General features: G+C 63.3%; 426 protein-coding genes, 7 tRNA genes, 1 other RNA gene and 4 pseudogenes (2 of these 438 cut by a window edge). 221 read left to right on the top strand and 217 right to left on the bottom strand.

Features of this window, described 5'->3' with window-relative positions; translation table 11 throughout:
- From BPRO_RS05140 to BPRO_RS05185, 9 genes are all read right to left on the bottom strand, one after another.
- On the bottom strand, positions 1-263 hold the beginning of the coding sequence (locus BPRO_RS05140; RefSeq protein WP_011481995.1) for a transporter substrate-binding domain-containing protein. The gene continues 487 nt to the left of window position 1, outside the view; 263 of the gene's 750 nt are visible here — the first part of the coding sequence; it begins with the start codon at positions 261-263; its stop codon lies off the left edge, out of view.
- A gap of 32 nt (positions 264-295) precedes the next feature.
- Positions 296-1,072, bottom strand: a complete 777-nt coding sequence (locus BPRO_RS05145; protein ID WP_011481996.1) for an IclR family transcriptional regulator — start codon at positions 1,070-1,072, stop codon at positions 296-298.
- 54 nt (positions 1,073-1,126) lie between these two features.
- Positions 1,127-2,866, bottom strand: coding sequence for a urocanate hydratase (gene hutU, locus BPRO_RS05150; protein ID WP_011481997.1), 1,740 nt, complete (start codon positions 2,864-2,866; stop codon positions 1,127-1,129).
- A 58-nt stretch (positions 2,867-2,924) separates the two neighbouring features.
- The gene (hutH, locus tag BPRO_RS05155) at positions 2,925-4,469 is read right to left on the bottom strand and encodes a histidine ammonia-lyase (RefSeq protein ID WP_011481998.1); all 1,545 of its coding nucleotides are present in this window, start codon (positions 4,467-4,469) and stop codon (positions 2,925-2,927) included.
- A 102-nt stretch (positions 4,470-4,571) separates the two neighbouring features.
- On the bottom strand, positions 4,572-5,381 hold the full coding sequence (gene hutC, locus BPRO_RS05160) for a histidine utilization repressor (protein ID WP_011481999.1): 810 nt from the start codon (positions 5,379-5,381) through the stop codon (positions 4,572-4,574).
- Positions 5,382-5,421: 40 nt separating this feature from the next.
- On the bottom strand, positions 5,422-6,201 hold the full coding sequence (locus tag BPRO_RS05165) for an ABC transporter ATP-binding protein (protein WP_011482000.1): 780 nt from the start codon (positions 6,199-6,201) through the stop codon (positions 5,422-5,424).
- Complete coding sequence (locus BPRO_RS05170; protein ID WP_041389259.1) at positions 6,201-7,037, bottom strand: ABC transporter permease; 837 nt, start codon at positions 7,035-7,037, stop codon at positions 6,201-6,203. The genes BPRO_RS05165 and BPRO_RS05170 overlap by 1 nt, the downstream gene beginning before the upstream one ends.
- A 16-nt stretch (positions 7,038-7,053) precedes the next feature.
- On the bottom strand, positions 7,054-8,022 hold the full coding sequence (locus tag BPRO_RS05175; RefSeq protein ID WP_011482002.1) for an ABC transporter substrate-binding protein: 969 nt from the start codon (positions 8,020-8,022) through the stop codon (positions 7,054-7,056).
- Positions 8,023-8,455: 433 nt separating this feature from the next.
- Positions 8,456-10,087 carry an NAD(P)/FAD-dependent oxidoreductase gene (locus BPRO_RS05185; RefSeq protein WP_011482004.1) on the bottom strand — a complete coding sequence of 544 codons (1,632 nt, stop codon included), beginning with the start codon at positions 10,085-10,087 and terminating at the stop codon, positions 8,456-8,458.
- 86 nt (positions 10,088-10,173) lie between these two features.
- On the opposite strand from BPRO_RS05185, the gene rnpB reads away from it, so the two are divergent.
- Positions 10,174-10,514: RNase P RNA component class A (gene rnpB, locus BPRO_RS28160), an RNA gene on the top strand.
- 63 nt (positions 10,515-10,577) lie between these two features.
- Here rnpB and BPRO_RS05190 read toward each other — a convergent pair.
- The 4 genes from BPRO_RS05190 to BPRO_RS05205 all read right to left on the bottom strand — a co-directional run bounded on the left by BPRO_RS05190 (position 10,578) and on the right by BPRO_RS05205 (position 13,977).
- Complete coding sequence (locus BPRO_RS05190) at positions 10,578-11,438, bottom strand: basic amino acid ABC transporter substrate-binding protein (protein ID WP_011482005.1); 861 nt, start codon at positions 11,436-11,438, stop codon at positions 10,578-10,580.
- A gap of 107 nt (positions 11,439-11,545) precedes the next feature.
- The gene (locus BPRO_RS05195) at positions 11,546-12,187 is read right to left on the bottom strand and encodes a flavin reductase family protein (protein ID WP_011482006.1); all 642 of its coding nucleotides are present in this window, start codon (positions 12,185-12,187) and stop codon (positions 11,546-11,548) included.
- Between the two features lie 120 nt (positions 12,188-12,307).
- Positions 12,308-13,054, bottom strand: a complete 747-nt coding sequence (locus BPRO_RS05200) for a GntR family transcriptional regulator (protein WP_011482007.1) — start codon at positions 13,052-13,054, stop codon at positions 12,308-12,310.
- Entirely contained in the window at positions 13,051-13,977 is a 927-nt protein-coding gene (locus tag BPRO_RS05205) for a polysaccharide deacetylase family protein (protein ID WP_011482008.1), read from the bottom strand. Before BPRO_RS05205 ends, BPRO_RS05200 begins: the two co-directional genes overlap by 4 nt.
- A gap of 304 nt (positions 13,978-14,281) precedes the next feature.
- On the opposite strand from BPRO_RS05205, the gene BPRO_RS30860 reads away from it, so the two are divergent.
- Entirely contained in the window at positions 14,282-14,467 is a 186-nt protein-coding gene (locus BPRO_RS30860) for a hypothetical protein (protein ID WP_369794696.1), read from the top strand.
- On the top strand, positions 14,464-14,622 hold the full coding sequence (locus BPRO_RS30865) for a hypothetical protein (RefSeq protein WP_369794697.1): 159 nt from the start codon (positions 14,464-14,466) through the stop codon (positions 14,620-14,622). The genes BPRO_RS30860 and BPRO_RS30865 overlap by 4 nt, the downstream gene beginning before the upstream one ends.
- 180 nt (positions 14,623-14,802) lie before the next feature.
- Here BPRO_RS30865 and BPRO_RS05215 read toward each other — a convergent pair whose 3' ends face one another.
- The gene (locus tag BPRO_RS05215; protein ID WP_011482009.1) at positions 14,803-16,455 is read right to left on the bottom strand and encodes an MBL fold metallo-hydrolase; all 1,653 of its coding nucleotides are present in this window, start codon (positions 16,453-16,455) and stop codon (positions 14,803-14,805) included.
- Between the two features lie 181 nt (positions 16,456-16,636).
- Between BPRO_RS05215 and BPRO_RS05220 the strand changes: the two genes are divergently transcribed.
- A complete protein-coding gene (locus BPRO_RS05220; RefSeq protein ID WP_011482010.1) occupies positions 16,637-17,638 on the top strand; it encodes a tripartite tricarboxylate transporter substrate binding protein in 1,002 nt (333 codons plus the stop codon).
- Between the two features lie 238 nt (positions 17,639-17,876).
- Here BPRO_RS05220 and BPRO_RS05225 read toward each other — a convergent pair whose 3' ends face one another.
- Positions 17,877-18,422 carry a carboxymuconolactone decarboxylase family protein gene (locus tag BPRO_RS05225; RefSeq protein ID WP_011482011.1) on the bottom strand — a complete coding sequence of 182 codons (546 nt, stop codon included), beginning with the start codon at positions 18,420-18,422 and terminating at the stop codon, positions 17,877-17,879.
- Between the two features lie 102 nt (positions 18,423-18,524).
- Between BPRO_RS05225 and dapF the strand changes: the two genes are divergently transcribed.
- From dapF to BPRO_RS05240, 3 genes are all read left to right on the top strand, one after another.
- Positions 18,525-19,400, top strand: coding sequence for a diaminopimelate epimerase (dapF, locus tag BPRO_RS05230; protein ID WP_041388401.1), 876 nt, complete (start codon positions 18,525-18,527; stop codon positions 19,398-19,400).
- Between the two features lie 495 nt (positions 19,401-19,895).
- Positions 19,896-20,591: a DUF484 family protein gene (locus BPRO_RS05235; RefSeq protein WP_011482013.1), complete on the top strand. Its 696-nt coding sequence runs from the start codon at positions 19,896-19,898 to the stop codon at positions 20,589-20,591.
- Between the two features lie 9 nt (positions 20,592-20,600).
- The gene (locus BPRO_RS05240; RefSeq protein ID WP_011482014.1) at positions 20,601-21,677 is read left to right on the top strand and encodes a tyrosine recombinase XerC; all 1,077 of its coding nucleotides are present in this window, start codon (positions 20,601-20,603) and stop codon (positions 21,675-21,677) included.
- A 103-nt stretch (positions 21,678-21,780) separates the two neighbouring features.
- Here BPRO_RS05240 and BPRO_RS05245 read toward each other — a convergent pair whose 3' ends face one another.
- Positions 21,781-23,640 (bottom strand): sensor domain-containing diguanylate cyclase, encoded by a 1,860-nt coding sequence (locus BPRO_RS05245; RefSeq protein ID WP_041388403.1) that lies wholly within the window; start codon positions 23,638-23,640, stop codon positions 21,781-21,783.
- 149 nt (positions 23,641-23,789) lie between these two features.
- On the opposite strand from BPRO_RS05245, the gene BPRO_RS05250 reads away from it, so the two are divergent.
- The 21 genes from BPRO_RS05250 (at position 23,790) to BPRO_RS30065 (ending at position 49,457) form a co-directional block, all read left to right on the top strand.
- Positions 23,790-25,058 (top strand): class I SAM-dependent rRNA methyltransferase, encoded by a 1,269-nt coding sequence (locus BPRO_RS05250; protein ID WP_011482016.1) that lies wholly within the window; start codon positions 23,790-23,792, stop codon positions 25,056-25,058.
- A gap of 275 nt (positions 25,059-25,333) precedes the next feature.
- Complete coding sequence (locus tag BPRO_RS05255; RefSeq protein ID WP_011482017.1) at positions 25,334-26,392, top strand: CobW family GTP-binding protein; 1,059 nt, start codon at positions 25,334-25,336, stop codon at positions 26,390-26,392.
- Between the two features lie 339 nt (positions 26,393-26,731).
- Complete coding sequence (gene dksA, locus BPRO_RS28410; RefSeq protein WP_157045734.1) at positions 26,732-27,787, top strand: RNA polymerase-binding protein DksA; 1,056 nt, start codon at positions 26,732-26,734, stop codon at positions 27,785-27,787.
- A 38-nt stretch (positions 27,788-27,825) separates the two neighbouring features.
- A complete protein-coding gene (locus tag BPRO_RS05265; protein WP_011482019.1) occupies positions 27,826-29,649 on the top strand; it encodes an STAS domain-containing protein in 1,824 nt (607 codons plus the stop codon).
- Positions 29,650-30,139: 490 nt separating this feature from the next.
- Positions 30,140-30,568, top strand: coding sequence for a division/cell wall cluster transcriptional repressor MraZ (gene mraZ / locus BPRO_RS05270; protein WP_011482020.1), 429 nt, complete (start codon positions 30,140-30,142; stop codon positions 30,566-30,568).
- 9 nt (positions 30,569-30,577) lie between these two features.
- Positions 30,578-31,495 (top strand): 16S rRNA (cytosine(1402)-N(4))-methyltransferase RsmH, encoded by a 918-nt coding sequence (rsmH, locus tag BPRO_RS05275; RefSeq protein WP_011482021.1) that lies wholly within the window; start codon positions 30,578-30,580, stop codon positions 31,493-31,495.
- Positions 31,496-31,853: 358 nt separating this feature from the next.
- The gene (gene ftsL, locus BPRO_RS05280; protein WP_011482022.1) at positions 31,854-32,147 is read left to right on the top strand and encodes a cell division protein FtsL; all 294 of its coding nucleotides are present in this window, start codon (positions 31,854-31,856) and stop codon (positions 32,145-32,147) included.
- Positions 32,140-33,873 carry a peptidoglycan D,D-transpeptidase FtsI family protein gene (locus tag BPRO_RS05285; protein ID WP_011482023.1) on the top strand — a complete coding sequence of 578 codons (1,734 nt, stop codon included), beginning with the start codon at positions 32,140-32,142 and terminating at the stop codon, positions 33,871-33,873. Before ftsL ends, BPRO_RS05285 begins: the two co-directional genes overlap by 8 nt.
- Positions 33,870-35,375: a UDP-N-acetylmuramoyl-L-alanyl-D-glutamate--2,6-diaminopimelate ligase gene (locus BPRO_RS05290; protein ID WP_011482024.1), complete on the top strand. Its 1,506-nt coding sequence runs from the start codon at positions 33,870-33,872 to the stop codon at positions 35,373-35,375. Before BPRO_RS05285 ends, BPRO_RS05290 begins: the two co-directional genes overlap by 4 nt.
- Positions 35,372-36,751 (top strand): UDP-N-acetylmuramoyl-tripeptide--D-alanyl-D-alanine ligase, encoded by a 1,380-nt coding sequence (murF, locus tag BPRO_RS05295; protein WP_011482025.1) that lies wholly within the window; start codon positions 35,372-35,374, stop codon positions 36,749-36,751. The genes BPRO_RS05290 and murF overlap by 4 nt, the downstream gene beginning before the upstream one ends.
- Positions 36,752-36,829: 78 nt before the next feature.
- The gene (gene mraY, locus BPRO_RS05300; protein WP_041388408.1) at positions 36,830-38,008 is read left to right on the top strand and encodes a phospho-N-acetylmuramoyl-pentapeptide-transferase; all 1,179 of its coding nucleotides are present in this window, start codon (positions 36,830-36,832) and stop codon (positions 38,006-38,008) included.
- Between the two features lie 3 nt (positions 38,009-38,011).
- Positions 38,012-39,775: a UDP-N-acetylmuramoyl-L-alanine--D-glutamate ligase gene (gene murD / locus BPRO_RS05305; RefSeq protein WP_011482027.1), complete on the top strand. Its 1,764-nt coding sequence runs from the start codon at positions 38,012-38,014 to the stop codon at positions 39,773-39,775.
- Positions 39,772-41,034 (top strand): putative lipid II flippase FtsW, encoded by a 1,263-nt coding sequence (gene ftsW / locus BPRO_RS05310; protein ID WP_011482028.1) that lies wholly within the window; start codon positions 39,772-39,774, stop codon positions 41,032-41,034. Before murD ends, ftsW begins: the two co-directional genes overlap by 4 nt.
- An 80-nt stretch (positions 41,035-41,114) precedes the next feature.
- Complete coding sequence (gene murG, locus BPRO_RS05315) at positions 41,115-42,194, top strand: undecaprenyldiphospho-muramoylpentapeptide beta-N-acetylglucosaminyltransferase (protein ID WP_086003108.1); 1,080 nt, start codon at positions 41,115-41,117, stop codon at positions 42,192-42,194.
- Entirely contained in the window at positions 42,191-43,594 is a 1,404-nt protein-coding gene (gene murC / locus BPRO_RS05320) for a UDP-N-acetylmuramate--L-alanine ligase (RefSeq protein ID WP_011482030.1), read from the top strand. The genes murG and murC overlap by 4 nt, the downstream gene beginning before the upstream one ends.
- Positions 43,591-44,607, top strand: coding sequence for a D-alanine--D-alanine ligase (locus BPRO_RS05325; RefSeq protein WP_011482031.1), 1,017 nt, complete (start codon positions 43,591-43,593; stop codon positions 44,605-44,607). The genes murC and BPRO_RS05325 overlap by 4 nt, the downstream gene beginning before the upstream one ends.
- An 8-nt stretch (positions 44,608-44,615) precedes the next feature.
- Complete coding sequence (locus BPRO_RS05330; protein WP_041388412.1) at positions 44,616-45,407, top strand: cell division protein FtsQ/DivIB; 792 nt, start codon at positions 44,616-44,618, stop codon at positions 45,405-45,407.
- 6 nt (positions 45,408-45,413) lie between these two features.
- Positions 45,414-46,643 carry a cell division protein FtsA gene (gene ftsA, locus BPRO_RS05335; RefSeq protein ID WP_011482033.1) on the top strand — a complete coding sequence of 410 codons (1,230 nt, stop codon included), beginning with the start codon at positions 45,414-45,416 and terminating at the stop codon, positions 46,641-46,643.
- A 144-nt stretch (positions 46,644-46,787) separates the two neighbouring features.
- Entirely contained in the window at positions 46,788-48,017 is a 1,230-nt protein-coding gene (gene ftsZ, locus BPRO_RS05340; protein ID WP_011482034.1) for a cell division protein FtsZ, read from the top strand.
- A 315-nt stretch (positions 48,018-48,332) separates the two neighbouring features.
- Positions 48,333-49,256 (top strand): UDP-3-O-acyl-N-acetylglucosamine deacetylase, encoded by a 924-nt coding sequence (gene lpxC, locus BPRO_RS05345; RefSeq protein ID WP_011482035.1) that lies wholly within the window; start codon positions 48,333-48,335, stop codon positions 49,254-49,256.
- Positions 49,257-49,280: 24 nt separating this feature from the next.
- Positions 49,281-49,457 (top strand): hypothetical protein, encoded by a 177-nt coding sequence (locus BPRO_RS30065; RefSeq protein ID WP_011482036.1) that lies wholly within the window; start codon positions 49,281-49,283, stop codon positions 49,455-49,457.
- A gap of 92 nt (positions 49,458-49,549) precedes the next feature.
- Here the strand turns inward: BPRO_RS30065 and ruvC are convergent, their stop codons facing one another.
- The 8 genes from ruvC to BPRO_RS05385 form a co-directional block, all read right to left on the bottom strand.
- On the bottom strand, positions 49,550-50,098 hold the full coding sequence (ruvC, locus tag BPRO_RS05350) for a crossover junction endodeoxyribonuclease RuvC (protein ID WP_011482037.1): 549 nt from the start codon (positions 50,096-50,098) through the stop codon (positions 49,550-49,552).
- A 58-nt stretch (positions 50,099-50,156) separates the two neighbouring features.
- Positions 50,157-51,137 (bottom strand): phosphatidate cytidylyltransferase, encoded by a 981-nt coding sequence (locus tag BPRO_RS05355; RefSeq protein ID WP_011482038.1) that lies wholly within the window; start codon positions 51,135-51,137, stop codon positions 50,157-50,159.
- 18 nt (positions 51,138-51,155) lie between these two features.
- Positions 51,156-51,752 (bottom strand): lysophospholipid acyltransferase family protein, encoded by a 597-nt coding sequence (locus tag BPRO_RS05360; protein WP_049764210.1) that lies wholly within the window; start codon positions 51,750-51,752, stop codon positions 51,156-51,158.
- A gap of 225 nt (positions 51,753-51,977) precedes the next feature.
- Complete coding sequence (gene mtgA / locus BPRO_RS05365) at positions 51,978-52,715, bottom strand: monofunctional biosynthetic peptidoglycan transglycosylase (RefSeq protein WP_011482040.1); 738 nt, start codon at positions 52,713-52,715, stop codon at positions 51,978-51,980.
- Positions 52,712-53,572 carry a shikimate dehydrogenase gene (gene aroE / locus BPRO_RS05370; protein ID WP_011482041.1) on the bottom strand — a complete coding sequence of 287 codons (861 nt, stop codon included), beginning with the start codon at positions 53,570-53,572 and terminating at the stop codon, positions 52,712-52,714. Before aroE ends, mtgA begins: the two co-directional genes overlap by 4 nt.
- A gap of 70 nt (positions 53,573-53,642) precedes the next feature.
- The gene (locus tag BPRO_RS05375) at positions 53,643-54,491 is read right to left on the bottom strand and encodes an energy transducer TonB (RefSeq protein ID WP_011482042.1); all 849 of its coding nucleotides are present in this window, start codon (positions 54,489-54,491) and stop codon (positions 53,643-53,645) included.
- A 27-nt stretch (positions 54,492-54,518) separates the two neighbouring features.
- The gene (locus BPRO_RS05380; protein ID WP_011482043.1) at positions 54,519-56,594 is read right to left on the bottom strand and encodes a ribonuclease catalytic domain-containing protein; all 2,076 of its coding nucleotides are present in this window, start codon (positions 56,592-56,594) and stop codon (positions 54,519-54,521) included.
- Positions 56,595-56,678: 84 nt separating this feature from the next.
- Positions 56,679-57,278: a YqiA/YcfP family alpha/beta fold hydrolase gene (locus tag BPRO_RS05385; protein ID WP_011482044.1), complete on the bottom strand. Its 600-nt coding sequence runs from the start codon at positions 57,276-57,278 to the stop codon at positions 56,679-56,681.
- A 211-nt stretch (positions 57,279-57,489) separates the two neighbouring features.
- Between BPRO_RS05385 and rodA the strand changes: the two genes are divergently transcribed.
- The 5 genes from rodA (at position 57,490) to BPRO_RS05410 (ending at position 62,542) form a co-directional block, all read left to right on the top strand.
- A complete protein-coding gene (rodA, locus tag BPRO_RS05390; RefSeq protein WP_011482045.1) occupies positions 57,490-58,644 on the top strand; it encodes a rod shape-determining protein RodA in 1,155 nt (384 codons plus the stop codon).
- 123 nt (positions 58,645-58,767) lie between these two features.
- Positions 58,768-59,100, top strand: a complete 333-nt coding sequence (locus BPRO_RS05395; protein WP_011482046.1) for a YegP family protein — start codon at positions 58,768-58,770, stop codon at positions 59,098-59,100.
- A gap of 109 nt (positions 59,101-59,209) precedes the next feature.
- Entirely contained in the window at positions 59,210-60,736 is a 1,527-nt protein-coding gene (tldD, locus tag BPRO_RS05400) for a metalloprotease TldD (protein WP_232291497.1), read from the top strand.
- Between the two features lie 260 nt (positions 60,737-60,996).
- Positions 60,997-62,130, top strand: coding sequence for a 3-deoxy-7-phosphoheptulonate synthase (locus tag BPRO_RS05405; RefSeq protein WP_011482048.1), 1,134 nt, complete (start codon positions 60,997-60,999; stop codon positions 62,128-62,130).
- A gap of 100 nt (positions 62,131-62,230) precedes the next feature.
- Positions 62,231-62,542 carry a hypothetical protein gene (locus BPRO_RS05410; protein ID WP_011482049.1) on the top strand — a complete coding sequence of 104 codons (312 nt, stop codon included), beginning with the start codon at positions 62,231-62,233 and terminating at the stop codon, positions 62,540-62,542.
- 111 nt (positions 62,543-62,653) lie between these two features.
- Here the strand turns inward: BPRO_RS05410 and mpl are convergent, their stop codons facing one another.
- Entirely contained in the window at positions 62,654-64,081 is a 1,428-nt protein-coding gene (mpl, locus tag BPRO_RS05415) for a UDP-N-acetylmuramate:L-alanyl-gamma-D-glutamyl-meso-diaminopimelate ligase (protein WP_011482050.1), read from the bottom strand.
- Between the two features lie 285 nt (positions 64,082-64,366).
- On the opposite strand from mpl, the gene BPRO_RS05420 reads away from it, so the two are divergent.
- From BPRO_RS05420 to BPRO_RS05450, 7 genes are all read left to right on the top strand, one after another.
- A complete protein-coding gene (locus tag BPRO_RS05420; RefSeq protein WP_157045735.1) occupies positions 64,367-64,960 on the top strand; it encodes a hypothetical protein in 594 nt (197 codons plus the stop codon).
- A gap of 36 nt (positions 64,961-64,996) precedes the next feature.
- Positions 64,997-65,551, top strand: a complete 555-nt coding sequence (locus BPRO_RS05425; protein ID WP_011482052.1) for a TlpA disulfide reductase family protein — start codon at positions 64,997-64,999, stop codon at positions 65,549-65,551.
- Positions 65,552-65,893: 342 nt separating this feature from the next.
- Positions 65,894-66,346, top strand: coding sequence for an acetyl-CoA carboxylase biotin carboxyl carrier protein (gene accB, locus BPRO_RS05430; RefSeq protein ID WP_011482053.1), 453 nt, complete (start codon positions 65,894-65,896; stop codon positions 66,344-66,346).
- Between the two features lie 41 nt (positions 66,347-66,387).
- Entirely contained in the window at positions 66,388-67,737 is a 1,350-nt protein-coding gene (accC, locus tag BPRO_RS05435) for an acetyl-CoA carboxylase biotin carboxylase subunit (RefSeq protein ID WP_011482054.1), read from the top strand.
- Between the two features lie 132 nt (positions 67,738-67,869).
- Positions 67,870-68,760: a 50S ribosomal protein L11 methyltransferase gene (prmA, locus tag BPRO_RS05440; RefSeq protein WP_041389269.1), complete on the top strand. Its 891-nt coding sequence runs from the start codon at positions 67,870-67,872 to the stop codon at positions 68,758-68,760.
- A 64-nt stretch (positions 68,761-68,824) separates the two neighbouring features.
- Entirely contained in the window at positions 68,825-69,916 is a 1,092-nt protein-coding gene (locus tag BPRO_RS05445; RefSeq protein ID WP_011482056.1) for a DUF3426 domain-containing protein, read from the top strand.
- 34 nt (positions 69,917-69,950) lie between these two features.
- On the top strand, positions 69,951-70,853 hold the full coding sequence (locus BPRO_RS05450; protein ID WP_011482057.1) for a carbohydrate kinase family protein: 903 nt from the start codon (positions 69,951-69,953) through the stop codon (positions 70,851-70,853).
- A gap of 83 nt (positions 70,854-70,936) precedes the next feature.
- On the opposite strand, the gene BPRO_RS05455 is transcribed toward BPRO_RS05450, so the two are convergent.
- From BPRO_RS05455 to BPRO_RS05495, 9 genes are all read right to left on the bottom strand, one after another.
- Positions 70,937-71,278, bottom strand: coding sequence for a DUF167 domain-containing protein (locus BPRO_RS05455; RefSeq protein ID WP_011482058.1), 342 nt, complete (start codon positions 71,276-71,278; stop codon positions 70,937-70,939).
- Positions 71,279-71,398: 120 nt separating this feature from the next.
- On the bottom strand, positions 71,399-71,842 hold the full coding sequence (locus tag BPRO_RS28420) for a histone H1-like DNA-binding protein (protein ID WP_011482059.1): 444 nt from the start codon (positions 71,840-71,842) through the stop codon (positions 71,399-71,401).
- 202 nt (positions 71,843-72,044) lie between these two features.
- Positions 72,045-73,265, bottom strand: a complete 1,221-nt coding sequence (locus BPRO_RS05465; protein WP_011482060.1) for a ribonucleotide-diphosphate reductase subunit beta — start codon at positions 73,263-73,265, stop codon at positions 72,045-72,047.
- Positions 73,266-73,412: 147 nt separating this feature from the next.
- Positions 73,413-76,322 carry a ribonucleoside-diphosphate reductase subunit alpha gene (locus BPRO_RS05470; RefSeq protein WP_011482061.1) on the bottom strand — a complete coding sequence of 970 codons (2,910 nt, stop codon included), beginning with the start codon at positions 76,320-76,322 and terminating at the stop codon, positions 73,413-73,415.
- Between the two features lie 472 nt (positions 76,323-76,794).
- Positions 76,795-77,400, bottom strand: a complete 606-nt coding sequence (gene ampD / locus BPRO_RS05475; RefSeq protein ID WP_011482063.1) for a 1,6-anhydro-N-acetylmuramyl-L-alanine amidase AmpD — start codon at positions 77,398-77,400, stop codon at positions 76,795-76,797.
- Positions 77,387-78,829 carry a sigma-54-dependent transcriptional regulator gene (locus BPRO_RS05480; protein WP_011482064.1) on the bottom strand — a complete coding sequence of 481 codons (1,443 nt, stop codon included), beginning with the start codon at positions 78,827-78,829 and terminating at the stop codon, positions 77,387-77,389. Before BPRO_RS05480 ends, ampD begins: the two co-directional genes overlap by 14 nt.
- Before the next feature lie 21 nt (positions 78,830-78,850).
- Positions 78,851-80,566: a sensor histidine kinase gene (locus BPRO_RS05485; protein WP_011482065.1), complete on the bottom strand. Its 1,716-nt coding sequence runs from the start codon at positions 80,564-80,566 to the stop codon at positions 78,851-78,853.
- Complete coding sequence (locus BPRO_RS05490; protein WP_041388420.1) at positions 80,567-80,812, bottom strand: PP0621 family protein; 246 nt, start codon at positions 80,810-80,812, stop codon at positions 80,567-80,569.
- Positions 80,809-81,609: a cytochrome C assembly family protein gene (locus tag BPRO_RS05495; RefSeq protein ID WP_011482067.1), complete on the bottom strand. Its 801-nt coding sequence runs from the start codon at positions 81,607-81,609 to the stop codon at positions 80,809-80,811. The genes BPRO_RS05490 and BPRO_RS05495 overlap by 4 nt, the downstream gene beginning before the upstream one ends.
- Before the next feature lie 78 nt (positions 81,610-81,687).
- On the opposite strand from BPRO_RS05495, the gene ffh reads away from it, so the two are divergent.
- Positions 81,688-83,046, top strand: a complete 1,359-nt coding sequence (ffh, locus tag BPRO_RS05500; RefSeq protein ID WP_011482068.1) for a signal recognition particle protein — start codon at positions 81,688-81,690, stop codon at positions 83,044-83,046.
- Positions 83,047-83,158: 112 nt separating this feature from the next.
- On the opposite strand, the gene mdoH is transcribed toward ffh, so the two are convergent.
- From mdoH to BPRO_RS05560, 12 genes are all read right to left on the bottom strand, one after another.
- Entirely contained in the window at positions 83,159-85,150 is a 1,992-nt protein-coding gene (gene mdoH / locus BPRO_RS05505; RefSeq protein ID WP_041388423.1) for a glucans biosynthesis glucosyltransferase MdoH, read from the bottom strand.
- Positions 85,126-86,616: a glucan biosynthesis protein G gene (locus BPRO_RS05510; protein ID WP_041389270.1), complete on the bottom strand. Its 1,491-nt coding sequence runs from the start codon at positions 86,614-86,616 to the stop codon at positions 85,126-85,128. The genes mdoH and BPRO_RS05510 overlap by 25 nt, the downstream gene beginning before the upstream one ends.
- 367 nt (positions 86,617-86,983) lie before the next feature.
- A complete protein-coding gene (locus tag BPRO_RS05515) occupies positions 86,984-88,384 on the bottom strand; it encodes a sigma 54-interacting transcriptional regulator (RefSeq protein ID WP_011482071.1) in 1,401 nt (466 codons plus the stop codon).
- A 12-nt stretch (positions 88,385-88,396) separates the two neighbouring features.
- On the bottom strand, positions 88,397-89,068 hold the full coding sequence (locus BPRO_RS05520) for a hypothetical protein (protein WP_011482072.1): 672 nt from the start codon (positions 89,066-89,068) through the stop codon (positions 88,397-88,399).
- Complete coding sequence (locus BPRO_RS05525; RefSeq protein WP_011482073.1) at positions 89,052-90,473, bottom strand: sensor histidine kinase; 1,422 nt, start codon at positions 90,471-90,473, stop codon at positions 89,052-89,054. The genes BPRO_RS05520 and BPRO_RS05525 overlap by 17 nt, the downstream gene beginning before the upstream one ends.
- A 30-nt stretch (positions 90,474-90,503) precedes the next feature.
- A complete protein-coding gene (gene miaB, locus BPRO_RS05530) occupies positions 90,504-91,847 on the bottom strand; it encodes a tRNA (N6-isopentenyl adenosine(37)-C2)-methylthiotransferase MiaB (protein ID WP_011482074.1) in 1,344 nt (447 codons plus the stop codon).
- 96 nt (positions 91,848-91,943) lie between these two features.
- A complete protein-coding gene (locus BPRO_RS05535) occupies positions 91,944-92,396 on the bottom strand; it encodes a hypothetical protein (protein ID WP_011482075.1) in 453 nt (150 codons plus the stop codon).
- A gap of 397 nt (positions 92,397-92,793) precedes the next feature.
- Positions 92,794-92,870, bottom strand: a tRNA-Met gene (locus BPRO_RS05540).
- A 37-nt stretch (positions 92,871-92,907) separates the two neighbouring features.
- Positions 92,908-93,696 (bottom strand): enoyl-CoA hydratase, encoded by a 789-nt coding sequence (locus BPRO_RS05545; RefSeq protein WP_011482076.1) that lies wholly within the window; start codon positions 93,694-93,696, stop codon positions 92,908-92,910.
- Between the two features lie 144 nt (positions 93,697-93,840).
- Complete coding sequence (locus tag BPRO_RS05550; RefSeq protein ID WP_041388425.1) at positions 93,841-95,658, bottom strand: M61 family metallopeptidase; 1,818 nt, start codon at positions 95,656-95,658, stop codon at positions 93,841-93,843.
- Between the two features lie 275 nt (positions 95,659-95,933).
- Positions 95,934-96,647 (bottom strand): DsbC family protein, encoded by a 714-nt coding sequence (locus BPRO_RS05555; protein ID WP_011482078.1) that lies wholly within the window; start codon positions 96,645-96,647, stop codon positions 95,934-95,936.
- Positions 96,648-96,711: 64 nt separating this feature from the next.
- Positions 96,712-97,833, bottom strand: coding sequence for an FAD-dependent monooxygenase (locus BPRO_RS05560; protein ID WP_011482079.1), 1,122 nt, complete (start codon positions 97,831-97,833; stop codon positions 96,712-96,714).
- Positions 97,834-97,970: 137 nt separating this feature from the next.
- Here BPRO_RS05560 and BPRO_RS05565 point away from each other — a divergent pair, with 137 nt between their 5' ends.
- The 3 genes from BPRO_RS05565 to BPRO_RS05575 all read left to right on the top strand — a co-directional run bounded on the left by BPRO_RS05565 (position 97,971) and on the right by BPRO_RS05575 (position 101,025).
- Positions 97,971-98,876: an MOSC domain-containing protein gene (locus tag BPRO_RS05565; RefSeq protein WP_011482080.1), complete on the top strand. Its 906-nt coding sequence runs from the start codon at positions 97,971-97,973 to the stop codon at positions 98,874-98,876.
- A 175-nt stretch (positions 98,877-99,051) separates the two neighbouring features.
- Positions 99,052-100,143 carry a redox-regulated ATPase YchF gene (gene ychF, locus BPRO_RS05570; RefSeq protein WP_011482081.1) on the top strand — a complete coding sequence of 364 codons (1,092 nt, stop codon included), beginning with the start codon at positions 99,052-99,054 and terminating at the stop codon, positions 100,141-100,143.
- Between the two features lie 135 nt (positions 100,144-100,278).
- A complete protein-coding gene (locus BPRO_RS05575) occupies positions 100,279-101,025 on the top strand; it encodes an rRNA pseudouridine synthase (RefSeq protein ID WP_011482082.1) in 747 nt (248 codons plus the stop codon).
- 18 nt (positions 101,026-101,043) lie between these two features.
- Here the strand turns inward: BPRO_RS05575 and BPRO_RS05580 are convergent, their stop codons facing one another.
- On the bottom strand, positions 101,044-101,526 hold the full coding sequence (locus BPRO_RS05580; RefSeq protein ID WP_041388427.1) for a YqaA family protein: 483 nt from the start codon (positions 101,524-101,526) through the stop codon (positions 101,044-101,046).
- 157 nt (positions 101,527-101,683) lie between these two features.
- Here BPRO_RS05580 and dusB point away from each other — a divergent pair, with 157 nt between their 5' ends.
- The 3 genes from dusB to purH all read left to right on the top strand — a co-directional run bounded on the left by dusB (position 101,684) and on the right by purH (position 104,632).
- Entirely contained in the window at positions 101,684-102,754 is a 1,071-nt protein-coding gene (dusB, locus tag BPRO_RS05585; RefSeq protein WP_011482084.1) for a tRNA dihydrouridine synthase DusB, read from the top strand.
- Positions 102,751-102,987 (top strand): Fis family transcriptional regulator, encoded by a 237-nt coding sequence (locus BPRO_RS05590; RefSeq protein ID WP_011482085.1) that lies wholly within the window; start codon positions 102,751-102,753, stop codon positions 102,985-102,987. The genes dusB and BPRO_RS05590 overlap by 4 nt, the downstream gene beginning before the upstream one ends.
- 61 nt (positions 102,988-103,048) lie before the next feature.
- A complete protein-coding gene (gene purH, locus BPRO_RS05595) occupies positions 103,049-104,632 on the top strand; it encodes a bifunctional phosphoribosylaminoimidazolecarboxamide formyltransferase/IMP cyclohydrolase (protein WP_011482086.1) in 1,584 nt (527 codons plus the stop codon).
- A 169-nt stretch (positions 104,633-104,801) separates the two neighbouring features.
- On the opposite strand, the gene hemL is transcribed toward purH, so the two are convergent.
- Both hemL and BPRO_RS05605 read right to left on the bottom strand, forming a co-directional pair.
- Positions 104,802-106,130 (bottom strand): glutamate-1-semialdehyde 2,1-aminomutase, encoded by a 1,329-nt coding sequence (hemL, locus tag BPRO_RS05600; protein ID WP_011482087.1) that lies wholly within the window; start codon positions 106,128-106,130, stop codon positions 104,802-104,804.
- On the bottom strand, positions 106,111-107,076 hold the full coding sequence (locus tag BPRO_RS05605) for a bifunctional hydroxymethylpyrimidine kinase/phosphomethylpyrimidine kinase (RefSeq protein ID WP_049764071.1): 966 nt from the start codon (positions 107,074-107,076) through the stop codon (positions 106,111-106,113). The genes hemL and BPRO_RS05605 overlap by 20 nt, the downstream gene beginning before the upstream one ends.
- Positions 107,077-107,158: 82 nt before the next feature.
- Here BPRO_RS05605 and BPRO_RS28430 point away from each other — a divergent pair, with 82 nt between their 5' ends.
- From BPRO_RS28430 to BPRO_RS05630, 6 genes are all read left to right on the top strand, one after another.
- A complete protein-coding gene (locus BPRO_RS28430) occupies positions 107,159-107,332 on the top strand; it encodes a rubredoxin (protein WP_011482089.1) in 174 nt (57 codons plus the stop codon).
- An 83-nt stretch (positions 107,333-107,415) separates the two neighbouring features.
- Positions 107,416-107,814 (top strand): response regulator, encoded by a 399-nt coding sequence (locus tag BPRO_RS05610; protein ID WP_011482090.1) that lies wholly within the window; start codon positions 107,416-107,418, stop codon positions 107,812-107,814.
- On the top strand, positions 107,814-108,179 hold the full coding sequence (locus BPRO_RS05615; RefSeq protein ID WP_007864987.1) for a response regulator transcription factor: 366 nt from the start codon (positions 107,814-107,816) through the stop codon (positions 108,177-108,179). Before BPRO_RS05610 ends, BPRO_RS05615 begins: the two co-directional genes overlap by 1 nt.
- A gap of 22 nt (positions 108,180-108,201) precedes the next feature.
- A complete protein-coding gene (locus BPRO_RS05620; protein ID WP_011482091.1) occupies positions 108,202-108,732 on the top strand; it encodes a chemotaxis protein CheW in 531 nt (176 codons plus the stop codon).
- Between the two features lie 28 nt (positions 108,733-108,760).
- A complete protein-coding gene (locus BPRO_RS05625; RefSeq protein WP_041388431.1) occupies positions 108,761-111,055 on the top strand; it encodes a methyl-accepting chemotaxis protein in 2,295 nt (764 codons plus the stop codon).
- 68 nt (positions 111,056-111,123) lie between these two features.
- Positions 111,124-117,336: a hybrid sensor histidine kinase/response regulator gene (locus tag BPRO_RS05630; RefSeq protein ID WP_011482093.1), complete on the top strand. Its 6,213-nt coding sequence runs from the start codon at positions 111,124-111,126 to the stop codon at positions 117,334-117,336.
- Between the two features lie 89 nt (positions 117,337-117,425).
- Here the strand turns inward: BPRO_RS05630 and BPRO_RS05635 are convergent.
- Positions 117,426-118,914 (bottom strand): annotated as a pseudogene (locus BPRO_RS05635) (deoxyribodipyrimidine photo-lyase).
- Positions 118,915-119,030: 116 nt separating this feature from the next.
- Here BPRO_RS05635 and BPRO_RS05640 point away from each other — a divergent pair.
- The 6 genes from BPRO_RS05640 (at position 119,031) to BPRO_RS05665 (ending at position 123,789) form a co-directional block, all read left to right on the top strand.
- On the top strand, positions 119,031-119,618 hold the full coding sequence (locus tag BPRO_RS05640) for a YqgE/AlgH family protein (RefSeq protein ID WP_011482094.1): 588 nt from the start codon (positions 119,031-119,033) through the stop codon (positions 119,616-119,618).
- Positions 119,615-120,031 (top strand): Holliday junction resolvase RuvX, encoded by a 417-nt coding sequence (gene ruvX, locus BPRO_RS05645; RefSeq protein WP_011482095.1) that lies wholly within the window; start codon positions 119,615-119,617, stop codon positions 120,029-120,031. Before BPRO_RS05640 ends, ruvX begins: the two co-directional genes overlap by 4 nt.
- Positions 120,028-120,534: a bifunctional pyr operon transcriptional regulator/uracil phosphoribosyltransferase PyrR gene (gene pyrR, locus BPRO_RS05650; protein ID WP_011482096.1), complete on the top strand. Its 507-nt coding sequence runs from the start codon at positions 120,028-120,030 to the stop codon at positions 120,532-120,534. Before ruvX ends, pyrR begins: the two co-directional genes overlap by 4 nt.
- A gap of 50 nt (positions 120,535-120,584) precedes the next feature.
- The gene (locus BPRO_RS05655; RefSeq protein WP_011482097.1) at positions 120,585-121,547 is read left to right on the top strand and encodes an aspartate carbamoyltransferase catalytic subunit; all 963 of its coding nucleotides are present in this window, start codon (positions 120,585-120,587) and stop codon (positions 121,545-121,547) included.
- Between the two features lie 187 nt (positions 121,548-121,734).
- The gene (locus BPRO_RS05660) at positions 121,735-123,033 is read left to right on the top strand and encodes a dihydroorotase (protein WP_041388434.1); all 1,299 of its coding nucleotides are present in this window, start codon (positions 121,735-121,737) and stop codon (positions 123,031-123,033) included.
- 18 nt (positions 123,034-123,051) lie between these two features.
- Positions 123,052-123,789, top strand: coding sequence for a lysophospholipid acyltransferase family protein (locus tag BPRO_RS05665; protein ID WP_011482099.1), 738 nt, complete (start codon positions 123,052-123,054; stop codon positions 123,787-123,789).
- On the opposite strand, the gene BPRO_RS05670 is transcribed toward BPRO_RS05665, so the two are convergent.
- Entirely contained in the window at positions 123,776-124,951 is a 1,176-nt protein-coding gene (locus BPRO_RS05670; RefSeq protein WP_081430484.1) for an ABC transporter ATP-binding protein, read from the bottom strand. The genes BPRO_RS05665 and BPRO_RS05670 overlap by 14 nt on opposite strands.
- A 113-nt stretch (positions 124,952-125,064) precedes the next feature.
- Between BPRO_RS05670 and BPRO_RS05675 the strand changes: the two genes are divergently transcribed.
- Positions 125,065-126,675: an ABC transporter permease gene (locus BPRO_RS05675; RefSeq protein ID WP_011482101.1), complete on the top strand. Its 1,611-nt coding sequence runs from the start codon at positions 125,065-125,067 to the stop codon at positions 126,673-126,675.
- Between the two features lie 23 nt (positions 126,676-126,698).
- Here the strand turns inward: BPRO_RS05675 and BPRO_RS05680 are convergent, their stop codons facing one another.
- Positions 126,699-127,097 carry a tautomerase family protein gene (locus BPRO_RS05680; RefSeq protein ID WP_011482102.1) on the bottom strand — a complete coding sequence of 133 codons (399 nt, stop codon included), beginning with the start codon at positions 127,095-127,097 and terminating at the stop codon, positions 126,699-126,701.
- 64 nt (positions 127,098-127,161) lie between these two features.
- Positions 127,162-127,578, bottom strand: coding sequence for a MarR family winged helix-turn-helix transcriptional regulator (locus BPRO_RS05685; protein ID WP_011482103.1), 417 nt, complete (start codon positions 127,576-127,578; stop codon positions 127,162-127,164).
- Between the two features lie 254 nt (positions 127,579-127,832).
- On the opposite strand from BPRO_RS05685, the gene BPRO_RS05690 reads away from it, so the two are divergent.
- Together BPRO_RS05690 and BPRO_RS05695 are read left to right on the top strand one after the other, a co-directional pair.
- The gene (locus BPRO_RS05690; RefSeq protein WP_011482104.1) at positions 127,833-128,054 is read left to right on the top strand and encodes a CsbD family protein; all 222 of its coding nucleotides are present in this window, start codon (positions 127,833-127,835) and stop codon (positions 128,052-128,054) included.
- Between the two features lie 75 nt (positions 128,055-128,129).
- Positions 128,130-128,702 carry a hypothetical protein gene (locus tag BPRO_RS05695; protein WP_011482105.1) on the top strand — a complete coding sequence of 191 codons (573 nt, stop codon included), beginning with the start codon at positions 128,130-128,132 and terminating at the stop codon, positions 128,700-128,702.
- A gap of 150 nt (positions 128,703-128,852) precedes the next feature.
- On the opposite strand, the gene BPRO_RS05700 is transcribed toward BPRO_RS05695, so the two are convergent.
- From BPRO_RS05700 to BPRO_RS05720, 5 genes are read right to left on the bottom strand one after another with little or no spacing between them, the layout of a single operon-like run.
- Positions 128,853-129,809, bottom strand: coding sequence for an ABC transporter ATP-binding protein (locus BPRO_RS05700; RefSeq protein ID WP_011482106.1), 957 nt, complete (start codon positions 129,807-129,809; stop codon positions 128,853-128,855).
- Positions 129,806-130,447 (bottom strand): ABC transporter permease, encoded by a 642-nt coding sequence (locus tag BPRO_RS05705; RefSeq protein WP_011482107.1) that lies wholly within the window; start codon positions 130,445-130,447, stop codon positions 129,806-129,808. Before BPRO_RS05705 ends, BPRO_RS05700 begins: the two co-directional genes overlap by 4 nt.
- A 15-nt stretch (positions 130,448-130,462) precedes the next feature.
- Positions 130,463-131,086 (bottom strand): ABC transporter permease, encoded by a 624-nt coding sequence (locus BPRO_RS05710; protein WP_011482108.1) that lies wholly within the window; start codon positions 131,084-131,086, stop codon positions 130,463-130,465.
- 7 nt (positions 131,087-131,093) lie between these two features.
- Positions 131,094-132,614, bottom strand: a complete 1,521-nt coding sequence (hutH, locus tag BPRO_RS05715; RefSeq protein ID WP_011482109.1) for an HAL/PAL/TAL family ammonia-lyase — start codon at positions 132,612-132,614, stop codon at positions 131,094-131,096.
- 45 nt (positions 132,615-132,659) lie between these two features.
- Positions 132,660-133,541, bottom strand: a complete 882-nt coding sequence (locus BPRO_RS05720; protein WP_011482110.1) for a glycine betaine ABC transporter substrate-binding protein — start codon at positions 133,539-133,541, stop codon at positions 132,660-132,662.
- 258 nt (positions 133,542-133,799) lie between these two features.
- Between BPRO_RS05720 and BPRO_RS05725 the strand changes: the two genes are divergently transcribed.
- Positions 133,800-134,822 (top strand): YeiH family protein, encoded by a 1,023-nt coding sequence (locus BPRO_RS05725; RefSeq protein ID WP_011482111.1) that lies wholly within the window; start codon positions 133,800-133,802, stop codon positions 134,820-134,822.
- A 34-nt stretch (positions 134,823-134,856) separates the two neighbouring features.
- Here BPRO_RS05725 and hutH (BPRO_RS05730) read toward each other — a convergent pair whose 3' ends face one another.
- The 5 genes from hutH (BPRO_RS05730) to hutU (BPRO_RS05750) all read right to left on the bottom strand — a co-directional run bounded on the left by hutH (BPRO_RS05730) (position 134,857) and on the right by hutU (BPRO_RS05750) (position 141,167).
- Positions 134,857-136,491: a histidine ammonia-lyase gene (gene hutH / locus BPRO_RS05730; protein WP_011482112.1), complete on the bottom strand. Its 1,635-nt coding sequence runs from the start codon at positions 136,489-136,491 to the stop codon at positions 134,857-134,859.
- Between the two features lie 54 nt (positions 136,492-136,545).
- Positions 136,546-137,517: a Bug family tripartite tricarboxylate transporter substrate binding protein gene (locus tag BPRO_RS05735; RefSeq protein ID WP_011482113.1), complete on the bottom strand. Its 972-nt coding sequence runs from the start codon at positions 137,515-137,517 to the stop codon at positions 136,546-136,548.
- A complete protein-coding gene (locus tag BPRO_RS05740) occupies positions 137,517-138,353 on the bottom strand; it encodes a phosphate/phosphite/phosphonate ABC transporter substrate-binding protein (RefSeq protein ID WP_011482114.1) in 837 nt (278 codons plus the stop codon). Before BPRO_RS05740 ends, BPRO_RS05735 begins: the two co-directional genes overlap by 1 nt.
- A 66-nt stretch (positions 138,354-138,419) precedes the next feature.
- On the bottom strand, positions 138,420-139,445 hold the full coding sequence (locus BPRO_RS05745; protein WP_011482115.1) for an ornithine cyclodeaminase family protein: 1,026 nt from the start codon (positions 139,443-139,445) through the stop codon (positions 138,420-138,422).
- Between the two features lie 3 nt (positions 139,446-139,448).
- Positions 139,449-141,167 (bottom strand): urocanate hydratase, encoded by a 1,719-nt coding sequence (hutU, locus tag BPRO_RS05750; protein ID WP_011482116.1) that lies wholly within the window; start codon positions 141,165-141,167, stop codon positions 139,449-139,451.
- A 177-nt stretch (positions 141,168-141,344) separates the two neighbouring features.
- On the opposite strand from hutU (BPRO_RS05750), the gene hutC (BPRO_RS05755) reads away from it, so the two are divergent.
- From hutC (BPRO_RS05755) to BPRO_RS05835, 17 genes are all read left to right on the top strand, one after another.
- Positions 141,345-142,055: a histidine utilization repressor gene (gene hutC, locus BPRO_RS05755; protein ID WP_011482117.1), complete on the top strand. Its 711-nt coding sequence runs from the start codon at positions 141,345-141,347 to the stop codon at positions 142,053-142,055.
- A gap of 131 nt (positions 142,056-142,186) precedes the next feature.
- Positions 142,187-143,026 carry an N-formylglutamate deformylase gene (hutG, locus tag BPRO_RS05760; RefSeq protein WP_157045736.1) on the top strand — a complete coding sequence of 280 codons (840 nt, stop codon included), beginning with the start codon at positions 142,187-142,189 and terminating at the stop codon, positions 143,024-143,026.
- 319 nt (positions 143,027-143,345) lie between these two features.
- Positions 143,346-143,987, top strand: a complete 642-nt coding sequence (locus BPRO_RS05765) for a response regulator (RefSeq protein WP_011482119.1) — start codon at positions 143,346-143,348, stop codon at positions 143,985-143,987.
- A 397-nt stretch (positions 143,988-144,384) separates the two neighbouring features.
- Positions 144,385-145,224: a universal stress protein gene (locus BPRO_RS05770; protein WP_011482120.1), complete on the top strand. Its 840-nt coding sequence runs from the start codon at positions 144,385-144,387 to the stop codon at positions 145,222-145,224.
- Between the two features lie 199 nt (positions 145,225-145,423).
- Complete coding sequence (locus BPRO_RS05775) at positions 145,424-145,813, top strand: response regulator (RefSeq protein ID WP_011482121.1); 390 nt, start codon at positions 145,424-145,426, stop codon at positions 145,811-145,813.
- Positions 145,814-145,838: 25 nt separating this feature from the next.
- Positions 145,839-146,663, top strand: coding sequence for a fumarate/nitrate reduction transcriptional regulator Fnr (fnr, locus tag BPRO_RS05780; RefSeq protein WP_011482122.1), 825 nt, complete (start codon positions 145,839-145,841; stop codon positions 146,661-146,663).
- Between the two features lie 13 nt (positions 146,664-146,676).
- Positions 146,677-147,591 (top strand): DnaJ C-terminal domain-containing protein, encoded by a 915-nt coding sequence (locus tag BPRO_RS05785; protein WP_011482123.1) that lies wholly within the window; start codon positions 146,677-146,679, stop codon positions 147,589-147,591.
- Positions 147,588-147,938, top strand: a complete 351-nt coding sequence (locus BPRO_RS05790) for a chaperone modulator CbpM (protein ID WP_011482124.1) — start codon at positions 147,588-147,590, stop codon at positions 147,936-147,938. Before BPRO_RS05785 ends, BPRO_RS05790 begins: the two co-directional genes overlap by 4 nt.
- Positions 147,939-148,012: 74 nt before the next feature.
- Positions 148,013-148,486, top strand: a complete 474-nt coding sequence (locus tag BPRO_RS05795) for a hypothetical protein (RefSeq protein ID WP_011482125.1) — start codon at positions 148,013-148,015, stop codon at positions 148,484-148,486.
- A 10-nt stretch (positions 148,487-148,496) separates the two neighbouring features.
- On the top strand, positions 148,497-148,775 hold the full coding sequence (locus tag BPRO_RS05800; RefSeq protein WP_011482126.1) for a DUF5676 family membrane protein: 279 nt from the start codon (positions 148,497-148,499) through the stop codon (positions 148,773-148,775).
- A 25-nt stretch (positions 148,776-148,800) separates the two neighbouring features.
- Positions 148,801-149,091, top strand: coding sequence for a DUF2933 domain-containing protein (locus tag BPRO_RS28435; protein WP_011482127.1), 291 nt, complete (start codon positions 148,801-148,803; stop codon positions 149,089-149,091).
- Positions 149,088-149,738: a methyltransferase family protein gene (locus BPRO_RS05810; protein ID WP_011482128.1), complete on the top strand. Its 651-nt coding sequence runs from the start codon at positions 149,088-149,090 to the stop codon at positions 149,736-149,738. Before BPRO_RS28435 ends, BPRO_RS05810 begins: the two co-directional genes overlap by 4 nt.
- A gap of 23 nt (positions 149,739-149,761) precedes the next feature.
- On the top strand, positions 149,762-150,001 hold the full coding sequence (locus BPRO_RS05815; protein WP_011482129.1) for an SHOCT domain-containing protein: 240 nt from the start codon (positions 149,762-149,764) through the stop codon (positions 149,999-150,001).
- Between the two features lie 337 nt (positions 150,002-150,338).
- Entirely contained in the window at positions 150,339-152,591 is a 2,253-nt protein-coding gene (locus BPRO_RS05820) for a heavy metal translocating P-type ATPase (RefSeq protein WP_232291543.1), read from the top strand.
- A complete protein-coding gene (locus BPRO_RS05825) occupies positions 152,588-153,076 on the top strand; it encodes an SRPBCC family protein (RefSeq protein ID WP_011482131.1) in 489 nt (162 codons plus the stop codon). Before BPRO_RS05820 ends, BPRO_RS05825 begins: the two co-directional genes overlap by 4 nt.
- Before the next feature lie 73 nt (positions 153,077-153,149).
- Entirely contained in the window at positions 153,150-154,196 is a 1,047-nt protein-coding gene (locus tag BPRO_RS05830) for a cytochrome D1 domain-containing protein (RefSeq protein ID WP_011482132.1), read from the top strand.
- Between the two features lie 101 nt (positions 154,197-154,297).
- Positions 154,298-154,771: a hypothetical protein gene (locus BPRO_RS05835; RefSeq protein WP_157045737.1), complete on the top strand. Its 474-nt coding sequence runs from the start codon at positions 154,298-154,300 to the stop codon at positions 154,769-154,771.
- Positions 154,772-154,783: 12 nt separating this feature from the next.
- Here BPRO_RS05835 and BPRO_RS05840 read toward each other — a convergent pair whose 3' ends face one another.
- Positions 154,784-156,085, bottom strand: a complete 1,302-nt coding sequence (locus BPRO_RS05840) for an MgtC/SapB family protein (RefSeq protein ID WP_011482134.1) — start codon at positions 156,083-156,085, stop codon at positions 154,784-154,786.
- Positions 156,086-156,355: 270 nt separating this feature from the next.
- On the opposite strand from BPRO_RS05840, the gene BPRO_RS29445 reads away from it, so the two are divergent.
- From BPRO_RS29445 to BPRO_RS05875, 7 genes are all read left to right on the top strand, one after another.
- Positions 156,356-156,529 (top strand): hypothetical protein, encoded by a 174-nt coding sequence (locus BPRO_RS29445; RefSeq protein WP_198140986.1) that lies wholly within the window; start codon positions 156,356-156,358, stop codon positions 156,527-156,529.
- A 345-nt stretch (positions 156,530-156,874) separates the two neighbouring features.
- Positions 156,875-158,065, top strand: a complete 1,191-nt coding sequence (locus BPRO_RS05850; RefSeq protein WP_011482136.1) for an efflux RND transporter periplasmic adaptor subunit — start codon at positions 156,875-156,877, stop codon at positions 158,063-158,065.
- Entirely contained in the window at positions 158,062-159,255 is a 1,194-nt protein-coding gene (locus tag BPRO_RS05855; protein ID WP_011482137.1) for an ABC transporter permease, read from the top strand. The genes BPRO_RS05850 and BPRO_RS05855 overlap by 4 nt, the downstream gene beginning before the upstream one ends.
- 1 nt (position 159,256) lies before the next feature.
- Positions 159,257-159,982 (top strand): ABC transporter ATP-binding protein, encoded by a 726-nt coding sequence (locus BPRO_RS05860; protein WP_011482138.1) that lies wholly within the window; start codon positions 159,257-159,259, stop codon positions 159,980-159,982.
- Between the two features lie 165 nt (positions 159,983-160,147).
- On the top strand, positions 160,148-160,825 hold the full coding sequence (locus tag BPRO_RS05865; protein ID WP_011482139.1) for a hypothetical protein: 678 nt from the start codon (positions 160,148-160,150) through the stop codon (positions 160,823-160,825).
- Positions 160,822-162,195 carry a (Fe-S)-binding protein gene (locus BPRO_RS05870; RefSeq protein ID WP_011482140.1) on the top strand — a complete coding sequence of 458 codons (1,374 nt, stop codon included), beginning with the start codon at positions 160,822-160,824 and terminating at the stop codon, positions 162,193-162,195. Before BPRO_RS05865 ends, BPRO_RS05870 begins: the two co-directional genes overlap by 4 nt.
- A 10-nt stretch (positions 162,196-162,205) precedes the next feature.
- The gene (locus BPRO_RS05875; RefSeq protein WP_011482141.1) at positions 162,206-163,000 is read left to right on the top strand and encodes a class II glutamine amidotransferase; all 795 of its coding nucleotides are present in this window, start codon (positions 162,206-162,208) and stop codon (positions 162,998-163,000) included.
- 97 nt (positions 163,001-163,097) lie between these two features.
- On the opposite strand, the gene BPRO_RS05880 is transcribed toward BPRO_RS05875, so the two are convergent.
- The 8 genes from BPRO_RS05880 to BPRO_RS05910 all read right to left on the bottom strand — a co-directional run bounded on the left by BPRO_RS05880 (position 163,098) and on the right by BPRO_RS05910 (position 171,910).
- Positions 163,098-163,292 carry a YgaP family membrane protein gene (locus BPRO_RS05880; protein ID WP_011482142.1) on the bottom strand — a complete coding sequence of 65 codons (195 nt, stop codon included), beginning with the start codon at positions 163,290-163,292 and terminating at the stop codon, positions 163,098-163,100.
- 82 nt (positions 163,293-163,374) lie between these two features.
- Positions 163,375-163,527, bottom strand: coding sequence for a hypothetical protein (locus BPRO_RS29450; RefSeq protein ID WP_157045738.1), 153 nt, complete (start codon positions 163,525-163,527; stop codon positions 163,375-163,377).
- Between the two features lie 144 nt (positions 163,528-163,671).
- On the bottom strand, positions 163,672-166,533 hold the full coding sequence (locus tag BPRO_RS05885) for a cation-translocating P-type ATPase (RefSeq protein ID WP_049764072.1): 2,862 nt from the start codon (positions 166,531-166,533) through the stop codon (positions 163,672-163,674).
- Positions 166,534-166,609: 76 nt separating this feature from the next.
- Positions 166,610-167,203 carry an NAD(P)H-dependent oxidoreductase gene (locus BPRO_RS05890; protein ID WP_011482144.1) on the bottom strand — a complete coding sequence of 198 codons (594 nt, stop codon included), beginning with the start codon at positions 167,201-167,203 and terminating at the stop codon, positions 166,610-166,612.
- Entirely contained in the window at positions 167,200-168,105 is a 906-nt protein-coding gene (locus BPRO_RS05895; protein ID WP_011482145.1) for a ribose-phosphate pyrophosphokinase, read from the bottom strand. Before BPRO_RS05895 ends, BPRO_RS05890 begins: the two co-directional genes overlap by 4 nt.
- Positions 168,105-169,640 carry a thymidine phosphorylase family protein gene (locus BPRO_RS05900; RefSeq protein ID WP_011482146.1) on the bottom strand — a complete coding sequence of 512 codons (1,536 nt, stop codon included), beginning with the start codon at positions 169,638-169,640 and terminating at the stop codon, positions 168,105-168,107. Before BPRO_RS05900 ends, BPRO_RS05895 begins: the two co-directional genes overlap by 1 nt.
- A gap of 120 nt (positions 169,641-169,760) precedes the next feature.
- Positions 169,761-171,266: an AAA family ATPase gene (locus tag BPRO_RS05905; protein WP_232291499.1), complete on the bottom strand. Its 1,506-nt coding sequence runs from the start codon at positions 171,264-171,266 to the stop codon at positions 169,761-169,763.
- Entirely contained in the window at positions 171,263-171,910 is a 648-nt protein-coding gene (locus BPRO_RS05910; protein WP_011482148.1) for a DUF6629 family protein, read from the bottom strand. Before BPRO_RS05910 ends, BPRO_RS05905 begins: the two co-directional genes overlap by 4 nt.
- Positions 171,911-172,331: 421 nt before the next feature.
- On the opposite strand from BPRO_RS05910, the gene BPRO_RS05915 reads away from it, so the two are divergent.
- A complete protein-coding gene (locus tag BPRO_RS05915; RefSeq protein ID WP_011482149.1) occupies positions 172,332-172,787 on the top strand; it encodes a universal stress protein in 456 nt (151 codons plus the stop codon).
- Positions 172,788-173,030: 243 nt separating this feature from the next.
- The gene (gene phbB / locus BPRO_RS05920; protein WP_011482150.1) at positions 173,031-173,780 is read left to right on the top strand and encodes an acetoacetyl-CoA reductase; all 750 of its coding nucleotides are present in this window, start codon (positions 173,031-173,033) and stop codon (positions 173,778-173,780) included.
- Positions 173,781-174,022: 242 nt separating this feature from the next.
- On the opposite strand, the gene BPRO_RS05925 is transcribed toward phbB, so the two are convergent.
- The 3 genes from BPRO_RS05925 to BPRO_RS05935 all read right to left on the bottom strand — a co-directional run bounded on the left by BPRO_RS05925 (position 174,023) and on the right by BPRO_RS05935 (position 176,775).
- Positions 174,023-174,454 (bottom strand): Hsp20/alpha crystallin family protein, encoded by a 432-nt coding sequence (locus BPRO_RS05925; RefSeq protein WP_011482151.1) that lies wholly within the window; start codon positions 174,452-174,454, stop codon positions 174,023-174,025.
- A 381-nt stretch (positions 174,455-174,835) separates the two neighbouring features.
- Entirely contained in the window at positions 174,836-175,489 is a 654-nt protein-coding gene (locus BPRO_RS05930) for a BON domain-containing protein (protein WP_011482152.1), read from the bottom strand.
- Between the two features lie 296 nt (positions 175,490-175,785).
- Positions 175,786-176,775 carry a zinc-dependent alcohol dehydrogenase family protein gene (locus BPRO_RS05935; protein ID WP_011482153.1) on the bottom strand — a complete coding sequence of 330 codons (990 nt, stop codon included), beginning with the start codon at positions 176,773-176,775 and terminating at the stop codon, positions 175,786-175,788.
- 188 nt (positions 176,776-176,963) lie between these two features.
- Between BPRO_RS05935 and BPRO_RS05940 the strand changes: the two genes are divergently transcribed.
- The gene (locus tag BPRO_RS05940; RefSeq protein WP_011482154.1) at positions 176,964-178,718 is read left to right on the top strand and encodes a PHA/PHB synthase family protein; all 1,755 of its coding nucleotides are present in this window, start codon (positions 176,964-176,966) and stop codon (positions 178,716-178,718) included.
- Positions 178,719-178,765: 47 nt separating this feature from the next.
- Here BPRO_RS05940 and BPRO_RS05945 read toward each other — a convergent pair whose 3' ends face one another.
- Positions 178,766-179,233: a phasin family protein gene (locus BPRO_RS05945; protein WP_011482155.1), complete on the bottom strand. Its 468-nt coding sequence runs from the start codon at positions 179,231-179,233 to the stop codon at positions 178,766-178,768.
- 33 nt (positions 179,234-179,266) lie between these two features.
- Complete coding sequence (locus tag BPRO_RS27915) at positions 179,267-179,671, bottom strand: TraR/DksA family transcriptional regulator (protein WP_011482156.1); 405 nt, start codon at positions 179,669-179,671, stop codon at positions 179,267-179,269.
- A 139-nt stretch (positions 179,672-179,810) separates the two neighbouring features.
- On the opposite strand from BPRO_RS27915, the gene BPRO_RS05955 reads away from it, so the two are divergent.
- Entirely contained in the window at positions 179,811-182,522 is a 2,712-nt protein-coding gene (locus BPRO_RS05955) for a bifunctional acetate--CoA ligase family protein/GNAT family N-acetyltransferase (RefSeq protein ID WP_011482157.1), read from the top strand.
- A gap of 24 nt (positions 182,523-182,546) precedes the next feature.
- Positions 182,547-183,011 carry a universal stress protein gene (locus BPRO_RS05960; protein ID WP_011482158.1) on the top strand — a complete coding sequence of 155 codons (465 nt, stop codon included), beginning with the start codon at positions 182,547-182,549 and terminating at the stop codon, positions 183,009-183,011.
- A 162-nt stretch (positions 183,012-183,173) separates the two neighbouring features.
- Here the strand turns inward: BPRO_RS05960 and BPRO_RS05965 are convergent, their stop codons facing one another.
- Complete coding sequence (locus BPRO_RS05965; RefSeq protein ID WP_369794703.1) at positions 183,174-183,848, bottom strand: helix-turn-helix domain-containing protein; 675 nt, start codon at positions 183,846-183,848, stop codon at positions 183,174-183,176.
- A gap of 223 nt (positions 183,849-184,071) precedes the next feature.
- Between BPRO_RS05965 and hemN the strand changes: the two genes are divergently transcribed.
- On the top strand, positions 184,072-185,460 hold the full coding sequence (gene hemN, locus BPRO_RS05970) for an oxygen-independent coproporphyrinogen III oxidase (protein WP_011482160.1): 1,389 nt from the start codon (positions 184,072-184,074) through the stop codon (positions 185,458-185,460).
- Positions 185,461-185,475: 15 nt separating this feature from the next.
- Positions 185,476-186,210 (top strand): sulfite exporter TauE/SafE family protein, encoded by a 735-nt coding sequence (locus BPRO_RS05975; protein ID WP_011482161.1) that lies wholly within the window; start codon positions 185,476-185,478, stop codon positions 186,208-186,210.
- Between the two features lie 212 nt (positions 186,211-186,422).
- On the opposite strand, the gene BPRO_RS05980 is transcribed toward BPRO_RS05975, so the two are convergent.
- Positions 186,423-187,784 (bottom strand): MBL fold metallo-hydrolase RNA specificity domain-containing protein, encoded by a 1,362-nt coding sequence (locus BPRO_RS05980; RefSeq protein WP_011482162.1) that lies wholly within the window; start codon positions 187,782-187,784, stop codon positions 186,423-186,425.
- Positions 187,785-188,237: 453 nt separating this feature from the next.
- On the opposite strand from BPRO_RS05980, the gene BPRO_RS05985 reads away from it, so the two are divergent.
- A complete protein-coding gene (locus BPRO_RS05985) occupies positions 188,238-188,837 on the top strand; it encodes a DUF4145 domain-containing protein (RefSeq protein ID WP_011482163.1) in 600 nt (199 codons plus the stop codon).
- A gap of 319 nt (positions 188,838-189,156) precedes the next feature.
- Here BPRO_RS05985 and BPRO_RS05990 read toward each other — a convergent pair whose 3' ends face one another.
- Entirely contained in the window at positions 189,157-190,224 is a 1,068-nt protein-coding gene (locus tag BPRO_RS05990) for an IS110 family transposase (RefSeq protein WP_011482164.1), read from the bottom strand.
- A gap of 143 nt (positions 190,225-190,367) precedes the next feature.
- On the opposite strand from BPRO_RS05990, the gene BPRO_RS05995 reads away from it, so the two are divergent.
- Positions 190,368-190,958 carry a hypothetical protein gene (locus BPRO_RS05995; protein WP_011482165.1) on the top strand — a complete coding sequence of 197 codons (591 nt, stop codon included), beginning with the start codon at positions 190,368-190,370 and terminating at the stop codon, positions 190,956-190,958.
- A gap of 583 nt (positions 190,959-191,541) precedes the next feature.
- Here BPRO_RS05995 and BPRO_RS06005 read toward each other — a convergent pair.
- Positions 191,542-192,477 carry a sigma-70 family RNA polymerase sigma factor gene (locus BPRO_RS06005; protein WP_011482166.1) on the bottom strand — a complete coding sequence of 312 codons (936 nt, stop codon included), beginning with the start codon at positions 192,475-192,477 and terminating at the stop codon, positions 191,542-191,544.
- Between the two features lie 206 nt (positions 192,478-192,683).
- On the opposite strand from BPRO_RS06005, the gene BPRO_RS06010 reads away from it, so the two are divergent.
- Both BPRO_RS06010 and BPRO_RS06015 read left to right on the top strand, forming a co-directional pair.
- Positions 192,684-194,117: an MFS transporter gene (locus BPRO_RS06010; protein ID WP_011482167.1), complete on the top strand. Its 1,434-nt coding sequence runs from the start codon at positions 192,684-192,686 to the stop codon at positions 194,115-194,117.
- On the top strand, positions 194,114-194,422 hold the full coding sequence (locus BPRO_RS06015) for a hypothetical protein (protein WP_011482168.1): 309 nt from the start codon (positions 194,114-194,116) through the stop codon (positions 194,420-194,422). The genes BPRO_RS06010 and BPRO_RS06015 overlap by 4 nt, the downstream gene beginning before the upstream one ends.
- Before the next feature lie 267 nt (positions 194,423-194,689).
- Here BPRO_RS06015 and BPRO_RS06020 read toward each other — a convergent pair.
- The 7 genes from BPRO_RS06020 to BPRO_RS06050 all read right to left on the bottom strand — a co-directional run bounded on the left by BPRO_RS06020 (position 194,690) and on the right by BPRO_RS06050 (position 204,079).
- Positions 194,690-194,764 (bottom strand) — tRNA-Arg (locus BPRO_RS06020).
- Positions 194,765-194,868: 104 nt separating this feature from the next.
- On the bottom strand, positions 194,869-198,954 hold the full coding sequence (locus tag BPRO_RS06025) for a translocation/assembly module TamB domain-containing protein (protein ID WP_011482169.1): 4,086 nt from the start codon (positions 198,952-198,954) through the stop codon (positions 194,869-194,871).
- Entirely contained in the window at positions 198,954-200,951 is a 1,998-nt protein-coding gene (locus BPRO_RS06030; RefSeq protein ID WP_011482170.1) for an autotransporter assembly complex protein TamA, read from the bottom strand. The genes BPRO_RS06025 and BPRO_RS06030 overlap by 1 nt, the downstream gene beginning before the upstream one ends.
- 20 nt (positions 200,952-200,971) lie before the next feature.
- Positions 200,972-202,189, bottom strand: coding sequence for a vWA domain-containing protein (locus tag BPRO_RS06035; protein WP_011482171.1), 1,218 nt, complete (start codon positions 202,187-202,189; stop codon positions 200,972-200,974).
- Positions 202,190-202,390: 201 nt separating this feature from the next.
- A complete protein-coding gene (locus BPRO_RS06040) occupies positions 202,391-202,978 on the bottom strand; it encodes a GNAT family N-acetyltransferase (protein WP_011482172.1) in 588 nt (195 codons plus the stop codon).
- A 2-nt stretch (positions 202,979-202,980) separates the two neighbouring features.
- Complete coding sequence (locus BPRO_RS06045) at positions 202,981-203,208, bottom strand: hypothetical protein (RefSeq protein WP_011482173.1); 228 nt, start codon at positions 203,206-203,208, stop codon at positions 202,981-202,983.
- 16 nt (positions 203,209-203,224) lie between these two features.
- Positions 203,225-204,079, bottom strand: coding sequence for an AAA family ATPase (locus BPRO_RS06050; protein WP_041388449.1), 855 nt, complete (start codon positions 204,077-204,079; stop codon positions 203,225-203,227).
- Between the two features lie 159 nt (positions 204,080-204,238).
- Between BPRO_RS06050 and BPRO_RS06055 the strand changes: the two genes are divergently transcribed.
- Positions 204,239-204,904 (top strand): c-type cytochrome, encoded by a 666-nt coding sequence (locus BPRO_RS06055; protein WP_011482175.1) that lies wholly within the window; start codon positions 204,239-204,241, stop codon positions 204,902-204,904.
- A gap of 36 nt (positions 204,905-204,940) precedes the next feature.
- Here BPRO_RS06055 and BPRO_RS06060 read toward each other — a convergent pair.
- Both BPRO_RS06060 and BPRO_RS06070 read right to left on the bottom strand, forming a co-directional pair.
- Positions 204,941-206,214, bottom strand: a protein-coding gene (locus tag BPRO_RS06060) for an IS3 family transposase (RefSeq protein WP_198140981.1) whose coding sequence is annotated in 2 segments (ribosomal slippage) — positions 204,941-205,849 and positions 205,852-206,214 — 1,272 coding nt in all. Because the reading frame shifts where the segments join, the coding sequence is not laid out codon by codon here.
- 234 nt (positions 206,215-206,448) lie between these two features.
- Positions 206,449-206,883 (bottom strand): DUF1841 family protein, encoded by a 435-nt coding sequence (locus BPRO_RS06070; RefSeq protein ID WP_011482176.1) that lies wholly within the window; start codon positions 206,881-206,883, stop codon positions 206,449-206,451.
- 216 nt (positions 206,884-207,099) lie between these two features.
- Between BPRO_RS06070 and BPRO_RS06075 the strand changes: the two genes are divergently transcribed.
- Positions 207,100-207,321, top strand: a complete 222-nt coding sequence (locus tag BPRO_RS06075) for a hypothetical protein (protein WP_011482177.1) — start codon at positions 207,100-207,102, stop codon at positions 207,319-207,321.
- A 42-nt stretch (positions 207,322-207,363) separates the two neighbouring features.
- Here BPRO_RS06075 and BPRO_RS06080 read toward each other — a convergent pair whose 3' ends face one another.
- Positions 207,364-208,167: an IclR family transcriptional regulator domain-containing protein gene (locus BPRO_RS06080; RefSeq protein ID WP_011482178.1), complete on the bottom strand. Its 804-nt coding sequence runs from the start codon at positions 208,165-208,167 to the stop codon at positions 207,364-207,366.
- A 164-nt stretch (positions 208,168-208,331) separates the two neighbouring features.
- Between BPRO_RS06080 and BPRO_RS06085 the strand changes: the two genes are divergently transcribed.
- The 8 genes from BPRO_RS06085 (at position 208,332) to BPRO_RS29455 (ending at position 216,635) form a co-directional block, all read left to right on the top strand.
- The gene (locus tag BPRO_RS06085) at positions 208,332-209,048 is read left to right on the top strand and encodes a 3-oxoacid CoA-transferase subunit A (protein ID WP_011482179.1); all 717 of its coding nucleotides are present in this window, start codon (positions 208,332-208,334) and stop codon (positions 209,046-209,048) included.
- A 52-nt stretch (positions 209,049-209,100) separates the two neighbouring features.
- Entirely contained in the window at positions 209,101-209,742 is a 642-nt protein-coding gene (locus tag BPRO_RS06090) for a 3-oxoacid CoA-transferase subunit B (protein ID WP_011482180.1), read from the top strand.
- Between the two features lie 85 nt (positions 209,743-209,827).
- Positions 209,828-211,030, top strand: coding sequence for a 3-oxoadipyl-CoA thiolase (gene pcaF / locus BPRO_RS06095; protein ID WP_011482181.1), 1,203 nt, complete (start codon positions 209,828-209,830; stop codon positions 211,028-211,030).
- A gap of 171 nt (positions 211,031-211,201) precedes the next feature.
- Positions 211,202-212,200 carry a Bug family tripartite tricarboxylate transporter substrate binding protein gene (locus BPRO_RS06100; RefSeq protein ID WP_011482182.1) on the top strand — a complete coding sequence of 333 codons (999 nt, stop codon included), beginning with the start codon at positions 211,202-211,204 and terminating at the stop codon, positions 212,198-212,200.
- A 72-nt stretch (positions 212,201-212,272) separates the two neighbouring features.
- The gene (locus BPRO_RS06105) at positions 212,273-213,253 is read left to right on the top strand and encodes a Bug family tripartite tricarboxylate transporter substrate binding protein (protein WP_011482183.1); all 981 of its coding nucleotides are present in this window, start codon (positions 212,273-212,275) and stop codon (positions 213,251-213,253) included.
- 141 nt (positions 213,254-213,394) lie between these two features.
- Positions 213,395-214,150, top strand: a complete 756-nt coding sequence (locus tag BPRO_RS06110; protein ID WP_011482184.1) for a sulfite exporter TauE/SafE family protein — start codon at positions 213,395-213,397, stop codon at positions 214,148-214,150.
- Positions 214,151-214,349: 199 nt separating this feature from the next.
- Complete coding sequence (locus tag BPRO_RS06115; protein ID WP_011482185.1) at positions 214,350-216,236, top strand: serine/threonine-protein kinase; 1,887 nt, start codon at positions 214,350-214,352, stop codon at positions 216,234-216,236.
- Positions 216,237-216,449: 213 nt separating this feature from the next.
- Positions 216,450-216,635, top strand: coding sequence for a hypothetical protein (locus tag BPRO_RS29455; RefSeq protein WP_157045740.1), 186 nt, complete (start codon positions 216,450-216,452; stop codon positions 216,633-216,635).
- 31 nt (positions 216,636-216,666) lie between these two features.
- On the opposite strand, the gene kefC is transcribed toward BPRO_RS29455, so the two are convergent.
- The gene (kefC, locus tag BPRO_RS06125; protein WP_011482187.1) at positions 216,667-218,493 is read right to left on the bottom strand and encodes a glutathione-regulated potassium-efflux system protein KefC; all 1,827 of its coding nucleotides are present in this window, start codon (positions 218,491-218,493) and stop codon (positions 216,667-216,669) included.
- Positions 218,493-219,221, bottom strand: a complete 729-nt coding sequence (locus tag BPRO_RS06130) for an NAD(P)H-dependent oxidoreductase (protein WP_011482188.1) — start codon at positions 219,219-219,221, stop codon at positions 218,493-218,495. The genes kefC and BPRO_RS06130 overlap by 1 nt, the downstream gene beginning before the upstream one ends.
- Before the next feature lie 73 nt (positions 219,222-219,294).
- Here BPRO_RS06130 and BPRO_RS06135 point away from each other — a divergent pair, with 73 nt between their 5' ends.
- Positions 219,295-219,912 (top strand): ParA family protein, encoded by a 618-nt coding sequence (locus BPRO_RS06135; protein WP_011482189.1) that lies wholly within the window; start codon positions 219,295-219,297, stop codon positions 219,910-219,912.
- A 71-nt stretch (positions 219,913-219,983) separates the two neighbouring features.
- Positions 219,984-220,439, top strand: coding sequence for a MaoC family dehydratase (locus BPRO_RS06140; protein ID WP_011482190.1), 456 nt, complete (start codon positions 219,984-219,986; stop codon positions 220,437-220,439).
- On the opposite strand, the gene trmL is transcribed toward BPRO_RS06140, so the two are convergent.
- Complete coding sequence (gene trmL / locus BPRO_RS06145) at positions 220,430-220,924, bottom strand: tRNA (uridine(34)/cytosine(34)/5-carboxymethylaminomethyluridine(34)-2'-O)-methyltransferase TrmL (protein ID WP_041388455.1); 495 nt, start codon at positions 220,922-220,924, stop codon at positions 220,430-220,432. The two genes, BPRO_RS06140 and trmL, sit on opposite strands and share 10 nt — an antisense overlap.
- A gap of 56 nt (positions 220,925-220,980) precedes the next feature.
- Positions 220,981-221,796, bottom strand: a complete 816-nt coding sequence (locus BPRO_RS06150; RefSeq protein WP_011482192.1) for a ComF family protein — start codon at positions 221,794-221,796, stop codon at positions 220,981-220,983.
- Between the two features lie 18 nt (positions 221,797-221,814).
- On the opposite strand from BPRO_RS06150, the gene BPRO_RS06155 reads away from it, so the two are divergent.
- The 8 genes from BPRO_RS06155 (at position 221,815) to BPRO_RS06185 (ending at position 228,561) form a co-directional block, all read left to right on the top strand.
- A complete protein-coding gene (locus BPRO_RS06155) occupies positions 221,815-222,717 on the top strand; it encodes a methyltransferase domain-containing protein (RefSeq protein WP_011482193.1) in 903 nt (300 codons plus the stop codon).
- Between the two features lie 296 nt (positions 222,718-223,013).
- Positions 223,014-223,553: a DUF2244 domain-containing protein gene (locus BPRO_RS06160; protein ID WP_049764215.1), complete on the top strand. Its 540-nt coding sequence runs from the start codon at positions 223,014-223,016 to the stop codon at positions 223,551-223,553.
- Positions 223,554-223,702: 149 nt separating this feature from the next.
- A complete protein-coding gene (gene coxB, locus BPRO_RS06165; protein WP_041389301.1) occupies positions 223,703-224,878 on the top strand; it encodes a cytochrome c oxidase subunit II in 1,176 nt (391 codons plus the stop codon).
- A gap of 105 nt (positions 224,879-224,983) precedes the next feature.
- Positions 224,984-226,618, top strand: a complete 1,635-nt coding sequence (gene ctaD, locus BPRO_RS06170; protein ID WP_011482196.1) for a cytochrome c oxidase subunit I — start codon at positions 224,984-224,986, stop codon at positions 226,616-226,618.
- A gap of 26 nt (positions 226,619-226,644) precedes the next feature.
- Positions 226,645-226,755, top strand: coding sequence for a cytochrome oxidase small assembly protein (locus BPRO_RS30390; RefSeq protein ID WP_232291500.1), 111 nt, complete (start codon positions 226,645-226,647; stop codon positions 226,753-226,755).
- A 33-nt stretch (positions 226,756-226,788) separates the two neighbouring features.
- Positions 226,789-227,397 (top strand): cytochrome c oxidase assembly protein, encoded by a 609-nt coding sequence (locus BPRO_RS06175; RefSeq protein WP_011482197.1) that lies wholly within the window; start codon positions 226,789-226,791, stop codon positions 227,395-227,397.
- Positions 227,394-227,603: a DUF2970 domain-containing protein gene (locus BPRO_RS06180; RefSeq protein WP_011482198.1), complete on the top strand. Its 210-nt coding sequence runs from the start codon at positions 227,394-227,396 to the stop codon at positions 227,601-227,603. Before BPRO_RS06175 ends, BPRO_RS06180 begins: the two co-directional genes overlap by 4 nt.
- A 76-nt stretch (positions 227,604-227,679) precedes the next feature.
- Complete coding sequence (locus BPRO_RS06185; RefSeq protein WP_011482199.1) at positions 227,680-228,561, top strand: cytochrome c oxidase subunit 3; 882 nt, start codon at positions 227,680-227,682, stop codon at positions 228,559-228,561.
- A gap of 136 nt (positions 228,562-228,697) precedes the next feature.
- Here BPRO_RS06185 and BPRO_RS06190 read toward each other — a convergent pair whose 3' ends face one another.
- Positions 228,698-228,919: a twin transmembrane helix small protein gene (locus BPRO_RS06190; protein ID WP_041388457.1), complete on the bottom strand. Its 222-nt coding sequence runs from the start codon at positions 228,917-228,919 to the stop codon at positions 228,698-228,700.
- A gap of 18 nt (positions 228,920-228,937) precedes the next feature.
- Between BPRO_RS06190 and BPRO_RS06195 the strand changes: the two genes are divergently transcribed.
- The 5 genes from BPRO_RS06195 to BPRO_RS06215 all read left to right on the top strand — a co-directional run bounded on the left by BPRO_RS06195 (position 228,938) and on the right by BPRO_RS06215 (position 233,297).
- Positions 228,938-229,678: an SURF1 family protein gene (locus tag BPRO_RS06195; RefSeq protein ID WP_011482201.1), complete on the top strand. Its 741-nt coding sequence runs from the start codon at positions 228,938-228,940 to the stop codon at positions 229,676-229,678.
- 95 nt (positions 229,679-229,773) lie between these two features.
- Positions 229,774-230,406 (top strand): hypothetical protein, encoded by a 633-nt coding sequence (locus tag BPRO_RS06200; protein WP_011482202.1) that lies wholly within the window; start codon positions 229,774-229,776, stop codon positions 230,404-230,406.
- A 202-nt stretch (positions 230,407-230,608) separates the two neighbouring features.
- Positions 230,609-231,760 (top strand): COX15/CtaA family protein, encoded by a 1,152-nt coding sequence (locus tag BPRO_RS06205; protein ID WP_011482203.1) that lies wholly within the window; start codon positions 230,609-230,611, stop codon positions 231,758-231,760.
- Positions 231,757-232,671: a heme o synthase gene (gene cyoE / locus BPRO_RS06210; protein ID WP_011482204.1), complete on the top strand. Its 915-nt coding sequence runs from the start codon at positions 231,757-231,759 to the stop codon at positions 232,669-232,671. The genes BPRO_RS06205 and cyoE overlap by 4 nt, the downstream gene beginning before the upstream one ends.
- Positions 232,668-233,297, top strand: coding sequence for an SCO family protein (locus BPRO_RS06215; RefSeq protein WP_011482205.1), 630 nt, complete (start codon positions 232,668-232,670; stop codon positions 233,295-233,297). The genes cyoE and BPRO_RS06215 overlap by 4 nt, the downstream gene beginning before the upstream one ends.
- Positions 233,298-233,399: 102 nt before the next feature.
- On the opposite strand, the gene rpoH is transcribed toward BPRO_RS06215, so the two are convergent.
- A complete protein-coding gene (gene rpoH, locus BPRO_RS06220; protein ID WP_011482206.1) occupies positions 233,400-234,368 on the bottom strand; it encodes an RNA polymerase sigma factor RpoH in 969 nt (322 codons plus the stop codon).
- A gap of 452 nt (positions 234,369-234,820) precedes the next feature.
- On the opposite strand from rpoH, the gene BPRO_RS06225 reads away from it, so the two are divergent.
- From BPRO_RS06225 to BPRO_RS06240, 4 genes are all read left to right on the top strand, one after another.
- Positions 234,821-235,894, top strand: a complete 1,074-nt coding sequence (locus BPRO_RS06225; RefSeq protein ID WP_011482207.1) for an ABC transporter ATP-binding protein — start codon at positions 234,821-234,823, stop codon at positions 235,892-235,894.
- Positions 235,895-235,953: 59 nt separating this feature from the next.
- Positions 235,954-237,282 carry an ABC transporter substrate-binding protein gene (locus BPRO_RS06230; protein ID WP_011482208.1) on the top strand — a complete coding sequence of 443 codons (1,329 nt, stop codon included), beginning with the start codon at positions 235,954-235,956 and terminating at the stop codon, positions 237,280-237,282.
- A 133-nt stretch (positions 237,283-237,415) separates the two neighbouring features.
- A complete protein-coding gene (locus tag BPRO_RS06235) occupies positions 237,416-238,318 on the top strand; it encodes a carbohydrate ABC transporter permease (RefSeq protein ID WP_011482209.1) in 903 nt (300 codons plus the stop codon).
- Positions 238,315-239,190 (top strand): carbohydrate ABC transporter permease, encoded by an 876-nt coding sequence (locus BPRO_RS06240; RefSeq protein WP_011482210.1) that lies wholly within the window; start codon positions 238,315-238,317, stop codon positions 239,188-239,190. Before BPRO_RS06235 ends, BPRO_RS06240 begins: the two co-directional genes overlap by 4 nt.
- Before the next feature lie 982 nt (positions 239,191-240,172).
- Here the strand turns inward: BPRO_RS06240 and BPRO_RS06250 are convergent.
- From BPRO_RS06250 to BPRO_RS06305, 12 genes are all read right to left on the bottom strand, one after another.
- Complete coding sequence (locus BPRO_RS06250; RefSeq protein WP_011482213.1) at positions 240,173-240,790, bottom strand: hypothetical protein; 618 nt, start codon at positions 240,788-240,790, stop codon at positions 240,173-240,175.
- The gene (locus tag BPRO_RS06255) at positions 240,787-241,479 is read right to left on the bottom strand and encodes an SCO family protein (protein ID WP_011482214.1); all 693 of its coding nucleotides are present in this window, start codon (positions 241,477-241,479) and stop codon (positions 240,787-240,789) included. The genes BPRO_RS06250 and BPRO_RS06255 overlap by 4 nt, the downstream gene beginning before the upstream one ends.
- A complete protein-coding gene (locus tag BPRO_RS06260; RefSeq protein WP_011482215.1) occupies positions 241,476-242,093 on the bottom strand; it encodes a c-type cytochrome in 618 nt (205 codons plus the stop codon). The genes BPRO_RS06255 and BPRO_RS06260 overlap by 4 nt, the downstream gene beginning before the upstream one ends.
- Before the next feature lie 19 nt (positions 242,094-242,112).
- Positions 242,113-242,712 carry a cbb3-type cytochrome c oxidase subunit II gene (locus BPRO_RS06265; protein ID WP_011482216.1) on the bottom strand — a complete coding sequence of 200 codons (600 nt, stop codon included), beginning with the start codon at positions 242,710-242,712 and terminating at the stop codon, positions 242,113-242,115.
- A complete protein-coding gene (locus BPRO_RS06270; protein WP_011482217.1) occupies positions 242,702-244,345 on the bottom strand; it encodes a cbb3-type cytochrome c oxidase subunit I in 1,644 nt (547 codons plus the stop codon). Before BPRO_RS06270 ends, BPRO_RS06265 begins: the two co-directional genes overlap by 11 nt.
- A gap of 409 nt (positions 244,346-244,754) precedes the next feature.
- Positions 244,755-245,753: a D-2-hydroxyacid dehydrogenase family protein gene (locus BPRO_RS06275; RefSeq protein WP_011482218.1), complete on the bottom strand. Its 999-nt coding sequence runs from the start codon at positions 245,751-245,753 to the stop codon at positions 244,755-244,757.
- The gene (locus BPRO_RS06280; protein WP_011482219.1) at positions 245,750-247,141 is read right to left on the bottom strand and encodes an MmgE/PrpD family protein; all 1,392 of its coding nucleotides are present in this window, start codon (positions 247,139-247,141) and stop codon (positions 245,750-245,752) included. The genes BPRO_RS06275 and BPRO_RS06280 overlap by 4 nt, the downstream gene beginning before the upstream one ends.
- A 109-nt stretch (positions 247,142-247,250) precedes the next feature.
- Positions 247,251-248,222 carry a Bug family tripartite tricarboxylate transporter substrate binding protein gene (locus tag BPRO_RS06285; protein WP_011482220.1) on the bottom strand — a complete coding sequence of 324 codons (972 nt, stop codon included), beginning with the start codon at positions 248,220-248,222 and terminating at the stop codon, positions 247,251-247,253.
- Between the two features lie 117 nt (positions 248,223-248,339).
- Positions 248,340-249,044 (bottom strand): GntR family transcriptional regulator, encoded by a 705-nt coding sequence (locus BPRO_RS06290; RefSeq protein ID WP_011482221.1) that lies wholly within the window; start codon positions 249,042-249,044, stop codon positions 248,340-248,342.
- A 326-nt stretch (positions 249,045-249,370) separates the two neighbouring features.
- On the bottom strand, positions 249,371-249,667 hold the full coding sequence (locus tag BPRO_RS06295) for a hypothetical protein (protein WP_011482222.1): 297 nt from the start codon (positions 249,665-249,667) through the stop codon (positions 249,371-249,373).
- A 217-nt stretch (positions 249,668-249,884) separates the two neighbouring features.
- Positions 249,885-250,352, bottom strand: a complete 468-nt coding sequence (locus BPRO_RS06300; protein WP_011482223.1) for a DUF962 domain-containing protein — start codon at positions 250,350-250,352, stop codon at positions 249,885-249,887.
- Between the two features lie 392 nt (positions 250,353-250,744).
- Positions 250,745-251,071: a GYD domain-containing protein gene (locus BPRO_RS06305; RefSeq protein WP_011482225.1), complete on the bottom strand. Its 327-nt coding sequence runs from the start codon at positions 251,069-251,071 to the stop codon at positions 250,745-250,747.
- 478 nt (positions 251,072-251,549) lie between these two features.
- Between BPRO_RS06305 and BPRO_RS28445 the strand changes: the two genes are divergently transcribed.
- Positions 251,550-251,876 (top strand): acylphosphatase, encoded by a 327-nt coding sequence (locus BPRO_RS28445; protein WP_369794704.1) that lies wholly within the window; start codon positions 251,550-251,552, stop codon positions 251,874-251,876.
- 27 nt (positions 251,877-251,903) lie between these two features.
- On the opposite strand, the pseudogene BPRO_RS06310 reads toward BPRO_RS28445, so the two are convergent.
- The 3 genes and pseudogenes from BPRO_RS06310 to ftsY form a co-directional block, all read right to left on the bottom strand.
- A pseudogene (locus BPRO_RS06310) lies at positions 251,904-252,215 on the bottom strand (signal recognition particle-docking protein FtsY); the annotation flags it as partial.
- A gap of 31 nt (positions 252,216-252,246) precedes the next feature.
- On the bottom strand, positions 252,247-252,885 hold the full coding sequence (locus BPRO_RS06315; RefSeq protein WP_011482226.1) for a LysE family translocator: 639 nt from the start codon (positions 252,883-252,885) through the stop codon (positions 252,247-252,249).
- A 216-nt stretch (positions 252,886-253,101) separates the two neighbouring features.
- On the bottom strand, positions 253,102-254,241 hold the full coding sequence (gene ftsY, locus BPRO_RS06320) for a signal recognition particle-docking protein FtsY (RefSeq protein ID WP_011482227.1): 1,140 nt from the start codon (positions 254,239-254,241) through the stop codon (positions 253,102-253,104).
- A 28-nt stretch (positions 254,242-254,269) separates the two neighbouring features.
- Here ftsY and BPRO_RS06325 point away from each other — a divergent pair, with 28 nt between their 5' ends.
- The 5 genes from BPRO_RS06325 to BPRO_RS06345 all read left to right on the top strand — a co-directional run bounded on the left by BPRO_RS06325 (position 254,270) and on the right by BPRO_RS06345 (position 258,681).
- Complete coding sequence (locus tag BPRO_RS06325) at positions 254,270-255,739, top strand: M16 family metallopeptidase (protein WP_041388460.1); 1,470 nt, start codon at positions 254,270-254,272, stop codon at positions 255,737-255,739.
- Between the two features lie 35 nt (positions 255,740-255,774).
- Complete coding sequence (locus BPRO_RS06330; protein WP_011482229.1) at positions 255,775-257,160, top strand: M16 family metallopeptidase; 1,386 nt, start codon at positions 255,775-255,777, stop codon at positions 257,158-257,160.
- Positions 257,157-257,810 (top strand): 16S rRNA (guanine(966)-N(2))-methyltransferase RsmD, encoded by a 654-nt coding sequence (gene rsmD, locus BPRO_RS06335; RefSeq protein WP_011482230.1) that lies wholly within the window; start codon positions 257,157-257,159, stop codon positions 257,808-257,810. Before BPRO_RS06330 ends, rsmD begins: the two co-directional genes overlap by 4 nt.
- A gap of 89 nt (positions 257,811-257,899) precedes the next feature.
- The gene (gene coaD, locus BPRO_RS06340; RefSeq protein ID WP_011482231.1) at positions 257,900-258,418 is read left to right on the top strand and encodes a pantetheine-phosphate adenylyltransferase; all 519 of its coding nucleotides are present in this window, start codon (positions 257,900-257,902) and stop codon (positions 258,416-258,418) included.
- A 2-nt stretch (positions 258,419-258,420) separates the two neighbouring features.
- The gene (locus BPRO_RS06345) at positions 258,421-258,681 is read left to right on the top strand and encodes a YfhL family 4Fe-4S dicluster ferredoxin (protein WP_011482232.1); all 261 of its coding nucleotides are present in this window, start codon (positions 258,421-258,423) and stop codon (positions 258,679-258,681) included.
- A gap of 51 nt (positions 258,682-258,732) precedes the next feature.
- Here BPRO_RS06345 and BPRO_RS06350 read toward each other — a convergent pair whose 3' ends face one another.
- From BPRO_RS06350 to BPRO_RS06415, 14 genes are all read right to left on the bottom strand, one after another.
- On the bottom strand, positions 258,733-259,437 hold the full coding sequence (locus BPRO_RS06350; protein ID WP_011482233.1) for a FadR/GntR family transcriptional regulator: 705 nt from the start codon (positions 259,435-259,437) through the stop codon (positions 258,733-258,735).
- 176 nt (positions 259,438-259,613) lie between these two features.
- The gene (locus BPRO_RS06355; protein WP_011482234.1) at positions 259,614-261,152 is read right to left on the bottom strand and encodes a xylulokinase; all 1,539 of its coding nucleotides are present in this window, start codon (positions 261,150-261,152) and stop codon (positions 259,614-259,616) included.
- A complete protein-coding gene (locus BPRO_RS06360; protein ID WP_011482235.1) occupies positions 261,145-262,185 on the bottom strand; it encodes a zinc-dependent dehydrogenase in 1,041 nt (346 codons plus the stop codon). The genes BPRO_RS06355 and BPRO_RS06360 overlap by 8 nt, the downstream gene beginning before the upstream one ends.
- Positions 262,182-262,994, bottom strand: a complete 813-nt coding sequence (locus tag BPRO_RS06365; protein WP_011482236.1) for a class I fructose-bisphosphate aldolase — start codon at positions 262,992-262,994, stop codon at positions 262,182-262,184. Before BPRO_RS06365 ends, BPRO_RS06360 begins: the two co-directional genes overlap by 4 nt.
- Positions 262,995-263,060: 66 nt before the next feature.
- Positions 263,061-264,341 (bottom strand): TRAP transporter large permease, encoded by a 1,281-nt coding sequence (locus BPRO_RS06370; protein WP_011482237.1) that lies wholly within the window; start codon positions 264,339-264,341, stop codon positions 263,061-263,063.
- On the bottom strand, positions 264,338-264,901 hold the full coding sequence (locus tag BPRO_RS06375; RefSeq protein WP_011482238.1) for a TRAP transporter small permease: 564 nt from the start codon (positions 264,899-264,901) through the stop codon (positions 264,338-264,340). The genes BPRO_RS06370 and BPRO_RS06375 overlap by 4 nt, the downstream gene beginning before the upstream one ends.
- Positions 264,902-264,992: 91 nt before the next feature.
- Positions 264,993-265,988, bottom strand: coding sequence for a DctP family TRAP transporter solute-binding subunit (locus tag BPRO_RS06380; RefSeq protein WP_011482239.1), 996 nt, complete (start codon positions 265,986-265,988; stop codon positions 264,993-264,995).
- A gap of 671 nt (positions 265,989-266,659) precedes the next feature.
- Entirely contained in the window at positions 266,660-267,274 is a 615-nt protein-coding gene (gene pth / locus BPRO_RS06385) for an aminoacyl-tRNA hydrolase (protein ID WP_011482240.1), read from the bottom strand.
- Between the two features lie 144 nt (positions 267,275-267,418).
- On the bottom strand, positions 267,419-268,102 hold the full coding sequence (locus tag BPRO_RS06390; protein ID WP_011482241.1) for a 50S ribosomal protein L25/general stress protein Ctc: 684 nt from the start codon (positions 268,100-268,102) through the stop codon (positions 267,419-267,421).
- Between the two features lie 96 nt (positions 268,103-268,198).
- Positions 268,199-269,173 (bottom strand): ribose-phosphate pyrophosphokinase, encoded by a 975-nt coding sequence (locus tag BPRO_RS06395; protein ID WP_011482242.1) that lies wholly within the window; start codon positions 269,171-269,173, stop codon positions 268,199-268,201.
- A 264-nt stretch (positions 269,174-269,437) separates the two neighbouring features.
- Positions 269,438-269,514, bottom strand: a tRNA-Gln gene (locus BPRO_RS06400).
- A gap of 124 nt (positions 269,515-269,638) precedes the next feature.
- On the bottom strand, positions 269,639-270,568 hold the full coding sequence (gene ispE / locus BPRO_RS06405; protein ID WP_011482243.1) for a 4-(cytidine 5'-diphospho)-2-C-methyl-D-erythritol kinase: 930 nt from the start codon (positions 270,566-270,568) through the stop codon (positions 269,639-269,641).
- Between the two features lie 62 nt (positions 270,569-270,630).
- A complete protein-coding gene (locus BPRO_RS06410; RefSeq protein ID WP_011482244.1) occupies positions 270,631-271,143 on the bottom strand; it encodes a lipoprotein insertase outer membrane protein LolB in 513 nt (170 codons plus the stop codon).
- A gap of 15 nt (positions 271,144-271,158) precedes the next feature.
- A complete protein-coding gene (locus BPRO_RS06415; protein ID WP_011482245.1) occupies positions 271,159-272,943 on the bottom strand; it encodes a tetratricopeptide repeat protein in 1,785 nt (594 codons plus the stop codon).
- Between the two features lie 96 nt (positions 272,944-273,039).
- Between BPRO_RS06415 and mutM the strand changes: the two genes are divergently transcribed.
- From mutM to mutY, 3 genes are all read left to right on the top strand, one after another.
- Positions 273,040-273,855 carry a bifunctional DNA-formamidopyrimidine glycosylase/DNA-(apurinic or apyrimidinic site) lyase gene (mutM, locus tag BPRO_RS06420; protein ID WP_011482246.1) on the top strand — a complete coding sequence of 272 codons (816 nt, stop codon included), beginning with the start codon at positions 273,040-273,042 and terminating at the stop codon, positions 273,853-273,855.
- 76 nt (positions 273,856-273,931) lie between these two features.
- The gene (locus tag BPRO_RS06425) at positions 273,932-275,911 is read left to right on the top strand and encodes a dynamin family protein (protein ID WP_011482247.1); all 1,980 of its coding nucleotides are present in this window, start codon (positions 273,932-273,934) and stop codon (positions 275,909-275,911) included.
- Positions 275,912-276,009: 98 nt separating this feature from the next.
- Positions 276,010-277,083 (top strand): A/G-specific adenine glycosylase, encoded by a 1,074-nt coding sequence (gene mutY / locus BPRO_RS06430; protein WP_011482248.1) that lies wholly within the window; start codon positions 276,010-276,012, stop codon positions 277,081-277,083.
- 38 nt (positions 277,084-277,121) lie between these two features.
- Here the strand turns inward: mutY and rapZ are convergent, their stop codons facing one another.
- From rapZ to BPRO_RS06445, 3 genes are read right to left on the bottom strand one after another with little or no spacing between them, the layout of a single operon-like run.
- A complete protein-coding gene (gene rapZ, locus BPRO_RS06435) occupies positions 277,122-277,985 on the bottom strand; it encodes an RNase adapter RapZ (RefSeq protein ID WP_041388464.1) in 864 nt (287 codons plus the stop codon).
- Positions 277,985-279,628 carry a DNA repair protein RecN gene (recN, locus tag BPRO_RS06440; protein ID WP_011482250.1) on the bottom strand — a complete coding sequence of 548 codons (1,644 nt, stop codon included), beginning with the start codon at positions 279,626-279,628 and terminating at the stop codon, positions 277,985-277,987. The genes rapZ and recN overlap by 1 nt, the downstream gene beginning before the upstream one ends.
- Positions 279,629-279,666: 38 nt before the next feature.
- On the bottom strand, positions 279,667-280,542 hold the full coding sequence (locus tag BPRO_RS06445) for an NAD kinase (RefSeq protein WP_011482251.1): 876 nt from the start codon (positions 280,540-280,542) through the stop codon (positions 279,667-279,669).
- Positions 280,543-280,591: 49 nt separating this feature from the next.
- Between BPRO_RS06445 and hrcA the strand changes: the two genes are divergently transcribed.
- From hrcA to BPRO_RS06460, 3 genes are all read left to right on the top strand, one after another.
- The gene (gene hrcA, locus BPRO_RS06450) at positions 280,592-281,608 is read left to right on the top strand and encodes a heat-inducible transcriptional repressor HrcA (RefSeq protein ID WP_011482252.1); all 1,017 of its coding nucleotides are present in this window, start codon (positions 280,592-280,594) and stop codon (positions 281,606-281,608) included.
- 25 nt (positions 281,609-281,633) lie between these two features.
- Positions 281,634-281,710, top strand: a tRNA-Ile gene (locus BPRO_RS06455).
- 177 nt (positions 281,711-281,887) lie between these two features.
- Positions 281,888-282,121 (top strand): hypothetical protein, encoded by a 234-nt coding sequence (locus BPRO_RS06460; RefSeq protein WP_041388466.1) that lies wholly within the window; start codon positions 281,888-281,890, stop codon positions 282,119-282,121.
- Between the two features lie 6 nt (positions 282,122-282,127).
- On the opposite strand, the gene BPRO_RS06465 is transcribed toward BPRO_RS06460, so the two are convergent.
- Positions 282,128-282,451, bottom strand: coding sequence for a hypothetical protein (locus BPRO_RS06465; RefSeq protein WP_011482254.1), 324 nt, complete (start codon positions 282,449-282,451; stop codon positions 282,128-282,130).
- A gap of 428 nt (positions 282,452-282,879) precedes the next feature.
- Between BPRO_RS06465 and BPRO_RS29460 the strand changes: the two genes are divergently transcribed.
- Entirely contained in the window at positions 282,880-283,440 is a 561-nt protein-coding gene (locus tag BPRO_RS29460; protein ID WP_157045743.1) for a hypothetical protein, read from the top strand.
- Between the two features lie 28 nt (positions 283,441-283,468).
- On the opposite strand, the gene BPRO_RS06480 is transcribed toward BPRO_RS29460, so the two are convergent.
- From BPRO_RS06480 to BPRO_RS06540, 13 genes are all read right to left on the bottom strand, one after another.
- Complete coding sequence (locus BPRO_RS06480) at positions 283,469-284,044, bottom strand: hypothetical protein (RefSeq protein ID WP_011482256.1); 576 nt, start codon at positions 284,042-284,044, stop codon at positions 283,469-283,471.
- 3 nt (positions 284,045-284,047) lie between these two features.
- A complete protein-coding gene (locus BPRO_RS06485; protein ID WP_041388473.1) occupies positions 284,048-284,254 on the bottom strand; it encodes a hypothetical protein in 207 nt (68 codons plus the stop codon).
- A gap of 3 nt (positions 284,255-284,257) precedes the next feature.
- Complete coding sequence (locus tag BPRO_RS06490) at positions 284,258-284,689, bottom strand: hypothetical protein (protein WP_011482257.1); 432 nt, start codon at positions 284,687-284,689, stop codon at positions 284,258-284,260.
- Positions 284,690-284,691: 2 nt separating this feature from the next.
- A complete protein-coding gene (locus BPRO_RS06495; RefSeq protein WP_011482258.1) occupies positions 284,692-285,012 on the bottom strand; it encodes a hypothetical protein in 321 nt (106 codons plus the stop codon).
- Positions 285,013-285,023: 11 nt separating this feature from the next.
- Positions 285,024-285,941 carry a hypothetical protein gene (locus BPRO_RS06500; protein ID WP_011482259.1) on the bottom strand — a complete coding sequence of 306 codons (918 nt, stop codon included), beginning with the start codon at positions 285,939-285,941 and terminating at the stop codon, positions 285,024-285,026.
- Entirely contained in the window at positions 285,938-286,405 is a 468-nt protein-coding gene (locus tag BPRO_RS06505; protein ID WP_011482260.1) for a hypothetical protein, read from the bottom strand. The genes BPRO_RS06500 and BPRO_RS06505 overlap by 4 nt, the downstream gene beginning before the upstream one ends.
- Positions 286,402-286,878, bottom strand: coding sequence for a hypothetical protein (locus tag BPRO_RS06510; RefSeq protein ID WP_011482261.1), 477 nt, complete (start codon positions 286,876-286,878; stop codon positions 286,402-286,404). The genes BPRO_RS06505 and BPRO_RS06510 overlap by 4 nt, the downstream gene beginning before the upstream one ends.
- Positions 286,879-286,930: 52 nt before the next feature.
- Positions 286,931-287,296: a hypothetical protein gene (locus BPRO_RS06515; RefSeq protein ID WP_011482262.1), complete on the bottom strand. Its 366-nt coding sequence runs from the start codon at positions 287,294-287,296 to the stop codon at positions 286,931-286,933.
- A gap of 245 nt (positions 287,297-287,541) precedes the next feature.
- Positions 287,542-287,901, bottom strand: coding sequence for a hypothetical protein (locus BPRO_RS06520; protein WP_198140988.1), 360 nt, complete (start codon positions 287,899-287,901; stop codon positions 287,542-287,544).
- Between the two features lie 84 nt (positions 287,902-287,985).
- Positions 287,986-290,301 carry a phage/plasmid primase, P4 family gene (locus BPRO_RS27920; protein WP_011482264.1) on the bottom strand — a complete coding sequence of 772 codons (2,316 nt, stop codon included), beginning with the start codon at positions 290,299-290,301 and terminating at the stop codon, positions 287,986-287,988.
- A 58-nt stretch (positions 290,302-290,359) separates the two neighbouring features.
- Positions 290,360-290,629, bottom strand: coding sequence for a helix-turn-helix domain-containing protein (locus BPRO_RS06530; protein ID WP_011482265.1), 270 nt, complete (start codon positions 290,627-290,629; stop codon positions 290,360-290,362).
- A gap of 115 nt (positions 290,630-290,744) precedes the next feature.
- Positions 290,745-291,101, bottom strand: coding sequence for a hypothetical protein (locus BPRO_RS06535; RefSeq protein WP_011482266.1), 357 nt, complete (start codon positions 291,099-291,101; stop codon positions 290,745-290,747).
- 3 nt (positions 291,102-291,104) lie between these two features.
- Positions 291,105-292,478 carry a tyrosine-type recombinase/integrase gene (locus BPRO_RS06540; protein ID WP_011482267.1) on the bottom strand — a complete coding sequence of 458 codons (1,374 nt, stop codon included), beginning with the start codon at positions 292,476-292,478 and terminating at the stop codon, positions 291,105-291,107.
- Positions 292,479-292,650: 172 nt separating this feature from the next.
- On the opposite strand from BPRO_RS06540, the gene BPRO_RS06545 reads away from it, so the two are divergent.
- Positions 292,651-292,737 (top strand) — tRNA-Ile (locus BPRO_RS06545).
- A gap of 104 nt (positions 292,738-292,841) precedes the next feature.
- On the opposite strand, the gene BPRO_RS06550 is transcribed toward BPRO_RS06545, so the two are convergent.
- On the bottom strand, positions 292,842-293,702 hold the full coding sequence (locus BPRO_RS06550) for a hypothetical protein (RefSeq protein WP_011482268.1): 861 nt from the start codon (positions 293,700-293,702) through the stop codon (positions 292,842-292,844).
- Positions 293,703-293,978: 276 nt separating this feature from the next.
- A complete protein-coding gene (locus BPRO_RS06555) occupies positions 293,979-294,422 on the bottom strand; it encodes a type II secretion system protein N (RefSeq protein ID WP_011482269.1) in 444 nt (147 codons plus the stop codon).
- Between the two features lie 45 nt (positions 294,423-294,467).
- Here BPRO_RS06555 and gspG point away from each other — a divergent pair, with 45 nt between their 5' ends.
- The 13 genes from gspG to greB all read left to right on the top strand — a co-directional run bounded on the left by gspG (position 294,468) and on the right by greB (position 306,347).
- Complete coding sequence (gspG, locus tag BPRO_RS06560) at positions 294,468-294,908, top strand: type II secretion system major pseudopilin GspG (protein ID WP_049764074.1); 441 nt, start codon at positions 294,468-294,470, stop codon at positions 294,906-294,908.
- A gap of 94 nt (positions 294,909-295,002) precedes the next feature.
- Positions 295,003-295,392, top strand: a complete 390-nt coding sequence (locus tag BPRO_RS06565) for a hypothetical protein (protein WP_011482271.1) — start codon at positions 295,003-295,005, stop codon at positions 295,390-295,392.
- On the top strand, positions 295,389-295,781 hold the full coding sequence (gene gspI, locus BPRO_RS06570; RefSeq protein ID WP_011482272.1) for a type II secretion system minor pseudopilin GspI: 393 nt from the start codon (positions 295,389-295,391) through the stop codon (positions 295,779-295,781). Before BPRO_RS06565 ends, gspI begins: the two co-directional genes overlap by 4 nt.
- Positions 295,782-295,792: 11 nt before the next feature.
- Positions 295,793-296,500 carry a prepilin-type N-terminal cleavage/methylation domain-containing protein gene (locus BPRO_RS06575; RefSeq protein WP_011482273.1) on the top strand — a complete coding sequence of 236 codons (708 nt, stop codon included), beginning with the start codon at positions 295,793-295,795 and terminating at the stop codon, positions 296,498-296,500.
- 341 nt (positions 296,501-296,841) lie between these two features.
- A complete protein-coding gene (gene gspK, locus BPRO_RS06580; RefSeq protein ID WP_011482274.1) occupies positions 296,842-297,786 on the top strand; it encodes a type II secretion system minor pseudopilin GspK in 945 nt (314 codons plus the stop codon).
- 118 nt (positions 297,787-297,904) lie between these two features.
- Complete coding sequence (gene gspL, locus BPRO_RS06585) at positions 297,905-299,128, top strand: type II secretion system protein GspL (RefSeq protein ID WP_011482275.1); 1,224 nt, start codon at positions 297,905-297,907, stop codon at positions 299,126-299,128.
- Positions 299,125-299,628, top strand: a complete 504-nt coding sequence (gene gspM / locus BPRO_RS06590) for a type II secretion system protein GspM (RefSeq protein WP_011482276.1) — start codon at positions 299,125-299,127, stop codon at positions 299,626-299,628. The genes gspL and gspM overlap by 4 nt, the downstream gene beginning before the upstream one ends.
- A 64-nt stretch (positions 299,629-299,692) precedes the next feature.
- Positions 299,693-300,496 (top strand): type II secretion system protein N, encoded by an 804-nt coding sequence (gene gspN, locus BPRO_RS06595; RefSeq protein WP_049764075.1) that lies wholly within the window; start codon positions 299,693-299,695, stop codon positions 300,494-300,496.
- 5 nt (positions 300,497-300,501) lie between these two features.
- Positions 300,502-302,745 carry a type II secretion system secretin GspD gene (gene gspD, locus BPRO_RS06600; RefSeq protein WP_011482278.1) on the top strand — a complete coding sequence of 748 codons (2,244 nt, stop codon included), beginning with the start codon at positions 300,502-300,504 and terminating at the stop codon, positions 302,743-302,745.
- A 20-nt stretch (positions 302,746-302,765) separates the two neighbouring features.
- Positions 302,766-304,190, top strand: a complete 1,425-nt coding sequence (gene gspE / locus BPRO_RS06605; protein ID WP_011482279.1) for a type II secretion system ATPase GspE — start codon at positions 302,766-302,768, stop codon at positions 304,188-304,190.
- Positions 304,191-304,224: 34 nt separating this feature from the next.
- Positions 304,225-305,457 (top strand): type II secretion system inner membrane protein GspF, encoded by a 1,233-nt coding sequence (gene gspF, locus BPRO_RS06610; RefSeq protein ID WP_011482280.1) that lies wholly within the window; start codon positions 304,225-304,227, stop codon positions 305,455-305,457.
- Positions 305,458-305,592: 135 nt separating this feature from the next.
- Positions 305,593-305,669 (top strand) — tRNA-Arg (locus tag BPRO_RS06615).
- Between the two features lie 105 nt (positions 305,670-305,774).
- Positions 305,775-306,347, top strand: a complete 573-nt coding sequence (greB, locus tag BPRO_RS06620; RefSeq protein ID WP_011482281.1) for a transcription elongation factor GreB — start codon at positions 305,775-305,777, stop codon at positions 306,345-306,347.
- 186 nt (positions 306,348-306,533) lie between these two features.
- On the opposite strand, the gene BPRO_RS06625 is transcribed toward greB, so the two are convergent.
- From BPRO_RS06625 to BPRO_RS06640, 4 genes are all read right to left on the bottom strand, one after another.
- Entirely contained in the window at positions 306,534-308,780 is a 2,247-nt protein-coding gene (locus BPRO_RS06625) for a RelA/SpoT family protein (RefSeq protein WP_011482282.1), read from the bottom strand.
- 111 nt (positions 308,781-308,891) lie between these two features.
- The gene (gene rpoZ, locus BPRO_RS06630; RefSeq protein ID WP_011482283.1) at positions 308,892-309,095 is read right to left on the bottom strand and encodes a DNA-directed RNA polymerase subunit omega; all 204 of its coding nucleotides are present in this window, start codon (positions 309,093-309,095) and stop codon (positions 308,892-308,894) included.
- 25 nt (positions 309,096-309,120) lie between these two features.
- The gene (gmk, locus tag BPRO_RS06635) at positions 309,121-309,741 is read right to left on the bottom strand and encodes a guanylate kinase (protein ID WP_011482284.1); all 621 of its coding nucleotides are present in this window, start codon (positions 309,739-309,741) and stop codon (positions 309,121-309,123) included.
- 65 nt (positions 309,742-309,806) lie between these two features.
- Complete coding sequence (locus tag BPRO_RS06640; protein ID WP_041388481.1) at positions 309,807-310,724, bottom strand: YicC/YloC family endoribonuclease; 918 nt, start codon at positions 310,722-310,724, stop codon at positions 309,807-309,809.
- A 69-nt stretch (positions 310,725-310,793) separates the two neighbouring features.
- Between BPRO_RS06640 and BPRO_RS06645 the strand changes: the two genes are divergently transcribed.
- The 6 genes from BPRO_RS06645 to BPRO_RS06670 all read left to right on the top strand — a co-directional run bounded on the left by BPRO_RS06645 (position 310,794) and on the right by BPRO_RS06670 (position 315,793).
- Positions 310,794-311,801 carry a serine/threonine protein kinase gene (locus tag BPRO_RS06645; RefSeq protein ID WP_011482286.1) on the top strand — a complete coding sequence of 336 codons (1,008 nt, stop codon included), beginning with the start codon at positions 310,794-310,796 and terminating at the stop codon, positions 311,799-311,801.
- The gene (locus BPRO_RS06650; protein WP_011482287.1) at positions 311,798-312,700 is read left to right on the top strand and encodes a PP2C family protein-serine/threonine phosphatase; all 903 of its coding nucleotides are present in this window, start codon (positions 311,798-311,800) and stop codon (positions 312,698-312,700) included. The genes BPRO_RS06645 and BPRO_RS06650 overlap by 4 nt, the downstream gene beginning before the upstream one ends.
- A 136-nt stretch (positions 312,701-312,836) precedes the next feature.
- On the top strand, positions 312,837-313,568 hold the full coding sequence (rph, locus tag BPRO_RS06655) for a ribonuclease PH (RefSeq protein ID WP_011482288.1): 732 nt from the start codon (positions 312,837-312,839) through the stop codon (positions 313,566-313,568).
- Between the two features lie 42 nt (positions 313,569-313,610).
- Complete coding sequence (gene rdgB, locus BPRO_RS06660; protein ID WP_041389328.1) at positions 313,611-314,213, top strand: RdgB/HAM1 family non-canonical purine NTP pyrophosphatase; 603 nt, start codon at positions 313,611-313,613, stop codon at positions 314,211-314,213.
- A 165-nt stretch (positions 314,214-314,378) separates the two neighbouring features.
- Positions 314,379-315,542, top strand: coding sequence for a radical SAM family heme chaperone HemW (gene hemW, locus BPRO_RS06665; RefSeq protein WP_232291544.1), 1,164 nt, complete (start codon positions 314,379-314,381; stop codon positions 315,540-315,542).
- Positions 315,543-315,574: 32 nt separating this feature from the next.
- The gene (locus BPRO_RS06670; protein ID WP_011482291.1) at positions 315,575-315,793 is read left to right on the top strand and encodes a hypothetical protein; all 219 of its coding nucleotides are present in this window, start codon (positions 315,575-315,577) and stop codon (positions 315,791-315,793) included.
- Positions 315,794-315,873: 80 nt separating this feature from the next.
- Here the strand turns inward: BPRO_RS06670 and BPRO_RS06675 are convergent, their stop codons facing one another.
- Both BPRO_RS06675 and BPRO_RS06680 read right to left on the bottom strand, forming a co-directional pair.
- Positions 315,874-316,197 (bottom strand): I78 family peptidase inhibitor, encoded by a 324-nt coding sequence (locus tag BPRO_RS06675; protein WP_011482292.1) that lies wholly within the window; start codon positions 316,195-316,197, stop codon positions 315,874-315,876.
- The gene (locus BPRO_RS06680) at positions 316,187-316,663 is read right to left on the bottom strand and encodes a hypothetical protein (protein ID WP_041388485.1); all 477 of its coding nucleotides are present in this window, start codon (positions 316,661-316,663) and stop codon (positions 316,187-316,189) included. Before BPRO_RS06680 ends, BPRO_RS06675 begins: the two co-directional genes overlap by 11 nt.
- Positions 316,664-316,899: 236 nt before the next feature.
- Here BPRO_RS06680 and BPRO_RS30870 point away from each other — a divergent pair, with 236 nt between their 5' ends.
- A complete protein-coding gene (locus BPRO_RS30870) occupies positions 316,900-317,205 on the top strand; it encodes a recombinase family protein (protein ID WP_049764076.1) in 306 nt (101 codons plus the stop codon).
- A gap of 115 nt (positions 317,206-317,320) precedes the next feature.
- Here the strand turns inward: BPRO_RS30870 and gvpU are convergent, their stop codons facing one another.
- The 9 genes from gvpU to BPRO_RS06725 form a co-directional block, all read right to left on the bottom strand.
- Complete coding sequence (gene gvpU, locus BPRO_RS06690) at positions 317,321-317,806, bottom strand: gas vesicle accessory protein GvpU (protein ID WP_011482294.1); 486 nt, start codon at positions 317,804-317,806, stop codon at positions 317,321-317,323.
- 520 nt (positions 317,807-318,326) lie between these two features.
- A tRNA-Ser gene (locus BPRO_RS06695) sits at positions 318,327-318,416 on the bottom strand.
- A gap of 73 nt (positions 318,417-318,489) precedes the next feature.
- Complete coding sequence (gene ureG, locus BPRO_RS06700; protein ID WP_011482295.1) at positions 318,490-319,146, bottom strand: urease accessory protein UreG; 657 nt, start codon at positions 319,144-319,146, stop codon at positions 318,490-318,492.
- Positions 319,147-319,208: 62 nt separating this feature from the next.
- Positions 319,209-319,910 carry an urease accessory protein UreF gene (locus BPRO_RS06705; protein WP_011482296.1) on the bottom strand — a complete coding sequence of 234 codons (702 nt, stop codon included), beginning with the start codon at positions 319,908-319,910 and terminating at the stop codon, positions 319,209-319,211.
- Positions 319,911-319,957: 47 nt separating this feature from the next.
- The gene (gene ureE / locus BPRO_RS06710) at positions 319,958-320,620 is read right to left on the bottom strand and encodes an urease accessory protein UreE (protein ID WP_011482297.1); all 663 of its coding nucleotides are present in this window, start codon (positions 320,618-320,620) and stop codon (positions 319,958-319,960) included.
- Positions 320,621-320,728: 108 nt separating this feature from the next.
- The gene (gene ureC, locus BPRO_RS06715; protein WP_011482298.1) at positions 320,729-322,447 is read right to left on the bottom strand and encodes an urease subunit alpha; all 1,719 of its coding nucleotides are present in this window, start codon (positions 322,445-322,447) and stop codon (positions 320,729-320,731) included.
- Entirely contained in the window at positions 322,447-322,785 is a 339-nt protein-coding gene (locus BPRO_RS06720; RefSeq protein WP_011482299.1) for an urease subunit beta, read from the bottom strand. The genes ureC and BPRO_RS06720 overlap by 1 nt, the downstream gene beginning before the upstream one ends.
- A gap of 33 nt (positions 322,786-322,818) precedes the next feature.
- A complete protein-coding gene (locus tag BPRO_RS29465) occupies positions 322,819-323,016 on the bottom strand; it encodes a hypothetical protein (protein ID WP_157045744.1) in 198 nt (65 codons plus the stop codon).
- Positions 323,017-323,074: 58 nt separating this feature from the next.
- Positions 323,075-323,377, bottom strand: coding sequence for an urease subunit gamma (locus tag BPRO_RS06725; RefSeq protein WP_011482300.1), 303 nt, complete (start codon positions 323,375-323,377; stop codon positions 323,075-323,077).
- A 171-nt stretch (positions 323,378-323,548) separates the two neighbouring features.
- Here BPRO_RS06725 and BPRO_RS06730 point away from each other — a divergent pair, with 171 nt between their 5' ends.
- From BPRO_RS06730 to infA, 4 genes are all read left to right on the top strand, one after another.
- Entirely contained in the window at positions 323,549-327,088 is a 3,540-nt protein-coding gene (locus tag BPRO_RS06730; RefSeq protein WP_041388487.1) for a hybrid sensor histidine kinase/response regulator, read from the top strand.
- Positions 327,072-328,121 carry a response regulator transcription factor gene (locus BPRO_RS06735; protein WP_011482302.1) on the top strand — a complete coding sequence of 350 codons (1,050 nt, stop codon included), beginning with the start codon at positions 327,072-327,074 and terminating at the stop codon, positions 328,119-328,121. The genes BPRO_RS06730 and BPRO_RS06735 overlap by 17 nt, the downstream gene beginning before the upstream one ends.
- Positions 328,122-328,642: 521 nt before the next feature.
- Positions 328,643-328,882 carry a hypothetical protein gene (locus tag BPRO_RS06740; RefSeq protein WP_041389337.1) on the top strand — a complete coding sequence of 80 codons (240 nt, stop codon included), beginning with the start codon at positions 328,643-328,645 and terminating at the stop codon, positions 328,880-328,882.
- A gap of 119 nt (positions 328,883-329,001) precedes the next feature.
- Positions 329,002-329,259: a translation initiation factor IF-1 gene (gene infA / locus BPRO_RS06745; protein ID WP_011482304.1), complete on the top strand. Its 258-nt coding sequence runs from the start codon at positions 329,002-329,004 to the stop codon at positions 329,257-329,259.
- A gap of 203 nt (positions 329,260-329,462) precedes the next feature.
- Here the strand turns inward: infA and BPRO_RS06750 are convergent, their stop codons facing one another.
- Complete coding sequence (locus tag BPRO_RS06750) at positions 329,463-330,083, bottom strand: DUF502 domain-containing protein (RefSeq protein ID WP_041388489.1); 621 nt, start codon at positions 330,081-330,083, stop codon at positions 329,463-329,465.
- Between the two features lie 329 nt (positions 330,084-330,412).
- On the opposite strand from BPRO_RS06750, the gene BPRO_RS06755 reads away from it, so the two are divergent.
- The 5 genes from BPRO_RS06755 to BPRO_RS06770 all read left to right on the top strand — a co-directional run bounded on the left by BPRO_RS06755 (position 330,413) and on the right by BPRO_RS06770 (position 333,402).
- Entirely contained in the window at positions 330,413-330,793 is a 381-nt protein-coding gene (locus BPRO_RS06755; RefSeq protein WP_011482306.1) for a hypothetical protein, read from the top strand.
- Positions 330,790-330,963, top strand: coding sequence for a hypothetical protein (locus tag BPRO_RS29470; protein ID WP_157045745.1), 174 nt, complete (start codon positions 330,790-330,792; stop codon positions 330,961-330,963). Before BPRO_RS06755 ends, BPRO_RS29470 begins: the two co-directional genes overlap by 4 nt.
- Positions 330,964-331,179: 216 nt before the next feature.
- Positions 331,180-331,404: a hypothetical protein gene (locus BPRO_RS06760; protein ID WP_041388491.1), complete on the top strand. Its 225-nt coding sequence runs from the start codon at positions 331,180-331,182 to the stop codon at positions 331,402-331,404.
- Positions 331,405-331,539: 135 nt separating this feature from the next.
- On the top strand, positions 331,540-332,340 hold the full coding sequence (locus BPRO_RS06765) for a hypothetical protein (protein ID WP_198140989.1): 801 nt from the start codon (positions 331,540-331,542) through the stop codon (positions 332,338-332,340).
- A gap of 369 nt (positions 332,341-332,709) precedes the next feature.
- On the top strand, positions 332,710-333,402 hold the full coding sequence (locus BPRO_RS06770; RefSeq protein ID WP_011482308.1) for a hypothetical protein: 693 nt from the start codon (positions 332,710-332,712) through the stop codon (positions 333,400-333,402).
- A 396-nt stretch (positions 333,403-333,798) separates the two neighbouring features.
- On the opposite strand, the gene BPRO_RS06775 is transcribed toward BPRO_RS06770, so the two are convergent.
- Complete coding sequence (locus BPRO_RS06775) at positions 333,799-336,204, bottom strand: ATP-dependent DNA helicase (protein WP_011482309.1); 2,406 nt, start codon at positions 336,202-336,204, stop codon at positions 333,799-333,801.
- Positions 336,205-336,473: 269 nt separating this feature from the next.
- Here BPRO_RS06775 and BPRO_RS06780 point away from each other — a divergent pair, with 269 nt between their 5' ends.
- A complete protein-coding gene (locus tag BPRO_RS06780; protein WP_041388493.1) occupies positions 336,474-337,439 on the top strand; it encodes a DedA family protein/thiosulfate sulfurtransferase GlpE in 966 nt (321 codons plus the stop codon).
- 69 nt (positions 337,440-337,508) lie between these two features.
- On the opposite strand, the gene BPRO_RS27925 is transcribed toward BPRO_RS06780, so the two are convergent.
- The gene (locus BPRO_RS27925) at positions 337,509-337,937 is read right to left on the bottom strand and encodes a hypothetical protein (RefSeq protein ID WP_049764077.1); all 429 of its coding nucleotides are present in this window, start codon (positions 337,935-337,937) and stop codon (positions 337,509-337,511) included.
- A 265-nt stretch (positions 337,938-338,202) separates the two neighbouring features.
- Positions 338,203-339,240, bottom strand: a complete 1,038-nt coding sequence (locus BPRO_RS06790) for an endonuclease/exonuclease/phosphatase family protein (RefSeq protein WP_011482312.1) — start codon at positions 339,238-339,240, stop codon at positions 338,203-338,205.
- Between the two features lie 190 nt (positions 339,241-339,430).
- Between BPRO_RS06790 and BPRO_RS06795 the strand changes: the two genes are divergently transcribed.
- From BPRO_RS06795 to BPRO_RS06815, 5 genes are read left to right on the top strand one after another with little or no spacing between them, the layout of a single operon-like run.
- Entirely contained in the window at positions 339,431-339,940 is a 510-nt protein-coding gene (locus tag BPRO_RS06795; RefSeq protein WP_011482313.1) for an ArsR/SmtB family transcription factor, read from the top strand.
- Positions 339,877-340,281, top strand: a complete 405-nt coding sequence (locus tag BPRO_RS06800; protein ID WP_081430567.1) for an SRPBCC family protein — start codon at positions 339,877-339,879, stop codon at positions 340,279-340,281. The genes BPRO_RS06795 and BPRO_RS06800 overlap by 64 nt, the downstream gene beginning before the upstream one ends.
- Before the next feature lie 24 nt (positions 340,282-340,305).
- The gene (locus tag BPRO_RS06805) at positions 340,306-340,683 is read left to right on the top strand and encodes a VOC family protein (RefSeq protein WP_011482315.1); all 378 of its coding nucleotides are present in this window, start codon (positions 340,306-340,308) and stop codon (positions 340,681-340,683) included.
- 48 nt (positions 340,684-340,731) lie between these two features.
- Complete coding sequence (locus BPRO_RS06810; protein ID WP_011482316.1) at positions 340,732-341,553, top strand: DUF899 domain-containing protein; 822 nt, start codon at positions 340,732-340,734, stop codon at positions 341,551-341,553.
- Complete coding sequence (locus tag BPRO_RS06815; protein WP_011482317.1) at positions 341,550-343,079, top strand: MFS transporter; 1,530 nt, start codon at positions 341,550-341,552, stop codon at positions 343,077-343,079. The genes BPRO_RS06810 and BPRO_RS06815 overlap by 4 nt, the downstream gene beginning before the upstream one ends.
- 340 nt (positions 343,080-343,419) lie before the next feature.
- Here the strand turns inward: BPRO_RS06815 and BPRO_RS06820 are convergent, their stop codons facing one another.
- The 4 genes from BPRO_RS06820 to soxR all read right to left on the bottom strand — a co-directional run bounded on the left by BPRO_RS06820 (position 343,420) and on the right by soxR (position 346,297).
- Entirely contained in the window at positions 343,420-344,406 is a 987-nt protein-coding gene (locus BPRO_RS06820; RefSeq protein ID WP_198140990.1) for a response regulator, read from the bottom strand.
- Positions 344,407-344,633: 227 nt separating this feature from the next.
- Positions 344,634-345,362, bottom strand: coding sequence for an aldolase (locus tag BPRO_RS06825; RefSeq protein ID WP_011482319.1), 729 nt, complete (start codon positions 345,360-345,362; stop codon positions 344,634-344,636).
- 74 nt (positions 345,363-345,436) lie between these two features.
- On the bottom strand, positions 345,437-345,688 hold the full coding sequence (locus BPRO_RS06830; RefSeq protein ID WP_157045746.1) for a SlyX family protein: 252 nt from the start codon (positions 345,686-345,688) through the stop codon (positions 345,437-345,439).
- 129 nt (positions 345,689-345,817) lie between these two features.
- Complete coding sequence (gene soxR, locus BPRO_RS06835; protein ID WP_011482321.1) at positions 345,818-346,297, bottom strand: redox-sensitive transcriptional activator SoxR; 480 nt, start codon at positions 346,295-346,297, stop codon at positions 345,818-345,820.
- A 96-nt stretch (positions 346,298-346,393) separates the two neighbouring features.
- On the opposite strand from soxR, the gene BPRO_RS06840 reads away from it, so the two are divergent.
- Together BPRO_RS06840 and BPRO_RS06845 are read left to right on the top strand one after the other, a co-directional pair.
- The gene (locus BPRO_RS06840) at positions 346,394-346,732 is read left to right on the top strand and encodes an antibiotic biosynthesis monooxygenase (RefSeq protein ID WP_011482322.1); all 339 of its coding nucleotides are present in this window, start codon (positions 346,394-346,396) and stop codon (positions 346,730-346,732) included.
- Between the two features lie 98 nt (positions 346,733-346,830).
- Entirely contained in the window at positions 346,831-347,535 is a 705-nt protein-coding gene (locus BPRO_RS06845) for a glutathione binding-like protein (RefSeq protein WP_011482323.1), read from the top strand.
- A 44-nt stretch (positions 347,536-347,579) separates the two neighbouring features.
- Here the strand turns inward: BPRO_RS06845 and BPRO_RS06850 are convergent, their stop codons facing one another.
- Positions 347,580-348,497 carry a sulfurtransferase gene (locus tag BPRO_RS06850; protein WP_232291504.1) on the bottom strand — a complete coding sequence of 306 codons (918 nt, stop codon included), beginning with the start codon at positions 348,495-348,497 and terminating at the stop codon, positions 347,580-347,582.
- Positions 348,498-348,808: 311 nt separating this feature from the next.
- On the opposite strand from BPRO_RS06850, the gene BPRO_RS06855 reads away from it, so the two are divergent.
- Positions 348,809-349,159, top strand: a complete 351-nt coding sequence (locus BPRO_RS06855) for a hypothetical protein (RefSeq protein WP_011482325.1) — start codon at positions 348,809-348,811, stop codon at positions 349,157-349,159.
- Positions 349,160-349,402: 243 nt separating this feature from the next.
- Here the strand turns inward: BPRO_RS06855 and BPRO_RS06860 are convergent, their stop codons facing one another.
- Positions 349,403-350,338 carry a hypothetical protein gene (locus BPRO_RS06860; protein WP_011482326.1) on the bottom strand — a complete coding sequence of 312 codons (936 nt, stop codon included), beginning with the start codon at positions 350,336-350,338 and terminating at the stop codon, positions 349,403-349,405.
- A 334-nt stretch (positions 350,339-350,672) separates the two neighbouring features.
- Between BPRO_RS06860 and BPRO_RS06865 the strand changes: the two genes are divergently transcribed.
- Both BPRO_RS06865 and BPRO_RS06870 read left to right on the top strand, forming a co-directional pair.
- Positions 350,673-351,830 (top strand): helix-turn-helix transcriptional regulator, encoded by a 1,158-nt coding sequence (locus BPRO_RS06865; RefSeq protein WP_011482327.1) that lies wholly within the window; start codon positions 350,673-350,675, stop codon positions 351,828-351,830.
- A gap of 99 nt (positions 351,831-351,929) precedes the next feature.
- Positions 351,930-352,253 carry a low molecular weight protein tyrosine phosphatase family protein gene (locus BPRO_RS06870; RefSeq protein ID WP_011482328.1) on the top strand — a complete coding sequence of 108 codons (324 nt, stop codon included), beginning with the start codon at positions 351,930-351,932 and terminating at the stop codon, positions 352,251-352,253.
- A gap of 235 nt (positions 352,254-352,488) precedes the next feature.
- On the opposite strand, the gene BPRO_RS06875 is transcribed toward BPRO_RS06870, so the two are convergent.
- Positions 352,489-352,908 carry a DUF1801 domain-containing protein gene (locus BPRO_RS06875; RefSeq protein WP_011482329.1) on the bottom strand — a complete coding sequence of 140 codons (420 nt, stop codon included), beginning with the start codon at positions 352,906-352,908 and terminating at the stop codon, positions 352,489-352,491.
- Between the two features lie 107 nt (positions 352,909-353,015).
- Positions 353,016-353,879 (bottom strand): alpha/beta fold hydrolase, encoded by an 864-nt coding sequence (locus BPRO_RS06880; protein WP_011482330.1) that lies wholly within the window; start codon positions 353,877-353,879, stop codon positions 353,016-353,018.
- Positions 353,880-354,023: 144 nt separating this feature from the next.
- On the opposite strand from BPRO_RS06880, the gene BPRO_RS06885 reads away from it, so the two are divergent.
- Entirely contained in the window at positions 354,024-354,350 is a 327-nt protein-coding gene (locus BPRO_RS06885) for a hypothetical protein (protein WP_011482331.1), read from the top strand.
- A gap of 311 nt (positions 354,351-354,661) precedes the next feature.
- On the opposite strand, the gene BPRO_RS06890 is transcribed toward BPRO_RS06885, so the two are convergent.
- From BPRO_RS06890 to BPRO_RS06920, 7 genes are all read right to left on the bottom strand, one after another.
- Complete coding sequence (locus tag BPRO_RS06890) at positions 354,662-355,867, bottom strand: D-amino acid dehydrogenase (protein WP_011482333.1); 1,206 nt, start codon at positions 355,865-355,867, stop codon at positions 354,662-354,664.
- Entirely contained in the window at positions 355,864-356,826 is a 963-nt protein-coding gene (locus BPRO_RS06895; RefSeq protein ID WP_011482334.1) for an ornithine cyclodeaminase family protein, read from the bottom strand. The genes BPRO_RS06890 and BPRO_RS06895 overlap by 4 nt, the downstream gene beginning before the upstream one ends.
- A 317-nt stretch (positions 356,827-357,143) precedes the next feature.
- The gene (locus BPRO_RS06900; RefSeq protein WP_011482335.1) at positions 357,144-358,547 is read right to left on the bottom strand and encodes an amidase; all 1,404 of its coding nucleotides are present in this window, start codon (positions 358,545-358,547) and stop codon (positions 357,144-357,146) included.
- On the bottom strand, positions 358,544-359,230 hold the full coding sequence (locus BPRO_RS06905; RefSeq protein WP_011482336.1) for an amino acid ABC transporter permease: 687 nt from the start codon (positions 359,228-359,230) through the stop codon (positions 358,544-358,546). Before BPRO_RS06905 ends, BPRO_RS06900 begins: the two co-directional genes overlap by 4 nt.
- Entirely contained in the window at positions 359,227-359,883 is a 657-nt protein-coding gene (locus BPRO_RS06910; RefSeq protein WP_011482337.1) for an amino acid ABC transporter permease, read from the bottom strand. Before BPRO_RS06910 ends, BPRO_RS06905 begins: the two co-directional genes overlap by 4 nt.
- Complete coding sequence (locus tag BPRO_RS06915; RefSeq protein WP_011482338.1) at positions 359,883-360,671, bottom strand: amino acid ABC transporter ATP-binding protein; 789 nt, start codon at positions 360,669-360,671, stop codon at positions 359,883-359,885. Before BPRO_RS06915 ends, BPRO_RS06910 begins: the two co-directional genes overlap by 1 nt.
- A 64-nt stretch (positions 360,672-360,735) precedes the next feature.
- The gene (locus tag BPRO_RS06920; protein WP_011482339.1) at positions 360,736-361,602 is read right to left on the bottom strand and encodes an ABC transporter substrate-binding protein; all 867 of its coding nucleotides are present in this window, start codon (positions 361,600-361,602) and stop codon (positions 360,736-360,738) included.
- 101 nt (positions 361,603-361,703) lie between these two features.
- Here BPRO_RS06920 and BPRO_RS06925 point away from each other — a divergent pair, with 101 nt between their 5' ends.
- From BPRO_RS06925 to urtE, 6 genes are all read left to right on the top strand, one after another.
- The gene (locus BPRO_RS06925) at positions 361,704-362,855 is read left to right on the top strand and encodes a GlxA family transcriptional regulator (protein WP_086003088.1); all 1,152 of its coding nucleotides are present in this window, start codon (positions 361,704-361,706) and stop codon (positions 362,853-362,855) included.
- Between the two features lie 362 nt (positions 362,856-363,217).
- Positions 363,218-364,504, top strand: coding sequence for an urea ABC transporter substrate-binding protein (gene urtA / locus BPRO_RS06930; RefSeq protein ID WP_011482341.1), 1,287 nt, complete (start codon positions 363,218-363,220; stop codon positions 364,502-364,504).
- A 334-nt stretch (positions 364,505-364,838) separates the two neighbouring features.
- Complete coding sequence (gene urtB, locus BPRO_RS06935) at positions 364,839-366,413, top strand: urea ABC transporter permease subunit UrtB (RefSeq protein ID WP_011482342.1); 1,575 nt, start codon at positions 364,839-364,841, stop codon at positions 366,411-366,413.
- Positions 366,410-367,543, top strand: coding sequence for an urea ABC transporter permease subunit UrtC (gene urtC, locus BPRO_RS06940; protein WP_011482343.1), 1,134 nt, complete (start codon positions 366,410-366,412; stop codon positions 367,541-367,543). The genes urtB and urtC overlap by 4 nt, the downstream gene beginning before the upstream one ends.
- Entirely contained in the window at positions 367,540-368,421 is an 882-nt protein-coding gene (urtD, locus tag BPRO_RS06945; RefSeq protein ID WP_011482344.1) for an urea ABC transporter ATP-binding protein UrtD, read from the top strand. The genes urtC and urtD overlap by 4 nt, the downstream gene beginning before the upstream one ends.
- Positions 368,422-369,161: 740 nt before the next feature.
- Positions 369,162-369,854, top strand: a complete 693-nt coding sequence (gene urtE, locus BPRO_RS06950; protein WP_011482345.1) for an urea ABC transporter ATP-binding subunit UrtE — start codon at positions 369,162-369,164, stop codon at positions 369,852-369,854.
- A gap of 74 nt (positions 369,855-369,928) precedes the next feature.
- Here the strand turns inward: urtE and BPRO_RS06955 are convergent, their stop codons facing one another.
- The 4 genes from BPRO_RS06955 to BPRO_RS06970 form a co-directional block, all read right to left on the bottom strand.
- Complete coding sequence (locus BPRO_RS06955) at positions 369,929-370,306, bottom strand: hypothetical protein (RefSeq protein ID WP_157045747.1); 378 nt, start codon at positions 370,304-370,306, stop codon at positions 369,929-369,931.
- A gap of 183 nt (positions 370,307-370,489) precedes the next feature.
- Positions 370,490-370,987, bottom strand: a complete 498-nt coding sequence (locus BPRO_RS06960) for a VOC family protein (RefSeq protein ID WP_011482347.1) — start codon at positions 370,985-370,987, stop codon at positions 370,490-370,492.
- A gap of 226 nt (positions 370,988-371,213) precedes the next feature.
- A complete protein-coding gene (locus BPRO_RS06965) occupies positions 371,214-371,678 on the bottom strand; it encodes a ferritin-like domain-containing protein (protein WP_011482348.1) in 465 nt (154 codons plus the stop codon).
- 132 nt (positions 371,679-371,810) lie between these two features.
- Positions 371,811-372,212 (bottom strand): cupin domain-containing protein, encoded by a 402-nt coding sequence (locus BPRO_RS06970; protein WP_011482349.1) that lies wholly within the window; start codon positions 372,210-372,212, stop codon positions 371,811-371,813.
- Positions 372,213-372,894: 682 nt separating this feature from the next.
- Between BPRO_RS06970 and BPRO_RS06975 the strand changes: the two genes are divergently transcribed.
- Positions 372,895-373,410, top strand: coding sequence for an ureidoglycolate lyase (locus tag BPRO_RS06975; RefSeq protein WP_011482350.1), 516 nt, complete (start codon positions 372,895-372,897; stop codon positions 373,408-373,410).
- Between the two features lie 206 nt (positions 373,411-373,616).
- On the opposite strand, the gene BPRO_RS06980 is transcribed toward BPRO_RS06975, so the two are convergent.
- Both BPRO_RS06980 and BPRO_RS06985 read right to left on the bottom strand, forming a co-directional pair.
- A complete protein-coding gene (locus BPRO_RS06980; RefSeq protein WP_011482351.1) occupies positions 373,617-374,633 on the bottom strand; it encodes a ribonuclease Z in 1,017 nt (338 codons plus the stop codon).
- A 408-nt stretch (positions 374,634-375,041) separates the two neighbouring features.
- A complete protein-coding gene (locus BPRO_RS06985; RefSeq protein WP_011482352.1) occupies positions 375,042-376,076 on the bottom strand; it encodes a saccharopine dehydrogenase family protein in 1,035 nt (344 codons plus the stop codon).
- 112 nt (positions 376,077-376,188) lie between these two features.
- Here BPRO_RS06985 and BPRO_RS06990 point away from each other — a divergent pair, with 112 nt between their 5' ends.
- The 7 genes and pseudogenes from BPRO_RS06990 (at position 376,189) to alaC (ending at position 385,089) form a co-directional block, all read left to right on the top strand.
- Complete coding sequence (locus BPRO_RS06990) at positions 376,189-376,800, top strand: TetR/AcrR family transcriptional regulator (protein WP_011482353.1); 612 nt, start codon at positions 376,189-376,191, stop codon at positions 376,798-376,800.
- Positions 376,801-377,307: 507 nt separating this feature from the next.
- Positions 377,308-380,511, top strand: coding sequence for an ATP-binding protein (locus BPRO_RS06995; RefSeq protein ID WP_011482354.1), 3,204 nt, complete (start codon positions 377,308-377,310; stop codon positions 380,509-380,511).
- A gap of 75 nt (positions 380,512-380,586) precedes the next feature.
- On the top strand, positions 380,587-381,969 hold the full coding sequence (locus tag BPRO_RS07000; protein ID WP_011482355.1) for an FAD-binding oxidoreductase: 1,383 nt from the start codon (positions 380,587-380,589) through the stop codon (positions 381,967-381,969).
- Positions 381,970-381,974: 5 nt separating this feature from the next.
- The gene (locus BPRO_RS07005; RefSeq protein ID WP_011482356.1) at positions 381,975-382,688 is read left to right on the top strand and encodes a DUF1326 domain-containing protein; all 714 of its coding nucleotides are present in this window, start codon (positions 381,975-381,977) and stop codon (positions 382,686-382,688) included.
- A gap of 329 nt (positions 382,689-383,017) precedes the next feature.
- A pseudogene (locus tag BPRO_RS30395) lies at positions 383,018-383,365 on the top strand (DUF2182 domain-containing protein); the annotation flags it as partial.
- Positions 383,298-383,510, top strand: a complete 213-nt coding sequence (locus BPRO_RS30400; protein ID WP_232291505.1) for a DUF2182 domain-containing protein — start codon at positions 383,298-383,300, stop codon at positions 383,508-383,510. The pseudogene BPRO_RS30395 and the gene BPRO_RS30400, both read left to right, overlap by 68 nt.
- 367 nt (positions 383,511-383,877) lie before the next feature.
- On the top strand, positions 383,878-385,089 hold the full coding sequence (gene alaC, locus BPRO_RS07015; RefSeq protein WP_011482358.1) for an alanine transaminase: 1,212 nt from the start codon (positions 383,878-383,880) through the stop codon (positions 385,087-385,089).
- Between the two features lie 310 nt (positions 385,090-385,399).
- On the opposite strand, the gene BPRO_RS07025 is transcribed toward alaC, so the two are convergent.
- The 5 genes from BPRO_RS07025 to cphA (BPRO_RS07045) form a co-directional block, all read right to left on the bottom strand.
- Positions 385,400-386,599: a cation:proton antiporter gene (locus BPRO_RS07025; protein ID WP_232291506.1), complete on the bottom strand. Its 1,200-nt coding sequence runs from the start codon at positions 386,597-386,599 to the stop codon at positions 385,400-385,402.
- Between the two features lie 336 nt (positions 386,600-386,935).
- Positions 386,936-387,388, bottom strand: a complete 453-nt coding sequence (locus BPRO_RS07030; protein ID WP_011482361.1) for a hypothetical protein — start codon at positions 387,386-387,388, stop codon at positions 386,936-386,938.
- Between the two features lie 191 nt (positions 387,389-387,579).
- Positions 387,580-388,410: an urease accessory protein UreD gene (locus tag BPRO_RS07035; RefSeq protein ID WP_011482362.1), complete on the bottom strand. Its 831-nt coding sequence runs from the start codon at positions 388,408-388,410 to the stop codon at positions 387,580-387,582.
- 156 nt (positions 388,411-388,566) lie between these two features.
- Positions 388,567-391,185, bottom strand: coding sequence for a cyanophycin synthetase (cphA, locus tag BPRO_RS07040; protein WP_011482363.1), 2,619 nt, complete (start codon positions 391,183-391,185; stop codon positions 388,567-388,569).
- On the bottom strand, positions 391,185-393,416 hold the full coding sequence (gene cphA, locus BPRO_RS07045) for a cyanophycin synthetase (RefSeq protein ID WP_011482364.1): 2,232 nt from the start codon (positions 393,414-393,416) through the stop codon (positions 391,185-391,187). Before cphA (BPRO_RS07045) ends, cphA (BPRO_RS07040) begins: the two co-directional genes overlap by 1 nt.
- Before the next feature lie 321 nt (positions 393,417-393,737).
- Between cphA (BPRO_RS07045) and BPRO_RS07050 the strand changes: the two genes are divergently transcribed.
- Both BPRO_RS07050 and BPRO_RS07055 read left to right on the top strand, forming a co-directional pair.
- A complete protein-coding gene (locus BPRO_RS07050; RefSeq protein WP_011482365.1) occupies positions 393,738-396,086 on the top strand; it encodes an ABC transporter ATP-binding protein in 2,349 nt (782 codons plus the stop codon).
- Positions 396,087-396,100: 14 nt separating this feature from the next.
- A complete protein-coding gene (locus BPRO_RS07055) occupies positions 396,101-396,634 on the top strand; it encodes a DUF1854 domain-containing protein (protein ID WP_011482366.1) in 534 nt (177 codons plus the stop codon).
- A gap of 279 nt (positions 396,635-396,913) precedes the next feature.
- Here BPRO_RS07055 and BPRO_RS07060 read toward each other — a convergent pair whose 3' ends face one another.
- From BPRO_RS07060 to BPRO_RS07090, 7 genes are all read right to left on the bottom strand, one after another.
- Entirely contained in the window at positions 396,914-397,609 is a 696-nt protein-coding gene (locus BPRO_RS07060; RefSeq protein ID WP_011482367.1) for a GntR family transcriptional regulator, read from the bottom strand.
- Between the two features lie 10 nt (positions 397,610-397,619).
- Complete coding sequence (locus BPRO_RS07065) at positions 397,620-398,951, bottom strand: C4-dicarboxylate transporter DctA (protein WP_011482368.1); 1,332 nt, start codon at positions 398,949-398,951, stop codon at positions 397,620-397,622.
- Between the two features lie 274 nt (positions 398,952-399,225).
- Complete coding sequence (locus tag BPRO_RS07070) at positions 399,226-401,529, bottom strand: NADP-dependent malic enzyme (protein ID WP_011482369.1); 2,304 nt, start codon at positions 401,527-401,529, stop codon at positions 399,226-399,228.
- A gap of 420 nt (positions 401,530-401,949) precedes the next feature.
- Positions 401,950-403,221, bottom strand: coding sequence for a M20 family metallopeptidase (locus BPRO_RS07075; RefSeq protein ID WP_011482370.1), 1,272 nt, complete (start codon positions 403,219-403,221; stop codon positions 401,950-401,952).
- Complete coding sequence (uraD, locus tag BPRO_RS07080) at positions 403,218-404,993, bottom strand: 2-oxo-4-hydroxy-4-carboxy-5-ureidoimidazoline decarboxylase (protein WP_011482371.1); 1,776 nt, start codon at positions 404,991-404,993, stop codon at positions 403,218-403,220. Before uraD ends, BPRO_RS07075 begins: the two co-directional genes overlap by 4 nt.
- Before the next feature lie 14 nt (positions 404,994-405,007).
- Positions 405,008-405,946 (bottom strand): allantoinase PuuE, encoded by a 939-nt coding sequence (gene puuE / locus BPRO_RS07085; RefSeq protein WP_011482372.1) that lies wholly within the window; start codon positions 405,944-405,946, stop codon positions 405,008-405,010.
- Positions 405,943-406,608 carry a GntR family transcriptional regulator gene (locus tag BPRO_RS07090; protein WP_011482373.1) on the bottom strand — a complete coding sequence of 222 codons (666 nt, stop codon included), beginning with the start codon at positions 406,606-406,608 and terminating at the stop codon, positions 405,943-405,945. The genes puuE and BPRO_RS07090 overlap by 4 nt, the downstream gene beginning before the upstream one ends.
- 91 nt (positions 406,609-406,699) lie before the next feature.
- Between BPRO_RS07090 and uraH the strand changes: the two genes are divergently transcribed.
- Positions 406,700-407,053, top strand: a complete 354-nt coding sequence (uraH, locus tag BPRO_RS07095) for a hydroxyisourate hydrolase (RefSeq protein WP_011482374.1) — start codon at positions 406,700-406,702, stop codon at positions 407,051-407,053.
- A 90-nt stretch (positions 407,054-407,143) separates the two neighbouring features.
- Positions 407,144-408,148 (top strand): tripartite tricarboxylate transporter substrate binding protein, encoded by a 1,005-nt coding sequence (locus BPRO_RS07100; RefSeq protein ID WP_011482375.1) that lies wholly within the window; start codon positions 407,144-407,146, stop codon positions 408,146-408,148.
- Between the two features lie 303 nt (positions 408,149-408,451).
- On the opposite strand, the gene BPRO_RS07105 is transcribed toward BPRO_RS07100, so the two are convergent.
- Positions 408,452-408,979 carry a hypothetical protein gene (locus tag BPRO_RS07105; RefSeq protein WP_011482376.1) on the bottom strand — a complete coding sequence of 176 codons (528 nt, stop codon included), beginning with the start codon at positions 408,977-408,979 and terminating at the stop codon, positions 408,452-408,454.
- 239 nt (positions 408,980-409,218) lie between these two features.
- On the opposite strand from BPRO_RS07105, the gene xdhC reads away from it, so the two are divergent.
- From xdhC to BPRO_RS07135, 6 genes are all read left to right on the top strand, one after another.
- Positions 409,219-410,088 carry a xanthine dehydrogenase accessory protein XdhC gene (xdhC, locus tag BPRO_RS07110; protein ID WP_011482377.1) on the top strand — a complete coding sequence of 290 codons (870 nt, stop codon included), beginning with the start codon at positions 409,219-409,221 and terminating at the stop codon, positions 410,086-410,088.
- A gap of 319 nt (positions 410,089-410,407) precedes the next feature.
- Positions 410,408-411,625 carry a urate hydroxylase PuuD gene (locus BPRO_RS07115; RefSeq protein WP_011482378.1) on the top strand — a complete coding sequence of 406 codons (1,218 nt, stop codon included), beginning with the start codon at positions 410,408-410,410 and terminating at the stop codon, positions 411,623-411,625.
- Positions 411,626-411,864: 239 nt separating this feature from the next.
- On the top strand, positions 411,865-413,007 hold the full coding sequence (locus BPRO_RS07120) for an ABC transporter substrate-binding protein (RefSeq protein WP_011482379.1): 1,143 nt from the start codon (positions 411,865-411,867) through the stop codon (positions 413,005-413,007).
- Between the two features lie 238 nt (positions 413,008-413,245).
- A complete protein-coding gene (locus BPRO_RS07125) occupies positions 413,246-414,334 on the top strand; it encodes a tartrate dehydrogenase (protein WP_011482380.1) in 1,089 nt (362 codons plus the stop codon).
- A 79-nt stretch (positions 414,335-414,413) separates the two neighbouring features.
- Positions 414,414-415,385 (top strand): tripartite tricarboxylate transporter substrate binding protein, encoded by a 972-nt coding sequence (locus BPRO_RS07130; protein ID WP_011482381.1) that lies wholly within the window; start codon positions 414,414-414,416, stop codon positions 415,383-415,385.
- Between the two features lie 200 nt (positions 415,386-415,585).
- Positions 415,586-416,902 (top strand): glycerate kinase type-2 family protein, encoded by a 1,317-nt coding sequence (locus BPRO_RS07135; protein WP_011482382.1) that lies wholly within the window; start codon positions 415,586-415,588, stop codon positions 416,900-416,902.
- Positions 416,903-417,076: 174 nt separating this feature from the next.
- Here the strand turns inward: BPRO_RS07135 and BPRO_RS30070 are convergent, their stop codons facing one another.
- Both BPRO_RS30070 and BPRO_RS30075 read right to left on the bottom strand, forming a co-directional pair.
- A complete protein-coding gene (locus tag BPRO_RS30070; RefSeq protein WP_041388504.1) occupies positions 417,077-417,415 on the bottom strand; it encodes a hypothetical protein in 339 nt (112 codons plus the stop codon).
- The gene (locus BPRO_RS30075) at positions 417,408-417,947 is read right to left on the bottom strand and encodes a hypothetical protein (RefSeq protein ID WP_198140991.1); all 540 of its coding nucleotides are present in this window, start codon (positions 417,945-417,947) and stop codon (positions 417,408-417,410) included. Before BPRO_RS30075 ends, BPRO_RS30070 begins: the two co-directional genes overlap by 8 nt.
- A 35-nt stretch (positions 417,948-417,982) precedes the next feature.
- Between BPRO_RS30075 and BPRO_RS07150 the strand changes: the two genes are divergently transcribed.
- Positions 417,983-418,411, top strand: coding sequence for a hypothetical protein (locus tag BPRO_RS07150; protein WP_198140992.1), 429 nt, complete (start codon positions 417,983-417,985; stop codon positions 418,409-418,411).
- 341 nt (positions 418,412-418,752) lie between these two features.
- Here BPRO_RS07150 and BPRO_RS07155 read toward each other — a convergent pair.
- From BPRO_RS07155 to BPRO_RS07210, 12 genes and pseudogenes are all read right to left on the bottom strand, one after another.
- A pseudogene (locus tag BPRO_RS07155) lies at positions 418,753-419,154 on the bottom strand (transposase); the annotation flags it as partial.
- Positions 419,155-419,466: 312 nt separating this feature from the next.
- Entirely contained in the window at positions 419,467-420,762 is a 1,296-nt protein-coding gene (locus tag BPRO_RS07160; protein WP_011482384.1) for an NAD(P)/FAD-dependent oxidoreductase, read from the bottom strand.
- A gap of 10 nt (positions 420,763-420,772) precedes the next feature.
- Complete coding sequence (locus tag BPRO_RS07165; protein ID WP_011482385.1) at positions 420,773-421,504, bottom strand: amino acid ABC transporter ATP-binding protein; 732 nt, start codon at positions 421,502-421,504, stop codon at positions 420,773-420,775.
- Positions 421,501-422,151 carry an amino acid ABC transporter permease gene (locus BPRO_RS07170; RefSeq protein ID WP_011482386.1) on the bottom strand — a complete coding sequence of 217 codons (651 nt, stop codon included), beginning with the start codon at positions 422,149-422,151 and terminating at the stop codon, positions 421,501-421,503. Before BPRO_RS07170 ends, BPRO_RS07165 begins: the two co-directional genes overlap by 4 nt.
- Positions 422,152-422,196: 45 nt before the next feature.
- Positions 422,197-422,949: an ABC transporter substrate-binding protein gene (locus BPRO_RS07175; protein WP_041389376.1), complete on the bottom strand. Its 753-nt coding sequence runs from the start codon at positions 422,947-422,949 to the stop codon at positions 422,197-422,199.
- 128 nt (positions 422,950-423,077) lie between these two features.
- Positions 423,078-423,761, bottom strand: coding sequence for a helix-turn-helix domain-containing protein (locus tag BPRO_RS07180; RefSeq protein WP_011482388.1), 684 nt, complete (start codon positions 423,759-423,761; stop codon positions 423,078-423,080).
- A 580-nt stretch (positions 423,762-424,341) separates the two neighbouring features.
- Positions 424,342-425,475: a C45 family autoproteolytic acyltransferase/hydolase gene (locus tag BPRO_RS07185; RefSeq protein WP_011482389.1), complete on the bottom strand. Its 1,134-nt coding sequence runs from the start codon at positions 425,473-425,475 to the stop codon at positions 424,342-424,344.
- A 215-nt stretch (positions 425,476-425,690) separates the two neighbouring features.
- Positions 425,691-427,244, bottom strand: coding sequence for an ABC transporter substrate-binding protein (locus tag BPRO_RS07190; RefSeq protein ID WP_011482390.1), 1,554 nt, complete (start codon positions 427,242-427,244; stop codon positions 425,691-425,693).
- A gap of 51 nt (positions 427,245-427,295) precedes the next feature.
- Entirely contained in the window at positions 427,296-428,963 is a 1,668-nt protein-coding gene (locus BPRO_RS07195) for an ABC transporter ATP-binding protein (RefSeq protein WP_011482391.1), read from the bottom strand.
- Positions 428,960-429,781: an ABC transporter permease gene (locus BPRO_RS07200; protein WP_011482392.1), complete on the bottom strand. Its 822-nt coding sequence runs from the start codon at positions 429,779-429,781 to the stop codon at positions 428,960-428,962. The genes BPRO_RS07195 and BPRO_RS07200 overlap by 4 nt, the downstream gene beginning before the upstream one ends.
- Positions 429,778-430,722, bottom strand: a complete 945-nt coding sequence (locus BPRO_RS07205; RefSeq protein WP_011482393.1) for an ABC transporter permease — start codon at positions 430,720-430,722, stop codon at positions 429,778-429,780. The genes BPRO_RS07200 and BPRO_RS07205 overlap by 4 nt, the downstream gene beginning before the upstream one ends.
- A gap of 63 nt (positions 430,723-430,785) precedes the next feature.
- A complete protein-coding gene (locus BPRO_RS07210) occupies positions 430,786-431,676 on the bottom strand; it encodes a hydrolase (RefSeq protein WP_011482394.1) in 891 nt (296 codons plus the stop codon).
- Between the two features lie 210 nt (positions 431,677-431,886).
- On the opposite strand from BPRO_RS07210, the gene BPRO_RS07215 reads away from it, so the two are divergent.
- A complete protein-coding gene (locus tag BPRO_RS07215) occupies positions 431,887-432,789 on the top strand; it encodes a LysR family transcriptional regulator (protein ID WP_011482395.1) in 903 nt (300 codons plus the stop codon).
- Between the two features lie 91 nt (positions 432,790-432,880).
- On the opposite strand, the gene BPRO_RS07220 is transcribed toward BPRO_RS07215, so the two are convergent.
- Positions 432,881-433,876 (bottom strand): Bug family tripartite tricarboxylate transporter substrate binding protein, encoded by a 996-nt coding sequence (locus BPRO_RS07220; RefSeq protein ID WP_011482396.1) that lies wholly within the window; start codon positions 433,874-433,876, stop codon positions 432,881-432,883.
- A 104-nt stretch (positions 433,877-433,980) separates the two neighbouring features.
- Here BPRO_RS07220 and BPRO_RS07225 point away from each other — a divergent pair, with 104 nt between their 5' ends.
- From BPRO_RS07225 to BPRO_RS07235, 3 genes are read left to right on the top strand one after another with little or no spacing between them, the layout of a single operon-like run.
- Positions 433,981-434,661, top strand: coding sequence for a response regulator (locus BPRO_RS07225; protein WP_011482397.1), 681 nt, complete (start codon positions 433,981-433,983; stop codon positions 434,659-434,661).
- Complete coding sequence (locus BPRO_RS07230) at positions 434,627-436,015, top strand: sensor histidine kinase (RefSeq protein WP_041388509.1); 1,389 nt, start codon at positions 434,627-434,629, stop codon at positions 436,013-436,015. Before BPRO_RS07225 ends, BPRO_RS07230 begins: the two co-directional genes overlap by 35 nt.
- Complete coding sequence (locus BPRO_RS07235; protein ID WP_011482399.1) at positions 436,012-436,983, top strand: tripartite tricarboxylate transporter substrate binding protein; 972 nt, start codon at positions 436,012-436,014, stop codon at positions 436,981-436,983. The genes BPRO_RS07230 and BPRO_RS07235 overlap by 4 nt, the downstream gene beginning before the upstream one ends.
- Before the next feature lie 16 nt (positions 436,984-436,999).
- Here BPRO_RS07235 and BPRO_RS07240 read toward each other — a convergent pair whose 3' ends face one another.
- Positions 437,000-437,911, bottom strand: coding sequence for a LysR substrate-binding domain-containing protein (locus BPRO_RS07240; protein WP_011482400.1), 912 nt, complete (start codon positions 437,909-437,911; stop codon positions 437,000-437,002).
- Positions 437,912-438,032: 121 nt separating this feature from the next.
- Between BPRO_RS07240 and BPRO_RS07245 the strand changes: the two genes are divergently transcribed.
- The 9 genes from BPRO_RS07245 (at position 438,033) to BPRO_RS07285 (ending at position 446,656) form a co-directional block, all read left to right on the top strand.
- Complete coding sequence (locus tag BPRO_RS07245) at positions 438,033-438,782, top strand: SDR family NAD(P)-dependent oxidoreductase (protein WP_011482401.1); 750 nt, start codon at positions 438,033-438,035, stop codon at positions 438,780-438,782.
- A gap of 82 nt (positions 438,783-438,864) precedes the next feature.
- Positions 438,865-439,857: a TRAP transporter substrate-binding protein gene (locus tag BPRO_RS07250; protein WP_011482402.1), complete on the top strand. Its 993-nt coding sequence runs from the start codon at positions 438,865-438,867 to the stop codon at positions 439,855-439,857.
- Between the two features lie 59 nt (positions 439,858-439,916).
- Entirely contained in the window at positions 439,917-440,429 is a 513-nt protein-coding gene (locus BPRO_RS07255) for a TRAP transporter small permease (RefSeq protein WP_011482403.1), read from the top strand.
- Positions 440,426-441,685, top strand: coding sequence for a TRAP transporter large permease (locus BPRO_RS07260; protein WP_011482404.1), 1,260 nt, complete (start codon positions 440,426-440,428; stop codon positions 441,683-441,685). Before BPRO_RS07255 ends, BPRO_RS07260 begins: the two co-directional genes overlap by 4 nt.
- A gap of 10 nt (positions 441,686-441,695) precedes the next feature.
- The gene (locus tag BPRO_RS07265) at positions 441,696-442,571 is read left to right on the top strand and encodes a sugar phosphate isomerase/epimerase family protein (RefSeq protein ID WP_011482405.1); all 876 of its coding nucleotides are present in this window, start codon (positions 441,696-441,698) and stop codon (positions 442,569-442,571) included.
- A 57-nt stretch (positions 442,572-442,628) separates the two neighbouring features.
- Positions 442,629-444,356 (top strand): dihydroxyacetone kinase subunit DhaL, encoded by a 1,728-nt coding sequence (gene dhaL, locus BPRO_RS07270; protein ID WP_049764221.1) that lies wholly within the window; start codon positions 442,629-442,631, stop codon positions 444,354-444,356.
- A 19-nt stretch (positions 444,357-444,375) separates the two neighbouring features.
- Positions 444,376-444,825, top strand: coding sequence for a ribose 5-phosphate isomerase B (gene rpiB, locus BPRO_RS07275; protein ID WP_011482407.1), 450 nt, complete (start codon positions 444,376-444,378; stop codon positions 444,823-444,825).
- Entirely contained in the window at positions 444,822-445,661 is an 840-nt protein-coding gene (locus BPRO_RS07280; RefSeq protein WP_011482408.1) for a transketolase, read from the top strand. Before rpiB ends, BPRO_RS07280 begins: the two co-directional genes overlap by 4 nt.
- The gene (locus BPRO_RS07285; RefSeq protein ID WP_011482409.1) at positions 445,658-446,656 is read left to right on the top strand and encodes a transketolase family protein; all 999 of its coding nucleotides are present in this window, start codon (positions 445,658-445,660) and stop codon (positions 446,654-446,656) included. The genes BPRO_RS07280 and BPRO_RS07285 overlap by 4 nt, the downstream gene beginning before the upstream one ends.
- A 101-nt stretch (positions 446,657-446,757) precedes the next feature.
- Here BPRO_RS07285 and BPRO_RS07290 read toward each other — a convergent pair whose 3' ends face one another.
- Complete coding sequence (locus BPRO_RS07290; RefSeq protein WP_011482410.1) at positions 446,758-447,228, bottom strand: methyltransferase family protein; 471 nt, start codon at positions 447,226-447,228, stop codon at positions 446,758-446,760.
- 176 nt (positions 447,229-447,404) lie between these two features.
- Here BPRO_RS07290 and BPRO_RS07295 point away from each other — a divergent pair, with 176 nt between their 5' ends.
- Positions 447,405-448,388, top strand: a complete 984-nt coding sequence (locus BPRO_RS07295; RefSeq protein WP_011482411.1) for a glycerophosphodiester phosphodiesterase — start codon at positions 447,405-447,407, stop codon at positions 448,386-448,388.
- Between the two features lie 64 nt (positions 448,389-448,452).
- Here BPRO_RS07295 and BPRO_RS07300 read toward each other — a convergent pair whose 3' ends face one another.
- Together BPRO_RS07300 and BPRO_RS07305 are read right to left on the bottom strand one after the other, a co-directional pair.
- On the bottom strand, positions 448,453-450,060 hold the full coding sequence (locus BPRO_RS07300; protein ID WP_011482412.1) for an amidase: 1,608 nt from the start codon (positions 450,058-450,060) through the stop codon (positions 448,453-448,455).
- Position 450,061: 1 nt separating this feature from the next.
- Positions 450,062-450,453, bottom strand: the end of a protein-coding gene (locus BPRO_RS07305; RefSeq protein WP_011482413.1) for a Bug family tripartite tricarboxylate transporter substrate binding protein. Its footprint extends 616 nt past the window's final position; only the last 392 of its 1,008 coding nucleotides appear in the window; its start codon lies beyond the right edge, outside the window; its stop codon occupies positions 450,062-450,064.

The following is a 450,453-nucleotide window of genomic DNA, read 5'->3' on the forward strand; positions in this document are numbered from 1 at the left end:
ATGTCAAAACGCTTGGACATGAGGCCGGGGATCAGCCCCTTGAAATCGATATCTACCCATTCGACCTGCTTGCCCATCGCCTTGGCGATGGCTTCAACCAGCTCGACGTCAAAGCCCGTGCGCTTGCCGTTTTCCACGAATTCCATGGGCGGGAAGGTGGCATCGGTGCCCACGCGCAGCGCATTGTCTTGTGCATGCGCGCTGGTGGTGCCGAGGGTCAGGGCTGTGAGGCTGGCCAGCAGGAAGTTGCGACGAAATTTCATGGGGTGGTTCTCCGGTTGGGGGGTAAGGGAAATCAGTGAAGGGTCAGGTGGCGCGAGATGCGCGCGGCGGCAACCACCGCCATGCGGATCAGCGCCTGGTCCTGGCCCTGAGCGCGCGGAATCGGTGCCATCAGGGTGATGGCACCCACGGCCTGCCGGGAGGCTCCGAACAGGGGCACGCTAACGCCCCAGACGCCCGGATCAACCTCGCCGGCACTCATGGCAAAGCCGGCCAGGCGAATGGCATCCAGTTCCTCCTGCGCGGCCTGCCGCCCGGTGCTGTCGGCGCGGTGCTGGCTGTCGAGCACGGCAGCGCGCGCGGCATCGGGCAGATGGGCCAGCACACATTTTGCTGAAGCGCCCGCGCGCAAGGGCACACTGCGCCCTTTTTCGAAGGAGCAGCGCAGCGATTGCTGGCTTTCGACCATGTCCAGGCAGATGGCCTGGTCATTGACCGCGACGATCAGCCCCACGCTCTCGTGGGACTGCTGGGCCAACTCCACCATGCCCGGACGGGCCTGGCACACCAGGTGCGAGGCCAGATCGAACCCCAGTGCGAGTTGCAGGCTCAGCGGGCCCGGGGCGTAACAGCTATCGCTTTCCAGCACAAAGCCCCAGCGCTTGAGCCGGGCCAGTTGCCGGTACAGCGTGCTGCGGGCCAAGCCGGTGCGGTCCATGAGTTCGGCTGCCGACAGGGCCCGCCCCTGCTGGGCCAGCACGGCCAGCACTTGCAGGACGCGGTCGGCCGTGGTGACGGGGGTGGAGGCGCTGATCAGCATGACGCCAGTATCAAAGGATTCAGGCGGCATTCAAACCCTTGATTCCCAAAATTTGGGAATAGGATTCCCTTTTTTTATCGCAAGTCACCGGACCATCGGCAGCTTGAGGCCCTGCTTCTTCGCGGTGGCAATGGCGATCTCGTAACCCGCGTCGGCATGGCGCATCACGCCCGAGCCGCAGTCGTTGACCAGCACGCGTGCCAGCCGCTCGGCGGCGGCATCGGTGCCGTCGGCCACGATGACCATGCCCGCATGCTGCGAGTAACCCATGCCCACGCCGCCGCCGTGGTGCAGGCTGACCCAGGTGGCGCCGCCCGAGGCATTGAGCAGCGCGTTGAGCAGCGGCCAGTCGGACACGGCATCGGTGCCGTCCTTCATGGCCTCGGTCTCGCGGTTCGGGCTGGCCACCGAGCCGGTGTCCAGGTGGTCGCGGCCGATCACGATCGGGGCCTTGAGCTCGCCCTTCTTCACCATCTCGTTGAAGGCCAGACCCGCAATGTGGCGTTCACCCAGGCCCAGCCAGCAGATGCGTGCGGGCAGGCCCTGGAAGGCGATGCGCTCGCGCGCCATGTCGAGCCAGCGGTGCGTGTGCTTGTTCTCGGGGAACAGCTCCTTGATCTTGGCGTCGGTCTTGTAGATGTCTTCCGGATCGCCGGAGAGCGCGACCCAGCGGAACGGGCCCTTGCCTTCGCAGAACAGCGGGCGGATGTAGGCGGGCACAAAGCCGGGGAAATCAAAGGCGTTTTTCACGCCCTGGTCGAAGGCCACCTGGCGGATGTTGTTGCCGTAGTCCACGGTCGGGATGCCCATGGCCTGGAAGTCCAGCATGGCCTGCACATGCACGGCGCAGCTTTGGGCGGCTTCGTCCGTCAGGCGCTTGTGCTGCGCCGGATCCTGCTGCGCGGCCTTCCACTGCGCCACGTTCCAGCCGCGGGGCAGGTAGCCGTTGATCAGGTCGTGGGCCGAGGTCTGGTCGGTCACCAGGTCGGGCTTGATGGCGCCGGCTTTGGCGCGCTTCACCAGCTCGGGCAGGATGTCGGCGGCGTTGCCCAGCAGCGCGATCGACACGGCCTCCTTGCGGTCGGTGTGGTACTTGATCAGCGCCAGCGCGTCGTCGATGTCCCTGGCCTGCTTGTCCACGTAGCGGGTGCGCAGGCGGAAGTCGATGCTGCTTTGCTGGCACTCGATGTTCAGCGACACCGCGCCGGCCAAGGTTGCTGCCAGCGGCTGCGCGCCCCCCATGCCGCCCAGGCCCGCGGTCAGGATCCATTTGCCAGCGAGGCTGTTGTTGTAGTGTTGGCGGCCGGCTTCGACGAAGGTCTCGAAGGTGCCCTGCACGATGCCCTGGCTGCCGATGTAGATCCAGCTGCCGGCCGTCATCTGGCCATACATGAAGAGGCCCTTGCGGTCGAGTTCGTTGAAGTGTTCCCAGTTGGCCCACTTGGGCACCAGGTTGGAGTTGGCGATCAGCACGCGAGGCGCGTTGGCGTGGGTCTTGAATACGCCCACGGGCTTGCCTGACTGGACCAACAGCGATTCGTCATCGTTTAGTTCTTTCAGCGAAGCCAGAATCTGGTCGAAGCAGGCCCAGTCGCGTGCGGCGCGGCCGATGCCGCCGTAGACCACCAGGCTTTGCGGGTTCTCGGCCACCTCGGGGTCGAGGTTGTTCTGGATCATGCGAAAGGCGGCTTCGGTGAGCCAGCTTTTGCAATGGAGCTGGCTGCCGCGCGGCGCGCGGATCACACGGGTGGGGTCGACGCGCGGGTCGGTGAGGGTGCCGCTTTGGGCGTCGGTGGGGGCGATGAAGGAATCCTTGGCGTTCATGGCGGTCTCCTGGATAAAACGGTTGGAATGGGTTTCAGGCTGAGGTTCAGGCCCGGCGTCAGGCCGCGGTGGCGTGGCTGGGCAGGATCTGCTGCAGGGCGGCGGGCCAGTCGCTGTGCAAGGCCCACTGGCGCATGGCTTCGACGTCGGTCGCGAGGAAGCGGTCCTGGTCGAGGAAGGCCACCTTCCCGCGGATGCGGGCGAACTCGGCTTCGATCAGCGGGGAGCTTTTGAGCCCGCGCTTGAGTTCTATGCCTTGAGCAGCGCCCATGGCTTCGATGCCGACGACGACGGCGGTGTTGTTCACCATCTCGCCCAGGCGGCGCGCGGCGAAGGTCGCCATCGACACATGGTCCTCCTGGTTGGCCGAGGTGGGCAGGCTGTCCACGCTGGCCGGGTGCGCCAGGGATTTGTTTTCCGAGGCCAGCGCGGCGGCGGTGACCTGGGCAATCATGAAGCCGGAGTTGACGCCGCCATCGCGCACCAGGAAAGGCGGCAGGCCGGAGAGGCCGGTGTCGAGCAGCAGTGCCAGGCGGCGCTCGGCAATCGCGCCGATCTCGGCCACGGCCAGCGCGATGATGTCGGCCGCAAAGGCCACCGGCTCGGCGTGGAAGTTGCCGCCGGAGATCACGTCGCCGTTGTCGAAGACCAGCGGGTTGTCGGAGGCGGCATTGGCCTCGATCTGCAGCACCCGGGCGGCGTGCTGCAGGTTGTCCAGGCAGGCGCCCATGACTTGGGGCACGCAGCGGATCGAATACGGGTCCTGCACGCGGCCGCAGTCGGGGTGCGACGGCACGATCTCGCTGCCTTCGAGCAGGGTGCGCACCGCCGCCGCCACGGCCATCTGGCCGGGCTGGCCACGCGCGGCATGCACCCGCGCGTCAAACGGCTTGATGGAGCCCTGCACGGCTTCCAGCGACAAGGCGCCGGACACCAGGCCCGCGGCAAATACCTGTTCGGCGCCGAACAGGCCGGCCAGCGCCAGGGCGGTAGACACCTGGGTGCCGTTGAGCAGCGCCAGGCCTTCCTTGGGGCCGAGCACAAACGGCGCCACGCCGATGCGGCGCATGGCCTGGGCGCCGGAAATGACTTCGCCGTCGGCGGTGGTGGCCTGGCCTTCGCCGATCAGCACGCAGGCCAGGTGCGCCAGAGGCGCCAGGTCGCCGGAGGCACCCACGGAGCCCTTGGCCGGGATGCGCGGCATCACGCCCGCGTTGGCCAGCGCCAGCAAGGCGTCCACCAGTTCGGGCCGCACGCCGGAGTGGCCGCGCGCCAGGCTCACCGCCTTGGTAGCGAGGATCACGCGCACCACGGCGGCCGGTAGCGGCTCGCCGGTGCCCACGCTGTGCGACAGCACCAGGTTGCGCTGTAATTCGACCAGGCGGTTGGGCGCAATCTTGGTGCTGGCCAGTTTGCCGAAGCCGGTGTTGATGCCGTAGACGACCTGGTCTTCATCGACGATGCGCTGCACGGTGGCCTGGGCTGCCAGCAGGCCGGCACGGGCCTCGGGCGCCAGGGCCAGCTGCACGCCGCCGGCATGGATGCTGCGCAACAGGGCCAGGCTGACGCGGCCGGGGTGCAGGATGTGGGTGGATGTTGTCATTGTCTAGTCCTGTATATACAAGTTGTCGGAATCGATGATAAAGAAGTTTTTATTCGTTTGTTTACTTGCTGGCTGGCTGGCTCGCCGGGGTGGCCCGTCGCGTCAGCCGGTGACGGCATTGCCGTCGGTGCGAAAGCGGCTACCCAGCCGGTAACGCATGCCTGGGTGCAGGCAGCGCACCAGGGTGATGGGGTCTTCCCGCATCCAGGTGCGGCGGGTCAGCAGCAGGCAGGGCTGGCCGGCGTCCATCTGCAGCAGCGCGGCCTGCTCGCGCGTGGGCAGCACGGCATCGACCACATGTTCCATCTGGTCGAACAGCACCGTGCGCACCAGAAAGTCTGAAGGCTGCTCCAGCGTGAAATCCTGCTGCCCGAAAGCGGGCGCCATGCGCGGGTTGACATAGCGGTCTTCCAGCTGCATGGGCACGCCGTCTTCCAGGTGCACGCAGACCGAGTGAAACACCGACTCGCCGGTGTGCAGTCCCAGCGAGGAGGCGATGTCCAGCGAGGCCGAAATGCGCTCCACCGTGATGACCCGGCACTGGTAATCGTGGCCGCGGCGCCGGATGTCATCGGACAGGCGCGCGATCTGCAGCAGGTTGGCTTGCGGTTTGTCGTCGGCCACGAAGCTGCCCACCCCGGCAATGCGCTTGATGCGGCCCTGCTCCACCAGTTCGCGCAAGGCCCGGTTGACGGTCATGCGCGACAGGCCGAACTGCACCACCAACTCGTGCTCGGACGGCAGGCGGTCGCCGGCCTTCCAGGTGCCGTCCTGGATCTTGCGCGACACAAAGTCCTTGACCTGCTGGTAACGCGCGACATTGGGCGACAACTGGTCGGCCCCGGCGGGGGTGCCGATTTTGGCGTCGGTTTCGCGTGCCGGTTTGGGCAGGATATGCAGATTGGAGTTCATTGTGGTGGTTGGAGCGGTGGGTGGCGCGGGTCAATGCATGTCAATGTTCGGCGGACGCCATCGACTCGGCGCGAATCTCTTCGGTCAGGCGCGCCTTGAGTTCCATGAACTCCGGCGAGGTCTTGATCGTATAGTGCCGCGGATGCGGCAGGTTCACCGCAATGTCGGACTTGATGCGTCCCGGGCGCGCGCTGAACACCGCCACCCGGTTGGCCATGAAGATCGCTTCGTCGATGTCGTGTGTGACGAACAGCACCGTCTTGCGCGCCGACTCCCAGATACCCAGCAGCAGTTCCTGCATCAGCACGCGGGTCTGGTTGTCGAGTGCGCCAAAGGGCTCGTCGAGCAGCAGGATCTTGGGGTCGTTGGCCAGCGCCCGTGCAATCGCCGTGCGCTGCTGCATGCCGCCGGAGAGCTGCTTGGGAAAGTGGTTTTCAAAACCGCGCAGGCCCACCTTGGCCATGAAGTAGGCGCTGCGGTCCTTCTGGTCGGCCTCGCTCATGCCGCGCTCGCGCAGGCCAAAGCGGATGTTCTGCGCGACGGTCAGCCACGGGAACAGCGTGTAGCTCTGAAACACCATGCCGCGGTCGGCGCCCGGGCCTTCGACCGGGCGGCCGTCGAGGATGGCCCGGCCCGTGCTGGGCCGCTCCAGCCCCGCGACGATGCGCAGCAGCGTGGACTTGCCGCAGCCCGAGGGGCCGAGGATGGTGACGAAGTCGTTGTCGTTCACTTCGAAATCGACCGGCAGCAGCGCCTGCGTGCGCTGGCCCTTGGCGGTTTCGAAAACGCGCGACACCCCTTGAATGGACAGTTGGCTCATCAGATGGAACTCCAGGCAAACAGGCGGCGGTTCAGCGCCTTGAAGGCAAAGTCGGACACCAGGCCAATCAGCCCGATGATGATGATGCCGAAGATGATCTGCCCGGTGTTGAGCAGGGCCTGGCTGTCGGTGATCATGTGGCCAATGCCGCTGGACGAGCCGATCAACTCCGCCACGATCACGTAGGTCCAGGCCCAGCCCAGCACCAGGCGCAGGGTCTCGGCAATGCCGGGTGCGGCGCCGGGAATCAGCACGCGGGTGATGATGCCCCGGTCGGCCGCGCCCAGCGTGTAGGCCGCTTCCACCAGGTCGCGCCGCGCGCCGCCCACGGTGACCGCCACCATCAGCACGATCTGGAACACCGAGCCGATGAAGATCACCAGGATTTTCTGCGTTTCGCCAATGCCGGCCCACAGGATCAGCAGCGGGATGAAGGCCGACGCGGGCAGGTAGCGGCAGAACGACACAAAGGGCTCGAAAAAGGCCTCGACCCCCTTGTAGGTGCCCATCGCAATGCCCAGTGGCACGGCGATCAGGCTGGCCAGGACGAAGCCGCCGAAGACGCGCCACACCGTCATGCCGATGTCGTGAATGAAGTTGAGCTCGGTGAACAGCAGCCAGCCTTCCTTGGCCATCGTCACGGGACTGGCGAGGAAGGTGGGCGACACAAAGCCGCCCAGCGTGAAGATCGCCCAGGCCAGCACGAACAGCACAAAGAAGCCCAGGCCCAGCAGCCAGCGCGAGTTGGTGCCCACAGGCTCCAGCGGCGCCAGCCACTGGCTGCGCTGGCGCACCGGTGCTTCGGGCAGGTGAGGCGGTGCCTGGATATGTTCCATGACGTGTTCCATGGCGTTACTTGATGAAGCTGGTGTCAAACGTTGCCGCGAGGTTCTCGGGCGCCTTGCGGATCACGCCGGACTCCAGCAGGATCTTTTCGGCGTCTTTCATGAACGCGGTGATCTCGCCGGCGAAGAACTTCTGGTTGGCCGCCTTGTCCTGCCAGCGCAGGTAGGCTGCCGACTTGGCAAACTGCTCGCCGGTCTGCTTGACGGCCGAGCCCATCAATTCATTGGACTTGACGGGGTCGGCCTTGATCATGGCCAGCGCCTCGAAGTAGGAGTTGGTGAGCGCCTGGGCAGCCTTGGGATTGGCCTTGAGCCAGGTCGGCGCGCAGCCGACCGTGTCCATCACCATGGGGTAGTCCAGCGTGGTGGCCAGGATCTTGCCGGAGGCCGGGTTGTCGCGCACGGTGGAGAGGTAGGGCTCGTAGGTCATGGCCGCGTCGTTCTGGCCCGCGACAAAGGCCTGGGCAGACGCCTGCGGCGAGAGGGTGGTGGTCTTCACGTCCTTGAGCGTCATGCCGTTTTTGTTCAGCATCCACGCCAGGCCGAAGTAGGGCGCGGTGCCCGGGGCGTCCACGCCGATGGTCTTGCCCTTCAGGTCGGCAAAGCTCTTGATGTCGTTACGCACGGCCAGGCCGTCGGCACCATAGGATTTGTCCATCTGGAAGATCTGCACGATGGGCACGCCATTGGCGTTCCAGGCCACATGGGTTTCCACGGTGGTGGCTGCGCACTGGATGGCCCCGGCGGCCAGCGCCAGGTGGCGGTCTTTCTGCGGAATGAACTTGATCTCCACATCCAGGCCGTTTTTCTTGAAGATGCCGGCCTTGTCCGCCAGCGACAGCGGGGCGAAGCCGGTCCAGCCAGACATGCCCAGCGTCAGCTTGGTTTCCTGTGCCCCGGCGGCTGAGGCCATGCCGGCCGCGCAAGCGCCTGCCGCCAGCAGCGAAGCCAATTTCTTGACGGTTGTCTTACCCATTGCGTACTCCTGTTTGATTCAGAAAAATCGGTTGATCCCAAGATCCCTGCACAGCAAAGTCCGGGCAGGGAAATTTTGCCAACATGGAGCAACCTGTATATACAGGTAAACCCTAATTTTAAGGAAGTCACGGAAAACGCGACCGGGAAATGCACTGTTTTTGGGATTTCTCCCATGAAATTGGTGCAATTCCACCTCGTTTTGAGGGTGATGCGCTGTCTATACAGGTATTCTATGTTGACGGAGAAGGCAGAGCAAATTCGGGGCCAGCTGGACCTGTGGATCCCGGCGACTATGTTTTGCGCGCGCGATGCCCGCATATCGCGTATTGACGAAGCAGGAAGGCCCGTCTGAAATCAGCGCACCATCATCGCGCGTGCCGTGCCGTGCCGTGCCGGGCGACCGGGCCGTAGCCCAGGCGGCTGCCTGCTGATCAGGCGCTCAGCAGGTTGCGCGCCACGGCCTCGGCCACCTTGATGCCGTCCACGCCCGCCGACAGGATGCCGCCGGCGTAGCTGGCGCCTTCGCCGGCGGGATAGAGGCCGCGCACATTGAGGCTTTGCAAGTCTTCGCCGCGGCTGATCTTGATCGGTGAGGAGGTGCGCGTCTCCACGCCGGTCAGCACGGCGTCATGCGTGTCAAAGCCCTTGATCTTGCGGCCAAAGGCGGGAAAGGCTTCGCGCATGGCGTCAATCGCGTAGCCGGGCAAGGCTGACGACAGATCACCGATGGTTACGCCGGGCTTGTACGAGGGCGTGATGCTGCCCAGCGCGGTCGATGGTCGGCCCGCCACAAAGTCGCCGACCAGCTGCGCCGGCGCCTGGTAATTGCTGCCGCCCAGCACATAGGCATGCGACTCCAGCCGGCGCTGCAGGTCGATGCCGGCCAGCGCATCGCCCGGGTAATCGCGCGGGTCAATCCCCACCACGATGCCGGCGTTGGCATTGCGCTCGTTGCGCGAATACTGGCTCATGCCGTTGGTCACCACACGTTCGGGCTCCGAGGTAGCGGCCACCACCGTGCCGCCCGGGCACATGCAAAAGCTGTAGACCGAGCGGCCATTGCTGGCGTGGTGCACCAGCTTGTATTCGGCAGCGCCCAGGGCCGGGTGGCTGGCATGCCGGCCCCAGCGTGCGCGGTCGATGATGCCCTGAGGGTGCTCCACGCGAAAGCCGATGGAAAAGGGTTTGGCCTCGATGTACACGCCGCGGGCGTAGAGCATGGCAAAGGTGTCGCGCGAGCTGTGGCCCAGCGCCATCACGACGTGGTCGGCGCGCAGCTCGTGCGTTTCTCCGGTGGCCTGGTTTTGCACCGTGAGGCCGCGCAGGTGCTTGCCGCCGGGGCCGACCTCGATCAGCACGTCCGTTACGCGCTGCTCAAAGCGTATTTCACCGCCCAGCGCGATGATCTGCTCGCGCATGTTTTCCACCACCTTGACCAGTTTGAAGGTGCCAATGTGGGGATGGGCTTCGTAGAGGATGTCGGCAGGCGCCCCGGCCTTGACAAATTCGTTCATGACCTTGCGGCCGAGGTGCCGCGGGTCCTTGATCTGGCTGTAGAGCTTGCCGTCGGAAAATGTTCCCGCGCCGCCTTCGCCAAATTGCACATTGGATTCCGGATTCAGCACGTTCTTGCGCCACAGGCCCCAGGTGTCCTTGGTGCGCTGGCGCACGGTTTTGCCGCGCTCGAGCACGATGGGCTTGAAGCCCATCTGCGCCAGCAGCAGGGCCGCAAAGATGCCGCACGGGCCAAAGCCGATCACCACCGGGCGCAGCGGCAGGCCTTGGGGTGCCGTGCCCACCGGGTGGTAGGCCATGTCGGGTGAGGGCAGGATGTGCGGGTGGCCGGCAAACTTCGCGAGCAATGCAGCTTCCAGCGCGGGGGCCAGTTCCACATCGGCGATGTACACCTGCAGCAGCTCCGCCTTGCGGGCGTCAAAGCTGCGCTTGTGGACCTGGAAAGTCGCGATATCGGAGGCGGCGATGCCCAGCGTGCGGGCCATCAGGGCCGGCAGGGCGTCTTCCGCGTGGTCCAGCGGAAGTTTGAGTTCAGTCAGGCGAATCATCAGGGGCTCGTGTTGATCAAGCAGCCCTTATTTTAAAGGGTCCCCGTCATACGCCGCGCTGGCGGATAACGGATAATAGGCCCCGTGAAGCCTGCCAGACCGCCGCTGGTGCAATCTGGGAAACCAGGCACTGGAGGAACGTCCGGACTGCACAGGACAGCGTAGGAGGTAATACCTCTCCACCGTGAGGTGAGGATCAGAGCAACAGAGACGAGTCGCTTTTGGGTAACTCAAAAGCGGGTGAAACGGGCAATCTCTACGCGCAGCAATACCAAGTAGGCCAGCGTTGATGTAGCTCCGCAGAGCTGGCGGGTAGGTAGCACCGAGCCGGGTGGGCGACCCCCGGCCCAGATTAATGGCGGTCACACCGGGTTTGCCGCAAGGCACATCCGGCGCACAGAATCCGGCTTATCGGCGGGCTTCACACTTTTATCAAAAAAACGGGCCCCGTACGCCGAAGCGAACGGGGCCCGTTTTCCTTGCGGTTCGCTTATTTCGATGCCGCGGGTGCAGGTGCAGGTGCCGCCGGTGCCCCGCCAAAATACTGGGCGTAAATCTTGTTGTAGGTGCCGTCGGTCTTGATGTCGGCCAGGCCCTTGTTGAGTTTTTCCAGCAATTCGGTGTTGCCCTTTTTCACCGCCAGGCCATATTGCTCGGCCGCAAAGCTGGCGTCGCTGATGGTCTTGAACTTGGCGCCGACGTTGTTGTTGACATAGTGCACCACCACGCCGTTGTCAGCCACTACGGCATCCACGCCACCGGCTTCCAGCTCTTTCAGGGCCAGTAGGGTGGACTCGAAACGTTTGATGTTGGGGCTGGCCTTGCCCTGCAGCTTGGTGACCACCTCGTCGCCGGTGGTGCCGTTCTGCACGGCCACCTTGAGTTTTTTCAGGTGGCTGAAGTCGGCGATTTTGGAGTCTTTCTTCACAGCAATCAGTTGTTGTGCGTCAAAGTAGGGCGAAGAAAAATCCATGGTCTGCTTGCGCTCGGGGGTGATCGTGATCGCGGAAACCAGCAGGTCGCGGTCGCCCTGGTTCAGTGAATTGAAGATGCCCTCCCAGGGCGTATTGATGAATTTCACCTCGATGCCGGCTTTTTGTGCCACGGCCTTGACCACGTCGATATCAAAACCAACGATCTCGCCTTTTTCGTTTTGCGATTCAAAAGGGGCATAGGCGGCGTCGGTGCCGACCACATACACCCGGGCTGCCGGCGCGGGCGCCGAGGCGGCGGGTGCTGGCGCGGTGGCCGCTGGTGCCGGTGGCTCCTGCTTGCCGCAGGCCACCAGCACCAGGCTGGCCAGCAGGGTGCCGGCAGTTTGCAGGAAATATCGTGTCGTGATGGAAGGCATGAAGACCTCGCTGGGTTGGGTTGATGGGGCCTGCAGGCCAAATCAAAAAAGTATAAACCGGCCAGGCTCCGGGTTTACCCCTTGCGGCACCCCCGTCACATCCGTTGTCAGATCTCGTCAATGCTGGTGGACAGCGCAGGCTGGGCCTGTGCACTGGCGGCTTCCAGCGAGAAGCGTTCCCGTGTGTTGATGTAGAAGCTGGCCCCAAAGCGCGCCACCGGAAAGTAGTTCTGCAAGCGCACGCGCCACAGCTCGGTGTCGATGAGTCCGTCGCGGGCATGCAGCCAGTGCACCCGGCCGATAAAAATTTGCCGGCTGGGCGTCTCGAGCAGCTCGTACAGCGTGCACTCGAAGGCCGCGGGTGCCTCCGCAATGCGCGGCGGCTTCACATGCCGGGAGGGCGCCGTGCTGAGCCCCACCTCGGCCAGCTCGCTGACGTCGGCCGGAAAGCGCTCGCCGCAGCGGTGCATCTGCCCGGCCATGGCTTCGTCGGTCAGGTGCACGACGAACTCGCCGGTGCGCACGATGTTGGCCGCTGTGTGCTTGAGCTGGCCGTCCTGCAGCCGGTTGATGCTGACCATCACGATGGGCGGCTCTTCACCCAGCATATTGAACATGCTGAAGGGCGCCGCATTGACGACGCCGTCTTCGCTCAACGTGGTGATCAGCGCAATCGGCCGCGGCACGATCAGGCTGGCCATGAGCTTGTAGCGCTGGTATTCGGTGATGGCTGAGAAATCGATGTCCATGGTCAGTTCTTTGTCGGTTGGCTTGCGATGGCGGATGGGCCCGGGCCGCGCACCAGGCGATACAGCGGGCGGTACAGTCGGCGATTTAGCGGCTGGGCCGCCAGCATGACGCGCAGCATGTCAGGCCAGCCCCAGCATCTGGGCCAGGCTTTTTTCGGCCTGGGGTTTGTCCAGGCAGATGCGGCGTTCCAGGTCGAGCAGGTGCTCGTTCATGACGCGTACCGCCTTGGCGGGTTCCCCGTTTTCCAGGTAATCCACGATGCGCGCGTGTTCGTCATGCTCGCAGGCGGCGTTCCCGGGCGGCTCGTACAGGGCGACGATCAGCGAGCAGCGGGACACCAGTTCGTGCAGGTAGCCGTGCAGCACCGCGTTGCCCGACAGTTCGGCCAGCCGCAGATGGAAGGTGCTTGCCAGGCGCGCCCAGGCCGGCTGGTCCGCGCGGTGCAGTGCCGCATGCTCGTCGCGCAACTGTTTGCGCAACAGCAAAATCTCGGCCTTGGTGATGCGCTGGGCCACCAGCGGCACGATGGCCGCTTCGAGCAGGCGCCGGGCCTGGAAGATCTGCCGCGTTTCTTCGGGCGTGGGGGCGGCCACTACCGCGCCGCGATTGGGCCGCAGGTCGACGATGTGATCATGGGCCAGCCGCTGCAGCACCTTGCGCACCGTGGCGCGGTTCACCGAGAACAGCTCGCACAGCGCCTGCTCCGGCAGCTTGGTGCCCGGGGCGATGCGCTGGTTCATCACGCTGTCAAACACCGAGTGGTAGATGCGGCTTTCCGTCTCCGACAGGCCGGGCAGCAGGGGAGCGGCGGCGTCGGCCGGCATGCCGGTGGCGGGCGCGGGTGCGCGTTTCCTGGCGGTACTCATGCGGCTGCTCCGGGGAAAACCTCGTTCATGTGGGCGCAGATGGCGCCGGGCGTGGTGAACCAGATGCGGCCTTCATCGCGCAGGCGCGCCAGATGTTCCAGCGCCCGGCGCAGATGGCGCAGGCGGTAGGGCTGACCGACGATGTAGGGGTGCAGGGCAATGCCCATCACCAGCGCCTGGCGTGTGGACTGCTCCAGCATTTCATCCACGTTGTCTATCACCATCTGCGCGAAATCCTTGCCGTCCATCTGGCGCGCGATGATCATCGGAATGTCATTGAGCTCCTGCGGGTAGGGGATGGACCACAGCGGCCCGCCGCGGGTGCGCAGGCGCACCGGCTGGTCGTCATGGCACCAGTTCAGGGTGTAGCGGTAGCCGGTTTCCGCCAGCAGGTGCGGTGTTGCCCGGCTTTCGGAAATCCAGGGCGACAGCCAGCCGGCAGGCGCCGTGCCGCTGCGCTGGGCAATGCGCGCCCGGCACGCCGCGAGCAATTCACGCTCCTGCGGCTCGGCCATGTCAGCCTGGCGCTCGGCATTGGTGTGGCCGTGGCCTATCAGTTCATCGCCGCGGGCTGCGAATGCTGCGACCAGTTCGGGGCAGTGGTCATACAGCGCGGTGTTGATGAGCGTGCCCGTCGGCAGGCCCAGCGCGTCAAACAGCTCCAGGCAACGCCACGCGCCCACCCGGTTCCCATACTCCCGCCAGGCGTAGTTCAGCACGTCAGGTTGCGGCGAGGCCGGACCGAGGTTGGCACCCAGGCCCTCGCCAAATGCGAAATGTTCCAGGTTAAAGCCCAGGTAGACCGCCAGGCGCCGCCCTTCTGGCCAACAGTAGTCGGGCCGGTGATGGATGCCCTGGAAGTCGAACAGGCCGTGTCCGGCAAGCAGGCGGGTCGCCATGTCGCTGGCGGATGCCGGGCTCATCGGTACAGGCTCCCGGTGCAGGAGCCCAGACTTCCATGCCGCGGCTTGGTGTGGGCTGCTGCACGGATTCTGTGCCTGGCTGCCTGGTTTTGGTTTGGACGCATGGGATGCCGGGAAGGGTGAATCAATGGACTGGCCTTGAGTAATTTTGGTGCCCAGATGGCTTATAAATTGTCAACAATATGAATTGTCAATTGTACCGAAAATTGACTGGATGAATGTTGACCATTTTGACGGCGTGGTACAAAGCTTGCGTTGGCGAGGGGAGCTTTTTCGATTGAACCCTTCCTTCAAGAGAAACGTCGTGTCCTTGTTTCGACGTTCATTCACAGGCCTGCTCTCGGGCAGCGAGCAGCAGATGCAGGCTGCGGCGCGCGGCCTGGTGAGCCAGCCGGTGGTATTGCTGCTGGACGAACCTTCACCGGGCCTGGCGCCCAAGATCATTGAAGAGCTGTTTGCCCGCCGGACGACCTGCGCCAGGAATCCATGACCGTGCTGCGGGTGGACCAAATGGCCGCGCTGGCCCCATCGCCGGCCGACCGTGCCTATGTGCTGGAGTCGGGGCGCGTGGTGGCACAGGGTATGGCGCAATCGCTGATGGCCGATGGCCGATGGCTCGCTGGTCAAGGCCTACCTGGGCGGTGAGGGCTAGTTGCAATACGGTTCAGTGAAGCCCTTGCCCCTGGTTTGTCATCCCGGACTTGATCCGGGATCCATGGATTGCGGGTCAGGCTCGCAATGACAAGTCAAGGTTCTGGTCATTCCGATTCAGTGTGAATAACGTGACTGAACAGTATGGGGGCCAGTTGCAGTTTGGGACTGGCCTCAAAGCGGGCCGGCCAGCCCCAGTTCGCGCACCCGCTCGATATGCGCCAGCAGGGAGCGCTTGGCCACCGGCCAGATGCGTGCATCGACGTCGTCGTAGGCCTGGGCGACCCAGTCGTCCAGTGTCCCGTCGGGCTGCGCCTGCATCACGCCGACGATCTTGGCCTCGCGCTTGAGGCGGTGCGCCTTGAGCTGGGCAATGGCGGCTTTCGCATGCCCCAGCACATAGCCGTGGGCCGGGGCGATGAATTCGATCTGGTGCTGGTCGCAGGCGCTGCTCAGCAGATCCAGGGAGTCGAGGTAGGCGCTCATGTTGCCGTCCGGCGGGTCCACCACCGTGGTGCTGCCGTTGAGGATGTGGTCGCCGCTGAACAGGATGCCGTCTTCCAGCAGCACCAGGCACACATGATTGGCGGCATGCCCGGGGGTGTGCAGCACTTTCAGGGTATGCGTTATGTCGCCCTCAGGCCCGGGCGCCACCAGCGCGAGCAACTCCTGATGCTCCAGCGCCCGGTCCGGCGTGAACGCGCTGTGGGCGCGTGCCGTGGGCTCCGAGGGCAAGCCGACGATGGCGGGCCGGGTGTTGCACAGCGCTTGCAATGGCTTGGCGCCCGGCGAATGGTCGGGGTGCGAGTGGGTGCAGACGATCAGGCGGATATCGCCGCCGGCCGCCCGGTACAGCCGGTCCAGGTGATCCGCATCGGCAGGTCCCGGATCAATCGCGATGTAGCCGGTGGCAGGCTCGCCGACGAGGTAGCTGTTGGTGCCCGGCCCGGTCATCACGCCGGGGTTGGGTGCGGTCAGGCGCATCAGGTTTCTCAGCAGTGCCACGGGCTGCGCCGTTTGCCAGTCCAGCGTGTGCACGATCTGCCCGTCGGGCGAGGTGAGCGCCAGCTCGCCGTAGGGCGCCTCGTGTTCCATGTAGCGCGCCTCCTTGCCGGCCAGCAAGCCGGCGCGCGGGCAGGATGTCCACAGCGGCGCCTCCAGCGCGCAAGCCTGGAGCACCGCATCGACATCGGGGTAATGCTGCAGCCTCTCCAGTGTGCGCAGGGTCGGGAAGATCATGAAGAAGCCGCCGGCATGGTGCCGGGCCAGCGCCTCGGCCGGGCGCACCCAGACCGGCTCGAACTGCTCGGTTTCGTCTGCCACCGGGCTCTGGCCCTCCGGCATGCGCGCCACCAGAAAGGGCACATCGAAGCGGCGCGGCAAATCGCGGTCGGTCACCCAGTGGGCCAGCACAAACACCTGGTCACCGGCCAGCGTGAGACCGCGCTGGCCGCACTGGGCGGCAAACGGAGCCTGGCGGTCCAGCGCCGCGATGTCGGCCGTGCTGGCGTAGCGGCCGTCGGCATGGCGCGCCAGCAGCACGCCCAGCTCTTCAAAGCTCTCCCGGATGGCGGCAATCGCCTGCGTCAGATGCAGGTCACTCTGGCCGGGCCGCCGCGTGGACTGGCCATGCGCTTGGGCATCCGCCGCGTCAATGCCGCCGCCTGGGAACACATAGGCGCCGGGGGCAAAGCTGGCGGTCATCGAACGCCGTGTCATCAGCACTTCCAGGCCCTGCGCTGTGTCGCGCAGCAACAGCACCGTGGCTGCCGGGCGGGTGGGGGCGGGTTCCCGCTGGGGGTAAAGGAGTTGGGAGGGTCTTGTCATGACCCGATTTTGCAGTGAAAGAGGGGGAGGCGCTGTCCCGCCGGCTTACTTCGGGTCCGGCCAGCGGCATCCGACAACTGGAATCGGAATTCGAATTGGTAGCGTGCTAAGTGTTAACCGCAATGGCGCGGCGGCGGGGCGATGCCGATACTGGCACCCATTCAATTTTCAGGCTTCAACCATGACGCATCCCCTTTTCAGGACCGCACTGGCGCTGGCAGCCACCACGCTGTGTGCCTGCAGTCTCAGCGCTTTTGCGCAGACCGCCCCGGCTGGCGCGGGGCCAGCCTGGCCGTCCCGGCAGCCCATCAAATTCGTGGCCGTGTTTCCGCCTGGCGGCTCGGTCGATCAGGTGGCGCGCATTTTGGCGCAGCCGCTGTCGCAGCAACTGGGCCAGAGCATCATTGTCGAAAACAAGGGCGGCGCGTCGGGCTCCATCGGTACCGCGGCGGTTGCCGCAGCCCCTGCGGACGGCTACACCTTTGCGGTGGTGTTCGACACCCATGGCGTCAATCCCAGCCTGATTCCCGGCCTGCCGTTTGACACACGCAAGGATCTGGCGCCGGTCTCGCTGATCGGCACCTCGGCCATGGTGCTGGCGACTTTTTCAGCGTCCGAATACAAGACCTTTGCCGATGTGGTGGCAGCAGCCAAGGCCAAAAAGAATGTGAACTACGGCAGCATCGGCTCGGGCAGCCTCGGCCACCTGGCGATGGCGCTGCTGAGCAAAAGCGGCAACATCGACTGGCAGCATGTGCCCTACAAAGGCGGCGGCCCGCTGATGTCCGATGCGGTGGCCGGCCATGTGCCCTTGTCCATTGGCTCGGTGTTTGTGACCAAGCCGCACATTGACAGCGGCCGCCTGCGCCCGCTGGCCGTGACGACCAGCAAACGCTCGCCTGATTTGCCCAATGTGCCAACCGTGGCCGAAAGCGGTTTTGCCGGTTTTGACGCGCCGGCCTGGTGGGCCATCCTGGCGCCGGCCAAAACGCCGCCCGAAGTGCTCAAGCGCATGAACGAAGAAGTGAACAAGGCCTTGAAGAACCCCGAGATCGCGAAAAAACTCAGTGCACAAGGCATTGACATCGTCGGCGGTTCGCCGGAGTCGGCCCGTGTCTTCATTGACAAGCAGATCGACATCTGGGCCAAGGTTGTCAAGGACAATGGGATCAAAGCTGATTAAATTGGCCCCCACGCTTGTCACTGCGTGTACTGCGCTGCCCCCCGAGGGGGCCGCTGCGCCTGCGGCCCGGCAAAGCCGGTTCCGCGGCCCCGGCTTGGTCTGAATCGAAACCTCCACGGCGGCTGCGTGTAGCTTCCTGCCCCTGAGTGGGCTGTTGCGCCTTGGGGCGGCACGGCGGGAAATTGTCGGCCCCGCGCTTTCAGTGTGTGCGCGGCCTGGTATCTCGCCGTGACCCGATTCATTCCTCCGGCGATACGCCCAGCGCCACCAGAAAACGCGCCACCATGTTGTAGGTGGCAATCGCGCTGGTCAGTTCGACCAGTTCCGTGTTGTCAAAATGCTCGCGCAGTGCCGCGAACACCTGGTCGCTGACCTTGACGTCCAGCGTCATTTGCGCGGCGTATTGAATCAACAACTGCTCCACCGCACCCAGCGCCGGATGCGCCGTGGTTTGGCGCGCATCGCTTTTGACCAGGGCCTGGAGTGCATCCAGCTCGGACTGGCTGCCACCGGCGGCCAGGAAGTCCGGTGCATGGTGACGGTATTCGTAGTCGGCGCCGGTCAGCAGTGCCACGGTGCAAATGCCCAGTTCGCGCAGCTTGCGGCTGGTTGGCAGCCCGGTGCGCACCGCGCCCAGGTAGATGTTCCAGGCCCGCGCCAGCGGCTCGCTCCACAGCAGCGCCTTGTCGAGGTTGATCATGGTGCCGCCCCGGCGCGCCAGGATGGCGTCCACCAGATCCTGCGGTTGGGCCTTGAGGCTGGGGCTCCATTCGGGAATGCGCATGCTTGTCTTTCGTGGTTGAGGGGCGGTGGTCGGCGCCGCAAAGCGGCAAGGCGCAGCGTCGGCGGGTAAGGTTGGCGGATGAGGTCGGCGGATAATGGCGCAATGCTAATCCGTTTTACAAAAATGCAGGGTGCGGGCAACGACTTTGTGATGCTCGACGAGACCCGCGGGCGCCTGAACCTGTCGACGGCACAGTACCGTTTTCTGGCCGACCGGCACTTCGGCGTCGGCGCCGACCAGATTCTGTCGGTGCGGCCTTCCCCCGGGGAGGGCATCGACTTTGAATATGTGATTCACAACGCCGATGGCGGCGAAGTGGAACAGTGCGGCAATGGGGCACGCTGTTTTGTGCGTTTTGTGCGCGAACAGGGGCTGACCAGCAAGGATGCGGTCAGGGTCAAGACCCTGAGCGGCGTGATCGAGCCGCGCATGCAGGCGGATGGCCGCGTGACGGTGGACATGGGCGCGCCGGTGTTTGAGTTGGCGCGCATTCCCTTCGATGCGGCGGGGTTGACGGCGCAGCCCGCTGGCTCATGGGAGAAATGGCCGCTGACCCTTGAAGACAAGGCGCTTTCAGCGACTGTTTCCATCGCCGTGCTGTCGATGGGCAATCCCCATGCGGTGCAGCTGGTCGACGACGTAGATACGGCGCCGGTGCTGGAGACCGGCCCCTTGATTGAGCACCATATGCGTTTCCCCAAACGCGTCAATGCGGGCTTCATGCAGGTCGTCTCGCGCAGCCGCATCCGCCTGCGGGTGTACGAGCGCGGCGCTGGCGAAACACTGGCCTGCGGCACCGGCGCCTGTGCGGCGGTGGTGGCCGGCATACGCTGGGGCCTGCTCGATGCGCGGGTGGACGTGCAGACCCGCGGCGGCCAGCTGACGATTGAATGGGCGGGCGGCTTCGATGCCCCGGTCATGATGACCGGCCCGGCCACTACCGTGTTCGAGTCCGAGATTGAAGTTCCCGAGTTATAAAGCCACCCCCGTCCAGGCTCACTGCGTGTAGCTTGTTCCCCCCTCTAGGGGGCGGCGCCTGCGGCCCGGCAAAGCCGGTTCCGCGGCCCCCACTCGTGTGCCCACTGAACTCTTCAACCCAGCATGAGCCGCAGGACCGGCTTTGCCGGACTGCAGGCGGAGCTATAAAACCACCCCCGTCCAGGCTCACTGCGTGTAGCCTGTTCCCCCCTCTAGGGGGCGACGCCTGCGGCCCGGCAAAGCCGGTTCCGCGGCCCCCACTCGTGTGCCCACTGAACTCTTCAACCCAGCATGAGCCGCAGGACCGGCTTTGCCGGACTGCAGGCGGGCGGCCCCCGAGGGGCTGGAGCCTGCGGCTCCAAAGCTGCTTGAGCAGCTTTGGACAGGCGACAGAGGCGAAGCGTCTCGCGAGCCGCGGCCTGCAAGGCCTCGGGAGTTACACGAAGTGAACGACCGTGGGGGCCTATTTCTCGCCTATTTCCCTACAATGCCGACATGACTCCAACTGAACATCCCATCACCGAAGACGACATCGCCAATTTCCTGGCCAACACGCCCGACTTCTTCGAGCGTCATGCGGAACTGCTGGCATCGGTGCAGCTCTCCAGTGGCCACGGCAACCGCGCCGTCAGCCTGCAGGAGCGCCAGGCCGGCATGTTGCGCGAGAAGATCAAGGGCCTGGAGACCAAGGTGGTCGAGATGATTCGCCACGGCCAGGACAATGTGCTGATCGCCGACAAGATGCAGCGCTGGACGTGCAAGCTGCTGCAGACAGCGCAGGCGCGCGACCTGCCCGGCACCATGGTGGAAGGCATCACCACCGGGTTCCAGATCCCGCAGGCCGCCATCAAGGTCTGGGGTGTCAATGGCATTTTCTCGGACGAAAGCTTTGCAACCGGCGTCAGTGAGGATGCCCAGACCTTCGCCTCCTCGTTGACCACGCCGTACTGCGGTGTCAATTCCGGTTTTGAAGCGGTCAACTGGCTGCCCGAACCTGCGATGGCGCTGTCGATTGCCCTGATTCCGCTGCGCGCGGCCGCCGGCGCCCAGGCTTCGGGCCTGCTGGTGCTGGCCTCGTCCGATCCCGAGCGCTTTCACAGCGGCATGGGCACCGACTTCCTGGAGCGCCTGGGCGAGTTGGCGGGCGCCGCGCTCTCGCGTCTGCGGGCCCAGCCGACCGGCACACCCTGAGCACGCGCCATGACGCAGCGGCCGCCAATTGCGTCCGGAGTTCCTGAAGACAGACCGGCGTCCGTGCCCGAATCGCACCCGTTGGTGGAGCGTTACCTGGAGCATGTGCGCGTTGAAAAACGCCTGGCGTCGCGCACGGTGGAGCTGTACGCGCTGGACCTGCACAAGCTGGAGGCCAACGCCCGCCAGGCCGGCGTCGCGCTGACCGAGGTGCACAGCACCCACATGCGGCGTTGGGTCGCGCAGATGCATGGCGCCGGGCGCAGCGGCCGCGGGATCGCACTTATTTTGTCGGGCTGGCGCGGCTTTTACGCCTGGCTGGGCCGTGAAGGCCTGGTGCCCGCCAACCCGGTGCAGGACGTGCGCTCGCCCAAGGTCGCCAAGCCCCTGCCAAAGGCCCTGAGCGTGGACGAGGCGGTGCAGCTGGCCAGCTACCAGTCGGATGACGAGGATGATCCGCACCTGGAAGCGCGTGACCAGTGCATCACGGAGTTGCTCTATGGCTGCGGGCTGCGCATTGGCGAACTGGTGGGGCTGGATGTGCGCGCCAGCGCGCAGGCGCGCGGCTGGGTGGACATGGATGCCGCCGAGGCCCATGTGCTTGGCAAGGGCTCGAAGCGGCGCAGCGTGCCGGTCGGCCGCCAGGCACTGCAGGCGCTGCATGCCTGGCTCGCCCTGCGCGGTGACTGGGCCGGCGAGGGCGCGGCCGCCGAAGGGGCAGCCGGCCAGGCGCTTTTCATCAGTCAGCGCGGCGCGCGGCTCACGCCCCAGCACATCCGCCTGCGCCTGAAGCGGCGTTCACTCAAGGCCGGGCTGGCCACCCCGGTGCATCCGCACATGCTGCGCCATTCGTTTGCCAGTCATGTGCTGCAGTCCAGCGGTGATCTGCGCGCGGTGCAGGAGCTGCTGGGCCACGCCAACATCACGACGACGCAGGTTTACACGCGGCTTGATTTTCAGCATCTGGCCAAGGTGTATGACGCCGCCCATCCGCGCGCTACATCGGCCGGCGTGGCTTCGCGGGCTGTCCCGCTGCCCGCAACAGCTCCCGCCCCGGCGGTGGTGAAGGTCAAGTCCAAACCGTGAACCAGGGGTGGGGTGCGGGCCCGACAAGCCATGAGCCAGTCCTGAGCTACTGAGCTCCCTGAACCGCCCGCGCCCCTGGCTTGATTTGCCCGCCCTTGCGCGGTCAGGCGACTTTGGCGACTTTGCGGCTGTAGGCTTGCCGCACAGGCGCCGCGGGAGGCGTTTCACCCAGCAGGAACACCGCACGCTTGCCTTGCGCGGGCACCGTGGCCAGCCGCTCCTGCAACTGGGTCAGCAGGCCCTGCGCGTACGAGCCCTGGGAAGGCACAATGGCGTAAGCCACGTGAACCTGGGCCACACAGTTCACATGCAGGCCCTTGTAGGGCATGAGGCAACGCGCGACGATGCGCTGGGCGAGAATGGCGGCGTCTTCCGGGCTGATGGGGCCTTCCACCAGCATGCCGAAGCGCTGCTCCGACAGCCGCGCCGCGCTATCGATTTCACGGGCGGCAGACAGCAGCCGCTCGGCAACGCGCAGTGGCAGCTCAACGGCCGCCGTGCGTCCGAAATCTTCCTGAATTTGCGCGCTGTTGATCACGTCAATCAGCATCACGGCGCTTTGGTGCTGCAGCCGCTCGGAGCGCGCGATCATGCGGATCAGCCGTTCGCCGAACACATGGTTGTTGATCAGGCCGGTGGCGGGGTCGACCCGGTCCAGGCCCTGGATGCGGCGGGTGTTTTCGCGCCGGTGCTGGCTGCGCAGCATCAGCAGCACCATGACGATGGGCAGGTGCAGGGCCACGCCCAGCTGCATGCCGTGCTGTGTGAGGAAGCCGATCGGCACCAGGTCGGCATTGCGCGCTACTGTCCAGCCGGCTGCTACCGTCACGGGCAGGTAGGCCAGCATCAGCCAGGGCGCAAACCGGTCACCGCGCCGCCAGGCCCATGCCATGACCACCATGCCGCTGAACTCCAGCAGCAGCAAGGCAGGAATAAAGAGGTCCATGCGCGATGCGACTGGCATCACGGCCAGCACTGCGGCGACCGCCACGCCCAGCGCCGCCTGGCCGACCATCAGCCAGTGCAGTCGGGGCAGGCGCTCGGGCAGCGCCACGGTAGCCGAGATGAAGAGCAGCGTGGCCGAGGCCGTCAGCATGGGCAGGACCGAGGTGGACACATCGTTCCACCAGGGCCAATGGGGCCAGAGGTGCAGGCCGCCTATGCCCGTCAGGGTCGCTTGCGTGAGGCCCATCAGCGCGACGCACAGGGCGTACAGGCCGTAGGCACTGTCCCTCAGCGAGATGGCGCTCAGCAGCGACACCAGCGCGGCCAGGCCCGTCAGCCCGAAGAAGATGCCCAGGATCAGCGAGATGCGCTGCTCGGAGTAGCTCAGGCGTCCTTCGCTGATGAACCGCAGGGGGGCGCTCAGGGCGTGTCCGTTTTCCAGGCGCAACAGGTAGTTGGTGGGCACTTCAGCGGACAGGGCGATGGGCAGTAGCGGATGGCGGTGCGGTACCGGCCATTTGTTGACGGCCACCAGATCGCCCGCCCTCTGTTCATTCCACTTGCCGGCGCTGTCCATGGTGTACAGGGAGGCGCGGTTGACGGACGGGTAGGGTACTTCGAGGTACCAGCGCTCGGCGTCCGGTGCGGGAGGCACATTGAAGCGGATCCACAGGGGATAGTCGCTGGTGACCGGGTAAATGGACTCGCCGCTCGTCGGCTTCCATGGGATATCGTGTGTAGTGGAGACCTGTTCCGGCGTGAACCTGCCGCTGCTGTCAATCCAGTAGTCACCCCAGTCCGCCAGCGGAACCGGCTGGGTTTGGGTGTCCAGGTCGAGTACTGTGCGCGGGTGCGCCTCCAGGGTGGTCAACGCCAGTAGCGATCCCGCCAGCAGGCTCAAGGCCAGCGCCGCAAGGCGGGCCCGGATAGCCGGGGCGAACAGGCGATTTGCAAAGCCGGCGAATGGCTTGCAATTCCTCAACTGCCTTAACTGCTCTGGAAAGTAATCAAAAATCATTAACCGGCGATTGTCGCAAACTTTTCTGGAAATTGGCATCCCCTGAATTGGGGGGAAAGTGCTGAAATTGAGTGCAGCGGTCGCTTTGGGCCAGCGGGCAGCCGGTTTGGGGCCGCAGGGGTCCAGATTCAAACCACGACAATAGCGGCATGAAAATAATTCGACTGAAGGAAGGCAAAGAGCGCTCCTTGCTGCGCCGCCACCCCTGGATTTTTGACGGCGCCATCGCCAAAGGGGGTGGGGATGCGGGTGAAACGGTCAGGGTGGAGAGCCATGCGGGGCAGTTCCTGGGCTGGGCTGCTTTCAGTCCCAGCTCCAAAATTCGGGCGCGGGTCTGGAGCTTTGATGAAAGCCAGCGCATAGATGCTTCTTTTTTTGTAGCGCGTATTGACCAAGCCATCAAAGCCAGGGACTTGTTCGACATTCAGAGTGATGGCCGACGCCTGGTCCACGGGGAGTCTGATGGCTTGCCGGGCCTGGTGGTGGACCGTTATGCCGACACGCTGGTGGCGCAATTCTCCAGTTGCGGCACCGAACGCTGGAAAAGCGTGATCGTGGAGGCCCTGCTGGCGCAAACCGGCCTGACCCGCCTGTATGAGCGGTCGGATGCCAGTGTGCGGTCGCTGGAAGGTCTGCCGGAGGCAACGGGCTGGCTGAGTGGAGCCCCCACGCTTGTCGCTTCGCGTACTACGCTGCCCCCCGAGGGGGCTAATTTTCCTTGGGGCGGCCCGGCGGAAAATTGCAGCGGCACGGAAATCATCATTACCGAACACGACTGGAAACTGAGCCTGGACGTGGCGCAGGGCCACAAGACCGGCTTTTATCTGGACCAGCGCGACAGCCGGCAGAGGTTTGCCGCCTACACGCGGCGCCGGCAGTTTGAGCGGGTCCTCAACTGCTACTGCTACACCGGCGGCTTTACGGTAGCCGCGCTGGCTGGCGGCGCGAAGCACGTGACATCCATTGATTCGTCCGGACCCGCCCTGGACCGCGCCAAAGCCAATGTGGCCCTGAACGGTTTCGATGCCAGCCGCACGACGATGCTGGATGCCGATGTGAACGCCATGCTGCGCCAGTACCAGAAAGAGGGCCGAACCTTCGACGCCATCGTGCTCGACCCACCGAAGTTCGCGCCCACGGTCACCCATGCCGAGCGTGCGGCTCGGGCTTACAAGGACATCAACCGGCTGGCGCTGGCCATCCTGGAGCCTGGCGGCGTGCTGTTCACTTACTCCTGCTCCGGCGGCATCAGCGCCGACCTGTTTCACAAGATCGTCGCCTCGGCCGGCACCGATGCGGGTGTGGATGCCTTTATTTCCGAACGTATGGGCGGCGCGCCCGATCACCCCATGACGGTGGCGTTTCCGGAGGGTGAATACCTCAAGGGGCTGGTGCTGGTCAAAAAACCGGGTGCGTAGCCGTTTGCGCGGTCCGGTGATGGATCAAACCGGCTTGCGGCCCTTGTGACAGGATGCAATTTGCTACTAATATAGTAGCAAATTGCAATGCAGGGGAGCCGCATTCTGGCCCGCGAGAATGCGCCGGGGCTTGACACGGCCTGTAAAGTAACTGCTGGCAAAGTGGGATTGGCCAAAGCTCGCCAGGGGCATGTACAGACCGCTAAACTCCCCTGCTTGGTTTCCATTCCCGCTTTGCGTATTTTTTGCATTTTTCCGTTTTTTAGGCAGACACCATGAGCTTGATCCCTGTCACCATCCTCACCGGCTTTCTGGGTTCGGGCAAAACCACGCTGCTCAAGCGCGTGCTGACCGAAGCCCACGGGCAGAAAATCGCCGTCATCGAGAACGAGTTCGGCGAGGAAAACATCGACAACGAAATCCTGGTGAACGACACCAGGGAAAACATCATCCAGATGAACAACGGCTGCATCTGCTGCTCGATCCGCGAGGATCTGCGCGAAACGCTGCAGTTGCTGGCCGCCAAGAAGCGCAAGGGCCTGCTCGACTTCGAGCGCGTGGTGATTGAGACCACCGGCCTGGCCGATCCGGGCCCGGTGGCGCAGACCTTTTTCATGGACGAGGAAATTGCCGAGCAGTACCTGCTGGATTCCATCCTCACCCTGGTCGATGCCAAACATGCCCAGGTCCAGCTCGATGATCGCCAGGAAGCGCGTCGCCAGGTCGGCTTTGCCGACCAGATATTCATCAGCAAGTCTGACCTGGTGGCCGCGGACGAGGTGAAGGCTCTGATGCACCGCCTGACGCACATGAATCCCCGCGCGCCCCAGAAGACCGTGCATTTCGGTGAGGTGGCGATTGCGGATGTGTTTGACCTGCGCGGCTTCAACCTCAATGCCAAGCTCGATATAGATCCCGATTTCCTGACGGCCGAAGAGCATGCGGCGCATGATCATCACGACCATGAGCACGGCGAGCATTGCGACCACCCCTCGCATGCGCACGAAGGGAGCCAGGGTCACCATCATCACCATGATGACGACGTCAAGAGTTTTGTATTCCGTTCGGACAAGGCCTTCAGCCCGGCCAAGCTGGAGGACTTCCTGGGAGCGGTGGTAAATATCTACGGCCCGCGGATGTTGCGCTACAAGGGCGTGCTTAATATGCAGGGAACCGACCGCAAGGTGATTTTCCAGGGGGTACACCAGCTCATGGGCAGCGACCTCGGTCCCGCATGGGCTGAGGGCGAGAAGAAAAACAGCAAGATGGTCTTCATCGGTATCGATCTGCCCAAAGATATTTTTGTGCAGGGCCTGGAGCAGTGCCTGGTTTGAGTTAGGCTGTTTTCCTGCAACTATAAAAGGCAGGAGGGTTTCATGTTTGTCTCGATTCTCCAACGATTTGGTTTCAGGGTGTCACAGCACGCTGGCGAGCCGCTACAATCGCGCGCCGACCAAAATACCCGGAAAGCTGAATCGGGAGGCCTGTCAGGTAGAAAACAGGGCGCAAGCAGCGTTAAAGTGGCTTCTGTGGATACCGGCAAAGCGGCAGACAAACCGGGCGATCTGGCAACGGGTCGTTCGGCACAAGGTAAGGCCGGACTGCCTGACAGCAGTTTGACCAGGAGACAGCCCGGGGATTCTCCCAAGGCCGCCTCCGAGAGGAGACATATCGTGAAAGCCACAGCTAAGAAGTCCAAAACACCAGTCAAGGCAGTTGCCAAAGCAGCGGTGAAAGCCAAATCGGCGCCCAAGGCCGCAGCGACGACGGCGGTCAAGGCCGCGAAAAAAGCCGTCAAACCTGCGGTCAAAGCCAAACCGGCTCCCCCACCTGCCGCCAAAAAGACAGCCAAGGTGCTGCCCACGAAAAAGTCCGCCCCTGTCGCCAGCAAAAAGGCAGTGATCCAAACGCCAGCCAAAACCAAGGTGGCAGCCAAGCCTGCCAAAACATCCAAACCCGTGACCAAATCGATCACCCAGCCCGCTGTCAAAGCGACCACCAAAGCAGTTGCCAGAGACGACACCGCCGTCAAGGTTTCAGTTACCCAGAAAGCGCCGCCTGCGGCCATGCCTGTTCCTGCTCCGGTGCCTGCCCGGCAATCGGTGCTGAGGGCTCCGCCGCCACTGAAACCGGGGCGAAGAAGTTCCGCCCGGATGGCGACCCAATCACCCCCGCCCGCACCTATGGTGCCAACCCATGCGCCCGACGCAGCCAAAGCCAGTTACTCCACAATGACCGAACGTGTGATCGCGCCGCCCATTCAGGCGGCTGCCAAAAAAGACCCCAAGCTTGCCAACAACTGGAAGGCCAAGCCCGCAGAGCAGTTGACTGACGAGGAAGTCAAGGCCATGCCTGATTCCGAGTACATGAACGAAAAGCAGATGGCTTTTTTCCGCCACAAGCTCTCGGTGCTCAAGCAGGAAATCCACAACAGTGCCGGTGAAACCACCGAACACCTGCGCGAAGACACCGTGGTCGTGCCCGACCCGGCAGACCGCGCCACCATTGAAGAAGAGCACGCCCTTGAATTGCGCACCCGTGACCGCGAACGCAAGCTGCTCAAGAAGATCGAGCAGTCGATTGCCCGCATTGACTCCGGTGACTACGGCTACTGTGACGAAACCGGTGAACCCATTGGTGTGGGTCGCCTGATCGCGCGCCCCACCGCCAATTTGTCACTGGAAGCGCAGCAGCGCCGTGAGCTCAAGCAAAAGATGTTTGGTGATTAAGGCCGGTTTGCCGGCTGAGCATCTTTAACCGTCCTGTCATGTCCAAAGAAGATACCGAATCGGGCTTGCTCGCCAAGATGGTGAAGTTCGTCCGCAATCCTGCGACGAACTGGTCAGATCTGGACTCCGCGCAAACAGACCGGAACGAAGCCATGAGCAAGCAATTGCTCAAGGAGATGATTGAGCGCAAGCGTCGTAACGACTTTGTGCGCAAGCGCGAGTTCGACATGCTGCGCAAGATGCGCAAGCGCGAAGCCCTGGTGGGTGTGGGCCAGGATCCGGGCGGGCGGCCATCGTTTTTTCAGAGCAGCATGCCTTCCAGGCCGGATGACCGTGCTTCTACGCTCAAGAAAATCGACGAGATCGAGGCGCAGATGTCCATGCAATGGTGGAAAACCAAGAATGGCACGGTCCAGGGTGGTTCGCTCCAGGGGCCCCTGGGGGCCCGTGGCAAGCCTGCCGAGACGCAGACCTCGCTGCTGGACAACGCCCTGCCTACCGCCTACAAGGCCACGGCGCCCGCCGGGTTTGAGTCTGCCGCCCAAAAAGAGGCAACTCCGGCGTCAGCACAGGCGGTGATGCCGACCCAACCTGACGCTTTGCAAACGGTACCTGCAGCCGCCTCGGCGCCAACCCAGCCGGCGGGCCTTCCGGCAACGCCCCGTGCGATTGGTGGCCTGGCGGGCGTTGGGGGTGATTACGACGGCAATACATCGGGCTTTTCCCCTTCCAAGCTCACAGCGGTGGAGGTGGTGGAGGAAGTCGGTGTGCATGATGCGGAACTGGAAGAGGTCGCCATCCGCTTTGCCAATGGCGATGATGCGGGTGCCGAAGCGGGCCTGCTTGAAATTTTGGCGCCGGGCGGTATTCGGGCGGAGCACACTGAAACCTGGCTGGCGCTGTTTGATCTGTACCGTGCAACGGGTCAGCAGGACAAGTTCGAGACGGCCGCGATCCAGTTTGTGGAGCGATTTGACCGTTCGGCACCGCAGTGGTTCTCCATGCCGGATATGGTGAAAATGCTCAGCGCTCCGTCTGGCAAGGCAAGCACCGGGCCTGCTGCCGACTGGGTGTGTCCTTCGGTGTTGGGCATCCAGACCGTGGCGGCCCTCAAGGCGGCCACCGCCAGGGCGCCGATGCCGTGGCGCCTGGACTGGCGCAATCTCAAAACCATTGAACTGGCTGCCCTCGAGCCATTGACCGGGGTGTTCAGCGCCTGGGCGGCACAGCCCGTCCAGCTGGGTTTCATGGGCGCTGCGCAACTGATGAAGGTGTTGCAAGGCGCCACTCCCTCGGGCAGCCGGGATACGGCTCAGAGCTGGTGGCAACTGCGCCTGGAGGCGCTCCGTGTAATGCGCCGGCCTGACGACTTTGAACTCGCGGCCCTTGATTTTTGCGTGACTTACGAAGTTTCACCGCCCGCCTGGGCTGCCGCACGCTGCAAGTACAAGTCGCTGGATGCAACAGGCGGTCCAACGAGTCAGGCCATCATCGGGGAAGTTTTTCGCGATTCGACGCATTCGGGCATAAGTGGCCTGGAGGGGGATACCGTGATAGATGGACAGAGCTCGATGATGAACCAGCTGGCGTCGGTGGAGCTGTCCGGGCAAATACAGGGTGATGCCGTTGAAGTGCTGAACAAGCTGGAGGCCAAGCTGATGGGGGCAGACACGATGCTGATCTCCTGCGCCAAGCTCATACGCGTCGATTTTTCTGCCGCGGGCACGCTGCTTAACTGGGTGTCGGCGCGTGCGGCTGAAAACCGTTCCATACAGTTCTCGGACGTCAATCGTCTGGTGGTTGCTTTTTTCAATGTGATCGGAATCACGGAGCATGCCAGGGTGCTTGCCCGCGTTGACTGATATCTGTAATAGATGCCTCGCCCTGCGGGATCCACTTCTGTTTTCGGGGCGCTACGAGACCATTGCCGGCAATCCGCTAACTTGTGCGACCCTTGTCCGGGCCGGAAGTCATGCCCCGGCCCTGCTTGTGGCTTATGCCGGTCGTTATGAGTGAGCGATCTGCTGACTGTTTTTTCACAAAAAAACAGGAACGTTGCTGACACCCACCTCTCGCGCTGATTGGCACTGTCTGGGCATCATCCGGGGCCTCGCCTTGCTCCATTGGTGTGCGCGTCGCGATGTGCATCGTTTAATGCAACACTTTCATTGACCTTGCTAAGTGCTTAATTTAGAACACTTTTTAAGTTTGGCGTAATTTTTGAAGATGCTTCTAAGTCCTTGATTTCATTGAAAAAATTTGTGTCAAACCGCTTGCTTGCAGAATGTTTCCTGATAAAGTGGGAGAAAGTGCAATTTAGTGGTGAAAAGTGTTTTATAAAGGTTTGTAACGGTGTTTCAAGGCGCGTCATCTCTAGCTCTCGATACCAAGGGACGGCTCTCTGTGCCGACCCGGCATCGCGACGTGCTGAGCGCCACTGCCTCCAGCCAGCTCACTATCACCAAACATCCGCACGGCTGCCTTATGATTTTCCCACGCAACGAATGGGAGAAATTCCGCGAGCGCATTGCCTCGTTGCCCATGCAGGCCCAATGGTGGAAGCGGATTTTCCTCGGTAATGCGATGGACGTAGACATGGATGCGACTGGCCGTGTATTGGTTTCGCCTGAACTCCGGCAAGCTGCCGGCATCAGCAAGGATGCGGTGCTGCTCGGCATGGGCAGCTACTTCGAGCTCTGGGACGCCGCGACTTATGCCGCCCAGGAGGCCGAGCAGATGAAGGGTGAAATGCCCGATGTCTTCAGAGACTTTTCATTCTGAAAGAAGACGGTGCAAGACACATGGACACACCGCACCGTCTTGTTGAACGAAGCCATAGCGGCGCTTCACATCAACCCGGACGGCCACTACATCGACGCGACTTTCGGTCGCGGCGGGCATTCGCGCCTCTTGTTGTCGCAGCTCTCGCCGCAAGGACGTCTCACGGCCTTCGACAAGGACCTCGACGCCATCGCGGAAGCGCAAACCATTACCGACCCGCGGTTTTCAATTCGCCACGAAGGTTTCATGCACCTGGGTCAACTGCCCGCTGCCAGCGCAGCGGGCGTGCTGATGGATCTTGGCGTGAGCTCGCCCCAGATCGACAACCCGGTGCGCGGCTTTTCCTTTCGTTCCGAGGGACCTCTGGACATGCGCATGGACACCACGCGTGGCCAGAGCGTGGCCGAGTGGCTGGCAGATGCATCCATAGAAACAATGGCGGAGGTGATTCGTGAATATGGCGAAGAACGGTTTGCTCAACAGGTTGCAAAGGCGATTGATCGTCGCCGACAGGAACGGGGCCCTCTTCGAACCACCGCTGAGCTGGCCGAAGTCGTGGCTGGCGCGGTCAAAACCCGCGAGCCGGGCAAGGACCCTGCAACGCGCACATTTCAGGCTCTTCGGATTTTCATCAACGCCGAGCTTGAAGAGCTGCAACAGGCGTTAGAAGCTTCACTGAAAGTACTCCAACCGGGAGGCCGTCTGGTGGTGATCAGTTTTCATTCGCTCGAAGACCGCATCGTCAAGCAATTCATCGCCGGGCAATCGCGCGAAGTGTTCGACCGTCGCGCCCCATTTGCCGCACCCAAGGCCATGAGGCTCAAGGCGCTGGGCCGCATCAAGCCCAGCGAAGAGGAGATTGCCGCCAACCCCCGTTCCCGCAGCGCCGTGATGCGGGTGGCCGAGCGCACCGGGGTGAGCGCATGAACACCGCAAAACTACTCCAGCACGCACGCAACTCAGTGGGTGTGAGCATGAGTGCAGTACGCGCAGCGATCAGCGTGGGCGCCAACGAACGCCGCGAAGGGCCGCCCCGAGCAAGTTCAGCCCTCGAGGGGCTGGAGCCTGCGGCCCCAAGCCTGCTTGAGCGGGTTTGGACAGGCGACAGAGGCGAAGCGTCCCGCGAGCCGCGGCCTGCAGGGCCTCGGGAGCTACACGGAGTGAGCAAGCGTGGGGGCTCTTCCCTCCAGCAGGGGCCGCGGGACTGGCTTTGCCAGACCGCAGGCGCAGCGGCCCCCTCGGGGGGCAGCGTATTACACGCAGTGAAAAGCGTGGGGGCCACCAGATGCTCCGCCTGAACCTCGTCCTGCTGCTGGCGGTGCTGGCCAGTGCGCTTTATCTGGTGAGCACCCAGTATGAGTCGCGTCGCCTGTATGTGGAGCTTGAAAAGGCCACCGCCCACAGCCGGCAAATCGAAACGGATAATGAACGCCTGCAGCTTGAAAAGCGTGCCCAGGCCACGCCTCTTCGGGTTGAGAAACTCGCCAGGGATCGCCTGCAGATGCGCACGGCAACGCCGGCCATCACGCAGTATGTGACCTACCAGGAGGCCGCGGTTGCCGGGGTGCCGCATGAGTAGGAGCGTTCTCTACAGCTCCAGCCCCTTGCTGGCCAGCAAGACGCCGGTCTGGCGCAGCAAATTTATTGTGGCGGCCATTGCCCTGGCTTTTGTGGGGCTGGCGGGGCGGGCCGCGTACATCCAGGTTTTCGGCAATGAATTTTTCCAGCGCCAGGGTGAAGTCCGCTTTGCCCGGACGCTGGAGCTGCCGGCCAATCGCGGCCGTATTCTCGATCGCAATGGCCTGATTTTGGCTTCCAGCGTGCCTGCTCCCAGTATCTGGGCCATCCCGGAAGACGTCGAAGCGAGCAAGGCCCAGCTTGCAGAACTCGCCAAGCTGCTGGAAATGCCGCAGGCCGATCTGAAGAAAAAACTGGGTAACGAGGATAAAACTTTTGTCTGGCTCAAGCGCCAGGTCGACGAGCCGATAGCCCAGCAAATCCATGCGATGGGCATCAAGGGGATCTATGCGCGCCGGGAATACAAGCGCAAGTACCCTGAAGGCGAGGCGGCTGCCCATGTGGTCGGTTTCACCAACGTCGAAGACAACGGCCAGGAAGGCATCGAACTCACGTTCAACAAGGAGCTCGCCGGAAAGGCGGGCTCACGGCGTGTCATCAAGGACCGGCTCGGTCGCGTGGTTGAAGGCGTTGGTGAGCAGGTGCCGCCGATCGAGGGCAAAGACATCCAGTTAAGCGTTGACAGCAAGGTGCAGTTCTTCGCTTACCAGAAGCTGCGCGACGCCGTGACCGCGCGCAAGGCCAAGGCCGGCAGCGTGGTGGTGCTTGATGCGATCACCGGCGAGGTGCTGGCGCTCGCCAACTACCCGAGCTACGTGCCCGACAAGCGGCAGAACCTCACTGGCGAGCAACTGCGCAACCGCGCGCTGACTGACACCTTCGAGCCCGGTTCAACGATGAAGCCGATCACGGTCGCCATGGCGCTGGAAGCCGGCCGGGTCAAACCGCAGACCCTTGTCGAAACCGGGCCTGGCCGCTTCAGCATCGGCGGCTTTACCATCAGCGATACCCACAATTACGGTACGCTGACCGTCGAGGGCGTGATCCAGAAGTCGAGCAACGTCGGTGCATTGAAAATCGCGCAGAAGATGAGTCCGCACGAGATGTGGGATACCTACACCGCGCTCGGTTACGGGCAGAAGCCCCAGATCCAGTTTCCCGGCGCCGTCACAGGCCGGCTGCGACCCTGGAAAAGCTGGCGGCCTGTTGAGCAGGCGACCATGGCTTATGGCTACGGGCTCTCGGCCTCGCTGTTCCAGATGGCGCATTCCTATACCTCGTTTGCGCACGATGGGCAGATCATTCCGGTTACGATGCTCAAGAGCACTGAGCCCGCCGTCGGCGTCAGGGTGTTTTCTGCCGAGAACGCGCATGCGGTGCGAAGGATGCTCCAGATGGCCGCGGCACCGGGTGGCACCGGTCAACTGGCACAGACGGTCGGCTATTCGGTTGGCGGCAAGTCGGGCACGGCGCACAAGCAGGTCGGCAAGGGCTATGCGAGCAATAAATACCGTGCCTGGTTCACCGGCATGGCGCCGATTGAGGCGCCGCGCATCATCGTCGCGGTGATGATCGACGAGCCGAGCGATGGCCAGTATTTCGGCGGCGTTGCGGCGGCGCCGGTATTCAGCGAAGTGGTGCAGCAGACGTTGCGCATGATGGGCGTGCAGCCGGACGTGAGCGTCAAGCCGCAAATCGTGACGCAGGCTGTCGAGGAGTCGTTTTGACAACCCAGCTCCATACCCCCGAGCAGGCGGCCCGCTGGTTGCGTGAGCGCGTGACCGGCAGCCTGCGGACGGACAGCCGCATGGTGGGCGGCGGTGACGGATTCATTGCGTGGCCTGGCGCCGCGACGGACGGCCGGAAGTATCTCGGTGATGCACTGGCTTCGGGCGCCCGCGCCTGCCTGGTGGAGTTGCAGGGTTTTGAGCCCCGCGGCCCGGATGACGAAAGGGTGGCCGCTTACGCAGGACTCAAGGCGGCAACCGGCCCCATCGCCGCTGCCTATTTTGATGAGCCAAGCCGGCATTTGCAGGTCGCGGCCGTCACCGGCACCAATGGCAAGACATCGACAACATGGTGGCTGGCCCAGGCGCTGGGCAGGCTGGGGCGCAAATGCGGTGTCGTGGGAACCCTGGGCATCGGGGCGCCCGGTGCGGTGGTTTTCACGGGGTTGACCACCCCTGATCCTGTGCTGCTCCAGCAGCAAATGCGCCGTTTTGTGGATGAGGGCTTCGCCACCTGCGCCCTGGAGGCTTCCTCGATAGGGCTGGTGGAGCGGCGGCTGGACGCCACCACCATACAGGTCGCGATCTTCACCAACTTCACGCAGGACCATCTCGACTACCACCCGTCCATGCAGGACTATTGGGAGGCCAAGAAAATGCTGTTCAGCTGGCCAGGCCTGAAGGCAGCAGTCATCAATGTGGACGATGGCAAAGGCCTTGAGCTGAGCGCGTCACTGGCCGGCTCGGACCTGGATGTCTGGACATTGTCCTGCACAGGGCCGGCCCGAATTCATGCACAAAAAATTCACCACGGCGTGAATGGCGTGAGTTTTGATGTTGTCGAAGGCGCGGAGCAGCACCGAGTTTCCAGCAAGCTGGTCGGCCAGTACAACGTGTACAACCTGCTGGGCGTCATCGCGGCCCTGCGTGCCATGGGCATACCGCTGGTCGATGCCGTGGCTGCTTGCGCCGACCTGCTGCCGGTGCCGGGGCGCATGGACACGCTGGCGGAAGAAGGCCTGCCCCTGGTCGTCATCGATTACGCGCACACGCCTGACGCCCTGGAAAAAGTACTCACAGCGCTTCAGCCGGTCGCGCGCAGCCGCGGTGGCCAGCTCTGGTGCGTCTTTGGCTGTGGCGGAGACCGCGATGCCGGCAAACGCCCGCTGATGGCAGCGGTGGCGGAAAAAAATGCCGACCGGGTGGTGGTCACCAGCGACAACCCGCGCAGTGAGAATCCGCTGGCCATCATCGACCAGGTGCTGAGGGGGTTGAATCACCGCGATGCCGTGCACGTGCAGGCAGACCGGGCCATGGCGATTACGCATGCGCTGAGTTTGGCGCAAGCCCATGATGTGGTGCTGCTGGCGGGCAAGGGGCATGAAAGTTATCAAGAGGTCCAGGGCGTGAAGCTTCCTTTTTCCGACAGGACGCAGGCGCAAGCCGCTCTCGCCCTGAATGCGGCGCGCGTGGCACGCCAGGCCGGGGGAGGCTCCGCATGATGACCTTGCAACAAGCCCTGGGCTGGTTGCCGTCGGCCCGGCTAGTGGGTGATGGCAGCGTGAAGCCTCTGCGCGTGCACACCGATACCCGCAGCCTGCAGGCCGGCGACCTGTTCGTGGCGCTCAAGGGCGAGCGCTTTGACGCCCATGATTTTCTGGCGCAGGCCAAGGCACAGGGCGCCGTGGCGGCGATTGCCCACCATGGCCTGGCCGCGGCAGGTCTGCCGGGTCTGGAGGTGGCTGACTCGAAACTGGCGCTCGGCCAACTGGCGGCCGGCTGGCGTTCGCAATTCAGCTTGCCCCTCATTGCGGTGACGGGAAGCAACGGAAAAACGACGGTGACGCAGATGATCGCGGCTATCCTGCGGGCCTGGAAATCCACGCAGGCTTTTGCCACGGAAGGCAATCTCAACAACGACATCGGCGTGCCCCTGACGCTGTTGCGCCTTCGTGCCTCCCATGCGGTGGGCGTGGTGGAGCTGGGCATGAACCATCCCGGCGAAATCGCCTACCTGGCCGCCTTGGCCAAGCCTGGCGTGGCGCTGGTCAATAACGCCCAGCGCGAGCACCTTGAATTCATGGCCACGGTGGAAGCCGTCGCCCGGGAGAACGGCTCCGTGCTGCAGGCCCTCGGCACGGATGGCATTGCCGTTTTTCCTGCCGATGATGACTACACCGCCATCTGGCGCGGCCTCGCGGGGGCGCGCCGCGTACTGACTTTTGCACAAACGGGCCCGGCCGATGTCACGGCCCAGGCGCAGTGGAGCGGCGACTGCTGGCAGGTTGCGGCCCGGACACCCGCAGGGCCGCTTGATTTTCCCCTGCATATTGCGGGCCGGCACAACGTCAAGAATGCGCTGGCCGCCACCGCCTGCGCGCTGGCCGCCGGCGTTCCCCTGCCAGTCATCGCGGCGGGTCTATCGGAATTTGCCCCGGTCAAGGGACGTTCCCGCGCCCTGACCGTGCGCCTGGCGAATCGTGTGGTGACATTGATCGACGACACCTACAACGCCAATCCCGACTCCATGCGCGCGGCCATCGAGGTGTTGGCCGAGCTGCCGGCGCCGCGCCTGCTGGTCATGGGCGACATGGGTGAGGTGGGCGACCAGGGTCCCCAGTTTCACGAAGAGGCCGGCCGGTATGCCCACGCGCGGGGCATCGAGCAGCTGTTCACGCTGGGAGCCCAGTCCCAAAGGGCGAGTACCGCTTTCGGCGCGGGACGCCATTTCAGCCAGATGGCCGATCTGGCCGCCGCCGTGGTGGCTGAATTGCCGCAGGCGGGCAGTGTGCTGGTGAAGGGCTCCCGCTTCATGAAGATGGAGCAGGTGGTTCAGGTCATCGCAGATCACACAAAAAACTACAAGGAAGAAACATGAGCCCCCATGCTCACATGCGTTCGCTGTCCCATCAGGGGGGGCATGCCTCCTTCGAGGCGGTTCGGCAGGAGGCATTTCATGCTGCTTAGCCTGGCCCAGTGGCTCCAGTCGATTTCCCCTGAATTCGGATCTTTCCGGGTGTTCCAGTACCTGACATTTCGCGCTGTCATGGCCGCGCTCACGGCGCTGCTGATTGGCCTGCTGGCCGGGCCGTTTGTCATTCGCCGGCTGATCTCGCTGAAGATCGGTCAGCCGATCCGCGAATACGCGATGCAGACACACCTGAGCAAGAGCGGAACGCCCACCATGGGTGGCGTGCTGATCCTGATGTCCATCGGCATTTCGACCCTGCTGTGGTTTGACCTGTCCAACCGCTTCGTGTGGATTGTGCTGCTCGTCACCCTGGGATTCGGTGCCATCGGCTGGGCCGACGACTGGCGCAAGGTCGTGCTGAAAGATCCTGAAGGCATGCGGTCGCGTGAAAAATACCTGTGGCAATCACTGATTGGCCTGGTGGCGGCGCTCTACCTGGTGTTCAGCATCTCGGAGAGTTCCAATCTGCGCGTGCTGGAATTGTTTTTCAGCTGGGTGCAGTCGGGATTTGACGTCGACCTGCCGCCCAAGGCCGGCTTGCTGGTGCCCTTCGTGAAGGAAATCAGTTACCCGCTGGGCGTATTCGGTTTTGTGATCCTGACCTACCTGGTGATTGTGGGTTCGAGCAATGCCGTCAACCTGACCGACGGCCTGGACGGCCTGGCCATCATGCCGGTGGTCATGGTGGGGTCCGCCCTGGGCGTGTTCGCCTATGTAACCGGCAGCGCGGTCTATTCCAAATACCTCTTCTTTCCGCACATTCCCGGCTCCGGTGAACTGCTGATCTTCTGCTCGGCCATGGCGGGTGCCGGGCTGGCGTTCCTGTGGTTCAACACGCACCCGGCTCAGGTGTTCATGGGTGACGTCGGCGCGCTGGCGCTGGGGGCGGCGCTGGGCACCATCGCCGTCATCGTGCGCCAGGAAATTGTGCTGGCCATCATGGGCGGGATTTTTGTCGTTGAGGCCCTGTCCGTGATGATGCAGGTGATCTGGTTCAAGTACACCAAGAAGCGCTACGGCGAAGGCCGGCGCCTCTTCAAGATGGCGCCGCTGCACCACCACTTCGAGAAAAGCGGCTGGAAGGAGACCCAGGTGGTCGTCCGCTTCTGGATCATCACCATGCTGCTGTGCCTGGTGGGTCTCTCAACGTTGAAGCTCAGGTAAGGCATGAGGCATTTACAAGACCAAACCGTGTTGATCCTGGGCCTGGGTGCGTCCGGCCTGGCCATGGCGCGCTGGTGGGTCCGCCATGGGGCATCGGTGACGGTTGCCGACACACGCGAAGCGCCTGCATTGCTCGCGACGCTGCGGCAGGAACTTCCCGCGGTGAAGTTTGTGAGCGGCGCCTTTACGCCGGACCTCGTGCAGGGTAGCGCCGTGCGCGCGGTCTATCGCTCGCCAGGACTGGCGCCTGCAGTGATCGCTCCTGTGGTTGATGCCGCGCGCGCCATGGGCTTGCCTGTCGGGGGCGAACTAGACCTGTTTTCCCGGGCCCTGGCCGATCTCCGCGAGGTGTCGGCAACGGAGGTGGTGAAAGATCATCTCGTGCCTCCTGAATCGCCATTGTCCGATGCATCCGATATATCCGATGCATCAGATGCAACGGATGCGGTGGACTCGCTTGAGGGCGAAGCCGCTTTGGCGGCTGATGCCTCCGGCGATATCGAAGAGATGTCCGCCTCGGATGTTGTGGAAGGCGCGCCTGTCTCGGAGGATGCCGGCGAAGACGCGGCGTTGCCCGCTCTGCTTGCCCCCGCGCCGGCCGAACAGGCTGCTGGCTATAGGCCGGTGGTGTTGGCCATCACGGGAACCAACGGCAAAACCACGGTAACTTCCCTGGTCGGCCAACTGGTGCAACGGGCCGGAAAAACCGTTGCCGTTGCAGGCAATATCGGCCCGACGCTGCTCGATACGCTGTCTGCGCACCTTGACGCGGATACCCTGCCGCAGGTGTGGGTGCTGGAACTGTCCAGCTTCCAGCTCGCGGACGCGCAGGACTTTGAGCCGACGGCTGCCGTGGTGTTGAATGTGACCCAGGATCATCTGGACTGGCACGGCGACATGGATGCTTACGTCGCGGCCAAGGCCCGGATATTTGGACGCAGCACGTTCATGCTGCTTAACCGTGACGATCCCCGGGTGATGGAGATGCTTCCGACGCCCGTCAAGGTACGCCTGCGGCCTCCGCAGGTTCGCCCGCATTCGACTTTTGGTGCCGGGGAGCCACAACGACCCGGCGACTACGGCATCGAAACCGTCAATGGCATGGCGTGGCTGGTGCGCGCCGCGCAAGCCGATGAAACCATCAAACGCCGCAAGGGTGAAGAAGTGGAGCTGCACATCCAGCGCCTGATGCCGCTGGATGCCCTGCGCATTCGCGGCCGCCACAACGCCACCAATGCACTGGCCGCGCTCGGACTGGCCGTCGCGGCCGGTTGCAGTCTTGCGCCCATGTTGCATGGCCTGCGCGAGTACCGGGGCGAGCCGCACCGCGTGGAATCCATCGCGGTGGTGAACGATGTCGAATATTTCGACGACAGCAAGGGAACCAACGTCGGCGCCACCGCGGCAGCCCTGGCGGGTCTGGGGGCCGAACGCAAGCTGGTGGTGATTCTGGGCGGCGAAGGCAAGGGGCAGGATTTTTCACCGCTGGCGGAACCCGTGTCACACCATGCCCGGGCCGTGGTGCTGATAGGCAAGGACGCGCCCCTCATCCGGTCTGCGCTGCAGGCCAGCCAGGTGGCGCTGCTGGACGCCGCGTCGATGCAGGAGGCGGTGAGCCTGGCGGCCGCGCAGGCCCATACCGGCGATGCCGTCCTGATGTCGCCCGCCTGCGCCAGTTTTGACATGTTTGACAACTACGAACACCGCGCCCAGGTCTTTTGTGATGCGGTGCAGGCGCTGGCCCAGGAACAGGGGGTGGTGCTGTGACCGTGGCTGCACGCTTTTGGGGTTGGCTTTCCGGTCTCGGCGGCGTCGGCGCGGTCGCCGCGGATGTGCTGCCCGTTCGCCTCGGGCGGCAGAGCCTGTCCCGAAGCCCGGCTGCGCCTGTTCGCATGGCGGGGTTTGACCAGGCGCTGGTCTGGGTGACGGTGGCCTTGCTCATGTGGGGTTTGGTCATGGTGTATTCGGCGTCGGTGGCGATGCCCGACAACCCCAAGTTTTCCCGCTATGCGCACACGCATTTCCTGCTGCGTCATGTGCTGTCGCTGGTGGTGGCTTTCATCGTGGCATTCCTGGCGTTTCAGGTTCCCATGGCGACATGGGAAAAGCTGGCGCCCTGGCTGTTTGTGCTGTCCCTGCTGCTGCTGATGCTGGTGCTGCTGCCCTTTATCGGCAAGGGCGTCAATGGCGCGCGACGCTGGATTTCAATGGGTTTCATGAATTTCCAGCCTTCGGAACTGGCGAAATTCGCGGTGCTGCTGTACGCCTCGGATTACATGGTTCGCAAGATGGAAGTCAAAGAGCGCTTCTTCCGCGCTGTCATGCCCATGGCGGTGGCGATTGCGGTCGTCGGCCTGCTGCTGCTGGCCGAGCCTGACATGGGCGCTTTCATGGTGATCTCGGTCATCGCGATGGGCATCCTCTTTCTCGGCGGCGTCAATGCGCGCATGTTCTTCGTGATTGCGGCCGTGGTGGTGGTCGCCTTTGGCCTGATGGTGATGCTCAGCGAATGGCGCCGCGAGCGGATTTTTGCCTACCTGGATCCCTGGAGCGACAAGTACTCCATGGGCAAAGGCTACCAGTTGTCGCATTCGCTGATTGCTTTCGGGCGCGGCGAGATTTTTGGCGTGGGCCTGGGCGGCAGCATCGAAAAGCTGCACTGGCTGCCCGAGGCGCACACCGACTTCCTGATGGCCGTGATCGGCGAAGAGTTCGGCCTGCTGGGTGTGCTCGTGGTGATTGGCCTGTTCATGTGGATGACCCGCCGCATCATGCACATCGGCCGCCAGTCGATCGCGCTGGACCGCCTGTTTGCCGGGCTGGTGGCCCAGGGCGTCGGCATCTGGATGGGTTTCCAGACCTTCATCAACATCGGCGTGAATCTCGGTGCCTTGCCCACCAAGGGCCTGACCCTGCCGCTGATGAGCTACGGCGGCTCGGCCATTTTGATGAACCTGATTGCCTTGGCCGTGGTGCTGCGGATTGACTACGAGAATCGCACCCTGATGCGTGGGGGGCGGGCATGAGCGAGCATGTGCGTAGCGCCGGGCCGCCCCAAGCAAGCACGGCCCCCTCGGGGGGCAGCGCAGTACACGAAGTGACAAGCGTGGGGGCTCGCGTAGCTTTGGTGATGGCCGGCGGAACCGGGGGGCATATCTTCCCGGGCCTCGCCGTGGCCGAGGCCCTGCGCGAGCGCGGCTGGCGGGTGCACTGGCTGGGCGGCCGGGGCAATGCGGGTCACCCCAGCATGGAAAGCCAGCTGGTGCCACCACGCGGCTTCGCTTTCGAGTCAATCGATTTCTCCGGCGTGCGCGGCAAGGGCCCGCTCACCCTGGTGTTCCTGCCGCTGCGCCTGCTCAAGGCCTTTTGGCAGAGCATCCAGGTTGTACGGCGCGTCAAGCCTGATGTGGTGGTCGGGCTGGGCGGCTACATCGCCTTTCCGGCCGGCATGATGAGCGTGCTGCTGGGCAAGCCGCTGGTGCTGCATGAACAGAACTCCGTGGCGGGCATGGTCAACAAGGTGCTGGCCGGCGTGGCAGATCGTGTCTTCACGGCCTTCCCCGGCGTGTTCAGGAAAGCCGAATGGATCGGCAACCCCCTGCGCCCCGCCTTCATCCGCCAGCCGGACCCTGCAACCCGATTTGCGGGCCGGGCAGGGCCCCTGAAGCTGCTGGTGGTCGGTGGCAGCCTCGGGGCCAAGGCCCTGAATGAGCTGGTGCCCAGAGCCCTGGCCCTGATGCCGCCAGCCCAGCGCCCCGACGTCACGCATCAAAGCGGGATCCGCCAGATCGACGAATTGCGTGCCAACTATGCAGCCGCCGGCGTGCAGGCAGAACTGACGCCCTTCATTGAGGACACTGCACAGGCATTTGCCGATGCCGACCTCATCATTTGCCGCGCTGGCGCCAGCACCGTCACTGAAATTGCCGCCGTGGGGGCTGCAGCGCTGTTTGTGCCCTTTCCTTCTGCGGTCGATGACCACCAGACGACGAATGCCCGGTTCCTGGTCGACCAGGGGGGCGGCTGGTTGCTGCAGCAGCGCGACATGAGCGCCGCCGCACTGGCCGACATGCTACAAAAAACAGATCGATCCGCGCTGCTTCAATGCGCGCTAAAAGCCAAAACCATGCAAAAAACCGATGCCACAACGCGCGTTGTGGCTGCTTGCGAGGAGCTTGCAAGATGAAACACGCCATCAAAAACATTCACTTCATCGGGCTGGGCGGCTCCGGCATGTCAGGCATTGCCGAAGTGCTGCACAACCTGGGTTACGTCATTTCGGGATCTGACCTGTCGGACAGCGCCACATTACAGCGGCTGGCCAGGCTTGGCATCAAGACCTTTGTCGGGCATGCCGCCAGCAACCTGGCCAAGGTCGATGCGGTGGTGACCTCCACCGCGGTGCAGGCCGACAACCCCGAGGTGCTGGCGGCGCGCGAAAAGCGCATTCCCGTGGTGCCCCGTGCCCTGATGCTGGCCGAACTGATGCGCCTGAAGCAGGGCATTGCGATTGCGGGTACCCATGGCAAGACCACGACGACCAGCCTGGTGGCCAGTGTGCTGGCCGAAGCCGGGCTGGATCCGACGTTTGTCATCGGTGGCCGGCTCAACAGCGCGGGTGCCAATGCCAGGCTGGGCCTGGGCGACTACATCGTGGTGGAAGCCGACGAGTCCGATGCATCGTTCCTGAACCTGTTGCCGGTGATGGCGGTCGTGACCAACATCGACGCCGACCACATGGAAACCTATGGCCATGATTTCGCCAATCTGAAGAAGGCCTTCGTCGACTTTTTGCATCGCATGCCTTTTTACGGTACCGCCATTTTGTGCACCGATGACCCCGCGGTGCGTGAGATCGTCCCGCAGGTTTCCTGCCCGATCACCAGCTACGGTTTCGGTGAGGACGCGCAGGTGCGGGCTGTCAACGTGCGGCCGGTGGGCGCGCAGATGCACTTCACCGCGCAGCGCCGCAATGGCGTCACCTTGCCGGACCTGGAGGTCGTGCTCAATCTCGCCGGCGAGCACAACGTGCTCAATGCCTTGTCAGCCATTGCGGTGGCGGTGGAGCTCAACGTGCCCGACACGGCAGTGCAAAAAGCGTTGGCCGAATTCAAGGGCGTGGGCCGGCGCTTCCAGAGCTACGGCGATGTGCCTGCCAAAGGCGGTGGCCATTTCACGGTCATCGAGGACTACGGCCACCATCCGGTCGAGGTGGCTGCCACGCTGGCCGCTGCGCGCGGTGCCTTCCCGGGCAGGCGGCTGGTGCTGGCGTTCCAGCCGCACCGCTACACCCGGACCCGCGACTGCTTTGAGGACTTCGTCAAGGTCATCGGCCAGGCCGATGCCGTGCTGCTGGCGGAGGTCTATGCCGCCGGCGAGACACCCATCGTGGCGGCAGACGGCCGCTCGCTGGCGCGCGCGCTGCGCGTGGCGGGCAAGCTGGAGCCGGTATTTGTGAGCGAGATCGACGCGATGCCGCAAGCCATCCTGGATAACGCACTGGGAGGCGATGTCGTGATGTGCATGGGTGCCGGATCGATTGGGCTCGTGCCCGGCAAATTGTTGGAACTGGAAGGTGCGCAGTGAGTAGCAACGCAGACACATCCCAGGCCGTGAGCGCCGGGACAAGCGTGGGGGCCACGTTTGGCAAGGTCGCCGTCCTCATGGGGGGCATGTCGGCCGAGCGCGAGATCTCCCTGATGTCGGGCCGGGGCGTGTTGCAGGCGCTGCGTTCCCGCGGCGTGGATGCCCATGCGTTTGACCCGGCCGAGCGCGACATCAGCGAGCTGAAAAAGGACGAGTTTGCGCGCTGCTTCATCGCGCTGCATGGCCGGTTCGGTGAAGACGGCACGGTGCAGGGCGCGCTGGAGTTGCTGGGCATACCCTACACCGGCTCCGGCGTCATGGCGTCCAGCATGGCCATTGACAAGGTGATGACCAAGCGGGTCATGCTCGCCGAAGGCCTGCCGACCCCCACCTATGTGCTGTTGCGCCGGGGCAGCTATGGCAGCGCCGACGTGAGCGCCGTCCCTGACAAGCTGGGCTTGCCGCTGATTGTCAAGCCCGCACGGGAAGGCTCATCGATCGGGCTGACCAAGGTGACCGAGCGGGCCGGCATGGCAGATGCGGTGGCGCAGGCCGAAAAGCTGGATGCCGACATCCTGTGCGAGCAGTTCATCAGTGGCGACGAGGTGACCTGCCCGGTACTGGGAACCGGCAGCGAGGCGCGCGCCCTGCCGGTCATCCGCATCGTGGCGCCCGACGGCAATTACGACTACCAGAACAAGTACTTCACCGACACCACGCAGTACCTGGTGCCCTGTGGCCTGCCTGAAGGCGAAGAGGCCGTCATCCAGCAGCTGGTCCTGCAGGCTTACCGCACGCTCAACTGCCGCGGCTGGGCACGCGCCGACGTGATGATCGACAAAGTCACGCGCAAGCCCTACCTGCTTGAAATCAATACCTCGCCCGGCATGACCGGGCACTCGCTGGTGCCCATGTCTGCACGGGCGGCCGGCATTTCCTATGAAGACCTGTGCATCGAGGTGCTGAAGACCACCGCACTCGACCATCAGTCGCAAGGGGGAGGCGCTTCTTGAGCCGCACCATGCCACTGCCAACGTCCCTGCCGGCGGACATCAAGCTGATGAACACCTTTTCGGTGTTTTTTGGCCTGGTGTTTGCGGCCATGGCGCTGGCGCTGGTCGTGGCATGGCTGATGCGTCAGCCGCTTTTCAACCTGAGCGGCATCCGGGTGCAGGGGGATGTGGCGCACAACAACGCGGTCACCCTGCGCGCCAATGTGGCGCCCAAGTTGCGCGGCAATTTTTTCACGGTGGACCTGGCCCATACGCGTGCGGCTTTCGAAGCCGTACCCTGGGTTCGCCGGGCGGTGGTGCAGCGTGAATTTCCCAACCGGCTCAAGGTGGTGCTGCAGGAACACAAGGCCATCGCCTATTGGGGCCCGGAAGGCGACGCCCGCCTGGTCAACAGTTTTGGCGAGGTATTTGAAGCCAACCAGGGGGACGTGGAAGCCGAAGACCTGCCGCTGCTCAACGGGCCGCAGGGACGTGCGCCGCTGGTGCTGCAGGCCTACCAGCTGCTGTCCCCGATGTTCGAACAGATCGACGCGGTGCTGGAGAGGCTGGAGCTGACCGGGCAGGGTAGCTGGCGCGCGCGGCTCGACAGCGGTGCGGTGATCGAGCTGGGAAGCGGCTCGCTGGATGAATTGCAGGTGCGTGTACGGCGGTTTATCGCAACGCTGACACAGGTGTCGTCAAGGTATGGACGGGACCTGGAGTCCGCGGACCTGCGCTATGGCAACGGTTATGCGATCAGGCTCAGAGGTGTTACCACGGTGAACGCTGGTGACAAAGAAGACAGAAAAGTGAAAAGGTAAATATATATGGCCAAAGAATACAAGGACCTGGTGGTTGGACTGGACATTGGAACCAGCAAGGTCATGGCCGTGGTGGCGGAAGTCATGCCGGGCGGTGAACTCAAGCTTGCGGGCCTGGGCATTGCGGCCAGCAACGGCCTCAAGCGCGGTGTGGTGGTCAACATTGACGCCACCGTGCAAAGCATCCAGCAGGCCCTGAAGGAGGCCGAGCTGATGGCCGACTGCAAGATTTCCCGGGTTTACACCGGCATCACCGGCAGCCATATCCGCGGCATCAATTCCAGCGGCATGGTTGCGGTCAAGGACAAGGAAGTGACGCAGGCCGATGTGGCCCGCGTGATCGAAACGGCCAAGGCCATCAACATCTCGACCGACCAGCGGCTGCTGCTGGTGGAGCCGCAGGAGTTCGTCATCGACGGCCAGGATGTGCGCGAGCCGATCGGCATGAGTGGCATCCGGCTCGAGGCCAAGGTGCATATCGTGACCGGCGCGCAAAGCGCTGCCGAGAACATTATCAAGTGCGTCAGGCGCTGCGGGCTGGAGGTCGACCAGCTGATGCTCAACCCGCTGGCCTCCAGCCTGGCCGTGCTGACGCAGGACGAGCAGGAGCTTGGCGTGGCGCTGGTGGACATTGGCGCCGGCACCACGGATGTCGCCATTTTTACCGGTGGCGCCATCCGGCACACCGCGGTCATTCCGATTGCCGGCGACCTGATCACCAGCGATATCGCCATGGCCCTGCGCACGCCGACCAAGGATGCCGAGGACATCAAGGTCGAAAGCGGCTATGCCAAGCAGTTGCTGGCCGATCCCGACACCCAGGTCGAGGTTCCAGGCCTGGGCGACCGCGGCCCGCGCATGCTCAGCAAGCAGGCCCTGGCCGGCGTGATCGAGCCGCGCATCGAAGAGATTTATTCACTGGTCCAGCAGGTCATTCGTGAATCGGGCTACGAAGAGGTGCTGTCGTCCGGCATCGTGATCACCGGCGGCAGCGCGGTGATGCCCGGCATGGTGGAACTTGGCGAAGACATCTTCCTCAAGCCGGTGCGGCGCGGCATACCGCGCTACTCCAGTGCGCTGTCCGACATGGTGGCACAGGCCCGCGCCGCAACGGTGATGGGTTTGCTCGAGGAAGCACGGCTGGCGCGCATGCGGGGCTACAAGGTGGCGCAGAAGGCGGGCAGCGTGCACAACGCTTTTGGTCGGGTCAAAGACTGGTTTGTGGGGAATTTCTGATGAACAACTTTTTCAGTTTCATTCGTCGCTCTTCACGTTGTACCCACTGCGGAGGGGCAGACCCCCCTGCATGACAGGGTGGCTCAGGCATCAAGACCGTTTAAAAAATTTTGGCAACTGCAGTTTATTGACAGGAGGCTCCCAATGAGCATCGAAATGATTGAAATCGAAGAATTCAACCAGGGCACACAAATCAAGGTGATCGGTGTCGGTGGTGGTGGCGGCAATGCTGTCGGTCACATGATCGATTGCAATGTGCAGGGCGTCGAGTTCATCTGCGCCAACACCGACGCCCAGGCGCTCAGCCGCGGCAGCGCGCACAAGACCATCCAGCTGGGCAGCAGCGGGCTGGGTGCGGGCAGCAAGCCCGACAAGGGCCGTGACGCGGCCGAGGTGGCGGTGGATGACATCCGCAGCGCCATCGCTGGCGCGCACATGCTGTTCATCACGGCCGGCATGGGTGGCGGTACCGGCACCGGCGCCGCGCCGGTGATCGCCCGCATCGCCAAGGAGATGGGCATTTTGACGGTGGGCGTGGTGACCAAGCCTTTCGAATTCGAAGGCGGCCGCCGCATGACCAACGCCGACCTGGGCCTGGCCGAGCTGGAAGCCAATGTCGACTCGCTGATCGTGGTGCTCAACGAAAAGCTGCTCGAAGTGCTGGGCGATGACGTCACCCAGGATGAAGCCTTCGCCCATGCCAACGACGTGCTGAAAAACGCCGTGGGCGGCATCGCCGAGATCATCAATGTGCCCGGCCACGTCAACGTTGACTTTGAAGACGTGCGTACCGTGATGGGCGAGCCCGGCAAGGCCATGATGGGCACGGCCAAGGCCAATGGCCCCGACCGCGCCCGCATCGCCGCCGAACAGGCGGTGGCCTGTCCGCTGCTGGAGGGCATTGACCTGTCGGGCGCCAAGGGCGTGCTGGTGCTGATCACCGCGGCCAAGGGCTCGCTCAAGCTGAGCGAGTCCAAGCTGGCGATGAACACCATCCGCGCCTACGCCTCGCCCGATGCGCACGTGATCTACGGCACGGCTTACGACGACGAACTGGGTGACGAGATCCGTGTCACGGTGGTCGCCACCGGCCTGAGCCGCCAGGGCGTGCGTCGCCACGCGCCGCCGCTGCAGGTTTTGCGCACGGGCACCGACAACGTGCCCTTCAATGTGCCCACGCTCAACACGGTGGCCGGCGGCGCAGGTGTGCCGCAGACGGCCATGGGCAGCATGCAGCCTGATTACGGCAACATGACCGTGCCCAGCGTGTGGCGTACCAACCGCACCCAGGCGGCTGCCAAGGTCGATGCGCTGGCCTCCGGCGGCATGGATGACTTCGAGATCCCGGCGTTTCTCAGGAAACAGGCCGACTGAAAGTGCCCCCACGCTTGTCGCTTCGCGTACTGCGCTGCCCCAAGGGGGCTGTGCTTGCTCGGGGCGGCCCGGCGCGGCGCACGGATGTAAAGCTGCTGCGCGGCCCGATCTTGAGCCTGTGGTGCGCGCCGTACTGTCCTACGGCTGTGCTCCTCGGCTCAACCTCGGACCGCTCGCTATGCTTTCCATTCGATCATTCTGTAGTCCCTCAGGACGCTCATTGGACGTTCGTCGCGATTCTCTTTAGGGTCTGGCTATGCGGGGCATTGCTATCCCCTACCCGTGAAATGGCCCCGCTCAAATTAAAATGACCTGATGCTTGCCCAAAGAACACTCAAATCCCTGACCAAGGCCGTGGGCGTGGGCCTGCACAGCGGCCAGCGGGTGGAGTTGACCTTGCGGCCGGCGCCGCCGGATACCGGCATTGTGTTTCGGCGGGTGGATTTGCCGCAGCCGGTGGATATCGTCATCTCGGCGCAGGCCGTGACCGACACCCGGCTGGCGTCGACCATCTCGGCCGGTGGCGCCAAGGTGCACACTGTCGAGCACCTGATGTCGGCCTGCGCCGGCCTGGGCATCGACAACCTGTACATCGACATCACCGCGGAAGAGGTGCCCATTCTGGATGGTTCGGCCTCTTCATTCGTCTTCCTGCTGCAGTCCGCCGGCATCGAGCTGCAGTCCGCGCCCAAGCGATTCATTCGCGTGCTCAAGCCGGTCGAGGTGCGCGAGGGCGAAGGCGCCACGGCCAAGTGGGCGCGCCTGAGTCCCTACGAGGGCTACAAGCTGAGTTTTGAAATTGACTTCGACCATCCGGCCGTCGACTCCACCGGCCAGCGCGTGGAGTTTGACCTGAGTTCAGGTTCCTATTCGCGAGACATCGCCCGCGCCCGCACCTTCGGCTTTACAAAAGACGTCGAAATGATGCGCGCCAACGGGCTGGCCCTGGGCGGCGGGCTCGACAATGCCATCGTCATGGACGACTACAAGGTGCTCAACAGCGAGGGCCTGCGCTACAACGACGAGTTCGTGAAGCACAAGATCCTCGACGCCATGGGCGACCTGTACCTGTTGGGCAAACCGCTGCTGGCGGCCTACAGCGCCTTTCGCTCCGGCCATGCGATGAACAACAAGCTGTTGCGTGAGCTGCTGGCCCACCAGGACGCTTACGAAGTCGTCACCTTTGCAGACGAAAAACGGGCTCCTCAGGGCTTTGCCACCCTGGCGCGCGCCTGGTAGCCCGCAACAGACAGTCCACACGCCATGCTGTTCTTTCGCTGGCTCGTCCTGCTGTTGCTGCTGGTCTCCGCCATGTCCTTCATGTTTTACGCGGGAACGGGGCAGCCGCGGTTCAGGCGATTCGGCCTGATCATCCTCAAGTGGACGCTGATTGCGGCTTTCGGATTTTTTGCCGTTCTCATTCTGGAGCGCGTGGCCTGAGAAGGCGTGCTGCAGTCTTTCTGCCGGGCAGGCCCAGCGAAAAACGGTTCCTTCAGATGGCCGCGCATTACATGAAGCGAAAAGCGTTGGGCTCAATAGTGCCGACCCGCCTTGTAAGAAGCGCTGGCGTTGGGCTTCAACGCCGTGGCGGCCGCCAGGATGGCCGTTGAACGCCCGGCATGGGCATGGGTGATGGCCAGGCCCAGGGCATCGGCGGCGTCCTTGCCGGGCAGGGCCGGCAATTTCAGCAGCCGCATCACCATCTGCTGGACCTCGGCCTTGCCGGCCTTGCCATAGCCGGCCACCGCCTTCTTCATTTGCAGGGCCGTGTATTCGGCCACGGTGAGATCGCTGGAGACCAGGGCCGTGATGCAGGCACCGCGCGCCTGCCCCAGCAGCAGCGTGGCCTGTGGGTTGACGTTGGTAAAGACGATCTCCACCGAGGCCATGTCGGGCTGGTAGCGCTGCACCACTTCCCGTACCCCGTCAAACAGCACCTTCAGCCGGGCCGGCAGGTCGCCGCGCACCATGTGCGTGGTCTTGATGGTGCCGCTGGCCACATAGTGCAAGTGGGGGCCGTCGACTTCGACCACGCCGAATCCGGCGATCTGCAAGCCAGGGTCAATTCCAAGAATACGCATAGGCTATAAATTTGGTAGCTGCTTGCGCAGGATTTGAAATGAAAGTGAAATGAAAGGGCTAGAGGCCAAAATACCATCGAACCGAATGGAAGAATATCGGTGCGGCAAAACACAGGGCATCGACGCGGTCCAGCAAACCGCTGGCGCCGGTGACTGATTTTCCTTCCGAACCCCAGTTGGTAATCCCGCGGTCGCGTTTGAGGGCCTTCATCACCAGGTGGCCCATGGAGCCGGCCACGCAGGCGATCAGGGCCATGGCCACCGCCTGGGCCGGCTTGAAGGGCGTCAGGCCCGCCATCAGGCCGCCGACCAGGCTGGCCACGACCACGGCGGTCAGCCAGCTGGTCCATTCAAAGCTTTTGCTCACGTTGGGCGCAATCGGCGCCCGCGCCAGCCGGCGGCTGGCCAGGTGCTGCACGATCATGCAGCTCTGCACGACAAACACCAGGAAAAACACGAGGAAGGCATTCTTGCCCTGGTAATTCGGAAACTTCAGCAGCAGCAGGGCCGGCACATGGCTGATGCCGTAGACGCAGACCATGATGCCCCACTGCAATTTGGCGTTGCGCTCCAGGAAGCGGTGCGGGTCATCCGCCAGCGCGCTGACGACTGGAATTGCCAGGAACACATAAACCGGGATGAACACGGTGACGAGGTCGAAATGCCGGGTGATGACCAGGGCAAACTGCGCGGGCAGCACCACAAAAAAAGCCAGCACCAGGCTGCGGTGATCGCCCTGCCGGGTCGGCGAGAGCGTGATGAATTCGCGCAGCGCAAAAAAGGCCACCAGGCCAAACAGCACCGTGGCCGCGGTTTCACCCAGGGTCCAGCCGACCCAGAACACCATGCACATCACCCACGAGGTTCTCAGCAGGCCATTGAAATCCTTGAGCTTTTGCGTGTGCAGGTCATCCTCGTGCCGGTCCTGCAGCGACAAGACAAACGCAGCCACGCTGATGATGAGAAGCAGGCCAAAAACCACCACAAACAGCAGGCCCACCTGCTGGCCGGGTGTCAGGTTGCGCAGAAAGGTGTTCATCGGAGCATCCGTGCTTGATCAGGTTTGCCGCAGGTCCATGACGGCCTGGCGCGCGCGGGCCAGAAAACTGCCTCGGTCTTCCCCGGCGCCCACCGCGATGGGTGCTCCAAACGTGACCGAGCACAGGATGGGCACGGGCACCACTTCTCCCTTGGGCATCACCCGCTGCACATCGTTGATCCAGGCCGGCACCAGCACGACCTGGGGGAATTTTTGCGCCAGGTTGTACAGGCCGGACTTGAAATTCTGAGGCTCCTCGTGGTTGCCCCGAGTGCCCTCCGGAAACAGGATGATGGAGTCGCCGTTGGTGAGCGCCTCAATCAGGGGCTCCAGCGGATCCTGCTCGCCGGTTTTGACGCGGTCCACATAAATGGCGTTGAACACCGCCGTGGTGATCCATTTTTTGAACGGCGTTTTGGTCCAGTAATCCTTGGCCGCGATGGGCCGCGTGATGCTGCGCAGCTCTTCGGGCAGGGCGGCCCACATGAGGACCAGATCCACATGGCTCTGGTGGTTGGCAAAGTAAATCCGCTGCTCGGCCTTGGGTGGGCAGCCCTGCCAGCGCGCCTGGGCACCGGTCAGCAAGCGAATCAGTCCCAGCAAAAACATGCTCATGAGTTTGGCCAGCACTAGATATGGCCCCCACGCTTTTCACTGCGTGTAATACGCGAGGCCTTGCAGGCCGCGGCTCGCCAGACGCTTCGCCTCTGTCGCCTGTCCAAGCCTGCGCTGGCAGGCTTGGAGCCGCAGGCTCCAGCCCCTCGGGGGCTAATTTTCCTAGGGGCGGACCGTCGGAAAATTGTGTTGCCAGTGCTTTTTTTAGAGTTCATCAGCTAACTGTCAAGGCAGCTCCACACCGCCCATGCGCGCCGCAATGGTGCTGGCGCGTGAGGCCAGGTAACCAGAGCCCGGCCGGGTTTCAAAATACTTGGGCCGCGGCAGCATCACGGCCAGTCGTGCCGCTTCATAGGCGCTTAACCGGGCCGCCGGTTTGCGGTAGTAGTGCTGGGCGGCGGCTTCGGCGCCAAACACGCCTTCTCCCCACTCGACGCTGTTGAGGTAAATCTCCAGAATGCGCCGCTTGTCCAGCAGGGCTTCCAGCAGCAGCGTCAGCAGCAGCTCCTGGCCCTTGCGCAGCAGTGTGCGCTCACCCGACAGGAACAGGTTTTTGGCCAGTTGCTGGGTGATGGTGGAGCCGCCAATGATCTTCGGCGGCTTCGCAGTGCGGGTGGGGGCCAGCCGGCTGCCCAGCTGCGCGGCGCGCTGCTCCGCCCTGGCGTTTTTTTCCCAAGCCTTCTCCAGCGCTTCCAAGTCCACGCCTTCGTGCTCGGCGAAGCTGGCATCTTCCGACGCAATCACCGCGCGCTTGAGGTGGTCTGGCAAGGCCGCATAGGGCACCCACTGCTGGCGCCACTTCAACGTTCCGGTATGCCGGGCGATGAGGTAAATTTCCGAACGCTGAAAGGCGGTCGATTCGGGTTTGACCACGGCCATCAGCGCGATCCGGGCCACAAAATAAATCTGCAGGGCCAGACCCGCCAACAGTACCAGACCCAGCAGGCGCAGCAGCGCTTTCATCTGGCCTGCGTCTGCTGCGTCTGCATGGCTGTCCGCATTTCCTGCAGGACCTGCTGCGATGGCGGCCGCACGCCGCGCCACAGCGCAAACGCCTCGGCGGCCTGCTCCACCAGCATGCCCAGGCCGTCACGTGGCGTGGCGCCGTGTTCGCGGGCCCAGGTCATGAAACCGTCCGCCGCAGGGCCATACATCATGTCGTACGCCAGCGCGCCCGGCTTGAGCACGCGGCTGTCCACTGGCACGCCGCCACCGCTCAGGCTGCTCGCGCTGGCATTGATCACGACATCAAAACTACCATCTATCCCCTGCAAATCCTGGGCTGATAGCTCTGTTTTTTGTAGCGCCTCCTGCAGGGACGGGTGCAGGGTGTGGCGCAACACCAGTGCATCGGCCTTGGCCCGGGTGCGGTTGGCCAGCACCAGCCTGCGCGGTCCGGCTGCCAGCAGCGGTGCCAGCGCGCCGGCACCCGCGCCGCCGGCGCCTATGAGCAGGACGTCGCGACCGGCCAGTGAAACACCGGCGTTGTTCTGGATATCGTTGACGAGCCCTATGCCATCGGTGTTGTCGGCGTAAATGGTGTTGCCGTCCAGCTTCAGGGTGTTGGCGGCCTGGGCCAGCTGCGCCCGGTCGCTCTGAGTGCCGGCTGCCTGAAAGGCCTCGAATTTGAACGGAACCGTGACGTTGCAGCCGCGCGCGCCGCTCTGCACCAGTTGCGCGAGCGTCGCGGCAAAGCCGTCGAGCGGCGTGAGCAGCCGGTCGTATTCCAGCGTCTGGCCTGTCAGTTCGGCAAAGCGTGCATGAATCTGCGGCGATTTGCTGTGTTGAATCGGGTTGCCGAGGACGAAATACTTATCCATGGATACAAGGCTTATGCATGAGTGAAGGCGGTTGGCATCGGGGCGTTGTCGGCAAGGGGCGTGCGAAGGCTCAGCGGCTGGTCAGCCGGGTTTCCAGCGTGTCGTCCCGCGTGAACTTGAAGCGGGACACCACCACGATCTGGTCTGCCTTGCGGCGCATGGCCTCGGTGAAGCGGCCGAAGGGGCCGGTGCCGCGGACGATGCTTTGGGCCCTGCGGTCCAGTGTCAGGTTGCCGGAAGTTTCTGCCACTTCGGTGTCCAGGATGCGGCCATCAAAATTCACGGTCATGACCATGGTGAGCTCGCCATACAGTTTTTTGCCGGCCAGCTCGGGAAAGTTCACCGTACCCTTGTCCTCGATTTTTCGGCGCAGCTCGTCGTAGTACACCGCATAAACCTCTTCGCGGGTCGCCGGACTGATGTAGCGTTTTTTGGGCCGGGCATTCTCTTCGTTGATGCGCCGTTCAATTTCGGCCAGTATCTTGACGAGCTGCCGGCGCTTTTCCTCACGATCGGCATGCGCGGGGTTGGTGGCCGCCTGCGTCATGTCGGGTGGCGGCATCGTGGCCAGCTGTTTCTTGATTTGCGTCAGCAACTGGGTCTGCTGCTCATGCAGCGATTCAATCTGCCGCTGCGTCTCGTCGCTGGCATCACCCATTTCGGTCAGGGCCGAGGGCGGCAGGGGAGAGGTGGCGCGGCCTTTTTCAAGCTGGCCGCCGCCGGCCAGCGAGGCTTGCGCTATGGCTTTGGCAAAGTCCGGTTTTTCACGGGATTTCGCGTTGACCAGAATCACTTCCAGCGGTGTGTCCTGGAACACGCGGTTAAAGCGCTCCGGGTCGACAAAACGCACGGTCAGCAGCACCGCATGAAAGGCGATGGAGGCGCCCAGGGCAATTTGCAGTGTGCTTGGTGACTTCACAGGAAGGGATTATCGGGCTTATCTGTGTCAATCAGCCGCTGCGAGTGCGGGCGCGCTATCGGCTGCCGGCTCGTTGACATCGACTGCAATCGAGATCGGGCCGGCTGCCAGGTCGGCCTCCGCGTCCTCTTCTTCCAGTTCCATCTCCATCGCCTCGGCGGATTCCTCGGCCACGGCATCCAGTCGCTCCGTCACCGCGCCCGAGATATCCAGGGTGATCTCGTCAATCGCACCGAGCTTCACCCGCACTTTGGCACCGCGCGGCAGGCCCTGCGCGCCCAGCGCAGGCAGCACCAGCGGCAGGTCGTCGGCGCGAATCAGGTTGTCCTTGAAGGCGGTGGCCGTCAGCTCGGTGATGCCGTTTTGTTCCAGGTACTTCAGCGTCCAGTAGCGCTCAATGCCGGCCTGAAAGCCGTTGTAGGCGCTGTAGGCGGCGTCAAAACCCGAAATGATGGAAAAGAGTTCCGCGTCCTTGGGCTTGAAGGGGGCCGCCAGGGCCGCCGTTCGGCCGTGCCGTGCGCAGGCAATGATTTGCCACTGGTTGACCAGGTCGGTGTAGCGGCGCAGCGGCGAAGTGCTCCAGGCGTAGCTCTTGACGCCAATCCCTGCGTGCGGCAGGGCCTTGGTGCCCATGCGCACCTTCACGCCGGGCGCCAGGCTGGCCTGGCTGCGGTAAATGCCGGGCACGCCGTGCTCGGCCAGCCACTGGCCCCAGGTGCTGTTGGCCAGGATCATGGCTTCGGCCACGATCAGGTCGAGCGGGGCGCCACGTTGGCGTGTGCTGATGCTGACGGTCTCATCGCCCTGCGGCTCCTGGCCGGACGGGTTGTCGAGCCGGAAGTTGTAGTCGGGCCGGTTGAAGTTCTCAGGCTTGCCGCGCACCACTTCGCGCTGGGCCTTCAGGTGTCTGGCCAGGCGGTGCAGAAAGGACAGCTCCACGCCCCACTGGACATCCACCGGCGGGCTGGCCTGGGCCGCTTCAAAAAATGCCTCGGTGAAGACGCTGTCCAGCTTGTCGTGCCGCAGGTTGCTGACGATGGGCACCTGTTCCAGCCGTGTGGCACTTGCCTTGATCTCGAAGGTGGCCTCGTCCAGCGTGAGGTAGAGCGACAGCGCGGGGCAGTTGCGGCCCTCCAGCAGCGTATAGGTCTTGACGATATCGTCGGGCAGCATGGTCAGCTTGTAGCCCGGCATATACACGGTGGACAGCCGCGCGCGGCCCACTGCATCGATCGCGCTGCCAGGCAGCACGGCCAGGCCGGGTGCTGCAATGTGAATACCCAGCGTGACGGTGCCGCTGCCCAGGCCCTGCACCGACAGGGCATCGTCGATCTCGGTGGTGGCGGAATCGTCGATGGAAAACGCTTTCACGTCCGCCAGCGGCAGATCGTCCTTGATCTCGGGTGCCTGCAGGGCCGGGAAGGCCGTCCCCTTGGGGAAGTTCTCAAACAAAAAGCGCTTCCAGTGAAACTGGTAGGGCGAGGCAATGGCGCCGGCTTTTTGCAGCAGATCCAGCGGTGCGATGTGCGTGCTGCGTGAAGCCTCGACCACGGCCTTGTATTCGGCGCTGTTCTTGTCGGGCTTGAACAGGATTTTGTAGAGCTGCTCGCGCACCGGGCCGGGGCATTGCCCTTGCGCGAGTTCTTCTGCCCACGCGGTAATCTGCGCGGCGAGCTGCTTTTTCTTTTCGATGGCGACCAATGCCTGCTGCAGGATTTCTGCCGGCGCTTTCTTGAAGCGGCCCTTGCCCGCCCGCCGGAAATAATGCGGCGACTCGAACAGGCGGAACAGCGCCGCGGCCTGCTGCTCGAGGGAGGCGGGTCTGGACGCGTCGGAACTGAAATAGTCGCGCGCCAGGTCGGCAAAGCCGAATTCCTCGTCGCTGGCGAATTCCCAGGCCAGGTCCAGCTCGATGTCGGCACTCAATTTTTGCCCGGCGGCCACCAACTCGGCGGGGGCGGGCTTTTCAAACTTCAGCAGCGCATTGGCCGCCTTGACCTTCACGCGTTTGCCGGAGTCGAGTTCGACCTGCAGCGACGCGTCGCTCTCCGACAAAATCCGGCCAGCCAGAAACTTGCCGGTCTCTTCAAACAATACAAACAAAACGAAATCCTTTGAGGCCTTGGTTGGCCGTTACATGCTTGCCGCTAGTGTAATCAGGCGGGCTTTTGGGCAGTGTGGCGGGGTTCAGGGGGCCAGGTCCAGAAAATCCAGAATCGCCGGCAGGTGCAGGTCGAAATCGCTCAGGGCATGGTCACCGCCTTCGAGCAGCCGTATCTGCGCACCGGCATAGCGGGCGGTCATTTCGCGCCAGTCCAGCACTTCGTCGCCTTTGGCGATCACGGCCAGGTAGTTTTCAGGCGTTTTCAGCGGGCCGGCCTGCAGCGCGCGCAACTCGTCGACAAAGCGGGGTTCAAAGAAAAAGTGCTCTCCAGCGTTGTGCCAGGCGGTTTGCTCACCTATATAGCCGCTCAGGTCGCGTGCCGGCTCCACCGCGGGGTTAAGCAGCACCGCCCTGCAGCCGGTCCGTTCGGCCACTGCGGTGGCGTAAAAACCGCCGAGTGAGGAGCCGACCACGGCCAGGCTCTCAAAGCCGGCTTCCCGGGGCCAGCCGGCAATGCCGTCCATGATTGCCTGCAGGGCCTCGCGCGGGGAGGGTGGTAGTTGCGGGCACCACCACCGCACGGACGGATGGCGCAGCCGCACGATGGCGGCCATTTTTTTCGCCTTGACGGACTGGGGCGAGGAGCGAAAGCCGTGCAGGTAGAGCAGGTGGGTGGTGGGCATGGCGACATGGTACGTGGCTGAGCCGCAGCGGGCCGGTGCGGGGGCTTGCGCGTGGATATTGGGTGGCCGAGGTGGTGATAACTGAATTGCTGGAAAAACGGTTTTACCCAATCAATGAAGGAATAGTTAGCTATTGTATTGATAGCTAAACAGGGTGAACCCAATCAGCTTCCTGTGCCTGGTGGCATGGAAGCTGGCAGATAATCGGTGCATGGCCGCCGTTTTCGACAAACCCTCACTTTTCCAGCGAACCGCCCCCCTGCTGCAGGGTTTTGACGGCCCCCTGGCCTTTGCGGTCTTTTTGCTGGCCTGTGCCGGCCTGTTGATCATGTATTCCTCCGGCTACGACCATGGCAGCCGCTTTGCTGACCATGGCCGCAACATGCTGATTGCCGGGGGCATCATGTTTGTGGTGGCGCAGATCCCGCCACAGCGCCTGATGGCATTCGCCGTCCCGCTCTATGTAGTCGGCGTGGGCCTGCTGGTGGCGGTCGCCATCTTTGGTGTCACCAAAAAGGGCGCGCGTCGCTGGCTCAATGTCGGGGTGGTGATCCAGCCCAGTGAAATCCTGAAGATCGCGATGCCGCTGATGCTGGCCTGGTGGTTCCAGAAGCGCGAAGGGCAGCTCAGGCCGCTGGATTTTCTGGCGGCCGGCCTGTTGCTGGCACTACCCGTCGGGCTCATCATGAAGCAGCCTGACCTGGGGACCTCCCTGCTGGTGCTGGCTGCAGGTCTGGCGGTGATTTTTTTCGCCGGCCTGAGCTGGAAACTGATTGTTCCTCCGGTGCTGCTGGGCCTGGTGGGTGTTTTCCTTGTGGTGTGGTTCGAGCCGCAACTGTGCGCCGACGGTGTGCGCTGGCCCATCCTGCATGACTACCAGCAGCAGCGCATCTGCACGCTGCTCGATCCGTCGCGCGACCCGCTGGGCAAAGGCTTTCACATCATCCAGGGCATGATTGCCATTGGCTCGGGTGGCGTGTTCGGCAAGGGCTTCATGGCCGGCACGCAGACGCACCTGGAGTTCATCCCCGAGCGCACCACCGACTTTATTTTTGCCGCCTATTCCGAAGAGTTCGGCCTGGCTGGCAACCTGCTGCTCATCGCCGGTTTTATCTTCCTGATCCTGCGCGGGCTGGCCATTGCCCTGGAGGCCTCCACGCTGTTTGCGCGCCTGCTGGCCGGTGCGCTGACGATGATTTTTTTCACCTACGCGTTTGTCAACATGGGTATGGTCAGCGGCATCCTGCCGGTCGTGGGGGTTCCGCTGCCCTTTATCAGTTATGGCGGCACCGCCATGGTGACGCTGGGCCTGGCCCTCGGCATATTGATGTCGATTGCCAAGGCCAAACGGCTGGTGCAGACCTGACTGCCTTGAAGGCAAGGATTGGCTGTGTCAAGTAACAGGCGGGGCTTGCCTTCAAGCGACTTGCCGCGTACAAAGGCGCTGGTTAGCTGGATTCCCCCTCATCTTTTTTCAAGGAGTCATGTGATGGCCGGTAAATTTGAGCTCAAGAAGGCAAAAAACGACAAGTATTTCTTCTCCCTGCTGGCGGGCAATGGCCAGAAGATTCTTGCCAGCGAGATGTATGACACTAAAGCCAGTGCGGTCGGCGGCATTGAGTCGGTCAAGAAAAACGCAGCAGACGACGGCCGCTATGAGCGCCTTTCGGGCAAGGACGGCTCACCCTATTTCACGCTGAAGGCGGGCAACGGGCAGGTCATCGGGGTCAGCGAGATGTACGCCAGCGCATCGGCGCGGGATGGCGGCATCGAATCGTGCAAGACCAATGCTCCCGGCGCCGCCACCACGGACCTGACCTGACTGGCCTCTGAGCGGAAGTCCCAACCCGTCCCCGGCCGCAAAACCCTCCTGCGTATGGCCCGGGCGCCGGGGTCGGGTGCTTCGGGGCCAGACTGCCTACAATGGCTGCATGATCTCACTCAAATCCGCCGCCGTGTCCGCTCGTCAAACCAGCGTGGGGGCCGGACCGCTGGCGCGTCCTACGCACGAGTCCACCTCACAGCGTCTTCTCATTGCGCAAAAGCTCCTGCTTGAACCGTTCGGGCTGACTGATGCCGCGCTGAACCGCGCCCTGGGTGAGATCACGTCCCATGGGGTGGATGATGCCGACCTGTACTTCCAGTACACCCGCAGCGAAGGCTGGAGCCTGGAAGAAGGCATTGTCAAAACCGGATCTTTCAGCATCGACCAGGGCGTCGGTGTGCGCGCCGTGAGCGGCGAAAAGACGGCATTCGCCTATTCCGACGACATCTCTGAAGCCTCGCTGCTCGACGCAGCGCGCACCGTGCGCAGCATTTCTGCCGCCAGCAAGGCCGGCCGCGTGAAAACACCGCAGCGAAAAATTGCCAGCAGCCGCTCGCTCTACCAGGACCTGGACCCCATTGCCACGCTGGACAGTACCGCCAAGGTCAAGCTGCTGGAAAAAGTGGAAAAACTCGCCAAAGCCAAAGACCCGCGCATTGTGCAGGTGATGGCCGGACTGGCCAGCGAGTACGACGTGGTGATGGTGGCCCGCGCCGACGGCACGCTGGCCGCCGATGTGCGCCCCCTGGTGCGCCTGAGCGTGACGGTCATTGCCGAGCAAAAGGGCCGCCGTGAGATGGGCTCGGGCGGTGGCGGCGGCCGTTTTGGCCTGGCCTATTTTGACGACGCGCAGATTGCGCAGTATGTGGATGATGCGGTGAAGGCCGCGCTGACCAACCTGGACGCGCGCCCCGCGCCTGCCGGTGAAATGACCGTGGTGCTCGGCCCCGGCTGGCCCGGCATTTTGCTGCACGAAGCGATTGGCCACGGACTGGAAGGCGACTTCAACCGCAAGGGCTCCAGCGCGTTTTCAGGCCGCATTGGCCAGCGCGTTGCTGCCAAAGGCGTGACGGTGCTGGACGACGGCACCATCGCCGACCGCCGCGGCTCGCTCAATGTGGATGACGAAGGCCATGCCAGCCAGCGCAACGTATTGATTGAAGACGGCATCCTGAAGGGCTACATCCAGGACTCGCTTAATGCCCGCCTGATGAAGGTCAAGCCCACCGGCAATGGCCGACGCGAGAGCTACGCCCATGTGCCCATGCCGCGCATGACCAACACCTACATGCTGGGCGGCGACAAGGCGCCTGAAGAGATTGTGGCCAGTATCAAAAAAGGCCTGTACGCCACCAACTTCGGCGGCGGCCAGGTTGACATCACCTCCGGCAAGTTTGTTTTCTCGGCCAGCGAGGCGTTCTGGGTTGAAAACGGCAAGATCCTGTACCCGGTGAAGGGCGCCACGATTGTGGGCAACGGCCCGGATGCGCTGACCCGCGTCACCATGATGGGCAATGACATGCAGCTGGACAGCGGCGTGGGCACCTGCGGCAAGGAAGGCCAGAGCGTGCCGGTGGGTGTCGGCCAGCCGACGCTGCGCATCGACGGGCTGACCGTGGGCGGGACCGCGTAAATTGCCGTCAGAGGCGGTATTTGCGGGCCTTTTTCAGACCTGTGCTACATTCCAACCCATGACTTCAGCGAAATTTTATTTCGGTTACTTTTGGTTCTCAAGCGCCTCCGGCGGTAGAGAGATCTTCGCGTAACCCGAAAAAACGCAACAAATCTCCAAAAACCGCCGGACGCCCGGCGGTTTTTTTTTGCCGTTTTTATTTGAATATTTGAATGTTTGACTGATCCCGAATTGCCTGAATTTTAAAAAGGAAGCCTGCGATGAATGCCAAAGCCACCTCTGCCAGCCCCTCCAGCGACAGCTGGTATGCGAACGTCGAAAAAACCAGCCAGACCGACGACGAACGCATCAAGGACATTACCGTGCTACCTCCCCCAGAGCATCTCATCCGCTTCTTCCCGATCCGCGGCACCGCTGTTGAATCGCTGATCACGCGGACGCGCAAGAGCATTCACAACATCATGGCGGGCAAGGATGACCGCCTGCTGGTGGTGATTGGTCCCTGCTCCATTCATGATCCGGCAGCGGCCCTGGAGTACGCGCGCCGGCTGATGGAGCAGCGCAAGAAATACGCGGGCACGCTGGAGATCGTGATGCGCGTGTACTTCGAGAAGCCACGCACCACGGTCGGCTGGAAAGGGCTGATCAACGACCCCTACCTGGATGAAACCTTCCGCATCGACGAAGGCCTGCGCATCGCGCGCCAGTTGCTGATTGAAATCAACCGGCTGGGCTTGCCGGCGGGCAGCGAGTTCCTGGATGTCATTTCACCGCAGTACATCGGTGACCTGATCTCCTGGGGCGCGATTGGTGCGCGCACCACGGAAAGCCAGGTGCACCGCGAACTGGCCTCCGGCCTGTCGGCGCCCATCGGTTTCAAGAACGGCACCGACGGCAACATCCGCATTGCCACCGACGCCATCCAGGCGGCTGCGCGCGGCCACCACTTTTTGTCGGTGCACAAAAACGGCCAGGTCGCGATTGTGCAAACCAACGGCAACAGGGACTGCCACGTGATTTTGCGTGGCGGCAAGACGCCCAATTACGACGCTGCCAGCGTGGCCGCGGCCTGCAAGGAGCTAGAGGCCTCCAAGTTGCCGGCTACCCTGATGGTCGACTGCAGCCACGCCAACAGCTCCAAGCAGCACGAGAAGCAGGTGGATGTGGCACGTGACATCGCAGGCCAGGTGGCCGGTGGCTCGCATCATGTGTTCGGCCTGATGGTGGAAAGCCACCTGAATTCCGGTGCCCAAAAGTTCACGCCAGGCAAGGACGACGCGCAGGCGCTGGAGTATGGCAAAAGCATCACCGATGCCTGCCTGGGCTGGAACCATTCGCTTGAAGTGCTGGAGTCGCTGTCGGCCGCAGTGCTGGCTCGGCGGGCCAAAAAGTAGGCCAGGCGGCCAAGAGTTGCGCCGGCACTTGCGGGTTTCCGCGAATTGCCGATGCACCTTGCGAAAGCGAACATGGGTCTTCCACCACCGGGAGCCGGCCATGCGCAGCGAAGTCAGGGTGACATTTAAAAACAGCCCGCCCGTGCGCGTGGACCTGCAGGAAGTGCAGCCCATGCCGCACGAAGCGGCCAGGCAGTGGCTGGACAACCAGTTCACCCAGATGGGCTGCGAGCCGCTGCGGCCTACCGGCAAGCTGCTGCTGGCCGACAAGGTCGTGGTGGTGGCCCAGGCCGGCGGCCCGGCTAAATTTGCCGACCCGCAATGGGCGCTGGAGTTTGCCCGCGCAGCCAGTGCATCGCTGGCCAAGCCAGTGGTGCATATTGATGTGGCTGCGCTCAGCATCACTTATTGATCAGGACTGCGGCGCTGGGGCATCGCCCGTTTCGCTGTCCACCGTTCGCGGTCCGAAGGCGATCCGGAATTTCCGACAAGAGTTACTGGCGCTGCCCGTGAGCGCCGTACTTCAGGGCTTGAGCGCTTCCAGCAGCCTCGCGTGAATCCCGCCAAACCCGCCATTGCTCATGCACAGCAAATGGTCGCCCGGCCGGGCTGAGGCTTTGACCTGCGCCACAAGCTGGTCGATGTTGTCAGCGACCTGGGCGCGTGCGCCCATCGGCATCAGCGCAGCGCGCGCATCCCAGTCCAGCCCGCCAGCGTGGCAAAACGCCAGGTCGGCCTGCTCCAGGCTCCAGGGCAGTTGCGCCGTCATGCTGCCCAGCTTCATGGTGTTGCTGCGCGGCTCAAAGATGGCCAGGATGCGGTCTCCGTCTTTTCCGGCCCCCTTGAGCTGTCGGCGCAGGCCGTCCACGGTGGTGTGGATGGCCGTGGGGTGGTGGGCGAAATCGTCGTACACCGTGATGTCGCCACCGTGCGCATGAACCACGCCGCGCACTTCCATGCGGCGCTTGACGTTCTGGAACTCGGCCAGCGCCCGGGCGGCCACTTCGGGTGGCACGCCCACGTGCTCTGCGGCGGCGATGGCGGCCAGGGCATTGAGCTGGTTGTGGACCCCGCTGATGCCCCACTGGACGTGGGCCACTGCCTGGCCGGCCTTGAGCACCTTGAAGTCGTTCGGTTCGCCCTGGGCGGTGAAGCCGCTTTGATTCAGCGGGCTGTTGCCGAAGAGTACCTGCTCACTCCAGCAGCCCTGGGCCAGCACGCGCCGCAGGCTTTCCTCACCGGCATTCACCACGATGCGGCCCTGTGAGGGCACCGTGCGCACCAGGTGTTGAAATTGCCGCTCGATGTCCGCCAGGTCATCAAAGATATCGGCGTGGTCAAACTCCAGGTTGTTCAGAATGGCGGTGCGCGGGCGGTAGTGCACGAACTTGCTGCGCTTGTCAAAAAACGCCGTGTCGTACTCGTCGGCTTCGATCACAAAGGTGTTGCCTTCGCCCAGCCGGGCCGAGACACCAAAATTCAGCGGGACGCCGCCGACCAGGAAGCCCGGTTGCAGCCCCGCTTGCTCGAGGATCCAGGTCAGCATGGCCGTGGTCGTGGTTTTGCCATGGGTACCTGCCACAGCCAGCACATGGCGCGGCCCGGTCGCGTGGTGGGTGGGATGGTGCAGCACATGGCCCGAAAGCCATTGCGGGCCGCTCGTGTAGGGCCGGCCGCTGTTCAGGATGGCTTCCATCAAAGGGTATTTGGGGCTGCCGTCGGGCCCGCGGGCGCGAGACACCACATTGCCGATCACGAACACGTCGGGCCCGAAGGCCAGCTGGTCGGCGCTGTAACCCTCAATCAGTTCAATGCCCAAGCCGCGCAGCTGGTCGCTCATGGGCGGATAAACGCCCGTGTCGCAGCCCGTCACCTTGTGCCCCGCCTCCCGTGCCAGCGCGGCGAGGCCGCCCATGAAGGTGCCGCAAATTCCCAGGATATGTATATGCATGGGGCTGTATTTTAGGCAGGGCTCTCATGGACTTTGTCATCGCCGGGGCTTGCGGGATTCCCGCTTTCAAAAGAAAAATGCCTTCAGCCCATTCGGAGTATCCGGAAGGTGCTATTGATTTGGTAGCAAAATAGCCAACTGTGAACTTTTGGTGCGCATGCGGACCCAACAAAGGCACAATCACCGGGGCTTCCCACTGATTTTCGCTTTCCGATAGCCTGACTCGCCACCTGCGAGTGCTCCCGCCCCTGTGCGGACTTTCTTGTCTCTTCTGTGCTGCCGACCGTGAAACTCAATACCCTCAAATCCGGAATTGCCGCTACGGCCGCTGCGCTGGTGGTGGAGGAGGGGCTGGAATACGGCCCCGCCAAGCGCCGGGCCGTCAAGCAGATGGCCCTGCCCGTGCGCACCGAGCTGCCCGGCAATGACGAACTGGAAGACGCGGTGCGTGAATACATCGCCCTCTTTTGCGCTGACACCCAGCCCGCCGAACTGGCTGCCCTGCGCGAACTGGCCCTGGTCTGGATGAAGCGCATGGTGCAATTCCGGCCTCACCTGGGTGGCGCGGTCTGGCACGGTACGGCCACGCGGCTGTCGGATATCTACATCCAGCTGTTTTGCGACGACCCGAAATCGGCTGAGATCGCCCTGATAGAGCACAACGTGGACTACGAGCCACGCACCGTGAACGGCTTCACCGGCGGCAGCGTGGAAGCCCTGAGTCTGCGAAGTGTATGCAAAGCCCTCAATGAAACCGTCGGCGTGCACCTGATGGTCTACGATCACGACGATTTGCGCGGCGCCCTGAAGCCGGACGCCAAAGGCCGTGCGCCCCGTGGCGATCTCCCGGCAGTGCAAAAATTACTGGCCAGCGCGTAAACGCGCCAGGACCACCTTTTCCGGAGTTTGAAAACAATGAATCGCAGAAATATGCTGTATGGCGGCATTGCCGTAGCGGCCGGCCTGGCCGGCGCGGGAGCTGCCTGGTGGAAATACCGGCCCGATACGGTGGTTCCGCCGGCAGGCGCGGGTGCGGCTGGCAAGGCTGAAGAGACGTACGAAGCCTTTTGGGGTCTGAGCTTTGAGACGCCGGCCGGCGGAAATTTGCCCATGAGCAGCTTCAGGGGCAAGCCGCTGCTGGTGAATTTCTGGGCGACCTGGTGCCCTCCCTGCGTGGAGGAGCTTCCGTTGCTGGACTATTTTTACCAGGAAAACAAGGACAAGGGCTGGCAAACGGTGGGTCTGGCAGTGGATCAGCCCAGCGCGGTACGAAGCTGGCTGCAAACACGGCCGCTGAATTTTCCGGTGGGTATGGCGGGTTTGACGGGTGCCGAGTTGAGCAAGTCGCTCGGCAATCTGGCGGGCGGCCTGCCTTTTTCGGTGATCTTCGGTGCTGCCGGTCAGTTACTGCATCGCAAGATCGGAAAAATCCTGCCCGAAGAGCTGGCGCAATGGGCTCAACTCAAATAGCCTGACCCAGTTGCGATGACGTCGCTGCACTGCTTCCAACTGCCGTGAAATTGTCTATATCTGCGTGTAAATACGGCGTACAGTTGCGATGGGAGTCTCTTTGTGGCCGCAATGCGCACCGCAAAATCGGTTCTTGATCGACGCCGGCTTGAGGTACACTCTGCGCTTTCCCGGGGCAGTCGATGGGCTGCTGCGCGCAATAGTTGACTGATAAGCGTTTTAAAGCTTAAAAGCTGAGAGTAAATGCAAAAAGAACGAAGATCGGCAGCGCCGATTTTCATGGGCTATTCAAGCTGTGTGCTGCCATCCTGGCGCCCAGTATCTACCGTCGTTGGAGCATCTATGGATCTAAGAAAACTCAAGACACTGATCGACCTCGTCTCGGAGTCCAATGTGTCCGAACTTGAGATTACCGAAGCCGAGGGCAAGGTACGCATTGTCAAATCCAGTGGTGCTCCTGTCGTCATGCAGCAGGCTCCCGTCGCCATGGTAGCAGCTCCTGCGCCCGCTCCCGCGAATGGCGTGCCCGCCGTTGAAACCACCGCGCCGGCCGCTCCCGCTGGCCACGCCGTCAAATCACCCATGGTCGGCACCTTTTATCGCTCCGCCAGCCCGGGCGCCAAGCCTTTTGTCGAACTTGGCAGCGTGGTGAAGGAAGGTGACACGATCTGCATCATCGAGGCCATGAAGATCCTCAACGAGATTGAGGCCGACAAGTCCGGCACCATCACCAAGATACTCTCGGAAAACGGCCAGGCTGTGGAATACGGGCAGCCCCTCTTCATCATTGAGTAAGCAGGCTCCAGCCCTCCTTGCCGAACCAGGCCCATCGACGCATGTTCAAAAAAATACTGATCGCCAACCGGGGTGAGATTGCCCTCCGGATCCAGCGTGCCTGCCGGGAACTCGGCGTCAAGGCCGTGATGGTCTACTCCGAGGCCGACCGGGAAGCCAAATACATCAAGCTGGCCGATGAGTCGGTGTGTATCGGTCCCGCCCCTTCCTCCCACAGCTACCTCAACATGCCCGCGATCATCTCGGCGGCCGAGGTCACTGACGCCGAGGCGATTCACCCGGGCTATGGTTTCCTGAGCGAAAACGCCGATTTCGCCGAACGGGTTGAAAAGAGCGGTTTCAAGTTCATTGGCCCCACACCCGAGTCGATTCGCATCATGGGCGACAAGGTGTCGGCCAAGCAGACCATGATCAAGGCGGGTGTTCCCTGCGTGCCTGGTTCCGAGGGTGCACTGCCGGATGACCCCGTGGTCATCAAGCGGATCGCCAAACAGGTCGGCTACCCCGTGATCATCAAGGCCGCCGGCGGCGGCGGTGGCCGCGGCATGCGTGTGGTGCACACCGAAGCGGCCTTGCTCCATGCGGTGCAGACCACCAAGGCCGAAGCCGGTGCGGCGTTCGGCAATCCCGAGGTCTACATGGAGAAATTCCTGCAGAATCCGCGACACGTCGAAATCCAGATCCTGGCCGATCAGCACAGGAACGCGGTCTGGCTTGGCGAGCGCGACTGCTCCATGCAGCGGCGCCACCAGAAGGTCATTGAAGAGGCGCCGGCGCCGGGCATTCCGCGCAAGCTGATAGAAAAAATCGGCGAGCGCTGCGTGGCTGCCGTCAAGAAAATCAACTACCGTGGTGCCGGCACCTTCGAATTTCTCTACGAGAACGGCGAGTTTTATTTCATCGAAATGAACACCCGCGTGCAGGTGGAGCATCCGGTGACGGAGTGGATCACGGGCGTGGACATCGTGAAAACCCAGATCATGGTGGCCGCCGGCGAAAAGCTGCCCTTTTTGCAGCGCGACATCCAGTTCAAGGGCCATGCGATCGAATGCCGCATCAACGCGGAAGATCCCTACAAGTTCATCCCTTCACCAGGGCGTATCACGACCTGGCACACGCCGGGCGGCCCCGGGGTGCGGGTGGACTCGCATATTTATGCCAACTACTTCGTGCCGCCCAACTACGACTCCATGATCGGCAAGATCATCGTTCACGGGGACACGCGCGAGCAGGCCCTGGCGCGCATGCGCACGGCGCTGGCCGAGACCGTGGTGGAAGGCATCAACACCAACATCCCGCTGCACCGCGAACTCATGGTGGACGCCAAATTCATGGACGGCGGCACCAACATCCACTACCTCGAAGAGTGGCTGTCCAAGCGTGACCGATAGCTTGAGTTTCACTGCAATGAAAGATCGTGTGACCTTGCGCCGCGCCGGGCCGCCCCAGGCAAGCCCAGCCCCCTCGGGGGGCAGAGAGCTACACGGAGTGAGCGAACGTGGGGGCAAAAAATCACCATGAGCCTGTTCGAACTGATTCTGCTGGCGCCCGTTGATGAGATAGAGACGCTCAGCGAGGCGCTGGATGCGCTGGATGCGCTCAGTGTGTCGGTGGAAGACGCGGACGCCCAGACACCTGCCGAGCAGGCGCTCTTTGGCGAGCCCGGCATGCCACCACCGAAGGCCGGCTGGGAGCGCTCGCGCGTGGTGTCGCTGTTTGCCTCCGAGGCCCTGGCGCGGGACGCCGCCTCCGTCCTTACTGCCCAGGATTTTTTTGCGGGCTGCCAGCTGGTGGCGATTCAGGCCGTGCCCGAGCAGGATTGGGTCCGGCTCACGCAGTCGCAGTTCACGCCAGTAGAAATTACGCCTGAATTCTGGATCGTGCCGACCTGGCACGAACCGCCTGAACAGGCAAAGCAGCTCATCCGTCTGGATCCGGGCCTGGCGTTTGGCACGGGCACCCACCCCACCACCCGCATGTGCCTGCGCTGGATTGCCGGCCAGGGCGCGGCGAACAAGCCATTGGCCCGTGTACTCGACTATGGCTGTGGCTCGGGCATTCTGGCTATTGGCGCTGCCAAGTTTGGGGCGGTCGATATTGATGCCGTCGATATTGACGAAGCCGCTGTCGAGTCCACACGCGCCAACGCCGAGGCCAACCATGTCACCCTGAATGCCGGCTTGCCTGACAAGGCGGTGGGTGCCTACCAGACCGTGCTTGCGAATATTCTGGCGACGCCGCTGAAAGTGCTGGCGCCGCTGCTGTGCTCACATGTTCAAAAGGGCGGGAGTCTGGTGCTCGCCGGCATTCTGGAGCGCCAGGCCGACGAACTTAAGGCGGCCTATCAGCCTTATTGCCAGCTCCAGGTGCTCGACCAGGAAGAGGGCTGGATCCTGATGGGCGCGCGGTTTTAAGCCCCGTCAATCAGATGCCGTTCGGCCGGCCTGCCGGCAACGACCCCCTACAATACGGCGCTAGATGAGCCTGATTACCCGCTGCCCCGCGTGCGGCACGATGTTCAAGGTCGTGACCGATCAACTCAAAGTCTCTCAGGGCTGGGTACGGTGCGGGCATTGTGCTGAAGTGTTTGATGCCTCAGTGCACCTGCTGCCGGGGGAAGCGGCGGGGCTGCCGCCCTCGGCTTTCACCCCCGATCAGGAGCCAGTGTTCCGGGTGGCAGCTTCGACGCTGGACACCCACGAGCCGGCGCAGGCGAGCGAATCGACAGCGGATCCTTCCTGGGCACCCGCCCGGGCGTTTGCCGACAGGGTGCCGCTGACTCCTTTTCTTTCCGGGCAGGACGCGCAGGAACACGACAGCATCGCCGATTTTGATCCCGCCAGCTGGAAGCTGGCGCTTCACGAGCGCCAGCAGCTCGACAGCGAGCCCGCTCAGGCCAATGTCGAGCCAGAGGACACGCCGCCGCGCCGGCCGGATCTGGTGCATACGGCGACTGCGGAGGAGGCCGAATTCGAGTCTTCGGAAATACCGGCTTCCGGGATTTCGGACGATGTTTCCTTTGTTCGTGCTGCGCGGCGCCGGGCCTTCTGGAAAACGCCGGTAGCACGCTGGTCACTTGGTGTACTGGCTCTTTTGCTGATGACCGCGCTGGCGATTCAATGGCTGGTACAGCAAAAAGACAACCTGGCCGCGCTGGACCCTCGGCTCGGTTCCCTGCTGCAGACGGTTTGCGGGCAGTTGCGCTGTGAAATTCGCGCGCCGCGCCATATCGACTCCCTGGTGATCGACAGCTCGAGCTTCAACAGAATCGGCCCGGATGCGTACCGCCTCAGTTTTGTCCTCAAGAATACGGGAACCATTCCGCTGGAAGTACCCTCTCTGGAAGTCACCCTGACCGATACCCAGGACCGGGCGGTGGTACGCCGCGTCCTGACACCCGCGCAGTTTGGCGCGACCGCCACCACGCTGGGCGCCCGCTCGGAACTGGCCGGCGCCCTGAGCATGAAAGTGGCGGGGGACGGTGTTCGCAGTGCCTCGCCGGCGCCGTCATCCACATCACCGGCGTCTTGGCGTGTGGCCGGTTACCGAGTCCTTGCTTTCTACCCCTGATGACCCTCTTACCCCTGATTGAATCGAGAACTGAATGTCTGCTGTGATTTGTGGCTCCCTGGCGTTTGACACCATCATGACCTTTGAGGGTCGCTTTTCCGAGCAGATCCTGCCGGACCAGTTGCACATTCTCAACGTCTCTTTTCTGGTGCCGGCCCTGCGCCGTGAATTCGGCGGCTGCGCGGGCAATATTGCCTACAGCCTGCGGCAGCTCGGCGGTGTTCCCTTGCCCATGGCCACGGTCGGCAGCGACGGGGCCGACTATGTGGCGCGCATGAATACGCTGGGTATCAGCACGGAGTTTGTGCGCCAGGTTGGCGATACCTACACCGCGCAGGCCATGATCATGACCGACCGCGATAACAACCAGATCACGGCCTTTCACCCCGGCGCGATGATGCAAGCCCACATCAGCCGCATCGACGCGCGCAGCGATATCAAGCTCGGCATCATTTCACCGGACGGGCGTGACGCCATGCTGCAGCATGCCGAGCAATTCAAGGCGGCGGGTATTCCCTTTGTCTTCGACCCGGGTCAGGGTCTGCCCATGTTTGACGGCAAAGAGCTGGCCCATTTTGTCGAACTGGCGACCTGGGTCGCGGTCAACGATTACGAAGCCAGAATGCTGAGCGACCGCACGGGCCTGTCCTGCGCCGAGATGTCCCGGCGGGTGCAGGGCCTGGTTGTGACCTTGGGCGCGGAGGGCTGCGAGATCTGGATCGACGGTGAGAAGACGCTGGTGCCTTCGGTGAAAGCTGAAACGGTGGTCGATCCGACTGGCTGTGGCGACGCCTTTCGGGGCGCGCTGCTGTATGGGCTGGAGCAGGGCTGGTCGCTGGCCCGTTGCGCGGCGCTGGGCAACCGGGTCGGCGCGCACAAGATCGCGACGCGGGGCGGCCAGAATTACACGCTGACTGCCGCTCAGACAGGTGGTTAGTTAGTCCAAGGGGAGCGGGGTCTGATTGGCTCCTGAAAGCATGGCAATCGATCTCCTTGCTTTCATGTCCCGGGAATGAAATGTCAGGATGACGGGATGGCCGCCACCAGGTCGTCCCAGGCGGCCCGGCTTGCCACGGCTGCGCTCACCCGCAATTGCTTGCGCCTTGATGTTTCTCCACGCACCGGCGTGATAGCATTTTGGGGAACCCCCAGGCTATGGGCCAGCCATCTGATCAGCGCCTGATTGGCCTTGCCGTCTACCGGCGGCACCTGCAGCCGCAGGCGCAACGCCAGCTGGCCGGGTTCGCCATGCAGGCCCACGGGCTGTGTTTTGGCGGCATTGGGAACTACATGCACATCCACCAGCACATCGCCGTTCTTTTCAATCCGCAGAAAGGGCGCGTCAGGCGGTATGGTAGCCATGGTGATGGTTTGACGGCTGGATCAGCAGGGGCGGGCAGGTGGTAGTGGCTGGAAGGTGGTCGGCATGAAAAAAGCCCGATATCTTGCGACATCGGGCTTTGAGCAGAATTACCTTACTGCTTAGGGCTTGCTGGCTGTCGGAAACGGCCAGGCAGCTTGCGGGTTCAGAGTCGTCTGAGCCGCAGGGGCAGCCGCTACAGCGGGTGCAGCAGGTTTCTTCGCGGCTTTCTTCGCAGCGGGTTTTTTCGCTGCTTTCTTGGCGGCGGGTTTTTTCGCAGCGGGCTTCTTGGCTACCTTTTTCGCTACCTTCTTGGCAGCAGGTTTTTTCGCAGCAGCTTTTTTCGCAGCTGGCTTTTTGGCCGCTACTTTCTTCGCTGGGGCCTTTTTCGCTGGCGCTTTTTTCGCAGCTGGCTTTTTGGCCGCTACTTTTTTCGCTGGCGCTTTTTTGGCCGGAGCTTTTTTGGCTGCTACTTTCTTAGCAGGTGCTTTTTTTGCCGCTACTTTTTTAGCCGGCGCTTTCTTCGGAGCAGCTTTTTTAGCCGCAGGTTTTTTCGCAGTTGCCATAGTTTTCTCCTTGATCACATTGCAAAGAGCACTTCACGTTTGGAGTACGCGAAGCGATTCACGGCGTTGGGTCTTCGGATAACCGGCCCAGCGCCGCGAACACAGGAGCAAAGCCCAACGCGCACTCTGCGGTAGCGTCATTGGTCATTGCAATTCTAGAAATCATTATTTTTTTACGTGTCTTGCGTCATTCAGTCCGGGATCAATCCCACGACAGGGCGCCGCCTGACTGGTACTCGATCACACGGGTCTCGAAGAAATTGCGTTCTTTTTTCAGGTCGATCATTTCGCTCATCCATGGAAACGGATTCTCCTCGTTGGGGAAGAGAGTTTCAAGTCCAATTTGCGTGGCTCGGCGATTGGCGATGTAGCGCAGGTAGCCTTTGAACATGGAGGCATTGAGTCCGAGCACGCCGCGGGGCATGGTGTCCTCGGCGTAGCGGTACTCCAGCTCCACGGCCTTGAGGAACAGGGCCTTGATCTCGGCCTTGAACTCGGCGGTCCAGAGGTGGGGGTTCTCGAGCTTGAGCTGGTTGATCAGGTCGATGCCGAAATTGCAGTGCATGGACTCGTCGCGCAGGATGTACTGGTACTGCTCGGCCGCACCCGTCATCTTGTTCTGGCGGCCGAGCGCCAGGATCTGCGTGAAGCCGACATAGAAGAACAGGCCTTCCATCAGGCAGGCAAACACGATCAGGGACTTGAGCAGGGTCTGGTCAGCTTCGGTGGTACCGGTCTTGAAGTGGGGGTCGGAAATGACTTCAATGAACGGGATCAGGAACTGGTCCTTGTCCTTGATGGATTGCACCTCGTTGTAGGCGTTGAAGATTTCAGCCTCGTCCAGGCCCAGCGACTCGGTGATGTACTGGTAGGCGTGGGTGTGAATGGCTTCCTCGAAGGCCTGGCGCAGCAGAAACTGGCGGCACTCGGGCGCCGTGATGTGGCGGTAGGTGCCCAGCACGATGTTGTTGGCAGCCAGTGAGTCGGCAGTGACAAAGAAACCGAGGTTGCGCTTGACCAGGCGACGCTCGTCCTCGGTCAATCCGTTCGGGTCTTTCCACAGTGCAATGTCGCGTGTCATGTTGACTTCCTGCGGCATCCAGTGGTTGGCGCAGGTCGCCAGGTACTTCTCCCAGGCCCATTTGTATTTGAACGGTACCAGCTGATTGACGTCGGTCTGGCCGTTGATGATGCGTTTGTCTGAAGCCTTGACGCGCAGCGCGGTTGGCGGTGTGCCGCTCACTGCAGGTGCCGCTTGAGCCGCTGGCGCAGCCGGAGCGTAAGCGCCATCGTGCAGCATGCGCACCTGGGCTTGAGGCTCATCGGAAGAAAGAGGCGGAAGTTCCATCGAGCGGCTGTCGGTCGAGCCGCTGGCATGAGATTTTTGCAGCGATGGTTTGACTTCTTCGTCCCAGGTCAACATAAAGGTTTCCAATTCTTTGGGATTATGAAAGCAGCGATACAAAATGAAAAGTGTTCATTCACATCGCTGTAAATTAGTGTTGCTCAATTACATCGAATCACACCATCAAATCGTGCGGAGAATTTCACCGCACGACTCGATGTTTTTTTATTGGCACGCCTCGCAACCGGGATCGTCGATCGCGCAGAACTTGATGTCGGTTGCCGGCGATGCATTCATCTGTGCTTGCGCTGCCGCAGCTGCCACTTCAAGCGCGCTCTTGCCGCTGCCCGATGCTTCGGGGCCCGAGGACACCGAGTTCATCTTGCCCGCCTTGACCGTCGATTTCTCGGCGTGTGTGGCACCCATGGTGCGCAGGTAGTAAGTGGTTTTCAATCCACGCAACCAGGCCAGCTTGTAGGTGTCATCGAGCTTTTTGCCAGAGGCGCCGGCCATGTAGATGTTGAGAGACTGCGCCTGGTCAATCCATTTCTGGCGGCGGGCAGCGGCTTCAACAATCCATGACGTTTCCACTTCAAATGCCGTGGCGTAAAGCGCCTTGATTTCCTGCGGCACCCGGTCAACCGGGCGAAGCGAGCCATCGAAGTGCTTGAGATCGACAACCATCACGTCGTCCCACAGGCCGAGCCGCTTCAGATCACGCACCAGGTAGTGGTTGATGACGGTGAACTCGCCGGACAGGTTGGACTTGACCGAGAGGTTGCCGAAGCAGGGTTCGATGCAGGCGTCCACCCCGATGATGTTGGAGATGGTGGCCGTCGGGGCAATGGCGACGCAGTTGGAGTTGCGCATGCCGTCCTGGGCAATCTTTTGGCGCAGGGCATCCCAGTCCAGGGTGGCGGAACGGTCGACTTCCACATAACCGCCGCGCTCTTCGGCCAGCATGTCCAGCGTGTCGAGCGGCAGGATGCCTTTGTCCCAAAGCGATCCCTTGTAGCTGGCGTATTTGCCGCGCTCCTTGGCGAGCTCGGTCGAAGCCCAGTAGGCGTGGTAGCAGACCGCCTCCATGGACTTGTCGGCAAACTCGACCGCTTCTTGGGAGGCGTAGGGCACGCGCAGTTCATACAGGCAGTCCTGGAAGCCCATGATCCCCAGGCCCACAGGGCGGTGGCGCATGTTGGAGTCGCGTGCTTTCTTGACCGCGTAGTAGTTGATGTCGATCACGTTGTCCAGCATGCGCATGGCCGTGGTGATGGTCTTCTTCAGCTTGTCATGGTCAATCGCGCCGTCCTTCAGGTGCTGGACCAGATTGACGGAGCCGAGGTTGCAGACGGCGGTTTCGGTGTCGCTGGTATTGAGCGTGATCTCGGTGCACAGGTTGGAGGAGTGCACCACGCCGGCGTGCTGCTGCGGGGAGCGCACATTGCAGGCATCCTTGAAGGTGATCCAGGGATGGCCGGTCTCGAACAGCATCGACAGCATCTTGCGCCACATGTCGGTGGCCTGCAGCTTGCGGGCAGGCTTGATCTCGCCACGCTCGGCCCTGGCTTCATAGGCGGTGTAGATCTTTTCGAACTCCTTGCCGAACTTGTCGTGCAGGTCGGGTGTGTCCGATGGCGAGAACAGCGTCCAGGTGCCTTTTTCCATCACGCGGCGCATGAAGAGGTCAGGGATCCAGTTGGCTGTGTTCATGTCGTGCGTGCGCCGGCGGTCGTCGCCGGTGTTTTTGCGCAGTTCCAGGAACTCTTCAATATCCAGGTGCCAGGTTTCCAGGTAGGCGCAGACCGCGCCCTTGCGCTTGCCACCCTGGTTGACCGCGACGGCCGTGTCGTTGACGACTTTCAGGAAGGGAACGACGCCCTGGGACTCGCCGTTGGTGCCCTTGATGTGGGCACCCAGGGCGCGCACAGGTGTCCAGTCGTTGCCCAGCCCGCCGGCAAACTTGGAGAGCAGGGCGTTTTCCTTGATGGCGTCGTAAATGCCGCCCAGATCATCGGCTACCGTGGTGAGGTAGCAGGACGACAGCTGCGAACGCAGGGTGCCGGCATTGAACAGGGTGGGCGTGCTCGACATGAAGTCGAACGACGAGAGGATTTCGTAAAACTCGATGGCGCGCGCTTCACGGTCGATTTCGCCCAGCGACAGGCCCATGGCCACGCGCATGAAGAACGCCTGCGGCAGTTCGATGCGCTGTTTGCGCACATGCAGGAAATAGCGGTCAAACAGGGTCTGCAGGCCGAGGTAGTCAAACTTCAGGTCGCGCTCCGGCTTGAGCGCCGCGCCCAGCCGGGCCAGGTCAAACTGCTGCAGCTTTTCGTCGAGCAGTTCGTTCTGCACACCTTTGGCGATGAACTTCGGAAAATACTCTGCATAGCGGGAGTGCATTTCTTCCTGGCTGACTTCTTCGCCCAGGACTTCCCGGCGGATGGTGTGCATCAGCAGGCGTGCGGTGGCGTAGGTGTAGTCAGGGTCTTTTTCGATCAGGGTGCGGGCCGCGAGGATGGACGCCTTGTAGACCTCGTCGATGGGCACGCCGTCGTAGAGGTTGCGCATGGTCTCGGCAACAATCGGGTCGGGTTTGACATCGGCGCCCAGGTTGGCGCAGGACGCTTCAATCAGGGCCTGCAGATTGCGCACGTCCAGTGCGACCCGTTGGCCCCCGTCCGTCACATGCAGCATGGGGGCTTCGGGCGCCGGGGTCTGCGGCTGGCGGGCGCGTTCCTGGCTGCGCTTTTCGCGGTACAACACGTAGGCGCGGGCGATTTCATGGTGGCCTCCGCGCATCAGGCCCAACTCGACCTGGTCCTGTACATCCTCAATATGAAAGGTTCCGCCGCCCGGGCGGGAGCGCATCAGGGCCCGGATGACGGCCTGGGTCAGGCCGTCGACGGTTTCGCGGACACTGGCCGAAGCGGCTCCCTGCGTGCCATGCACGGCCAGGAAGGCCTTCATCATGGCCACGGCAATCTTGTTGGGCTCGAACGGAACCACGGAACCATTGCGGCGAATGATCTGGTAGTGGGCGAGCGGGTTGGTTGGCGCGCTGCTGTCGTTGCTGACCGGATTGCCGGCCAGGCCGCCCGATGTGACGGGCACTGTGTGTTGTGCTGTTTGCATGGCTTCCTCTTTGCTTTGTTTGTTTTATGGCTGGTTTGATGTGGTGTTCAGGGTGATGCTGGTTCGCTGAAGGCTGGTCAGATCGGTAAGCTGATTTCTTGGCGATATCCTTCGTGATATTTCCGTCCTGATCCGCCCGAATTACATCAAACTGAATCAGGGCTAAGACACTATACCTAGGGTCCAAGTGGAATACAAGCCACTACCTGTAGTGTATCGCCGACTGAATTCGCTTTTGCGTATGGAGGCCATTTTCAGGCTGTTTTTGCGTCCCGGAATGGCGGCAGGTTTGATGCTGCAACGCCGTGAAAGCCTTGTCAAATCAGGCTTTGGAAAGACAGATGGAGCACTGGCGTGCTTTTTCGCAGACTTCCTTCTGTCAAGGCCGGCGAATCCTCGATGGGTAAAAATACCGCGAATTTTTCAGCCACCCGATGCATTTTCATCGTGGGGCTGCCGCCCCCAAATCCGCTCAGTCGATTGCGGGAAAATACCTATCGGGTGCGGCCAGTGAGCGTTGCAGCAAGGGCCAGTCAAAACCCGGGCCGGGGTCCTGCTTGCGCCCTGCCGCAATGTGTTCGTGCCCCGCAATGTGGGCGATGGGATAGGCCTGAAGGAGCGCCGCGCACAATCCCGCCAGGGTCTCGTACTGGCGTGCTTCAAAGGTGCTGCCCTCCAGTCCTTCCAGTTCAATGCCGATGGAGTCGTCGTTGCAGTTGCTGCGTCCCCGGTAGCGGGACTCGCCGGCATGCCACGCACGGTCTTGGCAAGCCACAAATTGCCATAGCGCGCCTGCGCGGGTGATGAAAAAGTGAGACGAAACCTGCAGGCCGCGAATGCCCTGGAAGTAAGGGTGCGCTTCCCAGTCGAGCTGGTTGGTGAAGAGGCGCTGCACGTTGCCGTTGCCGAATTCCCCGGGTGGCAGGCTGATGGAATGAATGACGATCAGGTCAATGTGTGCGCCGCCGGGTCGCGGGCCGTAATTGGGTGACGCCAGCGTGCGGGCAAAGCGGTACCAGCCGTCCCGCCACAAGGCCGGGCTGGCAGCCGGCGTGCCGTCCGGCTCAGGCTGACTCATCGGATGCGTCATCGCCGCCGGGTGTCTCGATGTTCAGACGGGCAATGCGGTAGCGGATCTGGCGCAGGCTCAGCCCCAGTTTGGAGGCGGCAGCGGTGCGGTTAAACCCGGTCTCCTGCAGCACCTTGGAGAGGATGCTTCGCTCCTGCTGGTCGAGAAACGCCTGCAGATTTTCCGGAACCGCCACGAAATCCTGGGGGGGGGCCTCGAAATGCAGGTCATTGCCTTCGCCGAGCGCCACCGCGCGGTGCAGGATGTTTTCCAGCTCCCTGACATTGCCGTCAAAGGGATGCGAGCGCAGCTGCTCCATCACCGCGCCGGTGAGCTCAGGCACAGCGAGCCCCGACTCCTTGCAGATTCTTGACAGCAGGGCCTGGCAAAGTGCCGGCAGGTCTTCGCGCCGCTCGCGCAGCGGCGGCACACCGATTTCGATCACGTTGAGCCGGTAATACAGATCCTGCCGGAAGGCGCCTGCCTGAACCTGCGCGCCCAGCTCTTTGTGTGTGGCGCTGACGATGCGGACATCTACCGTGTCTTCCTGGGGGGAGCCCAGCGGCCGCACCGAGCGTTCCTGGATCGCCCGCAGCAGCTTTGATTGCATGGCCAGCGGCAGGTCACCGATCTCATCGAGAAACAGGGTTCCCCCCTTGGCGGCCTGAAAGTAGCCTTGCCGGTCCTGCGTCGATCCGGTGTAGGCACCTTTGCGGGCGCCAAAAAACTCGGCTTCAAGCAGGTTTTCAGGAATGGCGCCGCAGTTGACGGCCACAAAGGGACCGGCCGCACGGTGGCTGCAGGCGTGCACCGCGCGTGCGACCAGTTCCTTGCCCGTGCCGGATTCTCCCTGTATCAGCACCGGTGCCATGCTGCCAGCTACCTTGACGATGCGCGACTTGACGGCCCGCATCACCGCCGATTCGCCCACCAGTTTTTGCAGGATGGCTGACGCCGACTTGTCAGATTTTTCCGACTTGGTTGAGGTGGCCGCGGTCGGTCCCGGGCCCAGCTCGCCAAGACCGCTATCGCCCGCGGCGGGTCGCGACAGGTTCTGCGTGCCCAGGATGGCCGACGCCACGACGCTGCGGAACTGTTTCAGGTCAACGGGTTTGGTCAGGTAGTCGAACGCGCCAGCCTTGAGGGCTTCCACCGCATTTTCGGCAGAGCCGTGCGCCGTGATGATCACGCAGCGTTCCGCGCGTTGCTGGGCCACCAGCTCACGCAGCAGCTCCAGTCCCAACCCGTCGGGCAGGCGCATGTCGGTAATGACTGCATCGAAGCGCTTGCTCTCAAGCTGCTCGCGCGCCTGCAACAAATCGCCGGCCGCTTCCACCCGATAACCTTCGCGAAGCAGGGTCAGCTCGTACAGGGTGCGCAGGTCCGGCTCGTCATCGACGACAAGAATATGGGCGGGTGAGGTGGGGGGTATTTGCATGCTTAGGGTATGCGTAGGGTCTCAGGCAGGCATTGTGTCAAAAGAACCCCGGGGGGTGCCGAGAAGCTGTGGCGCCGGCTTGAAGATGACAAAAAACTCGTTGCCCTCGGTGGCGTGGCGTGCCACCCGCTGGTAGCCAATCAGGGCGCCGTAACGCTCGCACAATTCCCGGCAGATGTAAAGGCCCAGCCCGCTGGAGCGGCTCTCGGAGGAGAAAAAAGGTTCGAACAAATGGGTCTCGACCGTTGCTTCCAGCGGTTGGCCGTCACTCCAGACCGCCAGCCGGACCTCGCCTCCCGTCATCACCCGGGTGGCTACTTCCATCGAGTGCGCGGACGCGCTGGCGTAACGCAGGGCGTTATCCAGCAGGTTGACCATCAGGCGCCGCAGGTGCTCGGCCTCGAACCAGACCGATGTCTGGGCCGCGTTCAGGGTTACGCCCAAGCGCTGCGCTGCCCCGGTCTGGCTGGCCCAGTCGGTGGCGATTTGAGCAACCGTGTCGTCCAGCATCAGCATCGTCGTTTGCGGCGCGGGTGCCTGTTCCTGGGCCCGCGAGATGTTCAGGACCTCGTCGACAATTTTGGCCAGGCGCTGCGCGTTTTGGCTGACCAGCGCGGTGAGCTGGCGGTGGCCGGCATCCTGCAGATCTTCTTCCAGCAGGGCGTTGGCCTGCGAAATGGCCGCCAGCGGATTCCTGATTTCGTGGGCCACCGCAGCGGACATGCGCCCCATGGCTGCCATTTTTTCGGTACGCACACGTGCTTCCATTTCACGCAGGTCCTCGAGAAACATCACGCACAGGCTTTCGTGCGTGCCGTTTTGCGAGGCCGCCAGCCGGGTGCGCACATGCAGCCGCCTTGCGCTGCGGGCTGGAAATTCGAGCCGGATGTCCGCTTCCTGGGGCGATTGCGTGGCAAATGTCTGGTGCATCAGGTCCGCAAGGGGTTGCCAGGCGCTCTCCGTGGCCAGCATGAACGGCGCGTTGCGAATGGCCTTGCGCATGAACAGCAGCCGCCTGGAGGCGGGGTTCGCCGAGCGCACGACGCCATTGACGTCAACCACCAGCACGCCGTCGGTCAATGCTTCAATGACCAGTTCGTTGACCTGGGTCTGCATGCGGGCCGCTGACTGGCTGGCTTTGGCGCGTTGCTCTTCCCGCGCCAGGCGCAGCGCCAGCTGGTTGGCCAGCAGCGCCACCAGGAAGAACCCCGAGCCGCTCAGGCCGGCCTGAAGAAAGCGCGCATTGAAGTCCCCCGGGGTTTGCAGCGAAGTCCACCAGGCATCGACGAGCAGCAACAGCGTGACGCTGGCAGCCGTGCCGAAGGCCAGCAGAATCGGCCCGAGAATCGACGACAGAAGCACCGGCAGTGCGAACAGCGGGGTGTAATTGATGCCGCCCGATTGCAGGAATTCCAGCAGGGAAAAGGTGATCACGTCCACCCCGATGGTGGCCAGCCAGTGTGCGTCAAACGTGCGGCCCGGTGGCCGGGGCTGGGCCCAAAGCCGCACGGCCAGCGTCGCACACAGGTAGGCGATGCACACGGCGACGGGCCAGCGGTTGCTGCTGTTGCCCAAGGCGTGGATGACAGCCTGCAGGACCACCAGCACGCCGGCCGTGGCGACACGCGCCGTCATGAAAACGCGCCAGAGGCGGCCGAAGGAGCTGAATTCAGGTTCGAACTCCCAGGCTCCGGAGGCCTTTTCCGCCGTCTCAAACCATTGGGAGGGTGTCGTCATCTAGCCTCCGGCCTCACGGCGGTGCGCATCACTGCAGTAGATGCCGCCCCTGGACCCGATCAGGGCCTCGGACCGGGGCAGGTGCACATGGCAAACCTCGCAGGCCACCATCTCCGTGACCTCGTTGGCCGGGCGCGGGGGGCTGGGCGGACGAGTCGTGTTGGCTTCATTTTTTTCAGCCTGCCGGTTGTGGCGCCAGAGCCAGAAAACCACCAGCACAAGGGCCGCGACCAGCAGGTATTTCATGCACGCCTCAGGATGACTTCAAGTACAAAACTCGACCCTGCATAGCCCAGCAGCAGCAGGCCTGCGCCGAGGTACAGCACGCGAACCGCCTTGCGGCCGCGCCAGCCCAGACGGGCGCGGCCGGCCAGAAGCCCTGCAAAGGTCAGCCAGGACAGCACGGAGAAAATCGTTTTGTGGTTCCACATCCGGACCATGCCCGGGCCGTACAGGGTTTCGGCAAACAACCAGCCCACCAGCAGTGTTGCCGACAGCAGCACGAAACCGGCTTCGACGAAGCGAAAGGTGAGGCGTTCCAGCGTGAGCAGCGGCACACCAGCATCGGTTGGCGCGGCCTGGCGCATGGAGCGCTCCGACCGGCTCATCAGCCAGCCATGCACCACTGCCGCCGCAAACAGGCCATAGGATGCAATGCCGAGCGCCCAGTGCAGCGGCAGCCAGGGCGAGGCAATGCGGTGGTAGCTGGTGCCGGGGAAAAGCAGCGACAAAATGACCGCGGCGCTGCCCAGTCCTGCCAGTGCCCAGTGGGCCTGGAGCTGCGGAAACAGGCTGCTTTCAATCGCGTAGACGGTGAGCACCAGCCAGACGGTCATGGAAAGGGCGGGCGCAAAACCAAAACGCGGCGGATCTCCAAGCAGTCCGTTGGCCAGAGCCAACGCGTGCAGCAGCCATGCCGCCAGCAAAATTCCGCGAATGGTCGCCGGGCTCAGGCGGGGGGGGGCCAGCGCCAGGGTTGCATAGGCCAGAGCGGCGCCTATTGCCGCCCCAAGACCCCACCACGCACTGAAAGCTAAAATCATGGCTACAGTTTAGCCCGTAGTGCTTTCTTTCCTCTCCTCTTTCCTTTCCTAATTGCTCCATGTTTGTGGAGCCTGCTCATGGCCTCAGCCCTTACCGACAAACTCTCCCGCCTCGTCAAGGAAATGCGAGGCCAGGCCCGCATCACCGAATCCAATGTGCAGGACATGTTGCGCGAGGTGCGCATGGCGCTGCTCGAAGCCGACGTGGCCCTGCCGGTGGTGCGCGACTTCATCGCCCGCGTCAAGGACAAGGCCCTTGGCCAGGAGGTGATGGGTTCGCTGTCTCCCGGCCAGGCCCTGGTGGGCATCGTCAACCGCGAGCTGGCGGCGACCATGGGCGAGGGCGTCAGCGACATCAACCTGGCGGCGCAACCGCCCGCGGTGATCCTGATGGCCGGCCTGCAGGGCGCGGGCAAGACCACCACCACGGCCAAGCTGGCCAAGCACCTGATTGAAAAGCGCAAGAAAAAAGTCCTGACGGTGTCCGGCGACGTCTACCGGCCTGCCGCCATAGAGCAGCTCAAGACCGTGACGGCGCAGGCCGGTGCCGAATGGTTCCCGAGCACGCCCGACCAGAAGCCCGTCGACATTGCCAAGGCCGCGATCGACTACGCACGCAGGCATTTCTTTGACGTGCTGCTCGTCGACACGGCCGGCCGCCTGGCCATTGACGAAGCCCTGATGAAGGAAATCAGGGAGTTGCACGCGGCGCTCAACCCGGTTGAAACGCTGTTCGTCGTCGATGCCATGCAGGGGCAGGACGCGGTCAACACGGCCAAGGCCTTCAAGGAAGCGTTGCCGCTGACCGGCATCATTCTGACCAAGACTGACGGCGACTCGCGCGGCGGTGCGGCCCTGAGCGTGCGGCAGATCACCGGCGCACCGATCAAGTTCTCCGGCACCAGCGAGAAAATCGACGGCCTGGAGGTGTTTGATGCCGAGCGGCATGCCGGCCGCATCCTGGGCATGGGTGACATCGTCGCGCTGGTCGAACAGGTCGCGGCAGGCGTTGATGTGGCTGCGGCGCAAAAGCTGGCCGCCAAGATCAAGTCGGGCGATGGTTTTGACCTGAATGATTTCCTGAGCCAGCTCCAGCAGATGAAAAACATGGGCGGCTTGTCCAGCCTGCTCGAGAAGCTGCCGGCGCAGATGGCTGCCAAGGCCGGTCAGGTGGACATGGACAAGGCTGAACGCGACATCAAGCGCAAGGAAGGCATCATCCAGAGCATGACGCCGCTGGAGCGCCGCAAGCCCGAACTCATCAAGGCCACCCGCAAGCGCCGCATCGCGGCCGGCTCGGGCGTGCAGGTTCAGGAGGTCAACCGCCTGCTCAACGAGTTTGAGCAGATGCAGGGCATGATGAAAAAGATGAAGGGCAGCGGCATGATGAAGATGATGAAGCGCATGGGCGGCATGAAGGGCATGCCGAAGTTCTGACGCTCCGGGCTTGAGCCGGGTTTATATAAAAACGCCGCTAGGCCAATGAGTAAAAACGTCACCAGCTATCGTAAAGATAGCTGGGTGCCGCCGGTCCGGTTCTCGCTTGCTGTCAGGCGGCACTGAGCCGCGGCGTGGCCCGGCGGCTGGCATGCAGCCAGGCGCGGCGCAGCACGGCCGGTGACCGGGTTTCTTCCGGAATCAGCAGGTAGCTTTGCGCGCGCAGGGCCGCACCCATACCCACCTGGCTGGTGAGCACGGTCATCGGAATCGCCAGCAGCAGGGGCAAGCCCACGGGCAGCAGCCAGACCAGTGCGCCGGCATCGATCATGGCGATGCCGGCAGCCAGCAGGGCAATCACCGCGCTCATCGGGGCGAGCTGCGCCAATGCATGCCGCCAGGGCACTGCGGCGGCTTCGCGCGGAGGCGATTTCCATTCCAGCTTCAGGCCTGTCAGCGCAACCGCCACAAACAGCGAATGCGCCAGCATGCGGATGGGCGCCTGCAGCAGGGCAATGAGGGTTTCCAGCAGCGCGCTGCGCAGCAGGCTGGCCGTGCCGCCGTACGCCTGCTGCTGGCGGTTGATCAGCACGGCTGCAAGACCGAGGATGCGCGGTAAAAACAGCATGCACAGTGTCCAGGCCCAGAGCGACACGAGTTCGCCCGGCAGCAGGGCCCAGTCGCTCATCATCGGCGAGCCCGACAGCCACAGCGCCGTTCCCAGCGTCAGGAAGCACAGCCACAGCGGCGCTGACAGGTAGGCCATGGCGCCGGTGGCAAACATGGAGCGGTGCACCGGGTGGAGGCCGGGCTCGGCAATCAGCCGCGAGTTTTGCAAATTGCCCTGGCACCAGCGGCGGTCGCGCTGCAATTCGGCCAGCAAATCGGGCGGCTGCTGCTCATAGCTGCCCACCAGGTCGGCCACCAGCCAGACGTGGAAGCCGGCGCGGCGCATCAGCGCGGCTTCCACGAAGTCATGCGACATGATGCTGCCCGCCATGCCGCCCGTACCCTTGATATGCGCCAGCGCGCAGTGCTGCATGAAGGGGGCGATGCGGATGATGGCGTTGTGGCCCCAGTAGTGCGACTCGCCCATCTGCCAGAACTGCATGCCGAGCGTGAAGAGGCGGCCCGTCACGCGCGAGGCGAACTGCTGCGCACGCGCATGCAGCGTCACATGGCCGATGGCCTGGGTCGCCGTCTGGATGATGCCGGCCTTGGGGTTGGCTTCCATCAGCTTGACCATAGCGACCAGACAGTCGCCGCTCATCACGCTGTCGGCATCCAGCACCACCATGTAGCGGTAGTCCTTGCCCCAGCGGCGGCAGAAGTCGGCCACGTTGCCGGCCTTGCGGTCGGTGCGGCGTTTACGCAGGCGGTAATACACCTCGATCTGCGGCTGCTCGGGGTGGCTGGCCAGCTGGCTGCGCAGGTCTTCCCAGGCGGCCCGCTCGGCCCTGATGATGGCCGGATGGCTGCTGTCGGACAGCACAAACACGTCGAAGTTTTTCACATGGCCGGTCATCGCCACCGACTCGCAGGTGGCGCGCAGGCCGGCGAACACGGTGCGCACATCTTCGTTGCAGATCGGCATGATGATGGCCGTGCGCGTGGCCTCATCCAGCGGGTAGTGCTGCACCTTTTTGGCCGACAGGGCCCGGGCATCTCCGAACAGAGTCACATAAAACCCCATCATGGCCGTCATGAAGCCCGTGACGACCCAGGCCGACAGCAGCGCAAACAGGCTGATCTGGCCATACTCCAGCCAGGCGTTGTCATAGTTGGGCTGCATGTCGGCAAAAATCCAGGTGGCCAGCACCGTGCTCACCAGCGTCAGCACCACAAAGATGGCCCGGCGGCGTTGCGCCGCATGCTGCCAGGGCTCCAGCTTCTCGCGCGGCGACACGCGGTCCGGCCTGCGGGTGGTCAGCCGCACCAGGGGCATCAGCGCGACCGTGCCCAGGCTGTTCCAGAAGCCACGCCATGGACGCGGCACCATGGAGCCGCGATGGATGGGCGGCGCGGTGACCGAGTTCGGGTGACGCTCTTCACGCAGGGTGCTGCGGCGGCCGGGCTGGATCAAGGTGTGATGAGGTTGGTCCATGTTTCACTCAGGGTGTTGCTGTTGTGTTGGAGGAAGGCGCGCAGTTCGACCGGCTGGGCCGGGTTGAGTCGCCGCACGCGCAAGGTCATGCGCCAGGTGCCCGTGGCGGGGTTGCGGTAAGCCAGGCTTTCGAGCACACGGCCGTTGGCACTGGCGGTGGCAATGGCCCGCACGGCGGCGTTCTCGGGCAAGGCATCGAGCGCCGGGCCCGCAAAATCGATGACGTATTGGACCTGCCCCGTGAGGTCGGTTCCCGGCTTCGAAAAACCAATGCCGCGGCGCGATTGCGTCACCCAGCCGTTGGGCGGCAGTTGCTGGTTTTTGCCCTGCCAGGCGATCTGCCACGCCAGGTCCAGGGACTCGCCGGGGGCGGGCATTCTGTCGGGCACCCAGTAGGCCGCCACGTTGTCATGGGTCTCGTCGGGCGTGCCAAACTGCAGGAGTTCCACACGGCCGGCACCCCAGTCGCCGACCGGTGTCACCCAGGCACTGGGACGGAGTTCGTAACGTGCTTCGGTGTCCTCATAGTTGCTGAATGCGCGGTCGCGCTGCATCAGGCCGAAGCCCTTGAGGCTTTTCATGCGAAACGAGGTGACCAGCGGCGAGGCCGGGTTCTGCAGCGGACGCCACAGCCATTCCCCCTCTCCGGTCGCAATCATCAGGCCGTCGGAGTCGTGTACCTCGGGGCGGAAGTCGCCGGGGCGGGGCTGGTTCTCGCCAAAGAAAAACATGCTGGTCAGCGGTGCCAGCCCCAGCGTCTTGACCGGCGTTTGCGCCCCCGGCTGCTTGTTGTCCCGCATGAAGATGCGTGCCTGCACCGCGGTGGTGGTCTGCTCACCCGGTGTGATGTCAAAACGGTAGGCGCCTGTCATGCGCTGCGAGTCCATCAGCGCGTAAACCGTCAGCCGCTTCGCATCGGCCGCGGGTTTTTCCAGCCAGAAATCGGTGAAGCGCGGAAATTCCTCCTTGCCACCGCCCACGGTGTCAACCGCCAGGCCACGGGCCGACAGGCCGTAGCGCTGGCCTGTCCCCAGCGCCCTGAAGTAGCTGGCGCCCTGGAAGACCGCCAGTTCGTCCTTGTACGTGGCCGAGTTCAGGTTGCTGAAAGCGCGCAGCCCGCCATGGCCGAGGTCGCCCCACTTTTCTGGCGACAGGCTGTTTTTTCCGTAATTGAATTCGGCGGGGCGGTAGGGGACCGGTTTGACGCCTTCGGGCGTGATCTCATGGATGCGAACCGAGGCCACCTCCCTGCCGATGTGGAAGAAATTCACTTCATACGGGAGCTTGTCGGCTCGCCAAACCGTACTGGCCGGGTTGAAACGGATGTCGCGGTAACCGTCGTAGTCGAGGTTGGCGAGTTCGGCCGGCATGGCTTGCGTGGCGGGTTTGAAGGGTGTCTGGGCGCGCTCGCGGGCCAGACCGGCGACATCGTCCAGGCTCCAGGCGCGGGCTTGGCCCGCGCCCATTGCCAGCAGGCCCAGGCATGCCAGGGCGGTCAGGCGGGCCCGCCAGGCGTTGCCCCGGTGCGAAACAGGGGCTCCCGAAGGAGCTCGGGAAGGAGCGAAAACTTTGCTGCGACAGAGGCTGAAAAAGGTTTCCATCGTCTGACTAGGGCAAACCCTGTGCCAGTTCTGAAAACCCCTTTTAAATCAAGCACTTGGCCAGAATATCTTTGGGATGGCGGCGCCAGATCCACAAAAGCCGGTCCAAAGCCGCTTTTTTGTCGCCTGAGAGCGACAGCCCGCTGGGTCTGGAAGAAAAATCCCTTTGAAATCAGGCCTCCAGGGCTGTCGCCAGCCAGCGACTGCCCGGCGGCGCGGCCTGCGCCAGCCGTCAGGCAGCGGTGGCGTTGTCGGCCTTGAAATGCCCGGGGGTCAGGCCGTGTTTTTGCATCAGGCGGTAAAACTCGGTGCGGTTACGGTCGGCCAGGCGCGCGGCGTCGGCCACATTGCCATCGGTCAGTTTGAGCAGGCCGACCAGGTAGTCGCGCTCAAAACGTTGCCTGGCCTCTGCAAAAGTAAGTACCTGCACACTGGGCGAGCGCAGGGCGCGCTGCACCAGGGCCAGTGGCACGAGCGGCGTCGTCGACAGCGCACAGACCTGCTCCACCACGTTGTAGAGCTGTCGCACATTGCCTGGCCAGGCGGCCGTGGTCAGGGCCTTGATGGCTTCCGGGGCGAAGCCGCTCAGGCGCTTGTCGTACTTGTTGGCCAGCTTGATGAGGAAATGGTTGGCCAGCAAGGGAATGTCTTCGCGGCGCTCCGACAGCGGCGGCAGCGTCAGCGTCACCACATTGAGGCGGTAATACAGATCGGCGCGGAACTGGCCCTCGGCCATGGCGGCGTCCAGGTCGCGGTGCGTGGCCGAGATGATGCGCACGTCCACCGGGATGGACTGGCTTGAGCCCAGGGGCCGCACCACCCGCTCCTGCAGCACGCGCAGCAGCTTGACCTGGAGGGCCGGCGGCATGTCGCCAATCTCGTCAAGCAACAAGGTGCCGCCATCGGCCGCCTGGAACAAGCCCTTGTGACTGGCCACCGCGTCGGTGAAGGCGCCCTTGACGTGGCCGAACAGTTCCGACTCCAGCAGGGCCTCGGGGATGGCGCCGCAGTTGACGGCAATAAAGGGTTTGCCGGCGCGCGGGCTGGCCTGGTGGATGGCCTGGGCCAGCAGTTCCTTGCCGGTGCCGCTTTCACCGCGCAGCAGCACACTGGCATCCGATTGCGAGATCATGCGCGCTTCCGCCAGCGCTTCGGCCATGCGGCTGGAGCGGCTGATGATCTGGTGTTGCCATGCCTCGGGGCTGCCCCGCTTGGCCGGATGCGAAGGCGCGCTCAGCGCCAGCGCCTGGGCGATCTTGTCGAGCAGGCCCTTGCCATCAAAAGGTTTGGTCAGGTAGGTGAAGACACCTCGCTCGGTCGCCTCCACCGCATCGGGAATGGTGCCATGCGCCGTCAGCAGGATCACCGGCAGCGACGGATGCCGGGCGCGGATGTCGTCAAACAGGGCCAGGCCATCCCGGCCGGGAAGCTGCACGTCGCTCAGCACCAGCTGCGGCCGCTCGATATGGAGCTGGGTCATGGCAGCCTCTGCAGAGGTGACCGCCGTCACGCGGTAACCCGCCGCGGTGAGCCGTATCGTCAGCAGGCGCAGCATGTCCGGGTCGTCGTCAACGACCAGCAGATGGGCCGACGGGGTCGCCGTCGCGGCGGAACTCGTCGAGGAGTCACTCATGGCGTCCCTCTTTCACGGCGCCGCAGACCGGCCGCGGTTGGTGGCCGGTGCCGGGGACGATGCGGGCGCAGCCGGGGGGCGGCTTGCCAGGCTGCGTTCAATGGCCTTGAGCGCCTCCAGCCTTTCATTGGTCTGGTCCAGCTTGCGCTGCACATCGCGCACCTGCTGGTTCTGTTTTTCAAGCTGTTCTTCCAGGCGGCGCTGCTCGCCAAAACGCGAGGCCAGCAGGCGGGCCAGCGGATGCAGCGCCTGGGCTTCCGCGTCCGCATTGCCGAGCACCCGGGCCAGCAACTCCTGCGCCCGTATCAGGTCAGGCAATTGATGAAGCTGGCTCAGGACCAGCGACAGCCGCAACTGGTCGCTCGGGGTGGACGCGTCGCCCAGCCGCGCGACTTCCTGGCCCAGTTCGGCGGGCGGCATCACACGGACCCGCTCGGCGTAGGCCAGCACGCGGACGATGGCGTCGGTCTCGGCCGGCGGGGTCGGCTTGGCCACCGTGACGGTCGGGGTGGCGTTGGCGCGCGCAGCACGATCGCCTGCCGCAGACTGCGCCGCCGTCTGGCCCCCTTGCCTGACATCCTGCCGGGAGGGGCCGGTACTGCAGGCCGCCAGTGCAGCCGCAGCCGCCAGGGCCAGCAGGCCCGCGTGGATGCGGCGTGTGGAAAAGTCAGGATTTGGAAACATGGGGAAGCTCAATCCGCAAGTGTGCACCAGGTTGGTCTGGCAGCAGTTCGAGGCGCCCGCCGTGCGCCGCGATGTATTCGTGCACGATGGACAGGCCAATTCCGCTGCCGCGTACCACGTCGGCGGGTTGCCGCTCGCCGCGAAAGAAGGGCTCGAAAATCCGCTCGCGGTCGGCCGCAGCGACGCCGATGCCCTGGTCGTGAATATCGATGCGGACCCGGCCCGGCAGCGCCACCAGCTCCAGGCGGATCATGCCCCTGGGCGGTGAGTAGCGGATGGCGTTGGACAGCAGGTTGGCCAGCGCAGTCCCGATTTTCTCGGGGTCCAGCTCCATCCGGAGCGGCTCACCCACGACGGCCACCGACAGTTCCCGCGCGCGCCATTGCAGGCGCTGCGCGTCGACCTGCTCCTCCATGAGCTGCAGCAGGTCCAACGTCTGCCTGCGCAACTGGCGCGCTTCGAACGCTGCCGTGTTGAAGCGCAGCAAATCCTCGATCTGTCCCTGCAGCACGCCGGTGTTGTGCTTCAGGATTTGGGCAATCTCGCGCTGGTCATCGCTCAAGGGACCGGCGACGCCGTCTTCCAGCAGCGACACCCCTTCACGCAGGGAGGCCAGCGGCGTCTTGAGCTCGTGCGAGATGTGGCGTAAAAAGCGGGACTTGTCGGCATCCAGCTCGACCAGCCGCAGCCGCAGCCAGTTCAGCCGCTGACCCACCAGGGCCAGGTCTGCCGGCCCCTGGATCGCAATCACCTGGTCCAGCCGGTTTTCACCGAGGCCCACAATGGCATGCTCCAGGCGTTTCAGCGGCAGCGTGAACCAGATGCCAAAAGCCAGCGCCATGACCACCGCCAGGGCGATGGCCCAGCCCACTTGCTGCGCCAGGCGTTGGCGGCTGGCTTCCAGTCGGCCTTCCAGTAATTTGTTGCGCTGCTGTATGGCCTGCTGCACCTGCATCGCGATCGTTGCATTGACCCCCTCCAGCTCGCGAAACTCCTGCGCCAGCTGGCGCTCGCGGTCCAGCGCGGTTGCCGGCGGTCCAGACATCAGGCTGGCGATGGTCTGCAGGTGGGCGCGCCACTGCCGTGCCTTGACCGCCGGAATGCCATTTCTCACCAGGCTGTCCAGCACAGCTGTCGACTCGCGGACCTCGTCATCGAAGCGCTCGCGGAGCACCCGATCGTCCAGTACCACCGATTGCCTGGAGGTGCGTTCCATCGAGACGCTGCGCTCGCCCAGCGACTGGGCCGCGCTGCCCAGTTCGAGCGCGCGGGCTGCGCTGTCACGGCTTTGCTGCGTGAGATCTTCCAGGGTAAACAGCGCGCGCAGCGACGCGGCGCCCAGCAAGGCGGCGATCAGCAGGAACGCGATGACAAGCAGTTGCCGAAACGAAAATCGCTGCAGCATGTGCGTGGTGTATTGGCGCAACCCGTTGCCTCAGGCCTGCACGGCGACGTCCCGCGTCAGGACTTCGCCGCGCAGCGAGCGCTGTGTCGCCTGTGTGATGGTGATGTCGACCATCTGGCCGATCAGCCGCGGCTGGCCCTTGAAATTGACCACCCGGTTGCACTCGGTGCGGCCCATCAGCTCGGTCGGGTCCTTGCGCGACGCGCCTTCCACCAGGATGCGCTGCACCGTGCCCAGGCGACTGGCGCTGATGGCGCGCACGCTGTCGTCAATCGTGGCCTGCAAATGCTGCAGGCGCCTGAGCTTGACCTCGTGCGGCGTATCGTCGTGCAGGGCGGCCGCGGGCGTGCCCGGCCGCGGGCTGTAGATGAAACTGAAGGAGGTGTCGTAGCCAACATCGTCGATCAGCTTCATCATCTTGTTGAAGTCGTCTTCGGTTTCGCCAGGAAAGCCCACAATGAAATCGCTGCTCATCGCCAGGTCCGGGCGGATGGCTCGCAGCTTGCGGATGGTGCTTTTGTATTCCATCGCGGTGTAGCCGCGCTTCATGGCCATCAGTATCCGGTCCGAGCCGTGCTGCACCGGCAGGTGCAGGTGGTTGACCAGCTTGGGCAGCCGGGCATAGGCGTCGATCAGGCTTTGCGTGAACTCGTTGGGGTGGCTGGTGACGTAGCGGATGCGCTCGATGCCGGGGATGTCAGACACGTATTCGAGCAGCGTGGCGAAATCGGCGATCTCGGCCGTGTCACCCATGGGGCCGCGGTAGGCGTTGACGTTTTGCCCCAGCAGCGTCACTTCTTTCACACCCTGGTCGGCTAGGCCGGCCACTTCGACCAGCACGTCGTCAAACGGCCGAGAGACCTCTTCGCCGCGCGTGTACGGCACGACGCAGTAGCTGCAGTACTTGGAGCAGCCCTCCATGATGCTGACAAAGGCGCTGGCACCTTCCACGCGGGCCGGCGGCAGGTGATCGAACTTCTCGATTTCGGGAAAGCTGATGTCGACCTGGGGTTTGTTCAGTCGCGCGCGTTTGGCCAGCAGGTCCGGCAGGCGATGCAGCGTCTGGGGACCGAACACCACGTCAACATAAGGCGCGCGCTGGATGATGGCCGCGCCTTCCTGGCTGGCCACGCAACCGCCCACGCCGATGAGCACGCCTTTTTCCTTCAGGTGCTTGACGCGGCCCAGGTCACTGAAGACTTTTTCCTGCGCCTTTTCACGCACCGAGCAGGTGTTGAACAGGATCAGGTCGGCTTCGTCGACATTCTGGGTGGGCTCGTAGCCCTCTGCCGCATGCAGTACGTCGGACATCTTGTCCGAGTCGTACTCGTTCATCTGGCACCCGAAGGTTTTGATAAAAACTTTTTTGCTCATGATTTGCTATATAAGTGATAGCTTTATTCGCCCTTGCATGAAAGGCGAAAGGGCCGAATGGGGCGAAAGGCTTGTCTGGCGAGGGATTTCGCCGGATTACTGCTTGTAGGCCGGCAGCTGTGTGTAAGGCGTCTTGCCGTTGTCGCTGGGTGCCGCGGCCGTGCCGGTGATGAAGTTGAAAATGGTGTTGGCGGAGCCGGCCCGCTTTTCCTTCGCTTCCTCAGCGGTGAGGATCCAGACCTGCTGCACCTGACCGATGTTGTCGCGCAGGTAGTTGACCACCAGCGCCTGGTTGGTCAGCGGGCCCGGAAGCACAAATTGATTGCTGGCGTCGCGTATGCGCGCACCGGCGGCGAGCCGGTCAGCCTTGCCGTTGATGGATATCTCGGGTACGGCCAGGATCACCATCTCGCCGCGCAGCGCGGCTTTGGGGAACTCCCTGGCCTTGGGTGGGGCGTCATCTGTCTGGGCGGCAAGGCGCGTGCTGAACAGGCCGGCGGCGGCTGTGATGATCAGGACGGCCATCAGGCGGTGGGTGCAGCGGTTCATGGTATGTGTCCAGAGGCTGTGAAAAATAAGGGGGAGGCCGGCAGGCGCCTTGGCGGTTGTGACCGATTCATCGGCGAGACCCTGTTTGCGAGGCTTTTGCAGGCGTCTGCGGTCGGCAGGCAATTCTACCGCACTGTCCGAAAAACTTTATGAATCAACGGTTTAAAGCTCCGACCTGAAGTCAATGCCGCAGATCATTGCCCCAGATATATCCGTGGCGGGGCCCATTTCCGAGGCGAGTCTTTTCACATGGTTGGACACTGCATGGTTGCGAGCTCTGACGTTGACTCTGCTTCCTGCAACCATCGACCTGGGCCAGAGGAGCCGTTCCCTGCGCCGCCAGCTGGCCAAAGAAAAAGGCGGGCCGATCATTGATCGGCCCGCCTTCCTGGGTGTTTGGTGGTGATAGGTGGACTTGAACCACCGACATCAGCATTATGAATGCTGCGCTCTAACCAACTGAGCTATATCACCGCGCGACCGATATTATAGCCGCTTGAAAAGGCCGGTATCAGCGATGGCTGAACACGGGCTTGCGTTTGTTCAAAAAGGCGTCCATGCCTTCTTTTTGGTCATCGGTGGCGAAGGTCGCGTGGAAAAGCCGTCGCTCAAACATCACGCCGTCACTGAGCCCGCTTTCAAAGGCGCGGTTGATCGCCTCCTTGGCGGCCATGAGGGAAATCGGGCCATAACTGCAAATCATCAGAGCCGCCCCTAACGCCTCATCCATCAGTTTGTCCAGCGGCACTACCCGGCTGACCAGGCCGGCGCGTTCTGCCTCGGCGGCGTCCATCATGCGTCCTGTCAGGGTCATGTCCATCGCCTTGGCCTTGCCGACCGCCCGCGGCAGGCGCTGCGTACCGCCGGCACCGGGGATGATGCCCAGCTTGATTTCGGGCTGGCCGAATTTCGCGTTGTCGGCGGCAATGATGAAGTCGCACATCATGGCCAGCTCGCAACCGCCGCCCAGCGCAAAACCGCTCACGGCGGCAATCACCGGCTTGCGAACGCCGCGGATCTGCTCCCAGTTGCGGGTGATGAAATCGTTGTTGTAGACGTCGGCAAAGCCGTAGTTCGCCATGACGCTGATGTCGGCGCCGGCTGCAAAGGCCTTGTCACTGCCGGTCAGGATGATGCAGCCCACGCTGTTGTCCGCATCAAAGCCCTTGAGTGCGCTTCCCAGTTCATCCATGAGCTGGTCATTGAGCGCGTTGAGCTGCTTGGGCCGGTTCAGGGTGATGATGCCCACCTTGCGCGTGTCGGGGCCCTGGGTAGAGGTCACAATCGTTTCGTAGCTCATGGAAAGTCCTTCTTTGTTACCGATTTATCATGCCACGTTCCAGCCGGTTTTCGGCGTCATGCGAGCTTCCCGACAGCGGTGCGGGCGGGACACGCGCTCCCTCGACATGGCGCCTCGCCAACCTGCGTCCACAGCGCCAGGCGTTCAGGGGTTGGGTGCCAGCCACTGGTCGACCAATCCGGCATCCTGGACCGCCAGCCGCCAGGTTGTGAGTGCGGGCGGCATGGCTAGATCCAGCCGCATCAGCCGCTTGTCGCGCGATACCAGCGCAACGACTTTTTTGGCCGTCCCCGCGTAGAGCAGCAGGTCGTCCAGCCGGCTCATGCGCCAGCCGTCCGGTTGGCCGGCATGGCGTGTCCGTGCGCTGCCCGCAGGCTCCAGTCCCAGCCATTCATCGCCAGCCGCGAAACCAGCCTGCTCGGCAACCCCGCCGCGCAGCACGGCCTTGATTTGCACACCCTGACTTTCGCCGACACGCAGGCCCAGCCGCTGCGCCAGCTGGGCAGGCTCTTCGAATACGGCCACGCCGTGCTGTTGCAGCAGTTCTTTCAGGGGAAGCTCGGCCCGGCCATGCACCCAGCGTGCCAGTTCGGGCGCATAGGAGCGGTGACCCAGGGTCAGTAGGGCCTGCTCGAAATCAGCCTCGCGCATGGGCCCCGCCTTGCAGCGCTGCCAGAGCGCGCGCATCACATCGTCCAGCGTCGCGCCAGCGCTGGCGCCTTGTGTTGGCCGGCTCTCGCTGCGCAAGGTCAGGTCAAAACACAGGGCCACCAGCGCGCCCTTGGTGTAGTAGCTCACCGTGGCGTTGGGCGTGTTTTCATCCGGCCGGTAGTACTTCACCCAGGCGTCAAAGCTGGCCTGGGCCACCGACTGCACCAGCCGGCCCGGTGTCTGCATCACCTGGTTGATGGTTTTGTTCAGCAGCTTCAGGTAGGCCGCGTTGTCCAGCAGGCCCGCCCGGCGTAACAGGAGGTCATCGTAATAGCTGGTGAAGCCTTCAAAGAACCACAGCAGTCCGGTGTAGTTCTCGCGGTCGTAGTGGTAGCTGTCGAATTCTCCTGGGCGCAGGCGCTTGACGTTCCAGGTATGGAAATACTCGTGGCTGATGAGGCCGCGCAGCGTGGTGTAACCCTCGGATGGTTTGGGTTCGCCCAGCCGCGGCAGGTCCTTGCGGTTGCAGATCAGGGCCGTGGAGTTGCGGTGCTCCAGTCCGCCATAACCGTCGTCCACTGCGTTGAGCATGAACAGGTAGTTTTTATAGAGGGGTTTTTTGCTGCCGTGCCAGAAACGGATTTCGGCTTCGCAGATTTTTTGGGTATCGGCCAGCAGCCGGTCACCGTCCAGCGTGGCGGCGGCACCGGCCACCACAAAGCGGTGCGGCACGCCGCAGGCGCTGAAGGTACCGCTCCAGAACGTGCCCATCTCGACCGGGCAATCGACCAGTTCGTCGTAATCGGCCGCCACATACGTGCCAAAGCCGCGCTTGTTGACCTTTTGTGCGGTCAAACCAGTGGCCACTGTCCAGTGGGCCAGCGCCTTGGGCGCCGGCAGTTCCAGCACATGCGGCACGTTCTCTTGTCCTTCTGCTTTCAGGCACAGGCTGGTGCCATTGAAAAAACCGCGGTCGGCATCCAGCCAGGCGGTGCGTACCGAGCTGTCGCGGGCATGGACTTCATAGGTCAGCACCAGTGGTGTGGTCGGGTCGCAGCGGATCTGCCAGGTGCATTTGTCCAGTTGCTCCACCGGGACAGGCTTGCGGCTTCCCTGTCGCGCCCCCAGGCATTGAAGGTTTTTTGAGAACTCCCGCACCAGGTAGCTGCCTGGAATCCACACCGGCAGGGCCACCCGCTGCTCGGCGGCTGGCAGCGGGATGGTGAGTGTCACGCGAAAGAGGTGTGCATTGGGATCGGCCACCTCCACGCGGTAGTGAATGGAGGTGGCGGGTCGTATTTTGTTTTTCATGTGGAGGCTTGGCGTGTTGGGCAAAAGAATACTCCACCCTGATGATTGAAGGCAAAGAACTGTGCGGCTTCAAAGCGGACACCTTGAGGGCACCGCGTGGCAGTCAGCCACCCGCAGCCAGCTTGAAGGGGAGGCGCCGTCAAGAACCGGGGGGTGTTTTCGGGGCCCTCCCTCAAGCGGAACTCAGCCAATTGCAGCGCTTGCAGGCAGCCGGGCGCGGTCACTGCGGCTGCTGGCAGGCGTACCGTCTGTCAGGCACGCGTCGATGGCAAGCCTTACTTGGCCTCGGTGAGAAGCTTTTCGACCTGCTGGGCGCTGATGGCGCCCGGCACACGGGAACCATCGACAAAAAAGAGGGTAGGGGTGCCGGTGATCTTGCGCTTTTTCCCGAACTCCAGGTTGCGCTCCAGGACGGTCGTGTCGCAGCTGGCCTTGGGCGCCGGTTGATCCCGAACCATCAGGTCGGTCCAGGCCTTGGCCTTGTCCTTGGCGCACCAGATGTTGCGTGATTTTTCAGCCGAATCGGGGCCCAGGATGGGAAACAGAAACATGTAAACCGTCACGTCGCTGATTTTCTGCAGGTCGCGTTCAAACCGCTTGCAATAACCACAGTTGGGATCTTCAAAGACCGCCATCTTGCGTTTGCCGTTGCCGCGCACCACGGTAAAGGCGTCCTTGAATGGCAACGCGCCAAAGTCTATCGCGGTGAGCTTTTCAACGCGTTCTTCGGTCAGGTTGCGTTTGGCCCGGGTGTCGAACAGGTTGCCCTGCAGCAAAAAATTGCCTTCCGCATCGGTGTAGAAAATCTCGGTTTCGTTGACGCGAATTTCGTACAACCCGTTCATCGGTGTTTTGCTGACTTCGTCGATCTTCGAGAAAACGGGCAGTCTTTCCGCCAGGTTTTTCCGGATGGCGGCTTCCTGCGCCAGCGCAGCATCCAGGCTGAACGCTATCAGGCCCATGACGGCGATTGTTTTTAAGAATTTCATGTTTTTCCCGCGTGATCCTGTTTGTTCCGATTTGGTCCGGTTGGTTCCGGTTGTTTCCGCAACGTCATTTACCTGCGGCCCGCCGCGCAACCCAGTTCTTCAGGAGGGCGCTCCGGGCAAACCCCTTCATGCCCCAGTTGCGCAACGCCTGCCAGCGCCCGTCGGTTTGCGCAAAGAGTCCGTGCAGGCCATCGGTCACGGCGTCCATGGCGGCCACGTCTGCCTTGCGTGCCCTCTCGTAGCGGCGCAGCAGTTTTTCATCACCCAGTCCGCGCCAGTACTCACGCTCCGAAATCACCCTGGCAAGCGCTTCTGCGTCGGCCAGGCCCAGGTTCAGGCCCTGCCCGGCCAGCGGGTGCACGGTATGTGCCGCATCGCCCGCAAGTGCCCAGCCCGGCCCAACCCAGTGCGCTGCATTGGAGAGCGCCAGGGGCCAACTGGCCCGCTCGCTCGTCAAACGCAAGGTACCCGCTTCCTGGCCGCAGACGGCTTGCAGGGCGGCGCAGAATTGCTCCGGTGGCAGTTTTTCCAGCTCGCCCGCACGCTCAACAGGCACAGACCACACCAGTGCCACAGAGGTCCCTGCCGCGCCAGATAAAGGCAAAAGGGCCAGGATGTCGCCATGGGCAAACCATTGGCGGGCGATGCCGCCATGGGGTTTGTCCGAGTCGAGCCGGGCGGCGATGGCTTTTTGGGGGTAGGGCTTGACGGTCCAGTGCGCGCCAAATTCATCGCGGCTGCGACTCTTTTGACCTTCACAGACCACGGTGAGGGCGGCTTTGACTGGCGCCTCCACCAGTTCAATCTGGGGTTGGTAGCGCACCGCCTGGATCAGTTGCTCCTCCAGTGCTGGTACGTCGACGATCCAGGCCAGTGCCCGTTCTGTTTCGCCAGCGTCCAGGCTTTGCGCCGTGAAATCCAGCTTGCCGCCATCGTCTCCCCACACCTGCATCTCCAGAACGGGTGTTGCAAAAGGCGTATCGGGCCAGGCCCGCAGGGTTTCCAGCACCCGCCGGGAGGCGCTGTTCAGCGCGTACGCGCGCACATCGGCTGCGGCCTGCGCTGCGGGCGCCCTGTCGGGCCTGGTGACCAGCGCCACGCGCAAACGCTCGCGCGCCAGCAGCAAGGCCAGGGTGCGACCCACCACACCGTCGCCGCGAATACAGACATCAAAGGGCTTGGACATTCCTCATTTTAGAAGGCAGTGCAGAATTGACGGTTTATGCAGGGCTGGCCGGCTGGCGAACAGCGGGCTGGCGCAGGCGGGAGGCAGCAGGCATTCACGAGCATGCCGCCCCCTTCATCGGTAAGGACTTGACGAAAGTGAGCGATTCTTTGAACCACGCAACGGCGAACACATCTTCGGACCTGGCTGCGGTCATTTCACAGCTGTGGGTGTACCCGGTGAAATCCTGCGCCGGGGTGAGTGTGCAGGAAGCCATCCTGACCGAGACAGGGCTTGAATTTGACAGGGCCTGGATGGTGGTGGACGAAAAGGGCGCGTTCCTCACGCAGCGCGAATTGCCGCGCATGGCGCTGATTCAACCCCAACTCAGGTACCACGACATGGTGCTGCGCGCGCCCGGCATGCTGGCCCTGCATGTCGCGCTGGATGAAGTGGAGGGGCCGGTGCGGGTGCGGGTCTGGGACGATGAGGTCGCCGCTTATGACATGGGCCCCATCGCGGCCCAATGGTTCACCGATTTTCTGGGCACGCCGGCGCGCCTGGTGCGATTTGACCCCGAGCACAAAAGAGTCTCCAGCCGCCAGTGGACCGGCGACGTCGAGGCGCTCAACCAGTTCAGCGACGGCTATTCGCTGCTGGTCCTGAGCGAGGCGTCGCTCGACAACCTCAATGCAAGGCTGCTTGCCTCGGGCGCTGCCGCCGTGGGTATGGCGCGCTTTCGGCCCAACATGGTGCTGGGCAATGCAGACGGCGGCGAAATTGGGCCGCACGACGAAGACCGGCTCGACCTGCTGCAGATTGCCACCGAGCAGGGTTCGGTGCAACTCAAGCCGGTCAAGCCTTGCCCGCGCTGCCCGATTCCCAACATTGATCCGGCCACCGCCACCAGCAGCCCGGAAGTCACGGACATGCTGCAAACCTACCGCCAGGACGCGCGGGTCAATGGCGCACTGACTTTCGGCATGAATGCCATCGTTTTGCGCGGTATCGACCACCTGCTCAGGGTCGGCCAGAAGGTCAGCGCCAACTATCGCTTCGACTAGGGTTTTTTGATATCACCGGTTAGCTGGAACACCATCGCAGGCGTCATCGGGCGGCCGGTGCGGCCCGGAGCCCAGAGCCTGCGCTGGGGCTAACACGCCCGGGCCCGATGAGGCGCCGGGAACGTCCGTTTCCGGGCATCGAATACACTTCTGGATCTGTTTTTGAAGGTTTGTCATGAGTTTGAAGTGCGGCATCGTAGGCTTGCCTAACGTCGGAAAATCCACCCTGTTCAATGCGTTGACCAAAGCGGGGATCGCGGCCGAAAACTACCCTTTTTGCACGATTGAGCCCAATGTGGGCATTGTGGAAGTGCCCGACGCACGTCTGGACGCACTCTCTGCCATCGTCAACCCGCAAAAGGTTCAACGTGCGATTGTCGAGTTTGTGGATATTGCCGGTTTGGTGGCCGGTGCCAGCACCGGCGAGGGCCTGGGCAACAAGTTTCTGGCCCATATTCGTGAAACCGATGCCACGATCAATGTGGTGCGCTGCTTTGAAGACGACAACGTGGTTCACGTGGCCGGCAAGGTGGACCCGATCTCCGACATTGAAGTGATCCAGACCGAGTTGTGCCTGGCTGATCTCGCGGCGGTTGAAAAGGCCCTGCATCGGGTGACCAAGACCGCGCGCTCCGGCGACAAGGAGTCCGCCCGGCTGGTGGCGATTCTGGAAAAATGCCAGGCAGCCTTGAATGAAGCCAAACCCGTGCGCACCCTGGAGTTCAGCAAGGAAGAGCAACCCCTGCTGGCGCAGTTTTTCCTGATCACCGCCAAGCCCGCCATGTTTGTGGCCAACGTGGCTGAAGATGGTTTTGAGAACAATCCTTTCCTGGATCGTCTGAAAGCCTACGCGGCCGAGCAAAAGGCGCCCGTGGTGGCAATCTGCGCGAAGATGGAAGCCGAAATGGCCGACATGGAGGAAGAAGACAAAAAAATGTTCCTCGCTGAAATCGGCCAGGACGAGCCCGGGCTGAACCGCCTGATCATGGCCGCCTACAAGCTGCTGGGCCTGCAGACCTACTTCACGGCGGGCGTGAAGGAAGTGCGTGCCTGGACCATCCATGTTGGCGATACCGGCCCGCAAGCCGCCGGCGTGATTCACACCGATTTCGAGAAGGGCTACATCCGTGCCCAGACCATTGCATATGATGACTTCATCGCCTTCAAGGGTGAGCAGGGTGCCAAAGACGCCGGCAAGATGCGCAGTGAAGGCAAGGACTACGTCGTCAAGGATGGCGACGTGATGAACTTCCTGTTCAGCAGCTGAAACTGGCCGATTGCCGCCCGGCAGGAAATCGTTCAAGCCTCTTGCCATGGTCGTCGCGGAACGAGGGCCGAAAGCTGATTTTTGATGGCCATCGGGCGCTACCCGCCCACCGTACTCACCGGGACTTTTTTTTCCATGGAACCTGTACGCCTCGCCAAACGTCTTGCTGAAATGCTGTCCTGTTCGCGCCGCGAGGCAGAGCAGTACATCGAAGGCGGCTGGGTCACGGTCGACGGCGTGGTGGTGGAAGAACCCCAGTTTCGCGTGCTGGACCAGACCATCGAATTGTCAAAAGACGCCAGTCTGCTGGCCCTCGCGCCGGTCACTTTGTTGCTGCACAAACCGGCGGGCCACGAGGCAGGGCTGGACGCACCGGCAGGCCGCGGCGTTCCCTCTGCCGCCGAGCTTCTGGTTGCCGCCAACCAGTCGCCAGACGACCGGTCCGGCATTCGTCCGCTCAAAAAACATTTTTCCGCCGCTGAACTGGTCACGCCTCTGGCCACGGCGGCCAGCGGGCTGGTGGTGTTCACCCAGGATTGGCGTGTGGCACGCAAGCTTCGCGAAGATGCCGGTGTGCTGGAGCACGAGGTGATTGTGGAGGTGACAGGAGAGATCAAGCCCGGCGGCCTGGAGCGCCTGAATCGCATTGATCACGGTTTCACCTTCAACGGCGTACTGCTGCCGCCGGCCAAGGTGAGCTGGCAAAGCGAGGCGCGCCTGCGTTTCGCGCTCAAGGGCGAGCGGCCCGGGCAGATTGCCTACATGTGCGAAAGCGTCGGGCTCAGGGTGGAGGCCATGAAGCGCCTGCGCATTGGCCGAGTTCCCATGAGTAACCTGCAGTCCGGCCGATGGCGCTACCTGTTGCCCCATGAGCGGTTTTGAGGCGGGGGAGGGTGTTGTTCAGGGGCCGATCACGCCCGGAAACGCCCAGATCAAACTGCCCGTCATCAAAAAGTAGCGCGCAAATTTGCCGATCACCATGTAAGCCAGGCAGGGCCAAAAAGGAAACTTGAGCCAGCCCGCCACCGCGCACAGCGGGTCCCCCACCACCGGCAGCCAAGACAGCAGGCAGGCCTTGGGCCCGAGTTTTTCCAGCCAGCGGACGGCGCGGCCGTGGTGCGAGGAGTGCTGGAACTTGTCCACGACGACATGCGCCTCGTAACCCATCCACCAGTCCAGCGCGCCGCCCAGGGTGTTGCCAGCCGTGGCGACCAGCACTGCCGGCCAGAACATGGCGGGGTTGAGCTTGACGAGCCCGAACACCACGGGCTCGGAACCCAGCGGCAGCAGCGTGGCGGAAATGAACGACACCACAAACACCGTGCTCAGACCGTATTCCGGCAAGGCAAGGAGTTCTATGAGGCGGTGGATCCAGATTTCCATAAGCATTGGGGCATGAGCGTTGGAGTATAGGCAGCGGCCAGCGCAAGTCCTGTAGGCAGGGCGCTTACATATCCGTGTGCAAATTTCAATTGCTGAAATTTTAGGCAGCTACAATCATGCCTTCGGTTTTCCGCAATCAGCGCCCCTCATTTTTTCCATGAACATTGGCCCCTACGCTTTGGCAAACAGACTGTTTGTTGCGCCCATGGCTGGTGTGACGGACCGGCCGTTTCGCCAGCTGTGCAAAAAGCTGGGGGCGGGCTATGCGGTCAGCGAGATGGTGACCTCGCGCCGCGATTTGTGGGACAGCCTGAAGACTTCGCGCCGTGCCAACCATGCCGGCGAGGCTGCGCCGATTGCGGTGCAGATTGCCGGCACCGACGCGCAGATGATGGCCGAAGCTGCGGCCTACAACGTGGACCGCGGCGCTCAAATCATCGACATCAACATGGGTTGCCCGGCCAAGAAGGTGTGCAACAAATGGGCCGGCTCGGCCCTGATGCAGGACGAAACGCTGGCGCTGCAGATTGTGGAGGCCGTCGTCGCCGCCTGCGCCCCCCATGGCGTTCCTGTCACGCTCAAGATGCGCACCGGCTGGTGCCAGGCCCACAAAAACGCCCTGGCGATTGCGCGCGCGGCTGAAAGCGCCGGCGTGCAGATGGTTACCGTGCATGGCCGCACGCGCGAGCAGGGATACAAGGGCTTGGCCGAATATGACACCATTGCCGCGGTGAAGTCGGCCTTGCGCATTCCGGTGGTGGCCAATGGCGATATCAGCAGTCCGGAAAAAGCCCGCGATGTGCTGGCTTACACCGGTGCCGATGCCGTGATGATTGGTCGTGCGGCCCAGGGACGGCCCTGGATTTTCCGCGAGGTGGCGCATTTCCTGGCCACGGGCACGCATCTTGCGCCGCCGCTGGTCGCGGAAGTCAGACGCCTGTTGCTCGATCATTTGCTGGATCACTATGATCTGTATGGCCAATACACCGGTGTGCGCACCGCACGCAAGCACATCGGCTGGTATGTCAAGACCTTGCCGGGTGGTGAGGTGTTTCGCGCAAAGATGAATCTGCTGGAAGACTGCGAGGCACAGCTGCGCGCAGTCGGGGATTTTTTCGAGGCGCTTGGCGACCGGATGGACCGCATTCCGGCAACTGGGGACGCCGGGAGCGGGCCGAGGCAGGCATGGATGAACAAAGATAAAAATCAGGAGGAAGCTGCTGCATGAGCAAAAAACACATAGAAGAGTGCGTACGCACCAGTCTCGAGGGCTATTTCAGGGACCTGCGCGGTACCGATCCCGATGGCATGTACGACATGATGGTCCGGGTGGTTGAAAAACCCCTGCTGGAAGTGGTCATGCAGCATGCCGAGCAAAACCAGTCGCGCGCCGCCGAGTGGCTGGGGCTGAACCGCAACACCCTTCGCAAGAAGCTGGTTGAGCACAAGCTCATCAAATAAGAACAAGCCCTGTACATATCACCGTCCGGTTTGCCGGCACGGCATTTTTTCAAAGACAAAAATGAACGCATTGATTTCCGTCTCCGACAAGACCGGTATCCTCGAATTTGCCCAGGCGCTGCATGCGTTGGGCATCAAGCTGATTTCCACCGGCGGCACGGCCAAGTTGCTGGCCGAGGCCGGCCTGCCGGTGACCGAGGTGGCGGAGCTCACGGGCTTTCCGGAAATGCTCGACGGTCGCGTCAAGACGCTGCACCCCAAGGTGCATGGCGGACTGCTGGCGCGGCGTGATGTGCCCGAGCATATGGCCGCCCTGAAAGCGCACCAGATAGACACGATTGACCTGCTGGTCGTCAACCTCTATCCGTTTGAGGCGACGGTGGCCAAGGCCGGCTGCACGCTGGAAGACGCGATCGAAAACATCGACATCGGTGGCCCGGCCATGGTGCGCTCGGCCGCCAAAAACTGGAAGGACGTGGGCGTGTTGACCGATGCCTCGCAGTACGCCGGGGTGCTGGACGAACTCAAGGCCGGCGGCAAGCTGACGGACCAGACCAAATTCGCCCTGTCGGTGGCGGCATTCAACCGCATCAGCCAGTACGACGGTGCCATCAGCGACTATCTCTCGGGCATTCAGGCTGATGGCACGCACAGCCTGTTTCCGGGCCAGGCCAATGGCCGTTTCATCAAGGTGCAGGATTTGCGTTATGGCGAAAATTCGCACCAGCAGGCCGCGCTGTACCGGGATTTGTACCCCGCGCCGGGTTCGCTCGTGACCGCCAAACAGCTGCAGGGCAAGGAACTCTCCTACAACAACATTGCCGATGCCGACGCCGCCTGGGAATGCGTCAAGAGCTTTGATTTCCTCAAGGATGGTGCCGCCTGCGTGATCGTCAAGCATGCCAACCCCTGCGGTGTGGCCGTGGGCAAGGATGGGCTGGAGGCCTACAGCAAGGCCTTCAAGACCGATCCCACATCCGCGTTCGGCGGCATCATCGCGTTGAACTGTCCTCTCGACGAGCACGCCGCGCTGCAAATTTCGAAGCAGTTCGTTGAAGTGCTGATGGCGCCGGCCTTTTCGCCCGAAGCGCTGGAAGTGTTCAAGGCCAAGGTCAACGTGCGGATTCTGCAAATTGACCTGCCGCCCGGCGGCGATACGGCGTGGAAGCAGGGCCGCAATTTGATCGACGTCAAGCGTGTGGGTTCGGGCCTTCTGATGCAGACCGCGGATAACCACGAGCTGGCCATCGGCGAGCTGAAGGTCGTCAGCAAGCTGCAACCGACGCAGGAGCAGCTGCACGACATGCTGTTTGCCTGGAAGGTCGCGAAATACGTGAAATCCAATGCCATCGTGTTTTGCTCGGGCGGCATGACGCTGGGTGTGGGTGCGGGCCAGATGAGCCGCATCGACTCGGCACGCATCGCCTCGATCAAAGCTGCAAATGCCGGCCTGACGCTGCAGGGATCGGCCGTTGCCAGCGACGCGTTCTTTCCGTTCCGCGACGGGCTTGACGTGGTGGTGGACGCGGGAGCGACCTGCGTCATCCAGCCAGGTGGCAGCATGCGCGATGACGAGGTGATCGCCGCGGCCAACGACCGCGAGGTGGTGATGGTGCTGACCGGCGTGCGGCACTTCAGGCACTGAGAGGCGTTTGCCTGGTCAGGAAAAGTGCTGGCACCGATTAAATGGGCGCCGTCAGCTATTGAATTGATAGCGGGTGGCGCGGGCCATTTTGATATTGGGGCCGCCGGCTCCGGAGCAGATTAATCCGCCGGGCATTCAGCGAAAGAGCGCCTCACCTCATGAGGCCAGTTCAGGCCCCGGCAAAAAACTTCGCCGCTGCATCCACCGTGGCCTCAATATCCGCCGCGCTGTGCGCCGAGCTGACAAAGCCGGCCTCGTACAGCGCCGGCGCGTAGTACACCCCGCTGGCCAGCATGGCATGAAAGAAGCGGTTGAAGGCCGGACCGTCGGTCGTCATGACCGTGGCGTAGTTTTGAGGCAGTTGCCCGAGCAGGAAAAAGCCGAACATGCCGCCCTCGCTGTCACCGCAAAAAGGCACGCCCGCCTTGTTGGCCGCCTGCGTGAGGCCTGCGACCAGACCGCGCGTGCGCTCTCCCAGTGCTTCATAAAACCCGGGTTTCTGGATCTCGCGCAAGGTGGCCAGGCCGCAGGCGGTGGCCACCGGGTTGCCCGACAGCGTACCGGCCTGGTAGACCGGGCCCAAAGGCGCCAGCTGTTCCATCACGGCGCGGGTTCCGCCAAAGGCCGCCAGCGGCATGCCGCCGCCAATCACCTTGCCCAGCACCGTCATGTCGGGTTTGAAGCCGGGAATACTTTTGGCGTACACGCTTTGCGCGCCACCGAGGGCCACGCGAAAGCCGGTCATGACTTCGTCAAACACCAGCAGCGCACCATACTGGGTGCACAGCTCGCGGCAACGCTGCATGAAAGGAATGCTGGCCCGCACGAAATTCATGTTGCCGGCGATCGGCTCGATCATCAGGCAGGCAATCGCGCTGCCATGCAGCGCAAAAGCTTCTTCCAGCTGGGCCAGGTGGTTGTATTCGAGCACCAGGGTGTGCTGCACTACCTCGGGCGGTACACCGGCGCTGGTTGGGTTGCCGAAGGTGGCCAGGCCGGAGCCGGCTTTCACCAGCAGGGCGTCGGCGTGGCCGTGGTAGCAGCCCTCGAACTTGATGATCTTGCTGCGTCCGGTCGCGCCGCGCGCCAGGCGGATGGCGCTCATGGCTGCTTCGGTACCCGAGCTCACCAGCCGCACCATTTCGAGGGACGGCACCAGGCGCACGAGCTCTTCAGCCAGTTCCACTTCGCGCTCGGTCGGCGCACCATAAGAGAAACCGTCCAGCAGCGCTTTCTGAACGGACGCAAGCACGGCGGGATGCCCGTGCCCCAGAATCATTGGCCCCCACGAGCCGATGTAGTCGATGTAGCGCTGGTCGTCGGCGTCCCAGAAGTAGGCGCCCTGGGCGCGCTGCACAAAGCGCGGCGTACCTCCCACGGCCTTGAACGCCCTGACCGGCGAATTCACCCCGCCGGGGATCAACTTTTTGGCGCGCTCGAACAGCGCGGTGTTGCGGGAGAGCTCGGGGGTGTGGGGCTTAATGTTTTGTGGTTCCATTGGGCGGCAGGTCAAAAGGAGGCTTGGATGTCAGTGCGGCATCGTCGGGCGTGTCGCCCGCTTCGTCTTCGGATTCTTCATCATCGACATCGGCCTGCGCCCAGAACAGGCGGTCAGGCACGATGTTGCCCATGCCGGGGTGAAAACCGGCATCCAGGCTGTGGTCCAGATAGGTCAGGGCTTCGGCGGTGGCCGCCTGCAGATCGTGGCCATTGGCCAGCAGGGCCGAGAGTGCGGCAGACAGCGTTTCGCCGGCGCCGGCAAATACCGCCTCAAAGCGCTCGAATTTTTCACTGTACAAAACGGCTTGCGGAGTCGCCAGCACGTTGTCGATGAACTGGTCGGGCAGGGGAATGCCGGTCACCAGCGTGTAGGGCACGCCCAGGTCGGCCGCAGCCTTGGCAATGTCGCGAGCCGAGGGGTTGCGCTCGCCCGGCCAGTCCGGCAGCAACCAGCGCCACAGGCTGCTGTGGTTGCCGACCAACACTGTCGTCTGCGGCAGCATCAACTCACGAAAGGCATCGAGGTAGCTGTCAATTTCGCTTTCGTCCCACCATGACAGGTTGGGCATGTAAGCGATAAGCGGTACATCGGCATAGTCGGTCGCGATCTCGGCGATGGTGCTGATGTTCTCCGGGCTGCCGACAAAACCGACCTTGATGGCCGACACCGGCATGTCTTCGAGTGCGGATCGCGCCTGGTCGGTGACAGCCTCTTCGTCGAATGAGAAATGGTCAAAAATCTCGGCGGTGTCGCGCACGTACGCGCCGGTGACGACAGCCAGTGGATGAGCCCCCGCCGAGGTGATCGCTGCGATGTCGGCCGTCAGTCCACCTGCTCCGCTCGGATCATTGGCATTGAAGGTCATGACGCATGCCGGAGACGCGTCGCTGTCCTCGGTTTGCAGTTGCCGGCTGTCCAGTGAAGAGGTGTTGGGGTTTGCCATAGGCTGCGATTTTGCCTTGTACGCGAATAAGCAACGCCGCATCGATACAATTGTTGCATTCTATTCGAAGGCAACTTAAGCTGTGACTCAATCAATGACGTGGATGTGTTTGATCTGTGGGTGGATTTATGATGAAGCTGCTGGTGCGCCCGAGCATGGCATTGCCCCGGGAACACCATGGGCCCAAGTGCCCATGAACTGGACTTGCCCGGAATGCGGAGCGCGTAAAGAAGATTTCGAAATGGTTCAGATATAGCCGTTTGGGCACCTGCCTGAACAGTCGCAACCCCGACCTGGTGTGCTAGCGTTCCGGGGTCCGCAAAAACAGGAGCAAAGGCAGTGAGCATTCCCAATTCCGGATTGAAGGTCCTGGTCATCGATGACAGCAATACGATCCGGCGCAGCGCCGAAATTTTCCTCAAGCAGGGAGGCCATGAAGTATTGCTGGCTGAAGATGGCTTTGACGCCCTCTCCAAGGTCAACGACTACGAGCCCGACCTGATTTTTTGCGACATTTTGATGCCTCGCCTGGATGGCTATCAGACCTGTGCGATTATCAAGCGCAACGCAAAGTTCTCGGGTGTGCCCATTGTGATGCTGTCCTCCAAGGATGGGGTGTTCGACAAGGCGCGGGGTCGCATGGTGGGTTCACAGGACTACCTGACCAAGCCTTTTACCAAAGATCAGCTGCTGCAGACCGTTCAGGAACTCGGCAGTGCAAAACAAGGAGTAGTTTGATGGCGATTAAGAAAATATTGGTAGTTGATGACTCCAAGACTGAATTGATGTTTCTGACCGATCTGCTGGTCAAGAATGGCTTCACTGTCAAAACCGCAGAAAACGCGGAAGACGCCTTTCGCCGCCTGGCCGAGGACAAGCCGGAGCTGATTCTGATGGATGTGGTGATGCCGGGGCAAAACGGCTTCCAGCTGACGCGCGCCATTACCCGTGACCCCCTTTATTCGGACATCCCCATCATGATGTGCACCAGTAAAAATCAGGAAACCGATCGGGTGTGGGGCATGCGTCAGGGGGCTCGCGACTACATCACCAAGCCTGTGGATGCTGATGAGTTGATGGCCAAAATCAAGGCCCTTGGCTGATCGACAGGCGTAAAACCAGAGCATGGCGAACAGACAAGCCCTCAGAGAGCTACAAACCCGGCTGGCCGACAGGTTGCAGGTTGCGCGAACGCAGGGCGTTGCTGCATCCTGGCTGGCTGTGGAGGCTGGCGGAAGGAACTACCTGTTTCCCCTGAGCCAGTCCGGTGAAATTTTTCCGTGGGTTCACACGCAGGCGGTTCCCTATACCCAGGCATGGTTTGCCGGCGTTGCCAATTTGCGCGGCGGCCTCTTTGGCGTGGTTGATCTGGCAAGTTACGTGAGCGGCGAGGCGCCGCCCCCGAAGACTGAACTTGCGCGCGCTGAGTCGAGGCTTGTTGCGCTCAATAGTGCGCTTGAAGTCAATTGCGCCCTGCTGATCGACAGACTGGCCGGCTTGCGCAAGCAGGATGCCTTCGTCGACTTCTCGGAAAAGGCGCCCGATGCGCCTGAATTTTTTGGCAACCAGTACGTTGACCTCAATGGTGCAAGCTGGCAGGAAATCAATCTTCAGTTGCTTGCCCAGCAAGCTCATTTTTTGACGATCGGCGCATAGCGCGCCCGTTTCTCCCGGAAGGCTCACCATGTCTGTTTTTGCAAGTATCCAGAAGCTGTTTAAACCGAAGTCTGTCCACCCAGAAGACAGCATGGACATGGCTTCCGTGGGTATGCCCGGTGACGCCCTTGCTTCCACTGTAGGAGGACTACCTTCTTTTAATGCCGCAGCCGCTCGCCAGATGGATGGCAACCAGGACGCCTTTGCGCCAAGCCGGGTGGCGGCAACCGAGGAGGGCGTGTCGGTGGAAAATCCCGACCAGCTTTCGCTGCCCCTGCTGGGTCGCCGCACCATAGGCCAGCACCAGCGAATCCTGGTGGGCTTGCTGGCTCTGGCGGTGGTGGTGCTGGGTACCGTGACCTTCCTGGCGCTGAACCAGGCCGACAAGGTCGCCCAGCAGGTGGCGGCAACCGGCCAGTCACTGATGCAGTCGCAGCGCCTGGCAAAGTCTGTATCGCAAGCCCTGGTGGGAAGTGCCCAGGCTTTCCCGGATGTGCGCGAAAGCTCCGACGTGCTGGCCAAAACCGTGCGCGGCCTGAAGTCCGGCGAGGACAGCCTGCGCCTGGCGCCTGTTGCCGAGGCATTGCAGCCCGACGTTGAAAAGGTCACGCCCTTCATGGAGCGCGCCGAGAAAAATGCGAAAACCGTGATGGGCCAGCAAAACATTCTGACGCAGGTGGGTAACGCGCTGCGCACCATCAACCGCCAGTCATCCGACTTGCTGGAAATCGCTGAAACGGTGTCCTCGCTCAAGCTTCAGCAAAATGCCGCGCCCGCTGAAATTTCTGCGTCCGGCCAGCTGGTGATGTTGACCCAGCGGATCGGCAAGTCTGCCAATGAGTTCCTGACCATGGAAGGCGTGAGCCCCGAGGCCGTGTTCCTGCTGGGCAAGGACTTGAACTCCTTCAAGGAAATTGCCCAAGGTCTGCAGGATGGCAGTCCTGAGCTGCGCCTGAGCGGCTCCAAAGACCCGCAGACCCGCGAGCGGCTGGAGGCTCTGATGGCGCTTTATGAGCAGACACGCGTGCAGGCGGGTGCCATTCTGGGCAATCTGCAGGGCCTGGTCTCAGCCCGTGAAGCCCAGTCTTCGATCATTGCTGACAGTGAACCGCTGCGCCGTGGCCTTGAGGAACTACAGGGCAAGCTGTCTTCGCAGACCGGCCTGGGCGCCGGGGCGTTGACGGTCCTGGTCATTGCGGCGGCCTTCGCGCTGCTGTGCGCGGCAGGTCTGGCCCGTTTGCAGGTGCAGGACAGCCAGCAGCGGCAGGCGGTGGCCGAGACGCAGCGACAGGAAGCCAAAAGCCAGGAACAGGACGCCAAGCGCGTCAATGACGCCAACCAGGCTGCCATTTTGCGCCTGATGAACGAGCTGCAGACAGTGGCTGAAGGCGATCTGACCCAGGAAGCCACGGTGACCGAGGATATTACCGGTGCCATTGCCGACTCGGTGAATTACACGGTGGAGGAGTTGCGCCAGCTGGTGGGTAACGTGCAGAACACGGCGACCCGGGTTGCACAGACGACGGCGCAGGTGGAAAGCACGTCCACGGAGCTGCTGGCAGCGTCGACCGAACAGCTGCGCGAGATTCGCGAGACCGGCCAGTCGGTGCTGGACATGGCGTCCCGAATCAACGAGGTGTCCACCCAGGCTCAGGAGTCTTCTCAAGTGGCCCGCCAGTCTCTGACAGCGGCTGAGTCAGGTTTGCAGGCGGTGCAAAACGCGATCGGCGGTATGAACTCCATCCGGGACCAGATTCAGGAAACTTCCAAGCGGATCAAGCGGCTGGGTGAGTCATCCCAGGAGATTGGCGAGATTACCGAGCTGATCTCGGACATTACCGAGCAGACCAACGTTCTGGCGCTGAACGCTGCCATTCAGGCGGCGTCAGCCGGTGAGGCCGGACGCGGTTTCTCGGTGGTGGCCGAGGAGGTGCAGCGGCTGGCGGAGCGTTCCGCCGATGCGACGCGCCAGATTTCGGCGCTGGTGAAAGCGATTCAGACCGACACCCAGGATGCGGTAGCCGCCATGGAGCGCTCAACGCAGGGTGTGGTCGAGGGGGCCAAGCTGTCCGATAACGCCGGTACGGCACTGACTGAAATTGACCAGGTGTCACGCCGTCTTGCCGATCTGATTGAGCAGATTTCCAATTCAGCCTCCCGGGAGGCCGCATCGGCCAACGTGGTGGCGGGCAACATCCAGCACATTTTTGCGGTGACTGAGCAAACCGGAGAAGGTACCCGCTCTACGGCCCAGCAGGTGCGTGACCTTTCCCGCATGGCGGAAGAGCTGCGCCAGTCAGTGTCCCGATTCAAGATCGCCTGATGACAACCTGTTGTGCGTTGACCGCAACCTCAGCCTCCGACACCGATTCCTGAACCGGCCCGTTATCTATGCAATCCAACGTCCCGAATTCAAAAACTGCCGAGTCTGACCTCGCTGTCAACGATCTGGGCCCGCTGGCTTGGGTGCTTGACGAACTTCGCAAGTCACTGGAAGGTGCAGCCAAGGCGCTGAAGCGCTTCGTGCGGGACGCCGAGGCTGCACGGGGCTCCGATCTCGCGGCGATTGACGCGAGCCAGTTGCGGATCGCGCGCCAGCAGTTGCATCAGGCTGTAGGTGCGCTGGAGATGGTGGGGCTGCCAGGGCCTGCGCTGGTGCTGCGCGCCATGGAGGCCGCGGTCCAGAAGTTTGTGCAGCAACCCGAGCAATGCAGCCAGGATGCCGCCGCGAAGATCGAGCGTGCCAGCTTTGCGTTGACGGAATACCTCGAAGGTGTGCTGGCGGACAAGCCCGTGTCTGCAGTTTCACTGTTCCCGCAGTACCGCGAAGTCCAGGAACTGGTGCGTGCGGACCGCATTCACCCTGCCGACCTGTGGCCGTTTGAGTGGCGCTGGCTCGAACCTGAACTGGCTGAGACGGCTGAACCGCGGAACTACGACAGCGGCGCGCGTGCCTTGCTGGACCAGTCGGTGCTCCAGCTCATGAAGGGCAGGGCGCCCGAGGCTGCGCGCAACCTCAAGGACTTGAGTCTTGGCTTTTCTGCCAGGCAGGCCGATCGCCAGCCCCGGATTTTCTGGAAAATTGCGGCGGCTTATTTTGAAGCTGTCGAGCATGATTTGCTGGCCACCGATCTGTATGTCCGGCGCGCTGCATCCCGGATATTGCTTCAATATGCCTCGCTGGGCAAAGGTGATGCCGCGATATCAGACCGCCTTGCGCAGGATCTGCTCTTTTTCTGCGCGCAGGCGGTCTCTACCCGGGCCGGTGACACCCCGGTTCTGTCCGCCGTCCGATCGATGTATGGTCTCAACCGGTTCAAGCCGGTGGACTACGAACTTGTTCAGTTTGGCCGCTTTGATCCGGCCCTGCTGGCTCAGGCGCGCAAACGGATTACCTCGGCCAAGGAAGCGTGGTCGTCACTTTCTGCCGGGGACGTCAGCAAGCTCAAGTCGGTTGGTGAGCAGTTCAGTCTGGTGTCTGACTCCCTGCTCAAACTTCATCCACCGAGCGCGCCTTTTGCGCAAACCTTGACCCGAGCGATCGAAACCACGACCCGCTCCGCCAAGCCACCCGGCATTGAACTGGCGATGGAGGTCGCGACCTCGGTCCTTTATCTGGAAGCTGCATTTGACGACCTGGATCCCAACGATCCCCAGTTGGCGGTGCGGACAACGAATTTGGCAGAACGCCTGGAAGGCGTCCGGGCGGGCGGTGAGTCTCAGCCGATGGAAAGCTGGATGGAAGAGCTGTACCGACGCGTCAGCGATAAGCAGACCATGGGCAGTGTGGTGGGCGAGTTGCGCGGATCTCTGGGCGAACTCGAAAAGGCACTGGATGTGTTCTTTCGCAATCCGCAGGACAGGACCGCCCTGCAGGCAGTACCCGGGCAGCTTTCCCAGATGCGCGGCGTGTTGTCGGTACTGGGTCTTGATCAGGCATCGCATGCAGTTTCACGCATGAAGGAAACCGTGGAGCAAATGCTTGTCACCGAAATTGACGAGCAACTGGCGCGGACTGCTGGCACATTTGATCACCTCGGTAATAACCTGGGTGCGCTGAGTTTCCTGATTGACATGCTCAATTACCAGCCGGTGCTGGCAAAAAAACTGTTTGTCTATGATGATGAAAAAGGTGAACTCAAGCCCCTGATGGGCCGGACGCAAAGCCCGCCGAGCGCCGCGTCTACCGTGACGGTGAACAGTGATCTGTTGTCGCGCGAGCTGATCTCGGTAGTGGAGGAGGCCGGGGTCGGCGCGAGCGATGAAAACCTCACTGGCAGACTGGACGCGCTGGCCACGCACGCGGCGCTGGCCGAGCAGCCTGCCCTGGCCCAGAGCGCCCGGGAGGCGGCGAAGGCGGTATCGGCCAACAATGCCGACGCCGCCGCTGTTGCGTTGACATCGCTGGCATCCTCGGTGATGCAGGCACCCGCTGCACCGGCCGGCCCGCTGGCTTCCGCAGATTTTGAAGAAGATGACCTGCGTGATATTTTCCTTGAAGAGGCGCGCGAGGTCGTCGGCAATGGCCAGGAAGCCCTTTTGGCGTTGGCAAGCGATTCCGGCGATGTGGCCCAACTGACGGTGCTGCGGCGCGCTTTTCACACGCTCAAAGGCAGTTCGCGAATGGTCGGGCTCAACGAGTTCGGCGAAGCAGCATGGTCGCTCGAGCAAATGCTCAATAGCTGGCTGGCGGACCAGAAAACTGCAACCGATGAGTTCAAGAGCCTGGCCACGGAGGCCATGACCGGTTTTGCGAAATGGATTGAAGATATTGCCGCGAACGAGGATGCTGCGTGGTCCGCCTCAGCCTTCCGCAGCAGCGCTGACGCCATGCGCACTGCCGGTCACTACGCCCCCTTGAACCTGTTTGCCCCGGCCGAAGTGCCCAGCTCTGCCGTAACCGTCGATGACACGGCGATGGCTGGAACGCTTGAATTGCTGGAACTTCAACTTGAATCGGGCGTCCCCGATCTTGCCGGCACTGGGGCGCCTGCCGACGCGGCTGTCGTTGAGTCTCCTTTTGAGTTCAATCTCGACTTTGACGATGCCATGGATGCCGCAGCGCCAGTTACCGCATCTGCAATGGATATCGAAGGTATTGATTTCGACAGCCTCTCGGCGCTTTCTGCGGGTAGCGGCGCGCCAGCTGATTCCACCGCTCATCCGGTTGAGGATGAGTTTCTGAGCGTGTCGCTTGAGCCGGAGTCTGGGCAGGCGGTTGAATTGTCGGTGGAGGATTTTGACAAGCACTTCCATCTGGACACTGTGGACGCCGTAGAGGTTGTGGAGATTCTGACGCCCGATCAGGCCATGCCTGCCGGGTTTGAATTCCCATCCGCCGAACTGGTTGCGACCTTGCCTGAGGCGGTGGATGCCGCGGGGATATTCGAGGCGCTTGAGCCTGCCCCGTCGCAATTTGATGAACTTCCGGATGCGCAGGAAATTGCGGCGTTTGAGGATTCCCTCAGTGGCCTTTTGCAGGTCGACGGCAATAGTGATGAGCAAGTCAAGGTCATTGGGGCGCTGCGCATAGGCATTCCTCTTTACAACGTCTATTTGAACGAGGCCGATGAGTGGTCGCGCCGACTGGTGATGGAAGTCGCCGAATGGGTGATTGAGCGCAACCAGCCGGTCAGTGATTCCACGGTGGCGCTTGCCCATTCCCTGGCGGGCAGCTCTGCGACGGTCGGGTTCCATGCATTGTCGGAAATGGCCCGGGCGCTTGAGCATGCACTGCAGCAGTCGCAGGCTCACCACCGCAATGGCGCAGCCAAGTATGGCCAGGTCTTCGTGGACGCGGCGGAAGACATACGCCGGTTGCTGCACCAGTTTGCCGCCGGCTTCCTCAAGGAGGCCGACAGCGGTGTGCTTGAACGCTTGCGTCAACTGGACTTCTTCGACTCGGTTCTGCCGCCCGCGGGCGAATTTTCCGAACTTGAGTTCCCGCCTGAAGCCCCACCGGCGGAGGAGGTCGGCATTGAACCGGCCCAACCGCTGGAAGCTGAAATCCCGGAAGCCACCCTGGCGGCAGCATCCGCTCCGGATGCACCGCCCCCGGCGCCCGCAGCAGTCATTGCGACGCCAGTACGGCTGGTGCCATCGGCGCCTGGTCTGGTGACGGCTGCGACCCGGGCCTCGATTGCTGCCGCAGCCTCTGCGTGGCGGGATGAGGAAGCTGAAGACGATATTGACGCGATCGATGCCATCGATCCGGATCTGTTTCCGATTTTTGAAGAAGAAGGCGCAGAGCTCATGCCCCAACTGGGCGGCGCGTTGCGGCAATGGGCAGCCCGGCCCGACAACCAGGGCGCGCGCATGGAGGTTCTGCGCGCACTGCATACCCTCAAGGGCAGTGCGCGTCTGGCGGGTGCCTTGCGTCTGGGTGAAATGGCTCACCGGATCGAATCGGAAATCGAGCATCTGGGCTCCGACGCGGCCGCCACCCAGGAATTCGAACCGCTGCTGACGCGTTTTGATGCGATGCAGGCCACTTTTGAAGACTTGCGACGTGCTGATGCCGCGGCGGCGGCCGTACCCTTGCCTCCGCTGGCTGCCGTTGAGGCGCCAGCCGAGGCAGCCGCCCCTGTGGCGTCAACGATTGCGCAGGAGGCCCGGCAGCCCCTGGCTAAAGAGCCAGCCGTCGCTGGTACAAGTACCAGCGCCAGTGCCGGAAGAAAACTGGCAATTCCCGCGCCGCAAGCCATGGCCATGCAGCCCCTGCGCCAGGCGGCAACAGCTTCCATCCGTGTGCGGTCCCAGTTGCTTGACCGGATGGTCACCCAGGCGGGTGAGGTCATGATCACGCGGTCCCGCCTGGAAGCCGAACTCGGCCAGTTGCGCGGTTCGCTGAATGACATGAGCGGGAACTTGAACCGCTTGCGCCAGCAACTGCGCGATATTGAATTGCAGGCTGAAACGCAGATGCAGTCGCGCCTGGCGCAGGCCAAGGAGGCTCAGGCCGGGTTCGATCCGCTCGAGTTTGACCGGTTCACCCGCGTGCAGGAGTTGACGCGCATGATGGCCGAGTCGGTCAACGACGTGGCGACCGTGCAGCGTACCCTGCAGCGCACCGTTGAAGCGACCGAGGATGACCTGATTGCCCAGGCCCGCCAGACCCGCGAATTGCAGCGCGACCTGCTGCGCACGCGCATGGTGGAGTTTGAGGGGATTTCCGAGCGTCTTTACCGCGTGGTGCGGCAAGCGTCCAAGGAAGCCGGCAAGCAGGTGAGGCTGGACCTGCTGGGCGGCACCATCGAGATGGACCGTGGCATGCTGGACCGCATGACACCCGCGTTCGAGCATTTGCTGCGCAACTGCGTGGTACACGGTATTGAAAACCCGCAGGTACGTGCCGAGGCCGGCAAAGACCCTGTGGGCCTCATTACCGTTCATCTGCGCCATGAAGGCAACGACGTTTCGGTGGACTTCAGCGATGACGGCGGGGGCTTGAATCTGCAGCGCATCCGCGAGAAGGCCGTGAGCCTCGGGCTGGTGACGCCAGAGCAATCCCTGGATGACCAGGAAGCCGCCAACCTGATTTTCACGGCTGGTTTTTCGACGGCCGCGCAGGTGACCGAACTGGCCGGACGTGGCATCGGCATGGATGTGGTTCGCGCCGAGGTGAATGCACTGGGCGGCCGGATTGAAACCTCTACTGTCTCCGGCAAGGGGACACACTTCAAACTGGTGCTGCCGCTGACTACTGCGGTGACCCAGGTGGTGATGATTCGCGCCGGCAAACAGGCGGTGGGGGTGCCCGCGAATGTGGTGGAGACCGTGCGCCGCGCTTCGGCCAAGGAATTGCAGCAGGCGTATAACAGCGGCACGCTGGAGGTCGCTGGCGAGGCCGTTCCTTTCTTCTGGTCGGGCGCATTGCTGCAAGCCTCGCCCCACAGCAGCGAGACCCAGGGCAAGACTACACCGGTGGTCATTTTCCGAAGTGCGGCCCAGCGCATGGCCTTGCATGTCGATGAAGTGCTGGGCAACCGGGAGGTCGTGGTGAAAAACCTGGGGCCGCAGTTGTCACGCCTGCCGGGTTTGGCTGGCATGTCTGTGCTCGCTTCGGGAGCCGTCGTGCTGATCTATAACCCGGTGGCGCTGGCTTCTGTGTATGGCCAGCAGGCGCGAGCCTGGAGCACGGACCGGGCGGAGCCACACATGCTTGAGGAGCTGGGCAATGGTGCCGACAAGGCGGCTGCACTGCTGCCTGCCGCGCCGCAAATTCCCCTGATCCTGGTGGTTGATGACTCGATTACCGTGCGGCGCGTCACGCAGCGCCTGTTGCAGCGCGAAGGCTACCGGGTGGCCATGGCGGCCGACGGCCTGCAGGCCCTCGAACGGTTGCAGGAAGAGCGGCCTGCGGTGGTCCTGTCGGATATTGAGATGCCACGCATGGATGGGTTTGACCTGGCGCGCAACATCCGCGGGGATGTCCGCCTCAACAGCCTGCCCATCATCATGATCACTTCACGGATTGCCGAGAAGCATCGGGAGCATGCCAAGGAGCTGGGGGTGGACCACTACCTGGGCAAACCTTATTCGGAAGAAGAGTTGATGAGCCTGGTGCGCCATTACTGCGCAGCAGACATCCCGGCGTCTGCATAAAGAGGCGGTATTTCCCATGCCGGAAGGGCGTGGGATGCTATCAAAAATAAAGTAAATCCAGCCAGTCTGTCCGGTCGAGCAATTCAGCGTCAGGATTTTTTAACCACCGCGTAGCGCTGCAGCGTCAGTGCCCGCGCTTCATCATGCTGGACGATGGGCATCGGGTAGTTTTGACCCAACGATACGCCCGCAGCACTCAGTTCAACCGGTTTGGCCAGCCAGGGGCTGTGCAGGCATGAGGCGGGGAGTTTCTCCAGGGGCGGCAGGTATTTGCGGATGAACTTGCCTTCCGCATCAAATTTCTCGCTCTGGCTGACCGGATTGAAGATGCGGAAATAGGGTTGTGCATCACAACCTGTGCTGGCCGCCCACTGCCAGCCCCCATTGTTGGCTGACAGGTCAAAATCATTGAGCTTTTCGGCAAAGTAGCGCTCGCCCCAGCGCCAGTCTATGCCGAGGTCTTTCACCAGAAAGCTGGCGGTCACCATGCGCAGGCGGTTGTGCATGTAGCCCCGTCTGGTTGATTTGCGCCATGGCCGCATCGACGAGAGGATAGCCCGTGCGGCCATCACACCAGGCCTGGAAGCGGGTGGTGGCCATCTCGCCGCTTTCCCACGCAATGGCGTCATATTCGGGCTTGAACGCACTCGTTGCAGCATGGGGGAAGTTGCTCAGAATCTGGGCATAAAAATCCCGCCATATCAATTCGCTCAGCCAGGCGGCGGCGCCTTCACTTTCCTTGCTTTCCTTGTTTTGCTGCTGCAAGGCCGTTGAAGCCATTTTCCGGATCGAGACAGTGCCAAAACGCAGGTGCACGCCCAGGTGGCTTGGGCCTTTGACGGCCGGAAAGTCCCGCGTGTCCCTGTAGAGATCCATGCGGCCCAGAAACTCCTCAAAAAGCGAGATTCCTCCCTAGCTTCCGGTCGGGATTTTCAGCGCCGACAGGTTCGTTTTCTCAAATCCCAGCGCCTCCAGCGGCGGCACCGCGGACAGCTCTCCGGCTGGTAGCGGTGCCAGGGCAGCGGCATACTGCGCAACCGGATAGGGCTTGAGGTAGAAACCGTCGACTTTCTTCAGCCAGGCATTCTTGTAGGGAGTGAACACGGTGTAGGGCTTGCCCGCCAGCGTCAGCACTTCGTGGCGTTCAAAAATGACATGGTCCTTGAAGCTGTGAAAAGCCACCCCCTGGCCGTCCAGCATCGCCTGTACGGCCGCGTCGCGCGCCAGCGCCTGGGGTTCGTCGTCGTGGTTGGTGAACACCGCATCAATGCAAAGCCCTGCTGCCAGCGCTCCCATGGCTTCGCTGGGCCTGGCGTGCCGCACCAGCAGCGCGGTGCCGGCGGCGCAGCCGCCCTGCCGGGCCAGCGCCTGCAGCTGCCCGTTCAGGTCGACCAGCGACTCCCGGATGAATTCCACGCGCCGGTCGGCCCGGGGCAGGTCGTCCAGGATGCCCCGGTCAAAAATGAACAGGCAAAACACCCGGTGGCACGACTTCAGCGCATGGTAAAGCGCTGCATTGTCCTCAGTGCGCAAATCCCGCCTGAACCACATCAGGCCGGTCCGGTATTTTTTTATCATGGAGCCGATGGTAGTGAAACAGGGCTGACAGGGCTGGCGGGGTCTGCCCGCGGGTTTTCCGCGCAGCCCTGCTGCCACCTCGGTGTTTTCCCTTGGAGTGCGCGTAAAATCATGGCATGGCTACGGATTCCGCACTGATCAACCTGACGCATCATTTCCTGATCGCGATGCCCGGGCTGGAGGATGAAGCCTTTGCCAAAAGCGTCGTGTACATGTGCGAACACAGCGACCGCGGGGCATTGGGCCTGGTCATCAACAAGCCCAGCGACATCAACCTCAAGAACCTGTTTGACAAGGTTGAGTTACCGCTACGTCGCGACGACCTCACGGAGGCGCCGGTGTTTCAGGGTGGCCCGGTGCAAACCGAGCGGGGGTTTGTGCTCCACGAATCCATGATGCCCGGCAGCGAGTCGGTGTATGCCTCGACCATGACGATTCCCGGCGGGCTGGAAATGACCACCTCCAAGGATGTGCTGGAAGCCCTGTCGACCGGTGCCGGCCCGCGCAAGGTGTTTGTCTCGCTCGGTTATTCCGCCTGGGGCGAGGGCCAGCTGGAATCGGAAATCTCGGACAACAGCTGGCTGACCGTACCCGCCGATGTGGCGGTGATTTTTGACACGCCGGTAGAGCAGCGCTACGACAAGGCCCTGATGCTGCTGGGTCTGCAGAGCTGGATGCTGTCTCCCGATGCTGGCCACGCATGAGCCTTGCGGCTGTGCCTCATCTCACTGCGGGTCTCCAAACCTTTCTGGCTTTCGACTTCGGTCTTCAACGCACCGGCGTTGCGACCGGCAATGTGCTGACCCGCACCGCCACACCGCAAGCCACCATCGCCGCCACGGGCGATGCCCGCCTCAAGGCGATTGAACTCCGGATCAGGGAATGGCAGCCCGATGCGCTCGTCGTCGGAATTCCATTTCATCCGGATGGCGCGAGCCACGAAAATACCCGGCGCGCGCAAAAATTCTCCCGCCAGTTGCGGGCGCGGTTTGGTCTCAAGGTGTTTGAGGTCGACGAGCGCTACAGCACGACAGAAGCCCTGGCCGGCGGCGCTGCGGACGCCGATGCCGCATCGGCGTGCATTATTCTCGAACAGTTTTTAAGGAGCCTTCCATGAGCAGTCTGACCCTGGATGCCGAGGCGCTGTATGGCGATTTGCTGCGCGGCATGCGGCTGCAGCTGGCCGCCTATGCCCAGCCACCCCGGCTGGTGGGGGTCGCCTCCGGTGGTGCCTGGCTGGCACAGCGCCTGCAAAAAGACCTCGGCCTGACCGGGGAGGCCGGCATTCTTTCATCGTCCATGCATCGCGACGATTTTTCGCAACGCGGCCTGGCCTCCAGTGGCCAAACCCTGTTGCCATTCGATGTCAACGGCGCCCACCTTATCGTGGTCGACGATGTGCTCTACACCGGCCGCACGATCAGGGCGGTGCTCAATGAGCTGTTTGACTATGGCCGGCCGGCCAGCGTCAGGCTGGTGGTCCTGGTCGATCGGGGCGGGCGCGAGCTGCCGGTTCAACCCGATCTGGCCATTGCGCGGGTGGCCTTGCCGGCCTCGCAGACGCTGGAGCTCGCGCGCGCGGACAACGGCCAGCTCAGTTTTCAGGTCCAGGACCGCTAAGCCAGAGAAGAACCCCAGCAAAAATCCAGAGCGCAAGAGGAGCCCAGAGCGTGTTGTACCGACGAAACCCACAACTCAATAAAAATGGTGAACTGATTCATCTGCTGTCGATCGAGGGCTTGCCCAAGGCCATCCTGACGCAGATTCTGGACACGGCCGCCAACTTTGTCAGCGTGAACAACCGCGAGGTCAAAAAAGTGCCGCTGCTGCGCGGTAAGAGCGTTTTTAACCTGTTTTTTGAAAACTCCACCCGCACCCGAACCACCTTTGAAATTGCCGCCACGCGCCTGTCGGCAGACGTGATCAACCTCGATATCGCGCGTTCGTCGGCCTCCAAGGGCGAGTCGCTGCTGGACACCATTGCCAACCTGAGCGCCATGGCCGCCGACCTGTTTGTGGTGCGCCACGGCGAATCCGGTGCGCCCTACCTGATCGCCCAGCATGTCGCTCCGCACGTGCATGTGATCAATGCCGGCGATGGCCGCCATGCCCACCCGACGCAGGGCCTGCTCGACATGTACACCATCCGCCACTACAAGAAGGACTTCAGCAACCTGACGGTGGCCATCGTCGGCGACGTGCTGCATTCGCGCGTGGCGCGCTCTGATATCCATGCGCTCACCACGCTGGGTTGCCCCGAGGTCCGCGTGGTGGGCCCCAAAACGCTGGTGCCCGCCGACATGGCGCAGATGGGCGTGCGCGTCTGCAACACGCTGGAAGAGGGTATCAAGGGCGCTGACGTGATCATCATGCTCAGGCTGCAAAACGAACGCATGTCGGGCGCCTTGCTGCCCAGCAGCCAGGAGTTCTTCAAGAGCTTCGGCCTGACCAACGAGAAGCTGCAACTGGCCAAACCCGATGCCATCGTCATGCACCCGGGGCCGATCAACCGGGGTGTTGAAATTGACTCGGCGGTGGTCGATGGCACGCAGAGCGTCATCCTGCCGCAGGTCACGTTCGGTATTGCCGTGCGCATGGCTGTCATGGGCATCGTTGCAGGGAATGAAGCATGAATATGGCCCCCACGCTTGTCACTTCGTGTACTGCGCTGCCCCCCAAGGGGGTTGAACTTCGCTTGGGGCGGCCCGGCGCTTCGTTCGTGACCCCCTCGCTTGTCGCTTCGCGTACTGCTCTGCCCACCAAGGGGGCTGGCCTAGCTTGGGGCGGCCCGGCACAGCGGCCTTTTTTCGGAAAAACAAAATGAAACTTCTCATTAAAAACGGCCGAGTGATCGACCCCGCTTCGGGGCTGGATGAAGTCTGTGATGTGGCCATTGCGGCGGGGCGCATTGTCTCGCTGAACCACACGACGGCCGATTTTTCCCCCAACAAAACCCTGGATGCCACCGGCTGTATCGTGGCGCCCGGCCTGATCGACCTGTCGGCCCGGCTGCGCGAGCCCGGCTATGAACACGAAGGCATGCTGGAGAGCGAGCTGGCCGCGGCGGTTGCAGGCGGTGTGACGAGTCTGGTCTGCCCGCCGGATACCGACCCGGTCCTGGATGAACCTGGCCTGGTGGAGATGCTCAAGTTTCGTGCCGAAAAGCTGCACCAGTCGCGTGTGTTCCCGCTGGGCGCGCTGACGCGGGCCCTTAAGGGCGAGGCGTTGACCGAAATGGTGGAGCTGACCGAAGCCGGCTGCGTGGGGTTCAGCCAGGCCGAAGTGCCGCTGGCCAACACCCAGGTGCTGATGCGCGCCCTGCAGTACGCGACCACCTTTGGCTACACCGTCTGGCTGCGCCCGCAGGAAATGCACCTGGGCCAGGGCGTGGCAGCCAGTGGCGCGCTGGCAACCCGCCTGGGTTTGAGCGGTGTATCGGTGGCCGCCGAGACAATCGCCCTCCACACGATTTTCGAGTTGGTGCGCGCCACCGGCGCGCGGGTGCACCTGTGCCGGATCAGCAGCGCCGCGGGGGTGGCCCTGGTGGGCAAGGCCAAGGCGGAAGGGCTGGACGTGACCTGCGACGTCAGCATCAACAGCCTGCATTTGACCGATGTCGATATCGGCTACTTCGACAGCCGCATGCGGCTGGATCCGCCCCTTCGCCAGCAGCGCGACCGGGACGCCATTCGCCAGGGCCTGGCAGACGGCACGATTGACGCGCTGGTGTCCGACCACAACCCGGTCGACGAGGATGCCAAAACCCTGCCGTTTGCCGAGGCCGAAGCCGGCGCGACCGGCCTGGAACTGTTGCTGGGCCTGGCCTGCAAATGGGGTGCTGACAGTCAGGCTGGCATGGCCCGTGCTCTGGCGGTGCTGACCAGCGAGCCGGCGCGCGTACTTGGCAACTCCCTGGGCACGCTGCAGGCCAGCGCCGGCCGGCTGGTCAAAGGGGGCATGGCGGATTTGTGCGTGTTCGACCCGGCCAGCGAGTGGATGGTTGAGCCGCAAGCCTTGCGCAGCCAGGGCAAGCACACGCCTTTTTCCGGCTATCAGCTCCCTGCGCGCGTGCGCTGGACGGTGGTCGGCGGGCAGCTGGCTTATGAAGCTTCGCGTTAAGCACACGTCCCGGACTGCATGAAGCTGCTGGGCGTTTGCTGGAAGCTGCTGCGAGCCACGGCCCACGCGGTGGTTGGTTTCCTGACAATCAAGTTATTGTTTCCGCGATTGAGCCAGGCCCATCGCGAAGCACGCGTGCAGGTGTGGGCGGGGGAGCTGCTTCGCATTGTGGGCATCGAGCTGGTGGTGAACGGCACACCGCCCGCGGCCGGGCCGGTGCTGCTGGTGGCCAACCACATTTCGTGGCTGGATATTGTGGTGATGCACGCATCACGCCATTGCCGGTTCGTCTCCAAGTCCGATGTCAAGAGCTGGCCCTTTGTCAGCACGCTGGCCGATGGGGCCGGCACGCTGTATCTTGAGCGTGAGTCGCGCCGCGATGCGCACCGGGTGGTGGCGCAAATGGCGGAACGCCTGCGTGCGGGGGACATCCTTGCGGTGTTTCCGGAAGGCACTACCGGGGACGGCATCACGCTCATGCCCTTTCACGCCAACCTGATCCAGGCCGCCATCGAGGCGTCTGTGCCGGTGCAGCCGGTGGCGCTCAAATTTGTCGATCCGGCAACGGGTGCGACGAGTCTGGCACCCAGTTATGTGGGCGATGAAACCCTGATCGGATCGATCTGGCGAACCCTGACGGCACCGGGGCTGAGGGCTGTGGTGACTTTTGGGGTGGCTCAGGGCGCCGAGGGGCAGACCCGGCGCCTGTGGGCCCAGGCCCTGCGCGAGGATATTGAGCGCCTCAGACGGGTGTAGCGTGCGGGGGGCGCTGCAAAGGCCCGGCAGTGCTGGTGGAGGGCAGGGGGTCGGTGGTGGAGGTCAGGGGGGTAGCGGAGGCGCCCGTTACCGCCACAGCCTCCCGCTCAAAGGTCACCACATGATCGACCTCGGCGCGAATGCCAATCCACTCGCCCAGCGCATGGTCATGGTGTGAGGGAACATGGGCCACCACCGTCTCGCCCGTCAAAAGCCGTAACGTGTACAAAAATTCCGACCCGCGAAAAGCCTTGCGAAGAATCTGCGCTTTGACCGGCGCGTTGTCGTCATGCACGATATCGTCGGCGCGCAGCAGTACATCACACAAGCCATCGGGATAGGCCTCGGGCAGGGGGCATTCGCGGATGTCTGTCAGGTCGCCGAGCGCGGTGTGCACCACCACCTCGCCGCCACGCTGTTCAATGTGCGCTTGCGCAAAGACCCCGTGGCCAATGAAGTCGGCGACAAAGCGGGTGGCCGGCCGGTGATACAAGGCATAGGCGTCTTCCCACTGGTGCAGATGCCCCTCATGCATCACGCCAATGCGGTCACCGATGGCAAATGCCTCCAGCTGGTCATGGGTGACAAACAGGGCCGTTGCACCCGCCGCCTTCAGGATGCCGCGCACCTCATGTGCGAGGCGCTCGCGCAGGTCCACGTCCAGGTTGGAAAAGGGTTCGTCCAGCAGCAGCAGGCGCGGCTCCGGGGCCAGCGCCCGCGCCAGGGCCACGCGCTGCTGCTGCCCCCCGGAGAGTTCATGCGGGAAACGCTTGTGCACATTGCCCAGGCCCACCAGCTCCAGCACCGCATTGACGCGCTGCTCGCGCTTGGCAGCGGGGAGATGGGTCAGGCCGAAAGCCACGTTGTGGGCCGCGTTCAGGTGCGGAAACAGCGCGTAATCCTGAAACACCATGCCGATGCGGCGCGACTCCGCAGGCACATGGGTATCAGGGCTGCTGACGATTTGCTGTGCCAGCTTGATGGTGCCCGCCTGCGCGCGTTCCAGACCGGCCACCGCACGCAGCAGGGTGGTTTTTCCGCAACCGGAGGGTCCGATCAACACCCCGATTTCGCCGGCCCGCAGGCCAAAGGTCACGCTGTCGACAGCCGGTTTTGAGCGGCCCGCGTAGTGCACACCCAACTGGGAGACATCCAAGAACATGGTTTGATTGTAGATGCTTACAATTCTCATTTGCAGTGACTGACTGCAAAAAACCATGGCGCATGCTGGTTTGGGCACAGCCCGTTCCGGCAGAGGCCTTTTTTCGGGTCTACATGCTCCGCCGTTTCCTACCCTCCGCGCTTCTTTTTGCGCTGGTCAGCCTGCTGACCCTGCCGGTGCTGGCCGTGGCTTTTTCCTGGCTGCAGTTCAACGACGAAGCCAGGTCCATCCTGGTCCAGATGCTGCAAACGGTCTTGCCTGCCTACACCGGCACCTCGGTGCTGCTGTGCCTGTGTGTGGCCTTCGGTGTCGCGGGGGTGGGCATGGCCACCGCCAGCGCCGTCACGCTGTTCGAATTTCCCGGCCGGCGCGTTTTTGAGTGGGCCCTGCTGCTTCCGCTGGCCATGCCGGCCTACGTCGTCGCCTATGCCTACACCGACTTCCTGCAATACGCGGGCCCGCTGCAGACCTGGCTGCGTGCCGCCTTTGGCCTTCAGGGCCGCCTGCTGCCTGAGGTGCGCAGCCTGGGTGGCGCCGTGCTGGTATTCACAGTCGCGTTGTATCCCTACGTGTATTTGCTGGCCCGTACCGCTTTGTCAGAGCGGGCCGTGCACCTGATGGAAGCGGCCCGCCTGCTCGGTGCGCCGCTTTCCCGCCGTATCCGCGGTGTGGCCCTGCCTTTGGCGCGTCCCGCCGTGGCGGCCGGGGTGGCGCTGGCTTTGATGGAAACACTGGCTGATTTTGGCGTGTCCAGCTATTTCGGCATCCAGACCTTCACCGCCGGCATTTACAAGGCCTGGCTGTCGATGGACAACCGGATTGCGGCGGCGCAATTGGCCACGGTGCTGCTGGTGCTTGTGGCCATGCTGCTGCGAATTGAACACAGCGCGCAAAAGCGCATGCGTTTTGCCGCAGGCCGGGGTGCGCGTGCGGGTGCCCAGGACGCCGCACCCGTGCGGCTGCGGGGCAGCCGCGCTGTCCTCGCGTGGCTGGTCTGCGCCCTGCCCATCGCGCTGGGCTTTCTCTTGCCCGTGCTTTTCATGCTGCGCCCGCTGGTTCTGGGCTGGGACAGCCTGCTGTGGGACAAATTCCTGGGCTGGACGCTGAACAGTGTCTGGCTGGCCGGCCTGAGCGCGCTGCTGGCCACCGCGCTGGCTGTCGGCCTGGCGTTCGCCGTGCGTCGCCAGCCGCATGTGCTTACCCGCTCGGCTGTTCACCTGGCCGGCCTGGGCTATGCCGTTCCGGGTGCGGTGATTGTGGTCGGCCTGCTGTTGCCCGTGGGCTGGCTGCAGGCGGCAGCGCCCCAAACCGCTGCGGGCTACTGGGTCACGGCCACGGTGCTCGGCGTCGTTTGGGCCTACCTGGTTCGCTTCACTGCGGTCGCGCTGCAGACCATGCAAAGCGGCTATTCACGCATTCCCGCCAGCTTTGATGACAGCGCGCGCATGCTGGGTACGACCGGCACCGGCATTCTTGCGCGCGTGCACTGGCCGCTGCTCAAGCGCTCCGTGGCGGCTGCCGGCTTGCTGGTGTTCGTCGATGTCATGAAGGAGCTGCCCGCCACGCTGGTGCTGCGCCCTTTCAACAGCGACACGCTGGCCGTCGTGACCTACCAGCTGGCACGGGACGAGCGGCTTGGGGAAGCCGCCTTGCCGGCGCTGGCACTGGTGCTGGTGGGGCTGCTGCCGGTGGCCTTGCTGAGCCGCACCCTGCGCTCAAGGTAGGCCGGCGGCCGGCCGGTTTCGGCTCAGGGTTGGGCCTTGATGTAGCGGTATTCCTGGGTCAGGCCGCCAAAACCGTAGGCTTGCGCCCGCACATCCTGCACGTGGATGTAGCTTTCTTCATGCACATTGCCGAGCAGCTGGCCGAGTGCGGCAAACGCTTCGGCGATGTATTGGGCTTTTTCATCCTTGGTGTTCGTGCCGTCCACCACCTTGATGTCGAAGTAAAAGCTGTTTTTCCCCTGCTCGGCCAGCGAGCGGCCCCCGACGATCCAGTGCTCGGGCGGGACGTAGTCAATCGCGATGGCGGTCAGTTCGCGCTTTTTTCGCAGGATTCTGGTGGTCAGCTCCAGCAGGGTTTCCGAGACCGCATGGGTGAGGGCGGTACTGGCGGGCTGACTGATCTTGACATTCAGGATGGGCATTTGAAGAACTCCATATGGTTAGCTATGCAACTAAAACATTAAAAAAAACGGGGCAGTGAACGCGCTATTTCAAGGCGGAAGACACGCTTCTGACCCGGGCGACAGTCTCCTCGAAATTTTCCTTTCCTATTTGTTGTTGAATGCGGCGGGTGACTTCGCCACTGGCCTTGTTGATACCCGCATGGAGCGCTTCGGCCCGGTCCGTGGGGTAAATGACCCAGTGCCGCCCATCGGCCTGCGTGCCCCTGCGCTCAATCAGCTTGAGCGCCTGCAGCCCGTCCAGCAGGCGCGTGGCGGTGGGTCGTGAAATGGTCAGCTCATCGGCAATCTCGTGTTGCAACATGCCCGGGTTCTTGAGCACCAGCCGCAACATGAAGCCTTGGGAGGGTGTCACACCGAATGGCTTGAAGGCCCGTGTCCATTCCTTGTCGACCAGGCGTGCCAGGGCGGTGGTATTGAAATAAAGGCAGTGATCGAACATGCGGCACAGCTTAGCATTTAATGGTTAGCTATGCAACTAGTTGTATCGCCAGTCATTCCGGGATTTATGGAATTGCCGGGGCACAGGTGCGGCGCTGCGGGAGCCTGTAAGTATGAGCCTACGCGCAGCAAATGCGGGGGACTACGGCCCGTCCGCTGGCGAAGGAGTAAGGTTTATTCACCCGCAACGTGCTCACCGTGGTTCATTACTGCGCGGCCCTCAAGCGGATTCGTCAACATTCTCAGGAGAAAACCATGAACCAGGACCAGCTAGAAGGCAACTGGCTTCAGTTGAAGGGCAAGATCAAGGAGCAATGGGGCAAGCTCACCGATGACGACCTTGATGTGATTGCCGGCAAGCGCGACCAGCTGCTGGGCAGGATTCAGGAGCGTCACGGCCTCAGCAAGGAAGAGGCTGAAGAGCAGTTCAAGGCGTGGCATGAGCGCAACCCCACCAACTTCTTTGAACGCTACTGAGTCGAACGTTATCGAGTCGTCATGAATGGCTGATTTCCATCTGATCAATGATTAAAACTTATCAAAGGAATCATCATGAAAACCAAATTGCTAATGCTCACTGTGGTGATGTCCTGTGCTTTTGCCGGCAACGCTGTGGCCATGACCAAAGAGGAATACAAAACACAGAAAGACCGGATCTCGGCCGATTACAAGGCGAGTTGGCAAAACTGCAACGTCATGAAAGCCAACGCCAAGGACATTTGCGTGGCCGAAGCCAAGGGCGCTGAAAAAGTGGCCAAGGCAGAACTGGAAGCGCAGTACAAGCCCAGTCCGCGGAATGACGAGAAAGTGACGCTCGCCAAAGCGGATGCCACCTACGACACCGCCAAGGAGAAATGCGACGACCTGAAGGGTAATGCCAAGGACGTCTGCGTGAAGGACGCCAAGGCAGCCCACACGAAGGCCAAAGAAGATGCCAAGGTGATGAAGGCTGCAGCCGATACCAGCAAAAATAAAACCGAAAAAATGGTTGATGTGAAAAAGGACGCCGCTGAAGAAAAACGTGAAGCGGACTACAAGGCGGCCAAGGAGCGCTGCGACAACCTGGCTGGCGCTGCCAAAGACACCTGCCAGAGTGACGCCAAGAGCAAATACGGCATGAAGTAATGGGTCAAGATGCCGCGGCAGGACAGATGCAGGGTTCGCCCCCCGGCTGAAGAGAATATCCCGTCATGCGTGAGCCTGACGGGATTTTTTAATTTGTCAGGCTTTCCACGGAAACCTGCGAACCGAGGGCGAGGGCCCCGGTTTCAGTGCCTATGTTTTAGCGACCTGCACACGCGCCGCCGTGCGAATGGCATCCAGTGTCACGCGGCCCACGACATCGCCGCTCGCGTTGACAACCGCCGCCTCAGCGGCGCCGGCGTCCAGCATCGCAGACAGGGCATCGCGCAGTGGTGTGCCGGCCGATACACGCGGTGCGCTGCTGGCAGGTGTACCTGCATCGGTGCACAGCCCGGTTGTCAGCAGTGACAGTCTTTTGAGCGACCGGTCTTCACCAACAAAAGCCTCTACAAACGAATCCGCAGGATGCGCCAGGATGCGTTCCGGCGTGTCGTATTGAACGACTTTTCCGGCGCGCAGGATGGCGATGCGCGTGGCCATTTTGATGGCTTCGTCGATGTCGTGCGTGACAAAGACAATGGTCTTCCCGAGTTCGCGCAGGATGCGCAGGAACTCGTCCTGCAGGCTCGCGCGGGTGATGGGGTCGATGGCTCCGAAAGGCTCGTCCATCAGCATCACCGGCGGGTCCGCGGCAAGCGCCCGCGCCACGCCCACACGCTGCTTTTGGCCACCCGAGAGCTCCCGCGGAAAACGGTCGCGGTACAGGCTGGGTTCCATGTGAACGAGCGCCAGCAGCTCATCCACGCGCAGGGCTATGCGCGGCGCGTCCCAGCCCAGCATTTTCGGCACGGTCGCCACGTTCTCGCCGATGGTCATGTGGGGAAAGAGCCCCACCTGCTGGATCACATAGCCGATCGAGCGGCGCAACTCTACCGCGTCTATCCGGGTCACATCCTGTCCGTCGACTTCAATCCGCCCCGAATCGGGTTCCACCATGCGGTTGATCATGCGCATCGTGGTGGTCTTGCCGCACCCCGAGGGGCCGATCAGCACGCAGATTTCGCCCGCATTGATGGTGAGCGACAGTCCGTCGACGGCCGTCTGGCCGCTGGTTCCGAAGCTCTTGGTGAGGCGGTCGAGTGTGATCATGCGCGAAGGCCCTGAGGGGTCATGCGGCGCTGCAAGGCGCCAAAAAGAAAATCAGTGCCCAGCGCCAGCAGGGTCACCGGGATGGCGCCCACCAGCAGTTGGGGGATGGCCATCATGGCAATGCCCGCGGTGATGAAGTCGCCAAGCCCGCCGCCGCCAATAAAGGCCGCCAGCACCGCCCCGGAAATCACCTGCACCGCGCCAGTGCGCAGGCCCGCAAAGATGACCGGCAGGGCCATCGGCAGTTCGACCTGCCGCAACAGCAGGGTCCGCGTCATGCCCATGCCAACCGCCGCGTCGACGGCATCGGCGTCCACGCCACGCATGCCGACGATGGTGTGGGTCACGATGGGCGGCAGCGCGATCAGCGTCAGGGCGAACAGCGCAGGCGCAAAGCCGGTCCCCAGAAGCGGCATGACCAGCGCGAGCACGGCCAGCGACGGCAAGGTGCGTCCGACATTCGCCGCGTTGACCACGGCCAGCGCCAGGCCGCCACGCCGCGCCACGGCAATACCGGCAGGTATGCTGATCAGCGCGGCCAAAAACAGCGCTGACCCTGACAGGGCAATGTGCACGCCCAGGGCCCGATAGAACTGGGTCGGATGGGTCGCCAGGAAGTTCCAGGTGTCGGCCAGCATTTTTTTCCTGGGGGTTCAGGCCGCGCGCCGGCGTTTGAGCTGCCGCTCGAGCAGTGCAAGCAGCAGGTCGACGCTGACCGCCAGGGCGCACGCGGTCAAGGCGCCTGCCCATATTTTTGCGGGGTGGTCGCTGGCAATGCCGTTGAAGATCAGCGTGCCCAGCCCGCCCGCGTTGACGTAGGCCGCGACGACGGTCACGCTGATGACCGTCACGGCTGACACACGCAGGCCCGCCACGATCACCGGCAACGCCAGCGGCAACTCGATGCGCCGCATGATCTGGGCCGCGCTCATGCCCATGCCACGGGCGGCATCGATCACGTCTGCCGGAACCTCCCGAATGCCCGTCGCCACACTGCGGATCAGGATCATGAGCGAGAACGCCACCATGGTGATGATGGCGTTGGTCCGGCCCAGCCCGACGAGCGGAATCAGGAAAGCGAGAAAGGCCAGTGTCGGAATGGTGTACAAAATCCCGGAGACTGTCATCACGGCGCCGTACAGCCGTTCTCGCCGGGCGGCCACGAGGCCAATGACCAGCGACAGGGCGAATGCAATCGTGAGCGCCGTCAGGGAGATGGCAATGTGTTCCCACAGGGCATACACAATGTCAGTCCAGTTGCGCAGGAACCATTTCATAACGGTGTCACGCGGCCCCTGGACTGACGGCCCATGAACTGAACAAGCCCGAGGCTACAGCGCGTTGGACCCGGTCAATGTCCGGGCCCAGCGGGCGGTCTTCGTCCAGCATGGCGACCAGGTCGCGCAGTTGCAGATAGGTCGCGCGCGCGCCTTCACCCATGGTGGCCTGATCGGTTTCACGCAGGTCCACGGCCTGGGCGGCGATCAGAAGTTCAATGGCGATGAGGTAGCGGACGCGCTCCAGCAGTTCACCCAGTTTTTCGGCAACGCCCAGCGCCATGCACGCATGATCCTCCAGCCCTTCGGAGACCGGCAGGTAATCGAGCGAGCCGGGGTTGGCGCGCAACCGTATCTCGGCCCACAGGGCGGTCAGGGTTTTTTGCACCGTGGCAAAGCCGGAATGGGCTGGCCCGTGGCGTGTCAGCTGCAGGGGCAGGCCGGTGAGCGCGGGTGACATGAAGCGCTGGCAGCGGGCCACAGACATGCTGGCGGCCTGTGCCAGCGCAATCGCGCAGGCGTCCAGCGCGAGCGCCAGGGCCGGCACGTGAAAGTTTCCGTTGGACAGCATGATGCCGTCGTCTGCCAGCACCAGCGGGCTGTCGGCGGCGCTGTTGAGTTCCATTTCGACCTGCTCCCGGGCCAGGGCTATCATGCCCCGGGCAGCGCCATGCACCTGGGCCACGACACGCAGCGAGACCGGGTCCTGAACGCGGCGGGCGGCACCCGGCGCGAGCAGTGCGCTGCCCTTCAGGAGCGCGCGCAGCTGGCTGGCAACTTCCACCTGGCCGGTCGCGGGCCTGGCCATGACCGCGCTGGGATGGAGCGGGGACAAGTTGGCGCGAAAGCCCTCGAATCCCAGCGCCACCGCGGCCAGCCAGGCGTCCAGTGCGGCCGTGGCGTCATGCAGCACCAGTGCGGCACGCGCGGTGGTGGCGGCGTTGGAGCTGATCAGCGCCAGGCCGTCCTTGGCGCCGAGCTTGACGGGCTGCAGCCCGGCGCGCTCCAGGGCAACGCCGCCCTTGAGCACCTCGCCGCCAAATTCGGCCTCGCCTTCGCCGAACAGGGGCAAGGCCAAATGCGACAACTGGGGCAGGTCGGCCACACCAATGGAGCCGAAGCGTGGCACCACCGGGTGCACCCGGTGGTTCAGCAGCGCGATACAGGCATCCAGCACGCCGGGTGACACGCCGGAGCCACCGCGCGCCAGGCCGGCGATGCGGGCAAATTGCATGGCGCGAACACTGGACTGCTCATAAGCCGGTCCGACCGCCACCGCGCGGGCACGCACGGCCCGGCGCTGATAGTCTTCCAGATCATCTTCCGCCAGCAGTGCGCCCGTGTTGGCACCCAGCGCGGAATTGAGGCCATAAACAGGCGCGCCGGACGCCGCCAGGCGGACTACCACATCGCGCGCCGCGGCAACCCGCGCACGGGCACCGGGTGCCAGCGCGACGGCTTCACCCTGGCGGGCGACGCGCACCAGATCGGCTATGCCCACCCATGTTTCGCCGACTTCAATCGTCATGGGCTGTCAGTTCCCGTTGGCTGATGCGCTTGTGACCTGCGGGGCTTACTTGACCAGCCCCTTGGCTTTGAGGAAGTCGCGTGCCACGTCTTTGGGTTCCAGCTTTTCGCCATCGACCTGGTAGTTCATCTGGGCCATCGTGGTTTCGTCGAGCAGGGCGCTGACCCGGTTCAGGACATCACCAACTTTGGGGTTTGCATCAAGGACTTCGCGGCGAATGACGGGCACCACGAAATACGGGGGCCACAGGTTTTTGTCGTCGCGCAGCCGCTTCAGTTTCATGGCGCTGATCATGCCGTCCGTGGAGTAGCCGTTCACCACCTGGATCTGATCGTTCTTGAGCGCCTGGTAGCGCAGGCCAATGGCCATCTGCAGGTCTTCCCCGAACACCATGTCGTATTTGGCTTTCAGGCCAGGCAGCCCGTCCTTGCGATCGCGAAATTCAGGGCCGGCGCCGATCTTCAGGTTCTTGGCAGCCTTCGCCAGATCCGAGAGGGTTTCCAGCTTGTACTTCTGCGCGGTCTCCGGACGGACGACCATCACATACCCGTTGTTGAGGTTGGACTGGTTCAGCACGGCAAAGCCCATCTTGGCGTAGGCCTCTTTCACCTTGTCATAGACGGCCTTGGGATCCGTCATGGGCTCCTGCTTCAGCACGGCAAGCAGCATGGTGCCGGTGTACTCGGGGTAGAAATCGATCTGTTTTTCTTCCATGGCTTTTTGCGCAATCAGCGTGCCACCCAGATTGAGCTTTTTCTCGGTCTTGATGCCTGCGGCTTCCAGGGCCTGGGCGTAAATTTCTGCGAGCACAAACTGCTCGGTGAAATTTTTGGAGCCCACGCGGACCACTTGCTGGGCCTGCGAAGCGAGGGGCACCACGGTGGCGAAGGCCAATGCCCACAAGGCCAGAAATTTACGAATCTTCATGATGATCTCCGTTTGAGGATGGCGACAGGGATTGCAGCAGGTATTGCGACAGCGATAGCGGACATTAACTGTTTTTCCGGATTTTTGCAGGGGATTCCGGCGCTGCTGCGTCCCTGGAAGTCACCCCCTCGGGTACGTCAACTTGTATATACAAGCGAATAATAGTAGCATACGGAAATTGCCCGTGCAAGACGAAAAATCACTCTGCAACAGCCGTTTTTTCGCAGACATGCCAGACCTCAAAACGGACTCCAGCAAGTGCCTTTTTCCTCACCGTCTTCGCTTTTCTCCTCTCTCACCCTTCGACTGCCTGGCACCCTGGTGTGCGTGGTCATCGCCCTGGCGGCCACTTTTTTGTCGGAGCATTACGGCGGGCCGCAACTGCTGTACGCCTTGCTGATCGGTCTGGCATTTCATTTTCTGTGCAGCAATCCCCGCGTCAGGCCCGGCGTTGACTTTTGTGGCCGAAGCCTGCTGCGCATCGGCGTGGCATTGCTCGGCGTGCGCATCACCTTGACCCAGGTTGCCAGGCTTGGCCTCGAATCCGCGGTGGTCATCGCGGTGGGGGTGGCGCTGACGATTCTTTTTGGATTGCTGCTGGCCCGGTGGTTGAAACGTCCCCGTGAGGAGGGCCTGCTCTCCGGCGGCGCCGTGGCCATCTGCGGGGCATCGGCGGTGCTGGCCCTGTCGTCCGTCCTGCCGCAAACCAGGGAGAACGAACGCTTCACGCTGCTGGCGGTGGTGGGCGTAACGGTGTTGTCCACCCTGAGCATGGTGATCTACCCCTTCGCGCTCAAGGCCATCGGCCTTCCCCCTGAGCAGGCGGGTATTTTCCTGGGTGGCACCATCCATGATGTGGCGCAGGTGGTGGCTGCCGGCATGATGCTGGGCCCCGCAGTGGGCGACACCGCCACCGTGGTGAAGCTGTTTCGCGTCATGCTGCTGATGCCCATTGTGGTGTTCGTCGCCATCAGCTACCGAAACCATCCGGATACCAAGGCGACCGATGATGAAGTGCCGCTGGTTCCGGGCTTCCTGCTCGCCTTCATTGTGCTGGTGCTGCTGGCCAGCATCGGCACATTCACACCCGATATGACGCAGCTGGCGAGCAGCACCTCGCGCTGGCTGCTGGTCACGGCCATTGCGGCGGCGGGCATCAAGACCAGCTTTGAAGACCTGCTCAAACTCGGCTGGCAACCGGTTGCCATGCTGGTGGGCGAGACGGTTTTCATCGCCTCGCTGGTTCTGGCCGCCATTGTGACGCTGCGGCTGGGCCTGTAGCTGCGGGGCTGCCTGCCGGATGAGGTCCGCGGCTTTACACCAGCCGCAAGGCGGTCAGCTCGGTAATTTGCGCCTCCCCCGCCAGGCCGATACGCCCCTGCGCCACCAATTGATGCACCGCACCGATGTCAGGCGCCAGGCTGCGGTCGCGCATCATGGCTGGCGATACCGAACGCACCAGTTGCAGCACACCTTCCAATACAGAAGCGCTTTTCAGCGGCCGCAGAAATTCGATCCCCTGGGCCGCCGTCAGCAGTTCAATGGCCACGATGTACTCCGTGTTGCGCAGCATGGGCTGAAGCCGGCGGGCCGCAAAGGTCGCCATGCTCACGTGGTCTTCCTGGTTGGCCGAGGTGGGCAGGCTGTCCACACTGGCCGGATGGGCCAGCGACTTGTTTTCTGACGCCAGCGCGGCGGCCGTCACGTGCACGATCATGAAACCCGAATTCAGCCCGGGCTCGGGCGTGAGAAAGGCCGGCAGGCGAGACACCACCGTATCGACCAGCATGGCAATGCGCCGCTCGGTGATGGCGCCGATTTCCGCAATGACCACGGCCAGCGCATCGGCAGCCAGCGCCACCGGTTCCGCATGAAAATTGCCGCCTGACAAAAGCTCCCCCCCGACGTGGCCTGTGGCCACCTCCCCCTCAAGGGGGCGGCTCCTGTGGCCCGGCAAAGCCGGTTCCACGGCCCCCGCTTGCACGGCAACTTCCTGGGTGGAGGCGAACACCAGCGGGTTGTCGGTGACGGCATTGGCTTCACGCATCAACACCTGCGAGGCATAGCGCATCTGATCCAGGCAGGCGCCCATGACCTGCGGCTGGCAGCGCAGGCAGTACGGATCCTGCACCCGGTCGTCGCCCTCCAGGTGGGAGCGGCGGATCTCGCTGCCGACCATCAGCGCGCGGTAGGCAGCGGCACAGGCGATCTGCCCGGGCTGGCCGCGCACGGCGTGAATGCGGGGATCAAACGGGCCGTCGCTGCCGCGTGCGGCGTCGAGCGTGACCGCCCCGGAAATCACGGCGGCTTCGAACAGGCGCTCGGTCGCCAGCAGGGCATCAAGCGCCAGTGCGGTGGAGACCTGCGTGCCATTGATCAGGGCCAGCCCCTCCTTGGCCGACAACTGTATCGGGGCCAGGGGGGCCTGTTGCAGCGCGGCTGCGGCGGGCAGGCGCTCGCCGCGATAAAACACCTCGCCTTCGCCAATCAATGGGAGGCACAAATGCGCCAGCGGCGCGAGGTCGCCGGAGGCGCCGACCGATCCCTGGCAGGGAATCACCGGCGTCAAGCCGTGGTTGTACAGGGCCAGCAGCAGGTCGATGACACATTCACGCACGCCCGAAAAGCCGCGCGCCAGGCTGGCGGCCTTGAGCAGCAGGACCAGCCGTACCACCCGCTCCGGCATGGGCTCGCCCACACCGACGGCATGCGAGCGCAACAGGTTGAGCTGCAGGGTATTCAAGTCGGTTTGGGCGATGCGCTGGTTGGCCAGCTTGCCGAAACCGGTGTTCACGCCATAGACGGCGGCGCCGCCCTGCGCGGCCTGCTGGACGAGCTGGGCGCTGGCACGAATGCCTGCGGTGGCTGACGGATCTATCGTCAGCGGCTCGCTGCCTGCGTGGATCTGGCGCAGTTGCGTCAAGGTTAAGAAGCCTGGCTGGATGTTCATGGTGACTCGTTGGCAAGCAGTGACAGCGGGAAGCGTGGGTATTACGGTATTACCTCATTCGGGTTTGATGTTCTTTTGCCGGATCACTTCAGCCCAGCGCATGGTGTCGGCCTGAATCGTGGCGGCGAGGTCTGACGGTTTGCCGGCACCCGGCGTCATGCCCAGCGCGGCCAGCTTGTCTCTCAGTTCGGGACGGGCGAGGAGGCGCGCGGTTTCCGCGTTGAGGCGGTCAATCACCGGGCGCGGCGTGCCGGCGGGCACCATCAGCGCATACCAGGACACGGCCTCGAAGCGGGCCAGGCCCTGCTCGGCAAGGGTCGGGACTTCAGGCATGACTGGCGAGCGTTTGAGGCTCGCCACCCCCAGCGCGCGCAGTTTGCCGCTCTGGATGTGGGGCAGCACCGAGGACATCTGCGCGAACATCATCGACACCTGGCCGCCGAGCAGGTCGTTGAGCGCCGGCCCGATCCCCTTGTAAGGCACATGGAGCAGCTGCACGTTACTCTGCAGCGCGAGCAACTCGCCCGCCAGGTGCGCCTGGCTGCCGGCGCCGGGCGAGGCGAAGGAGAGCGCATCCGGCTTCTGTGCGGCCAGGGCCAGCAGCTCCCGGAGCGAGCGTGCCGGCACCGCCGCATTCACCACCAGCACGTTGTCCACCGTGGCCAGCATGGAGACCGGCGCGAGGTCCGAGGCCTTGTACGGCAGGCTGGGAAACAGCGTGGGGTTGACGGCGATATTGCCCAGGGGCACGATCGCCAGGGTGTGGCCGTCCGGCGGGGCCTTGGCCGCCTGCTCGATGCCGATGTTGCCGGCCGCGCCTACCCTGTTGTCGACCACGGCCGGCTGGCCGAGGGCTTCGGACAGGCCCTGGGCCAGTATGCGGCCCAGCACGTCAGTCGGTCCGCCGGGTGGAAAGGGCACGATCACATGCAGCGGCCGGGACGGATAGGTTTGCGCCAGCACGCCGAAGGATGCCGCCGTCACCAGCGGGATGACCAGAAAGAAGAGAAAGCGAAAGCGGCGCATCAGAGCTCCTCGAAAGGGATGGCGGCCGCAGCGGCCATGACTGCCAGGGGCTGGTAATCGGCGGGGTCGGGCACCGCAAAGCCCGCCAGCAGCAGGCCCTGCATGAGCGGTGCCAGTTCCGGCGCCGTGGCTGTTGCCAGCAGGGCCGCGCGCAGCCGCGCGAGTTCGCCTGCGGTCAGGGCCGCGGTTGCGACCAGCGGAGGAATCGGCAGTGCCGGGGTGCTCGCCACCGTGCGCACCTGGGCGGCAAAGTCCGGCTCCCGCTGCCGCAGCAGATCGTGGTAGTAGCTGTCCAGCGGGCCCACATCGATGCGGCCTTCGGCCAGCGCCTCGATCACGCCGCGGGCGTGAATCAGCTCGCCAACCGCCTGGCGGTAAAGCCGCGGCCGGCCGGCCGTGCGGTAGCGCTCCAGGTAGTGGCGCGGGGCCACGCCGCCCGACATCGAATCGGCCAGCGTGTAGCCCACCACGCCGCCGAAGGTGTCTTCGAGCGTCCGGTAAGGCGCGCCGGTGCGCACCACGATGTCGGTGAAATACACCGGCCGGCCGCCGTAACGGGCCGGTGACGGCAGCGGTGCCGCGACCAGGATGGGCCGGACTGCGCGTTGCGCAAAGGGCAGGCCGCACATCATGGCCAGGCCCAGGTCATCGCGCGCCCACAGCGCCGACAGGGGCGCCGGCGCGTCGTAGTCGATCACGTCCCACGGCAGACCGGCGCGGGCCAGCACCCAGTCCAGCAGCTGCTTCCAGTCGGCCTTGACCGATGGGGTCGCCGAGTACATGCGGGCGTTGGCCACCGGCAGGGAGGCGACGGGTGATGTGCTGATGGCGTTCATGGCGGCGTGGCGGCGTGACGGTATGTTGGGATGCCGGTGTTGTGGATGTTGTGGGCGCTTTGGAATTCAGCGAAAGCGCAGCTGTTGCCCGAGGTTCATCCGCTTGGCCTTTTCCAGCATGAACGCGCCGAGGGCGATGTCCGACAGCGACAGGCCGCGGTGCCAGAAGAGATTGGTCTCCTCATCGCTCTGGCGGCCGGGTTTGAGGCCCGCAACGATTTGCCCCAGTTCGGCATGCAGGGTTTTTTCCGACAGCTTGCCGCTGTCCACATGGGCGCGCAGGGCGCCAAAAGGCCCGGCCTTGGCCTGGCCCCAGTCGTCCATCACCATCTTGTCCATGATGTCGGTGAGCGACAGCTCCACCGCGCTCATGGTGCCGTAGGGAATCACGCAGGCGCCCTTCTTGATCCATTCGGTCTTGAGCAGGGGCTCGGGTTTTTCCAGCCGCGAAGCCTCCACCACGATGTCGGCCCCGCGCACGCAGGACTCCCAGTCTTGCGTCACCGTGATTTTCTTGCCCAGGTCTTTTTCAAGCCGCGCGGCAAAGGCATTGCGGCTGTCGGGCCGGCGCGAGTGAACGCGGATTTCGTCAAAGTGGTAGATCGAGTCGAGCAGGCGGACGTTCCAGTAAGACGTGCCGCGTGCGCCGATGTGGCCCAGCACCTTGGAGTCCTTGCGCGCCAGGTGTTTTGCGCCCAGCGCGGTGATGGCGCCGGTGCGCATGTCGGTGATGTCGGAGGCGTCGATGATGGCGATCGGCGAGCCGTTTTTCGGGTTGAACAGGTTGAGCACCGCCAGCTCCGACGGCAGGCCGATTTCATAGTTGCGGTAAAAGTCGCCCACCACTTTCACGCCGGCCAGGCCCAGCGGGCGGATGTAGCCGCGCAGCACATTGAAGTGGCCCGGGTAATCCTTTTCCGGCACCAGGTGCATGCGCGGCTCGATGGTGGTTTGCTGCAGGCCTTGCGCATGCAGCGCCTGCTCCACGGCGCCAATGATTTCGGCATCGGTCAGGGCCAATGCCTGCACGTCAGGGTGGTTCAGATAGGTCAGGTAGATTTCGGCCGTATCGTCAACGTTATGGTCGGACATGTTTCAGGCTCCCATCATGGGCAGGTTCAGGTGGTTGTCTCGGGCGCTCTGGCGGGCGATCTCATAGCCCGCATCCGCATGGCGCATGACGCCGGTGGCCGGGTCATTGAACAGCACGCGTTCGATGCGTTCAGCCGCCTCAAGGGTACCGTCACACACAATGACCACGCCCGCGTGCTGCGAGTAACCCATGCCCACGCCGCCGCCATGGTGCAGGCTGACCCAGGTGGCGCCGCTGGCCGTGTTGAGCAGGGCATTGAGCAGCGGCCAGTCGCTCACGGCATCGCTGCCGTCCTGCATCGCCTCGGTTTCACGGTTCGGCGAAGCGACGGAGCCGCTGTCGAGGTGGTCGCGGCCGATGACGATGGGCGCCTTCAGCTCGCCGCTTTTCACCATCTCGTTGAAAGCCAGGCCCGCCCTATGGCGTTCGCCCAGGCCAATCCAGCAAATGCGCGCCGGCAGGCCCTGGAAGCTGATGCGCTCTTCGGCCATGTCAAGCCAGCGGTGCAGGGGCGTGTTGTCGGGGAACAGTTCCTTCATCTTCGCATCGGTCTTGCGAATGTCCTCCGGATCGCCCGACAGCGCCACCCAGCGGAAGGGCCCGACACCGCGGCAAAACAGCGGCCGGATGTAGGCGGGCACAAAACCGGGGTAGTCAAAGGCATTGGCCACGCCGAAGTCCTTGGCGACCTGGCGCAGGTTGTTGCCGTAGTCCACGGTGGGAATGCCCATTTCATGGAAAGCCAGCATGGCCTTGACGTGCACCGCGCAGGACTCGCCGGCCGCTTTTGTCAGCGCGGCATGCTGCGCCGGGTCCTTTTGCGCGGCCTGCCATCGGGCCACCGTCCAGCCCGCCGGCAGGTAGCCATTGATGATGTCGTGGGCCGAGGTCTGGTCGGTCACGATGTCGGGGCGGATGCCGCCGGCCTGCGCGCGCCTGACCAGTTCCGGCACGATCTCGGCCGCATTGCCGCACAGCGCGATGGAGACGGCCTCCTTGCGCGACGTGTGGTGCTGGATCATCTCCAGCGCTTCGTCGAGGCTGGCGGCTTGCTTGTCGACGTAGCGCGTCCTCAAGCGAAAGTCGATGCGCGACTGCTGGCATTCGATGTTGAGGGAGCAGGCGCCGGCAAAGGTCGCCGCCAGCGGCTGCGCGCCACCCATGCCCCCCAACCCCGCCGTCAGCACCCAGCGGCCCGCCAGGTCGCCATTGAAGTGCTGGCGGCCCGCTTCCACAAAGGTCTCGTACGTGCCCTGCACGATGCCCTGCGTGCCGATGTAGATCCAGCTGCCGGCCGTCATCTGGCCGTACATCATGAGGCCGGCGCGGTCGAGTTCATTGAAGTGTTCCCAGGTGGCCCATTTGGGCACCAGGTTGGAATTGGCGATCAGCACGCGCGGCGCGCCCGCATGGGTGCGGAACACGCCGACCGGCTTGCCGGACTGCACCAGCAGTGTCTCGTCGGCCTTGAGCTTGCGCAGCGAGTCCAGGATGGCGTCAAACGCCGGCCAGTTGCGCGCCGCCTTGCCAATGCCGCCGTACACCACCAGCTCGTCGGGGTTTTCCGCGACTTCCGGGTCCAGGTTGTTCTGGATCATGCGGTAAGCCGCTTCGATCTGCCAGTTGGCGCAGGTGAGGGCGCTTCCCCGGGGCGCGCGGACCGGTCGGGCCTGGCTGTCCTGGAAGGGGGTGTTGGAAAGATCCGGCATGAGATCCGACATGAGACAGGCTCCATGTAACAAAAAGAAAAAACTTTGGCGCGGCTTCGGGCTCGGGCTTCAGGCTTTGGTTGGTTAAATCGTAGTTGTCTATACAACTTGTGTCAACTGGAGTAATCTACGGCCTGCGACAGCGCCTTTTAGAGGGCGCCAATTGTTTTTTCTTACTTCGGCATAAAAATGGCAACCACTCCGCTGCCTGCTTATGGGCAGGTCAAGGCATTCATCAAAACGCGCATCAGTGCCGGCACCTGGAGGCCCGGTGATCCGGTGCCCAGCGAGGCCGTGCTGATGGCGCAATTTGGCGTCAGCCGCATGACGGTCAACCGTGCGCTGCGCGAGCTGATGGGCGAGGGCCTGGTCACGCGAATCCAGGGCTCGGGAACCTTTGTGGCTGAGCTGCACCGCATTTCTTCCACGCTGACCATTCGTGATATTCATGAGGAAGTCATTGAGCGGGGCCACACCCATAGCTCGCGGGTGTTGCGGGCGGAGTCCGAAAAAGCCAGCGCCGACGTGGCGCGCACCCTGGGCCTGCGCACGGGCGGGCGTGTGTTCCACACCATATTGATTCATCTGGAAAACGGTGTGCCCATCCAGTACGAAGACCGCTATGTCAACCCGGCGGCGGCACCCAACTACCTGAAGACCGACTTCACGCAGACCACGCCCACCTACCACCTGCTGGAAGAAGCGCCGCTCACCGAAGCCAGCTATTCGATCGAGGCCTGCCTGCCGACAGCACTGGAGGCCAGGCACCTCGATATCAAGCCAGGCGAAGCCTGTCTGGCGATGATGCGCCGCACCGTGAGCGGCGCCCACATTGCCAGCGTGGCACGGCTGGTGTACCCCGGTTCGCGCTACAGCTTTGCCGGAAAGTTCCAGGCATGAGACCGCCGCCGCGGCGTCAAACTGTATTTGAGGAAGCAGTGAAATGAGCGGGGCGAGTGACCTTGTCAGTATCAATGATCAATGGAGTCAGTGAGATGAATGGAGTGAATCAGATGAATGGAGTCAGCGGGATGAGCGAGATGAATCAGGGCGGGCAGGAAGAGCAGAACCCGGCCTATACCTTGCGGCGCGGCACGGTTCCCCTGTTGGTGAGCATGCCGCACATCGGCACGGCCATTCCGCCGGAGCTGCAGGCGGCCTACATGCCCGAGGCGCTGAAAGTGGAAGACACCGACTGGCACCTGCAGACGCTTTACAGCTTCCTGCCGGAAATCGGCGCCAGCGTGTTGACGCCGCACTATTCACGCTATGTGATTGACCTCAACCGCCCGCCGGATGACGCCCCGATGTACCCCGGTGCGTCCAATACCGAACTTTGCCCCACCCGGTTTTTCTCGGGTGCGCCGCTCTACCAGCCCGGTTGCGAGCCCACCCCGGATGAGCGCGCAAGGCGGCGCGAGGCCTATTGGCAGCCCTACCATGCGGCCCTGGCCGCCGAGCTGGCGCGTCTCAAGGCCCGGCACGGCTATGCGTTGCTGTGGGACGCGCACAGCATCCGCTCGCAGATTCCCTGGCTGTTTGATGGCACGCTGCCCGACCTCAACATCGGAACGGCCGACGGCGCCAGCGCCCATGAAGCCATTACCGCATCGGTCGCGCAGGCCTGCGCTGCGCTTTCCGGCATCACGACAGCCGTCAACGGCCGCTTCAAGGGCGGCTACATCACGCGCCACTATGGCCAGCCGTCCAGCGATGTGCACGCCGTGCAGCTGGAGATGTGCCAGCGCCTGTACATGCAAGAAGTGCCGCCCTTTGCCTACGACGCGGCGCTGGCTTCCCGCATCCAGCCCTTGTTGAAAAACATGCTCTCCAGCGCGCTTTCGTCCTGCCGAAGCTGCCATGAAGAGTGAAGCACGGCTTTTTTCGGGAGCGCGGAACCATCGGTAGCGACAGGAATGGGTTGGTGCAGTTTTCTCTTTTCTGCTGAAATCACCTGAAGCTTGGTGGAGGGTCTCGGCCTCGGCTGGATCCACGTCAAATGCATGTGGAACGGCAGCGCGATGCCGCCGCGTGGCACCCTGACGGTAAGATCAGGCCATCACGCCGAAGGAAACAACCGTGCCTTTGTCTCCAGCCAACCGTTGCCAACGGACGCGCCTTGCCGCTGCGCTCCGTGGTGTTTGCGATGGTGGTGACTTTGACGGTGGCGGCAACCCGGGGAGCAGTTCATTGATCAGGATCGTCATTGTGGATGACCACGCGATCGTGCGCGAAGGTCTCAAACGCATCATTTCCTCGGCCGACGACATGGAGGTGGCGGGCGAAGCCGCCAATGGCGCCGAGGCCATGCAGCGGGTGCGCGAACTGGCCTTCGACGTGCTGATGCTGGACCTGTCCATGCCGGGGCGCAGCGGCATGGAGTTGATCAAGCTGGTCCGTGCCGAGAAGCCCAAGCTGCGCATCCTGGTGCTGAGCATGCACCAGGAGCTGCAGTACGCCGTGCGCGCCATCAAGTCCGGCGCCAGCGGTTACCTGACCAAGGAGAGCGCCCCCGCGCAACTGGAGGAGGCCATCCGCAAGATCGCCGCCGGCGGCGCCTTCATCAGCGCGGAAGTGGCCGAGCAACTGGCTCTGGGTGCCATGCCGGGCAGCGAGGCGCCCAGGCACGACTGTCTGTCCAACCGCGAATTCGAGGTGTTTCGCCTGGTGGTCGACGGCATGACCCTGACCGATATCGCGGCCCAGCTCCATCTCTCGGTCAAAACGGTCAGCACGCACAAGGTCAACCTGATGCACAAGATGGGCTTGCACAACCAGAGCGAGCTGATCCGCTATGCACTCAAACATGGCCTGACCGATCAGTTGGAGTAATTGTGAAGTTCCAATAGGTGGTTGCCCGCCAGGCGGGGGCGGGAGACTGGCAACTGAAATCTGCGGGGTGGTATTTCCGGCTACGAGATGGAGATCGAGGGAGGTAGAGGAAGGTAAAGGAAGGTAAAGGAAGGTAAAGGAAGGTAAAGGAAGGGAGATGGATGGTGGTGGGCGACGGCTGCCCGATGCGCGTCACGGGCCATCGCCGTTCGTGGCGCAAAGTCTCTTTGAGCCTGTCCAGGGCCTCCACGGATTTGTGCTCTCCGGATGTTTTGTGCGCTGCAGCAAGGCGGCCCCTGTCTCCCGGCCAGATGAGATTGGGTTGATGATTGTCAAGGGGTGGGGGAGCCCGGCGGATTAACGTAGACGGACTGCAATCTCTCGATGGAGTGCTTCCATGAAATCCTCCCTGATGCAAATACTGGTTCACTTTGATGCATCACGGCGCGCTGCGCCTCGCCTGGAGTTCGCACGCCAGCTTGCGCGGCGGCACGGTGCCGCGGTGGCCGCGCTCTATGCGGTCACACCCAGCTTCGTGATGCCGCCATTTGCGCCCACCATCGGCCCCGGTGTCGCCGTCACCTTGCGCGAGCTTGACGACGAGCGGCTGGCCGGGGCGCGCGCCACCTTCGATCGTGCGCTGGCCTCGACCGGCGTACCGGTCTCCTGGGGCGAAGTGATCGACTACCCTGTGACGGGTGCCTTCGCCCAGCAGGCGCTGTATGCCGACCTGCTGGTGTTGGGCCAGCACGACCCTTCGGATATCGAGTCCTCGGACGTGCCGCCCGATTTCGCGGAAACCGCGATGGCGATCAGCGGCAGGCCGGCCCTGATCCTGCCCTACGCCGTGGTGCCGCCGACGGTCGGCGAGACGGTGGTGATTGCCTGGAAGACGACGCGCGAGGCGGCGCGTGCTGTCACCGCAGCCATGCCCCTGCTGCAGAGTGCGCAGCGTGTTCATGTGGTCAACTGGTCAGCCGATGAGCCTGTCGTCGGTGGCGTTTCGCTGGATCTGGCTGGCTATTTGAAGCGCCATGGCGTTGAGGCGACCTGGCACCGCCAGGGGGATGAGCCGGAAAGGCTGGGCGAGTTGCTGTTGTCAAGCGCCTTCGACCTGGAAGCCGACCTGCTGGTGATGGGCTGCTACGGCCATAGCCGGGCGCGCGAGTGGCTGCTGGGCGGCACCTCGCGGGCGGTTTTGCAGTCCATGACCCTGCCGGTGCTGATGGCGCACTGACCGCCAGCGCAACCCGCCCTTGGGTCACAGGGTTCCGGATGGCCACTCTGGGAACCCGGATTTGGGGAAAGCGTGCTTGGCACTCGGACGATTCCTAGGCGGTCTCGGTGCTGTGGATGCCGCTGATCCGGATTATTCCGAGGGGTGGATTCAGCTATCACCGATATCGCAACGATAGGCGCGCGCGCATAGTGGCTGTATGTCTGATCTCCAAGTTCCCGTCAGGGTTTTTCTGGCCGACGACTCGGCCCTGATCCGCAGTCGTGTGGCCGCGATGCTCGGCGTCAATGAGATGACCATCGTCGGTCAGGCTGAGACGCCGCAGGGATCAATCGACGGCATTCTGGCCACGGCGCCCGATGTGGTGGTGCTCGACGTCCAGCTGGACGGTGGTTCGGGCCTGCAGGTATTGCGCGCCGTGCGTCAGGCCGCGCCCGAAATCGCTTTCGTCGTCTTCAGCAACAACGCGGGCCCGGCCTACCGCAAGCGCTACCTGCGGGAGGGCGCTGCCCGCTTCCTCGACAAAAGCACCGAATCCGATCAACTTGCCCAGGCTGTTGCGAGAGCATCGCAACACCCTGCGCATTGACGGCCGTCTCATCAAGGGGAAAATCATGTCAACCGCCACACTCATACGCACACAGGAGCGCACACAAGAGCGTACGCAGGAAACACCCGCCAGCGACCTGCGGGTCATTCCGATTCGACAGGCCATGGGGGATGCGCAGGTCGCGCCTTTGGGGACACCCTGCTCCAGCTGCCACCTGTGCGATCTGTGCCTGCCCTGCGGCATGACAGACGGCGACGTGGAGTGCCTGGACAGCCTGACGTTCGGGCGTCGCAAGGTCAAGGCCGGCCAGACGCTCTTTGACGAGGGCGACCACTTTCAATTCATGTATGCCGTGCGCAGCGGCACCTTCAAGTCCAGCCTGATGCTGGCCGACGGCCGCGAGCAGATCAGTGGCTTCCACATGGCCGGTGAGCTGATTGGCCTGGACGGCGTGGCCTATGGCAAGCATGCCAGCACCGCTACGGCGCTGGAGGATACCGAGGTCTGCGTCATTCCCTATGCGCAACTGACCCGGCTGGCCACCGGCAACGCCAGCATGCAGAACATGGTCAGTCGCCTGATGAGCCGCGAGATCATCCGGGAACACAGCCTGATGCTGTTGCTGGGCAGCATGAACGCCGAGGAACGGCTGGCGGCGTTTCTGCTGAACCTGTCGCAGCGCCTGAAGGCCCGCGGCTACTCGGCCAGCGAATTTCACCTGAGGATGACGCGCGCCGAAATCGGTAGCTACCTGGGCATGAAACTGGAAACCGTCAGCCGCACATTCTCGGCCTTCCAGCAGCAGGGTTTGCTTGAAGTCGACAAGCGCCACATCCGCATCGTCAACCTGGACGGCCTGACGCGGGTCTTCGAGATGCACCTGCACTGAAGGCTGCATCGGTATGAAATACAAGGACTATTACGCCGCGCTGGGTGTGCCACGGGACGCCGACACCGAACAGATCAAGAAGGCCTACCGCAAGCTGGCGCGCCAGCACCACCCGGACGTCTCCAAGGCGCCCGATACCGAAGCCCGGTTCAAGGAGGTGGCCGAGGCCTACGCGACGCTGAAGGACCCCGAGAAGCGCGCCGCGTACGACGAGCTCGGTCGCCGCCCGGCCGGTGAAGAGTTTGCGCCGCCACCGCAGTGGAGCCATGAGTACGCCTCGGACGGGCAGTCGTTCGAGGACATCGACCTGGCCGACCTGCTGGCCGCGCTGGGCCGCGGGCACCGTGGTTCGCGGCACGGCCCGGTGCCCATGCATGGGCGCGACTATGAGACGGTCGTGCGCATCAGCCTGGAAGAGGCGCACCGGGGCACCCGGCTCAACCTGGATCTGGCGCACGAGGCGGGCGGCTCGCGTACCCTGGAAGTCACCATTCCGCCGGGGGTGAGTGAAGGCCAGAAGCTGCGCTTGCGCGGCAAGGGTGGCAAGGGCAGCCATGGCGGCGCCGACGGCGATATCTATTTGCACATTACGCTGGTACCGCATCCGGTGTTTCGCGCCGACCACCACGACCTGTACTTCGATCTGGCGCTTGCGCCGTGGGAGGCGGCGCTGGGCGCTGACGTGGAAGTGCCCACGCTGGACGAGCCGGTGATGCTCACGGTGCCGCCGGGCACGCGCTCGGGGCGCAAGCTGCGCCTGCGCGGGCGCGGCCTGGCCAACGGCCGCAGCGGGCGCGGTCATCTGTATGCCGTCACGCATGTTGACGTGCCCGCCACCCTGACCGGGCGGGAGCGCGAGCTGTTCCAGGAACTGGCGCGCACCTCGCACTTCAACCCACGCCGTCGTGGTCAAGGAGAACCGACATGAAACCACAGCCGCTTGAATACACCTGGCTGGACGCCCGCGAAACCGTGACCGTCTCCGACTTGTCCCGGGCCTGCGGTCTGAGCGCGGCCGAACTTGACGAACTGGTGGAATACGGCGCGCTGCAGCCGCTGGAGCAGCACCGGGCGGAGCGCCTCTTCAGCGCCGAATACGTCATGCCGCTGCGCAGCGTCGGCAGGCTGCGACTGGACTTCGACCTGGACCTGTTTACCGTGGCGCTGCTCTTCGGTTACCTCAATCGCATTGAGGCGCTGGAGCGCCAGGTGCAGTCGCTGCAGGCCCAGTTGCCCGGGTATGAGCTGTCCACCGGGGAGGGCGCAGACACATGAGATTGAGCCGGGCCGGCCTGTCGCCACCCGGGGCTGTTGCTTGTTCACCTTGACTTTCACGATTGGAGTTAACCATGTCATCTCTTCATCAAACCGTACTGGGCATCGCCCTGGCTGCAGCCGCCATGGGCTCCTGGGCCCAAACCGCCGCGGAACACGCGCAGCATCACCCGATTGTTGTCGCGGCTGGCCAGCCTCCGGCCGGGCAGGCAGGTCCTGCCCCCGGGCCAGCCAGTGCCGATCGCATGGCCGCCATGGACCGCCAGATGAAAGTCATGCGCGAGATGCGCGAAAAAATGGCCAACGCCAAGACGCCGGAAGAGCGCAATGCGCTGATGGCCGAGCACATGAAAACCATGCAGGATGGCATGGCGATGATGAACATGATGGGCGGCCCAGGCATGGGCCCCATGGGCGGCATGCAGGGCGGCAAACCCATGACGGGCACCATGAACGAGCGCCAGCAGATGATGGAAAAGCGCATGGACATGATGCAGTCCATGATGCAGATGATGATGGATCGCCAGCCCCCACCGGCTACCAAATGAAGGCGCTCTCATGATGAACCCGACAACCCTGCCGCCCCTTCGCACGGGCATTGCGCTGGCCATCACCGTCGGGGTGTTTTATGCCCTGTGCGCACTGGCCTGGGCGCTGGCACCCGGCCCGTTCCTGGGGCTCATGAACAACCTGTTCCACGGCATGGACTTCAGCCCGCTGGTGCAACAGCGGCCATTCGCCTGGGCCGGATTCCTGGTGGTGCTTTTCGTGCTCGGCGCGTGGGCCCTGCTTGCCGGGGCATTCTTCGCCTGGGTGCTCAACCGCCTGACGCGTTGATCGCCTTGCATTTCCGGAGAAACAAATGAACCACGACCAGAACCTTGACCGGCATGACGTTGAGCCCGGGGGCTTCTGGCGTTCGCGCTACGCCCTCGGCCTGCTCGTGCTGGGCGCCATTGCCGCGTATTTCCTGCTCAGAGAACACCGTGCCCACGTGTTCGGGGCGCTGCCGTATTTGCTGCTGCTGGCCTGCCCGCTGATGCACCTCTTCATGCATCACGGGCATGGCCATCACCATGGCGATCACCGGCCCGGAGCCGGGCCGGGAAGGCCAGGCCGGCCGGATCAGCCAGACCCGGGAGAACCATCATGAGCCACGATCAACCGGCCTACGGGCTGTGGCTGCTGGTCATCCTCAACTCGGCCGTCTTCATCCTGTTTGCCTTCAGCTTCTTCAAGCCGGCCACGGCGCGCGACTGGCGAAGCTTCGGGGCATTCTCCGCCTTCATCGTGGCCCTGTTTGTCGAGATGTACGGATTCCCGCTGACCCTTTACTTGCTGTCGGGGTGGCTCCAGACCCGGTATCCGGGGCTGGACATCCTGTCCCATGACACCGGTCACCTGTGGTCGACGCTGCTGGGCGCCAAAGGTGATCCGCACTTCGGACCGCTGCACATCGCCAGCTATGTCTTCCTCGGCGGCGGCTTCTGGCTGCTGTCCAGCGCGTGGAACGTGCTCTACCACGCCCAGCGTAGCGGCGCACTGGCGACCACCGGCCCGTACGCGCGGATCCGACATCCACAGTACCTTGCCTTTGTGTTGATCATGCTGGGCTTTCTGTTTCAGTGGCCTACCGTGCTCACGCTGGTGATGTTTCCGATTCTGCTCGCCATGTACGGGCGTCTGGCGATCACTGAAGAAGCGGAAATGCGTGCGCAATTCGGCGACGCCTATGAACGCTACGCCCGGCGCACACCCCGGTTCCTCCCCCGCTGGGGTCATGTTTCAAGCGCAGGCTAGCCTGTGGCAACCAAAGGATCCCTATGTCTTACGTCCCTTACGGCTACATGATGGGCATGCACGCCCTGTGGTGGTTTTTCTGGATTGCGGCGGTGATTGCCGTGGTGATCGCCCTGGTCTTCCGGGATCGGGGGAGCCCCCCCGGATACCGGGAGCCACCGCGTGAGACGCCCCACGAGGTGTTGCGCCGCCGCCTGGCGAACGGCGAAATCAGCGCGGAGGAATACGAAAAACGCAAGGTGATTCTGGATCAGGATAGCTAGTACTCCGACCCAGAAATATCGAAACATGAAAGCGCGCCTTCGAACCCATGCCGTCGTTGCAAATCCTCGCCATAGCTACGGCTATGTCTGCGGTTTGCGCCTAGGCCTGGGCTCGAATCCATCACTTTCATTTTGTTCCGATACCTCTGCGTCGAAGTACCAGCAGGCAATGCCGTGAATTTCAGGCTCAGGCATAGACATGAACCCTCACACGCCATCCTTACGTTCGCCAGAACCCATGCAGCCTGAAACGGCAGACAGCGGGCACCCCGTCATGCCCCATGCGCATGGCGCTGGGGCCGCTGAATCAACGTCCCTGAAAGACCCGGTTTGCGGCATGCCTGTTACCGAACGGTCCGCGCATTGGCACGAGCATGAAGGCCGGCGCTATTACTTCTGCAGCGCGCATTGCAAGAACAAGTTCGGTGCAGACCCGGGGCGATTCGTCACCCCGGAGCCGGCGCTTGCGCCAGAGTCGGCAGCGCCCGCCGGCACGATTTACACCTGCCCGATGCATTCGGAGATACGCCAGGACCATCCCGGCAATTGCCCCAAGTGCGGCATGACGCTCGAACCCCTGCTGCCCGAGCTCGAAGATGGCGAGAATGCGGAGCTGGTCGATTTCCAGCGGCGCTTCTGGTGGACGCTGCCGCTGACCGGGGTCGTGACGCTGATGGCGATGTTTGGCCACAGGCTGAACTGGTTTGACATGGCTACGCAAAGCTGGCTCGAGTTGGTCCTGTCCCTGCCTATCGTGCTGTGGGCCGGCTGGCCGTTCTTCCAGCGTGGCTGGCAGTCGGTGGTGAATCGCAGCCCCAACATGTGGACGTTGATCGGCCTGGGCACCGGTGCCGCCTTCGTCTACAGCGTGGTCGCGACCGTCGCACCCCAGGTGTTTCCGGCCTCGTTCGTGTCCATGGGGCGGGTCGCCGTGTATTTTGAAGCGGCTGCCGTGATCATCTCGCTGACGTTGCTGGGCCAGGTGCTGGAGCTCAAGGCCCGCTCGCAAACCTCGGCCGCGATCAGGTCCCTGCTCGGGCTGGCACCCAAGACCGCCCGGCGCATCCGGGCCGACGGGAGCGAGGAGGATGTGCCTTTGAATCACGTCCATGTGGGCGACATGTTGCGCGTTCGACCCGGCGAGAAAGTGCCTGTCGATGGCGTGGTGGTCGAAGGCGGCAGTTCGGTGGACGAGTCGATGCTTACCGGCGAGCCGATGCCGGTCACCAAGCGTGTCGGTGACAAGGTCATCGGCGCAACGCTCAACACCAGTGGGGCCATGGTGATGCGGTCTGAGCGGGTGGGCGCGGCCACCATGCTGGCGCAAATCGTCCAGCTGGTCGCGCAGGCCCAGCGCTCAAAAGCCCCGATGCAGCGCATGGCCGACGTGGTGGCCGGCTATTTTGTGGTCTCCGTGGTGGCGGTTGCACTGCTGACGTTCTTCGGCTGGGGGCTGTTCGGGCCCGAGCCGCGCTGGGTCTTCGGCCTGATCAACGCCGTCGCGGTGTTGATCATCGCCTGTCCGTGCGCCCTGGGTCTGGCCACGCCGATGTCCATCATGGTGGCCACGGGTCTTGGCGCGACGCGGGGCGTGCTGTTCCGCGATGCGGCGGCCATCGAGAACCTGCGCAAGATCGACACGCTCATCATCGACAAGACCGGCACCCTGACCGAGGGACGCCCGCGGTTCGACCGCGCCATTCCGGCCCCAGGGTTTGAAGCCGACGAGGTGTTGCGCCTCGCGGCGAGCCTGGATCAGGGCAGCGAGCACCCGCTGGCGGACGCCATCGTGGCTGCGGCCCGCGAGCGTGGCATGACGTTGGACAAGGTGGAAAACTTTGAATCCGGCTCCGGCATCGGCGTGCGCGGACAGGTGGCAGGGCATCAACTGGCGCTCGGCAATACCACCCTGATGCAGCAGATGGGCATCCCGGTTGATAGCCTGATGCCGCAGGCCGAGGCCCTGCGGGCAGAAGGCGCCAGCGTGATGCACTTGGCCGCCGATGGACGCCTGATCGGTCTGCTGGCTGTTTCCGATCCGATCAAGTCCAGCACGCCCGAGGCGCTGGCAACGCTGAAAGCGGCCGGCCTGCGTATCGTGATGGCGACCGGCGACGGCCTGACCACGGCCAAATCTGTCGGCGCGCGCCTGGGTATTGACGAGGTGCATGGCGAGGTCAAGCCGGCCGACAAATTGCGGCTGGTCGAGCGCCTGCAGAAGGAAGGCCGCGTGGTGGCGATGGCCGGGGACGGCATCAACGATGCGCCCGCGCTGGCCCAGGCGGATGTCGGTGTGGCCATGGGCACCGGCACCGACGTGGCGATGAACAGCGCGCAGGTCACGCTGGTCAAGGGTGATTTGCGCGGGATCGCCATCGCGCGTTCGCTGTCGGAAGCCACGGTGGGCAACATGAAGCAGAACCTGATGTTCGCCTTCCTGTACAACGCGGCGGGCATTCCCATCGCTGCCGGTGTGCTGTACCCGCTGACCGGCTGGCTGCTGTCGCCGATGATCGCCGCGCTGGCCATGAGCTTCAGCTCGGTGTCGGTGATCGGCAACGCGCTGCGCCTGCGGCGGAGCCGGTTGTGAGTCCACGTTTTCAGTTCCATCGGGAGGCAACAGCCGGTATTGCGGCCAGCCCCCAGGACCTGTTTGCCTTTCTGGATGATCACAGGCGGCTGGCGGCGCACATGGAAAAGCCGTCGCTGATGATGGCTGGCGCAATCATGAAAATCACGACCGACAGTCAGCAGGGCCAGGCCGTCGGCTCATGGATACGCATGGAAGGACGGGTCTTGGGCATTGCGCTAAGCGTTGAAGAGGTGGTGAGAGACTACAAACCCCCTGTCCTGAAAACCTGGGAAACCCGGGGCGAACCGCACTTGCTGCTGATCGGCCCGTACCGGATGGGTTTTGAACTGGCGCCCAGGGAAGGGAAGACCCAGCTGCGCGTCTGGATCGACTACAACCTTCCGTCCGGTTTGCCCGGACGCTGGCTCGGCAGACTGCTGGGCACTGTTTACGCGGACTGGTGCGTGACGCGCATGGTCAGGGATCCGGCGAATGTTTTTTGAGGAACGGCGCAGGACTGCAGGGGCTGTGCCGCGCAGAGTATCGGTGTTGGTTTGGTCTTAACCAGGGGAGATCATGGTCGCAAGAAAGAATCTGTGGTGGTTGGCGGTGCTGCAGGCCGGGCTGCTGGTTTGGGCGAGCGCTGCGCCGGCCGCCGACAAGGTGTATGTGGCGAACGAGCGGGCTGACACGATCAGTGTGCTGGATGCCGCGTCGTTCAGGGTGGTGGCAAGCGTGCGCGTTGGCAGGATGCCGCATAACGTGCAGGTGTCGCCCGATGGCCAGACCGTTTGGGTGACCAACAATGGCGAACCCGGCCGGGCGGCCGACGCCCCGGCGCACCAGGGCATGGACCCGGGCGCACACGATGCGATGGTGAAGGCCGGGGCCGTCTGGGCCATAGACACGCGCAGCGATACGGTCGTTGCGAAGGTGCCGGTGGGCCTGCACCCGGCCCACGTCGTGCTGACGCCGGACGGCCGCTTCGCCTATGTGACCAACGGGGGCGACAACACGGTGAGTGTGGTGGATACCGCGGCGCGGCGGGTGGTGGAGACGATTCCGGTGGGCGAGTATCCGCACGGTATTCGAATCAGCCCGGATGGCAGTCAGGCCTACGTTGCCAACCTGAAGGACGGAACGGTGTCGGTGATTGATACCACCAGCAAGTTGGAGATGCTGAGAATTCCGGTAGGCAAGGGTCCGGCCCAGGTCGGTTTCACGCCGGACGGTCGTCTCGCCTTCGTCTCGCTGTCGGAAGAAAATGCGGTCGCCGTCATCGACCCGGTCGCGCGCAAGGTCACCCGCAAGATAGTGGTGGGTGCGGTTCCCATTCAGCTCTACGCGACGCCGGACTCCCGCACGTTGCTGGTGGCCAATCAGGGCACGCGCCAGAAGCCCGGCAAGACCCTCAGCATGATCGACCTCCAGAGCCTGACCGTCGCGAAGACCGTCGAGACCGGCGCCGGCGCCCATGGCGTGGTGATAGACCGTGACGGCCGCTATGCCTACGTCACGAATACCTGGGCCAATTCAGTGTCCGTGCTTGACGTGAAGGACCGCAAGGTCGTTGCAACGGTTCGCGTGGGCAAGGGGCCCAACGGGATCAGCGTGGCGCCCTGAGGCCCTGAGGCCCTGACGCCTGTCTCCGCGCCGTGGACGCTGGCGTGGCTTGATGCATGTCAAGCCGGCTGGCGCCCGGCGTCTTTAGTATCAGATCATTCATGAACAAGGGGATCAACATGGCAACCAACACGGCAATCGCCTCTTTGGCATGGCGTCGCCTTCCCGCGAAGAAGCTGCTCGTCCTGCTGCTTTTGCTGCCCCTGATGGCGGCGACGTTCAGCGTGCATGCGCAGGATGGTGCGCAGGCCGCCACCCAGACATCGGTCCAGCAAGGTGTGACGGTGAAGGTCACCCCCAGGGTGGTCGGCGCCGATAACGCGCGCTGGCAATTCGCCGTCGTGCTCGACACCCACAGCAGCGACCTCAATGATGACCTCGTGAACACCGCAACGCTGGTCACAGCCGATGGCCGGGAGATCAGGCCGCTGGCCTGGACTGGCGCGGCCCCCGGCGGACATCATCGTGAGGGCCTGCTCGAGTTCGCCATGACCGCGCCCTGGCCCAATGCGATCGAGCTGAAGCTGGCGCGCCAGGGCGAAGCTGCGCCACGCGTTTTCCGCTGGCAATTTTGAACCCCGGCTCGCTTACCCCAGCGTCATGAGGGCTGCGGCCACCGAGCCGGCAGCAATCGACAGGCCATAACCGGCGGCGACAGGGCGACCGAGCGGCATCCCGCCGATCACCGCGGCAATGCAGGCCTTCGCCACCATGTTGGCCGCGGTCGCGAGGCCCACGGCGACCACGGTGGTGGTCACTGCCAGGCTGCCTGCCGCCTGCATTTTCATCACGCTGATGATGATGGCGTCGACATCGGCCAGCCCCGACAGTGTGGCCAGCGCATACAGGCCGGGGTTGCCCAGCCACGCCTGGCTGGCCTGGGTCAGGACCGCCATCAGGCCGAGAAACGCGCCGAAGCCGAGCGCTGTGCTCAGGCCGAAGGGCGCGATAGGATCGCCCTCCGACGCGACAGCGCCAGACGTGCCGCGCTTTCGCTGCCACGCGGCCAGGCCGAGAAGGGCGGCGCCTGCAGCCACCATGGGAACCCCGAGCGGCCGCCCGAGCGCAGGCTGAAGCGTGAACACGATCACCGTCATGCGCAGGAACATCATGCCGCAGGCGGCCAAAGTGCCGGCCGCCGCGGCATCGGTGAGCGCCGGTTCCGCCCGGGCACGCCGGGCGAGCATGAGCGTGGCTGCGGTCGAGGAGGCCAGGCCCCCGAGCAAGCCGGTCCAGAAGATGCCGCGCTGGGGGCCGGTGAACCGCATGGCGACATGGCCGCACAGGGACATGCCGGCAATCAGGACCACCGCCCACCACAGACGATAAGGGTTCAGCGCGGCATAGGGGCCGTAGCCGGCGTCCGGCAGCAGCGGCAGGATGACGACCGACAGCACGAGCAGCTGCAGCGCCGCGCTGAGTTCGCTGTGTTCCATGAGTCGCAGCCAGCGGTGCAGCGTGGGCTTGAGATCGAGCAGCACCGCGATGACGACTGCCGTGCCGACCGCGATGGCGGGATGGCCTGTGCCGGCCAGCGCACCGAGCGAGTACGTCAGCAGCGCGGCGATGGCGGTGGTTGCGCTCAGGCTGCCATGGGCACGAACGTTCTCGCGATAGGACACTGCCCCCAGGAGGGACAGGCCGGCGAGCCCCATGGCCAATGGCCACGGGCCCAGGGTCTCGCTCAGGACGCCGAGCACGCCACCCAGCAGGCCAAACAGCGAGAACGTCCGCAGTCCCGCAACGCGGCTGCCTTCGGCGCGCTCGCGCTCGCGCCAGCCGCGCTCAAGGCCGACCACAGCGCCGGCGGCCAGTGCCGCGGCCAGCGCTGACACGGTGGACGTGATGGAGGCGGAAAAAAGTTCCAGGGGAAGGATCCCGTTGGTCATTGTGGAAACGGTATTGTCAGTCAAATTGCGCAAATCAGACCTGATCCGGGGCAATCGGCAGCCCTTGGTGTGCCCACGAACGCGCCATGGTGGCGTTCATCAACCGGGGGGTCTCAGCAGGCGCGCCGCCAGCAATGCTCGCCTGCCTGCCGCCGATGCGCCAACGCGCCGGTGGACGTCATGGAGGCGAGAGAAGCATCCCGCACGCGGCGCGGAGATTCAGACCATCATGGACGGCCCGCACGCAGCGGGACGAGACGCAGCCCGTGCATGGCCAACGACAGCTACGCCACCCAGGTGCACGCTGACCAGGTGCAACACCTCGATCTTGCGCTCGACCAGTTCGAGCAGTTCGAGCAGTTTTGCACCGTCACCCAGAGCGTGGGACAGGGGATTTCCATCGAGGTGGCGGTGCATGACGTGACCGACGTCCAGTTGAAATGACAAACCGGATTACCGCACAGACTGCGCTATGCGTTTTACCCGTATGGTGAATTTCCCCTCCAGAAATTGAGGGAGGGCGAGCATGAAACCGCATGAACTCTTCGCTTGATTCAGATCAAGCGTCTGCCGCTTCGTCCCTGTATGCTTTTTCCAGATGTCTTGGTCTTCAGGACGACGAGCCTCAACCATGACTGAACTGACGCCTTCCCAACGAACCCTGCAACTGCCAGGCGACGACAGATTTCAGAGGCGCGTTCGAATCATGCGTGAACGGCTGGACAAGTCCCCATCGCAGCCGGTCCGGCTGGCGATATCGTCTGTGGTGCAACGATTGAGAGAAACACAATGAGGCTGCCCTTCACCTTGCCCAGATGGGTCTGGTTGACAGCTGCCGGGGTGGCGGTGCTACTGGCCTTCGGCTGGGTGGCCACGGCAAGTGGGCCGCTCGCGCCGATCAAGGTGACTGTGACCCAGGTGGCCACGGGGACGGTGGCGCCGTCGCTGTTCGGCATTGGCACGGTCGAGGCGAGACGCGCGTATCTCATTGGGCCGACCACAGCCGGTCGGGTCAAGCGCGTGCTGGTCGACGTGGGCGACAGGGTGAGGGCCGGCCAGTTGCTGGCAGAAATGGATCCGGTGGATCTGGATGCGCGGGTTGGCTCGTCGGCTGCGGCGGCGGCCCGCGCCCAAAGTGCGGTGGCGACAGCGCAGGCCCAGGTGCGCGATGCGCAGAGCCGCCAGGCCTTGGCCGCCGGTGAGGCGCGGCGCTACATCGACCTCGGAAAACAGAACTTCATTAGCCCGAGCGTCGTGGAGGGCAAGCTGCAGCAACAACAATCGGCCGATGCCCAGCTGGTCGCCGCCCGATCGGTTCAGACGAGCGCCCGGCAGGACGTGAGCCGTCTGGAGGCCGAGCGTGAGGGGGCGCGACAGCAACGCGGGAATATCCGCCTGGAGGCACCGATTGACGGGGTGGTGACATCACGCGATGCGGAGCCGGGCTCCACAGTCGTGGCGGGTCAGGCGGTACTCAAGCTGATCGACCCCGCCAGCCTGTGGGTAACGACGCGGCTGGACCAGAGTCGATCCGCGGGATTGCATGAGGGGCTGCCCGCCGAAATCACGCTGCGGTCCAGCGCGCAAGGGAGCGTGCCTGGCAAGGTAGTGCGGCTTGAGCTCGTCAGCGACAGCGTCACCGAGGAGCGGATTGCGCGGGTGACGTTCGAGAGGCTGCCTGCTGGCGTGTCGACCGGCGAAATGGCCGAGGTTATCGTCCGACTGCCTCCCGTGCGCGACGCGTTGTTGATCCCCAATGCGGCGCTGCGCCAGCGTGGCGCCCGGGCGGGGGTGTGGCTGCATGACGATGGCAAGCTGCGCTTCGTCAGCGTCAAGACGGGCGCTGAAGGCCCGGACGGCATGGTGCAGATCATCGATGGCCTGAAGGCCGGCAACGAGGTGGTGGTCTACAGCGGGCGCGAACTGGAGGCCGGCAGTCGAATCAAGGTCGTGCCCTCGCTGGTCGAGGCTGCAAAGTGATCAGCCTGGCCGGCCGCGACATCCTGCACGCTTGGGGAAAGTTCGTTCTCACGGGCTTTGGGTTGGGGTTGCTGATCGGCGTCACACTGACCTTTGCCGGGGTTTACCGCGGCATGGTGGACGACGCCAAGGTGCTGCTCGCCAACAGCGGTGCCGACCTGTGGGTGGTACAGAAGGACACGCAGGGGCCCTACGCGGAGTCGTCCAGCCTGCGTGACGACGCCTATCGCAGCGTGCGCGGCCTGCCCGGCGTCGAGCAGGCCGCAAATGTCACTTACCTGACCATGCAGGTGCGCGGCAGCGCCGGTGACGTGCGCGCCATGGTGGTCGGCTTCGAGCCCGGCCAGCCGGGTGAGCCCGGCTACCTGATGGCGGGCCGGCGGATCACCCGCAGCCACTATGAAGCCGTGGCCGACGTGAAGACCGGCTTCGCGCTCGACGAGCGCATCCGCATCCGCCGCCACGAATACACGGTGGTGGGACTGACCCGGCGCATGGTGTCTTCCGGTGGCGACCCGATGGTGTTCATCCCGCTGAAGGACGCGCAGGAAGCGCAGTTCCTGAAGGACAACGACGCCATCGTCAGCGAGCGCGAGCGCACCGCTGCCAATCCGGCTTTCAACCGCCCCGGTGTGCCCGGTTTGCTGGAGGCCGTCACCGCCTCCCAAGCCAGCAGCCACAACGTCAACGCCGTGCTGGTGCGCATGGCCGATGGCCACTCTCCCGAAGCGCTGGTGCAAACCATCCGGCGCTGGAAACACCTGCAGGCTTACTCGCGCACCGAGATGGAAGAACTGCTGATCGCCAAGCTGATTGCCACCGCCGCCAGGCAGATCGGCATGTTCCTGGTGATCCTGGCGGTGGTCAGCGCGGCCATCGTCGCCTTCATCATCTACACGATGACGCTGGGCAAGATCCGCGAGATCGCCGTGCTCAAGCTCATCGGCACCCATGACCGCACCATCGCCAGCATGATCCTGCAACAGGCGCTGGGGCTGGGGGTAATCGGCTTCATCGTTGGCAAGCTGTCCGCCAGCCTGTGGGCGCCACTGTTTCCGAAGTACGTGTTGCTCGAGACGTCGGATGCTGTGCTCGGCTTCTTCCTCGCCATGGTGGTGTGCGCACTGGCCAGCACGCTGGCGATCCGGGTGGCGCTCAAGGTCGATCCGGCTGCGGCGATTGGTGGCTGAGGTGGCTGCCAGCATACCCGCCACCGTCGGCATCCGGATTGATGGGCTGAGCAAGCGCTATGGCACCGGCACGACCGCCGTTGATGCGCTGAAGGACGTCAACATGAGCGTGGCTCCCGGCGAAGTGGTCGGGCTGATCGGCCCCAGCGGGTCGGGCAAGACCACGCTGCTCAAGTGCCTGGGGGCGATTACGACGCCGACGCGCGGCCGCATGACGCTGGGCGGCGAAGTCATCTTTGACCAAGAATGGAAGATCACCGACCTCACGGCATTGCGGCGTGATCGCATTGGTTTCGTCTTCCAGTCCCCGTACCTGATCCCGTTCCTCGACGTCACTGACAACGTCGCACTCCTGCCAATGCTGGCGGGGCAGCCCGACGCGCAGGCGCGGGCGCGGGCCATGGAGCTGTTGCAGGGACTCGATGTCGCGCATCGCGCGAAGGCCCTGCCGTCAGAACTCTCCGGCGGCGAGCAGCAGCGGGTATCCATTGCCCGCGCCCTGGCTAACCGCCCGCCGGTGATCCTGGCCGACGAACCCACCGCACCACTGGACAGTGAACGGGCCCTGGCGGTGATGCGCATCCTCAACCAGATGGCGGCGCAGTATCAGACCGCCATCATCGTCGTTACGCACGACGAAAAGATCATTCCCACCTTCAAGCGCATTTACAACATCCGCGACGGGCGGACGGTTGAGGAGGCGGGGCAGGGGCGTGCGCTTCAGTAGTGAGGCTGCCGCAAAGTTACCTGATGGCGGGGAATGCCTCGCCCAAAGTGAGGCAATACACCTTGTCGAGGTGGCTGCATGAAGCGTTTCATTTGATCTGCATCAAATAGACCGCGGGTGGGCAACGTACTCTTCTATTTTCAACTGTGCGCATGGAGGCAATGCATGGACCTGCTGGACTGGGCGCGGGGCCCCCTGCTTTATGCTGCCTTGACGGTCTTCGTCCTGGGCGCGGCATGGCGATTTTATGCACTGTACCGGTTGCCGGTCACGCCTGTGGCTGCCCCGGTACGCAAGTCGTTCAGCGGGTCTGATGCGTTGCGAGCGGCGCTTGCGCGCATGTGGCCTCGCAAAGGATTCCGGGCGAGCGCCACACTGGTGACGTTCAACCCCTATGTCTTTCACATCGGTTTGGCATTGGTCTTTTTCGGTTACGCGCCGCACATCGCATTCATTCGCCGCCTGACCGGTCTGAGCTGGCCGGCGTTGCCGGACATGGTGATGTACGTGGCGGCAGCGGCCACCATCATGTCGCTGCTGCTCGCGCTGATGTTCAAGCTGACCGACCCCGTCCTCAAGAAGATATCCCGCGCCGACGACCTGGTGACCTGGGCTGTCATGATGTTGCCGCTCGTGACCGGTATGGCCGTGGTGGGCGAGCCCTCGTCGGCCCTGCTGGCGCAGGGGAACGCGGTGTATCGCGACCCGCTGGCGATCCATCTGCTCAGCCTGGAATTGCTGCTGGCCTGGTTTCCGTTCGGCAAGCTGATGCATGCGTTCCTGGTTCTGCCTGCACGCATGCAACTGGCCACATTCCTCGGCCGCCGCGGGGTGCCGCCATGATTGACATGCTCGTATTCAAGCAGTTCCAGGAGGCCATTGAGCATCTGGGCGAGATGGCCCAGCCCGAGCCCATCGCGGACGAGGAGCGGGTGTCCCGGGCCAAAGCGGTCATGCGGCGCAAGACCGACCGGGGTCTGGCGCTCGACCTCGAGGCTTGCGTCAATTGCGGCTACTGTTCCGAGGCCTGCCACTTTTACCAGTCCACGCAGGACCCGAAGTACACGCCGACCCGCAAGCTGGACCTGCTGCGCCGCGTGCACGCGCGGGAAAGCTCGGCGTTCGCCCCCATCGTGCGCTGGTTCACGCGCGACATCAGCCTGGAGGATCTGCAGGAATGGCAGGAACTCGTCTATGACTCCTGCGCCGAGTGTGGCCGTTGTAGCATGGTCTGCCCGATGGGCATCAACATTGCCCGCGGCGTCAACGTGATGCGCGAGGCGCTGTCCGAAGCGGGCCTGGCGCCGCTGGAACTGATGGCGGTTGCCCAGGAGCAGGCCGGTCGCGGAACGGTGTTTGGGGTCGGACCGGCCGAACTGGCGCAGGTGGTCAAGGCGCTGCGCGAGCAGGGTATCCGCGTGCCGCTCGACGAGCCACGGGCCGATGTGTTGCTGGTCACGACCGTGATCGACGTGCTGCTGTTCCAGGACGCGTTGGCTGCGACCGCACGAATCCTCAATCATCTGGGTGTCGACTGGACGCTGCGCAGCGCCGGGTTCGAGGCCGCCAACTTCGGGCTGCTGGCCGGCAACGAGGCCTTGCAGAAGGCGGCCAGCCAACGGCTCATTGACGAAGCGCTGGTGATTGGCGCCAAGGTCCTGATCCTTCCGGAATGTGGCCACGCCTACCCGGCTCTGCGCTGGGAAGGGAAGTTGGCCGATGGAAAGCCACTGCCGTTCGAGGTGCTGGCGGCGGCCGAGTTCGTTGGACGCGAGATCCGCGGGGGGCGCCTCGCACTCTCGCCCGGCGATTCGAACCGCAAGCTGACCTATCACGATGCCTGCAAGCTCGCGCGCCATGGCGGCGTGATCGACGAGCCCCGCGTCGCGCTGCGCGCGCTGGGCGTCGATTTCCGCGAAACAACGCCCACGGCCGAGCTGAACTGGTGCTGTGGCGGGGGAGCCGGGGCCTTCCTGATCAATCGTGCAGCGCCGCTGCGGCACAAGGCATGGGAAATCAAGCGGGCGCAAATCGATGCCACCGGCGCCGACACGGTCGTGGTGTCGTGCGCGAGTTGCCGCCTCAACTTCATGGAAGGCGCCGAAATCGGGCAGTCGCGGATGCGCATTGAAAGCCTGGTCGAGCTCGTCGTCGCCCAATTGCCAGGACTACCGGCTACCGTGCGCGAGCCATCCCCCGACCCGGATGTGTGAGCTCCTCGCCATGTCGGGCCGGCGCTCGACGCAGTTGAACTTCTCGCTTCAGACGCTGGCTGCCCACAGCGCTGGCGGCAGCACGACCCGCGACGGTTGGGGTGTCGCGTTCTATCAGGGCAACGATGCGGCCCTGTTTCGGGAACCGACGGCAGCGAGCGGCAGTCCCCTCGTGCGCTTCCTCCAGTCGCAAGGCCCGAGCACGGCGCTGGCCATCTCACACATCCGGCATGCCACGCGCGGGGCGCTCAATCTGTCAAATACCCAGCCTTTTGCGCGCGAGCTTGCCGGCCGCATGCATGTGTTCGCCCACAACGGGAATCTGGTGGGGATCGAGCGCGCCGGGAACCTGGCGTTCGATCGCTACCGCCCCGTCGGCACGACCGACTCAGAACACGCCTTCTGCGCGCTGCTGGAGCGCCTTCACGGCCTGTGGAACCGCGCATCGCCGCCTCCGCTCCCAGAACGCCGCGCGGTTATAGCGGAGTTCGCCGCCGATCTGCGCAAGCTCGGGCCCGCCAACTTCCTCTACGCCGATGGCGACATCCTGTTCGCCCACGGGCATCGACGTATCCAGTCCACCACCGGCCGTGTCGCGCCGCCCGGTCTTTGTCTCTGGTCGTGTCACTGCACGGACCCCGGCGAGCCCGTCCATGCCAGCGGGGTGACGGTCGCACCCGGCTTCCAGGAGATGGTGCTCGTGGCCAGTGTTCCGCTCACGGGCGAGGTATGGCGCCCGCTCGAAGAGGGTGAACTGGTGGTGGTGGTGTCGGGTGGAAGACTGCTTGATGACAGCGGACCGTGATCGGGCCGTTCGCGGACTTTGTTTGCGCTGGCGGGCTATGGGGTTGAATCAAGACTGCGCGAGGCCGGCGGGACTTTGAGATTGCCCTCAATGGTCCTTAGCGGCGCGGCGTGGGGCAGCTGTTGATGCCCAGCAGGCTGTATAGGGGGCACATGCCAACAGCACCAGTCACCAGGGGGATGATGCCGATATAGCCCCAGAGCCCGACTGTTCCAGTGGCAGCCAAGCCGATCAAGACGAGCCCTGCGATGACGCGCAGACTGCGGTCGATAACGCCTTCATTGATTTTCATTTGCGTTGTCCTTTCAGGTTGAAGCGCAATTGCGCTTACGGGACAGGTTAAGCCTTCATGACCTTCGCCTCACTGATGTAGATCAACCAGGCTTTGTCATGCAGCCCATCCACGGCCAGTAGGTCAGCGCGAGGATGACCAGCAGCGCCGTGGCATTGGCAAACCCGAGGTGAATCAGGAACAGCGGCAGCAGCATCAGGATGGCAAAGGCGCTGGCTATGGTTGCTGCTGGCATCCACAGGACGGCGAGCCGGGCGGCAGCGCGGCAAACAGGCCGGCGCGCTTGACAATCTCCCGGTGGGGACCGGCAAGAGCCGATTCGCTGGCAGGCTGGGTGGACGCCGGGATCATTTGAGGATCCACTTTTTGTGTGGTGAAGCTACACGACTTCCTTCGAGGTCAACATTGATTTTCCTTGGGGAAGAAGGTATTTTTTCAAGACACGACCCACCAGCTTGCGCAGTTCGCTGAACCACAGCACCACGCTGCCCATCGCGGCGCAGACCAGCCACTGATGGAGCGTCAGCGGCACGGTGCCGAAGGCGAGATTGAGGAAATCGAGGTTGACGACCGCCGCCTGCAGCAGCGCCGACAGGGCAACCGCGCCCCACAGCCAGGGGTTGACGAACAGGTGTGTGAACGCGCTCGTGGTCTCGGAGCGGGCGTTGAAGCAGTTGAACAGGTGGGCGAAGACCAGCACCGTGAAGCCCGCGGTGCGTGCGGTGGCGAGATCCTGCGTGCCTTCGATCAGCCCGCCCGGCAGGTACACGTCCATCGTCAGCAGGGTCACCATGGCCACCACCACACCGATCTGGAGCACCCCGGCCCACATGCGGGCGTCGATGATTCGCTCACCCGGGTGGCGCGGCTTGCGGGCCATGACGTCGTCGGTTGGCGGGTCCACGCCCATCGCCAGCGCAGGCCAGGAGTCGGTGATCAGGTTGAGCCACAGGATCTGCGTGGCCAGCAGCGGCAGCACCACTGCGCCGCCGCCGGCGGTCTGCGTGCCCGTCAGTCCGATCACGCCGGCTCCGACCACACCGAGGAACACCGTCAGCACCTCGCCCATGTTCGAGGACAACAGGTAACGCAGGAACTTGCGGATGTTGTCGAAGATGCCGCGACCTTCCCGCACCGCCTCAATGATGGTCGCGAAGTTGTCATCGGCAAGGATCATCTTGGCCGCCTCCTTCGTCACTTCGGTTCCGGTCATGCCCATCGCGATGCCGATGTCCGCCGATTTGAGCGCCGGCGCGTCGTTGACGCCGTCACCGGTCATCGCGACGATGTCTCCACGGGCCTGCAGCGCGTCGACGATGCGCAGCTTGTGCGCTGGCGCCACCCGGGCGTAGACGGACGTCTTGCGCACCGCCTCCGCAAACCCCGCATCGTCGAGCGCATCGAGCTCGGCGCCTGTCAGCGCCGCGGCGTCGGCATCGACGATGCCCAGGTCTGCGGCAATGCGGGCCGCGGTGCGCGGGTGGTCGCCGGTGATCATGATGATCCGGATGCCGGCGCGCCGCGCTTCGGCAATGGCCTGCGCCGCCTCTTCGCGCGGCGGGTCTATCATGCCCACGGTGCCGACGAAGATGAGGTCGCGCTCCAGGGTGTCCGTGGCCTGCGGGTTCTCGTTCGGGCCGAGGGGGCGGTAGGCCACGGCCAGGGTGCGCAGCGCGGCATCGGACAGCGTGTCAACGTCGGCCAGAATCTTCGCCCGCAGCGCTTCGTCGAGTTCGACCGACTCCATCCCCACCCGTGCCCGGCTGCACCTCCCCAGCAGGACGTCCGGTGCGCCCTTGGTGACCACGACGACCGCGTCGCCGTGTTCGTGGTCGAGCGCTATCGTCGACATCATCTTGCGCTCGGACGTGAACGGGATGTCACCAATGCGCTCGAAACGCCGCTCGCGCCGCTCGCGCATTTCGGCGTGGCCCAGCTTGCGTTCGGCCACCAGAAAGGCCGCTTCGGTGGGGTCGCCGTGGATCTCCCAGGCACCGTCCTCGCTTTGGCGCAGGTCTGCGTTGCCGGCCAGACTGCCCCCGCTGAGCACCACCACGTGCTCGGCATGCAGTGCACCGGCACCGAGCCTGGCGCCCTCGTGCTCCACCTGGCCGTGGGGAGCGTATCCCACCCCGGTGATACGGGTTTCGCCGGAAGCGGTCATGACCCGTTCAATGGTCATCTCCGAGCGGGTCAGCGTGCCGGTCTTGTCCGAGCAGATGACCGAGGCGCAGCCCAGCGTCTCCACCGACGAAAGGTTCTTGATGATCGCGTTGTGCCTGGCCATCCGCTGCACCCCCAGGGCGAGCACCACCGACAGGATCGCCGGCAGCCCTTCGGGCACGGCCGCCACGGCCAGGGCGACACCCAGCAGCAACACGTCAATGACATCGGCCGCACTGTGGATCTCCGACAGCAGCAAAACGGTTGCGACCACCACCAGGGCAATGATGATCACCGCGATGCCCAGCATGCGCCCGATGCGGGCGACTTCCTTCTGCAGCGGCGTGCTTTCCTGGGCGGTCGCCTTGAGCATTTCGGCGATGGCGCCCACCTGCGTGTCCATGCCGGTCGCCGTCACCACGGCCCGGCCGCTGCCCTGCGCGATGGCGGTGCCCTTGAAGACCATGTTGAACCGGTCGCCGAGGGTGGCCGGTTCGCGCAAGGTGGCCGCATCCTTGAGCACCGCCTCGCTCTCGCCCGTCAGCGAGGCTTCCTGTACACGCAGCGAGGTGGCCAGCACCAGGCGCCCGTCCGCTCCGACGGCGTCACCTTCGCCGAGCACCAGCAAGTCCCCGGGCACCAGATCGGCACTCGGCACCCGCAGCACCTGCCCGTCACGCACGACCGCCGAGGTCACCGCGGTCATCCGGGCCAGCGCAGCCACGGCATCCTGGGCTTTCGCTTCCTGCGCGTAACCCAGGACTCCGTTGAGGACGACGATGGCCGCGATCACGATCGCGTCGACGGGCCAGCCGACCCAGCCGTCGATCGCCCAGGCGATGAGCGAGATGGCAATGGCGGCCAGCAACAGGTAGATCAGCGGATCCTGGAAGTGCGCCAGGATGCGGCGCCAGGCGGGTGCGCGCGGGGTTGCGCGCAACTCGTTGGGGCCGCTTTCCGAGAGCCGGCGCGCGGCTTCCTGCGACGTCAGCCCGCTGTCGAGGTCTGCCCCGAAAGCCCTGGCTACTTCGTCAGCGTCCCGGACGGACGGGTCCTTGAATTTGCCGGTTTGCATCATCACCCGATGTGAGCTCCCGGTGCGTGTTACGGGCATGGCACGACTTTGGTCCATCGGCGAGCGGCGGTGACATGCATCACTGCGCTTTCAGTCCCAGTCGCCGCAGCTTGCCCAGCCACCGCTCCGCGTCGCCTGCCTTGAAATTTCCCACCATCCCGATCAGCGTCTCATGCACGGGCGCGATGCCGGCAAAACCCAGAATGTTGCGTTCCAGTGACTTGACGCTGTGTGCGCGGAAGTACCAGCGGTAGAGCAGGGCGGGCATGCCCATCGTGACCACGACGCGGGCCGAGCGGCCCGTCAGCCCCTTTTTCGTGAAGGCGGTGCTGCCGCCCTCGCGTTCAAAGGCAAAACCGGGCCGGGCTACCTGTTCCAGAAAGCCCTTCAGGAGCGCGGGCATGTCGCCCAGCCACAGCGGGAAGAACAGCACGATGTGCTGGGCCCAGCGAATGTCGTCCTGCGCCTGCTGCAGGCCGGCGGGCAACTCGCTGTCCTCCCAGGCTTTCTGGCTGCGCAGCAGCGCAAAGTCGAGCTCTGCCACGATGAGCGAGCGCACCACATGGCCGCCCTCTTGCGCGCCGCTGGCGTAGGCCGCGGCCAGGGCATGGCACAGGTGGTGAGCGGACGTGTCGGGGTGACCCTGGATCAGCAGGACCTGTTTGGACGTCATGGTGGCTTGCCCTGTGTACTGTGGTGTGAGACGGCGAGCACGGCCCTGGCCAGCAGCGGCGCCAGGCGGATGGCATTGGAGGTGTGGGAAATCGTATCGCAGGTCACCACGCGTGTCACGCCCGCGTCCTGCAGCCGTTGCAGTGCGCCGCTGTCAAACAGGGCATGCACGCCAATGCACAGGGGTGCGGCCATGCCGGCCTGCGTCAGCGCCGTGGCAGCGGCGACCAGGGTCTGGCCGGTGGAGATGATGTCGTCCAGCAGCACCGGCGTCTTGCCGGGCCAGGGGCCGCCATCGGCCAGCGTGACCTGCACATCGCGGTCGCCCAGGCGGGTCTTGCCCAGCACCGTCCAGGGGGCATCCGTCAGCCGGGCCACCTCGGCAACCCATTGCCCGCTTTCCTGGTCAGGTCCGATCACCAGCGGATGGTCGACATGGCTGCGCAGCCAGCGCGCGATCATGGGGGCTGCCGCGACCGCCTGCGTGCGGATCGGATAGATATCGCCCAGATTGCGCCAGCGATGCAGGTGCGGGTCGACCGTGACGAGGAAGTCAAGTGATGCCGAGAGCAGCCGTGCATAGCTGCGCGAAGTGACCGCCTCGCCAGCGTTAAAGCGGTGGTCCTGCCGCATGTAGGCCAGGTAGGGCGCCACCAGGCCGACCCGCGAGGCGCCCAGCTCGCGTGCCGCGTCGGCGGCAAACAGCAGGGGCAGGGTCTTGCCGTCGGGCTGGTTCAGGCTGCCGGCCAGCACGACGCAGCGGCCCATCACCGGCGCGTCAATGCGCACCAGGGTTTCCCCGTCGGGAAAACGGTGCAGCCGCAGCTCGCTCCAGCCGCAGCGCAGCAGGCGCGCCAGCCTGCCCGCGAGCCGGGCCTCACCTGGAAGGGCAACGATCAGCATCAGGCATCCTCCAGCACATGCACGGTCTCAGCCTGCGAGGCCGCGTATTCCAATGCATAGGCCAGCTCACCCGGCGTGGCTGCGTGCAGCGTGAACAGCGGCTGGCCGCGCTCGACGAACTCACCCGGCCGAACATGCAGGTCGATGCCCGCGCAAGCCGCCCCGGGGGCACCGGCCAGTTTGGCAATGCGGGCCAGGCGCCGGTTGTCGATGGCGAGAACGCTGCCGCTGCGCAGGGCATGCACCGCCTGCTGGTGCGCGGCTACGGGCGGCTCGCGCAGGCCACCCTGAGCCGCACAGATGTCCTGGAACTTGCGCCAGGCACGCCCGTCGGCCAGCACGGCGCTGGCCAGCGCCAGCCCGCCACCGGCCGGCGCGGCACCACCGAACTCGAGCACTTCACCGGCCAACAGCAGCGAGCGCTGGGCCAGGTCGGCCGGCGCGGTGGCCAGGTTGCGTAACACGGCCAGCACGTCGCGCGCCTCCAGCGCGGGGCCTATGCCGCGGCCCACCGGGGCCAGGCCGTCAGTCTGCACCACGCGCATCCGCAGTCCGAGGGTCTGCCCCACCTGGCCGAGCAGCCGGCCCAGCAAATCCGCCGCCTCGGCGCTGCGAACCTTGGCGGTGGGCCCCACGGGCATGTCGATCAGCACGTGGGTGGAACCCGCCGCCACCTTCTTGGACAAAATCGACGCCACCAGCTGGCCCTGGCTGTCCAGGTCCAGCGGGCGTTCCACCCGGATCAGGATGTCGTCCGCCGGGCTCAGGCGTACCGCGCCGCCCCACACCACGCAGCCGCCGGTGCGTTCCACCACCCGGCGGATCTGCGCCACATCCAGGTCCACCGGCGCCAGTGTCTCCATGGTGTCGGCCGTACCGGCGGGGGAGGTGATGGCGCGCGACGAGGTTTTGGGCATGCGCAGTCCGCAGGCCGCCACGATGGGCACGATCACCATGGTCGTTCGGTTGCCCGGCAGCCCGCCCACGCAGTGTTTGTCCATGACCAGGCCCTCACCCCAGTCAATCCGCTCGCCGGCGGCGACCATCGCGCGGGTGAGCGAGACGGTCTCTTCCTGGTCCAGCCGGTCGCCGGCACAGGCTGTGACAAAGGCCGCCAGCTGCAGGTCCGAGTAGCGACCCGCGGTCACGTCTTCAATCACGGCCGTGATGGCGGCCTGGGTGAGGTGCCGTCCATAGACTTTGGCACGCACATGACCCAGTGATTCGATCGGTGCGGGGTGGCGCGGCGAGACCATGTCACCTTCTTGCGCCCCGAGCAGACGCCACGCCGCCTCGGACAGGCCGGCCTCGTCGGGGGCCAGAAAGTCACCAGACACCACATTCAGCGTGGCGACAATGGTGCGGTCGCCCAGCGCGAGCTCCACCCGGGATTGCGCCTCGAAGCCTTCCGAGTGGCAGACGCGGCAGTCGCGATGCATGTAGAGCACCGGCTCCTGGTAGGTGTCTATGCCCAGCCGCCGCAGGCGCAGCTTGTGCGGAGTGAGTGAAGAAAGCGGAGTCGGCGGGGTTTGCATGATGGGGGCCTGTTCCGGTTACTGTAGGCAAGGCAGGTGCGCGCGGCCTTGACAAAGCTCAACGCGGGGCGCCGGTTCCGGTGGCCGGGCGGGACGAGACGGAGCAGGGCAGCAAAATGATCACGGGACCCCGTCCCCGGGCATGGCCTGGACAAAGGCAAGCTCGTCGCTGGCGAGCGGTTCGGCAACCGCGCGCAGGCGCTCCAGCACGGCGGTGTCTGCCTCGGACGGGTCCCCCCGGCGGCCCAGCAGGCGCGCGCGCAGCACCGGCAGCGCCGCCTTGCAATCGATGATGGCGAAGGGCACGCTGAGCGAACGCGCCAGCGCCAGGGCCTGGGCCCGTTCCGCACGGCGCAGGAACGCCGCATCGAGGATCACTGGGTAGCCTGCCTGCAGCGCGGTGCGCGCCGTCTCGAACAGATGTTTGTAAGTGCGCGCGGTGGCGTCGGCGTCGTACAGGTTCAGTCCCTGCGCGCGCGAATCATCGAGCATGCCGAGCCCGAACAGGCGCTTGCGCTCTACGTCCGAGCGCAGCCGGATCGCTCCCTGCTGCTCCAGCAACTGCTGTGATGCGAAGGTTTTCCCGGAACCCGGCAGGCCATGGGTGATGAATAGCCGCACGTCACCCGGCCGTGTCCAGCCAACGGCCGCCTGCAGGTAGCGTTGCGCCTCGGTGCTGTTGGCCCGGCGCAGGTGTTCCACCTGCGCCCGCACCAGCGCGCGATAGACGAGCGAAAACCGCAGCGCGGGCAGGCCGCCATGGTCGCCGGTGCGGTCGAGCCAGCCGTTAAGCAGGCGAAAGGCGAGGTCGCGGCGGCCGCGGGCGTCGAGGTCCATCACGGCGAAGGTTACGTCGTCGAGCACATCAACCCAGCGCAGTGCCGGGTCAAACTCGATGCAGTCAAAGGCCACCACGCCGCCATCGTGCGTGACCACATTGGCCAGATGCAGGTCGCCATGGCATTCGCGTACGCGGCCCTCCGCCTTGCGGGAGGTCCACAAGGCTGTCAGCGCGTCAGCTCCGGCTTCGAGCCAGGCCCGGAGCGCGGCGAACACGTCCTCGCTCGCCAGCGGCCGCACGCCTTCGAGTGCCGCCAGCGCGCTGGCGCGCCGCCGTTCGGGGCTGGCGAAATCGCTCGTTGCGTCAACCCGCGGCGCACCCGCATGAAACCCGGCGAGCAGGGTGGCCAGCCGATCGATGTCGTCGGCACGCAGCGTGTCCGAGGCGAGCTGCTCGCTGAACAGTGCACCCGGCGCGAAGCGCCGCATGCGCACCGCGTACTCCAGCACGGGCCCGGAGCCGTCCAGGACGGGCGCCCCGGGCGCGCCGGTGATACGCGTGACCCCCAGGTACAGCGACGGCGCCAGCCGCTGGTTCAGCCGCACTTCCTCTTCACAGAAATGACGCCGCGCCGCCAGGTCGCCGTAATCCACAAAGGCCAGCCGCACCGGTTTCTTGATCTTGTAGGCGGTGTCGCCGGCCAGCAGCACCCATGAGATGTGGGTTTCGATCAGCTCCGCCTGCAATGCCCTGGACAGGCTGTTGACCAGCGCGGCAGCTTCTCCCATGGGCCTGCCGCCCTCAGGCGGGGTGCCGTCAGCTTCCAGACCGGGCGCGGCGTTCACGGGAAGCTCTCTCGCAGCGTGCGACGGGGAAGAAAATGCAAATACACCGCGGTGCTCAACAAGGCGGCAAAGAAGCACCAGACCGAAATGAACCAGGTGGTGTAGAAGCCATAGGCGACAGCAAAGGACAGCAGTGACAGGGCGCCGAAGACCTTCGCTTTCGGATGCGTGGACAGCATCAGGCTGAGCGTGGTGGACACCAGGTACAGCGTTGATGCGGTAGCCAGAAAGTGCGGCGGCGAGACGTACTGGATGTGTTGCCCCGTCAGCCGCGAGCTCACCGGGTAGTCGACCAGGTGGTACAGCAGGAAGGCGCCCACCGCGACCCCTATGCCCACCAGCGCGAGCAGCGCCCGCCGGCGCGGCCCGGGGGGTTCGATCAACAGCACGGCGACCGGGACATAGATGGGCCACAACACATGGGACATGAAGGAATACACCTGTGTCATGGCCTCATTGAGCCAGGGTATGGCGGGCTCGAAGGTCAGCCAGAGGATGCCCTCGCTCAACTGCTGGACGGCGAACAGCAGCGGGATGGCGGCGAAGGCCAGTTCGCGCGGATGGCGCGGCTGCTTCAGGGTCAGCGTGCCGACCCCGAGAAGGTAGGTGCCCACTGCGAAGCTGGCTGTGGCGGAAAAGCACATTCAGCCTGCTCCTGCTGCAAGGCCGGTGCGCTGGCGTGGGCATGCCCTGTCACGCAGCGTCCTGGCATGGACTGCGGCACTGTCCGGAATGAAGGGAAGGGCATTGCGCATTGTCATGTTGCTCCCTTCGGGTGGTGATGGGCGTTCGTCGCATACAACAGCATAGGAGTCTGCCGGTCCCTTCCATTGATGCAGGTCAACTGGCAAGCCGTACACACTTGTACACCCTTTTCGCCAGGCTGCGAAGTGGGCGACGCCGCCGGGGGAGTGCATGCGCGGGCAAGAGGACACATGACTGCGTGACCTGACGCGGGCTTGAGATATCTCAAGTGCACGCGTCCTTCCGGGATACAGAATTCACCCGTCCGCCCGGATGGCCGGCGGCGGGCACTCTCCTGGACCGGCCTGTAAGGAACCCACTATGTACCACCGAATCCTCGTTCCCCTCGATGGCAGTGCTACGGCTGAGCGCGGCCTGCGCGAAGCCATCGGCCTGGCCGCCGAGCAAAAAGCACGGCTGTCCCTGCTGCACGTGGCGGACAATTTTCCGATGCTTGTGGAGATGTCGTCCGTGACCAGCTCCCAGGAAATGCTGAACGACCTTCGCCGGTACGGAGAAGACGTGCTCGCCAAAGCCAAGCGTGCTGCCGCCGATGCCGGTGTGCAGGCCGACACCCTGCTGCGCGAGGTGACGCAGGGGCGCATTGCCGATGTGATCATCGATGAAACCAAAAAGGCCGGTTGCGGCCTGATCGTGATGGGCACCCATGGCCGTCGCGGCTTCAGCCGCCTGACCCTGGGCAGCGAGGCCGAACGGGTGGTGCGCAGCAGCACGGTGCCCGTGTTGCTGGTGCGGCTGGACGAGCCGAAGTCGTGAGCCGGCGTCTCACAGGTTACATACCGGTCACACATACGCGCTACAGTGCTCCCTGGATACTGACAATTTGCGGCCGCTATTGCGGCGCGGCCTCTGCACGCAGCCTTCGCCAGCCGGAGTAATGGGCCTGTGCGGGGATCGTCTGGTCGCCTCGCCCCGGGTTGGTGCTTGATCTGGCTCAACGGGTCAACGGGTATTGGCTTGACGCCGCTACGCTAATATCGTCATGCGAAGGAGTGGCATATGGAAACAACGCGACGCATCGCCGTGGTGACCGGCGGAACCGGCGGTCTCGGTGAGGCGATCTGCAGGCGCCTGGCCGACGATGGCTTCACCGTCGTGGCGCTGCACTCGGCGGGGAACAAGCAGGTGGACGACTGGCTGGTTGCGCAACAGGCGCTGGGCTACCATTTTGCAACCGCCGCGGTCGACGTCACGCGCTTCGCCTCCTGTGCCGCCGCGGTGGAGGCCATACGCCAACAGCATGGTCCCGTGTCGGTGCTGGTCAACAACGCCGGCATCACCCGCGACGCGAGCTTTCGCAAGATGTCTGAGGAAGCGTGGGACACGGTGCTGCGTACCAACCTCGACTCGATGTTCAACATGACCAAGCAGGTCATTGAAGACATGCTCCTGCTCGGATGGGGCCGTATTGTGAATATCTCGTCTGTCAATGGCCAACGCGGCGCTTTTGGTCAAGCCAACTATGCGGCGTCCAAAGCCGGAATCCATGGGTTCACGAAGTCGCTGGCCCTGGAGTTTGCCAGCAAAAACATCACCGTCAATACCGTCTCGCCGGGCTACCTGAAAACCCGCATGGTCGAGAAGGTGCCGCCGCAGGTGCTGCAGGAGAAAATATTGCCGGAGATTCCCGCCGGACGGCTTGGTGACCCGGTCGAGGTCGCGGAACTGGTGGCGTATCTGGTGTCGCAGCGCGCGGCCTTCACCACGGGCGCCAATTTGTCGATCAACGGTGGCCAGCACATGTACTGACTGTGCCGATCTTCCCTGATGAGGTTGTACGCGATGCTGCACCGCCGTCGCGGGGTGCGGGCAAAGCGGTTTCCCCTGCGGGTTTTCAAATGCGCCAAATACGCACCCGTTCTGTCGCGGGCGCCGGCTAGTGCAGTGTTGCACGAGGCCATCGCACGGTTTTTCCCCACGTGCAGCAGACCATCCGTCACGGATGGTCTGCTGCTGTGGACAGGGCCCACAGCGTCGGCAGGGGGCAGCCCTTACTGCACGGTCAGTTTCTTGGACGCCGCAGTGGTTTTTTTTGGTAGTTCCAGCGTCAGTACGCCGTCGGCATACTTTGCCACGGCCTTGGCATCGTCCACGTCCTGAGACAGGCTGAAGGTGCGCGACACGCTGCCGTAGTAGCGCTCGCTGCGCAGCACCTTGTCATCGCTGCCCCTGGTTTCCTTTTCCTGCTTGACCTCGGCGTCGATCTGCACGATGTTGCCGTCGATGCGCACATTGATATCTTCTTTCTTGACGCCGGGCAAGTCTGCCTTGACCACGTAGGCGTCTTTTTTCTCCGAGACGTCCAGGCGCATCTGGATGGCCTGGGGGTTGATGTCCAGCGGGACCGGCGAGAAGAAGCGGCGCAAGGCCGACTCGAAGGTGTCGCTGATGCCGGGTTCGAATACACGCAGATGAGTTGTCATGATGGTCCTCTTGGTTGTGGTTGAAAAAACGCGACTGAAAATTTTTCCTGAGACACGGAGACGGGCCAGGCCCAATACGGTTCAGTCAAGTTATTCACCCTGAATCGGAATGATCAAAACCTTGACTTGTCATTGCGGGCCTGACCCGCAATCCATGGATCCCGGATCAAGTACGGGATGACAAACCAGGGGCAAGGGCTTAACTGAACCGTATTGGGGCTAGTACTCCGACCCAGAAATATCGAAACATGAAAGCGTGCCTTCGAACCCATGCCGTCGTTGCAAATCCTCGCCATAGCACGGCTATGTCTGCGATTTGCGCCTAGGCCTGGGCCCGAATCCATCGCTTTCATTGCGTTCCGATACCTCTGTGTCGAAGTACTAGGCACCGACCTCCAGCTTGTCGATCACGCGCGAAACGCCACGGGCGGCGAAGGCGGCACCTATGGCGGCGTCATGCTCCGCCAGCGAGTGCACCTTGCCCTTGATCGTGACGACGCCGCCTTCGACCTCGATGTCGAGGTGCCGGGCCTCGCGCGTTGCCTGCCGTGTGAGCGCCGCGGTGATCCCCGCGCCGATGTCCCTGGGACTTGCACGGGGCTTGATATGAATATGGCTGGTCAGACCACGTACACCGACCAGCGGACGGATGCACTGCTCGGCGCTGGCGAGCTGGTAGCCCCAGTCAACCTCGCCGGTCAGGGTCACCCAGCCGTCTTCGACCTCGACCTTCACCCGCTCGTCGGGAACCAGCGAACTCCAGCGCAGTGCTGACGACGCGGCCTGCGCGATTTCGGAGTCGCTTCGCTGATGCTCGGCAGACAGTTTGACGTCCAGCTCGAGGGCAATGCCGCGGACTCCCGAGACGCGGCGCACCGCGCGCTCCACGGCACGCTTTTCAGCAAAGGTGTCGAGGTGGCCCGTGAGTGTCACCACGCCATCCCTGGCAATGACCCCGATGCCTATGGGGTTGATGGCCGCGTCCCAGGCGAGTTCCGCCGTGACGTCGGCCTTGAGCTGTGCATCTGTTTTCATGTTCGTACTCCTTGAATCGTGGTCAATCGTGGGACGCAGGATGTGGTTACTGGCCGCTGCGAATTGCGGGCTCAATTCACTCTATGCCGTTGGCTTTTTCTGTCTTTGACATTTCGCAAATCGGCACACTGCACCTGACCTGTCGAGATAAGTGTTTGATCTGCTTCAACGGCATGAGTGCCCAGCCGCGGGGTGACGCCTGTGGCGATGGCCAGGACCGCAAAAAAATACAGTGATGTGTCCAGCGGTGTGTTTGATACGGACCGTGGGCGGACCCGGCGCGACAGGCGCCCAGCTCAGGGAATGAGCACCGCGGCCCCGTTCACCGCCCCGGCGCGCAGCGCCTGCACCGCAGCATTGGCGTCGCGCAGTGCGAAGGTCTGCACATGGGTTTGCAGCGGCAAATCCTCCAGCAGCCGGAAGAAGGCCTCACCGTCGGCGCGCGTGAGGTTGGCGACCGACTTGAGTACCCGTTCGCCCCAGAGCAGCCGGTAGTCGAAGGCGGGGATGGTACTCATGTGGATGCCGGCGCAGACCACGGTCCCGCCCTTGCGTGTGGCGGCCAGGGCCGCCGGCACCAGTTCGCCCGCAGGCGCGAAGATGAGTGCCGCGTCCAGCGATGCCGGTGCGGCGTCCGGGGAACCGCCGGCCCACACGGCGCCCAGGCTGCGGGCAAAATCCTGGCCGGCCTGATCGCCGGCGCGGGTGAAGGCGAACACTTCCTGCTCCCGGGCCACGGCGATCTGGCAGATGATGTGAGCCGCAGCGCCGAAGCCGTACAGGCCCAGGCGGCGCGGCATGTCTGCGCCGGCCAGGCACCAGGCGCGAAAACCGATCAGGCCGGCGCACAGCAAGGGCGCTGCATGGGCGTCGTCGTAGCGCGCCGGCAGGGCCAGGCAGAAACGCTCGTTGGCGGCAGCGTACTCGGCGAAACCGCCGTCGCGGTCATAGCCGGTGAACACCGGAACGTCGCAGAGGTTTTCGCGGTCCATGGCGCAGAAGGCGCAGCGGCCGCAGGCGCCGCCCAGCCAGGGGATGCCGACACGCTGCCCGACGGTGAACCGCCCGGCCCTGGCGCCCAGGGCGACCACCTGCCCGACCACCTCATGCCCCGGAACCACCTGGGGCCGCCGCGGCGGCAGTTCGCCGTCGATGATGTGCAGGTCGGTGCGGCAGACCCCGCAAGCGAGCACGCGCACCAGCAGGTCGTGCTCGCCGGTGGGCGGCAGCGGTTTGTGGGCCGCCAGCAGTCGCCGTCCGGCGGGGTCGGCGGTCATCGCGAACATCGAGGTCGGCAACATGCCACCATGGTACGCAATCCACCCCGGCATGGGTGGGTTTGGCAGGCTTGTCCTTGACCTGGCGCAAGCCGAAAATACGGTGCAGGTGGAATGATGTGCAATATGTGCAATATGTGCAACATGTGCATGCGGCTGTAGCATGTGGTGACCATCGCCACCGAAAGGGGGTTTTCATGGCGCTTTCCAATCCGCGTCCCGAGGGGCAGCACGCACTGCCTCCCATGGACGTTCCCCTCAAGCTCTGGCTGGCCCGGCAGGCACACGGCATCTCGCCGGCGTCGCTTACCCTGGCCTATACCGACTGGCTCAGCCACCTGCTGGTTTCTCCGTCGAAGCAGGCCGAGCTGGGCGCCAGCGCCCTGCGCAAGTGGCTGCTGTGGCTGCAGTACGCGCCGCAGCCCTGGCAACAGGATCGCCCCGTGAGCGTGGAGTCCCCGTCGCAGGACAAGCGCTTTTCGCGGCCCGAGTGGCAGGCGCCGCCGTTCAACGTTCTGGCGCAGGCCTTTTTGCAGCAGCAGCAGTGGTGGGCCGAGGCCATGACTGGCGTTCGGGGTGTGTCCCGGCACCATGAGGAGGTGGCAGCCTTCATCACCCGCCAGTGGCTGGACATGCTGTCGCCTTCCAATTTCATCGCCACCAATCCCCAGGTCCTGAAGGAGACGCTGGCCAATGGCGGCGTCAACCTTGCCACCGGGCTGGCCAACTGGTCGCGCGATGCGGTCGCCGTCCTCACCGATGGCAAGCCGCGCGGCGTCGAGGCCTTCGCGCCCGGACAGGGCGTGGCGCTGACGCCGGGCAAGGTGGTGTTCAGAAACCACCTGATCGAGCTGATCCAGTACGAGCCCGTCACGGCCGAGGTGGACACCGAGCCCGTGCTCATTGTCCCGTCATGGATCATGAAGTACTACATCCTCGACCTGACGCCCGACGATTCGCTGGTCAAATACATGGTGGCGCAGGGGCACACCGTCTTCATGATTTCATGGCGGAACCCCGACAGCGGTGATCGGGACCTTGGCATGGATGACTACCTGGAGCTGGGGGTGATGGCGGCCCTGCAGGCTGTGCGCTCAGTGCGGCCACGTGCGCGTATCCACGCGATGGGCTACTGCCTGGGCGGAACACTGCTGGCCATCGCGGCAGCGGCCCTGGCCGGCAGCAGCCCCAACCTGCTGAAGACGGTGACGCTGCTGGCGGCGCAGGCCGATTTCCACGAGCCTGGCGAGCTGGGGCTGTTCATCGACGAGAGCCAGATCGCGTTTGTCGAAGACCTGATGGCCGAGTGGGGTTACCTCGACGAGCGGCAGATGGCGGGTGCCTTCGCGCTGATCAACTCCAAGGACCTGGTCTGGTCCAAGCTGGTCCATGAATACCTGATGGGGGCGCACACGCCCATGACGGCGCTGCGGGCCTGGAATGCCGATGCAACGCGCCTGCCCGCCCGCATGCACAGCGAGTACCTGCGCAGCCTGTACCTGCACAACGACCTGGCCGCGGGCCGCTACCGCGCTGCCGGCCAGGTGGTGAGGCTGTCCCACATCGAGCTGCCGCTCTTTGTGGTCGCGACCGAGAGCGACCATGTCTCGCCCTGGCACTCGGTGTACAAGATTCACCGCCTGACCTCCAGCCCGGTCAGCTTTGTGCTGAGTTCCGGTGGCCACAACGTGGGCATCGTCAATCCACCCGCAGGGCCTGCCGCCCATCCGCAGGCCAGCTACCGCATCGCCTCCCATGCGCCGGGCAAGGCGCCTGCCCATCCCGGGGACTGGCTCGACACGGCGGCGCGGCGTGAGGGGTCATGGTGGCCGGGCTGGCATGACTGGCTGAACAAGCACTCATCGGGCAAGGTCAAACCACCCCGCGTCAACGCGGTTATGTTCGAGGGCGCTCCGCTGGCAGCGCCCGGCCGCTACGTGCACCTCGACTGACAGGCGCGACCGCCCGGGAGAGCGGTCGGAGGCCGCGGGGCGGCAGCTTAATGCGTCGTCGGCCGGCTTCCCGCGCCATCCAGGGAGGCGGAAAGACTGGCTTGCCAGGCTTCAATCGCCGGCTTGAAGCTGTCGCCGGCGCTGGAGCCCAGCAGGTGGCTGGCGCAGCCCATCATTTCCAGCTGGGTCTTCATCATGGCTGTCGCGATCTGCTGCCAGTAGTGGGCCGCCTCCTGCATATCGAAACGCAGCAGGTCCGACTCAATGGTGAGCAGCTCGGCAGGCCCGTGCGGGTCGCGCAGCCTTTGTGCAGCCGACTCGTGGTGGACCGCGGCCTGGTGCGCGGCCTGTTGCTGGACTTTGCGGATGGCTTCGGAACCGCGGAACATGGCGCTCGCGCTGTCAGCCATCAGCGCGAACTGCAGGCGACCGAGGTTGGCGAGCAGGTTCCAGGGGGCGAAATCGGCAGCGGTCGCCTCGTGGGGCGGCGCACGCTGAGTGGTTTTGGTACTCATGGTTTCCTTTCGTTTTCAGGGTGGGTGGAGGGATCAGCGCCGCAGCGCCGGCTGCCGTTCATGCTCATGAATGGCCTGGCAGGCGGTGCAGTAGGGGGTGGCCGGCAGGGCCGCAAGGCGTCGCAGATCGATGGCCTCGCCGCAGTCCAGGCAATGGCCGTAGCCCGGGGATTTGCCGTTGGTGGCGTCGTCCAGCCGGCGAAGCGCGGCCAGCACCTGCTCGAGTTCATGGGCGGCATGGTCCACCTTTGCGTCGGCGACCGTCGCCAGTGACTGTTCCGTTGCCACGTCCTTGAAATCCGTAACATCGTGTGACTCGGATTCGGCAGCTTCGTCTGACAGGCTGCCGGCGGCGCGCAGGACCGCGCGCAACTCGGCCTCGCGCTGGGTGAGAAGCAGACGAAAACGCGGTGCCTGGCTGCTGTCGTAGGTTTCCATGGAGCATCCTTGTTGAGGGTGTCGTCCATTTTGTGGCGCGCCAGCGCCGCAATCGTTGATCTAGAGCAAATGCGGACGCTGCCCGGGCGCTAATCTGGTCTGGTCAGACGGGATGGCCCGCCTGCGTGCAAGGAATCCCATGAGCGTACGTCATCTTGAAGCCCTGTTCCAACCTGCGTCGGTGGCCGTGATTGGCGCCTCCGACCGCGAGGGCAGCCTGGGGTCGGTGGTGCTGCGCAATCTCAAGCTCGGCGGCTTCAAGGGGCCGGTCTGGCCGGTCAACCACCGGCATGCGAGCGTGGATGGCGGCCCGGCCTGGCCCGATGTCGAGTCGCTGCCGCAGGCGCCCGACCTGGCCGTGGTCTGCACGCCGGCGCACACGGTGCCGGCATTGATCGCCGACCTGGGCCGCAAGGGTACGCGCGCTGCCATCGTGCTCACCGCAGGGCTGAAGCAGCCGGCCGCAGAGGGTGGCTCCGCCGGTGGGCTCTCAGGTGGCCTCTCGCTGGAGCAAGCCATGCTGGACGCTGCGCGGCCACACCTGCTGCGCATCCTGGGGCCCAACTGCATTGGCGCGCTGGTGCCGGGTGTCGGCCTGAATGCCAGCTTTGCGCCCGGCAATGCCCAGCCGGGCCGGCTCGCATTTGTGACCCAGTCCGGCGCGCTGGCCACCGCCATGCTGGACTGGGCCAACAGCCGCGGCGTCGGTTTTTCGCATTTCATCTCGCTGGGCGACAGCGCCGATGTGGATTTTGGCGACGTGATCGACTACCTGGCCAGCGACGGCGGGACCCGGGCCATCCTGATGTACGCGGAATCCATCAAGGCGGCGCGAAAGTTCATGTCGGCCGCGCGTGCGGCCTCGCGCAACAAGCCGGTGATCGTGGTCAAGGCCGGGCGCGCACCCGATGGTGCCCGGGCGGCCGCCTCGCACACCGGAGCCCTCGCCGGCTCCGATGCCGTGTTCGACGCCGCCATCCGGCGGGCCGGCATGTTGCGGGTCGACACGCTGGAGTCGCTCTTCGATGCCGCCGAAACGCTGGCCCATGCGCGGCCCTGGCGCGGCGAGCGGCTGGCCATTCTCACCAACGGCGGCGGTGCCGGGGTGCTGGCAGCCGATGCGCTGCAGCTGGGGGGCGGCAGCCTGGCGCCACTGGATGAGCCGACGCTGGCCGCTCTTGATCAATGCCTGCCCGGAACCTGGTCGCACGGCAACCCCATCGACATCATTGGCGATGCCCCGGTCAGCCGTTACCAGGACGCCTTGCGCGTACTGCTGGCTGCGCCGGACGTCGATGCCGTGCTGTTCATGCATGCGCCGACGGCCATTGTTGCGTCCAGCGAGATCGCGCTGGCCTGCCTGCCGATGATGCAGGCTTCGGCCAAGCCGGTACTGACCTGCTGGCTGGGCGGTGCCGCCGTGGCGGCTGCGCGCCAGTCCTCCGCGGGGGCGGGCATCGCCTCCTACAGCACGCCTGAACGCGCCGCCGACGCATGGCTGCAGCTGCTCGGCCATGCGCGAAACCAGCAAGCCCTGCAACAGCTCCCGGCCGCCACGCTGGACGACTTCACGCCGGACCGGGCGCAAGCCGGTTTGCTGCTTGAACAGGCGCTGCATGAGGGCCGCGAGTGGCTCGACGGGGCGCCGGCCCAGGCGCTGCTGCGGGCCTACGGCATCCCCGGCGTTGAAGCCGTGCAGGCCCGCGACGTGGAGGAGGCGGTTGCCGCCGCCAGCCGGATCGGCTACCCGGTGGTCCTGAAGATTGTGTCGCCGCAGGTCATCCACAAATCCGATGTCGGTGGTGTGGTGCTGGGTCTGGCTTCCGCCGAAGCCGTCAGGGCCGCGGCCGTGAAGATGTCCGGGCAGGTGACGCGCCTGCTGCCGCAGGCGGTGGTGCTGGGCTTCACCGTGCAGGCCATGGTGCAACGCCCCGGCGCCCATGAGCTGATCGTGGGCATCGCCACCGACGCCGTGTTTGGTCCGGTCCTGCTGCTGGGCGAGGGCGGTACGGCCGTCGAGCTGCGCAAGGACCATGCGGTGGCCCTGCCGCCGCTCAACACCAGCCTGGCCCGTGACCTGGTCACGCGGAGCCGGCTGGCGCCGCTGCTGGCCGGTTATCGCGGCCGTCCGGCGGCGGACGAGCAGGCGCTGCTGACCACCCTGCTGCGGGTGTCGCAGATGGCCTGCGACCTGCCCTGGCTGGCGGAACTCGACATCAACCCGCTGCTGGTCGATGAGCGCGGCGTGCTGGCGCTGGATGCGCGGGTCAGGCTGCGGCCGGTGCCGGCGGGCGAGGGCAGCCGGCTTGCCATCCGCCCCTATCCGTCGGCTCTCGAGGAGCGCGTCCAGTTGGCGGGGGGCGAGCTGCTGCTGCGCCCGATCCGTCCCGAAGACGGCCAACGCCTGATGGCCTTTTATGCCGGCGCATCGCCCGCCGACATGCGCCTGCGATTTTTCATGGCGCGGCGCGAGGTGCCGCATTCCGAACTGGCGCGCTACAGCCAGATCGACTACGACCGCGAGATGACTTTCATCGCGCTGGCGCCCCAGGCGTCCGGTGATCGCGTCGGTGATCAAGCGATGGTGGCGGAAGCGCGGGCCGTGTGCGACCCGGACAACCTGCGGGCGGAGTTCGCCATCCAGGTGACGTCCGGCTGGCAGGGCAAGGGCCTGGGCCGCCTGCTGCTGGACAAGCTGACCGCCTACCTGCGCGAGCGCGGCACGACCGAAGTCGTGGGGCAGTGCCTGCTGGAGAACACCGGCATGGCCGCGCTGGCACGGCAGGCTGGCTTCGAGGTCTCAACCGATCCGTCCCGGGACACCATGACGATGCGCCTGCCGCTGCGCTGAAACCTTTTCAACTCAGGAGCCACCATGTCCACCTACCATCAAATCCTCGTGCCGGTCGACGGCAGCCCCACCTCGCAAAAGGCACTCGATGAAGCCATCAGGCTGGCCCAGCTGACCGGTGCCCGGCTGCGGCTGGTCCATGTGGTGGACGAACTCAGCTATGTCAACGGCTTCGAGCCGGCGATGAACTACCTCAATGAAATTATTCCGCTGATGCGGGAGGCGGGCGAAAAATTGCTGGCGCATGAGCGGCAAAAGGCCCTGGACAAGGGCGTGGAGGTCGACTCCGTGCTGATTGTGGAAGGCCCTGGCCGAATTTGCGACCATGTGGCGGAGCAGGCCAGGCATGTCAAGGCGGACCTGATCGTGGTCGGCTCCCACGGACGCCGCGGCATCGGCCGGGTGCTGCTGGGCAGCGATGCCGAGCAGATCGTGCGGCACGCGCCGGTACCGGTGCTGGTGGTGCGCGGCGGCGAGGCTGCTGCCTGATGGCCTGATGGCCTGATGGCCTGATTGCTTGATTGCTTGATGTTTCCGCTCTTCATCGAGTTTGCCCTGAACGCATCCTCAACGCACCCTGAAAGCCACCCGTTCGGCTCGCCCATGATGCCCAGGCAAGGCCGCACCTTGGGTGATGCGGATGGGTACAGATCATGAAACCTTCACGCCGCACGGTGGCGGGTTGACGATGCGTTGCAGCGCTGCCGTGTCCAGGATACGCACACGGCGCCGCCGCACGTCGATGATGCCATCCTGCGCAAATTTCGAGAAGCTGCGGCTCACGGTTTCCAGCGTCAGGCCCAGATAGCTGCCGATCTCCTCACGCGTCATGCGCAGCAGCAGCTCGGGGCTGGCCAAGCCGAGCGCATGCAGGCGCTGCGCCAGGTTCAGCAGAAAGGCCGCCAGGCGTTCCTCGGCCCGCATGCTGCCCAGCAGCAGCATCACACCGTGCTCGCGCACGATTTCGCGGCTCATGATGCGGTGCACGTGGTGCTGCAGCGCATCGACCTCGCGCGCCAGCTCACTGATGCGTTCGAACGGCATGACGCACACCTCGGAGTCCTCCAGCGCCACGGCGTCGCAGGTATGCTGCTCGTTGACGATGCCGTCCAGGCCGATGATCTCGCCGGCCATCTGGAAGCCGGTGACCTGGCCACGCCCATCGTCGGCTGTGACGCAGGTCTTGAAGAAGCCGCTGCGGATCGCAAACAGCGAACGGAAGGCCTCGCCATGGCGAAACAGCATGGTGCCGCGCCTGACCTGGCGCCGGGTTAGCACGAGCTCGTCGATGCGGGCCAGCTCGCCGGCGTCCAGTCCCAGCGGCATGCACAGCTCGCGCAGGCTGCAGCTGGAGCAGGCCACCTTGAAGGTACGCACATCCACAGGCCGCAAGGCCGTGGCGGTTGGCCGGTTCTCGGTCTGTTTCTGGACGGGAATTTCCTTCATGGCTGGTGCCCTTCTGATCTGGATCAAATTGTCTCCAGTCCACGCATGGAACGACTGATTTAGATCAAGCCGGTGGGCTGCGGGACGCGGCACACTTTGCTCCATGACCACTGTTTCGCCCGATCTTTTGCGCCGATTCGACGTCCCCGGGCCCCGGTACACCTCCTATCCGACGGCCGACCGCTTCGTCGAGGCATTTACCGCCGCCGACTATGGTCAGGCGCTGGCCCAGCGCCGCAGCGGACCGGCCGCGCTCGGGCAGCCACAGCCGCTGTCGCTGTACCTGCACATCCCGTTTTGCGAATCGCTGTGTTACTACTGTGCCTGCAACAAGATCATCACCAAACACCACGAGCGGGCGGCCACCTACCTGCGATACCTCAGCCGCGAAGTGGACCTGCACACGGCCCGGCTGGGCCTGGAGCAGCCCGTCACGCAGCTACACCTGGGCGGCGGCACGCCGACCTTCCTGTCTGACGCCGAGCTCGGGGAACTGATGGCCATGCTGCGGCGCAGTTTTGCGCTGGTGCCCGGCGGCGAATATTCGATCGAGATCGACCCGCGTACCGTGGACGGCGCCCGCCTGGCCACGCTGGCCGAACTGGGCTTTAACCGGATCAGCTTCGGCGTGCAGGACTTCGACCCCGACGTGCAGAAAGCGGTGCACCGCATCCAGCCTGCCGAGCAAGTGTTCGCGCTGATGGAGCAGGCCCGTGCGATCGGTTTCGACTCGGTCAACATCGACCTGATTTATGGCCTGCCGCGGCAGACGCCGGAATCATTCGCGCGCACACTGGCCCAGGTGCAGCAGCTGCGGCCCGACCGCATCGCGCTGTATGCCTACGCCCACCTGCCCGAGCGCTTCAAGCCGCAGCGGCGCATCGTGTCCGCCGAACTGCCCGGCGCTGCGGCCAAGCTGGCGATGCTGTCGCAGTCGCTCTCGGCCTTCGAGGCGGCGGGCTATGTCTACATCGGCATGGACCATTTCGCGCTGCCCGGCGACGCGCTGGCCGTGGCCAAGCGCCAGGGGCGCCTGCACCGCAACTTTCAGGGCTACAGCACCCAGCCCGACTGCGACCTGATCGGCCTGGGTGTCTCGGCGATTGGCCGCATAGGCGCCACCTACAGCCAGAACGCCAAGACCATGGAAGAGTATTGCGACCACCTCGACCAGGGACGGCTGCCCGTGGCACGCGGTCTGGCCTTGAGCCGGGACGACCTGGCCCGCCGGGCCGTGATCGTGGCGCTGATGTGCCAGGGCCAGGTGCTGTTTGAATCGATAGAGCAGGCGTGGCTGCTGGACTTCCAGACCTACTTCGCGGCCGAGCTCGAGCAGTTGGGCGAACTGGCCGAAGAAGGCCTGGTGGTGCTGGACGACGCTGGCATCCAGGTCACGGCCAAGGGCTGGTTTTTTGTGCGGGCCGTGGCCATGGTGTTTGACCGCTACCTGCAGGCCGACCGCAACCGCGCGAAGTTCTCGCGCATTATCTGAAGCGCGCCAACTGTCATGTCGACCACGTTGGCTGTCACGGCGCTGCTGATGGGGCTGGCCGGTGGCCCGCATTGTGTGGCCATGTGCGGCGCGGCCTGCGCCGCCATGTACCGGCCGGGCCAGGGCTCGCCCACGCTTATACCCATATCCCCATCCCCATCCCCATCCGCGTCCGCGTCCATGCCGTCGCACTCACTCTGGATCTTCCTGGCCGGCCGGCTCGCCGGCTATTCCGTGGCCGGGGCGGCCGCCGCGCTGGCGGTGGAAAGCTTTGCCTGGCTCACGGGCCATGCCGCGGCGCTGCGGCCGGTCTGGACGCTGTTCCATCTGGCGGTGCTGGCATGGGGGCTGGTGTTGCTGGCCCAGGCGCGCCAGCCGGCCTGGGTGAATGCGGCCGGCCGCTCGGCCTGGGCGCGCATCCGCCCGCTCGCGGCGGCGCGTGGCGGTGTGTTTGCCACGGGCGCGTTGTGGACCTTCATGCCCTGTGGCCTCCTGTATTCGGCGCTGCTGGTCGCCTCACTGAGCGGCGGCGCGCTGCAAGGGGCGCTGTCGATGGCGCTGTTCGCCGCCGGCAGCGGCGTCTCGCTGGCGTTGGCGCCCACGTTGCTGGCGCGCCTGCGGGGCGCGGGTGACCGGCTTCGGCAGGACTGGGGCACCCGTGCGGCGGGTGCCCTGTTGGCGCTGACCGCTGCGTGGGCCCTGTGGGCAGACCTTGCCGCCCGCGTGGCCGTCTGGTGCGGGCTGGCCTAGCCTCAATACCGTTCAGTTAAGCCGTTCGCCCTGAACTCCGCCTGTCCTGAGCCCGTCGAAGGGTCGAAGGGTCGGATCGCAGGTCAACAAGGCTTCGACCCCTTCGTCTTCGCTCAGGACAGGCAGCTCAGCCCGAACGGAGTTTGGTGCTTAACTGAACCGTATTGGGCCTAGCCTGAATGGTCGTGAGCCGGCCCGGAGCCGGTCAACGGTCAATTGAGGGCGACCGTTTCCAGGTAGCAAGGCATGTGGCAGGTCCAGTGCAGCTCGCGCTCGATGCGCTGGCGCATGGCATCGGCGGCTGGCGGTTCGCCATGCGTGATGAAGGTCTTCTTCGGCGCCGCCTTGAAGCCCTTGAGCCAGCCGATGATCTCGGCCGCGTCGGCATGGGCCGACAGGTCGTCGAGCATGGCCACTTCGGCATGCACCGGAACGTCTTCCCCATGGATGCGTACGGTGGGCGCACCGCCGGCAATGATCGCGCCGCGCGTGCCGCCGGCCTGGAAGCCGGCGAACAAAATGGTGTTGCGCGGGTCGGGTGCGAAGGCCTTGAGGTGATGCACCACGCGCCCGCCCGTTGCCATGCCGCTGGCGGCGATGATGACCATCGGGCCCTTGCGGGTATTGAGCAGGCGCGACTCTTCCGGCGTGCCCACGATATGCGCCGTGTGTGTCATGGCCTTGCATTGCGCGGCCGTCAGCCGCAGCTCGCTCTTGTGCTTGAGGAACACCTGGGTGGCGTTGGCGGCCATGGGGCTGTTGAGGTAGACGGGCAGGTTGTCATGAATCACGCCCTGGGCCTTGAGCAGATGGATGCAGTACATCAGGCTCTGCGCCCGGCCGACCGCGAAAGCCGGGATCACCACCACGCCGCCGCGCGCAGCGGTTCGGTTGATCACTTCGCCTAGCACCGTCAGGGGATCGGAATATTTGTGCAGGCGGTCGCCGTAGGTGGATTCGACGACCAGGTAGTCCGCACCGTCCATCTGCGACGGCGCCTTGAGCACCAGGTCGTTCGGGCGACCGATGTCGCCTGAAAACAGCAGCGAGCGCGAGCCATTGTCCAGCCGCACAAACGACGATCCCGGCATGTGGCCCGACGGAGTCAGGCTCGCGTTCAAGCCCGGCGCCGGCTGCCAGTGTTTCCCGTAATCGACCGGGTGGAGCAGCTTGAGGCAGCGTTCGGCATCTTCCCGCGTGTACAGCGGCAGCGCGGGCGAATGCTTGGACAGGCCGCGCCGGTTGGCGTATTCGGCTTCCTCTTCCTGCAGGTGTCCGGAGTCCGGCAGCAGGATGCGGCACAGGTCGGCGGTGGCGGGCGTGCAATAGACCTTGCCGCGAAAGCCCTGGCGTGCCAGCAGCGGCAGGTAGCCGCTGTGGTCGATGTGGGCGTGGGTCAGTACCACGGCGTCAATCGCTGCCGGCTTCACCGGCAAGGGCGACCAGTTGCGCAAGCGCAGCTGTTTGTACCCCTGGAACAGGCCGCAATCGACCAATACCCTGGCCTTGTCGTGCTGCACGAGGTACTTGGAGCCGGTCACCGTGTCCGTAGCGCCGAGAAACTGGAGTCGCATGGAAATCCTGGCAGTTGGAGGGAATCAGTTTCCGGCCGTTGTACCACGGGTGGATTGATTTCGATCAAGTGCAGTCCCTGGAGCGAAAAAATAGGGTTTGAAACATGCAGCAGTCGACCCATTGCGGTCACTGAGAATTGGGCTTTGAACGACGGGGCTGCAGCGGAAGGAGTCATTCAGGCGCAGCCTCTGCTGGGCTATAGTGCTTGCATTGCGAAATGTCGGACAGCTTGGCTCGGTGCCAATGCGCCAAGGTAGGCGACAAGATAAAGGGGGACTGTAGTGACACTAGCGTTTCAGGAAAAGCCTTTGCAAACCTTGGCTGCATGCGGCTTGCCGCCCAATGGACTGATTCGTATCCAGTGGCGGAATTCTGGTTTATCTGGTCGGATAAGCTGGGATTGCCAGAATATCCGACGGTCTACATCACGTTAGGCCTTTTAGGGACGAATCATGATCACCGAATGCCCAGGATGCGAAGCCAAGGTTGACTGCGAAGAGAGGGGTGACGTCAACATTGACCTCGAACACACCGGTGTGCCGACTCGGTACGTACTACTTGAGTGCAAGGTATGTCACCGAGCTCTGCTAGGAATCACTGAGCTAATCCAGACCGGGGCTGACACTTGGGAATGGGACTCAGCCTCTAGGGTGTGGCCGAGCACAGACGACGCCATTGACTGGAGCATTCCAGAAATTGCCCGAGACTCCCTAGTCGAAGCTCAGGTTTGCTTCAAAGCCAAGGCCTATCAAGCGTGCGCAGTGATGTGCGGCCGTGCTATCGAAGGACTTTGCAAGCATCACGACGCAAAAATCAAGACGCTAGCGGCCGGACTGAAGAAGCTAAAAGACGATGGCGTGATCGATGAGCGGATTTTCAACTGGGGCGAGGCGCTTCGCGAGAACAGGAACTTGGGAGCGCACGCGACGGCTATCAAGGTAACTAAGGAAGATGCGCGAGACCTTCTTGATTTTGGTCTGGCCATCTGCGAGTACGTCTATGTTCTCAATGAAAAATTCAACCGCTTCCAAGAGCGTCGCGCAAAGGCCTAACCCTTTACTGGGACTTCTCACGTAGTCAAGTAACGGCGGCGATAAATTTTCCTTGGTGACGGTTTTCCTGCACTGGCGTGAAGTGAAGCGGCGGTGAAACGAGGAACAGACTGCACATCTACTGTCGGCCTTGTTGCACATTTTTTCAGTGCGGACCCAGATACGAACCGCTCAGCGGGGCTCCATTCCTATCACGTGGTCATTGCCAAGCGAATGCCACAAAGGGTTAGTCGAGCTTGCCCGCTGCCGGTCTGACCTGTTTACTGCATCTTCGAACTCACGTCTTGCAAGGAAACGAACAACTTTTTTTTTGACGGCGCTACGCCGCTGCGCCCGCCATGCCTGGCTTGACACTTACATGGCGCGCATCAAACGGTTTGCCCCGCACGAACACCGCCCACAGGATGCGTGCGTTCTTGTTGGCCAGGGCCACCACCGCCTTTTGCCAGCCCGATTTCTCGCGCAGCTGGTGTGCCCATTTGGAGATCGGGTCGGAACGTTTCTGAGCCGTCATCACGGCAGACTTGGCACCCTGAATCAACAGCATGCGCAAATACATGTCGCCGCGCTTGGTGATGGAGCCCAGGCTGTTCTTTCCTCCACTGGAGTTCTGTCGTGGCGTCAAACCCAGCCAGGCGCCAAACTGCGCGCCGTCCCGAAACTGCTTGAAGTCTCCCACCGTCGCGACGATGGCGGAGGCCGTCACCGGTCCCACGCCCATCAGTTGTTCAGCTTGGCGCACCTGCTCGTTGCCCTTGAGGTGGGCTGCAATGCGTTCGTCGCACCAGGCCAGATGCGCATCGAGTTCCTGCCACTGCGCCCAGGCACGCTGCAACGCAAGCCGGGCCAGGGCCCCCAACTCGTTGCTTGCGTCTTCAATCACATCGGGTAAGGCCTGGCGTAGCACGGCGGGCTTCTGGGCGAACACCAGACCAAACTCGGCCAGCAGACCGCGAATCCGGTTGACGCAGGCAGTGCGCTCGGCCTTGAAGCCTTCACGCAGGCGATGGATGCACAGCATGCTTTGCTGATCGACAGTTTTGACGGGCACGAAATGCATTTGCGGGCGCGAGGCGGCTTCGCAGATGGCGGCAGCATCGTTGGCGTCGTTCTTACCCGACTTGCCCTGCAATCGGTAGGGCGCCACCAAATGCGCGGCGATGATGCGCGCATCCAGCCCTGATGCCACCAGCCGACGAGCCCAGTGGTGGGCACTGGAGCTGGCTTCCATGGCAACCATACAGCCTGCGGGCAATTGAGCACACCAGGTAATGAACTTGTCGCGCACCAGCGCTCGACTGGTAACCCGCTGGCCAGCACCGTCAACGGCGTGAACTTGAATGACGCGCTTTGCCAGATCAACGCCAACTCGTGTAATCTCGCTCATGGGACTTCTCCTTCCAAAGGTTTCAGATTGACTTTCCAAAACCAATCTTGGCACTCGATGCCGTTACCCGGAAGTGGGAAGTCCCTTCGTATTCTTTACAGGGACTTCCAAGGGCTAGCGCCCTTGGCCGCCCCGCATGTCAAATGTTAAAGCGCACGATGAGCTCGAGCCCGCACGAACCATATGTCTCCGAACTGCGGCACATCGTAACTGTCGCCGGGTTGAATTACGAGATTTGGTGGGCCTTGAAAAGCGATCAAACGCGGCCGCAGTTTGTTGACGTGCTAAATCGCTACCCCATCTATTTTCAGACGGCAATACACGCGCACTTCGTCGCACTGCTGGTGAGTCTTTACAAGCTGTACGAGACGCGAACGGACACCTACAACATTCCTCGCTTCCTGAAACTGCTGCAAGCTGGAGCGGCACTGGAACCCAGCGTGCTTGCCAGCCTGGACCGACAGTATCAGGAGGCGAAGCCACTTTGGGTCAAGGTCAGCATCCTTCGCAATAAGGTGTTCGGGCATCACTCCACGGCGCACTCAGTGGAGGATGCATTCCGAGAGGCGGCCGTCACTCCAAATGAACTTCGCGACCTGGTGGCGAAGACCAAGAGCCTCCTCAATGAGCTTACGCAGAACCTTGATCGCAGCACTCACGCATTCAATCTCGGTTCGGGTGGTGAAGTGGTCCAAGTCCTAGAGGCGCTCCAACGTGCGAAGCGTGCGCCTTAACATGTCAATCGACACGGATCCACACCTGCAGGTGGCGGCTTCGCCGCAAACGGTGGTGGTCCGGTCATCTTCACGTTGAGGCTGTATTTTTAGTCCAGAAACTTGAAATGAATTCTTCAATGAGAAAACTGACCTCTCAGAATCGCGCATACGGCGCGATCGGAAACTCGGGAATGGTAAGGCACTCTCGATTGGAGGTGTACTTAATGTCCTGGAAGTGGGAGGAGATCGAGCTCCCTGCGCTGAACGCGCTGGAATCCACGGGGCAATTACGCCCCCTCGATCGGACGCAGTGGCCGTACTGGGCGCGAGAAAGTCCTAAGTTTTCCGGCGCCTGGATCACCCTGATGGAGGGAAGCGTCGCAGAGTCAACAACCCAGTTATCAACTTCACACGTTACTGCATCTGTCGACTTTGAGCGCACCTCAACGTCTGGGATGCCGCTCCGGTACTACCGCAACTTTTATGCGCAAATGCAAGATGGCCGTGTCTTTCAAGCGGGCACCTTTAAGAACTTGGATTACGAACGTCATAGGAACGAAAGGCCGCCATGGTTGACTACTTACACAACGGAGTCGTCGAGTTAACGCCTAACTCCGCGCTGAAGGCGGAGCCATTTGGGCTCCGTCGCGCCCGACAGCGGTTCCATTGCATACCGTGCATACCGGAAGTCCCTGATCGCCGCAACCTTGCCGTCTCTCCAGTCCAGCACAACCACATAGGCTGCCGCACCCGCTCCTTCATCGGCTTCGGTGTTCACCCACAAGGCAGGGCGGCCTTCCAGGCTCATGGGTGTCATGCGTAAACCCTGCGTCTTGGCATAGTTGGTGAAATATTCGCCGCCGCGGGCCTGCATCGGCTTGCGCCGCGCCACCAGGTCCAGCCGAACGTCCTGAGCGAGCATTTCGCGCAGGCCGTCGAAGTCGCGGGCGTTGAAGCGCTCGGCGTAGGCGGTCAGCAAAGCCTGGTCGCTGGCCGACAAGATGGGCGCCGGAGCCGCGTCTGCCGGCTGGTGCGACAACTCGCGCAGGCGCGCCCTGCCACGATGCAACGCCGCCTTGACGGCTGGCACGGTCGTGCCCATCACTTCGGCCGCCTCGTCCAGGGCGTAGCCCAGGACATCCGCCAGGATCACCGTGCTGCGCTGCGCCAGGGGCAGGCGCATGAACGTGCGCAATGCCGCTGTGGCAACGTGCCGCCGATCGGCGTCGGTCAGTGTGTCGGCCATCGCCTCAACGTCTTCCTCCGCAAACACCCCTTGTTCCCGTTTGCGCCGGCGCAGAAAGTCCATCGCTGTGTTGTGCGCTATGCGAAACAACCAGCCCTCCACGTTCTGCACTGTGCGGGCATCGTAGCTCTCGTTGGCCTTGATCAAGGTTTCCTGCACCACGTCCTCGCCGTCCAGCATCGACCCCGTCATGCGCGCGCAGTAGCGGTGCAAGCGGGCGCGCAGCTGGCCCATGAGCTGCGGAAAGTCGGGATCGGGAAGGGTGAGCGCGGAAAGGTTCATGCGGTCCATGGTGTGCGTCCTGAAAAAGGCATTGTGATCGGCGTGGTGCTTTTGTGCTGTCAAAAGGTCGCGTTACAAACGAGACGATCGGCAGGCGCAAAAGGATGCGGTTCGCCAGAAAAAATATTTCCGCATCGTTTGTGGCAGTCGCCTCGTCTTTGGCAGTGGAAGCGGTGGCGTTCGGCCTGCCGCCACAACCAAAAAGGAAGATACCTATGCAAGGCGATAAGCAGTTCCCGGGATTCACGCCCTCCCAGCGGTGGGTGCTGGGCCTGGCCGCGGCCGGCTCGTTCATGGCGGTGCTGGACGCGATGGTAGTGACGACTGCGCTGGATACGTTGCGGCACGAGCTGTCGGCCTCGGTAGCGGCGCTGGAATGGACGGTCAATGCCTATAGTCTCAGCTTCGCGGCGCTGTTGATGACCGGAGCAGCGCTGGGCGACCGATTCGGGCGGCGGCGTATGTATGTGCTTGGGTTGTTGCTGTTCGCGCTGGCTTCGGCAGCCTGCGCCGCGGCTCCCAGCACCGCCTGGCTGATCGCGGGGCGGGCGGTGCAGGGCATGGGCGCGGCGCTTGTGATGCCCATTGCGATGGCGTTGCTGGGCGCTGCATTTCCGCCGCCGCAACGGGCCAGGGCCTTGGGTATTTTCAGCGGCATCACCGGGCTGGCGGTGCTGTCGGGGCCATTGTTCGGCGGGGCCATCGTACAAGGGCTGGCATGGCAGTGGATTTTCTGGATCAACCTGCCGGTGGCGCTGGCAGTGGCATGGCTGATGCTGCTGAAGGTGCCCGAAGGCAAGACTCTGTCGGCGCCGCTGGACTTGCGGGGCGCAGGGCTGATGTCCGCATCACTGTTGGGGCTGGTTTGGGGTCTGGTCCATGGCAATCGCGCCGGCTGGGGCAGCGCCGAGGTCCTGACTTCGTTGGGAGCGGGCGCTGTGTTGGGCGCTGCATTCGTGGCGTCGCAACGCGTGAATACCTGGGACGCCATGATTCCGCCGCGCCTGTTTCGCTCGCCGGTGCTCGCGGCGGGGCTCACCGTCAGCTTGCTGTTGACGGCGTCGCTTTTCGGCACGCTGTTCTTCATGGCGCAGTTCTTCCAGGTGACCCGGGGCCTGTCACCCCTGTCAGCGGGCGCGAGCATGCTGCCGTGGACGGCCACGCTGTTCCTGGTCGCGCCGGTGGCGGGTGCGATGATCACGCGCATCGGCGAGCGCGCGCTGGTGGTCGCGGGCCTCGGTATTCAGGCCGGGGGGATGGCGTGGCTCGCCGTGCTGGTGCGCGCCGACGCGCCCTATACGCTATGGGTGGTGCCGCTCATGATCGCCGGTGCGGGCATTTCGATGGCCATGCCGGCGGTGCAGAGCGCCGTACTGGCTGAGGTGGCGCCGAGTGACATGGGCAAGGCGGCGGGGCTTTTCAACACGCTACGTCAATTGGGCGGCGTGATTGGTGTGGCGCTGGTGGTGGCGGTGTTCACGCGAGTTGGCGGCTACGGCAGCGCGCAGCAGTTCAGCGCCGGCTTTGCCACGGTGTTGGGAGTTTGTGCGGCACTCTCGCTGGCTGGCGCCGCCGTGGGCTTACGGTTGAAGGGGCGTGGGCAACGCGCCGCCGCGTCGAACGCCAACGTCCACGGGGCAAAGTCATGAAAACGGTGGTCGTGCGCTACCAGGTCAAGCCCGAGGCGGCTTCGCAGAACGAGGAATTGATCCGCCAGGTATTCGTCCAGCTCGAACGCGAGCGGCCCGCAGGCCTGCACTACCAGGTATTCAGGCTGCAAGACGGCCTGGGCTTTCTTCATGTTGCGTCATCGCGGGGCGATGGCCCGCAGGCCAACCCGCTGACAACGCTGGACGCGTTCCGCAACTTTGTCGCCAACATCAAAGAACGTTGCACAGAGCCGCCGCAGACAACGCTGGTGCAACTGATCGGAAAATACGACGGTTTGGGGTGACCCCGTCCTTTTCAAAAAGGACTACGTAACGTCTATTGATATCGGGTTGACGCGGCTACTTGGCCTCGGACCAAATTGGCGCCATGGGGCACATGAGCGCATCTGGGGGTATATGCCCGCAAAGCTCTACCTGGTGCCCCCCGAGATGCCCCCGTATTGCATTGGAACGGATTGGGCTTGTTTCGGCTTCAATGGCACGTAAAAATGCAGCCTCCAGAGGGGAAGAGATCGATTTTGGATCTCGTTGGCTTGCGTTGGAGTTTGACTTGGTACCACCAACAGGAATCGAACCTGTATCTAGCGCTTAGGAGGCACTCGTTCTATCCATTGAACTATGGCGGCACTTTTCTCTGCTTCTGTACTTCTTTCGAAGAACTGGAATTGTATGCGCTGGCTCCGGGGAACCGGGACGGGTGCTTGGTTGGATGCGGCTCAGTTGCCAGGGTTCAATCGTAAGGCACGGTAAAGATCAGGTCCACGGCGCTTTGCTGGCCTGTTTGTGCGCGTACCGTGAAGCGCTGCGACAGGTCGTAAAAAATATACAGAGTGCCCAGCGCACCGGAAATGCTGCGCTCGTAGGCGGCATAAAAATTACGCGAAAAGCGCTTGCCCAGCGTGACGGCGCCCTGCGTGGTCGTGCCGTCCGCATTGCTGGAGGCGCCGCGAAACGACAGCTCGTCCAGTCCCAGCGACGAGGCCAGCCCGCCCGACATGCCGCCGCCTTTGCTGCCCAGCAGGGCCAGCGCCGCCTGCTGCAGCAGCGCGGCTTCCGCGCCTCCGGATGCCGATGCCCGGCCGACCACCAGCCAGGACAGTTTTTCGGCATCGGGCAGCTCGGGCTGGGCATACAGGCGCACGCGGGGCAGCAGGGCGGTACCGGTGATTTGCACGCCCACACGCTGCGTCAGGTTGGGGCGGATGGCCAGAATGTCGAGGGCCGGGTTGTCGAGGGGGCCGGTGAAGCGCAGCACGCCCTGCTCGACGTCCAGGCGCTGGTTATAGGCGCGGTACTGTCCGCCCGCGGTGTTGACGGTGCCGGTCAGGCGCGGTTCGCGGAGCGACTCGCCGTACAGGCTGAGGGTGCCGCGTATCCGCGTGTCGATGCCTTTTCCCTGAACGCGAAAGTCATCGCCCAGGCCCAGTTGCAGCGCCAGCTTGACGGGCCGGGCGTCCCTGTCGGCGCTGGCGCCGCTGGTTTGCGCCGGTGCCTTCTGGCCGCTTGCGCTGCCGCGGGTGCTGCGGACCACGACGTCTTCGCCCAGCTGCGGCGTGCCTTCGTCGGGCAGGATGATGCGGGCCTGATCCACCACCAGTTTGCCGGTGAGCTCGGTCTGCGCGCCCTTGAGGCTGGCCTGCACGTCGCCGGAGACGGTCAGCTGCCTGTCGGTTCGTATGCTGGCGCGCAGCCGCTCCAGCCGGGCCTGCAGCTGCACCTGCGGCTGGCCGTCGATCCAGCCCGCTTCGCCCCGGGCCGTCAGGCTGCCGCCCGTCCCCTTGTCGCCGGCCCCCTGCAGGGTGAATTCGTTGATGCGCATGCGCGTGCCGTCGAGCCGCGCGCGCAGGCGGCCGTTGCCAAACTCGATGCCGTCCACGACGGAGCGCAAGGCCAGGTCGTTGGCCTGCAACTCGCCTGCCAGCTGGGGGGCGGCTCGCGTGCCGCTGATCGTCACATCGGTGCCCAGTGAGCCGCGAAGCCGCCAGCCGGGCGGCGACAGCACCGACCAGACACCGATGCGCGGCAACTGCGCACGCAACTGGCCGCTCAAGGGCGCGTCTGCGGGCCAGAGCCACCCGCCGCCCGCGTCGGCCGGAGCGCGTGCCAGGCGGGTGCGGAGCTGGCCGTCGGCCGTGCCGCCGCGTTCGCTGTCCCAGCGCACAGCCAGGGTCAGCGCTTCTCCCTCATTGACCAGCGACAGGCGCGCTTCTTTCACGCCTGCCGCCACCCGCGTTGGCACGCCCTGCACGGTTTCTGCTTGCACGCTGATGTCGCCGCTGCTGCGGGCCAAGGTGGCTTTGAGGCGCAGCGTGTCGCTGAGCGTGGCCTCCCACTGGCCGTCGAGCAGCAGGTTGCCGCCCAGCCCGGCGCCGGCCATTTGCGGGCCTGCCAGCAATTCAATCCAGGCCAGCGGCAGGCCGGTGAGCTTGCCGGACGTGATGAGTTCGCCGGGGCGCCAGCGCACGGGCTGCCAGGCCAGGACGGCCGGCGCGGAGGCGATGCTAGGTCCGCCTGCGGCGGTCTGCGCCGGCGCGCTCAGCAGGGCCTCTCCCGCGCCGCTTTCGAAGGCGCCGCCCCGCGCCGGTGTCCATGTGAGCGGCACCGTGCCGCGGGTGACGAGCCGCCACGCACCGCCGCCGCTGCCACCACCGCTACTGCTACTGCCACCCAGAGCAGGGTCTTCCACGCTGAGGCTGAGCTGCTTGAGCAGGCCCTGCCACGCGGATTCACCCAGCGGCGCCTTGCGCGTGGCAGGGGTGCGCCCGCCTTCTGCGGCCAGCTGCAATGCATAACGCCGTTGCCCGGCTTCCAGGCGGCCCTGGGCGTTCAGCTGCATCTGGCTGAGCCGGCCCGACAGGCTGATTTGCAGGGCGCGGATCTTGAGCGTGTCGCCTGCCTCTGCCGTGCCCGCAGCTGCGGGTGGGCGTGGGGCAGCGCCGGCAGCTGCCTTGGCGGGCGCGTACCAGTCGAGTGAAGGCACCTCCAGCCGCGCCTGCACGCCGGGGTCTTGCCAGCCGCCGTCCCAGCTGGCCTGCAGTTCCGCGCTGCCGCGGGCAGAGGCTGTCTGCAGCGCGGCGGGCAGGCCCGGCAGTTGCTGCAGCCAGCGCAAGGCCAGCGCCGCATCGCGGCCGCGCAGGCTGAGGTTTCCCTTGCCGCTGGCCTGCCGCAGTTCGCCCTGCAGTGTCGCGTCCAGTCCGGGCGCCGTCAGGGCCAGCTTGCCCTTGCCACCCCAGGCCTTGGGCTGGGCTTCGAGCTGGCCTGCCAGTTCCGCGTCATCGGTGCGAATGCGCAGCGCCGACAGCGCCAGGGTGCCGCCGGCTTGGGCCGGGCTCCAGGTGCCCGTGGCGCTCGCATCGCGCAGGCGCAGGGCGCCAGGGGAACGTGGGTCTGCCGCCTTGGCCTTGGCGCTGGCGGGCGGCTTGATGCCATGGCCTGTGGCCTGCAGGCTGGCGTCGAAGCGGGTGTTTGTTCCTTCGCTGGCCACGGTAGCCCGGCCGTCCACAGGCTGCGGCGCAAGCTGGGAGTACAGCAGTGCCGGGTTGATCTGCTGCAGGGTGGCCTGCAGCTTCCAGGCCGGCGCGACCGTAGCGGGTGGAGTGGGTTGGGCGGAGCTTGGAGCGGAGGCACGCGTTGACGGTGGTTTGGGTGGCGACGCAGTGCCCGCGGCCGGCGCCCATTCGCCCGTGGCCACCAGCTCGCCGCCACCCAGCCGGGCCTTGAGCGTGCGAACCAGCGCCGCGCCGTCGCGCCATTCGCCCTGGGTTTCCAGTCGTTCAATGGGCAGCCGCCTCTGATCCCAGGGGCCGGGCAAGCCGTTGGCCATCTGCAGTTGAATCAGCCAGGCCGCGCTGGCGGCCGTGGCCGTGTCAGCAGGGCGTACGCTGGCGTTACCGGTCAGCAGGGTTTGCGGCATGTCGGGCCACAGGCCCGCCATGTCGAGATCGCGAAAGGTCGCATCTGCCTGCGGCAGGGGTTGTGCCGCCCAGGGCATGACACGCGCCGTCGCCGTCGCGTGGGGTTGCGCGCGGCCGGCAGGCGCGTTGCCTGTCATTTGAAGCTGGCCCTTGACCTGCATGTTGGTGATCGGTCCGCTGGCCGTGGCGGTGAATGCCAGCGGCAAAGGTTTTTGGCTGTTCGGAAGTTCGGCGGACAGCGCACCCGACAGACTGGCTTCGAGCGCGACCGGGCCGCGCGCCGACAGCCTGGCGCGGCCCTGGTAACGGCCTTGAGCCAGCTCGGCATCCAGCAACTGCAGCTGATGCGCCAGCCCGTCAAATTCATAGCGCCCTGAAATGCTGGAGGCTGTGACGGCTGCCCGGCCCTGCAGGGCGAACCGGCCCACCGAGAAGTGATCGAGCACCACCCGCAGCGGCAAACCGAGCGCGGTGGGCGGTGGCGACGGAGCTGAAGGCGGGCGCTGGTCGTGCACCTGCACACTGCCCACGGCCAGCCGGTCCAGCCGGAGCGTGCCGTGCAGCAGCGACCAGGGCTGCCAGGCCAGGCTCACATCGCGCACCTCGACGCTGAGCCCATCCTGCTGCCAGGTCAGCCGCTCGACGTGCCCGCCTTCGCGCAGCGAACCCGTGGCCCGCCCGGCTGCCAGCGGCTGTGACTGCGCCAGCCAGCGAAGCGCGGTGGCCAGCGAGCCTTCCGTGCCCGCCCACCACCAGGTCAGGGCCACGGCCAGAACGGCCAGCAGCAACACGCTGCCCACCGCGATTGCCACCCCTGCCAGCCATCGCCGCGTGGACTGTGCCCGATCCGCCCCGGCTTTCGGCGGGGCTGCCTTGGCATCGGCTTGCTTCGGCGTGCTCATCAGAAGATAAACCCCACACTGACATGCAGGCGCACATGCTTGACCTTGACGCCGTAGGCCAGGTCCATCTGCAGGGGGCCGATCGGGCTGCGCCAGCGCACGCCGGTGCCTACGCCGACCGAGGGGCGCAGGTCCTGGGGCTTGTCGGCCACGGCGCCGGCATCGATGAACAGCGTGTGTTCCCACTCGGTGGTGACGCCGCTGCGAACAATCGGGCGTTGCCATTCCACGCTGCCCACGGCGAGGTAACGGCCGGGGCCGATGATGCCGTTGTCGAGCCTGATGCCGATGTCGCGGTAACCGTAGCCGCGCACGGTGGCATCACCGCCGGTGCGAAACAGCTGCGTGCCCGGGATGCGTGCCGCGTCTTTGGCCAGCACGGCGCCGGCCTCCGCGCGCATGGCAATGCGCCCGCGCTCCAGTGACTTGATGCCCAGCCAGCGGCCGACGGCGCGGGTGAAGGGCTGGCGGTCCTGGCCCAGCGTGGTGCCCCCGCCCAGCTCGAACCCCAGCCCATAGCCCCGGCTGGGGAAGGGCACGCTGTCAAAGTAGCGGCCGGTCCATACGTAGTTGGCGGTGAGCGCCGAGCCATCGCCCGTGTCCGCGGCGGTATTGCCGAGCTGGCCGGCACCATGCACGCGGGCCCGGTCGTATTGCAGGTACATGTTGCGGTCTATGCGGTCGCCGGATTGCGTCCGGCCAAAACGCAGCCGTTGGGCCTGCGTGATCAGTTCGTTGTCGTCGAGGCGTTCCACACGTCCCAGCGCGACCCAGCGCCAGTTGTCCTCATTGGGTATGGCCGTCCACTCGGTTTGGGCAAAGGGATTTTTCTTTTCGGCCTGCAGCTTGGTCACGGCACGCCAGCCAATGCCGGGAACGCGGTGATGGGTGTGCTCCACGGAAGCGCGCGGTCCGCTGTCCGTCGTGATGCCGACGCCCAGCGTGACCTTTTGCAGTTTGGCCTCGCGCACCTGCACCTGTACCGGCGCCGCGAGCGGGTCGCTCTCGGGGTCGACAAAGATATAGGCCGAATCAAAATAACCGCTGGAGGCCAGCCGCTGCTGCGCCTCCACCAGCTGGCTCTGGTTGTAGATGGCACCGGCGTTCAGGCGGGCCAGCCGCGGCACCAGTACGGGGTCATAGCGCTCCACGCCGCTGACCTGCATGGGACTCAGGCGGTACAGCGGGCCGGAGTCGAGCTTGACCGACAGGCCGGCGGTTCGGGCCGGCGCATCCACATCGGCCAGGCTGTAGGCGAGTTTGCCGGCGGGGTAGCGGCGCGCGACCAGCTGCCGCAGTGCCTGCGTCTTGGCGCCGTCCCAGGCGTCCTGCGTGAAGCGCTGGCCGGTGGGCAGCCGCCAGTCGCGGCTGATTTCGGCGCGCTGGGCGATCGCGTCGGGATCGGGCGAGTCGGCAATGTCTCCCGCGAAGTCGATGGCCACCGCACCTGTGAGGGTGGCTTCACCAGGATCGACCGCAACCACGATGGTGGGGCGCTGGTTCACGCCGCCCTCACGCGTGATGCGGATTTCCGGGCTGAAGTAGCCCAGCGTTCCCACGAGGTTGCGCACATTGCGTTCGGCGAGCACGACCAGGCGGTTCAGTTCGGCTTCGTCGAGGTCTGTCACCGCGCGGTAGCGCTGCAGCTCGATATGCTTTTCGAGCAGTTCACGCACGGCGGGAGGTGCCCGCACGGCAATGTCAAAGGCTGTCACTTCCTGCGCTGCGCTGGTCGGTCCTACCGCGCCCTGGGGTGTGGGGCCCGGTGTTACTTTTTCCGGAGGTGGCGCGGGTGGCGGTGCGGTCTGTGCCGTGCCGGACGGTGGCGTTGTCACGGCAGTGGCGGCCGGGTCGGCAGCAGGCAGGGGCGCACCCGATTGCGCCCTGGCTGCGGGCGGGGAAAAAATCGCGAGGAAGGCGATGACAAGGGCGAGGCTCGCAGTGGTCAGTCCTGCCGGTGTGGCCGTCCGCGCGCAGCGGGTCCTGGGGTGGGTCACACACCCAGTTTACTTGAGCCCTACTTGGAAAGCAGGCGCATCGCTTCTTCAAGTCCCTTGATGGTCAGGGGGTACATGCGCTGGTTGACGAGCTGCTGGATCACGCTGATGCTCTGGCGGTATTGCCACACGCCCTGCGGCTCGGGATTGATCCAGGCGAACTTCGGGAAGGCATTGGTCAGTCGCTGCATCCATTCGGCGCCGCTTTCCTCGTTGTTGTATTCGACGCTGCCGCCTGGCTGCAATATTTCGTAAGGGCTCATGGTGGCGTCGCCGACAAAGATCAGCTTGTAGTCCTTGTTGTATTTGCGGATGATGTCCCAGGTCGCGAATTTCTCGCTGAAGCGGCGGCGGTTGTTCTTCCACATGAAGTCGTAGACGCAGTTGTGGAAGTAGTAGAACTCCAGGTGCTTGAATTCTGCCTTGACCGCCGAGAACATTTCCTCGACGCGGTGGATGTGTTCGTCCATGGTGCCGCCCACGTCCATCAGCAGCAGCACCTTCACATTGTTATGGCGCTCGGGCACCATCTTGATGTCCAGCCAGCCGGCGTTGGATGCCGTGGAGCGTATCGTGTCGTCCAGGTCCAGCTCTTCCACATTGCCCTGGCGGGCAAACTTGCGCAGGCGGCGCAGCGCCACCTTGATGTTGCGCGTGCCCAGCTCCTGGGTGTCGTCGTAGTCCTTGTAGGCGCGCTGGTCCCAGACTTTGACCGCGCTTTTATTGCGGCTTTTTTCCTGGCCGATGCGGATGCCCTGCGGGTTGTAGCCGTTCGCGCCAAAGGGCGAGGTGCCACCGGTGCCAATCCACTTGCTGCCGCCTTCGTGGCGTTCCTTTTGCTCTTCAAAACGCTTTTTCAGCGTTTCCATGAGCTCGTCCCAGCCCATCTTTTCGATCTTTGCCTTGTCCTCCGGACTGAGTTCGAGTTCCAGGTTTTTCCGCAGCCATTCCAGCGGAATGTCCTTGGTGAAATCGGCAATCATCTCCACGCCCTTGAAGTAGGCGGCGAAGGCGCGGTCGAACTTGTCGTAGTGCTTTTCGTCTTTCACCAGTACCGTGCGGCTGAGGTAGTAGAAGTCGTCGATCTTCCAGGCGCCCTGATCACCGCCACCGGCTTCGTCTTGCCCGCTGTTCGGACCGACGACCCCGGCCTCCAGCGCTTCCAGCAGCATCAGGTATTCCTTGACGGAGACCGGCAATTTGGCGGATCGCAGGGTGTAGAAGAAGTCAATCAGCATGGGGAACCCTCTTGCGGAATTTTCCCGCCGGGCCGCCCCAAGGGAAAAACGGCCCCTCGGGGGCAGCGCATTACACGAAGTGAAAAGCGTGGGGGCTCTTCATACCAGCATGGGCCGCGGGACTGGCTTTGCCAGACCGCAGGCGCAGCGGCCCCCTCGGGGGGCAGCGCATTACACGAAGTGAAAAGCGTGGGGGCCATATTAAGAGCGTGGTTTATCGAGCAGGTACAGCAGCTGCGCCTTGACCTCGGGCCATTCGCCAGCGCGCAGGCTGTACATCACGGTGTCGCGTATGGTGCCGTCGCGCCGCAACGCGTGGCCGCGAATCACGCCGTCCTTGCGCGCGCCCAGGCGTTCAATGGCCCGCTGGCTGGCGAAGTTGAAATTGTCGGTACGCCAGCCCACCACATGGCAGCCCAGCGTTTCAAACGCATGGGTGAGCATGAGCAGCTTGCAGGTGGTGTTGACGTGGGTACGCTGGCTGCTGGCGGCATACCAGGTGTAGCCAATCTCGACGCGCTTGACGGCTGGCACGATGTCATGAAAGCTGGAGCTGCCCAGCACCTTGCCCGTGCCGGCGTCGGTGACCGCAAAAGCCAGGCGGTTGCCGGTTTGCAGGGCGGTTTCTATATAGGCCCGCGTTTCATGCGGCTCAGGTACCGACGTGATGCGCAGCTTCCAGAGCTCGCCATCGCTGGCGGCGGTCCGCAGCCCGGCTTCGTGTTCGAGACCCAGGGGCACCAGCCGCACGCCGCGTGCTTGCAGGGTCACGGGTTCAACAAAGGCCATGCTCAGTTCTCCTCGTCGGCTTTCTGGCGCTTTCTCCAGCGTCTGGCCAGTTGCAGGCCCAAGCCACCTCCGAGCCCGACCAGCACGATGCCGGCGATGGCGCTGTTGCCGTAACCGTCGGCAAAAATGTCCAGGTTCAGCAGGCGCCCGATCCAGTAGCCCAGGAGTGCGCCACCTATGAAGCCAATGGCGTCGGACAGGCCTTCAAGCAACAATGATTTCTGGTTCATGAACGTGAGCCCCGCTTCAGCGATTGTTGCGCTGCATGAAAACCAGTTTCTCGAACAGGGTCACGTCCTGCTCGTTCTTGAGCAGCGCACCCACCAGCGGCGGCACGGCCACCTTGTCGTCCTTGCTTTGCAGGGCTTCGAGCGGGATGTCTTCGGCCAGCAGCAGTTTGAGCCAGTCGAGCAGCTCACTGGTAGAAGGCTTCTTTTTGAGGCCGGGCAGGTTGCGCACGTCATAAAAGGTTTTCATGGCGGCGGCCAGCAGTTCCTTCTTGAGGTCGGGGAAATGCACGTCGACGATTTTTTTCATCGTGTCGGCGTCGGGGAACTTGATGTAGTGGAAAAAGCAGCGGCGCAGGAAGGCGTCGGGCAGTTCCTTCTCATTGTTGGAGGTGATGAACACCAGCGGCCGGTGCTTGGCCCGGATCAGCTCGCGCGTCTCGTACACATAGAACTCCATGCGGTCGATCTCGCGCAGCAGGTCGTTGGGGAACTCGATGTCGGCCTTGTCGATCTCGTCGATCAGCAGCGCCACCGGCTGGTCGGCTGTGAAGGCCTGCCACAGCACGCCCTTGACGATGTAGTTGTGGATGTCCTTGACCTTCTCGCCGCCGTCGACGGTGCTCAGCTGCGAATCGCGCAGGCGCGACACGGCGTCATATTCATAGAGGCCCTGCTGTGCCTTGGTGGTCGACTTGATGTGCCATTGCAGCAGGGGCAGGCCCAATGCCTGGGCCACTTCCTCGGCCAGCATGGTCTTGCCCGTGCCGGGCTCGCCCTTGACCAGCAAGGGCTTTTTCAGGGCGGCGGAGGCATTGACGGCCAGCATCAGGTCCTGGGTGGCGACGTAGTTCTGTGAACCTTGGAATTTCATGTTCATGGGTCAAATGAATGGGGTGATGTAGACGGTGATGTAGACGCGAATGGAGTGCTCTTGCGCGGGCCGCCAGCGTGCAGTCACCGGCCCTGGCAGGCCCAGATATAATCCACCGTTGTTTTATACGATGAATTCTCACCTGATTGTGCGCGCAAAATGAATAAGCTGTTGACCACGATATTCGCTGTAGCTGTCTCCTGTGTGACGGTCTCAAGCCTGGCCCAGGAAGTTAAGGGCGATGCCAAAGCCGGCGAAACCAAGAACGCCATGTGCATTGGCTGTCACGGCATCAAGGGCTACCAGGCCTCGTTCCCCGAGATTTACAAGGTGCCGATGATTTCCGGCCAGGGGGGCAAATACATCGTGGCCGCGCTCAATGCCTACAAAAAAGGTGAGCGCAAGCATCCGACCATGCGCAGCATTGCCGAGTCGCTGAACGACCAGGACATCGCCGACCTGGCTGCTTATTACAGTACGCATGGTGCGGCAGCAGGTGCCGAGCTTCCTGCCAAGCCAGCCAAAGAACCCAGCGCTGATGTGCAGGCCCTGCTGAACAAGGCCAATTGCGCTTCATGCCACGGCGCCAATTTCAGCAAACCGGTCGATCCGGCCTATCCCAAGATTGCCGGCCAGCACAGTGATTACCTGTTCGTGGCGCTCAAGGCCTACAAGACCGACAACAACCCCAAGGTGGGTCGCGGCAACGCCATCATGGCGGGCATGGCCAAGCAGTACACCAATGCCGAGCTGAAGCTGCTGGCGAACTACCTGGCTTCGGTGGACGGTGAACTCAAGGTGATTCCCCAGAGCAAGTTCCGCTGAACGCAGAATATGACCCGTCCTGCCATAGGTTGACACCTATGAAACACAAATAGCTGAGCCGTGAAGGCCAGCCAGAGACGCCCGGTGAACCTCACCGGGCGTTTTCAATTGTAGGGATAGGTGTGGTCTTTCCTGGTTGTAGATATGCACGGATTGCTGAACCATTTTTCTGGCCTGATCGAGGTCGGCCGGTCTTTGAAGCAGGAACTCCATCTTCAGAATCCCGTTGACGCGCTCGGCCAGCGCATTCTGGTAGCAGTCGTAGCCATCGGTCATCGAACACACAATGCCGTGGCGCGCGTGAATCGCCTGATACTCGCTCGAGCAGTACTGGATGCCGCGGTCCGAGTGATGCACCAGCGCCTGCCTGGTCTGCCGGCCCTTGAGCGCCGTCTTCAAGGCCTGGCTGACCTGCTCTGTGCGCAGGCTGTCATGCACGTGGTGCCCGACGATCTTGCGTGACCAGGCATCCGTGACCAGGCTGAGGTAGACGAACCCCTGGTCGGTCGGCAGGTAGGTGATGTCGGCCACCCAGACCTGCTCGCCAGCGCTCGGGCGCACTTGCCGGGGCCCCGCCTTGAGCAGGTTCGGGTGCCGGTGAAACCGGTGGCAGCTGTTGGTCGTCTTGTGATACGCCCTGCTGGGCGCCACCAGCAGGCGGGCCTGGCGCAGCACGTCAAACAGCGCATCGCGCCCCAGGCTGGCCTGCGCCTGTCCCAGGGGCTGGCTGAGCATGTGGTGCAGCTTGCGCGTGCCTATCCTCGGCTGGCGCAGCCGCACCGAGCGCACGAGCTCGATCACGGTGTCCGCACGCTCACAGCGGTGCCGGTCATGCTGCAACTGCTGGTAGTAGGCCTGGCGGCTGACGCCCCAGTGGCGGCAAGCCTTCGCGACGCTCAACTGCGGGAGGAGCTTTTGCGCGAGGACTTGCCCAAAGGCTTTTTTACGACACGCACGCCGTAGTCCTTCTTCAGGACATCGAGCACGGCTTCGAACAGTTGGGCCTTCTCGCGCGCCTCGCGAAGCTGCACTTCGAGCGCTTTGATCTTCTGCTCGGGCGTGAGCGGCACGTCTGATGCGGATCGGGGTGATTTGGGGGATATCGGCATGGTCGGCCTTGATGATGCCGCACCTCCCCACGCCTGGCGTCCGTGCTTGCGCAGCCACACCAGCACCGTCGAGCGGCCCTGGATACCGTAGCGGTGCTGGGCCTGTTTGTACGTGAGATCGCCTTTTTCTACCTGCTCGACCACCGACAGCTTAAAAGCCAGCGTGTAATCGCCCTGCTTGCGTTTAATGCCTGATTCCATTGACTTGCCTTTTCCTGGATAGAAAAGTGTCAACCTTATTCAGGACGGGTCAATAAGTACAAAAAAGCCGCTGTCTCAGCGGCTTTTTTTTATGGCTCAGTGTTCCGCCGGGCCGCCCAAGGAAAGCGGGGAGGCTCTGCTCCAGCAGGGGCCGCGGAACCGGCTTAGCCGGGCCGCAGGCGCAGCGCCCCCTCGGGGGCAGAGAGCTACACGCTAGTAGAGCGAACGTGGGGGCTAATCCCTTGTAGCGCGGCGCTGAACGCATGCGATGTAGGCATCGCCATCCGGTGGCCGGCCTGCGCGCTGGCTTTCCCACACCATCTGTCCCAGGCAGTCCATGGCCTCGTGGTGCGCGTCATGCAGTGAGTTGCGCCGCGCGGTCAACAGCTCCACCGCCTGGCGGATGCCGCGCGGCTGGTCAATCGAGCACTGCTCGCTGATCGACAGGTGCATCGAGAGGTGCAGGAAGGGGTTGGTGTGGCCAGCCTCGACGTCATACATTTTTTCCAGCGCGGCATCGGCGTCGGCAAAATCGGCGTGGTATTCGGGGTGTTCCTCCATCCACTGGCTTGCTATGATTTCTATAGCTTCAAGTGCCTGCCCCGCACGGGCTTTGGCATAAACCGAACAGAAAAATCGCCGGACGTCGGCTTGCGAGGGCGTGAACATGGCTAAAGCGTATCACGCAGCCTGCTTGCCGGGCCTGTGTGGTGTCTTGCGCTTTGGCGTTTTCACCGGGCTTGCGCTTGGCCGCGTCACGCCACATCCCCACGTCCTACAGACAGAGGGGATATGCAGCGGTACATTTATGATTCATGGTGGCGCTGTTCCGGCGCGCAGCCACACCACACATCAATAAGCCCGGTAGCCCGGTGAGGAGATTCGATGAATGCAGCAAAAATCGCGGGAATTATCCTGATCGTTGCCGGTCTGGCCGGATTTTTCACGGGGGGTTTCAGCTTCACCAAAGACACGACCACCGCCAAAATCGGCCCTATCGAATTGAAGGTGCAGGAAAAGGAATCGGTGAACATTCCTCAGTGGCTGAGCATAGGCGCCATGGCCCTGGGTGGGGTTTTGCTGGTGGTGGGGTTCCGCAAGCCCTGAAAGGCCGAAAGTCCGCGCTCCCTTCGTTTCAGCGCAGCTAACTCAGCTGCGCTGAACACTCAGCATGCGCGATATCGCTTGTGCAGCCGCGAGCAGTTGCGGCAGCATGGTTTCCTGCATCACCTTGGCACTGGTACGGTTGGCCTGGCCACTGATGTTCAGCGCCGCCACCATCTGGCCGGCCCGGTTGGTGATGGGCGCGGCCATCGACACCAGTCCTTCTTCGAGTTCCTGATTCACCAGCGACCAGCCCTGTTTGCGAACCTGCGCAATCCGGGCCGCGATCTCCTTCACATCGACCGCGGTGTACTTGGTCCGGGCCGTCCGCTCCGAGCGTTCCAGGCACTCCATCAACTCGGTTTCTGGCAAGGCAGACAGCAGCATGCGGCCCATCGAGGTGCAGTAGGCGGGTAGCCGGGAGCCGATGCCCAGGCTGATGCTCATGATCTTGTGGGTGGACACGCGCAGCACATACACAATGTCCGTGCCGTCCAGCACCGCTGCCGAGCAGGACTCCTTGACCTGCGCGACCAGCGTTTCCATGACCGGCTCGGCTAGGTTCCAGATTGGCATGGACGAGAGGTAGGCAAACCCCAAATCGAGAATGCGTGGTGTCAGGCTGAACAGCTTGCCTTCACTGCGCACATAGCCCAGCGACTCCAGCGTCAGCAGGATGCGGCGCGCACCGGCGCGGCTCAGCTCGCTGCGTTGCGCCACTTCGGTCAGTGTCTGGCGCGGTGCGCTGGCACTGAAGGAGCGGATGACCTGTAACCCGCGTGCAAAGGATTGCACATACCCGTCGCCGGGTTTAAGGTCTGCGATGCGTGTGGAGGCGGGATTTGCCATGGCTGTAAAAATCTCCTAAAATTCATTATACGAACTCTTGTTCTAATGTCGAACAAAATCTGGTGGACCGGAAACTCTGCTGGATTCGCGCCCGGTATGCCCGGTCACCTGGCTGTGCTGGCGTGTTGCCTGTTTCTGCCCTGTTCCCTGCTGGAGACAATTGAATGATCAACAAGATTGCCCGCTCCATCGCCGATGCGCTGGCGGACGTGAAAGACGGCTCAACCATTCTGATCGGGGGTTTTGGCACCGCCGGCATTCCCAATGAGCTCATCGACGGCCTGATTGCGCAGGGCGCCAAAGACCTGACCGTGGTCAACAACAACGCGGGCAACGGCGAGACCGGGCTGGCGGCCCTGCTGAAGGCCGGGCGGGTGCGCAAAATCATCTGCAGCTTTCCGCGCCAGGCCGACAGCCATGTGTTCGACGGGCTGTATCGCAGCGGCAAGCTGGAGCTGGAACTGGTGCCGCAGGGCAACCTGGCCGAGCGGATTCGCGCTGCGGGAGCGGGCATAGGCGCATTTTTCTCGCCCACGGGCTACGGCACCGAGCTGGCCAAAAATTCGGATGGCTCGGCCAAGGAAACACGCGAACTCAACGGCAAGCAGTACGTGCTGGAGATGCCGATTTACGGCGATGTGGCCTTGATCAAGGCCGAACAGGGCGATCGCTGGGGCAACCTGACGTACCGCATGGCGGCGCGCAATTTTGGCCCGGTGATGGCCACGGCCGCTGCAAAAACCGTGGCAACGGTGCACGAGATTGTCGAGCTCGGCGCGCTCAATCCGGAGCACATCGTGACGCCCGGCATCTTCGTGCAGCAGATCGTGAAGATAGACCGCGTGGCGACCCAGGCCGGCGGCTTCAAAAACGTGGCCTGAACCTGTTGTGATCATTTGCCATCATTGACCAGCCATCCGGACGGAGTAACCCATGACCTACCAGAAACGCACCAAAGACCAGCTTGCCGCCCGTGTTGCGCAAGACATCTACGAAGGCGCCACCGTGAACCTCGGCATCGGCATGCCGACGCTGGTGGCCAACCATATTCCATCCAGCCGCGAGGTGCTGCTGCACAGCGAAAACGGCATTCTTGGCATGGGCCCTGCGCCCGCCGAGGGCCAGGAGGACTATGACCTCATCAACGCCGGAAAACAGCCGGTGACGCTGCTCAAGGGCGGTTCCTTCTTTCACCACGCCGACAGCTTTGCCATGATGCGCGGCGGCCACCTTGACATTTGTGTGCTCGGCGCCTTCCAGGTGTCGGCAACGGGTGACCTGGCCAATTGGCACACCGGGGAAAAGGATGCGATCCCCGCCGTGGGCGGCGCGATGGACCTGGCCCTGGGCGCCAAGCAGACCTGGGTGATGATGGACCTGCTGACCAAAAAGGGTGAGAGCAAGGTGGTGGCGCAATGCAGCTATCCGCTCACCGCCATTGCCTGCGTCAAGCGCATTTATTCGGAACTCGCCACGCTGGCGTGTACGCCGCAGGGTCTCAAGCTCATCGACAAGGTCGAGGGCCTGACGCATGGCGAACTGGAAAAACTCGTCGGCTTGCCGATAGCCGTTTAATTTTTTAATTAACCAATCCGTTCGGGCTTGAAGGGCTCAGGTCCTGCTCAGGTCCTGTATTGAACGGAAATTCAGGAGACATTTCATGAACCAGGCTTTTATCTGCGATGCCATTCGCACCCCCTTCGGCCGCTACGGCGGCGCCTTGAGCAGCGTGCGTGCTGATGACCTTGGCGCGATTCCGCTCAAGGCCCTGATGGCGCGCAACTCCAACGTCGACTGGCAACTGGTGAGCGACGTGATCTTCGGCTGCGCCAACCAGGCCGGCGAAGACAACCGCAACGTGGCGCGCATGTCCAGCCTGCTGGCCGGCCTGCCGCTGGAGCTGCCCGGCGCCACCATCAACCGCCTGTGCGGCTCCGGCCTGGACGCCCTGGGCACGGCCGCCCGCGCCATCAAGTCGGGCGAGGCCCAACTGATGATCGCCGGAGGCGTCGAAAGCATGAGCCGCGCACCGTTCGTCATGCCCAAAGCCGAAAGCGCCTTCAGCCGCGCCAACGCTGTGTATGACACCACCATAGGCTGGCGCTTCGTCAACAAGCTGATGAAGGAAAAGTACGGCGTCGACGCCATGCCCGAAACCGCCGAGAACGTGGCCACCGACTACAAGATCAGCCGCGAAGACCAGGACAAGATGGCCCTGGCCAGCCAGCTCAAGGCCGTGGCGGCCCAAAAAGCAGGCTACTTCGATGCCGAAATCACGCCCGTGACGATCGCGCAGAAAAAGGGCGATCCCATCATCGTGAACAAGGACGAGCATCCGCGCGAGACCTCGATGGAAACGCTGGCCCGGCTCAAGGGCGTGGTGCGTCCCGATGGCTCCGTTACCGCCGGCAATGCCAGCGGCGTCAACGACGGCGCCTGCGCGCTGCTGCTCGCCGATGAGGCCAGCGCGGCCAAGAACGGCCTGACGCCCAGGGCCCGCATCGTCGGCATGGCCACGGCGGGCGTGGCGCCGCGCATCATGGGCATAGGCCCCGCGCCGGCCACGCAAAAAGTGCTGGCGCTCACCGGCCTGACGCTGGCGCAGATGGACGTGATCGAGCTCAACGAAGCCTTTGCCGCGCAGGGCCTGGCGGTGCTGCGCCTGCTCGGCGTGCGTGATGACGACCCGCGCGTCAACCCCAATGGCGGCGCCATTGCGCTGGGCCACCCGCTGGGCGCCAGCGGTGCCCGCCTGGCCACCACGGCGGTCAACCAGCTGCACAAGGGCGGCGGGCGCTATGCGCTGTGCACCATGTGCATTGGCGTGGGGCAGGGCATTGCGGTGATTCTTGAGCGGGTTTGATCGACTTGCCCTTGGGCCGTCATTGAGCAGCCAATGAGCTGCCATGTCACTGTTTGATTTGCTATTTATTTAATAGCAATCTGCGCATTTCTCTTTCTATTGGACGTCAGGCGTCCGAACCCTGTTTTATTTCCGGAATTCAAGTTAATTCATAGTTACAAGGAGACAGTCATGCCTTTCAAGTTCTCTGCAGCACGCCGCACCCTGGGCCTGGCCGCATTCGCGCTGGCCGCCGCCGGTTTGCTGCCGGCCACGGCCGGCGCCCAGCAGTTTCCGACCAAGCCGGTGCGCATCATCACGCCGTTTCCGGTGGGCGGTGGCCCTGATGGCGTGGCGCGTCTGGTGGCCGACAAACTGTCACGCACCTGGGGTCAGCCGGTGGTGGTCGAGAACCGGCCCGGCGGCAACGGTTTCATCGCGATCGATGCCTTCAAGCGCGGCAGCAAGGATGGGCATGACCTGATCGTGCTCGACAACGTGCACCTGGCAGCCTACCCGGCGCTGTTCAAGAAACTGCCCTACGACGCAGGCAAGGACTTTGATGCGCTGCTGCCGCTCTTCAAGACCTACTTTTTCTTCACCGTGCCGACGACCAGCAAATACAAGTCAATCGCTGACCTGGTGGCCGACGCGAAGGCCAACCCCGGCAAGCTGGACTACGGTTCCTGGTCGGTCGGCAATCCCGTGCACCTCGGTTCGGAGCTGTTCGAATCAGCGACCGGCACGCAGATGGAGCATGTGATTTACAAGGAGACCACCCAGCTCTACACCTCGGTCTCCACGGGCGAGTTGGCCTTCGCGCTGGGCAGCAGCGCCACCGCGGGGCCGCTGCAGCGCGCGGCCAAACTGCGCTTCCTGGCGGTGGCGGCGCCCAAGCGCGTGGCGGCCTTCCCCGATGTACCGACGGTCGGCGAGTCCGGTGGTCCGAAGGGCTTCGAGGTCACCGGCTGGAATGCGATGGCGGTGCCCAAGGGCCTTCCTGACGCCGTGAGCGACAAGATCAAGCGCGACATCGAGAAGGCGCTTGCCGAACCCGACGTGCTTGAGAAATTCAAGAGCTTTGGTTATGAGCCCTTTCCGCAGACACGCGAGCAGTTCAACCAGTTCGTGCAGAGCGAGACCCGGCGTTTCGGCGACGTGATCCGCAAGGCAAACGTCTCTCTGGACTGACAGGCCCTGCCCGGCGTCTGCCGCTTGTGTCTTCCACCGGACCTTCGGGTTGTTGATTGAGAAAGTGCCAGCATGAACCATCTTCGTCCAGAACGCCGCAGCCTGCTGCTGGGCGCGCTTGCCGCACTGGCCGCTCCAGCGTGGGCCCAAAACGCCAAAGCGATCAAAATCGTCGTGCCTTTCGCACCCGGTGGGGGCAACGACGTGTTCGCCCGCCAGATGGCAAAAAGCCTGGGCGAGTTGCGCAACCAGAGCGTGATTGTGGAAAACAAGCCCGGCGCTGGTGGCAACCTCGGCACGGAGCAGGTGGTGCGCAGTGCGGGCGATGGGACGACGCTGTTGCTGGGGCACTCCGGCACGGTGTCGATCAACCCGGCGCTGTACAAGCAGCTGAAATATGACCCGCAGAAGGACCTCGCGCCGGTCGCCATGTTTGCCTCATCGGCCCTGGTGCTGGTGGTGCCGGCCTCGTCACCGGTGAAGACGGTGGCCGACCTGCTGGCATTGGCCAAAGCACAACCGGGCTCGCTCAACTACGCCTCCAGCGGCAGCGGCACGGGCGGCCACCTGACGGGCGAGATGTTCGAGCAGAAGAGCGGGGTCAAGATCGGCCACATCCCGTACAAGGGCACGGCCCCCGGCCTGACGGACCTGGTGGGCGGGCAGGTGCAGATGATGTTCAGCGTCATCCCGCCGGCGCTGGCGCTGGTCAAAAGTGGCCGCCTGCGGGCCGTGGCGGTCAGCGGCAGCCAGCGGCTTCCCTCGCTGCCCGAGGTGCCCACCATCGCCGAGTCCGGTCTGCTGGGCCTGGCCGGATTCGAAAGCACCCTGACCTACGGCATCCTCGCGCCCCGCGGCACGCCGGAGGCCACCATCAGGGAGCTGTCGGCGCAGATGCTGAAGATCGCCGCTTCTCCTGATTTCCAGTTCCGTCTGGGCGTGGAGGGCGCGGTTCCCCTGCTGGGTGGCCCCGCCGAGTACGCCGCCCTGATCAGGAAGGAAAGCGCCAAGTGGGCCGAAATCGTGAAGAGCTCCGGCGCCACGGTCGAATAGTTGCCGTCCGGGGTGGGGCGCCTGGTGGTTACTGGCCCTGTAACATCGGGCGACCATGGCTTCCCATCCCCCTGTCGCGACTCGCTGCGCTGCTCCGCGCGCCATCGGGCTCACACGCCCAGGCCTGAAAGCCACGGCACCGTGAGTTTCCCGCTGATCACCGACCCGTTTTTCTACGTCGTGGCCGTCCCCGCGGTGCTGATGCTGGGCATCAGCAAAAGCGGTTTTGGCGCGGGCTTTGGATCTCTTGCGGTGCCGGTGATGGCGCTGGCCGTGACGGTACCGCAGGCTGCCGCGATCCTGATGCCGGTGCTGTTGCTGATGGACCTGCTGGGCCTGGCGGCCTTTCACAAGGATTTCGACTTCAAGTTCCTGCGTTTCCTGATTCCCTGTGGTCTGGTGGGTATCGTGGTGGGCGCGCTGCTCTTCAAGGCATTGGACGCCCGGATGGTGGCCGGCATTGTGGGTGTGTTCACGCTGTTGTTTCTGGCGCAGCGCCTGCTGTTTCCGCCCCGGCCCGACAGCCCGCCGCCGCCCCGGTGGCTGGGAGCCATCCTGACGGCAACCTCGGGCTTCACGAGTTTTGTGGCGCACGCTGGCGGGCCGCCGCTGAGCGCCTATGTGATTCCGATGCGTCTGAGTCCGATCAAGTTCACCGCCACCATGGCGGCCTTCTTCTTTGTGATCAACCTCTCCAAATGGATTCCCTATGGCTTGCTGGGTCTGCTCGACTTGCGCAACATGGCCACCTCGCTGGTGCTCTTGCCCCTGGCGCCGGTCGGTGTGTGGATTGGTGTGCGTCTGGCCAGGCGCATCAGTCCGGTTCTTTTTTACCGGCTGCTGTATGTCGGCATGTTGCTCACGGGCTGCAAGCTGGTCTGGGACGGATTGCGTTAGCGGGTGTTAGCTGTGTTGGCGGTGTTGGCTGGTGCGTTGGGCAGGCCGCGCCACGCATGCCAATGGGTGGCAAGCCGCCACGGCGGTGGGTCCGATCTCCGGACTGATCGTCGATGCAGGCTAGAATCGTTTGCGTTTCGCAACGTATCTTTCGTCAGCATTTTTGCTTCGTTCTTATTGCGGTCCTCTCCATTCCCTCATGAGTCTCAAGAAGCTAGGTCGATACGATCTCATCCGCGTGCTTGGCAAGGGCGCCATGGGTTTGGTATACGAGGGGCGCGATCCCAACCTGGACCGCCGGGTGGCGATCAAGACCATCAAGGTTGAGAACCTGTCGGAAGAGGAAGCCGCCGATTACGAGGTGCGCTTTCGGACCGAAGCCCGCTCGGCGGCTCGCCTGCAGCACCCCAACATTGTCAGCGTGTACGACTCCGATCGCGATGGCGACATGGCTTACCTGGTCATGGAATTTATCCACGGTGATGACCTCAAGCACCACATGGACCAGGGCAAGCTCTACACGCTGGCGCAAACCCTGGGCATCATGGGTGACCTGCTGTCGGCGCTGGACTATGCGCACCGGCAAAGCGTCGTTCACCGCGACATCAAGCCGGCCAACCTGCTGATCCAGGGCAATGGGCATGTCAAGCTCACCGATTTTGGTGTGGCCCGCATCCAGGATTCGAGCGATGCCACACGCACGCGGGGCACCATGGTGGGCACCCTGAAGTACATGTCGCCGGAGCAGGTCCAGGGCCGGCCGATTGATGCGCGGGCCGATCTGTTCGCCGCCGGCATCGTGCTGTACCAGCTGCTCACGGGCAAGCGGCCGTTTGACGGTGACACCGACTTCGTCATCATCCAGCAGATCGTTGGGCACGCCGCTGAGGCGCCGACCTCCTTCAACCCGAGATTACCCGCTGCGATCGACGCCGTGGTGGCCCGGGCGCTGGCCAAATCACCGTCCCAGCGTTTTTCAACCGCACGGGAATTCAATGCGGCCCTGCAGGCCGCCGCCCGCGAAGCGGCTGACCCGGCGGTGGTTCCGCCTGCAAGCCCGGCCGTGTCGGCCAGCAGTTCTACCTGGACGGGCACGCTGCACCCCGGCGAAGCGCTGGTGGGGTTGCAGTCGGGCACCAGCACCGACATTCCTATCGTGACGCAGGAGCTCGAGCTGATCTACTGGAAAGAGATCAAGGACTCGAACGACGCCGAAGATATTCGGGGCTTCCTGAACAAATTTCCCGTCGGCATTTACGCTGACCTGGCACGCCGCCGCCTGAAGAAGCTCGGCGCGCTGGGGGGCGAGGATACAGATATCGGCCTGCGCTCCGACGTGGGCAAGCAGGCGATGCCGCTGTCTGCCACGCAACTCGACAAGACAGTGCCTGAGCCCAGACGGGGGAACGGCCGCATCGCCGACACGCTGCCGGGCGCCGTTGAGGGTAGCGCCCAAGCCGGGTCTGCGGCCACGGCCCGCAGCGCCGGGCCCCTGTCGATGGAGGAGCTCGCCGCCTCCGCACCGGCCGCCAGCGCTGCTCCCGCCGGCCTGATGTCCCGGCGTTCGACTTGGGCCATTGCGGCCATGGTGGTGCTGGCCGCCGGTATCGGGTTCAAGCTGGCATCGGGCCCGGGTGCCCGCGCACCCGCCCCTTCAGCCGCAGCCAGCACCGGTGCAGTCGTAGCGACAACGGCATCGCCGGAAGCTCCCCTCATGCCAGCCACGTCAGCCCAGAGCGTGCCAGCCGCAGCCGCGCAGCCAGAGGCAACCGGCCCGGCAGAAGCAGCCCCCGCGCCGGGTAGAACACGGGTAATTGACAAGCCGAGGCCGGCTCAGCAGGCTCAAGTAAAAACGCCAGTGGTCGAGGCCGCGCCCGCGCCCGCGCCCGCTCCTCAGCCGAGGCGGGATACGGCCGCCGTGGCCCCGGCGCACCCCAGGCAGTTTTGCGAAGGGCGCAATGCCGTGACCCTTGAGATCTGCATTGCCGTGCAATGCGCGCGGCCCATCTTCGCCAACCACCCGGTGTGTGTGGAGCGGCGCGCCCTGGAGCAGCGACAGCGGGAGTCCGAGCAATCGCTCAGGTAGTTTCTCGCCGCGGTGTGCTACAAAAACAGTAGCCACCTGTGATTGTTGATAAAAGGTCGCAGGGCTTTTTTATGGGGCTGTGAGCCGATGTGCCCCATGCCGGCGAGTCGTCGCTCGGTCAGCCGTTTCGACCTTTCTTGCATCGTCGTCTCTGCAGTCAGCGCGGCCTGTGCCGGTTGGCAGCTTTGGCTGGCTGAGCGCTGGAGCCGGGCCGTGCTTTTGTCCCGCGGCCTGCTTCGTACATCCAGGCGCGCCGACGATGAAGTGGACAACCCGGTGGTCAACCGCTTTCGCCTGCTGGTGCTGGCCGAAGCCGCGAGGGCTTCGCAGGGGGGGCCGGATCGGGTGCGGTTTGAGCAGGAGTTGTGCTATCGTTTTTATAGTTATTTCCCCAAATAGTTATTGGGGTAAAGCCATTTTTTCCTGAAAGTCAGCCGTGCCAGTCCTGGGGCCGGGGCTGCGCCGCTTGAGCGCGCTCCTGCGCCATTTGCTCTTCCAGTTGCAGCCGCCCCTGGGTGGCGACGGCGATGACCTTGGTGCGGTCCTTGCGGTGCGGGTACATCCGCTCGAACAATTCAAGGTTGTGCTGCCGAAAACGCATGGCGGCCTGCCGTGCTTCATGCGGCGGCTGGCCGAGCAGTTCCAGCACGGTGCGCGCGCTGCGCAGGCTGGACTCGAAGACCTCGCGCTCCACACGCATCACACCGCGGTCCCGCAGCGCATTCCAGTGCGTCACGTCATGCGCGCGGGCCACGATCTCCAGGTTCGGGAAGTGCTCCTTCGCCAGGTCCACGATCTTCAGCGACTGCTCCATGCTGTCGACCGCCAGCACCAGAATTCTGGCGCTGGCGGCGCCGGCCGTGCGCAGCAGGTCCAGCCGTGTGGCATCGCCGTAAAAGACGCGGTAACCGAAGGCCCGCACGGTTTCCACCATGTCGGCGTCGTGCTCCAGCACCGTCGCCGGAATGCCTTGCGCCAGCAGCATGCGGCCGACGATCTGGCCGTAGCGGCCAAAGCCGGCAATGATGATGGAGGCCTGCTGCGGCTCGGAGATTTCTTCGAGCTGCGGCGTGCTGCAGTTGGCCCAGCGCGGCAGCAGCAGCTTGTCGACAGCCACCAGCAGGAGGGGGCTGATCAGCATGGACAGCGCCACCGCGCCGATCAGCAGCGAGGCGGTTTCGGCGGAAAACACCTGCGCGCCCGCCGCGGCCTGGAATACCACGAAGGCAAATTCACCGCCTTGCGCCAGCAGCACCGTGAACACCGGGCGCTCCTGGTAGGGCAGCTTCATGCGCCAGGCCAGGCCGTAGATCACCGCCAGCTTCAGGCCCAGGAAGCCCAGCAGAATGGCCGCCATCAGGCCGGGCGATTTCCACAGCACGCCAAAGTCGATGCTCATGCCCACCGCGATGAAAAACAGGCCCAGCAGCAAACCCTTGAAGGGTTCGATGTCGGTTTCCAGTTCGCGCCGGTATTCGCTTTCCGCGAGCAGCACGCCGGCCAGAAAAGCACCCAGCGCCATGGACAGGCCGACCAGCTGCATCAGCGCGGCAATGCCGACCACCAGCAGCAGCGATGCGGCCGTGAAGATCTCGGGTGTGCCGCTGTTGGCGATCCAGCGCAGCAGCGGGCGCAGCAGCAACCGGCCGCCGAGAATGATGCCGCCGATGACTGCTATGATTTTAAGAGCTTCAATCGCTCGATGTGATTGGGCTGCGGCCTCGTTTTCGCCGGCCACCGCACCCAGCAGCGGCAGCAGCGCCAGAATCGGGATGGCCGCAACGTCCTGGAACAGCAAAATGGAAAACCCGGCCTGCCCGCTGGACGTGGGCAGCAGGTTGCGCTCGCCCATGGACTGCAGCGCGATCGCGGTGGACGACAGCGCCAGGCCCAGGCCGGCCACCAGCGCCGTCTGCCAGCCCACGCCAAACAGCATGGCCGCGCCGGTCAGCAGGGCGGCGCAGCCGAGCACCTGCGCGCTGCCCCAGCCAAAGATGGGGCGGCGCAAATTCCACAGGCGCTGGGGCTCCAGTTCCAGGCCGACCAGAAACAGCATCAGCACCACGCCAAATTCGGCGAAGTGAAGAATGTCCTGGACATTGGTGACCAGGCCCATGCCCCAGGGGCCGATGGCAATGCCCGCGGCCAGGTAGCCAATGATGGAGCCCAGGCCGAATTTCTTGGCCAGCGGCACGGCGACAACGGCAGCTGCCAGGTAGATGAAGCTGTTGGTAAGCCAGGCGGGGGCGTGTTCCATTAGCGGGTGGCTCCCACGTTCGTCGTTGTACCTGCGTCCTTGCTTTCCGGGTCCGCTTCGATGCTGGCCTCGTCCCTGGGCAAGCGGTCTTTCATGGGCACCGCGCAGGCGGGGTATTGCTCAAGCTCTTCGAGTTCGGGCCAGTCGGGGTAACTTTGCAGGCGCTGGCTGAAGGTGGCCAGGTGCTGGGCAACGACTTCCGTGCTGACCCGATGCGCAGCGTGCAGCACCATGGGCGGCAAGAACCGCATGCCGCACAGGATGGCGCTTTGCTCGTAGGGCGGCAGGAAAGCATCGAAAAAATAGCGGTTGTAGCCTTGCGGATGGTAGGAAGTCTCCGGCCCGCCGGTGGTCGCCACCAGCCATAAATCCTTGCCTTCCAGGGCGTGTCCGCCCTGGCCATAGGCCCAGCCATACGTCAACACATCGTCCAGCCAGAGCTTTTGCAGGGCGGGCATCGAGTACCACTGGATGGGGTGCAGCAGCACCACCAACCGGGCCTGCTCCAGCGCGGCCTGCTCCCGGGCGACGTCAATGGCGTAGTCGGGGTAGCTCGAATACAGGTCTTGCACCTGCACGCGCGGCAGCGTCTTCGCGGCCTCCATCAGGGGGCGATTCACGCGCGATTCACGCCACGCCGGATGAGCCGCGATGACGTAGATGTCGGTATTCGCAGCCTGACTGCTGGCGTTGTCCGCCCTGTGAGCGTTTGTGAGAACGGTGTCCATGCCGTTACCATAGCGGAAAAGCAAGCAGTGAACTTACGCTTGGGTAAGTTCTTCAGCACCAGAGGAGAGTTGTATGCCCGTGGTCGTGATTGCCAATCCAAAGGGGGGCGTCGGCAAGTCGACGTTGGCCACCAATATTGCCGGCTACCATGCGTCGCAGGGCCATGCGGTGATGCTCGGGGACGCCGACCGGCAACAGTCCTCGCGGCTGTGGCTGGGCTTGCGTCCGCCCGCTGCGCGCCCCGTCGCGACCTGGGACCTGAATGCTGACCTGATTGCCAGACCGCCGCGGGGAACCACCCATGTGGTGCTGGACACACCGGCCGGTCTGAACGGCTGGCGTTTCAACGACATCGTCAAGCTGGCCGACAAGGTCATCGTGCCGCTGCAGCCCAGCGTGTTTGATATTTTCGCCACGCGCGCCTTTCTGGATCAACTGGCCGAGCACCGCCATGCCGGCAAGATGCAGGTGGGCGTCATCGGCATGCGGGTGGACGCCCGCACGATTGCCGCCGACAAGCTGCGCGACTTTGTCGAAGGCCTGGGGCTGCCGGTGCTGGGTTATCTGCGGGACACGCAAAACTACATCCATCTGGCCGCCCGGGGACTGAGCCTGTTTGACGTGGCGCCCAGCCGGGTCGACAAGGACCTGGAGCAGTGGCAGGGCGTCTGCCGCTGGCTCGACGAGTAGGCGGGCAGGCGGGGAGGGGGCTTGTCGCTGATCCGACAAGCACGGCCCCTTGCAGCCGCTAAAGTCGGGCCATGAAGACCTTTCAAACCCTGTCCGAACTGGCGGCCTGTACCGGCCAGGAAGTCGCTGTCAGCGAGTGGCTCACCATCACGCAGCAGCAGGTCAACCTGTTTGCCGAGGCCACGGGCGACCACCAGTGGATCCACGTTGACCCCGAAAAGGCCGCGACCGGCCCCTTCGGCGGACCCATCGCACACGGTTTCCTGACGCTGTCGCTGCTGCCGCAGTTTTTTGAGTCATCGTTCGAGATCATTGGCTCGCGCATGGGCGTGAACTACGGCCTGAACAAGGTGCGTTTCACGGCTCCCGTGCCCGTGGGCAGCCGCCTGCGTGCCCGCATGAAGCTGCTGGCGGCCGAGCCGATCGACAACGCCGGCATGCAGATGACCTGGGAGGTAACGGTGGAGCGCGAAGGCTCGGCCAAGCCGGTGTGCGTGGCCGAATCACTGGTGCGGCGTTACCCCTGATCGGCGGCGGCTGGATGGTGTGACCCGGCGAAACCGTTCTGGCGCCAGGCCTCAAACACCGTCACCGCGACGGTGTTGGACAAATTGAGGCTGCGCTGGCCGGGCTGCATGGGCACCCTCAGGCGCTGGGCCATCGGAAAGGATTCCCGTACGTCAGGCGCCAGGCCCCGGGTTTCAGCGCCAAACACCAGCCAGTCACCCGGCAGGAAACGCATGTCGTACACGCTGCCGGCGCCATGCGTCGTCATGGCGAAGAGCCGTCCGGCGGGCGGCCGCTGGCTGTCCAGCAGCGCCTGCCAGCTCGCATGGCGCAGCACTTGGGCGTACTCGTGATAATCCAGCCCGGCGCGCCGCATGTGCTTGTCGTCCATCGAAAAGCCCAAGGGCTCCACCAGATGAAGACGGCAACCCGTGTTGGCCGCCAGGCGAATCACGTTGCCCGTATTGGGCGGAATTTCAGGCTCGACGAGAACAATATTGAACATGGCTGAATTGTCGTTGCTAGCCGGGTACGACACGCAGTGAGCGAACGTGGGGGCCATTACTCCGTGCGCGCCAGCACCACCGCCGTGATGTGGGCAGCACCGGCTTCGCGCAGGGCCCGGGCGGCGGTGAACAGCGAGGCACCGCTGGTCATCACGTCATCGACCAGCAGCACGCGCCGGCCTTCCAGCTCGCCCACGCGCAGCGGATCGACCAGAAAGGCTCCCTCGACATTCGCCAGCCGGGCCTCGCGCTTGAGCTCGCTTTGCGGGCGCGTGTCCCTGACGCGCAGCAGCAGGCGCGCATCGGCCCGGCCTGTGGTCCGCGACTGCCGGGCCAGCGCGCTGGCCAGTTCCCAGGCCTGGTTGAATCCCCGCTTTTGCAGCCGTGCTGACGACAGCGGCACCGGCACAATCCAGTCGCTGGCCTGCAGGTCCTCCAGTACCTGCAGCACGCCGGGCGTCTGCAGCAGCATGTCCGCAAAGAAAGCGGCCCAGCCGGGCTGCGCGCCAAATTTGTAGCCGGCAATCAGCGTCGACCAGGGGTAGGCATACGGCACCGCCGCCAGCGCCCCATCCAGCGGCGGCCGCTGGCGTACGCAACTGCCACACGCGCGGGGACCGCTTCTCAAACCCATGGACAGGTCGGCCGGCAGGGTCAGCGCGCAGCCGGCGCAGCGATGCTGCACCGGCGCAAAACGCGCCTGGCAGGGCTGGCACACCTGGCGCGCCGGCCAACTGCGGCAGACTGCGCACTGGCTGACCAGGCCAGGTAGCCGCGGCAGCGACAAAGGCTGGAAAAAACGGGTAAATAAACGGGAGGAGGGCGAGCGTGCAGACACCGTGTCAATATACTCGCGTACCTTTCTGCGCACCGCATTGACCTCCTGCCCATGACCACCACCCAGCGTCCGCCCACACTCGATCCGCTTGCCGTCAGCCGCTGGCAGCGCACGGCGCCGCTGGCCTCGCCGTGGCTGCATGAGGAAGTGGCCCGCCGCATGCAGGACAGGCTGCAGTGGATCAAGCTGCAGCCCGAGGCCTGGGCGCACTGGGGCGCTGTGCGTGGCGGTCTGCAGGCCCACGCCCAATTGGCAAAAATCTACCAAAATTCAGCCTGTTATGTGGCGGAGGCCAGCATGGAGCGGTCTCAAGAGGCTATGAAAAAGATAGCGTCTTCATGGTGGAGCCCCAAGCAGTGGGGAGCCGCCCGCCCGCGCTTTGAAACGCCGCCACCGGCCAGCGTGGACATGTTGTGGGCCAATATGGCGCTGCATGAGTCAGCCGATCCGCAAGCCCTGCTGGCCCAGTGGCATCAGGCATTGAAGGTCAATGGGTTTTTGATGTTTTCGTGCCTCGGGCCCGATACCGCGCGGGAATTGCGCGAGCTCTACACCCAGCTGGGCTGGCCGCCCGCAGGCCATGAATTGACCGACATGCACGACTGGGGCGACATGCTGGTGCAAACCGGTTTTGCCGAACCCGTGATGGACATGGAACGCATCATCCTGACCTATGAGACCCCTGCTCGTCTCTTGCAGGAGCTGGCCGAGCTGGGTCGCAACTTCCATCCTGCCCGCTTTCCTGCCCTGCGCGGGCGGGCCTGGAAGGCGCGGCTGGAGCAGGCGCTGGCCCGGCATCTGGTGCGCGGTGATGATGGCCGGCTGTCGCTCACGTTCGAAGTCATTTACGGCCACGCGCTCAAGGCGCCGCCCAAAATCAAGGTGAGCGCGCTCAGTGCGGTGTCGGTGGAAGACATGCGCAGCATGCTGCACGGGCAGCGGCCTCACTCCTGAGTTGCGGCGGGCGGCCTTTGGGGCCGCGGCGCTGCGCACGATGAGGAGGATGAGGAGGATGAGGAGGATGAGGAGGATGAGGAGATTTTCTTCATTGGATTTTCGGGTCGAACCCGACACTGTTCGGCCCCTTGCCGCATGTCGTTCGAGCTGGGCCTGCCAAAGCATCGTTGGGCCTGGTGGGCCGGCCTTTCGGCAAGCGCGGGGCAAGCGGTTTTGACTGAAGGATGGGGCGTTAAACCGGGCTACAATCCGAAACAGAATTTCTGGGTATGTTCCCGCGCCTCATGCGGCCAATGCGGCGTATTGGTTGCAGTTTTTTGGGGGGTTGCCACGTGCTGCAGCCAACACCAGCGTTTCGTTTCGCCACCTTGCCCGCGCAGGGCAGTCACGGTCAGGGGACTGTGCAGTGGCTTCTCAAGCGTCACTGTTCTGTCACGCCGGCTCAACTCGGATGGCTTTATGTGTCGCTGTGCGTGATGTCGCTGGGTATCGCAGCATTTTTCTGGGCACAGGGCGCCACGCTGGTCATGCCCTTCGCGTGGCTGGAGTTATTGGCGGTGGGGGCAGCTTTTCTGGCGTATGCGCGCCATGCAACCGACGGTGAAAAAATCGTCCTGCAGGGTGAGCGGCTGGTGGTTGAGCTGGAAACGGCAGGGCGTACGCAACGAGCCGAGTTCAATCGTGAGTGGGTTCGGATCGAGCCCAAGGATGGAGACGGTTCGCTGATTGAGGTGTCCGGTCAGGGGCGGTCGGTGCGGGTGGGGCGGCATGTGCGGCCTGAATTGCGTCCCGCACTGGCCCGGGAGATACGCTGCGCGCTGCGAAGTTGTTGAGTGTGCGCTGAAAATCTTGTGTCAGTACAGTTGCGGCAGGGTGACCTGCCGCTAACTTTATAATCGCCGGTTAATTTGGTCGGATAGTTCGGTGAGTAATGGAAGCAATAAAAGTGATCACGATGAACGTAAGCAACACCATGAGCAAAATGACACGGCTTGGCATGCAGCATGCAGGCGCAATTCTGGCCTCTGCGGCCGCCTGGGTCAGCACCGCCGCCCATGCCGTCAACGACCTGCCCGGTGGGCCGGCTGTCAATCAGCTCAACTTGCATCCAGCAGTCACCAAAATTGCAGAAGAGCAGAACTGGCTGCACTGGTTCATGATGATCATCTGCCTCGTGATTTTTGTCGCGGTGTTCGCTGTGATGTTCTATTCCATCTGGAAGCACCGCAAATCGGTGGGCCACAAGTCGGCCAACTTCCATGAGTCCACCGCGGTTGAAATTGCCTGGACCATCGTGCCTTTCCTCATCGTGATCGCCATGGCCTTGCCAGCCACCAAAGTGCTGGTGGCCCAAAAAGACACGACCAGCGCCGACCTCACCATCAAGGCCACGGGTATCCAGTGGAAATGGGGTTACGACTACATCAAGGGCGAAGGGGAGGGCATCGGCTTTGTCTCCACGCTCGACAACACGCATCGTGAAATGTCAGACCAGGGCGGCCCGAAAGCCGGTCAAGCGCCAGACAACTACCTGCTCAAGGTCGATAACCCGCTGGTCGTTCCGGTCAACAAGAAAATCCGTATCATCACCACGGCCAGCGACGTGATCCATGCCTTCATGGTGCCGGCATTCGGCATCAAGCAGGATGCGATTCCCGGCTTTGTGCGCGACACCTGGTTCCGTGCCGAAAAAATCGGTGACTACTATGGCCAGTGCGCCGAGTTGTGCGGCAAGGAACACGCCTACATGCCCATCCACGTGAAAGTGGTGTCCGCCCAGGATTACAGCGCCTGGGTGGCGGTCAAGGCGAAGGAAGCTGCCGCCAAGGCGGATGATCCGACCAAGGTCTGGACCCTGGTGGATCTGAAGGCCCGCGGCGAGAAGGTCTATGCGGCCAATTGCGCAGCCTGCCACCAGGCCAACGGCAAGGGCGCAGGCCCGATCAAGCCGCTGGACGGTGCCGCCGTCGTGCTGGATGCCGATCACGCCAAGCAGATCCAGACCGTACTCAACGGTGCAGCCGGTGGTGCCATGCCTTCGTGGAAGGCACTGAGCGATACCGATCTGGCCGCGGTGGTCACCTACACCAAGAACAACTGGTCCAACCAGACGGGCCGTATCGTGCAGCCTGCGCAGATCCAGGCAGCACGCAAGTAATACACCCGCGGGCAGGTCGTCCTGCCCCAAATCCCCGATACCGCAAGACCATTTCGTCAGCCGTAAAGACAAAGCTACAGGCACAAGCCACCAAAGGAAGCCAAGATGAGTGCAGTTCTAGACCATCACGACCACGCGCATGATGACCACGACCACCATGCCCCGACGGGCTGGCGTCGTTGGGTATTCGCGACCAACCACAAGGACATTGGCACGCTGTACCTGCTGTTCAGTTTCTTCATGCTGATGTTTGGTGGCGTGCTGGCCCTGTTGATTCGCGCTGAACTGTTCCAGCCCGGCCTGCAACTGGTGAACCCTGAACTGTTCAACCAGCTCACGACCATGCACGGCCTGATCATGGTGTTCGGCGCCATCATGCCGGCCTTCGTGGGTTTCGCGAACTGGATGATTCCGCTGCAGATCGGTGCGGCCGACATGGCGTTTGCCCGCATGAACAACTTCAGCTTCTGGCTGATGATTCCTGCCGGCCTGATGCTGGCCACCTCGTTTTTCATGCCGGGCGGTGCACCCGCTGCCGGCTGGACGCTCTACGCGCCGCTGACGCTGCAGATGGGGCCGTCCATGGATGCCGGTATTTTTGCGATGCACATTCTGGGCGCTTCGTCCATCATGGGCTCGATCAACATCATCGTGACCATCCTGAACATGCGCGCACCCGGCATGACGCTGATGAAGATGCCGATGTTCTGCTGGACCTGGCTGATCACCGCCTACCTGCTGATCGCCGTGATGCCCGTGCTGGCCGGCGCCATCACCATGACGCTGACGGATCGCCACTTTGGCACCAGCTTCTTCAACCCCGCCGGCGGCGGTGACCCGGTGATGTACCAGCATATCTTCTGGTTCTTCGGCCACCCCGAGGTGTACATCATGATTCTGCCGGCCTTCGGCATCATCAGCCAGATCATCCCCGCGTTCTCGCGCAAGCGCTTGTTCGGCTACGCCTCGATGGTGTATGCCACCGGCTCCATCGCGATCCTGAGCTTTGTCGTGTGGGCGCACCACATGTTCACCACCGGCATGCCCGTGACCGGCCAGCTGTTCTTCATGTACTCGACCATGCTGATCGCGGTGCCCACCGGCGTGAAAGTGTTCAACTGGATTGCCACCATGTGGAAGGGCTCGATGACGTTCGAGACGCCCATGCTGTTTGCCGTCGGTTTCATCTTCGTGTTCACCATCGGTGGCCTGACGGGTGTGATTTTGTCGGTCGCGCCGATTGACACCCAGCTGCAGGACACGTACTACGTGGTGGCCCACTTCCACTACGTGCTGGTGGCCGGTTCGCTGTACGCCCTGTTTGCCGGTTACTACTACTGGTCGCCCAAGTGGACCGGCGTGATGTACAACGAAACCCGCGGCAAGATCCACTTCTGGTGGTCGCTGATTTCCTTTAACGTGACATTCTTCCCGATGCACTTCCTGGGCCTTGCCGGCATGCCGCGCCGCTATGCCGACTACCCGATGCAGTTTGCCGACTTCAACGCAATTGCCACCGTGGGAGCCTTCTTCTTCGGTGTGGCACAGGTGTACTTCTTCCTGTTCATCGTGGTGCCCACGATGCGCGGCCAAGGCGCACCCGCCAGGCAGAACCCCTGGGTTGACGAGGGAGGCAAAGGCGCTGAAGGCCTGGAGTGGGAAGTCCCGTCGCCAGCTCCTTTTCACACCTTTGAAACCCCTCCCAAGCTGGATGCCACGGCAACCCGCGTGATTGGTTGAACCACCCGATAACCCGATAGCGCACGATGACACCTGACCAAAAGAAAAGCAATTTGCGGCTGGCACTGATCCTGGCTTCGGTCGCGCTCGTCTTTTTTGCGGGTTTCATGGCCAAAATGATTTTTCTGGGCCACTGAGCCAGTCAACGCTAGTCAACAGGCACAACTTTGATGCGGCTCAAGCGCGAGAACTTCAGGATGGTGGGCAAGCTGGGCGTTATCGTGCTCGGCATGTTCGCTTTTGGCTATGCGCTGGTGCCCATCTACAAGGCCATTTGCGAAATGACCGGCATCAACGTGCTGGCCCTTTCCGACCGGCAAATTCCGGGTGCCACGCCCCAGTTGCCGGCCAACACGCAGGTGGACCGCAGTCGGACCATCACGGTGGAGTTTGATGCCAACTCGCGCGGGCCCTGGCATTTCAAGCCGGCCCAGAACACGCTGCAGGTGCACCCCGGTGAATTGACCACGGTGATGTACGAGTTCCAGAATGTGCAGAACCGCACCATGTCGGCCCAGGCCATTCCAAGCTACGCCCCGGCCCAGGCGGGTGCTCATTTCAACAAGCTGGAGTGTTTCTGCTTCAGCCAGTACACGCTGGCACCCGGCGAGAAAAAGCAGTGGCCTGTGGCTTTCGTGATCGATCCGAAGCTGTCCAGGGACGTCAGCACCATCACGCTGTCCTACACTTTTTTTGAAGTGGGCGGCAAGACGCCCGCTGCTCCGGCCACCTCTGCCACCCCTCAGGCAGCAGCGGCTGGCCTGCGGACTGGCGCATGAATATGGCTGGCGTTCCCCCCAAAAAATCAATCTGGCGCACCGTCAAAGCGGTCGCGTGGTCTTTTGTGGGCTTGCGGGCTCGCGGTGACTACGAAGAGGACGTCAAGAATTTAAATCCCATCCACATCATTGTGGCGGGCCTGGTGGGTGTTTTTGTATTTGTGGCGGCTTTGGTGCTGCTGGTGAACTGGATGGTTGCGCGCTAGGGGCCCGGTGCGCAGCAAACTTTCACGGTATTGAATCAGAAAATTATTGAAAATTCGAGAGAACAGGAGTCGAGCGATGTCATCAGCAACCCATGCGGGAACCCCACACTACTTCGTGCCCAGCCCTTCCCGGCATCCGGTGATGGCGGCCATTGGCCTGTTTTTTGTGATCCTCGGCGCCAGCCAGTGGATCAATGGCGCGGGCTGGGGTGCCTGGTCGCTGGCCTTCGGCCTGGTGTGGTGGCTTGTCACCCTTTTTCAGTGGTTCCGTGACGCCATTGGTGAAAGTGAAAGCGGCCTGTACGGCCGCAAGATCGACCTGTCGTTCCGCTGGAGCATGAGCTGGTTCATTTTTTCCGAAGTGATGTTCTTCGGTGCCTTCTTCACGGCACTCTGGTGGGCCCGCTCGCATTCAGTGCCCGCACTCGGAAGCCTTGACAACGCGCTGCTGTGGCCTGACTTCAAGGCTGTCTGGCCCAGTGTTGCCGCGGGTGTCACCGCCTCGCCTGCCGACATCATCGAGCCGTTCACCACCATGACGCCGTTCTGGTTGCCTACCATCAACACCGCGCTGCTGCTCAGTTCGGGTGTGACGCTGACCATTGCCCACCATGCCCTGCGCGATAACCATCGCGGCCTGACCATTGCCTTCATGTGGGCGACGGTGCTGTTGGGCATCATCTTCCTGGGTGTGCAGGGTTACGAGTACGCCCATGCCTATTCCGAGCTCAACCTCAAGCTCACCTCGGGCGTGTATGGCTCCACCTTTTACATGCTGACGGGCTTCCACGGTTTTCACGTGTTTGTCGGCATGCTGATGCTGCTGTTCATTACCCTGCGCCTGCAAAAAGGCCACTTCACGCCGGAAAAGCATTTCGGCTTTGAAGGTGCCGCCTGGTACTGGCACTTTGTGGACGTGGTCTGGCTGGGTCTTTACATCCTCGTTTACTGGCTGTAAGGCGCGATTTTCAGGCGCGGTGCGCGCAGGCCTATGGTGGTCTGCACGTACGTGAAGTCCTACCGCTTGCCGCGGCAGGTGCGACAATAAAAGCAAAGGCCGCACTCAGCGGCCTTTGCTTTTGAGCGTTATGTTTTTATTTGCCGACCGGTATGCCGGTTGGTTGTATGTAGCCCATTTTCCACGCAATGAGAATGCACACGAACAGCAAGACCGAAAACCCGACACGGAACGCCAGGGCGCGCGCCATGTTGCTGGTTTTGCGCTTGCCGTCGGTGCCGTCCTTGAGCATGAAGAAGAGGGCGGAGGCCAGGCTGGCGATGATGGCGATAAACGCCAGGGCAACAAGATAAGTCATGACCAGGATTATCCGTCGATGACATCCCGTTTGCATTCGCCCCGTTTCTGGCTACTCACGCTGGCAGCGCTGCTTGTTGCGGGGAGTACTTTTTCCCTGGGCCAATGGCAGTTGCGCCGCGCCGCCCAGAAAGAAGCGCTTCACGCTGCCGTTGAAGCCAAAAATGGACTTTCTCCGTTGGACAACCAGACCTTTTTTGCTATTAAAGATATAGCAAATGAAACGCACCGGCGAGTTTCGATTCAAGGCGTCTGGCAGCCTGCGCACACGATTTACCTGGACAATCGGCCCATGGGCGGCAAGACGGGTTTCTGGGTGCTGACGCCGCTGGCATTGCAAGGCAGCAGCCAGGTGGTGTTGGTCCAGCGTGGCTGGGTGCCGCGCGATTTCACCCGCCGCACGCGGCTGCCGGAAGTCTCGACGCCGGCGGGGCTGGTGACCGTCGAGGGCCGTATTGCCCCGCCGCCGTCCAAGCTATACGAGTTCAAGGGCGAGGATGCGGGCCGCATCCGGCAAAATCTGGACCTGAACGCGTTTCGTGTTGAAACGGGTTTGCCACTGCTCGGTGTCGCGTTGCTGCAGACCGGCGCGCCGGGTGAGGGCCTGCTGCGCGAATGGGCGGCGCCCAACCTGGGGGTCGATAAACACTACGGCTATGCTTTCCAGTGGTTCGCGCTGTGCAGCCTGGTGGTCGTCCTGTATGTCTGGTTTCAAGTGATTCATCCCCTGCGCGTCCAACGCCGCGCCCAACTGCCCTGACAAACGCCGTGACAAACGACAAAACCGAATTTTCTTCACCGCATGCCGGTGCGTCTGCGGCGCAAGACCAGCCGCTCGGCCTGACGGTGCACGCCATGCCGATGCTGGACGCCTCGCATGCACGCGCCCCCGGTACCGTTGCCGGCCGCTGGAAAATGCTGGCGGTGCTGCTGGTGTGCGCTGCGCCGGTCATCGCGTCTTATTTCACGTACTACGTGATCCGGCCTGAAGGTCGCCGCAATTTTGGCGAACTGATCGATCCGCAGCGGCCGCTGCCGGCTCTTGCCACGCAGGCCCTGGATGGACAGAAGGGCGAACTGCCGGCCCTGAAGGACCAGTGGCTGCTGATCACCGTCGCGGGCGGGGCCTGCGATGCGCGCTGCGAGAGCAACCTGTATTTCCAGCGGCAGCTGCGTGAATCGCTGGGCAAGGAAAAAGAGCGGCTGGACCGCGTCTGGCTGGTCAATGACGAGGTGGCCGTGCGTGAGGCGCTGCGGCCAGCGCTGGCCGCATCCACCGTGCTGCGTGTGGCACCGGCGGAGCTGGCGAAGTGGCTGGAACCGGCCGCCGGCCAGCGCTTGCAGGACCACCTTTACCTCGTTGATCCGCTGGGCAACTGGATGATGCGCTTTCCCGCCGGCATGGACGCCGAAGCTGCTGCCAAGGCCAAGCGCGACCTGGAACGCCTGCTGCGCGCCTCCAGCAGCTGGGACAAGGAAGGCCGTTGAGTATGGCCCCCACGCTCGCCCACTGCGTGTGGCTCTCTGCCCCCCGAGGGGGCGCTGCGCCTGCGGTCTGGCGGAGCCAGTCCCGCGGCCCCGGCTTGCGTAAGACCCCTGTGGTGACTGCTATGGTCTGGCGAAGCCGGTTCCGCGGCCCCTGCTGGTTTGGGATTCCAATGCGCATGGCAATGGCTGGCGCTCTTTAGACATGAGCACGCAAGACCTCTATAACCTGAGCCCCGCGCTGCGCCTGATGATCATGGGCCTGGTGGTCGCGCTCGGCCCGCTGGCCTGGGTCTGGCTGCACCACAAACAGGCGCCGGTTTCGCGGCGCCTGCGCGTGCTGACCCTGGTCACGTTGTTCCTGACCTTTGACCTGGTGATTTTTGGTGCCTTCACCCGCCTGACAGATTCCGGCCTGGGCTGCCCAGACTGGCCGGGTTGCTACGGCAGTGCCAGCCCGGTGGGCGCGCAAATGCATATCGAGGCCGCGCAGAGCGCCATGCCCACGGGCCCGGTCACCCATACCAAGGCCTGGATCGAAATGATTCACCGCTATCTGGCCACCGGTGTGGGCGTGCTGATCCTCACGCTTGCCATCGTCAGCTGGCTGGAACGCGAGCGGGCGCATATCTCGCCAGCGTGGCCCACGGTGACATTGCTGTGGGTGTGCCTGCAAGGCGCGTTCGGCGCGCTCACCGTCACGATGAAACTGTTTCCGGCCATCGTCACACTGCACCTGCTCGGCGGCCTGATTTTGCTGGGGCTGCTGCGCGCGCAGTCGGTGCGTTATGCGCAGGCGCAAGGGGCTTCCCCGATCGTCGAGCTGAGCGCGGGTACCCGGCTTTTTGTTTTCGCCGCGTTCGCTCTGCTGTGGCTGCAGATCGCCCTGGGGGGCTGGGTCAGCACCAACTACGCGGTGCTTGCCTGCACGGACTTCCCGAGCTGCCAGAACTCGCTGTGGCCCGCGATGGATTTCAGCCAGGGATTCACGCTCTGGCGCGAACTGGGCGCCGGCCATGACGGCGCCAATATCAGCTTTCAGGCACTCACCGCCATCCATTACGCGCACCGTCTGGCCGCCTATGCGGTGTTTGCCGTGCTGATGCTGCTGGCCGCCAGGCTTTACCGCGTGCCAGCCCTGCGTCCTGATGCGTGCTGGCTGGGCGGCCTCACCCTGCTGCAGGCGGCCACGGGCCTGAGCAACGTCGTGCTGGGCTGGCCGCTGGTGGCCGCGGTGGCGCACACCGGCGGCGCCGCAGCGCTGGTGGTGGTGCTCACCGGCATCGTTTTTTCCAGCCGCAGCATCCCCAGCGCAGTCCATGCGTCAAAATGGAAAGCTTCGAGATTGTCCGCATGAACCCCAGCAACCCTGCCGCTTCGGCCCCCCATTCCCGCGCACCGTCCAGGTTCGCCCAGTTCTACGCGCTGACCAAGCCGCGCGTGGTGCAGCTCATTGTGTTCTGCGCGTTGATCGGCATGGTGCTGGCCGTCCCCCACGTCCCGACCTGGCCCGAGGTCAAGCTGGCCCTGATTGCCTGTGCCGGCATCTGGCTGGTGGCGGGAGCCGCGGCGGCCTTCAACTGCATCGTCGAGCAGCGGATCGACGCCAGGATGCGGCGTACGGCCTGGCGCCCCACGGCCAAAGGCGAGCTCAGCAACCCCCTGACCCTGGCCTTCTCAGCCGCCCTGTGCGCCGCCGGCTCGGTGATTCTGTATGTGTGGGTCAACCCGCTCACCATGTGGCTGACCTTTGCCACCTTTGTCGGCTATGCGGTGGTCTACACCGTGATCCTCAAGCCGCTCACGCCGCAAAACATCGTGATCGGGGGCGCCTCGGGTGCCATGCCGCCGGTGCTGGGCTGGGCGGCCATGACGGGCACCGTGGGACCGGAGGCGCTCATCCTCTTCCTGATCATTTTCCTCTGGACCCCCCCGCATTTCTGGGCGCTGGCGTTGTACCGCGTCGAGGACTACCGCAAGTCGGGCTTGCCCATGCTGCCCGTCACGCATGGCAACGAGTTCACGCGGCTGCAGGTGTTTTTGTACACGCTGGTACTGTTTGCCGCCTGCCTGATGCCCTTTGTTTTCAAGATGAGCGGCTGGCTCTATCTCGTGGTGGCCGTGGTGCTCAGCGTGGGCTTCAGCTGGCATGCGTGGCGCCTGTGGCGCAGCTACTCGGACGCCCTGGCGCGCAAGACCTTCCGCTTTTCGCTGATCCATCTCTCGGTGTTATTCGCAGCCCTGCTGCTGGACCATTACCTCGTATGAAATCTCTCACCCTGCCACCCAGCCGCCGGCTCGCCCTTCAAACCATCGCTGGTACCGGCTTGCTGGCAATCACGGCGGGTCTCCTGACGGCCTGCGCGCCCGACAAGCCCCAGTTCAAGAGCATTGACCTGACCGGCGCCGATTACGCGCAGGGCTTTACGCTGGCCGACCACAACGGCCAGGTGCGCACGCTGAAAGACTTTGCCGGCAAGGTGGTGGTGGTATTTTTTGGTTATACCCAATGCCCCGATGTGTGCCCGACCTCCATGGCCGAACTGGCCCAGGTCAAGCAGCAGCTGGGCCCCGATGGCGACAAGCTGCAGGCCATCTTCATCACAATGGACCCGGAGCGGGACACGGCCGAATTGCTCAAGGCCTACATGGCCAATTTTGACCCGACCTTTCTGGCGCTGCGGCCTACCATGGCCCAGCTGCCCGAAGTTGCCAGGGACTTCAAGGTCTATTACAAAAAGGTCGATGGCAAAACGCCGGGCAGCTACACCCTGGACCATTCCGCGGGCAGCTACGTTTTTGACAGCAAGGGCCGCATCCGGCTGTACAACCGCTATGGTGGCGGCCCCGAGGCCCTGGCTTCCGACATCCGCCTGCTGCTCAAAAATACCTGAGCAGAGCGCCACGTGGCGGCCATAAAAAAGGCCCGCACCTTGTTAAAGGGAGCGGGCCTGGTTGCACGTCAGCGTGCCAGGGTGGCTCAGCAGATCGCCGGCTCAGGCGTAGGCCGCCAGCACCTTTTTCATTTTCTTCATTGCCGAGACTTCAATCTGGCGAATCCGTTCGGCGCTGACCTGGTACTCGTCCGCCAGGTCGTGCAGCGTCATGCCACCCGAGCCATCGTCGTTGACCTTGAGCCAGCGCTCTTCCACAATGCGGCGCGAACGTGGATCCAGCTCTTGCAGCGCGGCGCTGATGCCGTCTGAAGCCAGGCTGTCGCGCTGGCGGGATTCCATCAGGGCGGTCGGCTCTTGCGTGGCATCGGCCAGGTAGGCAATCGGCCCAAAGGCGTCTTCGCCGTCGTCGCTCGGGCTCGGGTCCAGCAGCACGTCGCCGCCCGACATGCGCTGCTCCATCTCGATGACTTCCTCGCGCTTGACGTTCAGTGTTTTGGCCATCGAGTCAATCTGGCCTTCGGTCAGCGTGTCGCGGTGCGTCGCCACATCGGCGTCGTCCTTGAAGCCCTGTTTCATCGAGCGCAGGTTGAAGAACAGCTTGCGCTGGGCTTTGGTGGTGGCCACCTTGACCATGCGCCAGTTTTTCAGGATGTACTCGTGAATCTCGGCCTTGATCCAGTGCATGGCATAGCTCACCAGCCGCACGTTCTGTTCCGGGTCAAAGCGCTTGACCGCCTTCATCAGGCCGATATTGCCCTCCTGGATCAGGTCGCCATGCGGCAGCCCGTAACCCAGGTATTTGCGGGAAATCGACACCACCAGGCGTAAGTGAGAGAGCACTAACTTACCGGCCGAGTCGAGATCGTTGTTTTCTTTGAGCTTTTTGGCAAATTCCTGCTCCTGCTCCAAAGTGAGCATGGGCAGACGGTTGACCGCCGAAATGTAGGCATCCAGGTTGCCCAGCGGAGGTACCAGCGACCAGGGGTTGACGGTGGCCACAGCACCGGCGCGGGGCACGGGTACAGCAAGGGCGCCCGTCAGGGCCTGGGGGGAAAGAGCGTATGACACAGCAGAACTCCTTTTCTCTAGTTTTAAATATTAGCACTCCATTGGAGAGAGTGCTAAGCAATAGGTTCAATGCCGCGGATAGCGCAAGGCTAATACGTGCTAACCCTTGGTTTTCACTCAGTTGTAGGTATGACCCTCCAGCGTCGACTTGGTTCTGGGGGTTTGGTTACAGGTTTGTAAAGGCGTGTCGGAGTTCATTGCCGGGGCCCCAGGTTATTTATTGCGGTCGATGTGGTCCGGCTGGAGGTTTTGCTATGGTTTTAGTAGCCTGTATCCCCGGCGCTGCTTTGGTTGGCGGCTGATTTTGTCCTGAAAATCTACTAGTGGTTAGCCCCGATGGTGGGCGCGGCTGGCGGTGTTGATACTGACACGGCGTTGTGGGTTTGCCGTGCGCGGCACGGGCACAACACGGCAGGGGCGGCTCTCGCCCGGAACCTTCAGGAACGGAGAGTATGGCCGGCGTCACGATCAGGGCAGTCAAGAAGAACTTCGGCGAAGTCCCCATCCTTCATGGCGTGGACATCGAGATCCAGGATGGTTCGTTTACTGTGCTGGTCGGCCCCTCGGGCTGCGGCAAGTCAACGCTGCTGCGCATGATTGCCGGGCTGGAGCAGATCAGCGGCGGCGAGATCCGCATCGGCGACAAGCGCGTCAACGACTTACCGCCGAAGGCGCGCGACATCGCGATGGTGTTCCAGAACTACGCGCTGTACCCGCACATGACGGTGCGCGAGAACATGGCGTTCTCGCTCGAACTGGCCAAGCAGGACAAGGCAACGATAGCCAGCAAGGTGGCGCGCGCCGCCGAGATCCTGGCGCTGGGCGCGCTGCTCGAGCGCTATCCGCGCCAACTGTCGGGCGGCCAGCGGCAACGCGTCGCGATGGGGCGCGCGATCGTGCGCGATCCGCAGGTGTTCCTGTTCGATGAACCACTCTCGAATCTCGACGCCAAGCTGCGCGTCGCGATGCGCAGCGAGATCAAGGAACTGCACTTGCGCCTGAAGACCACCTCGATCTACGTCACCCACGATCAGATCGAGGCGATGACGATGGGCGACAAGATTGTCGTGATGCGCGATGGCCGCATCGAGCAGACCGGCAGCCCGCTGGATCTGTACGACCATCCTGCCAACCAGTTCGTCGCCGGCTTCATCGGCTCGCCGGCGATGAACTTCCTGCCCGGCACGCTGAAGCGCGCCGGTGGCAGCGCGCGCATCGAGCTGGGCGACGGCACCCAGCTCGACGCACCGCCGCGCTCGGGCGGCGCGGATGGCCAGCCGGTGATCTTTGGCACCCGGCCCGAGCATTTGACGCTCGTTGACGCCGGCGGCATTCCGGCCCATGTGGTCGTGATGGAGCCCACCGGGATGGACACCTTCATCGCCTGCCGACACGAGGGCGTGGACCTCTCGGCGGTGTTTCGCGAGCGACACGACTTCGCACCCGGCCGCACCATCCATCTGCTGCCCGACCTGCAGCGCGCGCACCTGTTCGATGCGAGCACCGGCCAGCGCCTCGCGGCCTGACCGCGCTTGATGCCTTTTTCCCACCTCAATCCACGACTGATCACAGAAGGAGACAAGCCATGACAGAGTTCAACCGTCGCAAGTTCCTCGAAAGCTCGGCCGGCGTCGTCGCCGCCGCCACGGTCGGCACCGGGGCCGCGGTGTTTGCGCCCGCGGTCCACGCGCAGGCGCTTGCGTTCAAGCCCGAGAAGGGCGCCAAGCTTCGCGTGCTGCGCTGGAGCCGTTTCGTGCAGGGCGACATCGACGCCTACATGGCCAACGTCAAGAAGTTCACCGAGAAGACCGGCATCGAGGTGCGGGTCGACAACGAAGGCTGGGAAGACGTGCGCCCGAAGGCCGCGGTGGCCGCGAACACCGGCGCCGGGCCCGACATCATCCTGTCGACTAACGACGACGCCAACCTGTACCCCGAGAAGCTGCTCGACGTGACCGACCTGGCCACCTACCTGGGCAAGAAGTACGAGGGCTGGTATCCGGCGTGCGAGGCGTATTTGCGCCCCGATGGCAAGAAGTGGATCGGCATCGGCCTCGGTGCCGCCGGCGCGATGCTGGTCTACCGCCAGAGCCACGTGAAGGCGGCCGGCTTCGACACCTTCCCGAAAGACACGGCCGGCTTCCTGGCCCTGCTCAAGGGGCTGAAGGAGAAGGGCACGCCGGCCGGCATGGCGCTGGGCAACGCCACCGGCGACGGCCTGTGGACCAACTGGCTGATCTGGTCGCACGGCGGCAAGCTCGTCGACAAAGACAACAAGGTTGTGATCGACAGCCCCGAGACGATCAAGGCGCTCGAGTACGGGAAGGAGATGTACGCGAACTTCGTTCCCGGCACCCTGTCGTGGCTCGATCCGAACAACAACAAGGCCTTCCTCGACAGCCAGATCAGCCTGACCAACAACGGCATCTCGATCTACTACGCGACCAAGAACGCGACCGACCAGAAGGTCAAGGACCTCAAGGAAGACGTTTACCACGCCCAGTACCCGGTCGGCCCGGTGGGGGTGCCGACCGAGTCGCACCTGTTCTTCAACCAGATGATCATGAAGTACACCAAGTACCCGCAGGCCGCCAAGGAGTTCCTGCGCTTCATGATGGAGCAGGAACAGTTCGACCCATGGCTCACGGCGGCCGGCGGCTACATCGCCCCGCCGCTGGCGGCGTACGCGAAGTCGGCGATCTGGACCTCGGACCCGAAGCACACGCCGTACCGCGATTGCGTGAAGAACCTGCGCCCGGCAGGCTACGCCGGCAAGCTCGGCTACGCGTCGGCGGGTGCCGCCGCCGACTTCATCGTCGTCAATATGGTGGCCGAGGCGGCGAGCGGCTCGAAGACGCCGAAGGAAGCGGCCGAGCGGGCGCAGAAGCGCGCCGAGCGTTACTACAAAGTCTGATGGTGCGCGACACCTTCGATGCGGCACCATCTCGCCGCGTTCGAACGTCACGCCGCCTGAACGGCGGGCGTGATGTTCAACTTGGCGCGGTTGCGCGGACGCGCAACCGATCGCCTTCGTCGGGTGGTTCGTGATGCTTGAGAGGTTGCAGAACAGCCGCAACGCGCTCGGGCTGATCTTCATGTTGCCGGCGGCGGTGTTGCTGCTGCTGTTCCTGACCTATCCGCTCGGGCTGGGCGTGTGGCTGGGCTTCACCGACGCCAAGGTCGGCCGGCCGGGCGAGTGGATCGGCATCGAGAACTACGTGTTCCTCGCCACCGACAGCGTCACCCAGCTGGCGCTGTTCAACACGCTGTTCTACACAACCATTGCGAGCGTCGCAAAGTTCTTCCTCGGCCTGTGGCTGGCGCTGCTGTTGAACAAGAACATCCGCTTCAAGTCCTTCTTCCGTGCGGTGATCCTGCTGCCCTACATCGTGCCGACGGCCTTGTCGGCGATCGCCTTCTGGTGGCTGTTCGACGCCCAGTTCTCGATCATCAGCTGGGTGCTGGTGAAGCTGGGTGTCATCGACACCTACATCGATTTCCTCGGCAGCCCGTGGAACGCTCGCTTCTCGGTGATCGCGGCCAACGTGTGGCGCGGCGTACCCTTCGTCGCGATCACCTTGCTCGCCGGCTTGCAGACCATCTCGCCGTCGTACTACGAAGCCTCGGCGATCGACGGTGCCACCCCCTGGCAACAGTTCCGCCACGTCACCTTGCCGCTGCTCACGCCGATCATCGCGGTGGTGATGACCTTCTCGGTGCTGTTCACCTTCACCGACTTCCAGCTGATCTACGTGATCACGCGCGGCGGCCCGCTCAACGCCACCCACCTGATGGCCACGCTGTCGTTCCAGCGCGCGATCTCGGGCGGCGCGCTTGGCGAGGGCGCGGCGATCTCGATCGCGATGGTGCCGTTCCTGCTGGCCGCCATCATGTTCAGCTACTTCGGCCTGCAGCGCCGCGCGTGGCAACAGGGCGGGGCCGACAAATGAGCCAGGACAAGAGCACCGACACGGTCGGGATGAGCTTTCTCGACTCCACCCCGCGCAAGCTGTTCCGGGTCTACCTGCCGCTGTGCATCTTTCTGTTCGTGCTGCTGTTCCCGTTTTACTGGATGGGCATCACCGCGTTCAAGCCCAACAACGAGCTGCTCTCGCGCGACGGCAATCCGTTCTGGATCATCGCGCCGACGCTCGCGCACGTGAAGAAGCTGTTGTTCGACACCGCGTACCCGCAGTGGATGTGGAACACCGTGCTGGTCTCGGTCGTCTCCACCTTTTTCTCGCTCGCCGCATCGGTGCTGGCCGCCTACGCGATCGAGCGGCTGCGTTTCTCGGGCGCCAAGCACGTGGGGCTGGGCATCTTCCTGGCCTACCTGGTGCCGCCGTCGATCCTGTTCATTCCGCTGGCCTCGGTGGTGTTCCAGCTCGGCTTGTTCGATACGCGGCTGGCGCTGATCCTGACCTACCCGACCTTCCTGATCCCGTTTTGCACCTGGCTGCTGATGGGCTACTTCAGGACCATCCCGTTCGAGCTGGAGGAATGCGCGCTGATTGACGGGGCGACACGCTGGCAGATCCTCGTCAAGATCGTGTTGCCGCTCGCGGTGCCGGGCTTGATCTCGGCCGGCATCTTCGCGTTCACGCTGTCATGGAACGAGTTCATCTACGCGCTGACCTTCGTCTCGTCGAGCGAGATCAAGACGTTGCCGGTAGGCGTGGTCACCGAGCTGGTCGAAGGCGATGTGTACCACTGGGGCTCGCTGATGGCGGGCGCGCTGTTCGGGTCGCTGCCGGTCGCATTCATCTACTCATTCTTCGTCGAGTACTACGTGTCGGGGATGACGGGCTCCGTGAAGGAGTGATCGGTGGGGTCAAGGCTTGACCGCAGAGAAACGGAGTTTTCGCCAAGACATGGGAGGTAGCGTACAAGATCTCATTCGAGTTGCAGGCCGCACCAACGGCGTGAGGAATTGCCAAGGCGAGTCCGGCGTGTGGCCCCAAGCGCGGGTGTGTCAACCCAGGACACATCGTCCGCCGCGACAGACAATCCTGCCCGGCCACACCCGAAAAACCTGGCTGAATTTGCTCTGCATGGTACCAAATACGCGTTTTTGGCGGAAAGGCTGGAACCCACCATTGGCGTGCCCACCCGCCACAGCGCACCGGCTTTTGCGGCGGTGTTTGCACCGGGATCGGACGACTACGTCTGGCTCCACCCTGAGGGCGCCGCGCGCGGCACAGGTTTGCAGCCCTTGCACCCCGCGGTGAGGGTGTAAAGAACAAAAATTCCACTGAACTGTGGGAAACGCCGCGTCTCTAACGCCTATGAAGCAATCCATGAAAGGCGTGGCGAAACGCCTTACCTTTTCGCTGGTTGTCGTGTCTGCCCTGGGTGGATGCGCGGTTTATGGGCCTGCCGACCCTGGACCCTATGCGTACGGAACGTATGCCACCGGCCAACCCGTTTATGTGGCGCCTCCCGTTTACGCCAATCCCTACCCTTATCCTTACGTCTACCCCTATCCCTACTACTATGACCCTTTGTACATAGGCCCGCCTGTGTCCTTCAACTTCGGCTTCAGCTCATGGAGCGGTCATCGCAGTCATGATCGGGGATTTCGGGGTGGGCATGGCGGCTTTCGGGGGAGTCACGGCGGTGGCTCCCGGCGCGGTGACCGGTAATTTCCTGATTCCTCGTGGCTGAAAACGCGGGAGCAATACCGGGCCCGCCTGGGCTGGCGGTAGTGGTGTTGGCTGCCCCGGGATGGTCATCCCCCTGGTTCAGATTTTGGCGCACGAGATAGCGTCCTGTGCCCGCCCCGTAGAACCGTAGAACGTAGAAAGCTAGCGCGCAGCCTTTGGAGAGGCAGGCGTGTGCGGCCGTGTCAGGCGCCAGCCCACCTGCGCCAGCCAGAGCGCTGCCAGGGCACTGGCTACCCAGATCAGGGCCGCGCCGACAAACTGTTGTTCATCTAGCCGATAGGCATTGCACACGCGCACAGGCGCCTCCTCATAGAGCGTGCCCGCGATGGCCATCATTGGCAGCGTGTTGCCCAGAAAGAAGCCCTGCACCACGGTGCCCGCGGCCTGCCAGGACAGCCGCAGCGCGGCGCCGCACAGCAGCAGGCCCGCCAACTTCATAACCTCAATTCGCGCATCGACCAGCACCAGATCGAGCAGGCGCGGCACCATGGCCAGCGCCAGCACCAGCGCGGCAAAAACCAGCCCGGCCATGCCGTGCGCGTTGCAGGCATCCAGGCGCTGGCGCCACGCGGGTGACAGGCCCGCGGCCAGCAGGCCGCCCGCCATGATCAGGGCGGGAAACTGCAGCAGCATGTGCGTGGCCATGCCTGACTCCAGCGCGCGCCTGAGCGGTGGCACCAGCAGGGCAGCCAGCAGCAGCCCGCCAAGCAGGGTCTGGTGGCGCGCCAGCCATGGGCCAGCGGTGTGCGGCGCACTCATCCGGCGGCTCCTTCGGCCTTTGCCGTGTGGGCTTGTGTGGCCGCGAGGTGCTGCGCCCAGGCCAGCGCGGTGTCCATGTCGGCATAGTCGAAGATGCGCACGAGGCGGCCCCTGCCGTCGACCACCAGCAATGCTGCGTTGTGCTCGAAGCCGCCCATGCCATCCGGAATCACCACCACCTGAAAGCGCTCAAGCAAGGGACGCAGCGCCGTTTCATCACGCGCCGTGGCAAAACGCCAGATGCGCGGGTCGGCCTGGAGGCGGCCGGCATAGGCCGCCAGCGCGGCGGGCTGGTCATGCGCCGGGTCAAAACTGATGGACAGCAGCTTGACGCCAGCTGTGCCCTTTGCGCGCTTTGCGCCCGCCGGGCTGTTGCGTTGGCCTTCCTGGATGTTGGCCTGCAGCTGCTGAAAAGTGCTGCCCAGTGCCAGGCAAACCGTCTGGCAGCGGGTGTAGACAAAATCGACGATGGTGACGCCGCCGCCCTCCGTGAGCAGCAAAGGCAATGGGGTGTCTGCCATGTCGGGCCCGTGCAGCGGGGTGGCGGGCGCGGGCACCGGCGCGAGCGCCACTTCGAGCCGGCGCGCGCCTTCGGCCGTCCAGATCTGAAAATCATGCGTGAGCCAGGCGCCTGCCGCATAGGCGAGCAGTGCGAAGAGCACGCTCAATGCGGTCGTCCGTCCCATCATTGCGCCGCCGGCAAGGCCTTGAGTTCAGCGCCGCTGGCAAAGGGCGCACTGCGGCGCGTGTCCTTGCGTTCGGCGGCGAATTGCTCTGGCGTGATGGCTGCAGCCTTGTTCGACCATTCCGATCGAATGGTGCTGGCAATGGCGGCCAGCTCGGCATCGCCCAACTGCTTGAACGAAGGCATCATGCCCTTGTAGGTGCTGCCGGCCACCTCGATCTCGCCGGTGATGCCGTGCAGCAGGATGTTAACCACCACGCGCGGCTCTCCCTGCACCCATTCAGAGCCGTCCAGCGGCGGAAACACGCCGGGCAGGCCCTTGCCGGTGGCCTGGTGGCAGGACGCGCAGTTGCCCGTGTAAAGCGCCTTGCCGTCTACCGCCTGGCCGGCGGCGCCCGGTGCGCCCGGCGCCTTGGCCGTGAGGTCGGCCACGGTGCGCCGGTCACCCAGCTCGGCATTGCCAAACGGGTCGGAGAAAAATATATACCCGGCACCCAGAAGCACGATCACCAGCGTGATCGCAGCTGCCAGCAGGGGCATGGGCTGCACCTGCTCGGAGGGGTCTCCCGTTTCGCGTTGCTGCGCCGCCGGGTGCTGCCGTGGGTCAGGGGTCACCATGAAAATCTCCTCGGGTGCATCAAGGCGCTGCCGGTACGGCCGGTGCCGGCAGGATGGGGTAGGTGTGGTTCAGCGCCTGCAGGTACTTGACCAGATCCAGTGCCTCCGGCCGGGCCACCACGACCTTGCCAAAAGGCGCGTAGACCGGCGGCAGCGTCACCACCTGGTCGCCTTCTTCAGCCGCGTCCTTGACCAGAAACATGTAGGGATACGACGGCATGATGGAGTCGGGCACATAGGCACGCGGCTGGTACAGGTGGCCCAGATGCCAGTCCTTGCTGGGCTGGCGCGCGCCGATGTTGAAGAGGTCCGGCCCGGTGCGCATGCTGCCCAGCAGGTGCGGTTTGTCGTACACATAATCGGCCGGCACCGAAGGGCGGCCCCAGCCGCGCGTGTGGTCGGGCGCCAGATTGCGGTCGCGCGGCTGCTGGCTGTGGCAATACACGCAGCCGTTGGCGATGTACACCTCTCGCCCGCGCAGCTGCTGGTCGGTATAAGGCTTGAGGCCCGCCGGTGGTTTGACATCGCGTACCTGGATGTAGGGCATCACGACCAGCGCTGCGGTGGCGATGGCGAGTGCGACCATCGCGCCAGCGGCCAGTTTGACTTCATTTTCCATGCGCGGCCTCCCGGGGTTGCATGAACAATGCCGCACCGGTTCGGTCAGGGCCGAAACGCAGCGCCATCGCCAGGAAGTGGCCCACAAACACCAGATGCCCCAGGCTCATCACCAGCCCACCGACGCTTCTGGACTTGAGCCAGGGCAAGGTCACGGCGACCGATTCCCCGAACGGCCGGGCCGCATCAAGCATGGCCGTGCCCTGAAGCCAGCCGCCGATCGTCAGGCCAACGAAGTAGATGCTGATGCCCAAGGCGGCCAGCCAGAAGTGCAGCGTGATCAGCCAGGGGTAGGGCCACTCCCACTCCAGCACGCGCGGCATCATGAAGTAAATCGCCCCGAAAAATACCATCGTCACGAAGGCGTACATGCCCAGGTGCGCGTGTGCCACCGTGAAGTGGGTAAAGTGCGTCACCGCGTTGATGCTGCGCAGCGCCTCGAACGAGCCCTGCACGGAAGAGGCCAGGTACATCAGCCCGCCAAACATCATGAAGCGCAGCGTCGGCGAGTAACGCGCAAGATGCATCTGCCCCTTGAGCGTGCCCTTCATGTTGATGGTAAAAGCCAGCACCGGGATGATCATCATCACGCTTTGCACAATCGACAGCGTGGTCAGCCAGCCGGGAACCGGCCCGCCGATCAAGTGGTGACCGCCGACTTGTCCGTAAAAGAATGCCAGCGTCCAGAAGCCCAGCAGCGACAGGTTGTAGGACACCACGGGCCGGCCGATGATTTTGGGCAGGAAGTAATAAATGGCCCCCACAGCCACCGGCGTAAACCACAAGCCCAGTGCGTTGTGGCCATACCACCAGTTGGTGGTTGCCTGCTGCACGCCGGTGTGTACGCCGGGGAGGTTGGCAACGCCAAACAGCACGGCAATCCACAGCAGGGCCGCCGTGAAATACCAGACGCTCACGTACAGATGCTCGATCCGGCGGTTGACGAGCGTGTAGAGCGCGGGCAGGATCACCAGCGCAAAGCCGACGAAGATGAAGATGTCGATCTGCCACGGAATTTCAAGAAACTCCATGCCGTCAGACCAGCCCACCGCAATCGCGCCAATGCCGGCGGCAATGCCGGTGTTGATCAAAGAGCCACCCATCATGGCCCAGATGCCGCCATGCAGCCGCGTGCGCAGCATGCGTGGCAGCAGCCACAGAATCACCGCCAGCGCGGCATTGGACGACCAGCCGTAGATCACCGCGTTGAGGTGAACCGTGCGGATGCGCCCGAAGGTCAGCCAGGCCTGCTGCACCAGCCAGTCGGGCTCATGCAGCTTGTAGGAGGCGATCAATCCGGCGACCGAGCCCACCAGCAGCCACAGGCAGGCAAACGCGATGAACATGAACACCGGGAACGCGCTGGAGCGATCGGCCTCGACGCGGTCACTGACTTCGCCCTGGTCGGCTGACGTGGGTTCCGCCGCGGGCGGCGCGGCGGCCTGCATGGCGCCGTGCGCCTTGTCATCGAGGGAGGGGTCGTCGATGCGGCCGATCTCGCCGCGCGCAAAAATCACCGACGCCGCGCCCGGGTTTTCCACCAGCAGGCCTTTGCGCAGTGACCAGATGAAGGCAAACAAGCCAATGATGGACAACAAAAAGGCGCCCAGCAGGCTCAAAATCGCACTGTCCATCATGGCCTCCGTGTGTTCAAAGGTTGCAGATGGTGCAGATTCATCAGGGTCTCGGTGGGCATCGGTTCCTCCTGATTGCTGAAAGGCGGCCCTAAAAAGCCGCGTGACAGCCACCATAGGACCGAATACGCCGGAATGCAAGTGCGACTGCACCTGGTGACCGCACCTTGTCACCTTGTATATATGGCCTGCCATGGCCTGCCGCACCGCAGGCACTGGCGGATCAACGTGGTGGGTCAACATGGTGGGTCAACGTGGCGGGTCAACGTGGCGGGTCAACGTGGCGGGTCAACAGCACCGGGTAACTCACGCCGCCGCTCTCCGGAGCGGAGGTTTCAATCCAGCCCTGCCGCCCCAACCGGCGCGTGACCGTCAAGGGGGCAAGGAGCAGGTTGTTGGCACAAGGTCTTCAGGCGGTAGCCGGCACCACCCGAATCAGTGGCTGGCGGTTCAGCCAGGCCTCCAGACATTCCGTGACCCCGGCTGCGAATCGCTGGTACACCGGCTCGGTGACAAAACCCAGATGGGGCGTGAGCAGCACATTGGGCATGCGGCGCAGCGGGTCGTCCATCGGCAGCGGATCCACATCAAACACGTCCAGCGCGGCAAAGCCGGGCCGGCCCTGTTCCAGCGCCTGGACCAGCGCCGCGCCATCCACCAGCGCGGAGCGCGAGGTGTTGACGAGCAGGCTGCCGGGCTGCATCAGTTTCAGCCGCTGTGCATTGAGCAGGTGGTGTGTCGCCGGCGTTGGTACCAGGTGCAGGCTGACGACTTGGGCGCTGCCCAGCAGTTCTTCCAGCGTGACCGCGCTGGCGCCGTGCTGCGCGGCGCGCTCGGGCGTCATGCGCGGGCTCCAGGTGATGACCTTCATGCCCAGCGCCTGGCCGACTTTGGCCACGCGCCCGCCGATTTCGCCCAGGCCGATCAGGCCCAGCGTCTGGCCATGCAGCACGCCGGCCAGGGGTTCGGGTTGGTCCGCGCGCCACTGGCCGCGGCGCAGCAGGGCCGTTTGCTGCTCCAGCTGGCGCGTAGCGGCCAGGATCAGCGACCAGGTCATCTCGCAGGTGCTCTCCTTGGACGGCCCCCATTCGGTGTGGCTGACCGGAATGTCGCGCGCTGCCAGCGCAGCCAGGTCCAGGGTGGTGTTGCGCGTGCCGGTAAACACCAGGTAGCGCAACGTGGGCAGCCTGGCCAGCAAGGCCGCATCAAAGGGCGTGCGGTCGCGCACCAGCACCACGGCGTCGGCATCTTTCAGCGCGTTGATCAGGGCCGCGCCGCGTAGCGGCAGGTGGTGCGCGGTCACATCGGCCTGCGCATCAATCTTGCGCCAGTCGCCCAGCCGTCGCAGTGCCTGTTCGGCGTCTCCGGCAATGACGATTCGTGGTCTGGCGTATGCCGCTGTATTCATCGGCTTTCGGGGGTGGCGAGTGCAACCACGGCCGCTACGCTGGCGGCGGCGCCCAGGGCCCAGCAGGCGTTGATCAATTCGCTGGTTCTGCCGGCGCCCAGAATCGGGTCAGACAGGTCCTGGAATTTCGCTTCCAGCTGGGCATCCGACATCGGGTTTTGCAGTGAGCCGATCGCGTGCTCGACAAACACATGCACGCGGCGGTCGTCCTTGAGTACCGCAGTCACATCAGCACTGGCCTCGTCAATGGAATCGTCGATCGTCGCAACCACCTTGCGGCGCAGCGCCACCATGTCGGCGCGGTTGACGATCTCGTCGGAGAACTCATCTTCAGCCGCGCGGCCAAACGTCAACCCCGCGGCGCAGCCGTGGTAGACGCTGAACTTGGCCTGCAGGCCGTCGGCGGGCTCCTTTTTGCCGGTCAGCTCCAGCACCAGCGAGTGCACCTTGAGCTCGACGCGCTCGATCTGTTCGGCCGTAACGCCTTCTTTGGAAAACCTTTCGCGCAATTGGGCGCAGGCATCAATGCTGGGGTGAATCACGATGCCGCAGGCAAACGGTTTGTAGCTGTTGAACGAAATCTCGAAACGCTGGCCCAGCTCATGGGTGATTTCGTTCCAGTCGTTCTTGGTCGAGACGGTCTGCATCATGCCGCGCGGCGCCTCAAGGGCCTTGGGGCTGGCGGTGAAGCCCTGGCTGGCCAGCAAGGCAGACATCAGTCCCGCACGCGCGGCGCCGCCGGGGTGAAAGGGCTTGGTCATGGTGCCAAACTGCTCGCGCATGCCGACGGGCTGCGAAGCCGCAATGCCCAGCGCCATCGCGGTCTTCTGCACATCCAGCTTGAGCAGGCGCGCGCAGGCCGCCGCGGCGCCCAGCGTGCCGGTGGAGCCGGTGATGTGCCAGCCGCGGTCGTAATGCTCGGGGTACATGGCGTTGCCGACGCGGCAGGACACGTCTATGCCCAGCACCAGCGCGTCGATCACCTCGCGGCCCGAGCTGCCCGTGTGCTCGGCCAGCGCCAGCACGGCAGAGGCCACCGGGCCGGCGGGGTGGATGATGGTTTTGAGGTGGGTGTCGTCGAAGTCAAAGGTGTGCGAGGTGATGCCGTTGAGCAGCGCCGCGCTGCCCATGTCGACTTTTTCCGTCCGGCCCAGCACGCTGGCCTGCGCGGCGGGCTGCAGCAGTTTCACGGCGGCCAGCGCCGCGTCGGCGGCTTCGTGGTGGGCCGCACCCACGGCGCAGCCCAGCCAGTTCATGAAGGTGCGGTGCGCCTCATGGTCCACCGCATCGCTCCATCCGCGCGACGGATGGGTGGCAACGAACTGCGCGAGGATTTGTGTGATGGGAGGAGCGTTGTGGTCGGCAGCGACCTGGGTATTGCGGGCCATGAGGGTTCCGAAAAAGCGGGGTTAATGAGAGTGACAATAAGCTATTAAATAAATAGCAGCCTGCGCCAGAAAATACGGGCTGCAGGCCGTGTTTTATGACTTCCGGGGATCAGCTGTCCAGCTCGATCTTGCGGTCTTTGGCCAGCTTGGTCCAGCGCACGATGTCGGCCTTGATGAAGGCGGCAAACTGCTCGGGCGACATCACCATGGGTTCAATCGCTTCGACGGCAAGCTTCTCGCGCAGGTCGGGTGCCTTGAGCACGGTGGCCAGCGATTCGTTGAGCTGCTTCACGATGGGTGCAGGCATGCCGGCCGGGCCAACCACGCCGTACCATTGCTGCGCATCAAAGCCCTTGAAGCCCGACTCATCCAGTGTCGGCAAGTCCTTGAATTGCGGGTGCCGCGTCAGGCCGGTCACCGCGAGCGGGCGTACCCGGCCGGAGCGGATATGCGGAACTGCAGCCGCCAGCCCGGGGAACATGGCCTGCGTCTGCCCGCCGATAAGATCAGTGAAAGCCGGCGCCACGCCGCGGTAGGGAATGTGCACCATGAAGGAGTTGATCTGCTGCTTGAAGAGTTCCATGGTCAGGTGCGTGAGCGAGCCCTGGCCGGCCGAGCCGTAGCTCACCTTGCCAGGGTTTTTGCGCACGTACTCGATGAATTCCTTGACCGTGGTGACGGGCAGGGCGGCATTCACAACCAGCACATTGGGCGTGGCGCCAATCATGCCAATGGCCGTGAAATCCTTCACCGCGTCATAAGGCAGCCTGCGCGTCGCGGGGCTGGTGCCATGCGTCGCCACATAGCCTTGCATCAGCGTGTAGCCATCGGGCGCCGCGCGGGCCGTGGCCTGGGCTGCAATCACGCCGCCGCCGCCGCCCTGGTTGTCCACGATGAAACTCTGCTTGAGCTGGATGCCCCAGCGTTCGGTCACGGTGCGGCCCACCATGTCGCTGCCACCACCGGCGGCAACCGGCACGATGTAGCGGATGGGTTTGGCCGGGTAGGCCGCCTGGGCGAAGGCCAGGCCGGGGGCGTAAATCAGGGCCGGGGCTGCCTGCAGCAGGGTGCGTCGTTTCATGGGTTTGTCTCCGGATTGCAATGAAAAATCAAGGGGGTGCCGCTGCTGGTTTGGACCAGTCTTGGGGCCGCGTTTGTTCGGGCGTGATTCGTTGATTCGGGTTATCCAGCTATTCGGTCATTGAGTCGGGGGCCGCTCCGAGTCAACCAGGCGCAGGTAGGCATCGCTCACGTGGCGCGCCATCAAGGCTTCGCAGCGCGCTGCATCGGCATCGCGCAGGGCCTGCACGATCTCGACGTGTTCGGCAATCGAGGCCTGCACGCCCACGTTTTGCGACAGGTTTTTCAGGCGCGACAGGTGCAGCTTCTGCACGATGCCGCGGTAGGTCTCGGACAGCTGCCGGTTGCCGGCAGCTTCCACAATGGCCCAATGAAAATGCAGGTTTTCGGCGTAGTAGCGCTGCACGTCATGCTGCCCGGCGGCCTCCCGCATGGTGTCGACCGAAGCCGTCAGCAGCGCCAGCAGGGCCTCGCGTTGTTCGGTGGCCAGGCCGGCGGCGCAGCGCCCGGCAAAGCCATCCAGCAGTCCGCGCATCTGGTACAGGTCACGAATTTCAGCCGCATCGAGCTGGCGAACAAAGACGCCCGAGTGTTTGCGCGACACGACTAGCCCCGAGCTTTCGAGCTCGCGCAAGGCCTCGCGCACCGGCACCCGCGACACCTGCAGCCGGCTGGCCACATCGGGCTCATTGATGCGCTGGCCCGGCGCGAGCACCCCCTTGAGGATCAGCGCCAGCATGTCGTCGCGCACCAGCTTGGCCAGCGAGGTGTCGCGAACGTCATTGAAGCGGTCGGCAGAAGATTCAGTGAACCAGGGGAGCATGATGATCAATAGTTGGATTTATTATATCGTATACGAAAAAACAATTAAGCCATCAACATCGGCGAACTGCCCTCAAGCTCTAAGGGATCGTGTGCGCTGGTCGAATGCGGGAGGCGGGGCGGACATGGGGCGGTTGCCGAAAAGGAATCGCCACTGCGGGCCAGGTGTGTCCGGCCAGATGTGTCAAATGCGCCGAGAATCAGATGCGCCGGCCTGATCGGCTGCCACCTGTTTCCCATGCTGCGGCAAACTGCCTTGATCCCGGCTGGACGCAGGTGACTGGTAGCGTGGAACGGGGCCCGTGTCCGCAGGCCCTGACGCTGCGCTCAGGGCAGGCGTCGGTCGCTGCGAATTTCACGCGCTTCGACGTCCACCACGTCGTGTGCGGGTGGTGCGGCGCTGTCGCGGGTGCTGCCGGGCCACATGCCCTGCGGAGAAAACCGCTGGAAGCGGCCAAACACCATCGAGGGTGAGGGCTTGCGGCCTGTGACCAGCGACTTGAGCAGGCTCAGCGCCACCACGATCAGCGCGGCCACCAGCAGGCTGACCGCGAAGATGGCTGCAAACAGGCCCAGGGCCAGTTTCAGGGAAAAACGGAAAATTTGGCTGACAAAGCTGGGCACGCGAAATCCTTTTAAACCCGCAAACAGAAAGCATGAGGTGAAGGCAAAGCTGCCCTTTTCAAGTGATGCACGAAAACAGTGACCAGGGGCTGAAGAACTAAACGCTGGTGCGCTTTGGAAGTCACACCGGGCGGTTTACGGAATTTCCCGGCACTTCCCGGCATTTTCCGGCAGTGCCCAAGGCCTTGCTGGTGGTTTTGTGGTGTTTCAGCGCGCTCTACCAGTGCAGTCCCAGCTTGCCAAACAGCTTGCTCAGCACAAACAGCGGGCCAACCCAGAGATATTGAACATCCTCGAAAAAAGAGGGTTTTTTCCCTTCTATTTTATGGCCGATGAATTGCAGGACCCAGGCGCCGACAAAGATGGCGATGGAAATCTGCAACACCTGCGGCCCCATGGCCAACACCAGCGCCAGGGTTATCAGCGACCACAGCACCATGGTGAGGAGAAACACCACCGACAGCCGCACGTAATACACCATGCTGGCTGCAATGAAGGCATAAGCCACGTAAGGATGCAGCGCAAACAGCATGCCGACGAGGCTCAGCATGATCAAGGGAATGGCGATGAAGTGGATCACCTCGTTGCGCGGATTCTGGTGGCTCTCGCCATAGCGGGTGAGCAACTGGTCGACCCGGCGCGGCTGGGTGGCCGCAGATTCAGCGATGTTGGTGATGCTTGTCATCAAGGCGCTCCGGTTGGCACGTGTTTTCAGACTTTAAACCATGCACCCGTTTATGCAAGTCGCTGAAGGCACACCGGGCTCAGGTGTTTGCCGTCCGATGACAGCCTGCCGGTCTGTCGCCCGTGCCCGCGATAAAGTGAGGCGATGGACCAGTAGAGGCTCTTGATGAATGCCCATTCAATTTCAATTTCGCAACGCTTGACAACCGGTGTTTCCAAATCCGGTTGGGGTATTGCAGCCATTGGACTTTTACAAGCGACCATCCGTCTCTGCCCGAGCGACTGCAACAACCTTGGAAGCGGGCATTCAGCCTGCTCGCGCGGACGACCAGAATCGGTCAATGGACGGTCGCACGGCCGGCGGCGCCAAGGCCGCTGGCAGAGTCCGCCCGACTACGCTCCGGGTGGCCGATAGGTGACCCCTTGCGCACGGCCAAGGGCGTCCAGGGTCTCCTCGACCGTGAGCAGGGGCGTCGTCTCGAATTTCGACAACGCGCCACCCCCGCCGATCGCGATCGCAACTGCTGCCATCGAGACGTTGTCAGGCGCTTCCCAGAGGTTGTAGCCGTCGTATGCGCCGAACGCGTACCAGAAGCCATGCAGCTTTCCACCAACCGACTCGATGTACTTGCGCGCAGCCTCACGTCGGTCTTCCGGGTTCTTCGTCAAGCGAGCCCAGGTTTCAGGCGTGTAGCTGAAGCGGGTCAAATATAAAGCCATGGTAGTAACTCCTTTCGGTGTATTGGGCCGTTCTTAATTCGCGGGAAAATATTATGTTCCCGACTCCTGGGTAACGGATCAACATTTCAATCACGCAGACCTACCGGGGTTTATTGGGAGGTTCGGCTCTGTGTGCCGACCTCGGTTTTGGCAGCAGCTGACTGAACTGCGTAACTTCGTAGGGCTTCCGGGCTGGCGCCGTCGACCAGTTGGTCGCAAGCGCTCAGGTTGGGGGCCGACGGCACTATTGAGAGTTTCATCAATGGCGACAAGTACCGTATTGCCGTTCGCCTTCTGTCATACGGCTGAACTTTGGGCGTCAACCTGGTGGCTGTCAAATATACAAGGCTGAACGTTGGGTGTCTTGGTACGCTGGCCTGCCCGACCCGCTTCGCAGGTCTTTCCCTTGGCCTGCGAAGCGCTTAACATGCGGTCAGGTGGGGTTTGATCCATTCAACGTGCTCCCGGATACATCCACATGCAAGGGGCTGTGCGCATGGTTAACGAGGACAAGGATGGTGCGGTCAGGACCTGGCTGGTGCGGGTGCGTGGCCGCGTGCAAGGCGTCGGCTACCGGGAGGCCTGTGTGCGGCGCGCCCGGGCGCTGGGCATCACCGGCTGGGTTCGTAACCGCATTGACGGGTCGGTGGAAGCGTTGCTGCAGGGCCCGTCGGGGCCGCTTGCGGACATGTGCCAGTGGCTGCGCAGGGGTGTGCCCGCAGCATGGGTCGAAGAGCTTGAAGTCACCGAGCTGCCGCCGCCGTCCCCCCGCTTCGACCATTTCAACCGCGTGGAAACGCTGTAGGACACACGTCGGCCAGCACGCTGCGCGCTGGCCCGTGCCGTCCAGCTTGGTCACGATCAGCAGGCCGGTGAGTTGCAGTGCGTCGTCAAAGGCCTTGACCTGGCTCAGGGCGTTCTGGCCGGTGTTGCCGTCGATCACCAGCAGCACTTCATGCGGCGCGGTGGCGTCAGCTTTTTGCACCACGCGCTTGATCTTGCGCAGCTCTTCCATCAGGTGCAGCTGTGTCGGCAGGCGGCCCGCCGTATCGACCAGTACCACGTCCTTGCCGCGTGCCTTGCCGGCGGTCACGGCGTCAAAGCTCACCGCCGCCGGGTCGCCGCCCGCCTGGCTGATGATTTCTAGCGAGACCGCATCGGCGACGCGGCAATGGTTAGCGCGTGGGACGCGTGCCCATGGCCGTGAGCGCACCCAAGGCGATGAAAGACGTACCCGCGAGCCGGTTGCCCCAGACGGCGTGCCGGGCCGCCCGGCTCAGGCGCGGTGCGACGAGGCTTGCGGTCAGCACGTAGATGAGGTCAGTGCAGCCTGCGATACCGATGAAGACCCCGCCGAGCGCCAGGGTCTGCATCAGCGGGCTGGCGTGCGCGTCCATGAATTGCGGCAGAAAGGCGGCGAAGAACAAGGTGGTTTTCGGGTTCAATAGCGCCACCATGAAGCCGTCGCGAAAGACACGCCGCAGGGGCTGCACCGGTGCTTGTAACGCCGCAGCTGCGATGGCCGGCACCGCCCGCCACATCCGGATGCCGAGGTATACGAGGTAGGCGGCCCCGGCCCATTTCACCACGGTGAATGCGACCGATGAAACAGCGAACAAAGCGGCCAGCCCGAGCGCGGCGCCCACGGCGTTGGAGAGGTTGCCCAGCGCCACGCCCAGCACGGAAGCGAGACCGCAGGAGCGACCCTGTGCCAGAGTGCGGGCCACGATATAGACGACGGCGGGGCCGGGCGTGAGAGCCAGCACCAGGCTGGCACCCACGAAAGCCAGGAGCAACGGGGTGTCGGGAAGCATATGAACTCCGGATTCTTGGAGCAACAAGTGTCGCTGCGCCATCGCTGCTTGTAAAGAGTCATCTGGCCGGGCCACAAGGTTGGACATGCACGGCAAGAGTGGCTGCTACGGTCCCGTTGGGTCAGCCACTTGTGGTCTGTAAATGGCCGGTTTGATCCGTTTGATCCGTTTGATCCGTTTGATCCGTTTGATTTTTTAGCTGTCGCCGGAATGCCTTTAACTCAGCAGCGCTTGCGCAAATTCCCGGGCGCTGAAGGTTTCTAGGTCTTCCAGCTTTTCGCCCACGCCAATGAAGTAAACCGGCACCGGGCGCAGGTCGGGCGCGACCTCCTGGCGCTCGCGGGCCCACAGCGCAATGGCGGCCAGCACGCCGCCCTTGGCCGTGCCGTCCAGCTTGGTCACGACCAGGCCGGTGAGTTGCAGTGCTTCGTCAAAGGCCTTGACCTGGCTCAGGGCGTTCTGGCCGGTGTTGCCGTCAATCACCAGCAGCACCTCATGCGGCGCGGTGGCGTCAGCTTTTTGCACCACACGCTTGATCTTGCGCAGCTCTTCCATCAGGTGCAGCTGTGTCGGCAGGCGGCCCGCCGTATCGACCAGCACCACGTCCTTGCCGCGTGCCTTGCCGGCGGTCACGGCGTCAAAGCTCACCGCCGCCGGGTCGCCGCCCGCCTGGCTGATGATTTCCACGGTGTTGCGGTCGGCCCAGATGCTGAGCTGCTCGCGCGCGGCTGCACGAAAGGTGTCGGCCGCCGCCAGCAGCACCGAGGCGCCTTCGGCGGCCAGGTGACGCGTGAGCTTGCCGATCGAGGTGGTTTTGCCCGCACCGTTGACCCCGGTAACCATGATCACGGTGGGCTGGTACTGCCCGATGACCAGCGCTTGCTCCAGCGGCTTGAGCAGTTGCGCCAGCGCATCGACCAGCGCATTCTTCACAGCCACAGGGTGGGTCATGCCGCCATCCTTGACGCGGCGCTTGACTTCAGCGAGCAGGTATTCGGTGGCCTTCACGCCGGTATCGGCCATCAGCAGGGCGGTTTCAAGATCCTCGTACAGCTCATCGTCAATGCGGCTGCCGGTAAAAACGGTGGAAATGCTGGAGCCGGTTTTGCGCAGGCCGGCCTGAAGCTTGGCAAGCCAGCGTTCGCGTTCGGGGGCGACCGCGCCGATTTCCGGAATCGCGATGGGTGTGACCAGCGCCGTGCCAATCAGCCCGCCACCGGTGCTGGCGGGCCGGCTGGTCGCTGCGGAGGTGCCAGCAGATGGGTAGGACGCGGGCGCAGGGGCAACCGCGGCGGGAGCGGCCGGAGTGGGCGCAGGGCTTGGGGGAGGGGATTTTTTCTTGAAAAAACTGAACATTGGGTATGCTTGTGAGTCGCATCATTCTATGAAACACCCCGGGCAAGCCCTTTTGTATCTTTTAGTATCCTTCCCCCAACGCATTGTTTCCCTGATTCCCGCGTCTTTTCTGCCCGTTGTACTGGCCGCCTGCGTCAGCACGGCAACCCCTGCGCAGACCCCGGCGCCGGTCGAGCAATTCACGCTGGCCAACGGCCTGACGATCATTGTCAAGCCGGACCACCGGGCGCCTACCGTCGCGCACATGCTCTGGGTGCGTGTGGGCTCCATGGACGAAGTGGATGGCACCTCTGGCGTGGCCCATGCGCTGGAGCACATGATGTTCAAGGGCACGCCCATGGTGAAGCCCGGCGAATTTTCCAGGCGGGTGGCAGCTCTGGGTGGGCGTGACAATGCCTTCACCAGCCGCGACGCCACCGGCTATCACCAGCAGATTCCCGCGTCGAAGCTGGAAGACGTGATGCGGCTGGAGGCCGACCGTTTTGCCGGCAATCAGTGGCCGGACGAGGAGTTCACGCGCGAGATCGAGGTGATCAAGGAAGAGCGCCGCCTGCGCACCGAGGAGTTGCCGCGCGCCATGTTGTTTGAGCAGGCGGCGGCCATCACTTTTCTGGCCGCCCCCTATCGCCGTCCCATCGTGGGGTGGATGAGCGACCTGGACGCCATGACCCCGGTCGATGTGCGTGACTTTTACCGGCGCTGGTATGTGCCGGCCAATGCGGCCGTTGTGGTGGCCGGTGATGTCGAGGTGGCCCAGGTCCGCCGGCTGGCCGAAAAATATTACGGCAGCATTCCGGCGCGTCCGGTGCCCGTGCGCAAGCCGCGCAACGAGCCCGAGCAGGCCGGCGTGCGGCACCTGGACTTCAAGGCCCCTGCGAGCCAGGCCTATGTCAATCTGGCCTTCAAGGTGCCCAAGCTCGAGGCCACGGACCTGACCGATTCGGCGAGCGGCGGCCGGGACGCACTGGCCCTGACTGTGCTGGCCGCGGTTCTGGACGGATACAGCGGTGCGCGCCTGGACAGGGCGCTGGTGCAGGGGGACGGGCGCGTGGCCGACAGTGCGGGCGCCTCCAATGGCCTGCTGGGCCGCGGGCCGCAACTGTTCACGCTCGACGGCGTTCCCGCGGACGGCAAAACCACCGCACAGGTGGCGGACGCCTTGCGCCAGCAGGTCGCCATCATTGCACGCGACGGTGTCAGCGAGGCAGAACTCCAGCGCGTCAAGACCCAATGGGTTGCCAGCGAAACCTACAAGCTCGACTCGGTATTCAGCCAGGCGCGCGAGCTAGGCTCCAACTGGATACAGGGCTTTCCGCTGGATGCCGGTGCGCGGCTGATTGCCCGGCTGCGCACGGTGAGCCGCAGTGAGGTGCAGGCGGTGGCCGCCAAATATTTCGGCGACGAGCAGCTGACCCGCGCTGTCCTGCTGCCGCAGCCCGTGGACCCGAACTCCCGGCGCCGCCAGCCGCGCGCCGCGGCTGCCGGCACCCGGCATTGAGCCTGGCCGCGAACCGACATGAAACGATTTTTGCCATGACCATCGTCATTCCCATTCCAGACAAGGCTGCCAGAAACAGGGTCCGCCGCACCCTTTTATCGGGGGCCGCAGGCTTGCTGGCGCTATGCCTCCAGTCGGGCGTGCTGGCCGCCATTCCCGTGCAGCACTGGACCCAGCCCAGCGGGGCCCGGGTCTACCTGTTGGAGAGCCCGGCCATTGCCATGCTGGATGTGCAGATTGATTTCGATGCCGGCAGCCGGCGCGACCCGCCTGACAAGGCGGGGTTGGCCGGCGTCACGGCAGGCATGCTCGACAAGGGCGTACGCGGGAGCATTGGCGAGCCGGCTATGGACGAAAACGCGCTGAGCGAAGCCTGGGCTGATCTGGGCGCGCAATTTGGCGCGGGCGCCAGCTCGGACCGCATGGGATTTTCACTGCGCTCGCTGACCGAGCCTGGGCTGCTGGACAAGGCCGTGGCGCTGGCTGCGCGCCAAATTGCCGAGCCATCTTTCCCCGAGGCGATCTGGCAGCGTGAACGCCAGCGCATGCAGGCCGGGCTCAAGGAGTCCTACACCCGCCCCGCCAGTGTGATTGGCCGCGCCTATGCCCAGGCGGTGTATGGCAACCACCCCTATGGCTACCAGGTGACGGAAGCCAGCCTGGCCCGCATCAGCGTGGCTGACATGCGGGCGGCCCACGCGGCCGGCGTGGTGGCCTGTCGTGCGCGCATCAGCATGGTGGGCGCCGTCACGCGCGCGCAGGCCGATGCCATTGCCGCGCGCCTGCTGTCGCGCCTGCCGCAAGTGCCCTGCGCCAGCCTGCCGCCCGCGCCGATGGTGGCCGAGGTGGCGCCGCTGGCCGAGGCACAGGAAAAGCGCATTCCCTTCGATTCGGCGCAGGCCCATGTGCTGATCGGCCAGCCCGGCTTCAAGCGGGCCGACCCGGACTATTTCGCGTTGACCGTGGGCAATTACATTCTCGGCGGTGGCGGCTTTGTGTCGCGCCTGTCCAGCGAGGTGCGGGAAAAGCGCGGCCTGACCTACGGCGTCTCCAGCTACTTCTCGCCCGGCCTGCATGCCGGCAGTTTCACCGTGGGCCTGCAAACCCGGCCCGATCAGGCCGCGCAGGCCGTGCAAATCGTGCGCCAGGTGGTGAATGACTTCGTGGCCAACGGGCCTACCGAGGCCGAACTTCAGGCCGCCAAGGCCAACCTGATCGGCGGTTTTGCGCTGCGCATCGACAGCAACCGAAAATTGCTCGACAACATTGCCGCTATCGCCTGGAACAACCTGCCGCTCGATTACCTGGATACCTGGACGCAGCAGATCGACAAGGTCACCCGGGCGGAGATCAAGGCGGCATTTGCCCGCAAATTACAACCCGACAAGATGATTACCGTGATTCTGGGAGCCGCGCCATGAAATACACCGCACTGGCAACTGAAAAGAAAACAGACAAGAAAGCGGAAAAAAAACCTGTCAGGTCGGGCAAGGTGGTAGCGCGTAAAGCCAAACCTCCTGGCGAAATCCGCATCATTGGCGGGCAGTACAAACGCACCAAACTCCCGGTGCCCCACAAGCCCGGCCTGCGTCCCACCCCCGATCGCGTGCGCGAAACCCTGTTTAACTGGCTGGGCCATGATCTGACCGGCTGGCACTGCGTCGATGTGTTTGCCGGTACCGGCGCACTGGGATTTGAAGCGGCCTCGCGGGGCGCGACCGAGGTGTTGCTGTGCGAGCAGGACCCCGGGCTGGTGTTGCGGCTCAAGGCCCTGCAAACGCAATTGCAGGCCGGCATGGTGCGGATCGAGCGCGGCGACGGCGTGGGCCTGCTGCGGCGACTGCCCGCGGCCAGCATGCAGCTGGTGCTGCTGGACCCGCCGTTTGAGTCCGAACTGTTTGAGCCCGCGCTGAAAGCCGCCGTGCAGGTGTTGGGGCCTACCGGCCTTGTCTACCTGGAGGCACCCCGGCACTGGCTCGATGAGGAACTGCAGCCGCTGGGCCTGCGGGTACACCGCAGCGGCAAGGCGGGTGCGGTGCATTTCCATTTGCTGGTGCGCATCGACAGTTGAGGCGCCGGCTGGCCGCCAAGGCAGGGCGGCTGCGGCCCTGTTTGGCTTGGGGTTACGCGCGCCCGAGGCCGGCGGGGCATAATTCCCCCATGCCCGCCACCCCGCCGCCAACGCCACGCATTGCTGTTTATTCCGGCACGTTTGACCCTTTCACGCTCGGCCATGACGACGTGGTGCGCCGCGCCGGCAAGCTGTTTGACCAGATCATCATTGCGGTCGCTGCGGCCCACCACAAGAAAACCCTGTTCCCGCTGCAGGACCGTGTGGAGCAGGCGCAGGCGGCCACCCGCGACATCGTCGGCGTGAGGGTGCTGCCCTTTGACGGGTTGATCATGGATTTTTGCGCCGAGCACGGCGCCAGCGCGGTGTTGCGCGGGGTTCGCAACGTGACGGATTTTGATTACGAAGCGCAAATGGCAGCCATGAATCGCAAGCTCCAGCCGCAGGTGGAGACCGTCTTTTTGCTGCCCGAGGCGTCGCTGCAATGCATCAGCAGCACGCTGGTGCGCGAGATCAGCAAGCTGGGCGGAGATGTCCGCCAGATGGTGAGTCCGGCGGTGGCTGCGGCCTTGGGTGCCGCGCATGCGGCAGGATCGAAAGGAGGCTGAACATGGCCTTGATGATTACCGACGAGTGCATCAACTGCGACGTGTGCGAGCCCGAATGCCCCAACCAGGCAATTTACCTGGGCAAGGAAATCTATGAGATTGATCCGCACAAATGCACGGAATGCGTCGGTCATTTTGACGAACCGCAGTGCGTCCAGGTCTGCCCCGTGGCCTGTATTCCGGTCGATCCACAGCATGTTGAAACCCGGGAAACGCTCTGGCAAAAGTACCAGCGCCTGCAGGTGGCCGCGAAGGCGACTTGAGATTTTTGGCTGGCATGGCAACTCCTGGGTGACCGGGCCAACCGCCGCGGCTCACTCGGTCAGGTCCAGCATCGATATTTTCGAAGCTTCGCGCCGCCACAGCGCGTAGCACTCCTGGAGCGCAATGCGCGCCATTTCGGGCTCCCGGTCACGCAATGACTGCACCACCGATGAGTAAGCGTCCACATTGCGGTCAAAGGCGCCCCGCACCATCGATAGCACCCGTACCCGGCTCAATAGCACCGCCCGAATTACCCGCGCCAGTCCATCGATCAGCAGGCTGATGACGGGATTGTGGCAAGCACGTGCCAGTCCGGCGTGAAACTCGAATTGGCCATCGACAAATTCATTGACACTGGTGGTCGCGGCCAACTGTTGGACCGCCTGCTCCAGCAGATCGATATCTGCGCTGCTGGCGTGGATGGCGGCGCTCCCGACCATTTCCAGGCCGATCATCTCCATGGCCTTTTGCATCTGATCGATTGAAACGAAGCCCAGTTTCAGGCCGACTTCAAAATAGAACTGCAGGAATTGCGAATTTGGCAGTGTGAGATAGGTGCCGCTGCCCTGGCGACGCTGCACGAAACCCAGTGTTTCAAGAATGGTCAGGCGCTCCCGCACCGTAGGGCGTTGCACCTGCAGCAATTCGGAAAGCTCGCGCTCGGTCGGAAGACGGACGCGGCCGCTGCTGTCAGCCCGCGTCCGCACGGCGATCTCGATAATTCGGACCAGCAGATCGTCGGCGTCTTCAGTCATGAGTTTGGTGCATGCGGTCGGTGAAAAAACAGGGCCAGGCGCGCGCGTTCCGGCAATTCGCGATCCTCGATGGAGGCGGATTAGAGCATAGCAGCGCGCTATAGCACTGTGGCAGGCCACAGCCGGCGCCATCCGCGCGCGGGCCACACAGGACACAGGCGGTTGGCGTGCGTTCGTCAGGCTCTTGCTCGATGGCGCACCACGTCATGGGCGGCTGGTGTCTGTTCAGCCAGTGCATGCATTGATCGGGCCAGTGCAGGATAGAGCTCGGTGAAGACCGAAAACCGGTGGTTATAGACCTCGCAGCGATCCTGCGGACCGGGTTTGATGTACTGGTCGGCCGAATGAATGATTGGCAGCGACGAATCGTCCAAGCCCCGGTAGCGTTGCGACGCCACGCCGCCCAGCAGGGCTGCGCCCAGGGCACTCGCATCGGTGAACTCGGCCATGCCGTATTCCAGCTGGAGTACATCGGCCTTGATCTGTGCCCAGAAACGGCTGCGGGCGCCACCGCCGACGCCCACCAGTTTTCGCGGGCGCCAGTTCCACTGGTCTTCGGCGTGTTGCAGTATCTGCCGCAAGCCGAATGCTGCGCCTTCGAAAACCGCGCGCACCATGTCGGCCCGCGTGTGCCCCAGACGCAATCCAATCCAGGCGGCACTGGCCTCCGCGTCCCAGATAGGGCTGCGTTCGCCGGCCAGGTAGGGCAGGAAGATCAGTCCATTGGAGCCCGGGACCGATTCCTGCGCCATGCGTTCCAGTTCGGCCAGTGAATGCATCTCCGGCCAGACCTTGCTTTGCAGCCAGCCAAAGGCACCACCCAGGGTTGACATGGCGCCGTGGGCGAGCCAGCGACCGGGCAGGATGTGGTGGCGGTTGAGAAAGCATGAATTGAAGTCCGGGCGGTCCAGACAAAAGGTGATCACACCCGACGTGCCGACCGACTCGAAGGCGTCACCGCAATCGCGCAGGCCGATGGCAAAAGCGGCGGCCACGGTGTCTGCGACACCCAGCGCCAATGGTGTGCCAACAGGCAAGCCGGTCAAGGCCGCGGCTTCGGGGGTCACCCGTCCCAGCAGGTCGGCGCCCGAACAAAGCGGCGGCAGAAGCTCCGGCCTCACGCTCCAGAGACGCAGCAATTCGTCCGACCAGCACGCTTGCGAAGCGCGGACGTCCATCAGGCCGGAGTAGGACGCCTGGGTCGGCTCAATACCCAGCGTCCCGGTCAGGCGCAGTGCCAGGAAGCTGTTGAGCATGCACACCCGGTGAACCTTGGCCCACACCTGGGGCTCATGGCGCTGCAGCCACAGCAGATTGGCGGCCCAGCAGGTCGACGGACTGGCCTGGTTGCCGGTACGGCGCTGGTAGGCGGTCGCGTCCTTGCCGGTGATTTCGTGCACCAGTTCATCCGCTCGCCCGTCAAGATAGACGATGCCGGGCCGCAGTGGCCTGTGGTCGGCGTCCAGCACGATGGTCGTCGGGCAGGTGGTGGACAAACCGATGCCCGAGACCGGGCCGACCCGGGCGGTGACTTCATGAATGGCTTCGGCGATGAGTTCCCAGTAGCGCTCCAGGTCGACCTCGACCCACAGCGGACAGGGCGTGATGACGGGCACCGAACGCTGGGCCTTGGCCAGCAGCTTGCCACCCGGGTCGAAGGCGCAGACCTTGATGGCGCTGGTACCGGCATCGATGCCGAGCAGGACTTCAGACATTGTGAATCGCCACCTTCAGGGCCCGGCCGCTGCCGGCTTCGTCAAAGGCTGCCAGCGAATCCGCGACCTCGTAGCGATGGGTGATCAGCGAATTGGCGTCGATCTGACCGGCTGACAGCATGTTCAGCGCAAGTTCGTAGTCGCGTCGCCTCAGGGCACTGGCGCCCGTGACCACGATTTCGTTGTAGTGGATCAGGTTGACATCGATGTTCGAGGTCTCACCGGCCGAGAAACCCGCAAAGAGGTTGACGTGTCCCCCCTTGCGGACCAGATTGAGCGATTCATTGGCAAGCTGCGGGACGCCAATGGCGAGAATCACAACATCCGCGCCGAGTCCGTCGGTGCGGGCCTTGACAAACTCCATGACAGACTCGGTGCTGGGGTCGCACATATGTTCAACGCCCCGGTCGACGGCAGCCTGGCGCCGCGCCGCATTGGGCTCGCTGACAATCACCTGCCTGGCTCCCGAGAGACGCGCCAGCGCGGCGTGCATCAGGCCGATGGGGCCGGCTCCGAGGACCACCACGGTATCTCCGACCTGGACACCGGCATTGCGCTGGCCGTTGATGCAGCAGGCCAGGGGCTCGGCGAGTGCGGCGGATTCAAAGCTCATCTGCGCGGGCATCATGAACACATTTCCCGCCGTGAGCGCGATCGCCGGAATACGGATGTACTCGGCAAAAGCGCCGTCGAATTCATAGCCCATGGCCTGCCGATGAAGGCAGACATTTTCGTGCCCGGTCTTGCAATAGGCGCAGGCCCGGCAGGGGATGACGGGATCCATGCAGACACGGTCTCCCGTCTTGAACTGAGTCACGCCGTCGCCGACCTGAACCACTTCGCCCGCAAACTCGTGTCCGATGACCGAGGGAAAACGTACCCCCTTGGTCTTTCGGCCAGTCAAAATTCGCAGATCCGTCCCGCAGACCATCGCAGCCCGCACACGCAGCACCAGCTCGCCGGGTGCGGCTTCCGGTGTGGCGATGTCGCTGAGTTGCAGTACCTTGGGGGCGCGCAGAACGGCGGCTTTCATTCGGCCTCCGTCGTCACTGCGGCGTCATAGACCTTGAGGGCTTCTGCCACGCTGGCGTTGTCGTGAATCAGGGCGCTGAGGGAACGGATCACGGCCGTGGGGTGCTTATGCTGCCAGACAAAACGGCCGTAGGTCACGCCGCCCAGGCCGACGTCGAGTGCCTCACGGGTCATGCGCAGGTAGTCTTCCAGGGTTTCCCCCATTTCGCCACCGGCCAGGGCCACGATGGCGGGGCAGCCTTCGACGACGCTGCGAAAGCTCTCGGCCGACCCGGTCCACAGGGTCTTGATGATGTCTACGCCCAATTCGGCGCCAACGCGCGCTGCATAGGTCACAGCCTTGGCGTCGTGTGGGTCCTTGATCATGCTCCCCTTGGGATAGATGTGGGCCACCAGGGGCATGCCCACCGAGCTGGCCTCCTTGGACACTTTGCCAAGAAAAGTCAGCTGTTGGGCCTGCTCGGGCCCGCCGACAATGCATCCCACCGAGATCGCGTCAGCCCCCAGTCGGACCGCCTCTTCGATATCCGCCACCGGGGCGTCGTAGGTCGGGTGGTACTGCACTGAATAGGCGCTTGCTTTCATGATCATGGCGGCTTCACCGGCATAGGGTGCAAACACCTTTTCGGCGATTCCCTTGTGCATGGTGATGGCGTCGGGGCGGCCGGCCACCACCTTGCGCATGGTGGTGCGGATATCTTCCAGGCCGGGCATCAGCCCGCGGGTGATCGGATGGTCGATGGTGATGGCCAGCAGGCGGCCGGATTTTCCGAGCAGGCGTTTGAGGCGGACTTGTTTACCGACGAACATGGGGAATACTCCTGTGAATGGGGTGAGTGGATGGGGGGTGGATGGATGGGGTGGAGTTGTGCGGCGTCAGTACATGCCAAACAGGCGCAGTGGACCGATGACCAGCACGGGGAAAAGAACCATGGCGAGGATGGAGAGGATCAGAACCGAGACGGGGCCGATTGAGCCCTTGATGACCTCCTCCACGGACATGTCTGCCACCTTCGCCGCGGCGAACAGACAGACGCCCACCGGGGGCGTCACCAGACCCAGGGTCAATGTGACGACCACAATCACCAGCAGGTGAATCGGGTCGATGCCCAGGGCTACGGCCGGCGGCAGCAGCACCGGAATCAGGATGAACATGGCCGCGATGGCATCCATGAACATGCCGACTACCACCAGGAACAGGAAGATCAGCAGCATGATCAGCATGGGGTTGGTGGTGATCGAACCCAAGGCATTGCCGACCTGCACCGGCAGGCCGTCATAAGCGAAGACCCAGGCCGCCAGCTTGGCCGTGGCTGCGATGAACAGGATGTTGCCGCTGGTCCGTGCGGTATCGATCAGCATCGGGGCGATGTCCTTCCACTTGATCCGGCGGTAGATCACTGCTGCAATCGAAAGCGTGTAGACCACGGCAATCGCGGCGGCTTCGGTCGGGGTGAAGAAGCCGTCCAGAATGCCGATCATCAGGATCACCGGTGTCATCATCGGCAGGATCGCGCGCAGACCGGCACGCAGCAGCAGCCCCCCGCTGAAGGGCATGGGCTTGCCGACGCCTTTGCGCACGCTGTAGAAGTGGTTGTAGACCATCAGCATGGCGGCGATAAACAGGCCGGGGATCAGGCCGGCGACCAGTAGCAGGCCGATCGACTGGCTGGCGATCGAGCCTGCAATCACCATCAGGATCGAGGGCGGAATGATCGAGGACAGGGTCGAGGTGGTCAGTGTCATGCCGACCGCATAGCCCTTGTCGTAGCCATGCCGCGTCATGGCATTGATCTCGACTGCGCCCAGCGAGGCGATGTCGGCGACCGAGGAGCCCGAGATGCCGCCGAAGACCACCGAGGAGGTTACGTTGACATGGCCCATGCCGCCAGGCAGCCAGCCGACGGCCGCATGGGCAAAGTCGAAAATCCGGTCGGCGACCCCGCCGCGTTCCATCAACTGACCGACCAGCAGGAACAGCGGAACCGCAACCAGCAGGAAGGAATTCATCGCTGAAAACATGCTCTCGGACAACAGGTTCAGCGGCGTCGAGGTGAACATGAAGACGCTGGCCACGCCGGACAGGCCCAACGCAATGGCCAGCGGGACGCCAAGCGCCGACAGGACGAGAAAAATCAGCAGCAGCGCGATACTCATGATGCAGCTTCCTGTTTGGGTGTGGCTTTCGAAGGATCGAGAGCGATGGCGGCGCGGTGCTGGCGCAAGGACTCCAGCGTGCAGAGAATGGCCAAAATCGCGGAGACTGGCATGACCAGGCCAATGACCCAGCTGGGCCAGCCCAGCGTGGCGATGGATTCATTCATCAGTATTTGCTGGCGTACCATGGTGGCGCCCGTCCAGCCCATCAGCGCGAAAAAACCCAGGCAGCAGAAGAGGTAGATCGGCAGTGCGAGCCGCCTTAATGAGCGGGGCAGGGTTTCCATGAAGATGGTCACACGGGCTGCGTCGGCGTGTCGCATGCTCGTCGCCAGGCCGATAAATATCATCCAGATGAACAAGGCTCGGGTCAGTTCCTCGGTCCAGGAGATCGGTGCACCCAGCAGGCGGCTGATCACCTGCGTCAGAACCACCAGTACAGTCCCGGCAGCCGTCAGGCCGCAAATACCATCCGTCAGCTTTCCCAGCCATCGGGCGTAGGCAGACCGGTCAATGTCCCGGCCCAGGGCGACCGGAGGCTGCAAGGTGTCGGTTGACATGACGGAATGTTCCTTTTTTCGCCGACTGGAATCCTGGATGCTCATGACCCGGGATACCAGACTGGTTTGGAAGATATGGGCCGGTTGCTGCTCACTTTTTGCCGACAAAGGACAAGGTCTTGTCAAAGAAGGCCTGATCCTTGACAAGCGTTGAGAAGCGGGGGAACAGTTCTTTGGAGACCGCCACAAAGGCTTTTTGTTGCTCCGGGCTCAGGCTATTGACCTGCACGCCCTTGGAGCGCAGGAATTCCACCGATCGGCTGGCATCGGCTGCGTCATTGGCAGACTTCCATGCTTCCGCCTCTACGCTGGCAGCTTGCAGCGCCTGCTTCTCCGCCTCCGGGAGCGCCGCGAATTTGGCGGGATTGATGGCCAGCACCCAACCGTCGGCCATGTGGTTGGTCAGCGTGGCGAACTTCTGGACTTCGTAAAACTTGGCGGTTACCGGAATGTTGATCGGGTTTTCCTGGCCATCGACCACCTTCAGCTGCAGGGCGTTGTAGACCTCGCCGAATGCCATGGGGGTCGGAACGGCGCCGAGCTTGCCAAAAAACTCCATCCACAGGGGGTTATTCGGGACACGGAACTTCATCCCGGCCAGATCCTGCGGCTGGTTGATCGCCCGGCGCGAATTGGTCATCTGACGGAACGGACGCTGCCAGAGCGCCAACCCCTTGATGCCTATGCCGTTCAGGTCAGTGAGCAACTCCTGCCCCAGGGGGCCTGCCAGATAAGCACGAAGCTGGGCATTGTCATCAAACAGGTACGGGACGGAGATGGCGGTGAACTTCGGATTGAAGTTGGCATACAGCGAGCTTGACAGCAGCAGCATATCTAAGGACCCGCTCGCCAGTTGGCGCACGGCAGCGGAAGGATCACCCCCGTAAAGCTGCCCGTTCGGAAACACCTTGACTTCGATTTGCCCGCCACTTTTGGCCGCGACAATTTCCGCGAATTTTTTGGCTGCCAGGGTAATTTCAGAACTATCCGGGTCGGGCGTGGAGAGATTGAAGGTGGTTTTGGCGATGGCCGTCTGAGCGGCAAAGGCCAGCGCCCAGGTAAGCAGCATGAATCCGATCTTGCTCATAACGTGTCTCCTGTTAATGGTTATACCAATTTTCATGAGATTTGAGTGTATGAACAATAATTGGTCTATCCAATTAGTAGAAACCCCCGGGAAAGAATTGGGTCAAAAGTGCGCCTGGAACGAGAGGGCTGCAGTGAGCCCCGCGGTCAGCATGGGGCGCTGGATCAGCGGTTTGGCAATTTGTCAGCGCGGGACAAGTCTCCTGGCTTGTGCGGCAGCGTCGGGGGTGTGGGCCGTAGCCTGTGGCAGCCGGCGCGCAGTAAGGTGGAGCGCGAACAGACTTCCCTGCAATAAAGGCCGTGGATGGCTCAACGGATGGATTGGGACGGTAGCGGCAGCCGGTGTGCGCCAGAACAGTCGCTTTTGCCATTTCGCCCGCCCGGTACATGGGGTACGGACTTCGCGGTGATTCAACCTTTGATCGCGATACGCCGATCACCTGGCTGCAGGTGCAACCGCATTGGTGCAGCCTCGGCCCCGGGCGAAGAAATATAGCAGGCAGCTATAAAAACAGGGTCTTGGGAAGCAAAGGTCGTCAATGAAGATTGCTTCCGAGCAAGGATGACAGCGCCTTGCAGAGATCCACAGGACGGAGATTGAACCTGAATTCAGTCTTGTTGCGCAGACAGACGGTGGGCGCGTTCCTTCCTGAGCCTAACTGGCTGCTGCGATCAGTCTTCCGGTTCCGTCCTGCGCGGTGGCTTGGGACGCGGTGGCTGGCTGGTGTGAATCAGCATGGTGGCTTTTTCCATCTCGCCTGCCAGCAGGGCCGGTACCGCCTTGAGTGCGCGGTCAATGCATTCTTCAATCGCTACGCGATGTTCCTGTGACGGCTTTTTCAGCACCCAGTTGATGACCTCGGCTTTCACGCCGGGATGGCCTACGCCGATGCGCAGGCGCCAGTAGTCGTCGGTGCCGAGCTGGGCATGAATGTCGCGCAGGCCGTTGTGGCCCGCATGGCTGCCGCCAAACTTGAGTTTGACCTGTCCGGGCACGATGTCGAGTTCGTCGTGGGCCACCAGCACCTCGTCGGGCGCGATCTTGAAAAACCGGGCGAGCGCCGCCACGGATTTGCCCGAGACATTCATGAAGGTCAGGGGCTTGAGAAGCCATACGGTTTTGCCGTTCAGGGTGGTGCGCGCGACCTGTCCGTGATAACTCTTGTCCAGGGTGAGCGGCGCCTGCAATTCGCGCGAGAGCGCGTCTATCCACCAGAAGCCGGCGTTGTGGCGGGTCGCCTCGTATTCGGCACCCGGGTTGCCCAGGCCAACAAAAAGTTTGATCATGCTGTGTGTAAGGGAGAGAAAGCGGTGCGTCCCGCAACCGGGATTATCGGTGCAGCAGAACGTGGTCCTCAAGAAAAACGGCCCTTGGCCTCCGGGGAGGACAAGGGCCGCTGACCTTTTCAGGCCAATGCCGCTGGCCGGGAATTACTTCTTGGCAGGAGGCTTGGCGCCGGCTTTGGCTTCTTTGGCGGCAGCAGCCTTGGCTGCTTTGGGGTCCACAGGCACGGCCGCGGCAGCGGCGGCGGCTGCATCAGCCTCGGCCTCTTCCGAGACGGCAGACACAGACACCAGCACCGGGTTGTCCTGGCCGCCTTTGGCGACGAACTTCACGCCTTTGGGCAGCGTGATGTCCTTGACGTGCAGCGAGGTGCCTTTTTTCAGGCCGCCCAGATTGATGTCGATGAATTCAGGCAGGTCTTTCGGCAGGCAAGAGATGCTCAGTTCGGTCAGCACGTGGTTGACCAGGCAGTTCTCGACCTTGACCGCAGGGGACTCTTCTTCACCGCTGTAGTGCAGAGGCACTTTCATGGTCAGGCGGGTCCTCGCGTCAACGCGCTGGAAGTCGATGTGCAGAACCTGTTGCTTGAACGGGTGCATTTGCAGATCGCGCAGCAAAACCTTCTCGGTCTTGCCGCCCATTTCCATCTCGAGGACGGACGCGTGGAAAGCTTCCTTCTTGATGGCGTGCCACAGTGCGTTGTGATCGAGTTCGATCAGCGACGGTTCACCGGTGCCACCGTAAACGATACCGGGCGTGCGGCCCGTGATGCGGAGACGGCGGCTCGCACCCGTGCCCTGCTTTGCGCGCTCAAAAGCGACGAATTTCATAATCTTCTCCATTAAGGGGCAGGCCGCGACCAGCTCACCCCGACATAAAAAGGCTGCCCAACCCCTGGGGTTGCGCAGCCACCTTTTTGTTTCAGATCAGAACAGGTTGTCCTGGTCCGAAAACAAACTCATGACCGACTCTCCCTTGGCAATGCGCTGGATCGTCTCGGCGATCAGCGGTGCCACGGAAAGCTGGCGAATTTTTTTGCACGTTTGCGCGTTCTGGCTCAAGGGAATGGTGTTGGTGATCACCACCTCATCGAGCGCGTCGCCCTGGGCGATACGCGAGATGGCCGGGCCCGAGAAAATCGGATGGGTGCAATACGCGTAAACCTTTTGGGCGCCACGCTCCTTGAGCACCTCGGCGGCCTTGACCAGCGTGCCGGCCGTGTCGATCATGTCGTCCATGATCACGCAGTTGCGGCCTTCGATATCACCGATCACGTGCATCACTTCCGACACGTTGGCCTTGGGACGGCGCTTGTCGATGATGGCCATGTCGCAGCCGAGCTGCTTGGCCAGCGCGCGGGCACGCACCACGCCGCCCACGTCGGGCGAAACCACCATCAGGTCGGTGTAATTCTTCTGGCGCAAATCGCCCAGCAGCACCGGCGACGCATAAATGTTGTCCACCGGAATATCAAAAAAGCCCTGGATCTGGTCGGCATGCAGATCCATCGTCAGGACGCGCGACACGCCTACGGCCTGCAGCATGTTGGCCACCACTTTGGCCGTGATCGGCACGCGTGCCGAACGCGGGCGGCGGTCCTGCCGGGCATAGCCGAAATAAGGAATCACGGCGGCAATGCGCTCGGCCGAGGCCCGTTTGAGCGCGTCGACCATGATGAGCAGTTCCATCAGGTTGTCATTGGTCGGCGCACAGGTCGACTGCACCACAAACACGTCACGGGCCCGCACGTTTTGCTGGATTTCAACGGTGACCTCACCGTCGGAAAAACGCCCCACATGGGCAGCGCCCAGTGAAATGCCCAGGTGCTGGGCGATCTCGGAGGCCATGCTGGGGTTGGCATTGCCGGTGAAAACCATGAAGTCGGGGTGGTGCGTTTGCATGTGAGGCCCAGCTGAAATCGAACTTGAAGAGGACTTGAACGCGACGGAAATTTTTTATCGAATCAACTTGCGCGCGGCAACATCACGCACCGGGGAAACACGTTGCAGCAGGAACTTGGCAGTGAGCGCCGGTTGCCAGTGTCTCCCAAAACACACAGACCCGCCAAGCGGGCCTGTAGTCAAGCGGAACCTAAGGGGTTCCGTCAGTCATGCAGACCCGCACCGGGCGGATCTGCGACCCGCCTTCATGGCAGATCAGAAATTTGGCAGGGGTGGAAGGATTCGAACCTGCGAATGCCGGAATCAAAATCCGGTGCCTTAACCAGCTTGGCGACACCCCTACACAGGACAACTGTTGCCTTTGAAGCGTAGCCTGAAACCAGACAACGCAACTCGCCAACAACCGACCTATAACCTGTTCACTCATGGTCGCTTGAAAACACATTCCCAAGAGCCGTTATTTTATTACCAACCGGCCAGGGGATGCGCTTGCAAATTGCTGCACTTGCGGATTTTCCAGTCACCAGGAGTTCCTGGTACATCTGACAGATCCACATCGTGCGGCAGTAGCGCAAACACAGCACTTCCCGAGCCGGTCATTCGTCCCTGAAGGTGTTGCGCTGACAGCCAATCGAGTGATTGACCAATCGGCGGACACAGTGCCTGGGCGACCGGCTGCAAGTCGTTGCGGCCAAATCCGAAGACCTGACCTTCTGCATTTGCAGCAAAGCCTTGGATTGTAGCAGTTTCTGTATCGCGTTTGAGTTCCGGCGCACTGAAAATAGCGGGCGTAGAGAGCCCGGCCGAAGGCTTGACCACCACAAACCGCGCCGCCGGCAGCGCGATGGGGGTGATTTTCTCGCCGATCCCTTCGACCCAGGCATGCCCGCCCGAGAGGAAAAAAGGCACGTCCGCGCCCAGCGACAGGGCCAGCGCGCGCAACTCCGTGGCAGGCAACGTTACGCCCCAGAGGCGTTGCAGTGCCAGCAGGCAGCTCGCCGCGTCGGACGAGCCGCCGCCCATGCCCGCCTGAGACGGTATGCGTTTTTCCAGACCGATGTGAACACCCAGTGAGGTGCCGCACGCTGCCTGCAGGGCCCTGGCCGCCCGCACGGCAAGATCTTCTGCTGGCAGGGGTTCTGCTGCGCCGCAGCCGGGACTGCCTGGATCGCTCAGGTCGGCGCGGCTGATCTGCCCATCGGTGCGCAGTTCAAAGTGCAGGGTGTCGCACCAGTCGATCAGCATGAAGGCCGACTGCAGCAGGTGGTAGCCATCGGCCCGCCGGCCCGTGATGTGCAAAAACAGGTTGAGCTTGGCCGGGGCGGGAACGTCGTAAATGGCTTTGAGTGGGCGTGCTGAACCCACGGAACGAGGAGCGCTGGCAGTGCGTGTCATGTCTGAAAAATTCCGATGAATCCGTTAATCCATTAAAGCGGCGGAGGGCGCTGCACCGGACCTTACTGATCCAGCACGACACGAAGATCGGCTGGTGGTGTGGGCTGGACTCTTTTGGCAGAAATACGGCCCTCGCCGTAGCGGGACAAGTCGGCAGACCAGCCGCTGACGCTGGCGTGGTCCCCTTGCAACCAGCCAAACAGCGCGACCAGTGGCAAGGCCGCGCCGGTTGCCTGCTCCATCAACACGTCGATCGAGGCATAGTGTTGCAGCTTCTCGTTGCCCGAATCAAGGACGGCCTCGCCGGGAGACCAGCGCAGTACGCCCAGGACATTGCCCAGCGGGCTGATGAGTGTCAGCTCGCCGCGCTCCGGCTGGCCCTTGAGCTCGAAACTCGCTGAGAAAGACTGCGCGGGTTCACTGTGGACCTGCAGGCTGAGACGGCCGGTCCAGAAGTCGTTTTGAGGGGCACGAATGCCCTTGACCCCCGGAGGATTGGCGCATCCTGCGATTAGAAAAGCAGCAATCAGGCAGCCTGAAAAAAAAGCTGAGCGCAGGCGGGCAAGGAGCAACAAGGGGCGGGGTCCGGATTACAGCTTGACACGCAGGCGCTTGAGGGTTTCCTGCAAGGTCTCGTTGTCGGGGTTCAACAGCAAGCCTTCCTTCCAGATCGCCGTCGCCCGTTCGCGCTGGCCCAGACTCCACAAGACCTCCCCGTAGTGCGCGGCAATTTCCGCGTCGGGTTTGGCCTTGTAGGCGGCCTCAAAAATGCGGAGTGCTTCCGTCTTGTTGCCCATGCGGTATTCAACCCAGCCCAGGCTGTCCTTGATAAAGGGGTCGGTCGGCGCGAAGCCGAGCGCTTTCTGGATCAGGTCACGGGCTTCCGGCAGGCGAACACCGCGGTCTGCCAGCGAATAACCGAGCGCGTTGTACGCGTGGTGATAGTCGGGCTTGAGCTGGATGACCTGGCGCAGCAGGCGCTCCATCTCGCCGAGCGATGCGAGTTTTTCGGCCATCATGGCCTGGTCGTACAGCAGTTCCGGTTCATCGGGCGTCTTGCTCAGGGCCTCGGCCAGCACATCATGGGCAAGCCGGTATTGCTTCAGATCGCGAAGCAGTCCGACTTCGGCGTTGAGCTTCAGCCGCGCATCACCAGGGCTGCGTTCGGGCAGCTGGCGGATGAGCTTCCGGCCTTCTTCGAGCTTGCCCTGGCTCGCCAGGATGGAGGCGCGGCGGGTTTGCGCCGCCGTCAGTTCGGACGCATCCTCGATTTTGTTCAGCCAGTTTTCCGCTGCTGCATAGTCCTTGCGCTTTTCAGCCACTTGCGACAGCGAGAGGTAGGCTTGGGCCAGTCCGCGGTTACGGTCGGTATCCGCAGCCTGCTGCTCCGCCAGCGTGACATAGCGTTGCAGCGAGGCCTGCGCCTGCGCGAGCTGGTTGTCCTGCAGTTGCAAAGAGCCCAGCACCAGCCAGCTTTCCGGGTAGTCGGGTTTTTCACGGGTCACCGCCTGCAACTGCGTGGCCGCTTCTGCATAGCGCTGTGCATCCAGCAGGGCCCGTGCGTAAGCCATGCGGAATTCGGGCTGGGCCTTGGCGTTGCCTTCAAGGTATTTCCTGACCAGGCCTTCTGCTTCGGGCAGTTTGGGGTCCATCAGCTCCAGCGCCAGCATGGCCGGGCCTTCCGCGTGAGCGTCGGCGGCCTGGCCGCGTTTGGCCGCGTCGAGTGCGCCATTGCTGTCGTCTGCGGCCAGCCGCATGCGTCCTACGGTGGCCCAGGCGGCGCCGGCGGTGGCGGGATTGTTCAGGTAGGTGTCCAGGCCCTCCTGCACAACGGTGCTGGACAATTTTTTGTCACTGACACGGGCGTAGGCGCGCGGCACTGCGGCCAGGACCGCATTGCGCTCGGCCTCCGGTGCCAGGGCGATCTCGGTTTTCAGCAGGTCTGCCGTTTCGGGAATGCGGTTCAGTGCGATCAGGATTTGCAGCACATAGCGGTTGGCCTCGCGCGAGGCAGGCTGGGCCTGCTTCCAGGCCTGTGCCGCCTGCAGCGCGGCGTCGCCGGAGCGCGACTGCAGGGCAATATCGGTGGCTCGCTGGTAAAGCTGGGCCTCGCCCGTTTTGCGGGCTGCGTCCAGCATCAGCGCGAAACCCGCGGCGGGCTCTCCATCCTGCGTGGTGATTTCACCCACAAGCAGCTGGTAAAACAGTGCGCTATCGAGCGGCGAGGCGGGCGGCGCTGCGTCCTGCGCGGCTTTGGCTTCGGCGAGCCCGGAAGGTGCAGCGGGTGCGGCGGGGGCGGGCGCTTGGGTCTGCGCCAGCACCATGGGGGCGGCGAGGCAGAGGCAGCCGAGGGCACGGCTAAGTCTTTTCTTCATCAACCCATGATAATTGAAGCTCCGCGGATGCGTTTTCCCTCTTGTCCTCAGGGTCTGTGTCGCGGGTTGATGTTTTTTGCCGTCTGACTGTGAGCCATGCCCGAACTGCCCGAAGTTGAAGTCACCCGCCTGAGTTTTGCAGGCCGCATTGCAGGTGCCCGCATCGAAGCGGTGTCCATGGGCAAACCGCTGCGCTGGCCGCTGGGCTGCAGCCCGCAGCAACTCGTGGGCCTGCGGGTGCTGGCCGTGCGGCGCCGCGGCAAGTACCTGCTGGTCGACCTGAGCGATGGCCTGTTGCTGATTCACCTGGGCATGTCGGGCAGCGTCAGCTTTGGCTCGAGTCTGTCTTCGCCCGGCAAGCATGATCACTTTGACATGGTGACCAGCCTTGGAACCTTGCGCCTGAACGACCCGCGCCGTTTCGGCGCGGTAGTGTATGCCGGAGACGAGCACGACGCTGTGGCCCACAAGCTCCTGGGCCGGCTGGGCGTCGAGCCGCTCAGCGACGCTTTTGACGCGGCGCTGTTCCACCAGGCGCTCAAGCCCAGGCAGACCCCCATCAAGCAGGTCTTGCTGGGCGGTGAAGCAGTGGTTGGCGTGGGCAATATATACGCCTCGGAGGCGCTGTTTCTGGCCGGTATCCGGCCTACCACCAAGGCGTCCCGCATCAGCAAACCGCGCGCAGCGTTGCTCCACCGCGCCATTCGGCAGGTATTGACACAGGCCGTTACAAAAGGGGGGAGCACCCTCAGGGACTTTTCCAATGCCCAGGGCGAGGCCGGTCATTTTCAGCTCGACGCCATGGTGTACGACCGTGCGGGCATGCCCTGCAAGGTGTGCGGATCGCCCATCAAAAGCATCCGGCAGGGCCAGCGATCGACTTTTTATTGCGTCAGTTGCCAGAAACCGTGAGCGTTCCAGAGCGGGCGCCCATGGTTGTTTCAGGTGGGCGATGCTATATTGACCATTCACACCCACACAGTTGACTATGTCTTTTAACGAAAAATTTGACCAGCACGGCGCATGGCGACGCGGATTTGCCCTGCGGCTGAAGTTGCTTGCCGAGTGGATGAAAGACCACGACCTGCTCGACGCGGCAGTGGAAGAGCGGCTGCACAGGCTGGAGTCGCAGGTGCGCTCCGACAAGGTCATGGTGGCTTTTGTGGCGGAATTTTCGCGTGGCAAATCCGAGCTGATCAATGCCATCTTCTTTGCCGGCTATGGCCGCCGCATCATGCCGGCGAGCGCTGGCCGCACTACCATGTGCCCGACCGAGCTGGGCTACGACGCCGATGTGCCACCCTGCCTGCGCCTGTTGCCGATCGAGACGCGCCTGAAGTCCCAGGCGCTGATGGAATGGCGCATGGTGCCCGAAAAGTGGACGCGCGTTGACCTGGACGTGAACGACCCGGCCCAGCTGGCGCAGGCCCTCGAGAAGGTCGCCGAGGTTCGGCATGTCACCCAGGAAGAGGCCCGCTTGCTCGGATTCTGGAACGACAGCACGCCGGAAGACAACCCCCTGGTGGGCGCCGATGGCTTGATCGAAGTGCCGAAGTGGCGTCATGCGCTGATCAACATCGCGCATCCGCTGCTCAAGCAGGGTCTGGTTATCCTCGATACGCCGGGCCTGAATGCGATAGGCGCCGAGCCTGAGCTGACCGTCAGCCTGATCCCTCAGGCGCATGCGGTGGTGTTCATCCTCGCCGCTGATACCGGTGTGACCAAATCCGACCTGTCCATCTGGCGCGAACACCTGATCACCGAGGGTGACGCCAGCGACGCGCGCCTGGTGGTGCTGAACAAGATCGACACCATGTGGGATGCCTTGAGCACACCCGAGCAGGTGCAGGCGCAAATTGACCGGCAAAGGGTGACATCGGCCGAAATCCTGGGGCTGCCCGAGTCGCAGGTCATTCCGGTTTCTGCGCAAAAAGGATTGCTTGCCAAGGTGACGGGCGACAAGGCGCTTTTGCAGGCCAGCCGCTTGCCGGTGCTTGAGCTCGCATTGGCCCAGGGCGTGATGGGCCAGCGCCAGAAGATCCTGCGCACGGCAGTGGCCGGCGGTATTGGCGAGCTGAGAATCGAGGCGGGGCGCGCCATGCACATTCGCCGGCGTGACCTGGCCGAGCAGATGATCGAGCTGCGCGGCCTGAGAGGCAAGAACATCTCCGTGATCAAGCACATGCGCACGCGCATCGAGCAGGAGCAGGGCGAATTTGACACCAGCGGCGCCAAAATACATGCCGTGCGGTCCGTGCACCTCAAATTGCTTCGGGAAATGTTTACCCTGCTCAGCACGCCAACGCTGAAGGCCGAGTTGGCCGAACTGACGGCGACGCTCAAGAAGTCGGGTATCAAACTCGGCGTGAGGAAGGCTTACGGCCAGACCTTTTCCCGGCTGCGCGAGGGCCTGCAGAAGTGCCAAATTCTCAGTGGCGAAATCCAGTCCATGCTGACCGCCTCTTTTCGGCAGTTGAATGCTGAATTCAGCTTCTCGCTGCAGGCGCCCAAGGAGCCTGAGCTGGTCCGGTACGTCAACGACCTGGAACTGATACAGCGCAGCCACCTGCAATACCTGGGGGTGAGCAATATCCTGAAACTGTCGCAGGCCGAGTTTTCCGAGCGGCTGGTTCGGGCGCTGGCCACGCGCCTGCGGGTGGTGTACGAGTCCGCCTTGGGCGAAGTGGAACTCTGGAACAAGTCAGCAGCATCACAGCTGGACGCGCAGCTGCGCGAGCGGCGCCGCAATTTCGGGCGCAGGCTCGAAGCGATCGAGCGTATCCAGCAGGCAGCATCCGGCCTGGACGAGCGCATTGCCGAGATTGAGGACCAGGAGAATGTCCTCAATGAGCTCGACACCAAGCTCAAAGAGCTGACCGAGCATCTGATGGGCGGGCCTGCAACCCATCCCAAGGCAGAAGAGCCGGCGGTCGCCATGGAACAGGCGGCGATGAGCCAGGCAGCCTGACCCGTGGTCCCTCACCGCTGATGAAGGCCGCAGGCGTTACGCGCAAAGGCCGGCCGACGAATCCGCCTGCTCGTGAGCCACGCGGGAATCCGGACGTTGTGCCATCGACCCTGGTAGGGTTTTCCGGTGAAATCGTGCGCTGGCAGGCCACGCATGGGCGCAATAGCCTGCCCTGGCAAAACACGCGCGACCCCTACCGCGTGTGGCTGTCGGAGATCATGCTCCAGCAGACCCAGGTCGCGACCGTGCTCGACTACTACGCCCGGTTTTTGCAGCATTTCCCCGCAGTCAGCGACCTGGCCGCTGCCTCGCAGGATGAGGTGCTGGCCTTGTGGAGCGGCCTGGGCTACTACAGCCGGGCGCGCAACCTGCACCGGTGCGCACAGGACGTCATGCTGCTGCATGCGGGGCAGTTTCCGCGTACCGCCGAACAGCTTCAGACCTTGCCAGGTATAGGCCGTTCGACCGCAGCTGCCATTGCGTCATTCTGTTTTGGAGAGCGCGTCGCGATTCTGGATGGCAACGTCAAACGGGTGCTCACGCGGGTGCTCGGTTTTTCGGCGGATCTTGCGCAAAGCGCCAATGAACGTGCGCTGTGGGATATGGCGACCAACTTGTTGCCCACACAGGATTTGCCGGACAGCATGCCGCGTTACACGCAAGGGCTGATGGATCTGGGCGCCACGATTTGCGCTGGCCGGCAGCCGCAGTGCCTGCTGTGCCCGGTGCAGAATCTGTGCGGCGGCCGTGCGAGCGGTGAGCCCGAAAAATACCCCGTCAAGACGCGAACGCTCAAGCGCAGTTCGCGGGCGCTGAGCCTGCTATGGGCGCAGAGGCCGGACGGCTCGGTCTGGCTTGAAAAGCGCCCTGCGTCGGGCATCTGGGGCGGGCTGTATTGCCTGCCGGTTTTTGACAGCGAGGACGCGCTGAAGGATTTTTTGCCACCCAGCGTGCACGGCCGGCTGGAGCCTCTGCCGCATTTTGTTCATGTGCTGACGCACAGGGATTTGCATCTGGCCCCGTGGATCGCGGGCTTCCGGGCGGGCCAGGCCATGCCGAAAGCGATGGATGCGGGGGCGCGTGCCGGTGCGTGGTTTGGCCCGGCGCAATGGCCGGGTTTGGGCTTGCCTGCGCCCATCCGCAAACTGCTGCTGCAGGATGCACCGGCGTGAGCGGGATTTTGGCGATGTACCGGACCGTTGCTGCCTGATCAGCCGGCATCCAGTTCGCGGTGCCGTTTCAGGGTGGGCCACTGCCTGCCAAACGACTCGGCCAGCTTTTCCACCAGGTAAACGGAGCGGTGCTGGCCGCCGGTGCAGCCAATGGCCACCGTGACGTAGCTGCGGTGATCGCGCACCAGGGCCTGCAACCAGTGATCAAGGAACTTCTCGATATCCCTGAACATGTCATTCACCTCTGCATGCGCCTTCAGGTAATCGGCGACGGCGAGGTCGCACCCTGTGAGGTGGCGAAGGTCTGGTTCGTAATGCGGGTTGGGGAGCATCCGCACGTCAAAGACATAGTCGGCATCCAGCGGCACGCCGCGCTTGAAGGCAAATGACTCAAACACCAGCGTCAGTTGGGGGGCCGGGGCCGCGATCAGTGACTTCACGTAGGCCTGCAACTGCGAGGCGCGGATCATGCTGGTGTCCAGCACGTGGGATTGCTCGCGCATGTCGCCCAGCAGCTCGCGCTCCAGCTCAATGGCATCGACCAGCGCCCTGTGCTGGTCGGCCGTATCGCCGCGCGACAGCGGGTGAAGCCGGCGGGTCTCGGAAAAGCGCCGGACCAGCGTTTCGGTGTTGGCGTCCAGAAACAGGGATTGCACAGTCACGCCCTGCGCCTGCAACTGCCGCAGCTGCTGCGGAACAAGCGGTAATGACGTGGCACTTCGCACATCCATCGCAATGGCCACTTTTCGGGGGCCGTGCTGATGCTCAAGGGCCACAAAGGGCGTCAGCAGTTCCGGTGGCAGGTTGTCCACGCAGTAATAGCCGGCGTCTTCCAGCGCGTGCAGGGCCACGGACTTGCCCGAGCCCGACATGCCGGTGATGAGAACCATTTCCAGTGCCATCACTGGCCCAGCATTTCCTTGGCGTGCGCCAGCGTGGTGCCCGACAGCCGTTCACCACCCAGCATGCGGCCAACCTCCGCCACGCGTTGTTCGCCGTTGACATGGTCCACGGTGCTGACGGTCGCGCCTTTTTCGGTGCGCTTGGCCACCACCAGATGCTGGTCGGCACACGCGGCGACCTGGGGCAGATGGGTCACGGCCATGACCTGCCGGTCCTTGCCCAGCTGCTTCATCAGGCGGCCCACCGTTTCAGCCACGGCGCCGCCCACGCCCGAATCAACCTCGTCAAAGATCAGGGTTTGCGCCTGGCCCAACTGGCTGGTGGTGACGGCAATGGCCAGGGCGATGCGCGACAGCTCGCCGCCTGACGCGACCTTGCCGACCGGGCGGGGGGTGCTGCCGCTGTGGCCCGCCACCAGAAATTCAGCCTGCTCCAGGCCATGCTGGGCGGGCTGCTCCAGCTTGCCGAGTGCGACGTCAAATTTGCCGCCCTGCATGCCCAAGCCCTGCATGGCTTGCGTGATGGCCCTGGCGAGCAGCGGCGCCGCCTTGCCGCGCGCCTTGGACACCTGGCGCGCTTCGTCCATATAAGCCGAGCGGGCAAGGTGCTCATTTTTTTCCAGCTGAACCAGATCCGCCGCTTCATCGAGCCGGTGCAGGTCACTTTGCCAGGAGGCCAGCAATTCGGGCAGCTCGGCAGGCGTGCGTTTGTAGCGCCTGGCCAGGCTGACCCAGAGAGACAGGCGTTCGTCCAGCTCGGCGAGCCGCTGCGGCTCCAGCTCGGCATGCCTTGCATAGCCGTTCAGTGAATGAACGGCATCTTCGACCTGCGCCAATGCGCTGTTCAAAACCTCGACAAGACCTTTGAATTCCGGCTCTATATGTTCCTGATTTTGTAGCGACGAAATGGCGCGGCCAAGCAGCGCTGTGGCGTTGTCGTCGGCCTCCTGCAGTGCGTCGACGGCGGTCTGCACCGCATCGCGCAAGGCCTGGGCATTCGACAGGCGACTGTGCTGGGTGTTGAGCTCGTCCCATTCGTCCACGCCCGGTGCCAGCTTGTCCAGCTCACCGATCTGCCAGGCCAGGCGTTCGCGTTCACGCTGCAGGCTGTCCTGGGCGGCGCGCGCGTCCGCCAGTGTTTTCTGGGCCGTGCGCCACGCTTGCCAGCACTGGGAGAGCTTGACTGTTGACAGGTCCGCATAGGAGTCCAGCAGGCCGCGTACGGCGTCGGGACGCGTCAGGCTTTGCCAAGCGTGCTGGCCGTGTATGTCTACCAGCTGGTCGGCGATTTCCTTGAGCTGGGTGGCGGTCGCCGCGCTGCCATTGATCCAGGCCCGGCTTTTCCCCTGGGAATCAATGGTTCGGCGCAGCAGCAGACTGCCATCGGCCTGGAAGCCGGCCTGCTCCAGCCAGGGCGCCAGGCTGGCGGGGCTGTCAAATTCCGCACTGATCTCGCAGCGCGCAGCGCCTTCACGGACCACGCCGGCATCGGCGCGTGAGCCCAGGGCCAGCTGCAGGGCGTCAATCAATATCGATTTACCGGCCCCGGTTTCACCGGTGAGGACGGTGAATCCGTCCGACAGGTCCAGGTCCAGCGCGTGGACGATCACAAAATCGCGGAGCGAGATGCTTTTAAGACTCATAAAGTTAAATCCGGGGCCAGGTGATCAGCCGGAGCGCTTCAGGCCACGCCTTCATTCCAGTGCAGCTTTTTGCGCAAGGTATCAAAATAACTCCATCCCTTGGGGTGCAGGAAACGCATCTGGTGCTCTGAGCGCCTGACGGTGATCCGGTCGCCGTGCAGCAAGGTGGCCAGCGACTGCATGTCAAAGTTGGCGCTGGCATCCCGGCCCGCCACTATTTCAACGGTAATTTCCCCCGCATCTGACAGCACGATGGGCCTGTTTGACAAGGTATGCGGAGCGATGGGCACCAGCACCCAGCCGGGAATCGAAGGGTGCAGCAAGGGGCCGCCGGCGGAGAGGGCATAGGCGGTCGAGCCGGTGGGAGAGGCAATGATCAGGCCGTCAGCGCGCTGGTTGGCCACAAAGCGGCCATCAACTTCCACACGCAGCTCCACCATGCCAGCCGTTGCGCCGCGATTGACCACGACGTCATTCATGGCCGTTGCGCTGAAGACGCAGCGCCCGTCGCGCACCACCTTGGCCTGCATCATCCAGCGCCGATCTTCCTCAAACTCGCCGCGCAGCATGGGTTTGAGCGTGTCCTGGTAATCCTCAAACGCGATGTCGGTGATGAAGCCGAGCCGGCCCTGGTTGATGCCCACCAGCGGAATGCCGAACTGGGCCAGTAGCCGGCCGATGCCCAGCATGGTTCCGTCGCCGCCAACCACCAGGGCGAGGTCGCACTGGGCGCCTATGCCGGCCGCATCCAGCGTGGGGAATTGCGTCAGGCCGGTGTTGCTGGCGGTGTCCTGCTCAATCGCCACATCGCAGCCCTGTGTGCCCAGAAAGTGTGCAATGTCTTCCAGCGCAGAACGGGACCCCTGGGCGTGGTACTTGCCGATCAGTGCGACATGGCGAAATTGCGATTTCATCGGCAAATTACATCACAACATGGTGATAGAAGCTTCGTAGAATGTCAGTATGCTTGATGATCGTGCCCGGTTGTTGCTCAAGGCGCTGGTGGAGCGCTACATTGCTGATGGTCAGCCGGTCGGGTCGCGCACGCTGTCCAGGGCCTCCGGTCTTGAACTGTCTCCGGCCACCATACGCAATGTCATGAGCGATCTGGAGGAGCTGGGCCTGATTGTCAGCCCGCATACCTCTGCCGGCCGCATCCCAACCGCCCGCGGCTACCGCCTCTTCGTCGACACCATGCTGACCACGCAGCGCGACCAGCTTTCGGCTGGGCACATCACGGCGCCCAGGCTGGCACCCGATCAACCACAGAAGGTGATCAGCAACGCCGCCCACATGCTGTCCAGCCTGTCGCAGTTCGTCGGCGTGGTCATGGCGCCGCGCCGCACGTCGGTGTTCCGGCATATCGAGTTTTTGCGCCTGTCGGAAAAACGGTTTCTTGTGATCATCGTCTCACCGGACGGCGACGTGCAAAACCGCGTCATCTTTACCGAGGCAGACTACACGCAGTCCCAGTTGATCGAAGCCTCCAACTTCCTCAATTCGCACTATGCGGGCATGGCTATTGAAGAAGTGCGGGAGCGCCTGCAAAATGAGGTGGAAGCGCTCAGGGGCGAAATTGCCACGTTGATGCAGGCTGCCGTCCAGGTGAGTTCCGAGGCCATCGAATCGCGCGACGAGGTGGTGGTGTCAGGCGAACGCAATCTGCTGGCCGTCAGCGATTTTTCCAGCGACATGGGCAACCTGCGCAAGCTCTTTGATCTTTTTGAGCAGAAGGCTCAACTGATGCGCCTGCTCGATGTGTCAAGCCGCGCCGAGGGCGTGCGCATTTACATTGGCGGCGAAAGCCAGGTCATTCCCTACCAGGAACTCTCGGTGGTGACGGCACCTTACGAGGTGGACGGCCAGGTCGTGGGAACGCTGGGCGTCATCGGCCCCATGCGCATGCCGTACGAAAAAATGATCCAGATTGTCGATATCACCTCCAAACTGGTCAGCACGGCCCTGAGCCACAGCAAGTAGGCCCTTACAATCTGCCTGTCGATGGGGGGCGTTAGCTCAGTTGGTTAGAGCAGAGGACTCATAATCCTTTGGTCGTTGGTTCAAGTCCAACACGCCCTACCACCCAGAAGTCTTATAAACAAAGGAAAGCCTGCTATTCAATAGATAGCAGGCTTCTTTTTTTCGACTGTCCTGGGTGCACTGGTGTCTGTAAGGTGTCTATTGATCTATGGTCATGCGTGGACACAGGAAACCAGATACCATAGATTCCCCCTAGGATCACACGCACTGGAGGAAGCCATGACTAGCGTCAGATGGGAGACCGTCACCGACGACGGTACCGCAGAGTTTCAGGTCCAATACGGTGGGAAGACAGCGAAGATCAAGCTTGAAGGACTGGACACGACGGGATGGCAGGAAGAACCCGCTCCACCGTGGACGGAGTTCTACCTGAAGTGCTTCAAGGAGCTGTTCGACGCGATCCAAGCCAAGGACACACACTGGACGGATCGCCACCCCGGCGGTAAAGGGTGACCCCGGTCACCAGCGCGGCGTCAACGTTGGCTGCCAGCCTTGCACCCCGGCGTCGGGGAATAGCGCCAGCACTGCCTCACGTCGGCGCTCCAACTCATCCAGGCTGATGGCGTAGACCATGCCATAGCCGGCGCAGTGTGAACATTGGCTGAACGCGTCCGCCAGGCCGGTGCCGTCGCAGCGCGGGCAGGGGTCGGATACGTCGTTGCCGAGAATACGGCGCGTCTCGTCGAGGTAGAGGTACTTTTCCCTGATGCCGCAAAGCAGCATCCGGCGGGTGCGAATGGCGAAGCCGCTGAAAGGCGTTGCACGGTCGGAATAGTGTTGCATGGCTGCACCCCCGTAGGTCCCCCCATCGTGCCAGCGGATCGGCCGGGCGGCAAGAGGTAGGCAGGGCGAGGCCGCTGACGACCCGTGCCGGAAACCACTGACCATTCCACGAAGTTATTCTGCTCAAGACTGAAGACGGAAGTAGCGGAATTAAAACTTCCTGCCCGATACCGGCCGGTCATTCGGGCTGTAATTGTTTTGGTCAGCCATGGAGCGACGATTTCGTACACTGGAGCCCCCGCATTCGACCGGACCTTGGCTAATTCTCCCGAAGGCGGAGGTTGATCCCCCAAATGGGGATGCCGTTCACATTTTTGCGGTGAAGACAAGCAGCCCACTGTTAGAACAATCATTTAACAAAAATTCACGGAGGAACTGTATGAGCCACTGGATCGATAGAGTCCGTCACACTCCTTGCTCTAGCTGGTTTGATTTTTGTCGCCTTTTTGGTGGCGTTTCCCGGGGTAATTGGTTCGGGCTCTTCGGCTGACCGGGTTGGCCAGCAGAAGGTTCTTGAGCCTAAAGCTGATGTCGGGTTGCAAGGGAATGTCAATGCCACTTCGGATAAGAAAAAAGAGGCGCAACCAGAATTCAAAGCAACTGCTGAAGTGGCGAGCAAACCACATACAGAAGCAGAGTTTTATCAAGGCCTTGCAACTAGAGTTTTCCTGTCCATAACCTTTGGCATCTTCGCAGCATACGCCGGACGACAAGCAAGTCGGTTTTTTGAGATGGAGCAAAAGAATAGAAAGTTGGCGCTTGAACTTGAAGCACTTGGCCCATTTATAGAGCCTTTAGATAAGTCGGATAGGGATAAGTTTAGAGTGCAAATTGGAGACCGCTCCTTTGGGGTGCCGGATCATGACGCGTCCAAGCCCAAAGAAGATGATCCGGTAACACTTGCTGGGTGGATCAAATCCAAAGATGGAATAGAGGCCATCACCAATCCGATAAAGGAGGTCTTGAAAGCTCTGAAGATAGGTAACTGAACCGTTCGGTGCAGCACCAGCGATGACGTTACAACAAATTGCGCCTGTGATGCGCTGCGAGACGAGCCAGGTAGCCGTCATGGGCCTTGCGCCTTGCGTCGATGACCTCGGGACGGGCCTGTGAGCGTCCCTGCTCGGCTGAGCCGCCGCGATAAATCTGCAGGGTCTCGGTTCGGGTTTCCTCGACGACTTCCTGGCCGCGCAGGTCGGGAATCGAATAGGTCGGGAACTCGTCCAGCGGCGGGAGTTCGGACGCAGGCTCAGGTTCGGGGGCTTGAGCAGGGGCGGCTTCGATGATGTCCACTGGCGCGGCTGAGCCGGCCTGTTGGCGAGCGATCGCTAGGACATATGAAATTCTCATTGCGACGGCGCGCAAGTCATGGGGCTCGAACGGTGTGCTCTCGGCTTCCTCGGTCTCGCTGCGCGGTGGCGGCACCAGCCTCATCAAGTGCTTGCAGAACTCATCCTCGTGCGCGCGGGCATAGGCAAGGAGCCAGCGGCGCCCGCCCAAGGCTTTATAGACGGCGAGCAGATCACCTTTCACCCGTTCCGTGACGGCGTTGGGTGTACCGACCTGCCGGCCGCCAGTCTTGACCCTGGTCATCGTTCAACCCTCCGGGGGCGGGGCATCCGTGTTGACAAAAACGGATGTGAGGTTGCCGCTGTCGTCGTAGCGAAAGCACACCCGGGTGTGAAGGGTCCGGGGCAGCTGATTGAACCCTGGCACCAAGCACGTCAGGGCCTCGATCAGCGCGCGAGCCTCTAGGAAACAGCCTTCCTGCGTCGAAAATTCGTCGCCTTTGTAGTAAAGCATTTTTTACCTCCGATTAATAGGCGCCGGGCCGTAGCTCGGAAGCCGATGGCTGCCGTCATCCGGCACCCAGCGCGTCATGAGCCCGCTGGCGTCCCTTTGGATTAGCAGACGCTGACCGTTGATGACGATTGCGCGCGCAAGCCCCGCGCCATCCCTTTGGATTGAAACCTCCGGCGCCTTTAACGGAGGGGCTGCGCGGCGCTCCAGGGCGCGTAGGCGGCGTTCGAGGTCGGGTGAAGGGGAATGCACAGGGCGTAGTGGTTGCGCGGCGCGTAGGGCCGCCTGATGGCCGGTGAGGGCCTTCGCGACCTCGGCCTCGACCACCTTCGCGATTTCTTTCCGCAGCGCACCGGCCAGGCCATCGGTCAGGCCATCGGGCGAAGGCCTGGCCTGCTTGGCGACGAGCCGGCGTTCAAGGATTTGAATCACGCCCATGATTAGCTCGACGCCACGCTAACAGTCGCACTGATGGGGCCGGCAAACCCGGTGCTCGTCGAAAGTGACGAGACCCGGTGCCAGGTAACCGCGCTCGAACCCGCAGTGCTGACGCTGGCGTGGACCAACAGGTCGCCAACCCGCAGGCCAATGCACGCGCCGTGTGCCGTGGAGAGGCTGCCCCGGCCGGCACCAGTGAAAAAATTTGGCGCCTCGATCTCGCTGTGGGAATGCGTGCTCTGATACGCGAACACGCCACCGCCGCCCGAAAGATCAAACGACATGATCTGGCGTGCAGGGTTGGATGAACTTGAATAAGCCATGGTGAATCTCCTTATGAATCGTCACGGAGGTGCAGCAGCGCTAAATAACGTGCCTGCATCAGGGGGCTGCGGTTGTAACGGGCGCGGTCAGTGCGCAGAGCGTGTTCTATTTCGGCAATCTCCAGTGCGAGATTGCCACCAGTGGGCATCGGGCCGACCGCTTCGGCATGCAGGGCCTGTATCACGCCCGCATCATTCGCGGCGAGTTTTCCGCCAGGCAGCACTGCGTTTTCGAGCTTCTGGCGCGCCGCTGCAGGCAGGTTTCTCACGTACTGACGCACCAGTGCCAGGCGGGGCTCAAGCTCATGCCCCCAGGCGACGCGTAAAACGTCCATCCCGTCTTCCCGGTCGCTTTCGCTCCGTTCATCAATCTGAGCGAGTTCCGAATCGCTGAAGGTATCGGTAGTGCGCTGCTGCTGTTGCTGCGACTGCTGCTGATACACCCGGGCAGAAAGGGCGTGATACCAATGAAGAATTGCATATGCGCTCGACTGCGGCAGGCCGCGCTGCGCCATGGCGTTGGCAAAAAAAGTCACGAGCGCGTGATCTTCTTTTAGGAACGCCAAGTTGCGCAGGTCATAGTTATGGGTTGCGACCACGTTGCGCGGCGCCGGGGTCATGGCCGCCATCTGCTTGAATAAATCGATTGCGAACCGCGTGTGTGCGGCAGGGATAGCACGCGACATATCGCGCGCAAAGGTTTCAGTGATCTGCACCATGGCCTGCTGCACCGCCTGCGGCGACGTGCCGGGCGATAGCTGCTGCCCGAAGACAGTCGGCGCGGCGGTGTGGCCGTGTTCGGCGCGGTCGTCGAGAAGGTCGAGGGCAGAGCCTGCGGGCGCACTTGGCAACAGCGGTCCTGCTGGCGCGTATGGCACCAACTCGCCACTACCTTGAGAGGCCGGCAGCATGTCGTCGTAATCGTTCATGATGCGGGCACCTCTTCAATACGTCCTACTTGAGACTGCAGGCGACGCCACGCCCTGCGGCAACGCGAATGAATGAAGCTGCCAGACACCAGCTGGCCGTATGCATCAACGTCTGACTCAAGCTCGGGCACCAGGCTGGCGGCCTCGCGCAGCAGGCAGTAGCGGCACACCCCAGCGCGGGGAGGGTGCTGCAGCCTTAAACGCGCAGCCCCAAGGCCGCCCGGTTGTTGGTCCACCAGTCGCACCAAACCGTCCGAGCCAAACCACAAAGCAACGTCCCGCTCGAACAGCGCCTGCTGAACAAGGGCGGAGCGTAGCGCGGTTTCGACTTCGGCCGCACGCCGCTCGGCTTTCATCGAAACCGCGATCTGGCGGGCCAGCGCATCGACGGGGGTGCGCAAAGCGGCGTGCGCGATGGCGGTCGCCTGCGCGTGTCGCATGACCTGGTCGTTGAAGGGGCTCATGATCGCAGGGCCTCAATGATCCACATGCACGCCTCACCTTTGGTTTGGAATTCTGCGCGCAGCACTTCGCTGCCGCGCAGGATTCCCCACAATCGTTCGGGGCCTAAGAATTCGCAGGTATGGCCGGCCGGCAAGGCGTCCACCGTGTGCGGATGCAGTGGCGGCAGATCGATTTTTCGCAACAGGACAAGTACGGCATAATTTTGCCCGCAGTCGCGGACCAGCAGCTCGGCCCACCACGAGCTATCTTCGGGCTGAACCTCGATCAGATCGCGGCGACTAAGGCGGTCCGCCACCAGGGGCCAGAAGTCAGCGCACTGCAGGGCTTCGACGGTGGTGTCGTTTGTCACGATGGCCGTCCAGCTATTGCGTTTTGCTTCGGCCAGGGCGAGCTGCGAGGGCTTGAGCTGCGGAAAGCGCGGACGCGGCTTGATTTGCAGCTCAACCGGGGCATCGATGGTGGCGGTTTTCATGCGACTAACTCCTCAAAAATAATTGTTAGTCTGAAGATGCGGGGACATGGTGTCAAAGTTTCTGGTCCAGAAGTTCGGTGTCCAAAATGTCCTGGATCAACTCCACGCTGGGCAGTTTCTTGCCGAGCCCGTAATGCCCTTCCTTGGTGGCGATCTGGGTTTCGATCCACCCCGCACGCTCTTCGGGCGGCAATACACCCAGGGGCGCGGCGATGTCGGCCGCCGCGTCCTTGACCGCCTCTACCACCCTGGCCCTGCGCGCCGCGCGCGCCCTGGCGCCGCGCTCATAGTCGGCGGCGCGGCGGCGATTCAGCTCAGCGTTGCCGGCGTAGAGCCAGGCCCGCGCCTCGGGTGACACGGCTTCGAGCTCGCGCTCGATTTGGGCTGAGCTGGGGAGGGTTGATTCGGGCTTTTTCATGGTTCATTTCCTTCACAACAGGTACCCTATAGGTACCAAGAAACCGCCCCCAGAACTTCCACAGCCGCCATAGCCGCGCCATTGCTGGGTTTTCGGCACAGCGACAAAAGGACTATGAATCCTTTGGCAGAGAGAAAACATCACAAAATGCTTCTATTTTTGTAGCAATTTCGGGGGCAAATCGGGCGGGAAGCCTTGATTGGCGCGGAGTTGTTGCGTGGGAATTTTTCTACTGTCGTCGCGCGTCATGACTTCGCTCGCTGGGTTAAGACCTCACAAAGCAACCTTTCCAGCAGCGCGGCCTGGGTTTCGCCTGGCTGCCGTTCCGCCATCAGCCGCTGATAAACGGTATCCGGCAGCCAGGTCTTGAGTTGCCGATACCCCGCCGCTTTGCGCCGCCGCTGAAAGTCTCTTTGCCTTTTTGCGCTATGCGCCGGGGGCTTGGTGGTTGCCACCCGCACCCAGGAGCCGCTCGCCAGCAGCCGGGCCGCGTCGTCAGGCGACAAGACCTCGCGCACGTTCTGGCGTGGTACCAGCAGAGTCGGCTTTTTCATGGGGCTCCTTTTCACATGTTTGGTCTGCTCCGCTGATGCAGGCTGATGCATGCATTTCTCCATTGCAATCTGTATATATATTTATCTTTATTTGAATGTGAACCTGCAATGGTTAGATGCATGCATCAGCCTGCATCACCCTCCCGCAGCGGGGCGCAAACGATTAAAAAATCCCATTTCGCCATTTCCCTGCCAGCTGTCAGCGAGTCCAACGCCCCTGTAAAAACGGCGCTGCCGGCCCTCTACACGCGGGTGGTGCGTTTGTAGATCCGGCAGCGCCGCACGCAGGTCGCGGCCGAACGTTGCTTCAGTGCCGTGGTGCTCCCAGCCGTGGGCTTGGCACCAGAGACGCCACGCCTGAAAAAGCCGGCCACGTTCGACCTCGGCGCCGGGTGTCACGACACAGGATTCCCGCAAAAATGCGCCGACTGGCGAACCCAAGTCTTCCAGCTCGCGGACCAGTTCCGACGCCGCAGCGGGTTGGCGAAATTGCCCCCGTTGGCACAGTCGTTCCAGACCGTTTAACGACCAATTCAAAATTGCAGGCAGCTCGCGCAGAAGCCGATCCGCCAGGCCCAAGTCCTCGGAGCCCAGCCATGACCGCGTGAGCCGCAATACGATGAACCGAGACGCCAAAGCGCCGCTGCTGTCGGCGATGCGGGGTAACTCGTTCGTGAGCAGCACAAAGCGCACGCCGAGCCGGCCCGTCCAGGCGCTGATGTGTTTCCGATCGACCGTCAACGTGTCCTCGCCCGATACTGCTAAAAGCCTCTCGGCCAGGGCCTGCTGGTCGACCCTGCCGCTCAGGCGCGCGTCCGAGATAACCGCGAGCCGTTTTTCGATCAAAGGCTGCAGGCCGAAATTGGTGCGCAGCGAGTCGAGCGTAGGGCCGACGCAATTGGCCTCGCCGAGCAGCGCGCGCATCACCTTTATAGCCGTCCCCTTGCCTGCGCGCTTCGGTCCGACCACCATCAAAATTTTCTGACGCGAGCTGTCGGCGGTCAGCAGATAGCCGAAGAACTCCTGCAGTGTTTCGCGGGACTCGGCGTCATCCGGCCACAGCTCGCGCAGGAACCGCAGCCAGGCCATCGGCGGTTCGGCATTCGCGTCGTAAGCGAACGGCAATCCCGTGGTTGTGAACAGCTGCGCGTCATGTGGCCGCAGGGTGCGGCTCGGCAGGTGCATGATGCCGTTTGCCATCACCAGCAGGTCGCGCGCATCGGGGTCGCCCTCGCGCTCATTGAGCCAGCACGGCGGCGCGTGATGGCTCGCCAGGTGTGCCGTGGCACGCAGCGCGGCCATCACGTCGCCGACACGTGCGCGGTTCGGGCCGAACGGCTCGGCTCCGTTCTTGCCCAAATATTGCGCGCCTCCGAGATAGGCGTAGATCACCGCTTCGAGGTCGGCGGGCGCCATCGAACGCCATGCGCCCGCGCGCCAGCCGTAGAAGTCGCCGCGCCAGTGCAGCAGCAAAGCGGCGCCGTCCTCGGCGGTGAATTTTTCCGCGACGAGCCGATGGGCGGTCCAGGCCGGCTCGCTGCGCGAGAGGGTGCGCTGCGCACGCAGCTTTGCCAGCAGTGGCCCAGTGTAATCGTGGTCGCCCCGGCCATCCTGCGCGGCCTTCCCGTGAGCGAAGGCCCGCAATGCCGTGGCGATCTCGTGATCATTGAAGCCGCGCATCACCATGAGCGAAGCCAGGCTCATGTCGAGGCCGGACCGGCTCGCATCGTTGAGCCCTCCGGTTTCGCCGTCCCAGCGCGTACGCAGCTTGGGGTCCGCGTGCAGCAGCTCGGCGAAACGCGGTGGTAAGTCGTCGCGCTGCGCGCACGGCACTGCGTGGGGTTCCTTGCGGCCTTTCGCGGCCAGTTGCTGGCGCCACGCACTGAGCGGCGCATCAGGGATCGGCTGAATGTTCGCGATGTCGCCGATCCACGCATAGGGACGTCCCGTGTCTGGGTGGGTCGATGGCGGCAGGACGTCTTGCCATGTCGTGCCATTGCCGCTGGCGCAGCGCAGCTCGCCCCAGGGCAGGGTGCACGACGGCAACGGCTGCGGCAGGCGGTATAGCAGCTTAGCCCGCCCCGGCCGCCCGGAGTGGATACGCACAGCGCCGGGTGCGTTCAGCAGGGCGTCGAGGTCAATGCCGCGCTCAGCGAACCAAGGCCGGGCGAGTGACATGTTGTCGATATCAAGGGCGCAAGTCGGCGGATTGCTGTAGGCGTGGGCCAAACCGATGTTGCACGACCCGTTCAGCTGCGCCTGCGCTTGTTCACTTGTGGTGATGGCGTTTTCGCGAAGGTTCCAGCCCGCCGCGCGCGGGCCTTTCAGGCCGTGCGGGATTGGGACCAGCGCAAAGCCGGCGGCCAGGTAGGCGGCAATTAAGTCATCGCGCGCTGCCATTTGCGCGGCAGGCGCAACTGCGCTATCATTTTCGCAGTTCGTTTCGTTCATGACGAGCTCTCCCGGCCCTCTTGCGCCACCCTCAGGGTGCAAGGGGCTTTTCTTTGACTTATTCGTCGTCCTTCGGCCACGCGATGCCTTCGCGCCTGACGCGCTCAAGCTCTTCGATCGGAATGCGCCTATCGCTTCCGACGAACACATAGCGCAGCAGGCCTTTTTTCATCAGTTCGTAAACCAGCGCGCGCGACACGTCGGCCGCCTCCGCAAAAGCGTTGGGACACAAAAGCCTGCGATCGGGCTTCTTGTCGAGCGCAGCCGCGACGGCGCGTTCGACGGCCGCCGTCAAGTCAGCAATAGAAGGGGTGGGGAAAGTTTCCATTTCGTCAACTCCATGTTTACCAAAACATGGGCTGATCATCCACCCGCACGCGCCAAAAACGCTAATTGGCAGCGCCGCACAAATGCGCATTTGTGTCGGTGCCGTCGGTTGGGACTTAGTGTTTCGCCGGGGCCTTCTGTTTCTCGAAGTCGCGCTCGGCCTGTCGCTCGGAACCGCCGTACAGGCGCCTGATCAGTTCGACGACTTCCTTCTTCGTGAAACCGGCCTCGCAGAGTGCCTTGACATAGTCGAGCCGCGCAGAGGGCGCGACCCGCCCACGCTTGCCCTCGCCGAGTATCTGGAGCACTTCGAGCAGTTCGCGGCGGAATGCTTCATCCGCCGCTGCCTCGTCCACCAGCTCGGCGCGCAGCCGCCGCCGCTTTTCCTTCAGCCCCTCCAGGAACGCGTCAACGCGCTCGGCGTCGCTCGGCTCAGGCTCGGTGTCGAGCAATGTTTTCTTGACGGGCTTCATGGCTCACCCCCTCCGCAGCGGCACGACCTTGCCCGGCGCCTCGCCCTTCGCAATCGCATCGAGCTTTCGCGCCCAGGCTTTCAGCGTGCGCTGCTTCTCGGGCATGTAGTCGTAGCGGTCGTAGTGCTTTTGCTGAACACCGCTGAGGCCGTGGCTCAGCAGTTGGGCGCGCGTGTCGCGTGACACGCCCATGCGGGCCAGCATCGTCTCGCATGTCCTGCGCAGATCGCACATCTGGAACGGTGCACGTGCCTTCTTCGCTTTCACCATGGCCGTGCTGATTTCGTGGACCCGCTTGCTCAATGTCTCGACGCGCACCGGCACCTTGCCCCGGCTGCTGATCAGGTACTTATGGTCGGCGTTCGCCTGCATCAGGCGCTCGACGATTGCCAGGGCGGGGTCGGTCAGCGGGAGCACATGCAGCCGTGGCTGCAGACGTTTCCCCTTGGGGTCGAGCAGCGTGACAGCAGGGCCATCCGGATCAAACTGCGCGGGCTTGAGCCGCAGCAGTTGTGCCAGGCGTTGCCCGCCCAGGTAAAGCGTGAGCCTGATCGCGTCGGTGGCAAGGCCCGGCCGCTCGTCGAGCGCCTTCAGGAAGACGCGCAGCTCGTCCTCGTTCAGCGCCCGCTCGCGCTCCCGATTGAACTGTCTGAGCGACTTCGCCGGCACCAGTGCGGCCGGATTCATCTTGAGGGCAAAGCCGTGCAGCGATGGATGGATTGTCGGGTCGCCTTCGGCTTGCAAGCCCGCTGTGAATGCTGCGGAAAGATAACTGCGCAGTTTCGCGGCCGTGCGTCCCTTACCCTGGTTGATCAACCCGGCCAGGGTGGCGCTCACGTCTTGCTGCACGACTTCCGACGCGCGCTTTGCGGTGAGTTGCGGATGTGCCTCGAACACGTGAAGCTTGAACAGGTTGCCCACTTCCTTGGCCGACATCTTGCCCTGTCGCTCCAGGTGCTGCGTGTAGCCCTTGAGCAGCGCCTGCAGCGAACCGGCCGTAGCCTGTTTTTCATCTTCCCTGCGCTTTGCGGCTGCGGCTTCGATCAGTGCCCGCTGCGCAGCGCGCTCGTGTGCCAGATGGCTGTGCAGATTGCGCACGCCGCTCTGGTAAAGCCTTGACAGCTCTCCCGCGCTCGCGCGCGCGGCGCCGAGCGTGAGGCCGGCGCGACCGCTCTCGTCGTAAGTGCCAAGGTCGAGCTGGTGCTGTGTGCCTTCACACGAGTAGCGGAAGTAGAAGAGGACATGACCACCCGGTCGCGCACGCAGCCGCAGCCTGCCTTCGCCACGCGGGCGCGCCTCGGTGAGCCACACATCGCACTCGTCCTTCTTCGCCTTGCGGATCGCTGCATCGACCGTCTTGATCGTCCAGGTTGTCATGACCTTCCCCTTCGTGTCTGTTCGCAGTCCTTTGGTTGCGCTGGTGTCTGTCTGGTGTCTGTATGGTGTCTGTATGACCGCTGGTCACAGATGGACAGACGTCGACAGGCACAGACAAAGGATACGCCTTCAGGCGTTGATTTTCAAGGGTTTTTTCAACAGGCGGCGACAGGGGAAAACAGAGGCAAACACGGCTGGACAGCGTATTTGAGGACTCATAATCCTTTGGTCGTTGGTTCAAGTCCAACACGCCCTACCAGTGTATTTGCGCCTCAGCCCCGGTTTCGGGTCTGGGGCGTTTCTACAAGCAGGGTTTGTTTCTACAAAACTGGATATCGCGCGAGCCAGGTTTCGGTTGCTCGTCTACTTCGCCCAGGAGGGGGTAAAACCCGAGCGCGAGGTGCGGGCGAATATCACGGAGGGACTCTCGTTCACATCCACCACGAACGGTTCCACAAACCTTCGGCCGCGCGACAGGAAGACCAGTTCGAAGTTCCGTCTGATGGACGGTGAAACATGGGGCTCTTTGCGTTGCCCCACGGACTTGCAATCGTAGGTATACGCCAACCCAAAGGGCGTCCATTCCTCGGGAACCGCCCTGGCGCCCCGGTTGATGCAAACCTTGCTTTCTTCCCATTCGATACTTTCCAGCTTGTCGTCGACAAGAATGCTGGAGATATAACTTTCCTGAAGCGACAGCCGGTTCCCCACCGTCTCCAAAGTCCGCAGATTGCCGTTGATGGAAAAGTCGGTAAGCACATGGGCATAGAGCGGAGGTTTGTCCTCGTCGGTCGTGGCGACAGCCACGCGAAGGAGGCCTGCCAGCGCCGTCAGTTCCTGCTGCTTCCCGGACGTGCTGTCATGTCGTGTCGTCGCTACCGCGCAAAGATTGAAGCCGCCGGAGGTCACCGTGCATTCGTACTCCCGTGAACGCTTGGCGGACATTGACACCATGGTCAGGACACCTTCAAGGGTTCCGCGGTAGCCCATCTTTGGACGGATGCCCGAAAGCTTCGTTGAATCCAGAAGCTTTCTGGAGACTTGTTCTGACAACACAGGTTTGAGTTCTTCAGGCAACGCAAAGGTACTTGCGGCCTCGCGCTGCGCAAAGGCCGGAGTGCTCAAGAAGGCTGACGCCGTCCATAAGGTTACCGCCGAGGCGGAAAAGATTGTGAGAGCAGCGAATGCCTTTAGCGGCGCCTCCAACCGGCTGACGTGACGCATAGGAGTACCCTCAAAGTCGGAGCCGCAGACTTCTAACTTCCAACTTCTAAGTGTTGCGGCATTACCATTTAAATATTACTCTGAAGTTCGTCGTTCCCGGCGGCTTTCAGGCCAGCCCGGTGGAACCGATGCAGTCGATGCGGCCGGTGTTGCAGCGAGTCTGGTGCAAGTCCAACACGCCCTGCAGCCACCAAAGCACAGAAAAAGAAATGACGGAAATGACAGAAATGACTTGCAACACAAGCGCTGCAAGCCATTGGTTCGAGGCTACCCGGATCATCGCGTGAGCGGTGGCATGTCGAGCGTTAGGAGGGCCGGGCCGTTGCGCGTGGCGCCCAGTGTGGCCTGACGCGCTGCCGTCGACTGCAGGATCAGGCCCTCTTCGACTTCACTGCCCACACGAAATGGCCGCGCCGGCTTGCCGTCGATGGCGATCAGTGCGGCGCCTCCGCCGGGGGAGCCGGCCACTACGCCATGGAGGGAAAACCGGCTGGCCATGCTGACTTGTGGCGAGGGTGTTGGGGCTGCTGCGCCCAGCACGCGCGCGACGGCTAGCGGATCGAGGGAAGCGGGGCTCACTGAGGTGACGGGCACCGGCTCGGCCACACCGCGTCCGGGGGCCAGCCGCAGTCCCCAGTACACCAGGCTCGCAGCAGCGAGTGCCCAGACTACCAGCGTAATGGCCCGCAAGCCCAGCCTGCTTTGTGAAAGTATTACCACACAGAGATTATGATGGAAGCACACTGGTCTACCGACATCCCAACCATGACCTCTCTCAAGTTTTTCGCGCGCCGTAGCCAGCAGGCTGGTTTCACCCTGATTGAGCTGATGGTCGTTCTGGTCATCATTGGTGTGCTGGCGGCGCTGATTGTTCCCAATGTGCTGGACCGTGCCGATGATGCGCGTGTCATGGCGGCCAGAACCGATGTGAACAACCTGAGCCAGGCGCTCAGGCTCTACAAGCTGGACAACCAGCGCATGCCTACCGCCGAGCAGAGCCTGCAGGCGCTGATCGTCAAGCCCACGAGCGGGCCGATTCCGGCCAACTGGAAACCCTACGTGGAAAAGCTGCCCAACGATCCCTGGGGCCGTCCTTACCAGTACCTCAACCCCGGCATCAAAGGGGAAGTCGACGTCATGTCTCTGGGGGCCGACGGCCAGGCCGGCGGTGAAGGCAAAGATGCTGACATCGGCAGCTGGCAATAGCGATATTGCCTCCATTCCCGTCCCTGCACGTGCTGCCCCGGGAGCCCGTGCCCGCAATCTCCGCAACCGGGGATTTACCTTGCTCGAACTCCTCGTGGTGGTGGCCATCATGGCACTGGCCACGGCCGGCGTGACGCTGGCGCTGCGCGACAACGCCCAGACCACGCTGGAGCGCGAGGCGCTGCGGCTGGCGGTCCTGTTCGAGTCTGCCCGCGCGCAGTCGCGTGCAAACGGTGTAGCGGTGTACTGGCACGCGACTGCCGAGGGTTTTCGCTTCGAAGGCCTGCCGTCCGAGGCTTTACCCGGCAGGTGGCTGGCCGAAGGCACGATGGTTCGCGGCAGCCCCAGCGTGCAGCTCGGACCCGAGCCCATCATCGGCCCGCAGGCGGTGGAGCTTTTCAGCGTCAGCCAGTCTGATCGCACCCTGCGCGTAGCCACCGACGGGCTGCGTCCCTTTACTGTCCAGGGGCCGGTGCAGCCATGACGCCGCATCGGTCCTTGCCACGGTCACAGGCACGCCGTCCATCGGCGGGCTTCACGCTGATAGAAGTGCTGGTGGCCCTGGGCATTGTGGCGGTCGCCCTCGCAGCCGGCTCTCAGGCTACGAGCGCCCTGACCAACAACGCCCGGCGCCAGTCCGACGTTTTGCTCGCGCATTTGTGCGCAGAAAACCAGCTGGTCAAGGTTCGCCTGTTGCGGCAGATGCCTGGCGTCGGCGACAGCACGGAGGCCTGCGAGCAGGCCGGACGCGGCCTGCAGGTCACGCTGTCGGTGCGGCCCACACCCAACCCTGAATTCCGGCGCGTGGATGCGCAGGTGAGCGACGGCAACACGCCGGTTCTCAAGCTGTCCACGGTGGTCACGCGCTATTGAGCTATTGAGCCATGCAGATGCATCCCACGCGAACCCAAGTCCGGAGCAGCGGCTTCACACTGATCGAGATGCTTGTGGCCATCACGGTCATGGCGCTGCTGGCCGTGCTTAGCTGGCGCGGCCTCGATGGGATGGCGCGCGCGCAGGCGCAGACCAGCCAGCGTGCCGACGAGGTGCTGACCCTGCAGGCCGGCCTTGCGCAATGGAAAGTCGATCTGGATGCGCTGGCCCAGCTACCCCGTGTGAGCAACCTGGATTGGGATGGCCGCGTGCTGCGCATGACGCGGCGCACGGCCTCGGGCGGCGAGGGCGTTCTGGTGGTGGCATGGACCCGCCGCATCGATGCGGCTGGGGGGCAGTGGCTGCGCTGGCAGTCGCCGGTGCTGAGTACGGCCGCCGACTGGAACGAGTCCTGGAGCCGGGCGGCGCTTTGGGCGCAAAACGCCAGCACCGAGGATCGCGCGCGCGAAGTGCCTGTGACGCCGCTGGAAGACTGGCAGCTCTTTTATTTCCGCAGCGACGCGTGGACCAATCCGCAGTCCAGCGACGGCAGCCGGGGGACGGCCATGACCCCGCCGGCGGCCTTGCAACTGGTGTCCCAGCAGACTGTGGTGCCCGACGGCATCCGCTTGGTGCTGACCCTGCCGCCCGGTCAGGCGATCAGCGGCAAGCTCACCGTTGACTGGGTGCGCCCAACTTTCGGAAGCGAAAAATCTTGAACCGGTGGATATTGCCCCCACGCTTGTCACTGCGTGTACTGCGCTGCCCCCCGAGGGGGCCGCTGCGCCTGCGGTCTGGCAAAGCCAGTCCCGCGGCCCCTGCTGGGGTGGAGAGCCCCCACGGTTGCTCACTGCGTGTAGCTCCCTGCTCCCCGAGGGGGCCGCTGCGCCTGCGGTCTGGCAAAGCCAGTCCCGCGGCCCCTGCTGGGGTGGAGAGCCCCCACGGTTGCTCACTGCGTGTAGCTCCCTGCCCCCCGAGGGGGCTGCTGCGCCTGCGGTCTGGCAAAGCCAGTCCCGCGGCTCCTGCTGGGGTGGAGAGTCCCCACGCTCGCTCGCTGCGTATGGCTCTCGAGTCGGGTGCGGCGCTCCTGAGTGCCATGCTCACCGTGACACTGGTGGCTACCTTTGCCGCGGCGGCGCTCTGGCAGCAGTGGCGCAGTGTGGAAGTGGAGGCGGCTGAGCGTGCCCGGGTGCAGTCGGCATGGATTCTGACGGGCGCCCTGGACTGGACGCGCCTGATCCTGCGTGAGGATGCCCGTGCGGGCGGAGCGGACCACCTGGCTGAGCCGTGGGCCGTGCCCTTGAATGAGGCGCGGCTGTCGAGCTTTCTGGCCATTGACAAGAATGCCAGCGAGACCGAGCGCGAAGCGTTTCTTTCCGGCCAGGTGAGCGACTTGCAGGGCAGGCTCAACGTGATCAACCTGGTTGCAGGCAACGCGATTTCGGAACCCGCCATGGTCAGCTTTGGCCGGCTGTTCGAGTTGCTGGGTTTGCCAGTCCAGCAGTTGAATACTCTGGCCAGCCAACTGCTGCAGGCCTCGCAAGCCGGCGCTCAGGCGCCTACCCAGCTGACGCCCCTGATGCCCCAGCGGGTCGAGCAACTGGTCTGGCTGGGGCTTGCCCCGGAGACGCTTGCCGCGCTGGAACCCTACATCACGCTGCTGCCCGTGCGTACCCCTGTCAACCTCAATACCGCCAGCGCCGAAGTTATTTATGCCAGTACAGCCGGGCTGGAGATGGCTGAAGCGCAAAAGCTGGTGGCCGCGCGTGCGCGCAGCCACTTTCGAACGCTGGCCGATGCCAATCAGCAACACAGTGGCCCAAGCGGGGCGTTCAATGACGGCCAGCACGCGGTGGCCTCCCGGTTTTTTGAAGTACGCGGCAGATTGCGGCTCGACCAGACGGAGGTCCAGGAGCGTTCAGTGCTGCAGCGCGACGGCCTGACGGTGCGCACGCTCCGGCGCGACCGGGGCGTTGTCACGGTGACAGACGTGGCCCGCCGCTGAGACGCAGAGAAGAATTGCATCCATTGCATCCGGCCGCGGTCGGGGTACGTTGAGGGTACGTTGGGGTATTCATAGTCAAAACGCTACCCTACAATGAAATGAACCGGGGTCTTTGCCCATGAGCACACTGATCGTTTATCTCCCCTTGGCGGCACCCGGTGCTGCGGCAAGCTATGACTACGTACGCACGCACGACGGTCGAACGATGACGGACCACGCCAGTGTGCCGTTGGCCCTGCTGCCGGGCGCCGAGCGCGGCGGCGAGGTGATCGCCGTCGTGCCCGTGGGGTTGCTGTCGTGGCATCTGGTCGAGTTGCCCAAGGGCGTTGGCATGGGCTCACCGCGGCTGCGCTCCATCCTGGAAGGCCTGCTCGAAGACCGGCTGCTGGATGAGCCGGAGCAACTGCATCTGGCCCTGGCGCCGGGTGCCGTTGCCGGTGGACAGGCCTGGGTCGCTGTTTGTGACAAGCACTGGCTGCGTGGGCACCTGCAGGCGCTGGAACTCGCGCAACGTCCGGTCACCCGCATCGTGCCGGAGTTTGCCCCGGCGCCTGGCCCTCTGTACCTGCACGCTGTGGGTGAGGCCGACCTGCCGCAGCTGCTGGTTACCGGCGATGTTGCAGCGGGCGTGATGCTACTTCCCCTGAACGCCGCAGCGATGACCCTGATCCCGGTCACCAGTGAATCCGATGAAGAGCTTCAGGCCCTGGCTGAACCCGGCGTGGCCGCACTGGCCGAGCAGGTGCTTCAGCGCAAGGTCGGCGTGATGACCCGGCCCCAGCGCTGGCTGGAGGCCGCCCGTTCGCCCTGGGACCTGGCGCAGTTTGAGCTCGCCTCCTCGAGCCGCGCGCGCACGGTCAAACGCCTGTCCAGCGTGGGCCGCGAGCTGTGGCAATCGCCCGCCTGGCGACCGGCGCGGTGGGGCGCTGCGCTGCTGCTGCTGGCCAATCTGATCGGTTTGAATGCCTGGGCCTGGAAAGAGCAATCGGCGCTGCAGGCCCGGCGTGCGGCGGTCAAGGACACCCTGATGCAGACCTTTCCGAACGTCAAGGTGGTGGTGGATGCGCCGCTTCAAATGGAGCGTGAGGTGGCGGCATTGCGGCAGGCCACCGGAGCCGCCTCGGGGCGCGATCTGGAGGCCATTCTGGCGGCGCTGGGCGCAACCATGGCTCACGGCCGGACCGCGGGCGCCATTGAATTCGTGGCTGGCGAGGCCCGCATCAAGGGCCTGCAACTCGGTCCCGAGGAAGCGTCCACCCTGTCCGTCCAGCTCAAGGGCCAGGGCTACAGCGCGCGGGCGGAAGGCGACACCATGTTCATCAAGCAGGAGCTGGCCCCATGAAAATCGCCGATGCCCTGGCCCCTCTTCAGGCGCGCTGGCATGCACTTGGCCAACGCGAGCAAACCTTGCTCCGCAGCGTTGCGTTGCTGGTGGGGCTGGCATTGCTCTGGTGGGGGCTGATGGCGCCCCCGTTGCGCACTTTGCGCCAGGCTGAGGCGCAGCAGCGCAGCCTGGATGCGCAGTGGCAGAAAATGCAGGGCCTGCGGGCGCAGGCTCAGGCCCTGCAGTCGCAGCCCAGGATCAGCCGTGACGATGCGCTGCGCGCGCTCCAGGCTTCGGTGAAGCTTCTGGGCGCGTCTGCGCAGCTGAGTGTGGTGGGCGACCGCGCCACCGTCACGCTGCGCAACACGCCGGCCGATGCTTTGGCCCAATGGTTGGCCCAGGCACGAGCGAATGCGGGCGCCATCCCGGATGAGGCGCGCCTGGTGCGCAACGCCTCCAACCCGGCCGGTCCGGCCGCGTGGGACGGCATGCTGGTACTGAGGCTTCCGGTGCAGTAGGCCGGTCCCGTTTCATTCGATCATCTCTCTGCTTCACGCCTTCAAACCAAGTCTGAATCCCACCGTGTTGCGCCCCCGAGCCTCCTCCCGCCATCCTGCCGAAGTTGCACCATGGCGTTGGGCGCTTTCGGGAGCTTTGATCGGGTTGGTTACGGCTTTACTCGTGTACGCGCCGGCGGCCTGGCTGGCCGCGGCCGTGTCCGGGGCCACATTGGGGCGGGTTGAATTGATCGAGGCGCGCGGTACGGTCTGGACCGGCTCGGCAAGGCTGCTGCTGACGGGGGGTGCCGGCAGTCGTGACAGCGCTATCCTGCCGGGGCGTGTGGACTGGCATCTGCGTCCCGGCTTGCTGGCCCTGAACCTGCAAGTGACCGCCGACTGCTGCACGCCCACGCCGCTGCGGGGGCGACTGGCCCCGCGCCGGGGCGGGGTGATCCTGCAGGTGGCCGATGGCGCAACGCAATGGCCGGCGGCCATCCTGGCGGGGTTGGGTACCCCCTGGAACACAGTGCAGGCCGAGGGCAGCCTGCGGCTCGTAACGCAAAACCTTTCCCTGGAATGGACCGGGGGCCGGACGGTGGTGTCGGGACGCGCCGAGTTGACGGCGCTGAGCCTGTCGTCGCGCCTGTCTACCCTCAAACCCATGGGGAGTTACCGTATGACTCTCATCGGAGGCAACACAACCTCACTGGAACTTGCTACGCTCGAGGGAAGCCTGCAATTAAGTGGCAGTGGGCGCTGGGTGGGTTCACATCTGCGTTTTGAGGGGGTGGCCAGCGCCCAGCCTGAGCATGAAGCGGCACTGGCCAACCTGCTGAACATCATCGGGCGCCGTGACGGCAGTCGTTCCATCATTACCTGGGGTTAAGAAGTATGACAAACATCCAGACCCAAGCCCATGTGCTCTCAACCCTGGCCACATTGCCCAGGTTTCCGATTGCTGTCGTTTCGATAGCGGTTTGTGTTCTTTTTGCAGGGGATGGGAGGCCATTGCATGCCCAAACACCGCGAACCAGCCCGGCGCCGGCCAACGGCGCAGTGCGGCCGGGTGGCCCGGTCACCCTGAATTTCGCCAACGCGGAAATCGAAGCCGTGGCGCGCACCATGGCGGTCATTACCGGCCGCAATGTGGTGGTCGATCCGCGTGTCAAGGGCACGATGACGCTGGTGACCAGCTCGCCTGTGACGCCGGCGCAGGCGCTGCGGCAGTTTTCCGCCCAGTTGCGGACGCAGGGCTTTGCGCTGGTGGAGTCGTCCGGCCTGTACCTCGTGGTGCCGGAGGCGGATGCCAAGCTGCAAAGCGGCACTGTGTCCGCCGGTCGCGTGCCGCCCGCGAGCGGGCAGATCCTCACCCAGATTTTCCGGCTCAATCACGAGACGGCCAACAACCTGGTGCCGGTATTGCGCCCGTTGATCAGCCCGAACAACACCATCAATGTGAACCCGGGGAACAATTCGCTGATCATCACCGATTACGCAGACAACCTGCAGCGCATCGGCACCATCATCGCGGCCCTCGATGTGGCGAATGCCACGGGCGTGGAAGTCATCCGCCTGCAGCACGCCATCGCCACCGACCTGGCACCGCTGGTTTCCCGCCTTATCGACTCCGCCGGAGCGGGGGGCGTCGCTCCGGGCCAGGCCGATACGTCCTTCAGGACGACGCTGCTGGCCGAGCCGCGCAGCAACTCGCTGATCCTGCGCGCCGCCAATCCGGCGCGCCTGGCGTTGGTCAGGACGCTGGTGGAAAGGCTCGATCAGGCCGCGATCGGTGGCAGCGGCGCGGATCCTGCCAGCGGCAATATTTATGTGGTTTACCTGAAGAACGCCGATGCCACCAAGCTGGCGACCACCTTGCGGGCCGCCATGGCGGCAAACACCCTCGGCGCCATTGCGGCGGGCCCCGTGGTAACCGGTGCCCCGCTGCCTGGTCCCGGATCAGTCGCAGCGGCAGGCGCCGCAACCGCCACCCTCACCAGCAGCCAGCCATCCACCGGCGGGCAGATCCAGGCCGACCCGTCCACCAACTCACTGATCATTACCGCGCCCGAGCCGCTATATCGCCAGCTGCGTGCGGTGATCGACAAACTTGACGCGCGGCGCGCCCAGGTCTTCGTTGAAAGCCTGATCGCGGAGGTCAATGCCGACAAGGCTGCCGAGTTTGGCATCCAGTTCCAGGGCGCGCTGGGTAAAAAAGGCGACAACAACATCGGCTTGCTGGGTACCAACTTCAACATCGGCGGCACCAATATCATCACCCTCGCCACCCAGGCTGCCGCCGGCGTCATCGCGCCATCCACGGGGGCCAACCTTGGCGTGGCGCATCTGACCAACGGCGTGTATGTGCTGGGATTCCTGGCGCGATTCCTGGAGGCCAATGGCGCCGGCAATATCCTTTCGACTCCCAACCTGCTGACGCTGGACAACGAGGAGGCGCGTATCGTGATTGGTCAGAACGTGCCGTTTATCACCGGCCAGTACACCAACGCCAACACCAGTGCCGGTTCAGTCAATCCGTTCCAGACCATCGAACGAAAAGATGTGGGCCTGACGCTGCGGGTAAAACCCCAGATCAGTGAAAATGGCACCGTGAAAATGCAGATCTTCCAGGAAGTCAGCAGCGTGCAGCCTTCATCGATCAACTCCGCAACCGGCCTGATCACCAACAAGCGATCGATCGAGTCCAACGTGCTGGTGGATGATGGCGCCATCGTGGTGCTGGGTGGCCTGCTGCAGGACGAATACTCGGGAAACGTGGAAAAAGTGCCGGGCCTGGGTGATATTCCGATACTGGGTCACCTCTTCAAGGGGGAAACACGCTCGCGCAAAAAGACCAACCTGATGGTGTTCCTGCGGCCGGTGGTGGTACGCGATGCGCCGTCCAGCGAAAGCCTGTCCATGGACCGCTATGACCTGATGCGAGCCGTGCAAAAAGATGCCCAGCCCGCGTCCAGCGTGGTGGTACCTGTCAATGAGTCAGCGGTGCTGCCGCCGCTGCGTCCGGCTGCCGCAAGCTCCGTCGTGCCGCCTGCCGCATCACCAGAAGCACCGCCGGCAGTGCCGACTGTCACCCCGCCGCCCGTCGCAACCCCGCTCGTGCCCGCCCCGGGCCAGTAAACCCGAACCAGTAAACCCCTATGCGCTACCCATTGCCTTACGCCTTTGCCCGCAGCAATACCCTGCTGCTGGAAGACGATGGCCATGCGCTGACGCTGTGGCATCCGGCCCGGCCCGACCCTGCGGCCCTGGGTGAAGTGATGCGCAAGTTCGCGGCGCACAGCCCCGCGCTGGTCCTTCAGTGCGCCGACGCGGGAACCTTGACCCAGCGCATCAGCGCCGCCTACGCGGCAGGGGAGTCGAGTGCGGCCGCCGTGGTGAGCGAGGTGGAGTCCGACGCCGACCTGTCGCGCATCATGCAGGAGTTGCCGGCGGTCGAGGATCTGCTGGAAACCTCCGATGACGCGCCCATCATCCGCATGCTCAATGCGCTGTTGACACAGGCCGCGCGCGACGGCGCGAGCGACATCCACATCGAGCCTTACGAGCGGCATTCGAGCGTGCGTTTTCGCGTGGACGGCACCCTGCGCGAAGTCGTGCAGCCCAACCGGGCGCTGCACGCCGCGCTGATCTCGCGCCTGAAGATCATGGCGGACCTGGATATTTCGGAAAAACGCCTTCCGCAGGATGGCCGCATCAGCCTGCGCATTGGCACGCGAGCGGTGGACGTGCGTGTGAGCACCTTGCCCAGCGCCCACGGTGAGCGCGCCGTGTTGCGCCTGCTGGACAAGAGCGAGAGCAAGCTGAGCCTGGAGTCGGTCGGCATGCAGGGTGATGTGCTTCACCGTTTCGAACACCTGATCGCCCAGCCGCACGGCATCATCCTGGTCACCGGCCCCACGGGTTCGGGTAAAACCACCACCCTTTATGCTGCCTTGCAGCGGCTCGATGCCAGCGCCAGCAACATCATGACGGTCGAAGATCCCATCGAGTACGAGCTTGCGGGCATCGGGCAGACGCAGGTCAATTCAAAGATAGACCTGAGCTTTGCCAAGGCGCTGCGCGCCATCCTGCGCCAGGACCCGGACGTGATCATGATCGGTGAGATCCGGGATTTTGAGACCGCGCAGATCGCCATACAGGCCTCGCTGACCGGCCACCTGGTGCTCGCCACGCTGCACACCAATGATGCGTCCAGTGCCGTGACGCGCCTGACCGATATCGGTGTGGAGCCCTTTTTGCTGAGTTCGTCCCTGCTCGGCGTGCTGGCACAGCGGCTGGTGCGCAAGCGGTGCACCTACTGCCATGCTTCTTCGGCAGGTCCGGGCCTGGCCGCCGGCTGCGAGCATTGCGGCTATACCGGTTACGCGGGCCGTACGGGCGTCTTTGAGTTGCTGGTGACCGATGACGCTGTTCGCGCCCAGATTCACAACCGCGCGTCTGAGGCAGAAATTCGCGCAGCCGCGCTGCAGGCGGGCATGATGCTGATGCGCGACGACGGTGAGCGGCTGGTCACCGCCGGCGTCACCTCGCGCGAGGAGTTGCTGCGCGTGACCCCCGACTGAACCCGCACCGGCCCGAATACTGCGCCAAGCCATCATGCCCGCCTATTCTTTTGAGGCCATGCAGAACGACGGCAAGCTCCGCCGGGGGGTGATCGAGGCTGACACGGCCAAGGCAGCGCGCGGCCTGCTGCGCACGCAGGCGCTGGTGCCACTGGTTGTCGAGCCGGTGAGCGGCAGCGCTGGCCCGGGCATCCCCCGTTCGTTGCTGCAGACGCCCTTGTTTGGCGGCCGCGTCTTCAATACCGCGAACCTGACGATCTGGACGCGCCAGCTCGCCGGGCTGGTTTCGTCCGGCCTGCCGCTGGAGCGTGCGCTGACCGCGCTGACCGACGAAGCCGAGGACGAGAAGCAGCGCAACCTGGTGGCCGCCCTGCGCGCCGAGGTGAACGGCGGGGCGAGCTTTGCCCGGGCGCTGTCGCACCACCCCGGCGAATTCTCGGCGATCTACATCGCCGTCATCGGCGCGGGGGAGCAAACCGGCTACCTGGGCCTGGTGCTTGAACGTCTGGCTGACGACCTGGAGGAGCGCCAGACGCTCAAGGCCAAACTCATAGGCGCGGCGCTGTACCCGGCTATCGTGACGCTGGTGGCCATCGTGATCGTGATGTTCCTGGTCGGCTATGTGGTGCCGCAGGTGGCCAGCGTCTTTGCGGGCACCAAGCGGGCGCTGCCTTTCCTTACCGTGGCCATGCTGGCCATCAGCGGCTTTGTGCGCAGCTATGGATGGGCGCTGCTGGGTGCTCTTGTTCTGATAGTGACAAGTATCCGTCTGGCCTTGAGAAACGAAGGTTTCCGCGAGAAATTCGACGCCAGAACCCTGACCCTGCCGCTGGTCGGACGGCTCTCGCGTGACTACAACGCGGCGCGCTTTGCCAGCACGCTGGCCATGCTGGCTGGCGCGGGCGTGCCCATTCTCAAGGCCTTGCAGGCGGCTGCCGAAACCCTGTCCAACCGTGCCATGCGCGCTGACGCGCTCGATGCCCTCCTGCTGGTGCGCGAGGGTGCTCCACTGGCCTCGGCGCTGGCGCAGAAAAAACGCTTTCCCGGCCTGGTGAGCATGTTTGCGCGCCTGGGCGAGCAGACGGGCCAGCTGCCCGTGATGCTGCAGCGCGCCGCCCTGCAGCTGTCCAACGAAGTGCAGCGGCGCGCCATGGCACTGGCCACCATTTTGGAGCCGCTGCTCATAGTGGCGATGGGGCTGGTGGTGATGCTGATCGTGCTGGCGGTGCTACTGCCGATTATTCAGCTCAACCAGTTCGTGAAATGAGCGATATGAGCGATATGAGCGACTGAGTTTCGGCTGCGATCCCGGACGCCTGCCGGGATCGACCGGTGGTTTTTAAACAAGTTACGCGGCGCGGCCTCAAGGCACGCATTTGGCCATGCTATAATCTTAAGCTACGCGGCTGTAGCTCAGTTGGATAGAGTACTTGGCTACGAACCAAGGGGTCGTGGGTTCAATTCCTGCCAGCCGCACCAAAAACGAAAGCCTGCAACGAAAGTTGCAGGCTTTTTCGTTTTTTCGCCGGTCATTTTTGCTGTGGATCAGCAGCCTCAGCGCCTCAGTGCTATTCTGGTCAGGCCATGAGCAAAGCTTTCACCCGGGAAACCGAACAGGACGACGAAGACTTGGCGCTTGCGCCACTGCCTGCGGGCGGCAAGAATTACATCACGCCGGTGGGTTACGAGCGCCTGCGCGCCGAATTGCTCGACCTGATCGACAACGAACGTCCCAAGGTCGTGGAGATTGTTCACTGGGCTGCCAGCAATGGTGACCGGTCTGAAAACGGGGACTATCACTACGGTAAAAAACGCCTGCGCGAGATTGACCGGCGCATCCGGTTTTTGACGCAAAGGCTGGAAATCGCCGAGATCAGCAACCCCTCCATCCACCATGGCAGCGACCAGGTGTTTTTTGGCGCCACCGTGACTTATGTCGATGACAGGGGCGAGGAGCGTACCGTCACCATTCTGGGGATTGATGAAGCCAACAGCGCCTTGGGGCAAATCAGCTGGATTTCTCCGGCGGCCAGGGCGCTGCTCAAATCACGGGTGGGTGATGAAGTGAACCTGGTCACGCCCCAGGGCCTGCAGGTGCTCGAAGTGCTGAAGGTGGACTATCCAGCGCCCGATGCCCGCGAGGACCTCAAGCAGTAAAACGCAGAAACGTTACCCCTGCAATGTCACATCGAGGCCACAGAGCTACAGGTTAACGAACGTGGGGGCCAAGTGGCAGCTCTCCAGCCCAGCAGGGGCCGCGGAACCGGCTTAGCCGGGCCGCAGGCGCAGCGGCCCCCTCGGGGGGCAGCGGCTACACGAAGTGAGCAAGCGTGGGGGCCAATTTCACCCCGCCGCCTTGGCGCGCTGCACCCGCAGCACGGAGGGGGTGCGCTTGACGCTGCGCAGCGCCGATGCCAGGTGAACACGGTCCCGCACCGCCACCCCAAAGCGCAGGTCGGTTGCATCCTGCGCGGCTTCCTGCCCCATATCAACATGCGTGATGTCGGCTTCGGCGCTGGCCAGCGCGGCGGCCACCCGGGCCAGAACTCCTTTGCCGTTGGCCACCGTCACCAGAAGATTGGTCTCAAATGTGCGCACCGGTTCGTCGGACCAGTCCACGGCAATGAAGCGCTCGCTGTCGCGGTGCTGCAGGCGCTTGGCCACGGCGCAGTCGTCCGTATGCACGACCAGCCCCTCACCCCGGCCCAGGTAGCCGACAATGCCATCGCCCGGGATGGGCCGACAACAGGGCGCAAACTGCACCGAGGCGCCCTCACTGCCATCAAGCAGCAGCGCACCCTGTGATACCGACTCATGGGCGGTATAGCGTTCACGGCTCATCAGCAGGGCGTCGGGTTTTTCGCCGGTTTCTGCCAGCAAGGTCACAATGCGCTTGGCCACCATGGTTGCGATACGCTTGCCCAGCCCGATGTCGGTGAGCAAATCGGCACGTGAGCGGTTGCCGGTAAAGCGCAGGATTTTTTCCCAGGTTGCCTGATGGGCTTCGTCGTCCTCGGGGATGCGCTCCCTTTCGATGCCTTCCGCACGCAAGGCCTGCGTCAGCATTTTTTCACCCAGCTCCTGCGATTCCGCCAGTGCCATGGTCTTGAGGTGATGACGGATTTTGGAGCGAGCCTTGCCGGTGCGCACAAAGCCGAGCCAGCCTGGGTTGGGACTGGAGACCGAGGCCGTGATGATTTCGACCACGTCGCCGTTGTGCAGCTCGGAGCGCAGGGGGACCTGCTCGCCGTTGACCTTGGCCGCTACGGCGCGGTGCCCGACATCGCTGTGGATGGCGTAGGCGAAGTCCACAATGGTCGCACCCCGCGGCATGGCCATGATCTGGCTCTTGGGGGTGAACACATAGACGGCTTCCGGAAACAGGTCGATCTTGACATGGTCCCAGAACTCGGCGGCGTCGCGTGTTTCCTGCTGGATATCCAGCAGGGACTGCAGCCATTGGGCGCCCAGGCGCTGGGAGGCATCACTCTCGGGGTCTGTGGCCTTGTAGAGCCAGTGCGCGGCTACCCCCGACTCCGCCACCACATGCATGGCGTCGGTACGCATCTGGAACTCGATATTGGTGCCGAACGGACCGACCAGTGTGGTGTGCAGCGACTGGTAGCCATTGATCTTCGGAATCGCAATATAGTCCTTGAATTTTCCGGGCAGCGGCTTGTACAGCTGATGCAAAACGCCCATGGCCGTGTAGCAGGCGGTGAGGTCCTGCACGATGATCCGAAAGCCGTAAAGGTCGGTGACCTGGGCGAAAGACAGGTGTTTTTCGTCCATCTTGCGGTAGATGGAATACAGCGTCTTCTCACGCCCATAGATGTGCACCGGGATGCCGGCATTGGCAAACGCCGATTCGACTTCGGACTGCACCCGTTTGATCACGTCGCGCCGGCGGCCGCGGGCGCGCAGCAGGGCCTTGGTCAGTGTCGCGTAGCGCCAGGGGTGCAGGTGCTGGAAGGAGAGGTCTTGCAGTTCCCGGTAAGTCGCGTTCAGGCCCAGGCGGTGGGCAATCGGTGCGTAGATGTCCAGGGTTTCGCGCGAGATGCGGCTCCACTTGGCGCGCGGGACATCGCCCAGCGTGCGCATGTTGTGGGTGCGGTCGGCCAGCTTGATCAGAATGACGCGTACATCGCGCGCCATCGCCAGCAGCATCTTGCGGAACGACTCGGCCTGGTTTTCCTCGCGGGTATTGAACTCCAGCTTTTCCAGCTTGGTCAGGCCATCCACCAGCTCGGCCACCGGCGCCCCAAAGCGCTCGATCAGTTCGGGCTTGGTCACGCCGCAGTCTTCAATGGCATCGTGCAGCAGTGCCGCCATCAGCGCCTGGGCGTCAAGCTTCCACTCCGCGCACTGTTGCGCGACGGCAATCGGATGGGTGATGTAGGGTTCACCGCTGTTGCGCAACTGGCCCAGGTGAGCTTCGTCGGCGAAACGGTAGGCTCGCCGGACACTGTCGATATCCGCAGTGCTCAGGTAGTCGAGCCCGGCCGTGAGTGCAGCGAAACTGGCCGCGGCAGCATTGGCGGCGGCCGGGGTCGACTTGCTGGAAACGGCGGGCAAAACCATGGCTTTCATGCCTTAAATGTATCGCGGCATGAATAAAACATGAAAAAAACGGATTTTACGGCGCCCAAAAAGAAAAAAGCACCGGGTCACGGTGCTTTTCAACAACAGGTCAGCGCGGGCTCAGCTGGGTACTTTTTTGAGCATTTCCAGGCCGATCTTGCCTTCGGCAATCTCGCGCAGGGCTGTGACGCCGGGCTTGTTCTTGCTTTCGATCTTGGCGGCATGCCCCTGGCTGAGCATGCGGGCGCGGTAAGTGGCGGCCAAAACCAGCTGGAAGCGGTTGGGGATTTTTTCGAGGCAATCTTCGACGGTAATACGGGCCATGGTGATCTCCGGTGTGATCAATAACTTAAGGAATTTGAAGGGCCCTGAAAGTCTCGGCGCGAGCGCGTCGCTGGGCCGAAAACTTGAGCCGCTGGGCATGGACAATGGTTTTCAGGTCGAAAACTGCCCGCTCAAACAACTCATTGATTATAACGAAGTCGAATTCCCTGGCCTGGGCCATCTCGGTGGCGGCGTTTTTCAGCCTCAATTCGATGACTTCGGGGCTGTCTTCGCCGCGCCGCTGCAGGCGGGAGCGCAATTCTTCCCAGCTCGGGGGGAGGATGAAAATCAGCACGGCGTTCGAGAAAATCCGCTTGATGTTGATCGCACCCTGGAAATCAATCTCCAGAATCACGTCTTTGCCGTGCGCGATGCGCTCTTCGATGGCCTGCCGCGAGGTGCCGTAACGGTGCCCGTGCACATGCGCCCACTCCAGAAATGCATCGCGCTGTACCATGCTGTCAAACTCTTCCGGCGACAGGAAAAAGTACTCCCTGCCATGCTTTTCCTGCCCGCGTGGAGGCCGCGTGGTGTGTGAAACGGCGGGCTGGATGGCTGAGTCCAGCTCCATCAGGGCCTTCACCAGGCTGGATTTGCCCGCACCACTGGGGGCGGCCACAACAAACAGGTTTCCGGGGTAGTCCATGCTTAGTGGGCGTTAATTGCTATTGATTTGGTAGTAATTCGGTATTGAGTGATTGTCGCTCAGGCTCACTCGATGTTCTGCACCTGTTCGCGGATCTGCTCGATCAGGACTTTCATGTCCACAGAAATGCGGGTGAGTTCCAGCGAGGCGGACTTGGAGCCCAGGGTGTTGGCCTCGCGGTGCAGTTCCTGAATGAGAAAGTCCAGCCGCTTGCCGAGTTCGCCGCCGCTGGCGAGCAGGCGGTCTATTTCATCCAGGTGGGACGACAGGCGGGTGATTTCCTCGGCCACGTCAATCCGGATGGCAAAGGCCGTGGCTTCGGTCAGTGCCCTGTCCTGGGCGATTTCCGGCAGCGTGGTGCTGTCGGACAAGGCCATGGCCTCTTTCCAGCGTTCCAGAAAACGCGTCTTTTGCTGCTCCACCAGCTTGGGAACCATGGGCACAGCGGCCGCTGCCAGCGCGCGCAACTGCGCAGTCCGGTCGAGCAGCATGACCGTCAGGCGCGCGCCCTCGCGCTCCCGGGCGGACATCAGGTCTTTCAGAGCCTTTTTGGCCAGCTTGAGCAGTTCTTCGCTGAAATCATGCGGCTTTTTGTCCTCGTTGGTGGCGATCCTGAGGATATCGGCCACGCTGAGGGCCGCAGCCTGCGGCAGCCACGACTTGATGTTGTCTTCCAGCGAACCCAGGCGCTGCAGCGTCACCGACGAGGGGGCGCGAAGGCTGCTGGCCGAGGTGCTTTCAAGCGACACCCGCAGTTCCACCTTGCCGCGTTTGAGCTTGCCGGTGAGCAATTCACGCAGGGCCGGCTCTGCCTGGCGCAATTCATCGGGCAGGCGAAAGGCCAGGTCGAGAAAGCGGCTGTTCACCGAGCGTATTTCGACACCCAGCCGGGAACTGGCGTCCGGGCCGGAATCAGTTTCGGGGCCGGATGGCGCCGCGCTGGACTGCACGGTCGCATAACCCGTCATGCTGTAAACTGACATGTACTTATACGCTTTATTAGAGAGAGAACAAGACTTGGGTGACGTCGTCACCATGGCTCATCCCAAATTATGTCAAAGGTCAAGCCCGCCTCATTGCCACCCGACACCGTGATTGGTGGCTACCGTGTTGTGCGCAAGCTTTCGGCCGGCGGGTTTGGTGTAGTTTACTTGGCTGTTGACAATGAGGGCCAGCAGGTCGCCATCAAGGAGTATTTGCCGTCGTCACTGGCAACCCGTTCGCCCGGGGAACTGCTGCCCCAGGTGCAGCCTGAAAAGCTTTCGCTGTACCGTCTGGGCCTCAAGAGTTTTTTTGAAGAAGGCCGGGCGCTTGCCCAGATTGCGCACGGCTCGGTGGTGAGCGTGCTGAATTTCTTCCGGGAAAACGAAACCGTCTACATGGTCATGAATTACCTGGAGGGCGGCACCCTGCAGGACTTCATCATTACCGCCCGCGAGCTGAAAAAGCAGAAGGTGTTCCGCGAGTCGACCATCCGGTCCCTGTTTGACGAGATCCTGCGCGGGCTGCGCATCGTGCACCAGCACAAGATGCTGCACCTGGACATCAAGCCCGCCAACATTTTCATTACCGACGACAACCGGGCCGTGATGATCGACTTTGGCGCGGCCCGCGAGGTGTTGAGCAAAGAGGGCAACTTCATCCGGCCCATGTACACCCCCGGTTTTGCCGCCCCGGAAATGTACCGCCGCGACTCGTCGATGGGCCCCTGGACCGATATTTATGCCATCGGCGCCTGCATCTACGCCTCCATGCAGGGCTATCCGCCCAATGACGCACCCCAGCGCCTTGAGAAAGACCGCCTGTCCCTGGCGCTGTCCCGGCTGCGGGGCGTTTATTCCGACAACTTGATTGAAGTCGTCGAGTGGTGCATGTCGCTGGACCCGCTGTCCCGTCCGCAGTCGGTGTTTGCCTTGCAAAAAGAACTGAGCCGGGAAGGTGAGCGTCGTTACACCAAACTCACCGTCAGCGAGAAGGTGCGCCTTCAGTTTGACAACATCGTGTCCGATACCAAAAAAACCGCGCGTAAGGCCACCGGCTTTGCGACCAAATTCAAATGAAATTCTCCGTGTTTCAGGTCAGCCGCAAGGGCGGGCGCGAGAAGAACGAAGACCGCATGGGCTATTGCTACACGCGCGAATCGGGCTTGTTCGTCCTGGCCGACGGCATGGGCGGCCACCCCGACGGCGAGGTGGCGGCCCAACTGGCACTGCAGACCATTTCCGCGCTGTACCAGCAGGAAGCCCGTCCCACGATCCCGGACACCACGGAGTTCCTGTCGACCGCCCTGATGGCGGCCCATCACCAGATCATTCGCTATGCCAGCGAAAAAGGCATGCTTGACACGCCCCGCACCACTCTGGTGGCTGCCATTTTGCAGGGCGACGGGGCAACGTGGGTGCATTGCGGTGACTCCCGCCTGTATGTCGTGCGCGATGGCGAACTGCTGACGCGCACCCGTGACCACTCCTACCTCGAACAGCAGAGTGCCGGCGTGATCAGGTTTGAGCGCATCAACCGCAACATCCTCTTTACCTGCCTGGGCTCGCCGAGCAAGCCCGTCTTTGACATTGCGGGCCCCGTCACGCTGCAGCAGGGCGACAAGCTGCTGCTGTGTTCTGACGGCCTGTGGGGCAGCCTGAGTGATGACGAAATTGTTCGGCAGCTGTCTGCCAAAGGCGTGTCCGATGCGGTGCCAGACCTGGTGGAAAGCGCCTTGCGCGCCGGCGGAGAACAGAGCGACAACGTGACCGTTCTGGCCATGGAGTGGGAAACGCCGGATGCGTTTGAATCCACCCGGGGTGTTTCTACCGACAGCATCATGGACGGGGTGTTCGCTTCCACCATTCAGGCCGGCCTGATGGACACCGTGGTGGACGACCTTGACGAAGCCACGATCGAGAAATCGATCGCAGAAATCAACGAGGCCATCCGCCGCTCGGCTGCCAAGAAAGCCTGAGTATCGGCGCGAAGGCCCGTGCGCCATTGAGCGGCTTTGAGCGTTCCATCGCGCTCTTTCACGCTTGTTACCTCTTTTTCCTTCCTTTACTGCTTTTTCCATTCGTTCGGCGTTTTCCGCCAGAAAGCCATCCACCATGAGTCAGTTTGTCAGAGTCGACGCGCGTGCTGCCGATGCCCTGCGTCCGGTGCGCATTACCCGCCACTACACCGCCTATGCCGAAGGGTCCGTGCTGATTGAATTCGGCGGCACCAAGGTGCTGTGCACAGCCTCCGTCGAGGAGAAAGTACCTGGCCACAAAAAAGGCAGCGGCGAGGGCTGGGTGACTGCCGAATACGGCATGCTGCCGCGCGCCACGCATACCCGCAGCGACCGCGAAGCCGCGCGCGGCAAGCAGAGCGGCCGTACCCAGGAAATCCAGCGGCTGATCGGCCGCTCCATGCGGTCCGTGTTTGACCTGAAAAAGCTGGGCGAACGAACCATTTATCTCGATTGCGACGTGATCCAGGCCGATGGTGGCACCCGCACGGCCAGCATCACCGGTGCCTTCGTGGCTGTGCAGGATGCGGTCAACCAGCTGCTGGCCCTTGGCAAGCTTCAGGAAACCCCGATCCTCGATCACGTGGCCGCCATCTCGGTGGGCATTGTGCAGGGCACCCCCCTGCTTGACCTGGAATACACCGAAGACTCGGCCTGTGACACCGACATGAACGTGGTCATGACCGGCGCAGGCAACTATGTGGAGGTGCAGGGCACGGCGGAAGGCGCCGCTTTTTCTCGCAAGGAAATGGACGCGCTGCTGGTGCTGGCTGAAAAAGGCATCGCCGAGCTGGTCGGCCTGCAGAAGAAATCGCTATCAAATGAATAGCTTATCAGCTCCGTAAAATAAGAGATAGAGTTACTTTTCATGATGAAAATCGTCCTGGCCTCCAACAACGCCGGCAAGCTCGCCGAGCTGCAGGCCATGCTCGCGCCGCTCGGCGTGGAGTTGCTGCGCCAGGCTGACCTGAACATCCCCGAGTCGGAGGAGCCGTTTCGCACCTTTGTGGAAAATGCGCTCGCCAAGGCCCGCCACGCGTCCCGGCTGAGCGGCCTGCCGGCGCTGGCAGACGATGCCGGCTTGTGCGTGGACGCCTTTGGCGGCCTGCCGGGCGTGGACACCGCGTTTTATGCCACGCAGTTTGGCTACGCCAAGGGCGATGACAACAACGTCAGGGCCTTGCTGGAGCAGATGGCCAATATCACCAACCGCCGCGCGGCGCTGGTGAGCACCCTGGTGGCGGTGCGATCCGAGATGGACCCCGAGCCCCTGATCGCCTGCGGGCGGGTGGTGGGCCTCATTGCCCGTGAGCCGGTGGGCAGCAACGGCTTTGGCTTTGACCCGGTCATGTTCATTCCGGAATTCGGCCAGACCTTTGCGCAGTTGCCGGTGGAAGTCAAGAACGCCAACAGTCACCGCGGCCGGGCCACGCGCCAGATGATGGATTTGATGCGCGAGCGGTGGTGGATATGAACCACCCCCGTTGCTCCCCCACTGCGTGTGGGTCGCCTCCCCCCTCAAGGGGGCGACGCCAGTGGCCTGGCAAAGCCAGTTCCACGGCGTCTGCTGGCCAAGCCACGCTGGTTGCCGACATCGCGAACCGTGGGGATTGATCGCGTGAAAGACATCCAGCACTACATGCGCAGCGGTACGCTGCAGCTGGCCGCCTTGCCGCCGCTGTCGCTGTATGTGCATTTGCCGTGGTGCCTCAAGAAGTGTCCTTACTGCGACTTCAACTCGCATGAAGTCAGTGGCGAGATGCCCGAGCAGCGCTACCTGGATGCGCTCATCGCTGACCTGGAGGCCGCCCTGCCGCTGGTCTGGGGCCGGACGGTGCACAGCATTTTTATTGGTGGTGGCACGCCCAGCCTGTTCTCGCCGCAGGCGATTGACCGCCTGCTCGGCGATATTCGCGCCCGGCTCAGGCTGGAGGCCGATTGCGAGATCACGCTCGAAGCCAACCCCGGTACGTTTGAAAAAGACCGCTTCAAGGCCTTTCGCAGCGCCGGGGTGACGCGCCTGTCCGTCGGCGTGCAGAGTTTTGACGACCGGCACCTGAAGGCCTTGGGCCGTGTGCACGACCGTGCCCAGGCGATTGCGGCGGTTGAAGAGGCGGCGCAGGCGTTTGACACCTTCAACCTCGACATCATGTATGCCTTGCCGGGCCAGACGCTGGACAACCTCGCGCAGGACATGCGGCAGGCGCTTGCGTTGCAGCCACCGCATATTTCGATTTACCACCTGACGATTGAGCCGAACACCTACTTTGCCAAATTCCCGCCGGCCATTCCGGAAGAGGACATGGCTTATGCGATGCTGGACAAGATCACCGAGATGACCGAAGGCGCCGGGCTGCAGCGTTATGAGGTGTCGGCCTATGCCAGAGCCGGTCACCAGTGTTTTCACAACCTCAACTACTGGCAGTTTGGCGATTACCTGGGCATCGGCGCAGGCGCGCATGGCAAGCTCAGCTTCGCGCACAGGGTGGTTCGCCAGGTCCGCTACCGCGACCCCAAGCTCTACATGGAAAAAGCCCTGGCCGGGGATGCCGTGACGCAGGAAACCGAAGTCAGCCGCACCGAGTTGCCTTTTGAGTTCATGCTCAACGCCTTGCGCCTGAGGGAGGGTTTCAAGCTCCAGGATTTTTGCGACAAGACCGGCCTGCCTCTCACCGCCATCCAGCAAGGCCTGGAAGAGGGCGAGCGCAAGGGCCTGCTTGAGCGCGACTTTGTCCGCGTGAAGCCGACCGAGCGCGGTTTTGATTTTTTGAACGACTTGCAGTCACTGTTTTTGGCGCAGTAAGCCAGTAAGCCAGCAAACAGCAGCGCGATCTTATGGAAACCACCAACATCATTCTTCTGCTTGTCACCTGTGCCATCAGCTTCGGGTTGGGCCGGACCATCATGCACCTGCGCAACAAGAAACGCCAGAAACAGGCCGAAGAGCAAAAGGCGCAGGCCTTGCGCAACCGGCCCGCCGAGCCGGAATCAAAAAACAAGAGCAAACGAAAACGGCAGCTGCAGCAGATGGATAAAGGCGCCAGAAAACCGTAGCGCCACAAACCGGCGGTTGGCCGAACCCGATCGAACCGGATTGAACTTGAGCGAGCTGTTACCCGCGCTGGTTTAAACGCTCAGCCGCAGTTGACGCGAATCACGCGGCCAGCCTGGTCGACCGCGAGGTTCAGTCGCTCCGCATTGAATTCCATCGTCACGACCTCGTTGGGCCGCAACACCCGCACCGTCCTTGCGCCCGAACGGATGCGTGCCTCCTCGGCCATGGCCGCGTCCGCCGTCCGGCCTATCGCAAACTGGGCGGGCGCCGCATTGCAGCGCGGGGAGACAGCTGTGGGTGGCGGCTCCGGCGAACCCGCGGCCCGCGGTGCCTCCGCGCAAGCAGCCAGAAGCACCGGCAAGAGCAGGGCAGGCACGGCCGGGTTGAAGCGTCTAATACGCACGATTGGACTCTTTCCGGATTTGAGACACAGGTTCGTCCACGGCGGCCACCGTCACGCAGGCCGCCTTGATCACCCGGTCGCTCGGGTTGCCGGGCAGGGACTCAAAACGTACCGGACGCGCGAAGGGCTTGAACAGCTGCACACCCAGCGGGGCACCGTGGAAGGCCGGTTGTTTGTAGGCCCTGGATTGGGTGTAATAGGCCGATTTCGTCCGGCAATCCACCACAATGGGCGCCTCAAAAGACCGGAAGGCCACGCCCTCGTCCGTTAGTTTGTTGGCCGCATGGTTGACTCTCACCACCAGTGACTTGAGGCCATCACCCACCTCGACAACGGCGGGGTCGACCTGGACATAGTCCGAGTTGGGGTTATCCGCATCACCGGTAATCGTTAGCCAGTTGGCGGCATGCACCGAGGCGGCCAACGCAAAAAACATGAAAAACATGGCCAGGACAAGACGTTTCATGGTCTGTATCTCCATCGGGAAGGGGGAAGAGATTGCAGAAAACGCAACCGTGTCAGGGAGGGTTTTCGTTGAGTTGGGGGCACGGCACCAGCCGAGAGCCAGCCGGCCGTGTTGTCTTCAGATTCATTGTGAGCCCTGAAGGGCTCTTTTTCCGCTTGGCGCTGAAGGCTGTGGTGATCAGTTGTAACAGCCGGGGGCCAATATGCCCGGATGGCGCTTGGTGAGCAAGGACTTTCTTGAGGCTATCGACGCTGACGCGCCGAAAGGTCAGAAGGCTGAAGGTCTACAAGATCGACTGCCTGGCTCGCTCGCTGATTGATCTGCTTTCCATCCTGGAAAAAATTCAGAAGCCAGGCGCAGCGTTCCAAAGCCTCACGGAGCCTGTCGACACCAGCACCTCAGCCGGCCGCATGATGACCCACATGCTGGGGGCCTTCGTAGAGTTCGAGCGTGGAATCATTCGAGAATGGTCCATCGCAGGCCAGACAGCGGCCATGATGCGGGGTATCAAGTGTGGGCGGCCGCGATCAATTGGCTACTAAAACCGGGGCATTCGAGCTTACGCTAACGTGTGAGCTCCTGTGTAAAGAGCGCCGCAGAGGCGCGGTGGAAAAAGCACTGGAGCTTGATCGAATAGGCCCTGTAGCACCTAACGAATTAAGCCGCCTCGTAAACCGGCTTGGGTATGAATGAATTGTTGCCACCGTACGCCAGCATCCCCAGATGAAAGCCAGAAACGGCATTGATCTTGCCGCGCCAAAGAACACCTCCATTGGTAGGCATGCTGCCGTTTAGGAACTGAATCCTCGCATTTTGCAAATGTATGTATTGCGGCGGCATCGGCAGTTGCTTTCGCTTTGCTGGGTCGTAAATATCGCCGTACGCAGCGAACGAATTGTGAATTTCATCTTTGTCTTCGCCAGTCCATGCCGCGGAAAAGTCAGCAGCGAAGGTGTCAAAGTACTTCCTGCCGCCAATGAGGATTCCGGAGACTACGCTGCCGCCCAGCAAAAGCGTTATGCCAATTTCGTATTCATTCTCGTTGGCAAGTGAAACAAGCTGCTGGAGATAGTAGTCAACACTTTGACCATGAATCTCGCGCTCGCAGTCGATGGTGCTAGGTTCTTCAGATTTTTTGTTCACAACGATCTCCTTGTGATACCTAACGAATGAAAGAAACTTCCCCGTCCCGAGCTAACTCTGCAGTCAATTCTAGGCGGCAGGTTTCGGGGGTGCATCCTCTAAATAGACTAGGACAACAAGAGCCGCCGTTTTCCTTGTATTCCGTCCTGGCTAGCGGCAACCCGGCCTGGCTGCATCCTTTGGCGCCAGTCGCTGCGCTTGGTGTCACGTCGGCTGCGGGCGCCAGGCCTGCATCCTGGAAAAACCGGCATGCCCCGGTGCCGCTACCGGGGGAACGAGGACGCTTGAGCGGGAGGGTTTTTGGGCTTCCCTTGTGCGTCAACTTCGGCATCAGAAGTTCTTTCGAGAACCGACTGGTTGACAAGGTCAGCCGCTGGCCATGATGCAGCTATCCAGAGCCTGAAGCACTCCGCAACGAAATAGAAGTCGCACATCAACTCATGATGTCGCATCAACGTTGCTGGACAGGGATGATGGGAGAAAAGAAAAAGGGCCCAAAGGGCCCTGTTCATGCGGTTATTGGCGGAAGCTGTGAGATTCGAACTCACGGAGGACTCGCATCCTCGGCAGTTTTCAAGACTGCTGCATTCAACCGCTCTGCCAAGCTTCCGGACTAATGATTTTAACCCAGGTGGGCGACGGGCTCGAATGGACCCAAAAGACTGGGCTGGGGTATCTGCCGCTCAGCCGGCCTGCAGCATGCCTTTGGTTTCGATGAACGCGATCACCTCGGCCAGGCCGGTGTTGGTTTTGAGGTTGGTCATGACGAAGGGTTTCAGGCCTTTTGGTGTGGTGCGCATGCGTATGGTGTCGGCTTCCATCACGCCCAGGTCGGCGCCCACGTAGGGGGCCAGGTCAGTCTTGTTGATGACGAACAAGTCGCTTTTGGTGATGCCGGGGCCGCCTTTGCGTGGGATTTTTTCGCCGGCGGCGACGTCGATCACGTAGATGGTCAGGTCGCTCAGTTCGGGGCTGAAGGTGGCGGCCAGGTTGTCTCCGCCGGATTCGACGAACACCACGTCGGCATCGGGAAAGTCCACCAGCATGCGGTCAATGGCTTCCAGGTTGATGGATGCGTCTTCGCGTATGGCCGTGTGCGGGCAGCCGCCCGTTTCCACGCCCATGATGCGCTCGGCGGCCAGCGCGCCGCTCACGGTCAGCAGGCGCTGGTCTTCCTTGGTGTAGATGTCGTTGGTGATGGCTACCAGGTCGTACTTGTTCTTCATGGCCTTGCACAGCATCTCAAGCAGGGTGGTTTTGCCGGAGCCCACGGGCCCGCCTATGCCGACGCGCAGGGGCGGCAGTTTTTTGGTGCGGTTGGCGATGTGGTGCAAGCTCATGGATCTACTCTGGTTGGATACGTTGGAGTTCAGGACGTTCAGGTTCAGGGCGTTCGGGATATTCAGGAGCGGAACAGCCGCGAATACTGGGTTTCGTGCTGGGAAGAAAGAATTGCGAGCATGGGCGAAAACGCCTGACGCTCGTCGTCGGGCAACGAGATTGCGGCCTCGACGGCTGTGGGGATGTCACTGGCCAGACGCGCGAGCATGCGCTGGCCCGCGCTCTGACCCAGGGGCACGGACTTGAGCGCGGCCTGCATCGCGTTCTCCGCCCAGCCAAAGGCATAGGCCAGCAGGCAGTCGCGCACACCGGCGGCGGTCTGCGACGCGGCCAGCGCAAACGCGACCGGGTAGGTGGGCTGCATCTGCGCGCAGGCTGTTATGTGCTGCGCATTGGCGCCGTCATGATTGCGCAGCCAGTCCAGCAGTGACCTGCCCATTTGTTCGGCCTGGGCCCGCATCTCGCTGGTCTCGCGGGTTTGCAGCACCCAGTCATTGAGCTCACGAATGCGTTGCACATCGCCGACGCGCCAGGCCGGAATTGCCTGCGCGATGACGGCGAGATCGCCGCGTGCGAGGCTCAGGTGCAACTGGTCCCGGAGCCAGTCGCCGGCCAGGACTTCGGTCGTGACGCCGGCCCGCTCCACCGCTGTTTCAAGGCCTTCGGAGTAGGAGAAGCCGCCGACCGGCAGGGCCGGCGAGGCCAGCCAGATCAACTGCAGCAGGCTGGCTGCCGGCAGTTGCGCTGCGGGGGAGGCTGGCATGTCCACGGGGTTTAAAGGGCTCAGAGGGTTTAGGGGGTTTAGGGGGTTTAGAGGTTGTCGGGCCGGCGTTTGTGGATTTGTATCGTGGCCGGCTTGGCCTCATGCGCATGATCATGGCCGTGGTTGCAGTCGGGCCCGTGCACATGGGCTGCGGGGGTTGCCGCTGTGGCCGGTTTAGCTGGCGCGTGGTCATGCTTGCCGTGGTCATGGGCGCTGTGCTCGTGGCTGCCGTGATCATGACCATGGCCATGGCCCCCGGCGCTGTAAGCCCCGCCCTCCGGCTCAAACGCTTCCTCGACTTCATGGACGATCAAATGCATGGCGCGCAGCATGTCGGCGAGCACATGGTCGGGCTCGATCTTGAGGTGATCGGGCTTGAGTTCGATGGGCACATGGCGGTTGCCGAGGTGGTAGGCCGCGCGGGTCAGGTCAAACGGCGAACCGTGTGCGCTGCAAGCCGTGATGCGCAGCACCGGCTGCGGCGAGGCAATGACCTTGATCATCGAACCATCTTCGGCGACCAGCACATCGCCGCCACGCACCAGGGTGCCGCGCGGCAAAAAAACGCCGAGCGTGCGGCCCAGCGAATCGGTCGCATCGAAGCGGCTTTTCTGGCGCACGTCCCAGTCGAGTTCAACGGTCGATGCGCGTTTGACGAGAACAGGCGCGAGACCCGCGCCCTGTGGAATGACTTTGGAAACCTGGATCACGTTTAACCTTAAAAAAACGAGTATGCCAGCGCGGCAAGCCCTGCGTAAACAAGGGTTGAACGCAGCACACCCACCCAGCGGCTGGCCCGGGCGGCCATGACTCGTTGGTCAGAACAGGAAGTAGCGCTGCGTCATCGGCAGGCTGACTGCCGGTTCGCAGGTCAGCAGCAGCCCGTCGGCGCGCACCAGGTAAGTCTGGGCATCGACTTCCATTTTCGGCGCATAGTCGTTGTGGATCATGTGCTGCTTGCGCACCCCGCGGATGTTCTTGACGGCGCTGAGCGTTTTGGCCAGCCCGAAACGTTTCTGGATGTCCGCATTGAGCCCGGCCTGCGACACGAAAGTGAGGGAGCCTTTGGCAATGGCGCCGCCAAAGCCGCCAAACATGGGGCGGTAATGCACCGGCTGCGGCGTAGGTATCGACGCATTCGGGTCGCCCATGGCCGCCATCGCGATGAAGCCGCCCTTGAGGATGACGGACGGCTTGATGCCAAAAAACGCCGGCTTCCACACCACCAGGTCGGCCCATTTGCCCGGTTCAACCGAGCCCACCTCATGCGAGATACCGTGCGCGATGGCCGGGTTGATGGTGTATTTGCTGATGTAGCGCTTGGCGCGGAAGTTGTCGTGGCGGTCGCTGTCGCCGGGCAGTTTGCCGCGCTGCTGCTTCATCTTGTGCGCGGTCTGCCAGGTGCGGATGATGACTTCGCCAACCCGGCCCATGGCCTGGCTGTCGGAGCTGAACATGCTGATCGCGCCCAGGTCGTGCAGGATGTCTTCCGCCGCGATGGTTTCCTTGCGGATGCGGCTTTCGGCAAAGGCCAGGTCTTCGGCAATGCCCGCGTCGAGGTGGTGGCACACCATCAGCATGTCGACATGCTCGTCCAGCGTGTTGACCGTGTAGGGCATGGTCGGGTTGGTGGAAGACGGCAAAAAGTTCTGCTCGCCGACCACCCGCAAAATATCGGGCGCATGGCCGCCGCCGGCGCCTTCGGTGTGAAAGGCGCAGAGCGTGCGGCCCTTGGTGGCGGCAATCGTGTTTTCGACAAAGCCCGATTCATTGAGCGTGTCGCTGTGAATCGCCACCTGCGTGTCGGTTTCTTCTGCCACATCCAGGCAGTTGCTGATGGCGGCCGGCGTGGTGCCCCAGTCTTCATGCAGCTTCAGGCCAATCACGCCGGCGTTGATCTGCTCGTGCAGCGCGGCGGGCAGGCTGGCGTTGCCCTTGCCCAGAAAGCCCAGGTTCATCGGGAAGGCGTCCGCCGCCTGCAGCATGCGCTCGATGTTCCAGGGGCCGGGTGTGCAAGTGGTGGCAAAGGTGCCGGTGGCCGGGCCGGTGCCGCCGCCCAGCATGGTCGTCACGCCCGAGGTGAGGGCTTCTTCAATCTGCTGCGGGCAAATGAAGTGGATGTGCGAGTCGATGCCGCCGGCGGTGACGATCATGCCTTCGCAGCTGATGATCTCGGTACCGGGGCCAATGATCATGTCCACGCCGGGTTGGGTGTCGGGGTTGCCGGCCTTGCCAATGACGGCGATGCGGCCGCCTTTGAGGCCGATATCGGCCTTGACGATGCCCCAGTGGTCCATGATGAGGGCGTTGGTCATCACCGTGTCCATCGCCCCTTCGGCGCGGGTTTTTTGCGACTGCGCCATGCCGTCGCGAATGGTCTTGCCGCCGCCGAATTTCACTTCTTCGCCGTAGCTGCCGGCGCGCAGCGTGTAGTCGGCTTCCACCTCCACCACCAGGTCGGTGTCGGCCAGCCGCAGGCGGTCACCCGCGGTGGGGCCAAACATTTCCGCATAGGCGCGTCTGCCAATGGTTGCCATTACGTCGTTTCCTTGTGACTCTGCCCGGATGCGTCCAGGCCACCCTGCACCAGGCCCCGGAAGCCAAACACCTTGCGCTCGCCCGCATAGTCCACCAGTTCCACCGTGCGCTGCTGGCCCGGCTCAAAGCGCACGGCCGTGCCGGAGGCAATATTCAGCCGCATGCCGTGCGCCGCCTGGCGGTCAAAGCCCAGTGCGGCATTGGTTTCTGCAAAGTGGTAGTGCGAACCCACCTGGATGGGCCGGTCTGCGGTGTTTTGCACGACCAGTGTCAGCGTGCGTCGCCCTGCGTTGAGGACGTGGTCGGGGCCGTCGGTAAACAGTTCGCCGGGTGTCATGGCTGCCTCAAGGGTTGTTGTGTCTTGTTGTGCTTATTTGCCGCCACGGGACATCCAGATGGCCAGCGCCGTCAGCGCGGCAACCGCCAGAAACCCCCAGGTGTCGGTGGCGTGCCAGTGGGTGGCGCTCATGGTGGCGTCTATGCCATGCCCCTCATGGGCCAATGCGGCACCCGCCCACATGATCATTGGGAAAACAGCTATTTTTTTGAGAGCGTTGGAAGTTTTCATGATGAGCAATCGAAGGTTATAGGGGAGCGTGATTGAAGATGAAAGTGGCGCGGCCCGCTCAAACAATGGGTTGGTGCACGGTCACGAGCTTTGTGCCATCGGGGAAGGTGGCTTCCACCTGGATGTCGGGAATCATCTCGGCAATGCCGTCCATCACATCGGCCCGGCCCAGGACGGTGCGGCCTTCGCTCATGAGCTGGGCCACGGTCTTGCCGTCGCGGGCGCCTTCCATCACGGCAGCGCTGATCAGCGCGACGGCTTCCGGGTAGTTGAGCTTGAGGCCGCGGGCGCGGCGCCTCTCGGCCAGCAGGGCCGCGGTAAAAATGAGCAGCTTGTCTTTTTCTCGGGGGGTCAATTCCATGGGTCTCTCTCGGGGCTGGCTGCCTGCTTGATGAGGTGGTCGGGGTGCAAGAATGGTGCCACAAACATCGTGCCACTGGGGCGGGCAGACCAGGGGCCTCCGGGGCCCCGCAGCGCCATGGCACAGAACCTGCACGCAAAACAGGTCACCACTTCGCCGCCAACCCCCCCCATGGACGCCCCGGTCATGCCTTCGCCGCTGCCAGCCCGACCCGATGCGCCCCCGGCATCGCCGGACGCGCGCGCCAGGCCCGAGGTGGCGGTGCAGCGCATCATCAAGGTCCGGCGCGACTACAACAGCTGGGTCGCCAGCGAGACCATGGAGGACTATGCACTGCGCTTTACCCCCCAGCGTTTTCGCAAATGGTCGGAGTTCCGGGTGGCCAACACGGCGTTTGGCGCGGCCTCCTTCCTGATCCTGGAGGCCGTGGGCGCCACCCTGCTGGTGAAATACGGCTTTACCAATGCCTTCTGGGCGATTGTGGCCACCGGGCTGATTATTTTCCTGGCGGGGCTGCCCATCAGCATTTACGCCGCCCGCTATGGGGTTGACATGGATTTGCTGACCCGCGGCGCGGGTTTTGGCTATATCGGCTCCACGCTCACCTCGCTGATCTACGCGTCATTCACCTTCATTTTCTTCGCGCTCGAGGCGGCCGTCATGGCCTACGCGCTGGATCTGGCCCTGGGCATACCGCCCAGCTGGGGTTACCTGATCTGTGCGCTGGTGGTGATCCCGCTGGTCACCCACGGGGTATCGGCCATCAGCCGCCTGCAGGTCTGGACGCAACCTTTGTGGATCGTGATGCTGGTGGTCCCCTTCATCTACGTATTGCTGCGCAATCCTGGTGCTTTTTCGGGTGTTCTGCACTATGGAGGTGAGCGGGGCGTAGGTGGCGAATTTAATTTGCACCTGTTTGGTGCTGCTTTGACGGTGGGCATTGCGCTGATCACGCAAATGGGCGAGCAGGCAGACTACCTGCGCTTCATGCCGGTGCAGACCCGGGCCAATCGCTGGCGCTGGTGGGGTGGGGTGCTCGTCGGCGGGCCTGGCTGGGTTGTGCTGGGGGTGGTCAAGATGCTGGGCGGCGCCCTGTTGGCCTACCTGGCCATTACCAACATGGTGCCGCCCGACCGCGCCGTTGACCCCAACCAGATGTACCTGGCGGCCTATGAGTATGTGTTTCCTGATTACGGCCTGGCGGTGGCGGCCACGGCATTGTTCGTGGTGATCTCGCAGCTCAAGATCAACGTCACCAACGCCTATGCCGGCTCACTGGCCTGGTCCAACTTCTTCTCGCGCCTGACGCACAGCCACCCCGGTCGCGTGGTGTGGGTGGTGTTCAACACGCTGATCGCCTTCATGCTGATGGAGATGAATGTGTTCCAGGCGCTGGGCGACGTGCTGGGCCTGTATTCCAACATTGCCATTGCCTGGGTGATGGCCGTGGTGGCCGACCTGGTGATCAACAAGCCGCTGGGCCTGTCGCCGCGGGGCATCGAATTCAAGCGTGCGCACCTTTACGACATCAACCCGGTGGGCGTGGGCGCGATGGCGCTCGCTTCCCTGTTGTCCGTGGCGGCTTACCTTGGGTTGTATGGCGAACTGGCGCGGGCTTTTTCGGCGGTGATCGCCATGGGGACCGCCTTTGTGACGGCGCCCCTGATTGCCTGGGCGACCAGGGGCCGCTACTACATTGCCCGCAGTTCCGGAACGTCGGAGGCCGACGCGTCGTACCAGCGCTATGCGACGCAGCAGTGCGTGATCTGCGAGCGCGCTTATGAAGGCCCCGACATGGCGCATTGTCCGGCTTACCAGGGCCCGATCTGCTCGCTGTGCTGCACCCTGGACGCGCGCTGCGGCGATTTGTGCAAGCCGCAGGCAAGCCTGTCGGCGCAATGGTCGGCGGCCCTGCGCTGGCTGCTGCCGCACCGAATCTGGCCTTATCTTGACACCGGGCTGGGCCACTTCCTGTTGCTGATGCTGATCATCGTGCCGCTGCTGGCCAGCGTGTTCGGGCTCCTCTACCACCAGGAGATGGGGGCACTCGGCGACTTCATGCTGTCCGGGTCGGCCCTGCGCTCGGGTTTTTTGAAGGCCTACATGGCGCTGCTGGTCATCGCCGGGCTGGTTGCCTGGTGGCTGGTACTGGCGCACAAGAGCCGGCAGGTCGCGCAGGAAGAGTCCAACCGGCAGACCCATTTGCTGATGCGCGAGATCGAGCTGCACCGCCAGACCGATGAAGCCCTGCAACTGGCCAAGCTGCATGCCGAGCACGCCAGGCACGCGGCCGACCAGGCCAACCAGGCCAAGAGCCGCTACATCAGCGCCATCAGCCATGAGCTGCGCACGCCGCTCAACAGCATTCTGGGCTATGCCCAGCTGATGGGTGAAGACGCCGCGATACCGCCGCACCGCAAGCAGGCGGTCAGTGTGATCCGGCGCGGCGGCGAGCATCTGCTGTCGCTGATTGAAGGCACGCTGGACATTGCCCGCATCGAGGCGGGCAAGCTCACGCTCACGGTCAAGCCCATGCAGTTTGCCGATTGCGTGCATGAAATGGCGGGGATGTTCGAGCTGCAGGCCGCCGCCAAGGGCCTGGGCTTCCGGTTTGAGACCGCCGGCAACCTGCCCGAGCTGGTGCGTGCTGACGAAAAACGGGTCCGCCAGATCCTGATCAACCTGCTGGGCAACGCCATCAAGTTCACCGCCCAGGGGCAGGTGATCTTCAGGTTGCGCCATGCGCGCGAGATGGCCTACATCGACATTGAAGACACCGGCCCGGGCATGAGCGAAGCGGAACTGGCGCAGATTTTTGAGCCCTTTGCGCGGGGCGCCGCGGCCGGCCACAGTGCGGAAGGCACGCCCGGCGCCGGCCTGGGCCTGACCATCGCCAAAATGCTGACCGACCTGATGGGTGGCGAGATGACGGTGCTCAGCACGCCGGGCCAGGGGTCGGTGTTCCGCGTCCGGCTGTTTTTGCCGGAAGTGCATGTGACGGCCGGCGCCGGCAAGAGCACGCTCGCCGCACCGGCCAGGCGCCAGCCACGCGGCTACGAGGGCGTGCGCCGCAAGCTGCTGGTGGTGGACAACGAGGAGCCCGACCGTGAGTTGCTGGTGCAACTGCTCGAACCCATGGGCTTTGATTTGCGCACCGCGGCCAGCGGCCATGATTGCCTGGACCTGCTGGCCGCCGGTTACCAGCCGGATGTCATTTTCATGGACCTGGCCATGCCGGGCATCGATGGCTGGGAAACCCTGCGCCGCGTGCGCAGTGCCGGGCATACCGGCACCCATCTGGCGATCGTGTCGGCCAATGCGTTCGACAAGGGGCTGGACAACGATGTCGGCATCCCCCCGGAGGATTTCATTTTGAAGCCTGTGCGCCACACCGAGTTGATCGACTGGCTGGAGCGGCGGCTCGGCTTGCGCTGGTGTTATGAGGCGCAGGCGGATGCGGGCCAGCTGCCTGCGCCGGCGGCGCCGCCACCGCGCGTCCTGCCCGATGCGCCGCAGCTGGCAGCCTTGCTGGAAGTGGTCACGCTCGGGTTCTACCGCGGCATCATGAACAAGCTGGCGGAGATTGAAACGCAACAACCCGCTACCGCCGCCTTCGTCGAGGACATGCGGGCGCTGGCGCGGCAGTTCCAGTTCGAAGCCATGGGCCGGCAGCTCACCAACCAGGAGGCCGCCCATGAGCAGCGTGCTTGATTCCACCCGCGCTATGGACCGCAAGCTGGACCACACCCTGGACCGCGCCAACAGTGACGTGGTGCTGATCGTGGACGACGTGCCGGACAACCTCTCGGTGCTGCATGATGCGCTCGATGAGTCGGGTTACACCGTGCTGGTCGCCACCAGCGGCGAAGCCGCCCTGAACCGGGCCCGGCAGGCCGTGCCGGACATCGTGCTGCTCGACGCCATGATGCCTGGCATGGACGGCTTCGAGGTGGCCAAACGCCTGAAAGCCATGGCCGAGACGGCGCACATTCCCATCATCTTCATGACCGGGCTGACCGAGACCGAGCATCTGGTCGCTGCGCTGGAGGCAGGCGGCGTCGATTACGTGACCAAGCCGATCAAGCCCAAGGAGGTCATGGCGCGCATGGGGGTGCACCTGCAGGGCGCTCGCCGTGCCCGGCAGGAGGCCCGGCAGGCGGGCCAGGCGCGCAATGCGCTGGATGCGTTCGGCTATGCCAGCATCACGGTGCGCATGGGCGGGCCGGGCGACGGCAGGCTGATCTGGCAGACCCCGCTGGCGCGCGACCTGCTGATGCGCTACTACGGCACGTCGGCCCCGCAAACCCCCGAACCGGTGCTGAACTGGCTGCGCCGCCACCAGGCCGAGGCCGGGCGCGAGCACGAGCTTGAACCGCCGCGCCTGGCCATGGAACTGGGCCCGCGCCGCCTGACGTTCCGGCTGCACCGGCACACCGGGGACGCGGGAGGAGACGGTGAGGGCGCGAGCGACTGGCTGATCGTGATGCGCGAGATCTCCGACGATGCGGTGATCGAGGCCATGAGCCTGAGCTTCAAGCTCACGGCCCGCGAGGCCGAGGTGCTCTACTGGGTGATCAAGGGCAAGATCAACCGCGACATCGCCGGCATTCTGGGTGCCAGTCCGGCCACGGTCAAAAAGCATCTGGAGCATGTGTACGCCAAGCTGGGCGTGGAAACCCGCACGGCCGCCGCCGGCATGGCGCTGAACCGCATCCGGCAGCTTCATCCGCAGTTTGAGGCCTGAGAGGCTGAGAGTCTTTTGTTCATACCCGCTTATCACGCCAAAACGCACCCACTCGTTGTTGCAAATGCGCGCCATAGCCCGAGCTATGGCTGTGCTTTGCGCCTCGATTGGGCACGTTTTGACGCGCTACTCGGGCACGACCAAAAAACTCTCAGCCTCTGAGGGATCATCCGGAGCGCAATCCGGGCCAGGCTGTTACAATAGCAACTTCGGTACAGCACCAGATTTATACATCGAAGCCCTTTTGCCACGGGCTTCCTTCTCAAATACGGCGCTTCTCAGAGCCCGAATTCACAGTGCGTTCAGTGCCCCTACAGCCCTGAGCCCCTCACAGCACTGTTCCATTTCCTGGCGAGCACTCCCCAACAGTGCCCCTCAAAGGCTCAACCGGCCCAGCCCTTTCCGAAGGGCCTGGCAGGCAGAAACCGAACAGCCGCCGGCTTGTTCGCAAGCCGTCTACTCTCTATTTTTCGACTATGAAGCTGGGACCCAATACTTGGCAACCCGGCCAGGACATTTTTATGAACATTGATCACAACAAAATCGCGGTGGGCAAGTACCTTGTTTCCCCGCTTGCCAAAGAGCAGGGCGAAGGACGCTACGCCGCTTCGGTATCCATCCGTTCCGGGCGCGGCAGCGCGTCGCATGACCGCGTGCTGCGTTTCAGCGGCCTTTTTGACAGCGCCGCAGCCGCGCTGCATTACGCCACCGAGCACGCGCTGGGCTGGATTCATGAGCGCTCATCGCCGGCTTGCGCCTGACGGTCGGCGGCCCCCGTCGGGGTCAGCCGGGACGGCCAGGTAGACGTTAGATAACCAAACCAGCCAAAAGACAGACAGATAGTCAAACAGGTTTTTTTCAAATCTCAAGGAGTTACATCATGGCCAAAGAAGAACTGATTGAAATGCATGGACTGGTAGACGAAGTGCTGCCCGATTCGCGTTTCCGCGTGACGCTCGACAATGGCCACAAACTGGTGGCCTATACCTCGGGCAAGATGCGCAAGAACCATATCCGCATCCTGGCCGGCGACCAGGTGTCGCTGGAGTTGTCGCCTTACGACCTGAGCAAGGGCCGCATCACCTTCCGCCACATCGCTGGCCGCGGCCCGGGCCCTGCCCAGCGGCCTTCGCGCTAAGCCAGGCCTTCGCAACGGAGCGGGAGACCTGCGTTCAGGGACAAGCGTTGCCGCAGTGAGGGTAGATCCGATGGCGGCTTCTTTCGTGCCCGCCATGTGATCCGTCGTCTGGTCCAGCCGCATCCCGGGCTCCCTCCAATCAGTCTGCTTAAGGATCAAGGCGAGGCATCAGGTAACGGGCGATACAGGTGTCCCGTCCCGCCTCAGGTCGCGGGGCCTGCGCTGCCGGGATGCGCGCTTGGCGCCGGCCGAGCCATCCAGGCAATCAGCGAGGATCGCATGGCTTCTTCCACCGACATGTCAATGGGTTGCACCCACTCAGTCGGCACGAACACGGTGTAGCCGCCGATCATGTAGCCCATGGGCAAATACACCGCCACGCGCTCACCCGGCAAAAAGCCCGCCGGCAAATCGGCAAAACTGCGGCGCGTGATCAGGCCCACGATTTCCATCGCGTGGCCCGGCATGCGCAGAATCACCACGCTTTGTTCCGCCTGCTTGCCGGCCGGCGAGAAGTAGTCGGCAAAACTTTTTAGCGACGAATAAATGCTCTTTACCACGGGCAGGTTGGTGAAAGGCAGTTCGGCAAAAGACAGCAGCTTTCGCACACCGGGCTTGGACACCATGTAGCCAATCATCAGAATGCCCAGAATCCCGAACACCAGCCCCATGCCGGGCACGTAGAAACCACCAATCAGGGGGTTCAATACCCACAGGGCGGCGGCTTCCGTCCAGGCCAGAAAAACATAAAACAGGTACAGCGTCAGGACCACCGGCAAGATGGTGATGAGGCCGCGAAAGAAATATTTGTAGAGGTTTTTCATGGGGTGAGGGTATTTGTTCGCGGCCGCCGGAGTAGCCGAAGGAGCCGACCAGGGCATCACCGCAGATGACGTTGGCAGCGCGGGGGTAACTCCGGGCCCCAATATAACCATTTCACGTGACCGACCATCGACCCCCGACTTCTGTCATCGGCGCCGTCCTACATCGGCAGGGTATGAAGAACTGCCCGCGCCGGCCTGCATGGGTCTAGAGTTGATTTTGAACCGGTCCGTCCTTATTGACAGATCGGTTCCGCTGTGAATGTTGAGGAAAAAATTTCCAATAATTTTCAGGCGGATCGCCATCGGTTCGCCTGTACCTGGAACAAGCCATGAATCAGTCAAAACCGGTCAGCGCGCAATTCAGGGCGCCGTTGCGCTCGCTGGCCCTAACCGTCGAAGAAACGGGCCCCGGAGATTTTCGCTGGCGTATTCTGGAAGGCTTCGGCAATCCTCCCGTGTTTGAATCCGTGAGTTGCGCCAACCGGACGTTTTCGGCCTACGATACGGCGTTGGCAACCGGCTATGGTGAGTTGCAGCGCCTGATTGGCCTTGAGCTTCAGCATGGTCCGCGCGCGGCACCCGACGCTGTCGTAGACTTCATCCGCCTGGCCTCCACGCCGCGTCCGAGGCCTGTTGAACGGGCCGATCCCGTGAAGTCCCCGCCCGTGAACGGTGGAAGCTTCACCCCGCGCATACGAAGACCCGCATGAAACCCGACCTGAAGGCCGACTACACCCGCCTGCGGACCGAGCTGGAGGCCTTGATGGCCCAGCCTGTGAAAGACTTTGCGCGCATCGACCAGATCGTGCACCAGCTCGAGCAGGTCCAGCTCGCCATCAAGGAAGAGCACGGCGTCAAAGGCAACAACCCCAACGAATAGCCGGCGACCCGGACTGAGGCTCCACCCGGCGCGGGCCGGGTACTTGCGATGTGGTACATGGGTAGCATTTTGTGACCTCGCTTGTCCTACATGGTCCTTCGCATCGAACCGACGCTGCGCCAGCCGCGGCTCCGCGTAAATTAACAGCAGCTGGCAATACGGCCAGCCTTCGACGAACCTCAGTGCCTGTGATGGGCACGCTTAAGGAGTAGAAATATGAAAGCATCAAAACCCCTGGCTTCTGCCGTAGCCGCTGCGGCTGTTGTCGGTGCCATCGGGCTGGCTTATGCCCAGACACCGGATCCTGGCACGCAACCGGCAACACCGGCCGACACCTCCAGCCAGACCATGCAAAACCAGGGAACCACCAGCCCTGCCACCAGCCCGGGCATGAGTACGGAAAGCCCTATCGAGCGTCCGGCCCAGGCTGACCGCAACTAAGCCTGACCGAACCCGTGCGCGGGTGTGAGTTCTTCCCGGGCCGGCAGAACGCATTTCGCGTTGCCGGCCCGAGGTGCGTTCATCCGCGCTAAAGTTCGTTAAAGGTCTGTACACATGGCCCTCGGCAGAGAGTTCATGCAAATCGTGCGATCCATTCAAGTGCCCGGCTCCCAGGCCGCTGGTGGTGAGACGGCCCTGCCTCTGCCAGAGCCGGGCGAAGCCGCCAGCCGACGCTCGGATCTGCTTGATGGCATCAAGCAGGGCGTCTTGCTGGGCGCTGCGATTCTGGCGCTCACATTGCCACCGCTGCGTATGGGTACCCCTCACAGCCAGCCGGGGCCGCGCTATGCGGACTTCGCCGGTGAAAGCGCATCCGCCGATGCGCAGCATGTCGCCAACTGGGTGGTCGACTCGGGCGACAACCAGCAACTTTTTTTCGTGATCTTGGACAAGAAAAATACCCGGGTGTTTGTGTTTGACCCTTCCGGCAAGCTGCGCGGCGCCACCCCGGTGCTGGTCGGCGCCGCGAAGGGCGACGACTCCGTCACCGGGATTGGCGGGCGGCCGATTGCGGAAGTGGCGCCGCACGAGCGCACCACGCCAGCCGGCCGCTTCATGGCGGAACCTGGCCGCAACACCCTCGGCGAAGACGTGGTGTGGGTGGACTATGAGGCGGCCGTTTCCATGCACCGGGTACGCGCCCTGGAGCCCGCCGAGCGCCGGCTGGAACGCCTGGCGTCGCCCACCACCGATGACAACCGCATTTCCTATGGCTGCATCAACATGCCGGTCGAGTTTTTTGAGAATGTGCTCAGGCCGGCCTTCAACGCCCGCTACGGCGTGGTCTACGTGTTGCCGGAGGTCAAGACCGTTGGCGAAGTGTTCACGTCGGCCTATGACCTGGTCGCCAGGTATGGCCTGAAACCCGCAGGCTGACCTCGGCCCGTGCCTTCCTCTTCCCCCCTTTCCGGCGAGCTGATCTGTAACAGCCTGCCCTGACTGGCCGGAGGGATTTCGCCTGATGAAAAGGAGGGCGCCATGCGGAAAATAAACCACAACCTGGCGTCTGTTACACAGCACCACGGTGATGAGGAAAAATCAGGCTCAGCCCGCGAGAGTTAACCACTTCCTGCTACAGAGTTAATAGCGGATTGGGCTGTCATCTGAAGGGGTTTTCCGTTGTAAACATTTACTTGCATCGCTAACATCATCGGTATTCGTAGCCGGGCCAATCACCGCAGGGTGGGCCCGGTTTTCTTTCTCTGTGCGCTTGCGCACGTAGTTGGCGCAACCCACAGGATCCCGATGTTGTTCACAGGTCAGCGGCTGCACGCTTGCATCGTCCACGTGGCACTGCTCGTGGGCGCGGCGCTGTTTCCGGTGATGTCTTCCGCCGCGCCGGCGATGGCTGCGGAACCCCTGGACGGCCTGGACACTGGCCTGGCGCTGGAGTCCGCGTCGGACGATGCGCGCCATGCGCTGCAGTGGATTGTCGGGCTGGGCGATAACCAGGGGCTGCCCTTTGTCATCGTCGACAAAAAGGGCGCCCGCATCTTTGTATTTGCAGCGGACGGCCGCCTGCGCGGCGCTTCGGCTGCGCTGCTGGGGCTTACGCCGGGCGATCATTCGGTGCCGGGTATTGAGCAGCGCAGCGTGGCCAGCCTGCGGGTGGACGAGCGCACCACGCCGGCCGGCCGGTTTGTCTCGGAGCCGGGCCACAACCTCCAGGGCGAAGCGATTGTCTGGATCGACTATGCCGCGAAGCTGGCCATCCACCGACTGCGCCCGGCCGACCCGAAAGAACGCCGCGCGGAACGGCTGGGCTCGGCCACGCCTGACGACAACCGTATTTCCATCGGCTGCGTCGTGGTTCCCGCGGACTTCTATGACGCAGTGGTGGCCCCGGTGCTGGGAAGAAGCTACGGCGTGGTGTATGTGCTGCCCGAAACCCAACCCGTGCGGCGCATGCTGGGCGCCATGGCGCTGAGCCAGCGGTAAACCGCGTCTTGTCCGGGCTCGATCAGGGCTATCCCATCCGTCCAGGCCGATGAGGTCAGCCAGACTAACCCAGCACAGGTGGAGGCTTGGGTAACTGCTCCTTGCCCACTTTTCAGCCAGCTGGGCCAGACGCATTCAGTGGCCCCGCGTCAGCCATTCCTTACCGGCACAAAGCCTGCAGGCCGGCACGGGCGCCCCGGTTCAAGACCTACAGTGAAGCTGTCTTTCAACTTGTTACCCAGAAGGAGACACACATGCCCCTCATTGCCTGGCTACTTGGCGTGCCACTCAGCGTTATTTTGATATTGATGCTGCTGGGTGTATTTTGAATACGGATGAATTCAAAAGCCCGCAACAGCGGGCTTTTTTGTGCCTGCCGGCGGGCAGTGCCAGCCTTCAGGCCGATGCCAGGCTGCTGTGATCGTTGCGATCGCTGCTGCGCTTGCGCCGCGCGCGCAGGTTCACCACTTCCCACCAGCCCGGCAACAGGCTCTGGATCTCAGGCCGGGTGAAGCGGTCATCCATCAGGTAGACCACGCCGCGGTCCGAGGTGGTGCGGATCACCCGTCCTGCCGCCTGCACCACTTTTTGCAGACCGGGGTAGAGATAGGTGTAGTCGTAACTTTGGCTGGCGCCAAAGTTGGTGCCCATGCGCTCCCTGATCTGCTCGTTCACCGGGTTGACTTGCGGCAGGCCCAGAGTGGCGATGAAGGCGCCGATCAGCCGGTCGCCCGGCAGGTCTATGCCTTCGGCGAACGAGCCGCCCAGCACGGCAAAGCCAATGCCTGTGGACGCCGGCGTGAAGCGCGCCAGAAACGCATCGCGCGCGGCTTCCTCCATGCCGCGCGTCTGCTCCCACATGGGGATATGCGGGTAGCGTTGCCTGAACAGCGCAGCCAGTTTTTGCAGGTAATCGTAGCTGCTCAGAAACGCCAGGTAGTTGCCGGGCTGGCCCTCATATTGCCGCGCCATCAGGTCCACGATGGGTGACAGCGAATCGTTGCGGTGCTGGAAGCGCGTAGAGATATCGCTGACCGCCTTCACGGCCAGCTGTTCGGCCAGAAAGGGCGACTGCACATCCGTCCAGACCGTGCCGGCGGGCAGGCCCAGGGTGTCGGTGTAGTAGTTTTTCGGGCTCAGCGTGGCCGAAAACAGGGCCACCGACTGCGCCGCCGCAAAGCGGGGCGCCAGGAAGGGCGCCGGCACCACATTGCGAATGTTCAGCTGGGCAGTGTCCGGGCCCGCCTGCAGGGCATTTTGTTCGCCGGGTTCCTGGCGCAGCGTCACGTCAAACAGCGAGTGCTCGCCAAACGCATCGGCCATGCGCGAGAAGTGCAAGGCCTCGAAGTAAAAATCCTGCAGGGCGCCGTCCACGCGGGTTGGGTTGGCCAGCAAAAAGTCGGTGATGTGGGTGAGGGCCTGCTGCAGCACCTTGAGAAAGCTGGCGGGCAGCTCGGGGTAGACCTGGTAGCTCTCCTGCCGTGCCTGCTGCGCCTGGTGCAGGTCCTGCAGGCTTTTGTCCAGCCGCTGCAGCGAAGCCTTCACCGCTTTGGGCGCCAGCGCATGAACCTGCTGCAGCTGGGCCTGGTCCAGCAGGGCCGAGTACATTTTTCGCCCGCGCTCGACCATGTTGTGCGCTTCATCCACCAGCACGCTCACGCGCCACTGGTTGGTGCTGGCCAGACTGTGCAGGAGCGCGCTGGTGTCAAAGTAATAGTTGTAGTCGCCCACCACCACATCCGACCAGGTGACCAGCTCCTGGCTCAGGTAGTAGGGGCAGACCTGGTGCGCCAGCGCGACTGCGCGCAGGGCGCTCTTGTCCAGCACGCCGCGCGCTGCTGCATGGCCTATCGCGGCGCTGCGCGCTTGCGGCAGGCGGTCGTAAAACCCTTTGGCCAGGGGACATGAGTCGCCGTGGCAGGCCTTGTCGGGATGTTCGCAGGCCTTGTCGCGCGCCACCAGCTCCAACACGCGAAGGGGTAGGGGCAGAGGCGGGGGCTTAGCCTGTGTTTTCTCGGGTGCGGCGGTGCTGCTGGCCCGGATGCGTTCCAGTGCATCCAGTGCGAGCTTGCGGCCCGGGGTTTTGGCCGCCAGAAAAAACAGCTTGTCCAGTTGCTGCCCCGGGACCGCCTTGAGCAGCGGAAACACCGTGCCCATGGTCTTGCCGATGCCGGTGGGAGCCTGCGCCATCAGGCAGGTGCCGGCCTGGGCTGTTTTGTACACGGCCCCGGCCAGCGCGCGCTGCCCGGGCCGAAATTCGGGGTGCGGAAACTCCAGGGCCTTCAGGGCCGCATCGCGCGCTTTGCGGTGCGCCAGCTCCTGGCTGGCCCAGGCCAGAAAGCGTTCGCACTGCGTTTCAAAATACTGTTTCAGCGACGCGGCCGAAAATTGCTCGGTGAGCGGCGTTTCCTGCAGGCTGGCCACGTCAAAGTAGACCAGCGTCAGGTTGATGTCTGGAAGGTTTTTTTCGGCGCACAGCAGCCAGCCATAAATCTTCAGCTGCGCCCAGTGCAGCTGCCTGCGGTTCTCGGCCATCGCATGCAGATCGCCGCGAAAGGTCTTGACCTCTTCGAGCTGGTTGAGCGCCGGGTCATAGCCATCAGCCCGGCCTCGCACGGTCAGCGTCTTGTAGTCGCCCTGCAGGCTCACTTCCGCCTGGTAGGACTCGCCGCGCCGCGCTGCCACCAGCGCATGGCCGGCCATGCCTTCCTGCGCGGAGGGCGATGGCGTAAAGCGCAGGTCGAGGTCACCATGCTTGGCGGTGAACGCGCACAGGGCCCTGACGGCTACAAGGTATTTCAATCGGGGCTCGCTTGGGCGGGGGGATGCGTCATTTCAGAGGGGGTGGCTCATGGTAGTACAGTCGCGGCCCCCGTCACGCCCGGCGATTGTTCAGGGGCCGGCAATATTCAACGCTCCAGCCATTTACCCCCGCGTCCAGGCCGTCTACAGTCCGTTTTGGGGGATTTTTATGGGGCTTTATGCTCTTATGTCCTTATGTATCCTGATGGACGCCTGCGGTGTGGCCCGCAATGCCACGCCGAAACCCGCAACCTGACAGCATTGAATCCATGGAACAAATTATCCAGTGGCTGGAGCAATACGGCCTGGCCGCCGTCTTCCTGAACATCGTTCTGGAGCAGCTCGGCCTGCCCATTCCGGCCTATCCGGTGCTCATCCTGACGGGGGCACTGAGTGTTAACGGCCAGTACTCGGCAGGTGGCCTGCTTTTCATCGCCGTGCTGGCCTGCCTGATCGCCGACAGCGTCTGGTACTGGGCCGGCCACCACTTCGGCGGCCGTGTCCTGAAAACCCTGTGCCGCATTTCCCTCTCACCCGACTCCTGCGTGCGGCAGACCGAGTCAATCTTCACGCGCTGGGGTGCCAAGTCGCTCATCCTGGCCAAGTTTATTCCGGGCTTTGCCTCGCTCGCCACGGCATTGGCCGGCAGAACCGGCGTGCCCTTTGGCCGCTTCGTTTTCTTTGACGCGATCGGCTCCGTCCTGTACGCCAGCGGCGGGCTGGCCATTGGCCTGGTGTTTCACGATGCGGTGGCCGATGTACTGCTGGTCTTCGAGCAACTGGGGCGCATCGGGGTAGTGGTGCTGCTGATTTGCTTCGGCCTGTTTCTGGCGCACAAATGGTGGCAGCGCCAGCGCCTGTACCGGCAGCTGCGCATGGCCCGCATTTCGCCCCATCAGTTGCAGCAGTGGACACAGGACAACAAGCCCACCGTGATCCTGGATGTACGCACGGAGCTGAGCCGTGCCGGCGGCGGCATCATTCCCGGCGCGCTGGTCTGGTCGGACCTGGACCGCAAGATGGCCTCGCTCGATCTGCCCCACGATGCGCATGTGGTGGTTTACTGCGCCTGCCCCAACGATGCGTCTGCCGCCCAGGTCGCCAAGCGCCTGATGGCCGCGGGTTTCAGCAATGTGCGCCCGCTACACGGCGGCATCGATGCCTGGGAGGCGGCGGGATTTCCGCTGGAGTACCCCAGCCGGCTTGAGCCCGTCGACGCGGTGAGGACGAGTTGAGGCCGTGAAGTCTTGAATGTGAACTTGAACGTGAACGGGAGCGGGAGCGGGAACTTGAACGGGCAGACCCTACTGGGGCTTTCTGCCGTTCAGTGCGCTTTCGAATTCCTCGCTTGAAAGGAATCCGTCGCGGCTGGTGTCGGCTTCGTCAAAGTGCCTGGCCACGCCGCGAAAGCCGGCCGCTTCTTCGCGGCTGACCTTGCCATCCTTGTTGGCATCCATGTAGCTGAAGGCCCGAACCATGTCCTTGGCCGCGTATTTGGGTGCCGCCGCCGGGCTGGGGGCCGCTTGCGCGGGGGCTGCTGCGGCAGGCTCGGGCGTCTGGGCTTGCGCGCGCATGGCCAGCAGCGCGCCTGCAGCGGTCAGCGTCAGCATCATGACGCCGGCATAAAGCCAGGACCGGTGAGACGCATGAACGACGCGCGAAGACATTTGCCGTGAGATCTGTTTTGCGGTGAAGGGTTTGGCGGTAAGGGTCTTAAAGGTCTTAAGGGTCATGGGTTGGCTGCTGAATGTTTGATGTCTGGGATGTTTTGGATTTTTTGAATGTTGTTGGCCAGGTTCAGGTCGAGTCCTGATGAACATTGAACACCAATAAGTGCCCGCGGGCCAGTACGCTTGCAGGGTGTTTCGCCGCTTTACATTGGGGCGCGCGGCGGACACATATCTTTGCCTCATACCTCTCGTCATCCCGCCTCATTCGGCCCATGTTGCCACGAAGTCTTGTCCGCACCTGAAGTGTGGCCTTCTTGTGGCCCGCAGCTCAGATCGCAAATTTCAGGAAGATCGCACAGTGGTCCGAGGCCACGTTGCGGCTGGACACGTCCTTGAAGCGCTCAAACTGGAAATCAATCGACAGCGGATCGGGGTCGTCTTCGATGGCTTCCACCCGCACCTGCCTGGGCAGGTAGCCGCCGTCGACTTTCTTCGATTCAGCCCGAAAGCCGATGCCGCGCCGCTCGACGGTGATTCCGTTTTGCTTCAGCTTGCCGGCCAGGGCGGGGGACAGCAGCACATGGTCCAGTTGCGACACGCTGTTTTTGGCTTTCCAGTAATGCGTCCACCGTTCCTCCGGCTCCAGCATGGCCAGCGCATCCACCAGGCCCGACTTCAGGCAGAGCCGGGAGAGCTGGGGTGCCAGCGGCGTGTCGTTCAAATCACCGAGCACGGCGAAATAGTCGGACTGGAAGGCCGCGCCGGGAAACCGGGTCTTCAGCAGCTTGGCCACGGTGTCGGCCTGGAGCTGGCGCTTCTCATTGGCTGCGGCGCGCTCCCGGTTGCGGGCTTCTTCATTGGCGCCCAGCGCCAGCTTGGATTTGAAGTGGTTGATGAACAGGGTGACGAACGCGGTCTTTTTGACGCGCAGCCGCACCTCCAGGCAGTCGCGGCTGAAGATGTATTTGCCGGCGGCCGTGTCGTCCACATGGGTGGCCACACTGTCAAGCGGGTACTTCGACAAGATGCCCACATCAATCTGCCGCAAATCACGCGAGTCCAGCACCACGGCATACGGATAAGCCGCTGCCAGGAAGCGTTCATTGAACTCGCGCAACGCAATCAGGCTCTCCACTTCCTGTATGCACACAACGTCGGGCAGCACGGTATTGCCCTGGGTAATGGCCAGCGCTGCCAGCTTGCGCTGCTCGGCGTTGAAGATCTCGAAGGCGCCCTTCTGGTAGAGCGGCAAATAGCCCACATTGGGGTTGGTCACCCGGCTCTTGCCACCTTGGTCGCCCGGGAATGTCTTCCCGAACTTGTAGCGCACAAACAGGTTGTTGACGTTGAAGTTGCACAGTAGCATGACACGCCCCCTGGAGTGGATGACAGGCGCAGTTTATCCAGCGGGGCCGTGCGGCGCATCCTCCAATTGCAGCATGTCGGCGGGCAGACCGGCGGGGCGGCATTATTCCCCATCGACGAATACACATGGAAACAGATTTCTCCGCCTTGATGGGTTGACAAGCCGCGTCATCTGGCAAATACTTATCCATATGGTTAAGTATCAAGACAATGTAGACGATGTGCTCAACGCCGTGTTTGCCGCGCTGGCCGACCCGACGCGCCGCAAAGTGCTGCAAACCCTGGAGCAGGGAAGTCTCTCGGTGGGCCAGCTGGCCGAGCCGCATGGCATGTCCCTGCCCGGGTTCATGAAGCACCTGCGCGTGCTGGAAACCGCGGGGCTGGTGACCCGCGCCAAGGACGGGCGGGTCGTCAACCTGGCCCTGTTGCCGGAGCCCATGCAGGAGGCCGCCATGTGGCTGTCCCGTTACGAGAAATTCTGGTCCGATCGCCTCGATGCGTTGGGCCGCTACCTGTATCAGCAAGAGGAGTTAAACCCCCCATGGAAAACAGTAAAAACAGCGAAGACGGCCAAGGAAGTCAAGGCAGCCAAGGTAGTGAAGCCAGCAGCCCCCAGGAGCGGCCGTCCGTCAACTTCATCCGGCACTACAAGGCCCCGCCCGAAAAAGTCTGGCGGGCCTGGACCGACCCGCAAGCATTAGTCCGCTGGTTCGGGCCCGACCCCGAAAGTGTGGTTTCGGTGGCCGACCTCGATGTGCGCGTCGGCGGCAGGTACCACATCCGGTTTGGCGCGCCCGGCGGCGAGGTGCATGACGTGAGCGGCGTGTACCAGGAGGTGGTGCCCTCCGAGAAGCTGGTTTTCAGCTGGGCCTGGAAGAGCACGCCCGAGCGTGTGTCGCAGGTTACGGTGATGCTGCGGCCCTGGGACGGCGGCACCAAACTGATCTTTGTCCATGAAAAGTTCTTCGACCAGGCCGCGCGCGATAGCCACAACCAGGGCTGGACGGGGGCCTTCGCCAGACTCGACCTTCTTTTCACCTGATATGCCAATCTACAGGAGACCACCATGCTCGCAAACAGAAACGCCATGGCCACCATCGCCGTCAAGGACATTGACGTGGCCCACAAGTTCTACGGAGGCACGCTGGGCCTTCAGCCCCTGGAGAGTTCGGAAAAAGGCGTGCTCAGCTACCAGAGCGGCGGCGCTACCGTGATTGTGTATGCCTCGCAATACGCCGGTACCAACCAGGCCACGTCGGCTACCTGGAGCGTGGGCGACGAGTTCGACAGCGTCATGCGGGCGCTGAAGGCCAAGGGCGTGGTGTTTGAACACTACGACCTGCCCGGGTTGACGCGGCAGGGCGATGCCCATGTAGCCGGCAGCTTCAAGGGTGCCTGGTTCAAGGACCCGGACGGCAACATCCTTCACATCGTTAACCGCTAAACCCCGCCCGGCCTTTTCACGCCAGACCATCTTTCAAGGAGCGCGCCAGTGAACAAGACAGTCAACAAAACAGTGAGCGAAAACTCCGCCATCCATGCCGTCGTCTCACCCGAAGAATGGGTGGCCGCCCGCCAGCACCTGCTTGCCCGGGAAAAGGAGTTCACCGCTCAGCGCGACCTGTTGAACGCCGAGCGGCGCAGGCTGCCCTGGGTGAAGGTTGACAAACCCTACGTGTTTGAGGGGCCCCAGGGCAGGCAGACCCTGGCCGACCTGTTTGAAGGGCGCAGCCAGCTGATCATTTACCACTTCATGTTCGGCCCGGGCTGGAAGGAGGGCTGCCCCAGCTGTTCGTTGCTGGCCGACCATCTGGACGGCGTGTTGACGCACATAGCGCAGCGCGACATCACCGTGGCCGTGGTGTCGCGTGCGCCGCTGGCCGAGCTGGCCGCCTTCAGGCTGCGCATGGGCTGGCGCTTCAAGTGGCTGTCGTCATACGCCAGCGACTTCAACCACGACTACCACGTCTCCTTCACCAAAGAGGAACTGGCCCGCGGCAAGGTGTATTACAACTACCGCATGACGGAAGGCTTTGAGGAAGGCTTTGACGAACTGCCGGGCGCCAGCGTGTTTTGCAAAGACGACCAGGGCAACATCTTTCATACCTACTCCACCTACGCGCGCGGGCTCGAGCTGCTGCTGGGAACCTACAGCTGGATAGACCTCACACCCCAGGGTCGCAATGAAGACAGTTTGCCTTTCACCATGGCGTGGGTGCGCCACCACGACAAATATGACAACTATGAAGGGGCGCCCAAGCCGGCCGCGCAGGCTGCCCCAGCCTGCTGCCATGCGGACGCCAGCGCCGCATGAGTGATACCGCCGGGACACCCAGGGCCACACGGCGCGAGTGGATTGGGCTTGCCGTCATTGCGCTGCCGTGCCTGCTGTACTCCATGGACCTGACGGTCATGAACCTCGCGGTGCCGCACATCAGCGCAGATCTCAAGCCCACGGGCGCGCAACTGCTGTGGATGGTGGACATCTACGGCTTCATGATTGCCGGCTCGCTGATCACCATGGGCACGCTGGGCGACCGCATTGGCCGGCGCCGGCTGCTGCTGATGGGGGCTGCCGCGTTTGGCATTGCCTCGGTGCTGGCGGCGCTCTCGACCACTGCCGGGATGCTGATCGCCACGCGCGCGCTGCTCGGCCTTGCCGGGGCGACGCTGGCGCCTTCCACGCTTTCGCTGATCCGCAACATGTTTCCCAATCCGGAGCAGCGCACGGTCGCCATCGGCGTGTGGATCACTAGTTATTCGACCGGCGGTGCGATAGGCCCCCTGGTCGGCGGCCTGCTGCTGGAGCATTTTTGGTGGGGTTCAGTGTTCCTCGTCAGCGTGCCGGTGATGGTGTTGCTGCTGGTGCTGGGCCCCGCGCTGCTGCCCGAATACCGCGATGCCGACGCGGGGCCGCTTGACCTGCCGAGTGCTGTGCAGTCGCTCGCTGCCGTGCTGGCTGTGATCTACGGCCTCAAGCGCATCGCCGAGGACGGTGTGGGTTGGCTGCCCGCCGTGTGTATCCTGGCGGGGCTGGCCATTGGCGCGGCGTTCTTGCGCAGACAGCGCACGCTGACCAGCCCGCTGATCGACCTGGCGCTGTTCCGCGCGCCGGCTTTCAGTGCGGCCCTGGTCATCAACACCCTCTCTTTCTTCGGCGCGTTCGGGGCTTTTCTTTTTATCGCGCAGTATTTGCAACTGGTGATCGGGCTTTCGCCCCTGCAGGCGGGCCTGTGGTCGGTGCCTTCGGCGCTTGGTTTCATCGTCGGTTCCATGCTGGTGCCGCTGATCGTGCGACACATCTCTTCGGGCCTGGCGGTCGTGGCTGCCCTGGCGCTTTCGGTCGTCGGCTTCGGTGTGCTCACGCAGGTGGGCGGCGCCTCCGGGCTGACCATCCTGGTGACCGGTTCGGTTATCTTTTCGCTTGGTCTGGCGCCGGTGGTTACGCTGGGCACCGACCTGATTGTCGGCTCTGCGCCGCCCGGGCGCGCCGGCGCAGCAGCGGCGATTTCAGAGACCAGTTCCGAATTTGGCGGTGCACTGGGCATCGCAGTGCTGGGCAGCGTCGTAACGGCCGTGTACAGCCATGCCATGGCCGATACCGTTCTCAGCGGTGTACCACCCGCCGCCATGCAGACGGTGCGTAGCACGCTGGGCGGCGCCGTGGCCGTGGCCGCGGAGTTGCCCGGCACCAGCGGCGCAGCGCTGCTCGATACCTCGCGTGACGCGTTTGCCCAGGCATTTCAGGTAACGGCCACGATCAGCGCGGCCCTGCTGCTGGCAACTACCATTCTGGCTGCCGTCATGCTGCGGCAGACGCGCACCAGTGCAGTGGGCTAACGCCAATACGGTTCAGTCAAGCCCTTGCCCCTGGTTTGTCATCCGGACTTGATCCGGGATCCATGGATGGCGGGCCAAGCCCGCCATGACAAGCCAAGGTTTTGGTCATTCCGACATTCCGATTCAAGGTGAATAACTTAACTGAACAGTATTGGGGCTAATGCCGCATGCAGATCTGCCTTGCTTCCGGCAAGCTCAACTGATTCTTCAATTGATTCTTCAATTGATTCTTCAATTGATTCAATTCAGAACAGAAGGAAGGACAAAAATGCTGCTCACAGACAAGGTCTGCCGTCATCTGACGGCGCAGGCGCGCCCCGCTGAAGTTCCCGTACGTCGCTCAAAGTCTCGACCAGCCGGAATAGGTGACCAGATCAGGGTGCGGTGAATCGCCGAACAGTTCGCGCAGGGCGATACACAACTCGCTGAGGTCATGGGTCTTGCTCATCACCAGGGCTGCCCCCGCATCGTGAGCGCTGGCCCTCAGCGCGTCATCCACGTAGCCCGAAATGATGATCACCGGCAGGTCTGCGCGCAGCCGCTTGATCTGCTTGAGCAATTCAATACCAGAATAGCCTTGCAAGCGGTAGTCGGTGACCACCGCATCACATCCGGACGGATCCGCCTTAAGGGCCGGCAGGGCGTCCCGGCCACTTTCATAGCAGGTGACCCGAAAGCCGGCATCGGACAGTGCCTCGCTGACCAGGCCCCGCATGGCTTGATAGTCGTCCACATAGATGATGTGCCTGAGGTCGGCGCCCGACGAGTGGGCCGCCGGAGTTTCCCTGGGCAGTGCGGTGGGAAGGTAAATATCAAAAGCGGTTCCCCGGCCCGGCTCCGGCGACGCGGTGATCATGCCATGGTGCTGGGCGATGATCTTGCTGATCTCGACCAGCGGAAGCCGGCGCGCACTCGAAGGCCTGTCGTCAATCTGCGTGGGTGCGGGCATCAGCCTATGGGCAGGGCCCGCTGTCACCCGGCTGCTGTTGCTGACGACCAGCCGCGCATAACGCCTGGGCGGGAGCCCGCCCTGCAATTTTCCCGCATCGGGGTCCAGCACGACGTCGTCCAGCAGCACCTCGCTCATCTCCACCACGATTTGTGTTGCCAGGCCGACCATGGAGTGCCACGCCACGATGAAAACACTCACCAGCGCCTGCTCCAGCCGGTCTGCATGCGCGCGCACCTGGGGGTGTTCATGGACCAGCTCAACCGCAAGCTCGACCTCGCCCGGAAGCAGGGCGCGAAAGCGCTGCAGGGCGTGCGCCACGATGGGCTCAAGCCCTTGATTGACCGGCCCGGCGGATTGTAGAAGGTCAGGATGCACGGAAGCCTTTCCAATGACCATGCGAGGTGGTGTCTTTCTGCGGCGACCGCAAGTGCTGGCAGCTTATTTCGCCTCGTTCCGCCTCGCGCGCCAGAGTGACAGCGTAGAACTTTTGGCTGAAGGCGTCAATGATCGCCTACCCGCTCGCTTTGAGCGCACGCCAGTACAACAAACGCCAAAACCCAATACAACCAAAACCCCGAAAACGGAAAACGCCCTGGGTTCAATCAAAGCGTGCGGCGCAGCGCGTCAAAGAAAAGCTCCGATTGCAAACGCTCACCCATGGTTTCCCCGGCCACGCGCTCGACAATCGCCGCATCGACCGGCACGAGGGGCCGGCCGGTGGACTGTGCCAGCACCTGCACCATGCAGGCCCGCTCCAGGTAGTAGAGGTCGTCATACGCATGGTCCATGCGCGCGCCGCAAACCACCACGCCATGGTTGCCCAGAAACACCACGTCCGCCCCCTGCATCGCCTTGGCAATGCGCAGGCCCTCGGTGGCGTCCAGCGCCAGGCCGTTGTAGTCCGCGTCAATGGCCACCCGGCCGTGAAAGCGCATCGCGTTTTGCGACAGCGTGGTGTCCAGTCCGCGGTCGGCCGTGAGCGTCAGGGCCGTGGCGTAAGGCATGTGAGTGTGCAGCACGCAGGCCTTGCGGGCATGGCCATGAATCGCACCGTGGATAAACATGGCCGTGGGCTCCACCTCACGATGGCCCGCCAGCTTGTTGCCTTGCACGTCAATCATCACGATGTCGTCCGCGCCGATCTCGCTCCAGAGCAGGCCACGCGGGTTCAGCAGAAAGCGGCCCGAGCCGTCCGGCAACTCCACGCTGAAGTGGTTGCAGACACCTTCGGCCAGCCCATGCCGCGCGGCGGCGCGCAAGGCCAGGGCGAGGTCGCTGCGCAGCTGGTGCGCCGCCTCAAAATCTTTCTGGTGTGAAACGGCGTGTGGCATGAAGGGGGCCTTTCTCAAAAATCAAACGCAGGGCCCCTCTTTATAGCGCTGCGCAAGGCCACCGGGGCAGGGCGTCAGAAATGCGGCGGCAGCTCGTCGCGCAGGCTGCGGCCCACCACCACGTCACCGTCGCGCACCGGCTGCTGCTTGAGTTCGGCAATCTCGTGTATCAGGGCATCAATTTGCTGCTGCTGGCGCACGATGACCTTGTCGAGCTGGTCCAGCAGGTCTTCGGTAAACGATGCCTTGATCTCCAGATCGGTCAGGCGCTGGTCGGTGTTGCTGGTGCTGGTGTCGTTGGCTTGTTCCATAGCTGTATTGGACATGAAGCAGTGGGTGGGTTTTAGAGGATCCCAAAAAAATCCGCGGCGATGGATATTGTTAAGCGTGTTGCTAACCCTTATTCGACGGGCACAAGTCGCCATATTTGTGATAGCGACTGAAGCGTGCCGGGCTCAATTGGCAGCTGGTTTGCCGACCCACAGGCGCTGCGGGCCTGGCCCTTCCGCCGCCAGCTTGTCGAGCGGGTTGCGCAGCCGACACCGGTCAATCGACAGGCAACCACAGCCAATGCAGTCGTCCAGTGTGTCGCGCAGTTTCTTGAGTTGTGCCATGCGTTCATCCAGCTCGGCCCGCCAGGCGCTTGACAGCCGTTCCCAGTCTGCGCGGCTGGGCGCCGCCGTTGCGGGCAGGGTGGCCAGTGCCGCTTCGATGTCTGCCAGCGCAATGCCCACCCGCTGCGCCACGCGGACGAAGGCCACACGTCGCAACACATCGCGTGCATAACGGCGCTGGTTGCCCTGCGTGCGGCCGCTGCTGATCAGGCCCTTGGCTTCATAGAAGTGCAGGGTAGACACTGCCACCCCGCTGCGGCGTGCCACTTCGCCCACGGAGAGCGTGGGCGCGAATCCAGCCTGTTCAAGTGAAATATTCATTCAATACCCCTTGACCTCAACTTTACTTGAGGTTTTAGACTTCTGTTTCTGCGTGCGAATCGGCGCGTATTTTTAACTTCCAAGGAGTTTCCCAAGATGCCCAGCGAATCCCCAGCCAATGCCAGCGCTCCTGTGTTTCGGGTTGATAAATTCCAGGTGCCGGCCGAATCGTTGACGCCCTTTATTGACCAAATTCAACACGTCCAGCGCACGCTGGGTACATTGCCGGGGTGCCGCCAAAAACATGTGCTGACGCAAACAGGCGGCCCCAGCGAGTTCAATGTGGTCACCATCGTCGAGTGGGCCAATGCCCAGGCGCTGGCCGCGGCCCAGGCCGTCGTCCAGAAGCAGCTGGCAGAAGAAGGCTTTGATCTGGCTTCCTTCAGGCAGAAGCTGAACGTGCGCGGCGACTCGGGCTTTTACAGCCAGGTCTGAATTGCCGTACCGCCTTGTTGAATACCCCCTCCGGCTGCTTGGAATCCCCCTGGCGCTGAACCTGCGCCCGCTTTTTACCAACACAATCCTGCTCCATCATGACCCAACTCTCTGCCTTCCCCATCACCCGGAAATGGCCCGCCCAGTATCCCGACCGGATCCAGCTTTACTCCTTGCCCACGCCCAATGGCGTCAAGGCATCGATCATGCTCGAAGAGACCGGCCTGCCGTATGAGCCTCACCTCGTCAGCTTTGAAACCCGTGACCAGATGTCGCCGGAATTTCTATCGCTGAGTCCCAACAACAAGATTCCCGCCATCCTCGACCCGAACGGCCCCGGTGGCAAGCCGTTGGCATTGTTCGAATCGGGCGCCATATTGCTGTACCTGGCCGACAAGTCCGGTCAATTCATGCCGCAAGATGCCGCCGCCCGCCACGAGACGATCCAGTGGCTGATGTTCCAGATGGGCGGCATCGGCCCCATGTTCGGCCAGCTCGGTTTCTTTCACAAGTTCGCCGGCAAGGCGTACGAAGACAAGCGCCCGCGCGACCGCTATGTGGCCGAGTCAAAACGCCTGCTCGGCGTACTGGAGCAGCGGCTGGAAGGCCGCAGCTGGCTCATGGGCGATAGCTACTCTATCGCCGACATCGCCATCTTCCCCTGGGTGCGCAACCTCGTCGGGTTTTACGAGGCGGGTGAGCTGGTGGGGTTTGACGGCTTCCCGAATGTGAAGCGGGTGCTGGAAGCGTTTGTTGCGAGGCCGGCGGTTGCCAGGGGCCTGGCGATACCGAAACGGGGTTGACGGCTGCGCGGGTTGGTCGATAGCTGGCGAACGGTTGTCGCTCGTCAGGCTTGCGCACAAAGACTCGGTTGGGTCACCGCTTCGTGGCCCAGTCCATGGCTCCACTCGAACCAGCCGCCGTCATACACGCTGATGCGCTCCCAACCCATCAGCCATGCGTAGTAAAACGCCACTGATGCGCGCCAGCCCGTGCCGCAGTAAAACGCTGTTTGTAGGTCGGGGTGTATGCCCTCTTCCGCCCAGAACTGGCATATCTCGCGGGCAGGCCGCATGGTGCCGTCCGGCCATTGAAATGCGCTCATGTTGTTCACATCGGCGCCATGGCCAGCCCGGCCCCAGCGTGCCCCCGCAATGTCGCCCCGGGCTTTGATGTAGCTGTAGCCAGAGGTCTTGCCGGTGAACTCATCCCACGTGCGAATGCTGGCCAGCGCCCCATCAGGCTGCGATAAAAGCGACTTCGCCTGGTGCCTGTTGATCAGGTACTGCGGACACCCCGGAAAGGCCGCACCAAAGCTGGCCGCTGGCGGGTGGCGCTGCGGCGCGCCTTCCGCACAGGGCAGCGCCGCGCGCAACCAGGCGTCAAAACCGCCGTCCAGCAAGCGCACATCCTTCACACCCGCATAAAGCATCAGGTGAGCGGCACGCGCCGCGGCCGTTGTGTTTCGGCCGTACAGGATCACCGTCGTGTCATGACGAATACCCAGGCCCAACAACAGTTGCAGCAAGGCCGAGTCGGGCACCTTGTTCCAGAACGGCCCTTCTTCCAGGCAGAGGGTGTCCAGGTAGGCGGCGCCGGGTATGTGGCTTTTTAGGAATGCGGTGGGCGCGCCGCAATCGACTTCCAGCAAACGCCAGTTGTTCGCCGGCGCGGCGCTCACGCTGACGCCCGCCATCAGCCCGGCGAGCCAGGCTGGCGTGATGAGCTGTTGCCAGCGTGGCGAGGCGACGTGAAAGAAGGGCAAAGCGCGTGCGTATTTTTGGAGGCCAGGATTCAGGCGATGCCCGAGCCAGTGGATTGCAATGAAGGGATAGATTTTCTCACGTCACGGCCGGGCGAACCCGCGCCCGTGCGGCAAGACCCCAGACTGTTGATGGAGTGGGCTATGGACCCAGTGAATACCTGTGAGAGAAGCTATCGTTTTGAGAGTGACTAGCGGGAATCTCCGATTAAATCAAGCGGCGCTGCCAAGGCCATTTGCAGAGTAATTTCATTGCCCTGATTTGCCTTGAACCCCAAGAAGGCATAGAGTGATTTCTCTTACGAAGGACCAACATGGCAACCAGCAGTCTTTTCGGCGGCCTGCACGCTCCCGAACATGTCCGGGGCAAGGACACCAACGCACTTGGCCCCAGCGACAACTCCGACAGCGGCAGCGATGCCCAGGGCGCCTACGGTGACGACGAAATGTCCAGCGACAGCGACGCCGTGGGCACTGGCGAGCGCGCGTCGGCGGGCGCAGGCATGGACCCGTCGGACGCAGACATCCTGCCCGACCATATTGAAGGGGAAGACGACGACGAGTCCTCGTCCGATGTCGACTCCGACTTTGACGCCGCCGTAGCCGACGTGCATGACCTGGCGGTGGATGAGTCGGATGAGGAAGATGAAGACAAGGACGGCTAGCAAGGACGGCTAGGGCTGAATTCGCGTGCCTTCCTGATGCCGGCCTGCCGGGCTGGCCCGGTTTCTTCCGCAAGTTCGCCGGAAAAAACTACGAGGAAACGTGCACGCCACCTGCAAGTTTTGAATCCAGATGTCTGCCAAGCGTGTCGCGCCTGTGGCCCATTGGCAATGGCGCGCTCTACATTCCGTAGGCGGCGATCGACGCTCCGGGCAAGTCGGAATCGTGCGCGGTGCTGTGTTGATTCACCACCGTGTGATCGAGCCGTTCAAAGAAGAACCGTGCTGCGGTATCCCCGTCGTGGCTCGCTCGTTGATCTGATCGGCGTCTCCTTGCGCTTTCGCAGCGGCCTGATTTGCCGTGACCAACTCTTGCAGTTTGGATATTTCAGCTTCAAGGTTGGCGATGCCCTTGGCATAGCTTGCTGTCACGCCTGTGCTGTCATTCAGGGCACCGCGCGCCTGCCTGTCGGCCAGGGTTTGCTGCAGCTGCGCGAGCTTGGCTTTGGGCGTTTCATCCTTGCCCAAGTCGGCCATACCCTGCCAGGCCTTCCCACCGGCGCCCTTGACGGCATCCCAGAAGGCTTCAATCGACCCTTTGTTTTCCTTGGCCATGGCCGCAATGGCATCCATGGCTTCGGTGGCCCGGGTCTGTACCAGCACGTCCGCTTCCTGCTGTTTTCCCTGCTCGGCAAGCGCATGGGCTTGCTGGTAGGTGACGACGGAGTCCCCATACGCGGCGATGGACGCTCCGGGCAGGTCGGATTCGTGCGCGGTGCTGTGTTGATTCACAACCGAGTGATCGAGCCGTTCAAAGATAAAGTGTCTTTCCGCAACTGTTTTGGTCTGAGCACGGGTCGGCGCGGCCACGGCGGCGCCTGCGTCGGGCACGCTTGAACCGCAGGCAACGAGCAGTCCACCGAGAATCACGACGCCTATCAGGCCGCAAGCTCTCAGCGCGATGGAAGCGATAGGCGGGCGCTGCCGTCCGCGGCTGAAGGTCCGTCTGAGCCCTCGAAGCAGCGGTGCCACGATCAAGCGATCGATTTCCTTAGCCCGGGTTTCGCGGGCTTTACGCTCAACTTGCTCTCGCAGGTTCAGGTTGCGGTTGCGGTTGCGGCGGTAAGCTTCGTAGATGACGTTTCCCATGGTGGTTTCTCCGGCATTGGGTTTCTTTGTCATATGCAGCTCCTGGTGAGAAGTGTCGTGGTGAAGTCCATCGCGCCAAGTGAGTGCGACCTCGCCGCGATGCGCACAGTGCGTCCTGGTCAGGTTGTGAGCTTAGGCAATCACCCTGGCCGCCGCGTCATCGGAAGCGATGATGCAAGGAGGTCCCTGGCCAGAATCAGGGTTTCCCTGACCCCGGATCGGGGGCCTGCCCCGATGGCCCGCTCTGCGCGCGGGCGATAAGGTGGGCCTCAGGTTCACGGCCCAAGAGAGGTCACCCGGTTCGATAGGAAAAGGAAAAGGTTAAGGGCATGGCTTCTCGACATTCTTCGGATAGCAAGGTTTTACCGTGATCGGGCTGGAGGGAGTTTCCGCTCAGGAGCTGTCCGACCTGATAGGGGCGATCTATGACTGTGCGCTCGATCCGCAGCGCTGGCCGGCCACTTGCCGAAAGGTTGCAGATCTCTGTGAAAGCACAGCGGGCGGAATATGCGTTCATGATCTGCGGCACGTGCAAAATGACCAGCTGTTCGTCTTCGGGTATCAGCCAGAATTTCTGGGGAAGTTGGGAAGTCACTACGCGGAAAGTCCCATGGCCGCTGCGGATGTCGTCTCGGATATCGGCGACGTCAGCGCCCTCTCCATGGAGCGTTACCAGCTGCTCGAAAGCCGGTTCTTTCGAGAGGTGCTAAAGCCGTTTGGACTGCTGGACATGATCTGGTTTCCCGCGTTGCGGACCGGAGGGCGCATGGCTTCCATGCATGCCTCCCGGAGCGAGACGGCCCCGCATTTTCAGCAGCGTGATGTCAGTCTGTTCAAGCTTCTTTCTCCGCATGTATGCCGAGCACTCGCCATCTCCGATGTGCTCGATATCAGGGCGCTCAGGTCGGAGATGCTCGAAAAAACGCTGGATGGACTTGTTGCCGGTGTTTTCCTCACGGCGCGCGATGGTCACGTCGTTTACATGAACCAGGCTGCCGAGCGCCAGATCAAAACCGGCAATTCGATTCGTCTCGTCAACAATCGGCTTTCTCCCACCGATTCCGCGGCGCGCGCTGCACTGTCGAAGGCGATTGAAGAGGCGGCGCGCGACGACGCCGAAATGGGTATGAGCAAACATTCCGTGGCGATTCCAGACAGCCTCGGCGGCGGCTACGTTGCGACCCTCCTGCCGATTGAGAGCGGTCAGCGCCGCGGCATTCTTGCACCGTTTGCCGCATCGGTCGCAGTGTTCACGCAGGATCCCGTTCAGGCGCCACTCATGCCGGGTGAGGCCTTCGCCAGGCTGCATGGGCTCACCGGCGGCGAACTGCGCGTGCTGCTGGCGCTTTCCCAGGGGCTGGGCGGCATGGAGGTGGCCGACATGCTCGGCATCGGCGAGTCGACTATTCGCACCCACCTGCAGCACATGTTCTCCAAGACCGGCACGTCCAGGCAGGCCGACCTCCTGCGCCTGTTGCATAACTCGGCGCCGCCGATTCGTACCCTGTCAACGACTGCCCATTGAGTCCAGAGAGTCCAGGGAGGCTGACCTCAATGGGCTGCACAGTCGACCTGCGGCCCGGTTCAAGGCGACGTTACTTTCTTCCGAGATATCATCAAGTCAATGCGACGAGTGCTCTTCATCTGCAGCAGGAATAGGCTTCGCAGTCCCACTGCAGAACGTGTGTTTTCAGCCATGCCCGATATAGAAACGGATTCCGCTGGCTTGGCATCGGATGCAGATTGCCCGGTAAGTTCCGACCAGATTGAGTGGGCGGACGTCATCTTCGTCATGGAAAAACGGCATCGCGTGCAGCTTGCGCAGAGATTCACGCGGTATCTTGAAGGAAAGAAAGTCGTGTGCCTGGATATTCAAGACAACTACGAGTTCATGCAGCCTGAGCTCATCTCATTGCTGGAGAAGAGAGTGCCACCCCACTTGCGGTAAAGAAGCCATTTCTCCAACTGCTTTGCAGCGGGCCATCCTGGACTCCTGATGCTTGACGCATCAGCAGGCAGACAAATCACGCGCCAGGTCTGGCCTCATGGGCTAAAAATACAGCCTCAACGCCTGAATTAAACCGACCCGCGAAGCGGGTTCGGCTCGAATGAATTGTTGTACGGCAATTACCTGAGCTTCACAGAACTCGCCCGCGGTAGGACCTGTTCAGGCGCGAAATCCCTTAGGACTTCGCTTTCTTCGAAGGTTTCGACTTGCCGGAACTGTTGAGGGAGACCGCTTGGCGAACGAGCGCCTTGAAGGCGGACTCGTCAACTTCCTCTCCTTCGTGGATGTCGATCGCGCGGCGTACGTTTCCGTCGAGACTCGAGTTGAAGAGGCGGGCCGGATCCTTCAGAGACGCGCCCTTGGCGAAGGTAAGCTTCACCTTGTCCTTGTAGGATTCGCCAGTGCAGATGATGCCGTCGTGCGACCAAACCGGAGTGCCCATCCACTTCCACTCCTCGGCAACGTCCGGGTCTGCCTCCTGGATGAGCTGGCGCATTGTGCCGAGGGTTTCCCCACGCCAGTCCCCGAGTTCGGTGATTCTTTTCGAGATGAGCTCCGATGCCGACTGGCCTTGGCTCGCGTCCGATTTTTTCATGGGCTCATCCTGGAAGTTCCAGATACAGTTTATTTGCAAGACCGTCGGCTGGAACGCATTGTTGGGCTGCAAATTGGAAAAACAATGAGGCAAGGCTGGGGCTACTGTTACTTCGCCGCCGGTGCGTCCAGAAACGCGCTGATCGTCGGCACCAGCCACTCGGTGCGCGCCGTCACCTTCATGTGATCGGTGCCCGGGAGCACGGCCAGCTGCGCGTGTGGGAGTGCCCGGAACATCTCCACGGCGTGTTCGGGGCGTATGACGTCGGCGTCGCCGACGATAACGAGCGCCGGCGCGGTGATGCCGCGGATGGCGTCAGCCGGGATGTCCTTGAAGTCGCGCACGCGCTGGGCGGCCTTGTCGTGAAATAGTCGCAGGTTCTCGGGGTGCGGCGCGACCTTGAGATACTCCTCCTGCAATTCCTTCGGCATGTTCTCCAGCCTGGCCTTGGCCATCGCCTCCCAAAGCCAGGGATAGGCGCCCTCGCGCCTGGATAAGGCCGATGCCAATACGAGCTTGCGCACGACTTTCGGATGCCGGATCGCCACCTGCAACGCGATCGTGCCGCCATTGCTGAAACCGAAGAGATCGGCTTTTTCGATGTGCAGGTAGTCCAACAACGCGGCAGTGTCGTCCGCCGACTGCTCGAAGCTGAACGGCCGGTCGGCAATGTCCGCCGTGTGCCCGTAGCCCTGCTGCTCGAACGCGATGATCTGCCGGTCACGCGCAAGCTCCGGCAGGATGTGGCCGAAAGAGGTCTTGATTGTGTCGCCGCCGCCATGCAGCAGCACGATTGGCGGTCGCGCCGGGTTGGCAATGCCGTGGATCTCAAAGTAAATTCGCAGGCCGTTGACGGGAGCATAGCCGGTCTGAACAGGCTGTTTGACGACGCCACTGGCGAGACTACGACTGCCGCAGCCAGATAACACAGCGACACCAAGTAGCAGGATTGCCACGCCGAAAATCTTCATAGGTCTCCTTCTCTTTCGGTTCAACGAATGAAGGGACTTCCCCGTCCCAGGCGAGCCGCAATCCGTCAGGGTTGCGGTTTACGGCAACTGAGTGCCACGATGGAGAGATCAAACTTTTCATCAACTCACTTGAGAGGAGAAATCATGGCGATCGTAACCGTTGGAATTGACCTCGCCAAGAGCGTCTTTGCGGTGCATGGCGTGGATGAGTCCGGCAAGCCTGCGATGGTGACGATGACCGGCGACAGCGACGCCGCAGGCACCGGCGAGCGCACATCGGTAGGCGCAGGCATGGACCCGTCGCGCGCAGACATCCTGCCCGACCCTATTGAAGGGGAAGAAGACGACGATGAGTCCTCGTCCGATGTCGACTCCGACTCCGACTTTGACGCCGCCGTAGCCGACGTGCATGACCTGGCGGTGGATGAGTCGGATGATGAGGAAGACGAGGAGAAGGACGGCTCGGGCTGAATTCGAGTGCCTACTGATGCCTGCCTACTGGGCCAGCTTGGCTTCTTCCACAAGTTCACCGACAAAGGCTACGAAGACAAACCAAACGCCCACGCGACTACTACGTTGCCAAATCCAAAAATTCCTGCTCAGCGCGCCGCGGCTTAAAGGCTGTTCCTGGATCATGGACAACAGGGGCAAGGTCAGACTACCTGTTGATGAGGAACTCAGGGCGCTGCTTCGAATTTCAGTTATCGGCAATGTTCGATTGTCGATGGCCAGCCCAGCACAGCTTTTATCCTACCGTCGCATGGCTGGTTCTTCTTTGATTGTCATGACGAAATTTCTTGAGATATAGCTACCGCACTGCCTGCCGCGAGCGTTAGCCCGAGTGCACCATGCCCAACATTCAAGAACAGATTTTTGAACCTGGAGCGCCCTACGATTGGGACGGAGGTCGGCGTGGCAGGCCGTAAACCCGCCCAGGGGCGAGTGGACGACAAATCGCATAGGCCAGGAAAAACAGATTCAACCGACGCCACCATTTGCTTGATGCGGTCACCCGGAATGGAAAGATCATGGCCGCCGATCTCGGCCATCGCGGCCACTCTCAGGTTTTGTGCGAGGGGAGCAAAAACTGTCTTGAGAGAAAGATCCGTGACGCTGGCTTTTGGCGCCTGGCGCCCACCCTTGATCGGCAGCGTGATGCTGTAGCCCTTGAGGGGGTAAACAGGAAGGTAAATACCGAGTTTCGACGCATGAGCTGGGGCCGTCACGCCGGTGGCCAGCACGAAGGCGTCGGACCTCAGGTCGCCTTTGCTGGTGCGAACGGTATCCAGACGCTCACCCGAAGTGACAAAGTCATTCACCCTGGCATTGAACGAAACATTCGCACCCATGCGCACCAAGCTTCGGAGCAGCTCCTGGCAGAGCTTGTAAGGGTCGGCCACCCGCTCTTCGGCAGTCCACACGCCGCCGGCGAATTTCCCGGAGTAGCTTTGCAATGAGGGTTCTTTTTCAACGCATTCCCGCACGCCCAGAATTTTCTGATGGCATCCGAACTGGCTTTGGAATTTGATCTGCGCTTCCTGGCGTTTCAGGCAGTCCCGGGTGGGGCAAAGGACCAGCTTCCCGTTGATTTTGTAATCAAACGACCAATCCTCGCTTTCCATCCATCTCATCAGCGTGTCGCGGCTGAGCTGCGATAGCTGCAGCAGTGTTCGGGTCCCGCTTTCAACCTGTTTTGCGGTGCATGCCTTGAGAAACTGGAAGCCCCAGTACCACTGCCTCCAATCCAGCCTGGGCCGGAACCGAAGGGGCGACCCGCGTGAAAGCAACATGCCGGGAAGTCCGCCCAGGGTGTGCGGTGAGGCCAGTGGCTCCACATAGCTGTAGCTGAGCTGGGCCCCGTTGGCGTTGCTCGTTCCCAGGCCCGGACCGGCGGCCTCATCCACGAGGTGCACCTCATGCCCCATGCGGGCCAATTGATAGGCCGTCGAGCAGCCCACGATGCCGGCGCCGATAACGCAGACTTTCATGCGGCGAGCTCCTGCGCTGAAGCCTCACGGGCTTTTGGGGATAGGGTATAACGGGCATAGGCCAGATAGGCGCAGGCCACATCTGCAAGGCCAACACCCACCGACTTCGCGACAATGATGTCCTCGTCACTTCCACGCCATGGTATGGATTGGCGGTACAACTCCGGCAGATCCACGATCTTTCCACGCTCCCGGGCGTTTTTAGGGCGCCACAAGACGAGCTCACCTGCTTCGCGTTCGCTCTGCGGCATCCATTCCACAATGATCCGGCTTGCCCGCGACAGGGTTGCATCGTCAAGTTCACGCCCTTTAGGCGCACTGATTCCGATGGCGGATACCAACGCGCCGGGCTTGAGCCAGCTTCCGTCGAAAACGGGTTCCAGCGAACGCGTTGCCGTGACCACGATGTCAGCGTCGTGAACAGCGGCTTCCGCGCCGCACAGGTTAACGCGGCAGCCTGTCTGGAGCGCCAGGCGGCTGCACCAGCTATCGTCCCCCAGTGGGTCAACGACCGATATCTGTTCGAACTTGAAGATCTCGCAGAGCGCATGTGCCTGGGCGCGCCCCTGGAATCCCGCCCCGAACAGAGCCAGCTTTCGAACCTGTTTTGCGGCAGCTTTGGATGCGATCAGCGCCGTCAATCCGGCCGTGCGGAATTTGGTGATCTTGCCGCCGTCGAGGACGGCGATCGGCAGGTTGCTTTCCAGGTCGAACAAAGTGATCAGGAAAGAAAACTTCTCTTTGACAGTGGGATAGACCTTGACGCCGCCCACTTGGCGTGCGTTCCAGACGGCGCCCATGGTGCTCAGCCGGATACCGCAGCTGTCGGTTCGCTGCCGGGCATGGATCGCCGCGTTGCCGGCCGCGAGATCGGCGAAAGATTCGCCCAGGATGTCGGCCACGCTTTTGTAGTCAAGCAGGCTGGAGACTGTTTTGTCGTTGAGATAAGTAAGTTTCATATTTTTTTCTGGTGCGATTCCCGTGATTCACCGTCGGTCTGTGTGCTCAGGGAATGCCGTATTTGTTCGGGAAACGAATGTTTTCCTTCATGTAAGCATTCATGGGGACGCGAAGGCTTTCGGTGTCGAACCACTTCTTGTAGATGGCAAGAAGTTCGTCCATCCCAGCACGAAGGCGGGTATCAGCATCGATCTGACAAGGCTGGAGGACTTGATGTGCAACATGGGAAACCTCGTGGCAAATGACTTGCAAAAAAGACCTTCACATCGATCAGGCCGATGGCCGGAAATCGCCCACCGGGGCCAGACTCAGGACTTCAGTCAAGACCGGCGGGAAATGATTGGTTCCACGACGTTGCTTTCTCGAAGGCGAACGCCGCCCTCAATATCGTTGGCTCTGCAAACGGGCGCCCAATAACCTGGATGGAGACCGGGAGGCCGTTGGCGGAAAGTCCTGCAGGAATTGCAACCGAACACAAATCAAGTAGGTTCACAAAACGGCCAAATCTCGACAGCGGCGTGGCGAGTTCGTCGACCTCACTTACCGGAATTGCGGTGATCGCGTTGGTCGGAAATACGCAGACATCCACGCCGTCCATGGCTTCCAGCATCGCGGCCTTCGCGGACTCACGGTCCCGGAGAAGGTCGATGTATTGAGCGGCGCCGATATCGCGGCCCAGCATGATCCGCCGCTTGATGTTCGGGTCGAACTCCAGTTCGCTGCGCTCGAAAAGCGTGCCGAGATTCGCATAGCCTTCGGCGCTCATCAGGCTGCCCGCGATGCGCATGGATTGGGTGAGGCTTTGTGGAAGTGGCTTGTCCACCAGGGTCATGCCAAGCTCAAGGAATACAGAAAGGGACCTGTCGTAGGCCTTCAGGACTTCCGGGTCCACTTCCACGCGTTCAGCCTTGGGAAGGGTCCAAACCCTCATTCCCCTGACATCTTTCTCAAGCCCTTTCGAGACCGAACGCGAAGGAGAAAAGCGGGACGCTACGTCTTGCGGATCGGGCCCCGCCAGGACGTCAAGCAGCGTCGCGCAATCCCTCACGGTTCGTGTGATGGGGCCGACCGTGTCATGTGTGGGGCATAGGTCAATCAGGCCATATCTGCTGATCAGGCCATGCGTCGTCTTCAGCCCCACAAGCCCGCAGAGCCCGGCCGGGATGCGAACGGATCCACCGGTGTCCGTTCCAAGTGCGGCGCAGGCCATGCCCGCTGAGACCGCAACTGCGGAGCCGCTGCTGGAGCCGCCAGGAACGCGGTGGATCGCAAGGTCCCAGGGGTTCCAGGGCGTCCCCATGGAGGTGTTGGTTCCCCAGCCGCCAAAAGCGAATTCCACCGTGTGCGTCTTTCCCAGGACGATCGCGCCGGCCGCTCTCAAACGGTCGACCACCGTCGCCGTGATGGAGGAGGTTCGTGGCGGGAGCGATTTGGACCCCGCGGTGATGGCATGCCCCTTGATTTCAAAAAGGTCTTTGACGGCGATGGTCACACCGTGAAGCGGGCCGACCGTGAGGCCGGCTTGCCTGAGCTTGTCCAGTCCGCGGGCGGCCTGCAAGGCCTCTTCAGCATAGAGGTCTACGTAAGCGTGCAGCTTGACATCAAAGGTCTCTATGCGCGACAAGTGATTTTCGACCAATGCTTCGCTGTTGATCGCTCCGCTGGTCAAAGCTTCGAGGGTCTCCTCTATGGAGGCGTAAGTAAGAGATTTATCGGTCATGTCGAACCCATTACCCTTCGGCCACGCGAGAGGTGCTTCTCAAGCGCTCGCGAAACCATTGACAGGGGAAAAGCAATTGCAAAGTAGAAGGCGCCCACCAGCAGGAATATGTGCAGGGGCAGGAAGAACTCGCTGGACATGGCCCGTGCCGTGAGCATCAGCTCGTCCGTAGCAATCAGTGCGCAGAGTGAGCTGTCTTTTAAAAGCGCCACATAGGTGTTTAGCAACGGAGGAAGCATCACGCGCAGAGCCTGGGGAAACACCACATGCATAAAGACCTGGTGAGGCGCCAGGCCAACAGCCAGGGCTGCTTCGCGCTGCCCGCGGTGAATGGACTGCAGGCCCCCGCGCAAAATCTCGGCAACGTAAGCAGCGCCGTGGAGACCCAACCCGATAATCCCAGCCCAAAAGCCCGGCAGTGTGATCCCGAGCGGCGGCAGTGCAAAGTAGAGCGCCAGCAGCAGCGCGAGCAAGGGCACGGTGCGTACGAACTGGATGAAGAAGTTCGCTGCAAAGCGCAGGGCTGGCCGGCCGCTGCGGATCATGGCGACCAGGATCGCGCCCAGGAGCAAGGCAATCGCGAAGCCTGCGGATGACAACTTGGCAGTAACCTTTGCCGCTTCGGCGAGGCGAGGACCCCACTCGGGCCAGTATTGGTAGAACACTGAAAGAATGCTGTTCATCGCTTGTTCTCCATGCGGCTTTCGGTCTTGGCAAATCCCCAGCTGATCGGCAGCACCATGGCCGCATATAAAAGCATGGCAGCGAGGTAGATCAAGGTGGTCTCGAAGGTTGAGGTCACCAGGTTTCTGGCGAAAAACATGATTTCTGGCGCGGCAATCGCGGATGCGATCGACGTGTCTTTGAGCAGCTGGCTGGTGTAGTTTCCCAGTGAAGGCCAGGTCACCCGAAACATTTGCGGAAGGAGGATATGGGCCAAGGTCTGCCCTGGTGTCATCCCGACTGAAAGAGCGGCCTCACGCTGGCCGGCATGAATGCATTTGAGTCCGGCGACAAAAACATCGCACAGGACCGCCGCGCCAACGAGTCCCAGGCCCAGGATCGCGGCCACCAGCGGCGAGAGCCGGATGCCGACGGCTGCCAGCCCGAAATAGATCACGAAGAGGTGAGCCAGTGCCGGAACGTTGCGCATCCATTCGATGTAAGCGGCGATGACGAATTTGAGCAAGCGAAAGCGCGCGAATGTGACTGTCACCGCGAGCAGCATTCCGCCTGCCAGTGCAATGACGAAGGCACCCAGGGCCACCTCCGCGGCAGTGATCGCGCCGCCCATCAGTATGGCGAGGATGCCTCCGAAAATCCCAAGCTGTTCCATCACTTGGCCAGCCCTGGGTTGTCCGTCACCTGGCCGAGGAAGCAGCGGGTGCGTTCCAGCTGGGGGTTATTGATGACGTCAGCTGCGGGGCCCTGTTCAACGATGTGGCCGCCATCCATGAAGATCACGCGATCTGCGACGTCCCTCGCAAAGCGGATTTCATGCGTGACCAGGATCATCGACCGGCCTTCTTCGGCCAGCTCGCGAATGACCGTCAGCACCTCACCGACCAGCTCCGGGTCGAGCGCGGAGGTTGGCTCGTCAAAAAGAATGAGCTTGGGCTGCTGGGCCAATGCCCTCGCAATCGCAACACGCTGCTGCTGTCCTCCGGACAATCGTTCCGGGTACTCATCCGCCTTGTTGGAGAGGTGGACTTTCTCCAGCATTTCGTCGGCGAGCTCATACGCTTCAGGTTTCGACATTCCACCGGCTTTGATGGAGCCCAGGGCGACGTTGTCCCGAACGTTCAGGTGCGGCCACAAATAGAACAACTGGAAGACCATCCCGATCTCGCGGCGTTGGGGCGCGAGTTCACGATCGCTCATGAAACGAAAACCCCCATGACGGGCTGGAACCTGGCCGATCCGTTCGCCGTCAAGCACGATGGACCCCTCGCCCGGTTGCTCCAGAAAATTCAGACAGCGCAGGCACGTCGACTTTCCTGAACCGCTGGGCCCGATCAGCGAAAGGGTCTCGCCTTTACTCAAGTCAAAGGAAATCCCCTTGAGGACTTCAAGCGGGCCGTAGCTCTTCTTAAGCCCATCGACTCTTAACAGTGTGTTGTTCATTTGATTTAATTGTTTGAAACAGGCAAACGCGCAAGCGCCCGCCTGTATCCATGCTTCGATGGGATTACTTGCAGGCCGGCAATTTCCAGTCGGCGGGACGGTCTACGCTGGCACGGAAGTTCTGTCCCACAGGTACGTACCAGACGTCCTGCACCAAGCCATACTTGCCGCCAATCTTCTTCAGGTCGCAGTTCTGCCAGAGCCTGGCGATTTCAGCGTTTACTGCCTTGGCGAGTTCCGGGTTGTCCTTGTTCAGGCCAAATACCACCTGGCCGAGCCCGGTGAGGAGGGGGTAGTCCGGATTGTTGTCAACAAAGGCGTTGAACTTGAGCTTCCACTGCGGGTTGCGCGAAATGGCGTATTGCATGACAGGCGGATCGCCGATGACGGCATCGATGCGGCCGGCAAGCAGATCACGGACTGCCGCGTCGGATGTGTCATACATCGTCAGTTGCAGGCCGGTGATTTTCCGAAGCTCGGGGATGAAGGAGAAACCGGTGATCGTGCCGACCTTCTTGCCTTCCAGGTCCTTGAGGTGCGACCAGTTGGTCTTGCTCGACTGGGTGATGCCGTTTTTGAAGTAATGGATCGGGTCGCTCAAGGTCATGATCTTGGAGCGTTGCTCCGTCCAGCCCATGGTCCCGGCCATCACGTCGACACGTTTGGCCTGCACCGAAGCAATGGTGCCCGACCACTCCATGAGCGCGGGCTTGACCTTGAGCTTGACTGCCTCCGCCACGCGCTGAAGGATTTCACCGTCGTAGCCGATCATGGCGCCGTCCTGGTAGCCAGTCCCTGGCATATCCCCGGTGAACGCGATCGTCAAGGCGTCTTTTTCGACGGTTTGCAATGCCTGGGCGTTGGCGGCCGGCAGCATGACCCCCGTTGCTAGAAGCGCGCACAAAATGCGTGCAATGAATGTTTTCTTCATGAAGAACTCCTGGTGGTGGTTGACGAATCTCAAACTGACGGGTGGATGGTATGAAGCGTCATCAACTTGTCATAGGAGGCTTTGGCATGTAAATTGAACGTATGCGACATTCCGGGAAATTACCGACCAAGGGCAATTCCGCGCCCAAAACTGCAGCGTCAAAGCGCTCGCACAACGCACCAACCAGGACGGACGGGCATGCCGCTGCCGCACCAGACGAGGGCAACCAGCTGGTGGACAGGCTTGATGCAGCCAAAATTAAAACGGCTCCCAGAACGGGTGTGGAGCTGATGGTCGGTATTTTTCTTTGGCCGCGGTTTCCCCTTTTGTCACTGGCGGGTCTGTGCGATGCGCTGCGCCATGCGGCAGACCTTGGCGACCAGAGCCGCCAGGTTCGCTGCACGTGGACAGTGCTCAGCGCTACCGGCGAGCCAGTGGCCTCGAGCTGCGGCGTGGAGGTTCCCACGCTCGCTGCAGCGTCATCAGATTGCCGCTTTGACTACGTAGCTGTCATCGGTGGGTTGTTGCCGTTCATGAAAACGGCGGATGCCAGGGGGTTGAAGTTTTTGAACCAAGCCGCGAAGAGCGGGGTGCCGCTGATCGGCATTTGCACCGGCAGTTTTGCACTGGCAAAGCATGGGTTCATGGAAGGCAGGATGGCTTGCGTTCATCCCTTTCATGTCAATGACTGGAAAGAAGCCTTCCCCGAGTTGGCTTTCACGACCAACTGCGACTATGTCTTCGACGGCGATCGAATTACCTGCGCGGGGGGTATCTCGATCATCGAATTGGCCACTGAGCTGATTCGATTGCACTGCGGCCCGGACCGCGCCGCCAAGGTCGTACATCAGATGACGGTTACCCGGAAATCCGCGATTTCGCATGTCACGCGCAGGCGCGCGCTTGGCTACGCTTCTGCAGACAATGACAAACTACGGCAGGCGATTGTCTTGATGGAGAAAAACATAACTACACCGCTGGAAATTGCCGTCATTGCCAAAATTGTGGATTCCAGCAGCCGGCAACTTGAAAGGGTCTTCCTGGCGGAAACCGGAGCCTCGCCTTCGGAGTTCTACCGCAACTCCAGACTGAAGTACGGCCGGTGGCTGCTGACTTCAACGGATTCGCCGGTGAGCACCATCGCCTACGAATGCGGATTCGCGGATGCCTCGCACTTCATCCGGCATTTTCAGCAGCTTTACGGTGTCTCGCCGGGGCGACTGAGAAAGGCGCTCTCCGCTGCGGATGCGTGAACCAGGAACCTGTTCACGATTTAGGGGGAGCCGTGCGGCATGGCCTCAGGAATTTGTCGAACTCAGCGAAACACCCGTCATGGGCAGGCCGCCCGGATAGTCCGGGTCGCGAAAGAGCAGGGCGGTAGCGGACGGACCGGTCCCGCCCTGTAAAAAGCCATGCCATGCCATGCCAGGCCAGGCGAGGCGAGGCGAGGCGAGGCGAGGCGAGGCGAGGGCGGGCTTTGCCACACGCATACGCCACCCGGCGTATATCCCAATCCCCCTCCGGTCCCCAGAATGAGTCCATCGCTGCGTAAAAGCCTCACTTTCGGGCTTGCGCGCAGCGAAACGCGATTTACCACCTTACCGGAGAAGCACTCATGCAACGTCGTTTTACCCTCAAGGCGCTTACCGCTGCCGTCGCGCTGACGGGCCTTTCTGCCCTGTCAGCCCATGCCCAGACCACGGGCACGATCAAGGTTGGCATTCTGCACAGCCTGTCGGGCACCATGGCCATTTCCGAGACTGTGTTGAAAGACACCGTGCTGATGGCGATTGACGAGATCAATGCCAAAGGCGGCGTGATGGGCAAGAAGCTTGAGCCCGTGATTGTGGATCCGGCTTCCAACTGGCCGCTGTTTGCCGAAAAAACCAAGCAGCTGCTGGGCCAGGACAAGGTTTCGGTGATCTTCGGCTGCTGGACGTCGGTGTCCCGCAAGTCGGTGCTGCCAGTCGTTGAGGAAATGAACGGCCTGCTGTTCTACCCCGTGCAGTACGAGGGCGAAGAACTCTCCAAGAACGTGTTCTACACGGGTGCGGCACCTAACCAGCAGGCTATTCCTGCTGTGGACTACCTGATGAGCAAGGCCGGTGGCGGCGCCAAGCGCTGGGTGCTGCTGGGTACCGACTATGTGTACCCACGCACCACCAACAAGATTTTGCGCGCCTACCTGAAGAGCAAGGGCGTGAAAGACACCGACATCGACGAGAAGTACACCCCGTTTGGCCATTCCGACTACCAGACCATCGTGGCTGACGTGAAGAAATTCTCTGCCGGCGGCAAGACGGCTGTGGTGTCCACCATCAACGGTGACTCCAACGTGCCTTTCTACAAGGAACTGGGCAATGCCGGCCTGAAGGCCAAGGACGTGCCTGTGGTCGCTTTCTCGGTGGGTGAAGAAGAACTGCGCGGCGTGGACACGAAGCCGCTGGTCGGCCACCTGGCTGCCTGGAACTACTTCCAGTCGATCAAGAGCCCGGCCAACACCGAGTTCATCAAGAAGTGGTCTGACTACGCCAAGGCCAAGGGCATTGCTGGCCACAAAGACAAGCCTTTGACCAACGACCCGATGGAAGCCACCTACATCGGCATCAACATGTGGAAGCAGGCCGTCGAGAAGGCCAAGTCCACCGACACCGACAAGGTCATTGCCGCCATGGCTGGCCAGACCTTCAAGGCGCCGTCGGGCATCGTGTCGAAGATGGATGAGAAAAACCATCACCTGCACAAGTCCGTCTTCATCGGCGAGATCAAGGCCGACGGCCAGTTCAATGTGGTGTGGAAGACGCCTGGCCCGGTGAAGGCCAAGCCATGGAGCCCGTACATCGAAGGCAACGACAAGAAGCCAGACGAGCCGGCGAAAAGCGCGACAGTAGCAACCAAATAAGGTTGCCACCGCAAAGTCCGTTGGGCTAAGCGGTGCAAGCCGCACCTGGGTTGCAGAAAACAGGTGTGGTTTTTTTTACTGTCGGGGTCAAGGGCTCGGGTCATGGATCCCGGATCGAGTCCGGGATGACATGACAGGAACGCTGATGACATGGCAGGAACGCGGATGACAAGGCTCAGGATGCTTGTCATTGCGGGCCTGACCCGCAATCCATGACTTCGGTGCGTGGCCCGCTTTTTGAGCTATCCCGGTGCATGGTTTTCAAGGAAGTTGCAGTCTGGGCATGGCGATAGCGGGCATCGGCTGGCCGCTGTGCCAACCCCAGGTTCTTCTCATGATGATTCGCTTCTCATTTTTATTCGCTACGTTTTTAATAGCTGCCAGCGCCCATGCCTTGAGCCTGGACGAGGTCAAAGGCATGGCCATCGGGGAGACCGAAAGCCGTGTCGAAGCGCTGAACAAGGCGGCTGTGGCGGCGGACGAGAAAACCGCCGCCTTCATCCAGGCCATGGCCGACGATGCCGTCAAAACTGCCGGCGACAAGGTGTTTGTGATCAAGGACGACAAAGGCTTCGACCCGGTCACCGGCGCCGAGCTGGCCCTGCCGGCCGACGCCGAAGACGTGATTAACAACAACATGATGCGCGGCGAGCTGGACACGGCGTTGGCCGCGCTGAAGCTGTTCTCCAAAGAAGAGAACGTGCGCCGCGATGCCATCAAGACCCTTTCGGGCGGCAGCGACGAAGCCCGCTTGCCGCTGATTGAAAAAGCCTATGCGGCCGAAACTGTGCCGGCGCTGAAAAGCCAGCTGGAGCTGGTGCGCGCCGCCATCCTGCTGGGCAGCACGGACAGGGCCAAACGCCTGGAAGCCGCGGCGCAGCTTGCCACCAGCAACAACCCCAACACCAAGACCGTGCTGATCGAACGCCTGGGCAGCGAGGAAGATGCCGACGTCAAGGTGGCGCTGCAGGCCGCGCTGGCCAAGGTGGAGGCTTCACTGGCCTGGGGCGACAAGCTGGGCGCGATTTTCAGCGGCATCAGCCTGGGCAGCATTTTGCTGCTGGTGGCGCTGGGCCTGGCGATCACCTATGGCCTCATGGGCGTCATCAACATGGCGCACGGCGAGCTGATGATGATTGGCGCCTACGCCACCTACGTGGTGCAGGGCCTGTTCCAGAAGTATTTGCCCGGCGCGTTTGACTGGTACCTGCTGGCCGCCGTGCCGGTGGCCTTCCTGGCGTCGGCGCTGATGGGCGCGGCGCTGGAGCGCAGCGTGATCCGCTTCCTGTATGGCCGCCCGCTCGAAACATTGCTGGCCACCTGGGGTATCAGCCTGATGCTGCAGCAGCTGGTGCGCTCCATCTTCGGCGCGCAAAACGTCGGCGTGGAAAACCCGGTGTGGATGAGCGGCGGCGTGCAGGTGCTGGGCAATCTCTCGCTGCCCTACAACCGGCTGGTCATCATCGGCTTTGCCATTGCCGTGCTGCTGGGCATGGCCTGGCTGATCAGCAGGACGCGGCTGGGCCTGTTTGTGCGCGGCGTCACGCAAAACCGGCCCATTGCCTCGTGCATGGGCGTGAACACGGCACGGGTGGACACCTACGCGTTTGCGCTGGGATCGGGCATTGCCGGGCTGGCGGGCTGCGCGCTGAGCCAGGTCGGCAATGTGGGGCCGGACCTGGGGCAGGGCTATATCGTGGATTCGTTCATGGTGGTGGTGCTGGGCGGCGTGGGCCAGCTGGCCGGCACGGTGTATGCCGCGATGGGCCTGGGCATCCTGAATAAATTCCTCGAAGGCTGGACGGGCGCGGTGCTGGCCAAGATTGCCGTGCTGGTGTTCATCATCATCTTCATCCAGAAGCGGCCGCAGGGCATCTTTGCGATGAAGGGCCGGAGTGCCGAGGCATGAACATGAGAATGCCAATCCCCATGCCCACCATCGTGCACCTTCCGGCCAAAGGCCCTTTGCTTACCCGCGCCGGCTGGAGCGCTTTCATGATTGCGCTCATCGCCGTCTGCGCGGTGGCGCCGGTGCTGAACCTGTGGGTGCCGCAGGGCAGCATGTTCCACATGAGCACCTATGCCGTGGCGCTGCTGGGCAAGATCATGTGCTACGCCATCTGCGCGCTGGCCATGGACCTGATCTGGGGCTACACCGGCATTTTGTCGCTGGGCCACGGTGTGTTCTTTGCGCTGGGCGGCTACGCCATGGGCATGTACCTCATGCGCCAGATTGGGCGAGACGGCAACTACAAAAGCGACTTGCCCGACTTCATGGTCTTTCTCGACTGGAAGGTGCTGCCCTGGCACTGGACCTTCAGCGACAGCTTTGTCGCCACGCTGATTCTGATTGTGGCGGTGCCGGGCCTGGTGGCCTTTGTGTTCGGCTACTTTGCCTTCCGTTCGCGCATCAAGGGCGTTTACTTTTCCATCATCACGCAGGCCATGACCTTTGCCGCCATGCTGCTGTTCTTTCGCAATGAAACCGGCTTTGGCGGCAACAACGGTTTTACCGACTTCAAGCGGATTCTGAACATCCCGCTCGCCACGCCCTCCATGCGCATGGTGCTGTTCGTGCTGACGGGCCTGACCCTGCTGGGCTTCTTCCTGTTTGCCAAATGGCTGGTGGGCAGCAAGTTTGGCCGCGTGCTGCAGGCCATACGCGATGCCGAGACGCGCGTGATGTTCTCGGGCTACAACCCGCTGGGCTACAAGCTCACCATCTGGGTGATTTCGGCCGTCATGTGCGGCGTGGCGGGCGCGCTGTATGTGCCGCAGGTCGGCATCATCAACCCCGGTGAAATGAGCCCGGCCAACTCGATCGAGATTGCCATCTGGGCGGCGGTGGGGGGGCGCGCCAGCCTGATCGGGCCGATTGTGGGCGCCTTCATCGTCAACGGCGCCAAGAGCTGGCTCACTGTGGCGTATCCGGAGTTCTGGCTGTATTTTCTGGGCGCCTTGTTTATTGGCGTGACGCTGTTCCTGCCCAATGGTGTCGTCGGGCTCGTGAAGAAGCTCCGTAAGGGAGGTGAGAAATGACCCCCGATCTGCTTGAGCAAGGCGCTCGCCGCGTTGAGGAACACCTGGCGCTGCTGGCGGGCGGAAAAAACAGCACGGAATCGGGAGGGCGCAACGCCAGCACGGGCCGCATCGTTGAGTCCGGCGAAGTTGACACCACGCACGGCCGCATCCTCTACCTGGAAGATGTGAGCGTCAGCTTCGACGGCTTCAAGGCCATCAACAAGCTGTCGCTGGACATTGCCCCGGGCGAGCTGCGCTGCATCATCGGCCCCAACGGCGCCGGCAAGACGACCATGATGGACATCATCACCGGCAAGACCCGGCCCGATGAAGGCACGGTTTTCTTCGGCAGCACGATTGATTTGCTGCGCCACAAGGAAGCCGAAATTGCCCAGATGGGCATTGGCCGCAAGTTCCAGAAGCCCACGGTGTTTGAACAGCTCACCGTGTTTGAAAATCTGGAGCTGGCCCTGAAGACCAACAAGGGCGTGAAGTCCTCGATGTTTTTCAGGCTCGACTCGGCGCAAAGCGACCAGTTGGCCGAGACACTGGTGACGATTCACTTGGCCGACAGCGTGAACCGCATGGCGGGCAATCTGAGCCACGGACAAAAACAGTGGCTGGAAATCGGCATGCTGCTGATGCAGGACCCCAAGCTGCTGCTGCTGGACGAGCCGGTGGCAGGCATGACCGATGAGGAAACCGCGCGCACGGCCGAGCTGTTTCTGTCGCTCAAGGGCAAGCATTCGCTGATGGTGGTGGAGCATGACATGAGCTTCATCAAGACCATTTCGGAAATTGTGACGGTACTGTGTGATGGGGCTGTTCTCGCACAGGGGACGCTGGATCAGGTGCAGGCGGATGAGCGGGTGATTGAGGTGTATCTTGGGCGCTAGGTTGTTACCTGTTCGGGCTGAGCCTGTTGGAACCGGTTTTTGTTCTGGGCGGAGGGGTGCTTTTCTCAGAACTGCTGACCGGGGGTTGCCCGGCGGCAACTCACTTTCTTTTGCTTCGCCAAAAGAAAGTAAGCAAAGTTCACGCAGTGGGGATTCGCTCACTTCGCAAGGCGAAGTTACGCGAATACCAAAAGGCGACCCTGCTGTCTGCGACCCCTGCGCTTCGCTTCGGGGCAACCTGCGGTGCTCGGTTCAGGCGGGGTCTCGCTCGAACTCGCTACGTTGCACTTCGCTCAGACAATCGCGATCCCTGATCCGCCTGAACCTCCGCTCCTCGGCGCAGACAGAAGGGGTGGGAGCAGGAAATACTAACAACCAACAGCCGAATACAAAACCCGAATACCTGAAGAAACAAGGACACGCCCCGGCGTGTCCTTGTTCGTCCTGGTCTTCTTTGTCTTGGGGTTCGGTATTTGCTATTCGGACTGCCCCGTCCTGGCTGGGCCGAGGAGCGCAGAGGCAAGCGGATCAGGGCTCGCGATTGTCTGAGCCGAAGGCGAGTTCGAGCGAGACCCCGCTTGCCTCGAGCACCGCAGGTTGCCCCGTAGCGCAGCGTAGGGGACCCAGACTGCGGGTCGCCTTTCTTTTGGGCACTTTTTTTGGCGAAGCAAAGAAAAGTGCCTCGCCCGCCGGGGCGAGACCCGGCCTCTCCCCTCAATAGGACACAGGGAGTTCAGAACATGCTGACAGTCAAAAACATCAACCAATACTACGGCGGCTCCCACATCCTGCGCGATGTGAGCATGGACTCTCACCTCGGCAAGGTCACGGTGCTGCTGGGCCGCAACGGCGTAGGCAAGACCACGCTGCTCAAGTCGCTCATGGGCCTGGTGCCGATCAAGACCGGCACCATTGAATTTGACGGCAAGCAGATCCAGGGCGCGACACCGTATGAACGCGCAAGGGCCGGCATAGGCTTCGTCCCCCAGGGCCGCGAAATCTTTGCGCGCCTGACGGTGGAAGAAAACCTGCGCATGGGTCTGGCTTACAAAAGCGCGGGCACACCGATTCCTGCCGAACTGTATGAACTGTTCCCCGTGCTCAAGCAGATGCTGAACCGCCGTGGCGGCGACCTCTCGGGCGGGCAGCAGCAGCAGTTGGCGATTGCACGCGCGCTGGCCGCTAGCCCCAAGCTGCTGATCCTGGACGAGCCGACCGAGGGCATACAGCCGAGCATCATCAAGGACATCGGCCGCGTGATCCGCATGCTGGCCGACCGGGGCGGCATGGCGATTCTGTTGGTGGAACAGTACTACGACTTTGCGCAGGACCTGGCTGACGACTACCTGGTGATGGAGCGCGGCGAGTTCATCGCGCGCGGCCAGGGCAAGGACATGGAAGCCAACGGTGTGCGGCAGCTGGTGGCGATATGAGCGCCGTTGGTGCCGGGCCCGCACGAACTCGACGGGTTGGGCGCCCGTGCGACTGAACTCGCGCGACCGTTCCGCTATTTGTCGGTCGTGGGTGAGGATGCCGGTGAAGAGGCGGGTGAACCGCCTACCTTGCCGGCAACGCGGCTAGCCGCGCTTGCAGTTGCCTTCGCGCCATGCTCGACTCCGCGGGCCGTTGCCTTGGCTCCACGTTCGATGCCGCTGGCAGCGGCCTTCGCTCCGCGCTCGACCCCGCCAGCTGCTGCCTTCACCCCACGCTCGACGCCGCTGGCAGCGGCTTTTGCGCCTCGCGCGACCGCATTTCCCACCTTGTCAACTACGCCAGGCGCGGCGCTCGTGGTTGACTCCGCCGGCTCCTCTGAGGCGGCCTCGGCGTGGCCCAGCAGAATGAACACTGAGGTAAGCGCTACTGCAGTCTTGAGAATCGTATTCATGGAAGTTCTCGCCTCTCTGGTCTCTGCTATCGCACCATGATACTCCCCCAAACAATTTAAATCAGCTTGGCATGAGGTGCGTATTCCGGTGTAGTTGACCAGCGGAGCCGGTTTCCGCTGACCACTTGGCGCCAATATTCCGCCTTAAATTTGAACAGGAGAGAACGTGCGGGACACGCTCCATCAACCAGAGGACAGGTTTCGGCCCAGCCGTGCCGTCTCTATCGCGGCGATGTCGATCTTTTTCATGGTCATCATCGCGTCGAATGCGCGCTTGGCCGCCGCGCGATCGGGGTCGGATACAGCCGCGGTGAGGGCGCGCGGGGTGATCTGCCATGACAATCCCCACCGGTCCTTGCACCAGCCGCACGCGCTTTCCTGGCCGCCGTTGCCGACGACCGCGTTCCACAAGCGGTCGGTTTCGGCCTGGTCGTCGGTCGCGATCTGAAAAGAGAAGGCCTCGTTGTGCTTGAAATGCGGGCCGCCGTTCAGCCCGATGCAGGGGATGCCGGCGACGGTGAACTCGACCGTCAGGACATCGCCCTGCTTGCCGTCGGGATAGTCGCCCGGTGCGCGGAGGATGGCGCCGACAGCGCTGTCGGGGAATGTTTGGGCATAGAAGTTTGCGGCGTCAGCGGCGTCGCCGTCGTACCACAGACAGATCGTGTTCTTGCTGGTCATTTCGTGTCTCCTGAAGAGTTGAGCACCCGGCATCCATCACCGTCCAAACAACTCAAATCGTACTCATCGCGGGATCTCGGTCTGTCGGATGGGACTGATGCCGCTGTAGGGATCCGCCGATGCCGCACACTCTCCCAAGGCGTTCAGGGTTCCGGTTTCGCCAGCTCTGCGGGCGGGCTGTCGCTGTCGGTCCCGGGTCAGGCCTTCTACCCCGCACCCGCTCCCGTCAACCTTGGGGCTGGGCGAACGCCGCGGCATGTCCCGGTTTGCGCAGCATCTTGTCCACGTCCCCGGCATGCAGTTCTTCCAGTTGGATCATCTGGCGAGCGTATTCTTCCAGCGCGACGGAGCGATGCTCCACCAGTGTCAATAGCTCGCGGTACAGCTTCAAGGCACCCGTCTCGGCTTCCAGTGACTCGCGCAGGATCGCGGCGATATCAAAGGTGTGGCTGTCCAGCAGCTTGCCGATCGCAAGCGACGGATAGGCGCCGAGCGTGGTGATCCATTCCCCGGCTTGCTGGGCATGCAACAGCGATTCAGTGGCCTGTTCGCGCAACCAGGCAACAACCGGAATACGGCCGAACCCGAATACCAGAAATGAGTAGTGGGTGTAGCGGACGACGCCGGCGAGCTCGGCCTCAAGTATCCGGTTCAGCACGCCAACGACCTGGTCTTTTTCAATATCCGACATGACGCGTCCCTCCTAAAGCTCTTTCAATACGGACAGGAAACTCAACCATCTCAGGCGAAGTCTCCACACGATCCAGACGCTCGCGGCCCAGGATCGGTCTGCGCGAAGCGAGCCAAACTCAGAGCTGAAGCTTTATGGATCGTTGATGGTTTCGTGTGCAGCGGGGATGAGGATCTCGAGGAGTTCGCAGTCGTCCGACCAGCCGACGACCGTGTGGCGGATGCCGGGTGGCTGGACCCAGCACGACCCGGCGGCCAGCCGCTGTGGTCCGATGCCCTCGAAGTCTGTCTGGAACCAGCCCTTCAGGCAGTAGACCAGCTGGAAGTGCACATTGTGGTGATGTCGCACGCTGAGTTCGGTGCGGAACGGCGCGATCATGCGGATCACATGCGCTTTAGCCAATCCATTGGTCGCAGCCGCGACGCCCAGATCGCGGTAAGCGGAGTAGTCCCGCAGGCCACCGGTCTTGAAGTCGGCCTCGTTGTGATGGCTGATGACAAAGCGCTGCGGCGCCTCGCGAGAAGGACGTTCCATCTGATTCTCCGAAAAGATCGTCAGACCGCAATTTAACCTCCGAATTCAGAGGGACGCAAGCGCACGGAAACGCCTGCGCCGTCAGGCTGTCAGGCTGTCAGCCGACACTGGTGCGGGGCTAACAGCAGCGAAGATCCGGGCTCGTCGCCCTTCGACGAGCGGCGCAACCATCTCGCGACCGTGCGGTGCAGGTCGGGACGCAACGGGATCGGGGTGCGATCAATCCGGTTCTTGCGCTGCATTGATCACCCGGCGCAGTCAGCCTGCGGACGCTGGCGATTGCCTGCTCCTGGCCGGCACCACCAGTTCGGCGGTCCCAACGGGAGGTCCGATTTCGCTGCAATGCGGGTGCGCGGCATGCTCCATAGCCGACTTTGGAGTTGACAGTCAGCTTTTGGCGGCGGTGCGATGTTGGCCCAGATTCTCGCAAACGCTTCAGTCAGTTGTCCCCGCTGCCTGTGGCCTACGCTGTGGATAACTTTTTGGATAAGTCCCCAAAGCAGCGCCAGCACTGGGTTGGCGGATCATGCTAAAAAATTAGGCAACATGGATGTTCGCCCGAGCCATAAAAACCGGGCAACGCCTTATGCTGTGCAGAACAACAGTTGCTAATTATCTGCATGTATCTGCATGTCGCTCGTCCCTTTCGATCTCGCCACCCCCACCTCTGAAGGTCGCCACCATGTCAACCCGTCGCCACGTCATGCCCATCGAACCTCTCAGCGCGGGAGCGTTTCGCCGCTACGGCGATGTCATTGAGGCCAGTGATTCGGCCGAGCAGTTCACGGTCAACCAGGGCAACGCGACGCGGTACCACGATCTGGCAACGGTGGACGTGGCTGCCGAGCATGGCCATCCGGTCATTAGCATTTTCCGCGCGCAGCCATGCAACTTGCCCCTGCGTCTGCGGCTGCTCGAGCGCCACCCGATCGGCAGCCAAGCGTTCATTCCGATGGGAAACCACCCCTATCTGGTGATTGTGGCCGCGGCCGACACGCCGCTGGGCGCACAGCACATCCACTGCTTTCGGGCGTCCCCTGGCCAAGGTGTCAATTTTGCACGCGGGACATGGCATCCCCCGGTGCTGCCCCTGCACTCGGTTTGCGATTTTCTCGTGATCGACCGGGGTGGGCCGTCGAAGCTCCCCAATTGCGAGGAACTCGCGCTGGATGAATTGGAACTGTGGATCGAAGCTTGAGCGGAACGCCAGCACACCAAGGGTTCTCTTGGGGAATGCGTCCAGCCGATCGAGCAGTGCGCGCCTGCGGACCATGAGACCGATGCGATCAGAGATACCAGCCGTCGCACAAGCCCAACGCGGCCAGTGCCTCGTCCACTCATCCATGCCGGATCAGTTTGGCCGACAGGACCCGCCAGCCGCGTCTATTCAAGACTGGCTCGCAGTCACACCGGCCAACCCGACCAGGCCGCCCGCGCTTCGGCGATCAGTTCAGCCGAGCGTCTTGCGTAGCGTGGCGAGTAGTGGAATGGCACGATGGCCCTGGCGCCGACACGGCGCGCAATATCGCCGGCCTGGCGGGCCGTCAGGTGATTCTTGCGTGCCGCATGCGCCTGATCCTCCTCCAGGAATACGCTTTCGATGAAGAGCAGGTCCACATCTGCAAGCAGTTGCGCGAGCGTCTCGATGTTGGCGTCGGTGTATCGGAGGTCGGTGACATAGCCAATGCGCCGACCCGGAACGACATCGAGGACCAGATGGCGCAACTCGGCGAGCTGGCGTTCCATGGCGTGCTCGCCTTGCCGATCACGCCACTGCACCTGAATCGGCGTGTCATCCGGTGCTCCCGTCAGAACCGCATGCTTGAGTTCGCGCAACCACGGTCCCGTCGTTACGCCGAGCGCCGCCAGGCGATCCGTCGCCACCCTGAGCTGGGCTTTCTCCTCGATCACATAGGCCAGGCAGGGGATAGCGTGATCGACGAAGCGGCCGCGAACGCGAAAGAGCGCTTCCTCGTGCAGCACGTCGTCGGGCAGCTCGAAAGAGGCGCCAGCCTCGCGCGCAAACCCACGCCGACTCGAAAAGCGGGACCACTGCCCGCGCCGGTCCACCCCGACTTCACAGACATCGATCACCAGCTCGACCTCGTAGCGGTGCACGATATTCCAGGTGTAGGCCAGCAGCTTGTGTTCGACCTGCGCCACGAAGTCGGGCCCGCCGAACAGGACCAGGCTCGCCTTGCGTCCCAGAACGACGCGCAGCAGGTGATCGAAACCCGAAAAGTGGTCCATGTGCGCGTGGGTGACAAACACATGCGACAGCCGCAACAGCTTGCGCGGCGGCAGCACGGAGAGGTTGCCGAGATCGAACAACAGCGAGCGCCGTTCGTCACGGAACTCGACATACAGGGCCGGGTCGCCGAATGGGTCGTTGACGAGACGGGGTTCGAACAGGGAAGGCATGGAAGTTCAGCGTGTGGTTCGCGGCCGTGTGGCATCGGCGTCACATGATTCTCGCTCCAAGCGGGTTTGCGGGCAGCCAAATTTTGACGGGCTTGTTTAAAGTCGTAAACGCGCCTGTCACTGTGAGATTCCGAGCGACTGCCAAGGGCCAAAGCGGAGACCGGATCAGACGGACTGCCAATATAGGGTTATTCAAGCTGCTCGCGCCATACCCGACGTTGACATCGGCGGGTTGGGTGTCGGCAATGTGGCGCCGATTTCGATGATTGCTGCACCCGGACCCGGCCAGCAGCAGACAGTCGTCTTGATTCACCACGCTTCGCCGTCCTCAACGCTCATCGGCTTGCAAGCTCAGCCTGAGCCCTTTCCTGCATCGCTCCTCAGGATTTCAGAGGGCTCGAAGAAAACTCATCGTATTTCCAATGAGAGATGCTCAGGACAGAGCGATGCCAGGAAGTCCCGCGCGTCAAATGCCTCTCCAGCGGTAAAGACGCCAGCTGTTTTGACCTGGCCGCTGACGACTCGCGCCATCGCCTCCACGACGAGAGGAGCGCTGAATGCATAAATGTCTCGCCCGCTGGCAACTGCCCGGCGCTCCTCGCCTCCTCGGCGTACAAGCACTTCAACCAGAAAAGTTTGTGATGATCGGCCGCTTTCGTCGCTTGCCGTCGGCGCCAGCTGATTCGGATCGGTCAGGTCCTTGACTGCTGCGACCGTCATGTACGAGCGAATCTCGGGCGTCTTCAGGTGACGCGAAATCGTCACGGTGTCGGCCATGGTGAACTCTGCGATGACCGGCTGCTTTCCCATTGGCGCGGGAAACGTCCATTCGACGACCGGCGCTGCCCCCGTGACATACGATATTTTTCCGTTAGCGAAGACAACCCGGCGGCCGTCCCGACGCTGCTTCGAAACTTGCCCCGCGACCAATGTCCCGGGCGTCGGCCTCCAGCTGTCAAGTCCGTAGGCGATGGAAATTTCATCAGCCGACGTCCAGTCGCCCATCGCCGCGGTCGCCAACAGATCACCCAGCCCGCCGTAGAACGCCATGGCGTGCACCACCACGATGCCTCCTTCGCGTGCGCGATCAGCGAACAGCTCGAAGGTGTCAATGTTGGCTTCTATTTCCGCCGCAACGTCCAGATAGGGAATCCGGGCACGCAATGCGGCTTCGATCAGGGGTGCGGAGGTGCTGGCAAAGGGGCCGGCACAGTTGATGACCGCCACGGCGCCCATCAGCGCACGATCGAGCGAGGCAGGCTCATCGACCGATGCGGGCCGCACCTCGAGCCCGGGGTGTTCCGCCCCGACGGCGCTCAGCTTCCCGGGATCGCGTCCGGAGAGGATGGGCGTCCAGCCACGCCTGCGCAACTCCGAAACCACGAATCGCCCGGTGTGCCCATAGGCGCCATACACGGTCACAGCTTGTTTTTTTGATGTCATCACTGAATCCCTTCGATGGAGAGCCATCTGCCGCAAGACGCTACAGATCTGTACTCTTTTAATGAGTGTAGAGTACAGATCTGTAGCGTGTCAAGGGTATAGAGGAAATGCAATGAAAAAGCGTACGGCGGAGACCAGCAAAGTGAGTGATGAGCAGGGTGTCCTGAGCGTGCGGGAACGCCTCCTTGAGACCGCGGCGAGGCTGTTCTACCAGGAAGGCGTCAGAGCCGTCGGCGTCGATCTTGTGGTCGAACGATCCGGCGTCGCCAAGACCAGCCTCTACCGCCACTTCGCCACCAAGGACGATCTCGTGGTTGCATTTCTCGAGCGCGAGGACGCCGAGTATTGGAGTGACTGGGAAAGTGCTGCGGCGCAAGGCAAGGATGATGCCGAAGCGGAACTTCAGGCGCTTCTGCGCTGGATCGCCGAGCATATCGCCGGGCCGAAGTACCGCGGCTGCCCGTTTCTCAATGTGGCGACCGAGTTCCCGGCCCCAGCCCATCCCGCCCGCGCAGTCGCCAGAAGGAACAAGGTGGAGCTGCATCGCCGTCTCGGCGTGCTGGCCAGGAAATTGGGGGCTCGCAAGCCTGACGAGCTGGCCGACCAGCTTGTGCTTCTCATCGATGGTGCCTATATGAACGGTCCGCTTCTCGGCAAGAAGGGGCCGGCGCACTCGTTCGTGGCGGCGGGACTGGCTTTGATCCTTGCTGCTCAACGTCGCTGATGTTCGAGGCAACGACCGAATACTAGAAACTGTTTAACAGCACACTTGGGGAGGGCACTGGGGGGCGATCCGGGGGAGATAAAGCGAAAGCATGTCGTCAAGGCGCAGGGCCGGCGGGTTTTTGGCTCACGTCGGCGTTGGCGATATGTGCGTCGTACTCGCCCGTGAGACACATCGAAGAGTTGTGGATGGCTTCACAACATCAACATGGAGTTGTCTGTCGGGAGGCGAACCGTCAGCGGCTGGACCGGCGTCGGCGCTCTGTCGATTGGTGGATTGCCGCCGCCAACGCAACAGGCTGGATCCTTGGCTCGACCCGGCAACGGTCGCGGGAACGGACCTACAATGATACCGAGGCAGGGGGGGATGTGAACACCACAACACAATCCCGCGGTTCCGGCCCGGAAACTCGGAGTCGACACTCATCAAGCTGCTGATCGGTTTGTTATCGACACAGGCGGGGGCGACAGCGGACTTTCAGAGCTGGACCGCAACCAGAGGAGCCATATGCCGAGTGACACGAGCGGGGTCGGTGGCAAACGGCCGACGCGGTTACAGGTCCGACTTCTTGGTGCAGTCGAGATCATCTTGGACGGCCGGCGTCTTCGCGCCTTCAACTCTCTTCGCTTGCAACGGTTCCTGGGGTTGATCGCGTTACGGAGAGACCCGCAGCACCGCTCACGACTCGCGTTCGAGCTCTGGCCCGACTCCGACGAACATCAGGCGCGCACCAACCTCAGAAAGCTGCTCCACGACTTCCGTCATTCCCTTCCTGACATCGGTGAGTTCGTCGAGATCGACAACGAGACTGTGCAGTGGATGCCGAGTGGGTCGAGCGAGGTCGACGTGCTGAAGTTCCAGGATGCCATGGCGGCCGGTGATTTCGAGCTCGCCGCGCGCCTCTATTCGGGCGATCTCCTTCCGGCTTGTTATGACGACTGGGTCCTGAATGAGCGAGCGAAACTTCGAGCTGATGCGTATGGGGCCCTCGTGCGGCTGACAGGAGAGGCTGCGAGGCGCGACGACCACAAAGCCGCGATCAGGCATGCCCAACGCATTGTCGACCTGGAGCCGACCGACGAAGCGGCCGTTCGAATTCAGATGCAAGCACATCTCGCGCTTGGCGATAGAGCCGCGGCGCTGCGCTCCTACCACCGGTACGCGGAGGTGCTCGAGCGCGACCTCGCGGTGGCACCAGGCGAGGCGATCAGGGCCATGTACCAACAGCTCCGGGCTGGCACACTCAACCGCGACGAAGTGCAGGGCAAGGACCTACCCGTCGCCGAATCGCCTTTCGTCGGCCGCGACCGCGAGTGGAACCAGCTCATCGAGGCATGGAACACCGCGCGGGAGACGGGGGCACATCTCTTGTTGGTGACCGGGGAACCGGGGATCGGAAAGTCCCGTCTCGCATTGGAACTCGGCCGCCGCGTTCGATCAGAGGGACACGTGGTGGCATCGGCTCGTGCATACGAGGCTGCGGGCCGACTGCCGTGGGGTCCCGTCGTGGACCTGCTCCGATCGGACGCGCTGCGAAACCACATCGACACGCTCGACACGGTCTGGAGGGCCGAGCTTGCTCGTCTCCTGCCCGAGCTCCTCGACGCTTCCCGGTCATCTGAATGGAGCCAGGCGGGCGACTCGGCTCAGCGCCATCGGTTGTTCGATGCTGTGAACCGAGCCATCGTCGTCGGCGACCGCCCGCGCTTGCTGATCATTGACGATCTGCAGTGGTGTGACGCCGAGACCATTGAGTTAATCGGTTTCGTTGTCCGTTCCGGAAAGACGGCACCAGTCCTCATCGTCGGTACTGTCCGCTGGGAGGAGATCCCACAGCATCATCCCCTCGTTGGACTCGTAGACGCCTTGGGCCACGACCAGGCGGTGACTATCGTGCCACTCGACCGACTCGACGAAGCCACCACTGCGACGCTCGCTGCCCGGCTACGCGATGAAGACACGATTGATCCGGAACTGGCGGCACGACTCTGGCGCGAGACAGAAGGCAATCCGCTCTTTGTCATCGAAACTCTTCGAGCCGGGATCTCCTCTGGTGGAAGCCAGGCAGTCCTCACACCGACGATGCGGGCGGTGCTGCGCGCCCGACTGGGCCAACTCACTGACGGTGCTCGGCGACTAGCCGAAGTGGCGGCCGTCATCGGTCGGCCCTTCTCGATCGGTCTGATGGTCTCGGCCACTAAGGCCGATGAGCGCGAGCTCGTCGAGCATGTCGACGAACTCTGGCGTCGCCGGATCATTCGCGAACAGGGGCTCACGTACGATTTCAGTCACGACAAGCTTCGGGCGGTTGCCCTGGAGATGGTCAGTCCGGCTCGTCGACGTCAACTTCACCGGGCCGTCGCCGAGGCGATTGCGGTCGAGCTCCACAGCGACATCGACGCGGCCAGCCCGCAGCTGGCCGCACACTACGACCAGGCCGGCATGGCCGAGCCGGCCATCGATGCCTACCGGGTGGCGGGGGCCCGAGCGGCGGCCGTGTCGGCCTTGGAAGAAGCGGTCACCATGTTTCAGCGAGCGCTCGCACTGCTCGCCGATCTGCCACCGTCACCCGACCGCGATGCACTCGAACTCTATATCCGGATCGCCCTCGGATCCCCGCTTGTTGCCCTCGACGGTTACGGCTCCAAGGGTGCGCACCAACTCTACGAGCGAGCCCTTTCGCTTTGCCGCAAGCTTCACAGACCCGTGGACCCGCCGATCCTCCGTGGCCTCGGCCTTGCCCGGCTGCAGGGCTGCCGCTTCGACGATTGCGATGAACTCGCCCACGTCCTTCTCGACGATGATAGTCATGATCCGATCGCCGGGACAGAGGGCCGATATCTCCTCGGCGTGAGCGCGTTCTGGCGGGGCGATCTGGCCAGAGCCCGCCCCTATCTCGATGGCGCTATCGAAGCCTATCGCGTGTCCCATCGCGACGAGCATCTGAGCTTGTACGCCCAGGACCCGAAGGCGGTTTGCCTCGTACGGCTGGCCTGGGTCGAGCTGTGGGCCGGAGATGCTGGCCGGGCCGACGAGACAGCCCGATCTGCTCTTGAGATCGCCGTCGATCTCGATCATCTGATGACCTTGGGGTACGTGATCACTTACGCGGCGATCATCGCGGCCGAATCCGAAGATCTCGCCCGCCTCGCCGAGCTGCTCGGGGATGCCGACCGTCTATGGAAGCGTTTTTCGGACCGTTACCTCATGGTTGTCCTGCAGGCCCTTCGGGGCTGGCTGGACGTGTGCGGGGGATCGGCTGATGGCATCGAGAAGATCGTGCGGTCGGTAGCGCGCTCGCGTACCGAAGGGGAGACCCTTCATCTGACCTACACCCTTCTTCTCCTCGCCCGGGCTCGCGGCATGCTCGGCGAGCTCCGCCAGGGACGAGCCGCCGCATGCGAGGGGCTCTCGTGGTCACACCGCTGCAACCAGCGCTATCTCGAGGCCGAGCTGTGGCGAGTCGACGGTGAGCTGGCTTATCGCAGCGGGGAAACCGAAGCCGCCGCCGCTTCTCTGCGCAGTGCCGTCGAGATCGCCGGCGCTCAAGGGGCGGGCTGGCTGGAGCTTCGGGCGCTCCACTCCTTGGCCAGTCGATTTCCCGATGAGGCATTGCGCGAACAGCTTGGGGAGCTCCTCGAGACCATTCCGTCGGGCCATGATCTCCCGGCGTTCCGGGCCGCGATCGGTTTTCTGAGCGATTCCGGCTGAGAGGGAACGCTTCGGGAACGCCCGAGGGCGCATCCTTCGCGCATCCTTGGTAAAACGGATGCAAAGGAGCCCCCCATGAGCGACACGATCAAGGCATTGACCGAAGCGGTACGCGGCCGCGTCATCACCCCTTCGGATTCCGACTACGACGACGCTCGCGCTGTCTACAACGCCATGCACGACCGCAGACCCCGCGGCGTCATCCGGTGCGTGGATTCGGCCGACGTGATGGCTGTGGTCACGGCCGGCCGCGACGCCGGGCTCGACCTGGCAATTCGTGGTGGGGGTCACAGCGTTCCCGGATTCGGCACGGTGGACGGCGGCCTGGTCATCGACCTGTCGAGGATGAACGGCGTGCGGGTCGACCCGGTCAAGAAGATCGCCCGGGTTGGGGGCGGCGCGACGTGGGGTGATGTCGATCATGCGACCTACCCGTTCGGCCTGGCGGCTCCCGGCGGGATCATCTCGACGACTGGGGTGGGTGGCCTGACGCTGGGGGGCGGCATTGGCTACTTGACCCGCGGCGTCGGCCTCTCCATCGACAACCTGCTGGCGGCCGATGTCGTTCTTGCCGATGGCCGGCAGGTCACTGCGAGCGATTACCAGAACGAAGACTTGTTCTGGGCCTTGCGCGGCGGCGGCGGAAATTTCGGTGTCGTCACCAGCTTTGTGTTTCAGCTCCACGAGGTCGGTGACATCGTGGGCGGCCCGCTGTTCTACGAGTTCGACGATGCCGCGGCGGTCCTGGCGTGTTACCGCGAATACATTGCGGATGCGCCCGAACAGCTCGGATGCTTTTTCGGCTGGCAGATCGCTCCTCCTCTGCCGTTCATCCCCGAGGACCGGGTCGGGGATTTGTTCTGCGTACTGGTCACGTGCTGGAACGGTCCACACGAGGAGGCTGAGCGAGTACTTAAGCCACTACGCGCCGCTGCCGAAGTGAAGGCGGAGCAGGTCGGCGTCATGCCGTTCCCGGCCCTGCAAAGCGCCTTCGACGGCTTGGTCCCGAAGGGCATGCAGCATTACTGGAAAGCGGACTTCATCACCGGGCTCACCGACGCGGCGATCGCTGCTCATGTGGAGCATGGCAAAAGGACACCGCACATCAGCTCGAGCATGCATCTCCATCCGATCAACGGTGCGGCGCAACGGGTCGGTGCCAACGAGACCGCGTTCGGTCACCGGAACAAGAGCTTTGCCCCGGTGATCGTGGGAATCTGGTCGGACCCTGCCGACAACGAGGCCAACATCAAGTGGGTGAAGGACTACTACGCCGCTATTCACCCCCACTCGGGCGGCGATGGGGGCTACGTCAACTTCATGTCCGGCGATGACGATCACCGTGCGCCCGCAAACTATGGCGCCAACTACGAGCGGCTCGCGGCAGTGAAGGCGACCTATGACCCGGGCAACCTCTTCCACATCAACCAGAACATCGCTCCGGCGAACGGGAGCTGAGCATCATGGCTTTCATCCAGTCAACGCAAGTCTCGACCGACGATCGGGACGTGGCTCATCAATGGTTATTCAAGAGCGAAACTTATGACAACTGCAATTGCGCTGTGAATTGCGGTTGCCAATTCAACTTGCCGAGTACCCATGGATTTTGTCAGTCGGCCTTCGTCGGCACAATCGTTGAAGGCCATTTCAACGATACGCCGCTCGCGGGGCTGAATTGGGCGGCGCTGTACAAGTGGCCTGGCGAGATCAAGGACGGAAACGGAAAACGCCAGATCGTTATCGACGAAGGTGCGGATGAAGCTCAACGGGTAGCGCTTGAAACAATTATCTCAGGTGGGGCATGCGAGCCGTTGAGCAATTTATTCTCCGTATTTGCGTCCACATGCTCTAAATTTTGCAGGACATTGTTCCTGCCGATTCATCTCGAAGCGAACTTGGAACTCAGAACAGCAAGAGTTGATATACCGGGCGTCATGAAGAGCAGTGGCAGACCGATCATCAACGAGTTCAATGGTGAACCGTTCCATATTGCGCTGGCACGTCCGAGCGGCAGTTTTGAGTTCACCTACGCAGAGATCGGGCTGGGGACGACGTCGGTGACGGGTGATATGGAGATGGCGTTCGAAGATTCATGGGCCCATTTTTGTGTTCACCACTTCAATCAAGATGGGCTGGTCCGCGAAAGATCAAGGCTCACAGCATGGCTTGGCGCGTGACCTCCTGATCGGGTGAAAAGGGGATGACGGTGCCCGTTGACGCCACACTTGAGGCAGTGCTCAGGCGCGATCGCCTGGTCGTCGTTACCGCGCTTACTGCGGTTATCGCTCTATCGTGGGCGTATCTGCTGGTCGGCGCCGGCATGGGCATGTCGGCGTTCGAGATGACCCGCATGTCGCAGCTCGGGATAGCAAGGGGCATGTCCGAATGGGGCATGGCCGGCATGGCGATGATGACGCGCGCGGTCTGGACGCCCGACTATGCAGTCCTGATGTTCTTCATGTGGTGGGTCATGATGGTCGCGATGATGTTGCCTGGCGTGCCCCCGATGATCCTGTTGTTTGCGACGGTCAATCGCAAGCAGCGCGACACCGGCCATCCCTACGTCGCGACGAGCATTTTCGCGTTTGGCTATCTCGCCGCCGGCGTTTACCAGCTCACCCCGATAAAGCATGCCTGTCTTCGCCACTGCCGATCGCCGCTTGGATTCCTTAGTACCCATTGGCGGCGGGGCGCCCGTGGCGCGCTACGCATGGGTCTTTTGCACGGCGCCTTCTGCGTCGGCTGCTGCTGGGCTCCTGATGGGGCTGATGTTTTTTGGCGGCGTGATGAATCTCTACTGGATTGCGGGCCTCGCGCTGTTCGTACTGTGCGAAAAAACTGTCCCTGCGGGGCACCTGCGGGGCACTGGCTCGGCTACGCGACCGGCGTCGCTCTGCTCGTCTGGGGTGCCGGGATGCTGGCGCTCGCGTTTTAAGAAGGGGCGTACAGGCATCACGCGGCCTGTTGGATCACGGGAGAGCAGTTCGATAGTTGAATGACTGCTTTGCTGAAAACTGCCGATCGGGAAAAGTGTCTGAGCGTAAGCTGACAGGCAGAAACTGGCCGTTGGACTAAACCGCTACGCGGTAGGCCCTACGGCGAAGCTGCGGTCATTCGAGGAACAAGTCATGACCGACCGCTCGGGGGGTAATACCACGCAGTCGCACCGTCCACAATTACTGCCAATACGACAAAGTTGCTGCAACGGCCAAGGTGGATTCATCGCGGTTTCTTTTGGAGGCCTGATAAGCTCAGTGCATGCCAGATCAGTTGACAGGCATCGCCGTCGGTTACGATGGCGGTGGGCCGGCCTCATTGCCGGCCACGTCGCTCGGACGGTTCCGGGCGCTTACGTGAAAGTTTTTTATGTCCGCTTCCTCTTCAGGCAAGCGCCGCTTTGCGCGCATTGATCGACTTCCTCCCTACGTCTTCAACATCACGGCCGAGCTCAAGCTCGCGGCGCGCCGGCGCGGTGAAGACATCATCGACATGAGCATGGGCAACCCAGATGGCGCCACCCCGGCGCACATCGTCGCCAAGCTCACCGAGGTTGCGCAGCGGCCCGACACGCACGGCTACTCGGCCAGCAAGGGCATCCCGCGCCTGCGCCGCGCCATCGCGCACTGGTACCAGAGCCGCTACCAGGTGGCGATAGACCCCGACACCGAGGCCATCGTCACCATCGGCTCCAAGGAAGGCCTGGCGCACCTGATGCTGGCCACGCTGGACCGTGGCGACACCGTGCTGGTGCCGGATCCGAGCTATCCGATCCACATCTACGGCGCGGTGATCGCTGGGGCCGACATCCGCTCCGTGCCGCTGACGCCCGACACGGATTTTTTTGCCGAGCTGGAGAAGGCGATTCGCGGCAGCTACCCCAAACCCAAGATGATGGTGCTGGGTTTTCCGTCCAACCCGACGGCCCAGTGCGTGGAGCTGGAGTTCTTCGAGAAGGTGATTGCGCTGGCGCGCAAGCACGACATTTTTGTGGTGCACGATCTGGCCTATGCCGACATTGTGTTCGACGGCTGGAAGGCACCGTCCATCATGCAGGTGCCGGGTGCCAAGGACATTGCGGTCGAGTTCTTCACGCTGTCCAAGAGCTACAACATGGCGGGCTGGCGCGTGGGCTTCATGGTGGGCAACCCCGACCTGGTGGCCGCGCTGGCCCGCATCAAGAGCTACCACGACTACGGCACCTTCACCCCGCTGCAGGTGGCAGCCATCGCCGCGCTGGAAGGCGACCAGAGTTGCGTGAAAGAGATCGCCGCGCAGTACCAGAGCCGGCGCGATGTGCTGTACAAGGGTTTGATCGAAGCGGGTTGGCAGGTGGACTGCCCCAAGGCCTCGATGTACATCTGGGCCCGCATCCCCGAGGCCTATCGCAAGCTCGGTTCGCTGGAGTTTGCCAAACAGCTGCTTGAAAAAGCCAGGGTGTGCGTGTCGCCCGGCATCGGCTTTGGCGACCATGGCGACGACCATGTGCGCTTTGCGCTGATCGAAAACGAGGCCCGCATCCGCCAGGCCGTGCGCGGCATCAAGGCCATGTTCAAGGCCGACGGGCTGGTCAGGCCCTAGCCTGAAGTTTCCCCGGGCTCGGAGCGCGTTTTCCCTTGCAAGACATCTGTCTGCAGGGGAAGTTACTGGATCAGCTCAAGGGCGCGCTGGTGTTTTGCGATGGGCGTGGCGAGAACTGTGAGCGTCGGTGCATCGGACCCGGCCTTGGGCCAGCCGCAGGGCCGCGAAATCTGCCAGGCAAGGACATGGAAGCCAACGGCGTGCGCTCTTGGTAGCCATCTGACCTGGCCGCCCATCGATCCGCTCGGTTCACCGGTCGGATCGCGCAGGCCCCTCAGATCTCTCAGATCGCCTGGGTCGCTTGAATCGCTCATTTCGAGCGGAAGATGAGTTCCTTCATGCGCTGGAGTTTGGGCGACACCACAGGCACCGTCAGCATGGTGCTGCCAATGGCCATCAGCAGCAGGGCGGTGAAGGTCTCGCTGGTGATGATTCCCTTGTCCAGCAGGATATTGACAAAGATGATCATGATGAGCGCCTTGGTCTGCAGCAGCCAGCCGATGATGGAGCTTTCTCCGGGCGCCCATTTCAGTATTTTCCCGGCGAGGTGAGTGCCGAGAAGCTTGCCCACGACCGAGGCCACCAGCAGCGCACCGGCGGCAATAAAGACGGCTTCGCCGCCAATAGTCCAGTTTGTCCGCAGGCCCGTGCTGAGAAAGAACACCGGCATCATCACCAGCAGCACGTGATGCCGCAACAGGTCCATGTGCTCCTGGTTGAACCACTCGCCGTCCATGATGGCGCCGGCTAAAAATGCGCCCACCATGAAGTGCAAACCTGACCAGTCGGCGCCAAGGCTGCACACCAGCAGCCACATCAGGCCGACGTACCACCGGTCGCGTTCGGGCAGCCTGACCATGAGTTTTCGGAAGGCGTAGCCCAGGACCGAGAAGGCCGCGAGGAACGCTGCCTGTTTGCCGACGCGCTGCCAGTCCATGAGGATGAGTGCGAGCACGCCCCAGATGGCGATGTCGTCCAGGCTGGCGTAGCGCAGGATACGCTGGCCTATCGGTTGCCGCAGGATTGCCAGCTTTTCCATCAGCAGGATCAGGATGGGCAGCGCTGTCACGGCGCAGGCCATGCCCACGCCCATGATAAATTGCCAGGGCGTGGCGGTGGGCCCGATCCAACCGCTTTGCATCAGCATGGCGACGGCGGCGACGCAGCCAAAGAGCAGCGGCGTTCCGAGGGCCAGGCCGGCGGTAATGCTGCTTTCGCGTTTATGGGCCCAGGCCATTTTCAGGTCCAGCTCAATGCCGGCAATCCATACAAAGATCATCACCGCCCACCAGGCGACGCCGTTGAGCGCCTGCACCACCGGGGCGCTGAATACAAACGCGTAGTAGTCGGGAAAGAGCTTGCCCAGGATGCCGGGGCCCAGAAGAATGCCGGCAATGATCTGCACGACCACCAGCGGTGCGTAGTACTCCGTTCGTCCCACGCGCCAGATCAGGTACGGCACAGAAAAGATGATCCCCATGGCGATCAGGTAGATCTCGGTCGTTGTCATGGCCGTATGCATGGCTCCTTTGTGATGGAATGGCCCTGTAATGGGCCGGTGATCGAGCACTGGATGGTAGTTCATCCAGCTCTGCGTTCACGCGAGCCGGTCGACTGGCGCGCAATCCGCGCATGAGCCCGCGTAAGCCCACGAATGCGCAATAACGCCAGGGTGCCGGTACGGGTTAGAAAGTCGGGTAGAGAACAGGGTAGAAAACAGGGTAGAGAACGGGGTGGAAAGTCTCCGCCCAAAAAGAAGTGGGCCGCATTGAGCGGCCCACTTTGCTTCTACCCCATCCGGTGAATTCATCAAACCCCGGCGGAGCGAGTGGCAACCTGGTTAACTTTATTGCGTAGCAGGCACTGTTATTTCTGCTTCGCGCAGCACACCACCACCGGCGACACTGCCCTGGGCTTTGCCGCTGCCCGCAATGCGCTCCTGGCAGGCGATCTGGTCGTCGCCTTTAAAGACCTCGCACCGCTTCAGGGCATTGGCGGAAAACTGGCCGTCACCGTTTTCAAGCTTGCCTGCGCGCTTGGCTGCGTTGGCATTTTTCACCTCGGTGATGCAGGTAGCCTTGTCTTGCTGGGTTTTACCGCTGTTACAGGCGGCCATTTCGCTTTTTGCGTCACCGGTTGCATCAATGCCGGTCGTGCCGGGTGCAATTTGCGCGGAGGCGATCTGAGCGGTGGTGGCAGTCATGGCCAGCAGCACAGCCAGTCCGAAATAAGCCACGCCTTTGCCCAAGCGGTTAAGCCGGACGCGGTGGTCGTGGCGGATAGGCATTGATAAGTGCATGGTCAAACTCCTTGTTCCAATTTCGGTTCATGTAGTTTGGCGCAGCGGCTCTGTATGGCATGAAAGGAAATCGCCAGCAAGACCGCGTCCCGAGCCGAATTCGGCTGTAGGACAGGTCTTTCAAGGGTTTTCCTCCCGGCTCAGGCACCGCAGGAACTGGAGCGAATCAGCCTGCGAAAGGCTGCCCCGCTTTACATCGACCAGATGCGCGGGCTGGAGGCGGCCTGCTGCCAGAAATGACTGCGCCAGGCCAGCCACACCTGCCTGAGCAGCGCCATGGCGGGCTCGACCACCGGCGCCAGCACCCTGACCACCACCACCTGCCCATCGGGGCTGGTGGCGCCCGCCGTTGCAGACAGCGGGTGCGCTTCGATGATCTGGCGCGCCGTGTCCAGCGCCTGCTGGCGGCGGTGGCGGTCGAGCTTGCTGCCCGCCACAAAAAACAGCGAGGCAACGCAGCGGTGCCCCGCCATGCCCAGTGGGCTGCTCATCAGCAGGGTGTCGCTGGCCTGTATGCGCGCCCGCTCCAGCCACACGCCGGGCACTTCAATATGCTGGCAAAAGCTGCCGTGTGCAAAGGGCAGGCTGGCAGCGGGCAGGCCCAGCGCGGTGATGTCCCAGCCGATCAGCTCGGCACCCGGGGCCAGCGTCATGGTCAGGTGGTTTTCAGCGAGGCAGCCGCTGTAGCAGATGGCCTCCAGCGGCAGCCACTCCATGCGCGCACCGGCCTCGAGCGTCAGATGGGTGCGCTGCAGCGCGGGCTCTCCGGTGGAGCGGTAAAAGCGTGTGGCGCCGGGCGTGGTGATGAGGCCGTGTGCGCCGGCGCTCGCGCTGAATTGCAGGTCCAGGGTGTCGCCGCCCACCAGCCCGCCGGGCGGGTGCACGATCACGTTGTGGCAGATGGCATCGCCCTCGGGATAGAGGCTCTGCAAAATACGCAGCGGCCCGCTGTGGCGAAAGTGGGCAACCGTCTTGCCGGCTTGCCGTGTGTAGTCGAGTGCGAGCGTCGCGTTCCAGGTCATGGGCCGAGTTTAACGTGCCTGACGACCTGGCTTGCTATGAAGTTCATAGCTGCCAGCTCGCTTTCCTGAAGGGCTACGGCCACTTTTTACCGTTGATTCCGGGGTTTCCTGAAATGCGGCCTGAACTGTTGCCAGGGCGGCAATCCGGAATGTGCTTCAGGCTGCGACGGTCTGGTCTTTGGCTTCCTTCACGCGCAGCGCCAGGTGGTCCAGCGCTTCCTGCACCTGGTCCACCAGCACCAGGCACAGGTCGCCCGGCTGCAGGCGCCCAAGCGCCGTGTCAATGGCCAGGAATTCACCGCGGATTTCATCGATCCGGCTGGTGCGGCTGGCCTTGTTCAGCCCTTCCAGGCCTTCGCGCAGCAGCCCCATCACTTCGCCGTCGGCACGGCCGCGCTGGGCGGCGTCCTGGTACAGGATGACGTCGTCAAAGGCGGCGCCCAGGATCACGGTCTGGTCGCGGATGTCGCTGTCGCGTCGGTCGCCGGCGCCGCTGATCACCACGCTGCGACGCTGCCCGGCAGCGGCGGCCATGGCGTCGACCGCCGCCACCAGGGCGCGCATGGCATCCGGGTTGTGGCCGTAGTCGGCAATGACGGTGGCACCGCGGTAGTCCATCACGTTGAAGCGGCCCGGTGCATTGTGTGCATCGTTGACAAAGCTGGCCAGCCCGCTTTTGATGGTGTCCCAGTTCAGGCCCGCCGCCCAGGCTGCGGCTACCGCGGCCATGGCGTTTTCGACCTGAAAGCCAATGCTGCCGCCGCGCGTCACGGGAATGCCGGCCAGCGGGATGCGCTCGACCCACGCGCCTTCGGCGGCCACCAGCACCGGGCCGTCCACGTACACGGTGCGCTTGCCCTGCGCGCGGTGCGTGGCCATCAGCGGGTGGTGGCGGTCCGCCGCGAAATAAATCACCTTGCCGGGGCAGGTGGCTGCCATCTCGGCCACGATGGGGTCTGCCGCATTGAGCACCGCATAGCCGGTGGGTGCGACGTTCTGCACAATCACGCGCTTGAGCACCGCCAGGTCTTCCACGGTGGTGATGTAGTTGAGCCCCAGGTGGTCGCCGCTGCCGATGTTGGTGACGACGGCCACTTCGCAGCGGTCAAAGCCCAGGCCCTCACGCAGCACACCGCCGCGCGCGATTTCAAAGACGGCGGCGTCCACGTCGGGATGCATCAGCACATTGCGGGCGCTCTTGGGGCCGCTGCAATCACCGCTGTCGGTCTGCCGGCCATTGATCCAGACGCCGTCGGTGTTGGTCATGCCGGTGCGCAGGCCATGGGCCGTCATCAGGTGGGCAATCAGGCGCGTGGTGGTGGTCTTGCCGTTGGTGCCGGTCACGGCAATCACCGGTATGCGGCCGTTATTCACGTCATTTCCGCCGGCCGGGAACAGCTCGTTGATCATGGCCACGCCCACGGCGCGGCCCTTGCCGTAGGAGGGCGACAGATGCATGCGCAGGCCGGGCGCGGCATTGACCTCGACCACGCCACCGCTTTGCGATTCGAGCGGGCGCAGCATGCTTTCGCAGACCACGTCGACGCCGCAAATGTGCAGGCCCACCATCTTCGCCGCGGCCACGGCGCGTGCCGCCACGGCGGGATGCACATCGTCCGTCACGTCGGTGGCGGTGCCGCCGGTGCTCAGGTTGGCGTTGTTGCGCAGAATGACGCGGCGTCCCTTGGCGGGAATCGATTCGGGCGTGAGATCCTGTGCCTCGAGCCGGCCCACGGCGATATCGTCAAAGCGGATCTTGGTGAGCGAGGTGGCATGGCCTTCGCCGCGCCGCGGGTCCTGGTTGACGATGTCGACCAGTTCGCGCACGGTGTGCAGGCCATCGCCCACCACCTGCGGCGGGTCGCGCCGCGAGGCCGCCACCAGCTTGTCGCCCACCACCAGCAGGCGGAAGTCGCTGCCGGGCAGGAATTTCTCGACCATGACCTCGCCATACTCTGCCGCGGCGAGGTAGGCGGCTTCAAGCTGTTCACGGCTGCTGATGTTGACGCTGACGCCCTTGCCCTGGTTGCCGTCCTGCGGTTTGACGGCAACCGGCAGGCCAATCTGCTGGGCCACGGTCCAGGCGTCTGCCGCGTCACTGACCGGCCGGCCCAGCGGCACCGGCACGCCGGCCGCACGCAGCAGTTTCTTGGTGAGGTCCTTGTCCTGGGCAATCGATTCGGCCACCGCGCTGGTGGCGTCGATTTCGGCCGCCTGGATGCGGCGCTGTTTGGAGCCCCAGCCGAACTGCACCATGCTGCCCTTGGTCAGGCGCCGGTAGGGAATGCCGCGCGCCACGGCCGCATCGACAATGGCGCCGGTGCTGGGCCCCAGGCGCTCGTCTTCGTCCAGATCGCGCAATTGGGTGATGGCGGCGTCGAGGTCAAACGCGGTGTCGCGCAGGGCAGCGTGGACCAGGGCCTGCGCCAGTTCAAGCGCCAGCCGGCCCACCGCCTCTTCGCTGTACTCGACAACCACCTGGTAGGTGCCGGGTTCCACGGTGACGGCCGTCTGGCTGAAGGTGACCGGGCAGCCGGCTGCTGCCTGCAGCGCCAGTGCCGCGGCTTCCAGCACATGCGCCAGTGAGACGGGGCCGCCATGGTCGGTCTGGCGCAGCTCGCCCATGCCGGGAAACAGCGAGCGCACGCGCGGCTCCAGGCCGGGGAGGCTGTCGATAGACCGTTCGGCCGCCGTGCAGGCGACGATGGCTTCCAGCGCCGTGTGCCGGCTCCAGAGGTTGGGCCCGCGCAGGGCCCGAATGCGGGACACTTCCATTACTCTGCACTCCCGGCAGTTTTAGGGGTGGTTTCAAAGGCTTCCAGGCCTGCGCCGATCAGATTGAGCGGTATGCCCAATGCCCAGGCGGCGCCGACGGCGGCCAGCAGCGTGCTGTCGTTCAGGTCGCGCCGCGCGCGCCAGGCCGACAGCTTGCCTAGGCCGGGCAGAAAGGCTTCGGTGGTGCCGGTGGCCAGCACGATCTGGTCTTGCCGCACATACAGGGCGCGGCCGCCTTGGGCGCAATGCCTGGCAATGGCGGCCGCCTTGGGGTCGGTGCTGTAGAAGATGACTTCGCCGTCGCACAGGTCATGCATGTCGACGACGCGCTCATGGGCGGCATTGAGCACCGCTGCGCCGCCGGGCAGCACCACGTCGACCTGCGAGCGCATGACGCGGAACATCTGCTCGTCTTCGGTGATGTCGAATTCGGCCAGGCCGGCGGCGCCGCCGAGGTCGGTGACCACGCCCACCTGGCAGCGGTCGTAGGCCAGGCCGCTGCGCAAGATGGTTTCGGCGCCGTTTTCAAACACGGCGGCCTGCACGGTGCGGTTGATCAGCAGGCGCTGGCCGGCCTCCCAGTGGGCGCTGTCGGAGGCATCGACGCAGCGCTGGTCGAGGAACAGGCCGTCGCGGCAGGCCAGGCCGGTGTAGCGGCCCGACAGGTGCAGCAGCCAGGCCACCAGGCGGGCTACGCGCTGGGTGCCCTCGGAGCCGGCAATGCCGACGATGGGAATGCGGCCGCAGGGGCTGCTGTTCAGGCCGTCCTGTTGAGCGTGATCCGGCGAGTCGGGAAACAGGTGGTCGCAGATGGCGCGGCCCACCGGCCGTGGCGAACCCTCGGCGGGCTTGAGGTGCATCAGCAGCCCGGGGCCGGCATTGACTTCAACGATGGCGCCGCCCTGTGCGTGCAGCGGGCGCGAGATGTCCTGCGCCACCACATCCACGCCGGCGATGTCCAGGCCCACCACGCGCGCGGCGAGCGACACGATGTGGTCGACTTCGGGGTGGACTTCGTCGGTGCAGTCGATGGCGACATTGCCGTTGCGCTGGATCAGCACCTGCCGGCCAGCGGCCGGAATGGCGTGGGGCGTCAGGCCCTGGCGCTGCAGGTCCAGCACAATGGCTTCGTCCTTGTCGGTTTCGATGCGGCTGAGGGGAAAGTCTTCTTCCAGGCCGCGCCGCGGGTCAGTGTTGAGCTGGGCGTCCACCAGCTGCATCACGGTCGAGTGGCCGTCGCCGGTGACGGTGGCGGTCTCGCCCCGCGCTGCGGCCACCACGCGGCCGCCCACCACCAGCAGGCGGTGTTCATGGCCGCGTATGAAGCGCTCCACCATCACCTCGCTGCCATGCGGCTCGGCCACGCGGAAAGCCGCTTCCACTTCTTCCCGGGTATTGAGGTCCAGTGACACGCCGCGGCCGTGGTTGCCGTCGGAGGGCTTGACGACCACGGGCAGGCCGATATCTTGCGCAGCTTCCCAGGCCCGCTCCGCGGTGCTGACGATTTCGCCGTCCGGCACGGGCACGCCGCAGGTGGCCAGCAGGCTTTTGGTCAGGTCCTTGTCGTGGGCAATGCCTTCGGCAATGGCGCTGGTGAGGTCGGTCTCGGCGGTCCAGATGCGGCGCTGGCTGGCGCCGTAGCCGAGCTGGACCAGGTTGCCGTCGTTCAGGCGAATGTGCGGAATGCGGCGGTCGGTGGCGGCCGCCACGATGGACGCGGTGCTGGGGCCAAGGTAGCAGTCATCGACCTTGGCGCGGATTTTCTCCACCGCAACCTGTACGTCGGCCGGGCCGAAGGCTTCGTCGTTGATGGCGGCCATCAGCAGCCGGTGGCCTTCGGCCAGCGCCGTGCGGGCCACCTGTTCGTCGCGCGCCCGGAACACCATGCGGTAGACGCCGCGTTTCGATGTGCTGCGCGTCTGGCCAAAGCCGGTCGGCATGTCGGCCAGGTTCAGCAGTTCAATGACTACATGCTCCAGCACATGGCCGGCCCAGGTGCCTTCGCGCAGGCGCTGGATAAAGCCGCCGCGCTCGCCGACACCGCAGTGGTGCTCCAGCAGGGCGGGCAGCAGGGCGACCAGCCGGTCGTTGAAGCCGGGCAGCAGATGGGAGGGGCAGTCTTCCAGGCCCCCCAGATCCAGCCAGACTTCAAGCACGGGCCGGTAAGTCCAGATATTCGGGCCACGCAGGTAGTTGATGCGCAGTAGCTTGATGTCGTCCTGTTTGCTCATGTTTTGCAAAATTGTCGGCACGTTAGCGTATTTTTCCGTCCTGCCCACGCAGGCCGCCGGTTCGTGCCGATAGATTTCAGTTCGAGGCCTTGGAAGGTCTCAGGGGGTCCTGCCTGTGTCTCGTTATTGACTTGTTGGTTTACTTGCAGCGTTGGCAGACTGCCAGGGGGCTGATTTTGCAGGCTTTTCTCATTTTCGGGTCAGGAATGGGTAAACATCGGTGCAGGGGCCCGCATTCGGCGAAAATCCCTGCTTCGGGGCCAATCCGCGCGTATCCGAACACCCCGCGCCAGATGCCGGACTCCAGGAATTCACAACACAATGCAACATAACCAACCGGTGGACGACTCCAGCCATACCGACCCCGCGCTGACGGCGCTCCGTTTACAACTCGCAACCAAAGAAAACGTGCTGGCCACCCTGGTGGTTGACCTGGACCCGCAACTTCGTTTTGCCCAGGGCCTGCTGGCCCTGACCGACCGCCGCCTGCTGGCCCGCGGCCCGCAGGGCGACTGGCACGCCTGGTCCCTGCCAAGCGCCGCGGGTGCGCGCGAGCAGGGCTTGCAATTGCGCCATTTCGACCATGCCGGCGTGGGCACGCTGGAGCTGCATGATGCCCACAGCCGGCTGGCGAGCTGGCGGTTTACCCTGGGGGGCAATGTGCAGGCGCTGCGCCTGGTGCGGCTGTTTGCCCAGCAAGGCGCCGTGACGGCGGATGTGGCGGGTGCGGCCAGCGTGGCCGACGAAGCCGCCCTGTGCCCCGAATGCGATTTGCCGCTGCCGCCGGACAGCGAGGAATGCCCGGCCTGCGCCCGCGAGCTGCACACGCCGCCCTCCACCTGGGTGCTGCTGCGCCTGTGGCGTTTTGCCCATCCTTACCGCCACCAGCTGCTGGCCGGTTTTTTGCTGACGCTGGCCTCCACGGCGGCCACGCTGGTGCCGCCCTACCTGACCATTCCGCTGATGGACGACATCCTGATTCCGTTCCAGAACGGCCAGCAGATCGAAACCTGGAAAGTCGCGGCCATTTTGGGCGGCCTGCTGGGCGCAGCGGTGCTGGGCTGGGCGCTGAACTGGGCGCGCACCTATTTGCTGGCGCTGGTGTCCGAGCGCATTGGCGCGGACCTGCGCACCGCCACGTTTGACCACCTGCTGGAGCTGTCGCTCGACTATTTTGGCGGCAAGCGCACCGGTGACCTGATGTCCCGGATAGGCTCCGAAACCGACCGCATCTGTGTGTTCCTGTCGCTGCATGCGCTGGACTTTGCCACCGATGTGCTGATGATCCTCATGACCGCGGTCATTTTGTTTTCAATCAATCCGTGGCTGGCGCTGGTGACCCTGCTGCCCCTGCCGTTTATCGGCTGGATGATCCATGTGGTGCGGGACAAGCTGCGCACCGGCTTTGAAAAAATCGACCGGGTCTGGTCCGACGTGACCAACGTGCTGGCCGACACCATTCCCGGCATCCGCGTGGTCAAGGCCTTTGCCCAGGAAAAGCGCGAGGCCCAGCGCTTCCGGGAAGTCAACCAGCACAACCTGGCGGTCAACGACAAACTCAACAAGACCTGGTCGCTGTTCACGCCCACGGTGTCACTGCTGACCGAGATTGGCCTGCTGGTGGTCTGGGCCTTCGGCATCTGGCTGGTGTCCAGGCAGCAGATCACGGTGGGGGTGCTGACGGCGTTTATTGCCTACATCGGGCGCTTTTACACCCGGCTGGATTCCATGAGCCGCATCGTGTCGGTGACGCAAAAGGCGGCGGCCGGTGCCAAGCGGATCTTCGACATCCTGGACCATGTCTCCAACGTGCCTGAGACAGCCAACCCGGTCAAGATAGGCGCGCTGCAGGGCCGCATCGAGATGAAGGGTCTGGGTTTCCGTTATGGCAACCGCTCCGTCATTCGCGGCCTGGACCTGCAGATCGAGCCGGGCGAGATGATTGGCCTGGTCGGCCACAGCGGCTCGGGCAAGAGCACGCTGGTCAACCTGATCTGCCGTTTTTACGATGTGAGCGACGGCGCTATTCAAGTAGACGGCACCGACATCCGGCGCTTTGGCGTGGCCGACTACCGCCGCCACATCGGCCTGGTGCTGCAGGAGCCCTTCCTCTTTTTCGGCACGATCGCGGAAAACATCGCCTATGGCAAGCCCGGCGCCACGCGCGCCGAGATCGTGGCGGCCGCGCGCGCCGCCCATGCGCATGAGTTCATCCTGCGCCTGGCCCAGGGCTATGACTCGCTGGTGGGCGAGCGCGGCCAGGGCCTGTCGGGCGGGGAGCGCCAGCGCATCTCGATTGCACGCGCCCTGCTGATCAACCCGCGCATCCTGATCCTGGACGAGGCCACCTCGTCGGTGGACACCGAGACCGAAAAGGAAATCCAGCGCGCGCTGGACAACCTGGTGCAGGGCCGCACGACGATTGCCATTGCCCACCGCCTTTCCACCCTGCGCAAGGCCGATCGGCTGGTGGTGATGGACCGCGGCCAGGTGGTGGAAGTTGGCCCGCACGATGAACTGATGGCCAAGCAGGGCGCTTACTGGCGGCTGTATGAAGCGCAGGCGCGCCAGGTGGACAGCGAGGAGGGCGGGCAGGACGGCGAGGAGAGCAGGATAGCCCTGGCCACCTCGCAGCTGGCCCATACCGCACAACATGCGGGCAATCCATGAGTGAGAACCTGAGCATGACAAATTCCCCCTCGACACTATCGACACCCTCGACACCCTCGACACCCTCGACATCATCTGCAGCTTCCCCGGCTTTCCAGCTGGTGCGCCAGCCCTCCGGCCGGCTGCTGTTCATTGGCGCCAACGGCGAACAGCATGCCGGCGTGGTGCCCGTGCGGGCGTTCCCGCTGGCTGCGCCCGATGAAGGCATCTCGCTGGTCAGCACCGAGGGCCATGAGCTCGCCTGGGTGGAGCAGTTGCAGGCGCTGCCGCCCGCGCTGCGCACGCTGCTGCAGGAAGAGTTGGCCCTGCGCGACTTTGTGCCCGAGATACGGCGCCTGAAAAGCGTTTCGACCTTTGCCACGCCCAGCATCTGGACGGTGGAGACCGATCGGGGCGACACGTCTTTTGTGCTCAAGGGCGAGGAAGACATACGCCGGCTGGGGCGTGCGGCCTTGCTCATTTCGGGCAGCCAGGGCGTGCAGTACAGCGTGCCCGATATGGCGGCGCTGGACCGCGCCTCGCGCCGCCTGCTGGAGCGGTTTCTATAAGGGCTGGGGGGCAGGTGACCGGTCAACCGGTTAGCGGCTTGGCTCCAATAGGGTTCAGCTCAGAACCCGTGAAGCTCCCTCCCCTTCCGGGGGAGGGTTGGGGTGGGGGCCAGCGGCGACGAGTTCAGCACGGCGGCCCGATGCCCGCGCCGTGAGCCCCCATCCCGGCCTTTCCCCATCGGGGGAAGGAGATGAGCGGCACTGCACGCGGTGTGTGCTCACTGAACCGTATTGGGGTTAGCCGCGGCGCATAGCCGGTCTTCTTGATGGCGGGGCGTGTCAGCCCACCCGGCGCAGGGCAGGCCGCTCGACCGGCGAGAGCGCCGCGCGCAGTTTTTCACTGCTGGAGGCGTCGGGCGCCGACGAGCCCAGTGCCGCTTCGACGCTGCCGATGTGATCCAGCATGCGCTGCCGGGCCAGCTCCAGCTGGCCCTTTTCGAGTGCGGCCACGATGCCCGCATGCTCGGCGCAGGACTGCCCCGCGTCATGCTTGGACTGGTATAGCGAGGCCGCCAGCGTGGTGCGCGCGGTCAGGTCGCGCAGCACATCGCACAGCAGCCGTTGCCCCAGGCATTCAGCCAGGCAGACATGGAAGTCGGCCAGCAGGAAGGAGCGGGTGGCGGCGTCGGCGTCGTCAATCGCCTGTTGCTCCTGGGCGATGTGCTGCCGCAGCTTGCGCACCACCGACTGCAGCGGCCGGCCGGCTTCGCGCAGGATGCCGGTCTCGATGATGCGCCGGGCCGAGAACGCATCGCGCGCCTCTTCGACCGAAGGCTCCACCACATACCAGCCCTTGCGTGTGCGCACTTCCACGAAGCCGCGTGCCTGCAGCTGCATCAGCGCTTCACGCACCAGCGTGCGGCTCACGCCGAACAGCTCGGCGAGCTCCTGCTCGCCCAGGCGCTCGCCGGGGGCGAGCTTCTGCGCGAGGATGGATTCGACCACCTGCTGGGAAATCTGGTTCTGGCTGCTCATGGCATGGACTTTAGCGGACTGGCGCGGCCAACGGCACGGACGCCGGCGCGGGCTCCTCGTCCTCGATGTCGAACACCGCATGGGGTTCACCATTGAGAACGGCATGCGCCCGCTCGCGGTCGATGTCGCCCTCCCAGGCGGCCACCGCGACCGTGGCCACGCAGTTGCCGATCAGGTTGCCCAGGGCGCGGGCGATGCCCATGAACCAGTCCACCGACAGCACCAGCACCAGGCCGATGGCGGGTATGGCCGGAATCGCCTGCAGGGTGGCCGCCAGCACCACGATCGCCGAGCCCGGCACACCATGGGCGCCCTTGGAGGTGACCAGCGAGATCGCCAGGATGGTCAGCAGGTCGGCCATCGAGATTGGTGTGTTCGTGGCCTGGGCAATGAAGACGGCCGCCAGCGTGATGTAGATCGAGAATGCGTCGAGGTTGAACGAATAGCCGGTAGGAATGACCAGGCCGACCGTGGAGTCGCGTATGCCCATGTGCTTGAGCTTGGCCATGATCTGCGGCAGCACGCTGTCGGACGAGGTGGTGGCAAACACCACCATCAGTTCCTCGCGCAGGTAGCGCAGCAGCTTGAACAGGTTGAAGCCCGACAGGCGCATGATGGCGCCGAGCACGACCACCACGAAGATGATCACCGCGCCATAGAACAGCACCACCAGCATGCCCAGCTGCTTGAGCGAGCCGATGCCGTACTTGCCCACGGTGAACGCGATGGCTCCCAGCACGCCCAGGGGCGCCAGCTTGATGATGATGCCCATGGTCTTGAACAGCACATGGGACAGGTCTTCGATGAAACTGCTGACATGCTTGCCGCGCTCGCCCAGCATGGCCAGCGCGCAGCCGAACAGCACAGCGAACAGCAGCACCTGCAGCACATCGCCATTGGCAAAGGCGCTCACCGCCGTGGTCGGGATCAGCTTCATCAGGAAGTCGACGGTGCCGCCGCCGGTCAGCTTGCTCGCGTTGGTGGCGTAGGCGCTCATGGCGCTGGCGTCGAGCGTCTTGGGGTCGACATTCATGCCCACGCCGGGCTGGAACACGAAGGCCAGCAGCAGGCCCAGCGCCAGCGCGACGGTGGTGACGACCTCAAAGTAGATCAGCGACTTGACGCCGACCCGGCCGACCCGCTTGAGGTCGCCGGTGCCGGCGATGCCGTGCACCACCACGCAGAACACGATCAGCGGGATCAGCATCTTGATGAGCTTGATGAAGCCGTCGCCGAGCGGCTTGAGCTGCACGGCCGTGTCAGGCCAGACAAAACCGAGGACGACGCCGACGATCAGCGCCAGCAGCACCTGACCGAACAGGGAGCGGAAAAACTTGGGCATGGCAGTCTCCGAAAGAGGGTTTCTGAACAGCAAGGCCGATTGCTCACAAGTCTTGCATACAAGTAATGTAGGCAAACTGGAGAAATAACATTTCAGGGTTATCCCGAGTCATCCCTGCCGGGAAAGTAAAAACTGATTCGCCCATTTCACCGGCTCACCCGGGCGGTGCAGACAGCGCCTCCGGAAAGCAAAACTCCCGCCGCAGCGGGAGTTTTGAGGGGGAAGGCTCCGGATGGTGCATGTCACTGCTCCAGGACTGGTGCCGGGGCGCGTGTCAGCGCCGCGCTGCCGCGCTGGCCACGGCCAGTGCCGTCATGTTCACCACGCGCCGCACGGTGGCCGAGGTGGTCAGGATGTGGGCCGAGGCGGCCGTGCCGAGCAGAATGGGGCCGACGGTGACGCCCTGGCCGCCCGTCATCTTGAGCACGTTGAAGAGGATGTTGGCGGAATCCAGATTCGGGCAAATCAGGATGTTGGCTTCCCCGCTCATATTGCTTTCCATCAGGGACGCCCGCCGCACCTCTTCCGACAGCGCCGCATCGCCATGCAGCTCGCCATCGGACTCCACGTCGGGCGCCATCCTGGCGAACAGCTCGTGGGCCAGCCGCATCTTGCGCGCCGACGCACGGTTGGACGAGCCGTAGTTGGAGTGCGACAGAAAGGCCACCTTGGGCGGGATGCCGAAGCGCCGCACCTCGTCGACCGCCATCAGCGCAATGCTGGCCAGCTGCTCGGCGCTGGGGTCTTCGTTGACAAAGGTGTCGGCGATGAACAGGGTGCGTTTGTCCAGCATCAGTGCGTTGAGCGCCGCAAACCCGGACGCATCCTCTTTGAGCCCGATGATGTCGCGTACATGCTCAAGATGTCCGTCGTAGCGGCCCACCATGCCGCACAGCATGGCATCGGCGTCGCCGAGTTTGACCATCAGCGCGGCGATGGTGGTGGTGGAGCGGCGCACCGCCGCCTTGGCGGCTTCGGGCGTCACGCCGTGGCGGCCCATGATCCGGTGGTAGGTTTCCCAGTAATGGCGAAAGCGCGGGTCGTCCTCGGGATTGACGCATTCCACATCGTCGCCGAGCCGCAGCCGCAGTCCGGCCTTGGCGATGCGGGTCTCGATCACGGCAGGGCGGCCGATGAGGATGGGGCGGGCCAGGCCTTCGTCAAGCACCAGCTGCGCCGCGCGCAGCACCCGGTCGTCCTCCCCTTCGGCGAAGGCCACGCGTTTGTGCGCGTCCGGGATGGCGCGAGCCGCATTGAACACCGGTTGCATGAGCATGCCGGTCGAGTACACGAAACGCGACAGTTCCTGCCGGTAAGCGGCCATGTCCGTGATGGGCCGGGTCGCCACGCCGGAGTCCTCGGCGGCCTGCGCCACCGCCGGTGCGATCCTGAGAATCAGGCGCGAGTCAAAAGGCTTGGGAATGATGTAGTCGGGGCCAAACACCAGCTCCTGCCCGATATAGGCCCGGGCGACTTCCTCGCTGATGTCCGCCTTGGTCAGGTCGGCAATCTGCCGCACGCAGGCGAGCTTCATTTCCTCGGTGATCTTGGTGGCGCCGCAATCGAGCGCGCCGCGAAAGATGTAGGGGAAACACAGGACATTGTTGACCTGGTTCGGGTAGTCCGAACGGCCCGTGGCAATGATGCAGTCCGGCCGCACCGCCTTGGCCAGCTCGGGCCGGATTTCCGGTTCGGGGTTGGCCAGCGCCAGAATGATCGGGCTGGGGGCCATGGTCCTGACCATGTCCTGCGTCAGCACGCCGGGCGCCGAGCACCCCAGAAACACGTCCGCACCGTTGACCGCGTCGGCCAGTGTGCGCAGGGCCGTTTCCTGGGCAAAGCGGTTCTTGGACTCGTCAAAACCACCGGGGCGGCCGTGGTAGATCACGCCTTTGGAGTCGCAGACATAGACATTTTCACGGCGCACCCCCAGGCCCACCATCACGTCCAGGCAGGCCAGTGCGGCCGCTCCGGCCCCCGAGACCGCGATCCTGACGTCTTCAATCCGCTTGCCCACCAGCTCCAGGCCGTTGAGCACGGCCGCCGATGAGATGATGGCGGTGCCGTGCTGGTCGTCATGGAACACCGGGATGTTCATGCGCTCGCGCAGCTTGCGCTCGATGTAAAAGCACTCCGGCGCCTTGATGTCCTCGAGGTTGATGCCGCCCAGCGTGGGCTCCATGGCGGCGATGATGTCAATCAGCTTGTCGGGGTCGTGCTCGGCCAGTTCGATGTCAAACACGTCGATACCGGCGAATTTCTTGAACAGGCAACCCTTGCCTTCCATCACCGGCTTGGCTGCCAGCGGGCCGATGTCGCCCAGTCCCAGGACGGCCGTGCCATTGGTGATGACCCCCACGAGGTTGCCGCGCGAGGTGTATTCGGCCGCCAGCGAGGGGTCGGCCTCGATGTCAAGGCAGGGGTAGGCCACGCCGGGCGAATACGCCAGGGACAGGTCCCGCTGGTTCGACAGCGGTTTGGTCGGCGTGATGGATATCTTGCCGCGCACCGGGCTGCGGTGGTATTCACGGGCGGCGTCGCGCAGTGCTTCTTCAGCGGGTGAAAGAGGAGTAGCCATTGAGTGTCTCCTTGTTTTCCTGATGGCTGGAAGACTGGCGACCAGCACTATTTTCTGGTATTCATGCGGTCGAGCGCCGGCTTTCCGGTTCATGCGCACGAAGATGAATATTACCCCCGTGACGGCTCTCTTTCAGGAGTAAGTGACGAGTAAGTGACCCTCGCACCGCACGGATTCGCAGGGTCGGCGAAATGCCTGGAAAATCGCCCGGCACGGCACCGGGATCACAGAGCGGCCCGCGCATGACCAGGTGCGCAGGTGTCGGTGAATGGCGTGCGCGCCAGTCTTTGGCAAGGTGACACGGCACCGGAAGCAGTCGGTCGGCTGCCCGCAGTTTGCGCGCACCATGACGATTCTGCGGGCGCCGGGCAACTCACCGTCCCCGGCTGTCCCGGCCTTTCGGGGGTTTTGCCAGCCAGGTCAGGCCAGCAAATCCACCAGCGTGCGGGCTATCACCTTGGTGGCACGGCGCAGGTCTTCCAGCTCCAGCCGCTCGTCGGCGCGCTTGGCGTGCGATTCGAGCACGGTGCGCGGCCCGGCGCCGTAGATCACACCCGGCACGCCGGCCTCGGCGTACAGGCGCACATCGGTATACAGCGGCGTGCCCATGGCCGGGATCTTCTGGCCGAACAGCGCCTCGCCATGCTTCTGGATCGCGTCCACCAGAGGCATGTTGCCCGCCAGCGGCTTCATCGAGTTGGCCAGCAGCAGCCGCTTGATGTTCACGGTGATGCCCGCACAGCCGGCAGCGGCGTCGGCAATCACCTGGCGGATGGTGGCTTCGACTTCGACCGGGTTTTCTTCCGGGATCATGCGGCGGTCCAGCTTGAAGGTCACCTTGCCGGGCACGACGTTGGTGTTGGTCCCGCCCTCGATGCGGCCGACGTTCAGGTAGGGATGGCTGATGCCCGCGACCCCGGAGGTGACCTTGCGGTATAGCGCGTTTTGCGCATACAGGGCATTGAGGATATGCACCGCGCCCTGCAGCGCGTCAACGCCGGTGTCGGGAATGGCTGCGTGGGCCATCTTGCCGTGCACGGTGACTTCCATCTGCAGGCAGCCATTGTGGGCGGTCACGACTTCATACGAAAAGCCCGCCGCGATCATCAGGTCGGGGTGGGTCAGGCCCTGGCGCAGCAGCCAGCCCGGCCCCATTTCGCCGCCAAACTCTTCGTCATAGGTGAAGTGCAGCTCGACACCGCCTTTCAGTGGCGCGCCCAGTGCCTCAAGTGCCCGCACGGCAAAGGTGAAGCTGGCGAAATCGCATTTGCTGACGGCCGCGGCGCGCCCGTAAATCCTGCCGTCTTCGATCTCGCCGCCATACGGGTCTTTGGTCCAGCCCTCGCCGGGCGGCACCACATCGCCGTGGGCATTGAGTGCAATCGTCCGTCCTTCGCCGGGTTTCGAATACCGGCGGCGCACGATCAGGTTGGTGATGGACTCAAGTCCATAGGCCCGGACATCGGCCTCGGGCACGGGGTGCTTTTCAGCCTCAAAGCCAAAGGCCTGGAGCAGCTCGGCGGTGCGCTCGGCGTGTGGCGCGTTGTTGCCCGGCGGCGTGTCGGTGGGTACGCGTATGAGTTCCTGAAGGAATCGCACTTCCTCGTCGAAGTGGTCGTCGATCCAGCGGTCAAGCTGCTTGTAGGCGGTGTCGGAGTTCGTGTTGGTATCGGTGTTGGTGTTGGTGGTCATGGGGTTTCCAAAGCCAGGTTGGCCAGCAGGCGCTGGAAGGCGTCCGCGGCGAGCTGAATGTCGTCGCTGGTGGTGCTCTCCAGCGGGTTGTGGCTGATGCCGGAATTCTCGCCGCGCACAAACAGCATCGCCTGCGGCATCACCTTGTGCAGTTTCATGGCGTCGTGGCCGGCGCCGCTGGGCATGCGGTAAAGCGGAACGCCCATGGGATCCACGGCAGCTTCCCAGCGTCGCTGCCATTCGGGTGCGCTGGGCGCGGCGGCCGCGCGCTCGGTCAGCTCCAGCGTGTAGTGCACGCCGCGGCGCTCGCAAATGGTTTTGAGCTGCGCCAGCACATCGGCGACCAATGCATCGCGCTGCGCATCCACGGGTGCGCGCATGTCGAGCGAAAACAGGCACCGGCCCGGCACCACATTGATGGAGCCGTTCGGCACCTGCAGCATGCCGACGGTGCCGACCGAATCGCCGTCCTCGGCGGCCCGATTTTCTACATGGAGCGCGAGCTCGGCCACGGCGGTGGCTGCGTCGCGGCGGCGGTTCATCGGTGTGGTGCCGGCGTGGCTGGCCATTCCGATAATTTCGCCCAGGTAACGCACACTGCCGTTGATCGAGGTGACGATGCCCAGCGGAAGGTCCAGCTCATTGAGCACCGGCCCCTGCTCAATGTGGACTTCGACAAAGCCGAGGTAGTTGCCTGCCTGCCGCTTGATCTTCACGATGTCCGCGGGTTGTAGTCCGGCGTTGTGCATGGCTTCGCGCATGGTGATGCCGTCAGCGTCCTTCTGGTCCAGCCACTCGGGCTTGAAGTCGCCGATCAGCGCGCCCGACCCCAGGAAGGTGGCCTTGTAACGCTGGCCTTCCTCTTCTGCAAAGCCGATCACTTCCAGGTTGAAGGGAAGTCGCTTGCCCTGGCGGTGCAGTTCGCGCACGCAGGCCATGGGCACAAAAATGCCGAGCCGGCCGTCGTACTTGCCGCCGTTGCGTACCGTGTCGTAATGGCTGCCCGTCAGCAGGGTTTTCGCGTCGGGGGTGGCGGCCTTGTAAACGCCCACCACATTGCCCACGGCATCGATGCCCACCTCGTCAAAGCCGCAGTCCCGCATGGTCTTGCTGATGAACTGTGCGCAGGCGCGGTGTGCGTCGGTGAGGTAGGTCACCGTCAGCTGGCCTTTTTCGGCGTAGCCCGGGTCGCTGTATTGGGCCAGTTGCTCATGCCAGTCCCAGACGTCGTTGCCCAGCGCTGGCTCTGCCGCGAACTTGTCATTGAGCCGGAGTTCGACCACGCGGTGGATATTGCGCAGGCATTCCTGTAATTCGAAGTCGGGGTGGTTTTGCAGGCGCCTGGCAAAGGTCTCGATGATCTGCTGCCTGTTCAGCCCGTTGCCGCGCGGGCCGCGCACCGCGAGGATGAAGGGAAAGCCGAATTTGGCGTTGTAGTCCGTGTTGAGCTGCTGCAGGGTTTCAAACTCCTGCTGCGTGCAGTGCGTGAGGCCTGCCTTGCCCTGTTCGTGGGCTGATTCGGCCGTGAGGCTCTGGCTGACCATGGCCTTGCCGGCCAGTTCAGGGTGAGCCTGGATGAGGCGGATCTGCGCGTCCTTGTCGGCGTCGTGCAGCACGCGGGTCATCGCGTGTTTCAGGTGTGCCAGCGAGTGGAAAGGGCGCGCGTCCAGTGCTTTTTCGGCGACCCACGGCGAGTGTTCGTACAGGCCGTCCAGCAGCACCATCGCTTCGGCGCGGGAGGCGCGATTGACTTGTTCCAGGGTGATGGCCATGGCTGGGTTCCCTTTCATGCTGGATACGGATGGGTCTGCTGCCAGTGCCGGGCAATATCAATGCGGCGGCATACCCAGACGCGGTCGTGCTGCTGCACATGGTCCAGAAAGCGCTGCAGCGCAACGATGCGCCCGGGGCGCCCAAGCAGCCGGCAATGCATGCCGATGCTGAGCATCTTCGGTGCCTCGTCGCCTTCGGCGTAGAGCGCGTCAAAGCTGTCCTTCAGGTAGGTGAAGAAATCGTTGCCCTGCGAAAACCCCTGGGGCAGGGAAAATCGCATGTCGTTAGTGTCCAGCGTGTAGGGCACCACCAGGCGTGGCACTACCGTGCCGTCGGTGCGCGCTACCTTCATCCAGAAGGGCAGGTCGTCGCCGTAGTAGTCGCTGTCGTAGGCCAGCTGGCCGTCATCGGCGACCAGGCGGCGCGTGCGCGGGCTGTCGCGGCCGGTGTACCAGCCCAAAGGGCGGGTGCCGGTGAGTTGTTCGATGGCCTCCAGCCCCAGGCGCATGTGCTCGCGCTCGGTGGCTTCGTCCACATTCTGGTAGCTGATCCAGCGCCAGCCGTGGCAGGCGATTTCATGGCCCAGCTCAACGAAGGCCGCGGTCAGTTCAGGGTGGCGCTGCAGCGCCATGCCGACGCCAAACACGGTCAGCGGCAGCTTGCGCTTTTCAAATTCGCGCAGGATGCGCCACACGCCCACACGCGAGCCATATTCGTAAATACCTTCCATGCTCAGGTGGCGGTCGGCAAAGCTGGCCGGGTTGAACATTTCGGAGAGGAACTGCTCGGAGCCTGGATCGCCATGCAGCACGGCGTTTTCGCCGCCTTCCTCGTAGTTCAGGACAAACTGCACGGCAATGCGCGCCTGGCCTGGCCACCGGGCATGCGGCGGGTTGCGGCCGTAACCGACCAAATCACGGGGATAGGGTGCAGTGGAATCGTAGGTGTTCATGACAGTGCCATCGAAATATCGTTGGTGGGTACCTTGCGGTCAAAGGCCAGGTTTTGCTCGACGTGCAGCAAATGCTCGGTCATCAGGCGCACGGCAAGCGCTTCGTCTTTAGCCGCCAGGGCCTTGACGATTTCGGCGTGTTCGTCGTTGGAGTGTTCGGCGGCGCTGGCCGTCTGGTACATCAGGGTAATGAGCGCGCAGCGCGAAATCAGCTCGCCGAGTATTTGAGCCAGAACCTCGTTGCCCATGAGTTCGGCCATGCGCACATGGAAGTCACCCAGCAGTTCGGTGCGGCCGGGCACATCATTGCGCTCAACGGCCGATTTTTCCTGGTTGACATGGTCCTTGAGCGCCTTGATCTTGGCGGGCGTGACATCGCGAACAAAGGCTCGCGTCATTTCAGCCTCCAGCATGCGCCGCACCGCAAATACCTGCCGGGCTTCGGGCACCGAGGGTGCGGCCACGAATGCGCCGCGGGCGGGCTCCAGGCGGATCAGGCGGTTTTGGGACAGCTGGAACAGTGCCTGCCGCACCAGCGTGCGCGACACGCCGAAATGATCGGCCAGTTTTTGTTCGGCCAGCTTGGTGCCCGGGTGCAGCCGGTGCTCCACAATGGCCTTGGTCAGGGCTTCGACGATGGCATGGGTGGTGGATGATTCCATGCGGACATCATAGCCCCAAATCCAAAAACTGTATACAATTTTGGTAAACCATTTTTCTCAGCCTTTCACAACCCAACCCTGAAGGAATGCCATGGGCCTGAGCACACATGTACTGGACACCATGCACGGCACGCCGGCGGGCGGCATGCGGGTGGCACTGTTCACCACACGCAGCGGTCAGGCCACGCTGGTGAAAAGCTTCGACCTTGATGATGACGGCCGCTATCCGGGCGGTCTGCTGTACGACAGCACCACGCTGCAAGCCGGCACCTACCGGCTGGTGTTTGATGTGGCGGCGTATTTCAGGGCAAAGGGGGCGGTGCTGCCCGAGCCGCCCTTTCTGGATCAGGTCACACTGGATTTCGGCGTGGCCGATCCCAGCCAGCACTACCACGTGCCCCTGCTGGTCAGCCCCTGGAGCTACTCGACCTACCGCGGGAGCTGAGCGAGGCGCACGGCGGCTGTCACGCCGCTGTCATGCTGCCGTCATGGGCGGCGACGACAATCCGCCGGTTGCCACTTTTTTGGGTTCTACATGAATGACACGTCCACGGGCGCCCTGAGCCGCCGCCAAGCCCTGCTGTTATCTGCAGGTACTGCCGCCAGTCTGGTGCTTCCCGCAGCGCGGGCGCAAGGCCCTTCCGCCTATCCCGACCGCGCCGTCAAGATCGTGGTGCCTTTTGCACCGGGCGCCGGTACCGACGCCATGGCGCGCCTGGTCGCACAAAAGCTTGGCGAAGTCATGAACGCCACCTTTGTGGTGGACAACAAGGCCGGCGCGTCCGGCGCGATTGGCACGCAGTATGTGGCCCAGGCTCCGGCCGATGGCTACACCCTGCTGCTGGTGGCCTCGCCGTTCACCACGGTGGCGGCATCGCTGCCCAGCGCCAACTACGACCCGCTGCGCCAATTCACGCCGGTCGGCATGATCGCCAGCGGCCCGCTGGTCTGGGCGGCCAACGCCCAGTTGCCGGTCAGCAACATGAAAGAGCTGGTCAAACTGGCCCGGCAGCGGCCGGGTGCCCTCAACTACGGCTCGGCCGGCGCGGGGGGCGTCAACCACCTGGTGCTGGAACTGCTGAAGGCGCGCACCGGCACCTTCATCACGCATATTCCTTACCGCGGCGTGGCACCCGCCACCATGGACATGATTGGTGGGCAAATCCAGCTTGTCACCGGCACCATTCCCGCCCTGTTGCCTTTCATCAGGAATGGCAGCATCAAGCCCCTGGCCGTCACGAGCGCCAAGCGTTCCAGTGCGTTGCCCGATGTGCCCAGCATGACCGAGGCCGGCATGCCCGGTATCGATGTGGTGAACTATTTCGCGTTGATGGCGCCCATGGGCACGCCCGTGCCCATCGTCAATGCCCTGAACGCCGCCATCAACAAGGTGGTGGCGCTGCCCGACGTGCTCGCCCGCTTCAAGGCCGACGCCGTGGAGCCCGCACCCGGCTCGCCCGCGCTGCTGGGCCACTTCATCGAAGCCGACTACCGCGCCTGGCGCAACGTCGTGAAGACGCAAAACCTCAAAATAGAGTGACCCCCACGCTTGCTCACTTCGTGTAGCCGCTGCCCCCTGAGGGGGCCGCCCGCCTGCGGCCCGGCAAAGCCGGTTCCGCGGCTCAGGCTAGGTTGAAGATCCCTCTTTGTCGCTCTTTCATATCCGGTCCTCCTGGCTTGTCGAAGGATGGCCCCAGGGCGCTCCAAGCGCGATGCGCAGCGAGCCGTCCAATACCAGCAGGGGCCGCGGGACTGGCTTTGCCAGACCGCAGGCGCAGCGGCCCCCTCGGGGGGCAGGGAGCTACACGCAGTGAGCGACCGTGGGGGCTCTAGCGTGGGGGCTCTAGTTCTGCCCTTCGGTCAGCGTATCCAGCTGAAACTTGCCGCTTTTATGCCACAGCCAGGTGTCGGTATAAACCACCTTGCCCAGCCGGGTGGGCGCGGGGAAGGGTGAGGCCTCCTTGATGGTGCGCTCGATTTCCGCGACCACCTCCGGCGCATGGCGCGGCGCACGCATCCAGTCCAGGCGGGTCACGCGGCCGGCGCGGTCTATCTCCACGTTCAGCACACCGATGGCGTAGAGCAGCGGCGGCATTCTGCCCTTGTAAATACGGTCGGCATTGAGGCCGTAGATATGCGTGGCGCCGTCTTCCCGGTAGGCGCGCGGCGAGCTTGCCGAAGAGCTTCGGGCCGAGCCTTTCCGGGCGGCAACAGGACCGGTCACCGGCGTGTCGGGCTCCTTCGGTGGAGCGGGAGGAGGAGTCACTTCAGGGGCGGTTTTGCAGGCATTGAGCAGCGCAGCCACTGAAGCGGCGAGGAGTGCCAGCAGCCAGTGGCGGCGCAGTGTGGGGTCGGGCGTGTCGTGTCTCATGATGTGCAGGTCAGCTATTGCTATCGTTATTTTCAGGGCTCTTGTCCGGACAGGTCCTGGGAGCGGGCGGCGTCTTTGGCTATTACCGCAGTACCCGGTCGTGCCAGGTGGTGCTAAGGTAGGGGTTCAGCCTGTGGCTGGGTGCGGTGTGCCGGATGGTTCCTTGAGTTCATGCAGTTGCTGTTTCGCTGACTATTTTGCCCACTATTTGATCAACTGACCTGGCCAACTCGTCACCAATGGTTTCCAGCAACACAAGCCCACTCATCGACATCTTCCTGGCCCGGCTGGCCCATGAGCCGGCGGTGCTGGTGCGGGTGGCCTCGACCCAGGGCTCCGTTCCGCGCGAGGCCGGCACCTGGATGGCCGTGTTTGCCGATACCCTGGTGGGCACGATAGGCGGCGGTCACCTGGAGTACGAAGCCATCGCCAAGGCGCGTGCGCAATTGCGGGGCGAGGGCGTGCAAGGGAAATCGGCGAAAGAGGCCGCCAGCCCGGAACCCCCGGTGCGCTTTGCGCTGGGGCCGGCGCTGGGCCAGTGCTGCGGCGGCGTGGTGCATCTTCGTTTCGAGAGGGTCGGCGCGCATGATGTGCCCGCGCTGGCGCGAGGCCTGGCCGATGAACTGGCCGGCCGGCTGGTGCCGGTGGCGCTGTTTGGCGGCGGCCATGTGGGCCATGCGCTGGTGCGAGTGCTGGCGCCGCTGCCATTTCGGCTCACCTGGATCGACAGCCGCGACGAGGTCTTCCCCGACGAGGTACCGGAACGCGTCGTGTGCGAGTATTCCGGGCCGGTGCAGGCGGCCGTTCCCGGACTGGCGCCGCAGTCGCGCGTGCTCATCATGAGTTTCAGCCACGCGGAGGACCTGGATGTGGTGGCGGCCTGCCTGAAGCGCCAGCGCGAGAAGGCTGACTTGCCTTTCATCGGCCTGATCGGCAGCAAAACCAAGTGGGCGGTGTTTCAACATCGACTGGAGGCGCGGGGCTTCACGCCGGCCGAGCTGGCACAGGTGACCTGCCCGATCGGCGTGCCCGGTATCAGCGGCAAGGAGCCGGAAGTGATCGCGGTCGCCGTGGCGGCCCAGCTGTTGCAAACCGTCAACGCGGCCTGAGAGAGTGAGAGTTTTTCGATTTCACTCCCTCTCCCTCTGGGAGAGGGCGGGGGTGAGGGCCGGCGAGTGGCCACAACACTGGAGCACAGCCCCTCACCCCAACCCTCTCCCCAAAGGGGCGAGGGAGGAAATGCCGTCGCTTCGAATAACTCTCAGCCTCTGAGCCGGTGCCGCTCGAACTTTGCGACGGCCGGCAAACCCGATAAACTAGCGCTATCAGGCCGCAGCGGAGCCGGGAAACGACTGTTTCTTTTGTTCGCGGCCTAATTTCTGCTTACAGCGCCCGCAGTGGTGAGCAGGTTTGCATAGGTTGAGAGATATGGAAAACTACCTTCTCGACTGGGCCAACCTGCTGCTGCGCTGGGTCCATGTCATCACCGCCATCGCCTGGGTCGGTTCCTCGTTTTATTTTGTCTTTCTCGATTCCAGCCTGACGCCGCCGGAAGACGAAGACCTGAAGCGACAGGGTGTCAGCGGCGAGCTCTGGGCGGTGCACGGCGGCGGGTTTTATCACCCGGTCAAGTTCGCGGTCAAACCGCCGCAGTTGCCGGCGCACCTGCACTGGTTTTACTGGGAAAGCTACAGCACCTGGTTGTCGGGTTTTGCGCTCTTCACCATCTCCTACCTCTGGAACGCCGGCACCTACCTGATCGACAAGTCCCTGATGAACTGGTCGACGGGTGCGGCTGTCGGTGTGGCGCTGTCTTTCCTGGTGGTGTTCTGGATGCTGTATGACGGCATCTGCCAGCTGTGGGGCCAGCGCAAAAATGGCGATGCCGTGGTGGGGGCGCTGGTTGCGCTGCTGGTGGTCATCGCGTCCTGGCTCGCCTGCCACTGGTTTGCCGGGCGCGCGGCTTTCCTGCTGGTGGGCGCCATGGTGGCCACGGCCATGAGCGCCAATGTCTTTTTCTGGATCATCCCGGGCCAGCGCAAGGTGATTGCAAGCATCAAGGCCGGTGAGCCGGTGGACCCGGTGCACGGCCTGCGCGGCAAGCAGCGCAGCGTGCACAACACCTACTTCACGCTGCCGGTGCTGTTTGCCATGCTGAGCAACCACTACAGTTTTACCTGGAGTCATCCGCAGAACTGGCTGGTGCTCATCCTGATGATGCTGGCCGGCGCCGCCATCCGCCAGTTCTTTGTGCTGCGCCATGGCTACAAGCTGGGCCGCAACCGCCACCCGCTGCCTTATGCGCTGACCGGGGTGGCGGTAATCATCGGCGCGATCGTCTGGATGAATCCGGTTGCCACTGGATCGATGGCGACTGGCCAAAGTGGTGCGGGGGCTGACGGCGCCGGCAGTTATGCAGCGGTGCAGAAGGTGCTGGCCCAGCGCTGCTACCAGTGCCATGGCGAGCAGGTGCAGATGAAAAACGTGCGGCTGGACTCGCCGGAGCAGCTCAGCCGGCATGCGCAAGCCGTGTACCAGCAGGTCGTGGTGAGCAAGGCCATGCCCATGAACAATGCCACTGGCATGACCGACGCGGAGCGCGAGCTGCTCCGGCGGTGGTTTGAGGCGGGTGCCCGGACGCCCTGATCCGCTGATCGGCCACCACAACTGTCGCGCAGCAAGGCGCGGCGCATCTGCGTAATTTCACGTACCGGCATCGCCGGATCCCGTGCTTCAATTCGTGGCGGTTGCAGCCCCACGGCTACGGCCCGACGGTTGTAGCCGGCAGCGACCGTTCCCTATATCCCAAAGCAAAAAAAACCGGTGGTCACTGCGGCCTGTTCAGTCCGCCCGGCTGGCCACGCCCCCATGAGGAGGAGAAATCCATGATGCGTTTGCAGTTCCTGATTCATAGCCTTCGTAGCCTGGCTGTTGCCGGTGCCCTGGCCGCGCCGCTGGCAGCCCATGCCGTCCAGATCGTTGTCGGGCAGGTGGCCCCCTTGTCCGGTCTCGAGGGCACGCAGGCCCGTGCCTATTCAACCGGCATCCAGCTGGCCCTGAACAAGGCCAACAAGGCGGGCGGCGTGAATGGCCACACCTTCAGCCTGGTCCGCAAGAACGATTCGGGCAGCCCCGCTGAAAACATGGCCGCCACCCGGCAGTTGCTCGGAGAGAACCGTCCACTCGTACTGGCCGGTTATTTCGGCGACCATGTGATTGGCGAACTGGTCAGCTCCGGCCTGCTCGAAAAGGAAAATATCCCGCTGGTGGGCTACCGCGTGAACGAGATCAGGGCCGAGGCGCCCCTGCTTTATAGCGTCCGTGCGAATCTGCGCGATGAGATCAACAAGATCACCGAACATCTGGTCACGGTCGGTATCACCCGCATTGGCCTCTTTTACCAGGATGGCCCCGGCGCCGCCTCGTTGATGGCCGCGACCGACGAGGTGATGAAGAGCAAGGGCGCCCACATCACGGCCAGGGGCGCTTACGCGGCCGGCACGGCCAAGGTCCCGAATGCGGTGCTTGACACCTTCATTGCCGCGGCGCCGCAGGCGATCATCATCGTCGCCAGCGGCTCCGCGGCGGCCGCCTTTATTGAAAAATACCAGGGAGGTGGCGGCACGGCGCGCCTGTTTGCCCACTCCGGCGCAGACATAGAGCAGATCTCCAAGCGTCTGGGCGAGGCCCAGCTCAAGGGGCTGGCCATCACCCAGGTCACGCCCAACCCCTACAAGATTTCAGGCCGGTTGAACAAGGAGTTCATCGACCTGGCGGGCGGCACCCCTGACCTGGAAGTACCGGTGAGCTACGCCATGATGGAGGGCTACATTGCCGGCACGGTGATTGTGGAGGCCGTGCGGCGCATGGGGGCCCGTGTCTCCCGCGACGGGTTGGTCAAAGCGCTCGACGGTCTGGACAACTTCGACCTGGGCGGCTACAAGGTCGGCTTCAAGCCCGGCGTGCGTTCCGGCTCGCGGTTTGTGGAGCTGACCATCGTCACCGAGGCCGGACGTATCCGGCAGTGATCTGGCCGGCATGACCGCCTCAGCGCGGTCTGTCGCTGCGTGCCGGGCTGTTTTTCGTGGAGACCCGCCGCCCGCTGATGGCGGCGTTGACCAGGGGAACCCCCGCCTGAGGTCGCCAAAACGGAACTCAATGATTGTTAACTTGAAGGAAATAATGAGATAACCTGAAATGTTTTACATGCGATGGGCAATCGTTAAAGTTGTCGGCAGGACAACTCCCAACAGCCCAGGACATTTCATGAAAACGTACAAGATCGCGTGCATCCCCGGTGACGGCATCGGCAAGGAAGTGGTACCGGCCGGCCAGACCGTGCTCGAAGCACTGGCCGCCACGCAGAACAAATTCAAATTCGAGTTCACCTCGTTTGACTGGGGCGGCGACTATTTCCGCCAGCACGGCGTGATGATGCCGGAGGACGGCCTGGATGCGCTGCGCGACAAGGACGCAATCCTGTTCGGCTCCGCCGGCGACCCGCACATCCCGGACCACATCACGCTGTGGGGCCTGCGCCTGAAGATCTGCCAGGGCTTTGACCAGTACGCCAACGTGCGCCCCACGCGCATCCTGCCCGGCATCGACGGCCCCCTGAAGCGCTGCAAGCCTGAAGACCTGAACTGGGTCATCGTGCGCGAAAACTCCGAGGGCGAGTATTCGGGCGTCGGTGGCCGCGCCCACCAGGGCCATCCGATCGAGGTGGCCACTGATGTCTCGATGATGACCCGTGCCGGTGTGGAGCGCATCATGCGTTTTGCCTTCAAGCTGGCGCAATTACGCCCCCGCAAGCTGCTGACCGTGATCACCAAGTCCAATGCCCAGCGCCACGCCATGGTGATGTGGGACGAGATCGCCCTGCAGATCTCCAAAGAGTTCCCGGACGTCAAATGGGACAAGGAACTGGTGGATGCCTCGACGGCGCGCATGATCAACCGCCCGGCCTCGCTCGACACCATTGTGGCAACCAACCTGCACGCCGACATCCTGAGCGACCTGGCCGCCGCGCTGGCCGGCAGCCTGGGCATTGCGCCCACCGGCAACATTGACCCCGAACGCCGCTATCCGTCGATGTTCGAGCCCATCCATGGCTCGGCCTTCGACATCATGGGCAAGGGCCTGGCCAACCCGGTCGGCACCTTCTGGTCCTGCGTGATGATGCTTGAACACCTCGGTGAGCCTGAGGCCGCCAGGGTGTTGATGGATGCCGTGGAGGCCATCACCGCCGACCCGGCGCTGCATACCGGCGACCTGGGCGGCAAGGCCACGATGGCACAGGTCACCGAAGCCGTCTGCGCGCTTTTTGCCGCGGCCCCGGTGCGCCAGGCGGCGTGACAGGCCTGACAGACCAGACGGTAAGGGCCTGACTGGCCTGATGGATGACGAGATGGCAACAATCAACAGGAGACAAACCATGAAACAGCTTTTAAGTGCAATCGGCCTGGCCTTGCTGGCCCCGCTGGCCCTGGCGCAAGGCGCTCCGGCGACCGCGGGGCCCGGTTGCCTCGACAAGAATGTGCTGTACTGGCAGGCCTTTCCGCCTGGCGGCGAGTCCGACCTGTCGGCGCGGCATCAACAGGTTGTGCTGAAGAAAAAATGCCCCGCGATCGACACCATCATCCAGTACAAGGCCGGCGCGGGCGGCGGGCTGATGTGGGGCCAGATGAACCAGTTGCCGGGTGACGGGCTGAACGTGGTCGGCATCAACCTGCCGCATATCGTGTTCCAGCCGCTGGAGGGACAGGTGCAGTACAAGACGCAGGACATCACGCCGGTGTTCTGGTTCCACTACACGCCCGACATCCTCGTGGTGCCCGAGTCCAGCCCGATCAAGACTTTTGCCGATTTCCTCAGTGCGGCCAAGGCCAAGCCCGGCCAGCTCAGCCTGGGCGGCTCGGGCCTGAACTCGGCCAACCACGCGGCGCACGAGCGACTGAATGCGGCTTTCGGCGTCAAGACCAACTACATCCCCTACAAAGGCACGGGCGACATGGCCACGGCGGTGATCGGTTCCCAGATCGACGGTGCCATGACCTACACGCCGTTTGCCATCAGCAACAAGACCCGCCTGCGGCCGCTCGCCGTGGCCATGGAAAAACGCCACCCGCTGATGCCCGAGGTGCCCACCTTCAAGGAGCTCGGTGTGGACTGGGTCGACGGCGCCTACCGCGGCATTGGTGTGCCCAAATCCACCCCGCCCGAAGCACGCAAGCGCCTCTCGGACCTCTGGGCCGCCATGAACAACGACCCTGAAATGAAGGAGCTTGCGGCCAGGAGCGGGTTCGAGCTGGTCAATGTCGGCGCCGATCAGATGGACGCTTTCATGAAAGACAAGGTGCGGCTGTACACCGACGGCGCGCAGCGGCTGGGTCTGGGCAAGAAGTAGGCTGGGCTGCTGGCATCGGCCCCTCGGTGGGCGATTTTTCTGGAGGGATGGCTCGGCGCGGGGTAATTCACTTTTAACCGTGGCGGGGTGTTACAGGCGAGTTACGGCGGCACAATGACGGTCTGGGCGGGACAGCGGGCAGTGCCAGAAGCAGCGCTGTTCCATAAACTGCCTTCCAATAACCCGCAAGAGACATCCGAATGACCGCACCCAACCCCGCCTCCCAGCCGCGCCAGTTTCTGGAGCATCTCTACCACGCGGCAGTGCAACGCGCGCTGCCTTTGCACAACACGGCGGCGTATTTACCCAAACCACCCAAGGGCCGAACCATCGTCCTGGGTGCCGGCAAGGCCGGGGGTTCCATGGTGCAGGCGGTCGAGGCCCTCTGGCCCGCTGACGCGCCGCTGGAGGGGCTGGTGGTCACGCGCTATCACCATATTCCACCGCGGCCTGCGGGTTTGAAGCAACGCATAGAACTGGTCGAGGCGGCGCACCCGGTGCCGGATGCGGCGGGCCTGGCGGCTGCGCAGCGCATCCTCGCCATGACGCAGGGCCTGACTGCCGACGACCTGGTGCTGTGCCTGATTTCCGGTGGCGGCTCGTCTCTCCTGACATTGCCCGCCGAGGGCCTCACGCTGGAAGACAAGCAGCGCATCAACAAGGACCTGCTGAACAGCGGCGCCAACATTGGCGAGATGAATTGCGTGCGCAAGCACCTGTCGCGCATCAAGGGCGGGCGGCTGGCCGCGGCCTGTGCGCCGGCGCGCGTGATCACGCTCACCATCAGCGACGTGCCCGGCGATGACCCCTCCATCATTGCCAGCGGCCCGACCGTGCCCGATGCCAGCACCTGCGCCGAGGCTGTGGCCATCCTCGCGCGCTACGGCATCGCGATCCCGGGCGGGCTCATGAGCCTGCTGGAGCAGGGCGCGCTCGAAACGCCCAAGCCCGGCGATGCGGCCTTCAACGGCCATGAGGTCCACATGATTGCCACACCGCAGCAAAGCCTCGAAGCCGCCGCCGCCGTTGCCAGGGATGCGGGGCTGACGGCCTACATCCTCAGCGATGAGATGGAAGGCGAGTCGCGCGAAGTCGGCAAGGTGCATGCGGCACTGGCCCGCGCGGTGGCGCTCAAGGGCCAGCCTTTCCAGAAACCTTGCGTGATTCTGAGCGGTGGCGAAACCACGGTCACCATCAAAAAGCAGCCCGATGGCACCCCCAAAGGCAGGGGCGGGCGGGCCGGCGAATTCTGCATGGGGCTGGCGCTGGGGCTGCAGGGGCAGGCGGGCGTCTACGCGCTGGCCGCAGACACCGATGGCATTGACGGTGTGGAAGACAACGCGGGCGCGTTCGTCGCCCCCGACACGCTGGAACGGGCGCTGGCCAAGGGCATGAAGCTGAACCGCTACCTGGACCGCAACGATGCTTATGGCTACTTTGAGCCTCTGGGGGATCTGGTCATCACGGGGCCGACGAACACCAATGTCAATGATTTCCGGGCGATCCTGGTGCTGTAGCCCCGTGCAGCGGGGCTTCCTGGCCGGTGCCGAGCCGCCTCAAAGCGGCGAGCCTTGCAGGCCGCGCTACTGCGAGACGCAGTGGCTCTTCGTGCCGTCCAAGCCTGCGCAGGCAGGCTTGGAGCCGCGGCACTCAGCCCCCTCGGGGGCCATAAAGTCTGCGTCATGGACGCGTTAAAGTTCAGGCTGGTTGCATAAGGAGTCTGCATGTCCAACGGTAAAAACACATCGCCACCGGCTGGCGCCCACGATAAGGCTTCGATCGCGAGCGCGATCGACAAGGTCAACCGGCAGGTCAAGGCGCTGCGGACTTTCGATGTCTCGGTCGCGAAGAATGGATGGGACTCGACCATGGATGCCTTGCAAAAGAAAGTCAACGCCATCCTCGCCGACAGCCTCGGCATGGGCACGCCTGAGTACAGGCAATATGCCGTGGCGACGCAGGACTTCCTGCTGGATACGACTTTTGGTGACCGCTACACGGTCGACGAGCGCAAGCAAAGAGTCAAGCATGGGGTCGATCGGGCCATCGCCAACCTGAATGCGACCAAGAAGCTGTTGACGGACCGCCTGGAGGGCCGCGCCGCTGCCGCGCCGAAGGCTGCCCCGGCTGCTGAGGTGAAGCCGCCGCCAGCGCCGGCACCGGCAGCAGCGCCAGCACCAGCACCAGCACCAGCACCAGCACCAGCACCAGCACCAGCACCAGCGCCAGCGCCAGCACCAGCGCCAGCACCAGCACCAGCACCAGCACCAGCACCAGCACCAGCACCAGCACCAGCACCAGCACCAGCACCAGCACCAGCACCGGCACCAGCACCGGCACCAGCACCAGCGCCAGCACCGGCACCGGCACCAGCGCCAGCACCGGCACCAGCACCAGCACCAGCGCCAGCGCCAGCACCAGCACCAGCACCAGCGCCAGCACCAGCACCAGCACCAGCACCAGCGCCAGCACCGGCACCGGCACCGGCACCAGCGCCAGCACCAGCGCCAGCGCCGGCACCGGCACCGCCGCCGGCCCCGGCACCGACGCCGGCCCCGGCACCGACGCCTTCAGTTCCCCCTGTTACCATGATGCCCATGTCCAAGGCCGATCCCTCATCCATCACAGCCCAGCAAGCCGTTCCCGGCACACGCGTGGCCGTCCTTGGCTGGGGCGGCGACGCTGCGGGCCAGGCGTGCGAGTTCATGGAGCAGCTGGGGCTGGAGGCGGCGGTACTCGACACCGTCTCTGTCGATCAACTTGATGCTTTGCGCAATGTGGCGTTCCTGCTGCTCCTGCCGGGGGAAGAGCCCGAGGCACCGGCAGCCATGCTGGCCATCGGATTCATGCTTGCCGTACTCGGCCGCAGTCGCATCGTCTGCCTGCTGTCCGACCAGGAGGCATTGCCGGACGCCTTGAAGGGCGCAACACGTATCACGGTCGATGAGGCGGGCTTGTGGCGGCTGCTGCTGGCGCGCGAGATGAAGCGGGCAGGCCTGGACGTGGACCTGAACCGCGCCATCTAAGAAATAAGTTGCACATTTTGCTCGCCAGCTTCGGGCGCGCTGCGTTGTTGCGACTCGCTTGTGTGGCTTGGCCACACGGCGCTCCCCGCGCCTGGCAGCGCATCCCGACTCCGACGGCCAAATGCACAACCTATTCCCGAACGAGCCCTAAGCGTTGCGGCAGGGCTCTAGCCTGGATATTTCACCAGTCGCTCGACGAAGGCGGTTCGAGGTGAGTTGTGGTTGTTTGGACGGCTGGGGTGCGGCTTGAGCACCCCGTTGGGACGGTTTTCTGCCGCGCTGGGCGCACCCCCCTTACCCCCGTTGTTTGTCAACGGGCCGGGGACAGCACTGGATGGGTTCTACGGGGCGAGTGCCTGGGCTGCGGTGAGGAACACATGCTTGAGCGGGTGGCTCGAGCCCAGCAGCAGGCGCACGCGCCGGGTATTGCGCACGATGGCCGCGCCGATCTTGAGCAGCTTCGTGCGGATCGTGTCCGTGCAGGCGCGCTCCAGCTCGGTGCCCTTGAGCGCCAGGCGGCGCAGGGTGACCATCAACGTGTAAGCCAGTGCGGCAGCCAGCAGCAAGCGCAGCTGGTTGGCCGCAAACTTGTGGCAACTCGCGCGTCGGCCGAACAGGTCGATCTGCGCCTCTTTGATGCGGTTCTCCGCCTCGCCCTGCAGGCTGGTCACCACGAAGCGTGGGTTGGCTTCGCGCGCATCGTGTTCAAGCCGCGCGATCACGCGCCGCTCGCAGTCCCAGCTAGACCACGGTTTGTTTCGGGCTGTCCGTGCGTCGAATCGATTCGGCGCGTTCCCAGGTTTTTGGATCACGGCAGAACCCTTCCGCCTCGAGCTGCGTAGCTCTTGAAAACTGCTGCACTGGCCTTGTATATCTGACCATGCGCGCTTGAACGATGGAACCGCCGAGTTAGCTTGAATGCCTGTGACCTATTCCCTTGCCGGACTTCTCCCTCGTCGCCACCTCATGGTAAGTTGTCCCTTGCTTTCCTGGTTTAGAAGCTGGGGGCCGAGTAAGTGACTCCTGAGTCCTTTTCCGAGCATCGTCAAGAATCCCTAAACGCCGCCGTCGGTCATTCGGTACCATCCGATTACCGCCGAGACGTACAGGCGCCTCAACCCGTACAGCGGAAATGGCTTGATCGTCGATGGCGCGACGGGCAGTGCCTGTTTGTCGCCGGTGGCGATGTACTCGGCCAGTGCCTGCCCCATGCGCGTCTGCAGGCCGACGCCGCGCCCCTGGCAGCCGATGTCGATCAGCAAGCCCGGCGCGGGCTCATGCAGGTGCGGCAGGTAGTCGCGCGTGATGGCGACATGCCCGCACCAGCGGTAAGCAATCGGCATCCCGGCCGCCTGCGGGAACAGCTTGCCGATCACGTTCTGCAGATGCGACCAGTTGCCGGGCAGGGCTGGATCGGGCTCCCTAAAGGTTCCGCGTCCTCCCATCAACAAACGGCCGCTGTGGTCAATTCGGTAATAGAGCAAGAGGTTGCGTGCATCGGAAGAGACATGTCCTTCAGGCAGGATGCTCCTGCGGACAGCTTCGGGAAGCGGCTCGGTCGCGACCTGGAACGAGTTGGCGTTGATGATCGATTTGCTAAGCTGCGGCCATAACCCATCGGTGTAACCGTTGGTGCAGAGCACCACGCGCTCGGCGCTGACCCTGGCGCCGCCTGCGGTCACGACCTGCCACTGGCCCTGGTCTTGCAGCAGTTGCGCCGCGGGGCTGTCAGTTTGAATGACCACGCCCGCTGCGATCGCAGCGCGCGCCAGGCCGCGCACGTAGCTCAGCGGCTGTACACCGCCGCCGCGTGGGTCCATCCAGCCGCCCAGGTATTTGTCGGTGCCCAGCAGGCGGGCCGTCTCAGCCCGGTCCAGCAACTGCGCGGCGACACCCTGCGCACCCCAATCGCGCACGCGCCGCTCGGCCATTTTGAGCGCGGCCGGCGTGTGCGAGCCCTGAATCCAGCCACGGCGCACATGCGGCACGTCCATGCGGTGCTTGTCGATCAGGTTGAACACCGCATCGACCGTGCTGGCGGCAAAATCGACCAGGTGCTGCCCTTTCTCGCGTCCGAACATTTTCATCAGCTCGCTCGGGTCGAACTTCATGCCCGGAATCACCTGTCCGCCGTTGCGGCCAGAGCCGCCGAAGCCGATGTCGCGCGCTTCGAGCACCACGACGCGCACGCCGCGCTCGGCCAGGTGCAGTGCCGTGCTCAAGCCGCAGTAGCCCGCGCCGATGACGACCACATCGGCTTTCGCATCGCTTTGCAGCGGGGTGGTTTCGGGCGCGGGCGCCGCCGTGGCGGCCCACAGGGACGGACTGAGGGGAAAGAATTCCTGTGACATGTTTGGCGCTTTACATGGGGTAGAGAACACGTCGCAGGAAGTCCTGCGTGCGCGGGTTTTGAGGATTGTTCAGAACCTCCCTGGACGGTCCCTGCTCGACGATCACGCCGCCGTCGATGAACATCACGCGATCGGCCACTTCGCGGGCAAACTGCATCTCGTGCGTGACGACCACCATGGTCATGCCTGACTCCGCCAGCTTGCGCATCACGCCCAGCACTTCACCCACGAGTTCAGGGTCCAGCGCGGAAGTCGGCTCGTCGAACAAAATGGCCTCGGGCTGCATGGCAAGCGCGCGCGCAATGGCAACCCGCTGCTGCTGGCCGCCCGACAGCTGCGGCGGATGGGCGTTTTCCTTTTCGGCAAGCCCCACGCTGGCGAGCAGCTGCCTGGCCCGCTCGATCACGGCCTCGCGCTTTTCACCCTTGACGTAGATCGGCCCCTCGATCACGTTCTCCAGCACGGTGCGGTGCGGAAAAAGGTTGAAGCGCTGGAACACCATCGCCACCTCGGTGCGAATGGCCTTGATGGACGGCAGGGTGTTGTCAACCCGCTGGCGGTGGATCTCGATGCTGCCGCCGTTGTAGCTTTCGAGCCCGTTGATGCAGCGCAGGATGGTGGACTTTCCCGAACCTGAAGGGCCGATGATGCACACCACCTCGCCTTTGGAAACGGTGGCGTTGATGCCTTTGAGAACGTGGTGCGTTCCGTAGGACTTCTGCAAGTCGCGTATTTCAATCATTTTTTGCCCCGCTTCTCAAGATGGCGCACCAGCAGAATCAGCGGCACGCACATGACCAGGTAAATCAGCGCGACCAGCGTGAAAACGGTCGCGTTCTGGAAGGTGGACGTGGCGATCATCTTGCCCTGCAGCGCCAGTTCGGCGACGGTGATGGTCGAGGCCTGCGACGAATCCTTGAGCATCATGATCATGATGTTGCCGTAGGGCGGCAGCACGATCTTGACGGCCTGCGGCAGCACCACGCGGCGCATCATCAGCCCCCAGCTCATGCCCATGGCACGGGCCGCCTCGACCTGGCCATGGTCCACCGCTTCGATGCCGGCGCGGAAATTCTCGGCCTGGTAGGCCGAATAGGCGATGCCCAGGCCGAGGATGCCGGCCTGCAGCGCCGACAGCGAAATGCCGACATCAGGCATCACGAAATACAGGAAAAACAAGATCACGATGATCGGGATACCGCGCAGCAGGTTGATGACGGCGGCACTTGCATTGGCCAGCAGCGGGATGCCCGACACGCGCATGACGGCCCACACCAGGCCCAGCATGGTGGACAGCAGCAAGGAGCCCAGCGTCACGAGGATGGTGAGCCAGGCCCCCTGGAGCAGGATGGGCATGAACTCCCGTGCATGGTGCAGAAACTGGATCATGGGTATTCGTTTTTCAGTAGATTGCTGAGTGGGTCGGGGTCAGGCTCACAGGCCCCACTTTTTCAGGATGGCGTCAATGGTGCCGTTGGCCTTGAGCTTGGTCACGGCGACATTCACCTTGCCCATCAGCTCGGTGTCGCCTTTTCGGGTGGCCATGCCGATGCTGTTGACCATGGTCGGCTTGAAGCTGGTGACCATGCGCAGGTTGGGAAACTGTCCCTTGGCCACGGCGAAGGCGGCAATCGGGTAGTCCAGCACGCCCGCGTCGATGCGCCCGGCGTTGGCGTCGCGCATCAGGTCGGGCGTGGTTTCGTAGAGCTTGACCTCTGAAAACATCCCGCTCTTTTGCAACGGTTCCACGAAGGCCGTGCCGACCTGCACCCCGACCCGCTTGCCTTTCATGTCGGCGAAGCTCTGGTAGGCGACCGTGTCCTGCTTCAACACAACCACGCCTTCGCCGTAGCTGTAGATCGGCAGCGAAAAGTCCACGACTTCCTGGCGCGTCGGCGTGATGAACATCGCCGCCGAGATCAAATCGATGCGCTTGGAAGTCAGCGAGGAGATCAGCGCCGAGAACTGCATGGGTTCGATCTGTACCCCGAAGCCCGATTCCTTGGCCACCGCATTGACGATGTCGACCATCACGCCGTCAATGGTGTTGGTCTTGGTGTCCAGGAAAGTGAAAGGGCTGCCGGTCGGCGTGGATCCGACCTTCAGCACCGTCTGCGCCGAAGCCGGGCCTGACAGCGATAGTGCAAAGGTGACGGCAAGAGAAGTTGCAAGCGTTGCGAATTTCATGGTGAGTTTCCGTTCTGTAATGTCAAAAAAATCCATGCCGCGGTTGCGATGGGCCAGCCCTGGCGGCATTTTTCCGGGTGGCCGTGGGAGAAATGGGTCGATGGGGTCGATGGGATCAATGCGGCCAGCTACCTGAGCGTGCCGGTGATGGCCCAAAGCACCGTCGTGATCGACGGGCCGGGATTGCGCCAGCGGCGCGGTGTGACACCGTCGTAGCAAAAGCTGTCGCCGGCCTGCAGCCGGTAAAGACGGTCCTGGATGAACAGTTCGAGCTGGCCTTCGACCACATAGCCCACCTGTTCGCCTTTATGGGTAAAAAACAGCGCATCGCCCGTGGAGCCCTTGGGGTCGATGACGGCCCGGTACAGCTCGACGCCGCCGGTCGACGCCGGTGGCGTTAGTTTCTCTTTATGGATGCCCTTGTCGCCCAGGTCGATGCGCTGATGCTTGCCGGCGCGCACCACAGAGCGCTCCGACGCGCCTTCGTTCTGGTCGTGCTGCGTGTTCCTGATCAACGTTTCCAGTGGTAATTGCAGCTCGTTCGACAGGGCAGCAAGCGTTCGGAGTGAAATGGAACGTAACCCGCGTTCAATCTGGCTGAGCAGGCTGACAGAGATGCCGCAACCCAGCGCAACCTGTTGCAATGGGAGTCCGAGCGCTTTTCGGCGATGGCGCACTTGCTCTCCCAGCCAAAGGTCGATCACGGAGTTGATGCGCTGCGCGGAAGGTGTGGGCGCGGTCTTCCATGAGTTGGTTCGCTCGGCTGCGGCGTCGGCAGATGAGGATGGATGGGGATTCGTGTCTGGCGGCATGAATTGTTAAATTTCTATTTTTGTGTAAATTACACAAAGCAATTGCCGGGCCAGTTTAGCCAGGAGAGGTTTAATTCATATCAGGTTGAACCCTAGAACAAAATCTGCCCATCCTTATTTCCTCTCCTTGTTACCCTCCGAGAGAATTCTCAAGGGTTGGCCTTTTTCCCGGATGAGTTCCTGGTGCGAAGGCAGTGGGGGCTGAGGGCAAGCTTTCACGCACGTTGCTGGTGCAATGCGCGCGATGCATGCACTCTGTAGGGGGCCGTCAGGGTGCACCAGAAAGAGATCACCAAGAGATCACCAACGAAGATTCGGAAGGACGGCAGGCAGCGAACTGGAAGATCGCATCGCAACCTTGCAACTCGGGCGCTGAGTGGTTTTGTAGGCGGTCCATCGCCTGCGGGGTCGACCAGCTACACAGCCATCATGCCGCCAGAAGATTCCTGATGATCATCGGTCTCAGCCGGATGCGGCGTCTGGTTTGCGGGGGGCCTCTGTTCAAGTTGTTCGAACCTGAAACGCCGTGAATCCTGAATCCGGCTACCTGTTGCGCCCGCCGTTCTTCTTCGTTCCAGTTCTATGACTCGAAGACCTTGGGCTCTTCGGTCAGGCTGTAGCGCGTGAAAACACGGTTAAGGGCCGGCAGGGGGACCACATCCATTTCCCTGACTGCCGGCTCCATGATGACCATGGCAACCGTTGCCGAGAGGTTTTCATTGCTGCCAGGCCGCGGTGGGCGGCAAACAGCGTAGGGAGCGCCAAAGTTGTCGAAAAATGCATCTTTCAAATCCTGGCGGCCAAGCTTCTCTTTTTTATTCAGCAACTTGCGCACACGCCAGTCCCGGTAGTGGCTGTCCGGTGAATTCGACAAGCCCTTGTCGACCAATTTGCTTAAGGCGACCGGGCTCATCCAGTGATTGGCATGGACGATCAGGTTGTCGGGGCCGGGATAAATAGGAAACGCCTCATTGGTGGTGCATTCAAAATCGATGCCGAAGCCCTGCGCCATGCCCAGCATGATGTTGTTCGAGCAGGATTTCGGCGTGGTGGCCACCGCTTTCATCGCCAGTGAAAAAATTTCCTGCTCCAGCACTTTCCGGCGAATCAGTGAAAGCGGAACGCCCAGTTGCTGGAAGTCACGATCCGACTCCAGGTAGTTGGCCGTGATGGAAACGCCTGCGCTGTTGAAGCCGCTGCGGGCAAGGCCGCCGGCCTCCACAAAGGTCAAAAAGTCAGGCCCGTTGTCGTTACGCACGCGCAGCACGATGGATGTCTCCACACACTCGGCGCGCCAATCCCAGTTTTGCCCATGAAGCAGGTTCCCGCTTGCTGAGCGCTCGGGCAGTATCAATGCACCGGTGCAGCCGTCGCCAGGCTCCAGGTCAGCCTGCTTGACCTTTTCGGCCCGCGCCTTGGCGAGCACTTCGGTGCGGGCATTGATCATCACAATGTCCTGGAAGTCGACGCCGGCCCCTTTCGCAATGCCGCGCATCTCGTCCAGGTAATGAGGGGCGAAGCCTTCTATCTCCTTTGCAAAATATGCAATCAACTGCGAGCGGGCGCTATCGCTGTAGCCAAGGTCTATCAGGGTCTGGCCATAAAGACGTGCACTGGCACGCACGCGGTCAGCGGCCTGCTGCCCGTATTGCAGCCCGCGTGCATGGGGCGCACCCGAAACTGACACAAAAGGAAATTGCTGTAGGGTAGTCATGTGCAAAGCTTGTGAGATGGGAGACCTGCTCGCCCGTTGCCCGTTGCCCGTTCATGCCACGCGAACGGCAGGCAGTCTGGCTATACAGGAAAGCAGGGGAGGCAGGAGAAGCAGGAGAAGCTGGAGAAAACCGTCCGGAAGGGCGCGGTCACCGATTTCGACAGCGCCGCGACCCGAAGGCGCCCCGGCCGGGACGCTGCTCTCTCTGCTCTTTACTATTTACTGATCCGGGTATTCCAGAGGAGCGGCTTGCCTTCCCATACTGAAAATCCGGTGACCCGTTTACGCACCGCCCATGAATCGGTAACGTTGTACAGAACAACGAGCGGCGTTTTGGCCATCATCATGGTGTGCAACTGGTCGAACAGGACCTGGCGTTTTTTCGGATCGGCTTCGGTGAAGCTCTGGTCGATCAGTTTTTGCGCGGCCGGGTCATCCCATACCTTGCGCGGCTGCTTTTCCTTCTTGCCGGAGAACTGCTCATAGCTCAGGGCCGGGTCCAGGCGCGAGGAATAGGTGAAGGAACTCATCTGGTAGTTGCCGCTGTTGTAGCGGTCCAGCTGCGTCGCCCATTCGAGCACCTCGATCTGCGCATTGATGCCAACGGCCTGCATCATGGCCTGGCTCATCACGGCGACAGAAAAGCTCGGCACGTGGGCGCGCTTGTTGGCTTGAATCACGATGGGCTGGCCCTTGTAGCCGGCTTCGCGCAACAGCTGCCTGGCCTTGGCGGGGTCGTAGCGGTAGCCTTTTTTCTGGGCCGCGGTGTAGTAAGCCGAGGTGTCCTGGATGGCCGAGTTGTTGACGCGGGCCAGGCCTTCGGACGAGGCCGCGACGATCTGGTTCATGTCCAGCGACAGCGCGATCGCCTGGCGGATTTTTTCGTCTTTTAGCAGCGGGTCGTTGGTCTGCATCAGCAGCGTGTTCTTGCCCGCATCGACTGCGGCGACCACGCTGAGATTTTTGTTGCCCTTGAGCTCCTGCACATCGGACGAGGTGATCTGGCCCGCGTCGATGGCGCCGGACTGCAGGCCGGCCTTGGAGGTCGACATGTCGGGCACGGTCAGGAACTTGACCTGTTCGACCAGCGGCTTCTTGAGGCCGAGGTAGCCGTCGGGCTTGGTGCCGGGGGGCGACTGGTAGTCGGCAAACGCGCTCAGGGTCACATACTCGCCGCGCTTCCACTCCTCGAACTTGAAGGGGCCGGTGCCGATGGGTTTGTCCCAGCTGCCATCTTCCTTGACGGATTTCTTGTTCAGGATGGCCGTCATGCCGCAATCGGTACGCGCCAGGTTGTCGAGGAAGACCGCCGAGGGGCGGTCCAGCTGCATCACCACGGTCTGAGCGTCGGGCGCCGTCACCGACGTCACCTTGATGCCGGAGCGGCCGTCGAATTCGCTGAGGCAGCGCCAGTCGGTTTTGGGGTCGGTGTAGCGCTTCCAGCTCCACAGCACGTCGGCCGAGGTCATGGGCTCGCCGTTGTGGAACTTGACGTTGGTGCGCAGCTTGAAAATGTAGGTCAGGCCGTCGGGGCTGTTGACAATCGAGCGCGCCAGCAGCGGGCCGACGGTGCCGTTCTCGTGGTAGCCGACCAGGCCTTCGACGATGTTGAGCACCACGCCGTCGGTGGTGTTGTCGCGGTTCACGCCGGGATTGGTCGAGCGGATGTCGGCCGGCTGCGCGACCACGATTTGCGCCGTCTGGGCCTGGGCCGCGGTACAGGCCGCCAGCACGGCGGTGCTCAGAAATTTCAATCGCATCGAAAGCATGGGAAGCTCCTTAAGAATCGGAAATCGAACGGAAAGAGGTTAAACAGGGGGTTACATGGCAGGTTGCAGGGCGCCCGCTGGCGCATCGGCTTCGTCAAAACGCCACTTGAGCTGCATGCCGCCCTGGCCGGTGGGCGTCAGCGCGGGAATCGCCGAGAGCAGCTTGCGCGTGTAGGCATGCTGCGGACGGTCGAAAACCTCGTCGCGGTTGCCTTGCTCGATGATGCGGCCGGCCTGCATCACGATCACGCGGTCGGCCACCTGCTCGACCACGCCGAGGTCGTGGCTGATGAAGAGGCAGGCAAAGCCGTGCCGCTCCTGCAGCTCGGCCAGCAGCGCCAACACCTGGGCGCGCACGGTGACGTCCAGCGCGGACACCGGCTCGTCGGCGATCACAAAGGCCGGCTCGCGTATCAGCGCCCGGGCAATCGCCACGCGCTGGCGCTGGCCGCCGGAGAGTTCATGCGCATAGCGCGCCGCATGCCGCGGCTCCAGCCCGACTTCGTCGAGCATCTTGGCAACACGCGATTGCCGCTCGGTCGAGGAGAGTCCAGGCACCAGCCGCAGCCCTTCACCGACCAGCTGGCCTATGCTCATGCGCGGGTTTAGTGACGAATACGGGTCCTGGAACACCATCTGGCAATTGAGCCGGTAGTCCAGCCAGCCCGCGTCGCTGCGCGCAATCGAACGCCCGCGAAAACGGATATCGCCCTCGGTCGGCTTGATCAGGCCGGCAATCGCGCGGCCCAGGGTGGTCTTGCCCGAACCGGAGCCGCCCACCACCGCGACGATCTCGCGCGGGCGCACCACCAGGTCAATGCCGTGCAGCACGCGCTTGGCCGTGGACTTGGCGAACAGCCGGCGCTTGCCTGGGTAGTCGAATACGAGATTGCGCACTTCGATGACGGGCTGGTCGTCGGCAATTGTGCGCGCCGCCTGCCGGCGCGGGATGGCCTCCAGCAGCTTGCGGGTGTAGGCCTGCGACGGGCCGGCCAGCAAGGCCGCCGTGTCGCCGGCCTCGACGACTTCGCCTTGCTGCATGACGATCATGCGCTGCGTGTAGCGCGCGACCATGGGCAGGTCGTGGCTGATCAGCAGCACGGCCGTGTTGTGCTCGCGCGTGAGCCCGACCATGAGTTCGAGCACGTCGCGCTGCACCAGCGCGTCCAGCGCCGTGGTCGGCTCGTCGGCGATCAGCAGCGCGGGCTCGAGCAGCATGACTGAGGCCAGCATCATGCGCTGACGCATGCCGCCCGAGAATTCATGCGGCCAGGCGGCCAGCGCGGCCTGCGGGTCGGTGATGCCGACGCGCGCCAGCATCGCCAGCGCCATCTCGCGGCGCGCGGCCGGTGTGAGCTGGGGTCGGTGCAGGGCCAGGCCTTCGTCGAGCTGCCGGCCTATGGTCATGGAGGGGTTGAGCGAGGTCATGGGCTCCTGGAACACCATGCCGATGCGCGCGCCGCGCAGCGCGCGCAAACGCGCGTCGCCGGCCGCCGCCATGTCTTCGCCCTCGAACAGGATGTGGCCCGCGCTGCGCACCAGCGGCGGCGGCGTGAGGCCCATGATGGCCCGTGCGGCCTGGGTCTTGCCGCTGCCGGATTCGCCGACGATGCCGACGATTTCGCCGGGCGCGACCGTGAACGAGACATTGCGCACGATTTCGCGGCCGCCCTTGCCGATTGATAGGCTCAGGCCGGAGACATCCACCAGATGCGTCATTCGATACCCCTCATGCGCGGGTCCAGCAGGTCGCGCACCGCGTCGCCCAGGAAGTTGATGCCCAGCAAGGTCAGCGCGATGCACAGGCCCGGGAAGATGGAAAGGTAAGTGGCCTGCGCCATGAAGGGCCGGGCCGCGGCCAGCATGTTGCCCCAGGTCGGCGCCGGCGGGGGTACGCCCAGGCCCAGGAAGGACAGCGAGCTTTCCGCGAGGATGACCCAACCGAACATCGAGGTTGCGAGCACCGTCAGCGGCGCCACGCAGTTGGGCAGCACGTGGCGGAACATGGTGTAAAGCTCGGAATTGCCGAGCACGCGCGAAGATTCGATGAATTCCTTTTCGCGCAGCGACATCACCGTGCCGCGCACGATGCGCGTGACCGACGGCGTGTAGGCCAGGCCCAGCGCCAGGATGATGCCGTACTTGTTGGCGCCGAAGACCGCCAGCAGCGCCAGCGCCAGCAGCAGGCCCGGAAAGGCCAGCAGGGCGTTGATGAAGGCCATGACGATGCGGTCGGTCCAGCCGCGCACAAAGCCGGTCAGCACGCCGATGGCGGTGCCGATGGTGATGGAGAACAGCACGGTCAGGAAGCTGATCCACACGCTGTTGGAGGCGCCAGCCATCAGGCGCGAGAGCTCGTCGCGGCCGAACTCGTCGGTGCCGAACAGGTAGGTGGCGCTGGGCGGCTTCAGGCGCGCCATGAAGTTGATCTTGAGCGGCTCGTGCGGCGTCCAGAAGAAGGCCAGGATGGCCGCAGCGAGGATGGTCCCCACGATGGCGAGGCCTATCAGGGCCTGCGGGCTTAAAAACTTTTTCATTCCGCGAGCACCCTCGGGTCGAAGATCGGGTAGCAAAGGTCGATGACCAGGTTGGTGATGACGTAGATCACGGCGACCAGCAGCAGGCAGCCCTGGATCACCGGATAGTCGCGCGCGAAGATCGCATCGACCAGCAGGCGGCCCAGGCCGGGGATGGTGAAGACAGTCTCGACAACGGCCACGCCGCCCAGCAGGTTGCCCAGCACCAGGCCTATCAACGTCCAGGTCGGGCCGAAAGAGTTGCGAAAGGCGTGGTGCAGCAGCACGGCGCGCTCGGACAGGCCCTTGGCGCGCGCGTGGGTGATGTAGTCCAGCCGCAGCACCTCCAGCGTGCTGGCCCTGGCCATGCGGATCAGCACGCCGATCTCATGCAGGAACAGCGTGAGGATGGGCATCAGGAGGTACAGCAAGCCCGACTTCCAGTCGTTCATGATGGAGACATAGCCGACCACGGGCAGCCATTCGAGCTTGAGGCCGAAGAAGAGCAGCAGCAAGAGGCCCAGCCAGAAGGTGGGAATGGACACCAGCAGGGTCGCCGTGCCGACCAGCATCAGGTCGGGCAGGCGATTTTGCTTCCAGGCGGCGATCATGCCGGCGGGCACGGCGACGAGGGTGGCGAAGAACACGGCAATGATCACAATCTGCGCGCTGACGAGAAAGCGGCTCAGCACCAGGTGCAGCACGGGTTCGCCGGTGTTGATGGAAACGCCGAGGTCGCCGCCCAGCACGTGGCGGCCCCAGATGGTGAATTGCACCGGCCAGCTCTTGTCGAGGCCGAGCTGGGCGCGCAGGTCGGCCAGCCGGACCGGGTCGGCGAGGTCGCCAAGCAGCAGCTGCGCCGGGTCGCCGGGAATCAATCGGATCAGTACGAACACGGCCACCGCGACGATCAGCAGCGTCGGTATGGCCATGGCGAGACGGGACAGCGCAAAACGCAGCATGATGGCTCTTCCGTTGTCAGTGGAGTGGCTGAAGTGGTGAAATGGTGAAGTGACTGGGGCCGCCTAGCGGCTGGCCGTCCGCAGGCGCCGCAGCGTGGCGGCAAAGAAGTCCTGCACCTTGTCCACGCAGGCCAGGCCGTTGTGCGGCACGTTGTCCACCAGATCCAGGTGCACCTGCACGCCCGCCGCCTCGAAGGACTTGCGCAGGGTTTCCAGCCGCTCCGGCCGGGTGCGCCCGGCATCGTTGGCGCCGGGCATGAAGAACTTGCCGCCTGCCTGGTGGGTGATTTCCCAGGTTTCCACATCGGCCTTGCCCGCCACCATGTGTACCGGCAAGGCTTTCAGCGCATCCAGGTTCAGCGGCTGGCCGAATTGGCGGGCAAAGTCGCGCACGCCGACCCACCAGTCCTGGTTGAAATCCAGCAGGGTGACCGAACCCGGCGCGCCGATCGACAGCGCCCACAGGCGCTCTGGATGCAGCAGGCCAAAGCGGTTGACGAACTGGCCGCCGCCCGAATAGCCGAACAGCGCGAATCTGGAAAAATCAGCGCGGAACTTGGTGGCGACTTCGTCCACCATATCCAGCAAAATCCGGTCGTAGCGGATGTCGGCCTCCTGCAGGTGTTTGAAGCCGTCGCGGTTGCCGTCGCCTTGGGGTCCGGCGGGAAACAGCGGGCACAGCACGATGCAGTCGTTCCATTTGGCAAATTCGGCAAACGCATCGCGGTATTCGGTGAATGCGCGGCCCGTGCCATGCACGACCACGACCAAGGCCTTGGGATGCTGCTCATTGCCCGACGTGGGCGGCGCGTAGGTGCAGTAGGAAAAGCGCGGGTCGCTGCGCGACGCGAAGATGGTGCTGTGACCCAGGTCGTAAATCGCCTCGGCACGTTGTGCACCAAAGGCATCGGCGGGACTGTCGGCGCGGGCTGTCGGGGAGAGCAGGTCAGGCATAAATAGTCAGGCTAAAAGAAAGGGCCATAAGGGCCATAAACCTGCACTGGACAGCGCCGCGCATTAGCACAATTGCATGTCAAACAACAGGTTGGTGAGCCATTGTTCTCCATCCAATCTAAAAAATATATCCATATTTTGTTTTGCAATGCTAAAGTTATCCTTTAGTATTTCTGGGTCCAATTTTGGCCCAACAATGGGTTTTTTCCCTTGAGCACCATTCGATTTCTCAGGACCTTTTTGGCTGTGGCACAAGAAGGCTCTTTCGCCGGGGCCTCCGAGCGGGTCGCTTTGACGCAGGCTGCCGTCGGGCTGCAAATGCGGGCGCTGGAAGCCGAGCTGAAAACCGGGCTGTTTGAACGGTCGGGGCGCGGCGTGCTGCTGACGGTGGCCGGGCGCGCCTTGATCGCCCATGCGGAAAAAATCATTGCCTGTTATGAGCAGATGCGCGAAGGCCTGGAAGAAGAAAACGAGATCGCCGGCACGGTGACCGTGGGTTCGACGGTTTCGGCCATGGGCCTGCTGTCCAACACGGTGGTCGCCATGAAGCCGCGGTTTCCCCGCCTGAATGTGCGCCTGGTGGTGCAGGAGTCCAGCGGTCTGGCCCAGAGTGTCATCAGTGGGGCGCTGGATGCCGCGGTCATGATCGAAGGCCCCCCGATGGAACGCCAGGGCTTGCTGTGGACGCCGCTGTATGTGGAGCCCTTGACCCTGGTGGCCAGTTCGCTGGTAGCCGGGCCCGACAGCGACATCAAGAAGCTGCTGCGTGAAAACCCGTTTTTGCGTTTTGATCGCCGCACCCCCAGCGGTATCCGTATCGAGCAGACCTTGCGCAAACTGGGCCTGATGCCGCAGGACTTTCTGGAGCTGAGTTCGGTGTCCAGCATCATCGATCTGGTGCGCCAGAATGTCGGCGTCACCGTCGTGCCGCATTGGAGAAATGCCGACTGGGTGAACGACCCCACATTGCGCGTCCTGTCGCTACCGGGCCGTCCGGCGACACGGCAGATCGGCATGCTTGAGCATGGGAAGCGTGAACACATTACGTCCGTGATCCGTCAACATCTGGTGAGTCTTCTTGCGAAGAAGGCGCCTCCCCAGTTAAAAAATTGAGTTTCTAACCAGCGGGATGCTCCTGCGCCCCGAATGTGTGCCTGGAAGCGCTGGCCGGGCGCTGATCTGCTCCGCGGTCAGCGCCGTGGACCTAAGTCCCTTCAGGCTTGATCGCGGCGCGGGCGATCACGGGTTTCCACCGCGCCTGTTCGGCCTTGATGAAGGCATCGAACTCGGCGCCCGTGTTGCCCACGGCCAGCGCGGTTTCCTGGGCCAGCTTTTCCTTGACGGCGCTTCCACGGGCGGCCTTGATGGCCTCGGCTTCGAGCTTGGCAATGTGGGCCTTGGGCCACTTGCTCGGGGCCATCAGTCCGTACCACTGCGTCATCTCGAATCCCTTGAAGCCCTGTTCGGCCACGGTGGGAACGTCGGGCATTTGGGGCAGGCGCTGCGAGGTGCCGGTGGCGATGCAACGGAGTTTTCCGGCCTTGATGAAGGGCAGCAGGGCGGGCGCGCCGACCGAGGCAGCCTGCAGCCGTCCGGCCATCAGGTCGGTCAGCATCGGGCCGGTGCCGCGATAAGGTACGTGCAGGACGAAGGTGTCGCTGACCAGCTTCAGGTACTCAAAGGCCAGGTGGCCCGCGCTTCCGTTGCCGGCAGAGCCATAGTTCAGCTTGCCGGGCTGGCTCTTGGCGTAAGCGATGAAGTCCTTGAGGTTTTTCACCGGCAGGTCGGGGTGCACGACGTACAGGCTCGGCACCTTGGAGACCAGGGTGACGGGCACAAAGTCCCGGTTGGCGTCATAAGGCAGCTTGGCGAAGATGTATGGGTTGATGGCCAGGGTACCGATGTGGCCCAGTATCAGGGTGTGATCATCGGTGCTGTTGGCAACTTCCTGCATCGCGATGTTGCCTGCCGCACCCGGCTTGTTGTCCACAAACACGTTCTGGCCGATGGTTTTGGCCATTTCGCCGGCCACAGCCCGCGCGACGATTTCAGAGCTTCCACCCGGTGCAAACGGCACGACGAGGCGCAGCGGCTTGGCGGGCCATGCGGCCTGGGCGCGTGCCTGCGGTAGCCACAGGCTGGAGGCGGCTGCCGTGCCCGCGATGAGCAGGCTGCGGCGGCTGAAGGTCAAATCGGTCATGGGTTGTCTCCTGGAATTTTGGGAAATGGGGTCGCTATCGTGCCCTGACGAACCTAACAATTGCCTTTCAGTCCTGCCGCGCGGTGGACACGATAATCCCTGACATGCGAATCCTGTTGGCTGAAGATGAGCACGCCCTGGGCGAGTGGCTGACCAAGGCACTTGAACAAAGCGGTAACCGCGTGGACTGGCGCGACGACGGCCGCCTGGTGGAGCGTGCGCTGGTGGATCACGACTACGACGCGGTGGTGCTTGATCTCGGTCTGCCCGGCCGCAGCGGCGATGAGATCCTGCGCCGACTGCGCGCCCAGGACAAACGCTTGCCGGTCCTGATACTGACCGCCCGTGACTCGCTCGCCGACCGGGTCAACGCGCTCAACGAGGGCGCGGATGATTTTCTGGCCAAGCCGTTTGCGCTGGCCGAACTGGAAGCCCGGCTGACCGCGCTGGTGCGCCGCGCCCGCGGCAGCGAACATCCGCGCTTTGCCTGCGGCCCGCTGCTGTTCGACACCGTGTCGCGCCAGTTCACCCTTGGCTCGGAGAACCTGCCGCTTTCGCCGCGCGAGCATGCGCTGCTCAAGGCGCTGATCCAGCGCAGCGGCGAGCCGCTGTCGCGCCAGCAGGTAATGGACCGCGTGTTCAGCGACGAGGAAGACGTGCAGCCCAGCGTGATCGACGTACTGGTGCACCGGCTGCGCAAGCGGCTTGACCACAGCGGCGTTCGCATTCAGACCTACCGGGGCTTGGGCTATGTACTGGAACTGGATTCGCCGGGCCAGCATTAGGGTCAGGCTGCTGGCCCTGCTGCTGCCCACAATGGCGCTGGTGACGGCGGCCAGCCTGTGGCTGACCCGTGCCGATGCCGTGGCGTCAGCCAATGCGGCCTACGACCGCTCGCTGCTCGGGGCCATCAAGGCACTGGACCTGAATGTCTCGACGGCCTCGGGCGGCTTGTCGGTTGAGCTCCCCTACCGCCTGTTCGAATTTTTCCAGCTCACGGCGACGGGAAACGTCTATTTCAGGGTGGCCACGGCCGACAGCCTGGTGGAAATCGGCAATCCCGACCTGCCGCCGCCGCCATCGGCCTTGCGCGCAGGCCAGCCGATGTTCTACGACGCCATCTATTTTGACGAGTCGGTGCGTGTGGGCGCTTTCATGCGGCCACTGGAGCAGCCCCTGAACGCAAGCAGTGATCCGCAACTGGTGATCCAGGTCGCGGAGAGCACGTCGTCGCGCGAGCAATTCACCGCCAGTTTCGTGCGGCGAGCTGCCTGGCGCGACCTGCTGCTGCTGGTCGTGATGGGGTTGGCGGTGGTGATCGGGCTGACGGTGGCCCTGCGACCGATGACGCGCCTGGCCACGCAAACGCGGGCCCGGGAGCCCGACGACCTGCGCCCTTTGCAAGCGGCTGATCTGCCCCACGACATCCGGCCGCTGGTGGAGGCCGTCAACCAGCAGATGGCGCGTACCGAGCAGCTGGTGGCCGAACGCCGGGGCTTTATCGATGATGCCTCGCACCAGCTTCGCACTCCCTTGACCATTCTGCGCGCCCAGCTCGACTATGTGCTGCGCGAGCCCGACCCGGCGCGGCGGCAACTGGCGCTGCAGGCACTGTCCGAAGAACTGGGCAATGCCATCCGTGCCACCAACCAGCTGCTGACCCTGGCTCGCAGTGACGCGGCCACGCCGCAAAGGGAAAGGTTTGACCTGGGTGAATTGGCGCGGGAGGTGGCGCTGGAGTTGCTGCCGCTGGCGCGGGCACGCGGCATCGATTTTGGCGTGGAAGTGCAGGCCGAAGCGCTTGAGGCCGAGGGCGACCGCAGCCTGCTGCAGCAGGCCCTGCTCAATATCGCCCACAACGCGATCCAGCATGGCCGCGAACAGGGCACGGTCACGCTGCAGGCGGCGGCCGACGCGCTGGGCTTCAGCCTGCAGGTCGTCGACGACGGCGGCGGCATTGACCCCGAGGTGCTGGATCGAATCGGCCAGCGTTTTGTCAAAAGCCGGGGCAGCCGGGGCTCCGGCCTGGGGCTGGCGATTGCCCGCTCGGTGGCCGAGCGCCACGGCGGCCGGCTGCGCATTGAGCCGACGCCGGCAGCGGATGGCACCTGTGTGGCACTGTGGTGGCCCCGATCATGAAGCGCGTGTCCGTCCTGCTGAGCCTGCTGAGCTTTGTCGGTGCGCTGGCCCATGCAGGCGCGCTGGAGGGAGCGCGCTGCATCGCGCCTGCCAAGCCGGGAGGCGGTTTTGACCTGACCTGCCAGCTGGCGCGTGCCGCCCTGCAGGAAGCGGGTCTTACCCGTGCGCCACTGCCCATCGTTTACCAGCCAGGCGGCATTGGTGCCATGGCTTTCAAAAGCGTGGTGACGCAAAGGCCGGCCGATGGCCAGGCGATCGTCGCGTTTTCTTCGGGCTCGCTGCTCAACCTGGCGCAGGGCCGCTTTGGCCCCTACACGGCGCGCGACGTGCGCTGGATCGCCAGCCTGGGGCTGGACTACGGCGTGATTGCCGTGCGCCGTGATGCGCCGTTCCAGACACTCGCGCAATTGCTGGGCGCACTGCGTGAGTCACCGAACCGCATCGTCTTTGGTGGCGGCGGGTCCATCGGCAGCCAGGACTGGATGAAGGCGGCGCTGCTCGCCCGGGCTGCCGGCGTGAGCCACAAGGTGATGCGTTTCGTGGCCTTTGAAGGCGGCGGGGAAGCGTTGACCGCGCTGCGTGGTGACCATGTGCAGGTGCTGGCCGGGGATGCCGCCGAGGTGGCCCGGCAGATCGATCAGGGCGCGCCGGTCCGGGTGCTGGCCGTGCTGGCGGCCGAGCGCCTGCCGGGGCGCTGGGCCCAGGTTCCCACCGCCAAAGAACAGGGCTTTGACATCCGCTGGCCCATTGTGCGCGGGGTCTACCTCGGGCCGGCGGTCAGTGAGCGGGAGCAGCGCGAATGGGCCGAAGCGCTGGGCCGCGCGATGGCGCATCCGTCCTTTCCCCGCGAACTGGAACGCGCCGGTTTTCAACCCGGCGGGCTGACTGGCGCGGCGCTTGACGCGCTGATCGACAAGCAGGTCGGCGAATACCGTCAGTTGGCCAGGGAGTTTGGCGTGTCCCGCTGAGGTCGGCGTGCAGGAGTCAGGAGGCCATCTGCTTCGGCACTGCCGACCCCGATAGTTCGTTAACCTGGGTGCCCAGCCACTCGAGGAATTGCGCCACCTCCGAGCGGTAGCCATGGCGCTCCGGATAGACCACAAAGTGGGCCTGCACGGGAATCGCCCATGCGGGGTCAAATACCGGCTGGAGCCGCCCGGCTTCGATATGGCCGCCGCCAATGACGGCACTTTCCAGTGCCACGCCCAGGCCCTGCACGGCCGCATCCAGCGCCATCAGCGCCCGGTCAAAGCGCAGCGCAAAACGCTCCGGCTTCTTCGCGGGGTGATACAGGGCGAACCAGTCCGCCCACTGCACCACGCCCACGGTCGACTGGATCAGCGGTACCTGCAACAGGTCCGCCGGTGTGCGAATCTGGTGCCGCTCGATGAAGGCCGCGCTGGCCAGCGGCATGATGGGTTCACGGAATATGGGCTTGACCACCAGCTGTGGCCATGCCGGCAGGCCGTAGCGGATGTCCAGGTCCACCTGGCCCAGCTCAAAATCCGAATGCACATGCGAGGCTGACAGGAACAGCGACACACCGGGATAAGCCTGTGCGAACTGCCCGATGCGCGGCATCAGCCAGAGGCTGGCGAAGCTCGGACTGGCATGCACGTACAGCGAGTTGCGCACCCCTTGGCGCACATCGTCGGTGGCGGCACTGAGCGCACCAAGGGCTCCCCCTACACGCAGCAAATAGGCCTCGCCGGCCGGGCTGAGCTTGACGCCGCGGGAGGACCGCTCGAACAACTTGACGCCCAGAAAGTCCTCCAGCCGCGCCACCTGGTGGCTGACGGCCGATGGCGTGAGATGCAGCTCGGAGGCGGCCAGCGCAAAGCTGCGGCGCCGTGCAATGGCCTCAAAGGCAACGAGTGAGGGCAGGGGAGGCAGCATGACGAGGTGAGGAAATATTGCACTGCAACATGACGAATTTTCACTTGATCTTGAGATTCTATCGTTTGTGTCAAGGTCTGTTTATCTCCAGAATCGCGGCTACTTCACAAGGAGACAGCAGATGTTGCTTAAAGACAGAGTCGCCGTGGTCACCGGCGGCGCAGGCCCCAACGGCCTGGGTTTCGCCACCGCCCGCATGATGGCTGCGCAGGGCGCGACCATCATCATTCTTGACCTTTCGCAGGCCGACCCGGCCGCCGCGGCGGCCCGGCTGGGGCCACAGCACATGGGCCTGGTGGCCGATGTGACGAACAAGGCCTCGTGCGACACGGCGGTGGCCGCGGTTCTGGACGCCAAGGGCCGGATCGACATTCTGGTCAACAACGCCGGCATAACGCAGCCGCGCAAGACCCTGGACATCTCGCCCGAGGACTATGACGCGGTGCTGGACGTCAGCCTGCGCGGCACGCTGGTCGCCTCGCAGGCGGTGCTGCCCACCATGCTGGCGCAAAAGCAGGGCTCCATCGTGTGCATCTCCTCGGTGTCGGCACAGCGCGGCGGCGGCATCCTCGGCGGGCCGCACTATTCGGCCGCGAAGGCGGGCGTGCTGGGCCTGGCACGCGCCATGGCACGCGAGTACGGCGGCCAGGGCATCAGGGTGAACTGCGTCACTCCCGGCCTGATTGCCACCGATATCAACAAGGGCAAGATCCCCGACGACAAGCGCCAGGCCATTCTGGACGGCATTCCGCTGGGCTACATCGGTGCGCCGGATGACGTGGCCGGCTGCGTCGTGTTTCTCGCCAGCGATCTGTCCGGCTATTGCACCGGCATCACGCTGGACGTCAACGGCGGCATGCTGATTCATTGAGCGGTTCGCTGCGCCGTTCCTCATCAAAAAAACCGCTTGCAGCGCGGCATCGCTGCCTCGACAACATCAGGAGACAAGACAAATGACACGATTCAACATTCTTCGCCGCGCTGCCCTGGTCGCCGCGCTGGCCTGCGCGGGTGCAGTGAGCTTTGCCCAGTCCCCCGTCAAGCTCACGCTGGGGCACGGCGCCGCACCGGGCAATCCGCGGCACGAGGCGTCCCTCAAGTTCGCTGAAGTGGTCAAGGCCAAATCGGCTGGTCGCATCGAGGTTCAGGTGTCTCCATCGGCGCAACTGGGCGACGACGCCGCGATGGTGACGGCACTGCGGACGGGTGCACTGGATCTGAGCGCCAATTCGCAGGGTGCGGTGGCGGCGGCCGTGCCGGAATATGCGGCCTTCGGCATGCCTTTCCTGTTTGCCAACCTGCCGCAGGCGTGGAAGCTGCTGGACAGCGCGGTCGGCAAGGAGCTGGCGGACAAGTCGGCAGAAAAGGGGCTGATTGTCCTGGGTTACTGGGACAACGGCATCCGCCACATGTCCAACAGCAAGAAGCCCATCCTCAAACCCGAGGACATGAAGGGCCTGAAGATGCGCACGCCACCCGACGCCGTCACGGTGGACATCATGCAGTCGCTCGGCGCGGAGGCCCAGCAGATCAAGTTTGCCGAGCTCTACGTGGCGCTGCAGCAGGGCGTGGTTGACGGCCAGGAAAACCCGCTGATGAACGTGTACGCCTCCAAGCTGTACGAGGTCCAGAAGTTCATTTCACTGACCAGCCACAAATATGAGATGACGCCATTCCTGATGAGCAAGCGCACCTGGGACAGGCTGTCCGACGCCGACAAGACCGCTGTTCGCGAGGCTGCCGCCGAGGCGACCGCCTTGCAGCGCAGGTTGTCGCAGGAGTCCGACGAAAAGCTGGTGGTCGACCTGAAGGCCAAGGGTGTGCGCATCGATGTCGCGGACAAGGCTGCTTTTGAGAAGGCCACCTCCAAAGTCGACGAGAAATGGCTGGCGAGTCCTATCGGTCCATTCGTCAAGAGGGTCATCACCGCCGCGCGCGGCGTCTGATTCGCCTGATTTCCATCGCTGCGCCTCCATGAGGGGGCGGCCCATTCAAGGAATTTGCCATGAAGCGCACTGAACGCGGAATTATTCTGGTCTGCCAGGTTGTGATGTGGGTCACCACCAGCCTGATTTTCATGATCCTGTGTGCCAACACAATCCTGCGCTATGCCAGCGGCAGCAGCCTGCAATGGGCCTCCGAGGTGCCGGAGCTGCTGTTTCCCTGGCTGGTCACTGCCGGCGTCGTGATGGCGGCCGCGCACGGCTCGCACATCACCACGACATTCCTGATGGAAAAACTCTCGCCGGCGACGCGGCGGCGGGTGGCCACCGCGGTCTGGCTCGGAGTCGCGGGGCTTTACGGCACGCTGACGGTGGCCACCGCGCGCATGATCGAGATCGTGCATGGCGAGGCCAGCCCGATCCTGAACGTGCCCGGTTCGGTGACCTATGGCTGCGTCCTGGTCGGCATGGTCATGCTGGCCGTGCTGGCCCTGCAGTCCGCATGGCAGGTCTGGACGCAGGGTGTCGAGGCGGCCGGCGCTGCTGGCCAGACTCACCTGGTGAGCAGCACATGAGCGCGCTCATCCTCCTGGTGTTCCTGGGCGCTGCCACGGCAGCGGTACCGATTGCACATGCGCTGCTGATGGCCTCGGTGGCAGCCGCCACGGTCTCGGAGCGCATCCCGCTGGATCTGGTCGTGCAGCAGATGGTGGCGCAGGTCCAGAGCTTCCCGCTGATTGCCATTCCCTTCTTCATGCTCACCGGAACCCTGATGATGGGCGGCAAGCTCGGTGAATCCCTGATCGGCGTGCTGTCCACGCTGATTGGCCGCTTTCACGGCGGGCCGGGCCAGGTGGGCGTGCTGTCGTCCACCATTTTTGGCGGTGTCTCCGGCTCGGCGGTCGCCGACGCGTCCGCCATCGGTTCGCTGCTGCTTCCCTGGCAGAAGCGGCTGGGCTATCCGCCCGCATTCTCCGCCGCCACGCTGGCCGCGGCCGCAACGATTGACATCCTGATTCCGCCATCGATTCCGATGATCCTGTTCGCGCTGACGTCCAATGCGTCGATCGCGGCGCTATTCGTCGCCGGCATTTTGCCGGGGCTGATGATGTGTGCCGGTTTCATGGGAGTCTGCTGGTGTGTTGGCAAGCGCCGCAATTTTCCGCGAGAGACGCGCCCGATCGACTGGCCGGTATTTCGCAAGCAGCTGGCCTACGCTTCGCCCGCGCTGGTGCTGCCGGTGCTGATCGTGATCTTCCTGCGCTTCGGTATTGCCACGCCCACCGAGGTCAGTGTCCTGTCCACCGCCTACTCGGGCCTGATTTCCGCGCTGATTTACCGCGATCTGAGCATCAGGCGCCTGCACTCGGCCATCGTGGAGGCGGGTCTGGCCACGGGCGTGGTGCTGCTGGTGATCATGGCTTCGGCGTCGGTCGGGTGGTTGCTGACCTTCGACCACATGCCCGACGGCGTGGTGCACTGGGCCCAGGCTCACCTGCACGCCGACTGGGCCGTGATCCTGCTGATGAACGGCCTCATGCTGGTTGCCGGCATGTTCATCGACCTGCCGGCTGCGGTGCTGCTGCTCACGCCGGTGTTCGTGCCTCTGGCCAACAGCATCGGCATGGACCTGGTGCAGCTCGGCATCATGATGACGGTGAACCTTGCCATCGGGCTGTACACGCCCCCGGTGGGGACGACGCTGTTCATCACCAGTTCGGTCGCCAGGGTCAAGGTGGGGGAAACCGTGCGCGAGCTGATCCCCTTCTATTGTGTGGCGTTCATCATCCTGCTGATTGTTTCGTACGTTCCGGCGTCGATCCTGCGTTGAGGTCCCGTCAATGAACCCGATCCCCTACCGCAAGGAACGCATTGTTTCCATTTCGGGCGCCCCCTACGACGGGCATCCGGTGCCGGCCATGCTGGCCAGCATGGCCGCCTGCGGCGCCCGTCATATCGAGCCGGCCTTCATCGTCGGTTACACGGAGGCCTTCGACGAAACGGCATTCGTACCCGCGCAGGCACAGCAGTGGCGACACTGGCTGGCCGACGCCGGTATGGCCTGCCATGCGATGTCGTCGCACATTGACCTGGGCCGCGATGACGCTGTCGAGGTGTTTCGCGGCCGGATGGATTTCGCCCGCGCCCTGGGCGCCGAGGTGATCAATACCAATGCCGCGGCGCGCAAGCTCAAGAAGCGGTTTTTCACCAATATCGAGGTGCTCGCCCGCCATGCGGAGTCCATCGGCCTGCGTATCGGCCTGGAAAATCCCGGCGACGGCTCCGACAACCTGCTCAACACGGCCGCGGACGGCCCCGGTCTGCTGGCCGATATTGGTCACCCCATGGTGGGCCTGAACTACGACGCGGGCAACACCATTTCGCACCGGCCTGGCGTGACGCCTGCGGACGACGCACTGGCAGCCATGCCGCAGTGCCTGCACACCCACATCAAGGATGTGCGCAAGGACGACAACGGCTACTTCTTCACCCCGCTGGGCCAGGGCCAGATTGACTGCGCGCGCATCCTGCACGCCGTCGCGCAAACCGCGCTCAACCTGTCCGTCGAGATACCGCTGCGCCTGCACCGCCAGCCCAGTGCCCAGCCCAGCCGCGCGCCCTACCGCGTGCCGCTGGCTGACATCGAGGCGGTGCTGCGGCCCGCGCTGGCCTTTGTCCATGAACACCTGGGCGCGCCGTCTGCGACCCGCCTCTGACGACGGAGCTTTCTCGTGAATCGTGTAATCAACAATCCGGACCTTGTGGTCGAGGACATGCTCAAGGGCTGGCTGCTGGCGCATGCCGACACTGTGCGCACCGCGCCGTCCAATGGTCGCGTGGTGCAGCGTGTGCAGGCACCCGAGCCCGGCAAGGTCGGCGTGGTGACCGGTGGCGGCTCCGGGCACGAGCCGGCCTTCATCGGCTATGTGGGCGATGGTCTGGTGGACGCGGTCGCCGTCGGCGAGATATTTTCATCACCGACGGCCAAAAGCTTTCTGGATGCAATGCGTGCAGCCAACGGGGGTGCCGGCGTGGCCTGCCTGTATGGCAATTACGCCGGCGACAACATGAACGTCAGGATGGCGATTCAGATGGCCGAACGTGAAGGCATCACGGTCAGGACCGTGGTCGCCAACGATGATGTCGCCTCGGCCCCCCAGGGTGAGGAGTCAAAACGTCGCGGCGTGGCGGGCGAGGTCTTCATGTGGAAGGTCGGTGCGGCCAGGGCAGCGCAGGGGGGCTCGCTGGAGGATGTCATCGCCGCGGCGCAAAAGGCGATTTCGAACACCCGCAGCATCGGCATCGGGCTGTCGGCCTGTGTCATTCCCGCCGTGGGAAAAGCCAACTTCACCATCGAGCACGGCACGATGGAGGTGGGCATTGGCCACCATGGCGAGCCCGGCATTGACGTGCGGCCGACGGTCAGTGCCGCGGAAATGGCGGACATGATGCTCAAGGTGGTTCTGCCGGACCTGCCGTTTTCCGCCGGTGACCGGGTCGCCGTGCTGGTCTCCGGCCTCGGTGCCACGCCGCTGATGGAGCAATACATTCTTTACGGCGAGTTGGCGCAGCGCCTGCAGGACCGGGGCATCGCCGTTGCGTTCAAGCAAGTCGGCAATCTGTTTTCTTCGCTTGAAATGATGGGCGTGACGCTCACGCTGATGAAGCTGGACGACGAGCTGGAGGCCTGCCTGCGGCACCCTTGCCGCTCGGTCGGCCTCACGATGGCGGGCCACACCGACATCCGCCGCAGCTACAGCGGCCACCTCCAGGGCCATGCCGTGCCAACGAGTCAACCCGCGCCGAGCAGCGCTGGCGCACCCCGCCCGGTGGTGGGGCAGGCCCTGCCGCTGGCGGGCAGCGGGCATCTGGTGCGCGACCTGATCACGACCATCGTGGCCAACCGCCAGTACCTCAGCGAGATTGACGGCCTGATTGGTGACGGTGACCACGGCATCAACATGGCCAAGGGCTTTACCGGCTGTGGCAGCCGGCTGGATGCCCTGGGCGACTCCGCGCGGCAATTGCCTGCAGCGCTGGAGCAGCTCTCGCAGGCATTGATGGACGACATCGGCGGCTCCATGGGCCCCTTGTATGGCGAATTCTTTCGGGGCTTTGCTCATACCCTGGCGCCACACACCCAGCTTGACGCCGCCCTGTTTGGCGATGCCCTGACCGCTGCGGTGGCCAATGTGCAGGGCATGGGCGACGCGAAGGTGGGCGACAAGACGCTGATCGACACCCTGGTGCCGGCGCTGGCTGCTTACCGCGAGGCCGAGGCGGCGGGAGCCGGGTTTTCGGACTGCCTGCAGGCATTGTCTGCCGCGGCCGAACGGGGGCGCGACTCGACCCAGAACCTGCAGGCCCGCATTGGCCGTTCGGCGCGGCTGGGCCCGCGCTCCATCGGCGTGCTGGACGCCGGGGCCACCTCGTGCTGCCTGATCCTGCAATCCATGGCCCGCTCGCTGCAGCGCCAGCTGGGCACCCCGATTTCTGTTTGACCCGATACGAAAGACCGCAATGAAACTTGCCATTGGCTGTGACGAGGCCGCCTACGACCTCAAGCAAACGCTTAAAAAACACATGATTGACGCCGGCCACGAGGTGACCGATTTCGGCACCCATGACGCGCAGCCGGTGCTCTACCCGGATGTGGCCTTCGCGGTGGCGGAGCAGGTGGCGGGCGGCGCCTATGAACGTGCCTTGCTGCTGTGCGGCACCGGCATCGGCATGGCGATATCGGCCAACAAGGTCAAGGGCGTGCGCGCGGCGCAGTGCCACGACACCTACTCGGCCGAGCGCGCCAGCCGCAGCAATGACGCGCAGATCATCACCATCGGCGCGCGGGTGGTCGGCCCCGAGCTGGCCAAATCCATCGTGGACGCCTGGCTGCGCAGCGGCTTCGATGGCGGGCGTTCGCAGCCCAAGGTCGACCTGATCCAGGCCTACGAAGCGGGGCATTCGCTATGAGCACGGTGGCCTCACTGACGGATTGCGCCTACCGCATTCGCCGCTACGCGCTGCGCATGGGCGAGGTGCAAGGGCAGGGCTATATTGGCCAGGCGCTGGGGCTGGCCGATGCGCTGGCGGTGGCGTACGGACACGCGCTGAACTATCGGCCGGAAGACCCGCAGTGGGAAGGGCGGGATCGGTTTTTGTTGTCGCATGGCCATTACGCGATCGCCCACTACGCGGCCCTCATTGAAGCGGGTGTGCTGCCCGAGGAAGAGCTCGAAACCTATGGCAGCGACGACAGCCGCCTGCCGATGTCGGGCATGGCCGCTTACACACCGGGGATGGAGATGTCAGGGGGCTCGCTGGGCCAGGGCCTGGTCATTGCCGTTGGCATGGCGCTGGGCCTGCGCCTGAAGCGCAACCCGGCCTTTGTCTACAACTCCATGTCGGATGGTGAACTCGACGAGGGCTCGACCTGGGAGGCCGCCATGTCAGCCGCGCACCATGGCCTGTCAAATCTCATCTGCATGGTGGACATCAACAACCAGCAGGCCGACGGGTCGTCCGGCCAGGTGCTGCGTTTTGAGCCGATTGCCGACAAATGGGCGGCCTTTGGCTGGCATGTGCAGCGCGTGAACGGCAACGACCTGGGCGCCGTGCTGGCCGCCTTTGACGCCGCCCGCCGGTATGACCTGCCCCAGCCGCGCGTGATCCTGCTCGACACCCTGATGGGCAAGGGCGTGCCCTTTCTGGAGCAGCGCGAAAAAAATCATTTCATCCGGGTCGACCCGCCTGAATGGCAGCAGGCCATCGCGATTCTTGACGCCCAACATGCCGGAGCCAGCGAATGAACACCGTGACAGAAAAGAAACCCCGCCTGACCACGTCCGCCATGATTGCGTCCATCGCGTCCGAGGGACAGCGCACCCGTGCAGCGCCGTTTGGCAAGGCGCTGGTGGAGCTGGCGGCCCAGCGCCCCGACATTGTGGGCATGACGGCTGACCTGGCCAAGTACACCGACCTGCACCTGTTCGCCCAGGCGTGCCCGGAGCGGTTCTTCCAGATGGGCATGGCCGAGCAATTGCTGATGGGGGCCGCCGGCGGCATGGCCAAGGAAGGCTTTGTGCCCTTCGTCACCACCTATGCGGTATTTGCCACGCGGCGCGCCTATGACTTCATGCACCAGGTGATCGCCGAGGAAAACCTGAATGTGAAAATCGTCTGCGCCCTGCCGGGCCTGACTACCGGTTACGGCCCCAGCCACCAGGCCACCGAGGACCTGGCCGTGATGCGCGCCATGCCCGGCATGACGGTCATTGACCCCTGCGATGCGCACGAGATTGAACAGGCCGTGCCCGCCATCGCCGCCCACGCGGGCCCGGTCTACATGCGCCTGCTGCGCGGGCAGGTGCCGATGGTGCTGGACGAGTACGGCTACCGGTTTGAGCTGGGCAAGGCCAAGATGATCCGTGAGGGCCGTGACGTGCTGTTTATCTCGACCGGCCTGATGACCATGCGTGCGCTGGAGGCCGCGCAGGCGCTGCAGCGTGACCAGGTCGATGCCGCAGTGCTGCATGTGCCCACCCTCAAGCCGCTGGATGCGGCCACTATCCTGCGCGAGGCGGCCCGGGCCGGCCGTTTGGTGGTGGTGGCAGAAAACCACAGCACCATCGGCGGCCTGGGCGAAGCCGTGGCCGGCGAGCTGATGCGTGCGGGCGTGCACCCTGCGTTTCGCCAGATTGCCCTGCCCGATGCCTTCCTGGATGCGGGTGCACTGCCAACCTTGCATGACCGCTACGGCATTTCCACGGAGGCGGTGGTGGCCTCGGTGAAGTCCTGGCTGTAAAAAGAAAACATGGCACACATGGGCTGGCGCCTGAGTGCGCCTGCCATGCTGCCAGCGCATTCCCGACTCAACATCCCCTCCCAGGCGCTTGCCTGCGGCCTTTAAAAAAGCCAGGGTAAAAAACGTTTGCTTCGAAGGGCGTAGGCGGCATACCCAGGGTGTTGCTTGCGCATCCCGTGCTCCTCCAGGCTTGATTTCATGAACAGGACAATGGCCAGCATGGACCATGCACCCCACCCCAGGAAGGTGCTGGACGTCCACGCCAGCGCTGCCGCGCCCAGAAGGAGCGACGTGTACATCGGATGACGAATCCACCGATACGGACCGGTCGTAATCAAAACGCCCCGAACCTTGGGCGCAGGGTGGATGTTGAAGTTTCCCGGTCTGTTGTGCATAAGCGCCCATGTGATGAGTGCGATGGAGATCCCCGTCATCATCAAGGCTCCCGCGGGAATATCGCCAAGCAGGATATTTCGTGCCGCTGACGCTGCCAGCACAACAAGCAGGCCAAATTGCAGGGTCACCAACAACGCGCCCATCTGATTTCGATTCAATGCTGATAACAACTGCATGTTCGCACTTTCCGCGCGAATGACGCAACAAGGCATGCCGGGTAGCACCGAAACATCAGTGACCCTCCGGGAGCGATCTTCGCCAATGAGATCGTCGACGGTACCGAGGACTTCTGGTAATCCTCTATCAATCGAAATTGTTCGCAAGCCTAAACTTGCAGCTGAAGGAGACTTCAATGGCCGCACTACGACTGACTCTCGCCGCCTTTGTGTTCCTGATAAGCGCAAGCACTTACGCCTTCGACCTGCAAGGCCATCGTGGCGCCCGGGCGATTGCGCCGGAGAACACGCTTGAGGGATTCGCGCAAGCGCTCAGCTATGGGGTAACCACCCTGGAGTTGGACATAGCGATAACCCAAGACGGTGTCCTGGTCATCTCTCACGACTCGGCGCTTAATCCCGACATTACCCGAGGACCCGACGGGAAGTTTCTGCAAACTCGCGGTCCTGTCATCAGCAGTTTGACGTTTGACGAGCTCAGCCGATATGACGTAGGCCGTATCAAACCGGGCACACAGTACGCGCGGCTTTACCCGGATCAGCGTGGAATGGACGGCGTGCGAATACCCCGTTTGTCCGCTCTTTTCGCATTGGTGAAGAAATCCGGAAATGACAGGGTTCGCTTCGCTATCGAAACCAAAGTGTCACCTCTGGCCCCCCAAGACACGATGGAGGTCGAGGCCTTCACCCGTGCCGTCCTCGGTTCAATCCGCGAGGCCGGGGTCGCGCCACGCAGCTCGGTTTTGTCCTTCGAATGGCGTTCCCTCCAGGTGGTGCAACGTGAAGCGCCCGAAATCCCCACGGTGTACCTGACAGCCCAGCAGCGCTTTATGGACAACATCGAAGCCGACAAGGCGGGTGTTTCGCCGTGGACTGCCGGTCTGCGGTACAAGGACCACGGCTCCGTCCCACGAATGATCAAGGCGGCCGGTGGCCACACCTGGTCGGCGTACCACGGCGACTTGACCGCGGCAAAAGTGAAAGAGGCGCACGATCTGGGCCTGAAGGTACTGGCCTGGACAGTCAACGACCCCGGCCTCATGGCAAGAATGATGGACATGGGGGTTGACGGCATCGTGAGCGACCGCCCCGATCTGGTACGCGAGGAAATGAGGCGCCGGGGCCTTGAGTTGCCTCTGTCGACCCCCGTTTTGCCTTGAGGCCGTTTTGCCGCGGATACGGCGCGGATACGGACCTGTTGACCGGTGAGTGGGTCCTGTCCGGCTAAACAGCTGTCATGCCGTCGCCGGAGTCTCTCAAACTGCCTGTTTCGGGCGGGTGCGTGACGATGGACTTGAGTTCGGGCCGCGCGGTGCGCAGCGCCTCGATTGCCGGCTTCGGACGGCGCAGCGCTGGTGTGGCTTCGAACGCCTGCTCCAGCGCCTGGGCCGCCGCCAGCAGTTGCGCGTCGCCATGCAAACGCCCAATCACTTGCAGGCCAAACGGCATGCCGTGCTCGTCGCTGCCGCAGGGCAGTGACAGCGCCGGATTGGTGGCCAGCGTGACCACATAGGTCAGGCCCAGCCAGTGGTAGTAGTTGCGCATGGCCTGGCCGTCGATGTTGCCGGCGTAGAGCTCGGTCCACGGGAAGGGTGTGACCGGCGTGGTTGGTGCGAGGATCAGGTCGTATTGCTCGAAGGCCCTGGCGAAGCGGCGCGCAATGCGGGTCTGCTCCAGGTGCGCCCAGGCTCGGTCGGCCAGAGTGATCGCTGCCGCGATGTCCATGTTGGCGCGCACGTTAGGGCCCAGCGTTTCGGGCTCTTTTTGCCAGGTCTCGGCAAAGGCGGCGACAAAACTTTCGGCGCGCAGGATGTCAAAGGCGCGGTCGGCGTCGCCCAGTTGCAGGTCCACGGGCTCGCAGCTCGCCACCAGCGGCCGGATCGCCTCGACGCGCTGGCGGAACACGCGGCGGATTTCGGGGTCGACGATGCACAGGCCGAAGTCTTCCGTTGTGCCAACGCGCAGCGTTGAAAGATCAAGCTGCTGGAGCGGCCAGAATGCCGAGGCATCGACCGGGTACGACAGCGGGTCCCGCGCATCGGGTCCCACACTGGCGGCAAACATCAGCGCGGTGTCGGCCACAGTGCGCCCCATGGGCCCCAGCACTGAAATGACGGACCAGCCCAGGGGCCGCGCATCGTTGGCCACCAGCCCGGGCGAGGGGCGCAGGCCCACTACGCCGCACAGCGCCGCCGGAATGCGCAGCGAACCACCGGTGTCCGAACCGGTGCACAGCGGCAGCATGTCGGCGGCCAGCGCCGCGGCCGAGCCGCCCGAGGAACCGCCGGCATTGAGCGCGGGGTTGAACGGGTTGCCGGTCGCGCCCCAGACCGGGTTGCGCGTGTTGGCGCCCGCGCCCATGTCGGGCACGTTGGTCTTGGCGGTAACGATGGCGCCGGCGGCGCGCAGCCGGGCCACCAGCGCGTTGTCGGCGCTGGGCACATTGCCGCGCAGCCGCACATTGCCATAGGTGGTGAGCAGGCCCGCCGTGTCCTGCAGGTCCTTCACGCCCAGGGGCAAACCGTGCAGCAGGCCCAGCGGCTCGCCGCGCATCACCTGCGCTTCGGCCTGGCGCGCGGTCTCGCGTGCGCGTGTGAAGTCGGTTGCACAGATCGCGTTGATGGCGGGGTTGACGCTTTCAATGCGCGCAATGCAGGCGTCGAGCAATTCCACCGGCGAGAGCTGGCGGCTGCCGATCAGGCGGCGCAGTTCGACGGCGGATTTTTCGACGAGCGTGGAGGCTGCTGTTTCGCCGCCGGGCCGCCCCAAGGCGAAATGCGCCCCCTCGGGGGGCAGCGAGGACACGTCAGTGCCGAGCGTGGGGGCCGTCATATCAGTCCACCTTGATTTGCGAGCGCTCGGCAATGGCTTTCATGCGGGCGATGTCGGCGGTGACCATGCCGGGCCAGTCGGCAATGGCGCGGTAGCCTGGCTCGAAGCCGGCAGCCTTCATCTTGTCCTGGGTGTCGGTGCTGGCCATCGTGGTAGCCAGGGCCTTGTCGAGCCGGGCCTTGACGTCGGCCGGCAGGCCGCGCGGTGCTACCAGCGCCAGCCAGGCGGTCATGTCGAAACCGGGGTAGCCCGACTCGGCCACGGTCGGCACGTCGGGCAGCAGGGCCGAGCGCTTTGCCGTTGTGACGGCCAGCACCTTGATCTTGCCGGTCTTGAGTTGTGGTGCCGCAGCCACCACGGTGTCAAACGACAGGGGAATCTGCCCGCCGATCA

This window comes from Polaromonas sp. JS666 (genome assembly GCF_000013865.1).
Classification (GTDB): domain Bacteria; phylum Pseudomonadota; class Gammaproteobacteria; order Burkholderiales; family Burkholderiaceae_C; genus Polaromonas.

Coding starts and splice junctions, on each gene's coding strand:
- BPRO_RS07075 (WP_011482370.1), bottom strand. CDS start 403,221: ATGACCACCAACACCAACACCGATACCAACACGAACTCCGACACCGCC.
- BPRO_RS05550 (WP_041388425.1), bottom strand. CDS start 95,658: ATGAAAAACAAAATACGACCCGCCACCTCCATTCACTACCGCGTGGAG.
- BPRO_RS05580 (WP_041388427.1), bottom strand. CDS start 101,526: ATGGAAATCTGGATCCACCGCCTCATAGAACTCCTTGCCTTGCCGGAA.
- ftsZ (WP_011482034.1), top strand. CDS start 46,788: ATGAGCATCGAAATGATTGAAATCGAAGAATTCAACCAGGGCACACAA.
- BPRO_RS05770 (WP_011482120.1), top strand. CDS start 144,385: ATGAAATCCTCCCTGATGCAAATACTGGTTCACTTTGATGCATCACGG.
- BPRO_RS06415 (WP_011482245.1), bottom strand. CDS start 272,943: ATGAAGAAAAGACTTAGCCGTGCCCTCGGCTGCCTCTGCCTCGCCGCC.
- BPRO_RS05975 (WP_011482161.1), top strand. CDS start 185,476: ATGTCGACCACGTTGGCTGTCACGGCGCTGCTGATGGGGCTGGCCGGT.
- BPRO_RS06195 (WP_011482201.1), top strand. CDS start 228,938: ATGACATCCCGTTTGCATTCGCCCCGTTTCTGGCTACTCACGCTGGCA.
- BPRO_RS05710 (WP_011482108.1), bottom strand. CDS start 131,086: ATGAAATGGTTCCTGCGCAACTGGACTGACATTGTGTATGCCCTGTGG.
- mdoH (WP_041388423.1), bottom strand. CDS start 85,150: ATGGACCAACCTCATCACACCTTGATCCAGCCCGGCCGCCGCAGCACC.
- BPRO_RS06925 (WP_086003088.1), top strand. CDS start 361,704: ATGCGACATTCCGGGAAATTACCGACCAAGGGCAATTCCGCGCCCAAA.
- BPRO_RS06270 (WP_011482217.1), bottom strand. CDS start 244,345: ATGGACAGTGCGATTTTGAGCCTGCTGGGCGCCTTTTTGTTGTCCATC.
- BPRO_RS07100 (WP_011482375.1), top strand. CDS start 407,144: ATGAATGACACGTCCACGGGCGCCCTGAGCCGCCGCCAAGCCCTGCTG.
- mpl (WP_011482050.1), bottom strand. CDS start 64,081: ATGCATATACATATCCTGGGAATTTGCGGCACCTTCATGGGCGGCCTC.
- BPRO_RS06215 (WP_011482205.1), top strand. CDS start 232,668: ATGAAATCTCTCACCCTGCCACCCAGCCGCCGGCTCGCCCTTCAAACC.
- cyoE (WP_011482204.1), top strand. CDS start 231,757: ATGAACCCCAGCAACCCTGCCGCTTCGGCCCCCCATTCCCGCGCACCG.
- BPRO_RS06490 (WP_011482257.1), bottom strand. CDS start 284,689: ATGGGCGTGATTCAAATCCTTGAACGCCGGCTCGTCGCCAAGCAGGCC.
- BPRO_RS06275 (WP_011482218.1), bottom strand. CDS start 245,753: ATGAATACAGCGGCATACGCCAGACCACGAATCGTCATTGCCGGAGAC.
- BPRO_RS05605 (WP_049764071.1), bottom strand. CDS start 107,076: ATGGCAAACCCCAACACCTCTTCACTGGACAGCCGGCAACTGCAAACC.
- BPRO_RS05895 (WP_011482145.1), bottom strand. CDS start 168,105: ATGCTGATCGTTGCCCTTCCAGGTGAGGCCCGGCTCGCGGGCAGGCTG.
- BPRO_RS05675 (WP_011482101.1), top strand. CDS start 125,065: ATGCTCCGCCGTTTCCTACCCTCCGCGCTTCTTTTTGCGCTGGTCAGC.
- BPRO_RS06130 (WP_011482188.1), bottom strand. CDS start 219,221: ATGGACACCGTTCTCACAAACGCTCACAGGGCGGACAACGCCAGCAGT.
- BPRO_RS05560 (WP_011482079.1), bottom strand. CDS start 97,833: ATGTCCAAGCCCTTTGATGTCTGTATTCGCGGCGACGGTGTGGTGGGT.
- alaC (WP_011482358.1), top strand. CDS start 383,878: ATGTCCGCTTCCTCTTCAGGCAAGCGCCGCTTTGCGCGCATTGATCGA.
- BPRO_RS06915 (WP_011482338.1), bottom strand. CDS start 360,671: ATGAACAACACACTGTTAAGAGTCGATGGGCTTAAGAAGAGCTACGGC.
- puuE (WP_011482372.1), bottom strand. CDS start 405,946: ATGAACACCTACGATTCCACTGCACCCTATCCCCGTGATTTGGTCGGT.
- BPRO_RS05425 (WP_011482052.1), top strand. CDS start 64,997: ATGAATCGCAGAAATATGCTGTATGGCGGCATTGCCGTAGCGGCCGGC.
- BPRO_RS06235 (WP_011482209.1), top strand. CDS start 237,416: ATGCTTGAGAGGTTGCAGAACAGCCGCAACGCGCTCGGGCTGATCTTC.
- BPRO_RS05485 (WP_011482065.1), bottom strand. CDS start 80,566: ATGACGACACCCTCCCAATGGTTTGAGACGGCGGAAAAGGCCTCCGGA.
- BPRO_RS07260 (WP_011482404.1), top strand. CDS start 440,426: ATGAGCGCGCTCATCCTCCTGGTGTTCCTGGGCGCTGCCACGGCAGCG.
- BPRO_RS05410 (WP_011482049.1), top strand. CDS start 62,231: ATGCGCAGCGAAGTCAGGGTGACATTTAAAAACAGCCCGCCCGTGCGC.
- BPRO_RS06390 (WP_011482241.1), bottom strand. CDS start 268,102: ATGAAATTCGTCGCTTTTGAGCGCGCAAAGCAGGGCACGGGTGCGAGC.
- BPRO_RS06625 (WP_011482282.1), bottom strand. CDS start 308,780: ATGAAAGCCATGGTTTTGCCCGCCGTTTCCAGCAAGTCGACCCCGGCC.
- BPRO_RS05930 (WP_011482152.1), bottom strand. CDS start 175,489: ATGAAAACAGATGCACAGCTCAAGGCCGACGTCACGGCGGAACTCGCC.
- hemN (WP_011482160.1), top strand. CDS start 184,072: ATGACCACTGTTTCGCCCGATCTTTTGCGCCGATTCGACGTCCCCGGG.
- BPRO_RS05225 (WP_011482011.1), bottom strand. CDS start 18,422: ATGCGCATTCCCGAATGGAGCCCCAGCCTCAAGGCCCAACCGCAGGAT.
- BPRO_RS07295 (WP_011482411.1), top strand. CDS start 447,405: ATGGCCGCACTACGACTGACTCTCGCCGCCTTTGTGTTCCTGATAAGC.
- BPRO_RS07245 (WP_011482401.1), top strand. CDS start 438,033: ATGTTGCTTAAAGACAGAGTCGCCGTGGTCACCGGCGGCGCAGGCCCC.
- BPRO_RS29445 (WP_198140986.1), top strand. CDS start 156,356: ATGGCCAACGACAGCTACGCCACCCAGGTGCACGCTGACCAGGTGCAA.
- BPRO_RS07030 (WP_011482361.1), bottom strand. CDS start 387,388: ATGCACTTATCAATGCCTATCCGCCACGACCACCGCGTCCGGCTTAAC.
- BPRO_RS06370 (WP_011482237.1), bottom strand. CDS start 264,341: ATGAGTATCGCGCTGCTGCTGATTTTTCTCGTCCTGTCGGCGCTTGGC.
- BPRO_RS06540 (WP_011482267.1), bottom strand. CDS start 292,478: ATGACAACCTGGACGATCAAGACGGTCGATGCAGCGATCCGCAAGGCG.
- BPRO_RS05965 (WP_369794703.1), bottom strand. CDS start 183,848: ATGCCGCTGGGACTGGACGCCGGCGAGCTGGCCCGCATCGACGAGCTC.
- BPRO_RS06795 (WP_011482313.1), top strand. CDS start 339,431: ATGGTTAAGTATCAAGACAATGTAGACGATGTGCTCAACGCCGTGTTT.
- gspM (WP_011482276.1), top strand. CDS start 299,125: ATGAAAATCGCCGATGCCCTGGCCCCTCTTCAGGCGCGCTGGCATGCA.
- BPRO_RS06535 (WP_011482266.1), bottom strand. CDS start 291,101: ATGAAGCCCGTCAAGAAAACATTGCTCGACACCGAGCCTGAGCCGAGC.
- BPRO_RS06230 (WP_011482208.1), top strand. CDS start 235,954: ATGACAGAGTTCAACCGTCGCAAGTTCCTCGAAAGCTCGGCCGGCGTC.
- BPRO_RS05170 (WP_041389259.1), bottom strand. CDS start 7,037: ATGGAACATATCCAGGCACCGCCTCACCTGCCCGAAGCACCGGTGCGC.
- BPRO_RS06680 (WP_041388485.1), bottom strand. CDS start 316,663: ATGAAACGTCTTGTCCTGGCCATGTTTTTCATGTTTTTTGCGTTGGCC.
- BPRO_RS05520 (WP_011482072.1), bottom strand. CDS start 89,068: ATGTTTCCAAATCCTGACTTTTCCACACGCCGCATCCACGCGGGCCTG.
- tldD (WP_232291497.1), top strand. CDS start 59,210: ATGATCTCACTCAAATCCGCCGCCGTGTCCGCTCGTCAAACCAGCGTG.
- BPRO_RS05220 (WP_011482010.1), top strand. CDS start 16,637: ATGACGCATCCCCTTTTCAGGACCGCACTGGCGCTGGCAGCCACCACG.
- uraH (WP_011482374.1), top strand. CDS start 406,700: ATGGGCCTGAGCACACATGTACTGGACACCATGCACGGCACGCCGGCG.
- BPRO_RS05795 (WP_011482125.1), top strand. CDS start 148,013: ATGTCATCTCTTCATCAAACCGTACTGGGCATCGCCCTGGCTGCAGCC.
- urtB (WP_011482342.1), top strand. CDS start 364,839: ATGATGATTCGCTTCTCATTTTTATTCGCTACGTTTTTAATAGCTGCC.
- pyrR (WP_011482096.1), top strand. CDS start 120,028: ATGAGCAGTCTGACCCTGGATGCCGAGGCGCTGTATGGCGATTTGCTG.
- BPRO_RS06200 (WP_011482202.1), top strand. CDS start 229,774: ATGCCGATGCTGGACGCCTCGCATGCACGCGCCCCCGGTACCGTTGCC.
- murF (WP_011482025.1), top strand. CDS start 35,372: ATGATGACCTTGCAACAAGCCCTGGGCTGGTTGCCGTCGGCCCGGCTA.
- BPRO_RS06825 (WP_011482319.1), bottom strand. CDS start 345,362: ATGCCACACGCCGTTTCACACCAGAAAGATTTTGAGGCGGCGCACCAG.
- recN (WP_011482250.1), bottom strand. CDS start 279,628: ATGAGTCTTAAAAGCATCTCGCTCCGCGATTTTGTGATCGTCCACGCG.
- BPRO_RS06050 (WP_041388449.1), bottom strand. CDS start 204,079: ATGAAATTCCAAGGTTCACAGAACTACGTCGCCACCCAGGACCTGATG.
- BPRO_RS06140 (WP_011482190.1), top strand. CDS start 219,984: ATGAAGACCTTTCAAACCCTGTCCGAACTGGCGGCCTGTACCGGCCAG.
- rpiB (WP_011482407.1), top strand. CDS start 444,376: ATGAAACTTGCCATTGGCTGTGACGAGGCCGCCTACGACCTCAAGCAA.
- BPRO_RS05685 (WP_011482103.1), bottom strand. CDS start 127,578: ATGTTCGATCACTGCCTTTATTTCAATACCACCGCCCTGGCACGCCTG.
- BPRO_RS06885 (WP_011482331.1), top strand. CDS start 354,024: ATGGCGATCGTAACCGTTGGAATTGACCTCGCCAAGAGCGTCTTTGCG.
- BPRO_RS27925 (WP_049764077.1), bottom strand. CDS start 337,937: ATGACCCTTAAGACCTTTAAGACCCTTACCGCCAAACCCTTCACCGCA.
- BPRO_RS07200 (WP_011482392.1), bottom strand. CDS start 429,781: ATGAAAAAGTTTTTAAGCCCGCAGGCCCTGATAGGCCTCGCCATCGTG.
- BPRO_RS29470 (WP_157045745.1), top strand. CDS start 330,790: ATGAAACCCGACCTGAAGGCCGACTACACCCGCCTGCGGACCGAGCTG.
- BPRO_RS06035 (WP_011482171.1), bottom strand. CDS start 202,189: ATGCTGATTGACTTCTTCTACACCCTGCGATCCGCCAAATTGCCGGTC.
- BPRO_RS07135 (WP_011482382.1), top strand. CDS start 415,586: ATGACCGCACCCAACCCCGCCTCCCAGCCGCGCCAGTTTCTGGAGCAT.
- BPRO_RS06285 (WP_011482220.1), bottom strand. CDS start 248,222: ATGAAACGACGCACCCTGCTGCAGGCAGCCCCGGCCCTGATTTACGCC.
- BPRO_RS05835 (WP_157045737.1), top strand. CDS start 154,298: ATGAACAAGGGGATCAACATGGCAACCAACACGGCAATCGCCTCTTTG.
- urtC (WP_011482343.1), top strand. CDS start 366,410: ATGAACATGAGAATGCCAATCCCCATGCCCACCATCGTGCACCTTCCG.
- BPRO_RS28420 (WP_011482059.1), bottom strand. CDS start 71,842: ATGGCAACTGCGAAAAAACCTGCGGCTAAAAAAGCTGCTCCGAAGAAA.
- soxR (WP_011482321.1), bottom strand. CDS start 346,297: ATGAATATTTCACTTGAACAGGCTGGATTCGCGCCCACGCTCTCCGTG.
- BPRO_RS06505 (WP_011482260.1), bottom strand. CDS start 286,405: ATGAGCCCCTTCAACGACCAGGTCATGCGACACGCGCAGGCGACCGCC.
- BPRO_RS07130 (WP_011482381.1), top strand. CDS start 414,414: ATGAAACAGCTTTTAAGTGCAATCGGCCTGGCCTTGCTGGCCCCGCTG.
- BPRO_RS06970 (WP_011482349.1), bottom strand. CDS start 372,212: ATGGAACGTCCTTCTCGCGAGGCGCCGCAGCGCTTTGTCATCAGCCAT.
- BPRO_RS05910 (WP_011482148.1), bottom strand. CDS start 171,910: ATGTGCTTTTCCGCCACAGCCAGCTTCGCAGTGGGCACCTACCTTCTC.
- urtE (WP_011482345.1), top strand. CDS start 369,162: ATGCTGACAGTCAAAAACATCAACCAATACTACGGCGGCTCCCACATC.
- BPRO_RS05915 (WP_011482149.1), top strand. CDS start 172,332: ATGTACCACCGAATCCTCGTTCCCCTCGATGGCAGTGCTACGGCTGAG.
- BPRO_RS07255 (WP_011482403.1), top strand. CDS start 439,917: ATGAAGCGCACTGAACGCGGAATTATTCTGGTCTGCCAGGTTGTGATG.
- BPRO_RS28445 (WP_369794704.1), top strand. CDS start 251,550: ATGCAAGGGGCTGTGCGCATGGTTAACGAGGACAAGGATGGTGCGGTC.
- BPRO_RS07285 (WP_011482409.1), top strand. CDS start 445,658: ATGAACACCGTGACAGAAAAGAAACCCCGCCTGACCACGTCCGCCATG.
- BPRO_RS07300 (WP_011482412.1), bottom strand. CDS start 450,060: ATGACGGCCCCCACGCTCGGCACTGACGTGTCCTCGCTGCCCCCCGAG.
- BPRO_RS06360 (WP_011482235.1), bottom strand. CDS start 262,185: ATGAAAGCCGCCGTTCTGCGCGCCCCCAAGGTACTGCAACTCAGCGAC.
- BPRO_RS07180 (WP_011482388.1), bottom strand. CDS start 423,761: ATGCCGCCAGACACGAATCCCCATCCATCCTCATCTGCCGACGCCGCA.
- rsmD (WP_011482230.1), top strand. CDS start 257,157: ATGAAATACACCGCACTGGCAACTGAAAAGAAAACAGACAAGAAAGCG.
- BPRO_RS05695 (WP_011482105.1), top strand. CDS start 128,130: ATGAAAACCAAATTGCTAATGCTCACTGTGGTGATGTCCTGTGCTTTT.
- BPRO_RS06550 (WP_011482268.1), bottom strand. CDS start 293,702: ATGCGTCACGTCAGCCGGTTGGAGGCGCCGCTAAAGGCATTCGCTGCT.
- BPRO_RS05935 (WP_011482153.1), bottom strand. CDS start 176,775: ATGTTCGCGATGACCGCCGACCCCGCCGGACGGCGACTGCTGGCGGCC.
- BPRO_RS07005 (WP_011482356.1), top strand. CDS start 381,975: ATGGCTTTCATCCAGTCAACGCAAGTCTCGACCGACGATCGGGACGTG.
- BPRO_RS06365 (WP_011482236.1), bottom strand. CDS start 262,994: ATGTTCGTCGGTAAACAAGTCCGCCTCAAACGCCTGCTCGGAAAATCC.
- BPRO_RS07055 (WP_011482366.1), top strand. CDS start 396,101: ATGACAAATTCCCCCTCGACACTATCGACACCCTCGACACCCTCGACA.
- BPRO_RS06875 (WP_011482329.1), bottom strand. CDS start 352,908: ATGAAAAAATCGGACGCGAGCCAAGGCCAGTCGGCATCGGAGCTCATC.
- BPRO_RS06090 (WP_011482180.1), top strand. CDS start 209,101: ATGACCTACCAGAAACGCACCAAAGACCAGCTTGCCGCCCGTGTTGCG.
- BPRO_RS06495 (WP_011482258.1), bottom strand. CDS start 285,012: ATGGCTTATTCAAGTTCATCCAACCCTGCACGCCAGATCATGTCGTTT.
- BPRO_RS06345 (WP_011482232.1), top strand. CDS start 258,421: ATGGCCTTGATGATTACCGACGAGTGCATCAACTGCGACGTGTGCGAG.
- BPRO_RS06155 (WP_011482193.1), top strand. CDS start 221,815: ATGACCACCACCCAGCGTCCGCCCACACTCGATCCGCTTGCCGTCAGC.
- BPRO_RS07195 (WP_011482391.1), bottom strand. CDS start 428,963: ATGACGCATCTGGTGGATGTCTCCGGCCTGAGCCTATCAATCGGCAAG.
- BPRO_RS06105 (WP_011482183.1), top strand. CDS start 212,273: ATGAACCATCTTCGTCCAGAACGCCGCAGCCTGCTGCTGGGCGCGCTT.
- BPRO_RS06815 (WP_011482317.1), top strand. CDS start 341,550: ATGAGTGATACCGCCGGGACACCCAGGGCCACACGGCGCGAGTGGATT.
- BPRO_RS06740 (WP_041389337.1), top strand. CDS start 328,643: ATGAACATTGATCACAACAAAATCGCGGTGGGCAAGTACCTTGTTTCC.
- mutM (WP_011482246.1), top strand. CDS start 273,040: ATGCCCGAACTGCCCGAAGTTGAAGTCACCCGCCTGAGTTTTGCAGGC.
- BPRO_RS05490 (WP_041388420.1), bottom strand. CDS start 80,812: ATGAAATACCTGCTGGTCGCGGCCCTTGTGCTGGTGGTTTTCTGGCTC.
- BPRO_RS07290 (WP_011482410.1), bottom strand. CDS start 447,228: ATGCAGTTGTTATCAGCATTGAATCGAAATCAGATGGGCGCGTTGTTG.
- BPRO_RS05815 (WP_011482129.1), top strand. CDS start 149,762: ATGTCTTACGTCCCTTACGGCTACATGATGGGCATGCACGCCCTGTGG.
- BPRO_RS06290 (WP_011482221.1), bottom strand. CDS start 249,044: ATGCTCCCCTGGTTCACTGAATCTTCTGCCGACCGCTTCAATGACGTT.
- fnr (WP_011482122.1), top strand. CDS start 145,839: ATGTCAACCGCCACACTCATACGCACACAGGAGCGCACACAAGAGCGT.
- BPRO_RS05940 (WP_011482154.1), top strand. CDS start 176,964: ATGGCGCTTTCCAATCCGCGTCCCGAGGGGCAGCACGCACTGCCTCCC.
- BPRO_RS07205 (WP_011482393.1), bottom strand. CDS start 430,722: ATGCTGCGTTTTGCGCTGTCCCGTCTCGCCATGGCCATACCGACGCTG.
- BPRO_RS06645 (WP_011482286.1), top strand. CDS start 310,794: ATGTCAAAGGTCAAGCCCGCCTCATTGCCACCCGACACCGTGATTGGT.
- ureG (WP_011482295.1), bottom strand. CDS start 319,146: ATGAGCTTGCACCACATCGCCAACCGCACCAAAAAACTGCCGCCCCTG.
- BPRO_RS06980 (WP_011482351.1), bottom strand. CDS start 374,633: ATGCCTTCCCTGTTCGAACCCCGTCTCGTCAACGACCCATTCGGCGAC.
- BPRO_RS05175 (WP_011482002.1), bottom strand. CDS start 8,022: ATGGGTAAGACAACCGTCAAGAAATTGGCTTCGCTGCTGGCGGCAGGC.
- dapF (WP_041388401.1), top strand. CDS start 18,525: ATGCTAATCCGTTTTACAAAAATGCAGGGTGCGGGCAACGACTTTGTG.
- BPRO_RS06250 (WP_011482213.1), bottom strand. CDS start 240,790: ATGAGTGCGCCGCACACCGCTGGCCCATGGCTGGCGCGCCACCAGACC.
- purH (WP_011482086.1), top strand. CDS start 103,049: ATGAACGCATTGATTTCCGTCTCCGACAAGACCGGTATCCTCGAATTT.
- BPRO_RS27915 (WP_011482156.1), bottom strand. CDS start 179,671: ATGGAAACCTACGACAGCAGCCAGGCACCGCGTTTTCGTCTGCTTCTC.
- BPRO_RS06730 (WP_041388487.1), top strand. CDS start 323,549: ATGGACGCCCCGGTCATGCCTTCGCCGCTGCCAGCCCGACCCGATGCG.
- BPRO_RS07210 (WP_011482394.1), bottom strand. CDS start 431,676: ATGCCTGACCTGCTCTCCCCGACAGCCCGCGCCGACAGTCCCGCCGAT.
- BPRO_RS06725 (WP_011482300.1), bottom strand. CDS start 323,377: ATGGAATTGACCCCCCGAGAAAAAGACAAGCTGCTCATTTTTACCGCG.
- murD (WP_011482027.1), top strand. CDS start 38,012: ATGAGGCATTTACAAGACCAAACCGTGTTGATCCTGGGCCTGGGTGCG.
- BPRO_RS06085 (WP_011482179.1), top strand. CDS start 208,332: ATGATCAACAAGATTGCCCGCTCCATCGCCGATGCGCTGGCGGACGTG.
- BPRO_RS05700 (WP_011482106.1), bottom strand. CDS start 129,809: ATGATCACACTCGACCGCCTCACCAAGAGCTTCGGAACCAGCGGCCAG.
- BPRO_RS05450 (WP_011482057.1), top strand. CDS start 69,951: ATGTCTGCTGTGATTTGTGGCTCCCTGGCGTTTGACACCATCATGACC.
- BPRO_RS06185 (WP_011482199.1), top strand. CDS start 227,680: ATGTCATCAGCAACCCATGCGGGAACCCCACACTACTTCGTGCCCAGC.
- hrcA (WP_011482252.1), top strand. CDS start 280,592: ATGCTTGATGATCGTGCCCGGTTGTTGCTCAAGGCGCTGGTGGAGCGC.
- coaD (WP_011482231.1), top strand. CDS start 257,900: ATGCCCGCCACCCCGCCGCCAACGCCACGCATTGCTGTTTATTCCGGC.
- xdhC (WP_011482377.1), top strand. CDS start 409,219: ATGGTTTCCAGCAACACAAGCCCACTCATCGACATCTTCCTGGCCCGG.
- BPRO_RS06870 (WP_011482328.1), top strand. CDS start 351,930: ATGCGACGAGTGCTCTTCATCTGCAGCAGGAATAGGCTTCGCAGTCCC.
- BPRO_RS05870 (WP_011482140.1), top strand. CDS start 160,822: ATGATTGACATGCTCGTATTCAAGCAGTTCCAGGAGGCCATTGAGCAT.
- ruvX (WP_011482095.1), top strand. CDS start 119,615: ATGAGCCTTGCGGCTGTGCCTCATCTCACTGCGGGTCTCCAAACCTTT.
- BPRO_RS05985 (WP_011482163.1), top strand. CDS start 188,238: ATGATCACCGAATGCCCAGGATGCGAAGCCAAGGTTGACTGCGAAGAG.
- ychF (WP_011482081.1), top strand. CDS start 99,052: ATGAGTTTGAAGTGCGGCATCGTAGGCTTGCCTAACGTCGGAAAATCC.
- coxB (WP_041389301.1), top strand. CDS start 223,703: ATGACACGGCTTGGCATGCAGCATGCAGGCGCAATTCTGGCCTCTGCG.
- BPRO_RS05665 (WP_011482099.1), top strand. CDS start 123,052: ATGAAGCTGCTGGGCGTTTGCTGGAAGCTGCTGCGAGCCACGGCCCAC.
- BPRO_RS06160 (WP_049764215.1), top strand. CDS start 223,014: ATGCGGCGTATTGGTTGCAGTTTTTTGGGGGGTTGCCACGTGCTGCAG.
- BPRO_RS06860 (WP_011482326.1), bottom strand. CDS start 350,338: ATGACAAAGAAACCCAATGCCGGAGAAACCACCATGGGAAACGTCATC.
- BPRO_RS06990 (WP_011482353.1), top strand. CDS start 376,189: ATGAAAAAGCGTACGGCGGAGACCAGCAAAGTGAGTGATGAGCAGGGT.
- ffh (WP_011482068.1), top strand. CDS start 81,688: ATGGCCTCAGCCCTTACCGACAAACTCTCCCGCCTCGTCAAGGAAATG.
- BPRO_RS05525 (WP_011482073.1), bottom strand. CDS start 90,473: ATGCTGCAGCGATTTTCGTTTCGGCAACTGCTTGTCATCGCGTTCCTG.
- BPRO_RS07070 (WP_011482369.1), bottom strand. CDS start 401,529: ATGGCTACTCCTCTTTCACCCGCTGAAGAAGCACTGCGCGACGCCGCC.
- cphA (WP_011482363.1), bottom strand. CDS start 391,185: ATGGAAGTGTCCCGCATTCGGGCCCTGCGCGGGCCCAACCTCTGGAGC.
- BPRO_RS05200 (WP_011482007.1), bottom strand. CDS start 13,054: ATGAGTACCGCCAGGAAACGCGCACCCGCGCCCGCCACCGGCATGCCG.
- lpxC (WP_011482035.1), top strand. CDS start 48,333: ATGCTTGCCCAAAGAACACTCAAATCCCTGACCAAGGCCGTGGGCGTG.
- hutH (WP_011481998.1), bottom strand. CDS start 4,469: ATGACAACATCCACCCACATCCTGCACCCCGGCCGCGTCAGCCTGGCC.
- BPRO_RS05405 (WP_011482048.1), top strand. CDS start 60,997: ATGAATGCCAAAGCCACCTCTGCCAGCCCCTCCAGCGACAGCTGGTAT.
- BPRO_RS06780 (WP_041388493.1), top strand. CDS start 336,474: ATGGAACAAATTATCCAGTGGCTGGAGCAATACGGCCTGGCCGCCGTC.
- BPRO_RS06845 (WP_011482323.1), top strand. CDS start 346,831: ATGACCCAACTCTCTGCCTTCCCCATCACCCGGAAATGGCCCGCCCAG.
- BPRO_RS07090 (WP_011482373.1), bottom strand. CDS start 406,608: ATGGAATCATCCACCACCCATGCCATCGTCGAAGCCCTGACCAAGGCC.
- BPRO_RS05360 (WP_049764210.1), bottom strand. CDS start 51,752: ATGAGCATGTTTTTGCTGGGACTGATTCGCTTGCTGACCGGTGCCCAG.
- BPRO_RS05385 (WP_011482044.1), bottom strand. CDS start 57,278: ATGCCCACCACCCACCTGCTCTACCTGCACGGCTTTCGCTCCTCGCCC.
- BPRO_RS05995 (WP_011482165.1), top strand. CDS start 190,368: ATGTTAAAGCGCACGATGAGCTCGAGCCCGCACGAACCATATGTCTCC.
- BPRO_RS07160 (WP_011482384.1), bottom strand. CDS start 420,762: ATGTCACAGGAATTCTTTCCCCTCAGTCCGTCCCTGTGGGCCGCCACG.
- BPRO_RS05535 (WP_011482075.1), bottom strand. CDS start 92,396: ATGAACCGCTGCACCCACCGCCTGATGGCCGTCCTGATCATCACAGCC.
- BPRO_RS06280 (WP_011482219.1), bottom strand. CDS start 247,141: ATGGCCCGCAATACCCAGGTCGCTGCCGACCACAACGCTCCTCCCATC.
- BPRO_RS05980 (WP_011482162.1), bottom strand. CDS start 187,784: ATGCGACTCCAGTTTCTCGGCGCTACGGACACGGTGACCGGCTCCAAG.
- BPRO_RS06445 (WP_011482251.1), bottom strand. CDS start 280,542: ATGAAATCGCAATTTCGCCATGTCGCACTGATCGGCAAGTACCACGCC.
- BPRO_RS05215 (WP_011482009.1), bottom strand. CDS start 16,455: ATGACAAGACCCTCCCAACTCCTTTACCCCCAGCGGGAACCCGCCCCC.
- BPRO_RS05670 (WP_081430484.1), bottom strand. CDS start 124,951: ATGTTCTTGGATGTCTCCCAGTTGGGTGTGCACTACGCGGGCCGCTCA.
- BPRO_RS05945 (WP_011482155.1), bottom strand. CDS start 179,233: ATGAGTACCAAAACCACTCAGCGTGCGCCGCCCCACGAGGCGACCGCT.
- BPRO_RS05265 (WP_011482019.1), top strand. CDS start 27,826: ATGTCCAAAGAAGATACCGAATCGGGCTTGCTCGCCAAGATGGTGAAG.
- BPRO_RS06705 (WP_011482296.1), bottom strand. CDS start 319,910: ATGCCAGCCTCCCCCGCAGCGCAACTGCCGGCAGCCAGCCTGCTGCAG.
- hutC (WP_011481999.1), bottom strand. CDS start 5,381: ATGAACTCCAATCTGCATATCCTGCCCAAACCGGCACGCGAAACCGAC.
- BPRO_RS05330 (WP_041388412.1), top strand. CDS start 44,616: ATGCCACTGCCAACGTCCCTGCCGGCGGACATCAAGCTGATGAACACC.
- BPRO_RS06790 (WP_011482312.1), bottom strand. CDS start 339,240: ATGCTACTGTGCAACTTCAACGTCAACAACCTGTTTGTGCGCTACAAG.
- BPRO_RS05785 (WP_011482123.1), top strand. CDS start 146,677: ATGAAATACAAGGACTATTACGCCGCGCTGGGTGTGCCACGGGACGCC.
- phbB (WP_011482150.1), top strand. CDS start 173,031: ATGGAAACAACGCGACGCATCGCCGTGGTGACCGGCGGAACCGGCGGT.
- rapZ (WP_041388464.1), bottom strand. CDS start 277,985: ATGGCACTGGAAATGGTTCTCATCACCGGCATGTCGGGCTCGGGCAAG.
- BPRO_RS06315 (WP_011482226.1), bottom strand. CDS start 252,885: ATGCTTCCCGACACCCCGTTGCTCCTGGCTTTCGTGGGTGCCAGCCTG.
- BPRO_RS06770 (WP_011482308.1), top strand. CDS start 332,710: ATGTTGTTCACAGGTCAGCGGCTGCACGCTTGCATCGTCCACGTGGCA.
- urtD (WP_011482344.1), top strand. CDS start 367,540: ATGACCCCCGATCTGCTTGAGCAAGGCGCTCGCCGCGTTGAGGAACAC.
- BPRO_RS05555 (WP_011482078.1), bottom strand. CDS start 96,647: ATGAAATTCTTAAAAACAATCGCCGTCATGGGCCTGATAGCGTTCAGC.
- BPRO_RS06010 (WP_011482167.1), top strand. CDS start 192,684: ATGCAAGGCGATAAGCAGTTCCCGGGATTCACGCCCTCCCAGCGGTGG.
- BPRO_RS05955 (WP_011482157.1), top strand. CDS start 179,811: ATGAGCGTACGTCATCTTGAAGCCCTGTTCCAACCTGCGTCGGTGGCC.
- BPRO_RS05990 (WP_011482164.1), bottom strand. CDS start 190,224: ATGAGCGAGATTACACGAGTTGGCGTTGATCTGGCAAAGCGCGTCATT.
- BPRO_RS06325 (WP_041388460.1), top strand. CDS start 254,270: ATGAAACACCCCGGGCAAGCCCTTTTGTATCTTTTAGTATCCTTCCCC.
- BPRO_RS06330 (WP_011482229.1), top strand. CDS start 255,775: ATGACCATCGTCATTCCCATTCCAGACAAGGCTGCCAGAAACAGGGTC.
- BPRO_RS06910 (WP_011482337.1), bottom strand. CDS start 359,883: ATGGAACAGCTTGGGATTTTCGGAGGCATCCTCGCCATACTGATGGGC.
- dusB (WP_011482084.1), top strand. CDS start 101,684: ATGAACATTGGCCCCTACGCTTTGGCAAACAGACTGTTTGTTGCGCCC.
- BPRO_RS06855 (WP_011482325.1), top strand. CDS start 348,809: ATGGCAACCAGCAGTCTTTTCGGCGGCCTGCACGCTCCCGAACATGTC.
- BPRO_RS07185 (WP_011482389.1), bottom strand. CDS start 425,475: ATGACTACCCTACAGCAATTTCCTTTTGTGTCAGTTTCGGGTGCGCCC.
- gspD (WP_011482278.1), top strand. CDS start 300,502: ATGACAAACATCCAGACCCAAGCCCATGTGCTCTCAACCCTGGCCACA.
- BPRO_RS07280 (WP_011482408.1), top strand. CDS start 444,822: ATGAGCACGGTGGCCTCACTGACGGATTGCGCCTACCGCATTCGCCGC.
- rodA (WP_011482045.1), top strand. CDS start 57,490: ATGGCCGCCGTTTTCGACAAACCCTCACTTTTCCAGCGAACCGCCCCC.
- gspI (WP_011482272.1), top strand. CDS start 295,389: ATGACGCCGCATCGGTCCTTGCCACGGTCACAGGCACGCCGTCCATCG.
- ctaD (WP_011482196.1), top strand. CDS start 224,984: ATGAGTGCAGTTCTAGACCATCACGACCACGCGCATGATGACCACGAC.
- dhaL (WP_049764221.1), top strand. CDS start 442,629: ATGCTCAAGGGCTGGCTGCTGGCGCATGCCGACACTGTGCGCACCGCG.
- BPRO_RS06735 (WP_011482302.1), top strand. CDS start 327,072: ATGAGCAGCGTGCTTGATTCCACCCGCGCTATGGACCGCAAGCTGGAC.
- BPRO_RS06300 (WP_011482223.1), bottom strand. CDS start 250,352: ATGACAAGCATCACCAACATCGCTGAATCTGCGGCCACCCAGCCGCGC.
- BPRO_RS30865 (WP_369794697.1), top strand. CDS start 14,464: ATGACCGTGCTGCGGGTGGACCAAATGGCCGCGCTGGCCCCATCGCCG.
- hutC (WP_011482117.1), top strand. CDS start 141,345: ATGGCAACCACTCCGCTGCCTGCTTATGGGCAGGTCAAGGCATTCATC.
- BPRO_RS05590 (WP_011482085.1), top strand. CDS start 102,751: ATGAGCAAAAAACACATAGAAGAGTGCGTACGCACCAGTCTCGAGGGC.
- infA (WP_011482304.1), top strand. CDS start 329,002: ATGGCCAAAGAAGAACTGATTGAAATGCATGGACTGGTAGACGAAGTG.
- BPRO_RS06355 (WP_011482234.1), bottom strand. CDS start 261,152: ATGTCTGAAGTCCTGCTCGGCATCGATGCCGGTACCAGCGCCATCAAG.
- murC (WP_011482030.1), top strand. CDS start 42,191: ATGAAACACGCCATCAAAAACATTCACTTCATCGGGCTGGGCGGCTCC.
- BPRO_RS05355 (WP_011482038.1), bottom strand. CDS start 51,137: ATGAACACCTTTCTGCGCAACCTGACACCCGGCCAGCAGGTGGGCCTG.
- BPRO_RS05865 (WP_011482139.1), top strand. CDS start 160,148: ATGGACCTGCTGGACTGGGCGCGGGGCCCCCTGCTTTATGCTGCCTTG.
- BPRO_RS06765 (WP_198140989.1), top strand. CDS start 331,540: ATGCAAATCGTGCGATCCATTCAAGTGCCCGGCTCCCAGGCCGCTGGT.
- uraD (WP_011482371.1), bottom strand. CDS start 404,993: ATGGCCATCACCCTGGAACAAGTCAATCGCGCCTCCCGCGCCGAAGCG.
- BPRO_RS07025 (WP_232291506.1), bottom strand. CDS start 386,599: ATGACAACGACCGAGATCTACCTGATCGCCATGGGGATCATCTTTTCT.
- BPRO_RS07150 (WP_198140992.1), top strand. CDS start 417,983: ATGTCCAAGGCCGATCCCTCATCCATCACAGCCCAGCAAGCCGTTCCC.
- BPRO_RS30400 (WP_232291505.1), top strand. CDS start 383,298: ATGAATCTCTACTGGATTGCGGGCCTCGCGCTGTTCGTACTGTGCGAA.
- ftsL (WP_011482022.1), top strand. CDS start 31,854: ATGCTCCGCCTGAACCTCGTCCTGCTGCTGGCGGTGCTGGCCAGTGCG.
- BPRO_RS06520 (WP_198140988.1), bottom strand. CDS start 287,901: ATGCATCAGCCTGCATCAGCGGAGCAGACCAAACATGTGAAAAGGAGC.
- hemW (WP_232291544.1), top strand. CDS start 314,379: ATGCGCAGCGGTACGCTGCAGCTGGCCGCCTTGCCGCCGCTGTCGCTG.
- BPRO_RS07190 (WP_011482390.1), bottom strand. CDS start 427,244: ATGCTTTCGATGCGATTGAAATTTCTGAGCACCGCCGTGCTGGCGGCC.
- BPRO_RS05880 (WP_011482142.1), bottom strand. CDS start 163,292: ATGAAAATCAATGAAGGCGTTATCGACCGCAGTCTGCGCGTCATCGCA.
- BPRO_RS05820 (WP_232291543.1), top strand. CDS start 150,339: ATGCCTGTTACCGAACGGTCCGCGCATTGGCACGAGCATGAAGGCCGG.
- BPRO_RS06205 (WP_011482203.1), top strand. CDS start 230,609: ATGAGCACGCAAGACCTCTATAACCTGAGCCCCGCGCTGCGCCTGATG.
- BPRO_RS05245 (WP_041388403.1), bottom strand. CDS start 23,640: ATGATTTTTGATTACTTTCCAGAGCAGTTAAGGCAGTTGAGGAATTGC.
- BPRO_RS05480 (WP_011482064.1), bottom strand. CDS start 78,829: ATGCAAATACCCCCCACCTCACCCGCCCATATTCTTGTCGTCGATGAC.
- BPRO_RS05775 (WP_011482121.1), top strand. CDS start 145,424: ATGTCTGATCTCCAAGTTCCCGTCAGGGTTTTTCTGGCCGACGACTCG.
- BPRO_RS06720 (WP_011482299.1), bottom strand. CDS start 322,785: ATGACACCCGGCGAACTGTTTACCGACGGCCCCGACCACGTCCTCAAC.
- BPRO_RS05165 (WP_011482000.1), bottom strand. CDS start 6,201: ATGAGCCAACTGTCCATTCAAGGGGTGTCGCGCGTTTTCGAAACCGCC.
- BPRO_RS05800 (WP_011482126.1), top strand. CDS start 148,497: ATGATGAACCCGACAACCCTGCCGCCCCTTCGCACGGGCATTGCGCTG.
- BPRO_RS06380 (WP_011482239.1), bottom strand. CDS start 265,988: ATGAGCAAGATCGGATTCATGCTGCTTACCTGGGCGCTGGCCTTTGCC.
- BPRO_RS05790 (WP_011482124.1), top strand. CDS start 147,588: ATGAAACCACAGCCGCTTGAATACACCTGGCTGGACGCCCGCGAAACC.
- BPRO_RS07105 (WP_011482376.1), bottom strand. CDS start 408,979: ATGAGACACGACACGCCCGACCCCACACTGCGCCGCCACTGGCTGCTG.
- BPRO_RS06510 (WP_011482261.1), bottom strand. CDS start 286,878: ATGAAAACCGCCACCATCGATGCCCCGGTTGAGCTGCAAATCAAGCCG.
- BPRO_RS06960 (WP_011482347.1), bottom strand. CDS start 370,987: ATGACCAGCAAGAACACGATCTGTCTGTGGTACGACGGCGACGCCGCT.
- BPRO_RS06240 (WP_011482210.1), top strand. CDS start 238,315: ATGAGCCAGGACAAGAGCACCGACACGGTCGGGATGAGCTTTCTCGAC.
- BPRO_RS05745 (WP_011482115.1), bottom strand. CDS start 139,445: ATGTCCGACCATAACGTTGACGATACGGCCGAAATCTACCTGACCTAT.
- BPRO_RS05630 (WP_011482093.1), top strand. CDS start 111,124: ATGCAATCCAACGTCCCGAATTCAAAAACTGCCGAGTCTGACCTCGCT.
- BPRO_RS05510 (WP_041389270.1), bottom strand. CDS start 86,616: ATGGGCGCGGGCCAAGCCCGCGCCTGGAGCCTGGACGATGTCGCCGGT.
- BPRO_RS06375 (WP_011482238.1), bottom strand. CDS start 264,901: ATGTCAACCGACACCTTGCAGCCTCCGGTCGCCCTGGGCCGGGACATT.
- BPRO_RS05205 (WP_011482008.1), bottom strand. CDS start 13,977: ATGAGCCCGGCATCCGCCAGCGACATGGCGACCCGCCTGCTTGCCGGA.
- gspL (WP_011482275.1), top strand. CDS start 297,905: ATGAGCACACTGATCGTTTATCTCCCCTTGGCGGCACCCGGTGCTGCG.
- hutH (WP_011482112.1), bottom strand. CDS start 136,491: ATGAACATCCAGCCAGGCTTCTTAACCTTGACGCAACTGCGCCAGATC.
- BPRO_RS06905 (WP_011482336.1), bottom strand. CDS start 359,230: ATGAACAGCATTCTTTCAGTGTTCTACCAATACTGGCCCGAGTGGGGT.
- BPRO_RS05495 (WP_011482067.1), bottom strand. CDS start 81,609: ATGATTTTAGCTTTCAGTGCGTGGTGGGGTCTTGGGGCGGCAATAGGC.
- pcaF (WP_011482181.1), top strand. CDS start 209,828: ATGAACCAGGCTTTTATCTGCGATGCCATTCGCACCCCCTTCGGCCGC.
- BPRO_RS06880 (WP_011482330.1), bottom strand. CDS start 353,879: ATGAAGATTTTCGGCGTGGCAATCCTGCTACTTGGTGTCGCTGTGTTA.
- BPRO_RS05890 (WP_011482144.1), bottom strand. CDS start 167,203: ATGACGTCCAAACAGGTCCTGCTGATCCAGGGTCACCCCGACACGTCC.
- BPRO_RS07170 (WP_011482386.1), bottom strand. CDS start 422,151: ATGATCCAGTTTCTGCACCATGCACGGGAGTTCATGCCCATCCTGCTC.
- BPRO_RS06425 (WP_011482247.1), top strand. CDS start 273,932: ATGTCTTTTAACGAAAAATTTGACCAGCACGGCGCATGGCGACGCGGA.
- BPRO_RS06465 (WP_011482254.1), bottom strand. CDS start 282,451: ATGCAACACTATTCCGACCGTGCAACGCCTTTCAGCGGCTTCGCCATT.
- hutU (WP_011482116.1), bottom strand. CDS start 141,167: ATGTCGGATCTCATGCCGGATCTTTCCAACACCCCCTTCCAGGACAGC.
- BPRO_RS05455 (WP_011482058.1), bottom strand. CDS start 71,278: ATGGCTACCATACCGCCTGACGCGCCCTTTCTGCGGATTGAAAAGAAC.
- BPRO_RS29465 (WP_157045744.1), bottom strand. CDS start 323,016: ATGAAAACTTCCAACGCTCTCAAAAAAATAGCTGTTTTCCCAATGATC.
- BPRO_RS07120 (WP_011482379.1), top strand. CDS start 411,865: ATGATGCGTTTGCAGTTCCTGATTCATAGCCTTCGTAGCCTGGCTGTT.
- gspE (WP_011482279.1), top strand. CDS start 302,766: ATGCGCTACCCATTGCCTTACGCCTTTGCCCGCAGCAATACCCTGCTG.
- BPRO_RS30390 (WP_232291500.1), top strand. CDS start 226,645: ATGACACCTGACCAAAAGAAAAGCAATTTGCGGCTGGCACTGATCCTG.
- trmL (WP_041388455.1), bottom strand. CDS start 220,924: ATGTTCAATATTGTTCTCGTCGAGCCTGAAATTCCGCCCAATACGGGC.
- BPRO_RS06640 (WP_041388481.1), bottom strand. CDS start 310,724: ATGTCAGTTTACAGCATGACGGGTTATGCGACCGTGCAGTCCAGCGCG.
- gmk (WP_011482284.1), bottom strand. CDS start 309,741: ATGGACTACCCCGGAAACCTGTTTGTTGTGGCCGCCCCCAGTGGTGCG.
- BPRO_RS05840 (WP_011482134.1), bottom strand. CDS start 156,085: ATGACCAACGGGATCCTTCCCCTGGAACTTTTTTCCGCCTCCATCACG.
- BPRO_RS07035 (WP_011482362.1), bottom strand. CDS start 388,410: ATGACCTGGAACGCGACGCTCGCACTCGACTACACACGGCAAGCCGGC.
- BPRO_RS05445 (WP_011482056.1), top strand. CDS start 68,825: ATGAGCCTGATTACCCGCTGCCCCGCGTGCGGCACGATGTTCAAGGTC.
- hemL (WP_011482087.1), bottom strand. CDS start 106,130: ATGGAACCACAAAACATTAAGCCCCACACCCCCGAGCTCTCCCGCAAC.
- BPRO_RS06225 (WP_011482207.1), top strand. CDS start 234,821: ATGGCCGGCGTCACGATCAGGGCAGTCAAGAAGAACTTCGGCGAAGTC.
- BPRO_RS06750 (WP_041388489.1), bottom strand. CDS start 330,083: ATGAAAAACCTCTACAAATATTTCTTTCGCGGCCTCATCACCATCTTG.
- hutG (WP_157045736.1), top strand. CDS start 142,187: ATGAGCGAGATGAATCAGGGCGGGCAGGAAGAGCAGAACCCGGCCTAT.
- BPRO_RS06190 (WP_041388457.1), bottom strand. CDS start 228,919: ATGACTTATCTTGTTGCCCTGGCGTTTATCGCCATCATCGCCAGCCTG.
- BPRO_RS06005 (WP_011482166.1), bottom strand. CDS start 192,477: ATGGACCGCATGAACCTTTCCGCGCTCACCCTTCCCGATCCCGACTTT.
- gspK (WP_011482274.1), top strand. CDS start 296,842: ATGGCTCTCGAGTCGGGTGCGGCGCTCCTGAGTGCCATGCTCACCGTG.
- BPRO_RS06395 (WP_011482242.1), bottom strand. CDS start 269,173: ATGCAAACGCACCACCCCGACTTCATGGTTTTCACCGGCAATGCCAAC.
- accC (WP_011482054.1), top strand. CDS start 66,388: ATGTTCAAAAAAATACTGATCGCCAACCGGGGTGAGATTGCCCTCCGG.
- BPRO_RS05740 (WP_011482114.1), bottom strand. CDS start 138,353: ATGAACGCCATCAGCACATCACCCGTCGCCTCCCTGCCGGTGGCCAAC.
- BPRO_RS06260 (WP_011482215.1), bottom strand. CDS start 242,093: ATGGTGACCCCTGACCCACGGCAGCACCCGGCGGCGCAGCAACGCGAA.
- BPRO_RS05850 (WP_011482136.1), top strand. CDS start 156,875: ATGAGGCTGCCCTTCACCTTGCCCAGATGGGTCTGGTTGACAGCTGCC.
- BPRO_RS07220 (WP_011482396.1), bottom strand. CDS start 433,876: ATGACCGATTTGACCTTCAGCCGCCGCAGCCTGCTCATCGCGGGCACG.
- BPRO_RS05875 (WP_011482141.1), top strand. CDS start 162,206: ATGTCGGGCCGGCGCTCGACGCAGTTGAACTTCTCGCTTCAGACGCTG.
- BPRO_RS05925 (WP_011482151.1), bottom strand. CDS start 174,454: ATGACAACTCATCTGCGTGTATTCGAACCCGGCATCAGCGACACCTTC.
- BPRO_RS06650 (WP_011482287.1), top strand. CDS start 311,798: ATGAAATTCTCCGTGTTTCAGGTCAGCCGCAAGGGCGGGCGCGAGAAG.
- urtA (WP_011482341.1), top strand. CDS start 363,218: ATGCAACGTCGTTTTACCCTCAAGGCGCTTACCGCTGCCGTCGCGCTG.
- BPRO_RS05240 (WP_011482014.1), top strand. CDS start 20,601: ATGACGCAGCGGCCGCCAATTGCGTCCGGAGTTCCTGAAGACAGACCG.
- pth (WP_011482240.1), bottom strand. CDS start 267,274: ATGATCAAACTTTTTGTTGGCCTGGGCAACCCGGGTGCCGAATACGAG.
- BPRO_RS27920 (WP_011482264.1), bottom strand. CDS start 290,301: ATGAACGAAACGAACTGCGAAAATGATAGCGCAGTTGCGCCTGCCGCG.
- greB (WP_011482281.1), top strand. CDS start 305,775: ATGAGCAAAGCTTTCACCCGGGAAACCGAACAGGACGACGAAGACTTG.
- BPRO_RS05395 (WP_011482046.1), top strand. CDS start 58,768: ATGGCCGGTAAATTTGAGCTCAAGAAGGCAAAAAACGACAAGTATTTC.
- BPRO_RS06100 (WP_011482182.1), top strand. CDS start 211,202: ATGCCTTTCAAGTTCTCTGCAGCACGCCGCACCCTGGGCCTGGCCGCA.
- ftsY (WP_011482227.1), bottom strand. CDS start 254,241: ATGTTCAGTTTTTTCAAGAAAAAATCCCCTCCCCCAAGCCCTGCGCCC.
- BPRO_RS06830 (WP_157045746.1), bottom strand. CDS start 345,688: ATGTCCAATACAGCTATGGAACAAGCCAACGACACCAGCACCAGCAAC.
- BPRO_RS07175 (WP_041389376.1), bottom strand. CDS start 422,949: ATGAAATTCGCAACGCTTGCAACTTCTCTTGCCGTCACCTTTGCACTA.
- aroE (WP_011482041.1), bottom strand. CDS start 53,572: ATGGATAAGTATTTCGTCCTCGGCAACCCGATTCAACACAGCAAATCG.
- BPRO_RS06040 (WP_011482172.1), bottom strand. CDS start 202,978: ATGGCCTTTGTTGAACCCGTGACCCTGCAAGCACGCGGCGTGCGGCTG.
- rpoZ (WP_011482283.1), bottom strand. CDS start 309,095: ATGGCCCGTATTACCGTCGAAGATTGCCTCGAAAAAATCCCCAACCGC.
- BPRO_RS28435 (WP_011482127.1), top strand. CDS start 148,801: ATGAACCACGACCAGAACCTTGACCGGCATGACGTTGAGCCCGGGGGC.
- BPRO_RS05720 (WP_011482110.1), bottom strand. CDS start 133,541: ATGAAGATTCGTAAATTTCTGGCCTTGTGGGCATTGGCCTTCGCCACC.
- BPRO_RS07060 (WP_011482367.1), bottom strand. CDS start 397,609: ATGAGCAGCCAGAACCAGATTTCCCAGCAGGTGGTCGAATCCATCCTC.
- BPRO_RS07265 (WP_011482405.1), top strand. CDS start 441,696: ATGAACCCGATCCCCTACCGCAAGGAACGCATTGTTTCCATTTCGGGC.
- BPRO_RS06265 (WP_011482216.1), bottom strand. CDS start 242,712: ATGGAAAATGAAGTCAAACTGGCCGCTGGCGCGATGGTCGCACTCGCC.
- BPRO_RS30065 (WP_011482036.1), top strand. CDS start 49,281: ATGCTGTTCTTTCGCTGGCTCGTCCTGCTGTTGCTGCTGGTCTCCGCC.
- BPRO_RS05690 (WP_011482104.1), top strand. CDS start 127,833: ATGAACCAGGACCAGCTAGAAGGCAACTGGCTTCAGTTGAAGGGCAAG.
- hutU (WP_011481997.1), bottom strand. CDS start 2,866: ATGAACGCCAAGGATTCCTTCATCGCCCCCACCGACGCCCAAAGCGGC.
- BPRO_RS05190 (WP_011482005.1), bottom strand. CDS start 11,438: ATGCCTTCCATCACGACACGATATTTCCTGCAAACTGCCGGCACCCTG.
- BPRO_RS05250 (WP_011482016.1), top strand. CDS start 23,790: ATGAAAATAATTCGACTGAAGGAAGGCAAAGAGCGCTCCTTGCTGCGC.
- BPRO_RS05615 (WP_007864987.1), top strand. CDS start 107,814: ATGGCGATTAAGAAAATATTGGTAGTTGATGACTCCAAGACTGAATTG.
- BPRO_RS06305 (WP_011482225.1), bottom strand. CDS start 251,071: ATGGCTTTATATTTGACCCGCTTCAGCTACACGCCTGAAACCTGGGCT.
- BPRO_RS06460 (WP_041388466.1), top strand. CDS start 281,888: ATGACTAGCGTCAGATGGGAGACCGTCACCGACGACGGTACCGCAGAG.
- BPRO_RS05625 (WP_041388431.1), top strand. CDS start 108,761: ATGTCTGTTTTTGCAAGTATCCAGAAGCTGTTTAAACCGAAGTCTGTC.
- BPRO_RS06920 (WP_011482339.1), bottom strand. CDS start 361,602: ATGAAGAAAACATTCATTGCACGCATTTTGTGCGCGCTTCTAGCAACG.
- BPRO_RS06985 (WP_011482352.1), bottom strand. CDS start 376,076: ATGACATCAAAAAAACAAGCTGTGACCGTGTATGGCGCCTATGGGCAC.
- cphA (WP_011482364.1), bottom strand. CDS start 393,416: ATGAGCAAACAGGACGACATCAAGCTACTGCGCATCAACTACCTGCGT.
- BPRO_RS06180 (WP_011482198.1), top strand. CDS start 227,394: ATGAATATGGCTGGCGTTCCCCCCAAAAAATCAATCTGGCGCACCGTC.
- BPRO_RS05235 (WP_011482013.1), top strand. CDS start 19,896: ATGACTCCAACTGAACATCCCATCACCGAAGACGACATCGCCAATTTC.
- hutH (WP_011482109.1), bottom strand. CDS start 132,614: ATGACGATTGAAGTCGGCGAAACATGGGTGGGCATAGCCGATCTGGTG.
- BPRO_RS06760 (WP_041388491.1), top strand. CDS start 331,180: ATGAAAGCATCAAAACCCCTGGCTTCTGCCGTAGCCGCTGCGGCTGTT.
- BPRO_RS06350 (WP_011482233.1), bottom strand. CDS start 259,437: ATGACTGAAGACGCCGACGATCTGCTGGTCCGAATTATCGAGATCGCC.
- BPRO_RS07115 (WP_011482378.1), top strand. CDS start 410,408: ATGGAAAACTACCTTCTCGACTGGGCCAACCTGCTGCTGCGCTGGGTC.
- BPRO_RS06900 (WP_011482335.1), bottom strand. CDS start 358,547: ATGACCGATAAATCTCTTACTTACGCCTCCATAGAGGAGACCCTCGAA.
- BPRO_RS07000 (WP_011482355.1), top strand. CDS start 380,587: ATGAGCGACACGATCAAGGCATTGACCGAAGCGGTACGCGGCCGCGTC.
- BPRO_RS06955 (WP_157045747.1), bottom strand. CDS start 370,306: ATGAATACGATTCTCAAGACTGCAGTAGCGCTTACCTCAGTGTTCATT.
- BPRO_RS06480 (WP_011482256.1), bottom strand. CDS start 284,044: ATGACCAGGGTCAAGACTGGCGGCCGGCAGGTCGGTACACCCAACGCC.
- accB (WP_011482053.1), top strand. CDS start 65,894: ATGGATCTAAGAAAACTCAAGACACTGATCGACCTCGTCTCGGAGTCC.
- BPRO_RS06995 (WP_011482354.1), top strand. CDS start 377,308: ATGCCGAGTGACACGAGCGGGGTCGGTGGCAAACGGCCGACGCGGTTA.
- BPRO_RS05660 (WP_041388434.1), top strand. CDS start 121,735: ATGAAACTTCTCATTAAAAACGGCCGAGTGATCGACCCCGCTTCGGGG.
- BPRO_RS05185 (WP_011482004.1), bottom strand. CDS start 10,087: ATGATTCGCCTGACTGAACTCAAACTTCCGCTGGACCACGCGGAAGAC.
- BPRO_RS05705 (WP_011482107.1), bottom strand. CDS start 130,447: ATGCTGGCCGACACCTGGAACTTCCTGGCGACCCATCCGACCCAGTTC.
- ureC (WP_011482298.1), bottom strand. CDS start 322,447: ATGGCAACCATTGGCAGACGCGCCTATGCGGAAATGTTTGGCCCCACC.
- BPRO_RS07065 (WP_011482368.1), bottom strand. CDS start 398,951: ATGCCCAAGTTTTTCCGCTCCCTGTTCGGTCAGGTGCTGCTGGCGCTG.
- BPRO_RS05810 (WP_011482128.1), top strand. CDS start 149,088: ATGAGCCACGATCAACCGGCCTACGGGCTGTGGCTGCTGGTCATCCTC.
- BPRO_RS06890 (WP_011482333.1), bottom strand. CDS start 355,867: ATGAAAGTCTGCGTTATCGGCGCCGGCATCGTGGGCTGCTCGACGGCC.
- BPRO_RS06175 (WP_011482197.1), top strand. CDS start 226,789: ATGCGGCTCAAGCGCGAGAACTTCAGGATGGTGGGCAAGCTGGGCGTT.
- BPRO_RS06485 (WP_041388473.1), bottom strand. CDS start 284,254: ATGCTTTACTACAAAGGCGACGAATTTTCGACGCAGGAAGGCTGTTTC.
- BPRO_RS05960 (WP_011482158.1), top strand. CDS start 182,547: ATGTCCACCTACCATCAAATCCTCGTGCCGGTCGACGGCAGCCCCACC.
- BPRO_RS07235 (WP_011482399.1), top strand. CDS start 436,012: ATGAAGCGCGTGTCCGTCCTGCTGAGCCTGCTGAGCTTTGTCGGTGCG.
- BPRO_RS06255 (WP_011482214.1), bottom strand. CDS start 241,479: ATGATGGGACGGACGACCGCATTGAGCGTGCTCTTCGCACTGCTCGCC.
- BPRO_RS06075 (WP_011482177.1), top strand. CDS start 207,100: ATGAATGCAGCAAAAATCGCGGGAATTATCCTGATCGTTGCCGGTCTG.
- gspF (WP_011482280.1), top strand. CDS start 304,225: ATGCCCGCCTATTCTTTTGAGGCCATGCAGAACGACGGCAAGCTCCGC.
- BPRO_RS05735 (WP_011482113.1), bottom strand. CDS start 137,517: ATGCGCCGCTTTCGCTTTCTCTTCTTTCTGGTCATCCCGCTGGTGACG.
- BPRO_RS06965 (WP_011482348.1), bottom strand. CDS start 371,678: ATGTCGGATATTGAAAAAGACCAGGTCGTTGGCGTGCTGAACCGGATA.
- BPRO_RS05145 (WP_011481996.1), bottom strand. CDS start 1,072: ATGCCGCCTGAATCCTTTGATACTGGCGTCATGCTGATCAGCGCCTCC.
- BPRO_RS06070 (WP_011482176.1), bottom strand. CDS start 206,883: ATGTTCACGCCCTCGCAAGCCGACGTCCGGCGATTTTTCTGTTCGGTT.
- ruvC (WP_011482037.1), bottom strand. CDS start 50,098: ATGCGTATTCTTGGAATTGACCCTGGCTTGCAGATCGCCGGATTCGGC.
- BPRO_RS06515 (WP_011482262.1), bottom strand. CDS start 287,296: ATGAAAAAGCCCGAATCAACCCTCCCCAGCTCAGCCCAAATCGAGCGC.
- BPRO_RS05900 (WP_011482146.1), bottom strand. CDS start 169,640: ATGCAAACCCCGCCGACTCCGCTTTCTTCACTCACTCCGCACAAGCTG.
- mraY (WP_041388408.1), top strand. CDS start 36,830: ATGCTGCTTAGCCTGGCCCAGTGGCTCCAGTCGATTTCCCCTGAATTC.
- BPRO_RS06530 (WP_011482265.1), bottom strand. CDS start 290,629: ATGGAAACTTTCCCCACCCCTTCTATTGCTGACTTGACGGCGGCCGTC.
- BPRO_RS06055 (WP_011482175.1), top strand. CDS start 204,239: ATGAATAAGCTGTTGACCACGATATTCGCTGTAGCTGTCTCCTGTGTG.
- BPRO_RS07240 (WP_011482400.1), bottom strand. CDS start 437,911: ATGCTGCCTCCCCTGCCCTCACTCGTTGCCTTTGAGGCCATTGCACGG.
- miaB (WP_011482074.1), bottom strand. CDS start 91,847: ATGAGCAAAAAAGTTTTTATCAAAACCTTCGGGTGCCAGATGAACGAG.
- ampD (WP_011482063.1), bottom strand. CDS start 77,400: ATGAGTCAGCCTGAGCCGGACGGCACGCCGGCTGCCAGCCCGGCCTTG.
- BPRO_RS05680 (WP_011482102.1), bottom strand. CDS start 127,097: ATGCCCATCCTGAATGTCAAGATCAGTCAGCCCGCCAGTACCGCCCTC.
- BPRO_RS06755 (WP_011482306.1), top strand. CDS start 330,413: ATGAATCAGTCAAAACCGGTCAGCGCGCAATTCAGGGCGCCGTTGCGC.
- ispE (WP_011482243.1), bottom strand. CDS start 270,568: ATGACACGCACTGCCAGCGCTCCTCGTTCCGTGGGTTCAGCACGCCCA.
- kefC (WP_011482187.1), bottom strand. CDS start 218,493: ATGGAACACGCCCCCGCCTGGCTTACCAACAGCTTCATCTACCTGGCA.
- BPRO_RS06840 (WP_011482322.1), top strand. CDS start 346,394: ATGCCCAGCGAATCCCCAGCCAATGCCAGCGCTCCTGTGTTTCGGGTT.
- BPRO_RS06015 (WP_011482168.1), top strand. CDS start 194,114: ATGAAAACGGTGGTCGTGCGCTACCAGGTCAAGCCCGAGGCGGCTTCG.
- gspG (WP_049764074.1), top strand. CDS start 294,468: ATGACCTCTCTCAAGTTTTTCGCGCGCCGTAGCCAGCAGGCTGGTTTC.
- BPRO_RS06045 (WP_011482173.1), bottom strand. CDS start 203,208: ATGAACCAGAAATCATTGTTGCTTGAAGGCCTGTCCGACGCCATTGGC.
- BPRO_RS05885 (WP_049764072.1), bottom strand. CDS start 166,533: ATGATGCAAACCGGCAAATTCAAGGACCCGTCCGTCCGGGACGCTGAC.
- BPRO_RS05285 (WP_011482023.1), top strand. CDS start 32,140: ATGAGTAGGAGCGTTCTCTACAGCTCCAGCCCCTTGCTGGCCAGCAAG.
- rph (WP_011482288.1), top strand. CDS start 312,837: ATGAGTCAGTTTGTCAGAGTCGACGCGCGTGCTGCCGATGCCCTGCGT.
- BPRO_RS06670 (WP_011482291.1), top strand. CDS start 315,575: ATGGAAACCACCAACATCATTCTTCTGCTTGTCACCTGTGCCATCAGC.
- BPRO_RS06115 (WP_011482185.1), top strand. CDS start 214,350: ATGAGTCTCAAGAAGCTAGGTCGATACGATCTCATCCGCGTGCTTGGC.
- BPRO_RS06895 (WP_011482334.1), bottom strand. CDS start 356,826: ATGAAACTTACTTATCTCAACGACAAAACAGTCTCCAGCCTGCTTGAC.
- BPRO_RS05620 (WP_011482091.1), top strand. CDS start 108,202: ATGGCGAACAGACAAGCCCTCAGAGAGCTACAAACCCGGCTGGCCGAC.
- BPRO_RS06805 (WP_011482315.1), top strand. CDS start 340,306: ATGCTCGCAAACAGAAACGCCATGGCCACCATCGCCGTCAAGGACATT.
- BPRO_RS07165 (WP_011482385.1), bottom strand. CDS start 421,504: ATGATTGAAATACGCGACTTGCAGAAGTCCTACGGAACGCACCACGTT.
- BPRO_RS07125 (WP_011482380.1), top strand. CDS start 413,246: ATGAAAACGTACAAGATCGCGTGCATCCCCGGTGACGGCATCGGCAAG.
- BPRO_RS06575 (WP_011482273.1), top strand. CDS start 295,793: ATGCAGATGCATCCCACGCGAACCCAAGTCCGGAGCAGCGGCTTCACA.
- mtgA (WP_011482040.1), bottom strand. CDS start 52,715: ATGAAAGCGCTGCTGCGCCTGCTGGGTCTGGTACTGTTGGCGGGTCTG.
- BPRO_RS05195 (WP_011482006.1), bottom strand. CDS start 12,187: ATGGACATCGATTTCTCAGCCATCACCGAATACCAGCGCTACAAGCTC.
- BPRO_RS06975 (WP_011482350.1), top strand. CDS start 372,895: ATGTCAACCCGTCGCCACGTCATGCCCATCGAACCTCTCAGCGCGGGA.
- BPRO_RS05255 (WP_011482017.1), top strand. CDS start 25,334: ATGAGCTTGATCCCTGTCACCATCCTCACCGGCTTTCTGGGTTCGGGC.
- BPRO_RS05470 (WP_011482061.1), bottom strand. CDS start 76,322: ATGCAAACAGCACAACACACAGTGCCCGTCACATCGGGCGGCCTGGCC.
- BPRO_RS05515 (WP_011482071.1), bottom strand. CDS start 88,384: ATGAGTGACTCCTCGACGAGTTCCGCCGCGACGGCGACCCCGTCGGCC.
- BPRO_RS05575 (WP_011482082.1), top strand. CDS start 100,279: ATGGAACCTGTACGCCTCGCCAAACGTCTTGCTGAAATGCTGTCCTGT.
- BPRO_RS30070 (WP_041388504.1), bottom strand. CDS start 417,415: ATGCTTGACTCTTTGCTTGCGCTCGTCGACCGTGTAGCGGTCACCAAA.
- BPRO_RS05640 (WP_011482094.1), top strand. CDS start 119,031: ATGGCTACGGATTCCGCACTGATCAACCTGACGCATCATTTCCTGATC.
- BPRO_RS05830 (WP_011482132.1), top strand. CDS start 153,150: ATGGTCGCAAGAAAGAATCTGTGGTGGTTGGCGGTGCTGCAGGCCGGG.
- BPRO_RS07230 (WP_041388509.1), top strand. CDS start 434,627: ATGTACTGGAACTGGATTCGCCGGGCCAGCATTAGGGTCAGGCTGCTG.
- BPRO_RS06025 (WP_011482169.1), bottom strand. CDS start 198,954: ATGAGCACGCCGAAGCAAGCCGATGCCAAGGCAGCCCCGCCGAAAGCC.
- BPRO_RS05465 (WP_011482060.1), bottom strand. CDS start 73,265: ATGTTGACCTGGGACGAAGAAGTCAAACCATCGCTGCAAAAATCTCAT.
- rdgB (WP_041389328.1), top strand. CDS start 313,611: ATGAAAATCGTCCTGGCCTCCAACAACGCCGGCAAGCTCGCCGAGCTG.
- BPRO_RS06080 (WP_011482178.1), bottom strand. CDS start 208,167: ATGGCAAATCCCGCCTCCACACGCATCGCAGACCTTAAACCCGGCGAC.
- BPRO_RS07250 (WP_011482402.1), top strand. CDS start 438,865: ATGACACGATTCAACATTCTTCGCCGCGCTGCCCTGGTCGCCGCGCTG.
- BPRO_RS07050 (WP_011482365.1), top strand. CDS start 393,738: ATGCAACATAACCAACCGGTGGACGACTCCAGCCATACCGACCCCGCG.
- BPRO_RS06500 (WP_011482259.1), bottom strand. CDS start 285,941: ATGAACGATTACGACGACATGCTGCCGGCCTCTCAAGGTAGTGGCGAG.
- ftsA (WP_011482033.1), top strand. CDS start 45,414: ATGGCCAAAGAATACAAGGACCTGGTGGTTGGACTGGACATTGGAACC.
- BPRO_RS05545 (WP_011482076.1), bottom strand. CDS start 93,696: ATGAGCTACGAAACGATTGTGACCTCTACCCAGGGCCCCGACACGCGC.
- BPRO_RS07225 (WP_011482397.1), top strand. CDS start 433,981: ATGCGAATCCTGTTGGCTGAAGATGAGCACGCCCTGGGCGAGTGGCTG.
- BPRO_RS06135 (WP_011482189.1), top strand. CDS start 219,295: ATGCCCGTGGTCGTGATTGCCAATCCAAAGGGGGGCGTCGGCAAGTCG.
- BPRO_RS29450 (WP_157045738.1), bottom strand. CDS start 163,527: ATGCCAGCAGCAACCATAGCCAGCGCCTTTGCCATCCTGATGCTGCTG.